Origin of the sequence: Hafnia paralvei, from assembly GCF_020150375.1 — a bacterium.
In the GTDB taxonomy this organism is placed as follows: Bacteria; Pseudomonadota; Gammaproteobacteria; order Enterobacterales; family Enterobacteriaceae; genus Hafnia; species Hafnia paralvei.
The window spans coordinates 1,777,722-2,239,094 of record NZ_CP083737.1; the positions used below are offsets into that span (position 1 = coordinate 1,777,722).

General features: G+C 47.6%; 431 protein-coding genes, 7 tRNA genes, 6 pseudogenes and 2 riboswitches (2 of these 446 running past the window's edge). Of the genes and pseudogenes, 270 read left to right on the forward strand and 174 right to left on the reverse strand.

What is annotated here, in order from left to right; translation table 11 throughout:
• The 5 genes from potG to rlmC form a co-directional block, all read left to right on the forward strand.
• Positions 1–1,084: the 3' portion of a putrescine ABC transporter ATP-binding subunit PotG gene (gene potG, locus K9N75_RS08420; protein WP_008812965.1), read on the forward strand. 50 nt of this gene lie to the left of the window's left edge; 1,084 of the gene's 1,134 nt are visible here — the last part of the coding sequence; the start codon falls outside the window, past its left edge; its stop codon occupies positions 1,082–1,084.
• 9 nt (positions 1,085–1,093) lie between these two features.
• Positions 1,094–2,056: a putrescine ABC transporter permease PotH gene (gene potH / locus K9N75_RS08425; protein ID WP_004095889.1), complete on the forward strand. Its 963-nt coding sequence runs from the start codon at positions 1,094–1,096 to the stop codon at positions 2,054–2,056.
• Positions 2,056–2,901, forward strand: coding sequence for a putrescine ABC transporter permease PotI (gene potI / locus K9N75_RS08430; protein ID WP_004095887.1), 846 nt, complete (start codon positions 2,056–2,058; stop codon positions 2,899–2,901). Before potH ends, potI begins: the two co-directional genes overlap by 1 nt.
• A 79-nt stretch (positions 2,902–2,980) precedes the next feature.
• Positions 2,981–3,457 (forward strand): YbjO family protein, encoded by a 477-nt coding sequence (locus tag K9N75_RS08435; RefSeq protein ID WP_008812966.1) that lies wholly within the window; start codon positions 2,981–2,983, stop codon positions 3,455–3,457.
• Positions 3,458–3,578: 121 nt separating this feature from the next.
• A complete protein-coding gene (gene rlmC / locus K9N75_RS08440) occupies positions 3,579–4,712 on the forward strand; it encodes a 23S rRNA (uracil(747)-C(5))-methyltransferase RlmC (RefSeq protein ID WP_263481243.1) in 1,134 nt (377 codons plus the stop codon).
• Here rlmC and K9N75_RS08445 read toward each other — a convergent pair.
• Entirely contained in the window at positions 4,700–5,188 is a 489-nt protein-coding gene (locus K9N75_RS08445; protein WP_039189005.1) for a methylated-DNA--[protein]-cysteine S-methyltransferase, read from the reverse strand. The genes rlmC and K9N75_RS08445 overlap by 13 nt on opposite strands.
• Positions 5,189–5,266: 78 nt before the next feature.
• Here K9N75_RS08445 and K9N75_RS08450 point away from each other — a divergent pair, with 78 nt between their 5' ends.
• Positions 5,267–5,455 carry a hypothetical protein gene (locus K9N75_RS08450; RefSeq protein ID WP_020303853.1) on the forward strand — a complete coding sequence of 63 codons (189 nt, stop codon included), beginning with the start codon at positions 5,267–5,269 and terminating at the stop codon, positions 5,453–5,455.
• Here the strand turns inward: K9N75_RS08450 and artJ (K9N75_RS08455) are convergent.
• The 7 genes from artJ (K9N75_RS08455) to K9N75_RS08485 form a co-directional block, all read right to left on the reverse strand.
• A complete protein-coding gene (artJ, locus tag K9N75_RS08455; RefSeq protein WP_008812969.1) occupies positions 5,430–6,161 on the reverse strand; it encodes an arginine ABC transporter substrate-binding protein in 732 nt (243 codons plus the stop codon). The genes K9N75_RS08450 and artJ (K9N75_RS08455) overlap by 26 nt on opposite strands.
• Positions 6,162–6,400: 239 nt before the next feature.
• Entirely contained in the window at positions 6,401–7,069 is a 669-nt protein-coding gene (artM, locus tag K9N75_RS08460) for an arginine ABC transporter permease ArtM (protein WP_004095864.1), read from the reverse strand.
• Positions 7,069–7,785: an arginine ABC transporter permease ArtQ gene (gene artQ, locus K9N75_RS08465; protein ID WP_004095863.1), complete on the reverse strand. Its 717-nt coding sequence runs from the start codon at positions 7,783–7,785 to the stop codon at positions 7,069–7,071. The genes artM and artQ overlap by 1 nt, the downstream gene beginning before the upstream one ends.
• 239 nt (positions 7,786–8,024) lie before the next feature.
• Complete coding sequence (gene artJ, locus K9N75_RS08470; RefSeq protein WP_008812970.1) at positions 8,025–8,756, reverse strand: arginine ABC transporter substrate-binding protein; 732 nt, start codon at positions 8,754–8,756, stop codon at positions 8,025–8,027.
• Between the two features lie 78 nt (positions 8,757–8,834).
• Complete coding sequence (artP, locus tag K9N75_RS08475; RefSeq protein WP_008812971.1) at positions 8,835–9,563, reverse strand: arginine ABC transporter ATP-binding protein ArtP; 729 nt, start codon at positions 9,561–9,563, stop codon at positions 8,835–8,837.
• 232 nt (positions 9,564–9,795) lie between these two features.
• A complete protein-coding gene (locus tag K9N75_RS08480; protein ID WP_175320038.1) occupies positions 9,796–10,155 on the reverse strand; it encodes a LysR substrate-binding domain-containing protein in 360 nt (119 codons plus the stop codon).
• A 119-nt stretch (positions 10,156–10,274) separates the two neighbouring features.
• Positions 10,275–10,595 (reverse strand): heavy metal-binding domain-containing protein, encoded by a 321-nt coding sequence (locus K9N75_RS08485; RefSeq protein WP_008812973.1) that lies wholly within the window; start codon positions 10,593–10,595, stop codon positions 10,275–10,277.
• 40 nt (positions 10,596–10,635) lie between these two features.
• On the opposite strand from K9N75_RS08485, the gene K9N75_RS08490 reads away from it, so the two are divergent.
• Positions 10,636–11,493 carry an N-acetylmuramoyl-L-alanine amidase gene (locus tag K9N75_RS08490; RefSeq protein WP_008812974.1) on the forward strand — a complete coding sequence of 286 codons (858 nt, stop codon included), beginning with the start codon at positions 10,636–10,638 and terminating at the stop codon, positions 11,491–11,493.
• Here K9N75_RS08490 and K9N75_RS08495 read toward each other — a convergent pair.
• The 7 genes from K9N75_RS08495 to K9N75_RS08525 form a co-directional block, all read right to left on the reverse strand.
• Entirely contained in the window at positions 11,487–12,506 is a 1,020-nt protein-coding gene (locus K9N75_RS08495; protein ID WP_004095843.1) for a 3-beta-hydroxysteroid dehydrogenase, read from the reverse strand. The two genes, K9N75_RS08490 and K9N75_RS08495, sit on opposite strands and share 7 nt — an antisense overlap.
• Before the next feature lie 419 nt (positions 12,507–12,925).
• On the reverse strand, positions 12,926–14,371 hold the full coding sequence (locus tag K9N75_RS08500; RefSeq protein ID WP_224452471.1) for a DUF2867 domain-containing protein: 1,446 nt from the start codon (positions 14,369–14,371) through the stop codon (positions 12,926–12,928).
• Positions 14,372–14,542: 171 nt separating this feature from the next.
• Complete coding sequence (gene ltaE / locus K9N75_RS08505) at positions 14,543–15,550, reverse strand: low-specificity L-threonine aldolase (protein ID WP_263481247.1); 1,008 nt, start codon at positions 15,548–15,550, stop codon at positions 14,543–14,545.
• A 406-nt stretch (positions 15,551–15,956) separates the two neighbouring features.
• Positions 15,957–17,678 (reverse strand): ubiquinone-dependent pyruvate dehydrogenase, encoded by a 1,722-nt coding sequence (gene poxB, locus K9N75_RS08510; protein ID WP_224452473.1) that lies wholly within the window; start codon positions 17,676–17,678, stop codon positions 15,957–15,959.
• A 262-nt stretch (positions 17,679–17,940) separates the two neighbouring features.
• Positions 17,941–18,942 (reverse strand): NADH oxidoreductase, encoded by a 1,002-nt coding sequence (gene hcr / locus K9N75_RS08515; protein WP_215757680.1) that lies wholly within the window; start codon positions 18,940–18,942, stop codon positions 17,941–17,943.
• A 67-nt stretch (positions 18,943–19,009) separates the two neighbouring features.
• Positions 19,010–20,662, reverse strand: coding sequence for a hydroxylamine reductase (gene hcp, locus K9N75_RS08520; RefSeq protein WP_008812979.1), 1,653 nt, complete (start codon positions 20,660–20,662; stop codon positions 19,010–19,012).
• Positions 20,663–20,874: 212 nt separating this feature from the next.
• The gene (locus K9N75_RS08525) at positions 20,875–21,774 is read right to left on the reverse strand and encodes a LysO family transporter (RefSeq protein WP_008812980.1); all 900 of its coding nucleotides are present in this window, start codon (positions 21,772–21,774) and stop codon (positions 20,875–20,877) included.
• Positions 21,775–21,997: 223 nt separating this feature from the next.
• Between K9N75_RS08525 and K9N75_RS08530 the strand changes: the two genes are divergently transcribed.
• Entirely contained in the window at positions 21,998–23,668 is a 1,671-nt protein-coding gene (locus K9N75_RS08530; protein WP_008812981.1) for an ATP-dependent endonuclease, read from the forward strand.
• Between the two features lie 71 nt (positions 23,669–23,739).
• Here the strand turns inward: K9N75_RS08530 and K9N75_RS08535 are convergent, their stop codons facing one another.
• Positions 23,740–24,690 (reverse strand): VirK/YbjX family protein, encoded by a 951-nt coding sequence (locus K9N75_RS08535; RefSeq protein WP_039188983.1) that lies wholly within the window; start codon positions 24,688–24,690, stop codon positions 23,740–23,742.
• A gap of 384 nt (positions 24,691–25,074) precedes the next feature.
• Positions 25,075–25,296, reverse strand: a complete 222-nt coding sequence (gene cspD / locus K9N75_RS08540) for a cold shock-like protein CspD (protein WP_004095823.1) — start codon at positions 25,294–25,296, stop codon at positions 25,075–25,077.
• A 585-nt stretch (positions 25,297–25,881) separates the two neighbouring features.
• Between cspD and clpS the strand changes: the two genes are divergently transcribed.
• Both clpS and clpA read left to right on the forward strand, forming a co-directional pair.
• Positions 25,882–26,205, forward strand: coding sequence for an ATP-dependent Clp protease adapter ClpS (clpS, locus tag K9N75_RS08545; RefSeq protein ID WP_072309169.1), 324 nt, complete (start codon positions 25,882–25,884; stop codon positions 26,203–26,205).
• A gap of 26 nt (positions 26,206–26,231) precedes the next feature.
• A complete protein-coding gene (gene clpA / locus K9N75_RS08550) occupies positions 26,232–28,508 on the forward strand; it encodes an ATP-dependent Clp protease ATP-binding subunit ClpA (protein WP_224452474.1) in 2,277 nt (758 codons plus the stop codon).
• 180 nt (positions 28,509–28,688) lie between these two features.
• Here clpA and infA read toward each other — a convergent pair whose 3' ends face one another.
• The 5 genes from infA to K9N75_RS08575 all read right to left on the reverse strand — a co-directional run bounded on the left by infA (position 28,689) and on the right by K9N75_RS08575 (position 34,428).
• A complete protein-coding gene (gene infA / locus K9N75_RS08555; protein ID WP_002211347.1) occupies positions 28,689–28,907 on the reverse strand; it encodes a translation initiation factor IF-1 in 219 nt (72 codons plus the stop codon).
• A gap of 95 nt (positions 28,908–29,002) precedes the next feature.
• On the reverse strand, positions 29,003–29,734 hold the full coding sequence (gene aat / locus K9N75_RS08560) for a leucyl/phenylalanyl-tRNA--protein transferase (RefSeq protein ID WP_008812984.1): 732 nt from the start codon (positions 29,732–29,734) through the stop codon (positions 29,003–29,005).
• A 68-nt stretch (positions 29,735–29,802) separates the two neighbouring features.
• Positions 29,803–31,524 (reverse strand): heme ABC transporter ATP-binding protein/permease CydC, encoded by a 1,722-nt coding sequence (gene cydC, locus K9N75_RS08565; protein ID WP_008812985.1) that lies wholly within the window; start codon positions 31,522–31,524, stop codon positions 29,803–29,805.
• Between the two features lie 2 nt (positions 31,525–31,526).
• Positions 31,527–33,299 carry a heme ABC transporter permease/ATP-binding protein CydD gene (gene cydD / locus K9N75_RS08570; protein WP_175320036.1) on the reverse strand — a complete coding sequence of 591 codons (1,773 nt, stop codon included), beginning with the start codon at positions 33,297–33,299 and terminating at the stop codon, positions 31,527–31,529.
• Positions 33,300–33,528: 229 nt separating this feature from the next.
• Entirely contained in the window at positions 33,529–34,428 is a 900-nt protein-coding gene (locus K9N75_RS08575; protein WP_061060206.1) for a LysR family transcriptional regulator, read from the reverse strand.
• Between the two features lie 128 nt (positions 34,429–34,556).
• Here K9N75_RS08575 and K9N75_RS08580 point away from each other — a divergent pair, with 128 nt between their 5' ends.
• The gene (locus K9N75_RS08580) at positions 34,557–35,840 is read left to right on the forward strand and encodes an alpha/beta fold hydrolase (RefSeq protein ID WP_224452475.1); all 1,284 of its coding nucleotides are present in this window, start codon (positions 34,557–34,559) and stop codon (positions 35,838–35,840) included.
• 59 nt (positions 35,841–35,899) lie between these two features.
• Here the strand turns inward: K9N75_RS08580 and trxB are convergent, their stop codons facing one another.
• Positions 35,900–36,868 (reverse strand): thioredoxin-disulfide reductase, encoded by a 969-nt coding sequence (gene trxB / locus K9N75_RS08585; protein WP_004095805.1) that lies wholly within the window; start codon positions 36,866–36,868, stop codon positions 35,900–35,902.
• Between the two features lie 824 nt (positions 36,869–37,692).
• Here trxB and lrp point away from each other — a divergent pair.
• The 11 genes from lrp (at position 37,693) to K9N75_RS08640 (ending at position 52,856) form a co-directional block, all read left to right on the forward strand.
• Complete coding sequence (gene lrp / locus K9N75_RS08590; protein ID WP_008812989.1) at positions 37,693–38,187, forward strand: leucine-responsive transcriptional regulator Lrp; 495 nt, start codon at positions 37,693–37,695, stop codon at positions 38,185–38,187.
• Positions 38,188–38,387: 200 nt separating this feature from the next.
• Complete coding sequence (locus K9N75_RS08595) at positions 38,388–42,140, forward strand: DNA translocase FtsK 4TM domain-containing protein (protein ID WP_224452476.1); 3,753 nt, start codon at positions 38,388–38,390, stop codon at positions 42,138–42,140.
• A gap of 291 nt (positions 42,141–42,431) precedes the next feature.
• A complete protein-coding gene (lolA, locus tag K9N75_RS08600; RefSeq protein WP_008812991.1) occupies positions 42,432–43,043 on the forward strand; it encodes an outer membrane lipoprotein periplasmic chaperone LolA in 612 nt (203 codons plus the stop codon).
• 28 nt (positions 43,044–43,071) lie between these two features.
• On the forward strand, positions 43,072–44,415 hold the full coding sequence (locus tag K9N75_RS08605; RefSeq protein WP_008812992.1) for a replication-associated recombination protein A: 1,344 nt from the start codon (positions 43,072–43,074) through the stop codon (positions 44,413–44,415).
• Positions 44,416–44,523: 108 nt separating this feature from the next.
• On the forward strand, positions 44,524–45,816 hold the full coding sequence (gene serS, locus K9N75_RS08610) for a serine--tRNA ligase (protein ID WP_004095796.1): 1,293 nt from the start codon (positions 44,524–44,526) through the stop codon (positions 45,814–45,816).
• A 534-nt stretch (positions 45,817–46,350) separates the two neighbouring features.
• Complete coding sequence (gene dmsA / locus K9N75_RS08615) at positions 46,351–48,795, forward strand: dimethylsulfoxide reductase subunit A (protein WP_224452477.1); 2,445 nt, start codon at positions 46,351–46,353, stop codon at positions 48,793–48,795.
• 10 nt (positions 48,796–48,805) lie between these two features.
• A complete protein-coding gene (locus K9N75_RS08620) occupies positions 48,806–49,423 on the forward strand; it encodes a DMSO/selenate family reductase complex B subunit (protein WP_008812995.1) in 618 nt (205 codons plus the stop codon).
• A 1-nt stretch (position 49,424) separates the two neighbouring features.
• Positions 49,425–50,285, forward strand: coding sequence for a dimethyl sulfoxide reductase anchor subunit family protein (locus K9N75_RS08625; protein WP_224452478.1), 861 nt, complete (start codon positions 49,425–49,427; stop codon positions 50,283–50,285).
• A 113-nt stretch (positions 50,286–50,398) separates the two neighbouring features.
• Positions 50,399–51,013 carry a Tat proofreading chaperone DmsD gene (gene dmsD, locus K9N75_RS08630; protein ID WP_008812997.1) on the forward strand — a complete coding sequence of 205 codons (615 nt, stop codon included), beginning with the start codon at positions 50,399–50,401 and terminating at the stop codon, positions 51,011–51,013.
• Positions 51,013–51,600, forward strand: a complete 588-nt coding sequence (locus K9N75_RS08635) for a 4Fe-4S dicluster domain-containing protein (protein ID WP_039188812.1) — start codon at positions 51,013–51,015, stop codon at positions 51,598–51,600. Before dmsD ends, K9N75_RS08635 begins: the two co-directional genes overlap by 1 nt.
• A gap of 116 nt (positions 51,601–51,716) precedes the next feature.
• Positions 51,717–52,856 carry an MFS transporter gene (locus tag K9N75_RS08640; RefSeq protein ID WP_114445638.1) on the forward strand — a complete coding sequence of 380 codons (1,140 nt, stop codon included), beginning with the start codon at positions 51,717–51,719 and terminating at the stop codon, positions 52,854–52,856.
• A 70-nt stretch (positions 52,857–52,926) separates the two neighbouring features.
• Here the strand turns inward: K9N75_RS08640 and K9N75_RS08645 are convergent, their stop codons facing one another.
• The 5 genes from K9N75_RS08645 to ycaO all read right to left on the reverse strand — a co-directional run bounded on the left by K9N75_RS08645 (position 52,927) and on the right by ycaO (position 60,583).
• On the reverse strand, positions 52,927–53,382 hold the full coding sequence (locus K9N75_RS08645) for a PTS sugar transporter subunit IIA (RefSeq protein ID WP_039188810.1): 456 nt from the start codon (positions 53,380–53,382) through the stop codon (positions 52,927–52,929).
• A gap of 669 nt (positions 53,383–54,051) precedes the next feature.
• Positions 54,052–54,792: a pyruvate formate lyase 1-activating protein gene (pflA, locus tag K9N75_RS08650; RefSeq protein WP_008813001.1), complete on the reverse strand. Its 741-nt coding sequence runs from the start codon at positions 54,790–54,792 to the stop codon at positions 54,052–54,054.
• Positions 54,793–55,077: 285 nt separating this feature from the next.
• Positions 55,078–57,360 (reverse strand): formate C-acetyltransferase, encoded by a 2,283-nt coding sequence (gene pflB / locus K9N75_RS08655; protein WP_004095771.1) that lies wholly within the window; start codon positions 57,358–57,360, stop codon positions 55,078–55,080.
• A gap of 62 nt (positions 57,361–57,422) precedes the next feature.
• Entirely contained in the window at positions 57,423–58,280 is an 858-nt protein-coding gene (focA, locus tag K9N75_RS08660; protein WP_020303849.1) for a formate transporter FocA, read from the reverse strand.
• Positions 58,281–58,822: 542 nt separating this feature from the next.
• Positions 58,823–60,583: a 30S ribosomal protein S12 methylthiotransferase accessory factor YcaO gene (gene ycaO, locus K9N75_RS08665; RefSeq protein WP_224452479.1), complete on the reverse strand. Its 1,761-nt coding sequence runs from the start codon at positions 60,581–60,583 to the stop codon at positions 58,823–58,825.
• 144 nt (positions 60,584–60,727) lie between these two features.
• On the opposite strand from ycaO, the gene ansB reads away from it, so the two are divergent.
• From ansB to K9N75_RS08730, 13 genes are all read left to right on the forward strand, one after another.
• Entirely contained in the window at positions 60,728–61,774 is a 1,047-nt protein-coding gene (gene ansB, locus K9N75_RS08670; protein ID WP_008813004.1) for an L-asparaginase 2, read from the forward strand.
• Between the two features lie 94 nt (positions 61,775–61,868).
• Complete coding sequence (locus tag K9N75_RS08675) at positions 61,869–62,561, forward strand: DUF421 domain-containing protein (protein ID WP_064574397.1); 693 nt, start codon at positions 61,869–61,871, stop codon at positions 62,559–62,561.
• A gap of 312 nt (positions 62,562–62,873) precedes the next feature.
• On the forward strand, positions 62,874–63,962 hold the full coding sequence (serC, locus tag K9N75_RS08680) for a 3-phosphoserine/phosphohydroxythreonine transaminase (RefSeq protein WP_039188806.1): 1,089 nt from the start codon (positions 62,874–62,876) through the stop codon (positions 63,960–63,962).
• A gap of 157 nt (positions 63,963–64,119) precedes the next feature.
• Complete coding sequence (gene aroA / locus K9N75_RS08685) at positions 64,120–65,397, forward strand: 3-phosphoshikimate 1-carboxyvinyltransferase (RefSeq protein ID WP_224452597.1); 1,278 nt, start codon at positions 64,120–64,122, stop codon at positions 65,395–65,397.
• Positions 65,398–65,765: 368 nt separating this feature from the next.
• A complete protein-coding gene (gene cmk / locus K9N75_RS08690; protein ID WP_008813008.1) occupies positions 65,766–66,455 on the forward strand; it encodes a (d)CMP kinase in 690 nt (229 codons plus the stop codon).
• A 221-nt stretch (positions 66,456–66,676) separates the two neighbouring features.
• On the forward strand, positions 66,677–68,356 hold the full coding sequence (gene rpsA / locus K9N75_RS08695; RefSeq protein WP_004095747.1) for a 30S ribosomal protein S1: 1,680 nt from the start codon (positions 66,677–66,679) through the stop codon (positions 68,354–68,356).
• 85 nt (positions 68,357–68,441) lie between these two features.
• A complete protein-coding gene (gene ihfB / locus K9N75_RS08700; RefSeq protein ID WP_004095742.1) occupies positions 68,442–68,726 on the forward strand; it encodes an integration host factor subunit beta in 285 nt (94 codons plus the stop codon).
• A 248-nt stretch (positions 68,727–68,974) separates the two neighbouring features.
• Positions 68,975–71,248, forward strand: coding sequence for a DNA internalization-related competence protein ComEC/Rec2 (locus tag K9N75_RS08705; RefSeq protein WP_224452480.1), 2,274 nt, complete (start codon positions 68,975–68,977; stop codon positions 71,246–71,248).
• Positions 71,249–71,284: 36 nt separating this feature from the next.
• Positions 71,285–73,033: a lipid A ABC transporter ATP-binding protein/permease MsbA gene (msbA, locus tag K9N75_RS08710; RefSeq protein WP_004095737.1), complete on the forward strand. Its 1,749-nt coding sequence runs from the start codon at positions 71,285–71,287 to the stop codon at positions 73,031–73,033.
• Entirely contained in the window at positions 73,030–74,016 is a 987-nt protein-coding gene (gene lpxK, locus K9N75_RS08715) for a tetraacyldisaccharide 4'-kinase (RefSeq protein WP_008813010.1), read from the forward strand. Before msbA ends, lpxK begins: the two co-directional genes overlap by 4 nt.
• A 314-nt stretch (positions 74,017–74,330) precedes the next feature.
• Positions 74,331–74,540, forward strand: a complete 210-nt coding sequence (gene cspE / locus K9N75_RS08720; RefSeq protein ID WP_004095733.1) for a transcription antiterminator/RNA stability regulator CspE — start codon at positions 74,331–74,333, stop codon at positions 74,538–74,540.
• 230 nt (positions 74,541–74,770) lie between these two features.
• Complete coding sequence (locus K9N75_RS08725) at positions 74,771–74,980, forward strand: cold-shock protein (protein WP_004095731.1); 210 nt, start codon at positions 74,771–74,773, stop codon at positions 74,978–74,980.
• 139 nt (positions 74,981–75,119) lie between these two features.
• Complete coding sequence (locus K9N75_RS08730) at positions 75,120–76,367, forward strand: winged helix-turn-helix domain-containing protein (protein ID WP_224452481.1); 1,248 nt, start codon at positions 75,120–75,122, stop codon at positions 76,365–76,367.
• Positions 76,368–76,627: 260 nt separating this feature from the next.
• Here the strand turns inward: K9N75_RS08730 and K9N75_RS08735 are convergent, their stop codons facing one another.
• A complete protein-coding gene (locus K9N75_RS08735) occupies positions 76,628–77,086 on the reverse strand; it encodes a (2Fe-2S)-binding protein (protein WP_020303847.1) in 459 nt (152 codons plus the stop codon).
• 9 nt (positions 77,087–77,095) lie between these two features.
• Positions 77,096–80,320 (reverse strand): molybdopterin cofactor-binding domain-containing protein, encoded by a 3,225-nt coding sequence (locus K9N75_RS08740; protein WP_224452482.1) that lies wholly within the window; start codon positions 80,318–80,320, stop codon positions 77,096–77,098.
• A 445-nt stretch (positions 80,321–80,765) separates the two neighbouring features.
• On the opposite strand from K9N75_RS08740, the gene K9N75_RS08745 reads away from it, so the two are divergent.
• The 6 genes from K9N75_RS08745 (at position 80,766) to K9N75_RS08770 (ending at position 87,547) form a co-directional block, all read left to right on the forward strand.
• Positions 80,766–80,942 (forward strand): Trm112 family protein, encoded by a 177-nt coding sequence (locus K9N75_RS08745; protein ID WP_008813014.1) that lies wholly within the window; start codon positions 80,766–80,768, stop codon positions 80,940–80,942.
• A gap of 4 nt (positions 80,943–80,946) precedes the next feature.
• Positions 80,947–81,702 (forward strand): 3-deoxy-manno-octulosonate cytidylyltransferase, encoded by a 756-nt coding sequence (kdsB, locus tag K9N75_RS08750; RefSeq protein ID WP_008813015.1) that lies wholly within the window; start codon positions 80,947–80,949, stop codon positions 81,700–81,702.
• A gap of 154 nt (positions 81,703–81,856) precedes the next feature.
• Entirely contained in the window at positions 81,857–82,750 is an 894-nt protein-coding gene (locus K9N75_RS08755) for a YcbJ family phosphotransferase (RefSeq protein WP_174705405.1), read from the forward strand.
• A gap of 448 nt (positions 82,751–83,198) precedes the next feature.
• Positions 83,199–84,614: a nucleobase:cation symporter-2 family protein gene (locus tag K9N75_RS08760; protein WP_039188795.1), complete on the forward strand. Its 1,416-nt coding sequence runs from the start codon at positions 83,199–83,201 to the stop codon at positions 84,612–84,614.
• A gap of 124 nt (positions 84,615–84,738) precedes the next feature.
• Entirely contained in the window at positions 84,739–86,205 is a 1,467-nt protein-coding gene (locus tag K9N75_RS08765; protein WP_202215731.1) for a nucleobase:cation symporter-2 family protein, read from the forward strand.
• Entirely contained in the window at positions 86,180–87,547 is a 1,368-nt protein-coding gene (locus K9N75_RS08770) for an 8-oxoguanine deaminase (RefSeq protein ID WP_224452483.1), read from the forward strand. Before K9N75_RS08765 ends, K9N75_RS08770 begins: the two co-directional genes overlap by 26 nt.
• Positions 87,548–87,561: 14 nt before the next feature.
• Here the strand turns inward: K9N75_RS08770 and K9N75_RS08775 are convergent, their stop codons facing one another.
• Both K9N75_RS08775 and elyC read right to left on the reverse strand, forming a co-directional pair.
• The gene (locus tag K9N75_RS08775) at positions 87,562–87,825 is read right to left on the reverse strand and encodes a hypothetical protein (protein ID WP_008813020.1); all 264 of its coding nucleotides are present in this window, start codon (positions 87,823–87,825) and stop codon (positions 87,562–87,564) included.
• Entirely contained in the window at positions 87,822–88,592 is a 771-nt protein-coding gene (gene elyC / locus K9N75_RS08780) for an envelope biogenesis factor ElyC (RefSeq protein ID WP_224452484.1), read from the reverse strand. The genes K9N75_RS08775 and elyC overlap by 4 nt, the downstream gene beginning before the upstream one ends.
• 175 nt (positions 88,593–88,767) lie before the next feature.
• On the opposite strand from elyC, the gene cmoM reads away from it, so the two are divergent.
• The 7 genes from cmoM (at position 88,768) to K9N75_RS08815 (ending at position 99,578) form a co-directional block, all read left to right on the forward strand.
• The gene (cmoM, locus tag K9N75_RS08785; RefSeq protein ID WP_004095702.1) at positions 88,768–89,553 is read left to right on the forward strand and encodes a tRNA uridine 5-oxyacetic acid(34) methyltransferase CmoM; all 786 of its coding nucleotides are present in this window, start codon (positions 88,768–88,770) and stop codon (positions 89,551–89,553) included.
• Positions 89,550–90,872, forward strand: coding sequence for a chromosome partition protein MukF (mukF, locus tag K9N75_RS08790; RefSeq protein ID WP_008813023.1), 1,323 nt, complete (start codon positions 89,550–89,552; stop codon positions 90,870–90,872). Before cmoM ends, mukF begins: the two co-directional genes overlap by 4 nt.
• Positions 90,853–91,581, forward strand: a complete 729-nt coding sequence (gene mukE, locus K9N75_RS08795; protein ID WP_224452485.1) for a chromosome partition protein MukE — start codon at positions 90,853–90,855, stop codon at positions 91,579–91,581. Before mukF ends, mukE begins: the two co-directional genes overlap by 20 nt.
• The gene (gene mukB, locus K9N75_RS08800; RefSeq protein ID WP_039188786.1) at positions 91,578–96,032 is read left to right on the forward strand and encodes a chromosome partition protein MukB; all 4,455 of its coding nucleotides are present in this window, start codon (positions 91,578–91,580) and stop codon (positions 96,030–96,032) included. The genes mukE and mukB overlap by 4 nt, the downstream gene beginning before the upstream one ends.
• A 230-nt stretch (positions 96,033–96,262) precedes the next feature.
• Positions 96,263–98,089 carry a L,D-transpeptidase LdtD gene (ldtD, locus tag K9N75_RS08805; RefSeq protein ID WP_008813026.1) on the forward strand — a complete coding sequence of 609 codons (1,827 nt, stop codon included), beginning with the start codon at positions 96,263–96,265 and terminating at the stop codon, positions 98,087–98,089.
• 177 nt (positions 98,090–98,266) lie between these two features.
• Positions 98,267–98,815, forward strand: a complete 549-nt coding sequence (mepK, locus tag K9N75_RS08810) for a peptidoglycan L,D-endopeptidase MepK (RefSeq protein ID WP_004095694.1) — start codon at positions 98,267–98,269, stop codon at positions 98,813–98,815.
• A gap of 115 nt (positions 98,816–98,930) precedes the next feature.
• Positions 98,931–99,578, forward strand: a complete 648-nt coding sequence (locus K9N75_RS08815; RefSeq protein ID WP_130975619.1) for an MBL fold metallo-hydrolase — start codon at positions 98,931–98,933, stop codon at positions 99,576–99,578.
• 66 nt (positions 99,579–99,644) lie between these two features.
• Here K9N75_RS08815 and K9N75_RS08820 read toward each other — a convergent pair whose 3' ends face one another.
• The 5 genes from K9N75_RS08820 to K9N75_RS08840 form a co-directional block, all read right to left on the reverse strand.
• Positions 99,645–100,838, reverse strand: a complete 1,194-nt coding sequence (locus K9N75_RS08820) for an amino acid aminotransferase (RefSeq protein WP_008813028.1) — start codon at positions 100,836–100,838, stop codon at positions 99,645–99,647.
• 300 nt (positions 100,839–101,138) lie between these two features.
• The gene (gene ompC, locus K9N75_RS08825) at positions 101,139–102,254 is read right to left on the reverse strand and encodes a porin OmpC (RefSeq protein WP_276530426.1); all 1,116 of its coding nucleotides are present in this window, start codon (positions 102,252–102,254) and stop codon (positions 101,139–101,141) included.
• A gap of 326 nt (positions 102,255–102,580) precedes the next feature.
• Positions 102,581–103,981, reverse strand: coding sequence for an asparagine--tRNA ligase (gene asnS, locus K9N75_RS08830; RefSeq protein WP_004095687.1), 1,401 nt, complete (start codon positions 103,979–103,981; stop codon positions 102,581–102,583).
• 274 nt (positions 103,982–104,255) lie between these two features.
• Positions 104,256–105,461, reverse strand: a complete 1,206-nt coding sequence (gene pncB / locus K9N75_RS08835; protein WP_008813031.1) for a nicotinate phosphoribosyltransferase — start codon at positions 105,459–105,461, stop codon at positions 104,256–104,258.
• 216 nt (positions 105,462–105,677) lie between these two features.
• On the reverse strand, positions 105,678–107,411 hold the full coding sequence (locus K9N75_RS08840; RefSeq protein ID WP_199372099.1) for a GGDEF domain-containing protein: 1,734 nt from the start codon (positions 107,409–107,411) through the stop codon (positions 105,678–105,680).
• 442 nt (positions 107,412–107,853) lie between these two features.
• Here K9N75_RS08840 and pepN point away from each other — a divergent pair, with 442 nt between their 5' ends.
• The 3 genes from pepN to K9N75_RS08855 all read left to right on the forward strand — a co-directional run bounded on the left by pepN (position 107,854) and on the right by K9N75_RS08855 (position 112,528).
• On the forward strand, positions 107,854–110,472 hold the full coding sequence (gene pepN / locus K9N75_RS08845; RefSeq protein WP_224452486.1) for an aminopeptidase N: 2,619 nt from the start codon (positions 107,854–107,856) through the stop codon (positions 110,470–110,472).
• 309 nt (positions 110,473–110,781) lie between these two features.
• Positions 110,782–111,792, forward strand: a complete 1,011-nt coding sequence (gene pyrD, locus K9N75_RS08850) for a quinone-dependent dihydroorotate dehydrogenase (RefSeq protein ID WP_004095679.1) — start codon at positions 110,782–110,784, stop codon at positions 111,790–111,792.
• Positions 111,793–111,979: 187 nt separating this feature from the next.
• Entirely contained in the window at positions 111,980–112,528 is a 549-nt protein-coding gene (locus K9N75_RS08855) for a cell division protein ZapC (protein WP_008813034.1), read from the forward strand.
• Between the two features lie 100 nt (positions 112,529–112,628).
• Here the strand turns inward: K9N75_RS08855 and K9N75_RS08860 are convergent, their stop codons facing one another.
• Together K9N75_RS08860 and ydfZ are read right to left on the reverse strand one after the other, a co-directional pair.
• The gene (locus tag K9N75_RS08860; RefSeq protein WP_224452487.1) at positions 112,629–113,732 is read right to left on the reverse strand and encodes a YcbX family protein; all 1,104 of its coding nucleotides are present in this window, start codon (positions 113,730–113,732) and stop codon (positions 112,629–112,631) included.
• Positions 113,733–113,901: 169 nt separating this feature from the next.
• Entirely contained in the window at positions 113,902–114,105 is a 204-nt protein-coding gene (gene ydfZ / locus K9N75_RS08865) for a putative selenium delivery protein YdfZ (RefSeq protein ID WP_039189095.1), read from the reverse strand.
• 469 nt (positions 114,106–114,574) lie between these two features.
• Between ydfZ and rlmKL the strand changes: the two genes are divergently transcribed.
• The 7 genes from rlmKL (at position 114,575) to K9N75_RS08900 (ending at position 123,863) form a co-directional block, all read left to right on the forward strand.
• Positions 114,575–116,701 (forward strand): bifunctional 23S rRNA (guanine(2069)-N(7))-methyltransferase RlmK/23S rRNA (guanine(2445)-N(2))-methyltransferase RlmL, encoded by a 2,127-nt coding sequence (gene rlmKL, locus K9N75_RS08870; protein WP_004095668.1) that lies wholly within the window; start codon positions 114,575–114,577, stop codon positions 116,699–116,701.
• 3 nt (positions 116,702–116,704) lie between these two features.
• Entirely contained in the window at positions 116,705–118,612 is a 1,908-nt protein-coding gene (locus K9N75_RS08875; RefSeq protein WP_039188770.1) for an ABC transporter ATP-binding protein, read from the forward strand.
• 103 nt (positions 118,613–118,715) lie between these two features.
• On the forward strand, positions 118,716–119,984 hold the full coding sequence (gene pqiA / locus K9N75_RS08880) for a membrane integrity-associated transporter subunit PqiA (protein WP_020303844.1): 1,269 nt from the start codon (positions 118,716–118,718) through the stop codon (positions 119,982–119,984).
• Complete coding sequence (pqiB, locus tag K9N75_RS08885) at positions 119,977–121,617, forward strand: intermembrane transport protein PqiB (protein WP_096080941.1); 1,641 nt, start codon at positions 119,977–119,979, stop codon at positions 121,615–121,617. Before pqiA ends, pqiB begins: the two co-directional genes overlap by 8 nt.
• The gene (gene pqiC / locus K9N75_RS08890; RefSeq protein WP_008813041.1) at positions 121,617–122,177 is read left to right on the forward strand and encodes a membrane integrity-associated transporter subunit PqiC; all 561 of its coding nucleotides are present in this window, start codon (positions 121,617–121,619) and stop codon (positions 122,175–122,177) included. The genes pqiB and pqiC overlap by 1 nt, the downstream gene beginning before the upstream one ends.
• Positions 122,178–122,435: 258 nt before the next feature.
• Positions 122,436–122,603 (forward strand): ribosome modulation factor, encoded by a 168-nt coding sequence (rmf, locus tag K9N75_RS08895; protein ID WP_004095659.1) that lies wholly within the window; start codon positions 122,436–122,438, stop codon positions 122,601–122,603.
• A gap of 318 nt (positions 122,604–122,921) precedes the next feature.
• On the forward strand, positions 122,922–123,863 hold the full coding sequence (locus K9N75_RS08900; RefSeq protein ID WP_008813042.1) for a LysR family transcriptional regulator: 942 nt from the start codon (positions 122,922–122,924) through the stop codon (positions 123,861–123,863).
• 74 nt (positions 123,864–123,937) lie between these two features.
• Here the strand turns inward: K9N75_RS08900 and fabA are convergent, their stop codons facing one another.
• Together fabA and K9N75_RS08910 are read right to left on the reverse strand one after the other, a co-directional pair.
• Positions 123,938–124,456, reverse strand: coding sequence for a bifunctional 3-hydroxydecanoyl-ACP dehydratase/trans-2-decenoyl-ACP isomerase (gene fabA, locus K9N75_RS08905; protein WP_004095655.1), 519 nt, complete (start codon positions 124,454–124,456; stop codon positions 123,938–123,940).
• Between the two features lie 68 nt (positions 124,457–124,524).
• On the reverse strand, positions 124,525–126,270 hold the full coding sequence (locus K9N75_RS08910; RefSeq protein ID WP_172635549.1) for an AAA family ATPase: 1,746 nt from the start codon (positions 126,268–126,270) through the stop codon (positions 124,525–124,527).
• Between the two features lie 208 nt (positions 126,271–126,478).
• Here K9N75_RS08910 and matP point away from each other — a divergent pair, with 208 nt between their 5' ends.
• On the forward strand, positions 126,479–126,937 hold the full coding sequence (gene matP, locus K9N75_RS08915) for a macrodomain Ter protein MatP (protein ID WP_008813044.1): 459 nt from the start codon (positions 126,479–126,481) through the stop codon (positions 126,935–126,937).
• Between the two features lie 118 nt (positions 126,938–127,055).
• On the opposite strand, the gene ompA is transcribed toward matP, so the two are convergent.
• Together ompA and sulA are read right to left on the reverse strand one after the other, a co-directional pair.
• Positions 127,056–128,114, reverse strand: a complete 1,059-nt coding sequence (ompA, locus tag K9N75_RS08920) for a porin OmpA (RefSeq protein ID WP_114445632.1) — start codon at positions 128,112–128,114, stop codon at positions 127,056–127,058.
• A 357-nt stretch (positions 128,115–128,471) separates the two neighbouring features.
• The gene (gene sulA, locus K9N75_RS08925; RefSeq protein ID WP_039188761.1) at positions 128,472–128,978 is read right to left on the reverse strand and encodes an SOS-induced cell division inhibitor SulA; all 507 of its coding nucleotides are present in this window, start codon (positions 128,976–128,978) and stop codon (positions 128,472–128,474) included.
• 222 nt (positions 128,979–129,200) lie between these two features.
• Between sulA and K9N75_RS08930 the strand changes: the two genes are divergently transcribed.
• Positions 129,201–129,821 (forward strand): TfoX/Sxy family protein, encoded by a 621-nt coding sequence (locus K9N75_RS08930; protein ID WP_130954187.1) that lies wholly within the window; start codon positions 129,201–129,203, stop codon positions 129,819–129,821.
• A 62-nt stretch (positions 129,822–129,883) separates the two neighbouring features.
• Here the strand turns inward: K9N75_RS08930 and yccS are convergent, their stop codons facing one another.
• Positions 129,884–132,019 (reverse strand): YccS family putative transporter, encoded by a 2,136-nt coding sequence (yccS, locus tag K9N75_RS08935; protein ID WP_130954185.1) that lies wholly within the window; start codon positions 132,017–132,019, stop codon positions 129,884–129,886.
• Positions 132,020–132,030: 11 nt separating this feature from the next.
• On the reverse strand, positions 132,031–132,477 hold the full coding sequence (locus K9N75_RS08940) for a YccF domain-containing protein (protein ID WP_008813049.1): 447 nt from the start codon (positions 132,475–132,477) through the stop codon (positions 132,031–132,033).
• Between the two features lie 307 nt (positions 132,478–132,784).
• On the opposite strand from K9N75_RS08940, the gene helD reads away from it, so the two are divergent.
• Positions 132,785–134,839 carry a DNA helicase IV gene (gene helD / locus K9N75_RS08945; RefSeq protein ID WP_039188758.1) on the forward strand — a complete coding sequence of 685 codons (2,055 nt, stop codon included), beginning with the start codon at positions 132,785–132,787 and terminating at the stop codon, positions 134,837–134,839.
• A gap of 94 nt (positions 134,840–134,933) precedes the next feature.
• Here the strand turns inward: helD and K9N75_RS08950 are convergent, their stop codons facing one another.
• Positions 134,934–135,392, reverse strand: a complete 459-nt coding sequence (locus tag K9N75_RS08950; protein WP_004095643.1) for a methylglyoxal synthase — start codon at positions 135,390–135,392, stop codon at positions 134,934–134,936.
• A gap of 104 nt (positions 135,393–135,496) precedes the next feature.
• Positions 135,497–136,006, reverse strand: a complete 510-nt coding sequence (locus K9N75_RS08955) for a YccT family protein (protein ID WP_020303842.1) — start codon at positions 136,004–136,006, stop codon at positions 135,497–135,499.
• A 191-nt stretch (positions 136,007–136,197) separates the two neighbouring features.
• Between K9N75_RS08955 and K9N75_RS08960 the strand changes: the two genes are divergently transcribed.
• Positions 136,198–136,614 (forward strand): CoA-binding protein, encoded by a 417-nt coding sequence (locus K9N75_RS08960; protein WP_008813052.1) that lies wholly within the window; start codon positions 136,198–136,200, stop codon positions 136,612–136,614.
• A 69-nt stretch (positions 136,615–136,683) separates the two neighbouring features.
• Here the strand turns inward: K9N75_RS08960 and hspQ are convergent, their stop codons facing one another.
• Both hspQ and rlmI read right to left on the reverse strand, forming a co-directional pair.
• Positions 136,684–137,004, reverse strand: coding sequence for a heat shock protein HspQ (gene hspQ / locus K9N75_RS08965; protein WP_008813053.1), 321 nt, complete (start codon positions 137,002–137,004; stop codon positions 136,684–136,686).
• A 168-nt stretch (positions 137,005–137,172) separates the two neighbouring features.
• Entirely contained in the window at positions 137,173–138,366 is a 1,194-nt protein-coding gene (gene rlmI / locus K9N75_RS08970; RefSeq protein WP_004095627.1) for a 23S rRNA (cytosine(1962)-C(5))-methyltransferase RlmI, read from the reverse strand.
• A 109-nt stretch (positions 138,367–138,475) separates the two neighbouring features.
• Between rlmI and yccX the strand changes: the two genes are divergently transcribed.
• Positions 138,476–138,754 (forward strand): acylphosphatase, encoded by a 279-nt coding sequence (yccX, locus tag K9N75_RS08975; protein ID WP_008813054.1) that lies wholly within the window; start codon positions 138,476–138,478, stop codon positions 138,752–138,754.
• Here the strand turns inward: yccX and tusE are convergent, their stop codons facing one another.
• Positions 138,755–139,084 carry a sulfurtransferase TusE gene (gene tusE / locus K9N75_RS08980; protein WP_008813055.1) on the reverse strand — a complete coding sequence of 110 codons (330 nt, stop codon included), beginning with the start codon at positions 139,082–139,084 and terminating at the stop codon, positions 138,755–138,757.
• 163 nt (positions 139,085–139,247) lie between these two features.
• Positions 139,248–139,910, reverse strand: coding sequence for an FtsH protease modulator YccA (yccA, locus tag K9N75_RS08985; protein WP_008813056.1), 663 nt, complete (start codon positions 139,908–139,910; stop codon positions 139,248–139,250).
• A 270-nt stretch (positions 139,911–140,180) separates the two neighbouring features.
• Between yccA and K9N75_RS08990 the strand changes: the two genes are divergently transcribed.
• Both K9N75_RS08990 and K9N75_RS08995 read left to right on the forward strand, forming a co-directional pair.
• A tRNA-Ser gene (locus K9N75_RS08990) sits at positions 140,181–140,268 on the forward strand.
• Positions 140,269–140,742: 474 nt separating this feature from the next.
• The gene (locus tag K9N75_RS08995) at positions 140,743–141,393 is read left to right on the forward strand and encodes an acyl-homoserine-lactone synthase (protein ID WP_004095615.1); all 651 of its coding nucleotides are present in this window, start codon (positions 140,743–140,745) and stop codon (positions 141,391–141,393) included.
• Here K9N75_RS08995 and K9N75_RS09000 read toward each other — a convergent pair.
• The gene (locus tag K9N75_RS09000) at positions 141,374–142,114 is read right to left on the reverse strand and encodes a helix-turn-helix transcriptional regulator (protein WP_008813057.1); all 741 of its coding nucleotides are present in this window, start codon (positions 142,112–142,114) and stop codon (positions 141,374–141,376) included. The genes K9N75_RS08995 and K9N75_RS09000 overlap by 20 nt on opposite strands.
• Before the next feature lie 1,215 nt (positions 142,115–143,329).
• Between K9N75_RS09000 and tssB the strand changes: the two genes are divergently transcribed.
• From tssB to K9N75_RS09100, 20 genes are all read left to right on the forward strand, one after another.
• Complete coding sequence (gene tssB / locus K9N75_RS09005) at positions 143,330–143,830, forward strand: type VI secretion system contractile sheath small subunit (RefSeq protein WP_224452488.1); 501 nt, start codon at positions 143,330–143,332, stop codon at positions 143,828–143,830.
• 25 nt (positions 143,831–143,855) lie between these two features.
• Positions 143,856–145,409: a type VI secretion system contractile sheath large subunit gene (gene tssC, locus K9N75_RS09010; RefSeq protein WP_004095605.1), complete on the forward strand. Its 1,554-nt coding sequence runs from the start codon at positions 143,856–143,858 to the stop codon at positions 145,407–145,409.
• 17 nt (positions 145,410–145,426) lie between these two features.
• Complete coding sequence (gene tssK / locus K9N75_RS09015) at positions 145,427–146,776, forward strand: type VI secretion system baseplate subunit TssK (RefSeq protein WP_166713111.1); 1,350 nt, start codon at positions 145,427–145,429, stop codon at positions 146,774–146,776.
• Positions 146,773–147,432 (forward strand): type VI secretion system protein TssL, short form, encoded by a 660-nt coding sequence (tssL, locus tag K9N75_RS09020; RefSeq protein WP_008813060.1) that lies wholly within the window; start codon positions 146,773–146,775, stop codon positions 147,430–147,432. Before tssK ends, tssL begins: the two co-directional genes overlap by 4 nt.
• Before the next feature lie 12 nt (positions 147,433–147,444).
• A complete protein-coding gene (locus tag K9N75_RS09025) occupies positions 147,445–149,139 on the forward strand; it encodes an OmpA family protein (RefSeq protein ID WP_039188752.1) in 1,695 nt (564 codons plus the stop codon).
• An 88-nt stretch (positions 149,140–149,227) separates the two neighbouring features.
• On the forward strand, positions 149,228–149,719 hold the full coding sequence (locus tag K9N75_RS09030) for an Hcp family type VI secretion system effector (protein ID WP_004095601.1): 492 nt from the start codon (positions 149,228–149,230) through the stop codon (positions 149,717–149,719).
• 207 nt (positions 149,720–149,926) lie between these two features.
• Positions 149,927–152,629, forward strand: coding sequence for a type VI secretion system ATPase TssH (gene tssH / locus K9N75_RS09035; protein ID WP_130961873.1), 2,703 nt, complete (start codon positions 149,927–149,929; stop codon positions 152,627–152,629).
• Positions 152,623–155,010, forward strand: coding sequence for a type VI secretion system Vgr family protein (locus tag K9N75_RS09040; protein WP_224452489.1), 2,388 nt, complete (start codon positions 152,623–152,625; stop codon positions 155,008–155,010). The genes tssH and K9N75_RS09040 overlap by 7 nt, the downstream gene beginning before the upstream one ends.
• Before the next feature lie 9 nt (positions 155,011–155,019).
• Positions 155,020–156,057 (forward strand): DUF4123 domain-containing protein, encoded by a 1,038-nt coding sequence (locus K9N75_RS09045; protein ID WP_224452490.1) that lies wholly within the window; start codon positions 155,020–155,022, stop codon positions 156,055–156,057.
• On the forward strand, positions 156,054–158,669 hold the full coding sequence (locus K9N75_RS09050) for a T6SS effector BTH_I2691 family protein (protein WP_224452491.1): 2,616 nt from the start codon (positions 156,054–156,056) through the stop codon (positions 158,667–158,669). The genes K9N75_RS09045 and K9N75_RS09050 overlap by 4 nt, the downstream gene beginning before the upstream one ends.
• A complete protein-coding gene (locus K9N75_RS09055) occupies positions 158,666–159,649 on the forward strand; it encodes a putative type VI secretion system effector (protein ID WP_224452492.1) in 984 nt (327 codons plus the stop codon). Before K9N75_RS09050 ends, K9N75_RS09055 begins: the two co-directional genes overlap by 4 nt.
• Positions 159,650–160,359: 710 nt before the next feature.
• The gene (locus tag K9N75_RS09060; RefSeq protein WP_130996228.1) at positions 160,360–160,635 is read left to right on the forward strand and encodes a PAAR domain-containing protein; all 276 of its coding nucleotides are present in this window, start codon (positions 160,360–160,362) and stop codon (positions 160,633–160,635) included.
• A gap of 1 nt (position 160,636) precedes the next feature.
• Positions 160,637–161,767, forward strand: a complete 1,131-nt coding sequence (locus K9N75_RS09065) for a KPHS_23130 family T6SS system protein (RefSeq protein WP_130996229.1) — start codon at positions 160,637–160,639, stop codon at positions 161,765–161,767.
• 19 nt (positions 161,768–161,786) lie between these two features.
• Complete coding sequence (locus K9N75_RS09070) at positions 161,787–165,140, forward strand: ImcF-related family protein (protein ID WP_224452493.1); 3,354 nt, start codon at positions 161,787–161,789, stop codon at positions 165,138–165,140.
• Positions 165,140–166,738 carry a type VI secretion system protein TssA gene (gene tssA / locus K9N75_RS09075; RefSeq protein WP_224452494.1) on the forward strand — a complete coding sequence of 533 codons (1,599 nt, stop codon included), beginning with the start codon at positions 165,140–165,142 and terminating at the stop codon, positions 166,736–166,738. The genes K9N75_RS09070 and tssA overlap by 1 nt, the downstream gene beginning before the upstream one ends.
• 66 nt (positions 166,739–166,804) lie before the next feature.
• Positions 166,805–168,568, forward strand: a complete 1,764-nt coding sequence (gene tssF, locus K9N75_RS09080) for a type VI secretion system baseplate subunit TssF (protein WP_004095566.1) — start codon at positions 166,805–166,807, stop codon at positions 168,566–168,568.
• On the forward strand, positions 168,532–169,617 hold the full coding sequence (gene tssG, locus K9N75_RS09085; RefSeq protein WP_114444952.1) for a type VI secretion system baseplate subunit TssG: 1,086 nt from the start codon (positions 168,532–168,534) through the stop codon (positions 169,615–169,617). The genes tssF and tssG overlap by 37 nt, the downstream gene beginning before the upstream one ends.
• Entirely contained in the window at positions 169,598–170,146 is a 549-nt protein-coding gene (tssJ, locus tag K9N75_RS09090; protein WP_224452495.1) for a type VI secretion system lipoprotein TssJ, read from the forward strand. Before tssG ends, tssJ begins: the two co-directional genes overlap by 20 nt.
• A gap of 3 nt (positions 170,147–170,149) precedes the next feature.
• Positions 170,150–170,587, forward strand: coding sequence for a type VI secretion system baseplate subunit TssE (gene tssE, locus K9N75_RS09095; protein ID WP_008813073.1), 438 nt, complete (start codon positions 170,150–170,152; stop codon positions 170,585–170,587).
• Between the two features lie 41 nt (positions 170,588–170,628).
• Positions 170,629–171,993, forward strand: a complete 1,365-nt coding sequence (locus K9N75_RS09100; RefSeq protein WP_224452496.1) for a VasL domain-containing protein — start codon at positions 170,629–170,631, stop codon at positions 171,991–171,993.
• A 45-nt stretch (positions 171,994–172,038) separates the two neighbouring features.
• On the opposite strand, the gene K9N75_RS09105 is transcribed toward K9N75_RS09100, so the two are convergent.
• Both K9N75_RS09105 and K9N75_RS09110 read right to left on the reverse strand, forming a co-directional pair.
• Positions 172,039–174,426, reverse strand: a complete 2,388-nt coding sequence (locus K9N75_RS09105; RefSeq protein ID WP_224452497.1) for a DUF3772 domain-containing protein — start codon at positions 174,424–174,426, stop codon at positions 172,039–172,041.
• Positions 174,427–174,594: 168 nt separating this feature from the next.
• Positions 174,595–175,971 (reverse strand): efflux transporter outer membrane subunit, encoded by a 1,377-nt coding sequence (locus K9N75_RS09110; protein WP_263481244.1) that lies wholly within the window; start codon positions 175,969–175,971, stop codon positions 174,595–174,597.
• A gap of 495 nt (positions 175,972–176,466) precedes the next feature.
• On the opposite strand from K9N75_RS09110, the gene amyA reads away from it, so the two are divergent.
• Positions 176,467–177,951 (forward strand): alpha-amylase, encoded by a 1,485-nt coding sequence (gene amyA, locus K9N75_RS09115; protein WP_008813077.1) that lies wholly within the window; start codon positions 176,467–176,469, stop codon positions 177,949–177,951.
• Positions 177,952–177,957: 6 nt separating this feature from the next.
• Here amyA and K9N75_RS09120 read toward each other — a convergent pair whose 3' ends face one another.
• The 5 genes from K9N75_RS09120 to K9N75_RS09140 all read right to left on the reverse strand — a co-directional run bounded on the left by K9N75_RS09120 (position 177,958) and on the right by K9N75_RS09140 (position 183,264).
• Positions 177,958–178,941, reverse strand: coding sequence for a Csu type fimbrial protein (locus tag K9N75_RS09120; RefSeq protein ID WP_096080922.1), 984 nt, complete (start codon positions 178,939–178,941; stop codon positions 177,958–177,960).
• Between the two features lies 1 nt (position 178,942).
• Complete coding sequence (locus K9N75_RS09125) at positions 178,943–181,303, reverse strand: fimbria/pilus outer membrane usher protein (protein WP_224452499.1); 2,361 nt, start codon at positions 181,301–181,303, stop codon at positions 178,943–178,945.
• Positions 181,304–181,371: 68 nt separating this feature from the next.
• The gene (locus K9N75_RS09130) at positions 181,372–182,136 is read right to left on the reverse strand and encodes a fimbrial biogenesis chaperone (protein ID WP_224452500.1); all 765 of its coding nucleotides are present in this window, start codon (positions 182,134–182,136) and stop codon (positions 181,372–181,374) included.
• Between the two features lie 15 nt (positions 182,137–182,151).
• Positions 182,152–182,688, reverse strand: coding sequence for a Csu type fimbrial protein (locus K9N75_RS09135; protein WP_061060165.1), 537 nt, complete (start codon positions 182,686–182,688; stop codon positions 182,152–182,154).
• A 6-nt stretch (positions 182,689–182,694) separates the two neighbouring features.
• Positions 182,695–183,264, reverse strand: a complete 570-nt coding sequence (locus tag K9N75_RS09140) for a spore coat protein U domain-containing protein (protein ID WP_008813082.1) — start codon at positions 183,262–183,264, stop codon at positions 182,695–182,697.
• A gap of 602 nt (positions 183,265–183,866) precedes the next feature.
• On the opposite strand from K9N75_RS09140, the gene K9N75_RS09145 reads away from it, so the two are divergent.
• Positions 183,867–184,535, forward strand: a complete 669-nt coding sequence (locus K9N75_RS09145) for a gamma-glutamylcyclotransferase (protein WP_130961617.1) — start codon at positions 183,867–183,869, stop codon at positions 184,533–184,535.
• A gap of 112 nt (positions 184,536–184,647) precedes the next feature.
• Positions 184,648–184,723: transfer RNA gene (locus K9N75_RS09150), tRNA-Lys, on the forward strand.
• Between the two features lie 10 nt (positions 184,724–184,733).
• Here the strand turns inward: K9N75_RS09150 and K9N75_RS09155 are convergent.
• The 16 genes from K9N75_RS09155 to K9N75_RS09230 all read right to left on the reverse strand — a co-directional run bounded on the left by K9N75_RS09155 (position 184,734) and on the right by K9N75_RS09230 (position 193,848).
• Entirely contained in the window at positions 184,734–185,876 is a 1,143-nt protein-coding gene (locus K9N75_RS09155) for a site-specific integrase (protein ID WP_224452599.1), read from the reverse strand.
• On the reverse strand, positions 185,777–186,124 hold the full coding sequence (locus tag K9N75_RS09160; RefSeq protein ID WP_224452600.1) for a helix-turn-helix domain-containing protein: 348 nt from the start codon (positions 186,122–186,124) through the stop codon (positions 185,777–185,779). Before K9N75_RS09160 ends, K9N75_RS09155 begins: the two co-directional genes overlap by 100 nt.
• 220 nt (positions 186,125–186,344) lie before the next feature.
• Complete coding sequence (locus K9N75_RS09165; RefSeq protein ID WP_224452310.1) at positions 186,345–186,911, reverse strand: MT-A70 family methyltransferase; 567 nt, start codon at positions 186,909–186,911, stop codon at positions 186,345–186,347.
• Positions 186,908–187,147, reverse strand: coding sequence for a DUF4060 family protein (locus K9N75_RS09170; protein ID WP_224452311.1), 240 nt, complete (start codon positions 187,145–187,147; stop codon positions 186,908–186,910). Before K9N75_RS09170 ends, K9N75_RS09165 begins: the two co-directional genes overlap by 4 nt.
• A 213-nt stretch (positions 187,148–187,360) precedes the next feature.
• Entirely contained in the window at positions 187,361–187,648 is a 288-nt protein-coding gene (locus tag K9N75_RS09175) for a hypothetical protein (protein ID WP_224452312.1), read from the reverse strand.
• A gap of 1 nt (position 187,649) precedes the next feature.
• Positions 187,650–188,507 (reverse strand): DUF550 domain-containing protein, encoded by an 858-nt coding sequence (locus tag K9N75_RS22825; RefSeq protein WP_375374059.1) that lies wholly within the window; start codon positions 188,505–188,507, stop codon positions 187,650–187,652.
• A 238-nt stretch (positions 188,508–188,745) separates the two neighbouring features.
• On the reverse strand, positions 188,746–189,303 hold the full coding sequence (locus K9N75_RS09185) for an ASCH domain-containing protein (protein WP_224451836.1): 558 nt from the start codon (positions 189,301–189,303) through the stop codon (positions 188,746–188,748).
• Complete coding sequence (locus tag K9N75_RS09190) at positions 189,290–189,670, reverse strand: hypothetical protein (RefSeq protein WP_224451835.1); 381 nt, start codon at positions 189,668–189,670, stop codon at positions 189,290–189,292. The genes K9N75_RS09185 and K9N75_RS09190 overlap by 14 nt, the downstream gene beginning before the upstream one ends.
• A gap of 194 nt (positions 189,671–189,864) precedes the next feature.
• Positions 189,865–190,377 carry a hypothetical protein gene (locus K9N75_RS09195; protein WP_224452313.1) on the reverse strand — a complete coding sequence of 171 codons (513 nt, stop codon included), beginning with the start codon at positions 190,375–190,377 and terminating at the stop codon, positions 189,865–189,867.
• A gap of 12 nt (positions 190,378–190,389) precedes the next feature.
• Complete coding sequence (locus tag K9N75_RS09200) at positions 190,390–190,794, reverse strand: hypothetical protein (RefSeq protein ID WP_130961715.1); 405 nt, start codon at positions 190,792–190,794, stop codon at positions 190,390–190,392.
• Positions 190,794–191,429 carry an ERF family protein gene (locus tag K9N75_RS09205; RefSeq protein ID WP_224452314.1) on the reverse strand — a complete coding sequence of 212 codons (636 nt, stop codon included), beginning with the start codon at positions 191,427–191,429 and terminating at the stop codon, positions 190,794–190,796. The genes K9N75_RS09200 and K9N75_RS09205 overlap by 1 nt, the downstream gene beginning before the upstream one ends.
• Positions 191,430–191,438: 9 nt before the next feature.
• The gene (locus tag K9N75_RS09210; RefSeq protein ID WP_186277587.1) at positions 191,439–191,603 is read right to left on the reverse strand and encodes a hypothetical protein; all 165 of its coding nucleotides are present in this window, start codon (positions 191,601–191,603) and stop codon (positions 191,439–191,441) included.
• Positions 191,600–191,800: a DUF5444 family protein gene (locus K9N75_RS09215; RefSeq protein ID WP_224452315.1), complete on the reverse strand. Its 201-nt coding sequence runs from the start codon at positions 191,798–191,800 to the stop codon at positions 191,600–191,602. The genes K9N75_RS09210 and K9N75_RS09215 overlap by 4 nt, the downstream gene beginning before the upstream one ends.
• Positions 191,790–191,951: a protease FtsH-inhibitory lysogeny factor CIII gene (locus K9N75_RS09220; RefSeq protein WP_224452316.1), complete on the reverse strand. Its 162-nt coding sequence runs from the start codon at positions 191,949–191,951 to the stop codon at positions 191,790–191,792. Before K9N75_RS09220 ends, K9N75_RS09215 begins: the two co-directional genes overlap by 11 nt.
• Before the next feature lie 30 nt (positions 191,952–191,981).
• Positions 191,982–193,058 carry a coiled-coil domain-containing protein gene (locus K9N75_RS09225; protein ID WP_224452317.1) on the reverse strand — a complete coding sequence of 359 codons (1,077 nt, stop codon included), beginning with the start codon at positions 193,056–193,058 and terminating at the stop codon, positions 191,982–191,984.
• 157 nt (positions 193,059–193,215) lie between these two features.
• Positions 193,216–193,848 carry an Nmad5 family putative nucleotide modification protein gene (locus K9N75_RS09230; protein WP_224452318.1) on the reverse strand — a complete coding sequence of 211 codons (633 nt, stop codon included), beginning with the start codon at positions 193,846–193,848 and terminating at the stop codon, positions 193,216–193,218.
• A gap of 157 nt (positions 193,849–194,005) precedes the next feature.
• Between K9N75_RS09230 and K9N75_RS09235 the strand changes: the two genes are divergently transcribed.
• A complete protein-coding gene (locus K9N75_RS09235; protein ID WP_224452319.1) occupies positions 194,006–194,260 on the forward strand; it encodes a hypothetical protein in 255 nt (84 codons plus the stop codon).
• A 244-nt stretch (positions 194,261–194,504) separates the two neighbouring features.
• A complete protein-coding gene (locus K9N75_RS09240) occupies positions 194,505–194,915 on the forward strand; it encodes a hypothetical protein (RefSeq protein ID WP_115104957.1) in 411 nt (136 codons plus the stop codon).
• A 21-nt stretch (positions 194,916–194,936) separates the two neighbouring features.
• Here K9N75_RS09240 and K9N75_RS22880 read toward each other — a convergent pair whose 3' ends face one another.
• Positions 194,937–195,185, reverse strand: coding sequence for a transcriptional antitermination N peptide (locus K9N75_RS22880; protein WP_445991592.1), 249 nt, complete (start codon positions 195,183–195,185; stop codon positions 194,937–194,939).
• Between the two features lie 349 nt (positions 195,186–195,534).
• Here K9N75_RS22880 and fumD point away from each other — a divergent pair, with 349 nt between their 5' ends.
• The gene (fumD, locus tag K9N75_RS09245) at positions 195,535–195,744 is read left to right on the forward strand and encodes a fumarate hydratase FumD (RefSeq protein WP_130934010.1); all 210 of its coding nucleotides are present in this window, start codon (positions 195,535–195,537) and stop codon (positions 195,742–195,744) included.
• A 99-nt stretch (positions 195,745–195,843) separates the two neighbouring features.
• On the opposite strand, the gene K9N75_RS09250 is transcribed toward fumD, so the two are convergent.
• Together K9N75_RS09250 and K9N75_RS09255 are read right to left on the reverse strand one after the other, a co-directional pair.
• The gene (locus K9N75_RS09250; protein ID WP_224452501.1) at positions 195,844–196,995 is read right to left on the reverse strand and encodes a type I restriction endonuclease; all 1,152 of its coding nucleotides are present in this window, start codon (positions 196,993–196,995) and stop codon (positions 195,844–195,846) included.
• A gap of 21 nt (positions 196,996–197,016) precedes the next feature.
• Positions 197,017–197,730, reverse strand: a complete 714-nt coding sequence (locus tag K9N75_RS09255; protein WP_224452502.1) for a S24 family peptidase — start codon at positions 197,728–197,730, stop codon at positions 197,017–197,019.
• Positions 197,731–197,856: 126 nt separating this feature from the next.
• Between K9N75_RS09255 and K9N75_RS09260 the strand changes: the two genes are divergently transcribed.
• From K9N75_RS09260 to K9N75_RS09490, 47 genes are all read left to right on the forward strand, one after another.
• Positions 197,857–198,087 carry a transcriptional regulator gene (locus K9N75_RS09260; protein ID WP_130934008.1) on the forward strand — a complete coding sequence of 77 codons (231 nt, stop codon included), beginning with the start codon at positions 197,857–197,859 and terminating at the stop codon, positions 198,085–198,087.
• Between the two features lie 102 nt (positions 198,088–198,189).
• Positions 198,190–198,483, forward strand: coding sequence for a CII family transcriptional regulator (locus K9N75_RS09265; RefSeq protein ID WP_035503334.1), 294 nt, complete (start codon positions 198,190–198,192; stop codon positions 198,481–198,483).
• Between the two features lie 28 nt (positions 198,484–198,511).
• On the forward strand, positions 198,512–198,673 hold the full coding sequence (locus tag K9N75_RS09270) for a hypothetical protein (protein WP_168780262.1): 162 nt from the start codon (positions 198,512–198,514) through the stop codon (positions 198,671–198,673).
• A complete protein-coding gene (locus K9N75_RS09275) occupies positions 198,657–199,466 on the forward strand; it encodes a replication protein (protein ID WP_224452503.1) in 810 nt (269 codons plus the stop codon). Before K9N75_RS09270 ends, K9N75_RS09275 begins: the two co-directional genes overlap by 17 nt.
• Complete coding sequence (locus K9N75_RS09280) at positions 199,466–200,848, forward strand: replicative DNA helicase (RefSeq protein ID WP_095661805.1); 1,383 nt, start codon at positions 199,466–199,468, stop codon at positions 200,846–200,848. Before K9N75_RS09275 ends, K9N75_RS09280 begins: the two co-directional genes overlap by 1 nt.
• Positions 200,845–201,111 carry a hypothetical protein gene (locus tag K9N75_RS09285; RefSeq protein ID WP_224452504.1) on the forward strand — a complete coding sequence of 89 codons (267 nt, stop codon included), beginning with the start codon at positions 200,845–200,847 and terminating at the stop codon, positions 201,109–201,111. Before K9N75_RS09280 ends, K9N75_RS09285 begins: the two co-directional genes overlap by 4 nt.
• Positions 201,112–201,247: 136 nt before the next feature.
• A complete protein-coding gene (locus K9N75_RS09290; protein WP_511177151.1) occupies positions 201,248–201,499 on the forward strand; it encodes a phiTE_015 family protein in 252 nt (83 codons plus the stop codon).
• Between the two features lie 5 nt (positions 201,500–201,504).
• Positions 201,505–201,705, forward strand: a complete 201-nt coding sequence (locus K9N75_RS09295) for a DUF4014 family protein (protein WP_127908280.1) — start codon at positions 201,505–201,507, stop codon at positions 201,703–201,705.
• Positions 201,706–201,708: 3 nt separating this feature from the next.
• Complete coding sequence (locus K9N75_RS09300) at positions 201,709–202,158, forward strand: DUF1367 family protein (RefSeq protein WP_224452505.1); 450 nt, start codon at positions 201,709–201,711, stop codon at positions 202,156–202,158.
• A 19-nt stretch (positions 202,159–202,177) separates the two neighbouring features.
• On the forward strand, positions 202,178–202,393 hold the full coding sequence (locus K9N75_RS09305; RefSeq protein WP_224452331.1) for a hypothetical protein: 216 nt from the start codon (positions 202,178–202,180) through the stop codon (positions 202,391–202,393).
• Complete coding sequence (locus tag K9N75_RS09310; RefSeq protein ID WP_224452506.1) at positions 202,390–202,662, forward strand: hypothetical protein; 273 nt, start codon at positions 202,390–202,392, stop codon at positions 202,660–202,662. Before K9N75_RS09305 ends, K9N75_RS09310 begins: the two co-directional genes overlap by 4 nt.
• A gap of 8 nt (positions 202,663–202,670) precedes the next feature.
• A complete protein-coding gene (locus K9N75_RS09315; RefSeq protein ID WP_224452507.1) occupies positions 202,671–203,429 on the forward strand; it encodes a hypothetical protein in 759 nt (252 codons plus the stop codon).
• 207 nt (positions 203,430–203,636) lie between these two features.
• The gene (locus K9N75_RS09320; protein WP_224451818.1) at positions 203,637–203,936 is read left to right on the forward strand and encodes a phage protein NinX family protein; all 300 of its coding nucleotides are present in this window, start codon (positions 203,637–203,639) and stop codon (positions 203,934–203,936) included.
• Positions 203,929–204,108, forward strand: a complete 180-nt coding sequence (locus K9N75_RS09325) for a hypothetical protein (protein WP_224452508.1) — start codon at positions 203,929–203,931, stop codon at positions 204,106–204,108. Before K9N75_RS09320 ends, K9N75_RS09325 begins: the two co-directional genes overlap by 8 nt.
• A 64-nt stretch (positions 204,109–204,172) precedes the next feature.
• A complete protein-coding gene (locus K9N75_RS09330; RefSeq protein ID WP_311136426.1) occupies positions 204,173–204,676 on the forward strand; it encodes a recombination protein NinG in 504 nt (167 codons plus the stop codon).
• Positions 204,673–204,900, forward strand: a complete 228-nt coding sequence (locus K9N75_RS09335; protein ID WP_043494649.1) for a hypothetical protein — start codon at positions 204,673–204,675, stop codon at positions 204,898–204,900. The genes K9N75_RS09330 and K9N75_RS09335 overlap by 4 nt, the downstream gene beginning before the upstream one ends.
• Positions 204,901–205,054: 154 nt before the next feature.
• Positions 205,055–205,258, forward strand: coding sequence for a protein ninH (locus tag K9N75_RS09340; protein ID WP_043494647.1), 204 nt, complete (start codon positions 205,055–205,057; stop codon positions 205,256–205,258).
• Positions 205,255–206,076 (forward strand): antitermination protein Q, encoded by an 822-nt coding sequence (locus K9N75_RS09345; protein ID WP_224452509.1) that lies wholly within the window; start codon positions 205,255–205,257, stop codon positions 206,074–206,076. The genes K9N75_RS09340 and K9N75_RS09345 overlap by 4 nt, the downstream gene beginning before the upstream one ends.
• 394 nt (positions 206,077–206,470) lie before the next feature.
• On the forward strand, positions 206,471–206,686 hold the full coding sequence (locus K9N75_RS09350; protein ID WP_004094663.1) for a class II holin family protein: 216 nt from the start codon (positions 206,471–206,473) through the stop codon (positions 206,684–206,686).
• Positions 206,686–207,174, forward strand: a complete 489-nt coding sequence (locus K9N75_RS09355) for a lysozyme (RefSeq protein ID WP_224452336.1) — start codon at positions 206,686–206,688, stop codon at positions 207,172–207,174. The genes K9N75_RS09350 and K9N75_RS09355 overlap by 1 nt, the downstream gene beginning before the upstream one ends.
• Positions 207,171–207,536: a DUF2570 family protein gene (locus K9N75_RS09360; protein WP_224452337.1), complete on the forward strand. Its 366-nt coding sequence runs from the start codon at positions 207,171–207,173 to the stop codon at positions 207,534–207,536. The genes K9N75_RS09355 and K9N75_RS09360 overlap by 4 nt, the downstream gene beginning before the upstream one ends.
• Positions 207,427–207,747: an Rz1-like lysis system protein LysC gene (gene lysC, locus K9N75_RS22885; RefSeq protein WP_224452590.1), complete on the forward strand. Its 321-nt coding sequence runs from the start codon at positions 207,427–207,429 to the stop codon at positions 207,745–207,747. The genes K9N75_RS09360 and lysC overlap by 110 nt, the downstream gene beginning before the upstream one ends.
• A gap of 320 nt (positions 207,748–208,067) precedes the next feature.
• Positions 208,068–208,769, forward strand: coding sequence for a phage antirepressor KilAC domain-containing protein (locus K9N75_RS09370; protein ID WP_130994445.1), 702 nt, complete (start codon positions 208,068–208,070; stop codon positions 208,767–208,769).
• 14 nt (positions 208,770–208,783) lie between these two features.
• Complete coding sequence (locus K9N75_RS09375; protein WP_130994444.1) at positions 208,784–209,188, forward strand: hypothetical protein; 405 nt, start codon at positions 208,784–208,786, stop codon at positions 209,186–209,188.
• Between the two features lie 380 nt (positions 209,189–209,568).
• Positions 209,569–209,763, forward strand: coding sequence for a hypothetical protein (locus tag K9N75_RS09380; RefSeq protein ID WP_004090843.1), 195 nt, complete (start codon positions 209,569–209,571; stop codon positions 209,761–209,763).
• Between the two features lie 2 nt (positions 209,764–209,765).
• Entirely contained in the window at positions 209,766–210,302 is a 537-nt protein-coding gene (locus tag K9N75_RS09385; protein WP_004090844.1) for a terminase small subunit, read from the forward strand.
• On the forward strand, positions 210,286–211,605 hold the full coding sequence (locus K9N75_RS09390; RefSeq protein ID WP_004090845.1) for a PBSX family phage terminase large subunit: 1,320 nt from the start codon (positions 210,286–210,288) through the stop codon (positions 211,603–211,605). Before K9N75_RS09385 ends, K9N75_RS09390 begins: the two co-directional genes overlap by 17 nt.
• A 27-nt stretch (positions 211,606–211,632) precedes the next feature.
• Complete coding sequence (locus K9N75_RS09395; protein WP_224452339.1) at positions 211,633–212,985, forward strand: anti-CBASS protein Acb1 family protein; 1,353 nt, start codon at positions 211,633–211,635, stop codon at positions 212,983–212,985.
• A complete protein-coding gene (locus K9N75_RS09400; RefSeq protein WP_004090849.1) occupies positions 212,948–213,877 on the forward strand; it encodes a phage minor head protein in 930 nt (309 codons plus the stop codon). The genes K9N75_RS09395 and K9N75_RS09400 overlap by 38 nt, the downstream gene beginning before the upstream one ends.
• Positions 213,861–215,129: a hypothetical protein gene (locus tag K9N75_RS09405; RefSeq protein ID WP_035502695.1), complete on the forward strand. Its 1,269-nt coding sequence runs from the start codon at positions 213,861–213,863 to the stop codon at positions 215,127–215,129. Before K9N75_RS09400 ends, K9N75_RS09405 begins: the two co-directional genes overlap by 17 nt.
• Positions 215,130–215,141: 12 nt before the next feature.
• Positions 215,142–215,600, forward strand: a complete 459-nt coding sequence (locus K9N75_RS09410; RefSeq protein ID WP_004090852.1) for a gp53 minor capsid family protein — start codon at positions 215,142–215,144, stop codon at positions 215,598–215,600.
• Between the two features lie 13 nt (positions 215,601–215,613).
• Positions 215,614–216,690 carry a major capsid protein gene (locus K9N75_RS09415; RefSeq protein WP_004090853.1) on the forward strand — a complete coding sequence of 359 codons (1,077 nt, stop codon included), beginning with the start codon at positions 215,614–215,616 and terminating at the stop codon, positions 216,688–216,690.
• Positions 216,691–216,700: 10 nt separating this feature from the next.
• A complete protein-coding gene (locus K9N75_RS09420) occupies positions 216,701–216,886 on the forward strand; it encodes a hypothetical protein (protein ID WP_004090855.1) in 186 nt (61 codons plus the stop codon).
• 62 nt (positions 216,887–216,948) lie between these two features.
• Positions 216,949–217,344: a DUF7370 family protein gene (locus K9N75_RS09425; RefSeq protein ID WP_004090856.1), complete on the forward strand. Its 396-nt coding sequence runs from the start codon at positions 216,949–216,951 to the stop codon at positions 217,342–217,344.
• A gap of 2 nt (positions 217,345–217,346) precedes the next feature.
• Entirely contained in the window at positions 217,347–217,517 is a 171-nt protein-coding gene (locus K9N75_RS09430; RefSeq protein WP_224452510.1) for a hypothetical protein, read from the forward strand.
• Positions 217,514–217,858, forward strand: coding sequence for a hypothetical protein (locus tag K9N75_RS09435; RefSeq protein ID WP_224452511.1), 345 nt, complete (start codon positions 217,514–217,516; stop codon positions 217,856–217,858). The genes K9N75_RS09430 and K9N75_RS09435 overlap by 4 nt, the downstream gene beginning before the upstream one ends.
• 1 nt (position 217,859) lies before the next feature.
• Positions 217,860–218,231 (forward strand): HK97 gp10 family phage protein, encoded by a 372-nt coding sequence (locus K9N75_RS09440; RefSeq protein WP_224452512.1) that lies wholly within the window; start codon positions 217,860–217,862, stop codon positions 218,229–218,231.
• Positions 218,228–218,608 (forward strand): phage tail termination protein, encoded by a 381-nt coding sequence (locus K9N75_RS09445; RefSeq protein WP_224452513.1) that lies wholly within the window; start codon positions 218,228–218,230, stop codon positions 218,606–218,608. Before K9N75_RS09440 ends, K9N75_RS09445 begins: the two co-directional genes overlap by 4 nt.
• 67 nt (positions 218,609–218,675) lie before the next feature.
• Entirely contained in the window at positions 218,676–219,431 is a 756-nt protein-coding gene (locus tag K9N75_RS09450) for an Ig-like domain-containing protein (protein WP_130994429.1), read from the forward strand.
• A 55-nt stretch (positions 219,432–219,486) separates the two neighbouring features.
• Positions 219,487–220,194 carry a DUF6246 family protein gene (locus K9N75_RS09455; RefSeq protein ID WP_224452514.1) on the forward strand — a complete coding sequence of 236 codons (708 nt, stop codon included), beginning with the start codon at positions 219,487–219,489 and terminating at the stop codon, positions 220,192–220,194.
• A gap of 45 nt (positions 220,195–220,239) precedes the next feature.
• A complete protein-coding gene (locus K9N75_RS09460) occupies positions 220,240–223,455 on the forward strand; it encodes a tape measure protein (RefSeq protein WP_224452515.1) in 3,216 nt (1,071 codons plus the stop codon).
• A gap of 10 nt (positions 223,456–223,465) precedes the next feature.
• Positions 223,466–223,693: a hypothetical protein gene (locus tag K9N75_RS09465; protein ID WP_224452516.1), complete on the forward strand. Its 228-nt coding sequence runs from the start codon at positions 223,466–223,468 to the stop codon at positions 223,691–223,693.
• A 38-nt stretch (positions 223,694–223,731) separates the two neighbouring features.
• The gene (locus K9N75_RS09470) at positions 223,732–224,229 is read left to right on the forward strand and encodes a hypothetical protein (protein WP_224452517.1); all 498 of its coding nucleotides are present in this window, start codon (positions 223,732–223,734) and stop codon (positions 224,227–224,229) included.
• Positions 224,229–224,699, forward strand: a complete 471-nt coding sequence (locus tag K9N75_RS09475; protein WP_115348026.1) for a DUF1833 family protein — start codon at positions 224,229–224,231, stop codon at positions 224,697–224,699. The genes K9N75_RS09470 and K9N75_RS09475 overlap by 1 nt, the downstream gene beginning before the upstream one ends.
• Positions 224,700–224,702: 3 nt before the next feature.
• The gene (locus K9N75_RS09480) at positions 224,703–225,134 is read left to right on the forward strand and encodes an NlpC/P60 family protein (RefSeq protein WP_224452518.1); all 432 of its coding nucleotides are present in this window, start codon (positions 224,703–224,705) and stop codon (positions 225,132–225,134) included.
• Positions 225,082–227,547, forward strand: a complete 2,466-nt coding sequence (locus tag K9N75_RS09485; protein WP_224452355.1) for a host specificity factor TipJ family phage tail protein — start codon at positions 225,082–225,084, stop codon at positions 227,545–227,547. The genes K9N75_RS09480 and K9N75_RS09485 overlap by 53 nt, the downstream gene beginning before the upstream one ends.
• A gap of 56 nt (positions 227,548–227,603) precedes the next feature.
• On the forward strand, positions 227,604–229,424 hold the full coding sequence (locus K9N75_RS09490; protein WP_224452519.1) for a tail fiber/spike domain-containing protein: 1,821 nt from the start codon (positions 227,604–227,606) through the stop codon (positions 229,422–229,424).
• Positions 229,425–229,470: 46 nt separating this feature from the next.
• Here the strand turns inward: K9N75_RS09490 and K9N75_RS09495 are convergent, their stop codons facing one another.
• Genes K9N75_RS09495 through K9N75_RS09505 form a run of 3 tightly spaced genes read right to left on the reverse strand, consistent with a single transcriptional unit; the run spans position 229,471 to position 232,225 of the window.
• Positions 229,471–230,949, reverse strand: a complete 1,479-nt coding sequence (locus K9N75_RS09495) for a glucosyltransferase domain-containing protein (RefSeq protein ID WP_224452520.1) — start codon at positions 230,947–230,949, stop codon at positions 229,471–229,473.
• Positions 230,946–231,863 (reverse strand): glycosyltransferase family 2 protein, encoded by a 918-nt coding sequence (locus K9N75_RS09500; protein ID WP_224452521.1) that lies wholly within the window; start codon positions 231,861–231,863, stop codon positions 230,946–230,948. Before K9N75_RS09500 ends, K9N75_RS09495 begins: the two co-directional genes overlap by 4 nt.
• Positions 231,860–232,225 (reverse strand): GtrA family protein, encoded by a 366-nt coding sequence (locus K9N75_RS09505; protein WP_224452359.1) that lies wholly within the window; start codon positions 232,223–232,225, stop codon positions 231,860–231,862. Before K9N75_RS09505 ends, K9N75_RS09500 begins: the two co-directional genes overlap by 4 nt.
• 591 nt (positions 232,226–232,816) lie before the next feature.
• Between K9N75_RS09505 and K9N75_RS09510 the strand changes: the two genes are divergently transcribed.
• The 5 genes from K9N75_RS09510 to K9N75_RS09530 are packed head-to-tail and all read left to right on the forward strand — an operon-like array spanning position 232,817 to position 238,206.
• Positions 232,817–235,234 carry a glycogen/starch/alpha-glucan phosphorylase gene (locus tag K9N75_RS09510; RefSeq protein WP_224452522.1) on the forward strand — a complete coding sequence of 806 codons (2,418 nt, stop codon included), beginning with the start codon at positions 232,817–232,819 and terminating at the stop codon, positions 235,232–235,234.
• Position 235,235: 1 nt separating this feature from the next.
• On the forward strand, positions 235,236–236,123 hold the full coding sequence (locus K9N75_RS09515; protein WP_130996042.1) for a hypothetical protein: 888 nt from the start codon (positions 235,236–235,238) through the stop codon (positions 236,121–236,123).
• Between the two features lie 12 nt (positions 236,124–236,135).
• Complete coding sequence (locus K9N75_RS09520; RefSeq protein ID WP_224452523.1) at positions 236,136–237,368, forward strand: PP2C family protein-serine/threonine phosphatase; 1,233 nt, start codon at positions 236,136–236,138, stop codon at positions 237,366–237,368.
• A gap of 27 nt (positions 237,369–237,395) precedes the next feature.
• A complete protein-coding gene (locus tag K9N75_RS09525; protein ID WP_130996043.1) occupies positions 237,396–237,734 on the forward strand; it encodes an STAS domain-containing protein in 339 nt (112 codons plus the stop codon).
• Positions 237,735–237,759: 25 nt separating this feature from the next.
• Positions 237,760–238,206, forward strand: a complete 447-nt coding sequence (locus tag K9N75_RS09530) for an ATP-binding protein (RefSeq protein ID WP_224452524.1) — start codon at positions 237,760–237,762, stop codon at positions 238,204–238,206.
• A gap of 34 nt (positions 238,207–238,240) precedes the next feature.
• On the opposite strand, the gene K9N75_RS09535 is transcribed toward K9N75_RS09530, so the two are convergent.
• From K9N75_RS09535 to K9N75_RS09565, 7 genes are read right to left on the reverse strand one after another with little or no spacing between them, the layout of a single operon-like run.
• Positions 238,241–240,451, reverse strand: coding sequence for a glycoside hydrolase family 2 protein (locus K9N75_RS09535; protein WP_130996044.1), 2,211 nt, complete (start codon positions 240,449–240,451; stop codon positions 238,241–238,243).
• Entirely contained in the window at positions 240,448–243,144 is a 2,697-nt protein-coding gene (locus K9N75_RS09540; protein ID WP_130996045.1) for a response regulator, read from the reverse strand. Before K9N75_RS09540 ends, K9N75_RS09535 begins: the two co-directional genes overlap by 4 nt.
• Positions 243,141–243,590 (reverse strand): Globin, encoded by a 450-nt coding sequence (locus K9N75_RS09545; protein WP_175319999.1) that lies wholly within the window; start codon positions 243,588–243,590, stop codon positions 243,141–243,143. The genes K9N75_RS09540 and K9N75_RS09545 overlap by 4 nt, the downstream gene beginning before the upstream one ends.
• Positions 243,580–244,947 (reverse strand): DUF3131 domain-containing protein, encoded by a 1,368-nt coding sequence (locus K9N75_RS09550; protein WP_224452525.1) that lies wholly within the window; start codon positions 244,945–244,947, stop codon positions 243,580–243,582. Before K9N75_RS09550 ends, K9N75_RS09545 begins: the two co-directional genes overlap by 11 nt.
• A complete protein-coding gene (locus K9N75_RS09555; RefSeq protein ID WP_130996048.1) occupies positions 244,932–246,506 on the reverse strand; it encodes a DUF3131 domain-containing protein in 1,575 nt (524 codons plus the stop codon). The genes K9N75_RS09550 and K9N75_RS09555 overlap by 16 nt, the downstream gene beginning before the upstream one ends.
• A gap of 19 nt (positions 246,507–246,525) precedes the next feature.
• Entirely contained in the window at positions 246,526–247,893 is a 1,368-nt protein-coding gene (locus K9N75_RS09560; RefSeq protein WP_224452526.1) for a DUF3131 domain-containing protein, read from the reverse strand.
• A gap of 1 nt (position 247,894) precedes the next feature.
• Positions 247,895–249,727, reverse strand: coding sequence for a glycosyltransferase (locus tag K9N75_RS09565; RefSeq protein ID WP_224452527.1), 1,833 nt, complete (start codon positions 249,725–249,727; stop codon positions 247,895–247,897).
• Between the two features lie 216 nt (positions 249,728–249,943).
• Here K9N75_RS09565 and opgC point away from each other — a divergent pair, with 216 nt between their 5' ends.
• Positions 249,944–251,146, forward strand: a complete 1,203-nt coding sequence (gene opgC / locus K9N75_RS09570; RefSeq protein WP_224452528.1) for an OpgC domain-containing protein — start codon at positions 249,944–249,946, stop codon at positions 251,144–251,146.
• Between the two features lie 386 nt (positions 251,147–251,532).
• Here the strand turns inward: opgC and K9N75_RS09575 are convergent, their stop codons facing one another.
• Together K9N75_RS09575 and K9N75_RS09580 are read right to left on the reverse strand one after the other, a co-directional pair.
• Positions 251,533–252,609 (reverse strand): glycosyltransferase family 9 protein, encoded by a 1,077-nt coding sequence (locus K9N75_RS09575; RefSeq protein WP_224452529.1) that lies wholly within the window; start codon positions 252,607–252,609, stop codon positions 251,533–251,535.
• A gap of 527 nt (positions 252,610–253,136) precedes the next feature.
• Positions 253,137–253,361 (reverse strand): DUF2594 family protein, encoded by a 225-nt coding sequence (locus tag K9N75_RS09580; protein WP_004094789.1) that lies wholly within the window; start codon positions 253,359–253,361, stop codon positions 253,137–253,139.
• A 608-nt stretch (positions 253,362–253,969) separates the two neighbouring features.
• On the opposite strand from K9N75_RS09580, the gene uvrY reads away from it, so the two are divergent.
• The 6 genes from uvrY (at position 253,970) to K9N75_RS09610 (ending at position 257,514) form a co-directional block, all read left to right on the forward strand.
• Positions 253,970–254,626, forward strand: a complete 657-nt coding sequence (gene uvrY / locus K9N75_RS09585) for a UvrY/SirA/GacA family response regulator transcription factor (RefSeq protein ID WP_008813142.1) — start codon at positions 253,970–253,972, stop codon at positions 254,624–254,626.
• A complete protein-coding gene (gene uvrC, locus K9N75_RS09590) occupies positions 254,586–256,451 on the forward strand; it encodes an excinuclease ABC subunit UvrC (protein WP_208326225.1) in 1,866 nt (621 codons plus the stop codon). Before uvrY ends, uvrC begins: the two co-directional genes overlap by 41 nt.
• Positions 256,452–256,508: 57 nt before the next feature.
• On the forward strand, positions 256,509–257,057 hold the full coding sequence (gene pgsA / locus K9N75_RS09595; protein ID WP_004094793.1) for a CDP-diacylglycerol--glycerol-3-phosphate 3-phosphatidyltransferase: 549 nt from the start codon (positions 256,509–256,511) through the stop codon (positions 257,055–257,057).
• Between the two features lie 158 nt (positions 257,058–257,215).
• A tRNA-Gly gene (locus tag K9N75_RS09600) sits at positions 257,216–257,291 on the forward strand.
• A gap of 52 nt (positions 257,292–257,343) precedes the next feature.
• Positions 257,344–257,417 (forward strand) — tRNA-Cys (locus tag K9N75_RS09605).
• Positions 257,418–257,427: 10 nt separating this feature from the next.
• A tRNA-Leu gene (locus K9N75_RS09610) sits at positions 257,428–257,514 on the forward strand.
• 103 nt (positions 257,515–257,617) lie between these two features.
• Here the strand turns inward: K9N75_RS09610 and K9N75_RS22790 are convergent.
• Positions 257,618–257,713: pseudogene (locus tag K9N75_RS22790) on the reverse strand (site-specific integrase); the annotation flags it as partial.
• A 216-nt stretch (positions 257,714–257,929) separates the two neighbouring features.
• On the opposite strand from K9N75_RS22790, the gene K9N75_RS09615 reads away from it, so the two are divergent.
• From K9N75_RS09615 to K9N75_RS22740, 3 genes and pseudogenes are all read left to right on the forward strand, one after another.
• Entirely contained in the window at positions 257,930–258,295 is a 366-nt protein-coding gene (locus K9N75_RS09615) for a YcgJ family protein (protein ID WP_008813144.1), read from the forward strand.
• A 408-nt stretch (positions 258,296–258,703) separates the two neighbouring features.
• Positions 258,704–258,877, forward strand: a pseudogene (locus tag K9N75_RS22735) (DUF2514 family protein); the annotation flags it as partial.
• Between the two features lie 104 nt (positions 258,878–258,981).
• Entirely contained in the window at positions 258,982–259,170 is a 189-nt protein-coding gene (locus tag K9N75_RS22740) for a DUF2514 family protein (RefSeq protein ID WP_263481245.1), read from the forward strand.
• Between the two features lie 47 nt (positions 259,171–259,217).
• Here K9N75_RS22740 and K9N75_RS09625 read toward each other — a convergent pair whose 3' ends face one another.
• Positions 259,218–259,901: a hypothetical protein gene (locus K9N75_RS09625; protein WP_199371689.1), complete on the reverse strand. Its 684-nt coding sequence runs from the start codon at positions 259,899–259,901 to the stop codon at positions 259,218–259,220.
• 147 nt (positions 259,902–260,048) lie between these two features.
• Here K9N75_RS09625 and K9N75_RS09630 point away from each other — a divergent pair.
• Together K9N75_RS09630 and K9N75_RS09635 are read left to right on the forward strand one after the other, a co-directional pair.
• A pseudogene (locus K9N75_RS09630) lies at positions 260,049–260,377 on the forward strand (HNH endonuclease); the annotation flags it as partial.
• A 409-nt stretch (positions 260,378–260,786) separates the two neighbouring features.
• Positions 260,787–261,401, forward strand: a complete 615-nt coding sequence (locus K9N75_RS09635; RefSeq protein ID WP_224452530.1) for a hypothetical protein — start codon at positions 260,787–260,789, stop codon at positions 261,399–261,401.
• 454 nt (positions 261,402–261,855) lie between these two features.
• Here the strand turns inward: K9N75_RS09635 and cybB are convergent, their stop codons facing one another.
• The 4 genes from cybB to K9N75_RS09655 form a co-directional block, all read right to left on the reverse strand.
• Positions 261,856–262,389 (reverse strand): cytochrome b561, encoded by a 534-nt coding sequence (gene cybB, locus K9N75_RS09640; protein ID WP_008813151.1) that lies wholly within the window; start codon positions 262,387–262,389, stop codon positions 261,856–261,858.
• Positions 262,390–262,658: 269 nt separating this feature from the next.
• Positions 262,659–263,405 (reverse strand): helix-turn-helix domain-containing protein, encoded by a 747-nt coding sequence (locus K9N75_RS22830; RefSeq protein ID WP_375374057.1) that lies wholly within the window; start codon positions 263,403–263,405, stop codon positions 262,659–262,661.
• Positions 263,406–263,787: 382 nt separating this feature from the next.
• Positions 263,788–264,672, reverse strand: coding sequence for a GNAT family protein (locus K9N75_RS09650; RefSeq protein WP_175319993.1), 885 nt, complete (start codon positions 264,670–264,672; stop codon positions 263,788–263,790).
• Between the two features lie 555 nt (positions 264,673–265,227).
• Positions 265,228–265,407 carry a YnfU family zinc-binding protein gene (locus tag K9N75_RS09655; protein WP_071887123.1) on the reverse strand — a complete coding sequence of 60 codons (180 nt, stop codon included), beginning with the start codon at positions 265,405–265,407 and terminating at the stop codon, positions 265,228–265,230.
• A gap of 290 nt (positions 265,408–265,697) precedes the next feature.
• Between K9N75_RS09655 and brnQ the strand changes: the two genes are divergently transcribed.
• Positions 265,698–266,987 carry a branched-chain amino acid transport system II carrier protein gene (gene brnQ / locus K9N75_RS09660; protein WP_008813154.1) on the forward strand — a complete coding sequence of 430 codons (1,290 nt, stop codon included), beginning with the start codon at positions 265,698–265,700 and terminating at the stop codon, positions 266,985–266,987.
• 68 nt (positions 266,988–267,055) lie between these two features.
• Here brnQ and K9N75_RS09665 read toward each other — a convergent pair whose 3' ends face one another.
• Positions 267,056–268,240 carry a multidrug efflux MFS transporter gene (locus tag K9N75_RS09665; RefSeq protein ID WP_166713150.1) on the reverse strand — a complete coding sequence of 395 codons (1,185 nt, stop codon included), beginning with the start codon at positions 268,238–268,240 and terminating at the stop codon, positions 267,056–267,058.
• Between the two features lie 279 nt (positions 268,241–268,519).
• Between K9N75_RS09665 and K9N75_RS09670 the strand changes: the two genes are divergently transcribed.
• The gene (locus tag K9N75_RS09670; RefSeq protein ID WP_224452531.1) at positions 268,520–269,089 is read left to right on the forward strand and encodes a hydrolase; all 570 of its coding nucleotides are present in this window, start codon (positions 268,520–268,522) and stop codon (positions 269,087–269,089) included.
• 75 nt (positions 269,090–269,164) lie between these two features.
• Positions 269,165–269,869 (forward strand): DUF2461 domain-containing protein, encoded by a 705-nt coding sequence (locus K9N75_RS09675; RefSeq protein WP_008813157.1) that lies wholly within the window; start codon positions 269,165–269,167, stop codon positions 269,867–269,869.
• 135 nt (positions 269,870–270,004) lie between these two features.
• On the opposite strand, the gene K9N75_RS09680 is transcribed toward K9N75_RS09675, so the two are convergent.
• The gene (locus K9N75_RS09680) at positions 270,005–271,612 is read right to left on the reverse strand and encodes a phosphoethanolamine transferase (protein ID WP_224452532.1); all 1,608 of its coding nucleotides are present in this window, start codon (positions 271,610–271,612) and stop codon (positions 270,005–270,007) included.
• A 364-nt stretch (positions 271,613–271,976) separates the two neighbouring features.
• Positions 271,977–273,749, reverse strand: coding sequence for a penicillin-binding transpeptidase domain-containing protein (locus K9N75_RS09685; RefSeq protein WP_224452533.1), 1,773 nt, complete (start codon positions 273,747–273,749; stop codon positions 271,977–271,979).
• 374 nt (positions 273,750–274,123) lie between these two features.
• Here K9N75_RS09685 and K9N75_RS09690 point away from each other — a divergent pair, with 374 nt between their 5' ends.
• On the forward strand, positions 274,124–274,624 hold the full coding sequence (locus K9N75_RS09690) for a DUF2501 domain-containing protein (RefSeq protein WP_008813160.1): 501 nt from the start codon (positions 274,124–274,126) through the stop codon (positions 274,622–274,624).
• A gap of 53 nt (positions 274,625–274,677) precedes the next feature.
• Here the strand turns inward: K9N75_RS09690 and K9N75_RS09695 are convergent, their stop codons facing one another.
• The 4 genes from K9N75_RS09695 to K9N75_RS09710 form a co-directional block, all read right to left on the reverse strand.
• Complete coding sequence (locus K9N75_RS09695; protein ID WP_224452534.1) at positions 274,678–275,583, reverse strand: alpha/beta hydrolase; 906 nt, start codon at positions 275,581–275,583, stop codon at positions 274,678–274,680.
• A 44-nt stretch (positions 275,584–275,627) separates the two neighbouring features.
• Positions 275,628–275,900, reverse strand: coding sequence for a GNAT family N-acetyltransferase (locus K9N75_RS09700; protein ID WP_008813162.1), 273 nt, complete (start codon positions 275,898–275,900; stop codon positions 275,628–275,630).
• A gap of 10 nt (positions 275,901–275,910) precedes the next feature.
• A complete protein-coding gene (locus tag K9N75_RS09705; protein WP_008813163.1) occupies positions 275,911–276,141 on the reverse strand; it encodes a (4Fe-4S)-binding protein in 231 nt (76 codons plus the stop codon).
• A 142-nt stretch (positions 276,142–276,283) separates the two neighbouring features.
• Positions 276,284–276,703: a universal stress protein gene (locus K9N75_RS09710; RefSeq protein ID WP_008813164.1), complete on the reverse strand. Its 420-nt coding sequence runs from the start codon at positions 276,701–276,703 to the stop codon at positions 276,284–276,286.
• Between the two features lie 1,077 nt (positions 276,704–277,780).
• Between K9N75_RS09710 and flhD the strand changes: the two genes are divergently transcribed.
• The 12 genes and pseudogenes from flhD (at position 277,781) to cheZ (ending at position 291,146) form a co-directional block, all read left to right on the forward strand.
• Positions 277,781–278,131, forward strand: coding sequence for a flagellar transcriptional regulator FlhD (gene flhD, locus K9N75_RS09715; RefSeq protein WP_004091432.1), 351 nt, complete (start codon positions 277,781–277,783; stop codon positions 278,129–278,131).
• Positions 278,132–278,133: 2 nt separating this feature from the next.
• Positions 278,134–278,715, forward strand: a complete 582-nt coding sequence (gene flhC, locus K9N75_RS09720; protein WP_004091434.1) for a flagellar transcriptional regulator FlhC — start codon at positions 278,134–278,136, stop codon at positions 278,713–278,715.
• Positions 278,716–278,899: 184 nt separating this feature from the next.
• Positions 278,900–279,793 carry a flagellar motor stator protein MotA gene (gene motA, locus K9N75_RS09725; protein WP_008813165.1) on the forward strand — a complete coding sequence of 298 codons (894 nt, stop codon included), beginning with the start codon at positions 278,900–278,902 and terminating at the stop codon, positions 279,791–279,793.
• A pseudogene (gene motB / locus K9N75_RS09730) lies at positions 279,790–280,621 on the forward strand (flagellar motor protein MotB); the annotation flags it as partial. The gene motA and the pseudogene motB, both read left to right, overlap by 4 nt.
• Before the next feature lie 161 nt (positions 280,622–280,782).
• On the forward strand, positions 280,783–282,837 hold the full coding sequence (gene cheA / locus K9N75_RS09735; RefSeq protein WP_095661492.1) for a chemotaxis protein CheA: 2,055 nt from the start codon (positions 280,783–280,785) through the stop codon (positions 282,835–282,837).
• Between the two features lie 80 nt (positions 282,838–282,917).
• On the forward strand, positions 282,918–283,412 hold the full coding sequence (gene cheW / locus K9N75_RS09740; protein WP_008813167.1) for a chemotaxis protein CheW: 495 nt from the start codon (positions 282,918–282,920) through the stop codon (positions 283,410–283,412).
• A 1,103-nt stretch (positions 283,413–284,515) separates the two neighbouring features.
• On the forward strand, positions 284,516–286,183 hold the full coding sequence (gene tsr / locus K9N75_RS09745) for a methyl-accepting chemotaxis protein (RefSeq protein WP_008813168.1): 1,668 nt from the start codon (positions 284,516–284,518) through the stop codon (positions 286,181–286,183).
• Positions 286,184–286,444: 261 nt separating this feature from the next.
• Positions 286,445–288,076: a methyl-accepting chemotaxis protein gene (locus K9N75_RS09750; protein WP_224452535.1), complete on the forward strand. Its 1,632-nt coding sequence runs from the start codon at positions 286,445–286,447 to the stop codon at positions 288,074–288,076.
• A gap of 67 nt (positions 288,077–288,143) precedes the next feature.
• Positions 288,144–289,019, forward strand: a complete 876-nt coding sequence (gene cheR / locus K9N75_RS09755) for a protein-glutamate O-methyltransferase CheR (protein ID WP_008813170.1) — start codon at positions 288,144–288,146, stop codon at positions 289,017–289,019.
• Positions 289,016–290,068: a protein-glutamate methylesterase/protein-glutamine glutaminase gene (locus K9N75_RS09760; protein ID WP_020303810.1), complete on the forward strand. Its 1,053-nt coding sequence runs from the start codon at positions 289,016–289,018 to the stop codon at positions 290,066–290,068. Before cheR ends, K9N75_RS09760 begins: the two co-directional genes overlap by 4 nt.
• Before the next feature lie 34 nt (positions 290,069–290,102).
• Entirely contained in the window at positions 290,103–290,492 is a 390-nt protein-coding gene (cheY, locus tag K9N75_RS09765) for a chemotaxis response regulator CheY (protein ID WP_004091454.1), read from the forward strand.
• A 9-nt stretch (positions 290,493–290,501) separates the two neighbouring features.
• Positions 290,502–291,146 (forward strand): protein phosphatase CheZ, encoded by a 645-nt coding sequence (cheZ, locus tag K9N75_RS09770; protein WP_004091456.1) that lies wholly within the window; start codon positions 290,502–290,504, stop codon positions 291,144–291,146.
• Between the two features lie 107 nt (positions 291,147–291,253).
• Here the strand turns inward: cheZ and K9N75_RS09775 are convergent, their stop codons facing one another.
• On the reverse strand, positions 291,254–291,688 hold the full coding sequence (locus tag K9N75_RS09775; RefSeq protein ID WP_008813173.1) for an Rrf2 family transcriptional regulator: 435 nt from the start codon (positions 291,686–291,688) through the stop codon (positions 291,254–291,256).
• A 523-nt stretch (positions 291,689–292,211) separates the two neighbouring features.
• On the opposite strand from K9N75_RS09775, the gene phoH reads away from it, so the two are divergent.
• Both phoH and K9N75_RS09785 read left to right on the forward strand, forming a co-directional pair.
• Positions 292,212–293,000, forward strand: a complete 789-nt coding sequence (phoH, locus tag K9N75_RS09780) for a phosphate starvation-inducible protein PhoH (RefSeq protein WP_004091460.1) — start codon at positions 292,212–292,214, stop codon at positions 292,998–293,000.
• A 155-nt stretch (positions 293,001–293,155) separates the two neighbouring features.
• The gene (locus K9N75_RS09785; protein ID WP_061060152.1) at positions 293,156–293,998 is read left to right on the forward strand and encodes a DMT family transporter; all 843 of its coding nucleotides are present in this window, start codon (positions 293,156–293,158) and stop codon (positions 293,996–293,998) included.
• A gap of 64 nt (positions 293,999–294,062) precedes the next feature.
• On the opposite strand, the gene chaA is transcribed toward K9N75_RS09785, so the two are convergent.
• Positions 294,063–295,172 carry a sodium-potassium/proton antiporter ChaA gene (gene chaA / locus K9N75_RS09790; RefSeq protein ID WP_039187622.1) on the reverse strand — a complete coding sequence of 370 codons (1,110 nt, stop codon included), beginning with the start codon at positions 295,170–295,172 and terminating at the stop codon, positions 294,063–294,065.
• Positions 295,173–295,528: 356 nt separating this feature from the next.
• On the opposite strand from chaA, the gene K9N75_RS09795 reads away from it, so the two are divergent.
• Positions 295,529–296,104, forward strand: coding sequence for a DedA family protein (locus tag K9N75_RS09795; RefSeq protein WP_008813176.1), 576 nt, complete (start codon positions 295,529–295,531; stop codon positions 296,102–296,104).
• A 14-nt stretch (positions 296,105–296,118) separates the two neighbouring features.
• On the opposite strand, the gene K9N75_RS09800 is transcribed toward K9N75_RS09795, so the two are convergent.
• The 3 genes from K9N75_RS09800 to K9N75_RS09810 form a co-directional block, all read right to left on the reverse strand.
• A complete protein-coding gene (locus K9N75_RS09800; protein WP_039187623.1) occupies positions 296,119–296,463 on the reverse strand; it encodes a nitrous oxide-stimulated promoter family protein in 345 nt (114 codons plus the stop codon).
• 100 nt (positions 296,464–296,563) lie between these two features.
• Complete coding sequence (locus tag K9N75_RS09805) at positions 296,564–297,082, reverse strand: DedA family protein (protein WP_008813178.1); 519 nt, start codon at positions 297,080–297,082, stop codon at positions 296,564–296,566.
• A gap of 200 nt (positions 297,083–297,282) precedes the next feature.
• On the reverse strand, positions 297,283–298,749 hold the full coding sequence (locus K9N75_RS09810; protein WP_061060455.1) for an MFS transporter: 1,467 nt from the start codon (positions 298,747–298,749) through the stop codon (positions 297,283–297,285).
• A 123-nt stretch (positions 298,750–298,872) separates the two neighbouring features.
• Here K9N75_RS09810 and K9N75_RS09815 point away from each other — a divergent pair, with 123 nt between their 5' ends.
• Together K9N75_RS09815 and K9N75_RS09820 are read left to right on the forward strand one after the other, a co-directional pair.
• Positions 298,873–299,430 carry a TetR/AcrR family transcriptional regulator gene (locus K9N75_RS09815; RefSeq protein WP_096080905.1) on the forward strand — a complete coding sequence of 186 codons (558 nt, stop codon included), beginning with the start codon at positions 298,873–298,875 and terminating at the stop codon, positions 299,428–299,430.
• A 257-nt stretch (positions 299,431–299,687) separates the two neighbouring features.
• Positions 299,688–299,872, forward strand: a riboswitch (M-box (ykoK) riboswitch).
• Between the two features lie 57 nt (positions 299,873–299,929).
• A complete protein-coding gene (locus K9N75_RS09820) occupies positions 299,930–300,943 on the forward strand; it encodes a magnesium transporter (RefSeq protein ID WP_130974628.1) in 1,014 nt (337 codons plus the stop codon).
• Positions 300,944–301,134: 191 nt separating this feature from the next.
• Here the strand turns inward: K9N75_RS09820 and K9N75_RS09825 are convergent, their stop codons facing one another.
• Positions 301,135–301,770, reverse strand: coding sequence for a TetR/AcrR family transcriptional regulator (locus K9N75_RS09825; RefSeq protein WP_224452536.1), 636 nt, complete (start codon positions 301,768–301,770; stop codon positions 301,135–301,137).
• 249 nt (positions 301,771–302,019) lie between these two features.
• Here K9N75_RS09825 and K9N75_RS09830 point away from each other — a divergent pair, with 249 nt between their 5' ends.
• The 4 genes from K9N75_RS09830 to mqo all read left to right on the forward strand — a co-directional run bounded on the left by K9N75_RS09830 (position 302,020) and on the right by mqo (position 307,783).
• Complete coding sequence (locus K9N75_RS09830) at positions 302,020–302,733, forward strand: gluconate 2-dehydrogenase subunit 3 family protein (RefSeq protein ID WP_039187627.1); 714 nt, start codon at positions 302,020–302,022, stop codon at positions 302,731–302,733.
• 37 nt (positions 302,734–302,770) lie between these two features.
• Positions 302,771–304,543 (forward strand): GMC family oxidoreductase, encoded by a 1,773-nt coding sequence (locus K9N75_RS09835; RefSeq protein WP_102961593.1) that lies wholly within the window; start codon positions 302,771–302,773, stop codon positions 304,541–304,543.
• A 2-nt stretch (positions 304,544–304,545) separates the two neighbouring features.
• Positions 304,546–305,859 (forward strand): cytochrome c, encoded by a 1,314-nt coding sequence (locus K9N75_RS09840; protein WP_114444687.1) that lies wholly within the window; start codon positions 304,546–304,548, stop codon positions 305,857–305,859.
• Between the two features lie 271 nt (positions 305,860–306,130).
• A complete protein-coding gene (gene mqo / locus K9N75_RS09845) occupies positions 306,131–307,783 on the forward strand; it encodes a malate dehydrogenase (quinone) (RefSeq protein WP_156518175.1) in 1,653 nt (550 codons plus the stop codon).
• A gap of 475 nt (positions 307,784–308,258) precedes the next feature.
• On the opposite strand, the gene K9N75_RS09850 is transcribed toward mqo, so the two are convergent.
• Positions 308,259–310,019 (reverse strand): YadA family autotransporter adhesin, encoded by a 1,761-nt coding sequence (locus K9N75_RS09850; RefSeq protein ID WP_224452537.1) that lies wholly within the window; start codon positions 310,017–310,019, stop codon positions 308,259–308,261.
• Between the two features lie 866 nt (positions 310,020–310,885).
• Between K9N75_RS09850 and K9N75_RS09855 the strand changes: the two genes are divergently transcribed.
• From K9N75_RS09855 to K9N75_RS10040, 38 genes and pseudogenes are all read left to right on the forward strand, one after another.
• A complete protein-coding gene (locus tag K9N75_RS09855; RefSeq protein WP_224452604.1) occupies positions 310,886–311,347 on the forward strand; it encodes a transcription termination/antitermination NusG family protein in 462 nt (153 codons plus the stop codon).
• Positions 311,348–311,430: 83 nt separating this feature from the next.
• Positions 311,431–311,766 (forward strand): cupin domain-containing protein, encoded by a 336-nt coding sequence (locus tag K9N75_RS09860; protein WP_224452538.1) that lies wholly within the window; start codon positions 311,431–311,433, stop codon positions 311,764–311,766.
• Positions 311,760–312,515, forward strand: coding sequence for a glycosyltransferase family 2 protein (locus K9N75_RS09865; RefSeq protein ID WP_175319970.1), 756 nt, complete (start codon positions 311,760–311,762; stop codon positions 312,513–312,515). The genes K9N75_RS09860 and K9N75_RS09865 overlap by 7 nt, the downstream gene beginning before the upstream one ends.
• A gap of 35 nt (positions 312,516–312,550) precedes the next feature.
• The gene (locus tag K9N75_RS09870; RefSeq protein WP_224452539.1) at positions 312,551–314,290 is read left to right on the forward strand and encodes a hypothetical protein; all 1,740 of its coding nucleotides are present in this window, start codon (positions 312,551–312,553) and stop codon (positions 314,288–314,290) included.
• Between the two features lie 10 nt (positions 314,291–314,300).
• Complete coding sequence (locus K9N75_RS09875; protein ID WP_224452540.1) at positions 314,301–314,801, forward strand: hypothetical protein; 501 nt, start codon at positions 314,301–314,303, stop codon at positions 314,799–314,801.
• A complete protein-coding gene (locus K9N75_RS09880; protein WP_064574236.1) occupies positions 314,802–315,818 on the forward strand; it encodes a WavE lipopolysaccharide synthesis family protein in 1,017 nt (338 codons plus the stop codon).
• Positions 315,819–315,820: 2 nt separating this feature from the next.
• The gene (locus tag K9N75_RS09885) at positions 315,821–316,636 is read left to right on the forward strand and encodes an ABC transporter permease (protein WP_008813195.1); all 816 of its coding nucleotides are present in this window, start codon (positions 315,821–315,823) and stop codon (positions 316,634–316,636) included.
• The gene (locus K9N75_RS09890; protein ID WP_185923049.1) at positions 316,633–317,370 is read left to right on the forward strand and encodes an ABC transporter ATP-binding protein; all 738 of its coding nucleotides are present in this window, start codon (positions 316,633–316,635) and stop codon (positions 317,368–317,370) included. Before K9N75_RS09885 ends, K9N75_RS09890 begins: the two co-directional genes overlap by 4 nt.
• Before the next feature lie 6 nt (positions 317,371–317,376).
• Entirely contained in the window at positions 317,377–318,015 is a 639-nt protein-coding gene (locus K9N75_RS09895) for a PI-PLC domain-containing protein (protein ID WP_008813197.1), read from the forward strand.
• Entirely contained in the window at positions 318,005–318,643 is a 639-nt protein-coding gene (locus K9N75_RS09900; RefSeq protein WP_008813198.1) for an HAD family hydrolase, read from the forward strand. Before K9N75_RS09895 ends, K9N75_RS09900 begins: the two co-directional genes overlap by 11 nt.
• Positions 318,640–319,701 carry a sugar phosphate nucleotidyltransferase gene (locus K9N75_RS09905; protein WP_224452541.1) on the forward strand — a complete coding sequence of 354 codons (1,062 nt, stop codon included), beginning with the start codon at positions 318,640–318,642 and terminating at the stop codon, positions 319,699–319,701. Before K9N75_RS09900 ends, K9N75_RS09905 begins: the two co-directional genes overlap by 4 nt.
• A gap of 111 nt (positions 319,702–319,812) precedes the next feature.
• Positions 319,813–321,828, forward strand: coding sequence for an autotransporter outer membrane beta-barrel domain-containing protein (locus K9N75_RS09910; protein ID WP_096080898.1), 2,016 nt, complete (start codon positions 319,813–319,815; stop codon positions 321,826–321,828).
• A 54-nt stretch (positions 321,829–321,882) separates the two neighbouring features.
• Positions 321,883–323,874 (forward strand): autotransporter outer membrane beta-barrel domain-containing protein, encoded by a 1,992-nt coding sequence (locus K9N75_RS09915; protein ID WP_061060144.1) that lies wholly within the window; start codon positions 321,883–321,885, stop codon positions 323,872–323,874.
• 107 nt (positions 323,875–323,981) lie between these two features.
• A pseudogene (locus tag K9N75_RS09920) lies at positions 323,982–325,081 on the forward strand (acyltransferase family protein).
• A gap of 61 nt (positions 325,082–325,142) precedes the next feature.
• Positions 325,143–325,397 carry a helix-turn-helix domain-containing protein gene (locus K9N75_RS09925; RefSeq protein ID WP_008813204.1) on the forward strand — a complete coding sequence of 85 codons (255 nt, stop codon included), beginning with the start codon at positions 325,143–325,145 and terminating at the stop codon, positions 325,395–325,397.
• A gap of 125 nt (positions 325,398–325,522) precedes the next feature.
• On the forward strand, positions 325,523–325,804 hold the full coding sequence (locus K9N75_RS09930; RefSeq protein WP_020303804.1) for a FaeA/PapI family transcriptional regulator: 282 nt from the start codon (positions 325,523–325,525) through the stop codon (positions 325,802–325,804).
• 783 nt (positions 325,805–326,587) lie between these two features.
• The gene (locus K9N75_RS09935) at positions 326,588–327,178 is read left to right on the forward strand and encodes a winged helix-turn-helix domain-containing protein (protein ID WP_048797522.1); all 591 of its coding nucleotides are present in this window, start codon (positions 326,588–326,590) and stop codon (positions 327,176–327,178) included.
• A 175-nt stretch (positions 327,179–327,353) separates the two neighbouring features.
• Complete coding sequence (locus K9N75_RS09940; protein ID WP_008813206.1) at positions 327,354–327,590, forward strand: Flp family type IVb pilin; 237 nt, start codon at positions 327,354–327,356, stop codon at positions 327,588–327,590.
• Positions 327,591–327,715: 125 nt separating this feature from the next.
• Positions 327,716–328,153 carry an A24 family peptidase gene (locus tag K9N75_RS09945; RefSeq protein WP_020303803.1) on the forward strand — a complete coding sequence of 146 codons (438 nt, stop codon included), beginning with the start codon at positions 327,716–327,718 and terminating at the stop codon, positions 328,151–328,153.
• 19 nt (positions 328,154–328,172) lie between these two features.
• Positions 328,173–328,994: an SAF domain-containing protein gene (locus tag K9N75_RS09950; RefSeq protein ID WP_020303802.1), complete on the forward strand. Its 822-nt coding sequence runs from the start codon at positions 328,173–328,175 to the stop codon at positions 328,992–328,994.
• Positions 328,991–330,394: a type II and III secretion system protein family protein gene (locus K9N75_RS09955; protein ID WP_175319966.1), complete on the forward strand. Its 1,404-nt coding sequence runs from the start codon at positions 328,991–328,993 to the stop codon at positions 330,392–330,394. Before K9N75_RS09950 ends, K9N75_RS09955 begins: the two co-directional genes overlap by 4 nt.
• Positions 330,391–330,894, forward strand: a complete 504-nt coding sequence (locus K9N75_RS09960) for a hypothetical protein (RefSeq protein ID WP_008813210.1) — start codon at positions 330,391–330,393, stop codon at positions 330,892–330,894. The genes K9N75_RS09955 and K9N75_RS09960 overlap by 4 nt, the downstream gene beginning before the upstream one ends.
• A gap of 12 nt (positions 330,895–330,906) precedes the next feature.
• A complete protein-coding gene (locus tag K9N75_RS09965) occupies positions 330,907–332,019 on the forward strand; it encodes a tight adherance operon protein (protein WP_114445591.1) in 1,113 nt (370 codons plus the stop codon).
• Positions 332,019–333,299, forward strand: coding sequence for a TadA family conjugal transfer-associated ATPase (locus K9N75_RS09970; protein ID WP_008813212.1), 1,281 nt, complete (start codon positions 332,019–332,021; stop codon positions 333,297–333,299). Before K9N75_RS09965 ends, K9N75_RS09970 begins: the two co-directional genes overlap by 1 nt.
• A 3-nt stretch (positions 333,300–333,302) precedes the next feature.
• Positions 333,303–334,175 carry a type II secretion system F family protein gene (locus K9N75_RS09975; RefSeq protein ID WP_008813213.1) on the forward strand — a complete coding sequence of 291 codons (873 nt, stop codon included), beginning with the start codon at positions 333,303–333,305 and terminating at the stop codon, positions 334,173–334,175.
• Positions 334,175–335,014, forward strand: coding sequence for a type II secretion system F family protein (locus K9N75_RS09980; protein ID WP_008813214.1), 840 nt, complete (start codon positions 334,175–334,177; stop codon positions 335,012–335,014). Before K9N75_RS09975 ends, K9N75_RS09980 begins: the two co-directional genes overlap by 1 nt.
• Positions 335,001–335,738, forward strand: a complete 738-nt coding sequence (locus K9N75_RS09985) for a tetratricopeptide repeat protein (RefSeq protein WP_039187643.1) — start codon at positions 335,001–335,003, stop codon at positions 335,736–335,738. Before K9N75_RS09980 ends, K9N75_RS09985 begins: the two co-directional genes overlap by 14 nt.
• On the forward strand, positions 335,738–336,229 hold the full coding sequence (locus K9N75_RS09990) for a TadE/TadG family type IV pilus assembly protein (RefSeq protein ID WP_008813216.1): 492 nt from the start codon (positions 335,738–335,740) through the stop codon (positions 336,227–336,229). The genes K9N75_RS09985 and K9N75_RS09990 overlap by 1 nt, the downstream gene beginning before the upstream one ends.
• Before the next feature lie 31 nt (positions 336,230–336,260).
• A complete protein-coding gene (gene tadF / locus K9N75_RS09995; RefSeq protein ID WP_048797521.1) occupies positions 336,261–336,779 on the forward strand; it encodes a tight adherence pilus pseudopilin TadF in 519 nt (172 codons plus the stop codon).
• A 15-nt stretch (positions 336,780–336,794) separates the two neighbouring features.
• Positions 336,795–337,151 carry a hypothetical protein gene (locus tag K9N75_RS10000; protein WP_224452542.1) on the forward strand — a complete coding sequence of 119 codons (357 nt, stop codon included), beginning with the start codon at positions 336,795–336,797 and terminating at the stop codon, positions 337,149–337,151.
• Positions 337,127–338,377, forward strand: coding sequence for a TadE/TadG family type IV pilus assembly protein (locus K9N75_RS10005; protein ID WP_039187645.1), 1,251 nt, complete (start codon positions 337,127–337,129; stop codon positions 338,375–338,377). Before K9N75_RS10000 ends, K9N75_RS10005 begins: the two co-directional genes overlap by 25 nt.
• Before the next feature lie 371 nt (positions 338,378–338,748).
• A complete protein-coding gene (locus K9N75_RS10010) occupies positions 338,749–339,291 on the forward strand; it encodes a hypothetical protein (protein ID WP_004090491.1) in 543 nt (180 codons plus the stop codon).
• Between the two features lie 53 nt (positions 339,292–339,344).
• Positions 339,345–339,860, forward strand: coding sequence for a hypothetical protein (locus K9N75_RS10015; RefSeq protein ID WP_224452543.1), 516 nt, complete (start codon positions 339,345–339,347; stop codon positions 339,858–339,860).
• Positions 339,861–339,876: 16 nt separating this feature from the next.
• Positions 339,877–342,441, forward strand: coding sequence for a TcfC E-set like domain-containing protein (locus K9N75_RS10020; RefSeq protein ID WP_039187648.1), 2,565 nt, complete (start codon positions 339,877–339,879; stop codon positions 342,439–342,441).
• A complete protein-coding gene (locus tag K9N75_RS10025) occupies positions 342,428–343,141 on the forward strand; it encodes a hypothetical protein (RefSeq protein WP_224452544.1) in 714 nt (237 codons plus the stop codon). The genes K9N75_RS10020 and K9N75_RS10025 overlap by 14 nt, the downstream gene beginning before the upstream one ends.
• A gap of 3 nt (positions 343,142–343,144) precedes the next feature.
• On the forward strand, positions 343,145–344,038 hold the full coding sequence (locus tag K9N75_RS10030; RefSeq protein ID WP_008813222.1) for a hypothetical protein: 894 nt from the start codon (positions 343,145–343,147) through the stop codon (positions 344,036–344,038).
• Positions 344,039–344,048: 10 nt separating this feature from the next.
• The gene (locus tag K9N75_RS10035; RefSeq protein WP_008813223.1) at positions 344,049–344,561 is read left to right on the forward strand and encodes a hypothetical protein; all 513 of its coding nucleotides are present in this window, start codon (positions 344,049–344,051) and stop codon (positions 344,559–344,561) included.
• 126 nt (positions 344,562–344,687) lie between these two features.
• Positions 344,688–345,323 carry a helix-turn-helix transcriptional regulator gene (locus tag K9N75_RS10040; protein WP_020303798.1) on the forward strand — a complete coding sequence of 212 codons (636 nt, stop codon included), beginning with the start codon at positions 344,688–344,690 and terminating at the stop codon, positions 345,321–345,323.
• A 167-nt stretch (positions 345,324–345,490) separates the two neighbouring features.
• Here the strand turns inward: K9N75_RS10040 and K9N75_RS10045 are convergent, their stop codons facing one another.
• From K9N75_RS10045 to pduA, 25 genes are all read right to left on the reverse strand, one after another.
• Positions 345,491–346,831: an AppA family phytase/histidine-type acid phosphatase gene (locus tag K9N75_RS10045; protein ID WP_224452545.1), complete on the reverse strand. Its 1,341-nt coding sequence runs from the start codon at positions 346,829–346,831 to the stop codon at positions 345,491–345,493.
• Between the two features lie 141 nt (positions 346,832–346,972).
• Positions 346,973–347,398, reverse strand: a complete 426-nt coding sequence (locus K9N75_RS10050) for a helix-turn-helix transcriptional regulator (protein WP_224452546.1) — start codon at positions 347,396–347,398, stop codon at positions 346,973–346,975.
• A 161-nt stretch (positions 347,399–347,559) separates the two neighbouring features.
• A complete protein-coding gene (locus K9N75_RS10055) occupies positions 347,560–348,420 on the reverse strand; it encodes a GHMP family kinase ATP-binding protein (protein WP_020303797.1) in 861 nt (286 codons plus the stop codon).
• A complete protein-coding gene (locus K9N75_RS10060; protein ID WP_008813228.1) occupies positions 348,413–348,598 on the reverse strand; it encodes a hypothetical protein in 186 nt (61 codons plus the stop codon). The genes K9N75_RS10055 and K9N75_RS10060 overlap by 8 nt, the downstream gene beginning before the upstream one ends.
• A 15-nt stretch (positions 348,599–348,613) precedes the next feature.
• Positions 348,614–349,432, reverse strand: coding sequence for a uroporphyrinogen-III C-methyltransferase (cobA, locus tag K9N75_RS10065; RefSeq protein ID WP_008813229.1), 819 nt, complete (start codon positions 349,430–349,432; stop codon positions 348,614–348,616).
• Between the two features lie 8 nt (positions 349,433–349,440).
• Positions 349,441–350,670, reverse strand: coding sequence for an acetate/propionate family kinase (locus tag K9N75_RS10070; RefSeq protein WP_224452547.1), 1,230 nt, complete (start codon positions 350,668–350,670; stop codon positions 349,441–349,443).
• Position 350,671: 1 nt separating this feature from the next.
• Positions 350,672–351,112, reverse strand: a complete 441-nt coding sequence (locus K9N75_RS10075) for a EutP/PduV family microcompartment system protein (protein ID WP_008813231.1) — start codon at positions 351,110–351,112, stop codon at positions 350,672–350,674.
• 4 nt (positions 351,113–351,116) lie between these two features.
• Positions 351,117–351,467: an ethanolamine utilization microcompartment protein EutS gene (gene eutS, locus K9N75_RS10080; RefSeq protein WP_008813232.1), complete on the reverse strand. Its 351-nt coding sequence runs from the start codon at positions 351,465–351,467 to the stop codon at positions 351,117–351,119.
• A gap of 14 nt (positions 351,468–351,481) precedes the next feature.
• The gene (locus K9N75_RS10085; protein WP_008813233.1) at positions 351,482–352,039 is read right to left on the reverse strand and encodes a BMC domain-containing protein; all 558 of its coding nucleotides are present in this window, start codon (positions 352,037–352,039) and stop codon (positions 351,482–351,484) included.
• Between the two features lie 24 nt (positions 352,040–352,063).
• Positions 352,064–353,455 carry a 4Fe-4S dicluster domain-containing protein gene (locus K9N75_RS10090; RefSeq protein ID WP_276530427.1) on the reverse strand — a complete coding sequence of 464 codons (1,392 nt, stop codon included), beginning with the start codon at positions 353,453–353,455 and terminating at the stop codon, positions 352,064–352,066.
• On the reverse strand, positions 353,448–354,563 hold the full coding sequence (locus K9N75_RS10095; protein ID WP_224452548.1) for a 1-propanol dehydrogenase PduQ: 1,116 nt from the start codon (positions 354,561–354,563) through the stop codon (positions 353,448–353,450). The genes K9N75_RS10090 and K9N75_RS10095 overlap by 8 nt, the downstream gene beginning before the upstream one ends.
• 10 nt (positions 354,564–354,573) lie before the next feature.
• Positions 354,574–355,962, reverse strand: a complete 1,389-nt coding sequence (locus K9N75_RS10100) for an aldehyde dehydrogenase family protein (protein WP_130955120.1) — start codon at positions 355,960–355,962, stop codon at positions 354,574–354,576.
• Entirely contained in the window at positions 355,962–356,981 is a 1,020-nt protein-coding gene (locus K9N75_RS10105; protein ID WP_224452549.1) for a cob(I)yrinic acid a,c-diamide adenosyltransferase, read from the reverse strand. The genes K9N75_RS10100 and K9N75_RS10105 overlap by 1 nt, the downstream gene beginning before the upstream one ends.
• A 15-nt stretch (positions 356,982–356,996) precedes the next feature.
• The gene (locus K9N75_RS10110) at positions 356,997–357,272 is read right to left on the reverse strand and encodes a EutN/CcmL family microcompartment protein (RefSeq protein ID WP_008813238.1); all 276 of its coding nucleotides are present in this window, start codon (positions 357,270–357,272) and stop codon (positions 356,997–356,999) included.
• 3 nt (positions 357,273–357,275) lie between these two features.
• Complete coding sequence (pduM, locus tag K9N75_RS10115) at positions 357,276–357,773, reverse strand: microcompartment protein PduM (protein ID WP_039187662.1); 498 nt, start codon at positions 357,771–357,773, stop codon at positions 357,276–357,278.
• Positions 357,770–358,420 (reverse strand): phosphate propanoyltransferase, encoded by a 651-nt coding sequence (locus K9N75_RS10120; RefSeq protein WP_008813240.1) that lies wholly within the window; start codon positions 358,418–358,420, stop codon positions 357,770–357,772. The genes pduM and K9N75_RS10120 overlap by 4 nt, the downstream gene beginning before the upstream one ends.
• Complete coding sequence (locus K9N75_RS10125) at positions 358,420–359,019, reverse strand: BMC domain-containing protein (RefSeq protein ID WP_215757516.1); 600 nt, start codon at positions 359,017–359,019, stop codon at positions 358,420–358,422. The genes K9N75_RS10120 and K9N75_RS10125 overlap by 1 nt, the downstream gene beginning before the upstream one ends.
• 21 nt (positions 359,020–359,040) lie before the next feature.
• Entirely contained in the window at positions 359,041–359,316 is a 276-nt protein-coding gene (gene pduJ, locus K9N75_RS10130) for a propanediol utilization microcompartment protein PduJ (RefSeq protein WP_004090424.1), read from the reverse strand.
• A 12-nt stretch (positions 359,317–359,328) separates the two neighbouring features.
• Entirely contained in the window at positions 359,329–359,703 is a 375-nt protein-coding gene (locus K9N75_RS10135) for a glycerol dehydratase reactivase beta/small subunit family protein (protein WP_215757515.1), read from the reverse strand.
• Positions 359,700–361,535 carry a diol dehydratase reactivase subunit alpha gene (locus K9N75_RS10140; protein WP_020303795.1) on the reverse strand — a complete coding sequence of 612 codons (1,836 nt, stop codon included), beginning with the start codon at positions 361,533–361,535 and terminating at the stop codon, positions 359,700–359,702. The genes K9N75_RS10135 and K9N75_RS10140 overlap by 4 nt, the downstream gene beginning before the upstream one ends.
• A 135-nt stretch (positions 361,536–361,670) precedes the next feature.
• Complete coding sequence (gene pduE, locus K9N75_RS10145) at positions 361,671–362,195, reverse strand: propanediol dehydratase small subunit PduE (protein ID WP_224452550.1); 525 nt, start codon at positions 362,193–362,195, stop codon at positions 361,671–361,673.
• Between the two features lie 14 nt (positions 362,196–362,209).
• The gene (locus K9N75_RS10150; protein WP_166713640.1) at positions 362,210–362,881 is read right to left on the reverse strand and encodes a propanediol/glycerol family dehydratase medium subunit; all 672 of its coding nucleotides are present in this window, start codon (positions 362,879–362,881) and stop codon (positions 362,210–362,212) included.
• Positions 362,882–362,896: 15 nt separating this feature from the next.
• Positions 362,897–364,561 (reverse strand): propanediol dehydratase large subunit PduC, encoded by a 1,665-nt coding sequence (gene pduC / locus K9N75_RS10155; RefSeq protein ID WP_039187668.1) that lies wholly within the window; start codon positions 364,559–364,561, stop codon positions 362,897–362,899.
• 20 nt (positions 364,562–364,581) lie between these two features.
• Entirely contained in the window at positions 364,582–365,394 is an 813-nt protein-coding gene (gene pduB, locus K9N75_RS10160) for a propanediol utilization microcompartment protein PduB (protein ID WP_008813247.1), read from the reverse strand.
• A complete protein-coding gene (gene pduA / locus K9N75_RS10165) occupies positions 365,391–365,675 on the reverse strand; it encodes a propanediol utilization microcompartment protein PduA (protein WP_004090398.1) in 285 nt (94 codons plus the stop codon). Before pduA ends, pduB begins: the two co-directional genes overlap by 4 nt.
• Before the next feature lie 619 nt (positions 365,676–366,294).
• Between pduA and pduF the strand changes: the two genes are divergently transcribed.
• The 4 genes and pseudogenes from pduF to cbiG all read left to right on the forward strand — a co-directional run bounded on the left by pduF (position 366,295) and on the right by cbiG (position 370,377).
• The gene (pduF, locus tag K9N75_RS10170; protein ID WP_130955124.1) at positions 366,295–367,110 is read left to right on the forward strand and encodes a propanediol diffusion facilitator PduF; all 816 of its coding nucleotides are present in this window, start codon (positions 366,295–366,297) and stop codon (positions 367,108–367,110) included.
• A gap of 285 nt (positions 367,111–367,395) precedes the next feature.
• Positions 367,396–368,298 (forward strand): transcriptional regulator PocR, encoded by a 903-nt coding sequence (pocR, locus tag K9N75_RS10175; protein WP_008813249.1) that lies wholly within the window; start codon positions 367,396–367,398, stop codon positions 368,296–368,298.
• A gap of 361 nt (positions 368,299–368,659) precedes the next feature.
• Positions 368,660–368,853: riboswitch (cobalamin riboswitch) on the forward strand.
• A 209-nt stretch (positions 368,854–369,062) separates the two neighbouring features.
• A pseudogene (gene cbiF, locus K9N75_RS10180) lies at positions 369,063–369,320 on the forward strand (cobalt-precorrin-4 C(11)-methyltransferase); the annotation flags it as partial.
• Positions 369,301–370,377: a cobalt-precorrin 5A hydrolase gene (gene cbiG / locus K9N75_RS10185; RefSeq protein ID WP_008813250.1), complete on the forward strand. Its 1,077-nt coding sequence runs from the start codon at positions 369,301–369,303 to the stop codon at positions 370,375–370,377. The pseudogene cbiF and the gene cbiG, both read left to right, overlap by 20 nt.
• Positions 370,378–370,639: 262 nt before the next feature.
• Here cbiG and ychF read toward each other — a convergent pair whose 3' ends face one another.
• On the reverse strand, positions 370,640–371,731 hold the full coding sequence (gene ychF, locus K9N75_RS10190) for a redox-regulated ATPase YchF (RefSeq protein ID WP_004090378.1): 1,092 nt from the start codon (positions 371,729–371,731) through the stop codon (positions 370,640–370,642).
• 134 nt (positions 371,732–371,865) lie between these two features.
• On the reverse strand, positions 371,866–372,456 hold the full coding sequence (gene pth, locus K9N75_RS10195) for an aminoacyl-tRNA hydrolase (RefSeq protein ID WP_039187731.1): 591 nt from the start codon (positions 372,454–372,456) through the stop codon (positions 371,866–371,868).
• A 314-nt stretch (positions 372,457–372,770) separates the two neighbouring features.
• Between pth and ychH the strand changes: the two genes are divergently transcribed.
• Entirely contained in the window at positions 372,771–373,043 is a 273-nt protein-coding gene (gene ychH, locus K9N75_RS10200; RefSeq protein WP_008813269.1) for a stress-induced protein YchH, read from the forward strand.
• Between the two features lie 212 nt (positions 373,044–373,255).
• Here the strand turns inward: ychH and prs are convergent, their stop codons facing one another.
• The 3 genes from prs to lolB all read right to left on the reverse strand — a co-directional run bounded on the left by prs (position 373,256) and on the right by lolB (position 376,000).
• The gene (prs, locus tag K9N75_RS10205; protein WP_008813270.1) at positions 373,256–374,203 is read right to left on the reverse strand and encodes a ribose-phosphate diphosphokinase; all 948 of its coding nucleotides are present in this window, start codon (positions 374,201–374,203) and stop codon (positions 373,256–373,258) included.
• 307 nt (positions 374,204–374,510) lie between these two features.
• Positions 374,511–375,383: a 4-(cytidine 5'-diphospho)-2-C-methyl-D-erythritol kinase gene (gene ispE / locus K9N75_RS10210; protein WP_039187682.1), complete on the reverse strand. Its 873-nt coding sequence runs from the start codon at positions 375,381–375,383 to the stop codon at positions 374,511–374,513.
• A complete protein-coding gene (lolB, locus tag K9N75_RS10215; RefSeq protein WP_004090357.1) occupies positions 375,380–376,000 on the reverse strand; it encodes a lipoprotein insertase outer membrane protein LolB in 621 nt (206 codons plus the stop codon). The genes ispE and lolB overlap by 4 nt, the downstream gene beginning before the upstream one ends.
• Before the next feature lie 245 nt (positions 376,001–376,245).
• Between lolB and hemA the strand changes: the two genes are divergently transcribed.
• The 6 genes from hemA (at position 376,246) to kdsA (ending at position 381,734) form a co-directional block, all read left to right on the forward strand.
• Positions 376,246–377,523: a glutamyl-tRNA reductase gene (gene hemA, locus K9N75_RS10220; protein ID WP_008813272.1), complete on the forward strand. Its 1,278-nt coding sequence runs from the start codon at positions 376,246–376,248 to the stop codon at positions 377,521–377,523.
• 37 nt (positions 377,524–377,560) lie between these two features.
• Complete coding sequence (gene prfA, locus K9N75_RS10225; protein WP_004090353.1) at positions 377,561–378,643, forward strand: peptide chain release factor 1; 1,083 nt, start codon at positions 377,561–377,563, stop codon at positions 378,641–378,643.
• On the forward strand, positions 378,643–379,485 hold the full coding sequence (prmC, locus tag K9N75_RS10230; protein WP_224452551.1) for a peptide chain release factor N(5)-glutamine methyltransferase: 843 nt from the start codon (positions 378,643–378,645) through the stop codon (positions 379,483–379,485). Before prfA ends, prmC begins: the two co-directional genes overlap by 1 nt.
• Before the next feature lie 23 nt (positions 379,486–379,508).
• Positions 379,509–379,907, forward strand: a complete 399-nt coding sequence (locus K9N75_RS10235; RefSeq protein ID WP_004090348.1) for a SirB2 family protein — start codon at positions 379,509–379,511, stop codon at positions 379,905–379,907.
• Positions 379,904–380,713, forward strand: a complete 810-nt coding sequence (gene sirB1, locus K9N75_RS10240; RefSeq protein ID WP_004090346.1) for an invasion regulator SirB1 — start codon at positions 379,904–379,906, stop codon at positions 380,711–380,713. The genes K9N75_RS10235 and sirB1 overlap by 4 nt, the downstream gene beginning before the upstream one ends.
• A 166-nt stretch (positions 380,714–380,879) precedes the next feature.
• On the forward strand, positions 380,880–381,734 hold the full coding sequence (kdsA, locus tag K9N75_RS10245; RefSeq protein ID WP_004090343.1) for a 3-deoxy-8-phosphooctulonate synthase: 855 nt from the start codon (positions 380,880–380,882) through the stop codon (positions 381,732–381,734).
• A gap of 106 nt (positions 381,735–381,840) precedes the next feature.
• On the opposite strand, the gene dauA is transcribed toward kdsA, so the two are convergent.
• The 4 genes from dauA to K9N75_RS10265 all read right to left on the reverse strand — a co-directional run bounded on the left by dauA (position 381,841) and on the right by K9N75_RS10265 (position 386,335).
• Positions 381,841–383,547 (reverse strand): C4-dicarboxylic acid transporter DauA, encoded by a 1,707-nt coding sequence (gene dauA / locus K9N75_RS10250; protein WP_008813274.1) that lies wholly within the window; start codon positions 383,545–383,547, stop codon positions 381,841–381,843.
• 1,005 nt (positions 383,548–384,552) lie between these two features.
• Positions 384,553–385,167, reverse strand: a complete 615-nt coding sequence (locus K9N75_RS10255) for a Slp family lipoprotein (protein WP_224452552.1) — start codon at positions 385,165–385,167, stop codon at positions 384,553–384,555.
• A gap of 216 nt (positions 385,168–385,383) precedes the next feature.
• Positions 385,384–385,860 (reverse strand): heme-degrading domain-containing protein, encoded by a 477-nt coding sequence (locus K9N75_RS10260; protein ID WP_039187686.1) that lies wholly within the window; start codon positions 385,858–385,860, stop codon positions 385,384–385,386.
• Positions 385,861–386,245: 385 nt separating this feature from the next.
• Positions 386,246–386,335 (reverse strand) — tRNA-Ser (locus K9N75_RS10265).
• Between the two features lie 238 nt (positions 386,336–386,573).
• On the opposite strand from K9N75_RS10265, the gene K9N75_RS10270 reads away from it, so the two are divergent.
• On the forward strand, positions 386,574–386,999 hold the full coding sequence (locus K9N75_RS10270) for an organic hydroperoxide resistance protein (protein WP_004090322.1): 426 nt from the start codon (positions 386,574–386,576) through the stop codon (positions 386,997–386,999).
• Positions 387,000–387,077: 78 nt separating this feature from the next.
• On the opposite strand, the gene K9N75_RS10275 is transcribed toward K9N75_RS10270, so the two are convergent.
• A tRNA-Ser gene (locus K9N75_RS10275) sits at positions 387,078–387,167 on the reverse strand.
• Between the two features lie 154 nt (positions 387,168–387,321).
• Positions 387,322–388,461 (reverse strand): ABC transporter substrate-binding protein, encoded by a 1,140-nt coding sequence (locus K9N75_RS10280; RefSeq protein ID WP_224452605.1) that lies wholly within the window; start codon positions 388,459–388,461, stop codon positions 387,322–387,324.
• Between the two features lie 375 nt (positions 388,462–388,836).
• Between K9N75_RS10280 and K9N75_RS10285 the strand changes: the two genes are divergently transcribed.
• The 4 genes from K9N75_RS10285 (at position 388,837) to K9N75_RS10300 (ending at position 392,853) form a co-directional block, all read left to right on the forward strand.
• Complete coding sequence (locus tag K9N75_RS10285; protein ID WP_020303786.1) at positions 388,837–390,312, forward strand: peptide MFS transporter; 1,476 nt, start codon at positions 388,837–388,839, stop codon at positions 390,310–390,312.
• Between the two features lie 51 nt (positions 390,313–390,363).
• Positions 390,364–391,305, forward strand: a complete 942-nt coding sequence (ghrA, locus tag K9N75_RS10290) for a glyoxylate/hydroxypyruvate reductase GhrA (protein WP_199372336.1) — start codon at positions 390,364–390,366, stop codon at positions 391,303–391,305.
• Positions 391,306–391,457: 152 nt separating this feature from the next.
• The gene (locus K9N75_RS10295; RefSeq protein WP_130955155.1) at positions 391,458–392,195 is read left to right on the forward strand and encodes a phosphatase; all 738 of its coding nucleotides are present in this window, start codon (positions 391,458–391,460) and stop codon (positions 392,193–392,195) included.
• 79 nt (positions 392,196–392,274) lie between these two features.
• Positions 392,275–392,853, forward strand: coding sequence for a TorD/DmsD family molecular chaperone (locus tag K9N75_RS10300; protein WP_008813282.1), 579 nt, complete (start codon positions 392,275–392,277; stop codon positions 392,851–392,853).
• 93 nt (positions 392,854–392,946) lie between these two features.
• Here the strand turns inward: K9N75_RS10300 and K9N75_RS10305 are convergent, their stop codons facing one another.
• Both K9N75_RS10305 and mdtH read right to left on the reverse strand, forming a co-directional pair.
• Positions 392,947–393,510, reverse strand: a complete 564-nt coding sequence (locus K9N75_RS10305; protein WP_008813283.1) for a lipoprotein — start codon at positions 393,508–393,510, stop codon at positions 392,947–392,949.
• A 378-nt stretch (positions 393,511–393,888) separates the two neighbouring features.
• Complete coding sequence (gene mdtH, locus K9N75_RS10310) at positions 393,889–395,094, reverse strand: multidrug efflux MFS transporter MdtH (RefSeq protein WP_008813284.1); 1,206 nt, start codon at positions 395,092–395,094, stop codon at positions 393,889–393,891.
• A gap of 292 nt (positions 395,095–395,386) precedes the next feature.
• On the opposite strand from mdtH, the gene rimJ reads away from it, so the two are divergent.
• From rimJ to K9N75_RS10335, 5 genes are all read left to right on the forward strand, one after another.
• Positions 395,387–395,971 carry a ribosomal protein S5-alanine N-acetyltransferase gene (rimJ, locus tag K9N75_RS10315; protein ID WP_008813285.1) on the forward strand — a complete coding sequence of 195 codons (585 nt, stop codon included), beginning with the start codon at positions 395,387–395,389 and terminating at the stop codon, positions 395,969–395,971.
• Positions 395,972–396,011: 40 nt separating this feature from the next.
• Positions 396,012–396,668 (forward strand): DUF480 domain-containing protein, encoded by a 657-nt coding sequence (locus K9N75_RS10320; RefSeq protein ID WP_224452553.1) that lies wholly within the window; start codon positions 396,012–396,014, stop codon positions 396,666–396,668.
• A gap of 10 nt (positions 396,669–396,678) precedes the next feature.
• Positions 396,679–397,590 (forward strand): Gfo/Idh/MocA family protein, encoded by a 912-nt coding sequence (locus K9N75_RS10325; RefSeq protein ID WP_224452554.1) that lies wholly within the window; start codon positions 396,679–396,681, stop codon positions 397,588–397,590.
• A 143-nt stretch (positions 397,591–397,733) separates the two neighbouring features.
• Complete coding sequence (murJ, locus tag K9N75_RS10330) at positions 397,734–399,272, forward strand: murein biosynthesis integral membrane protein MurJ (RefSeq protein WP_008813288.1); 1,539 nt, start codon at positions 397,734–397,736, stop codon at positions 399,270–399,272.
• A gap of 46 nt (positions 399,273–399,318) precedes the next feature.
• Positions 399,319–400,077 (forward strand): PA3715 family protein, encoded by a 759-nt coding sequence (locus tag K9N75_RS10335; RefSeq protein ID WP_224452555.1) that lies wholly within the window; start codon positions 399,319–399,321, stop codon positions 400,075–400,077.
• An 87-nt stretch (positions 400,078–400,164) separates the two neighbouring features.
• On the opposite strand, the gene argS is transcribed toward K9N75_RS10335, so the two are convergent.
• Positions 400,165–401,895 (reverse strand): arginine--tRNA ligase, encoded by a 1,731-nt coding sequence (gene argS, locus K9N75_RS10340; RefSeq protein WP_224452556.1) that lies wholly within the window; start codon positions 401,893–401,895, stop codon positions 400,165–400,167.
• A gap of 234 nt (positions 401,896–402,129) precedes the next feature.
• On the opposite strand from argS, the gene K9N75_RS10345 reads away from it, so the two are divergent.
• Complete coding sequence (locus K9N75_RS10345) at positions 402,130–402,693, forward strand: VOC family protein (protein WP_039187694.1); 564 nt, start codon at positions 402,130–402,132, stop codon at positions 402,691–402,693.
• Between the two features lie 82 nt (positions 402,694–402,775).
• On the opposite strand, the gene K9N75_RS10350 is transcribed toward K9N75_RS10345, so the two are convergent.
• Entirely contained in the window at positions 402,776–403,918 is a 1,143-nt protein-coding gene (locus K9N75_RS10350; RefSeq protein ID WP_008813292.1) for a MalY/PatB family protein, read from the reverse strand.
• Between the two features lie 272 nt (positions 403,919–404,190).
• On the opposite strand from K9N75_RS10350, the gene cutC reads away from it, so the two are divergent.
• Entirely contained in the window at positions 404,191–404,946 is a 756-nt protein-coding gene (gene cutC, locus K9N75_RS10355) for a copper homeostasis protein CutC (protein WP_004090284.1), read from the forward strand.
• A gap of 113 nt (positions 404,947–405,059) precedes the next feature.
• Here the strand turns inward: cutC and cmoB are convergent, their stop codons facing one another.
• Complete coding sequence (gene cmoB, locus K9N75_RS10360) at positions 405,060–406,031, reverse strand: tRNA 5-methoxyuridine(34)/uridine 5-oxyacetic acid(34) synthase CmoB (protein ID WP_008813294.1); 972 nt, start codon at positions 406,029–406,031, stop codon at positions 405,060–405,062.
• On the reverse strand, positions 406,028–406,870 hold the full coding sequence (cmoA, locus tag K9N75_RS10365; RefSeq protein WP_371419401.1) for a carboxy-S-adenosyl-L-methionine synthase CmoA: 843 nt from the start codon (positions 406,868–406,870) through the stop codon (positions 406,028–406,030). Before cmoA ends, cmoB begins: the two co-directional genes overlap by 4 nt.
• Positions 406,871–407,121: 251 nt before the next feature.
• On the opposite strand from cmoA, the gene K9N75_RS10370 reads away from it, so the two are divergent.
• Positions 407,122–408,483, forward strand: a complete 1,362-nt coding sequence (locus tag K9N75_RS10370) for an amino acid permease (protein WP_008813296.1) — start codon at positions 407,122–407,124, stop codon at positions 408,481–408,483.
• A gap of 612 nt (positions 408,484–409,095) precedes the next feature.
• Here the strand turns inward: K9N75_RS10370 and K9N75_RS10375 are convergent.
• Both K9N75_RS10375 and K9N75_RS10380 read right to left on the reverse strand, forming a co-directional pair.
• Entirely contained in the window at positions 409,096–409,491 is a 396-nt protein-coding gene (locus tag K9N75_RS10375) for an MAPEG family protein (protein ID WP_008813297.1), read from the reverse strand.
• Between the two features lie 139 nt (positions 409,492–409,630).
• Positions 409,631–410,449 (reverse strand): DUF72 domain-containing protein, encoded by an 819-nt coding sequence (locus K9N75_RS10380; protein ID WP_039187696.1) that lies wholly within the window; start codon positions 410,447–410,449, stop codon positions 409,631–409,633.
• A 414-nt stretch (positions 410,450–410,863) separates the two neighbouring features.
• On the opposite strand from K9N75_RS10380, the gene K9N75_RS10385 reads away from it, so the two are divergent.
• The 7 genes from K9N75_RS10385 to ruvB all read left to right on the forward strand — a co-directional run bounded on the left by K9N75_RS10385 (position 410,864) and on the right by ruvB (position 416,528).
• Positions 410,864–411,067 (forward strand): FmdB family zinc ribbon protein, encoded by a 204-nt coding sequence (locus K9N75_RS10385; protein WP_004090264.1) that lies wholly within the window; start codon positions 410,864–410,866, stop codon positions 411,065–411,067.
• A gap of 108 nt (positions 411,068–411,175) precedes the next feature.
• Positions 411,176–412,966, forward strand: coding sequence for an aspartate--tRNA ligase (gene aspS / locus K9N75_RS10390; protein WP_224452557.1), 1,791 nt, complete (start codon positions 411,176–411,178; stop codon positions 412,964–412,966).
• Complete coding sequence (nudB, locus tag K9N75_RS10395) at positions 412,966–413,400, forward strand: dihydroneopterin triphosphate diphosphatase (protein WP_008813300.1); 435 nt, start codon at positions 412,966–412,968, stop codon at positions 413,398–413,400. The genes aspS and nudB overlap by 1 nt, the downstream gene beginning before the upstream one ends.
• A 118-nt stretch (positions 413,401–413,518) precedes the next feature.
• On the forward strand, positions 413,519–414,265 hold the full coding sequence (locus K9N75_RS10400; protein ID WP_008813301.1) for a YebC/PmpR family DNA-binding transcriptional regulator: 747 nt from the start codon (positions 413,519–413,521) through the stop codon (positions 414,263–414,265).
• The gene (gene ruvC, locus K9N75_RS10405; RefSeq protein ID WP_008813302.1) at positions 414,262–414,783 is read left to right on the forward strand and encodes a crossover junction endodeoxyribonuclease RuvC; all 522 of its coding nucleotides are present in this window, start codon (positions 414,262–414,264) and stop codon (positions 414,781–414,783) included. Before K9N75_RS10400 ends, ruvC begins: the two co-directional genes overlap by 4 nt.
• A 100-nt stretch (positions 414,784–414,883) precedes the next feature.
• Entirely contained in the window at positions 414,884–415,498 is a 615-nt protein-coding gene (ruvA, locus tag K9N75_RS10410; protein ID WP_008813303.1) for a Holliday junction branch migration protein RuvA, read from the forward strand.
• A gap of 22 nt (positions 415,499–415,520) precedes the next feature.
• A complete protein-coding gene (gene ruvB, locus K9N75_RS10415) occupies positions 415,521–416,528 on the forward strand; it encodes a Holliday junction branch migration DNA helicase RuvB (RefSeq protein WP_008813304.1) in 1,008 nt (335 codons plus the stop codon).
• Between the two features lie 69 nt (positions 416,529–416,597).
• Here ruvB and znuB read toward each other — a convergent pair whose 3' ends face one another.
• Together znuB and znuC are read right to left on the reverse strand one after the other, a co-directional pair.
• The gene (znuB, locus tag K9N75_RS10420; RefSeq protein ID WP_224452558.1) at positions 416,598–417,383 is read right to left on the reverse strand and encodes a zinc ABC transporter permease subunit ZnuB; all 786 of its coding nucleotides are present in this window, start codon (positions 417,381–417,383) and stop codon (positions 416,598–416,600) included.
• The gene (gene znuC / locus K9N75_RS10425; RefSeq protein ID WP_224452559.1) at positions 417,380–418,171 is read right to left on the reverse strand and encodes a zinc ABC transporter ATP-binding protein ZnuC; all 792 of its coding nucleotides are present in this window, start codon (positions 418,169–418,171) and stop codon (positions 417,380–417,382) included. The genes znuB and znuC overlap by 4 nt, the downstream gene beginning before the upstream one ends.
• Before the next feature lie 73 nt (positions 418,172–418,244).
• Between znuC and znuA the strand changes: the two genes are divergently transcribed.
• The 3 genes from znuA (at position 418,245) to lpxM (ending at position 421,727) form a co-directional block, all read left to right on the forward strand.
• Positions 418,245–419,255 (forward strand): zinc ABC transporter substrate-binding protein ZnuA, encoded by a 1,011-nt coding sequence (gene znuA, locus K9N75_RS10430; RefSeq protein ID WP_224452560.1) that lies wholly within the window; start codon positions 418,245–418,247, stop codon positions 419,253–419,255.
• A gap of 13 nt (positions 419,256–419,268) precedes the next feature.
• Positions 419,269–420,594: a murein DD-endopeptidase MepM gene (gene mepM, locus K9N75_RS10435; protein ID WP_008813307.1), complete on the forward strand. Its 1,326-nt coding sequence runs from the start codon at positions 419,269–419,271 to the stop codon at positions 420,592–420,594.
• Between the two features lie 170 nt (positions 420,595–420,764).
• On the forward strand, positions 420,765–421,727 hold the full coding sequence (gene lpxM, locus K9N75_RS10440; RefSeq protein ID WP_008813308.1) for a lauroyl-Kdo(2)-lipid IV(A) myristoyltransferase: 963 nt from the start codon (positions 420,765–420,767) through the stop codon (positions 421,725–421,727).
• A gap of 71 nt (positions 421,728–421,798) precedes the next feature.
• On the opposite strand, the gene pyk is transcribed toward lpxM, so the two are convergent.
• Both pyk and K9N75_RS10450 read right to left on the reverse strand, forming a co-directional pair.
• Entirely contained in the window at positions 421,799–423,241 is a 1,443-nt protein-coding gene (gene pyk, locus K9N75_RS10445) for a pyruvate kinase (RefSeq protein WP_224452561.1), read from the reverse strand.
• 265 nt (positions 423,242–423,506) lie between these two features.
• Positions 423,507–424,376: a MurR/RpiR family transcriptional regulator gene (locus tag K9N75_RS10450; protein ID WP_008813310.1), complete on the reverse strand. Its 870-nt coding sequence runs from the start codon at positions 424,374–424,376 to the stop codon at positions 423,507–423,509.
• A gap of 479 nt (positions 424,377–424,855) precedes the next feature.
• Here K9N75_RS10450 and zwf point away from each other — a divergent pair, with 479 nt between their 5' ends.
• The 6 genes from zwf (at position 424,856) to mdtI (ending at position 431,199) form a co-directional block, all read left to right on the forward strand.
• The gene (gene zwf, locus K9N75_RS10455) at positions 424,856–426,331 is read left to right on the forward strand and encodes a glucose-6-phosphate dehydrogenase (protein ID WP_008813311.1); all 1,476 of its coding nucleotides are present in this window, start codon (positions 424,856–424,858) and stop codon (positions 426,329–426,331) included.
• 87 nt (positions 426,332–426,418) lie between these two features.
• Positions 426,419–427,114 carry a 6-phosphogluconolactonase gene (gene pgl, locus K9N75_RS10460; protein WP_008813312.1) on the forward strand — a complete coding sequence of 232 codons (696 nt, stop codon included), beginning with the start codon at positions 426,419–426,421 and terminating at the stop codon, positions 427,112–427,114.
• 7 nt (positions 427,115–427,121) lie between these two features.
• Positions 427,122–428,936, forward strand: coding sequence for a phosphogluconate dehydratase (edd, locus tag K9N75_RS10465; RefSeq protein WP_008813313.1), 1,815 nt, complete (start codon positions 427,122–427,124; stop codon positions 428,934–428,936).
• A gap of 252 nt (positions 428,937–429,188) precedes the next feature.
• Entirely contained in the window at positions 429,189–429,830 is a 642-nt protein-coding gene (locus K9N75_RS10470) for a bifunctional 4-hydroxy-2-oxoglutarate aldolase/2-dehydro-3-deoxy-phosphogluconate aldolase (protein ID WP_004090231.1), read from the forward strand.
• 621 nt (positions 429,831–430,451) lie between these two features.
• Complete coding sequence (gene mdtJ, locus K9N75_RS10475) at positions 430,452–430,883, forward strand: multidrug/spermidine efflux SMR transporter subunit MdtJ (RefSeq protein ID WP_008813314.1); 432 nt, start codon at positions 430,452–430,454, stop codon at positions 430,881–430,883.
• Entirely contained in the window at positions 430,870–431,199 is a 330-nt protein-coding gene (mdtI, locus tag K9N75_RS10480; protein ID WP_004090227.1) for a multidrug/spermidine efflux SMR transporter subunit MdtI, read from the forward strand. Before mdtJ ends, mdtI begins: the two co-directional genes overlap by 14 nt.
• A 50-nt stretch (positions 431,200–431,249) precedes the next feature.
• On the opposite strand, the gene K9N75_RS10485 is transcribed toward mdtI, so the two are convergent.
• The 4 genes from K9N75_RS10485 to K9N75_RS10500 all read right to left on the reverse strand — a co-directional run bounded on the left by K9N75_RS10485 (position 431,250) and on the right by K9N75_RS10500 (position 435,386).
• Positions 431,250–432,434: a MalY/PatB family protein gene (locus K9N75_RS10485; RefSeq protein WP_114445978.1), complete on the reverse strand. Its 1,185-nt coding sequence runs from the start codon at positions 432,432–432,434 to the stop codon at positions 431,250–431,252.
• Entirely contained in the window at positions 432,434–433,888 is a 1,455-nt protein-coding gene (gene nhaC, locus K9N75_RS10490) for a Na+/H+ antiporter NhaC (RefSeq protein ID WP_008813316.1), read from the reverse strand. Before nhaC ends, K9N75_RS10485 begins: the two co-directional genes overlap by 1 nt.
• Before the next feature lie 145 nt (positions 433,889–434,033).
• The gene (locus tag K9N75_RS10495; RefSeq protein WP_004090221.1) at positions 434,034–435,038 is read right to left on the reverse strand and encodes a LacI family DNA-binding transcriptional regulator; all 1,005 of its coding nucleotides are present in this window, start codon (positions 435,036–435,038) and stop codon (positions 434,034–434,036) included.
• 3 nt (positions 435,039–435,041) lie between these two features.
• Entirely contained in the window at positions 435,042–435,386 is a 345-nt protein-coding gene (locus K9N75_RS10500; RefSeq protein WP_008813317.1) for a RidA family protein, read from the reverse strand.
• Positions 435,387–435,623: 237 nt separating this feature from the next.
• On the opposite strand from K9N75_RS10500, the gene K9N75_RS10505 reads away from it, so the two are divergent.
• The 4 genes from K9N75_RS10505 (at position 435,624) to K9N75_RS10520 (ending at position 439,581) form a co-directional block, all read left to right on the forward strand.
• Positions 435,624–435,941 carry a monooxygenase gene (locus tag K9N75_RS10505; protein ID WP_004090217.1) on the forward strand — a complete coding sequence of 106 codons (318 nt, stop codon included), beginning with the start codon at positions 435,624–435,626 and terminating at the stop codon, positions 435,939–435,941.
• Between the two features lie 149 nt (positions 435,942–436,090).
• Complete coding sequence (gene yoaA, locus K9N75_RS10510) at positions 436,091–438,010, forward strand: DNA repair helicase YoaA (RefSeq protein WP_114445979.1); 1,920 nt, start codon at positions 436,091–436,093, stop codon at positions 438,008–438,010.
• Between the two features lie 192 nt (positions 438,011–438,202).
• Positions 438,203–438,904 (forward strand): tRNA (adenosine(37)-N6)-threonylcarbamoyltransferase complex dimerization subunit type 1 TsaB, encoded by a 702-nt coding sequence (tsaB, locus tag K9N75_RS10515; RefSeq protein ID WP_224452562.1) that lies wholly within the window; start codon positions 438,203–438,205, stop codon positions 438,902–438,904.
• Between the two features lie 65 nt (positions 438,905–438,969).
• On the forward strand, positions 438,970–439,581 hold the full coding sequence (locus tag K9N75_RS10520) for a Slp family lipoprotein (RefSeq protein ID WP_004090212.1): 612 nt from the start codon (positions 438,970–438,972) through the stop codon (positions 439,579–439,581).
• Between the two features lie 55 nt (positions 439,582–439,636).
• Here the strand turns inward: K9N75_RS10520 and rluF are convergent, their stop codons facing one another.
• Complete coding sequence (gene rluF / locus K9N75_RS10525) at positions 439,637–440,518, reverse strand: 23S rRNA pseudouridine(2604) synthase RluF (RefSeq protein WP_224452563.1); 882 nt, start codon at positions 440,516–440,518, stop codon at positions 439,637–439,639.
• A 453-nt stretch (positions 440,519–440,971) separates the two neighbouring features.
• Here rluF and fadD point away from each other — a divergent pair, with 453 nt between their 5' ends.
• Both fadD and rnd read left to right on the forward strand, forming a co-directional pair.
• Positions 440,972–442,654, forward strand: a complete 1,683-nt coding sequence (gene fadD, locus K9N75_RS10530) for a long-chain-fatty-acid--CoA ligase FadD (RefSeq protein ID WP_008813321.1) — start codon at positions 440,972–440,974, stop codon at positions 442,652–442,654.
• 118 nt (positions 442,655–442,772) lie between these two features.
• A complete protein-coding gene (gene rnd, locus K9N75_RS10535) occupies positions 442,773–443,888 on the forward strand; it encodes a ribonuclease D (RefSeq protein WP_061060099.1) in 1,116 nt (371 codons plus the stop codon).
• Between the two features lie 385 nt (positions 443,889–444,273).
• Here the strand turns inward: rnd and minE are convergent, their stop codons facing one another.
• Genes minE through minC form a run of 3 tightly spaced genes read right to left on the reverse strand, consistent with a single transcriptional unit; the run spans position 444,274 to position 446,068 of the window.
• On the reverse strand, positions 444,274–444,543 hold the full coding sequence (gene minE / locus K9N75_RS10540; RefSeq protein ID WP_004090202.1) for a cell division topological specificity factor MinE: 270 nt from the start codon (positions 444,541–444,543) through the stop codon (positions 444,274–444,276).
• 3 nt (positions 444,544–444,546) lie between these two features.
• A complete protein-coding gene (gene minD, locus K9N75_RS10545; protein ID WP_008813323.1) occupies positions 444,547–445,359 on the reverse strand; it encodes a septum site-determining protein MinD in 813 nt (270 codons plus the stop codon).
• A gap of 25 nt (positions 445,360–445,384) precedes the next feature.
• Positions 445,385–446,068 carry a septum site-determining protein MinC gene (gene minC, locus K9N75_RS10550; RefSeq protein ID WP_008813324.1) on the reverse strand — a complete coding sequence of 228 codons (684 nt, stop codon included), beginning with the start codon at positions 446,066–446,068 and terminating at the stop codon, positions 445,385–445,387.
• A 136-nt stretch (positions 446,069–446,204) separates the two neighbouring features.
• Between minC and K9N75_RS10555 the strand changes: the two genes are divergently transcribed.
• From K9N75_RS10555 to ycgN, 3 genes are all read left to right on the forward strand, one after another.
• Entirely contained in the window at positions 446,205–446,489 is a 285-nt protein-coding gene (locus K9N75_RS10555; protein ID WP_008813325.1) for a YcgL domain-containing protein, read from the forward strand.
• Between the two features lie 236 nt (positions 446,490–446,725).
• Positions 446,726–447,382 carry a fumarylacetoacetate hydrolase family protein gene (locus K9N75_RS10560; protein WP_039187704.1) on the forward strand — a complete coding sequence of 219 codons (657 nt, stop codon included), beginning with the start codon at positions 446,726–446,728 and terminating at the stop codon, positions 447,380–447,382.
• A 106-nt stretch (positions 447,383–447,488) separates the two neighbouring features.
• The gene (gene ycgN / locus K9N75_RS10565) at positions 447,489–447,944 is read left to right on the forward strand and encodes a cysteine cluster protein YcgN (protein WP_004090188.1); all 456 of its coding nucleotides are present in this window, start codon (positions 447,489–447,491) and stop codon (positions 447,942–447,944) included.
• A 620-nt stretch (positions 447,945–448,564) separates the two neighbouring features.
• On the opposite strand, the gene uspF is transcribed toward ycgN, so the two are convergent.
• From uspF to nhaB, 4 genes are all read right to left on the reverse strand, one after another.
• Positions 448,565–448,996, reverse strand: a complete 432-nt coding sequence (gene uspF, locus K9N75_RS10570) for a universal stress protein UspF (protein ID WP_008813327.1) — start codon at positions 448,994–448,996, stop codon at positions 448,565–448,567.
• Positions 448,997–449,397: 401 nt separating this feature from the next.
• A complete protein-coding gene (locus K9N75_RS10575; protein WP_008813328.1) occupies positions 449,398–449,589 on the reverse strand; it encodes a hypothetical protein in 192 nt (63 codons plus the stop codon).
• 229 nt (positions 449,590–449,818) lie between these two features.
• Positions 449,819–450,349, reverse strand: coding sequence for a disulfide bond formation protein DsbB (gene dsbB, locus K9N75_RS10580; RefSeq protein WP_008813329.1), 531 nt, complete (start codon positions 450,347–450,349; stop codon positions 449,819–449,821).
• Between the two features lie 110 nt (positions 450,350–450,459).
• The gene (gene nhaB / locus K9N75_RS10585; RefSeq protein ID WP_008813330.1) at positions 450,460–452,037 is read right to left on the reverse strand and encodes a sodium/proton antiporter NhaB; all 1,578 of its coding nucleotides are present in this window, start codon (positions 452,035–452,037) and stop codon (positions 450,460–450,462) included.
• Positions 452,038–452,282: 245 nt separating this feature from the next.
• Here nhaB and K9N75_RS22745 point away from each other — a divergent pair, with 245 nt between their 5' ends.
• Complete coding sequence (locus K9N75_RS22745; protein ID WP_004090179.1) at positions 452,283–452,414, forward strand: hypothetical protein; 132 nt, start codon at positions 452,283–452,285, stop codon at positions 452,412–452,414.
• 70 nt (positions 452,415–452,484) lie between these two features.
• Here K9N75_RS22745 and K9N75_RS10590 read toward each other — a convergent pair whose 3' ends face one another.
• Both K9N75_RS10590 and K9N75_RS10595 read right to left on the reverse strand, forming a co-directional pair.
• Positions 452,485–452,790, reverse strand: a complete 306-nt coding sequence (locus K9N75_RS10590) for a YbdD/YjiX family protein (RefSeq protein WP_048797560.1) — start codon at positions 452,788–452,790, stop codon at positions 452,485–452,487.
• A gap of 25 nt (positions 452,791–452,815) precedes the next feature.
• Positions 452,816–454,882, reverse strand: coding sequence for a carbon starvation CstA family protein (locus K9N75_RS10595; RefSeq protein WP_039187707.1), 2,067 nt, complete (start codon positions 454,880–454,882; stop codon positions 452,816–452,818).
• Between the two features lie 384 nt (positions 454,883–455,266).
• On the opposite strand from K9N75_RS10595, the gene K9N75_RS10600 reads away from it, so the two are divergent.
• On the forward strand, positions 455,267–456,571 hold the full coding sequence (locus K9N75_RS10600; protein WP_008813333.1) for an NAD(P)/FAD-dependent oxidoreductase: 1,305 nt from the start codon (positions 455,267–455,269) through the stop codon (positions 456,569–456,571).
• 332 nt (positions 456,572–456,903) lie between these two features.
• Positions 456,904–457,443: a glycine zipper 2TM domain-containing protein gene (locus K9N75_RS10605; RefSeq protein WP_008813334.1), complete on the forward strand. Its 540-nt coding sequence runs from the start codon at positions 456,904–456,906 to the stop codon at positions 457,441–457,443.
• A 54-nt stretch (positions 457,444–457,497) separates the two neighbouring features.
• Here the strand turns inward: K9N75_RS10605 and mfd are convergent, their stop codons facing one another.
• Both mfd and K9N75_RS10615 read right to left on the reverse strand, forming a co-directional pair.
• Positions 457,498–460,959, reverse strand: a complete 3,462-nt coding sequence (gene mfd, locus K9N75_RS10610; RefSeq protein ID WP_039187709.1) for a transcription-repair coupling factor — start codon at positions 460,957–460,959, stop codon at positions 457,498–457,500.
• A gap of 314 nt (positions 460,960–461,273) precedes the next feature.
• A protein-coding gene (locus K9N75_RS10615) for an autotransporter outer membrane beta-barrel domain-containing protein (protein ID WP_224452564.1) crosses the window boundary here: on the reverse strand, positions 461,274–461,373 show its 3' portion. Its footprint extends 2,441 nt past the window's final position; the window shows 100 of its 2,541 coding nt (coding positions 2,442–2,541); its start codon lies off the right edge, out of view — the gene reads right to left on this strand; it ends in the stop codon at positions 461,274–461,276.

A 461,373-nucleotide genomic window follows, 5' to 3' on the forward strand; every position in this document is an offset into this window, starting at 1 on the left:
ACCTCTGCTAGAAATTCGCAATCTCAGCAAAACATTTGACGGACAGCTCGCCGTTGATGACGTTAACCTCACCATTTATAAAGGCGAAATTTTTGCCCTGTTAGGCGCTTCCGGATGTGGCAAGTCTACCCTGCTGCGTATGCTTGCGGGCTTTGAAATGCCCACCAGCGGGCAAATTGTGCTGGATGGGCAAGATCTAGCCCATGTCCCGCCTTATCAACGGCCTATCAATATGATGTTCCAGTCTTACGCGCTTTTTCCACACATGAGCGTGGAGCAGAACATCGCGTTTGGCCTAAAGCAGGATCGCTTGGGTCGTAACGAAATCCGTCAGCGTGTAGAAGAGATGTTAGCGCTGGTGCATATGCAGGAATACGCCAAGCGCAAGCCGCATCAGCTTTCCGGTGGCCAGCGCCAGCGCGTGGCTTTGGCGCGGAGTTTGGCAAAGCGCCCGAAGCTGCTGTTGCTAGATGAGCCGATGGGGGCATTAGATAAAAAGCTACGCGAACGCATGCAGCTTGAGGTCGCCGATATTTTAGAGCGGGTCGGCGTTACCTGCGTGATGGTAACGCACGATCAGGAAGAAGCCATGACGATGGCGGGACGTATCGCCATTATGAATCGCGGTAAATTTGTGCAAATCGGTGAGCCTGAAGAAATTTATGAACATCCGAATAGCCGCTATAGCGCGGAGTTTATTGGTTCAGTCAACGTCTTTGAGGGCATTCTCAAAGAATCGTTAGAAGATTCATTGCTTATTCAAAGCCCTGGTTTGACTCATCCGCTTAAAGTGGATCTTGATGCTGCGGTAGTGGAGGGCGTTCCTGTGCAGATCGCGTTGCGCCCAGAGAAGATTTTACTCTGCGATACACCACCAAAAGATGGCTGCAACTATGCGACCGGTGAGGTTGTGCACATTGCTTATCTCGGTGATTTGTCGATTTATCACGTGAAATTGCTGAGCGGACAGATGATCAGTGCCCAATTGCAAAATGGGCATCGATTCCGTAAAGGAATGCCAACGTGGGGAGATGAAATCAAGCTTTGTTGGGATGCCGATAGCTGCGTTGTTCTGACGGTCTGAGGGGGAGCGATGTCTACACTATTTACGAGTCGCAGCGATCGCCCTCCGGTACAACGTGTCGGGAAATTGACTGCGTGGTTATACCGTCTGCGCGGCGTACATGGCCGCAAGCTGGTTATTGCTTTACCTTATCTGTGGCTGATTTGTTTATTTTTACTGCCGTTTCTTACCGTCTTTAAAATCAGTTTCGCTGAGATGGCGCGTGCTATCCCACCGTTTACGGACTTAGTCACCTGGGCCGACGATAAACTGGATATTGCGCTTAACTTTGCTAACTATTTTCAGTTGTTCGACGATCCATTGTATGTGGATGCCTATCTTCAGTCGCTGCAGATAGCCGCCGTTTCGACGCTTTGCTGTCTGCTGATTGGCTATCCGTTAGCATGGGCTGTGGCGCATAGCAGTTCCTCGACGCGTAATATTTTGCTGTTGCTGGTTATTTTGCCTTCTTGGACGTCATTCCTGATCCGTGTGTACGCATGGATGGGAATTTTGAAAGAGAACGGCGTGTTGAATAACGTACTGCTATGGTTAGGCGTTATTGATCATCCGTTGATTATATTGCACACCAATACGGCGGTGTATATCGGCGTGGTTTATTCCTATCTGCCTTTCATGGTGCTGCCGATTTATACCGCGTTAACGCGTATTGATTATTCGTTGGTCGAAGCTGCGCTGGATCTTGGGGCGCGTCCAATGAAAACCTTCTTCAAGATTATCGTGCCGCTGACGAAAGGCGGAATCATTGCGGGTTCGATGCTGGTATTTATTCCGGCGGTAGGTGAGTTTGTTATCCCTGAACTGCTGGGTGGGCCGGACAGCATTATGATTGGGCGCGTACTATGGCAGGAATTTTTCAATAACCGTGACTGGCCTGTGGCCTCGGCGGTGGCGATCTTGATGCTGTTGCTGCTGATCGTACCGATTATGCTGTTCCATAAATATCAGAATAAAGAACTGGGGGCACACTAATGAATACGTTGCCTGTTGTACGTTCCCCGTGGCGAATTGTGATTTTGGTGGTTTGCTTCTTCTTTCTGTATGCACCCATGCTTTTACTGGTTATCTATTCCTTTAATAGCTCGAAGCTGGTTACGGTGTGGGCGGGGTGGTCTACGCGATGGTATAGCGTGCTGTTTCACGATTCAGTGATGATAAGCGCCGTGGGTCTGAGCCTAACGATAGCCGCAGCGGCGGCGACTATGGCGACGATTCTAGGCACCATGGCCGCGGTCGTGATGGTTCGTTTTGGCCGTTTTCGTGGCTCAAACGGGTTTGCCTTTATGCTCACAGCCCCCTTAGTTATGCCCGATGTCATCACTGGACTCTCGCTGCTGCTCCTGTTTGTTGCCATGGGGCATCTTATTGGATGGCCTGCGGAGCGCGGAATGCTCACCATCTGGATGGCACATGTCACATTTTGTACGGCTTATGTCACGGTAGTGGTGAGCTCGCGCCTGCGTGAGCTAGATAAATCATTGGAAGAGGCCGCCATGGATCTCGGCGCGGCTCCGCTAAAAGTATTCTTTGTGATCACGATCCCCATGATAGCCCCCGCGCTAGTGTCAGGCTGGTTACTTGCTTTTACGTTATCGCTCGACGATCTGGTTATTGCCAGTTTTGTCGCAGGACCGGGGTCTACCACGCTGCCGATGTTGGTGTTTGCTAGCGTCCGTATGGGCGTTAACCCTGAAATTAACGCATTGGCGAGTATTATCCTGCTGGTGGTCGGCGTTATTGGTCTTATTGCGTGGTGGTTTATGGCGCGTAGTGAAAAGCGGCGTCTTAAAGAGATCAGAAAAGCAGCAGGTAGTTGATATTTCTTATTAATAACCACTAGCCTGATCAACATAAATTGTCCTATTATGAGTTGTTCAGGCTAGCTTATGGAATAAGATGTCAGAAATACTACGTAACCGGCATGAAATGCTGAGAAAATGGGCAATAGCCCCTGTATCTGTCTTAATTGCCGGGACGGCGATTATTGGTATCCATACGCTTGGTTTTCTGCTCCTCATGCATGAACTTGGTTTTGAGGGGGTCAGTACTTTTGTTTCTGACAGCGTGCAAGACTGGGACTCTGCGCTATTATGCTTAGCCAGTATCGTGGTGCTGTTGGTTGAGATTAGCTGTGGTTTTGCCGTAGTGCAGGGGAAAAACCTTGGTCGCTGGGGATATCTCGGCTGTCAGGTGCTGGTGATTAGTTACATGCTATTGGCATCCCTTGGCTGGTTTCATCCTGAGATGTTCAGCGTGAACGGCGAAACAGGTAGTGAGATTTTCACCGAGCTAGTGGGCTTAAAAATCCCTGAGTTAATGATATTAGGATTGTTGTTTATCCCGCGCGCAAGTCGCCGCTATTTCTCTTCGTGACAAGCTTTCTAGACTGAAGCGCGGAAACTTTCCCCGCGAGTTTCACCTGCTTTATGTGGTTTATGCTACAATCCGCGCCGCTTTAACCTCACATTTATCTCATTCAAATAGAGTCTTTGTTATGCACTGTGCCCTGTATCAATCGGGAACTTGTCGCTCTTGTCAGTGGCTGGAAATGCCGTATTCACAGCAAATCGCCGAAAAGCAGCAACAGCTGGAATTACTGATGTCTGACTTACCGGTCGAACGCTGGTTACCGTCAGTGAGTAGCGCAGAGCAAGCATTTCGTAACAAAGCCAAAATGGTCGTCAGCGGCAGCGTGGAGCGTCCACTGCTAGGCATGTTGCATCGTGATGGAACGGCGGTCGATTTATGTGAGTGTCCTCTCTATCCCCAATCTTTTAGCGCAGTGTTTGATGTGCTGAAGGTGTTTATTGCTCGCGCAGGGCTAACCCCCTACAACGTTGCGCGCAAACGTGGAGAGCTAAAATATCTGTTGCTAACTGAAAGCCAGAAAAACAACCAGCTAATGCTGCGTTTTGTGTTGCGTTCTGACGCTAAATTAGCCCAGTTACGCGCTGCGTTGCCTTGGCTCCAACAACAGCTTCCACAGTTAGTCGTGATTACCGCAAATATCCAGCCGGTGCATATGGCTATCCTCGAAGGGGATACCGAAATATTTCTTACCGAGCAACAGGCGCTAGAAGAATCTTTTAATCAAGTTCCGCTCTATATTCGCCCGCAAAGCTTTTTCCAGACCAATCCACTGGTTGCCGCATCGTTATATGCCACAGCGCGCAAATGGGTACACAAACTAAATATCAGTAGTATGTGGGATCTGTTTTGTGGTGTCGGTGGTTTTGGTTTGCATTGCGCAACGCCGGAGATGAAGCTCACCGGTATTGAGATCAGCGCGGAAGCTATCGCCTGCGCCACGCGGTCTGCGCAGAAATTGGGATTACAGAATGTACAGTTTTCCGCGCTCGACTCGACCCGTTTTGCCTCGGCGGAAGGTGAGGTTCCCGAGTTGGTGCTCGTCAATCCACCGCGCAGGGGGATCGGTGCTGAACTGTGTGAATATCTTGGCAAAATGGCGCCGGATTATATTCTCTATTCCAGCTGCAATGCTCAGACGATGGCTCAAGATATTGCGAGACTGAAAAATTATCGTATCGAGCAGGTGCAACTGTTCGATATGTTCCCGCATACCGCCCATTATGAAGTGCTAACGCTGCTGGTCCATCAAACGCGATAAACGATTTTCTCTAGATCCAACAGCGCTTTCTTGATCGGTAACCCACCGGAGTAGCCGGTCAAAGAAAGATCTTTACCTAATACGCGATGGCAAGGGATGAGGATCGAAATAGGGTTTCTCCCCACGGCACCGCCGACGGCACGAACGGCTTTAGGGTTATTTAGTGCGTTAGCGATAACCGAATAGTGGCTGATAGTACCGTATGGAATGGTGAGAAGTTCTTTCCAAACCGATTGCTGAAACGCTGTGCCCACCGGTGCTAAGGGCAAATTATCAAAGCGCAGTTTCTCACCGGAGAAATAGGCATCTAAACAGTCGCGAATTTGGCGGTTGATGGTGAAATCTCCGTCCTCAATCCACTCAGCAGGACATAGCTTTTCTTCTATCTCATTCGGTAGCCATAGCTGGCGCAGCCCTTGAGCATCCGAAACTAATCTTAGCAATCCAACGGGCGATGAATAAAGTGCGTAGTACATGAAAATTTCCCCTACCGACTATCCTGATATACGTTGAGCTGCTAAAGGTAGCAAAACTGAGTGAGGGAGGATATTACCATGAAGGATAAGGGGAAAAATTCAGAACTTGAAACGGTACTGCGTTGTCTACGTTCGTTATTCGTCCCATTCTGGGGACTCGTCCTACAGGGCAACGCTTGCCGCAACGCCGATGATTTAGGCGATGCGGCAAACCAACAGCCGAGAGTATTTCAGCCGCAAATCACTGTGGGAACCACTGCTGATTGATTTTCTGGTAAGTGCCGTTGGCTTTGATCTCATCCAGCGCTTTATTCAACTGCGCCAAAAGTGCGGTATTTTCTGGGCGTACAGCGATACCTAAACCGGTGCCAAAGTATTGCGCATCGGTGACGTGATCGCCGACGGCAGCGAGGTTTGGATTACTCTTCAGCCATTCATTAACCACTGCGGTATCGCCGAATACACCATCTAAACGACCACTTTTCAGATCCAGAATGGCGTTTTGATAGCTGTCGTAGGCAACGGTTTTGATTTCTGGGTGTTTATCCTGCAAATATTTTTGATGAGTGGTGCCATTTTCCATTCCCACGCGTAGGCCTTTCATATCTGCGAAGGTTTTGTATTTGCCTTTTTCAGCGATGATGATCGCGGAATTAGCGTAGTACGGCTGGGTGAATGCCACCTGTTTCTGACGTTCTGGCGTAATATCCATGCCGGAAATCACCGCGTCATAACGTTTAAACTTCAGCGCAGGGATCAGGCTGTCGAACGCCTGATTCGTGAAGGTGCAGGTAGCCTGCATCTGCTTGCACAGCGCTTTGGCTAAATCCATGTCGAAGCCAACAATCTGGTTATTGGAATCCATGGATTCAAACGGTGGATAGGTGGCGGAAGAGGCAAAACGGATGGTTTCCGCTGCGGTTGCGGTGAAGCTCATTCCTGCCAGTAATGCACAAACCATCAGTTTTTTCATGTCTAACTCCTGTCTGAAATAGGATCTAATTTTGATTTTTAGTCAGCCGTTTTAGTTTTGATTTATGGGGATGAACGGAACGACGTTCATGCTCAACGGCGGTTTGGTGAACAGAAATGACTTTGCCATCAAGTGAATTTATATGCAATATATTTGGTTAAATATTTATTGTTATTTTTTGCAGATACAAAAAAGCCAGCGTTTAGGCTGGCTTTTAGTAAGCGTTTTAAGGAGTTGATTTAATTTCTACGTTCAAAGGCGAGAGCGCGACGTTCAACCATACGCATAATTAGCGTAAGCAATCCGTTCACGCACAGATAAATCACGCCTGCCGCGCCAAACACCATAACGTCATAGGTGCGGCCATACATTTGCTGGCTATAACCCATAACTTCCATCAGCGTAATGGTGTAGGCCAATGAGGTGCTTTTGAAAATCAGGACGACTTCGTTGGAATAAGACGACAGCGCTCGTTTGAAAGCAAACGGCAGCAAAATACGCAATGTCTGACTGCGAGACATGCCAAGTGCTTCACAAGACTGCCATTGTCCGGAAGGGATTGCTTTTACCGCGCCGTAAAACAGCTGGGTCGTGTACGCCGCGCTGTTCAGCGCCAAGGCGACCATCGCACATAGCCACGGCTGTGACAGCATATTCCACAACCACGGTGTCTGCTTGATCCAGTCAAACTGTCCCGGTCCGTAATAGATCAGGAAGATCTGTACCAGCAGCGGTGTTCCGGTGAACAGCGTGATATATCCTTGCACTAACTGTGTGAGCACCACAGGGCGTAGCGTTAACACAATGGTGAAAAGCAATGCCAACACCAGCGCAACTAGCAAGGAAATTATAGTCAGGGATAAACTGGTTGGTAACCCTTGAATGATATCAGGAATGTATTCAAACATTAGGCGTTCCCCCGCTCAAAGCGTGTGGTGCGCAGTTCGATTCGCTTGAGAATATATTGGCTGAACAGGGTAATAACCAAATAGATAGCGGCTGCAACCATGTACCATGTGAAAGGTTCTTGAGTTCGGGTGGCGATACTTTTGGTTTGCAGCATTAAATCATTCACGCTGATCAGTGAAACCAGAGCGGTATCTTTCAGCAGCACCAACCACTGATTTCCCAGCCCTGGCAGAGCATGACGCCACATCTGCGGCATCACCAAACGGAAGAAAATAGCGCTTTTGCTTAGGCCAAGTGCTTGACCGGCTTCACGCTGGCCTTCAGGTACGGCTTTTAACGCGCCGCGCAGCGTTTGAGATGCATAAGCCGCATAAAGCAAGGCCAATGCGATAACGCCACATACGAAGGGACTGACCTCAAAGTTTTCAATATTGAGTTGGATAGGGATTTGCACAAAGCCCAAATTCAAACTGAAACCGTCGGAAAGCACCATGAGTAGTTGAGCCGATCCGAAATAGATAAACAGCACAACCAAGATTTCGGGCAAGCCACGAACCAGCGTGACCCATGCGGTGCCGAGCCATGCCACTGGTTTGATATTTGAAGATTCCCAGACGGCAAAAATCATCGCCAAAATAAGCCCGAGAACTAAAGCACACAGCGACAGGCCAACGGTCATGCCTGCTGCGCTTAATAAAGGTTGAAATTCAATCATTGCTTGGAGCCTATCCCATCAGGCGAGCTGTTCGCCAAAATGATCACTTATTACGCCTACAAAGATAGGCACTTCGTTTATTCCCGTTATCTTTCAAGCTGCAAAGTTATCACCCGAATCACTGACTCATGTAAGTTCACCGGGCTTAATGAGAGGCTGGATACTTCTCACCGAAGTCCAGCCTTTGTCTCTTGTTTGCTGCTTTCCTGCATTTTGAAATCTATGAGACATCAAAGCGATTACTGCTGGAACCACTTGCTATAGATGGTTTTATAGGTGCCATCCTGCTTCAACTGATTCAGCGCCGCGTTAAATTGATTCAGCAGCTCGGCATTGTTCTGACGTACTGCAATGCCCAAGCCTGTACCGAAGTAGTTCGGATCAGTCACTTTATCGCCCACGGCGGTAAGCGCTGAATTCTGCTTCAGCCATTCGTTAACGACCGCAGTATCACCGAATACCGCATCCAGACGCCCGTTTTTCAGATCCAGAATAGCGTTCTGATAGCTGTCGTATGGAACTGGTGTGATTTCAGGGTGTTTTTCTTGTAGGTACTTCTGGTGGGTCGAACCATTTTGCATCCCCACACGCTTACCTTTTAGCGCAGCGATATCAGCCACTTTGCCTTTTTCAGCAATGAACAACGCCGAGTTATCGTAATAAGGCGCGGTAAACGCCACTTGCTTTTGACGTTCAGGAGTGATGTCCATACCTGAAATCACGGCGTCGATACGTTTGAACTTCAAACTTGGGATCAGGCTATCGAAAGACTGGTTGGTGAAAGTACAGGTCGCTTTCATCTGCTTACAGATAGCGTTGGCCAGATCGATATCAAATCCCTGCATCTGGTTGTTGGCATCCATAAATTCAAATGGAGGATAAGAAGCTTCCGCAGCAAAACGAATGGTTTCCGCCGCTGATGCAGAGACGCTGATACCGGCTAATACTGTGGCAATTATGATTTTTTTCATCGCAGACTCCAACTTCTGTTAGCTAATAGTTTTGTTAAAACGGTTAAAAACGACCGTGTCTAAACGCCAATCTAACAATTAATGAGACAGATAACCGGCAAACGCTTCGGTTTGCGGGTGAGCAAAATGACTTGCATCACCGTGTTCGATAACCCGACCTTGCTCCATATACACGACGCGACTGGCGGTTTTGCGCGCCACTTCCACTTCGTGGGTCACGATAACCTGTGTAATCCCCGTTTCTGATAGTTCGCGGATAATACTGACAATCTGAGCGGTGATTTCAGGATCGAGTGCCGCCGTTGGTTCATCAAATAGTAATACCTGTGGTTCCATCATCAGCGCACGAGCAATCGCCACACGCTGCTGCTGCCCGCCGGAAAGGTGTAGCGGAAAACGATCAACGTAATCAGTCAAACGTAGACGTTGAAGTAATTTCTGCGCACGTTCTACGGCCTGCGCCTTACTCAGCCCCAACACTTTGCAGGGGGCTTCAATCAGGTTTTGCATCACGGTGAGATGCGGCCACAGATTGTATTGCTGGAATACCATTCCAACGTTACGGCGTAGTTCGCGGATCTCTTTTTCGCCCGGAGTCCGGCTAAAATCGAACTTGTTGCCGGCAATAGAAAGTTGGCCGGAACGTGGCATTTCTAGCAGGTTTAAAACCCGCAGCAGAGAACTCTTCCCCGCGCCGCTCGGCCCCAGTAAAACCAAGGTTTCGCCCGCAGGACATTCCAGAGTGATGTCGAACAGCGCTTGATGTGCGCCGTAAAAGCAGTTAATGCCGTTTATTTGAATACTCATGCGCGTTTACTGAATAGCCATTGATGGTGCAAATGTTAACTTCCACAGAATACTTATGCAATGATTGTGCGTTAAAATTTATTACCGCACCTCTTAATCGCTTAAGATTAGCACAATATCACCTTTTTATTGGAAAACTGGAAGATTGGGTGAGTCTCGACTATCTGGCAAAAGAAAAATGCATACCAAGTGAATGAATTTGAGTTGGTAAGTGGTTTCCTACGTGATTATTTCAGGCTTTTTGCATAAAGCGCAGCTCATTGAGCGACTGGCTGAGATAATCCATGAATGTTTTGAAGAGCAGGGTCTGGCCGCGCTTTGATTCATATACCGCATGGATTGAATGGGGTTCGCTAGTCCACTCCGGTAAGATGTGCACGAGCTTTCCTGCGGTAATCGTATCCGCGCAGGCGATCCTGAGTAGGCAGGTGATGCCAATTCCTGCGATGGCGGCATGAATAACGGCACGCAGATTGTTAGTGATGAGGCAGGGCGTGACATTGAGAGTCACTTTCTCTTTATGCAAATTGATTAACCGCCACTGACGGTTATTATCGTCACTTTTTTTGATTATTGTTGCATGCCTCTGCAAATCAGCTATCTGATTCGGTCATCGGCAGGACATCGCTTGCAAAGCAGTAAGGCTGAATATGATCTCAGCCTAAAACGAAGCTAGAGATATTTTAGGCTGAGAGTATAAGAGGGCGTTTGTTACTTCACCTTAACTGCGGTTCCACTTACGCTAACCATCAGCATACTGCCGTCTTTTCCTACCGTTTCGTAGTCGATATCAATGCCGACTACGGCATTCGCGCCGAGTGATTTTGCCTGATCGTTCATTTCGGAAAAGGCGATTTCACGCGCTTTGCGTAACTCATTCTCGTAAGCCCCTGAGCGGCCACCTACAATATCGCGAATACCTGCGAAGAAATCTTTGAAAATATTCGCCCCTAGAATGGCTTCACCCGTGACAACTCCACAGTAGTCAACGATAGTAAGGCCTTCGAGGGTTGGCGTTGTGCTATTACGCATGAGATAGTCCTTTTTAATATTAAAGCTCGGAGTTTAAGACATGCGAAAACGGATTGGGTTCGCTGCAATCGCGATATTGTTGGCGACAGGTTTGGTGGGATGCCAGCATACACCGGCACAGCATGATTTAATCGACCGCGGTACCTATTTAGTGGAAGACCGCCATCAGGCGCAGGGTGTGGATGAGAGAATCCGTTTCTTGGTTTTACACTACACGGCTGAAGATTTTCATTCGTCGCTAAAAACGTTAACCGATGAGCACGTCAGCGCACATTATCTAGTACCGGCTCGGCCGCCGCAGAACAACGGCAAGTATGTGGTATGGCAGCTCGTGCCGGAGTCTCAACGGGCGTGGCATGCGGGTGCCAGCGCATGGCGTGGGCGTAGTAATCTGAACGATACGTCGATTGGAATTGAGATCGAAAACAAAGGTTACCAGCAGGGCATGCTGGAACGTATTTGGTTACCCTATACCGAGCAACAAACGGAGCTGGTTATCGCATTGAGCAAAGACATTGTGCAACGCTATGGTATTGCACCTCAAAACGTTGTGGGGCATATGGATATTGCGCCACAGCGAAAACTTGATCCTGGGCCATTATTCCCATGGAAGACGCTTGCCGAACAGGGGGTTGGTGCATGGCCGGATCGTGCTACGGTGACGCGCTATCTCGCGGGGAGGGCAAAAGAGGCGCCGGTTGATGTGCTGACGCTGCAAAAGAAGCTTGCGGCCTACGGCTATGACATTGTGCCAAACGGCATAAACGATACGATGTCGCGTAACGTCATTGCTGCGTTTCAAATGCATTTCAGACCGGCTGATTTCCGCGGTATTCCCGATGCAGAAACAGAAGCGATCGCCGATGCCTTACTTGAAAAGTATGGCAGTACTCAATGACGATCGCGGTTTTGTAAACGTCCGTGATCCTTAAGCCAGTGCGCAGTACGAATAATTCCTTCATCAATCGATACCACCGGATGATAGCCTAATTCAAGCTGCGCCCGTGAGGTGTCGAGGGTCATATCGAAGTTGAGTTTCGCTACGCCATAATGAGTAAGGGCGGGCTCTTTGGGACTGTTGGCTCCGATCTTTTCCATCCCTCGAGCCATCATGTCGAGCATTGGATAGGGAATCGAGCGGATTTTGCATTTGACGCCCAGCTCATCGATCAGATGCTGTAGCAATGTGCGTAAATGGCGTGGCTGGTGGTTGGAGATATTGAACGTGCGCCCTGACGGCGTGGTTTCAATCTGCGTGGCTAGCCACATGGCATGAACCGCGTTTTCTTCGTAGGTCATATCGACTAACGCATCACCACCGCGTGGCAGCAACAACGTTCCATGGCGGCGCATCGCGTTTAGCAAACGCGGCAACAGTACTTTATCGTGTGGGCCAAAGAGCCCCTGCGGACGTAGGATCGTGAAATGAGTTTGTGGGTTCGAGAGCGCCAGATTTTGAATGACTTCCTCACCCGCGGCTTTGCTGCGAGCGTAATAATTCGCGTAGCGATTCGGTACAAACTCCTCTTTGATATCGCGGTGGTGGCGATAGTCAAAGTAAACGGCAGGGGAGGATATATGGATAAAGTTACGTACGCCATAAGCGGCGGCCCATTCTCCCAACCGACGCGTCGAACGAACGTTGGCTTTTTCGAACAGCTCTTCTGAACCCCATGGGGAGGTGAAGCCTTCGCAGTGCCAAAGCGTATCAACATCATTCAGCATTGCTTTTGCCTGTGATGACACTAGATTGGTTAGATCGGCATGAATGAATTCAGCGCCCATTTTCTTTAATAGGTCACCCATTGCCTGATTTTGCCCAGTAGCGCGAACGCTAATCCCTTTATGACGTAAATATTCAACCGCATTACGTCCGAGACCGCTTGTTGCACCGGTCACCAATACTTTCATAACTTTTCCGAATCCGCAGTGTGCCTAGGCCTGTATTTACGACATAGCCTGATAGGCGATTTGTGGCCGAATATCCTCAGCCAGTTTATTCATGAGCCTTATCCCCTTGATAGCTAGAGCCGCATTGTCGTTGGCTATGCTCGCGGATTCGAATCACTGATCGGCATCAGTTCCTCAAATGCACTCGCTTACCCTCTAAAGTACAGCGCCTATCTCGGGGATAAAAAAACATCCTGAGTGACTAGTTTGACTGCTACTAGCAACAAGGGTGCCATTCTTCCGTGAAATTAGCTCACATGCAATCAGATTACGGACAGAGAGCGTAACAAATGTTTAGTTGCTCACACGGTATACGCTCTATTGTAGAAGTTACCGCTGAGATTGTTCAATTGTGCAAGACATCTTTAAGTGAGCCTTAGCTATCCTTGCTTATTTTCACGATCGTAGGCTTCAGCCAATTTAGCGATTTTTTTGCTCATGCCGCGGAAGATAAACAGATGCGCTGGCATCATCGCAAACCAATAAAGTAGGCCGCTGAAACCTGCGGGGTGCCACCATGCACGGACATCAAGAACACGTTTTTCGCCCTTGTCTTCGATGGTGAATGTGAGTCTCCCTAAGCCAGGCGCTTTCATACCAAACATCATCGCTAATTGGCGTAGTGGCTTGACGGTGATCACTTTCCAGCCGTCTACCAGATCGCCAAGCTCTAGCGAATTACGAGCGGGGCGGCCATAGACGACTTTATTGCCAATCACATCGTCCATTCTGGCGCGAATAGCCCACAAGATGTTTGCGTAGAAATACCCCTCTTTACCACCGATTTGCTGAACAACATGCCATAGCGCTTCAGGCGAAGCACTGGTTTCTTGCTCATATCCAGCATGCTTAGGATAGAAACCATAGCCGGGGCGCCAGCGCTCACGAGCTTCCGGATCGTAGCCCCAGTCTGCTGAGTTTACGACTTCGGCCTCTTTGTCCAAGGTGTCTTGAACCGCTTGATCGAAATTGATCAGGTGCTGTGGGATGAGCCGCTCTATTGCGGTGCTGTGTGCAGGAAGATCGTGTTTAAGTCCTTCAATCAGCGCTCGTGAAATGGTGGTGGGGACAGAGGTGATCATGTTAAGGAAATAAACGGAAATAAACCGTGTTGGGATCGGTAAGGGGATCATCCAGCGCTTTTTACCGCTTAGGGCAATAAAACGTTCAAACATGGTTTGATAGCTGATGTATTCCGGCCCTGCGACATCATAGACACGGTTGCCAATGGCGGGATGCTTCAGTAATTCGGTGAGATAGACCAGCAGATTATCCAAAGCGATAGGTGATGATTTTGAGCGAACCCAGCGCGGAGGCGTCAAAATCGGAAGGTTATAAACCATATCGCGCATGACTTCAAAAGCCGCAGAACCAGGCCCGATGATAATGCTAGCGCGTAGCTCTGTGACGGGGATCCTGCTGGCGCGTAATGCGTCGCCGGTCTCTTTACGGGCGATCAAATGGCGTGAGGAATCACCGTCAGGCTGAAGTGCGCCGAGAAAAATGACCTGTTTCACACCGGAATCGCGTAACGCTGCACAGGTATTCTTTGCGGCGTTAATCTCACCCGTGACGAAGTCATGACCGTCACCCATGCCGTGAACAAGGTAGTAAACCACGTCAATATCAGCGACGGCGGCGGGTAATGTCTCTGGTTTGTGCAGATCAACGTATTGGCACTCTACACGCGGCCAAGCTTGTTCGCGTAGCCAATCGATTCTACGCGCGGCGGCTCTGACGGTGTGGCCTTGCTCGATAAGTTTGGGGATTAGGTGTTGTCCGATATAGCCGCTGGCACCCAATACCAGAATCCTTTGTGGGGTCATAATTAACCTAAGCAGATGAATGTGTTTTTAATTATTTTAGGTGTTGGTACTCACCCTACTTCAAATTGCATGCGCGTTATTCAAAAAGACGAAAGCTTTTGTCCTACAACTTGAGCTATTTAGAGTATATAGGCATCTCTGCATTAGCCGAGATGCCTGATACCAAGGATATTAGCCGTAAATAGCACGGGTTGCCGTGGTTGCGGTCTGAGTATTGATCGACTGCTTAAATTCTTTCCACAATGCGACCAACTGCTCTAAATCGGCTCGAGAGACATCAAGATGCGTCACGATACGAGTGACGGCGCCAGCGCTCATTAATACGCCGCGTTCTTTCATCCATCCACCCAGATGCGCAGCTTCATGAGCAGGAACCTTTAAGAACAGCATATTAGTTTGGGCTCCTGGAGCCATAACTTCTACACCAATCGCACTTAACTCATTGGCTAACCATTGTGCGTTTTCATGGTCTTCGCGCAGGCGTTCAACGTTGTTAAGCAGTGCATAGCGAGCGGCTTCAGCCAAAATACCCGCCTGACGCATGCCACCGCCCACCATCTTACGCCAGCGACGCGCCTGTTTGATATACGCGGCGCTGCCGCACAGCAGCGAACCAATCGGTGCCCCGAGTCCTTTGGATAGGCAAATCGTCAAGGTGTCGCAATACTGTGTGAGAGTCGAAAGAGGCACATCTAATGCAACGGCGGCATTCATGATACGTGCGCCATCAACATGCAGCGCCAAGCCTTTTTCTCGAGTAAACGCCCACGCTTGTTCCAGATAGCTCAGAGGCAAAACTTTGCCGTTATGGGTGTTCTCGATGCACAGCAGTTTGGTTCGGGCAAAATGCACGTCGTCGGGTTTGATGACGCTGGCGACAACCTCTAACGGCAACGTGCCATCGGAGGCTGCATCAATTGGCTGGGGCTGAATGCTACCAAGAACCGCGGCACCCCCAGCTTCAAACAGGTAGTTATGTGCTTTTTGGCCAACGATGTACTCCTCGCCGCGTTGGCAGTGCGTTAGCAGAGCCACAAGATTTGCCTGCGTTCCCGTTGGCAAAAACAGCGCCGCTTCTTTGCCACTGAGTTCGGCGGCCTCTTGTTCGAGCAGATTGACGCTGGGATCGTCGCCATACACATCGTCGCCAACATCGGCGCGTGACATGGCTAAACGCATTTCTTCACTAGGGCGGGTTACGGTATCACTACGAAGATCAATCACGCACAACTCCTTAATTCCCGGTTTTTCACTGGCTAATGCTTGGCTTCAATGTGGGGTATGAATTTTAAATAGGATTTCTATATACCCTAAATCATTCGAGTTGCATTCAGGCGGCCAGTAAGAGCGCCCCCGATGCGCTTACGTTAGTCAGTGATTCGGGTAAGTGAACGCAGCTAACAAAACGGCAACTTGAAGTATGACGGATATAAACCCAGTTCTTTGTAACATGAGGGGTAGCAGAGTCAAAATTGAAAATTGCGGATACCAAAGGATTTGCGGCGATGACCGCAATTCAGATGAAATTACGGCGCAGAATTTCTGCGCCGTGTTAGAAAGCTCGAAGAGAGGACAACGGTAAGGTTTAGCGTAACCAGTTAGTTTTGGCCAGCTCGACCACTTCGTCTCCTCGGCCGTTGATTATCGCCCTCAACATGTAAAGACTGAAACCTTTGGCCTGTTCAAACTTGATCTGTGGCGGCATAGCCAGCTCTTGTTTTGCCGTCACGACGTCGACCACAACAGGGCCGTCGTGAGCGAAGGCTTCGGCAAGTGCGCTGTTTAATTCAGACGCTTTTTCTACGCGTATCCCCTTGATGCCGGCTGCATTGGCAATGGCGGCAAAATCAGGGTTATGCAGATCGGTGCCGTCGGTGAGGTAGCCCCCAGCTTTCATTTCCATGGCAACAAAACCAAGCACGCTGTTGTTAAAAATAACTATTTTAACCGGTAGCTTTTGCTGAGCCAGCGTTAAGAAATCCCCCATTAGCATGGTAAAACCGCCGTCGCCACACAGGGCAATAACTTGACGTTCGGGGAAGCTTCCCTGCGCGCCAATCGCCTGCGGCATGGCGTTTGCCATAGAACCGTGGTTAAACGAGCCTAACAGACGGCGCTTGCCGTTCATTTTCAGATAACGTGCAGCCCATACGGTTGGCGTTCCGACGTCACAGGTAAATACGGCATCGTCGCTCGCCAGTTCGCTGATTTGCTGAGCAAGGTATTGAGGGTGGATTGGCTGATCGTCATTGGCAGAGGCTAATGCATCAAGGTCTTTACGCGCTTTGTGATAGTGCTCAAGAGCCTGATCGAGGAACTGGCGATCGCTGCGGCTTTCAAGTTTAGGCAGAAGTGCTTGTAACGTCGATTTGACGTCGCCCACCAGCGGTAAATTGACTGCGCAGTGGGAGCCAATGCTGGCCGCGTTAATATCTACCTGTACGATGGTGGCATCGGTTGGATAAAATGCGCGGTAGGGGAACTGAGTGCCAAGAAGCACTAGCGTATCAGCATTCATCATGGCGTGATAGCCGGAGGAAAAACCAATCAAACCGGTCATGCCGACGTCATAAGGATTGTCCCATTCGACGTGCTCTTTACCTCGTAGCGCGTGAACAATCGGCACTTTTATCTTCTCAGCAAACTGAATTAATTCGTCGTGGGCTCCTTCGCAACCACTACCACACAGCAGAGTGATTTTTTTTCCGCTGTCCAGAATAGCTTTGAAAGCATCTAGCTCACTTTCCTGTGGCAAAACGCGAGGAAGCAGCGGCGTGTGCCAAACCGGATTGGCATCTTCTGGCGCAGGGCGCAGGGCGACGTCCCCTGGCAATACGATAACTGAAACGCCTTTCTTTAAAATGGCCTGACGCATGGCTACTTCGAGAGCCTGCGGCAGCTGTTCGGGATTCGAAATCAATTCGCAATAATGGCTGCATTCCCGAAACAATTCTTGCGGATGGGTTTCCTGAAAATAGCCGCTGCCGATTTCACTGGAGGGGATATGGGCTGCGATAGCGAGTACCGGAACATGATTGCGATGACAGTCAAATAAGCCGTTAATAAGATGAAGATTACCCGGACCACACGAACCCGCGCAGACGGCTAACTGCCCCGTGAGCTGTGCTTCGGCGCCCGCAGCGAAAGCGGCGACTTCTTCGTGGCGGGTTCCTATCCAGCGGATGGTTCCCATTCTTAATAGACTGTCGCTGAGGCCGTTTAAGGAGTCGCCTGTGACGCCCCAAATACGTTTTACGCCAGCTTGGTCGAGGGTTTTTGCTACTAGGGTTGCAACAGTTTGCTTCATGAACACCTCCCTTGAATCTATCAGGTTGCCTGCACACGACCACATTGGGTATGCAGGCGAAAGTCACGGCTCTGTCGGCAATGCCTGAGCATTGTCTATCCTTTCTAAGACTACTCTATTTTGTATTATAAATATTATAGAAATGTTATGCCAATGACATATTTCTGAAAGAAATTGAAGAGGGTTCGACGTAGTATCAAACGCCGCCAATCAATGGCCGTCACCTATTTACCACAGGTGACGGCCTGTGGCTGAGTCCGGATTAGGCAATCACGACGTCACCGTTGAGCTGGCAGGAGCAGGCTAAAACATAACCTTGAGCGATTTCATCTGGCGTTAGCGTCATGGTGCTGGTAGTGGTGTAATCGCCGCTTAGAATGCGGGTTTTACAGCATCCACAGACGCCTGCGCGGCATGCGGCCTGAATGGGCAGTTTATTTTGCTCCATGGCAAACAGCAATGTTGCTCCTACTGGCGCGTGGTAAGTGTGCTGCGGAGTGTTTGTGGTGAGTTTGAGCATATTGCCATTTTCATCACTATCAGCAATAACCTGAAATTGCTCTTGATGGAAACGTTCGGCGGGGACGCCAAGATCTTGCGAAAGCTGCTTCACCGCTTTCATGTACGGTGCAGGTCCACAGGTCATGACAGTGCGCGTGGCGATATCAGGACAAAGCTGCTCGAGAATTTCGCGCGTAATGCGGCCACTGAGGAATGCTTCAGTGGCATCGCTTTCGGCCATCAGCGTGAGGTTGAGCTGGGAATAATGGGCTGAGAGGGCACGCCATTCATCGGCAAAAATCACATCGCGAGGGGTACGTACGTTGAAAATGACCTGTACGTGAGTCTCTGGACGATTTGCTAACAGCCAGCGAGTCATTGACATAATCGGTGTTACGCCACAGCCAGCCGCCAGCATGAGATAGCGCTCGGAAGGCGCATTGGCGCAGGTGAATTCACCTTGTGCATCAGACAACCATAGCTGTTGCCCTGGATGAACTTCCTGTGTGAGCCAACGTGATCCTTCACCATCGGGCAGGCAGCGTACGCTCAACGTAATAAACTTACTCTGGCCTGGCGAGGAGGAGAGCGTGTAGGCACGTAGCGTTTCTTCGCTATCACGAATACTCACCAGTGCATATTGCCCTGGATGGTAGCGGTAAAAATCATGGCAGATGAGAGAGATTGTCCAGACGTCCGGCGTTTCCTGATGAATGGAATGCACCTGCATCTGATTGGGGCAGAGGGGAGTTGGCATTGTCATCATATGTTCTCAATTCGAAAGCCGCAGACCTTGCGGGCTGCGGCTTATAGGGTGACATCGAGTGCGATTACGCGCCCAGAATTTCGCTCATATCGGCTTCAACCGTAGAGATAGAACGCATACCGAATTTTTCATTCAGAATGGCGAGCAGGTTATCGGTTAGGAAGCCCGGAGCGGTTGGGCCGGTGTAGATATTTTTCACGCCTAATGACAGCAGCGTCAGCAGGATCACGATAGCTTTCTGCTCGAACCAAGAAAGCACCAAACTTAATGGTAAATCGTTCACCCCGCAACCCAGCGTCTCAGCCAGTTTTACGGCCAACATGATGGCACCATAGGCATCGTTGCACTGACCGACATCCAGCAGACGAGGCAACCCTTCCAGCGTACCGAAGTCCAGCTTGTTGAAGCGATATTTGCCGCAGGCCAGCGTCAGAATCAGACAGTCTTGCGGAACTGCGCGTGCAAAGTCGGTGAAATAACTACGTTCTGCACGGCTACCGTCGCAGCCGCCCACCAGAAATACATGACGCAATTTCTTCTGCGAGACTAGGTCGATGACGGTATCTGCTGCGTTCAACAAGGTCTGTCGGCCAAAACCAACGGTGATCATGTGCTCGATTTCATTGTACGGGAAGCCTTCACAAACCTGAGCTTGAGCAACGATCTGGCTGAAGTCATCACCTTCTAGATGGCGAGCGCCAGGCCATCCAACGATGCTACGAGTCCAGATGCGGTCGGTGTAGTTACCGACATTGGGGTCGATGATACAGTTAGACGTCATCAGAATTGGACCAGGGAATTTGGCAAATTCGGTTTGCTGATTCTGCCAACCACTGCCGTAGTTACCGACCAAATGCTTGAATTTTTTCAGCTCAGGATAGCCGTGTGCTGGCAGCATTTCACCGTGGGTATAGACGTTCACACCTGTCCCTTCGGTTTGCTCCAGCAACATACGCAGATCTTTCAAATCATGACCGGAAATCAGAATCGCTTTACCGGCGACAGGGCGAACGTTCACGGAGCTTGGCGTTGGGTGGCCGTAGGCATCGGTTTCACCCTTATCCAAAATGGCCATCACGTTGAAGTTCATTTTACCAATGCCCATCGCATTATTGAGCAAGGTATCAACATCGCGCGGCTGAGTACCTAACCACGCCATATAATGATGGAATTCAGCATAAATATCGTTGCTGTATTGACCCAGAACGTGAGCATGCTCCATGTATGCGGCGGCGCCTTTAAGGCCATAGAGGTTCAGCATACGTAGGCCGTGAACGTCATCGCCGATTTCTGCTTTATCGTTATTCAGGGCGAATTCTTCGGCTTGTTTACGCAGCGTGGCTAGATCGGAACCCGCTAACTGCAAATCAGCAAGCGGATGATCGACCTGTGCATTTGCGTCAACGGCGCGACAGGCCACTATCAATGCATCACGCATGTCTAATGCTTCACGTGCGTAGCCCACGATGCGTTCGGAATCGAAGTTAACGTTGGTTAGCGTGGAGAAAAAGGCGCGAGGTACAAAGCTGTCGATGTTGTGGTCGATAATACCCAGCTCACGCGCCTTCAGTGCCCATGCAGATAGGCCTTGCAAAGCGGCAACCAGTAAATCTTGTAGGTCAGACGTTTCGGCAGTTTTACCGCACATACCTTGAGCGAAAGAACAGCCATTACCCGCAGGGGTTCGGATGGTTTGTTCACATTGGACACAGTACATTCTGGGCTTCCTTTTAAAGTTGCATTTATTATGCTTGTTTAAAGGGTAGACCTGTCTTTCGCGGTAAAAAAGGAATTTTTGATGCAACTTTATCTTTGTTTGATATAGCGCAAGTTAAGTTGTAACTGAGAATTATTCAGGCGATGAATGCTAAAACGTTTGAGGTATGTCATGGGGTTATCGCCCCATGACATCAGTGGGGTCTTCGGCTGTCAGGAGGAGAAAATGGCCATCAGCACAGGGGCGATAAGGCTTAAGGCGAAGCCGTGCACGATCGCGGCAGGAACCAATTCTAGACCGCCGCTGCGCTGCAGAACGGGTAGAGTGAAGTCCATTGACGTTGCGCCACACAGCCCCAGCGCAGAAGAGCGGCTACGCTGCACTAACGTTGGGATCATCATAATGGCGAACAGTTCACGAGCCAAATCATTGAAGAAGGCGGCACTGCCGATCACTGGGCCGAAAGCCTCGGTCATCATGATCCCCGAGAGCGAGTACCAGCCATATGCCGATGCGATAGCTAAGCCGGTTTTTACCGGCAATCCCAACAGTAGAGCAGCGATAGCTCCGCCGACTAGCGCGCTCACGCATACCAAGATGGCGATAATCATCCCGCGTCGGTTTAAAAGAATTTGTTTAAGTGACATACCGCTATTGCGTAGCTGTAAGCCCACCAGCAGCAGTAGGAAAATCAACGCATATTCGCTGCCGTGAGAAGCATAGCTAAGCCATGCCCACTGGGTTAAACCGAGCGCAAAACCACCCACGACGACGCCGCACAGCTTGAGCGATTCAAGCGCCATATGAAGACGTGAAGGCAACTCTTCCTGTTGATGTGGTACGACCCACGGGCGTTTTTTTTCTAATAGCAATAATGCAATAAGGTTGGCAACGATGATGCAAATAAAGAATACCGAAGCATACTGAAAAATAAGCCACAGGTTTTCGCTGAGGTTATCCAGAAATGCGAGGCTGATGCCCATAAAAAACAGAATGACGTAAACCATCCAACTGAGTAGACGATTAATTAATACCACTAAGCTCTTTTGGCGTAGAGGGATCAGGTAGCCGAGCAGAAGCGGCACCAAGATAATGAGCAGTCCCGAATACATGGATAACCTAGGTTGTAATGATGAGTGGCAATACGCTACCCAAAAGGTTTTGGTGAGTAAAGAGCAACAGAGGAATTGATAAATCAACCGGAATGGTTTGGCGTTTTAATCTTCACGAGGTGAATTAGCAGAACAAAATCGGGGATGGATCGACAGTGAGTGCTTGACCAGACAGCATTTTTTTCTCATTCTCAGATGAATGAATCCGTAAGGGAGAGAACTGATGTATCTAGAACGGATCGAGATTGTCGGGTTTAGAGGAATAAACCGTCTATCTTTAACATTGGACGAAAACACCGTCCTGATCGGTGAAAACGCATGGGGTAAATCCAGCTTGTTGGATGCGTTGACTCTTTGTCTGTCACCGAATACCGACCTCTATCATTTTGAACCTCAAGATTTCTACTTTCCTCCCGGTGATGAAACGGCCAAAGAGCGTTACCTGCAAATCATCTTTGTTTTCTGTGAATCAGACGTTGGGCACCATAATGCGCCACGCTATCGGCCTCTGTCTTCTCTTTGGCAGGATGGAAATGATCGTTTTCAACGCATCTATTTCCGCCAAGAGGGAGAGCTTTGCGACGATGGCACGGTGTGCACTTGGCGTTCGTTTTTAGATGAAAAGGGCGAGCCGCTAAAACTGCATCATGTTGATAAACTGGCACGAGAAATTGTGCGTTTGCATCCGGTTTTACGCCTACGTGATGCGCGCTTTATCCGTCGCTTGCGTCCAACCGTCATTGCGCAAAATCGCGTGCCCGACCAAAGTGAGGTTGCGCAGCAGCTAGATGATTTGACGCGCGAGCTGGTGCGTAATCCACAAAAGCTGAGCAATAGTGAGCTACGGCAGGGGCTGAATGCCATGCAGCAACTGCTGGAGCACTATTTCGCTGAGCAGGGGCAGCAGCTCACAAATTCACGTCGTCGTCGCCACCACAGCGATGAGGTTCATGGACGTCAAGCATGGCGTTCGTTGGAAAATATGAATCAGATGATTGCGGAGTCGGGCAGCCGCAATATGCGTCTGATCTTGCTTGGGCTTTTTTCGACATTATTGCAGGCTAAAGGTGCAATTACGCTCGATCCTCATGCTCGACCGCTTTTACTGGTAGAAGACCCTGAAACTCGCCTGCATCCGATCATGCTCTCCGTGGCATGGGGATTGCTGAATCAACTGCCACTGCAAAAAATTACCACGACTAATTCTGGTGAATTGTTGTCTCTGATGCCCGTTGAGCGCGTATGTCGACTGGTCCGTCAGTCTAATAAAGTGGCGACTTACCGGATTGGGCCGCAGGGAATGTCGCCAGAAGATAGTCGGCGTATTGCGTTTCATATTCGGTTTAATCGCGCCTCATCACTTTTTGCCCGTTGTTGGCTACTGGTCGAAGGAGAGACTGAGGTTTGGCTTTTGAACGAATTGGCGAGGCAGTGCGGCTATCATTTTGAAACGGAAGGCATCAAGGTTATCGAGTTTGCCCAGTGTGGTATCCGTCCATTGGTTAAGTTTGCTCGCCATATGGGGCTGGAATGGCATGTGCTAGTCGATGGCGATGATGCCGGTCGTAAATATGCCGCAACCGTAAGAGCGCTGGTGGAGCATGCCAGAGATAACGAACGCGACCGCCTTACTGCATTACCTGCGCCGGATATGGAGCACTATATGTATCGTGAGGGGTTTGCATCGGTTTATCACGATATCGCCGGATTACCCCCGAATGTGCCGCTGTCGATGAGAAAGGTTATTACTAAGGCAATTCACCGCTCCTCCAAGCCAGATTTGGCGATCTCTGTTGCCGCACAGGCGGAAGCCTGGGGCACGGATTCGGTACCTGCATTGATTAAAGGCATGTTTTCACGCGTGCTGTGGTTGGCTCGAGGTAAGGCTGAATAGCAAGTGGTGATCGCTTCTTAGCCGCGATTCTCAAGTGAGAATCGCGGCTAAGAAGGCTTTAATCGGCGGTATTAACGTCCTAGGGCAACACGCGCTGAAGACTCAAGGGTATCCAGCAGTTGATAGCGGCGGCGATATTCTGCGCGTTTTTTGCTGGCAATCTCTTCCAAAGACTTACGTGCAATGGTCATTGGCAAGCGGAAATAACCTTCTGCTGTAGACTCAGCGCCAATAGACAACCAAAAAGCATCGTAATCTGACATCATTTTACGGCTTTTCTTTTTGTTATAACGCCAGTTTTTATAAATATGAGTCTCGTTGCCCACGGCGAGTATTTGCTCACAGCCTACGGTATGGGCAAATAGGCATAGCGCCTGCATCAACAAGCGTTTAGGAAATAAGCCGTGGCACCCTTTGGTGGCGGTTTGAATAAGTTCATGTGGAACCGATTGTTTTGGCCCCTGCAACCCACCAATGAATAGCGTTTTTTTGCCTGAATGCATCAACAAGGTAAACGTACATTCTGACAGCATTACACCCTCTGCCGTATAAAATAATAGCGAAAGTTCGCCTTCTTTATTAAGGCTATCAATAGGACTGATACCGATTCGGTACAGTTGCTCATTTTTGCCCTCTATTTCACAGAGATAATAAGGTTGAGCTCGATATATTTTCCGCAAGACACTGTTCGGCAACGCCTCATCCAACATTTGGTAGTGTTCACCAATCGCTTTGACTGTATCTCGACGCTTGAAGTGGACGTTGAGGTAAGGGTGGTGCAGCTTGCAAGGCAGACGGGGTTGCGTTAACAGCACGTCTTGGCAAGAGGGGATAGCGGCAATGTTGTTGAGCAGTTTCATCGTTGCTATCGGTGCTAAAAATGTTCTCAGAACAAATTTAGTCCTATAGTTTCTCGCATGCCAAAGACGACCAGGTCTTAACTCTCCTTTGGCAAGGGAATTAAAGAGCTGAAAACCCGTCGCGGATTTATCTGCTGTGCGTTCGACGCTGATTTGAGACATGTGATATACCTGATAGAACGTGGCTGTTTTAATTTCTATCGAGTAGTTAAGCAGATCGAATATCAACGCAAATTAAATCATGTAAGCCACTGACGATATTAAAAACAATAATTTCATTTCTGTTGATGCTTTATTTAATTTGCTTTTGAATTGAGATGTTAAATAGGGCTTTATTTTAATTATTAGCGAGGTAATTTTTAGGCCACTTGTTATGAGGCCTTGTTTTAGGCGTATATACCACGACTGTCATCACTCCCCCTTGAAAATGGCAAAACAGCCACTATCTATCTAAAGAGTCGGAGACAACAACAGATAAGCTTAACTATTAATGCCAGCATAGACACTGGCATAGGTATGGATACGACGCTAAGTTAGAGATAAGAGCTAGGCCGTCATCTCTGACTCGATTGGAACGATGGTGTTGGCATGGTTACCTTTAGGCCCTTCTTGCACATTAAATTGGACCTGCTGACCCGCTTTTAATGTGCGGTAACCTTCCATCTGAATTGAGGAGTAGTGGGCAAAAATATCTTCGCCACCCTTCAGAGGACATATAAAGCCAAAACCTTTGGCGTTATTGAACCATTTAACAGTACCCGTCTCCATGCTTATACAACCCTCGCCATGCTGTTATAAGCGTTTTGCGCGATGGCTCAGATTATCATCGGCAAGACGCTCTATTTATGAGATAAGATTGAAGCCCTCCGTCGCTCAGCTATAGGCACACGAGGGTGTGAAAACAGCGGTTTGCGTTTGAGGGCAGATACAAGATGCGTTCTTAAAATGTTCTTTGGTCTTACTTGCCTATGGCAGTGGAGAACAGTTTAGGAACACACCCTACGGGCACCGAAAAGATCTGTGAACTCATTGCGTAAGCCGTAAGTTTGCAACAGATACTCATCGGTCGAAATGGCAACGATTTGTACAAATCGCCACCAGATTACGAATTTACACTTTAGTGTAAGCCGCTAGTTCGTCAAGCAATGGCTATTTTTAGCACAGTGTCATGTGATGAAAGTTTGAAGCAGCTAACGCTATTTATACGTATTGGGTGAAAATTAATCACTTGATGCGTCGCAAATAACACAACTGTGAGGATTTGTGTCACAGTTAAGAAACAGGTAAGAAATACATGGGATCATGCGAAGTGTTGGGTTTATCGCGTGAGAGTCAACAGAGAGTGAGCAGGACATGGCAAACCAAAACGAATGGCTAAATTTCGAACAATTAGCCGATAGCAAACAAATCGATGAGGTAAAACCGCCGTCAATGTATAAAGTTATACTTAACAATGACGACTACACACCGATGGAATTTGTGATTGACGTCCTGCAAAAGTTTTTTTCATATGATATTGAACGTGCAACGCAGTTGATGCTTACTGTGCATTATAAAGGAAAAGCGATTTGCGGTGTTTTTACCGCTGAGGTGGCGGAAACGAAAGTCGCACACGTCAATCGTTATGCACGGGAGAACGAGCATCCACTGTTGTGTACGTTAGAAAAGGCCGGTTAATGGCCACTTAAATGGGGGAGGTGCCTATGCTCAATCAAGAACTGGAACTCAGTCTCAACATGGCGTTCGCCAGAGCGCGCGAGCACCGTCATGAGTTTATGACCGTGGAGCACCTGCTGCTGGCACTGCTCAGTAACCCTGCGGCACGTGAAGCATTGGAGGCCTGCTCTGTCGATCTGGCCGCTTTACGTCAAGAACTCGAAACCTTTATTGAACAAACGACACCCACGCTGCCTAACGGCGAAGCGGAACGAGATACTCAGCCAACGCTGAGTTTTCAACGCGTTTTACAACGTGCTGTTTTCCATGTTCAGTCCTCAGGCCGTAATGAAGTCAGCGGTGCTAACGTACTGGTGGCTATTTTTAGCGAACAAGAGTCTCAGGCTGCATATCTGCTGCGTAAGCACGACGTGAGTCGTTTAGACATTGTGAACTTTATCTCGCACGGCACCCGTAAAGATGAAACGGGGCAGGTGCCTAATGCTGAAAATCCAGCGAGCGAAGAACCCGCCAGCGGTGAAGATCGCATGGAGAATTTCACTACTAACTTAAACCAGCTTGCGCGAGTCGGCGGTATTGATCCGTTAATTGGTCGTGATAAAGAGTTAGAACGTGCTATTCAGGTTTTATGCCGCCGTCGTAAAAACAATCCGCTGTTGGTTGGCGAGTCTGGTGTGGGTAAAACCGCTATTGCTGAAGGACTTGCATGGCGAATTGTGCAGGGCGATGTGCCTGAAGTGATGGCCGATTGCACCTTGTATTCCTTGGATATCGGCTCTTTGCTGGCGGGTACCAAATACCGTGGCGATTTTGAAAAACGCTTTAAGGCGCTGCTCAAACAGCTGGAACAAGACACTGACAGCATTCTATTTATCGATGAGATCCACACCATTATCGGTGCCGGTGCGGCTTCCGGTGGACAGGTGGATGCGGCTAACTTGATTAAACCGCTGTTATCTAGCGGCAAGATCCGAGTCATCGGCTCAACCACTTATCAGGAATTCAGCAATATCTTTGAAAAAGATCGTGCCTTGGCGCGTCGTTTCCAGAAGATCGATATTACTGAACCCACCCCCGATGAGACGGTACAGATCCTTAATGGCCTGAAGCCGAAATATGAAGCTCATCACGATGTGCGCTATACCGCGAAAGCGATTCGTGCTGCGGTTGAGCTGTCGGTGAAATACATCAACGATCGTCATCTGCCAGATAAGGCGATTGACGTGATTGATGAGGCTGGGGCACGTAGCCGCCTGATGCCGGTAAGCAAGCGTAAGAAAACCGTTAACGTGGCTGATATTGAGTCTGTGGTTGCCCGCATCGCGCGTATTCCGGAGAAAACGGTATCCGCTAGCGATCGCGATGTGCTTAAGAGCTTGGGCGATCGTCTGAAGATGTTGGTATTTGGTCAGGATAAGGCGATCAGTGCATTAACTGAAGCGATCAAAATGAGTCGTGCAGGGTTGGGGCAAGATCATAAGCCTGTCGGTTCGTTCTTGTTTGCAGGGCCTACCGGTGTGGGTAAAACCGAGGTTACCGTTCAGTTAGCGAAAGCGCTGGATATCGAACTGCTGCGTTTTGATATGTCCGAATATATGGAACGTCATACCGTTAGCCGTTTGATTGGTGCACCTCCGGGTTATGTTGGTTTTGATCAGGGCGGTTTGCTGACGGATGCGGTCATTAAGCACCCACATGCGGTACTGCTGCTCGACGAAATTGAAAAGGCGCACCCAGATGTCTTCAACCTGCTGTTACAGGTTATGGATAACGGAACGTTAACGGATAACAATGGCCGCAAAGCCGATTTCCGTAACGTCATACTGGTCATGACCACGAACGCGGGCGTGCGTGAAACGCAGCGTAAATCCATTGGTTTTGCGCAGCAAGATAACAGCACTGATGCGATGGAAGAGATCAAAAAGGTGTTTACGCCAGAATTCCGTAACCGTCTGGATAACATCATTTGGTTTAATCATCTCTCCACTGAAATTATTCAGCAGGTGGTGGATAAATTCATCGTTGAATTGCAGGCGCAGTTGGATGCGAAAGGTGTTTCACTGGAAGTTAGCGAAGCAGCGCGTTTGTGGCTGGCAGAAAAAGGGTACGATCATGCCATGGGAGCTCGCCCAATGGTGCGTGTCGTGCAGGAAAATCTGAAAAAACCGCTGGCAAACGAATTGCTGTTTGGTTCGCTGGTTGATGGCGGCTCGGTCACCGTTGATTTAAGTGAAGACAAGCAACAGCTGACTTACGAATTCTGTAGTGCACAGAAACGTAAAGCTGAGGATGCCTTGCATTAATCTAGCCGCAGAGTAGAGCATGAAAGTAAAAGAGCGCCAAAAGGCGCTCTTTTTTATGTCTGAAATTTAAGCTTTCAGCTAACTCTCAGTGATATTTTTCAGCCTCGTCAGACGTTAAACATCACCGAGAGTGTAATTTATGCCGCAGATGCGTCAACGCAGGTGCGCAGGATGAGCCTATCAGCGGCTACGGAAGACAATGCGGCCTTTGCTCAGGTCGTACGGGGTCAGCTCTACAGTGACTTTGTCGCCCGTCAGAATGCGGATGTAGTTTTTACGCATTTTACCGGAGATGTGAGCGGTAACGACGTGTCCGTTTTCTAATTCAACGCGGAACATCGTGTTTGGTAACGTATCGAGTACGGTACCTTGCATTTCAATATTGTCTTCTTTGGCCATCGAATCCTCTAGGTATGAGTACCATATTTTTTAATCGGCAAGATAATGCCGAAAAACCCCGATTATGTAAAGGAGTGTCGGTTGTTCTTCATCCATTACGGGCAATTTTGATGGGGTTTTATCGCAAACTCGCGTGAAATAATAGTTTGGGGTTTCCAGCAGGCGGGGTTAATTACCTTTTTCTGGTCAATCCGTAAGTGGTGTAAATAATCACTGCGCGGGATATTGCGCGCACCTAACGACTCAGTGTGCGCGTTAAGTACCTGACAGTCAATTAATGTTCCACCAAACGACACAAAATGCCCACAAAACGCAATCAGTGCCGTTTTGGAGGCGTTTGTTGCGCGGCTGAACATTGACTCTCCGCAAAAGAGAGAGCCCTGCAAAACGCCATACAGGCCGCCTACCAGCCTATCTTCCTGCCAGACCTCAACGGAATGTGCATGGCCAAGCTCATGCAGCTTGACATAGGCTTGCTGCACATCTTCGCCAATCCACGTGCCTTCATCGCGCTGTTCGGCACATTCGCGTATGACTTCGCTGAAGGCTTGATTGATTGTCACGGTAAAACGCTGTCGACGTAAAAATTTCGCCATGCTACGGCTGATATGCAGTTCATGTGGGAACAGCACCGCTCGCGGATCGGGCGACCACCATAAGATGACGTCTCCTGGTGTAAACCAAGGGAAAATACCCGACTCATAGGCCGCCAGCAAGCGAGCGGGGCGCAAGTCTCCGCCGATAGCGAGCAGCCCGTTGGGTTCACGCAGTGCAAGATCCGTGGGCGGGAATAACGTGGATTGCCGATCCAGCTGCATTATGCGCATCAAAATATTCCCGTCATCATAATGAAATACATCGCCTAATTCGTTAACTATAGCTGCAGTTTCGTCGGCTATAGCCGCTGACACAGCTGATAATAGCGGCCTTTTTCTGCCATCAACGCAGTGTGATGGCCCTGTTCGACGATGCGGCCATTCTCCATCACGCACACGCGATCCATTTTGTCTAAGCCCTGCAGTCGATGAGTAATCAGGATCAAGGTTTTATGCTGGCAGTGGTTCATGATCAGCGCTAAGATCTGCTTTTCAGTCTCCGCATCTAAACCTTCAGTGGGCTCATCCAATAGCAGCAGGGGAGAGCGATGCAGCAGCGCACGAGCAATGCCTAAACGACGTTGCTCGCCACCAGACAGCGGGCGTCCACCGTCGCCGAGCCATGCATTTAGCCCAGCATCATCCAATAACTTTCCGAGGCCAACCTGTTCCAGCACGTTCTTCAACTCAGGGTCGGTAGCCGCATCGTTAGCGATTTTTAAATTATCACGTAGTGTCGAACTAAATACGTGCACACGCTGGCTGACGACGCCAGTCACCTGCCGTAGGGTTGCCTCATCAAAGGCCGTCAGCGGGGTGTTATTCAGGCGAATTTCGCCCTGAGAACAGTCCCACGCACGTGTAATCAACTGGAGAAGCGTTGATTTGCCGCAGCCAGTGCGTCCGAGCAGGGCAATTTTTTCACCGGCTTTCACCGTCAGTGAAATGTCGTTCAGCACCGAGACGGGTTGATTCGGATAGTTGAACGTGACGTTATCAACGGTGACGGCAATCTGATCGCTTATTGTTGGTCCAGAAAGTGGGAAGGTCACTTCTGGTTTTTGGTTGATCATCTGCGCCACACGGGTTGCTGATGCGGTAACCTGTCCTAGATGCTGGAAAGCACCTGCAACCGGAGCCAAGGCTTCAAAGGCCGCCAACGAAGAGAATACAAACAGCGCAATCAGCGCGCCCGGCTGAGCATATTGGCCTACTCCACCAGCCGCTAACCAAAGCAAAAGCGTGAAGGTTAAACCCGACGCAAGGATCATCAACGCTTGCGCGGCACCGGTCAGCGAGGCCTGTTTTTTCTGCTGTAACTGCCAAGCCTGTTCTTTTGCATCGAGCGCCTGACGGAAACGGTCAGCAGCGCCATAAATAGCTAACTCTGCTTGGCCTGCAACCCAAGTAATCAATAGCGTGCGATAGTCTGCGCGTAATCCGGTTAATGCCATACCAACCGGCTTCCCAGCCTGATAAAAGCCCAATGGTAAGCAAAACAACAGCAGCAGCATGATGCCGCCGAGCGTGAAGGCTAAAGCGGGATCAAACCACGCCAAACCCGCGGTCACCACGATAATGACGACGATGGCGCTAATCAGCGGAGAAATCACCCGCAGATAGAGATGATCGAGCGTATCGACATCGGCGACTAAGCGGTTGAGCAATTCAGCCTGACGGAAACGGGCAATCGCGCCCGGCGACAGCGGCAAAATCTTGCTGAAGGTAAACACACGGAGGTGCGATAGCACGCGGAAGGTCGCATCATGACTAACGACTCGTTCGGCATAACGTCCGGCGGTGCGGATGATGGCTGCGCCGCGTACGCCTGCGGCTGGCAGCATGTAGTTAAACGTTAGCAATCCAGCAAGGCCTGCAAGAGCGGAGGCTGCAAGGAACCATCCAGACAGCATCAATAGACCAATACTGGCAAGAAGCGTGACGATCGCCAAAACAACACCTAAGGAAATCAGGAACCAATGGCGGCGATAGAGGGCTAAAAACGGCAAAAGTACGCGCATGGTTAGAGCTCCTTACTGCGTGTGGCGAGCAGATCGGCAAAGGGACCGCTGTGTTGACTCAACTGCGCGTAACTGCCGCGCTGAACCAACTGCCCATTGTCCATGACCCAAATTTGATCGTAGCGACTGACATCATCCAATTGGTGGGTAACCATCAACGTGGTTTGCTGATGCGACGCTTGCTCTAACGCTTGCATGACGAGCTGTTCACTGTGCGCGTCTAGGCTTGCGGTTGGTTCGTCCAGCAGCAGTAAACGGCAGGGACGCAGTAACGCACGCGCTACCGCTACGCGTTGCGCTTGCCCCACGGAGAGTCGCGCCGCCCCTTCACCAATTTCAGTATCAATGCCATGCGCCAGCAAAGGTAAGAATTCGGTGACATAAGCACGCTCAAGAACCGTGTTTAATTGTGCTTCCGTTGCCTGAGGTGCGCCGAGCAATACGTTCGCTCGTAATGTGGATTCAGGTAAGTTTGGATTCTGACCCACCCAGCCAAGCTGTAACCGCCATTGAGACTGCGATAACGAGCGTAGCTCTTTTCCGTCTACCGTCAGCGAGCCGCGATAGGGGAGAAAGCCCAGTAGAACATTGATGAGTGAGCTTTTTCCTGCACCGCTAAATCCAACCAAGGCAATTCGCTGCCCAGCATCAATCGTAAAGGAGAGCGGGCCGGCCAAAATTTTACCTTGCGGAGATAAAACCTCTAGTTCGTTAGCGACAATAGTCACTGGCTGAGTGCCTGCTAAGACATCTTGCCCTTTACCTTGTTGCGGGCTTTCTGCATCTTCCGCTAAAAAAGTGACCAGCGATTCAGCTGCGCCCACGGCTTGCGCTTTAGCATGATAAAACGTGCCCAGATCGCGCAGAGGTTGGAAAAATTCTGGTGCCAAAATTAGCACTAAGAAACCGGCAAACAGCGTAACGCTGGTGCCGTAGCTCCCAAAATTCAGTTCGCCAAGATAGGAGAAACCGAAATAAACCGCTACGACAGCGATAGAGATCGAGGTGAAAAACTCAAGTACCGCAGATGACAAAAATGCCATACGCAATACTTCCATGGTGCGGCTGCGGAAATCTTCGGAGGCGCGGCGGATATTTTCGGTTTCAGCTGCGGCGCGATTAAACAGTCGTAGCGTGTCTAACCCGCGTAGGCGGTCGAGGAAATTACCGCTCAGACGGCCAAGTGCGAGGAAGTTTCTGCGGTTAGCATCGGCGGCTCCCATGCCGACCAACGCCATAAACAGGGGGATCAGTGGCGCGGTGACCAGCAGAATCATGCCTGCCGCCCAGTTGATAGGAAACACGGTAATCAGGATCAGCAGCGGTATCATAGTAGCCAGATACATCTGCGGCAGGTAGCGTGAGTAAAACTCCTGCATATCTTCAATCTGTTCGAGGATTAACGTCGCCCAATGACCAGCCGGTTTGCCCTGTATCCAAGCAGGTCCGAGCTCATCAAGTCGATTGAGTACCAGACTACGGATTTGTACCCGCACTATCTGCCCACATTTAAAGCCAACGCGTTCACGCAGCCAGCTTAACGCGGCACGCAACACGATTGCGCCAATCAGTAAGCTAAATGGAGCCAGAAGCGTTTGGCGTGGAACCTGCTCAATAATCAGGTCGTGCAGCAATTTAGCCAGTAGCCACGATTGGGCAACGATGAGCAGGCCTGAGATTAAACCGAGGATCATGGAAATCCTCAGCCAGCGGCGGGCCAGCGAACTACGCTGTTTTAGCCACTGGGTTAGTTCGCGTTGTCGGTTTTTATTCATGTGTTGCGATGATTTCTAAAGCAGATGAAGCGTCGAAAAGAGTGCTAATCCCCGGCCTATTTTTTCTTTACTCACCGGTTCAGGCGTAAGCGCTGATATTACAACGGCCTGCGAGGACTTGAAACCAAAGGAAGGTAAATTCTGTTAACAACTGTGGGGTAGTTCAGATAACAGGTTAGATAATTAAGGTTAATAGGCGCGATGTTGGCGTCTCCATCCCGTTTTTATCCTAGGCGAGATCGGAGAACGCGGGCTGATAACGTGCAATGAGTTCTTTAAGGAATTCACTTATGGCCCGAATGCGTACGGACGATCTCAAATCCGCGTGGGTCGTTAGCCACAGGTCTTCGGAAAATACCTGATTGTTAGGTATGACCTCGATCATATCGGCGTCATGGGCGACTAAAAATGATGGCAGTAATGCCAGACCAATCCCTGACTTAGCCGCAGCATATTGCTCTGCAACGCTGCTGGTAATGAGTGCAGGATTGGCATCATAGCCCTGTTTTGCCAGCCAGCTTGCCGTCGGTAAGTGAGAATAAGCACGATCCCAGATGATAAATGCGCGACCAGACGTCGGATCGCTAGAAGGTGCTGGATGTCGGTGTAGATAATCAGCACTGGCGTATATTGCGGAATTCATTGCGCCAAGCCGCTGCATAATTAAGTTGCCGCTCTGTGGGCGAACTAGACGTATGGCAAGGTCGGCTTCATAGCGCGATAGATCGGCGACGCCAACGCCAGATATGATTTCGAGCCGCAGTTTGGGATACCGAGAGATAAATTCTGGCAGCGCGGGAATAATCATGTTTACGGCCAAGCTTTCTGGCGTCGCCAGCCTGATCGTGCCTTCGGTGTTGGCATCAAGGTCAGCGAGCCCTATGTGCAGAGCGGTAATACTGTCTTCAACGGCAGAAACCTTACGTAAAACGTCACGGCCTTGATCGGTGAGAAAATATCCGGTGGCATGTCGTGCAAACAGCGTGGTATTCAAATCTTGTTCCAGTGCGCTGATTCGGCGTGAAACGGTCGATTGGCTAACCTGCAATTCTGCTGCGGACCCCGTCAAGCTCCCCGTTCGTGCGACACTCAGAAAATAACGTAGGTCATCCCAATTAATGTTTTTCATTTTTGGAAAACCCTTTGGTAATTCTGTCTGTAGTTATGCATTTATCGATGAATGATAATCCATCCAGTTTCTGGCAACCAGTGAAGAAACGATACATCAGGATTAATTTCATTCGAGGAGTACGACATATGACCACGCCTTCTAGTACGGCATCAACCACGATGTCATCCCATTTCAGCGTTATACACCGTTATTTTGCCGCGTTTGGTAGCGGAAACATTGATGTCGCACTGGCGTTGATGACGGATGACGTCATTTGGCACATCGACGGTGAGTTGAGTGTTTCTACCGTGGGTATTTTGCGTGGACGTGAACAGGTACGTGGCTGGCTTGAGACGTTTCCCAGCGATTTTAAGCCGCAAGAATTTACCGTTTCTCAGCTGTTTGAATCCGGAGATACCGTATTGGCGTTAGGCCGTTTTCGCCACACGGTGCTAACAACAGGAAATATTATCGGCAGTGATTACGTTATTCGATTTGAGATGCGGGAGGGACTCATCGCGCATTATCAGATTTTTGAAGACTCTGCGTTATTAGCTCGGGCATTCGATCCGGCGGATCGCTTTGAACAACAGCGAATTCGCATTAACGGCAATGTGTATGCATACACCGATGTGGGGACAGGCCCGACGATTATTTTTGCTCATGGCTTATTCTTGGATCGAAGTAGTTTTGATCAACAGGTGGCGGTGTTATCGCAAAACTACAGATGTATTGTTTTAGATATGCCAGGACATGGCGAAAGCGGTGTGTTTCCTCCGCAGTGGACGCTAGATGATATGGCTAACGACATTGCTTTGTTGGTGCAGGTTTTAGCGCTGGGCAAAGCCATTTTAGTGGGTCAAAGCCAAGGTGGAATGATGGGTATCCGACTGGCAGCGCTACACCCTGATGTAGTGAGCCATTTGATTTTGGTAGGAACAAGCGCACGAGCGGAATTCGCAGAGCGCATTACCTACTGGAATCATCTGCTGCACATTGTCTCTCAGGGAGCCGAAACGGAAAGAATGGCGGCATTCGAAGCCGTACAGAAACGACTCTGCCCAGCCCAATGGCTGAGTGACAACCCTGAACTCGCTAAACATGAGATAGATATCATGCTATCTCACGATCGTGTTGGCATTGCGCACGCTATCGCTGCGGCAACGATTAATCGAACCGATGTTCGTGATTTACTGAAAAAAATTACCATTCCGACATTCGTGGTCTGCGGGGAACAAGATCAGGCGACGCCGCTGATGTTAAGCCAAGAAATGGCAGACTTGATACCGAATGCGACTCTGCATGTATTAGCGCATGTGGGGCATCATCCCCAATTGGAAGAGGGTGTCGCTTTGCTCTCGGCTATGGAGCGTTTCTTACACGACAAGGATGAGTATGAGCGAAAAATTTCTGTAAGAACGGGAAGGTGATTCCCCCTGTCGATCGGAGAACTGAGTGATTAACAGGGAGAAACGGGGTTGGCCAGCGCTTATTGATGGCTGGCAGCCGCTAACCCATCGAGATAGCGTTCTGCATCCAGAGCCGCCATACAGCCAGTACCCGCAGAGGTAATCGCCTGACGATAGATGTGATCCATGACGTCGCCTGCGGCGAATACGCCCGGAATACTGGTTTGGGTCGCATTGCCACCAAGACCCGATTGTACCTTGATATAGCCGTTTTCAAGGGCCAATTGGCCTTCAAAAATAGCGGTATTTGGTTTGTGCCCGATGGCCACGAACAAACCGGTGACGCTAAGCTGTTCGGTTTTATCACTATCAGTGGCTTTAAGACGGAGGCCATTAACGCCCATAGGGTCGCCTAACACTTCATCGAGCGTACGGTTGGTGTGCAGGACGATATTGCCGCTAGCGACTTTGTCCATCATGCGTGCAATCAGAATCTTTTCAGCGCGGAACGTATCGCGCCGATGGATCAGATGTACCTTAGATGCGATGTTAGACAGGTAGAGCGCTTCCTCAACGGCGGTGTTACCGCCACCGATAACGGCCACTTCCTGTTGGCGGTAGAAGAAACCGTCACAGGTGGCGCAAGCAGAAACTCCGCGCCCTTTGAATTCTTCTTCGGAAGGTAGCCCCAAATACTGAGCTGAAGCGCCGGTTGCAATGATTAACGCATCACAGGTGTATTCCTGAGAGCCCCCGAATAGGCGGAAAGGGCGCGTCTGCAAGTCGACACGTTCGATGTTGTCCAGAATGATTTCGGTGTTAAATTTGGCGGCATGCTCATGCATGCGCTCCATTAACAGAGGGCCTGTCAGACCTTCTGGATCGCCTGGCCAGTTTTCGACTTCAGTCGTTGTCGTCAATTGACCGCCTTTTTCAACGCCGGTAATCAATACCGGATTAAGGTTGGCGCGTGCGGCGTAGACGGCTGCTGTATATCCCGCAGGGCCGGAGCCCAAGATCAGGAGTTTGCTATGTTTGACTGTGCCCATGAATTCCTCTTTTCCAATTTTACAGGACAATAACTCGATTGTAGGGAAGTTAGCGTCTGAAAAAAAGCGTGCAAAAAAATTGTTATCAATTTGTTTGATAGTAGAAAGCTATCGATTAGCAAAAATCATGACAGCAGATAATTTTTTTTAAACCTATTCCGATAACATTCTTGTCGATAAAGCAGCTTAATAGCGCCCATCAGCGATGCTTATTCGTCTGTTTTGTCTCTTTATTTTTTTCTCTGCTCATAGAGTTTCTTAATAATAGTTGGCATGTTCGTCTGATTTTACTTCTTTTGCTTTGACAATCGCCTGTGCATTTGCGAAAACATGGATGTAGGGAAGAACTTGTCTTTGGTTTTTGTGGTCTGGGGGACGTTTGACAGAATTTTTGTCTGTTTAAGCGTGGCAAATAGCTCACACTGGCTAAAACAGCGTTTCTTCTCATGTAACAAGAAATATTGAGTAGTAGGCAAAAATAAGTGTAGTGCTGAAATTGGCTTCAATGAGTGGCGTTAGGGAACGTAGCGAAGGGAGACCCTGCTGCGAACATCTGAATAGGATGTGGCCTCGATATGCAGTGATTTGGAATCAGAGAAAAGCAATTATGCGAGCCCTCGCATGCGAACTGAGTGCAATCGGCGAAAACAGAAAGAAGCTGGATGGCTCGTTTATGCCAGCTTTATCCGGGCTGTTTTCGTGAATATTAACAATGGGAATTGTTGATTGACAGCAGGCATGGGTTTTCGTTTGGGACAAATCCTTAACAAAATGAACTTGTTAAGGGGATGGCGAGCAGGGAAGGATATAAGAGAGACAATAAGATGGCAGACAATAAAAAGCGCCCTGGTAAAGATCTCGACCGTATCGACCGTAACATCCTGAATGAGTTGCAAAAGGATGGACGAATTTCGAACGTTGAGCTTTCTAAGCGAGTTGGTTTATCCCCAACTCCATGTTTAGAACGTGTACGTCGCCTTGAAAGACAAGGTTTTATTCAAGGTTACACTGCACTGTTGAACCCGCACTATCTGGATGCGTCCTTACTGGTATTTGTTGAAATTACCTTGAACCGAGGAGCCCCAGATGTGTTTGAACAGTTCAATACCGCTGTTCAGAAACTGGAAGAAATTCAGGAGTGTCATCTGGTTTCAGGTGATTTCGACTATCTGTTGAAAACACGTGTGCCTGACATGTCCGCTTATCGTAAGTTGCTTGGCGAAACGCTGCTGCGCCTACCGGGCGTTAATGACACCCGTACCTACGTGGTTATGGAAGAAGTCAAACAGAGCAATCGCTTGGTTATCAAAACGCGATAACGGTAGCAGGTGCAAAACCTGAGTAATTTGGTTACACTCCTGTGTATCTATACAGTTTCAGCGCCGAGGGTATAGTCTCTCGGCGTTGTTATTCGTACGAGTCTTTGTTAAATACAAAATTACGTGGCAATGCGTTGTTCTAAAGCGGCAATAGGCAATAATAGTGCTATGGTGAAAAACAGGAACCTGGAGAGCCTTTCTTGAGCCAGGAATACACAGAAGAGAAGGACGTTACTCTCAAACGAATGAGCAGTGGACGTCGGCTATACGAAGCGTTACTCATTGGAGTAGCGTTGTTTTCTATTTATCTCATGGTTTCGTTGCTGAGCTTTGACCCCTCGGATCCGAGCTGGTCGCAAACGGCATGGCACGAACCTATCAATAATATTGGCGGCGGGGCAGGTGCATGGCTAGCTGATACTCTATTCTTTGTTTTCGGAGTGATGGGATACGCCATTCCTCCTGTCATGCTCGCTCTATGTTGGTTTGCTTACCGCAAACGCGACGATAGCGGCTATGTCGACTATTTTGCGATATCCCTGAAACTCATCGGCATGTTGGCGCTGGTTTTAGCGTCCTGCGGTTTAACCGCATTAAACGTTGATGATATCTACCATTTTGCCTCCGGCGGTCTTATTGGGAGTCTGCTGGAGAACGGTGTGAATCCTCTCATGGGCAGCGTGGGGGGAACATTGCTGCTGTTAGGGGTATGGGCCGTTGGGCTGACTCTGTTTACCGGCTGGTCATGGCTGACCATCGCGGAGAAAATCGGTGGGGTCTTGCTCGGAGGCTTAACCTTCATGAGTAATCGCTCGCGTCGCGATCGCGATGATGATTACGATTACGAGGACGACGCTCGTGAAGTTGTGCTGGATAAACACGCATCGTCGGTAGGGCAGGAGACAGATGATGTTCTGCTTCGGGCTGCTGATGAGGATGAAGACGATATCTTGCTGGCCAAGCCAACAAGAACCGCACCAGAGTTGCCAAGTGTCGATGAGGACGAAAACGATCCTCTTCTGGGTAAATTACGTCCGCTGCATGAGGCGGAAATGTCTCTGGATGAATCCGCACAGCCTGCTGTCAGCCATGAATTAAAACCGGCGGCGGCTGTTTCTGCCGTTGGCGCCGCGGTGGCTTCGGCTCAGCCAGTTGCTTCTGCAGCGACTCAGCCCATGACCTTTAGCGCCTCAGAGCCTGAGCCGGTGGCAGAAATTAAGCCTAGTATGCCTCCGCTATACTCTTTCGAGATGCCGGAAGATCGCCCAACGAATGTGTCACATACGCCAACTCGTCCAGCACGTTCTGCATGGGATGATGAGGGGCCGCGTTTGGGGAGTTTGGAACCAGAGACGCCTTCTACACCATCGTCTGCACCGGGTATGAATTTCAGTGCATCACATTTCGATCGTGATGAACTGCCTAAAACGCCATATATCAATCCGGGGTTATCCTCCAATAGTATGCCGTTTGGCGCCGCTTCACGGGATGATACTGTTCCGACTACGGTGTCTACAGCCGCTGCTGCCGGTGCTCTATTCATGCCTGCGTTTAGCGCGACGGAAGACAGCAGCCTGCAGGTGAAACAAGGGAATGGTCCAGAACTGCCGCGACCAAATCCGGTACGGATCCCTACTCGCCGTGAATTAGCCTCTCTTGGGATTAAGCTTCCTTCGCAGCGTATGGCGGAAGAGCAAGCTAAGAAAGAAGCTGAGGCTCAGCGTCTGAGAGCCCAGCAGAGTCCGCAGCAGTCGCTAGAGCAAAATTTAGAACAAAATAATGTTGAGCCGGTTGATGATGAAGCACTGAGAGAGCAAACGGCGCTGCGTCAGGCGTTTGCGGAGCAGCAGCAACAGCGCTATGGCGAACAACAATATGAGCATCAGGCTGAAGATGAGCAGGCGGCTGAAATGGCGCGTCTGCAAAGCGAGTTTTCTTCCCAGCAGCAACAGCGTTATCAGCAGCAGACTGATGCAACGGATGATAATGCTTATGCATTAAGCGGTGTCACTGCTTCCCGTAATGACCTGATGGACTTCTCGCCTGCGAAAGCGTTAAGCGAAGCGGCAGCAAGTAATAATGCGTTTGGATTTACGCCTGTGGCTGATTTGGTGGATGATGGTCCTTCGGAGCCTTTGTTCACGATTACCCCTGAGCAGGAAGAAACGGCCGCACGTGACAGCGATGCCTATGATGTGCCATTTGGCCGTTACGATGAGCCAGTGCAACCATCACAGCCTCAGTCCTATCAACAGCCCGCGGCGTCGCAGTATTCGCAGCAGCCTGCACCCGTTCAACCGAATGTTTATCAGCAGCCACCTGCGGCGCCGGTTACGCCACAGCCAAGCATTCAACAACCGAACGCTCAACAGCCAGTGGCGCAGCAATCGACAGGACAGCATCCGGCCATGGATGGTTTAATTCATCCATTCCTGATGCGCGGTCATGAGCAGCCGTTGGAAAAACCGACGACGCCATTACCGACGCTGGACCTGCTGACTGAACCACCGGCCAACTCTGAACCTGTAGATATGTTCGCGCTGGAGCAGGTGGGGAATCTGGTGGAGTCGCGTTTAGCGGACTATCGTGTTAAAGCCGAGGTTGTTGGGATCTCTCCAGGCCCAGTTATCACCCGCTTCGAGTTGGATCTTGCGCCAGGTGTAAAAGCAGCGCGTATCTCTAACCTGTCGCGAGATCTGGCGCGTTCGCTCTCTGCGGTTGCGGTACGTGTGGTTGAGGTCATTCCGGGTAAACCTTATGTCGGTTTGGAATTGCCGAATAAACATCGTCAAACTGTGTACCTGCGTGAAGTGTTGGATTGCTCCAAGTTCCGCGAAAGCCCTTCTCCGTTGACTATTGTCTTGGGGAAAGATATTGCTGGGCAGCCCGTCATCGCCGACTTGGCAAAAATGCCGCATTTGTTGGTGGCAGGGACTACGGGGTCCGGTAAGTCGGTGGGCGTGAACGCCATGATCCTCAGCATGCTGTATAAGGCGACGCCGGATGAAGTGCGCTTCATCATGATCGACCCGAAAATGCTGGAGCTTTCTGTCTACGAAGGTATTCCACATCTGTTGACCGAAGTGGTCACAGATATGAAAGATGCCGCTAATGCATTGCGTTGGTGTGTCGGTGAGATGGAGCGTCGTTATAAGCTGATGTCTGCGCTGGGTGTACGTAACCTTGCGGGTTATAACGAGCGCGTTGAACAGGCGATTGCGATGGGACGTCCAATTCCAGATCCGTTCTGGAAACCGGGCGACAGCATGGACATGACGCCACCAGTACTGGAGAAACTGCCGTATATTGTGGTGCTGGTGGACGAGTTCGCCGACCTGATGATGGCCGTTGGTAAGAAAGTGGAAGAACTGATCGCCCGTTTGGCTCAGAAAGCGCGTGCGGCAGGTATTCACTTGGTGCTGGCGACCCAGCGTCCGTCGGTGGATGTTATTACCGGTTTGATCAAAGCAAACATTCCGACACGTATCGCCTTTACGGTTTCTAGCAAGATCGACTCCCGAACGATCCTCGATCAGGGGGGCGCAGAATCGCTGCTGGGGATGGGGGATATGCTGTATATGCCGCCTAACTCTTCAATGCCGGTTCGCGTGCACGGTGCATTCGTCCGCGATGAAGAGGTTCATGCCGTCGTACAGGACTGGAAAGCGCGCGGTCGTCCGCAATATATCGACAGTATCTTGAGCTCGTCTGAAGATGGGGAAGGCGGCTTAGGATTAGATAGTGATGAAGAGCTGGATCCGCTATTCGATCAGGCCGTTGCCTTTGTTGTTGATAAACGTCGTGCTTCGATTTCCGGTGTTCAGCGACAATTCCGTATTGGTTATAACCGTGCGGCTCGTATTGTTGAACAGATGGAAGCTCAGGGCATTGTGAGCTCGCCGGGAAATAACGGTAACCGTGAAGTGCTGGCTCCGCCATCGCATGATATGTAATTCATATTATTGATGACGCGTAGCTTACGGGCGGTGATTTCACCGCCCGTTTTATTTCAGACGGTTGCTGAATAAATCACGACGCGTCTAGCAGAGCAAAGATGTGTAAATCACCGTCATTCAGAATGTTACCGATGATAACCCCATGTCTATTCGCTAAAGTTAGCGTATTATATTGGGTAATATAAAGCGTGGTGCAGCGGCGTAATCACCGTTGACCAGACGATAAAAATTAGCCGAGGTTATCTGTATTCAGCAGTTAACTGTGACCGAAAAAAGGTATAGAACATAATGAAAAAGTTGTTATTAGCGTGCTGTCTGGTAACCGGTTTTGCATCTACAGCGGTGCAGGCGTCTCCAACGAGTGATTTACAAAGCCGTTTGGATAAAGTGAATAGTTTCCATTCAAGCTTTACCCAGACGGTAACGACGGCTGATGGTGCGGCGGTACAGCAGGGCGAAGGTGAACTTTGGGTAAAACGCCCGAACTTGTTCAACTGGCATATGACGTCACCGGATGAGAGCGTTTTGGTTTCTGATGGTAAAACGCTGTGGTTCTATAATCCGTTTGTTGAGCAAGTGACCGCGACGTGGCTAGACAGTGCGACGAGCAATACGCCGTTTATGCTGATTACCCGCAACGATGCGAAAGAGTGGAATCAGTATAATGTGAAACAAACAGGGGATACTTTTGATCTGACACCAAAAAGCCAGAAAAATAACCTCAAGAAATTCACGATTAGCGTATCGCCAACGGGCACTATTAACAGCTTTACCGCAGTTGAACAAGATGGCCAGAGCAGTGCTTACAAGCTGAAAAGCCAGCAAAGCGGTGTGGTTGATGCCAGCAAATTCCAGTTCACTCCGCCTAAAGGTGTGACGGTGGACGATCAGCGTCAATAGTTTTAAAAATACTGAATGGGAAAAGCCAGTGAGTAATCTGTCCCTCGACTTCTCGCAGAACGAGTTTCAACCACTGGCCGCGCGTATGCGGCCAGAAACATTGAAGCAGTATATCGGACAGCGTCATCTGCTGGCTGTTGGCAAACCGTTGCCGCGAGCTATCGAAGCAGGTCACCTGCATTCAATGATTTTGTGGGGGCCTCCAGGGACAGGTAAAACAACGCTGGCAGAATTGATCGGTCGCTATGGTAATGCGGACGTTGAGCGTATTTCGGCGGTAACCTCCGGTATCAAAGAGATCCGTGAGGCTATCGAGCGAGCTCGGCATAATCGTGATGCTGGCCGCCGCACCATTCTGTTTGTAGATGAAGTTCACCGATTTAACAAAAGTCAGCAGGATGCGTTCCTGCCGCATATCGAAGATGGCACCATTACCTTCATCGGCGCTACGACTGAAAATCCTTCTTTTGAGTTGAACTCGGCGCTGCTCTCACGTGCCCGTGTTTATCTGCTTAAGGCGCTGACCAGCGACGATATTATCGAAGTGCTCAATCAGGCGATGGCCGACAAAGAACGTGGTTACGGCGGACAAAATATTGTTCTGCCAGATGATACTCGCAATATGATTGCCGAACTGGTCGGCGGGGATGCCCGCCGTGCACTAAACACGTTGGAAATGATGGCCGATATGGCGGAAGTTGATGCCAGCGGCAATCGTGTATTAACGCCGAATCTTCTGAAAGAAGTGTCAGGCGAGCGCAGTGCTCGCTTTGATAATAAAGGTGACCGTTTTTACGATTTGATTTCGGCGCTGCATAAATCGGTACGAGGTTCCTCACCGGATGCTGCGCTCTATTGGTATGCCCGCATTATTACTGCCGGCGGTGATCCGCTGTATGTGGCTCGGCGCCTGTTGGCGATTGCATCCGAAGATGTCGGTAATGCCGATCCGCGTGGCATGCAGGTGGCCATTTCCGCATGGGATTGTTTTACCCGAGTAGGGCCAGCCGAAGGTGAGCGCGCAATTGCGCAGGCAATCGTCTATTTAGCCTGTGCACCGAAAAGTAACGCAGTTTATACCGCTTTCAAAGCCGCTTTGCATGATGCGAAAGAGCGCCCTGATTATGATGTTCCCGATCATTTGCGCAATGCACCGACCAAGCTAATGAAGGAAATGGGGCTAGGGGCGGAGTACCGTTATGCGCATGATGAGACTCATGCCTATGCTGCCGGTGAAGTCTACTTCCCACCTGAAATGTCACAAACCCGATATTATGTGCCTACTAACCGTGGTTTAGAGGGCAAAATTGGTGAAAAACTGGCATGGTTGGCTGAGCAGGATCAAAATAGCCCGACAAAACGCTACCGCTAATTTTCCCATTGCGGTAAGGTTAACCCTGATAAAATACGCTTTACATTGAGCGCCTTGTGCTCAATGTATTGCTCATTAAAACTCCCTCAATATAATCACAGGATTAGCATGCTAGATCCCAATCTACTGCGTAATGAGCTAGACGCAGTCGCCGAAAAGCTGGCTCGTCGAGGCTTTAAACTGGATGTTGACACTCTGCGTCAGCAGGAAGAACGCCGCAAAGTGCTGCAAGTTGAAACTGAAAGCCTGCAAGCAGAGCGTAATTCGCGATCCAAATCCATCGGTGCGGCTAAAGCGCGTGGGGAAGACATTGAACCACTGCGTCTTGAAGTCAACGAATTGGGCGAAAAGCTGGATGCGGCTAAGTCTGAGCTGGATCAGTTGCTAAATGATATTCGCGATCTGGCGTTGTCTATTCCTAACATGCCAGATGATTCTGTGCCGGTAGGTAGAGACGAAAACGACAATGTGGAAGTGAGCCGCTGGGGCGAGCCTCGTACTTATGATTTCGAAGTCCGCGACCACGTAACGCTGGGCGAAATGACTGGCGGGCTGGACTTTGCTGCTGCCGTTAAACTGACCGGTGCGCGCTTTGTTGTCATGAAAGGCCAAATTGCGCGTATGCACCGTGCGTTGGCGCAGTTCATGCTCGATCTGCACACCGAGCAGCACGGATATCTGGAAACCTATGTTCCATATCTGGTGAACCACGATACTTTGTATGGTACTGGTCAGCTGCCAAAATTCGGTGGCGATTTGTTCCACACGCGTCCACTGGAAGAAGAAGCGGATTCCAGCACCTATGCGTTGATCCCGACGGCTGAAGTTCCTGTTACTAACTTGGTACGTGGCGAAATTCTGGAAGAAGAATCTCTGCCGCTGAAAATGACTGCCCATACGCCATGCTTCCGTTCAGAAGCCGGTTCTTATGGTCGCGATACTCGCGGTCTGATCCGTATGCACCAGTTTGATAAAGTTGAGTTGGTTCAGATCGTTCGTCCAGAAGACTCTATGGATGCGCTGGAAGAATTGACCGGTCATGCTGAAAAAGTGCTGCAGCTGCTGAACCTGCCATACCGCAAAGTGTTGCTGTGTACGGGTGATATGGGCTTTGGTTCAAGCAAAACCTACGATCTGGAAGTTTGGGTTCCTGCTCAGAACACTTACCGCGAAATCTCTTCATGTTCAAACATGTGGGACTTCCAAGCTCGTCGTATGCAGGCTCGTTGCCGTAACAAAACCGACAAAAAACCACGTTTGGTGCATACACTGAATGGTTCTGGTTTGGCCGTTGGTCGTACGCTGGTTGCTGTACTGGAAAACTATCAGCAAGCTGATGGTCGCATTCAGGTACCAGAAGTTCTGCGTCCATACATGAATGGCTTAGAATATATCGGTTAATCTCGAATATGTTTGTAAAAGCGCCTACGGGCGCTTTTTTTATAAACTAAATAACTGCTTTCTCTATTTATTCAATTACCACGTTTTTCAAGCCACTTTTTATAGTCATATTTAACCCCGTTCTATTTCAATATCGTGAGAATTATTTCTGGTCAATCTATTCGCTTCTTTATCGATGCCGATGGCTAATTGATTTGCATTCTCAAACGTAAGTTTATGATTTTGAAAAGCTGTTAATTGCATCACATAAACCACCTGTGCCTGCGTTCTACGAGTGTTTATTGACATCAAACAATATGACTTACTCCCAAAGAAGTATTATCCATTTGAGAAAGTGGATACGGATATTTGCTCAATTTCATTCCAATTAATTGCGAGTTTATGTTTTATCTGGCGCAGTGAGCGCGCTTGAAACAGCAAATTACGTAATACCTCCACTTTCCGTTTTACTGACTAATAAAAAAACGCATAGACGTTCGTCAGAAAATTTGCAGTCATATTTTTTGTTTTGAAAGCAAACTGAGTGGGTATTGTATGAAAAATACGAAAGAGACAGGCTTATTGTCTACGCAGGTGAGCCGCCGCAAGCTGGTTAAATCCAGCGCTATCGGCGGTTTAGTTGCGGCGAGTGGTGGATTATCTCTGCCGTTTGCCCGTAAGGCAGCAGCTCAGTCAGGCACAACATCTTTGGGAAAAGATGAAAAAGTTATCTGGAGTGCATGTACCGTAAACTGTGGCAGCCGTTGCCCGTTACGCATGCATGTTGTTGATGGCGAAATTAAATATGTCGAAACCGATAACACAGGTGACGACAATTATGAGGGCTTGCATCAGGTTCGCGCATGCTTACGTGGGCGTTCTATGCGTCGCCGCGTTTACAACGCCGACCGTCTGAAATATCCCATGAAACGCGTTGGCGCGCGTGGGGAAGGTAAATTCAAACGCATAAGCTGGGAAGAAGCCTTCGATACCATCGCGGCTAGTATGCAGCACATCATTAAAGACTATGGTAACGAAGCTATCTATCTGAACTACGGCACCGGTACGCTGGGCGGTACGATGACACGCTCTTGGCCACCGGGGGCGACTCTGATTGCTCGCCTAATGAATTGCTGTGGCGGCTATCTGAATCATTACGGCGATTACAGTACAGCGCAAATTGCTGAAGGGTTGAATTACACCTACGGCGGTTGGGCCGATGGGAATAGTCCGTCAGATATCGAAAATAGTAAATTAGTGGTTCTATTTGGTAATAACCCTGGTGAAACGCGAATGAGCGGCGGCGGGGTGACTTACTATCTGGAGCAGGCTCGACAGAAATCTAATGCCCGTATGATCATTATCGATCCGCGCTATACCGATACAGGCGCTGGACGCGAAGACGAATGGGTGCCTATTCGTCCAGGTACCGACGCGGCGTTAGCCTCTGCCTTAGCACATGTGATGATCACAGAGGATTTGGTCGATCAGGCATTTCTAGATAAATACTGTGTTGGCTATGACGAAAAAACCATGCCGGAAGGAGCTCCAGCCAATGGCCACTATAAAGCCTACATTTTAGGCCTAGGGGCTGATGGTGTAGCCAAAACGCCAGAGTGGGCGGCAGCAATTACGGGTATTCCGGCGGATAAAATTATCAAGCTTGCTCGTGAAATTGGCGCGGCTAAACCCGCTTATATTTCACAAGGCTGGGGGCCACAGCGCCATTCAAACGGCGAGTTGGCTTCGCGCGCAATTTCTATGTTGGCGATTTTAACCGGCAATGTGGGGATTCACGGCGGCAATAGTGGTGCACGTGAAGGGTCGTATTCTCTCGACTTTGTTCGCATGCCGACCCTGGAAAATCCGGTTAAAACCAGTATTTCCATGTTCATGTGGACGGACGCGATTGTACGTGGCCCCGAAATGACAGCAACGCGAGATGGGGTGCGCGGCAAAGATAAGCTGGATGTGCCAATCAAGATGATCTGGAACTATGCGGGTAACTGTTTGGTGAACCAGCATTCTGAGATCAACCGTACGCATGACATTCTACAAGATGATAAAAAGTGCGAAATGATTGTGGTCATCGATAACCACATGACCGCTTCGGCTAAATACGCCGACATCTTGCTGCCTGACTGTACTGCGTCGGAACAAATGGACTTCTGTTTGGATGCTTCGGCGGGCAACATGTCTTACGTTATTTTTGCCGATCAGGTCATCAAGCCTCGTTTCGAATGCAAAAATATCTACGAAATGACCAGTGAGTTGGCGAAGCGCATGGACGTGGAAGCTCAATTTACCGAAGGCCGTACTCAGGAAGAGTGGTTACGCCATCTGTATCAACAGTCTCAGCAAGCGATGTCAGGGCTGCCGTCGTTTGACGATTTCCGTCAGCAAGGGATTTATAAGCAGCGCGATCCCGAAGGTCATCATGTCGCTTACAAGGCGTTTCGTGAGGATCCGGTAGCTAATCCACTGACGACCCCATCGGGAAAAATAGAGATTTATTCAACACAGCTCGCTGAAAAAGCAGCCACGTGGGAATTGGCTAAAGGCGATGTCATTGACCCTCTGCCGATTTACAGCGCGGGTTTTGAAGGCTATGACGATCCGCTCGTTGAAAAATTCCCACTGCAGTTGACGGGATTCCATTATAAGGCGCGCACCCACTCTACCTATGGCAACGTCGACGTATTGAAAGCAGCTTGTCGTCAGGAGATGTGGATTAACCCAATAGATGCGAAACAACGTGGTATTGCCAACGGCGATATCGTGCGCATTTTCAACCAGCGCGGCGAAGTTCGTATTAATGCCAAAGTGACCCCTAGAATGATGCCGGGTGTTGTCGCACTAGGCGAAGGCGCATGGTACAGCCCTGATGCAAATCGAGTCGATCACGCAGGGTCGATAAATGTGCTTACCACGCAGCGTCCGTCACCATTAGCGAAAGGCAACCCGTCTCATTCGAATCTTGTTCAAGTCACCAAGGCATAAGGAGTAGCTGATGACAACGCAATACGGCTTTTATATCGACTCAAGTCGTTGCACCGGCTGCAAAACCTGCGAGCTGGCCTGCAAAGATTTTAAAAATTTGACACCAGACGTTAGCTTCCGCCGCATTTATGAATATGCGGGGGGGGACTGGCAGGAAGATAACGGTGTGTATCACCAAAATGTGTTTGCCTATTATCTCTCCATTTCGTGTAACCACTGTAGCGATCCTGCCTGTACCAAAGTGTGTCCGAGCGGCGCGATGCACAAACGAGAGGATGGCTTTGTCGTCGTCAATGAAGAGGTTTGCATTGGTTGTCGCTATTGCCACATGGCCTGCCCGTATGGCGCTCCTCAGTACAATGAGGAGAAGGGGCACATGACCAAGTGTGATGGCTGTTACGAGCGCGTGGCAGAAGGTAAGAAGCCAATCTGCGTTGAGTCTTGCCCACTGCGCGCGCTTGATTTAGCACCGATTGAAGAACTGCGCGCCAAATATGGTGACTTAGCAGAGGTGGCTCCGTTGCCTGCGGCGCACTTCACTAAGCCGAACATCGTATTAAAACCTAATGCCAACAGTCGTCCGGTCGGAGATACAACCGGTTATCTGGCAAATCCGAAGGAGGTCTGAGATGGGTATGGGATGGCATGAATGGCCGTTGATGATTTTCACGGTTTTAGGGCAGTGCGTGGTTGGTGCCTTTATTATCATAGCGCTGGCCTTGATAGCGGGTCGTTTGGATGAGGTGCTCACGCGCCGAGTGCATGTCAGCATGTTCTTTCTTTGGGTACTCATGGGGATTGCCTTTATTGCTTCGGTAATGCACTTGGGTTCTCCGATGCGAGCGTTTAATTCGCTTAACCGCATCGGTGAGTCGGCCCTGAGTAACGAGATTGCCAGCGGCTCGGTATTCTTTGCGGCGGGGGGGATTTATTGGCTCCTCGCGATGCTTAACAAAATGCCTGCGGCATTAGGCAAACTTTGGCTAGCGATCACCATGGTTTTGGGGTTGCTGTTTGTCTATGCCATGTGCCGCGTATATCAGATCGATACCGTTCCCACGTGGCATAATGGTTACACCACGCTAGGGTTTGTGTTGACGATGCTGATCGGTGGGCCTTTGCTGGGCTTTCTACTGCTACGTGCGGCAGGTGTTTTAGGTTGTAGCATGCGACTACTGCCCGTTATCAGCGTGTTAGCCGTATTAGTGAGCGTAGCCGCGGTTGCTATGCAAGGCTTTGGCCTCGCTGAGATCCACAGTTCTGTACAACAGGCATCGGCGTTAATCCCCGCGTTTGGCACTCTGCTGGCATGGCGTTTAGCGCTGCTTGTCTTAGGGCTTGGATGCTGGATCTGCCCAATGATTAAGGGTAAAACGCCGTCGGTTGCATGGCTGGTGATTGGTTTTGCGCTAGTTGTGGCGGGTGAATTGATCGGGCGCGGCATGTTCTACGGTCTGCACATGACTGTTGGCATGGCCGTAGCCGGTTAACGCCTTGATGTATTGATGATAATATCGGTGGAGCTCACTTCTGAGCTCCACACTTTAGTGAACTCACGTTCATCGTCTCATCTACTTTGCATTAAAACTGATTTGGTATCTTCATGTTACAACCTCAACAGCTTCAAGATATTGCAATCTCGGCACGTTCATTGGGTGCTCTGTTTTATTATTCCCCTGAAAGTGAAACTTGTGCGCCATTAGTCGACATTCTCACGTCGTCGGAGTGGATCAGCGAATGGCCTTATGGCTCGATGCAACAGCTTGAACAATGTGCGGCAAAATTGGCTGCTATGACCGATGAGTCGCTAACAGATGCTCATCAGCGCTTGTTTATTGGGCCCTATGCGCTACCGGCTCCTCCGTGGGGTTCTGTGTATCTGGATAAAGAGAGCGTGCTTTTTGGTGACTCGACGCTGGCACTGCGCCAATGGATGCGTGAACATCTGATTGAAGGGCAAATAGGGCAGAAAGAACCCGAAGATCAGTTTGGCCTGATGTTAATGATGGCCGCATGGCTAGCAGAATCGCAGCCTCAGGCGTTGAGTGATTTTCTGTCCGTGCATCTTTTACCGTGGAGCACTCGCTATTTAACGTTGATGATGCAAGACGCACGGCACCCGTTCTATCAAGGTTTATCTGAATTAGCGCTGTTGACGCTAGCTAGCTGGCAGCAGCAGTTAGCGATTGTTCCTGCTGAACGTGAGCTTTACCGCTAATGAGCGAGCAAAAAGATCAAGACTACTATCGTGCTTGGATGTCGCACCACATCGTGAGTCGCCGTGGTCTTTTTCGCGGGCTGCTTGGCGCTGGAAAGCGAGCGCAGCAGCAGGTTGAACTTGAATCTGTGCGCCGAGCGATAGGACGCCCACCACAGGCCGTGGCGGAGCGTCTTTTTCTTGCTTTGTGCACCGCCTGTGGAGACTGCATCGCAGCGTGTCCTTACGGTCTAATCGAAATCAAAGACGGCGCAGCAGCGCTCCAAATTGATTTTTCAGCTTGTGATACCGCTAAATGCAATGACTGCACTACATCTTGCAAAACGGGGGCACTTTCCCCACTTATTTTATCGGATACTGCCTTAAGGCCTCTATTTGCTAAAGGCTGCATTGGACGTGGCAATAATGATTGCCGGCTATGTGAGCGAGCTTGTTCATCTCACGCGATTTACTTTGACGATAATGCCCAACCAACGTTTGCTGAAAGCCTCTGCGACGGCTGTGGGCAATGCAAAACGGCCTGTTATCATGGACATATTTCTCTGGTGGCAGGAAGTCCAAAATTAGCCAATTTGTCAGAAAGATAAATTTTTTTACCTACGTATTAACAAATCGTGCTATGCCTAATCTATAGTCGATTGACTTTTAATTCACCAGTGGCATGATGCGCCCACTTCTCAATGCGGTTCGGTTCGAAATTCAAATGTCTTCATACTCTCGCCCAGTGCTTTTATTGCTCTGCGGGCTTTTGCTGCTGACCGTTGCTATGGCGGTTTTAAATACTTTGGTTCCATTGTGGCTTAGCCATGAGCAACTCCCTACTTGGCAAGTTGGGTTGGTGAGTTCTTCCTATTTTATGGGGAATTTGGTGGGGACGTTGGTGGCGGGGGCTGTCATTATGCACTCTGGTTTTAACCGCAGCTACCATTACGCTTGTACCATCTTTGCACTTTCAACAGCGGCGCTGAGTTTTTCTACAGATATATGGAGTTGGCTGGCGCTGCGTTTCTTGGCCGGTGTTGGTTGTGCGATGGTATGGGTGGTGGTTGAAAGCGCGTTATTGCGTAGCGGAACCAACGCGAACCGTGGACAACTGTTAGCTGCTTATATGACTGTCTATTATCTCGGTACGGTGCTTGGGCAACTGATGCTTGGCGTTGTGCCTACCGCCGTGATGCAAGTTCTGCCTTGGGCGACATCGCTGATGGTGTTGGCGATAATGCCGTTGCTATTCGCTCGCTTTGCACGGCCTGAATCTCATGCTTCGGTACCAATGTGGGCAATGCTGCGCCGTCGTAGTGCGAGACTCGGGATCCATGGGTGTGTTATTTCAGGGGCAGTATTAGGCTCACTATATGGATTGCTGCCTCTTTATTTAGCCCATAAAGGTATGAGTGATGCTAACGTCGGTCTGTGGATGGCGTTGCTGGTGAGTGCTGGGATTATGGGGCAGTGGCCAATCGGACGTTTGGCCGATCGTTTTGGCCGCATTGCGGTTCTTCGCGTGCAGGTGAGCGTGGTTATTCTCGGTTGTATGGCGATGCTGGGGAATTATGGTGTAGTGCCCGCGCTCTTTACGCTGGGATGTGCTGGTTTTACGCTTTATCCGGTGGCGATGTCGTGGGCTTGCGAAACCGCAGCACCTCATGAGCTGGTTGCCATGAATCAAGCCTTACTGATGAGCTATACCATTGGCAGCCTTGCAGGACCTGCAACGGTCGCTGCGTTGATGCAACAATATTCCGACGATGTGCTTTTCGTGATGATTGCCGGTATTGCACTGGTTTATTTGTTGATGCTGATGAAGAAAACCGATCATCACCATGCGTTACCTGCGGCATAAGCTTCTCGATTTTCTGGCATAAAAAAACGCCCATTTGGGCGTTTTTTGTATCTGTATACCAAAGCGGCAATTAGTGCATGCGGCTTCCGGCTTGAATGCGCGAGCCCAGCATATTTTGGCTGGTTGCCTGCATCAAATGCTCACGGCAGTTATTCATTTCAAGCCAACCTTCGATTTGTTGGTGAAGGCTATTCAGTTCGCTCTGTGTTCCAGCAGACAGTACGATAATCAGGCTAACTTCACTGCCATTTTGTAGCACTACCGGTTTATCACACTTGAGCACTGATGCTTCTCCGCGTTTACTGATAACCCCCTGTTCAGGTTGGGCAAAGACCAGTAATACACCTTCGCTTACCACGAAGTCCTGTTTATCCTGCTTGAGTGCATCGATGATATGCAGCGGGTAGCTTGCATTCACCTTGCTTTCGCTAATCAGCGGTTGGCAGGCTAAATGGATCGCGTGGCGCCAGCTCAGTGGCTGGTGGCAGAACTGCCAGCGTTGGTCGAGAATTGCATCAATTGACATAAAACCTCCGGTAACATTGCACCTGTAATGGGGCGCCTGAAAAAATAAATATACCTGTCATACTTAAACTGTATGCGTATTGGCATGGTTTGTTCCCTCTAGTGACATGATTCTCTATGCGACTAGGGGCAAACGTGCCACTTTCATACAACTCGAATTTCTAGGTATAAAGGCTATCCATAGTGTTTATTTAATTCATCCACCTCTGGTGTTTGCAGCAATGTGCAGGCACAAGTCAGTATGAAAAAAAGTATTTACAGCACCGCAATAGATTGAATTTAAAGACCTCTCTTTAAGACCTATATTCTGCGGGTGTATGGGCAGTGTATCGGTGCCAATCAGGGAAGTCACTGCTTAGAAGAAAGTCTAATAATCCACCCCATCTCATCACATTACTTAAATTCTCTTGGGAATATTAGCCAAATAATTCAAACCTGCGTGATTAGATCGGAATAAAACACTAAATGTTAGTTACTCATGCAAAGCGATTTTTAAAGCGTTTTTAGCGATATAAATTGGTTTTGTATTCAGAGTGGTAAAAGGGTAATAATAACAATTATCGATAAGGCGGCGTTGAGCAGTAAAAACAGGCAGGGAAGGATGAAATAGTATCGAACTTGATAATTAAGCGGGCTGACGAAATAAATGTCAGCCCGCGAGCTTTAATGATCAATACATCACTTTATGACCATAGCTTTCGAGAATGTTTTTTACGCGTTCCATCGTTTCATGAGAAGGCGGCTTTACGCCACCAAGTTTGTACTCTTCACCCATAGCTTCCCATTTGTGCTTGCCTAGCTCATGGTATGGTAGAAGCTCGATTTTCTCGACGTTGGTCATATCCTTCGTGAAGTCACCCAGTAGGTGAGCAGAAGCATCATCATCCGACCAACCAGGAACAACAACATAACGAATCCACGTTTTCTGGTTACGTTTTGCCAGATAGCGGGCAAACTCCAACGTGCGATGGTTAGATACGCCGACGAGATTCTGATGGATGTCATCGTTCATCTGCTTAAGGTCGAGCATAACCAAATCTGTAACATCTAACAGCTCATCAATGACCGGATCATAACGACGAACAAAACCGTTGGTATCGAGACAGGTGTGGATACCTTCTTCTTTACATGCACGGAACCAGTCACGCACAAATTCCGCCTGCAGAATGGCTTCGCCACCTGATGCGGTAACGCCGCCGCCGGAGGCATTCATAAAGTGGCGATAGGTCACGACATCTTTCATTAAATCTTCAACGGTGATTTCAGTACCACCGTGGGTATCCCATGTATCACGGTTATGACAATACAGGCAGCGCATCAGGCAGCCTTGGAAAAATGTGATAAAGCGGATACCTGGGCCATCTACGGTACCGCAGGATTCAAAAGAGTGGATGCGACCTTTGAGTGACATTGCGGGGTTTTCTCCAAAATTGACTGATTAATAGCAGTCTAAAAAGGCAATGATATACACCATAGAGGTTCATATCTTGCTGATAACTGTTTTGCCTGATTTCCATCGGCAAAGAAATATTCTGAGTATTAGTCGAACTGTTGCTGAGAGCAATCCGGCAAAACAGTCAAATCATGTCATTTTTATCACGGACGAGCATACTCGGCACGCTATTGTCTCACATTTACTAAAAAGGCCCCACCGAAGTGGAGCCTTTATTTTATGCCATTTTAAGCGGGCAGTGCATTACATGGACTGTGTGAAAGTACGTGTAATAACGTCCTGCTGCTGTTCTTTGGTCAAAGAGTTGAAGCGTACAGCGTAGCCAGATACACGGATGGTCAGCTGAGGATATTTCTCAGGGTTTTCCATCGCATCTAACAGCATTTCGCGGTTCATAACGTTAACGTTCAGGTGTTGACCACCTTCGATGCTAGCTTCATGGTGGAAGTAACCATCCATCAGACCAGCCAAGTTAGCTTTACGAACTTCGTCGTCTTTACCCAGAGCGTTAGGAACGATAGAGAAGGTATAAGAAATACCATCTTTAGCGTAAGCAAACGGCAGTTTAGCAACGGAAGTCAGAGAGGCAACAGCACCTTTCTGGTCACGACCGTGCATTGGGTTAGCACCTGGACCGAATGGAGCGCCAGCACGACGACCATCTGGGGTGTTACCCGTTTTCTTACCATAAACCACGTTAGAGGTAATGGTCAGAACAGACTGAGTAGGAACCGCGTTGCGGTAAGTAGTCAGTTTCTGAATTTTCTTCATGAAACGTTCTACCAGATCACAAGCGATGTCATCGACGCGTGGGTCGTTGTTACCAAACTGCGGGTATTCACCTTCAACGTCGAAGTCGACAGCCAAGCCATCTTCGTCACGAATAGTGGTTACTTTTGCATATTTGATTGCAGACAGGGAGTCAGCAGCAACAGACAGACCTGCGATACCACATGCCATAGTACGATATACGTCACGGTCATGCAGAGCCATCAGGGATGCTTCGTAGCTGTACTTGTCATGCATGTAATGGATGATGTTCAGCGCAGTGACATACTGCTTAGCCAGCCAGTCCATGAAGTGATCCATACGTTCCATGACTTTGTCATAGTCCAGTACGGTATCCATCATTGGTGCTTCTTTAGGGCCAACCTGCATTTTCAGTTTTTCGTCAACGCCGCCGTTGATTGCGTACAGCATGGTTTTAGCCAAGTTTGCACGAGCACCGAAGAACTGCATTTGTTTACCAACAATCATTGGGCTTACGCAGCAAGCAATTGCGTAGTCATCATTGTTGAAGTCAGGGCGCATCAGGTCATCGTTCTCATACTGTACAGATGAGGTGTCGATAGAAACTTTAGCCGCGAATTTCTTGAACGCCAGAGGCAGTTTTTCAGACCACAGAATGGTCATGTTTGGCTCTGGAGATGGACCCATGGTGTACAGGGTGTTCAGGAAACGGAAGCTGTTTTTGGTAACCAGAGTACGACCGTCCAGACCCATACCAGCCAGAGATTCAGTTGCCCAGATTGGGTCACCAGAGAACAGCTCATCATATTCTGGAGTACGCAGGAAGCGAACCATACGCAGTTTCATAACCAGATGGTCAATCAGTTCCTGAGCTTCTTCTTCAGTCAGTTTGCCTTCTTTCAGGTCACGTTCGATGTAGATATCCAGGAAGCTGGACACACGACCGAAGGACATTGCAGCACCGTTCTGAGATTTAACCGCAGCCAGGTAGCCGAAGTAAGTCCATTGTACAGCTTCTTTGGCGTTTTTAGCTGGACCAGAGATATCGCAGCCGTATTTGGCAGCCATTTCTTTGATTTGACCCAGAGCGCGATGCTGATCGGCAATCTCTTCACGCAGACGAATAGTCGCTTCCAGATCTTCACCGTTTTCCAGTTTGGTCTGCAGTGATTGGAACTGAGCGTATTTGTCTTTCATCAGGAAGTCGATACCGTAAACGGCAACACGACGGTAGTCACCGATGATACGGCCACGGCCATACGCATCAGGCAGACCGGTCAGGACGCCAGATTTACGGCAGTTCAGGATGTCTTTGGTGTAAACGTCAAACACGCCCTGGTTGTGCGTTTTACGGTATTCGGTGAAGATTTTCTTGATCATTGGATCAAGTTCACGACCGTAAACTTTACATGAACCTTCAACCATCTTGATGCCGCCGAACGGAATCAGAGCACGTTTCAGAGGTGCATCAGTTTGCAGACCAACAATTTGTTCCAGGTCTTTGCTGATGTAACCAGCATCATGAGAGGTGATGGTTGCAGCTACGTTGGTATCGAAATCAACCGGAGCATGGGTACGGTTTTCAATTTTGATACCGTCCATGACTTTATCCCACAGGTTGGTCGTCGCTTGAGTAGCGCCAGCCAGGAAGGATTCGTCACCTTCATACGGGGTGTAGTTTTTCTGGATGAAATCACGAACGTTGACTTCATTCTGCCAGTCGCCTTTAGTAAAACCTTCCCATGCGGCTGCTTGTTTTTCATTAAGCTCGGACATTTAACACCTACCTTCTAGTGTGGATTTCTTCGTAAACCCGGCGCTGCGGTAAAAAGCTCTTATTAGTGCTTATCGCCACCGCGCAGATAAATAACCCAGTATGTCAAACCAACCAGTAGACCACCGCCGATGATATTCCCGATCGTGACAGGGATCAGGTTATCGGTAATGAAGTGGCTAACGGTTAGGTTAGAGAACTGTTCTGGTGCAGCGCCTACGGCTTGCCAAAATTCAGGTGCTGCGAAATTCTTAATTACAATCCCTAATGGGATCATAAACATGTTTGCAATACTGTGTTCAAAACCGCTGGCAACAAACATCGCCACCGGAAGAACCATTGCGAACATTTTGTCCATCAGGCTACGACCGGAATAACTCATCCAGACAGCCAGACAAACCATCAAGTTAGCGAGGATCCCGAGGCAAACAGCTTCAACAAAAGTATGATGTAACTTATGATCGGCGGTTTGCAGCACATTGAGACCCCATGCGCCATTGGCTGTCATGTACTCGCCGGCAAACCACATCAGTGCAACAAAGAAAAGCGCACCAATCAGGTTACCTACATAGACATTTAGCCAGTTAAGCCCCAACTGTTTCCAGGTAATGCGGCCACTAGCTTTGGCGACAACAATTAATACGGTTGAAGTGAACAGGTCAGCCCCGCAAACCACAACAAGCATCAGGCCAAGAGAGAAACAGATACCACCAACCAGTTTGGCAAAACCAAATGGAACACCCGCAGTGCCGGTTGTTGCGGTGATGTAGAAAACGAAAGCAATAGAAATGAAGACACCAGCCGTGATCGCTAAATAAAAAGTCTTCAGCGGGTGCTTAGTGGCTTTATAAACGCCAGCATCTTCGGCCACTTTGGCCATTGCTGCTGGTAGTAGTAGATCAAAGGGGTTGTCAGCTTTCACACTAACTCTCTCTTAATATTAATCAGCGCCGAGATACTAACAAAGCAGTATACGGCAAAAATTGATTTGGATCATGATGCGCAGAACTAACCTGCCCAAAATACCCCTAAAAACAGTAAGTTAAATGATAAACCCATTGAATTCAAAAGGAAAAATATTTTTTAATATTTACACTGTAAGTTGAATTTAGAAGCTAACAGCTTTTATTAAAAGTAAAAAAATCACCTAAGAATTCGATCAAACTGAAGATATTATTTTGCAATGCCAATAATACTCGCACTTATAAATAACAATTTAATTACAAATATCGTCATAATTCGGATAAATCCCCGCTAGCCTAATCGTTCTTTCTCTATGTTTCCCTATATAAAAGGCTATAAAGGAAAAACGCAGGATTATTTCTCTGTCTCTATAGTAGCTGTTGGGTGAATTTTGCTGTGATGATAAATGCGTTATTGAGGATGAATAGGTCAGTATTGATGAAGATAGGTTGTGAAGAACCCCTGCACCTCATCTTGTGCAGGGGAACAGAAGGGAGCGTGTTACTTATCCCAGTAACGACGCTTAGCGGCTTGTAACTTTTGATAAGCCTGCAAGAGCGCCTGATGCGCAGGCAGCGCTTTCAAGTCATCATCTACGGCCGGTAGGCCATAGAAACGCTCTTCGCCTGCGATAACCGCAGAGGCGGCTTCTAATGTCTCTGAGCCATACATGCGGCTGAATGCCTGATAGTACTGTGCGGGATCTCGTTCCTCTTCCATGCTCAGTAGCAGCAAGGTTTGCAGGCAACGATAGAAGTTAGCGCGTTCAGGACTGAATACCGAGGCGTTGAAATCTTGGGTCCACTCGGTCCATATCAGCGCTTGCTCCAGATCTCCACCGGCCAGAGCCAGCATGGCTTTCAGTTCGCCAACGCGCAGGGTATACCAGCCATTGTCTTTGCCCGTCGCAATGCCGAGTAGTTCACGCACGCGGGTAAAGTCGTCTAATCCTTCATCATCAAGCTGCTCGATGATTTGCAGATACTCTTCTTTACTTAGATTTGACGCTGGCAGCTGTAGTAGCTGTGTGCGCAGATGGGCGCCCATGCTGTTATTCGCTAACAGGAGATCTTCAGCAGGATAAATGTCAGACATGCCCGGCACGATGATGCGACAAGCATAAACGTCGAGGTGCTCGTAGTCGGCGATATAAACTTCTTTATCTTCCTGTTCGAAGATGTTCATCAGAGTGCTGAATTCTTCTTCCGTCGTGCCTTTAAACGACCAGTCGGCAAACTCATAGTCAGCGTCCTGCTTGAACATATCCCAAGAGATCAAACCGCTTGAATCAATGAAGTGTGTTTCTAGGTTGGCGTGCTCGCCGACCTCTTCGTCATCGAAGGTAGGGGCGGTAAACACATCCAAATCTTTCAGGCTGCGACCCTGTAGTAGTTCAGTGACGGTGCGCTCTAATGCGACACCAAAGTCAGGGTGAGCGCCGAAGGAGGCGAAACAGGTACCGTTGGCAGGGTTAAACAGTACAACGCAGATCACCGGATATCTACCGCCCAGTGAGGCATCGTAGGAGAGGATTGGGAAGCCTTCCTGTTCCAGTTTAGCGATGGCTTCGACCACTTCAGGATAACGATTTAGAACCTCTGCCGGAATTTCAGGCAGGCTAATAGATTCGGCGATGATACGATTTTTGACGTAGCGCTCGAAAACTTCCGACAGGCCTTGAACACGTGCTTCATTGCGCGTGTTACCCGCAGACATCCCATTAGAAACGTATAAATTGCCAATAATATTCATTGGGATGTAGACGGTTTGCTGATCGGACTGACGCGTGAATGGCAGCGCACAGATACCGCGATCGACATTGCCGGATTGTAGATCAATGAGATCTTGCGCCCCTACGTCTCCTTCCGGATTATAAAATGCATGCAGGCGTTCATCCAGAATGCCCTCTGGCAGACTGTCATCGGCTGGGATAGGGAACCATTTTTCATTCGGGTAATGAACGAAGTCGCCTTCGGCAATTTCGCGTCCAAGGTAGAAATCGGCGAAGAAATAGTTGGTCGACAAGCGCTCAAAGTATTCCCCTAACGCAGAGGCCAGAGCTGCTTTTTTGCTGGCGCCTTTACCGTTGGTAAAGCAAAGCGGGCAATCACGATCGCGGATGTGAACAGACCAAACGTGGGGGACAGGGTTCAGCCAAGAGGCTTCTTCAATATTGAACCCGAGATCGGTCAATTGCTGTTGGAAGCGTGCGATAGAGTCTTCCAACGCGGCATCTTTGCCGGGAATATAGGTCTGTGTCATTTGAGTCACTTGGTTAGCTGCAAAAAACGGCATGATACGTTTTTTTAGCCTATTCCTCCATGAATTCCATAACCATAAGTAATGTCACATTTTTTTTATGGATATAGAAGATAATTCATGCAGTTATCTAAGAGGAGAAATCGAATGAAGTTGGTCAAAGTAAGCTTGCTAGCGCTGTTGGTTTCAGGGTTTAGTGGCGCAGCTTTTGCGTTGCCAAATGTCACTATTTTGGCAACCGGCGGAACCATCGCAGGCGGCGGTGATTCGGCAACAAAATCAAATTATACAGCCGGTAAAGTAGGTGTGGAATCCTTAGTCGATGCCGTGCCACAGCTTAAAGATATCGCGAATATCAAAGGTGAGCAGGTGGTGAGCATCGGTTCGCAGGATATGAATGACGATGTTTGGCTAAAACTGGCGAAGAAAATTAACGCGGATTGCAACAAAACCGATGGTTTCGTGATTACGCACGGCACCGATACCATGGAAGAAACCGCCTATTTCCTCGATTTAACCGTCAAATGTGATAAGCCTGTGGTAATGGTGGGGGCGATGCGTCCATCAACGGCCATGAGCGCGGACGGCCCATTCAACCTGTACAATGCGGTTGTCACTGCTGCCGATCCTGCCTCGGCTAAACGTGGCGTATTGGTTGCGATGAACGACACCGTGTTGGATGGCCGTGATGTGACCAAAACCAACACGACGGGTGTACAAACCTTCCAAGCCGTTAACTATGGCCCATTGGGCTATATTCATAATGGCAAAGTCGATTATCAGAGAGCGCCTGAGCGTAAGCACACGACACAAACGCCATTTGATGTCAGCAAACTCACTTCGTTGCCAAAAGTGGGCATCGTTTACAACTATGCCAATGCTTCAGATTTACCTGCGAAAGCGCTACTTGAAGCAGGGTATCAGGGGATCGTCAGTGCCGGTGTAGGTAACGGGAACCTGTACAAGTCTATTTTTGACACCTTGGCGACAGCGGCACACAACGGTGTGGCTGTGGTGCGTTCATCGCGAGTGCCTTCCGGCTCAACCACCGAAGATGCTGAAGTCGATGATGTGAAATATGGCTTTGTTGCCTCTGGAACGTTAAATCCACAAAAAGCACGTGTGCTGCTGCAGTTAGCTTTAACGCAAACTAAAGATCCTAAGCAGATCCAGCAGATGTTTAATCAGTACTAATTCCTATTAAATTAAAAGGGGAGTTTTAAGCTCCCCTTCGTTCTTTTGCCGACTAAGCTGTATTCATACCTCAGGCAAATGGACATCCTTCCCGATGCAATCCTTTGATTTAAAACGTATGGCTTTTGACAAAGCGCCCCCCGACTTCCTTGCAGAAGTGGCGGTGCGATGCTTGTTCACTTTCTTGCTTGTATTTTTATTTCTGAAAATGACTGGGCGGCGCGGCGTTCGGCAGATGTCTCTGTTCGAAGTGATCGTTATTTTAACCCTTGGGTCTGCTGCGGGTGACGTGGCTTTTTATGACGATGTGCCCATGCTGCCGGTATTGACCGTTTTCATCTGTATTATGCTGCTCTATCGCTTATCCACACTGTTGATGTCTAAAAGTGAGAAGATCCAGACATGGATGGAGGGGAAGCCCTTGGTGATTATCAGCGACGGTACGTTGGTTTGGGATACGATCAAACGCGAAAATATCACACATGACGAATTTTTTATGGAGCTCAGGCTAGAAGGTGTTGAGCACTTAGGACAGGTTCGGTTAGCGATACTGGAAGTGAATGGGGCTATTAGCGTCTATTTCTTTGACGAAGAATCGGTGCGCTATGGTCTTCCCGTGTTGCCAAACACCTGTATTACCAAACTCAATAAAATTTGTGAGCCGGGCAAGTACGCCTGTAGCGAGTGCAGCTTGATTGAGCATCAGATGGAAATCAGCCAGCCAACGTGTTCTCGTTGTGGAAATCACTCGTGGGTTAAGGCCTACAATAACAGGCGTGTTAACTAAAAAAAGAGTTAAAAAAGTATAAAAATTGTGGGTTACCTCGTTGATGCAGAACTTTATTTCTCAATATTCCTGCATGGTCTGGTGATACTTTGTTGGTCTGATTGGGGACAGCTATCGATAACCATTGCAGGCAAGACTGCTGAATGATAAAACCGAAGAATAAAGTAAATTGGTTGTGAATAAATTACCTATCAATTTCTGCAAATTAACCTCGGCAGAGCGCCAGTGGCCTAGCGTCGTTGCCTGTATGAGCAGAGTTTGAGTGAACAAGAAACATTGTCTAATAAACATAGCGAAGAGCGGTGAGGGGAAATGACACAGGTGTACAATTTTAGTGCTGGCCCAGCAATGTTGCCAGTAGAGGTATTGCGTCGTGCAGAACAAGAGCTGTGTAACTGGAATGGCTTAGGCACTTCGGTCATGGAAATCAGTCACCGCGGAAAAGAGTTTATGCAGGTCGCCGCACAAGCCGAGCAGGATTTACGCTCCTTGATGAACGTACCTGATAACTACAAGGTTTTGTTCTGTCACGGCGGCGCGCGTGCACAGTTCGCGGCGGTTCCTCTAAACCTGTTGGGTGATAAAACCGCTGCTGATTATATGGATGGTGGCTATTGGGCACACAGCGCCGTAAAAGAAGCGCAAAAATATTGTACGCCGCATGTGTTTGATATCACGACCACCGACGCTCAAGGCCGACAGGCAATCAAACCGATGCGTGAGTGGGTTTTGCAAGATGACTCCGCCTACGTCCATTACTGCCCGAACGAAACCATCGATGGGATTGCCATTGATGAAGAGCCAGACTTTGGCGACAAAATCGTCGTTGCCGATCTCTCATCGACGATTCTTTCTCGCCCAATCGACGTTAGCCGCTATGGTGTGATCTACGCTGGCGCACAGAAAAATATCGGCCCTGCGGGGATCACGGTGGTGATTGTGCGTGAGGACCTACTCGGCAAAGCGCGTAAAGAACTGCCTTCTATCCTCGATTACACCGTTTTAGCTGAAAACGACTCTATGTTTAACACGCCTCCTACTTTTGCATGGTATCTCTCAGGCATGGTATTTAAGTGGCTGAAAGAGCAGGGCGGGCTAGTTGAAATGGAAAAACGCAACAAAGCGAAAGCTGATCTTTTATACAGCGCTATCGACCGCAGCGACTTCTATCGCAACGGCGTGGCGCCTCAGAACCGTTCACGCATGAATGTGCCGTTCCAGATGGCCAATCCCGCCTTGGACCCTGTGTTCCTACAAGAAGCGAAAGCAATTGGCCTTCAGGCATTGAAAGGCCATCGCGTGGCGGGGGGGATGCGAGCATCTATTTATAATGCAATGTCCATTGAAGGCGTTAAGGCATTAACCGATTTCATGGCTGATTTTGAACGCCGTCATGGTTAATTTGCGCTGAATTGATTGCAAACCCCGGCGAGCCGGGGTTTTTTATTACTGTTCAAGAAAGATGACAGCTGTCACGAAAAACGGTACAACGGTGTAATGATTTATTTGCAGCGATGGGACTTGCTGCATTAACTGAATATTTGGAGTGATTTTTATGCTGGAATCCCTGACGTTACAACCTATTGAACACTTTACTGGTGAGATAAATTTACCCGGTTCTAAGAGCGTTTCGAACCGAGCTCTGCTGTTGGCTGCGTTGGCAAGTGGAACGACTTGTTTACATAATTTGTTGGATAGCGATGATGTGCGTCATATGTTGACCGCACTCAAACAGCTGGGAATTCATTTCCAACTGTCAGACAACCATACTCGCTGTGAAATCACAGGAAACGGCGGTGTTTTACAGGCTAAGAGTCCACTAGAGCTATTTTTAGGTAACGCAGGAACGGCGATGCGCCCGCTGGCTGCGGCGCTATGCCTCGGTGAGAGCGACATTATTCTCACCGGCGAGCCAAGAATGAAAGAGCGCCCAATTGGGCATTTAGTGGATGCATTACGCCAAGGTGGGGCGCAGATCGATTATCTCGAGCAGGAAAACTATCCCCCGCTGCGTTTGCGCGGTGGCTATATCGGCGGCGATATTGAGGCGGACGGTTCTGTTTCCAGCCAGTTTTTGACCGCGTTGCTGATGATGGCTCCCCTCGCGCAGCACGATACCGTCATCTCAATTAAAGGCGACCTTGTTTCTAAGCCTTATATCGATATTACATTGGCTTTGATGCATACCTTTGGCGTTAACGTTGAAAACGAAAATTATCAGACATTCCGCATTGCCGGCGGGCAGGGATATGTTTCTCCAGGGGATTATCTGGTTGAGGGGGATGCATCGTCTGCGTCTTATTTTCTTGCCGCCGCCGCAATTAAAGGTGGCACAGTTCGCGTGACGGGCATTGGTAAAAACAGCGTGCAGGGTGATATCCGCTTTGCTGACGTGCTAGAAAAAATGGGTGCGAAAATAACGTGGGGTGATGATTTTATAGAGTGTACCCGCGGTGAGCTGCACGGTATTGATATGGATATGAACCATATTCCTGATGCGGCAATGACGATCGCGACAACGGCGCTCTTTGCCGACGCGCCAACCACTATCCGCAACATCTATAACTGGCGCGTTAAGGAAACCGATCGCTTGTCAGCCATGGCGACCGAACTACGCAAAGTGGGCGCTGAGGTGGAAGAGGGGGAAGATTACATTCGTGTGGTTCCGCCTGTGCATTTAAAGGTGGCGGAAATTGGTACCTATAACGATCACCGTATGGCGATGTGTTTTTCTCTGATTGCGCTGTCGGATACGCCCGTAACAATTTTAGATCCTAAGTGCACGGCGAAAACTTTTCCTGATTATTTCCAGCAGTTTGAACGCTTAAGTCATTAGTACTAATCCGAAAATAAGGCCTGCGTTATGCGGGCCTCTTCCATTTTGCATCAGCGCTAAATCAGTCCATTGTGTGCACGCAACCGATTAGCCGGAATGAATTGCGCCCCACCTCGCGGCTTTCGCCTAAACTATTCAGATCTATCTATGTCTATGACTGGGAGTTTTTCCAGCAACCAGCACTGCTTGGGGTAACAGTAAAGCGCTGATAAGCGTATAATGCGCGCCGTTCGATGTGAGCGTGTTCCGCTATGGTCAATTCAATCATTTAATGTCGACCTGATGGCAGTCGAGTCATAGCAGAACATACCCAAGTCTTCATAGATCATGTCTACGTGGACAGATGTTTCCCCAAAAAGGAGAGAAAAATGACGGCAATAGCTCCGGTAATTACCGTTGACGGGCCGAGCGGTGCGGGTAAAGGGACTTTGTGTAAGGCGTTAGCTGAATCTTTGGGATGGTGTCTTTTAGACTCCGGCGCGATTTATCGTGTGCTTGCCCTGGCTGCGTTGCATCATCAAGTTGATATCACGTCCGAAGAGGCTTTAGTGCCCTTAGCCGCTCACCTCGACGTGCGTTTTGTGGCACAGAATGGTCAGCTGCAGGTTATTCTGGAAGGCGAGGACGTCAGTAATGAAATTCGTACTGAATCGGTAGGAAGCACGGCGTCTCAGGCTGCGGCTTTCCCTCGCGTAAGAGAAGCGTTATTGCGTCGACAACGTGCGTTCCGTGAGTTCCCAGGACTTATTGCGGATGGCCGCGATATGGGAACCGTGGTTTTCCCAGATGCACCCGTGAAAATTTTCCTTGATGCCAGCTCTGAAGAACGTGCTCGCCGCCGCATGCTTCAGTTGCAGGAGAAGGGGTTTAGTGTTAACTTTGACCGCCTTTTGGACGAGATAAAAGAACGCGACTATCGCGATCGTAATCGTGCCGTGGCTCCGCTTGTTCCTGCGCAGGATGCGCTGATGCTGGATTCAACCCAGATGTCTATTGAGCAAGTGATTGAAAAAGCGTTGGCTTATGCCAAGCAGACATTACATCTTCCTGCTGAGTAAAGTGGGAAGTCGGGCTTACCGATAAGGATAAGCTGATAGCCATAATGTTAAACTACATTATGGCTATTGTTGTTATTGATAAATTTGTTCAGCTAATATTGCTGAACGATGTATAATATTACCCTCCCTGCCGCTATGGATTGTCGCGGGGCATGTTAAACAACCCCATCTAGCAGGATGCCTGATGGACGTTAAAATAAAGAATCCTGAAGATTATCAATATGACTGAATCTTTTGCTCAACTCTTTGAAGAATCCTTAAAAACAATCGAAACCCGCCCGGGTTCCATCGTTCGTGGCGTTGTTGTTGCTATCGACAAAGATATCGTACTGGTTGACGCTGGTCTGAAATCTGAGTCTGCAATCCCAGCAGAACAGTTCAAAAACGCACAGGGCGAACTGGAAATTCAGGTAGGCGACGAAGTTGATGTTGCTCTGGATGCAGTTGAAGACGGCTTCGGTGAAACTCAGCTGTCCCGTGAGAAAGCTAAGCGTCATGAAGCTTGGATCACGTTGGAAAAAGCTTACGAAGAAGCTGCAACTGTTACCGGTGTTATCAACGGTAAAGTTAAGGGTGGCTTCACTGTAGAGCTGAACGGTATCCGTGCATTCCTGCCAGGTTCTCTGGTAGACGTTCGTCCGGTACGTGACACTCTGCACCTCGAAGGCAAAGAGCTTGAGTTTAAAGTCATTAAGCTGGACCAGAAACGCAACAACGTTGTTGTTTCTCGTCGTGCCGTTATCGAATCTGAGAACAGCGCAGAACGCGATCAGCTGCTGGAAAACCTGCAAGAAGGTATGGAAGTTAAGGGTATCGTTAAGAACCTGACTGACTACGGCGCATTCGTTGATCTGGGCGGTGTTGACGGCCTGCTGCACATCACTGATATGGCTTGGAAACGCGTTAAGCACCCAAGCGAGATCGTGAATGTTGGCGACGAAATCACTGTTAAAGTGCTGAAGTTCGACCGCGAACGTACTCGTGTATCTCTGGGCCTGAAACAGCTGGGCGAAGATCCATGGGTTGCTATCGCTAAGCGTTATCCAGAAGGTACCAAACTGACTGGTCGCGTGACTAACCTGACTGATTACGGCTGCTTCGTAGAAATCGAAGAAGGCGTTGAAGGTCTGGTTCACGTTTCCGAAATGGATTGGACCAACAAAAACATCCACCCATCCAAAGTTGTTAACGTTGGTGATGTTGTGGAAGTTATGGTTCTGGATATCGACGAAGAACGTCGTCGTATCTCCCTGGGTCTGAAGCAGTGCAAATCTAACCCATGGCAGCTGTTCGCAGAAACCCACAACAAGGGCGACCGCGTTGAAGGTAAAATCAAGTCAATCACTGACTTCGGTATCTTCATCGGCCTGGACGGTGGCATCGATGGCCTGGTTCACCTGTCTGACATCTCCTGGAACGTTGCAGGCGAAGAAGCAGTTCGTGAATACAAGAAAGGCGACGAAATCGCAGCAGTTGTTCTGCAGGTTGATGCAGAGCGCGAGCGTATCTCCCTTGGTGTTAAACAACTGGCAGAAGATCCATTCAACAACTACATCTCTATGAATAAGAAAGGTGTAATTGTTACTGGTAAAGTCACTGCAGTTGACGCTAAAGGTGCTACAGTTGAATTAGCTGATGGCGTAGAAGGCTATCTGCGTGCTTCTGAAGCTTCCCGTGACCGCGTTGAAGATGCCACTCTGGTTCTGAACGTAGGCGACGAAGTTGAAGCTAAATTCACTGGCGTAGACCGCAAGAATCGCGTTGTAAGCCTGTCTGTTCGTGCTAAAGACGAAGCTGACGAGAAAGATGCAATCGCAACTGTTAACAGCAACAAACAGGAAGATGCACCAAACTTCTCTAACGCTATGGCTGAAGCATTCAAAGCGGCTAAAGGCGAATAATGATGAGGGCGGTTTCGGCCGCCCTGTAACGGTAGTTAAGCTGCAAAGTGCGTTCCCCAATGAGGGGAAATAGCTTGGAGGAAATATGACCAAGTCCGAACTTATTGAAAGACTTGCTAGCCAGCAACCACATCTGCCTGCGAAGGCCGTTGAGGATGCAGTGAAAGAAATGCTTGAGCATATGGCAACAACGCTTGCTGACGGTGAACGCATTGAGATCCGTGGATTCGGCAGTTTTTCACTTCACTACCGTGCGCCCCGCGTCGGTCGTAATCCTAAAACGGGAGATAAAGTGGAACTGGAAGGCAAATACGTTCCCCACTTTAAACCTGGTAAAGAACTACGTGACCGGGCGAACATCTACGCTTAAGCAGTTTGCTTAAAGTCTAAAACGGCACCTTCGGGTGCCGTTTTCATGTCTAAAGTTTACCTCTCAATATTCCCCTTCGTGATGCGCTTTTTTGGCATTCTTTTGCGAAGCGTTTCGCAATAAAAAGCCGATATCATCCGTGTTGCTACCGTTCTTTGCAGCCACTTTCGCATCGATTAGCGTAGCCCATTTCGCTTTTGTTTGATTGAGGCAAGATGCCTATTAGATAGCGCGGTGAAGGAACACAGATGCGAATTACTCTTGATGAAAGCCTTCAGTACCTCGCTTTTGGCTGCGTGTCCTTGATGTTTCTTCCCTCTATACCCGCATTGCCCTTGGTCTATGGCTTGTTACCCGTGGCAGTGATTATTGTATTTCATCACTCGGCTATGGTGTTTAAGGCAGCACTTATCACGCTAGGCGTGGTTTGGGGCATTAGCTGCGCACAACGTGTATTGGAGCCTCTGCAATATCCAATCAACCACGCTGCAAATTATACAGGGGAAGTCATTAGCGTAGCCTTAGATAGCGTATCGCTGCAGGAGAAGGTGGTGTTTCGTGTTGCCGCGATAAATGGCACATCTGTAAGACATAGATTTGATACCACGCTGTTTTGGGACTCTGTGCATAATCCTTTTTGCTCAGGCCAACGTTGGTCGTTGGTTGCCAATTTGCGACCTGTACATGGTCGGCTGAATCAAGGTGGCTACGATGCCCAGCGAAATTCCGTGAGCCATCATATTGTGTTGCAGGGTGCGCCAACGGCTTATGAGAAGCTATCGCACGAATGCAGCTGGCGGCAAAAGATGATAAGCCAAACGCTTTCAGTTGTGCCTGATACACCCTCGAAGTCAATTATCATTGCTCTAGCTTTTGGTGAACGGGCGTTGCTTACAGATAGTCAGAATTCGCTTTTTCGCATGAGCGGTTTGTCTCATTTGTTGGCTATCTCTGGATTACATATTGCTTTGGCAGCGATGCTGGGATGGTACGGGGCTCGCGCTCTGCAATGGTGTTTCCCGCTACGCTGGATCCATCCCTATTTTCCGTTGTTTATGATGGTTAGTGTGGGGTGGGTCTATGTTTGGCTGGCTGGTGCTAATCCTCCGGCGGTACGAGTAGGGGTAGCAATGGTGATCATTGCGGGCTACCGTTGCTTTGGACGCTTTATATCACCAAGAAAATCCCTCTTCAGCGTGGTGTGCTTGATGGTGGTATGTGAGCCATTGCTACTCTTATCAGATAGTTTTTGGTTATCTGTGGTTGCTGTGACTAGCTTATTGTTTTGGTATTGGTTTGCCCCGTTACCGGCACGTTTTACGATCGCCAAAAGGTATATTGGGCTAAGGTTGTTGCATTTGCAGTTGGGCATCGCTCTGTGTTTGATGCCTGTACAAATTTACCTATTTCACGGTGTTAGCGGTGGCGCTCTGTGGGCTAATTTTATTGCTGTACCTCTTGTTACCTATCTTGTTGTGCCGATGATATTACTAGGGCTTGCCACGCTCTGGGGAGCCGATCCTTTCGATGCTTGGCATGTGGCCGGTTTTTTGCTTGATAGAATGCAGTGGGTGCTTGCCCATCTACCGACATTGTGGGTTGATATGAGTGAGCGCGATGTTTGGATTAGCCTGAGTGTGCTAATGCTATTTATAGCGGTGCGCTCTTTTTCTAAGCGCGGTTTACTGTTGTGGGGGCTAGTTCAGATCAGCGTGTTTCTGGCTTTTGTTAGTATGCAAAAGACGAGTGAAGATGAATGGCGCGTTCATATGTTCGATGTCGGTCATGGGCTATCGATAGCGATTGAACGACAGGGAAGAGCTCTTTTATACGATACGGGAAATAAGTGGGAAGGGGGAGATGTAGCCAGCAGTGAAATTATTCCTTACCTACGATGGCACGGGCTCGCACTGGACGGAATCATTATTAGCCACAGAGATTCTGACCATAGTGGGGGGAGGGCATCATTACAGAAAGCGTTTCCATCCGCGTGGGTCCGTAGTCCAGATTTCAAAGATTTTGCCTGTTACATAGGTAGCCGTTGGCAATGGCAAGGTATTAATTTTACAGTCTTGTGGCCGCCCAGAGCTGTTTCAGAGCCTAAGAATAATGACTCTTGTGTTATTTTGGTTGAGAGAAGAGGACGTAAACTTTTACTGACGGGTGATATAGAAAAAGAAACAGAGGTAAAGATAGTTCAACGTTGGAGAGAACGGCTTGTCGCGGATGTTTTACAGGTTCCCCACCATGGAAGTAATACCTCTTCGAGTAGTTTGCTGCTGCGAACGATAAAGCCAGAAAATGCGTTGAGTTCATCTGCTCGCTATTCACCATGGCACTTTCCGTCACCTAAAGTTGTTGAGCGTTATAGAGGTCAACAGGTTAAATGGCATGATACCGCTCACTCTGGTGAGGTCATTATGACTGTAAAACCATCAGGGTGGCGAATAAGTGAACTAAAAACACAATTAAATCCACGTTGGTATCACGGTTGGTTTGGCGTAAGAGGACATAATGAGTAAAATGATCCGCTATTTCTTCCAAAGCTGGTTAACTAAATGCTGAATGACAAAGATCTTTCGACCTGGCAAACATTTCGTCGCTTATGGCCATCGATCTCTCCTTTCAAGGCAGGCCTAATTGTTGCGTCGATTGCTCTGGTAATTAACGCGGGTAGTGATGCCTACATGCTCTCCTTGTTAAAGCCATTATTGGATGATGGTTTTGGCAAGACAGGGACCGATATTCTGAAATGGATGCCATTCGTCGTTATTGGATTGATGATTGTCCGTGGGATTTCCAGTTTCATCTCCAGCTATTGTGTTTCTTGGGTGGCTGGCAAAGTGGTGATGAATATGCGTCGTCGCTTATTCAGCCATATGATGGGGATGCCGGTTTCATTCTTTGACCAACAGTCCACGGGTACGCTGTTATCGCGCATCACCTATGACTCAGAACAGGTAGCTTCTTCGTCTTCGGATGCTTTGATCACGGTTGTGCGTGAAGGTGCTTCCATCATCGCGCTGTTCTGCATGATGTTTTACTACAGCTGGCAGCTATCCCTCATTCTTATCGTGATTGCCCCAGTGGTTTCCATTGCCATTCGTATGGTGTCGAAGCGCTTCCGCAATATCAGTAAGAATATGCAGAACACCATGGGTACGCTGACCACCAGCGCGGAGCAGATGCTGAAAGGGCACAAAGAGGTGCTGATTTTTGGCGGACAGAAAGTCGAAAGCAAGCGCTTTGACAAAACCAGTAACTGGATGCGTCAGCAGAATATGAAGATGGTGGCTGCCTCTTCAGTATCAGATCCGGTTATCCAATTAATCGCCTCTTTTGCTTTGGCATTCGTTCTTTATGCTGCCAGTGTTCCATCAGTGATGGAAACGCTAACCGCAGGTACTATCACGGTTGTGTTTTCCTCGATGATTGCGTTGATGCGCCCACTGAAGTCATTGACTAACGTGAATGCCAAATTCCAGCGCGGTATGGCTGCTTGTCAAACGCTGTTTGCAATTTTGGATCTTGAGCAAGAAAAAGATACCGGTAAGCTGGAAGTTGAGCGTGCGAAGGGTGACGTGGAGTTCCGTAACGTCACTTTTAGCTATAACGGTAAAGGTGCACCTGCGCTTAAGAACGTTAGCTTCAAAATTCCTGCTAACAAAACCGTCGCTTTAGTTGGGCGCTCGGGGTCGGGTAAATCAACCATTGCAAACTTGCTGACGCGCTTTTATGACATCCAAGAAGGTGAGATCCTGCTGGATGGTCATGATTTGCGCGAATATACGCTGAGCTCTTTGCGTAATCAGGTTGGTTTGGTTTCTCAGAATGTCCATTTATTCAACGATACGATTGCGAACAACATTGCCTACGCACGTAACGAAGTCTATAGCCGCGAGCAAATCGAAGAAGCCGCGCGCATGGCATATGCGATGGACTTTATTGAGAAAATGGAAAATGGCTTGGATACCGTCATTGGTGAAAACGGTGTTCTGCTGTCTGGGGGGCAACGTCAACGTATCGCTATTGCTCGTGCGCTATTGCGTGACAGCCCGGTACTCATCCTTGATGAAGCGACCTCAGCATTGGATACGGAATCCGAACGCGCAATTCAGTCTGCGTTGGATGAGCTGCAGAAGAACCGTACTTCACTGGTGATTGCTCACCGTCTTTCTACTATTGAGAAAGCTGATGAGATTATCGTGGTGGAAGACGGCTATATCGCTGAACGCGGTGACCATGCAACGCTGCTGGCGAAGAACGGTGCTTATGCACAGCTGCACAGGTTACAGTTCGGGCAATGATTGAGCGTATCTGGTCTGGGCAATCGCCTTTATACCTGCTTCTGCTACCGCTCTCCTGGCTCTATGGCTTGGTGAGCGGTATTCGTCAGTTATGTTATCGAGCTGGTTGGTTAAAACGTTGGAAAGCACCGTGTCCTGTGGTGGTGGTGGGAAACCTCACCGCGGGGGGGAATGGTAAAACGCCCGTTGTGATCTGGCTGGTTGAGCAATTACAGGCGAAGGGGCTGCGTGTTGGTGTGGTATCACGTGGCTATGGTGGTCGTTCAGAACACTATCCTCTTTTATTGGATAAAGAAACGTCAACGGCTCAGGCGGGAGATGAACCCGTTCTTATCTATCAACGCACAGGCGCAACGGTAGCCGTTGCACCGAAGCGTAGCGACGCCGTAAAAGCGATTCTTGAACATGCTGTGATAGATGTGATCATTACTGATGATGGCCTACAACATTATGCTTTGGCACGAGACATAGAGCTTGTCGTGGTTGATGGTGTGCGTCGCTTTGGTAACGGCTGGTGGTTGCCTGCAGGACCAATGCGCGAAAGAGCAGGGCGTTTACGTTCCGTCGACGCGGTTATTACCAATGGTGGCCAGGCTGCTGCGGGTGAAATTCCGATGAAGCTTGCTGGTAGCACACTGGTGAATATTCAGACCGGCGATCGCTGTGCCGCTGACTCACTGATGCCCGCAGTAGCAATGGCTGGTATTGGTCATCCTCCCCGTTTTTTTGCTACGTTAAACCAGTTGGGAACAACGGTAACCAACTGCGTTGCTTTCGCCGATCATCAGGAATATGACGCAGCCGCTTTAAATGCGCTAACGCCAGAAAGTCAGCCACTCATCATGACTGAAAAAGACGCGGTTAAATGCCGAAAATTCGCTCAATCCAACTGGTGGTATTTACCTGTTAGCGCTGAGATTCCTTCAGAACAGGGGAATGAATTGTTAACAAAAATTACTACGCTAGTGTTGGAAAAGCATTAGTTATCAAGCCATAAGATTTCAGTCCGCTATTTTTTATCTTTGGATGCATATAGTTTTGCGTTTAAATATTTCCGGCACGTCATTTTTTTAAAAGAAAGGCTTGCTCATTATTCGCCTTTATGAGTAAATGTCTTTGGCCTGTGATACAGACCTATTTATGCACGACATGAGATAAAGCAGTTCCTCCTTAAGACGTTATCTTCCGATTCCGCTTGTCAGACGAACCACCTTCTTAGTGCCATCCATAAGTATTGTTTCTGAGCTCGGCCCCTACGCCTTAGGGCAAATTTAATTAAGTTATAAAGGTAATACAAATGACTAAGAAGACTGGTCAAGTAAAATGGTTTAACGAAAGCAAAGGCTTCGGTTTTATCGAACAGCACGACGGTGGCAAAGATGTATTCGTACATTTCTCAGCTATCGCTAGCGAAGGTTTCAAAACTCTGGCCGAAGGCCAGCGTGTAGAATACACCATTCAGGACAGCCCGCGCGGGCCGGCTGCTGCGAATGTTGTTGCTCTGTAAGATTACAGAGAACTTGTTTTGATACTGAACTGATCGTTATCGCAGTGGGTTAGCACCAAGGGTGTTGGCAATATTCTGCGGAGTCAGTAACAAGACCAAAAAGCCCGCCATCGGCGGGCTTTTGTTTTTAATAATCCGCTCGAAGAGGTTCTTAACGATAACTTGAATATGAGCTACACATCCTAATCTGAACTAGAATTTAGAGGGATGTAAATATAAGGTAAAAAAATATGACACTAAAAATGGGTCTAGTAAAATGGTACAGCCAATCTGAAGGTTTCGGCATTATCTCTCCACTTGACGGTGGTAATGATATTTATGTTAATCGTTCAGGCATTGCAAATTCACGCAAAAAACTACTGACAGAGGGTCAGCGCGTTGAATTCTCAACTTACCTAGGTAGCCGCGGTCTCACTGCAGAAGACGTCATCGCCTACTGATGACAGCGTATCAGCCAGCGTTATTCCCTACACATCTTCACGCTGGCTGAAGTGTACTTTTTTCCTCTTGTTACTACATCAATCCCTTCGCGTATAATCATCTTTCCGGCTCTCTCGCTATGAGGTTCGTCTGGTCACGATGTCTGAATTATCTTTATCGCTAAACACACTGCGAAACTTGCATCTCTATGCTCAGGGACTCGCTGAACCATACCAACGCAAAGCTACTGCGAGTGACGTTGTCGACTGTATACGCCAAATGAGCCTGTTGCAGATTGATACGATTAACGTTGTGGCGCGGAGTCCTTATCTGGTCCTGTTTTCCCGTCTAGGCGAATACCAAAACCATTGGTTGGATGATGCACTGCGCAATGGTGAAATCTTTGAGTACTGGGCGCATGAAGCCTGTTTTATTCCTCGGGAAGACTACTCTCTCGTGCGGCCACAGATGTTGGCGCCTGATAATCTGGGGTGGAAATACTCGAAAGAATGGCACGATGAACATCGGCAGGCCATTGACGCGCTTTTAGTTCATATTCGTCAATACGGGCCGGTGAAGGCGGCGGATTTTAACGTCCGTAATAAAAAGACCAGCGGATGGTGGGAGTGGAAACCAGAAAAACGCCATTTGGAGACGCTATTTTCGTGCGGTGAACTGATGGTAAAAGCACGCGAGAATTTCCATCGCATTTACGATTTAGCGGAGCGAGTCATTCCTGACTGGAATGATGAAGTACATTACATTAGCCCAGAGCTTGCACGGCAAAGAATGATCATCAACAGCGCTCGTAGTTTAGGCGTGTTTAAGGCTCAGTGGTTACCCGATTACTATCGGCTGAAAAAAATTGATATTAAAACGATGATTGCACAGATGCTGGATCGTCAGGAAATCACGCCGGTTTTGCTGGCGGGAACTCAAGAGCGCTACTACGTACACCATAGTCTCCATTCTCTATTAGAAAAAGCACGGGCAGAGGCGCTAATCGCGACTCACACCACCTTACTTTCTCCTTTTGATCCTGTGGTTTGGGACCGCCGCCGAGCGCTTGAGCTGTTTAATTTTGACTATCGCCTCGAATGTTATACGCCAGAAGCTAAAAGAAACTTTGGTTATTTCTCCCTACCGATATTACAGCAGGGGGCTTTGGTGGGACGAGTCGATGCTAAAGTGCATCGCAAAGAGAATGTATTAGAGCTCAAGTCCTGCTATCAAGAAACTGACGTAAAATTTAGTGATAAGAAGCTGAATGAACTAAAGAAATCAATCAGCCGATTTGCGGCATGGCAACAGGCTACGCAGGTTGTTGTCCGGAATCAGCCAGAGAGCTGGCGTCATTATTGGGGAGAAGGATGGCGATTAGACATCGTTGAAGGTGAAAATGGATAGGGTGCAAAAAGGGCAATGACTCAGTCATTGCCCTTTAGCCAATCAGTTACTGTAATTGGCGAACATCGCGATGATTTTATTCAGCAGTTTCATATGTGTCTTACTTTCTAATTTTGCAGGATTGTGTGACATTGGTCACATTTACTAATTTACTCCTCTGTAAATTCAACTGCAACATGTTTTATGAATGGGTTTTTAATGTTAACAAAAAGAAAAATCGGCGCGAGGCCGATTTTTATTGGGTGAGCAAAGTGGGTGACTTACTCTTTCAGTGCAGCATGAATCGACTGGATGATAGGCTGGTAGCCGGTGCAGCGGCAGATATTCCCCTCTAGCGCATCCAGCAGTTGTTCGTCACTAGGTTGAGGATGTTTGGCCAGAAGTGCCGAAGTGCTCATTAAAACACCGGGCGTACAAAAACCACATTGCACACCACCATGTTCAACAAAGGCATTTTGCAGTTTTTTTGCCATTGGATCGTTGCTGAGCCCTTCCAACGTGGTAATTTCAGCGCCATCGCACTGTTCAGCTAAGACGAGGCAAGAACAAACGGCGTTACCATCCATAATGACGGTGCATGCTCCGCACTCACCGACGGCACAACCTTCTTTCGTTGCTGTGAGATTTAATTTATCTCGCACAAAATCTAACAGACGCATTTGTCCGGTGACCTGAGCATCAATCAGTTTGCCATTGACCTTTACTTTAATCTTGCTCATCACATACTCCTAAGCTTGCTCTGATTGATATAGCGATGTTTGCGCTTCCATCATCATGTCGCGGAACATACTAATAAATACTGGCTGTTTATAGGCGGCAGACCAGCGTTTGCCGATGGCTGCATAGATCAGTTTTTCTAGCTGTTGGCTGGCGGCGTCGATAGTTTCCAACGTCAAATGATGACCGAGCAGGCAGCGCTCTATATCCAGTAATCGCTGTGGTTTGCTAAACAACGCCCCGTCAACCAAACGGCAGTAGTTCAAAACGCCGGTAGAGTCGCAGGCGATTAGGCAGGTTAAGCTTTGGCGGGTAATGTTTAGCGCGTTTCGCCGTCCCAATTGGTGATAGAACGCATGTGGTATTGGTTGCGGTGGTGCAGGCAATATCACTTTGGTCATCAGCTCATCAGGTCTTCGCTGAGTTTTATATCCAGCCTGAAGAAACTCACACAGAGGCATGCGACGTGTGCTGTCACGAGACTGCAATTCAATCTCCGCATCATAGATAATCGCCGGAGGCAAAGAATCACCGCAGGGAGCCGCATTAACCATGTTACCGCCGATAGTTGCTCGGTTACGGATTTGATTCGAACCTACGGTTTTACAAGCTTGCGCCAGCAGCGGGTAGCGAGTTCTAACGATTTCATGCTCAACGATGCGGTTAAACGTTGTTGCCGCCCCGATTTCTAAGCAACCGTTGTTTTCGACAATTTGAGTGAGCTCTGATAAACGTGAAATATCAATCAGATGCATTGGCTTGGTTTGCAAGCGTCCTTGAACAATCACGTCTGTGCCGCCAGCGATAACGCTGACATCGTCTTGAGCCAGCAAGTCTAAGGCCTCGGACAATGTTTTTGGTCGAGTAACGCTGACGTCAGTTAAGCGTAGAACCTGTTTTTTGTTGCTTGTCTCAACCATGAGTTCGCTTTGTCTGGCGGGTTTTTTCAGGTTATAGCCCAATATCACCTGCTCGAGTGTCAGTGGGAGCTTGTTGAAACGTGTCTGTAAGGCGAAACTCAGAGCGTTATTGATGGCTGCAGCAGCCAGCTCTGTTGCTGGCTCTCCGATACCTTTGGCCCCTAGAGGCCCAGCCTGATCGGGATTCTCGACGCCGATAATAGTGATTTCAGGGATATCTTTGATGGTGGGGAGGAGATAAGTATCGAAGTTTTCGGATTTTACCTGCCCATTCTCAATGTTGAAATCTTCCAGAAGCGCATAGCCAAAGCCTTGCGCAATGCCACCGCTCACCTGCCCATTAAAGCCCACGGGGTTGATGACATGCCCGACATCATGGGCGGCGGTAACATGGAGTAAATCGGTTTTACCCGTACTCACATTGACGCGAGTTTCTGCAATCTGACAGCCATAAACCCAGGTGAAATAGGGGCTACCGGTGCCTTTTTCTTCATCCCAATGAATCGGTGGTGGAACAAACCAGCCATATTCTGTCAGGCTGACGCTGGCCCATTTAGTTTTGTTTACCGCAGTTTTGAAATCAATAAACTGTGACGGATCGTGTTTATTGATAATCGAACCGTCTTGCCAAAGAGTATCCGCTAACTCCCGAGTGCCGATCAGTTCACCGACCACGCCGAGAATGCGTTGTTTGATTTTCATGGCGGCATCAAGAATTGCGCCACCGCCGACTAACGTGCCGCGTGTCGCCGCCGTTGAACCACCATCGCCGATAACCGACGTAGGAGGCTCGCTGAACATAATTTCTGCCAGCGGTACGCCAAAAGCTTCGGCAGCGATTAACGACATGGTGGTTTGCAGCCCTTGGCCATTTTCAGAAACCGAGGTCGCTATATTGATACTACCGTCTTCGTTGACTTGAACCAGCGCAGTGGACGTATCCACACCTTCGGCACCGATGGAACAGCCACGGTAGCTGAGGGCTAAACCAATGCCATAGCGGTATACGCCGCCTTGACGGTTTAGGTTGGCGTAATGTTGACGTTTGTTGTTGAAATCTGCGGCTTCGACGGCGCGATTTAAAACCTCTTGAGCAGAAACAGTATGCTTATCAAAAATTTGTCCAGTGACTGAAGCATCTCCCTGCTGCAGCGCATTAATCTGGCGAATTTCGACTGGTGATATTTGCAGATGCTCGGCGATTTCATCCATCAAGGATTCATTGGCGTACACCACCTGAGGGGAACCGAAACCTCTCATTGCGGAGGTATAACTGTTATTGGTGTAGACGCCGGTGACGTCAATTCGAACGTTAGGAATTCGATAAGGGCCCGCCGCTTGAACCGAGCTGCGCCATGTCACAAAGGGCGTTGAGGCTGCATAGCCGCCGCTGTCGGCCAAAATATCAATCTTCATCGCCTGTATTTGGCCATGGTTATCAACACCAACCTTGTATTTCATCTTATACGGATGGCGCTTGCAGCTTTCTAGAATGGAATGCTCACGGGTATAACAGAATTTGACGGGTCTACCCGTTAAGGTGGTCAGCAGTGCAGATCGACAAGCAAGGTGATCGATAATGTCATCTTTGCCGCCAAAAGATCCGCCCATTACAGCGCGTTTGATATTGATATGCCCCTGTGGGCAACCCATGAATTTGGCGACAAAACTACGCACGCGGTGTGGATTTTGAATTGAACCGGAGATAATTAAATGACGTTCGGTAGGATCAAGCCAAGTCAGCACCACTTCCGGCTCAATGTAGGCATGCTCCTGAAAGCCGACTTCGTATTCACGTTCAAGAATATGTGCAGATGACGCAAAGCCCGCATCGATATCACCTTTGATGGTGTGATGATGCGCCGCAATGTTATTACCGCGTTCGGGGTGAATCAGGCGAGCATCGTCTTTGAGTGCCTGTTCTACGTCGGTAATCGGGGTGTAAGGCGTATAGCTAACTTGGATTTTGTCGGCGGCGAGGCAAGCCGCTTCGTATGTCTCTGCCGCAATAACGGCGATGACATCACCGTGAAAAACCACTTCATCTTTAACAATCGGCAGGTAGTCTTTGACGATGACGCCAACCACGGGCTCACCAGGGATATCTTGATAGGTTGCGATCTTGACGACGCCGTCAATGTTGAGGGCTTCCGTAAGATCGATGTGCTCGATTTTCCCCGCGGCGATGTCGGCGTAGCGACAAACGCCATACAGCATGCCGGGGAGCGACATATCGTTACCGTATATGGCTGTTCCTGTGACTTTAGCCAATCCATCAACGCGACGGATTGTCGTTGTGGTGCATGATGCACTCATGAATTTCTCCTTACGTAACGCTATTACGAACCTGTTCTTTAATTCAGGTCATCAGAGATAGCAGTTGTGAAAATAATGAAAAGTGGCGAGTCAGAGGGGGATTCGACGCAATTCATGTCTAATTTCTCTTGATTCAACACTTGTGCCACAACGGGATAGAAGGCTTTTGTCATCCTTAATTTGTGATGTTTATCGCATAAATCTGGGGTGTTGGTCTGATGCTGGCGTATTTTTTGTACAGATACTGTTTCTGATGTGAGGAGGGTAAAAGGAGAATAGATAAAATTCTCTTCAGAATGAGAGTCTTGTTTATCGATCTGATAAGTTGTGGCGATCTTTGTCGTTATTTGCCCCTATCATCATACAAGCCGTGATAATTTTGCTGTTGCGAGTTATCCTTAGCACATGCTTTTTCGCTGAGACAAGAACCCGTTTAGGAACAATCATGGATCATCGCTTACTCGAAATTATTGCTTGCCCTGTTTGTAATGGAAAACTCTACTTTAACAAAGAAAATCAAGAGCTAGTCTGTAAAGCCGATCGTTTGGGTTACCCACTACGCGATGGTATTCCAGTGCTGCTGGAGAATGAGGCCCGCTTACTTCCTGTGGATGAGAAATAATCAGATGAGTTTTATTGCTATTATCCCTGCGCGTTATTCCTCAACGCGTTTACCTGGGAAACCTCTCGCGGATATCGGTGGAAAACCGATGGTTGTCCACGTCATGGAAAGAGCGCTGGAGTCTGGTGCTTCACGCGTGATTGTGGCAACTGACCATGCTGATGTTAAACAAGCCGTGGAAGCTGCGGGTGGTGAAGTGTGTATGACACGCGCAGACCATCATTCAGGCACCGAGCGTTTAGCCGAAGTGATCGAGAAATGTGGTTTTGCCGACGATGAGATTATCGTCAATATTCAGGGCGATGAGCCACTGATTCCACCGTCAATTATTCGTCAAGTAGCTCATAATTTGGCGGGCAGTGACGCGGGGATGGCCACATTGGCGGTGCCTATCACGACGAGTGAAGAAGCTTTTAACCCTAATGCAGTTAAAGTTGTCTGCGACAAAAATGGCTATGCGCTGTATTTCTCTCGGGCGACAATCCCTTGGGATCGCGATCGTTTTGCGGTTTCTCGCGATGAGATTGGTGATACTTTCTTGCGCCATATTGGTATCTACGCGTATCGTGCCGGTTTTATCCGCCGCTATGTAACGTGGACACCAAGCAGCCTTGAGCAGATTGAGATGTTAGAGCAACTGAGAGTGTTGTGGTATGGCGAAAAAATCCACGTGGATGTTGCCGCGACCGCGCCAAGCCCAGGGGTGGATACCATGGAAGATTTAGAACAGGTTCGCCGTATTTTTGCAGCCAGCAAATAGGCTGATCGTTTCAGCTCTCTATATTCAAAATAAGAGCGTGCAAGAGTGCGCTCTTTTGATCTAGTCGCATACAATACCTCGATAATTCCGCCATGATGAGTGAATATATGGCGATAAAAGGTACCGTGAAATGCAGCAAAATCTGTATCACAGCATGGATCATTTGAAAGCTGAACTGAGCGTCGTTTTGGGAGAGTCAATAGGCCGTTTAGAGCAAATCAGTGAACAGCCGTACGCTAGCCTTTTTACCCTTTATAATCAACAGGGCACGCCTTTACCTTTAGTCGCTAAAACCTTTTTATGTCAAGGAATTGCTCAGCAGGAGGCTTATAAGCTGTCAATGCTGGCGCGTCAGGGGGATATTCGTTTACCCACAGTTTATGGTGTATTAACCACGCACCAATTTCCTTATAAAGAAGTCCTACTGATTGAACGTCTGCGCGGCGTTTCCGTTGAAGCCCCCACTAGAACCCCACAACGATGGCAATGTCTGAAAGAACAGATTGCGGAAGGCATTCTTTCTTGGCACCGCATTGATAGCCATGGCTGTGTAGGAAATGTTGATAGCGTGCAGGAAAATACGTGGCCGCAATGGTATCAGCAGCGTTTGGAAGTGATTTGGTCAACCCTTGGTAATATGCAAACCACAGAGTTGGGTATTGAAACACGACGAATTTTATTTCGCAGCAAAGAGAAATTGCCAGAGCTGTTTGCTGGTTTTGATGATAGTTGTGTTTTGGTACATGGAAATTTAACGTTAAGAAGTATGTTAAAGGATCAGAAAAGCGATCAACTGTTGGCGATGCTTAATCCAGGAATGATGTTATGGGCACCGCGTGAATATGATCTCTTTCGTCTGAGTGAAGATGGAATGGCAACGGAGCTTCTCCATACCTATTTACAAAAAGCACCGGTGAGCGATGATTTTATGATGAGGCGGTGGCTCTATGTATTGTGGGAATCTATTGGACGCTACCTGCATACCGGCGTTGTTGAACGTCCAGTTGTCGATCGCGCTGCACAGCAACTTTTGCCTTGGCTTGGTTGATATTGACGATAATCTCTAATTGGTCGGTCGATAACCGGCAAATCGAAAGCGGTTTGCTGGTTAATTATCAATCACTATGAGAGGCGGAAATGTGATAATGATACAAACCTCTACCACTTTGATATTTCTCCCCGCACGATAAACTCTTTTTTAAATCTCTATTTTTGTGCTTGTTCGCTATATCTTTTGAAAAGAGCGGTTTTATTTAGCCTCAAGTGTGATTTCCCCCGCAATTATTTCGTTTTTCTTCTCATTAACCCTACAAATAATAAAAGTGCGCATGTTCTGTGCATGGTTGGCATGTACGCAAAAAATCGATATGTCCACTCAACGACATCGCCATTTGCGTCAATGATAACGCTGTACATCCGTAAATAGGGGAGCGAAGGCTCTCGAATCGTAGCTGGTTAACCTACCCTTTAGCCGAGCCGTAAGGAGCGATGTGTCCATGAGCGTCATAAATCCTAACCTTAAAATAGAGCACAGCAAGATAGAGCCCGTCGTTGATGAAGTGGAACGTAGATTGCCAATTGCGCAGCTTTTTACTTTAGGCCTTCAGCATGTGTTAGTTATGTACGCGGGGGCCGTGGCAGTGCCACTGGTGATTGGCGGTAGCCTCGGATTACCCAAAGAACAAATTGCTTTTCTGATCAGTTCCGATCTCTTCTGTTGTGGCGTTGTCACGCTATTACAATGTTTAGGCATTGGCCGTTTTGCAGGGATTCGTTTGCCGGTCATCATGTCTGTTACCTTCGCCGCTGTGACCCCTATGCTGGCTATTGGCGCCGACCCAAACATAGGACTCACGGGAATATTCGGTGCGACAATCGCCTCGGGTATTATCGCCACATTATTAGTGCCAGTGATTGGCCGACTCATGCCTCTATTTCCAACCGTTGTGACTGGCGTCGTCATCACATCTATTGGCATTAGCATTATGCAGGTGGGTATTGATTGGGCTGCGGGAGGGAAAGGGAATCCAGACTACGGCAGCCCAATCTATATCGGGACATCATTACTGGTATTGGTATTTATTCTATTAGTCACCCGTTTTGCTAAAGGTTTCCTATGCAATATTTCGGTATTGCTGGGTATTTTATTTGGGTTTGCCATTGCTTTTATGATGGGGAAAGTCAGTTTTGCCGGGCTAGGCAATGCGGCGTGGTTTGCTCCCATTAAACCATTTGCGTTTGGTTGGCCAACCTTTGAACCCGTCAGCATCATCACATTAACGGTGATTATGTTGATTACTTTTATAGAGTCGATGGGGATGTTCTTAGCGCTAGGCGATATTGTGGGGCGGCCAGCAAAACAACAAGATATCATTAGGGGTTTACGCGTTGATGGCATCGGTACTGTTATTGGTGGCTTATTTAACAGTTTTCCACATACTTCATTTTCACAAAACGTTGGCTTAGTGAGTGTCACAGGCGTATCTAGCCGCTGGGTATGTGTTATGTCTGGTGGGATATTAATTGTATTCGGGCTGATTCCCAAAATGGCATTGATTGTTGCTTCAATTCCTCAATTTGTATTGGGGGGCGCTGGTATTGTCATGTTTGGTATGGTTTTGGCGACGGGAATACGTATCCTTTCGCGCGCTAATTACAGTACTAACCGTTATAACCTGTACATCGTTGCTATCAGCTTAGGGATTGGCATGATCCCCACGGTTTCCCATGATTTCTTTAGCCAGCTACCTGCGGCAATTCAGCCTTTATTGCATAGCGGGATCCTGCTAGCAACCGTATGTGCGGTTAGCCTAAATCTCTATTTCAATGGTTACCATCCTGATAATGAAATTGATGATACGGAAGTGAAAAAAATAACCTTAGCAAAGGCAATTAAAGAAAAAACTGTTTAAACCCGGATGTAGAGAATGGAGAGGGGCCATTTTCTGCATATTGATGAAGATGAAATATCCGTGATGTTGAGAATCATGGATATAAGGAGCTGTCGTGAAAGCTATTCATAATGATGCCATCAATATTCAGGAGAGAAAGAACTCCCCTCAAATTAAGGTAGATGTAGACCCCGTTGATGAAATATTACCGATAGGACAAATGCTAGTTTATGGTTTGCAGCACGTATTGGTCATGTATGCAGGGGCGATTGCGGTTCCCCTTATTATTGGTAAAGCGGTTGGTTTTACGCCGGAACAAATTATTTTCTTGATCAGCACCGACCTGTTTATATGCGGCTGTGCCACCATTCTTCAGTCGATAGGCCTATTCAATATTATTGGTAGTAAATTACCTATTGTTCAAGGGTGTACATTTGCAGCATTAATACCCATGGCGTTGATTGGTCAGCAGTATGGGATCGGGGGTATCTCGGGCGCGGTGATTATTGCCGGTGGGTTTACACTCCTGTGTGCGCCGTTTGTGTGCAAGCTGGTACGCTTTTTCCCGAAAGCCGTCATGGGGACCATTGTGACGCTTATTGGCCTCTCAATACTCCCCGTGGCGGGTGGTTGGATAGGTGGCGGAGATCTGGATGCCGCAAGTTTTGGTAGCTACGGCTCATTATTGATGGCCTTATTTACGCTTGCCATTGTGATGCTGATCTACACCTTTGGTAAGGGCATGCTGAAGAATATCGCCGTGCTGGTGGGCATTATTATTGGTACCGTAGCGTATTACTTCATGGGCAAGCTCGATCTTTCTCAGGTGGCTGCCACCAGTTGGATGACCTTTCCTTACCCCATGCGTTTCGCCGTACCTGAATTTCACCTCTTTCCAGCCGTTTTGATGTGCATGGTGATGATCGTTGTGATGGTGGAAACCATGTCATCTATGATGGCGATGGGCGAAATTGTGGGGCGTCCAGCCGATCAGGCTACGTTAAAACGTGGTCTGTATGCCTGCGGTTCCGCCACCTTATTTGGCGGCTTTTTTAATATGTTTCCCTATGCTGCTTTTGCTCAAAACGTAGGATTGGTCAGTATGACCGGTGTTCGTAGCCGGTTTATTGTCGGCGTTGCAGGGTGCATTCTCATTACTCTCGGTTTGTTTCCTAAGCTAGCGGCTTTCGTGGTTGCCGTACCTAAGCCTGTGCTCGGTGGTGCAGGGATTGTGATGTTTGGGATGGTCGCGGTGTCAGGGATTCGCACGTTAGGACAAGTTGATTATCGAAATAATAACAATGGCATGGTGGTTGCGCTGACCCTTGGTTTAGGCATGTTACCCGTGATGGTTCCCCAGTTATTTCAACAAATGCCGAAAGCCGCTGAGATGTTTTTACACAGCGGCATTACGATAGGTACGGTCGTTGCGATCGCTGCCAATCTGATTCTCAATGGGCGAGACAGACAGGCAAAAATTCCAGGCTGCAAAGAATGCACGTTGCAGGATTTAGACATGAACAGTACCGCAGCTCGGGAAGCCTTCACTACAACGCGTGAATATATCGCCATGCGGAGGAGACAAAATGCACAAAAAAACGCTGCTCTTTAAAAATGCAGAATTACTTGTCACGATGGATGATGAGCGAAGAGAGATTAGAGGCGGTTGCCTGCTGGTTGAGGGAAATCGTATTGTTGCGGTTGGGGGGAAAGAGTTGTGCGCTGCCCCTGCTGATGAAGAAATTGATCTCCATGGGCACGTCGTGATCCCTGGTTTGATAAATACTCATCATCACATGTTTCAGTCATTAACTCGTGTAATACCCGAAGCACAAGATGGCGAATTGTTTGGTTGGCTAAATAATCTCTATCCGATCTGGGCTGGACTGACTCCAGAGATGATCCGAGTCTCTACGCAAACAGCGATGGCGGAACTGATGCTTTCTGGCTGTACGACCTCAAGCGATCATCTTTACGTTTATCCTAACGGTTGTCGTCTGGATGACAGCATTGAGGCTGCTAGGGAAATAGGCATGCGTTTTCATGCATGCCGAGGAAGCATGAGCGTTGGACGTAGTAAAGGTGGATTGCCTCCCGACGAACTCGTTGAGAGCGAACAGGCTATTTTGGAAGATTCGCGACGACTGATTACTAGCTACCATGATGCACAACGCTATAGCATGTTACGTATAGCGTTAGCGCCTTGTTCTCCGTTTTCCGTAAGCAGAGAATTGATGGTGAAAACGGCACAAATGGCACGTGAGTATGGCGTGTCGTTGCATACGCATTTGGCTGAAAACGATAATGACGTTAGCTATAGTCAGTCGCATTTCGGTATGACTCCAGCCCAATATGCAGAGGATTTGGGATGGGTCGGCGCGGATGTGTGGCATGCCCATTGCGTTAAATTGGATCAGGCTGGCATCGGTTTGTTTGCCAAAACAGGTACAGGCGTTGCTCATTGTCCTTGCTCAAATATGAGATTAGCGTCAGGGATTGCTCCAATACGCACGATGTTAGATGAAGGTGTAAATGTGGGACTTGGCGTAGATGGTTCAGCCTCTAACGATGCAGGAAATATGATTGCGGAAACGCGTCAGACCATGTTGTTACAGCGCGTCGGCTTTGGCCCAGATGCCATGAGTGCTCGGCAAGCGTTGGAGATTGCGACTCGAGGTGGCGCTAAGGTGCTCAATCGCGACGATATTGGTTATTTAGCACCAGGAATGGCGGCGGATTTCGTGGCATTCGATCTGAATACGCTAAATTTGGCCGGAGCCAAACACGACCCGCTGGCTGCTCTGGTCTTTTGTTCGCCAGGCAACGTTGCCTATAATGTGATTAACGGGCGAGTGGTGATTCGCGAAGGGGAGCTGCAAACGATTGATTTACCTTCCGTTGTGCAGCATCACAATCGCTTAGCTTGCCTGCTGGTGAATCGAGGCAGATTATAGGTGGTTTTCCTTCTTCATCGGTGTCTTTGTTTCAGCCAAGTATGGCAGAGACAGTAGACACCGATGGGGATTAGCAATAGCGCCACAGTGGCTGTCACCAAGGCCATGGAGGAGTTTAATCCCGTTGTCCATCCCAGTACGAACGCCACCGCGCTAATGGCATTCAGTGGGTTCAAGCTGACGGGCATGTTTTCCGCTTTTGATAACACATCAAGTAAAATCACCTGCGCTTCAAACACAATCAGGGCAATAAGAATACTGATTACTCTGTGTTTCATTTTTCATCCTTCGCTTTTAGCAATGCCTGCCACCAACTTCCTAAGGTTTCATACCATGCTCGTTCGCTATGGCCGAGGTAAAGTGGTGATGGTAACCAGCGTTCCCAAGGATTTAATGGTGATGAAATAGCAAGTTGATTTGCAGGTGCTGGAATCGGATCTAACGCTTCGGCCTTAAAAAAACGTAGCGCGCGTGGGAGATGATTTGCAGATGTGACCAGCAATAACCTCTGCTTTTGCACAATCTTAGCCACTTCCTGTGCTTCCTGCTGCGTATCACGCGGTTTATCTAAGATAATAATTCTCTCAGCGGGTACGCCCAAACTTTTAGCCACATTGGCGGCCACTTGGGCGCTGCTTATTGGATTGCTAATGGCGGCGGCACCGGTAAAAATAATTTTTGCGCTAGGATTTAACTCAAGTTGCCGGACCCCCTCCGTGACTCGAGGCAAACTGTTATTGATGAGATTTGAACTTGGTGCCCAGTCTGGGTTAAAAGTATAGCCGCCACCCAGCACCACAATGTAATCTGCGTTGCTTGGCGTATTGATCGTTGGGTAATGATTTTCAAGTGGAGCCAATAGGCGATCGGCAACAGGTTGTAGGCTTAATAGCAGAATTCCAAGCCAAGCGAGTGAAATACAGATTTTTCCTAAGCGCTGCCACCGTGTCCACCAGATGAAAATCAGGCCCACTGCGATGATCAAGAGAAACAAGGGCAGAGGCAAAAGGAGCCCACCGACAAACTTTTTTAGCGCAAACAGCATAAATTAGGTGCCTTTCTGAATGAAAAAACGACATCTAGATAGAATATGTGGCCGATAAGATTCATTCTATGCCAGCCTGTGTCAAAATAGCAGGTTTAAAGCGTCCCTCACGGGAGATTTTTCTGGTGATGCGCTGTGCAAATATTCAGGAGCCGACATATTCATGAGTCGAGGTATGCAGGATCGTAATTTTGACAATATCGCTGAAAAATTTGCGCGCAATATTTACGGCACAACCAAAGGAAAAATCCGTCAGGCCGTATTATGGCAGGATCTGGAACAGTTACTGACCCAGCTTCCCAACAGACCTTTACACATTCTTGATGCAGGCGGTGGGCTTGGACAGGTATCCTGTGAGCTCGCCGCGCGCGGCCATCATATTACGCTGTGCGACATTTCCGGTGAGATGCTAAAGCGTGCACAGGCCTATGCGGATGAAAAAGGTGTGAGCCAGCACATGCGTTTTGTGCAAAGTCCTGCACAAGAGATGCATCAATATTTAGAACAGCCGGTTGATCTGATATTGTTCCATGCGGTTTTGGAGTGGGTAGCAGAACCTCAGGAAACACTAGCGTCTTTGATGAAGTGTTTAAATCCCGGCGGCGCATTGTCTTTAATGTTCTATAACTACAATGGTCTATTGATGCGAAACGTGATCATTGGCAATACGGCATACGTCAATCAAGGGATGCAAAAGCGTAAAACTCGAACGCTTTCCCCTGATCATCCTTTAGATCCGCAAAAGGTGTATGGCTGGTTAGAAGAGATAGGGCTGACAATTTCCGGTAAAACGGGCGTGCGGGTATTTCATGATTACCTGCGAGATAAAACGCAACAGATTGAGGCTTTTGACGATTTATTGGCGCTGGAGCAGCGTTACTGTCGTCAGGAGCCTTTTGTGAGTTTGGGACGTTACATCCATGTGATGGCGTACAAACCCGACACGAAGGACCAACTATGAGTGATTTCTCCCAGACTGTACCGGAGCTGGTTGCCTGGGCGCGGAAAAATGATTTTTCAATTTCACTCCCTACCGAGCGTTTGGCTTTCATTTTGGCTATAGCTACTTTGAACAGTGAGCGTTTAGACGGAGAGATGAGTGAAGGCGAACTGATCGATGCATTCCGACACGTCAGCAAAGCTTTTGAACAAACACATGAAACGGTAGCAATCCGTGCCAACAATGCGATTAACGATTTAGTTAAGCAGCGTTTACTTAATCGCTTTACCAGCGAGTTAGCCGACGGTAACGCGATTTATCGTCTAACCCCGTTGGGGATTGGCATCACGGATTACTACATTCGACAGCGAGAGTTTTCTACGCTGCGTTTGTCTATGCAATTGTCTATCGTGGCGCAAGAATTGCGTAGCGCGGCGGAAGCCGCTGAAGAAGGTGGCGATGAATATCATTGGCACCGCAACGTGTTTGCTCCTCTGAAATACTCAGTTGCCGAGATTTTCGATAGTATCGATCTGACTCAACGCATTATGGATGAGCAGCAGCAGGGGGTAAAAGCGGATATCGCAGCTCTGCTGAATCAGGACTGGCGCGCCGCGATTTCTAGCTGTGAAGTGTTGCTGTCGGAAACCTCAGGCACGCTGCGTGAATTGCAGGATACGCTAGAAGCCGCAGGTGATAAGCTGCAGGCCAATTTGCTGCGTATTCAAGATGCCAATATGAATAATCCGGATTTGGCATTTGTAGACAAGTTAGTATTTGATCTGCAGAACAAGTTAGACCGCATTATCAGTTGGGGCCAGTTAACCATCGATTTGTGGATCGGCTACGACAGACACGTGCATAAATTTATCCGTACGGCGATTGATATGGATAAAAACCGCGTCTTTGCCCAGCGATTACGTCAGTCCGTGCAGAGTTATTTTGACAATCCTTGGGCACTTACTATTGCGAATGCCGATCGTCTGTTTGATATGCGTGACGAAGAGCTTGCGCTGCTCAACGAAGAAGTGACCGGCGAGCTGCCTCCGGATATGGAATATGAAGAGTTTTCTGAAATCCGCGAACAGCTGGCGGCAATGATCGAGCAAGAGCTAAAGATTTATCAAAAAGAGCAACGCCCGCTGGATCTCGGCGCGGTTTTACGCGAATACCTTGCTCAGTATCCGCGTCAACGTCATTTCGATTTGGCAAGAATTTTGGTCGACCAAGCCGTTCGCTTAGGTGTGGCTGAAGCTGATTTCACCGGATTACCTGCCCAATGGCAGGCGATCAATGATTACGGAGCCAAGGTACAGGCCCATGTCATCGACAAATACTGAAAATATGATGCCAGCTAGACTGGCGCAAGCGGTGTTTAACCCGCTGTTTCCCGCGTTGGATAGTCAACTGCGTTCCGGTCGTCACATTGGCATTGATGAGTTAGATAATCATGCTTTCCTGATGGATTTTCAGGATGAGCTGGAACTCTTTTATAGCCGCTATAACGTTGAACTCATCCGTGCACCGGAAGGTTTTTTCTATCTCAGACCGCGTTCTACCACGCTTATCCCACGCTCTGTTCTGTCTGAGCTGGATATGATGGTGGGCAAAATTCTGTGCTACCTCTATTTAAGTCCTGAGCGTTTGGCGCACGAAGGTATCTTCAGCCAACAGGAACTCTATGATGAGTTGCTCTCTCTGGCCGATGAAAGCAAGTTACTGAAGTATGTTAACCAACGCTCCACCGGTTCGGATCTTGACCGTCAAAAGCTGCAAGAGAAAGTTCGTACCTCATTAAATAGGCTACGTCGTTTGGGCATGGTTTATTTCATGGGTAATGACAGCACTAAATTCCGCATCACTGAGGCGGTTTTCCGCTTTGGTGCAGACGTGCGCAGCGGCGATGACCCACGTGAATCCCAGCTCAGAATGATCCGTGACGGCGAAGCCATGCCGTTAGAAAACACGTTGTCGCTGAATGATGAAAACGAAGAAAACGAATCCAGTGCAGACGGTAGCGCGGACAATGCGGAGGATGAACAGGAATGATTGAACGCGGAAAATTTCGCTCGCTGACACTGGTTAACTGGAACGGTTTCTTTGCCCGAACTTTTGATCTTGATGAACTGGTGACTACGCTCTCAGGGGGCAACGGCGCGGGTAAATCGACCACCATGGCGGCGTTTGTTACGGCGCTAATCCCCGATCTGACGCTGCTGCATTTCCGTAACACCACGGAAGCAGGGGCGACGTCGGGTTCACGTGATAAAGGCTTGCACGGCAAGCTGCGCGCAGGCGTATGTTATGCCACGCTTGACGTCGTTAACTCGCGTCACCAGCGTGTTTTGGTCGGGGTTCGCTTACAGCAGGTTGCAGGTCGCGACCGTAAAGTTGATATCAAGCCTTTCACAATCCAAGGCTTACCGACATCGTTCCAGCCAACGCAGATCCTAACGGAAACCGTGGGCGAGCGTCAGGCTCGAGTGTTACCGCTGGCCGAGCTAAAAGAACGAGTTGAAGCGATCGAAGGCGTACAGTTCAAGCAGTTTAACTCGATCACCGACTATCACTCTTTGATGTTTGATCTGGGCGTGATCCCACGCCGTCTGCGCTCAGCATCTGACCGCAGCAAGTTTTATCGCCTCATTGAAGCTTCACTGTACGGTGGTATTTCCAGCGCGATTACCCGCTCTCTGCGCGATTATCTGTTGCCAGAAAACAGTGGGGTGCGTAAAGCATTTCAGGATATGGAAGCCGCGCTGCGTGAAAACCGCATGACGCTTGAAGCTATTCGCGTAACGCAGTCCGACCGTGACCTGTTCAAACACCTGATCACTGAAGCAACATCCTATGTATCGGCTGACTATATGCGCCACGCCAACGAGCGTCGCATTCACCTCGATCAGGCACTGCTGCTGCGACGTGAGCTGCTGGGTGGGCGTAAACAGCTGCTGGCGGAACAATATCGTCATGTCGAAATGTCTCGTGAACTGGCGGAGCAAAGCGGCTCTGAATCCGATCTCGAAACCGATTATCAGGCCGCAAGCGATCACTTAAATCTTGTCCAAACGGCGATGCGTCAGCAGGAGAAGATCGAGCGTTATCAAAGTGATTTGGAAGAGCTGACTTATCGTTTAGAAGAGCAGAACGAAGTTGTCGCTGAGGCAAGCGATCTGCACGCTGACTATGAAGCGCGTTCAGAAGCGGCCGAAGCTGAAGTGGATGAGCTAAAAAGTCAGTTGGCTGATTACCAGCAGGCATTGGACGTGCAGCAGACACGCGCTATTCAGTACCAGCAAGCACTACAAGCGTTAGAGCGTGCTCGTCAGGTGTGTCAACTGCCCGATCTCAACGCCGATAACAGCGAAGAGTGGCTTGAAACCTTCAGCGCACGCGAGCAGGAAGCGACTGAAATTCTGATGCAGCTCGAGCAAAAAATGAATGTGGCAAGTGCTGCGCATTCCCAGTTTGAAAATGCTTACCAACTGGTCGTGAAGCTGGTGGGGGAAGTGAGCCGCAGCGAGGCATGGCAGGCTGGCCGAGATTTGTTACGCGACTGGTCTTCACTTCAGCATCAATCTGAACGTGTACAACCATTACGTATGCGTTTGGCTGAATTAGAACAGCGTTTACGTTCGCAGCAAGACGCTGAACGTTTATTACAGGAATTCTGTAAACGTACCGGACAGCAATATCAGCCTGAAGAGCTGGATGATGCCCAGCGCGAAATGGAAGAGCGGATTGAAACGTTGACCCTCGACGTTGCCGAAGCCAGCGAACGCCGCATGGTGCTGCGTCAGGAGCTGGAGCAGATCACCGCGAAAGCAAAAGATCTGACGGCGAAAGCGCCAGTATGGTTAGCGGCACAAGAAGCACTAAGCCAGCTTAGCGATCAGTGTGGTGACGAACTTTCCGACAGTCGTCAGGTTACTGAGCAGATGCAACAACTGCTGGAGCGTGAACGTGAATCTACCGTCGAACGCGATGAAGTTGCTCATCAGAAACGTGAAATTGAGAACCAGATTGAACGTTTAAGCCAGCCAAGCGGAGCAGAAGACGGCCGATTGATCGCGCTGGCCGAACGTTTTGGCGGTGTTCTGCTGTCTGAAATTTACGATGACGTGACCATCGATGATGCGCCGTACTTTTCCGCATTATATGGACCTGCACGCCATGCGATTGTGGTCCCAGACCTTTCTCTGGTTCGTGAACAGTTGGCGGGGCTGGAAGATTGTCCGGAAGATCTCTATCTGATCGAAGGGGATCCGCAGTCGTTTGATGACAGCGTATTTGCCGCTGATGAGCTTGAGCGTGCTGTGGTTGTCAAGGCATCGGATCGCCAGTGGCGTTATTCTCGCTTCCCTGAGGTGCCGTTATTTGGTCGTGCAGCCCGCGAAAGCCGTTTGGAAACGCTGTATGCGCAGCGTGATGAGTTGGCTGAACGTTATGCTACGCTGTCGTTCGACGTGCAGAAAACTCAGCGTCTACATCAGGCGTTTAGTCGTTTTATCGGCAGCCATTTAGCCGTTGCATTTGAGCAAGATCCGGAAGCTGAGTTACGTCAAATCAACGGTCGTCGTACCGAGATCGAACGTGAATTCAATAATCAGGACAATATTACGCAGCAGCAACGTCAGCAATTAGCTCAGGCGAAAGAAAGCGTTGCGTTGCTGCATAAGTTAACACCGCATATTGGTTTGCTTGCTGATGAAACCTTACAGGATCGCGTTGAAGAGATCCGTGAGGAACTGGAAGAGGCGCAGGAAGCGGCGCGCTATCTGCAACAGCATGGGGCAAACCTAGCCAAGCTGGAACCGATGCTCTCTGTGTTGCAGAGCGATCCAGAGCAGCATGAGCAGTTGCGTCAAGATTATCAGCAGGCTCAGCAAAATCAGCGTTCCGCGAAACAGCAGACCTTCGCGCTCACTGAAGTGGTTCAGCGTCGTGCACACTTCAGCTACAGCGATTCTGCAGGCATGTTGACGGAGAACTCTGACCTTAACGATAAACTGCGTCAGCGCTTAGAACATGCTGAAGCCGATCGTGCGCGTACCCGCGATCAGCTTCGTCAGCAGCAGGCTCAGTTGGCTCAGTATCATCAGGTGCTTGCATCGCTGAAGAGCTCGTTTGAAGCCAAGCGTGACATGCTTAAAGAGCTGTCTCAAGAGCTGCAAGATATTGGCGTACAGGCCGATCCAAACGCAGAAGAGCGCGCGCGCATACGCCGAGATGAGCTGCATACCGCATTGAGCAATAACCGTGCGCGTCGTAATCAGCTTGAAAAACAGATTATGTTCTGTGAATCAGAAATGGATAATCTGCAAAAACGCCTGCGTAAGGTTGAGCGCGATTACCATCAGATCCGCGAGCAGGTTACCACCGCGAAAGCAGGCTGGTGTGCCGTGATGCGCTTAGTCAAAGACAATGGCGTTGAACGTCGACTCCATCGTCGTGAGCTGGCGTATATGGACGCGGATGAGCTACGTTCTATGTCGGACAAGGCGTTAGGTGCGTTGCGTTTGGCGGTGGCTGACAACGAGCATTTGAGAGATGTGCTGCGTTTATCTGAAGATCCAAAACGCCCTGAACGTAAAATCCAGTTCTATATTGCCGTTTATCAGCATCTGCGTGAGCGTATCCGTCAGGACATTATCCGCAGTGATGATCCTGTTGACGCTATCGAGCAGATGGAAATTGAGCTTGCACGTTTGACAGAAGAGCTGACCTCCCGTGAACAGAAACTGGCTATTAGCTCGAAGAGCGTCGCCAATATTATTCGCAAGACCATACAGCGTGAGCAGAACCGCATTCGTATGCTCAACCAAGGTTTGCAGACAGTTGCCTTTGGGCAGGTGAATAGCGTTCGTCTGAATGTCAACGTACGTGAAGCTCACTCAACGCTGTTGACGGTGTTGTCAGAACAGCAGGAACAACATCAGGATCTGTTTAATAGCAACCGGCTAACCTTCTCAGAAGCGTTAGCGAAACTGTATCAGCGCCTGAATCCACAAATCGACATGGGGCAGCGCACGCCGCAAACCATTGGCGAAGAATTGCTGGATTATCGTAACTATCTAGAAATGGAAGTTGAGGTTAACCGTGGTTCGGATGGTTGGTTACGTGCGGAGAGCGGAGCGCTGTCAACGGGTGAAGCGATCGGTACCGGCATGTCCATTCTGGTTATGGTCGTTCAAAGCTGGGAAGAGGAATCACGCCGTCTACGTGGCAAAGATATTTCACCGTGCCGTTTGCTGTTCCTAGATGAGGCCGCTCGTCTAGATGCAAAATCTATCGCTACGTTGTTTGAACTGTGTGAGCGTCTGGAGATGCAGCTAATTATTGCGGCGCCAGAAAACATCAGCCCAGAAAAGGGCACCACATATAAACTGATGCGTAAAGTGTTCAATAACACTGAACATGTTCATGTTGTGGGACTGCGAGGCTTTGCTCCCGAGAAAAACATAATGGAATCAGTGACTCAAGAAGAGTCAGAGAGCTAGAACCTAATAAATTTCATATACTGAAATCATTATTAACGCAAACGGCCTTCTTATCGGGCCGTTTTTTTTGGCAGAATGTAGGCGGTAACGTATCATCATATAAATAAAACGTAATGTCCGGGCAGTTGATGCACCAACCGGCACATGAAACGGCAAAAAGTCATTTCTATTTGTATAATTAAGCTAAGGTTCCGAAAGTCGGAGCCAATGAGCTAACAAGGGAGCAAGGGATGGTGCTGAATAACAGATTCCGTCTAGGCCATATGGTTGTCGGTGGTTCAATGGCGATGAGTGCTTTGGCGATGAGCCTGATGCCTGCTCACGCAGAGGTCGTCACACAGCCTGTAACGCAGCCAGCGGTTTCAGTAGCGACCATGAGTGTACCTCAGTCGCGTTCTACGCTGATATCACAGCTTCCGCAGGGAGTATCGCTGCGTTATTTAAATCAGCTTTCCTCTCTTTATGCTGCTAATCATATGCAGCCGATGTGGCAGGATCGTGCCGCCGTGCAGCAATTTCAGCAGCAATTAGCTGAAGTCGCGCTTTCTGGCGTACAACCGCAGTTTACTCAATGGGTGCAGGCGCTTGTTAACCCAGATGTCAAAGATATGGCGCGTGACGCTGTACTGTCCGATGCGATGCTGGGGTATCTTCAGTTTGTTTCAGGCGTAAGTGCAACGAAAGGAAGCTGGCTGTATAGTTCGGTGCCTTACGCTATAGCGGAGCCTCCAGCAACGTTGGTTAATAACTGGCAACTGTCTGTGCGTGATGGTCGCTTGGCCACGTTTGTTCAATCGTTGGCACCGTCACATCCACAATATGCCGCTATGCATAAAGCGCTAAAAGATTTGCTGGCGGATACTCGTCCTTGGCCAACCGTCAACGATGGTCCAAGCTTAAAACCCGGCGATTTGAGCCCAGATATGCCTGCTCTGCGTGAGGTTTTACAGCGAACGGGGATGCTCACAGAAAAGGGAAATGTTAAGTCGCCGACACCAGTACCAGAGGCTCAGCCGCTGCAATCGCCTGCAAGTCAGGAACCTAACGCGGTAATCAGTCCTTCGACCACTGCGGTATCAGAGTTGACGCAGCAGCCAACGCCAGAGGCAACACCGGCGAAAACAATGCCTGTTTCAGCTACGGACAATCGATACACGCCTGAGTTAGTCGAAGCTGTGAAACGTTTCCAGCAGTGGCAGGGCCTTGCGAGTGACGGAGTGATTGGCAAACGTACTCGTGAATGGCTGAACGTTTCACCGCAAACACGAGCAACGTTACTGGCGTTAAATATTCAGCGACTGCGTATTTTGCCGGGAGAAGTCGATACCGGCATTATGGTTAATATTCCTAACTACTCTCTGATTTACTACCAAAACGGTACTGAAGTGCTTACTTCACGCGTTATCGTTGGACGTCCGACGCGTAAAACACCGCTGATGAATAGTGAACTGAATAACGTGGTTGTCAATCCACCGTGGAATGTCCCAACCACGCTTATTCGCGAAGACATTGTTCCTAAAGCGATGCGTGATCCTGGCTATTTTGAACGTCATGGATATCGTCTGTTTTCTGGTTGGAGTAATGATGCTGAAGTTGTCGATCCTTATATGATCGATTGGGCATCAGTTTCGCCGCGTAATTTTCCATATCGTATCCAGCAGGCGCCAGGCGTTAATAATTCATTAGGTCGCTACAAGTTTAATATGCCGAGTCAGGATGCTATTTATCTGCATGACACACCGAATCATGGATTGTTTGAAAAAGACATCCGTGCTTTAAGTTCGGGTTGTGTCCGTGTGAATAAAGCATCAACGCTAGCAAATATGTTGTTACAAGATGCTGGCTGGAATGACGCACGGGTATCATCTGCATTAAAAGAGGGGAATACGAAATATGTGCCAATTCGTCATCGTATACCGGTTCGTCTCTATTATCTGACCGCGTGGGTTTCTGAAGATGGAAAACCGCAATTCCGCACAGATATTTACAATTATGATGATACCGTCCGTTCTGGGGCAAAAGTAGCAGCTCAAGCTGAACGTCTTTTTCAGCTTTAGCAAGTAGTTAGCAATAACGTTGTTTTGTTGATGATGTAACTGCGAGTCATAAATTTCTGTGATATCCCGCCGGGCACGGCGGGAAGCGGGTTGACTCGATCATCCATGGCGGTTATGGTGCCTGACGGTGCGCTTTAATGCGTGATCTTTAGATACTTTGCCGGGTAAAAACATCTCATGGATCCAATCAATATTCATCGTCGCAAGTGGTTAGCTTTAGGTGGCGTTGCTATGGGAATGGCAATGCTGCCTGGGCAAGCGCTAGCAACGCTTTCTACACCGCGTCCGCGTATTTTAGTGTTGAATAATTTAAATACCGGTGAGCAACTCAAAGCCGAGTTTTTCGACGGCAAAAACTATATTCAAGAAGAGCTGGCTCGCCTCAATCATTTATTCCGCGACTATCGTGCGAATAAAGTTAAACGTATTGACCCTCGTTTATTCGATCAAATATTCCGCTTACAAGCGATGATAGGTACGCGCAAACCTATTCAGCTTATTTCTGGATATCGTTCTCCACGTACAAATAGTGAATTACGTGAGCGTGGCAGTGGTGTTGCTAAGCATAGTTACCATACTCTCGGCCAAGCGATGGATTTCCATATTGAAGGCGTTCAGCTAGCGAATATTCGTAAAGCCGCATTGAAAATGCGTGCGGGTGGCGTTGGATATTATCCGCGCAGTAATTTTGTTCATATTGATACTGGCCCTGTCAGGAATTGGTAATACTTTGCTAAGCAGGTATTATTAGCGGTAGAGCTAAAGACATCCATCACGTCGGCCTTTGCCGGCGTGTTTTTTTATTGTGATAAATCATTGTGGGCAAGGTATTGAGGCAACGATGAAATATAAAATAATTCCTGTCACTGCATTTCAACAAAATTGTACTCTGCTATGGTGTGAAGATACACATCAGGCCGCTATCGTCGATCCGGGCGGTGAGCCTGCAAAAATTTTGCGTGAAGTGGAAGCGCTTGGCTTAACGGTGACTCAAATACTGCTCACCCACGGTCATCTAGACCATGTTGGAGCGGCAGGACAATTGGCGAAGAGCTTGAATGTACCCATATATGGACCGCAGGAAGACGATCTGTTTTGGCTTGAAGGGCTACCTGCACAAAGCAAAATGTTTGGTTTCACCAATTGTGACCCATTGACGCCAACGCGCTGGCTTAACGATGGTGATACGTTGCAGGTAGGGTATCAAACATTACAGGTGTTTCATTGCCCCGGACATACTCCTGGCCACGTGATTTTCTTCAATGAAGAGTCGCGCTTAGCGCAGGTGGGCGATGTTTTGTTTAGCGGTGGTGTAGGGCGTAGTGATTTCCCGCGTGGTGACCATCAGGCCTTGATTAACTCTATCAAAACCAAACTCTGGCCTCTGGGAAATGATGTTGCCTTTATTCCTGGTCATGGACCTATGTCTACCTTTGGTCAAGAGCGTCAGACGAATCCGTTTGTGTGCGATGAGCCCGCGGTGTGGTAGTTGCTATGTCGCTCGCCGTAAATAAAAAAGGAGCCGAAAGGCTCCTTTTGCGTTGCTGAGGTAATATTATTTCAGCACGGCGACAATAGCTTCACACAATGGCGCCATATTGTCTGGCGTCATCCCTGCTACGTTCACACGGCCAGAGTTCACGGCGTAAACACCAAACTCATCGCGCAGGCGGATGACCTGCTCCTTGGTTAAACCGCTGAAAGAGAACATACCGTTTTGCTTGATGATGAAGCTGAAATCTTGCTCAGCCCCTTTCTCTTGCAGGGTATTAACAAACAGCTGACGCATACGTTGAATACGTTGACGCATATCGGTCAACTCTTGCTCCCAAATGGTACGCAGTGCTTCGTTACCCAAAATGGTTGCTACCACTGAGCCGCCATGAGCCGGCGGGTTAGAGTAGTTCGCACGGATCGTGGCTTTGATTTGGCTGAAGGCTTTGTCTGCGGTTTCACTGTCGGCGGCAACCAATGTGCAAGCGCCCACGCGTTCGTTATACAAACCAAAGTTTTTCGAGTAAGAGCTGGCAACCAGCAGTTCATCATGTTTAGCGGCGAAGATACGCAGACCCTGAGCATCTTCCTCCAAACCATTGGCAAAGCCCTGATAAGCGAAGTCAAATAGCGGTAGCCAGCCTTTGGACACTGACATTTCAGCCAGCGCTTCCCACTGTTCTGGCGTAGGGTCAATACCGGTTGGGTTATGGCAGCAGCCATGGAACAGCACTACGTCACCCGCTTCAGCCTGCTCTAAGCTCTTTTGCAGGCCAGAGAAGTCCAGTTGATGGTTATCGGCATCATAGTAGTCATATTCGCGCACCTCGAGCCCTGCGGCGTTAAATACGCTTTTATGGTTAGGCCAGCTTGGATTGCTTACCCAAACTCGCTTAGCTGATGTTTTATTCGCAATAAAATCAGCAGCCACACGCAGAGCACCGGTACCACCCGGAGTTTGGGCGGCATGCGCACGTTTGTCCTGAATGATTGGGCTTTCTTTACCAAACAGTAATTCCAGCGTGCAGGTCGCGAAAGCAGGAATACCATCAATGCTCAGATAGTTTTTTGTGGTTTCGTTTTCCAGCAGATACTGCTCAGCTTTTTTAACGCTGGTCAGCACCGGTGTTTTACCTGTTTCATCTTTATAAACACCGATACCTAAGTTGATTTTATTGGTACGGGCGTCGGCACGGAATAAATCGGCAAGACCTAAAATCGGATCCGCTGGTGCGGCTGGGATATTTTCAAACATGTAGGGGCTTCCATGTGTCGAGTTGAGCCAGAGAGCCCTCAGATTACCGCTACGTCGCAGGCTTGCCAACCGTTTGCCACAAAAAGAATACAAAGTTGTTACCTGAACGCTTCAATGACGATAAAAGCACCAAAAATAAGAAGAAAAGGGGAAATGGGAGAGGAAAATAGGGGAGTAAACGTCGTGCGAGGATAGGAAAAAATACAGGCTTAACGCAAGGGAATATAGCCGATAGCAAAAGGCAGAGCCGAAGCTCTGCCTTAAATTCCGTTCTGTTACAGTCGTTAGACTGTCGTCAGATTAGAACTGGTATACCAGACCCAGAGCGACGATATCGTCAGTAGCGATGCCGTTAGCTTTGGTGAAATCGTTGTCATCCAGCAGGTTGATTTTGTAATCAACATAGGTAGACATGTTTTTGTTGAAGTAGTAAGTCGCGCCGACATCAACATATTTAACCAGATCTTTGTCACCAGATAAGTTGGTGTTCAGGTCTTTACCTTTAGACTGCAGGTAAGCAACTGATGGGCGCAGACCGAAGTCGAACTGGTACTGAGCTACGATTTCGTAGTTCTGAGTTTTGTCTGCGATACCGTTCTTGCCGTATGGAGTCATGTTGCGAGTTTCTGCATACATAGCTGCCAAGTAGACGTTGTTAGCATCGTACTTCAGGCCAGCGGTCCATGCGTCAGCTTTATCGCCACCAGCTACGTTACTATTAACCTGACGGCCTAGAGTAGTTTGCTTATTAGTACGGTCAGATGAAGAGTACGCCGCACCAGCGCTGATACCCATTCCGAAATCATAAGTGGTAGACAAACCGTAGCCGTCACCATTCTGCTGCTGGTAGTCACGACCATTGTTGCTTTCGGTCGCACTGCCGTTTTTACCCTGATACTGAACTGCGAAGTTCCAGCCATCAACCAGACCGAAGAAGTTGTTGTTACGGTAGGTAGCAACGCCGTTGGTACGACCGGTCATGAAGTTATCGCTGTTGGTATAAGTATCACCACCGAACTCTGGCAGCATATCAGTCCATGCTTCTACGTCGTAGATTACGCCGTAGTTACGACCGTAGTCGAATGAACCGTAGTCACCGAATTTCAGGCCAGCAAAGCCCAGACGGGTTGCGTTTTTAGAAGAGCCGTTGCCTTCAGTGTTGTTAACTTTGATGTTGTATTCCCACTGACCATAACCAGCCAGTTGATCAGAAATCTGAGTTTCGCCTTTGAAGCCGAAACGAGCGTAAGACTGATCACCGTCTGAACCTTTGTCGTCAGAGAAGTAGTGCAGGCCGTCAACTTTACCGTACAGATCCAGCTTGTTGCCATCTTTGTTATAGATTTCAGCTGCGTTTGCTGCACCAGCTGCCAACAGCGCTGGGATCACTACTGCAAGAATATTGCGTTTCATCATTGTTACCCTCTAAAGGAGTTATTTTTTTTTGACACCTGCCACTGCCTAAATTAATTCTGCGCGGAACTATTTCATCACTTACGGAACTAAAAGAGAAAGTATGGTGTCTTCCTGTGTCTGCATCGCAGTGTTCCATTCACTAGGCTGATAATCCACACCGAAAATGATACAAAAGTATAATTCGAGTAACAAAACGAAAGTATGTGTTTCAAATTGTAAAAATTAGGGAACTTTGTGACAGGGGTCTAAGTTTAAAAAAGAGAGGGGCCAGCATTGCTGGCCCCTCTTTTGTAATGAAAACGTTTAAATGTTGTTTTATTACTTATTTAGAAAGTTGCGTTTCGTGGGGTGCGTGGGAATGGAATCACGTCACGAACGTTTTGCACACCGGTGACATAGGCGATTAAACGTTCAAATCCGAGGCCAAAACCAGAGTGTGGAACGGTGCCATAACGACGCAGGTCACGGTACCACCAGTAGTCTTCTTTATTCAGCCCCATTTCTTCCAAACGTGCATCCAGCATGTCTAGACGTTCCTCACGCTGAGAACCGCCAATAATTTCGCCGATCCCTGGAGCCAATACGTCCATTGCCGCCACGGTTTTGCCATCTTCGTTCATGCGCATATAGAACGCTTTGATATCTTTTGGATAGTTTTTAACAACCACCGGCGCTTTAAAGTGTTGCTCAGCTAAGTAGCGCTCATGCTCGGAAGAAAGATCCACGCCCCAATAGACTGGGTTTTCGAAGGTCTTGCCACAGTTGAGCAAAATATCTACCGCTTCGGTGTAATCGACCTGCGCAAAGTCAGAGGTGACAAAACGTTTCAGACGATCGATCGCATCTTTATCAACACGTTGAGCGAAGAACTCCATGTCGTCTGCGCGTTCATCCAATACGGCCTGGAAGACATACTTCAGCATTCCTTCGGCAACGCCCGCAATATCGTTCAGGTCGGCAAACGCAACTTCAGGTTCAACCATCCAGAATTCAGCCAGATGGCGGCTAGTATTGGAGTTTTCAGCACGGAAAGTCGGTCCGAAGGTATAAACCTTCGATAGTGCACAAGCGTAGGTCTCTCCATTCAACTGACCCGATACGGTCAGGAATGCTTCACGACCAAAGAAATCTTCGCCGAAATCAACTTTACCTTCATCGGTACGTGGCAGGTTTTCCATATCCAGAGTGGAAACACGGAACATTTCGCCCGCGCCTTCGGTATCTGAAGCGGTGATGAGTGGGGTAGAAACCCAGAAATAGCCATTTTCATGGAAGTAGCGATGGATTGCTTGAGCCAGAGTGTGGCGAACACGCGCTACGGCGCCGATCAGGTTAGTGCGCGGGCGCAGGTGGGCAACCTCACGCAGGTACTCGATGCTGTGACGTTTTGCTGCCATTGGATAGGTATCAGGATCTTCAACCCAGCCCACAACTTTGACTTCTGTTGCTTGCAGCTCGAAGCTCTGACCTTCGCCTGGCGAAGGAACGACTTTACCCGTAACTTCAAGAGAGCAGCCGGTTGTCAGGCGTAAAACATCACTTTCATAATTCGGCAGAGAATTATTAACGACGGCCTGTAACGGATTAAAGCAGGAGCCGTCATAAACGGCGAGGAAGGAGATACCAGCTTTAGAATCTCTCCGGGTACGTACCCACCCGCGCACGGTAACTTCAGTGTCGACCGCGGCACGGCCTTGCAGTACGTCGACTACAGGCACTACGCTCATAGATTTCTCTCTTTTATTGATCTTGAATGATAAATAACCCACTGCCCAGATAATACGGGCATGTTGCTATGTTACTTGTCACGCAAACAGACACAAGAGGAAATCACGGTCAAATCGCAAGAACTTGATGAGATATTGAGAGATTGAATAAAAAATCAAAAAATTATTTGGCTTACTCTGGGAAGTTGGCGGGTATTGATAATAAAAGAGGGCGTATAGATATCTACGCCCTCATTCTATTTATTGCGATCTCTTAGATAAACAGCATTAGCTATCAGCTGGCCTTTTTCACCAAGGGGAGATCAAAGGCTTTACGCAGGGCTTTGACAAACGCCTTATCGTGGCAAATGGTTTTTCCTGGGCTATCTGATAGTTTTGCAACCGGCTTGCCGTTGCACTCAACCAGTTTGATCACGATGTTTAGCGGTTTCACATCCGGTATATCGCAGGTCAACCGTGTGCCGATGCCGAAACCTAAATTGATGCGATCGTGGAAATGGCGGTAGAGCTCCAGCGCTTTTTCTAAATCGAGGTTATCAGAGAACACCAACGTTTTGGTCATAGGATCGATACCCAGCTTCCGGTAATGGGCGATGGCTTTCTCTCCCCATTCAGTTGGCTCACCGGAGTCATGGCGCAGGCCTTGGTAACGATTGGCGAACTGAGGGCCAAAATCACGTAGGAATGCATCCATGGTGATGCAGTCGGTTAACGCAATTCCAAGCTGGTCGGGATATTCATCTAACCATGCTTGCAGTGCGGCACGCTGGCTGTTGGCTAGCACAGGACAAATTTGTTGATGTGCTTGAAACCATTCGTGAGCCTGAGTTCCCATGGGCGCAAGATTCAGTTCTTGAGCAAACTTGTAGTTGCTGGTGCCAACTAACGGTGGGAAATCCGTCTTTAATGTTTCGATGATGGCGCGCTGCACATTATGTGAGAAACGGCGACGAGTACCAAAGTCCATCAATTTAAAACCAGCAAGATCGATATCGGCACTCAGCGCTTTGAAGGCGGTCAGCTTTTTACGCAACTGTGCAACCGCCATTTCAGGCGTTGCCAGAGGAGAGCGATCGCGGTGAACCACTTCACTAATGACGGCAAGCAGCGGGACTTCCCACATAATCACTTCACGCCAAGGGCCAGTGATGCGGATACTTAAATGACCGTCTTCATTACGAATATCGACCTGCTGTGGGTTAAAGCGAAATTCGCGCAGCCAGTCCAGATAGTCTTTTTTGAAAAACGGTAGAGAACTGAGATAAGCGTATTCTTCATCACTCAACGCAAGATCGCTCATAAAAGCGATTTGCTGAATAATATCGTCGGCATAGCTGCCCAGTAACTCGTCACCACGGCAACGAAATTCCGCCGCGACAGTGAGGTTGCGGTAACGATGATAGACGGCCTGCTGCATGTGCAGTTTATAGGCGTCAGTGTCCAATAATGAAGTTAATATCGGGGAAGCATGTTGAGTCATGGCGCGTTACTGCATCCTCGTCAGGGATATTCCACGTTCGGGATAATCGGCAAAGTCGGTGGAGTATACCTAGTTTATCCCGAGATTGAAGCCTCATAACACCATATGGCATTTGATAGGTCGAGGATTAAACGTGCCATTTGCAGTAGCACCTATTAAGTTGCCGTGCAATTGTACAATATTCATACCTTGAGCTATGTCTCGTTTCGCCTCTATTTAACTGGGGTCTTTATGCTTTGCATCAAAGCTAATGAAACCGCTTTGGGAGTAAAAGCTGACCTGATTCTTACCGCGCTTCTTCGAGAAATAGAGCGCTTCATCAGCCTGCTTTATCGAGTGATTGATATTCTTATAATCGTCTAGGCGAGCCAAACCACAGCTGATGGTAAAACCGACCCCAGGCTTATTCGGTATAGTGATGTGTAATAGCTCAGTATCAAGTCGTACCGAGTCGATGATTTGCATCGCTTGGGGAACATCGGTGTATTTAAGCAGGATGGCAAACTCTTCGCCGCCGTACCGGCAATATACCGTGTCTTTTGGGAGTGATTGTGTAAGCAACTGGCTAAAAGCGATGAGGGCCAAATCGCCGACGTCATGGCCGTATCGGTCATTAAGGTTTTTAAAATTATCGATATCAATCAGGCAGAAAGCGAGAGGATATTCCGCACTCTTGATTTGGCTGCATTGATTGAAGAATTTACGCCGGTTGTAAATATTCGTCAGCGGGTCGGTCGAAGACGCTTCGAGAAGTTCGTTGATTAGCTGTTGTTTCTCTAATTCGAGCTGATGTTTTTCGATTTGATTTTGGCGTAATTGGTTAATGGCATTAGAAATAGCTGAAAGCTCACCGCTTACGACAGAATTATCGGGCTGAATATTCAGGTCACCTTTGGAGAGTTTCATGATGTTTTTGTTGGTAAGCGTAAGCCATGAGTTGATCTTTGAGGAGAACACCAAAATGGGCATCACAATGAAAAGCGCCAGCAGCCAGCAAAGGGAAATCATGCCATATAGTTGGACACGGCTAAGGTCTATCTTGGTTTGTAATTCATGAAGCTCAAGATCGTAGCTACTATTAACGAAAACAGCGGATGCTTTATCCATACCAATAATGTAGCGGTAAAAACCATCGAACGCCTGAGATGAGCGACTTTGCATAACGCTGGTGAGATCGGCCGTCAATTTTTGCATGCTGCTTTTACTGAGTTTCTCTGATAAATCAGCAATTGCAGCTTCGGATTGAGCCGCATCAGGGGCTGTGGCAATAATAAAATCGACTCGAGAGCGTAGCGAATCTAAAACCCCAATAAGTTCAATTGACCGTAGATAAGAGCGGTTGCGCTTTACGTCATCGGTTTTGATATCAACCAGTTGATCGATTAATTCAGTCGCAGTCAGCGTTAAACGGTTATTTAAACGAATGCTTTCGATAAACTTGTAGGAGTGGCTGTCGGAAAGCGTCGTATTGTAGATGTATAAGAAATAAAGCTTATTAAGTTCAGTTATATAGTATGCGCTTTTCAAATCAAGTTGAGCCTGAATAAGTGGGCCAACTGCGGATAATTCCTGATTGTCATTAGCCGAAAGGCTATAAACAAGCGCTTCAGCTTTATCAAACATCTCATGCGTCTTTTTTTCGAGTACGGTTGAGGGGGTGTCTGTTGGCGAAAGCACTAAGGCCGCGGCATGACGTCGCACCTGTTTTTCTGCATTGAGAATTTCATCCTCAGTGATAGCGTTACTGATAAAACTAATGCGTTTAAGACGGTGGGCTAACAGGGCAGATTGAAATACTTCGGTAAGTTCGCGTAGCCGCTTAACTTTATACAGATTCTGTTGGTTTTCTGCGTAGTCAACATGCGCTTTGTGTAGTGAGCTATAGATAAAAATACCAAAAAAGAACACCAGAGCCGTTGTAAAAATATAGATCAGATTTTTTAGCTTCATGCGCGTTGTTTTCTGGGATTCGAACGTCTAGGGGCTTATTAGGTAAATCGCTGACCGCAGGTGCGGGCGCAATGAACAAGAAACTGTCGTTGCAATCATTATGTCAGAATATAGCCACTCAGAGTAAGTATTTAGGTCTGAGATTTATCTTGCTCCATTGTAGTCTATGTTCAGCTAGCCTTACTCTTTTACACCGTTTCTTTGCAGTGAAAAAGCACGCTGTCTTAGCGGGCTAGACGCTGATTTGATTGAAATATATACGAACGTTCACGAGTTCATCAGCAGAGCTTCGGTTTTTTGATCGGTGTGATACAGTTTAGTTAACGGTTAGTTAGGGCGCTGATGTGTTGTCAGCGGCTAGCTCTCGATGACGCGGTTTGTCACTCTCCCCGTCAATTTAAAATCTCTAGGTCTATCATCGGCGAAGCCTACAAGGGTATTTATGACACAACAACCTCAAGCCAAGTATCGTCACGATTACAAAGCGCCAGATTTTACCATCACCGATCTGGCCCTCGATTTTGATTTAGATGCTGACACTACGACGGTCACCGCAGTCAGTCAGGTTAAACGTCAGGGAAGCGCGCAGGCACCATTAATTCTTAATGGTGAAGACCTCACTCTGAAAAGCGTTAGCGTGAACGATGTTCCTTGGGAACACTATAGTGAGTCAGAGAATCAGCTGGTTCTGGAAAATCTGCCTGACGAATTCACGCTGACCATTGTGAACGAAATCCATCCGGCGAAGAACAGCGCCTTAGAAGGCCTGTATCTGTCTGGCGAGGCGTTATGCACCCAGTGCGAAGCTGAAGGTTTCCGCCATATTACCTATTATCTGGATCGCCCTGATGTGTTGGCGCGTTTCCGTACCCGCATCGTGGCGGACAAAGCTCGTTATCCATTCTTGCTGTCTAACGGTAACCGTATTGCGCAGGGTGAATTGCAAGATGGTCGTCACTGGGTACAGTGGGAAGACCCATTCCCAAAACCATGCTACCTGTTTGCGCTGGTCGCAGGGGATTTCGACGTGCTTCGCGATAGCTTCACCACCCAAAGCGGGCGAGATGTTGCATTAGAACTTTACGTAGACCGCGGCAATCTTGATCGTGCCGGCTGGGCTATGACCTCGCTAAAAAATGCCATGAAGTGGGATGAAACTCGTTTTGGTCTTGAATATGACCTCGACATCTATATGGTCGTCGCCGTCGATTTCTTTAATATGGGCGCGATGGAGAATAAAGGTCTGAACATCTTTAACTCTAAATATGTTCTGGCTAAGGCTGAAACCGCTACCGATAAAGACTATCTCGGCATCGAAGCCGTGATCGGTCATGAATATTTCCACAACTGGACAGGTAACCGCGTGACCTGCCGTGATTGGTTCCAATTGAGCTTGAAGGAAGGTTTAACCGTATTCCGCGATCAGGAATTCAGTTCGGACCTCGGTTCGCGTGCAGTAAACCGTATTGATAACGTTCGCGTAATGCGTGGCGCTCAGTTTGCGGAAGATGCCAGCCCGATGGCACATCCTATCCGCCCTGACAAAGTTATTGAAATGAATAACTTCTATACGCTTACCGTGTATGAAAAAGGCTCTGAAGTTATTCGCATGATGCATACCTTGCTCGGTGAAGAGAACTTCCAGAAAGGCATGAAGCTCTATTTTGAACGTCATGACGGCAGCGCGGCGACCTGTGATGATTTTGTACAGGCGATGGAAGATGCCTCCGGCGTTGATCTCACATTATTCCGCCGTTGGTATAGCCAAGCGGGCACGCCTGAATTGAGCGTGCGCGACGAATATGACGCTGAGCACCAGCAATATCGCCTGTATGTCACTCAGCAAACACCGCCGACTTCTGAACAGCAAGAAAAACTGCCGTTGCATATCCCACTGGATATTGAACTTTATGATCCGCAGGGCAATGTGATCCCGTTAATGATCGATGGTGAAGCGGTAAGTAACGTGCTGAATGTGACAGAATCGGAGCAAAGCTTCGCGTTTGATAATGTTCCACATAAACCGATTCCTTCTTTATTACGTGAGTTCTCTGCGCCGGTAAAACTGGAGTATCCGTATAGCGACCAGCAGCTCAGTTTCTTGATGCAGCACGCCCGCAATGACTTTGCTCGTTGGGATGCGGCGCAAATGTTGCTGGCTAAATACGTTCGTCTAAACGTGGCTAAATTCCAGCAGAACCAGCCGCTCTCTCTGCCAATGCACGTGGTTGACGCATTCCGCGCAGTCTTACTGGATGAGTCTCTCGATCCTGCGTTGGCGGCACAAATTCTGACATTGCCTTCTGAAAATGAAATGGCAGAGCTGTTCAGCATTATCGCTCCTGAAGCCATTGGTGCGGTGCACTCGGCGATCACTCGCCTGCTAGCGAAAGAGATGGCTGATGAGTGGTTAGCGGTCTACAACAATAACCGCACCCCAGAATATCGTATCGACCACGCAGATATAGCTAAGCGCTCACTGCGCAATGTATGCCTACGCTATCTGGCTTTTGGTGAAGATGTAGTCATGGCGGATGAATTGGTTGTTCGACAGTACGAGAACGCCAATAACATGACTGACTCTTTGGCCGCGCTTTCTGCCGCTGTTGGCGCTGAACTACCATGCCGCGATCGTTTGATGGCTGAGTTCGACGAACGTTGGCACCAAGATGGTCTGGTAATGGATAAGTGGTTCATGTTGCAGGCGACGAGCCCATCGGCGTTGGTGCTCGATAACGTGAAAGCGCTCTTGAAACATCGCTCATTTACCCTGAGCAATCCAAACCGCATTCGTTCTCTGGTGGGGGCATTTGCTCAGGCTAACCCATCTGCGTTCCATGCCGCCGATGGTTCAGGATATGCTTTCTTAACCGAGATCTTAAAAGATTTGAACACGCGTAACCCACAGGTTGCGGCACGTATGATCGAACCGTTGATCCGTTTAAAACGTTATGACGAAAGTCGTCAGGCTTTAATGCGTAAATCATTGGAAGAGCTTAAAGGTCTGGATAATTTATCCGGCGATTTGTTTGAAAAAATTACCAAGGCGTTAAACGCATAATTAGCGCTGTCATTCACTCACACCAAGCCCCGTAATGACGGGGCTTTTTTGTATACGGCGATATTTATTCGCCTTCAAACCTGACGCAGCATCTGCTTAACCTGCTATCGTCATCGACTTTACCGCTATCTTTCGATCCGCTGCATGAATGCGTTTCATAGCAAAATTTCCGTATAAAACATCGATAAATGAGCGAGTAAGAGTAAACGTTTGCGCCGATTACGTTGTTTTTGTTTTTAATCAATTCCAATCTGTTGAAAGATACCGGATAATACCGCCCCGACTTGCCACCGGGATTCAGGAGATACCATGCTTTACCCCTTCGTTAGAAAGGCACTTTTCCAGCTCGATCCAGAGCGCGCGCACGAATTTACGTTTAAGCAGCTTCGCCGTATTACGGGTACTCCATTGGAGTTTCTGGTTCGTCAGTCAGTGGCTTCTAAGCCGGTAACCTGCATGGGATTATCTTTTAAAAACCCGCTCGGTCTTGCTGCGGGATTGGACAAAGATGGTGAATGTATTGACGCCCTAGGAGCGATGGGGTTTGGTTTTATTGAAGTGGGTACTGTAACTCCGCGCCCTCAAGCGGGGAATGATAAGCCGCGTTTATTCCGTATCGTTGAGGCCGAAGGTTTAATTAACCGTATGGGATTTAATAACCGCGGCGTTGACAATTTGGTCGAGAACGTCAAAAAATCGCATTTTGGCGGCGTACTGGGGATCAATATCGGCAAGAATAAAGATACGCCGGTTGAGCAGGGGAAAGACGATTATTTAATCTGCATGGAAAAGGTTTACTCCTATGCGGGCTATATAGCAGTAAATATTTCCTCTCCAAACACCCCAGGATTAAGAACGCTTCAATATGGAGAGGCGTTAGACGATCTATTAACAGCGATTAAAACTAAACAGATCGAACTGCAACAGAAACACCATAAATATGTTCCTGTGGCCGTGAAGATCGCGCCGGATCTTTCTCATGAAGAATTGATTCAGGTTGCAGACAGTTTAGTCCGTCATAATATCGACGGCGTCATCGCGACCAATACCACACTGGATCGCAAATTGGTTAACGGCTTTAACTATTGCGAGCAAGCAGGTGGTTTAAGTGGGCGCCCTTTGCAATTACACAGTACTGAAATAATCCGACAACTTTCTCAAGAGTTGCAGGGTCGTTTGCCAATCATTGGCGTTGGTGGAATTGACTCCGTGATTGCAGCAAGAGAAAAAATAGACGCAGGCGCTTCTTTGGTTCAAATTTATTCTGGTTTTATCTTCAAAGGACCGGGATTGATTAAAGATATCGTTAACTACATCTAATTATTTTCCTACCTATTTGCCCTGGGGGTTTATTTCTTCTCCGGGGTAGTCTATATTTCAAGCGTTCTGCTAATTAATTGTCCGATCAAGCTGGTCTGATTAAATCAGCCAACGATTTGATCGCATTTAATGATATGTGAAAGAATTGAATACACGATCCTGATGACTGATGCAGAAGAGGGATAGAATGAATATAAAACCGGGCGATAATTGGCGCTGGTATTTTGATGAAGAACACGATCGTTTGATGTTGGATTTAGCCAACGGAATGATCTTTCGTTCCCGCTTTGCTGGGAAAATGCTAACGCCTGATGCTTTTGATGAATGTTCTTTTTGTGTCGACGATGCGGCACTTTATTACCAGTTTGAAGAGCGTAGTCGTCAGACTGGGCTAAAAAAAGAGCAGCGGGCGGAATTAATATTAAATGCGCTAGTGGCTCAGCGTTTTCTTAAGCCATTGATGCCGAAAAGCTGGCATTTTGCTCCACAATCCTGTGCCGTGATGCCTGCATTAGGTGAATTGGTCGCCGTGCAGATTTCAAATACAGCAGAACAAGCTAAGCTGCTGGTTGTTGAGGCTGGAGACAGTGCTAGCTTATGTTTGTTAGCCCAACCTTATTTGCAGTTGGCGGGTAAGTCCATGCAGTTAGGCGATGCTATTAAAGTCATGCATGACCGACTTATTGCTGTTCAGCCATCTGTCGATTCAGAAGATGTTTTAGCTTATGCCGTTTAATAGATGCGGGCGCTAATCACCCGCATATCCTCGTCGTGCTTCAAGCTGCATCTGCCGTCTCGATACAACGCGAATTATTTTGGCTATATACCCGCTGACGTTAGCTAAGCTTGATACTGCTTTTCGGAATACAACTGCAGCTCAGTATGACGCCATTTGAGCCGATTGCGCTCTGTTTTAACGGTGTGACTTCCCCTTCGACCAGCGTTATTTTGCAAGCCCCACATAATCCCGCTCGGCAAGAATAGGGAATTCTAATGCCTTGTGCTTCAAGTTGTTCTAACAAAACCTGCTGATTATTGCCTACAAAAGTTTGTCCCTGATACTCAATGTTGACGCTTTTTTCGTTGGCTGGCGGCGTAGCCAATGTGGCGTTAACTTCACCCGCAGAATAGAGGCGAGGAGGGCGGAGGCTAAGAATTTTTACACTATCTCCCTGACGAATAATTCCACCGCCACGAGCGATCATATTCATACCAAAATCAACGTCGCCATTATCTGCGGTACGAAATGACTGTAGTGTTTTTAAGGGTTCTCCCGCCGGATGTTTACGTCCACGGTCAGTACTTACGGTGGTGAGAATACAGCGGCTACAGGGTTTTACGAGATCGAAAATGACTTCGCCAATGCGTATCACCAGCCAGCTATCTTCATCAAACGCCTTAGCACCGCTCACCACAATATTAGGGCGAAACTGCTCAATACGAATCGCGTTTGGGGCACGTCGCTGTAAATTCTGAAACGAGGCTTCGTTGATGAGTAGGAAAGGATAGCCGTCAGCAAAGGTAAGAGGAATGTCAGGATGGTGCTTTACTCGGCGACTAAGTTCATTTCCCAACCAACGCAGTTGGACTGCGCGTTTAAAATAACGACTTAGCCAGTCGTTAATCTGTGGGGGAGCCACCAGTGCAGAGAAGTGATTGCCCCACACTTCAGTCGGCTGCTGTAGATGAAGAAAGTCTTGCCATAGCACCAAGATACTCTCACCGTCAGGCCCTGTTAGGGTAATGCCGTTCGGTAGCAACGCGGGGGTAAATGTGACCATTTGCGGATTTTGGCGCGCGGTAATAAAAGTGCCGTCCGTCTCTGTGACCATCAGCGCTCGGTCGAAGGCCAAACCGCTCGGCAACACCTGTGCCTGCGAAAGTTGCAGGCCACGCATTGATTTTATCGGATGAACATACAGTTTTGATAACGTGATCATTTCAGCACTACCCCGTTCCATCGTTTAAAACGAACTTAAGCAGACAACTTTATGATACCGGCCTATCGTTGAACAGATAGCGCTGCGTTTTCTTTTATGGGGACAGCGTTGAGGATAGGGGAGAGGCAACGTGCCGACCGGTATGCCACGAGATCGGCACGATGAGATATTAGTTCATCCCCAAACGGATCAGTTCGGTAGGAACGTAACGGCCATTTAGATCGGTGATATCAACACATTTAGCGCGGCGAACCTGTGCCGATGGCAGGTTATCAGCGTGGATCGCAGTAATTACACCTATTTCACCAGTGCCACTGACCATCACACGGCTACCCACTTTGATGGCGTTACGGTTGCGATCATAAGTCATCACGCTTTCTGGGTTCATTTTCGGCTCCTCATTCATCTGATATCAATAAATATGAATCCGGAACGAGATCTTAAAGTGATGAACGGGCGAAAAAAATGATTTTGATCAAAAAATAATTCATGGTATCTGCATGAAAACATTAGCTATTAATGAGAATTCCTTTCAAGAAGACGAGTGTTTCGCCTACGCTACGCCACAGAGTTGACGCTGTTTGTCTCAGGTGAAACAGTGCCTGATAGGCGGCCATGTAAAAAAGATGAAGTGAGGAATGAGAGTTTTTGATAGAAAAGTATCAAATATGCGGCTCCGCGGGTTAAAATGAGCGATTAACTTACTGATCGATATTTGTCAGAAGCTTGCTTTTCGTATGGCTCGATGCACGATTGTGCCGCATTGGGTTATATATTCATTTGATTATTAAGCTGTTTCTGGCTTTTAGTCTCCGTAAATTCTCTTTAGTGATAGTGAAAACATGAAATCTCTGTTTGCCAGCACCGCGCGCGGTCTAGAAGAACTGTTAAAAAATGAACTCGAAGCCCTCGGTGCGCACTCCTGTCAAATTGTTCAAGGCGGTGTGCATTTCCAAGGGGATGACCGTTTACTCTATCAGAGCCTGCTCTGGAGCCGTTTGGCTTCACGCATTCTGATGCCATTGAATGAATTTAAAGTCTATAGCGATCTGGATCTGTACCTCGGCGTGCAGGCGATTGATTGGACTTCTATTTTTGGCGTTGATAAAACTTTCGCCGTGCATTTCACCGGAACCAACGAAGAAATTCGCAATAGCCAATATGGCGCGTTGAAAGTGAAAGACGCGATTGTGGATAGCTTCACACGTAAAATTGATGCCCGCCCGACCGTTGCCAAACAAACTCCAGATATTCGTATTAATGTGTTCTTACAGCGCGAAACGGCGAGCGTGGCTTTGGATCTGAGCGGTGAAGGTTTACATCAGCGTGGCTACCGTGACTTGACCGGTGCAGCTCCGCTCAAGGAAACCTTGGCATCAGCCATTATTCTACGTTCTGGCTGGAAAGTCGGCACCCCGATGGTCGATCCCATGTGTGGTTCGGGTACGTTGTTGATTGAGGCGGCGATGATGGCTTCCGATCATGCTCCGGGGCTGACTCGACAGCATTGGGGATTCTCCGCTTGGAATGGTCATAACCCTGAACTGTGGCGTGAGCTGCTGGCTGAAGCTCAGGTACGCGCTCGTCGTGGCTTACAGGCACAAGAAGGACAATCACGTTTCTTTGGTTCAGATAATGACCGCCGTGTTATCGAAATGGCGCGAGCTAATGCCCGTCGTGCGGGGGTATCTGAGCTGATCACGTTCAACGTGGCTGATGTGAGTAATCTGAAAAACCCATTGCCGGAAGGCCCCGTGGGCACCGTACTGAGCAATCCACCTTACGGTGAGCGTTTGGAAAGCGAACCTGCGCTGATTGCGTTGCACAACGCGTTAGGCCGCATTATGAAGGGCGCATTTGGCGGCTGGCAGCTTTCTCTGTTCAGCGCATCGCCAGAGTTGCTTAGCTGCCTGCAACTGCGCGCAGAGCGCCAGTTCAAGGCTAAAAACGGTCCTCTGGACTGTGTGCAGAAAAACTATCAGTTGGCAGAGAATCCTTTGGGCACGGCGTCAGGTCAGATCGCTGAGGATTATGCCAACCGATTACGCAAGAATCTGAAAAAGCTAGATAAATGGGCTAAGCAAGAAGGCATTGAATGCTACCGAGTTTATGATGCCGATCTGCCAGAATATAACGTTGCCGTTGACCGCTATGCCGATAAAGTGGTGATTCAGGAATACGCACCACCAAAAACCGTGGATGCACAGAAAGCGCGTCAGCGTCTGTTTGACGTGATCAATGCAACTCAGTCGGTGATGAATTTACCGTCAAACAGCTTGATTTTGAAAACCCGCGAACGTCAGAAAGGCAAAAGCCAATATGAGAAGTTGGCTCAAAAAGAAGAGTTCATGCTGGTTAAAGAGTATAACGCTGAGCTGTGGGTCAACCTCACCGACTATTTAGATACTGGGCTATTCCTTGACCATCGCATTGCACGTCGTATGCTGGGTGAAATGTGTGAAGGGAAAGACTTCCTCAATCTGTTTGCTTACACCGGTACCGCCAGCGTTCATGCAGGCTTGGGTGGTGCTCGTTCAACGACAACGGTCGATATGTCACGTACCTATCTTGAATGGGCGGAAAAAAACCTGCGGGCGAATGGTTTAACCGGGCGTCAGCATCGTTTAGTGCAGGCTGACTGCCTCTCTTATTTACATAATAGCGATGAACAATATGATGTGATCTTTATCGATCCACCGACGTTCTCTAACTCGAAACGTATGGAAGCGACGTTCGATGTGCAGCGCGATCATATTGATATCATGCGCGATCTTAAGCGTATGCTGCGTCGTCGTGGCACCATCATGTTCTCCAACAATAAGCGTGGATTCAAAATGGATCTTGAGGCGCTCGGTGCATTGGGGCTGGAAGCGAAAGAAATTACCGCGCAGACCTTGTCCCAAGACTTTGCCCGTAACCGTCAGATTCATAACTGCTGGCTGATCCGTCATGCCGGCGAGGAAAAGTAATATATGTCGTTAATTAGTCTTTCTGGTGCATGGATTTCTTTTAGTGATGCACCACTGCTCGATAATACTGAATTACATATTGAGCCAAACGAGCGCGTGTGTTTGGTCGGCCGTAACGGCGCAGGTAAATCAACGCTGCTTAAAGTATTAGGAAAAGAGTTGCCGCTAGATGATGGGCGAATCATCTATGAACAAGATTTAGTGGTTTCACGTTTGCAGCAAGATCCACCGCGCAATATCGGCGGAACGGTGTTTGATTTCGTCTCTGAGGGCGTTGCTGAACAGGCGCAGCACCTTAAGGCATATCATGATTTGCTGAAAAAAGTTGAAGCGGATCCGAGTGAGCAAAATCTGAATCGGCTTTCAGCGTTGCAGGAGATTTTGGATCATCAAGGCTTATGGCGCATCGATAGCCGCATTAGTGATGTCTTGACCAAGCTTGGTCTGAATGCGGATACCGATCTTTCTGCGTTGTCAGGTGGTTGGCTGCGTAAAGCGGCATTGGCACGTGCGCTTGTTTGCGAGCCGGATGTTCTGCTGTTAGACGAACCGACTAACCACTTGGATATTGAAACTATCACGTGGCTCGAAGAGTTCCTGAAAGAATTCACCGGCAGTATCGTTTTCATTTCCCATGACCGTTCATTTATACGCAGTATGGCAACGCGCATTGTCGACCTTGATCGCGGCAAACTGGTGTCGTGGCCGGGTAACTATGACGCCTACCTGCTGGCGAAAGAAGAAGCGTTGCGTGTGGAAGAGATGCAAAACGCTGAGTTCGATCGCAAATTGGCACAGGAAGAAGTTTGGATCCGCCAAGGTATCAAAGCACGACGTACGCGTAACGAAGGCCGTGTTCGTGCATTGAAAGCCATGCGTAACGAACATGCTGAGCGCAGAAGCGTGCAGGGCAATGCCAAAATGCAGGTCGAAGAAGCACTGCGTTCCGGCAAAATTGTCTTTGAAATGGAGAATGTTAGCTACAGCGTGGCAGGTAAAACGCTGGTGCGTGATTTCAGCGTTCAGGTCAACCGCGGTGATAAAATTGCGCTGGTAGGGCCAAACGGCTGCGGCAAAACAACGCTGTTGAAATTGATGTTAGGCCAGTTGCAGCCAGACAGCGGTAAGGTTCGCTGCGGCACTAAGCTTGAAATCGCCTACTTCGATCAGCATCGTGCAGAGCTTGATCCCGATAAAACGGTCATGGATAACCTAGCGGAAGGCAAGCAAGAAGTGATGGTGAATGGTCGTCCACGCCATGTGCTGGGCTATTTGCAAGACTTCCTGTTCCATCCTAAACGCGCATTAACGCCTGTGCGTGCGTTGTCAGGTGGTGAGCGTAATCGTCTATTACTAGCAAGACTCTTCTTAAAACCAAGCAATTTGTTGATCCTCGATGAACCAACCAATGATTTAGATATCGAAACGTTGGAACTGTTGGAAGAGCTTATTGATGGTTATCAGGGCACCGTGATGCTGGTGAGCCATGATCGTCAGTTCGTTGATAACTCGGTGACCGACTGCTGGATTTTCGAAGGTAATGGCGTCATTAATAGCTATGTGGGCGGATATTATGATGCTCATAAGCAAAAAGCGGACATGCGGTCGTTCAGCCAGCAGGCTGCTGCGCCTAAGCCTCAGGGGACAACCAGTGCGCCTAAAGCTGAGGTGAAAAAGCGTAGCAACAAGATGAGCTATAATTTGCTACGTGAACTCGAACAACTGCCAGCACGTTTAGAAGCGTTGGAGGCGGAGTTAACGGCATTGCAAGCTGAAGTCGCTAAACCTGAGTTCTTTAATCAGTCACACGCAGAGACTCAATCTGTTCTGCAGAAAATGGCTGAAACTGAGCAACAGCTTGAATCGGCGTTTGAACGCTGGGAAGAGCTAGAGGCGATGAAGAATGCCTGATAGGTCCGTCTAAGACTGAATAAAGCCTGACGAATGCGGAGTGATGTATTGTGTCAGGCTTTTTTATGTAATTTAAGTGGTAAATAAAAAGTGGGAAAAAAGTATGTGTTCTGGACATCATCTAGATTCAGAAAACAAAATATTATGCCCGCAATGTGACATGTTGGTAGAGCTGCCTCCGCTCCCAGAGGGTACAAAGGGGAGCTGTCCGCGTTGTCATACGACCCTCGTGGTCAAGTGGCGAGAACCGCGCCGTCAGCCAGTGCTGTATGCTTTCTGTGCGCTTTTTATGCTGATACTGTCGAATCTTTTCCCCTTTGTAAACATGACCGTTGCTGGGATTAAGAATGCGATTACGCTAATCGAAATTCCTAGGGTTCTCGTATCCGAAGATTATGCCAGCATGGCATCGCTGTTTATGATTTTTGTTCAGCTAGTGCCTGCATTTTGCATGGTCGCAGTTATTCTGTTGAATATGCGGGTGCCGATGCCAACTCAGCTTAAAGTCATGATGGCGAAGGTGCTTTTCAAGTGCCGTTCGTGGTGCATGGTTGAAATTTTCTTGGCGGGCGTTCTGGTTAGTTTCGTCAAACTAATGGCCTATGGTGATGTTGGGGTAGGGAGCAGTTTTCTGCCATATTGCCTCTTTTGTGTCTTACAGGTTCGCGTGTTTCAGGTTATTGATAAACGCATTCTTTGGAGCGATATCTTGCCTGCACCAAAGCATCCTGAAAATTTACGCGTTGGTGTGACGGGAATTCAGCAGGGATTACGTGCGTGTACATGCTGCTCCGCCATTTTACCTGCCGATCAACTCTCTTGCCCACGTTGCCATACGAAAGGCTATGTGCGCCGACGCAATAGCCTTCAGTGGACCATGTCGCTTTTGATCACAGCCATCATGCTATATATCCCTGCTAACGTATTACCCATTATGGTGACACAGGCGCTCGGCACTAAGCTGACATCGACGATTATGGCTGGGGTTATTTTGTTATGGGGAGAGGGTTCTTACCCCGTTGCGATGGTGATTTTTATTGCTAGCATCATGGTTCCTACCCTAAAAATATTAGCGATTGCATGGCTGTGCTGGGATGCCAAATATGCAACTCGTGGCGATAGCGAGCGTATGCATTTTGTATACGAGATCGTGGAGTTTGTTGGTCGTTGGTCAATGATTGACGTGTTTGTTATCGCCGTGCTTTCTGCGCTGGTTAACATGGGTCAGTTAATGAGTATCTACCCTGATATAGGTGCATTACTTTTTGCGATGGTGGTTATTATTACCATGATCTCGGCGATGACATTTGATCCTAGGTTGATCTGGGATCGGGAACGTGGCTTAACGTACAAGGAGCCTCAAAGTGAATGAGCAAGAAACTGGCGTAGCGAAGGTTGAAAAAATCAAACGCTGGTCCCCGGTTTGGATTGTCCCGATTGTGACTGCATTGATCGGTGCATGGGTGATTTTTTATCATTTCAGCCACCAAGGGCCAGAGGTGACGTTGATTACCTCCAGTGCCGAAGGTCTGGAAGGCGGTAAAACCGCCATCAAGAGCCGCAGCGTTGACGTAGGCGTTGTTGAAACCGTCACGCTGAATAACGATTTAACCAAGGTTATCGTTAAGGCGCGTCTGAATTCAGGCATGGAAAAACTGCTGCGTAAAGATAGCGTGTTCTGGGTGGTGAAACCTCAGATTGGGCGTGAAGGTGTTTCCGGACTTGGAACCTTGCTGTCCGGTGCCTATATCGAACTTCAGCCGGGTTCCAGCAAAGATGAACGTGAAGAATTTAATCTTCTGGATCAACCGCCTTTAGCGCCACCCGATGCTAAAGGGATACGTGTAACATTAAACAGCGAGCAGGCAGGGCAGCTCAGTCCCGGCGATCCGGTATTGTTCCGCGGTTTGCGTGTTGGGTCGGTAGAAACCAGCCAGTTTGATACTAAGAATCGGCAGATCCACTATCAGATCTTTGTTTCTGCGCCATACGATACTTTGGTGACCGACAATGTTCGCTTCTGGATCGACAGCGGCGTTTCATTTGATATGTCAGCTCAAGGCATGCGCTTGGAAATGGGGTCGCTGACAACCCTTTTCAGCGGTGGAGTAAGTTTTGATGTGCCGCAAGGTTGGGCTGTAGGGAAACCTGCTGCGAATCAGTCACAATTCGATTTGTTTGATAATCAGCGCAGTATTCAAGAGTCGCTGTATACCGAGCATAAAAGTGTGCTGATGTTCTTTAGCGATTCAATTCGTGGATTACAAGTCGGTGCGCCCGTTGAATTCCGTGGTATTCGGTTAGGTACTGTGGCTCAAGCGCCATATTTTGTGAGCGGTTTAAGTCAAAAGTTAGACTCTGACTATCAAATCCCTGTATTAGTTAATATTGAGCCGGGTCGTATTCAGCAAAAACTGGGTGACAATTTTAACGTCGAACAGCATTTATTCTCTGGCGTTGGTGAAGGTCTGCGTGCTTCGTTGAAATCAGCTAACTTGCTGACAGGCTCGCTGTATATTGACCTCGACTTTTACCCGCAGGCAAAACCATGGAAAGGCCCGCGTAAAATTGATGGTCTGCCAGTGGTGCCAACGGTGAGCGGTGGATTAGCGCAGCTACAGCAGAAACTGACAGCAACATTGGATAAGATTAATGCTCTGCCGCTCGAACCGATGATCAACGAAGCGACTAATACGTTGAAAGCCAGCCAGAAAACGATGGCTGAAACGCAGAAGACGCTCGATACGCTCAATAAACTGGTTTCGAGTAAAGAAGCACAAGCGCTACCAGCCGACATGCAGAAAACGCTGATCGAGCTGAATCGAAGTGTGAAAGGCTTCCAGCCGGGATCTCCTGCCTATAACAATATGGTGGGTGATATGCAGCGTTTGGACCAGGTCTTAAGAGAGTTGCAGCCGGTGTTACGTACTCTGAATGAGAAGAGCAATTCATTGGTATTTGAGGCGCCAGCAGGTAAAGATCCACAGCCTAAGAGGACGAAATAATGAAAGTCTGGATGATCGGCGCAGCGGCACTGTTGCTCAGTGCATGTAGCAGCCAACCACAGAAAAATTATTATCAGCTACCTGTACCGACGGCAACAACATCTGTCGTTCATGCTCCCGTTGAAAGCGGTGCGCATCAGCTCTGGCTAGAGCGTGTGAACGTGGCTGATTTCTTAAGTGCGCTAGGCGTGGTATATCAAACCAACGATGTGCAGTTCGTAACGGCGGGTAATAACCTATGGGCTAGCCCTTTGGAGCAACAGTTGCAACAAACGATGGTGGCCAATTTGAGCGCTGCTATGCCGGGTTGGATAGTATCAGCTCAGCCGTTAGGGAACGTGCAGGACACTCTGAATATCAATGTCACTGGCTTCCACGGGCGTTATGACGGTAAGGCCGTTATTAGTGGTGAATGGATCCTGATGCGTAGCGGGCAGTTGACTAAGCGTGCCTTCAATCTTGTATTGCCAGTGCAGCAGGATGGCTATGATGCATTAGTGAAGACGTTAGCTCAGGGGTGGCAGCAGGAGGCGCAGCAGATCGCGCGTCAGGTTCAGTAATACTCTGAAGTAAAATAGTCTAAACAAACTCCGACTTGTCGTAACGCGGCAGGTCGGTTTTTTTTATGCAGAACAGGAAATTGTGAATTTTGGGTTTTCTTCTACCTTCGTGCACCCCAGTTTATAGCTCACATTTGTGACAATGGTATGAATTTTGCGCATTGACCCACAGCCTAAAAGCGTCTATTGGTTAAGTGTAGTAGCTAGACGGCTACTACTGTTTTCTTTCCAGCAGAACTGAAATGAGGGAAATGAGGCATGAAGAGACAAAAACGCGACCGCCTAGAACGGGCTCAATCACGTGGCTATCAGGCTGGTATCATTGGGCGCTCTAAGGAGTTTTGCCCCTATCAATCTGTAGATGCTAGATCGCACTGGTTGGGAGGCTGGCGGCAGGCCATGGAAGACAGGTCGGTTATGGCCTGATGGTCATCGCTATAAATTCATATTAGTGATAAAAACCTCTGCTTATGCAGGGGTTTTTATTTGATAACTGATATTTTGGTGAATGTATTCGATTTTAAGTTAATATTTTTATATGCATCAGATTATATATTTAAACCTAGATTAAAATAGGCTTTATTCTTTATAACCTATCAGATAATGTATGCTTGAATGAAATTATTATAGGGTGGTAAATTCATTCCATGGACGAATAAAAAAGTCGAATCACATTTTCATTTTTAATGAATCAAGTGATTCACATAGTATCAAAAATGGAATTTGCTATTTGGAGTTATTGGGATGTTTGAACATCAGGATAGTTTAAAGTCACTAAGGAAGTTTGACCTTAATTTATTGACAGTTTTTGAAGCGGTGTACTATTACAAAAGTGTAAGTAAAGCTGCCGATATTTTAGGTATGACATCTCCGGCGGTAAGTCAAAGCATTCAGAGGCTGAGACAGTATTTCCCAGACCCACTTTTTATCAGATATGGCAAGGGGATATCTGCGACGGTCTTTGCTGATAGTATGCATGAAAATATCAAGGGTAGTTTAAGTGGCATTATTGACATTTTTGCAGACAAAGGCGATAGCATTCGTAATCTAGTCATCTGGAGCGACCCTCATCTGGCTCAGGTTCTGATACCCGACATCTGTAGTCATTTGATGTCATTACCTAAGCTGAAATGTCGTATTGTGCATAATCTGTTGCCCGAAGATGCTGTTGGCGTGGAACATGCGCTGCTGTACCATAAGACAGATATTATTTTTGATATTGCGCCGATCTTTAACTCAGCGATTGAGTCTGAATTGATTTTCCGAGAAAAGATTGTCGCCGTATGCGGTAAAGATCATCCAAGGCTGAAAGATTCTCTGTCGGCGAATAGTTTAAAGGATGAGCGCTGTATTACTATAATTAAAGACAGAAAGAAAATTAATGAGTTTAAATCTAAAATAGACGTCCTTTTGGGTAAGCGCGTTATTTCCTTTGCATCACCATCTTCTCTTATTGCATTGTCAGTAATTGAAAAAACAAATGACATAGGTTTTTTCCCTGAGTCAATGTACGAGAAATTTAAAGATATATATAATCTTAAACGTTTAGAATGTGACGTCGATTTAGGTTCTTACGAAGTCTATATGTCGTACAGTAAGAAAGCACTTCAGGATAAAGCACTATTAGAGTTAGTTGAGAGGGTGAGAGAAACGTTTGTTATGAATAACAAAAGCGTTCATCCCTAATATGACTTAATATATGCCTATCAAAATAAAAAAGCGCAGGAGACTGCGCTTTTTTTATCATAGACAGTTTTAGATTAGAATGCGCTGGTATCTTTGAACAGACCCACTTTAAGATCTGATGCGTTGTAAATCACCTGACCATCAACTAATACTTCACCATCCGCCATACCCATGATCAAGCGGCGATTGATAACACGCTTAAAGTGGATGCGATAAGTGACTTTTTTGGCGGTAGGCAAGACTTGTCCAGTGAACTTCACTTCACCAACACCCAGCGCGCGCCCTTTACCTTCACCGCCGAGCCAACCGAGGTAGAACCCTACGAGCTGCCACATAGCATCTAAGCCCAAGCAGCCAGGCATCACGGGATCGCCAACAAAGTGGCAGCCAAAGAACCATAGGTCAGGATTGATATCCAGCTCAGCTTCTACATAGCCTTTATTGTAGTTACCGCCGTCTTCAGTCATTTTTACGACGCGATCCATCATCAGCATATTGCCTGATGGTAGTGGGGGGCCACCTGCGCCAAACAGTTCGCCGCGTCCTGACGCTTCCAGGTCTTCTTTAGTATAAGAGTCGCGTTTATCTACCATAATTCTTGTAAGCCTTATTTTAATGAAGGGTGCATCTTAGCTAACACGTGTACGCTCAACAAGTCCGATCAGCCATGGTTGAACCAGTTTAGCCAGCGTAGAGGCCAAGGTAGCTGACGTTTATCTAATGGGCTGATTGCTGCAATGCGTTCCTGAATGGCGCCGATCAGGCTAGGCCCACTCTCACTGCGGTAGGCAATTCCCGTCAGAATAGGTAAAGCATCCTCTGCATTTTCTACAGCCCAGAGGTGGAATGTTCCGGCTTTAACAGCCTCAATAACTTCAGCATTCAAGCATAAATGGCGCACGTTAGTCGCAGGGATAATCACGCCCTGCGTCCCTGTAAGGCCTCGGCGTTGACAAGCCTCAAAGAAGCCTTCTATCTTTTCATTCACGCCACCAATAGGCTGTACATGGCCAAATTGGTCAACAGAACCGGTTACGGCGATCTGTTGATTGATTGGTGCTAGCGACAGCGCGCTGATTAATGCGCAAAGTTCTGCAAGCGATGCACTATCCCCATCAACCTCGCCATATGATTGCTCAAATACAATAGAGGCGGAGAAGGGCAATTGCTGTTCTAGATCCAGTTCAGAAATCAGGAAGGCTTGCATAATCATCATGCCTTTAGCATGCAGATTACCTCCCAATTCAGCTTTACGCTCAACGTCGGTAAACTCGCCATCACCTAAATGTACTGCGCAGGTGATACGAGAGGGCTCACCGAACATGAGAGGATGACCTGGATATTCCAAGACGGAAAGCCCATTGATTTGCCCAATGACTTCGCCTTCGGTCTCGATCAAAATTTGCCCAAGCTCTATTTCGTCATGCATACGCTCGGCCAGATAGCCTTCTCGCCAACGGCGCACAGCTAACGTTTCATTAAGCGCTTGGGCATCAATGACGTCATTACTATGCAACGCCGCTTCGCGAAGAGTACGCGCTATAAGCGTTGGGCTAAGGGGCAGGTTACCCTGATCGCCAATCGCACGGATGGCAGTATTGACTAAAACAGGCCAAGCATCTTCCGCAATTGCGGGAAGTTGGTATTCATTGGCAATGGTAGTGACCAGCGAGCACCAGCGCCGCATGTCATCAGTGTCCACCAGTGACATATCGGCTTCAAACTCGCCATAAAGCGAGTTAAAGCATAAATCTGGCTCCATATCTTGAAAATCAGCTAATCCTTCGCGGTCGCTGACCAAGATAACCTTGAGGTCAATTGGCATATCAGGAATATGCACCGGTAGTGGTTTATTCTCATCAGGTGAGAACCACTTAAACTTGCGGCCAAGAACGATTTGTTTCAGTCGCAGCCAAAGCAACGGCTGAGCGAGCATGGTACGCAACGACAGGATCAACACACCGCCGTTTGCGTGATGAACCATGCCTGGCTCAAGGGTAATTTTTCCGTTGGACTGACGGACTGTACCGAACAGCTGCTCGCCCTCATACCAATCAGCAAAAAGAGAGGTTGCGGTCGCTGCAAAATTGGACTGATGTTTGTCCGCGGGCATGATGCTGACGTGCATACCATCGATGTGATATTGGCTGCCGCGCAGGGTTAACTCTGGGAGCAACTCTCCGGTTGCACGGTGGATGAGTGCCAGATATTCATAAGTCTCTTCCGCCTTCAGGATCATAAAAGGTGATGGCGATTGCGGATGGCAGAAATGGGCCAAACTGTTTTCAAGGCGAGGCTGATATTCCGAAAATGTCAGCGCAGGCTGTTGTGCTGCTGCAGCGAAAACAGATTGATAAGGTGTCGTATCGGGCAGTAGCGATTGCCAGTCGAGTCGATAATTGCTCAAAGTCGTCAATTTTATTGTCAGTAGGAAAACCGCAATTATACAAGATTCCACCGTGCTGCACAGGAAACAACAGCAGAAGAGTTAAAAGGAAGTGATTTGGAAACCGGTATGTATAAAAAACAATCAATAATAAATCATGAAATATCTGCAAATCTGAAAAAAGTTGTTATTCTTATACAAAGTTACCGTGTCACTGGCAGATATCTCAATGAAATACCAACAGCTTGAAAATCTGGAAAGTGGGTGGAAGTGGAAATACCTGGTGAAAAAACACCGTGAGGGTGAATCTGTTACACGCTATCTAGAAAGTAGTATGGCACAGCAGGCTGTTGAGCTGCTGCTAAAGCTTGAGAATGACCCTGTGCATGTTCAAGAGTGGATTCGGGAACACATGAACCCAGATCTACAAAACAAGATGAAACAAACGATTCGTGCTCGTCGTAAGCGTCATTTTAACGCTGAACATATGCATACACGTAAAAAATCCATTGATTTGGAGTATCTGGTTTGGCAAAGATTAGCTGGGCTTGCTCAGCGTCGTGGTAGCACGCTATCTGAAACGATTGTGCAATTGATAGAAGATGCCGAGCGTAAAGAACAGTACGCCAATAAAATGTCTTCGCTCAAGAAAGATCTCCAGTCATTTCTGGGAAAAACCACTGAGTAATCATAAACAAAATTTTTTCGATTTGATTATGACTGAAGTTGAATAACAAGTTGATTAAACAGATAAAAAAAAGCCTCGCTTAGCGAGGCTTTTTTAATTAAAGGAACTACGCGTTAACTTAAGCCTGTGGCTGAGTTACAACGTCTTTGATGCCTTTAACTTCGATTTCTACGCGACGATCTGGAGCCAAGCACTCGATCAGAGCTGCGCGAGCTTTAACGTTGTCACAGGTAGAACCAGTAACTGGATCAGCTTTGCCCATGCCACGTGCAGAGATTTTGTCTGCAGGGATACCTTTAGATACCAGGTAATCTACAACGCTCTGTGCGCGCTGTTCAGACAGCTTCTGGTTGTACTGCTCAGAACCGATACGGTCAGTGTAACCCAGAACAACTACGGAACCATCTTTTGGATCCAGGTTGCTTAACTGTGCATACATCTGATCCAGAGCCTGCTGGCCTTGTGGTTTCAGAGTCGCTTTGTTGAAGTTGAACAGAACGTCAGACTTCAGAGTGAAACGCTTGGTTTCAACAACTGGTGCTGGAGCTGGAGCTGGTGCTGGAGCTGGAGCAGCTTCATCCTGACCGAAACGGTAAGTAACACCAACGCTCAGCAGGGTGTTGTCTGGACGTGCAGCAGTTTCGTTAGCATCACCAATGTTGCTTACGAACTGATAGTCAAGACGGGTAGCCCAGTCTTTGTTCAGTGCGTATTCAACACCGATTGCAGCCAGTGGAGAAACACCGGTGTCGTTGCTATCGATGTAACGGCCGCCGTGAGCTGGAGAGTTGGCAGAACCGTCAGCGCGCCATACCATACCACCCAGACGGGTGTAGATGTCCAGATCGTCAGCAATTGGGTAGCTCAGTTTAGCTGCCAATTGAACGCCTTGAGATTTGAAAGCACCGTTGTTGTCGCCACGGTATTCCATACGACCTAACCAGTCGTAGCCCATTTCAAAGCCCAGGTATGGGTTTGCTTGGTAACCGAAGAACGCACCGCCACCGAACTGGTCAGGACGTACGTTGGTGCTACCAAAATGGTTGATGCTGTTGTCGTAGTAGTGGGACCAGCCCAGTTTACCACCAACATACCAAGTATCATCTTTAGGTGCTGCTTGCGCTACGGTAGCGAAACCAGCGAGTGCCACTGCTAATGCGATAGCTGTCTTTTTCATTTTGCGCCTCGTTATCATCCAAATAGGCCAAAGAGCTAGAATGCTACAATTAGCCCTTGGTTAAAATCCTTTGCTAGGTTTTCGCTCGATTAATTACTGTGCCAATTTTCTTGGCGTTATAGAGCAACCTTCGCGATAACAAGTCTACAACGAGATTAGAAACTTACAAGTACGATGTGATATAGCTCAACAAAAAAACGATGTATATGTACACTTCGTTTAACGTTTTGTTCAAAAAATAAACGTCGTTTTTTTCGTAAAAAAGAGCAGTAACTCAGGTGTGATGCGGCTTTCTGCTATAAAATTAACTGATTAGCAGAGAAAAAATATTTTTGATAAGATTTCTCTTAAATTTACTCAATGAAACAATTTAGACTGAATTTTTAGCAAGTTTAGTTGTCCGTTATCGGATTCCACATTGTGATCGGGCTGCATGATCAGTCCAAAACACTCTCCATCCTGAGCCGCTTTTCTTAATCTTGCCCGTTCATTTTGTGTCAGCGGCGGAAGCCAGCCCAATACCACACTATAGTTACCACTACGTAGAGCACATTCCATCGCATAAATAGAGTCTACGGGTTCAATCTGGTTGAGTTGCATCACCTTGCTAGCCGGTAATCCAGAATCGGCTAACCATTGTTTGCTCAGTTTATGCTGTGGGTTAAGCCAAAGTAACCAGCGAGATTGCTTACCTAGCTGACGCAGCAATGGAAGCAAAAGCAATGACAACATAGGCTGATGTTCGCTATAGACTAATTCACTGATAACGCCTGCATAAGCATTTTCTTGTCCCTCAGGTTGATGTGCTGAGGTGTTTAAAAATGATGGGCGATCGGTGTAGTGCTGCAGTGAGTGTGTGCGCATAAATATGTTCTCGCTGTGTGTACTGTATGAATATACAGTACATGGGCGGCGCGCTGAGATCAACCTATTTTTTACAATGCTCTTCGCAAATCTGTGATGAAAAACGCTCAAAATTCACTTTCAGTTTGGATGCTTTTCGGTAATTCGCTATGTTCTTAATTCACTGTTATTGCTAAATAAACTTAATATTTATGCTGTGAATGTAATTACAAGGAGATAACCATGAAAGGATTGTTTAGCAACAAAGCGGATATTGCACATGAAGTTTTCTCTTCACTTGGTGCAGTGAAATTGCGCTCGCAGTTTGGCGGTTTTGGGGTATGGCTGGATAAAACAATGTTTGGTGTTGTATCGGATGGTGAGCTCTACTTGCGAGCGCATGACGAGCTCAAATCTCGCTTTGTTACTTATGGCATGAAGGCTTTTATTTACACCAAACGAGGGATCCCCGTTCGTCTTAGCTATTTTCGTGTCGAATGCAATATGTGGGACGATCCCAGTTTGCTTCGGCATCTGGCCTATGCCTCGCTACAACAATCCATAGAGCTGAAATCATTGAAAGCAGCAGAGAGCGACGGTTTGCGAACTTTGCCAAACATTAACAATATGATGGAAAGGCTCTTAGGCAAGATTGGGATAACCAGCGCTGATCAACTGATTAGCATGGGAGAGACCGAAGCGTTTATTCGGCTTAAGAAGCTAAATGCCAATTTACATAATCGACTATTATTTGATCTAGCAGGCGCAGTACGAAAGTGCCATGAGGCAGCTCTTTCTTACCAGGTTCGCATGACGCTTGATGAATGGCTAAAAAACAACACATATCGATGGCAAAAGAAGTAACGAGCTTTGCACGTAGGCAGGGAGTGACATTCCCACTTCCTGCCTACGTATGACACAGTGCTTCAGCTTGGCATCAGCCCCTGCTTGAGTTGCATTAGTTCAGGCAGTACACCCATCATTAAGCTGATTTGCTGAACAACAAGCTGTTCAGTGTTATCTGAGGGGGATGAGTACTCGGTAAGACGATGCTTTAGCTTCTGAATGGCCTCTTCGGTGCGTTCCGCGATGCTACTGTCATAATTAAGTGCATCATCCATGTAGCAGGCAGCATCATCAAGCATGCTCAAAACTTCCGCGTTATTCAACCGATCGCGATGCGCACCTAGCGCTGAAATGTAGCTCAGCAAGGTATGGTTGAGACATAGCAGACGAAATGCCGATTCCTGAGTTTGGGCATTGTTTTTCGGTTCGGCTGACATATTTGAGATGACAGAAGCGAGTTCAGCATCGCAATTATGCGCATCACGGCGTGCAACACGATAATCTAGAGCGTTTGATTTACCCTGATGATATTGCACTAGGATTGCATCGAGGTAGCGACAATCAGCATTCAGCGTTTTTTGCACTACGGCAGGCAGCGCACGGAATTTCCAATCAGGCCAGATAAAGGTCACTGCCGCCCACGCAATAGCACAGCCGACCAATGTATCGAACACTCTTGGCCCAGCAACTTCAAAACCTTCCCCAAGCAGATTGAAGCACAGCAAAACCAGTAGGGTGATAAACATAGTGGCATGGGCATATTGCACGTTGCGGAATGCAAAGAATAAAACGCCGCTGATTACGATTAACACCATCTGTCCTTCAAGGGAGGGGACAAAATAAAGAATGGGTAGGCCCAGCAATACACCCGCGAGAGTGCCCACGACACGAAGTGCGAGTCGTCTCTTGGTCGCGTTATAGTTTGGCTGACAGACAAAAAGGCTGGTGAGCAAAATCCAGTAGCCGTGGTTTAAACCGGTAAATTGAATAAAGCCATAACCCACACCTAAAACTATCGACATGCGGATCGCATGGCGGAAGAGAGCCGATTGTGGCGTCAGATGACGACTGATGCGCAGCTTCATGTCGTTCCAACCGCTGATACGATCGTCAGACAGCGTATTCTCTTCTTCACGTTCGGTTGCGAGTGACTGTTCGGATTCTATATTGGCCAATTGGGCATCAATGGCTTTGAGGTTCAGCAGCAGGTTAAACAGTGATTTCACCAGAATATGCTGATGGCCATGCTGAGCAGCAATACGTTGTAATGTGGCTTCCAAGTGGGTGAAAACACGCTCAAAGCGTAGGTCATGCTGATATTTCTGCTGCAACAAAATGGACTGCGATAGCTGAGCACAAGCGCGGGCTTGAAGCATTAATAGACGCTGAAAGCGAAACAGTACATCACTATAGCGAAACATTTCGCTGAGTTGCTGGTACTGGAAGTGGGACGAACTGGCCCGTTCATGAATGTCTTGAGCGACGAAATAGTAGTGCAGAGTACGCCGAGTTCCGCGTTGGCCGCGGTCACCTTTCAAACGCGTGAGCAATGATGCTTTGGTTTGGTTGAGCGTGGTGACCAGATTACTGTTAGCCATAGCCACATCAATCAGTGGTTGATTGAAATTTCCTTCCTGATCGGGATCGAAGAGGTTGGATTTGGCATCGAGATAAACGGCTAGCTGGCTGTAGCTTCGCGCTAAAGACTCTTGCAATGGGCGGATGGGAAAAATGAGATGCCCCATCAACGTTAGCACGTTGTACCACACCGCACCGATCATCAGGAGGAGTGGCTGCTGGTACCAGATGTGATACATCGATGTACCCAGCATGGTGTAAATAGCGATCAGTAGTGCGCCAAATGCAATGGTCGCATAGCGTTGTCCCAAGGCACCTAGCAGAATAAATCCTACGGTTGATACCATCAAACCGATAGCAAACAGCCACGGATAGGGAAATAACAGCTCAATGGAGGCAGAGGCAATAAAAAAGCAGGTGAGGGTAATGGCTAAATTACGCAAGCGACCAACGAGTCGATCGTCTAAATCGGTCAGTGCCGCAGCCACTACGCCCAGCGTAAGCGGAATCGTAAGCCGTGGCTCACCGATAAACCATGGCACTCCGGCAGCACCCGCCAGTGCGATAAAGATACGAAAGTTATACAGCAGAGCGCTACTGTATGCGTAGCGCTTTAATCCTGGTGCAAAAGAGAGCACGTTACGACCCTTTATTTAAAACGACGACTCGCGTTGGTCACGCGCATTTGCTGTGCCACTTCGACAGGTACCACTCGGCGACCCACTGGCCACAAGGCAATAGCCGCAATTTTAAAATTAGCAATACCAACAGGAATACCAATGATCGTCACGCATTGCACAATACCCGCGGCAATATGCGAAAGGCAAAGCCACCAGCCAAATAAAATAAACCACACGATATTCAACAGCGTTCCACCGGTAGTGAGCAGTGTGTTTTTCCGATCAGGATATAAATCATCGACGTGCACCGCTTCATTACCAAACGGGACTAATGACAGCTTGGTTATCTCCCAGCAGGAACGCGTTAACGGTAAGGTGAAAATTAAAATAATGCTGACGAGAGTGGCTAATAACCAGCCTAGCGTGGTGAAAAAACCACCCAGCACGAAATTAAGGATGTTTAGTACAGTTCTCATAGTTCTCAGTCACCTAAATGAAACCATTAGCGATATTTAACATGCTGAGTTTACCTTGTTTTGAGCCACTCTGATATTCATCTGCAATAACCGTAGAATAAAAGAGGTAAAAACCCATTTGTCTTATTTCAATAAAGATTGATGCAATGACCCAGATCCTAGGTATGCAGTGCGAACATAGGTAAACTTATTTCATACTTGAAGCTGCATCAGCCTTGATGATGCCAGTTGTTTACTTGTCGTCTTGATGCAACTTCAACTATTTTGGGTATAGTGATATCAAAGAGTGAAAAATGATGGCGAAACAATGGAACTGAGAGCAACCAAAATGGGCCAGCATTTGGCTCAGCATCCTTATAACCGCGTGAGGCTTTTGAACGCGGGCGTTGAGGTGAGCGGCGATCGCCATGAATATTTAATTCCATTTAATCAGTTGGTTGCCATCCACTGTAAGCGCGGTATTGTGTGGGGCGAGCTGGAGTTTGAGCTGCCAGAGGAGAAAGTCGTTCGCCTGCATGGCACTGACTGGCAAGAGACTCAACGCTTTTATCAGCATCTGCAGCAGAGTTGGCAGGCATGGAGTGAGGAAATGGCGCAAATTAGCGCCGACGTACTCGCTGCTCAAGTGGAAGAACTTGAGAGTCTTAATGCGCAAGATCGCTGGCTTAAACGCAGCGAATTGAAAGAGATTCGCACTATGATCGAAAGCTGCTTTGAGGCTATTCCGCTACCGCAGCAGCGCCTCGAAGAGTTTGATTCCTGTCGCGATCGCTACCGTTATTGCCTTAAGTGGTTGAATTACGGGCTGAGAATGGTTGATGAACGTAATCAACAATGGACAAAACGCATGCTTGAAGAGCACGCCGCTTTCTTTGAACAAGTAGAAAGCCAGCCGCTGAATGCCTCTCAAGCTCAGGCCGTGGTGAATGGTGAAAATGGCGTGTTGGTGCTGGCGGGAGCGGGTAGCGGTAAAACATCGGTGCTAGTGGCGCGTGCTGGGTGGTTATTGCTGCGCAAAGAGGCTACTCCAGAACAGATTTTGCTACTGGCTTTTGGCCGTAAGGCAGCCGAAGAGATGAACGACCGCATTCAGGAACGTTTGCATACCGAAGATATTCAGGCGAAAACTTTCCATGCTCTAGCGTTACAGATCATTAATCATAGTGGCAAAAAAACCACCCATATTAGCAAGCTGGAAGGGGACGCTCAGGCTAGACAAAAATTACTCGTCAAAGCATGGCAGCAAGAGTGTTCGGCAAAGAAAGCACAGGCCAAAGGGTGGCGTCAGTGGTTGACCGAAGATCTGGAATGGCAGGTTGAAGAAGAAAACTATTGGCAGGATAAAAAGTTGGCGATGCGTTTAGCGCCTAAGCTTGAGCGTTGGGTTAGCCTGATGCGTGAGCACGGCGGTTCACAGTCGCAGATGATTGAAGATGCGCCGGAAGAGATACGCGATCTGTTCCAAAAACGCATTCGCCTGATGTCACCGTTGTTGAAAGCATGGAAATCAGCGCTGAAGGATGAAGGCGCGGTAGATTTCCCAGGGTTAATCCAACAAGCGATTGCTGTTCTGGATAAAGGACGATTTATTAGCCCGTGGAAGCATATTCTGGTTGATGAATTCCAAGATATCTCTCCACAGCGTGCACGCCTGCTGGAAGCGTTACGCAAACAGAATTCGCGTACTAATCTGTTTGCCGTCGGTGATGATTGGCAGGCGATTTACCGTTTCAGCGGGGCAGAATTATCGCTCACGACGGCGTTTACGCAGCATTTTGGCGATAGCGATCGGCGAGAGCTTGATACAACTTATCGCTTCAATCGAAGGATTGGGGAAATTGCGAATGGCTTTATCCAGCAAAATCCTCATCAACTGCGTAAATCGCTTAACAGCTTGTCTGAAGGCCCGAAAAAAGCGGTAACGATTCTACCTCAGGAGCGGTTGGAAGACTTGCTCAATAAACTCAGTGGGTATGTTAAGCCAGAGGAACGCATTCTGATCTTGGCGCGTTATCGTTATCTCAAGCCTGAAATCCTCGATAAAGCCGCAACCCGTTGGCCTAAGCTGACCATTGATTTTATGACTATTCATGGTAGTAAAGGGCAGCAGGCTGATTATGTGATTATCTTGGGATTGCAGGATGGAAAAGATGGATTCCCTGCAACGACGGGAGAGTCGGTGATTGAGCAGGTATTGCTACCGCAAAGTGAAGATTTCCCCGATGCTGAGGAGCGCCGTTTGTTGTACGTCGCATTAACGCGAGCCCGCCATCAGGTGTGGCTATTGCAGGATACGGATAATCCTTCGGTGTTTGTCGACCAGCTAAAACGACTCGGCGTAGCGGTGCAACGTAAACCATAAAATAGATCCTATATACCCAAAACGTGAAGCGTGACGGGGATAAACTAATGGGGACTGAGGTCCCCATTTTTGTGTCTTCTTTTGTGGTTTTATACTACTTCAATCGATCGGCCAAATAGCGCTGATAGTCAGGGATAGCGATTTCGACTTCTTCGTTAAACATCGGTGAGCTAATCAGGAAATCGGCCGTAGATCGGTTGTTGGCTACGGGGATATTCCAAACGGTTGCCAAGCGCAGCAACGCTTTCACATCAGGATCGTGGGGAACGGCGTTGAGAGGATCCCAGAAGAAAATCAGCATATCGATTTTTCCTTCAGAAATCAGTGAACCTACCTGCTGGTCTCCACCCATTGGGCCGCTAAGCATGCTGTTGACTGGAATTCCGGTGGCGCGTTGAATCAAATTACCGGTGGTGCCCGTTGCTGATAGCTGATGTTGTGCCAGCAACTCTCGGTTTGCTTGCACCCAGCTTAGCAGCGCCTGTTTACAGTGATCGTGAGCAACAAGCGCAATATGTTTTTTTTTGGCAATCGTGCGGGTGGTGAGTTCCATGTCTAAGCCCTTAGCAAATCATATGAATCCACATACAATACAATAAGGTTGTTCACCATAATCAGACTGGACGCAAAAAAAATCGCTACCTGATGATTAATTCATCACTTCGAGGTTTTTTTTATGAGCTCGGGAAGGGCTGCTGTGGCGTTTGACGAATTATAGCGTTGTATGGCCTGCTCATAGTTAGCTAAAAGAGGCTGGCTGACATGGAGGACATCCGATTTGTATTCGACGCTATTACCGCGATTATTCAGCAAGTCAAAGCTGAGGTTTTTCTCGAACGCTTTAACGTCATGCTCATTATTCAGTTTTGGCAGCTTAATGTTTATCGACGTATAGTCGCGCACGTCAAACACCACCACCAAGGGAACAGACGTAAACATGCGCTGATTTGGCCCAGCGGCTGGAACCATTTTTTCGACACGAAAGAGAATTTGATGCACTCCGCCACTAAGCTCAAGACTATCGGCACTCTTAAATAGAGCGCTGGGTAACTGCTGACCATCAACGGCGAGTAGTTCAATATCTGAACCAAATTTCAAGGTGGTGGCAAAAACGGACTGGCTGAGCAAAAATAGCAACGCACCTGTCTGTAAAACGCGATATATCATGAAAGCCTCAACTTTAGACTGTGCGAAGAGCATTGTTCAGTAGCCGGTATGGTGTGTCAAAGTATTTTATTATTAATACTTACTTACATGTTAGCCAATTATGGTCAAATGTCGTCTAGGGGCTATCTTAAAGGCATTATTGGGATGCCATTTCTGGCCCAATATTCTATTAGTAATCATTGGAGCTCAACATGACCGAACAAGAAATTAAAACCATCTTGCAGCAGGTGAAGAGTATTGCGCTAGTTGGCGCCAGCGATAAGCCCCACCGCGCAAGCTATGGCGTTATGGCTTATTTACTCTCGCAAGGGTATCAGGTTATTCCGGTAAGCCCAAAGCTGGCCGGTCAAAAACTGTTAGAGCAAAAAGTGTATGCTACCTTAGCGGATATACCACAGCCAATTGATATGGTTGATGTTTTCAGAAATTCTGAGGCGGCGTTCGGGGTTGCAGAAGAGGCTATTGCCATTAAGGCGAAGGTACTTTGGTTACAGCTAGGCGTGATCAACGAAGAGGCTGAAAAGTTAGCCACCGAGGCGGGGCTGAAAGTCGTTATGGATCGTTGCCCTAAAATCGATATTCCGCGTTTGGGTCTAGAGAAAGCATAACTCTTCAATCGACTTGTGTTGATGAATAGCAAAAAGCCCAGAAAACTGGGCTTTTTCGTTACGAGGGGGCTAGTTTCTCAGGCGAGGCGCCTGAAGCTGGTGGCGTATAGATTCGGCTAAGTCATCCATCGACGGTTGTTCTGGATGAGCATCGGTATTTTCCCCATCAAGCTGTGCTTCTGCGAGATAGGTATGCACCGCTTCACCCTCTTCGTTTTCCATCACGACATGATACCAAGGCATATGGCGCAAATGTTCATTTGCCCCCAGCTCATCGGCGTCTGGCGCGACTTCAAGTGAATATTCAGGGTCAATATCTATTACCACACCCAAAGAGCCTAAGAGTTTGTGGCGTACCTGCTGTCCAATGCCAAATTTGCTGGTAATCATACTGACCTCCTGAGAAAACGTTGCTCTATCCCTTTCATTATCAACCGCACTATACGGCTTAAAAAATCCAATCATGCGTATAAATATGTGGGCGTAGACAAACGTTTCAAGCTTTCCCTGAAACTTGAAGCTGTTGCAAACGATGCCAATAGCTTCAATGGTGTTGGATTAGCCGATGACTCGGCAAGCAAAGCCTTTCAGATACAGTCCTTCAGGGTATGACGCAATCACAGGGTGATCGGCGGCCTGACGGTACTGCTCTATAAATTGTACATCACGGCCAGCATCTAGTGCGGCATCCGCCAAAATTTTCTGGAACAGTTCAATCGGCATCAATCCCGAACAAGAGAAGCTTAGCAAAATACCGCCGCTGCTTAGCAGGTTGAGTGCAAGCATATTAATATCTTTATAACCGCGACATGCACCCGCGAGCTGGCTTTTGTTCTCTACGAACTTTGGCGGATCCATAATAATGAGGTCAAATTTACGTCCCTCATCACGATATTTGCGTAATAGTTGAAATACATCGTCACGAACGAATTCGGCTTTACTCAAATCTAACTGGTTGAGTTCAACGTTTTGGCGTGCGACATCAAGCGCAGCCTGTGATGTATCGACGCTAATCACATGCTCACAGCCGCCCATCAGGGCTGAAACAGCGAAGGCCCCGGTATAAGAGAAGCAATTCAGTACTTTTGCATTAGCTGCAAAACGACGTGCGGCCAAACGGCTGTCGCGCTGATCGAGATAAAAGCCGGTTTTGTGGCCTTCTTTGATATCAACCAGAATTTGCATGCCATGCTCACGAATGGGGAGCAGTGCAGGTGGTTCTTCTCCGACAACGGAGCCTTGGGTCAGAGGTAATCCCTCTTTTTTACGTACGGCGACGTCAGAACGATCGTAGATCGCGCATTCTGGATAGCAGTGCTGCAATGCAGCAACCAGATTGGCACGCTGATATTCCGCACCTGCAGACAACAGTTGCAGCACGATAAAGTTTTGGAAGCGGTCGATGGTGATGCCAGGCATACCATCGGATTCACCGGCGATCAGGCGATACCCAGTCAGGTCATCACGCTTGGCAAGCAAGGTGCGCCACTGCTGAGCGGTTTGAAGGCGGTTGATGAAGAAATCACGATCCACGCTTTCCTGCTGATCAAATGTCCAAACGCGCGCACGGATTTGAGACTGAGGAGAGAAAGCTGCGCGAGCCAGCCATTTCCCCTGAAAATCGCAAACGTCGATGGTTTCTCCTGATACAGCATTCCCTTCAACGCGGGTTACGGCACCGGAGAATACCCATGGATGGCGGCGGAGTAAGGACTTTTCGCGTCCTTTGGCAAGAAATAAACGTGCGGTCATGTTAGTTTTCTATGATCTATGATGAATCAGACAAAAAGGTGCGACATTGTCCGGTTATGGGACAAGAAAAGCAAATATCCAGATTACCTAGGCTTCATGAGGGGGGATTATGTCAAGAGTCAGTATTGCGGCTTATGTGGCTGGAAGCGTACAGGGCGTTGGATTTCGTTATAACACCCAGCGTCAGGCTCGGGAGTTAGGGCTTACTGGCTACGCCTATAATATGGATGACGGTCGGGTTGAGGTTGTTGCTGAAGGCGAATCTGACGTGGTACAGCAGCTGGTTGATTGGCTAAAGCAAGGAGGGCCACGCGGTGCCAGAGTCGATCAGGTACTCTTAGAACCGCGTCCGTTAGCGCATTTTACTCAGTTTAAAATCAAATACTGATCAAATGCATTTCACCGGTTTCGGTAAACCCGCGAGCTTGGTGGCTTGTTTGGCTGGGCCTTTGGGAAACAGGCGGTAAAGATAACGGCTGTTTCCTTTCTCTTCGCCATACTTTTGCGTCATCGCTTTAACCAGCATACGAATAGCCGGTGAGGTATTAAATTCTAGATAAAACTCGCGCACGAATCGTACGACTTCCCAATGGGCTTCGCTCAATTCAAGACCTTCTTCTGTGGCCAGTAGCGGAACGAGATCTTCGCTCCAATCAGCGCTGTTAAGCAGATAGCCCTGAGCATCCGTTTCAATCTGGCGGCCAGCAAATTCTAACATTAGACAAATATCTCTTATCGACAAATCAGCGGCTATTGTAACTCAAGGGAAGGTCTGGCAGCAAAAGGGCTGCTAGATTACATCTAGATAAAAGAAAGCCCCGCTGTTAGCGGGGCACATTTGCGTTGGGTAAAACAGGTGGTACATATCCAGCTATGCTGAATTAGTTACTACGAGCGAAACCGAGAATGCTCAACAAGCTGATAAACAGGTTGTACAGAGAAACGTACAGGCCAACAGTGGCTCGGATGTAGTTAGTTTCGCCGCCATGAATGATATTGCTGGTTTCCCACAGAATGGCGCCGGTAGAGAACAAAATAAACAGGGCGCTAATGGCCAGCGATAGCGCTGGGATTTGTAAGAACAGGTTAGCGATAACCGCAACCAGCAGAATCACGAAACCAGCCATCATCATGCCTGACAGGAATGACATATCTTTGCGTGTGGTCAGCACATAAGCTGAGCAGCAGAAGAATACGGCTGCTGTGCCGCCTAACGCTAGCATAATCAAATCACCTGCGCCGCTAGCAATAAAGGAGCTCAGAATTGGACCTAGCGTGTAGCCCATAAAACCGGTTAGCGCGAACACGGCGAGAATGCCCGCTGGGCGATCGGCCAAGCGATAGGTCAGGAACATCAAACCATAGAATCCCACCAGCATTAATAACAGGCCTGGCGCTGGCAGCATCAACACAGTGCTTGCAGTGGCCGTTAACGCCGAGAATGCCAGCGTCAGTGCCAGCAAGAAATAAGTATTGCGCAACACTTTATGCGTGCTCAGCAAAGAGTCGCGCGAAGAGGAGCTGGAAACAACAATACGGTCCATAGAATTTTTCTCTTTTGTCAGTAATCAACGGAAAATTATTGATCTAGAGCAAAATAATAGAGAGGAGGCTACGTACGCGAAAGGCGTTTTACCCTTCTTTACTTTGATTACCTCGCGAAAGTATCTACAGGCAAAACGATAATCCGTTGATGTTTTCATCATTACGTTGAAAAATAAAACAAACAATCGCTGGTTTGGTGATTTTATCATCACTTGAGCATTCTCGTGCTTTACAAGAAATTCTAACGCCGTTATAGTTCGTCCCGTTGCGGAGGAGTGGCTGAGTGGTTTAAGGCAGCGGTCTTGAAAACCGTCGAGTGTAACAGCTCCTAGAGTTCGAATCTCTACTCCTCCGCCAAAATTTAGAAAGGCCGATAACAGTAATGTTATCGGCCTTTTGCTTTATATGCCTCACGCTAGATATCTTAAAGCGGTTCGCAGTCCTGAAGACGTTTCTGATAGCGCGTATCATCCGATTCTGTATATCCCCCTCATAATGCCGCTAATGGTTATTAATTCCCTAATCAACACTTTCCATTTCAAAAATCTTTAGTCGCTGTAAATGCCAAATTTAAGATGGCTGAATTTATTAGCACAACAACTTATAACGCACTTCACGCTAACTCACAGAATAAAAGCGTGTCTGGCGTAGATTAGACGCGAGTAATGTCCTTTTTCCACTCTGTGCGAACGTTATCAATACCTAGAGACTTGTCTCATCCTATGATGGCTTTGCTTCATTCAATCCAGAAAAATTGTACAATAGCGCGGGGCAGTTTAGAGCAACTGTAGACAATATGAATAGTTACCAATATGTAATCAAGGTGATGGAATGCTTGAACTATTTGATGTCAGTTATGATGAACTAAATGGAGTGCGTTCGGATGAACTTTATCGACTGAGAAAAAAAACTTTCAGCGATCGACTAGGTTGGGATGTCGTTTGCAACCGCGGTATGGAGTTTGATGAGTTTGATAATCCAAACACGCGCTATATCTTGGGTCTGTATGAAGGGCAGTTGATTTGCAGTGTTCGTTTTGTGCCGCTCGAACTGCCAAATATGATTACTCATACCTTCCACTCTTGTTTTCATGATGTCTCATTGCCAGCCGGTGAAGTGGAATCAAGCCGATTCTTTGTCGACAAAAGTCGCGCTCGAGATTTGCTGGGGGAGAGATATCCTGTTAGTCAGGTTCTTTTTCTGGCGATGATCAACTACGCTCGTCAATATAACTTAAACGGCATTTATACGATTGTTAGCCGCGCTATGCTGACAATACTAAAGCGCAGTGGCTGGCAGGTGAGGGTACTTAAAGAGGCATATTTGAGTGAGGAGGAAAGGATTTATCTTCTCTATTTGCCTACGGACTCTGATAGTCAGGCGAAAATGGCGACAAAAATTAATGCATTTGAAGGTTGTTCACTGCCTGAATTTGAGCACTGGCCGATGTCAGTGGCGGTAATTAAGACTGCATTGGTGTAATCAGTTCGAGTTCAACGCCCAGCCTGATCGCCTGACGGGCGTTACTCACACCCAATTTACTTACCACGTTGCCCATGTGAAATTTAACCGTTCTTACTGAAATACCAATGATTGTGGCGATCTCCGCGTAAGTTTTCCCCATACTCGCCCAGTAAAGTACTTCATGTTCTCTGGCTGTAAACGTTGCTTTGCTTACGCCCATCTCTGAACCATCCTTATCTACCGAAACTGACTGCACGAGCCGATACATTTGCTCATTAATCTCAATGAGTAACATCTGTAAGTTGCCTTTCTCTGAAGAGAACTGCTCTTCCAGATTCGCTTTCATATTGCTATCAATAATTAATGATAGTAGTGCCAGATTGTTGAGATGATCGTGCAGGACGAAAGTATAGCCGTTGGCGATGTTGTATTTCTTGGATAAAGAGAAAATCTTTGAGACCTTGAGGTCAGACATCAACGTGATGTTCTCATCCCACACGAAAGGGGACGTGCGTTTAAACGCGGTCAGGATCACCGGGTCAATGTGCTGCAGGTTATTCGCAATGTACAGGTTTACCCATTCATCAGGATAGCTTGAGATGATAAGCAGTTTTGACGGGTTTTTCTTATTGACGACGGTGTAAGCGTACTCAGGGCTACCAAACTGGGACAGTTTTCTATCGATATAATCACGAAGCGTTTCCGTTATTATCTGATTTTTATTGAAAATAGAAAACATATGGCATCCCTGAAGTTTGTTCTACAGTCTCGGCGGCAGCGGTGTACTTAAGTACAGGGTGAGTACAGTACTTAAGTACAACTTACGGAATCTGTCTACACACTTATAATTGTCCCGTGAGTTGAAGATAAAAAAAACCTGACCACGAGAGTCAGGTAGCCAATTCAGCCAACACCAGGGAAAAACTCTGGGCAGTGCGTTTTCAGAGACCACTGTCCAGAGGAGCCTTATAGTAGCATTACTAACGTGAATCTTTCAAATCTTCCCCTCTGAAATCCTGTTTACGGCCTTGTCATGCCTAGTTTGCACTCCGATTTAGCCGCACAGACAAACACCAAAGAAGCCTTGCTTCGTCCTTCATAAATTCAATTTATTATTCTTTATTTTAATGAATTTTATTTACTTAAAAGAAAGATATATCAACTTAGAAGTATTAAATAATATATAAGTCTGTTTTTTATCTTTTATTTTTAAGGGGGTATTTTGGGTTGTTCTGAATTTTATGACTTCCTATAGACTCTTGCCCTCGTTTTAGGATAGACCTAATCTCAATGGTGTTTAATCTTTCCATATAGATTCAATCTTGGCATAAATCCTATTGTTAACATGTATTTTGCCGCTGCTAGTGATGCTTAGCGGTGGTTTTGGTTTTGAAAATACGGCACTTATATGGATGAATTAGTCACGCTATATGCCCTTGGTGAATGATTGTGATTCATCGGTTATTTGTATATTAGGTTTGCGCTTTATTCACATAAACGCTGTCTTAGTACGTGGGAAATGTCATTTCTCTATTAAATCGAGCACTGGAAATATCTGATTTTTCCTTCGGAGTTATTACTGAAATCATTAATGTAGCTTGTGACTCAACCCATTGACCTACAAGGATTGTGGTTTTGTTTTTAAAGAAATTTCTTATATTTCAAATGGATGATCTTGATCACAAATTGTCTATCTTGTTACATTCTGTAACAGTTAAGGATTTCTTAATTATGCCTAAATGTTCTTAGACTCGTGTCTGAGTATATTGCGTACTCACCTTTCCTTATTGTTTAAATAAACACAGAGATAGACCAAATAGCGCCAATCGATGAACGTTTTTACTACGCCGTTTATTCGTAATTAATCCACCTGTCTGCGGTGCTTTAATTTTAGGTAGGGAATGTTTGTCACGACTGGCAGTTATCCTTAATTTTCAGTTGTAAGGGACAGTAAATGGCTTCATCAAGTTTCCAAAATGAAGTACCCAAGGCTCGTGTAAATATCAAATTGGATTTACATACAGGTGGGGCGCAGAAAAAAGTTGAATTACCTCTGAAATTACTGGTAATGGGCGATTACAGCAACGGTACAGAACAACGTCCACTTTCAGAACGCAGCAAAATCGATATTAATAAAAACAACTTCAACAGCGTACTCAGTGAATTCCAGCCAAGTATTAAAATGGCTGTCCCTGATACTTTAGCGGCAGATGGCACAGATACCGCAGTGTCTCTCACTTTCAATGACATGAAAGATTTCGAGCCTGAACAGGTTGCACGCCAAATTCCTCAGCTACGTGCTCTTCTCGCTATGCGTAACTGGTTGCGCGATCTCAAATCTAACCTACTGGATAACGCGACTTTCCGCCGTGAACTCGAAAACATCCTCAAAGATGATGCGCTGAGCGATGAACTTCGTACGGAACTGGCGGCTCTGGCGCCAAAAGATTGTTAATGACTGGTTTGGATAAGAGAAGGAAATGCTGATGTCTGTACAGGAAAACAAAGCACAGGGTAATGCTACCGCTGTGTTGGAACACGAAGCACCAATCATGCAGGGCGTTTACGCGTCGTTGTTTGAGAAAATTAATCTCAATCCGGTCTCTTCAATGACCGATATCGAAACCTTCCAAAACAATGAAGGCCTCGCAGAAGCCTCTGCTGATGAGCGAGTGACCGCTGCCGTAAGCGTATTTTTAGACTTGCTCAAACAGTCTGCTCAAAAAGTGGAAAAGCTGGATAAAACCTTGCTGGATGGCCATATTGCAGCGCTTGATGCCCAAATTAGCAGCCAATTAGATGCGGTGATGCATCATCCAGATTTCCAACGCGTGGAATCCACATGGCGCGGTGTTAAGTCACTGATTGACCAAACTGATTTCCGCCAAAATGTGCGTATTGAACTGTTAGATGTGAGCAAAGATCATCTGGCACAAGATTTCGAAGACGCGCCAGAAATTGCGCAAAGCGGCCTTTATTCTCATACCTACATTCAGGAATATGATACCCCAGGCGGTGAGCCTATTGCGGCAACGATTTCTAACTACGAGTTTGGCCGTGGCCCGCAAGATATTGCTCTGCTACGCAACATCTCAAAAGTGGCCGCCGCGGCACATATGCCGTTTATCGGTTCCGTAGGCCCCGCGTTCTTTGGCAAAAACACCATGGAAGAAGTGGCTGCCATTAAAGATATTGGCAATTACTTTGACCGTGCAGAGTATCTGAAGTGGAAATCTTTCCGTGAAAGCGACGATGCACGCTACATCGGCTTAACGATGCCGCGGGTGTTAGGTCGTTTGCCCTATGGTCCAGATACTATTCCTGTGCGCAGTTTTAACTACGTAGAAGAAGTCAAAGGGCCGGATCACGAGAAATATCTGTGGACTAACGCTTCGTTTGCCTTTGCAGCCAACATGGTGAAAAGTTTTATCAACAACGGCTGGTGCGTGCAGATCCGCGGGCCGCAGGCGGGCGGCGCTGTCACCGATTTACCTATCCACCTGTACGATTTAGGGACGGGTAATCAGGTCAAAATCCCATCAGAGGTGATGATCCCGGAAACTCGCGAATTTGAATTCGCTAATCTGGGCTTTATCCCACTCTCTTATTACAAAAACCGTGATTATGCGTGCTTCTTCTCTGCCAACTCTACGCAAAAACCGGCGCTGTATGAAACGCACGACGCAACGGCCAATAGCCGTATTAATGCGCGTTTGCCATACATCTTCCTCCTTTCGCGTATTGCTCATTACCTGAAACTGATCCAGCGCGAAAACATCGGCACCACCAAAGATCGTCGTTTACTTGAATTGGAGTTGAACAACTGGATCCGTGGTTTGGTCACGGAAATGACCGATCCCGCAGATGACTTGCAGGCTTCGCACCCGCTGCGTGACGCCAAGGTAACCGTTGAAGATATCGAAGATAACCCAGGTTTCTTCCGCGTGAAGCTGTTTGCCGTACCGCATTTCCAAGTTGAAGGAATGGATGTGAATCTGTCTCTGGTTTCGCAGATGCCTAAAGCCAAAGCTTAATCAGGACGGATTTGAAGATGAAAATTGACCGTCCGTTATGGGCTGCCGGGACATTGTTGTCTCCGCAGCAGTTCCAACAGCAGGCTCGCTGGGAAGCGTACACCAATGAGTGTATTGCACGCCTAGCGTTGGTCCACCCTTGGGGGATCATGGCGGCTGAGTTCGACAAGGACGCATTACGGTTGGGCAAACTGAAAGCGGATCGCATTTGCGTCCGCTTTCAGGACGGTACGCTGCTGGATACCGAAAGGGCAGACGTGTTGCCACCTGCGCTGGATTTGACGCAGGTGCTGCCGGCGACGGCACAAAGTGCCACGCTGCTGCTGGCACTGCCGCTTGAGCACGCCAACGGCGGCAACTGCCTGCCAACGGATGCCAAAGCCGATCGCCCGATTCGCTATCGTCAGGACTGGGCCTCAGTACAGGATATTTTGGGTAACGATACTGAGTCGATGGCTGTAGCCCGCTATGCGCTTACGCTGCGCTTGGATGGCGATGAAAACGGCGATTATCTCACGTGTCCTGCGGTGCGTTTAGTGCGTGATGTTCAAGGCGTATGGGGCATTGATCCGCAGTTCGTACCGCCGCTGTTGCAGTTTGGCGCACATGCCGCACTGATTAGCTATCTGGATCGTTTGCTGACTCAGCTCCACGCTAAACGTACTCGCCTGATGGGAATGCGCCGAGAAAGTAATCAGCGCATGGCCGATTTTGCTGTAGCTGATGTATCGCTGTTTTGGCTGCTCAATGCGCTGAATAGCTATGAACCGGTGCTGAATGATTTTCTGGCTCATCCAGCCCTGCATCCGGAGCTGGTGTATCGCGAACTGGTGAAGCTTGCGGGCGCACTGCTGACATTTTCCCTCGAACATGACATGGACGCTATTCCTGCCTATGACCACGCGCGTTTAGGCGCGGTATTCCCGCCACTATTCAGCCTGATTAGCACCTTGCTCGAAGCGAGTCTACCGTCGCGTGTCATTACGCTTGAGCTGGAAAAAGTCCGTCCAAATCAGTGGCAGGCTACATTGAACGACCCACGTCTGCGCGAAGAGGCAGATTTCTATCTTTCAGTTCGCTCCGCGCTACCGGCTCACCTGCTTCAAACCCAGTTCCCGCTGTTGTGCAAAGTCGGTGCGCCTGACGACGTCAATAACCTGATTAACGTTGCCTTAAACGGCGTTCCGCTGATCCCACTCAGCCATGTACCTGCCGCCATACCGCTGCGTTTGGAAAATCAGTATTTCGCATTGGATCTCAACCATCCAACGGCGACGGCGATGCTGGCTTCGGGGTCTTGTGCGTTCTACGTGCCGGGAACGTTGTCTGATGTGCAACTTGAACTGTATGCGGTGCTGAGAGCATGAGTAAAGAGACAGTCATTGATATAGACGAATTGCTACAAGATACCTGGTTGCTGGTGGTTCAACTGCGCCAAGGTGTCCCTGTAGAGCACGGGCAAAGCTTATGGCAGCACTGCACCAAGAGCATTGAACACACCCAGCAGGTACTGAAAGACGCAGGTATGCATCAAAACGCGATTGACCACATTCGCTATGCACAGTGTGCGTTGTTGGATGAAACGGTGTTAGGACGACCTCAGGACGATGGTTATTCGGCGTGGCACGCTATGCCGCTTCAGGCGCATTTTTTCCACACCTTGCAGGCAGGGGAGTTGCTGTATGAACGCATGCGAGAGGTACTACGTGAACCCTCACCCAATATGGCGGTGCTGACCTGTTTTCATCGTGTGCTGATGCTCGGGTTCCGTGGACGGTATGGCGAAAACGAGACACCTGAGCGCCAACAACTGGTGGCTGAACTGAGCCAGCGCGTCAAACCGCTGGATGTGGATCAAAGCGCGCCGCTGCTGGTCAATGCCGCCGCTTCGCGTCGCTACCGCTGGCTGCATTCGCGTTGGGTTCACGTTGCTGCGGCTGTGGTGGTTTTGGCCGCTGTTTGGTGGGGATTCCACAGTTATCTAACGGCGCTGGTCACGACGCTGTTACCCAGTAAGCCATAAGGGATTGATGACATGAGTACCACCTACAAGCGCGCCCTTTGGGCATGGGGCGGATTGCTCGCGCTGTTACTGTGTCTATTTTGGCTACCGCTCACGCTGTTAGGGCTGATTATCACCATTGTGGTGGTGTTACTGATCGTGGCAGTCGGATGGAAGCGTGCGGCGCGTATTGATGTCCATGTGCTTGACGTGTTAACCGATTTGCCGCCTGAACACTTTCGGCATCCGGTGGTGGTGGTGTGTGGCGATAACCTTGATGCGCTGTTTGGTTCCACGCAAATGCGCGAAACGCCGCGAGGCTGTTATTTACGTTTACCCGTAGATCTACGGTTAGCCGATTTTGTGGACTCTGTACTGGCACAACGCGCGGGCTGGAGCGAGCAAATCAGCGTAATGCGAGTGATTAATCCCCAGCAACAGGTTGATGCCGCGGTATTGGCGGGGCAGATGCGCGAGTTCTGTTATCAGGTATCCCGCGTGAGCAAACTGTGTGGCAGCGAGACGTCCGTGCTGCTGACCAGCTATTTGGCACTGCCAAAATCTCATGTTCCTGACGATTGTTGGTTCGAGTGGGTAGCGGGAGAAACTGAGTGCAGCGTCGGTATTGGTCGTTCTGCTCCGCGCTCGCTGATTGATTGGCTGGCAGCTCATCGCAGCGATGAGGGAGAAGCCCAGCAAGCTGAGCGCTTCCAGTGTGCGGTAACGGTAAAAAGCTGGCGCGCGTGGATGTCTGAGTTTGTCTTACCGCACTGCAGACGCCAAGAACATTCGGCTGCGGCTTGTCGTCCCGTTGCGGTTGCGTTATCCCCAGTTTCCGCTTTAGGCATGGCGGAGCATTCGCTCTGGCAACAATGGCTGGCAAGCAAAACCACGTTAACCGATGTTGTCGGCGTGAGTTCGGCGTCAGTGGCAACGTTAGCGTTTCCAGACAGGCTATTCCGTTTGCTGCCGCAGCAGTCTGGTTTTACGCCACTGCATCGAGCGCAGGCGATCGGTATTGGGTTATTTACCTTGGCCGCGATTGCTGCGTTGGGAAGTTCAGCATGGCATAACCGCCAGTTACTGCGTCAGGTCAGTGATGATATTCAGCGCTATAACGCTATTCGTATGACCGATTTTATCCCGAAAAAACAGGCCGTTGATGTTTTGATTCAGGACGAAATCCAGTTGGATAACCACTATCGGCAGGGCGTGCCGCTACGGATGGGGCTCGGGCTGTACCCCGGTGAGCGTTTGCGCCAACCGCTACTGACGACGATTGCCACCTATGTGCCTCCGCCGCCGGAGAAAGTCGAACAAAAAGCCAAGGTCGTTATACCGAAGGCCGTGCGTTTAGACAGCCTGTCTCTATTTGATACCAATAGCGCGAAGTTGAAATCAGGTTCGACCAAAGTGCTGGTAACGGCGCTGGTGGATATAAAAGCCCAGCCGGGTTGGCTGATCGTGATTGCTGGGCACACAGACGCTACCGGCAATGCCCAGCGCAATCTGGCGTTATCTCAGGCTCGAGCCGAGGCGGTGCGCGATTGGATGCGCAGCATGGGGGATATTCCGGTGACCTGTTTTGCAGTGCAAGGCTATGGCGCCAGCCAGCCCATTGCCAGTAATGAAACCGACGCGGGCAGAGCGGCTAATCGTCGGGTAGATATTCGTCTGGTGCCAGAGGCGGGAGCCTGCAAGCTGCCCGCCAAGGCATCAGATTTTTAACCAGCCGCCAAGTTCGGCGGCTTACAACAGTGTACTTATCAGCACCCCAAGTACGGATAAGTACCTCCCCAGTAACAAGGAGTTTTACATGGCAATTCCAGCATATCTGTGGCTGAAAGACGACGGCGGCGCAGACATTAAGGGTTCAGTAGACGTACAAAAGCGTGAAGGCAGCATCGAGATGGTGGCGCTGGAACACTCTCTGTACATCCCAACGGATAACAACACCGGCAAACTGACCGGTACACGTATCCACACTCCTCTGGTGTTCACCAAAGAAGTCGATGCATCAAGTCCTTACCTGTACAAAGCCGTGACTTCTGGCCAGACCCTGAAGTCTGCCGAAATCAAATGGTACAAGATCGATGACGCGGGTCAAGAAGTGGAATACTTCAATACCAAACTGGAAAACGTCAAAGTCGTAAAAGTTGCGCCAAAAATGTGGGACATCAAAGATCCTTCTAAAGAGAAACACAACCATCTGGAAGAAGTTGAGTTCCGTTACGAGAAGATCACTTGGACCTTCAAAGACGGCAACATCATCCATTCAGATTCTTGGAATGAGCGCGCTTCAGCGTAATACCTCAGGCAGGCGGGAAACCGTCTGCCTTTTCGTTTTTCTGCTCAGCGCCAAAGCGGCATCGTTCGGGCTCTGAGCACAACAACGAACGGATTTAAACAATTTAATTTGATGACCTTATGGGCCTTGGTTTCCTAGCACGGAAAACGGCTATGGGCGGTAGCGTGCCTAATGAGGGCTACGGGCTTAAATGGGAGAGAGAATGTGATGGGAAATAATTCAGCAAGCTTACTGCGTCGGTTAAATCCATATTGTGCTCAGGCACTGGCTGCCGCCGCAACCTTATGCCAGACCCGTGCCCATGCGGAAATCACGGTAGAACACTGGTTACTCAAGCTGTTAGAGCAGGGCGAAGGTGACATTACGGTGATCGCTCGCCGTTATGAATGGGACATGGACGGCCTATGGCAGGGATTGCTGGATCATTTAGAGCGTCTTCCACATACCATTCAGGGAAAACCGCAGCTCTCTGACAAACTTCAGCAACTGATCAAACATGCGTGGCTAGATGCATCGTTGCAGGAGAATACCGACGCCGTGCGTTCCGCACATTTGCTTGCTGCGCTAATCGGTAAGCCTAACTTACTGGCGACGGATGCCGTTTGGCCGCTGCTGAGTATTAGCACCACACAGCTTTCCCGTTTGTTACCGCTGCTAGATGCCCAGTCAGAAGAGCGCCCTGAATTGCAAAATGGGCTGCAACATCCTCAACAGCCATCCTCGTCTAATACCGAATCGGCCGCTAATGAACCGAGCACCAGCGGTGTTTCGCCGATGCAGGAAGCGCATTTGGCGGTGCTCAACAAGTTTACCCTTGATGTGACCGAAAAAGCGCGCTCCGGTAGCATCGACCCCGTCTTTGGCCGCGATATGGAAATCCGTCAGATGGTGGATATTCTTTCCCGCCGCCGCAAAAATAATCCAATTCTGGTTGGTGAGCCGGGTGTAGGTAAAACCGCACTGGTAGAAGGATTGGCGCTACGCATTGCCGAAGGCAACGTCCCCGATAGCTTAAAAACCGTCAGCGTACGCACATTAGATCTGGGGTTGTTACAGGCGGGCGCGGGCGTGAAGGGCGAGTTCGAACAGCGCCTGAAAAACGTCATCGAGGCCGTGCAGCAGTCGCCAGAGCCTGTTTTACTATTTATCGATGAAGCGCACACCATCATTGGCGCGGGCAATCAGGCCGGTGGTGCCGATGCCGCTAACCTGCTGAAACCGGCGCTGGCACGCGGCGAATTACGCACCATTGCCGCCACCACGTGGTCTGAATACAAACAGTATTTCGAACGCGACGCCGCGTTAGAACGTCGTTTCCAGATGGTCAAAGTGGACGAGCCTGACGATGAGATGGCGTGCCTGATGCTGCGGGGCTTGAAAGAGCGCTACGCCACCCATCACGGCGTGCATATTCAGGACGCCGCGGTGAAAGCGGCAGTCACGCTGTCGCGCCGGTATATCACTGGACGACAACTGCCGGACAAAGGCGTTGATCTACTCGACACCGCCAGCGCGCGTGTACGTATGAGCTTGGATACCGTGCCGGAACAGCTCACGCAGATGAATGCACAACTCGCGGCGCTAGAGATGGAAAAACAAGCGATTGAACAGGATCTGGTGTTCAGCAGCGGTGCCGATATCGAGCGCCTGAGTGCCATTGATCAGCTCAGCGTAGAATTGCAACGTCAGCAAACGGCGCTCGATGCTCAATATCAACAAGAGCGCGAACTTACTCAGCAATTGCTCGAAGTGCGTCAAGACATCAGCCGTCAGTCCGAACGCGCCGCGATTCAGCAACAGCTCAGCGAACTACAGGGCAACCATCCACTGCTTTCTCTCGACGTTGACGTGCGTACCGTAGCCAATGTGATTGCTGACTGGACAGGTGTTCCGTTAGGCAGCTTGCTCAAAGACGAACAAACTAGCCTGCTACAGCTTGAGCATCAGCTCGGCGAGCGGGTTATCGGCCAACAGGCGGCGTTAGGTGCCTTGGCTCAACGTCTACGAGCGGCTAAAACCGGTTTAACCTCAGAAAACGGCCCGCTCGGCGTATTTCTGTTGGTCGGCCCAAGCGGTGTAGGGAAAACAGAGAGCGCATTAGCGCTGGCTGATGACCTGTTCGGCGGCGAAAAATCGCTGATCACGATTAATATGTCCGAGTACCAAGAAGCGCATACCGTTTCTCAGCTTAAAGGCTCGCCTCCGGGCTACGTGGGTTATGGTCAGGGCGGGATTTTGACCGAGGCGGTACGCAAGCGCCCATACAGCGTGGTGCTGCTCGACGAAGTTGAGAAGGCGCATCGCGACGTTTTAAACCTGTTCTATCAGGTATTCGACCGTGGCTTTATGCGAGACGGCGAAGGGCGCGAGATCGATTTCCGCAATACCGTGATTTTAATGACCGCCAACCTCGGCAGTGATGAGCTGATGGCTCTGTTAGAGCAGCAGCCAGAGGCGTCGGATAGCATGTTGCACGAGCTGCTGCGTCCGATCCTACGCGATCACTTCCAGCCTGCCTTACTGGCACGTTTCCAAACGTTGATCTATCGCCCGCTAGACGCCGTGGCGCTCCGCCGCATTGTGGCCATCAAATTAGGGCAGGTGGCGAAACGTCTTCAGCGTCACTATGGACTGACTTGCCATATCGAAGAGAGTCTGATGGACACGCTGGTGGCGGCCTGCCTGCTGCCGGATACCGGCGCGCGCAACATCGACAGCCTGCTTAATCAACAGATCTTGCCGGTGCTTTCTCAGCAGCTATTACAGCGTTTAGCGCAGCAGCGAAAACCCGACAGTCTGACGCTGGGGTTCAACGACGAGGAAGGCATTACGCTGGATTTCGGTGATGAACACAACGGTGAAGCTGATACGGATTGCTCGGTTACGACGGAAGCGAGGGTGATATGTTAAATACTGCTGCTCAACTGATGTTCGATCACAGCCACCATGTGCTGAAAGTTTGGGACAACACGGCTCCGCTGGATGTGTTGGCGTTTACCGCTGAAGAGCATCTCAGCCAGCCTTATCGCTACACCATCGAATTCACCAGCTCGGCCAAAGACATCCAGCCCGCGCAGATGCTGATGCAGGACGCCACATTCACCTTGAACGCTACGCCGAATGCATTGGCCTCCTTAGGTGCTGCACTGTCGATGACGCCGTCGGTTATGCAGGCATTGCGCACGGTACACGGGGTGATCCAGCGTTTTAAGCGTCTTTCTACTTCGCGGGACGAAAGCCGCTACGAAGTCACCTTGGTTCCGCGCTTGGCACTGCTGGCGAAAAGCCATCAGCATGCGATTTACCAAAATCTTTCGGTGCCGGAAATTGTGGAAAAGATCTTGCGCGATCGCCACGGCTTCAAAGGGCAAGATTTCCTGTTCACGCTGGCGCACACCTATCCAAAACGTGAACTGGTGATGCAGTACGGCGAAAACGATCTGCAATTTATCAGTCGCCTGCTGGCCGAAATCGGCATCTGGTTCCGCTTCACCGCCGATCCCAAACTTAATATCGACGTTGTTGAATTCTATGACGATCAGCAACACTACCAGTTTGGCACCAGTCTGCCACTGCGTAATCCGTCGGGCATGAATGACGTTGGCGTCGAATCAGTGTGGGGCTTAACCAGCGCTCATCAGGTGGTGGAAAACCGCGTCACCACCCGAGACTACAACTATCGCCAAGCCCAATCGTGGATGGACGGCGACGTTGACGTGACTCGCGGTGACAAAACCACCTACGGCGAAGCCTATCACTACGCCGATAATTATCTGTCGGCGGGCGATAAAAACAGCCCGCAGCCTGAGACGGAGAGCGGTGTCTTCTATGCCCGCCTACGCCATGAACGTTACCTTAATCAGCAGACCCTGTTACATGGCTTCACCACCTCGGCAGCGCTGTCGCCGGGGCAAGAGCTCAAAGTTGACGGTGACGCGCCTGAGGCGTTCCGCCAAGGTGCGGTCATTATTGGTATCAGCAGTAAGGCGCGTCGCGACCAAAGTTATGAAGTAGAATTCACCGCCATCCCATATTCTGAAAACGTCTGCTTCCGCCCAGAACCCACCGCCAAGCCGGTGATGGCGGGCACTATTCCGGCTCGCGTCACTAGCACCGTGGTGAATGACACCTACAGCCACATCGACAAAGATGGCCGCTACCGCGTGTCGTTTGATTTTGACCGCGACGAATGGCAGGCCGGCTGCGAAAGCCTATGGGTGCGCCAAGCGCGTCCGTATGCCGGTGACACCTACGGTTTACACGCCCCGTTGCTGGCGGGTACCGAAGTGGCGATTGCGTTCGAAGAGGGCAACCCTGACCGGCCGTACATCGCCTACGCGCTGCACGACTCCAAACACGGCGACCACGTCACGCTGCAAAACTACAAACGCAACGTACTGCGCACCCCCGCCAACAACAAACTGCGCCTCGACGACGAACGCGGCAAAGAGCACATCAAACTCAGCACCGAATACGGCGGCAAAACCCAGCTCAACCTCGGCCATTTGGTCGATAGCCAAAAACAGCAACGCGGCGAAGGCTTCGAACTGCGCACCGACGACTGGGGCGCGATAAGGGCGGGCAAGGGGATTTTCATCAGCGCCGACGGTCAGCCTAAGGCGGGTGGGAAGGTGCTGGAGATGGGGGCGGCGCTGGCGGAATTACAGGCCGCGGTGCAGACAACATCGGCATTACGCTATGCGGCAGAGTCAGCTAAAGCTGAATTGGCCGATGTAGAAAAACAAACTGCACTGATGAATGAACGGCTTAAGCAGTTGGAACAGCGAGTTTTATTGCTGTCTGCGCCTTCTGGTATTGCTCAGGTTACGCCGGGAAGTCTGCAACTGTCTGCGGGAGAAAATCTAATCGCCACTGCAGGTGAAGATGCGGACTTAAGTATTAGCAAAAAGTTTCGCCTTGCCGTAGGGGAAACTATCAGCCTATTTGCCAAAACACTCGGGATGAAGTTATTTGCGGCATCGGGAAAAGTCGAGCTTCAGGCACAGACCGATGCGATGGATATTTTTTCAAGAAAGGGAATGAGTATTGCTAGCCAAGAGGATGCAGTGGTTATTACGGCAAAGACAGAATTGCGTTTGGAATGTGGCGGTGCGTTTATTTCGATGAAAGACGGCAATATTACCGTTGCAGCGCCGGGAAATTGCTTTGTTAAATGCGATATGTTGCAAAAATCTGGCCCAGCCAGCCATAACTCCTCAATTCAACTACCGGAACTTTGCGCCTCTACTGCTCCTCAGAGCGCAGGTGCACAGGACGGTGTCATTTCTTAAGGGATGTCAATGGCTGAAATATCAAAGCGCACTGGTTATGACTATTCAGCGTCAGCTCTCAATGCGCAAGTTCAGGATGTTCTGAGGGCGTTGATTGTGGCTTTTGAGTTACACGATAGCAAAGGCGTACTGCTCGTTGATCCATCGCTTTTTTTAGAACATCGTCAGGAAGATTTGTTTCCAAAATATCTCGAAGCATTCCAAGAGCGCGTATTCGCCGCAGATATTCACCATCCTAAGTTTGATAGCCGATTTTCTCCTTGGCTGATTTCGCTCGATCTGAAACAGCCAGAAGATTACGCATTATTAGAGGCCAGTGTTAAGCAGGCTGTTGAAGAGATAGATCCTGAACAGCTCTTGGAGAACCGAGGCCGCATGGTATGCGGCTGGATTTTCAGTTCATTTACGACGTCAAGTCTTGCGGATCATATTGCCAAAACAGCAGTTCAGACTTTGGCTGCTGAATCATCGTTTGTTATCCGTTTTTATGACCCTGCGGTGAATAGCATCGTGTGGTCTGTACTTGATAGTTGGCAGCAGTCTCGACTACTAGGCCCGATCGAAGAATGGTTTCTGCTTGATGGCGATGGGAAACTTGTTTCACGTTGTAATGAAAAAAAATCAGAAATGCAGTACACCTTCTCGCTGGCATTGGCTGACTCAACACGGGAACAGCTTAAGTTATCTGGGGTCATGAATCGCGCTTTACGCCGATACAGAGAAAATCATCGTTGCCAATTGCGTTGGAGTGAATCTGATGCGCTACTCATTATGCGCTGCACATTAAATCGTATCAGGGCTGCTTACGGCGTTGAGGCACCATATGAACTTGAAATTTTCGCATTGAATAGCCTAGTGCGTCATCCCTTGTTTGATTGCCATCGCTTAGTGAAAGATTGCCTCGCTGATCCCCAAAATTTGTCACCCGGCAGTAGCTATGCTGAACGCTTGAACGGGTTGGCACCTAGTGCTTGGCGTGTCATTGAAGATGAATGCCAGCAGCTTGATGTTAAAGAGTATATTATAAATAAGGAGCCTCAAGCATGAGTTTATCTCCATGTACAATGTGCCATTCCAGCGGCCCCGCTTTATTACCTGTGCGCTACGCGGTTGTTCCTCAAACGATTGAGGCAACGTTGCCTGCGTGGGCTGAAGCCGCGTTCCCATCTTCGCCTGAGTGTCATTATGCGCTACGTGCTTTGCGGCAAGGCTTTTTATATGTGTTTTATGCAAATAGCGGAGCACCTGAAGATAGCTGGGAAGCTTGGAGTGTGACCGACGATGGTGGGTTGTGGAAACAGCTTGGTGGCGCGTTTGGTGCTAAAGAGAAAAAACAGGCGGATTGTACTAATCCCACCCACCAAAGCACAAATGTTGAGTTTGTTGTACTGCGAGATAGCGCATTACGTAATAATATCAGCGTTGCTTTCTCGCCATCACCGTGGTCAAGAGAAACGATTCTTAAATACCACAACAATGCGGGTCTACGAGCTAAAAGAATGCAGGTTATTTCTGCTGGGCAATGGCTTGCGGCCTCTAATGCTTCAGGTATCAGTGTGGTATCTGCCAGTGCATTGGAATCGGTATTGGATTACACGCCTCTGCCCATGGCAAAGTTTAAATCACTACTGCCTTATAATCCGGTAGTTGCGCGAGTCAGCAAAACGTACCCTGAAGCACCATATTATTCTTTTGATGAAAAGCAAATTGGCCCTCAAGGGACGCTCTATCCATGGAGTCATGCACGTGCGGGCAACAGTGCTAAAACAGTGGAGACTATGTCAATCCGGGGGAAATCAGCGGATGGGAAACCTGTGTCACCATTGATGATTGCGATGCATGATCCTATCGGTATCGCCCATGAATTGGCGAGCTGGGGTGATGATATTTCTGGTTTGCACTCCATGTGGATTGACGAACTGTCGATCGAATTTATGACGCATTCGTCCCTGCTAGGGGTGAAAAAACAGTTGGATGCTAAGGCTGCGGCCACAGCGCAGCAGATAGAGGCGGATGGCGTAAATTATTCACCTTTATGGTATGCAATGACATCGACATATACGAAGCAATCAAAGTCAGAATTTCAAGCTAAATATGATGAGCTCGTTAAAAATAATGCCAAGCTGTCCGGCGATAATATTGCCAAGCAGTGGAGCAAATATGATGGCATGTTGAATCATGCGAAGCGACAGGCTTTTTTAGACTGCTATGACAACTTTTGCCAGATTGTTGCACAGCAACAGGAGCAGTTAGCGCAATTACGTGTACAGTGGTTAAAACAACCGAAGTTTATTGCCTGTTGCCAGGATTTTGAATCGACAAAAGTTGTTGATAACCTGAACTATCGTGAGGCCGTGGATTTTGCTTTTGCCTCTCTCAATCTGACTGATGTCGGCACTACCTACCTTGATACGCTTATTGACCAGTATTCAACTAGCGATGAGGGAAATATTGTTTGGCGCTCATTGCTCCTCAATAATCCTGATGTCATGGATGAATTGCAGGGTATGTTAAAGCAAATGGCCGAAATGAAAGGAAAGGTATTACTTCCTCAGGACGAATCAACGCTGGTTGCCGCATTATTGCCCATGGCTGGTAAACTTGTTGATGCATATGATAAAGCGAATGAAATTCTTGAGAAGCCTGCATCAGCGACGACAAGATTTTCACTCGCGGTATTACACTGTGATAGACGATTGTCGACATTAGGAGACCGTTTTTTCAACTATAGCCGGTTGGGGAAAGTTTTAGATACGGGATATGAGCTAATGAGTAAGGCTTTCTTTCAGGTAATCTCTGGGGTCGCCTTTGATAAAGCGATCACGTTGTCTGTATCGCAACTACAAGATGGCGATGCATTTCGCGTGAGAGTTCTGGCTAGTTTGAGCGGGAGTGGGCAACTTGATAGGTCAGATGCTTACAATAAATATAAAGATAATTTTGACAAGTTTGCTCAAAGTGGAAATGGAGAGTCTGCGCTGAAGGGCGTGCGTATCAAACTACTTGCACTTGCATTCAATATTCTTGAGCTTTGTGACCAATATGAAAAAAGTAAAGGTAATCTGAAAGATCGTGCTCAGATTGCCTCAGCTGCTTTGGGGACACTAAGCACAACAATGGATATTGTCTCTCCAATGGTCAGTGGCGGACTTGAAAATAGTGTTGGCGGTGTTAGTATAAAAATAGTTGGAAGTAGTGCAGGCATGGTTGCTTCATTAATAAACTTATCAATAGATTTAAACGCAGTCGTTAACGAATATGTAGGGAAAAAACGTTGGGAGTTAATGGGGTTAAATTCGATCAAGGCAACTAGTGATTTTAGCATTATGCTTAAGTCATTTGGTGGATTACTTGAGATTCTGACAGAAAGAGGTTTAGTGACGAAAGTAATTTCAGAAAGCAGTTCTAAAATTATAGCTTTACGTTTTTTTTCTTATATGGCAAGTTGGGAAGTGATGTTTTTAATATTTGCTATTGAGCAATACATCGTTATTTTTACAGATAATGATTTACAGAAATGGTGTCGTTTTGGGGTGTTTGGAGGCGAGCCAGAGGATGATCTAAAAAGTACTTTTATGATAGTTTCTCAAAATGAACGAAATAGCATATATAAAGATCAGTCTGCAAAGCTTGAAGAGTCAATAGGAGTGGTATTATGAGATTTAATAAGGAGTTTGATGATTATATTAACTTCGAAGATTTAGAATTACAACTTAGTGGACTACATATTGATATTGGTGTAAAGAAAAAAAGAATTAAAAGAGCACCAGAAGAGCGTAAAGAAATTGAAGCACAGATCGAAAAAATATTAAAAGAAGACATTCCAGCGGTTGAGGCTTTAATTGCCACTAGACCTCCTGCTCCAGAGTTGCCTCCTCGAAAGCCATTGATGAAGGTTGTCGGTATTGTGGAGGAAATTGATGTTATGAAAGTCGTTGGTTATTTTCAAGAGCGAGAATATGACCCGGAAGCATTTGCTAAGCATGAAGAGAATGAACAGGTAGGTGCTTTGCTTTTAGCTATGATCGGCAATACTGCAGGTTCTGCGGTAACATCACAAAGTTCTGTAAGAGTAAAAAGTTACTGTGATTTTGTTCACGGCAAGATAAATGGTAAGCCATTTTGTGGTTGGCTAGGGAAAACTAATATTCAAGTCGGTGATTATGTTGAAATGGCCGCAATGGAAAAGGATGGGGGATATGTAATATATGCTATTGCCCATCCTGAAAGAAGAACCATTAGTGTAACACCTAGGTGTGACCAGGGGTTAGATGGATATATAAAAAGCACTAGGCTCTATGTTAGAATTTTTAGCTTTATAGTTGCATTAATAATATTAGTTCCACTAGCAATAGCAGGAGGATTGACATTGCCAATACTATTTATCTCTTTTATTGTGTATTGGATTTTGGAGCCAATAATATATTTTATTAGTTCTAAACTAGAAAGAAAAAAACCGAAAAAAAATTATGTTCTTGCAGGATTGATATTTGATACTTTAGGCTTCAAAAATCCGACAGAAGTAGACTTAATTAAAATTACCAAGAAAAAAATAAAGTCTGAAGAGATACCCGCAAAGAGAAATGACCCCATTTGGCCTGATAGACAATGTACCATAAATTATAATTATTATTATTGATTTTTAAATAATAAGTATTTTTATGATTAATACTAGCATAGGAAAAGATCATCATAAGTATGTTTTTTGTACATATAAAGCCGCGTTTTTTGCTTAAAAATAACACGATTTACTGCCCATAAAAACTAATTAGGTTAGATGCTGACAATAAATATAAAAATAATTTTGACAAGTTTGCTCAAAGTGGAAATGGAGAGTCTGCGCTGAAGGGCGTACGTATCAAACTACTTGTACTTGCATTCAATATTCTTAAGCTTTGTGACCAATATGAAAAAAGTAAAGGTAATCTGAAAGATCGTGCTCAGATTGCCTCAGCTGCTTTGGGGATACTAAGCACAACAATGGATATTGTCTCTCCAATGGTCAGTGGTGGACTTGAGAATAGAGTTGGCGGTGTTAGTATAAAAATAGTTATTGAAGTATAAGGACATGTCGGTTAAAAAATGATCCCGCCTGGTCGGATAGGGAGTGTACCGTCAATTATTATTACTATTATTAAATAGCTCGATATCTATGTTTTTATAACTAATGCAACCTGAGCCATATTTTTTCTTAAGTTGAAATATGTATTAATGTACAAATTAGGTAGCTGGATATTTGGTATTATCGGGTTTTGCTCATTCTACAGCGGGCTTTGGAAATTAACAGTTACTGACTTATATATTATGGACTGAAAAACATCGATTCTTTTTGTGAAATAAAACATAGGAATGATTATGCCTAAAGGAATTATTCGACTGGGTGATAAGTTAAGCAGCGGCGGTTCAGTTATTTCAGCAACTTCTACAATGATAATTGAAGGGAAAGTTGCTGCCTTAGTTAATGATCTTGTTGATTGCCCACGCAAAGGGCATGGCGTTAATAAAATTATCCAAGGAAGTTCCCACTGGATGTCCGATGGTAAGCAAGTCGCATTTGATAAAGCTCTTTGCCAGTGTGGTTGCTACGTAATATCTAGTATGCCTAAAGTGAATTCTGGAGATTAGTATGTTTTGGAATAGTCCAAAATTATTTCCAGTCAAAAAACAAGAGCCATTGAACTGGGGACCATGGTGGAGAATGATGGTGTTCGTGATTATTGCCATCTTGATAGCAGTAACGTTAAGTTGGTACATATCACAAGATCTCCGGTTTGTTTTTTATGGTGTTGTTTGTATCGGTGTCATTTTTGCTATTTTTATTCTATTCGCGGGGTGGTTGTTTTTCCGTTACGGAGTGGAGGCTGAGCAGGGAGAATTAGTTAGGGCTAGAAACAATGAAATGGAAAATCAGTTTGAAAATTGGGCATCCCAATCAATTAATATTATAGATGCTAGTTTTATCTTTCCATCGAGTGTTCCAATCAGCATGGGATGTCCATTCGATGTAAATGGAAACGTGCCTTTATTATTGCCTAGCACCGATGGATATTTGCGTCTGTTTGAAGACTTACTTGCCCCGCTAAGAGTAAATTTATTAGCAAGGGGAATAGCGCAGCCGTTGCGAGTCTACTTCCCACAGGATACAAAAGACTTCATATGGCAGCAGTTTCTTCATGTGTGGAAATCGATAGGATTATCAGCACAGCAGCTAAGTTGTTTTTTTGAGCTGAAAAATTCATTTGCTGAGCAGGTAGATGAATGGTTATCAGAAGAAAATCTCGATGATGTTCTTGTTATGGTTTGGCAATTTAATGACGCTAATGATGCTGGATATTATACAGAAGGGGCAATTTCTTGGCTGTTATCACCCAGCAGTGAAGTCAGTAAAAATAAAATTTTTCGGCCCATGCTAACTAATCTTAGCAACGTAGATGAGGATATACCTAAATTTTTGCGTTATCAGAAACCCACTAAGGATATTGGAACTATTTGGTATAATGATGCTGATGGGCTAATAAAAGACAAACTACTTATTGCTTACTCCCAAGCTCAAGATAATAGAATTAAGAGTGATGTATCAGTTATGCCTGAGCAGAATTTTGTAACTCATTGGCTTGGGAAAGCCGTTCTTTCAGTTGATTGGTTCTCTATTACACTGGCAATGAAAAGTGCAGAGTTTCAAAAAAAATCACAAATTATTGTATTAACAAAAGATAACAGTGCGTTGCTTAGTACTATAACTCCAACGATAAGTTAAACGAAATCAGGAATTATTCATGCTCAAGGCATTCATAGCCAGAAATGTAGGTGTAGGGCTGATTACTCTAATTACTTCTTTGCTATTAGGTATTCTAATTTATTTTTTTGGAGATAATGCTGGTTTGGTTTCTCAGAATCAAAAGATTACAGCGTTGGGAATTAGTATTGTCATAATAGGTTTATTGTTGAGTTTATTCCGCAACCGTAAACAGCAACTTCCGAAATCAACTGATGATGATTCGAAAAAAAACAAAGCAGCATCTACCTTACAGCCATTAGCTTTTTTAGATATCAAGCAACATTTGCATCAACGCCACGGCCTCCTATGGCGCAATAAAATCCGCATCCTGCTGGTCGTTGGCGAAAACGCGGCGGCGGAAGCTATTGCGCCGGGATTAACTACTCAGCAATGGCTGGAGGGGCAGGGCACATTATTGCTGTGGGGCGGTGGTGTGCAGGCGGAGCCGGATGAGGCTTGGCTGTTGGGGCTACGTAAGATGCGCCGTCGCCGTCCGTTGGATGGCGTGGTGTGGGTGATGAATGAGCAGCAGAGCACGCAGGCTGGCGTTATCGATCAGGGCTGCCGCCAGTTGCAGAAACGTGGGCAGATTTTAAAACAGCAGGCACCGGTTTATCTGTGGCAGGTGTGTGACAGCGCGTGGCAGCAGGACGATCGCATTACCCAGCCGGTGGGGTGTTTGTTCCCCGAGAAAAACTCGCCGGAGAAATTGGCCGCCAGTTTGCAGAAGCTGGTCGCGCCGCTGCGTCAGCGCGGTATGACACAGGTGTTGTTGAAAAACAGCCATGACTTTTTGTTGCGTCTGGCTAATCGTTTAGAACACCAAGGGATTACCCACTGGCAGCAGGCGTTAACGCCGCTGCTGCGTGAATATGCGTCGGCGCTGTCGCTGCGAGGCCTGATGTTTAGTTTGCCGTTGGCGGCGAAATCCGGCGTTGCTCAGCACGGCTGGTTGCCGGATGTCGCGTGGCAGGGGGTATTAAGTGATAACTCAGCGCGCACGCGTCGCGTAGGATTTTCATGGGAGCAGAGCGCTTATTATGCCGTGATGGTGCTGGCGCTGCTGTGGTTGACCGGAAGCGTTGTCTCCTTCTTCTCGAATCGTTCACAGATCGCCACGGTGCGCGATCAGGTTGATTTACTGAATAAATCCAATGCGAAACCAATGGAACAACTGGTTGCGCTACAGCTGTTTGGCAATACGCTCGGGCAGTTGCAGTATCGTGCCGCCCATTCGGTGCCGTGGTATCAGCGTTTTGGGCTAAGTCAGAATGACGCGCTAGAAGATGCACTGTGGCCACATTACGATGCGGCAAATCAGCGCCTGATCCGTGAGCAGGCCGCAGCAGAACTGCATAAAAGTCTTAGCGAGCTGGCTGCTTTGCCGCCGGATAGCCCTCAGCGCGCTAAGCTGGCTCAGGCGGGTTACGATTGCCTGAAAGCTTATTTGATGATGGCTAACCCTGATAAGGTCGATGCGTCGTTCTTGACTCGCGTGCTCGGTGCCAATGAACCCACGCGGTTAGGTGTGAGCGTCGGTCTGTGGCAGGGGATTGCGTCGGGGTTATGGATGTTCTATGCCGAAAATCTTCCATCTCATCCCGAATGGCGTATCAAGCCCGATCAGGCATTGGTGGCGCAGGTGCGGCAGGTGTTGCTTAATCAGATTGGTCAACGCAATGCAGAAGCTACGTTGTATCAGAAAATGTTGCAGTCGGTGGCGCAAAACTATGCTGATATGGGGTTAGCGCAGATGGTAGGTGACACGGATGCGCAATCATTGTTCGCTACCGAGCAAGTGGTGCCAGGCATGTTTACCCGTCAGGCATGGGAAGGCCAGGTGCAGAAAGCTATTGACGATGCCGTGTCTTCTCGTCGTGAAGAGATCGATTGGGTACTGAGCGACAACAAGCATCCTGCGTCGGGAGATGTCTCGCCAGAGGCGCTCAAAGCACGTCTAACCGAACGTTACTTCACCGATTTTAGCGGGGCATGGCTGGATTTTCTGAACAGTCTGCACTGGAAAAAAGCGCAGAATCTGTCGGATGTTACCGACCAGCTCACTCTGATGAGTGACGTGCGTCAGTCGCCGCTGATTGCGCTGCTGAATACGTTAGCCTATCAGGGGCAAACTGGACAGCGCAGCGAAGCGCTATCGGATTCGTTGATGAAATCGGCGCAAAACCTGCTGCATAAAGAGAAAGCGCCCGTTATTGACCAGCGTGTGAGTGGCCCTACCGGCCCGTTAGATAGCACATTTGGCCCTTTATTGTCGCTGATGGGGAAGGGCGCGGGAGCAAACGGCGTGATGAATGCCGATAGCTCGCTGAGCCTACAAACCTTCTTAACACGCGTTACGCGAGTGCGTTTGAAGCTGCAACAGGTGGCGAATGCGTCCGATCCGCAGCAGATGACACAGCAAATGGCACAAACGGTATTTCAAGGCAAAACGGTCGATCTGACGGAAACGCAGGATTACGGCAGCCTGATGGCGGCCAGCCTAGGCGAGGAGTGGAGCGGTTTTGGCCGCGAAATGTTCGTGCAGCCGCTGACTCAGGCGTGGCAAACCGTACTGCAACCTTCCTCTGCCAGCTTAAATACCCAATGGCAAACCTCGATTGTGGCGAATTGGAATAGCGCTTTTGCTGGGCGCTATCCATTCGCTTCCAGCGGCAACGACGCTTCGCTGCCGATGCTTGGCCAATTTATCCGTTCGAACTCGGGCCGCATCGAGCAGTTTTTAACGCGTCAGTTGGCGGGCGTGCTGCACAAAGAGGGCAACACGTGGGTGCCGGATCAAATCAACAGTCAGGGGCTGCAATTTAACCCTGAATTCCTTCAAGCCATTAACCAACTGAGTCAACTAGCTGATGTGCTGTTTACCGACGGCAGCCAAGGTGTGCACTTTGAGCTGCGCGCCCAGCCTGCCCGCAACGTAGTGGAAACCCAACTGGCTATCGACGGTCAGCGCCTGCGCTATTTCAATCAGATGGAGAGCTGGCAGAGCTTCAACTGGCCGGGGGCGACCTACCAGCCGGGCGTGATGCTAACATGGACCAGCATTAATGCCGGTGCGCGCCTGTTTGGTGATTACCAAGGTAGCTGGGGGCTTATCCATTGGTTAGAGAAAGCCAAGGTAAGCAAGCTGGATGAAAGTAGCTATCGCCTCGCGTTCGATACGCCGGATGGCCTCACGCTGTCGTGGATCCTACGTACACAGCTTGGCAGTGGGCCATTGGCATTGCTCAAGCTGCGCGGGTTTAGCCTGCCAAGTAAAATTTTTATCGTTAACACAGGCGCCGCCGATCCCATGTCGATGATGGGCAATAACAACGCGCTGGGGGATGAATAATGCTTCAGGGACTGATTACCGCCAGTATGAATGGGCGTGATGCTTTGGCGCTAGCGGGCGAACAGGTTGCTTTGTGGGACAAGTGGTTGCTGCCGATTAGCGCCGATGCTCCCGCTGGAGAAGATCCGGGCTACGACGACGATTTCCAGCGCATGCGCGAAGAGGTTAACCGGTTATCGGGCGCGGATACCGATCTCGTCTGCCAACTAGCGGAAAAGTTGCTGACTACGGTCTGCAAAGATGTCCGAGTGGTGACGTATTACCTGTGGGCACGATTGCATCGCGATGGGGAACTGGGGTTAGCCGATGGTTTAACGCTGTTGGCGGGGGTGGTTTCCCGCTTTAGTGACTCTGTACTGCCGCAGCGAGCCCATAGCCGAAAAATGGCGATGGAGTGGCTAGCGAGCGGTAAGGTGCTAGATAGTTTGTCACGTTATCCCGAAGTGGTTAAGGCTGACGTAGAGCGCACGGTTGCCGCATTAGCACTGTTAGACAGTGCCATGCAGGCTTGGCCCGAAGGAGAGCGACCAGCACTCGGCGCGCTTTATTCGGCTCTGGACGTTCGCTTAGCGCAGTCTGGTGGTTTGGATGCGGTTGTGCCGCAAAACAGTGCGCCGTTAGGAATGAAAGAAGAGCACGGCAATACCTCTTCTGCCGGATTGCCCACGCTGAAACACATTCAGTCAGGACGAGATTTGCTCGATCAGGCGCGTGAGTTGGCGCGTTATCTGCGCGATCAGCCGCAAGGGTGGCTTTCAAGCAGTCGCCTAATGAAAAGCCTGCGCTGGGACACTGTGCACCAGTTGCCACCGCAGGATGCATCGGGAAATACCCGTTTGGCCCCGCCACGACCTGATAATCGGGCACAGTTGAAGCGTCTCTATATGCAGCAAAGTTGGAATGAGCTGTTAGAGCAGGTTGAACGCATGTATGCCGAAGGCGTCAATCATTTTTGGTTGGATTTACAGTGGTATGCCTGCCAGAGCCTTAGCAAGCAAGGGCATCCGTATGATGCTTGGGCTGATATTGTAAAGCGTGATTTAGGTATGTTTTTAGAACGTCTGCCGGGGCTGGAGGAGATGACCTACAACGATGGAACACCGTTTGCCGATGAGGTTACGCGTAACTGGATCGCACAGCATGTCAGCGGTAATCATGAGCAGTGGACTGCCCCTCCGACGACCACTCAGCCACAGGGGGACGATGACGTGCTGGCGCTGGAGGGGGAAGCCTTGGCGCAGGCCGACAGCGACGGCGTTGAGGCTGCGCTTACGTGGTTAAGTACACGTCCGGGAATGCATACACCGCGTAATCGCTGGTTGCTGCGTTTGCTAATGGCGCGGGTTGCTGAACAGTACGGCAAAAATGAAATGGCGCTGCATTTGCTGGCCGAATTGGATCTGAATCCAGCACAGCTTACGTTGGCTGAATGGGAACCTGCGCTCAGTTTTGAAGTAAAAGCACGCTTGCTCAAACTTTTGCGTTTGAAGTCGCAGCGTAACGATAGCGATAAAGCCGCACTAGCCCGACGAATGGATACGTTGCTGGCAGGATTAGTGAATATCGATCCGGTTAGAGCCGCGGTGCTTTGCGGGTAATCACTGCTTTAATACTCCCCATTTTTACTTCGTTTTTTTAACCTTTCTCATGAGAACACAATTCGCATGGATGACTTAACTCTGCGCTATTTTGAAGCAGAAATGCGCTACCTACGTGAAGCCGGTAAAGAATTTGCCGAAGCGCATCCCGATCGTGCCGCCATGCTTAATCTGGATAAAGTGGGCGCGCGGGATCCCTATGTTGAGCGCCTGTTTGAAGGTTTTGCTTTTTTAATGGGGCGATTGCGTGAAAAGCTTGACGACGATCTGCCTGAGCTAACCGAAGGTCTTGTCAGTCTGCTGTGGCCGCACTATTTACGCACCATTCCTTCGCTTTCCATCGTGGAACTTGAACCTGACTGGTCACAGATGAAACACAGCGAACGGGTCGCTCGTGGTTTTGAAGTGATGTCTCAACCCGTCGGTCAGCAGAAAACGCGCTGCCGCTACAGCACCACACAGGATCTCGAACTCCTGCCGTTAAATCTGGCTAAAGTGACGCTCGATACCGAACCGGATGGGCGCTCGGTTATCCGTCTGCGCTTTGAGTGCAGCGAGCTTGCCGATTGGGGGCAGATTGATTTGAGCCGTTTGCCGATTTACCTGAATGCGGACAGCCCGATTGCTAGCGCACTGCATCAGGCGCTTACGCTACAAATGCAGGCAATGTATCTGCGTTTGCCGGGACAAACAGACCGGCGGCGTATGGAGGGCTATTTTTCTCCGCTCGGCTTCGGTGAACAAGATGGGCTGTGGCCGAAGGGGGAGAGTGCATTTAGCGGTTATCAATTGCTGCTGGAGTTTTTTACCTTCCGTCAGAAATTTATGTTCGTGGCGTTGAACGGTCTTGAGCATATTGAACGGCCATCGTCGCTACCGTGGTTTGAAATTGACGTGGTACTTAGCGAACTCTGGCCGTATGACATGCCGTTTGATGCGGAAAATCTACGCCTGCACTGTATACCGGTGATTAACCTGTTTCCGTTAGAGGCCGATCCGCTACGCCTTTCCCCGTTGGAAACGGATTATCTCTTGCGTCCGATGCGATTGCAGGATGGTCATACCGAGATCTATTCGGTCGATAGCGTGGTTTCTTCTAAGCACACCGGACACCAAACCTACGTTCCGTTCAGTAGCTTCCGACACAAAGGCGGCATGATGCGCTACGACGCACCGGAGCGTTATTTTCATACCCGCGTCAAACGCGGTGCATCGGGGTTACACGATACGTGGTTGATCCTCGGCGGTGAAGCATTTGACAGCGACAAACTGTTGGCGGAAGAGAATCTGTCCCTGAGCCTGACCGGTACTAACGGCCAGCTACCGCGTAAGGCATTGCAAAGCACGCTGCTGGATACGGTGGTGCAGTCGACACAAACCAAGCTCTCGGTGCGTAATCTGTGTGCGCCGACCATGCCGTGCTATCCGCCAACCCGTGACCGTTTTCACTGGCGTGTGCTGAGTCATCTTGGGTCGAATTTTCTGCCAATGATGGATAACGCTGAAGTGCTGCGTGGCACGCTTTCTCTCTATGATTGGACCGGTGATGAACTAAACCGCCGTCGTTTAGCGGCGATTGTCGATGTGAAGCATCACCTGATTCAGCGTTTTGAAAAAGGCTTTTTGCTACGAGGGGTCGATATTGAAGTGACGTTGGATAGCAACGGATTTTCCGGCGAGGGGGATATCAGCCTATTTGGCGAAATGCTGAGCCGGTTTTTTGCGCTGTATGCCGATATTCATTTGTTTAACCAGCTTACGTTGATACTGCAACCTTCAGGGAAATGTCTGCAATGGAAAGAGAATCACAGTCAGCGCATTCCAGGCTAATCACGGCGCTGCAAGGGCGCATGTCAGAGGTGAACGTATACCGTTTCTGTCAGTTGTTAGAGCGTGTGGCACCCGAAAAACCTGCGCTGGGCAGCACCGCGAGCCCGCATGACGATCCGGTGCGCTTTCGACCGCATCCTGGGATGGGATTTCCCGTCAGCGAGCTGAAAGCGATAGAGCAAGATGAAGAACATCCGGAACGGCCATTGACGGTGCGAACCACCTTTTTAGGCTTGTACGGCGTGGATTCACCGCTACCGACCTCGTATCTGGACGACATCGCGCAAGGTAGAGAGGGGCATGAAGCGTTAGAAGCCTTTCTGGATATTTTCAATCACCGGATATTTACCCAGTTTTATCGTATCTGGCGTAAATATTCTTATCCGGCCACCTTTCAAGTGGGTGGGACTGATGAAACCTCGCAGTGCTTATTGGGACTCATTGGTTTAGGTATCCCCGGAACGTCGTCGCATATCGCCACCCCAGTTTCTCGCTTCTTGGCATTGCTGAGCGTAATGCGTCTGCCAACGCGGACAGCGGAAGGCGTTATGGCGCTGGTGAGGTTGTTGGCGCCGAAAACCACCGCGATTGTTACCGCGCATGACCGACAGCAGATTGTGTTGCAAAAACCCGCCGGATTAGGCCCGACGCACCGCGTAAATCTGTCTCAGCGAGCGGTATTGGGGGCAACAGGTACTGATGTGAATACCCAGATGTTGTTAACGCTTCACACCACTGATTTAGAGGAAGCCAAAGGATGGTTACCGGGCGGACAGCTACATACGGATTTAATGGTGTTGTTGCGGGTTTATCTGGGATGGCGCTGCAATGCGCGACTGAAGTTAGTGTTGCCAACCGTTCTCCTACCGCCACCGGTGTTGGGAAAAACACACGTTCAGCTTGGGTTAACGGGTTTGTTAGGCCTTCATGCAGCACAGTCTGCTGCCTTCGCATTACCCGATGAGATCACGGTCAATTTGGGGCATTACCAAGGATTACAGCCGAATACGGCGAACAGAGAGGTTAGGCATGTCAATTTTCGCTTTTAAATCCCATTCATTTCAGGCCGGCGCCGTGGTGTTGTCGGCGCTGCTGCTGGCTGGCTGTGGTTTAACGCAGAGCGTTGCAGATGGAACGGTTTCAGTAACCAAATCGATATTCTACAAGCAGATAAAAACCCTTCATCTGGATTTCAATGCCCGCGAAGCGCTAAACACTGACGCTAATGATATGAGTGCATTATCGGTGCCTACCATGGTACGGGTTTATCAGTTGCGCGATAGCAAAGCCTTTGAACAGCTGGATTATCAAAGTTTGTTGGTTGATGGTGACGCCAGCCTGAAAAACGATTTGTTGAGTTCGCGCGAAGTCGTGGTGAAGCCGGGTACGGGGGCGTTGCTGAATATGCCAATGGAAAAAGAGGCCAAATTTGTGGCGGTGGTTGGCCTGTTTCGGATGCCTGATACGCAGAAAAACAGCTGGCGCTTGGTGATTGATCGTGAGGATCTGTTGCCGGATGACCCTCGGGTAATCGAGCTCGGTAATAATGCACTGAGTCTGAAACCGGTTAAGGATTAAGCCATGTCGTCTCAGAATCCCTCGCTGTATGAAATGCTGACACTGAACTTTGGCGGTGAACTGGATCTCCATTTGGTGAGTGAACGCGACCAGGTGATCCTGTCCGTGCTGGATAATATGCAGCGTATTCTCAATAGTCGAGCCGGTACGCTGGCCCACTTGCCTGACTATGGATTACCGGACATGAGCCAAATTCTGCAAGGGATGCCTGGTTCTGCTCATGGATTACTGTCAATGCTGTCGGCGACGTTACTCAAGTATGAACCACGCGTCGAAAGCCTTGCTATTACGTTATTACCGCAAACGCGCAGTGGTCATCTGGAATATACCCTTGAAGCTCATTTAAAAGACGTGGGTTTGGTGCGTTACGGCACAGAGTTTGCGCCAGAAGGCAAAGTTTTGGTGCGTCATCTTAAACAGCAGCAGTTTGTTTCCGCTTAGTTTTCATCATCACAATTCTTCTTACGGAGTTTCAATTAAGCATGCCTTCCTTCTCCGAACAGCATTTACGTACCGGTGGCGATCCGCGCACATTAAGCGAATTTAGCGCTCTACGCGATGAACTGGGCAAGTTGACGCATCCGGCTCGTCCTGATGTGGATTGGCAAAAAGTAGAACAGCTGTGTTTGGCGTTATTCCGCCAAAACGGCGTCGAGTTACAAACGACCGCCTATTACACGTTGGCCAGAGCACATCGTGCGGGTATGGCGGGTATTGAAGAGGGATTAGTACTCGTGGATGGGTTACTCACCCACCAATGGCCAGTATTTTGGCCACAGCAGACTCATGCTCGAATGGAGATTCTGGGATGGCTGGCTTCACGTTTACAGCAGTTACTGCGTGGCTATGTTTTCAAGTACGGCGACTTAGCCCTTATTTATCGAACAGAGACGCTGTTAGAACATTTAGGGGAAGTGTTAGCCCGCTTGGAGCTGAAGCATCTGAGTCAGTTGGATGGTTTGTATCATCTGATGCATAACACCGCGCTACGGCTTGAGAATCTGGACGGTGATAATGTCGTGCAGGGGGGAAGTACGCTGGCCGCACGGCCTACGATGGATATCTCAGGGACAGAAATACGCGACGATTCGCCTTTAGTTTATGTCGTTCAAGCTGAGGCCAAGCCTGTCGTCATGCGAGTGGAAAACAATTCACGCGGTATTCAAAAAAGCCATTGGCAAGGGTTTGTGGCTGGACTGATTTGTACGGCGCTGGTGGGCTGCGCGGGGTTATGGGGATGGCATGCTCTGCATCAGGAGCCCGTGTTGAATACGCTGTTAGCGACGGTGCAGCCTCTGCCGAATACGTTAACGGCAGAGCAGATAACTTCGCTGCGAACAGATAGGGCGGACAAACTCCCGACGCTGACCAATGAGATGTTGGCTGCGACGCAAACACAGTTGGACAGTCTAAAGCAGTTGCCTGCTATGTGGCCGCTAAATTATGGTTCTCAGTTAGTGAAACAGGCTCAAACGCTGTGGCCACAAATTCCGGAGGTTGAGCAACTCGCGGCTAAATGGCAACTGAGCTTAAATGCTCAGGCGGCTTCCAATGAGACCCTAAATGATTGGAATTTGGCACAAACGCGTTTACAGCAGTTGGCAAACAAACTGAATGGGTTAGATGAACAGCGAGGTAAATACATTACCGTGTCAGAGCTGAAATCCTCGGTGTTTGCTATCCAGCAGCCGTTAGCGAAATCGCCTCCGCTGGAGGAGCTATTACGGCAGTTGGCTGAACAGCAAAATGCCGGAAAAGTTGCACCGGCATTGATGATGCAAATCGATAATCGGTTTAAACAATTGCAAAGCCGTTATATGTTACTGACTGAATCAAAAACAGAATAACTTCACTTTCCGGTAGCGCCATATCGCAGGACGCTACCGGAGCTTTTACTCTGACACCTCTTTGTTCGCCGCAGGTACTCTCTCAATCACCATCGTTTGGCTTTGGCTCAGACTGATCCCCGCCGCTCTTAATCTTTTCAAAATCTCATACAGCAAATCACTTTTTGTGCCGCTCACGACACGTGGGCTGGCGACGTAACCCGTTACGCTGAGGACAATGCCATTTGGGCCTAACTCTTTAAAACTCACCGAAGGCGCAGGCGCACTCTGAATGGCCGCATGTTGTAGATAAGCATCCAACAGCAAGGTGCGCGTTTGCTCTGGGTCGATGTCTAGAGGGAACGTGAGGGCGATGGTGACAACGCCTTGGGCATTACCCATAGTCGCATTGCGTACGTTTTGGGATATCAGCTGTGAGTTTGGCACAATCACGGTAGAGCGGTCACTCAGCTGAATTTCCGTAGCACGAACGTTAATACGACGAATATCGCCTTCAACGCCGCTGATACTGATCAAATCACCGACTTTTACGGGGCGTTCTGTCAACAAAATGAGCCCTGAAATAAAGTTTTTCACAATTTCTTGCAGGCCAAAACCAATACCTACCGACAGGGCGCTGACGATCCATGCCAGACGATTCCACTCTATACCCAGTGTGGACAGGGTCAGTAAGATAATCAGGACATAACCAACGTTGGTGAATAGCGTGACCAGCGAAGCGCGCATGCCGCGATCCATCATGGTTTTTGGCAGGAAGTCATTATCCAACCAGCGGCGCGCTGAGCGTAAAATATACCACCCAATCACCAAGCAGAGCACCGCGTTCAGGGCATGAGCCGGGATAATCGTAAAGCCCCCCAGTCCCTTTCCTCCCCAAATTTCGACGACCTTTTGCAGAAGCGCCATTGGCGTGGTGGTGCCATAGGTGCCGCTGAGCAAAGCAACAACGGCGAGTAGAACCAACATAGTTTTGCCGATGGCTGAAAGCAACGTAGAGGCTAAAGAGAGGTGGCGGTCGCTAAGGCTAAGCGTACTTTTCAGTATTTTTCCTGAACGACTGTTAGGCATAAAAATGCTGTCACAGAGGTCAGTCATTAGGTGAATAAGCAGATACAGGCTTGCAAGAACTAGCCATACCCAAATAAGTTCGTAAGTAAGAAAGCGCGCTAACAGGATATACCCTGTTAGCAGGGAAATTATGATGGAGAACGAGGTTGCGCTTATCGCGAGATGAATAAAACCGGCTAAGGCTGAGCGCACTACGGTCTGTTCGTTATTTGCTGCATTGGCATGGCGCAGGTGCGTGACGCGTACTGACATTGTGATGGCAATCAGCGCAACAAATAAAGCCAGTAAACCACTACAGAAAACGGTGGCTGCAATACTTGAGCCGACGAGATTATTCAGCTGTTCTAGAATGCTAAAAACAAAAATGGTTGACGCAATGAGCGGCGGGAAGGGCGCCAGTTTTTTTGCTGCCGTGTCGGAGATGTTTGGCAACCGCCATGATGGATGGCGATTAGACAGCAGCGCTTTACCAAGCCCCGCGATCAGGCTGGAGAATACCGTAAGCCTGACCAGTGTTTGGGTAAACTCTAACAGTTCGGGGGCAGTATCGGGTTGGCGAATAAAGATATAGCACAGGAAATGTGCACCGATCCCCAAGCATAGCGCAGTGAGTAGCGTCGTGCTGAAGGCCAGTACGCTGCGGCGCAGGCGACCTTCGGGCAGCCAACGTTGCATCATGGCGCTCAGTGGTTTATCGAGAATCACTTGGCTACCTATGCCGAACGCTAGCGCGAGCAACAGATAAAAGGCGGAGCCTGTATTCCAGTCGGGTGACCACGCGTCATCCCAGGCATCGACGATTTGTTGTTGGAAATTACTGAATTTGGCGAGGTCATGATTTTGTGACGAGATAAGCGGTAGCCAAAAGTTTTGTCCAAGTACGCTGCCGGAGTTAAGTGCAATTTGAGATTTCAGGGCAGAGCGGCGCAGATTATTGATCTGGGTCGAGAGATTAGTCGCGTTGGTTTTGACGGCATCGGCCTGATCGATTTGCTTATCTAGCAGCGTTTTAGCGCGGTTTAATGTTTTTCGCTGCTGGGTGACCTCTGCGGTTTCATTAGGCGCCGGAGGGCCTAGCACATCGAGTTGCGCCTGTATTTGAGTAATTTGCGGCGTAAGTTCGGCGAGCTTAGTTTGCGCTTCCTCAACAAGCTGGAGCGTTTCGGTGTTGAGCAGACTCAACGTTTTTTCGTTTTGCGAGTTGGCAACCTGTTGCTTAATAGCATCAAGTTTTTTCTGCAAAAATCCGCTGTCAGATTGCGTCGCCGTAGTAGCCTGAGGAACAGTGCTGTTGGCGGCAATGCTGATGATGGGGAACATCAGCAATAGCGACAGCACCGCGGAGATTTTCAGCATTTTTAGCATTGAGCAAGCGTTCCACTTCAGCATGTTTAAGGTAACTATCCGGTAATTATAGGAAAAATAGTAGGTATTTTCGCTATCATTTTGTTAACACAGTGGTGATTGTCCATGCTGCTGTTTGAAACAATCAGTGTGGCAGAAGCCAAGGCTTCCCCGCTTCTACCATTCACTTTAAGACTTGGATTTTGAGGCTACGGGGAGACTTTCCGCGCGATACCCGCCACCAAGCGCCTTTATGAGATTAATATCGGCATCAATCCAGCGGCCGTGAAGCTCTATAAGTTTAGTCTGCTCAGCTAACAGGGGGAGTTTCGCTTTAGCAACGTTTACTCCGCTAATGAGCCCTGCCTGAAAACGTTGTTGGGTGAGTGACCAGATTTTTTTATCGCCAGCAACGACGACGGCTTGGTGTGTTCTTTGATGGGTAATGGTATCTAACTGGGTGATCCCCTTTGTCACCTCAGTCACTGCGCTAACCACGGCTTTGTTGTAGTTAGCGATACTGAGATTGCTGTTATCCTGCATGATGCTTAGGTTCGCATTGAGCCGCCCTCCGTCAAAAATAGGGAGGGTTAAGCCAAAGATTCCCCCCATCTGCTGGGCGGAACCACGAAATAGGTCGCTTAAGTGTAGGGCGTCGTTTTGCAAGAATCCCATCAGGTTGATTTCAGGATAAAACGCCGCCTTAGCCGCATCAACTTCGCTCAGCGATGCATCAATGTACCAATGCGCTGCCTGCAAATCTGGCCGACGCGCCAGTAATTCATAGTTAAGGTTTTGTGGCATGGTACTGGCAACGTCTGGTAAAGGAACCGTCTCAAGCGCAGGCAACGGATTCTTAAGCCCTATCATGGCCTGTAAATTTGCACGTAATAGCAGCAGATTGCCCGTGTAGGCGTCAATTTGCTCGTCTATTTTCGCGAACTGGGTTTCGGTTTGTGTTTGTTCTAAAGAGGAGATGATCCCTTCGTTATACAGTCTGCGGTCAGTATCATCGATGAGTGACTCCTGCTTTTTAATCTCTAGCAGAATGTCTTGTAGCGCTTTAACGGTTTGAATGTCCCAGTAAATCTGCGTAACAGCGGAGGACACGAGGAGTTCGCTTTCAGCCAGTTCTGCTTGTTTCGCCTTATATACCCCTAAGGCCGATTGGACTTGAGCCCGATTTTTACCCCACAGATCTAAATCATAGCTAGCTTGAAGGCCAAAGGTTCCGCTGGTGTACCATGGACCGGTGGTGCCTGCGGCGGGATCATCAAGGGCAAAAGGCCCCATTACGCCTTCAGCCGACATCTTTTGGCGTTCGACATCAGCACCGAAATTTACGATGGGCAAATCATTAGCGCGTGCTCGGTCGGTCTGGGATTTTGCTATTTCGACGCGTTGACGAACGACGGCCAGCGTGGGTGAGTCGGCAAGGGCTAACGCTACCAGTTGGTTTAGCTGTGGGTCATGGTAATTTTGCCACCAGTGATTTCCTGGCCACTCACGCAGCGCTCCCTCAGGGGCATCGGCGATATGAATTTGGCTCAGATCGGTTTGAGGCAATGGCGCTTTTTCCGAATGTATGGCTGCACATCCACTAAGAATTATGGATAAAGAAACAATAATGCTCCGGATGCTATATTTTTTTCTATCGTTAAAACGATATTTGGCTTTTTTATTTATATTTTTCATGAATGAATTATTAATGGAATTAAAAATTTCATATAATTACTGCTAGTAATGTCTAAAGCAGGGTAATTAGGCTGCGAACAATAAATGGTTTTATAAATCTTGTTTTATGCAGTTGTGCGGATATTCGTTATTTTGCTGAGAACATTTGTTTCAAATTCACCATTCATTTCTATTAATGTGTTTTGTTTTATTAACTATATATTTTATGAATGGTTGTATTTATCTTGTAAATCACGCAGGCGAAATATATACAAAGCATAACCTCAGATTTCTGCATATGGTTCATACCTAGGGTTGCTATGAATATTTTCGGTTAAATACGGATTTTTAATCCATGCTTAGAGTTCGGCCTTTATGAGGTGAAGCATGATGAAGAAAACAACGCTCTTTCAATTTTTTCACTGGTATTACCCCGACGGGGGCAAACTCTGGCCGGAAGTGGCTGAGAAGGCTGAATATCTTGCCCAGCTCGGGATGAGTCATGTTTGGCTGCCGCCTGCCAGTAAGGGCGCGAGCGGAGGATATTCTGTCGGGTATGACTCCTATGATCTGTTTGATTTGGGTGAGTTTGATCAAAAGGGCAGTGTACCAACCAAATACGGTGACCGAGGTGGATTGGAACAGGCGGCGCAGTCTCTGCAATCTCACGGGCTACAGGTGCTGTTTGATGTGGTGTTAAATCACAAATTGGGCGCTGATGAGAAGGAGCGCGTTTTTGTGCGCCGCGTGGAAGAGCACGATCGTAATGATATTGATGATCATACCTTTGAAGCGTTGACCTATACCCGTTTTACTTTTCCTGGACGGCAGGGAAAATATTCTGAGTTCGTATGGGATTTTCGCTGTTTTAACGGCGTTGATTATATTGAAGATCCCGATGAAAACGGCATTTTCAAAATAATGAATGATTTTGGCGATGATGGTTGGAACGACGATGTCGATAAAGAGAACGGTAATTACGATTATTTGATGGGTGCTGATGTTGAATTCCGTAATGAAGCGGTCACCGAGGAATTAAAGTTCTGGGGACGCTGGTTATTGGATTCCGTGCCTTGTGATGGCTTTCGTCTGGATGCCGTAAAGCACATTCCCTCATGGTTTTATTCTCAATGGTTGGATCACCTGCGCGAGCACTCTGGGCGCGAGCTGTTTACGGTTGCCGAGTATTGGTCACCTGAAGTGGGGGCGTTGGAAAACTATCTCAATGAAACCGAACATAAAGTCATGCTGTTTGACTCCGTGTTACATAAGAAATTCCATCATGCGTCTAAGTCTGGTAATGCCTACGATCTCTCGACGATCTTTGCCGATACGCTGGTGGCAATAGCACCAGAAAATACGGTTACGTTGGTGGCGAATCATGATACCCAGCCATTACAGTCTTTAGAGGCACCGGTGGAACCGTGGTTCAAACCGCTGGCCTATGCGCTCATTTTGCTCCGTGAGCAGGGCGTGCCCTGCGTGTTCTATCCCGATCTGTTTGGTGCAACCTATACCGATAAAGGTGATGATGAGCAGGATCATGAAATCATCATGCCGATCATTCCTGAGTTGGAGAAACTGCTGGAGGCGCGTCAGCGTTTTGCCAACGGGGCACAGCATGATTATTTCGATGATCCCCAATGTATCGCCTTTGTTCGAGACGGCACTGGCGAGGCACCGGGGTGCGTTGTGGTTCTGACCAACGGTGACGTGGCAGCAAAACACGTGCAACTTACTGAAGGTCTAGCGGGACGCCGTTTTTACGATTTTCTTGGCAATCATGAGGATATTGTCACCGCCGGTGACGACGCTACCGCCGATTTCCCTGTCTCAGCGGGGAGCGTCAGCGTCTGGGTTTTAGAGCAATAGCCTGACTTAAAATGCGACATCGACGATAAGCGTATCAGTGTACAGTCCGGCGGGTGGCGTCGTCTGGTTGGGGAATATTTTTGCCACGTAGTTATAGGTTTTGGTCATGGTATCAGCGCTGGTCGTGGTAGCGGCAGTACTGCTCCAGCGCTGACTTCCCACCGATCCCCAGCGGTTATTGCTGGTTGACTGATAGATATCGTAGCTCAATAAATTGGTGGTTCCATTCAGCATATTACGAACCCCTCCGCTAGCGTGTAGCCCATTATTAATCCCTACGGTATAGGTTGCACCTTTGGTGCATACCAAGGTAATGGTATTGGCCTGTGAGCTAAAGCTGCCAGCAACCGGTGCGCTGCCAAAGTTGATATCGGGCGCGGTGATGGTGGCGCAGTCGTTGGTGACAACCAGAGTCACGGGGATGACCAAGGTGTCAGTGCCCGTATCATTGTTGATACACAGAACTAATGCGCCAGCCGTACAAATGTTCCAACTGATCGTTACTGTGAGGGTAGTGGAGTAGGTTCCTGCGGCAACGGATTGTCCCACAATGGTATTGACGGATAGAGGGAGAGAATACTGTTGATTAGTGAGTAACCCAAGGAACGTTGAACTAGGAATGGATTGTGTGCCAGTCACGCCAATTTCCACCGCCGGTGAGCAGGTTGGGGTAACGCACACCAGTTGGATGGGAATACTGTCCGTTGTGCCGTTGGTGAGAAGCGCGCGCGATCCGCTCGTTGTTGTCGATTTGGTATAGGTAATGCCTATCGAACCCGGAGCGGCAACCGCGAGCACGATGGGGCAGCTTATCTGAACGTTAAACACCTGAGTTTGTGAGGTTGTATTGACGACGACTGAGCTTTGGCTGCCATAGTTTATCAATACAGGCTTAGTCAGCGTGCAGTCATGAGTAGTGAGGGCGCTGGCAGTAGAGGAAAACAACACTCCGCCGCATAGAATGAAAATTAAGTGAATAATGCCTCTCATACTAGTTGTTCTCCGATGATTTTTTAAGCTGGCAGGTAAAGGGCCCGTAGGTGCTTAATTTCTGTGAGTGATTGTCGGGTAGGCTGAAATTGACAACGCAGCGCAGACCGTCAGGGGTACGAACTCGCAGCACATTTTGCCGCTCTAAATCTTCCAAATAAGCCAGTCCATCCCAGCCAACGTAGGCGTCTGATTTTCCTTCCCGAGTGACAGAACTGGATATTGGAATCGCGGTTCCGGCCTGATCGTGCAGAATGACGCTGGCCGCGCGTCGCTCGCGCACCGGAAAATGCACCAGATATCCGCTATTACGTCGTACTGCGAGGCGCTGCTCGGTGGTATCGGCATAAATATCTGCGGGAAGATTTAGCGTATCGATACTGAACTTGGAGGGATAAAACGAAGACACACCGGGGATCAGCATGTATCCGTGGCGGTTAGTCACCCCCTTAGGCTGATTTTCAAAATTAACGCCGATGTCAGGATAGCCATCGGTGCTCACCACCACGAAAGCGTCGTTTATCTGATTGGCGGCCAGCAAAGTGTTATCCATATACACCAGCGAGCCCATCATTTCCCCCCATTGTGTATAGCTGTTAGAAGGACCATACACGCCACCCTGTAGCTGAATATGTTCATTACGCCAGCCTAGTGTCGCCTGCTGATAGTTGTTTTGTTCCGACTGATTGGCATAGGCGAGATCCCATTTGAATCCGCCGTCGCTTGGCATGGCGTGGTTATAACCGATCGTTTGTTGGCGTTCGCCTGTCGCGTTGCGTTGCGTCGTGAGACTGATGTTATCGAAGGTGCTGAACGGAATTTGAATGGAAAGCGCCAGTGACCAGTCTTGCTGGGATGGATCTCGGCTGGCGGAAACATAAAGTGTGCTATTTCCCCAAAGATTTTTATTCCACGACAGGTTGAGCAGGCGAGTTCTATCTCCGGCAAAGCTTTTAATATCAAAATAAGCGAGTCCGAGACTGCCAAAGCGATCCAATGACAGCGCGGCGGAGTACTGATCGCTACTTTTACTGAGCGAATAGGATGCTGGATCTGAGGTGTTCGTTGGTATGTCGTAAAGCGCTAAATTTCCAAAGTTTTTATCGCGACGGCTGTGCTGAGTGCCAATGTTAAAACGTGAATTACTGTACTGATAACCCCAGTCGTATTGATTGCCTCGCTTGCCATACATTGTGCTAGTGGTTGCAGAAGCGTTGAGCACACCGAGATAGCTCAGTTTTACTAATGTGCCTAAACCGGTTAGCGCCAACTCTTGGGCACCTTCGGCATGAGATTCCAGCGTAAGGTCGTCGTTGACGCCGTAGCGATAAGAACCACTTATGGCGGCTGGGCCGTAGGAGAAATCTTTTTCTCCATAATCACGTCGCAATGCGCCTAAAGAAATTGATGCATCTGAAAGGCCTGGTTTCAGTAGCGTGCTTGCGACGTAAAAAGGCTGTGTGGTGGATACACGGCGGCCTAATGCATCGGTGGTAACAAGAACGGCTTCACCCGCGCCATTGACGTAGGGTAGATTGGTGAGAGTAAAAGGCCCCGGTTCAAGGTTGGTGCTGCCGGATTGATAACCGTTAATAAAGATATCCGCCGTGGTTGGGACCGCGGTTTGCCCCGAAAACGCGGGCAGGGGATATGTGATCATATCTGGACGAACGGAGAAGTCTCGTCCAATACTTACGCCGCCAAGGCGCACGCTGTTACTCCAGCTCAACGCCCCTGTCACTAAATCGCCGACTTGCCAACTAATCGCATTCGTTTCGTTTACGCCGCTTAAGGTTGAGTCATATCGACGAAAACCTTCGTTGCTGCTATCCGCATTTCCTCCCATGCTTTTCCGTAAAATACTGGTACTGGAAAAGGTCGCATTGGGGGTGAAAATGCGTAGCTCGTTCCATGCCGAAGTGAGCGTAGCGTTGTCCTGCGTGTGGCTGGTATAAACGTCATAGTTGAAGAGTGCTCCAGAGCCAGCCAATGCCTGTGTTTGCTGTGTCGGGTTGCCGGTAAATATCGATTGATTAGGCAACCAATCGGTTGGCACCTGCACTAATAGTCGCTGGTTTTCGCTGTCATAGCGGGCGTTTAATTCGGGCATAGCGCTGATATCTGTTTCAACCGATGTGAATTTGTCGGCAGGCAAACCGAAGCTAATCAGCGTATTCGATTGGACAAAGAAATGACCGTTGCGTTCGACTACTGGGATGAGCTTGCCAGTGTTGAAACGGTTGATAACTAATTCTAGGCGGAACTGCTGTTCTTGATTAACGACGCTAGCCGTGGGAGGCGGAGGCAGATCCGTGCTGCCTAGATCGGCATAAGCGATGCTGGGCAAACTGAGTGTGACCATAAGAGGCACAGCGCGACTGTACCTGACTTTGGTTGCGTTCACTTAGGCGGCTTGGCGGATAGTGCCGATTATGGTGTTGGGCCGGATTGCCAAATATTAGCGTCGTTATTGACCTCTGCCTTCAGGTGCTCGCCGCGTGACACGCTTGGTGGTAATGGCCATACGCGCTTGGAATGTGCGAGCACATAGCCCAGTAAGCCATCTGCTATTGGCTTGCCGTTAATTGATACTTTACTCAGACGCGCATGGATCGCGCCTTGATTGGTAACTTCTAGTGCCGGATGGCCATTATTGGTTATCGTCTTCCAACTCAGTTGACTTTGATTGAGCTGCACCGGCTGTGAAGCGTTGCGCTGAAAGTTGACGCCGTCACCATAGACAAATAGAGGCAGCGAATAGCGCATGAGTAAAGAAACACCGGCCTGATTGGCTGAAGAATGGTCGGGCGATGGAACCTCATCGATCAGGATACGAAAAGCCTGCTCTTTTCCCGCTGGTGTCGGGGATTGGCGAATAAGGCGGATAAGCTGCTTTTTCCCCGCGCTGATGTTTACGATAGGAGGGCTGGCGACAACGTCTTGCTGATTGCGATAATTTTCTTCTCCGTTTACCTGTTGCCAACCGAGCACGCGTATTTGCATGGTTGCGACGCTGGTTCCCTTATTTTCAAGCCAGAGCTCAGTCGCGTTGTCCTTTGCACCCAGTGCAGGGTCAATTGGCCAAATTAGCATATTAGTGGCGGAAAAGGCTGTGATTGGCGCAGCTATACACACCAGTAGAGTACCAATAAAAATATAAGGAATAGGACAAATAGAATTGACACGTTTGCTCATCAAACTCTCCTTGATTTACCAAGTGAGTGTCACCGTTAATGTATCGGTGTAACTCCCTGAAGGGCTAAAGCCGTTAAGTTGTAATACGCCGTAAATAGGCAAAATAATGTTGTTATTCGTGCCTGTTATATTGAGTGGAACGGTTTGGTTAATCAGAATTTCGCTGGTATGCGCCGCATCGGAATATATTCGATAAGGTAATTGGAGACTATTTCCGCTCTGCATCACATTACGTACGGTAGTCTGGTGTGTCCCCCCATCGACTTTCATACTCAGAGTGACGCCAGGAGTGCATGCCAGTGTCAGCGTGGTGTTTTGTACAAAAGTCCCATTGATACTTCCACTGGTTGTGCCGGAATATGAACCAAAACTTAGTGCGCCAAATAAGCTTCCAGTACCTAGCAAGGCACATCCTGCGGCGATAGTTGCTTGAGCCTGAAATTGCGCAGAGATGACGGCATAGGCGTTTTGAGCAGTGACACAGCAAAACAATAATGCCGCAGGTATTGAGCTGACCACGCCATTAATAACCCCGCTCCCCTGTGTATTCATGGCGCGCTAATAGGTAATTGTTATATTTAATGTGTCGGCATAGGCTCCTGCCTGCACGTTAGTATTATTCGCTACACCCACAATTTTTCCCCAAAGAGCATAACTGCCGGTGGTGCCGGTGGTACTAACCGCGGTTAACGTTGCGCCGTTGGTCAGTGCAGTGGTCATGTTTGAGTTATCGTAAACGCTGTAGGCTATCCCTTGAGTGGTGGCAGGTGGGCTTATCAGATAACGCCCAGGCGTACCCTCTGTTCCATAAACGGTAGTGGGCTTGGGATTGACACTGCTGGTTAGTGCGACTGAATAAGTTACCCCAGATGTACATTGGACGTTAAACGTGTTCCCACCAGAACCCCCACCACTGAAGCTTGCGGTTAAGCTATCGAAAGTTGCAGGGGAAGAGCCAAAGCTCAGAGTACCGAAGTTCACACCTGTTTGACTCGGTGAGCCGTTTACCAAACAACCATTAGTTAAGTTTAAGGTCACGCTAACGGTACCGGTGGTTGTGACAGCCATAGCAGGCACAGCGAGCAGGTTGGCGCTTGCCGCGATCGCGAAAATAAACCGTAGCTTCATCGTCTATCCCTCTGTAATAAGATGACAACTGAACAGCAACTGATTTCCGACTGGCGTAAGAGAGAAAACTCAAATACTTCAATAATGCTTATAATTAAATGCGTTAATAACAAATGTAGCGCAAGTCTAAAAAATCACCACTGCAACATTGAAAAGTTAATTGTCTGTAATTGCGGAATAAAACAAGTCGCTAGTGTTAGGTGCGATTTTACAACCTTGAGCTGGGCTAAACCGCGACGGGGTGTGAGGTAAAGATTTATTAACGAAATAGGCAATGGGATGACACTGTGTCAATCAACTAAAATTGATAATTTGCAGAATTTTTTATGAGGGAGTAGCATTATTACACACATAAGTGGTCAAGCCCGATGGGCAAATCGATTATGCAATCCTTTCATGCTTTTCTAAAAAATCACTCTCAATTTATGGCTGCTTTCTGGTCAATCATGATTATTGTCTTCGAAACCTCCATAGCCTTATACATCATTCGAAATATTTGATAACCGCACTACCGCCATACGGCGCATAATGACAGTTGAGTTAAAACCATCTATAGATTAGTTTAAATTCACTGTCGTTGTTTTCTGCGTGGGGAGGTCAACGTGTTAACTCGAAAATTATTGGAGTCGCAAGACTTTGCCAAAACCTACTCAGCCTTGGAAAACCTGTTCTGGACACCAGCACAGCTCGACGCTTCCTTAAACCACATGATTGAAACCTGCCCCAAAGATCAGGGGATCTGGATTTTTGGCTATGGCTCGTTGATTTGGAATCCACTTCTTGAGTATGCGGAAGTACAGCCTGCCCATCTCAAAGGCTGGCAGCGCGATTTTAATATACGTTTATTAGCTGGGCGTGGTTCAGAACATACGCCGGGGCGCATGCTTGGCCTCAAGCCTGAAGGTGATACGCGAGGATTAGCATTCCGTTTATCGGATGACAACGCTCGCTGTGAGCTTCAACTTCTATGGACGCGAGAAATGCTGGCTGGGGTTTATACGCCCAAATGGTGCCTTTTGAGCCTTGCTGATGGTCGTGAGATTTTTGGGATTACGTTTATCACCGATCCCAAGCATCCGCTGTATGAGTCCAACTCAACGCTGAATACCGTGGCGGCACTGATTTCTCAGGCCAGCGGCTCGTTGGGCAGTAACGCCGAGTATTTATTCTCGTTAGACTCTGCACTAGAACAGCACCGTATGCCGGATAGTAATATCACCGAGCTCGCACGCTGTGTGCGCCAAATCCAGCAAAACGCGCCAACCCGATAGTGAGCGTTTGATTTTCCATCATTTCGTAAACCTGAGCGGACACCTTTATGCATGCGTAAGGATTGCGTGACAATTGACGCATACATCACGGAGGAGAATAATCCCCCTCGTTGGGTCGTTAGCTCAGTTGGTAGAGCAGTTGACTCTTAATCAATTGGTCGGCGGTTCGAACCCGCCACGACCCACCAACAAATTCAATCACTTAGAATTAACCTCCATCTGTATATTTCCAATGTGGGACATATTTGGGACACAATCGCCAAATATCACATCAATTTGCTTGGCGTGCTCAGTTAAATGATTAGGCGCCAAGTGTGCATACCGCCGAACCATCTCGATAGATTCCCAGCCTCCCATTTCTTGCAAAATTGAAAGCGGCACTCCAGCTTGAACTAACCAGCTCGCCCATGTATGCCTCAAGTCGTGAAACCGGAAGTTTTCAATTCCAGCTCTAACTAATGCAGACTTCCAAGCCTTGTTGCTATCTACGCGCATTTTCCTGATCTCCGGTGTAATAGAACCATCGGATCGGTTAGCCGCATGAGTGTGAACAAACACGAATTTTTGGTGCTTTCCAATCTGCTCGCGCAAGACTTTGGCCGCGGTATCATTTAAGGCTACGCCAATCGCTCTCCCTGATTTGCTTTCCTCTGGATTAATCCAAGCTACCTTCCTTTGCATATCTATCTGCTGCCACTCGAGATCAAGTATATTTGAGCGGCGCAGGCCGGTTGCTAAAGCAAAGCGGACAACAGACTTTAGTGGTTCTGGACACTCATCAATTAATCTAACAGCCTCATGTGGCTCAAGCCACCGTATACGCTTATTCTTAGGCTGTGGAACCTTTATCAGTGGCGCCTTATCTAGCCACTTCCATTCTCTCTCTGCTGCTCGCATTATTGACTTCATCAACGATAGGTGTGCGGCCTTCGTCGCTGTTGCTGCTGGCTTGGGTTTGAATGGAGGTGCCTCCTTTCCTTTTTTAGCTAACGCCTCGAGTTTATTCTTCCAGTTTTCCTCATGACGCCTGTTAGTCATTTTGCTAATTGCGGCGTATATCTTGGCCTCAGTAATATCCTTTAACTTCACACCTTCAAAGTGTGACAGCCAAAACCCCATCAGGCTTTTATCGGTATCAAGTGACTTCTTATCTGACTTCTCCTCTATCCAGCGCAGGCATGCCTCTTCGAACAATATATCAGGCAGTTCTCCGAGGCGGTCAACACGCCAATACTCAGACTTTAATTTGTCGTGCAGCTCCTGAGCTTGCCGCTTGTCTTCTGTGCCAAGTGATTCTTTAATACGCTTCGCACCCGGGATAGAGATGCTCGCGTACCATATTTTTCCTCTACGGAAGAGTGACATGGTATTTCTCCTGTCGCATCCGCCGCGCTCACCGCCACAGTGTGCAGCGGATCTTGAAGTGCGGCAATACATGCTTGGCGAGTGAAGAGATAGGGTGATTTAGCTTTGGTTGGGTTTTTACGTGTCGCGATGAGCCTTCCTGTTTTTACCCATCTTGTTAATGTTGGTCGTGATATCCCGAGGAATTCGCACGCCTCATCTGTGTCGAGACTGAATTTCTCCATCATTTATCCTCAAACTGCCCATTCAAAACGCCAATAACCCAAAGGAACCTAAGGAATGAAATTCCCATAGGCTCAATTTTTTCGTAGTAGCTGAGAAGAATGGGGCGGGTGATTGTGTCGATGTTGGTTTTTTTTTGGCGCGGACTTTATTGCAGATTTCATTGCTTCGTTGCATCGCCGCGCCACATTTCTTATCGCGTTGTCTTGTTCTGCTGTCATGTCATGCCGCTTTCACTCCTTGCTGAAACTCGATGTTGCAACCGACCTCATTACCCCACGAATACCAACCATCAGCTTGTTGACGCGCAAATAGCTCAATGCGAGGCGCGTCGCCTAGTAAGCTGACAAGCAGATCGCGAAACTCTGGGGGCTTGGCGCTATGTTCAGCGCGGTGGAAAGTTTGATGCTGGCATATTGCTGCGTTCATTCTTTCTGGCAATCGGCCACGAACCGCAAACAAACAATCTTCGCTATTAGCTCTTGTCATGTGGCCCATGCCGATCGCACTGTTCCCTTTGCGTCGATTTGTTTTGTGCCATGTGAATCCCTTCATAGTCATCAATCTAAATCCCCAAGCATCGACCACCTTCAATGCTTCGACTGGCATCGTTGGAACCCACCACATTGCCAGCAGGCAAGATTCATCAGCTAAGTCCCATACAGGCAAGCGGCATATATCCAATATGCTCATTGTGGGATATTTGAATGATGCTCCACGCTCGCCATCGGCTGCCTTGTCTCTGTATGTCCATGGCGGATCTGCATAAATCAGCTTGTATTTTTTCACGCTGCATTCCCCCACACTTTGGATAAATCTCTAGGCCGCATCATCGATGTAGCCACATATGATTTTTTACGGTTAATAATCTCGATGAAGAATTTCTCTTCGCTAACTTTGATTGTGTATGTGACGCCTTTCTTGGTTGTCCCATAGTCGCCGTACTTTTCCTGATGGAGATTTAGAGCAGCTTTCATATCCGCTCTTTCTGTACGCTCTGGATGGCCTTTAATGATGTGTCGCATGCATCCTCCGGCAATAAAAAAGCCGCTGGTTAGCGACTATTAATCTTTGTTAACTGGTAATCACATTAGAACGTGGTTAGGCCGCTTCTCGTGAATCAGCTTTATCCATTGTTCACAGGTTTCTTTTGGCATGACTTCAGGTGTAACGGGGAGGGCATCGCAAGCATCTAATCCGCAGGCGCTGACTAGAAGGATATAACCGGCTATCAGCATCTATTTCTGCTCCCTGCTAGCGCGGACAGAACGACGCACCGCAGCCAACATATTCATTTCACGAAGTGCCAAAGCCATTGATGATGCTGTTAGTCGAACGCCATACTTATTTGATTTCCCAACTGAGCGGCGCTGCTTTCTGAGCACCTTTCGGTTATAAGCATTCATAATTTCAAGCCATCGGGCTTTGTTCATATTTTTGTATGGGGAGTTAGCTCTAACCCATCGAGCGCTTTGCTCTGCTGTATATGCTTTTAGCAGGTCTTTTAGATAAGTTGCCTTAGCCATGTTATTCGCTCTCCTGTGCTGGGGCTGCGGCAAGCATGGCGCGGTATATTGAGTAAGGCAGGAAGCTCTCACCCTCATGGCAATCTCTTGCGGCTTGCGCCATTTCTGCTGTCGGCTCAATCGGAACCATCATCCAACCTTCCGGAATTACCGGAGAGTTGCCAACCAGTTCAGGTATCAGCGCGTAATCACAGACCGTATCAATCGCCGGATCGCATTTATCATCATCAGTTCGCGGGCGCTCATCGACCTTTGTTGCCTGTTGCAAAATGACACCCCAACAGACGCTATCTGTTTCCTCAGACCATCCGTCGCACGCATCACCGCGATAGTCGTCAATTGCAGCTTCAGCTGATTCAATCGCTTCTTTTTCTGTTTTGTGCCAATCAAAGCCACACTCAGACCCATATGAAAAATATCCGAGTGGCTTAGGCTCAATTACAGGTTGTGCTGATTGCGTGTTGATATGTAATCTCGGTTCGCCATCTTTTGGTTCAGGCCACTGACGCTTCTTGTTTATCTCCAGCTTTTCAATCATCGCTATGGTGATAAAGTCGTCAGGAATACCCATGCGTCTCTGTGCATCCCATAACAGGAATTGCATATCAGCCCACTCAAGCAGATCGTCTGGGTCGGCAGCAGCTTCAAGCGCTTCTTTTGAGAGATGTTTAAGTGGGCCAACTGGACCAACGTTGCCGAACGTAGCGTCAGACCACTCAGCATGTTCACGTCGAATCCGTTCCCGCTCGGTTTGTTCTGGTATTACAGGTTGTGCGGGTGCTGGCTCGTTGCCAAATTCACGAATTACTGCTGCTAGTTTTTCCGCATCATCTGATGAGATATCGCCGTCAATGAACATCACTGGCTTTACGGGCTGTTTAGGTAATACCGGTGCCAGATAGACAGCAGTGCCACCGTATAAAAAATCTTCGCTTACATTACTCACGCTGAACTCAGACCCGTCCCATGTGATCCGCGCTGCCGGATGCTCAGCGGCTTGTTCGTATGCCAGAAGCTGTCGAGCCATGACACACTCTATTTCATCCGAGTCTTCTGGATATGAACCGATAATTTCTTTTAGCACTTCAGTTGTTAACTTAGTCATTGCTATGCTCCTGCACACGCTTAAATTCGATTACCCAAACCCATGGATTGGCCTTCCAGCTTTCCTCTCCGTAGATTGATTTCCACAGACTGCGGAAACCGAGAAAGTGCTTACCCCCAATGACGCAGCATTCAGTCGGTGCGCCTTCGGCCTTCGCATCCTCTTCACTGATATCGTTTAATCGCTCTACGCGTACATTTACGTAAATTCCGCAAATTGGCTCACCGTCTTTATTGCAGGCATTAATAAAATGGCCGCCTAGCGTGTAAGGGCAGTAGTAATCAATAAACTTTGGACGTACTAACGATTTTTCATACGTGCCAGCTGGCGTTGTTCCGATTACTTCGTCGCTTTCATTAAGCTCGTTCACATCTTGCAAACTTGGCCCATGTACGCGCCACATTCCCGCACCAGCGCCATCATTAACTAATTCGAAAACATCGAACCCATCGATTGGACGGCGGGTTTGTGTCTTTTTTCCTGCTAATAACGCTGCAAGCATTTCATCGTTGAATTTGAGGACGCGCTCTTTGCTGTTACTGTGCATCATTAATCCCCTTGCGAAGCGCCTGAGCCAACCACACCAGAGATCTCAACGGCTCGCAAATATAGTCCGTTCCGTCGAATATCTTATGCAGATGCTTGATTGCAGCATCCACTCCCTGAGCCCGTACATCAGCAAGGAAAGCGTCAGTTTCTGTGGTTTCTGCCTCATTCATCAGTTCTATGGCAAGCTGATAGAACTCGTCTTTAGTCCCTGCTGAGTACGCAATGCCATCGACTGTATTAAGGTGCCCATGGTTATATCCCGCCGCGTATACCTCTTCAGCTTGCTCTATCAAAGCCTTATTCTCAGCGGCTAGAGCGTCACGCTGCTGAACTACTGATTCGTAGGTTTGTATTGGTAGGTTGTTCATCACAGATACCTCACATGATTCATCCAGCGGTTCTGCGCCGCGCTATTTTTGAATTGATGGCCTTCCTTAGTTACTCCGCCACGCGAAAAGAGAACCATCCGGCGATTGCTAATGTTCAACCATTGACTCGGGTAGCAATTTTTATGGGCGTGGAGTAGAAGCATTTTTGCTTTGCGATTTTTCAAGAGTATCTCCTATGCGGCATCGGATATCAGCTCCATGCCGTACATGAATTTGGTAGGTTCGAGTGACTGATGAGTTTTGCCGTTGAAGCTATAAACGATGCTGCGGTCTGAGGCTGAAATGATGGTGTACTCAATGCCGCGCTTGCCGATATAGCGCTGTCCAGCTTTTGGCATGTGAATAACGATGGGCTTAGGTGGTGGTCGCTTTGGTGTGATTTTCTCGATAACAGCATCTACATCGATATCATCTCTTAGCCGGTAAACCGTACCGCCTATCTTCATATCTCCCCACGGTTCCGCTGTTAGATATTCTCTGATTGCGAGGAGGTTGTTGAAACTTATGTACTCGTTCTTTTCAGGATTGCGCCATTTGTAATATGGCTCTTTAGAGTTCAGCGTCACCCCGCCAGTGGCACCGCCGCCAGTAAAAACGCCGCCCACTGAGTTAAGTGCTCTGTGGAATTCGGTGATGTTATTGTCGGGGTGCTGGCTGAGGACGCGCAGGATATGCTGCGGCGTCATGGTGGTTACCTGTTAGAAGGGAATGTCTGAGTCAAAGTCTGTGGGTCGTTCGTTGCTTTGCCGATTCGAGGCACTCCCTGAGTTTTGAAGCGGCTTCCCCTGATTATCTTGTCCATGTGCATACTCAAGCTTTGCATCAACCATTTCCAATGTAATGAGTTGACCATTTTGACCATCGTATATGTCAACCTTGAGGCTGGATGAGGACACTGTTACCAATGCGCCCTCGACCAAAGCTGAACGGTAATATTCGACCTGATTGTCTCGAGCAAAGAGAACGGCGCTATAGTTCGTCCATTCTCGTGTTTTTTTCTTCCGGTCGTAGTATTGCTGACCTAAACGAATGTTAAAGCCGATACTCTCACCGGCTTGGAATTCACGTGCTGATTTATTTAATCGTGCGGTTACACAATGCATTAGGCTGCCTCAAGTTCTTCTTTTCTGATGGTATATACGTCAGTCAATTTAGACTGGTGATCTGGACTGTTTGCCAACTCATTAAATGACCAGTCATATGCCTTCGATAATTCAGGCAAAGTCATGTCTCTTGCGGCCTCAGTGAAGTGTGATAACAGATAGTCAGGAGATGGCTTTTTCTTTTGCTCGGCTGGCTGTTTTTTATTTGACTCTTTATTTTGATATGCGCTCTTTGCGTCAGATTGATTCTTGTGCTCATCGGTATCTGCATCCTTTGAGTCGTCGATACCAAACAGGCCATTAAGACAATACTTTCTGGCGTATGAGCTAGTAGCACCAGTAACCTGCGCGGAATCCATTCCTTTTTTGGTTAATTCTTCACGCGCCATCGCTGTTGATGAGTGTGATGATTCGCCATCAGTTATCGTCGCGGTAGCCTTAACATAGAAGCGATCACCAATCATTACGACTTCATCTGTTATAGATAGAAATAGGTCGCCTAATAGTGGCTTAACTCCCTCTAAAATATCTTCACAGCTTCGATAGTTATATTTTCCAAAGCTGTTGTATTGGTTTTTAGGGGCGTTTAGGTTTTTCTGAATATCGGCTAACTTTGAGTAGAATTCTTTAGACATAATCGCCTCCTAATTAAAGTCACCAGCAAATTCGCCCAGTGTTATTCGTGGGCTTTCGTGTGTGCTTCCGTGCCATCTAAGCTCAGTCTCCGCTTGAGACTCATTCATCTGTTGCTCTAGCTCGCTGAACATTTTTGCGATAAATAAATCGTCCTCTAACTGCTCTTTGTTCATGCTGCATGTCTCCCTATAACTTGCTTAAACTCTTCATCCTGCTCATCAGCCCAGCCCATAGATGCTTCGTGAGCCCATGCGTAAGCCTTCTTGATGCCATCCTGTGAGCTAGTGAACTGACGGGAGTGCTTCACCCCTGTGCGCCACCACGCTTGGCTTACGGTGACTGTTCCATCTTGATTTGGCTTAATAATCATTTGGGTCTCCTTTTTGCGTGATGGTGTCGATAAACCAGCGGAATGCTTTTTTGAAACCGGCACGTAATTTGGATACGTTTCGGTCTAACTGAGAGTCTGATAGCTGAGAAGCGCCCATGAGAGCGCCGCCCGCGATGGCATAATTCATCATGGGTAGCTCCTGTAATTGCTTTGAATTTGATTAGTAGTTGATGGTTACGTGCGGGATTAAGTTTTCTTTCAGTGCGACAAATGCAGCGATAGCATCTTCACGAGATAACCCAGCGTGAGCTATCAAGCCATTAACAACGGCAGTACCAATAACTTTGCGATGATTTTCATCAGCTGCTCGGCGAGCTTCTTCATCCTTGATGCGCTTTTCTTCGGCTAATCGAGCTTGTTCTCTGGACTCTGCCGCTGCGCGTTCACGCTGAATAGCTTCTTCCTTTTCACGCTTGGCCCTTTCCTCGGTGGCGATGCGTTCACGTTCTGCTTTTGCTAAGGCTTCCTGCTTCTCGCGCTCAGCTCGCTGTTCTGCTTCAATGCGGTCGCGCTCCGCTTTCTCTGCCAGCTCTTTGGCTTCACGTTCGGCGCGTTCTTTTGCCAATGTCGCTTCTCGCTCTCTGGCTGCTGCCGCTTCGATTTCACGCTTTGCCGCTTCTTCTGCTTCGTGCCGCGCTTTCTCTTCTGCCTCACGCTTAATACGTTCTTCATGTTCGCGTTTGGCTTGCTCGGCTTTCTGTCGTGCTTCTTCTCGTTCGCGGTCAATCTTCTCGTTCATGAGTAAAGCCATTTCATGATCGGCTTCAATCTTCGCCGCCAAAGCCGCAGCTCGTTCTGCTGTAATTTTGGCGTCCAGCTCTAACGCCTCATCCCACATAGCGTTGAACTCTTTTTCTTTCTGCTCAGCCTCCCAGTCAGTCACTGGCTTGCGAATCTCAACCGCCAGTTCGTCCAGTGAATCCCTAACCTTTTTACGGCTGGCATCGACCAGAGCAGGGCGCTTCTTCATCTCTGCAACTAACTTCTTGCCAGCCTCGTCAATAGCTGTCTTAGTGCTACGGACATTCGCCGACATGCTGATGTATGCACGGCGTCCCTTGACTGTATTCAGGTCACCAACTACAGAAGATGCTTTTTCACGGATGTCTTTAATTAACCCTTCAATGAATTCGTCATTGATAAAAGCAGCTTCGAGCTCAGCCGGTACGCTCGGCAGAGTGACTAATGCAATTTCGTTTTTTCCTCGCTCACTGGCGATCTCCTTTGTTGGTTTCATTGCAAAACGCCTACGCTTTGCGATGAAGCGGGTATAAAAAAGCCCCTAACGAGAGGGGCAAAACGTGTCAGCTAACCAGAGCAGTCATTCTCCAGTTATGAGCGGGATTGCTCACAGCAGATACTCAGTGAATACCTGCTAGGTGCATTACTCGTCATTACGCTGCTGATTGAGTTTCAGTTGGTAGGCCAATCATCTGGTTCAGGTCTTCAACCTTTACCGATGGAAGTGTTGCTCGAACAATATCCTCTGTTTTAGGAAGTAGCTCTTTTGCTTCAGGCCACACCTCAAGAAGACGTTTTACTGAGGTAACCGATTTCAGTGCTGCATAAACGTTGTTTTTAATTTCCTCTTTCTTGCTGTTTAGCTGTGTACCTTTGTTTTCCAACTCCATGAACCGCTTACTCAGCTCATGATCGCCTGCTAATAGAGCTTTATCTGTGGATGGGGTAACCATGTAAATGGGATCGCCTTTTTCGTCCTGACCAAAATTGAGACGTGTTTGCATTCCACCAAATGAGACTCTGAACGACCAGTTATCGCAGGAAGACAAATAAATTTCGCAAATGTTGTGTTTGTTTATCGCAGCTATGTTAGTTCTGATTTTTTTTAGCTGAGATTCGATTTCTTGAACTACCTTCTCCCCACCTAACAGGTAAGTTCTTACATCAAAGGAGAACTGCTGAACATCTTTTGCATGCTGCTTTAGCTCTTCTTCAATGCCTGATTTTTCTAATGCTTTTTTAGCAATTTCATCACGAATAGCATTCGTTAAACGTACAGTTGTCATATCTATCTCCATTCTGGGTATAAAAAAGGCCGCCTTAGCGACCTGTGATTGTTTGTTGCCTGCTTTTATCCACATCAGGCGAGGTGGTTCCCTGCTTTCCACAGTCAAGGAAAGCTGATACGTTGGTTATTCCACAGTCAATTAAAGGAATTAAAAGATGTCAGCCGTTACAGTCGATTTACTGATAAAGGAATTAAGCGCAAGAGTTGATGAGCTTGAAGTTAACAATAAGGCTTTGAAGCATGCGCTCACTGCTACCTTTGCATGCCTGCCTAGCGAGATCACTCGTGAGACAAAAGGAATTCTACGCGAATGGTATGAACTCTCTGTAAAAGGCGCTCCGGCTTCTGTTGTTGACTCTTTCGATAAGAGTCTAAAAGAGATTGAAACCGTTGTTGGTTCGCTGAAATAGCCGTTAAATCTTCTAAGAACTGGCCAGCTAACTTCTTGACCAGTTCATCACGTTCATTCTCCATACCTACCTCTCTAAATTAAGGGGATGCTCTTCCCGCGAATCTTCTGGCGCCCGTTTATCTGCGCCAATAATGAGTGCCTGTACTGTCTTAACCACCTCAGGCGGCAGTGGTTCCTTCGTTCCCCAACGTAAGGAATTCGAATATAATTTATCCACCCCAACGTTTTAGGATGAATTATTCATGGATTTTGGATTGGTTATCACGTCGATTCAAAGCGCTATCGATTCCGTTTCGGCTGTGCAAAGTAACGCTGTCCTTCGGGAGCGTCTCGCCTTCATTTACGAGCAAATGGACGTACTTCAAAAAGCCCATGCTGCGACCGAGAAAGAATTGGCCGAGGCAAATATAAAGATTGCAGAGCTTTCTAAGGAAGTAGCGGCTAACAGGGCAAAGGATGAGTTTGTCTTTCACCGCACTGCGGCCTTTCGAAAAGAACCCTCTGGTGGGTATGTGAGGGCGGTTTATTGTCCCAACTGTTTTAAACAAGTCGGGAGTGACTTCGGGGACATGCCTTACCATTGTTCCTCCTGTGGCTGGCTTGCAGAGTTCGGTGGGAGAGAACTCAGTCGCGTTATGGAATCCCTTCCTTAATTGAATCTGCGGGGTAGATAACTACCTCGCTGTAACACTCCCACTCTTACGGTGTCCTGCGGCGAATATTGCTACCTGTGGCAAGCAGTACGAACCGGTTACCTCTTCTTCACCTCTAACAACTGGTATCGGCAGGGATAGTGCTTTTACTGTTCTCTCTGAGCATCCAGAGAGGATTTTTTCAACCTTCATCTCCAGTCGTGCATTGCTCCACTTTTCAGCTCTGTGAGCCACAGCTCGAGCTAAGTTTTTGCGTTTATCTCTTGGCATGTGGATTACTCCAGTTAGTTAGCTTTGGTGATGACGCTCCAGATGCTTATCTTCTGGTTAGCTCGACGGCCTGCACTTGCATCATCCCAAAGCCAACTACTCTTTGGTGGGGTGAATCACCCGCATTCCTGATTGTTAAAGAAGCAGCCCTGCATCCTGCCGGGCACGGCGAGTAGTTCCATTTGCCGTATCGTGTTTTGTTTCGATGGATTGATAATAGCTTTGGCGATTAACTGAGTCAATCGTTTAAGCGATAATAATGATAGATTTAGCGATATATTTCTGATTGATAAAGGAATTTATTTTTTCTCTCCTGTGATATGGTGATAAAAATAGATAGGAGGAAGTTATGGACTACGAAAAGGCGGCTCAACTGCGATATCAAGAGATGTGTCGGATTGTTGGTGATGTGGTGTTTGCTATGGTTTCTCAGGGGAACGAGACAAAGAAAGTTTCGATTGCTGATGTAATAAGAACGGAGCTAGCAAAGGGATTAGATAAGTGGGACTTGGATCAATTGCAGGTTATGGAACTAGCGGTGAAATTGTTGGAGGAGTAGGAATATCAATGATAATGGCATCGTTATCGTTCAATAGTTTATCGACCTCGATGCCAATCACCACAATGCTAAGCACTTTTGTGATAATTATTTGAAAGGTTATCGTTTCTTTCTAAAGTTATCATCATTTTTAACAAACTCAAAAGAGTCTAGTATTAATCCTGATATGCGTAGAATATTTTCAGGATTATCTATATAAACTCTTGATGAGTCACATTCAAGACCAGCTCGAGATACCTCATTAATTGCAATTTCATTTAATTCTATAGGTAACTGGATAGATGATTTGTTTTTCTTATCGTAATATCTAACAATCCATCTATTTGTTTTTCCTTGATAGAGAACCCCAAAATATGACTCTGTATCTTTATATTGTATGTCATGAGAGTCGCCAATTATGGATGCTATTTTTTCAAACAGAACTCTTTCGTTATGCGTAGTAACAACATTTTGGTTATCGGGGTCTATGATATCTGCATTATTATCTGAACTTACAGTTTCATTTGGAATGTTGTTTAAAACATCATCAATAGGATGACGAGAGCCAGAAAGTCCCGATACTACCATTGCACTTACCGATCGCTCTACCGCTTGTTTAACCAGAGGGGTAATTGCTTCTAGAAATCGCTGATTCAATTGTCTTTCAACGTTTGACCTGCTTGCTACATACCTTACAAATTCGGAATCAACATCTCTTAAGCTTGAGCTTATTGTTTTGGTAAAAGCTGATAGGAATACGCTTTCTTCTGCCAGAGTTCTTAGCGCCTCTGGTTTAAATTTATCATGCCTGAATCTAAACAGCTGTTCTGCATCAGGCTCTGTTATTTCATCCATTCTTATCCGAAGAAATGGAGTTGGATCCATAATGTTTTTTTCTTTCAGGTCGGTGAAAAACCTCCACTCAACACCGTTAGTAATTGCTGATATTGTAACTTCTGGCGTTGAGTTGAAGTATCTTGATAGTTGTGGGCAGTGATTTTCTATTTTTTCTTTATATGATTTTGCCTCTATAAACATGACGGGAAGCCCTTGGCAAAACAATGCGTAATCCACTCTTTCATTGGCTTTAGCTCCAGGGAAGTCAGCTCCGTACTCTGCTTTAACTTTTTGAGGGTCATATGGATTGAATCCTAATATATCTAAAAATGGTAGGATCAATGCCTGTTTTGTTGTCTCCTCTGTAGTACAATGGATTCCAACATTTTTAACGTGTTCGCTGTGAAACTTTAATTTATTTTTAAATGATTCCATGAAGCTCATTCCATTTCTATGTTAATAATCTAAAACAGACCACCAGAATACGCGCCCGATAATATCAAGAGCGTCTAATGTGGCTTCCTCGTCGTCATATTCTTCATTGTAGCTACGCACGCGGACTTTTTTCCCTGGCATTGCATACAACACTTTAACCCTGAATAGTCCGTCTTGTTCGATGGCATACATTTTTCCATCCCTAATAGTTTTATTTCCACGGTCTACGGCTATTGTCGTGCCATCAGGAATCAATGGTTCCATGCTATCCCCAGCTACCGGACAACAAAATACATTCTCAAATTCAACCCCCATACGTCTTAAGGTTGCTTTTGAAAATCTTAGCTTGAATCCATTGTAATCAGTATCTGTGCAGCGCCCCGCACCTGCTGCCATTTCAATATCCTTATAAAACGGAACCTCTACTTCATCATCTGGAAGTGGGGTATTAGAGTCCCAATGGGTAACGGTTCCCCACTCGCTTTCAGGAGGAATAGTTGATTTCGGATTATGAGGGGAAACCCCTCCTAATCTCATCGGCTCAGAACCATCAGCAAGCCACTCTGGCCTAACCCCTAAAACTCGCGCGATATCCACTAGTCTGCGTGAACCTTGAGCGCCACCAGATACTAACTTCCATACACTTGATTGAGCCATGCCAACAGCTTTAGCAAGCGAACCCTGCGTATAACCGCTTTCCTTCATCGCCTTATCTAGACGTTCAGAAAAAGTCATAAAAACCTCATTTGAAAATTTATCCCAGTCTATCGGCAAAGCGATATTTTATCAAAATCGAAAAGGCGATTGATTTTCACTAAAGCGATAGCTAAAATCAGAGATGCCAATAGAAAAGGAGATTTTATGAAACACAAAGCAGTAGAAAAAGCGATTGCAATTGTTGGCAGTCAAGCTGCATTAGCAAAATCTGTAGGAAAAGCACAATCCACAGTGTCGGATTGGCTGAACGGAAACAAAAAGATATCTGTTGAGGGGGCTCTGCTCCTTGTTAGAGCTACCAACGGTCAGATTTCTGCCTCTGAGTTCCGTCCAGATAAAGCAAGTTTATTTAAACAATTAAACAACGCAGCTTAAGCAACACCGCTCTTTAACAGTCATGGCCTCGGGTGATTCACCCGAAACCCCAACCACCTAACCGGTGGTGTAACTATTTATTCAACAAAGGAAGTATCACAAATGGAACATGCAAGTTATAGCAAGCGCATCAACGAAGTGGAGACAGAACTCCGCTGCCGGATGATGCAGAAGACTAACAGAGAGCTAGCAAAGCAAGCAGGGTGGCACGAATCGAAAGTAAGCCGCCTCAATATCCGCGACATGGCAACGATGTTCGTACTGCTAGAGAAGGTATGGGAAACCAGTTTGATTCGCGAAGTAGCGCGTCAGGCTGTGGAATCGGTATTGCCACAAAAGAAAAAGTCGCCAACTGCGGTAACAGCTGACGACTCTCAGATCACTATGACTTTCTAGTACTGGATCAATAAACAGGAGTAATTCTATGTCAAAACGTAGAAAAAGCAATAGAGAAGAGGAACGGCGTTACCCCGACTCTCCAGATGGTCTGGTTGTTGTTGCCTCTAATAACCGTGCTTTTGCAGAGCGGTTAACGGGGATCATCCGATTACGGCTAAAGGAGACGGAACATGTTAAGCGTCGTTAGAAATATTGATGACTACAGGCCACAGCATCAGGCCGTGGAGCAGAGAGTGGCGCAACTTGAAGATGGGTATGCCAAGCTGTCCAACATTCTTCTTGAGGCATATGCCGGTGCTGATATCACCAAGCGTCAATTCAAGGTTCTTCTGGCTATTCTGAGGAAAACTTATGGCTGGAATAAGCCGATGGACAGAATAAGCGACTCACAGATAGCTGAGATAGCTAACCTTCCGGTAAAACGCTGTAACGAAGCTAAGTTGGAACTGGTAAGAATGGGGCTCATTAAACAGCAAGGAGGCATGTTTGGACCCAATAAAAACATAGATGAATGGTGTATCCCTCAAAACAAGGGGGAATCCCTCAAAATAGGGGATAAAAAATCCCTCAATTTAGGGGAGTGCAATCCCTCAAAACAGGGGGACACAAAAGACACTATACAAAATATAAAAGAAATACCCCCTAACCCCCTAACGGGTGTTAGCGAATCGCTCGTTAAACCAAAACGAAGAAAGGCCGAACGGATTGACTATGAAGCCTATCTCCATGTCTACAACGAAACCGTGGGGGAAAGACTACCTCACGCAATCGAAGCAAACGACGAACGGAAAAGAAAACTTCGTACTCTGATTAAATCCCTTAAGACCCCAAACATCGACGGATTTAGAGCATATGTAAAATCATTCATGCATCTGGCTAGGCCGTTTCACTTTGGAGAGAACGATCGTGAGTGGGTGGCTGACTTTGACTACCTTCTGCGCCCTAAGACGCTGACAAAAATTAGAGAGGGAACGCTGTGATTAACCAAGAGATTGAAGCTAGCGTGATTGGTGGATTGCTTGTTGGCGGGTATACGTCCGATGCTAGTGATGTATTAGCTACTCTAGATCCCGACGCATTTTCTATTGGACTGTACAGAGAAACGTTTAAAGAAATCCAGAGACAAGCTCGAACTAGGGGGATGATTGATGGATTAATGGTTGCGGAAGCGATGGGGGCTCAAAACTTTGCCAGTATCATGGAGACCCCTAGGAAGTGCCCGAGCGCGGCAAACCTAAAGGGATATGCCAACGTAGTAGCTGAATACCATCAGAGAAGAAAGATGCTAGAGCTGATGGAGCAGACTAAAGATCAGATTCTGAATGGAACATTGGAATCCTCAGCAAACGTAATAGACCGATTCATTTCCAACGCCTCTGAAATTTGTAAGCCTAGAGATGAAGTAAGGCCTATGCATATTTCTGACCTTCTAGATCCCTATGCCGAACTGCTTGAAAAAAGGCTAACAAACGGCGAGGAGTCTGACACTCTAAAGACTGGAATTGATGAGCTAGATGAAATCATGGGAGGTATTAACCCAGTCGATCTAGTCATAGTCGCCGCGAGGCCGGGTATGGGTAAAACAGAATTCGCGCTTAAAGTATCAGAAGGCGTTGCTTCACAGACAATTGCTGGGACAAAGCAAAAGCGCGGTGTCTTGATATTCAGCATGGAAATGGACTCTCAACAGGTTGTAGAGCGACAGTTAGCTGGTGCTAGCAGATTACCGGTGTCTCTCCTGAGAAAGCCAAGCCGAATGAATGATGAAGGTTGGGGGAAGGTATCTAATGGGATCAGAATGCTTCAAGGGCTAGATGTATGGGTGGTAGATGCTTCAAAGCTTAACGTAGAGCAGATACGTGCTATAGCGGAACGGCACAAGAGAAACTATCCAGCATTATCTCTAATCATGGTGGACTACTTGGGACTTATTGATAAACCTAAGGCAGACCGCAATGATCTGGCAATAGCCCACATATCTGGAAGCTTAAAGAGAATGGCCAAAGATTTAAAAACGCCAGTCATGTCTTTAAGCCAGCTGTCACGTGACGTGGAAAAGAGACCAAAAGGACAGCGTAGGCCAACAAACGCTGACTTGAGAGACTCTGGAAGTATCGAACAAGACGCGGACTCTATCATCATGCTTTATCGAGAGGCAGTGTATGATGAGCAATCCCCCGCAGCACCATATGCAGAGATAATCGTTACTAAAAACAGGTTTGGTACGCTTGGAACGGTTTACCAGAGCTTTACTAATGGTCACTTCATGGAGTGCAACCAAGATGAAGCTCGAGGGAAATGTTCATCTAGTCGCAGTACAGAACAAACCTCACGCAGATATTCAAAAGGAGCGGATGTATGACCTTAAGACCTTTAGATGTTGAAAAATATCTATCTCACGAAGAAGAGCTGAACAAGATTGTGAAATTTGAAGGTGATCACCTGATCATCACTATCCCAGATAATGACTTTGGCGAGACTTATGACATTCCGTTGAGCAATTTAAAAACGGCTGAACATGTTGTTTTTTGGACTTTTCAACTAACCGAGAAAAACTGGATTACTAGGGATATCTTGAGGAAATTCATCAAAGAAGCCAGCAAGTATGCAGGTATAACGCTTTAACTTTAGTGCGGGGGACGCATGAAGCATACGAACAACGCCGCTCTAGAAGCGGTTTTTTTGTGCCAGATTGGAGATAGTCATGACAAGTCGTGAACAGTTTGAAACGGCATGGCAAAAAAATAACGAATGCGAGCCTATGGATGGCTGGGAAAGTCTGCGTTGTGATGATGGTTACACGGACGAGATAATTGATGGTCAGTGGTGGGCATGGCAAGCAAGCCGCGAGGCGGTGGAGTTAGATATTGACTGGCCTGAAGCCAACGATGATACATGGAAAGATGGTGAAGAAGGTGCTTATGCCATGGGGCATGAGGACGGGAAGGATAAGGTTGTCATCGCCGTACGCAAGGCAATCCGCACCGCTGGCATCAAGGTTAAGGGGGAGTGATGGCCATGAAGAAATACAGGCGTAACAGGCTAAAGGATGCAGTGATTGTCACTACCTGGCTTATCGCTGTGCTGCCAATCTTCCCAGTAGCACTAATCATCGCTCTGCATGACCACGTAGAGAAGTTTGCAGACTGGTATGACGATTTAGCCCTTCAGCCAATCCGCAAATGGCGCAACAAATGGAATCCAATCAAAGAGGACTAACGCTTGCAAATCGACATGGTTAAAAATGCCGGTGGCGTTTTTGTACCAATGTTCGAACACGATTTACCCCGCCTAACCAAGTTCAAAAACGGTGAAGTCTATACCGCTGATTTCAAGCTAACCCGCAATCCGATATTTCACAAAAAGATGTTCGTCTTCTTCAAATTCTGCTTTCAGTACTGGTGTGCAAACAAGGCAGGGCTTGAGCATATGGATGAGCACAGCCAGTTTGACCGTTTCCGCAAAGACCTAACGATACTCGCAGGTTTTTACGAGCAGACGGTGCGACTAAACGGTGAGATACGAACTGAAGCCAAGAGCTTGGCATACGCGAACATGGAAGCGGATGAGTTCGAACGTTGCTACAACGCAATGATTAACGCAGCCATCAAACATATTTTCGCCGGAACGAGAGACGAAAATATCCTCAATCAACTACAGAGCTTCTTCTGAAATCGCAGGAAAATAAATTATGACGTGGAAAGAAACAGCCGCCATGTGCGTGGTCATGACCTTGGTATGTGTAATGGTATCGGCTCTACTTGTTCTTGCTGCATGGAAACTTCCTGATAGCAAATTTTATTGGGGTTTTTTCCGCTACAACCTTGGTCTTTGGATTTTAGCTTTTCTATCTTGCGGAGTATTCAAAGCTTATCAGCGATTTAAAAGCAAGAGAGGTGCAGCATGAGCAAATACGACGATTTAGAAGTAACAGCTAGAAGAAGTCTAAAGAGTTTGGAAGATGCGAAGAGCCAGAAAGAATGCGCTGAGTATCGACCTGTAATCTTTAATCCAGAAACCATCATTGAGTTAATCGAGATAGCCAAGGCCGCAGAAAATATGCTGCTCTCCACTAATCGCTGGGAGCAACTGACATTAGCTCTAAGGCTGGCAAAGTTGTTGGGCAATCCCGGTATTTATGCCACTTCCGACCCCGAGCCACCGGAGGCCGCATAGGATAAATCATGATTCATTATCACGGTGGACCAATTACACCAGATACCTGCGCGCTCAAGGCATGGAAGGGGCGTCATGCGTTTATTAGCTTTGCAAATCCGGGGCAACTCAAACTTGCCAGCGAGATAACTCAGTCATTCGCGCTAGATAACGGCGCATTCACTTTTTGGGATAAATCGAAAACATCCCGCGAAACATGGGATGACTATTACGAATTCGTTTCGCGGTGGATGAATCATCCTCGCTTTTCGTTTGCCGTTATCCCCGACGTAATCGGAGGTTCAGCAGAAGAGAACGATGCCCTAATCGAACAGTGGCCACACGGAAAGGTTGTCGGTGTTCCTGTCTGGCACATGAACGAACCAGACGAGCGGTTTATCCGCCTTTGTCACGAATACCCAAGAGTTGCAATCGGAAGCATGGGGGAGTACGACGCAAAGAAACCACGTAAGTGTGTAATGAAGCTACGTGATCTACTGAAGAATGTTGTTGATGAGAATGGATACCCAATTTGCAAGTTACACGGCTTGCGAATGCTCAACAAAACCATCTTTCAACACATTCCACTTTCATCAGCTGATAGCACAAACGTTGCTAGGAATATCGGGATAGATAAGGCATGGAACAAAAGCGCTTATGCGCCTGCTTCTAAAGAAACACGTGCTGCGGTCCTTGTTGAGCGGATAGAGGCTTTTAACTCCGCATCCTCTCTGAATTATTGCCCCGAGAAAGATCGGTTTAGCGTTCAGATGGCATTTGAGATATGAGGTACAGATGAAGCGAACGTGGTTCACACACGAACCCATGACCACAGAAGAAGCTAATCAACTACTCGATAGATACAAAAACAACGGAGTGCAGGCCACTAAATCACTATCAGCAGACAATCGTCACTGGTTCGTTCAAGCATTTCTCCCTGAATCAAATTACCTACCTAATTCAAAAATACAGACATCCAAAATCTGGAGATAGACATGACTGATTACAGCAAGATGGGCGACTTTGAGATTAACAAAGCGGTAGCAATCTCACGCCATCCTGAACTTAAAGATTGGATTTGTTTCGATATCTCTGGTCGTGCCGTCTTTGTGATTAACGACGGTAAGTTGAGCAGGGCGCAGCATGGTTTCAGTTTTACTAGCTGCCCATCCGACGCATGGCCGATTTTGAAAGAATACTGCATCGACATCAATTGGGATGGTGACAGTGATAGCGAGCCTCTTCGAGATGCCATGATCGTCTACCTGATGATGAAGGAGAGTGAGAATGGCTAGAAGCAGAAGAAAATATAAACACAAGCATAAGTATCCCAAGAAAGAGCGGGCGGCATACGTATCAACACCGATGATTAATCCAGCAACGGTAAAGACCATCATTTTCGCCATCGCGCTTTTCATCTGCTTTATCGCAGCGGTAACGCCGGAGGTGCCAATTGCTCAAGGCTAAAAAGCCGAAGCTAAAGAAATGACCGATATGCAAAACCAAATTCACTCCCGATAGACCCCTTCAAATAGTTTGCTCACCGCTCTGCGCTAACAAATACCAAAAACAACAGAAAGAGAATCAGCAAAAACAAGCTGAGGATGAATCACGTCGTAATTGGAGAAAGCGCAAAGCAGATGCAAAGCCGTTATCTCACTGGATAAACATGACTCAGCGAGTATTCAACGACTACATCAGGGCTAGGGATAGAGGGAATGGGTGCATTAGCTGTGGAATTAAGAACGCAGTCAGTTTCCACGCAGGGCATTTCAGGACAACGAAAGCGGCATCCCAACTCAGATTTAACGAAGACAACGTACACCTTCAATGCTCTGCCTGTAACGTCCACAAATCCGGTGACATAGGCCCATACAGACTCAACCTGATAAAGAAAATCGGGCTTGAGCGAGTCATGGCGCTCGAAAGTAACAATGAGGAACACCGATACACCAGAGAAGAACTGGACGGCATCAGGGCGCTATACAGAAAGAAATTGAGGGATATCGAAAAGCAACATTTGGAGGCAGCGTGAGAAAAATCACTTACCCATGTGAAACAGCGGCAATTTTCAATGATGTGGTTTTCGTGATCAGGCCAAACAGTGCAGAAGATTTAATGGAGGAATGTGATAAAGCAGAAACCTTTTTCCTGAACTTCTTTCCATATGCCACCTATGAAAACGTATTCGATGAAATTCGTTATAGCTTCGGCGGACTATATCTGAATTCGCTTGAAGTCTACAGGGAGGCAGCGTGATCAAACCATAACACAACAAGCTGGCAGCTCGCATCATAACCACTGCGTTCATGATGCCTAGTTTACGATTCCTGCATCGAACGTTTAAAGCTCGTTATTGCTACGCATTGATACAGGGCGATCGGTATTTAGCTTTGGTAGATAAGGGGAAGATATGAAAGCCGACATCCGAACCGTACCCGACATGTTAATCGATACATACGGTAATCAGAGTGAGCTAGCACGACGCCTACACATCAACAGAGAAACTATATCCAAATACATCAAAGACAAAGACGCCAAGCAGCACGCCATAGTAAACGGTGTATTCATGACAGCTCGTGGGGATAGTGGGAAGAACAGGTGGGGTAAGCGATGAGACTTGAATCAATACCGAAGTTGTTTGCAGCTAAATCATCAATGATTAGCGACTCTCCACGGGCAACGGCCACCGATTCACTAACAGGCACTGACCTTATGGCCGCGATAGGGTTGGCAGACCTTAAAAGCGGATTCGGGTTAGACCTATTTTTAGCGAAGATGGGGATCAGCAGTCCCGACCGTGCCGTGGAAAGTCTTGTTAAATATGCCCTCACTCAGACCAGTAAGCATAAGGCTATCGAACAACTTGATGACGATATTAAACAAGCAGTAGTGCAATTGCTCGCAAACTTTGCATATCAGGACTATGCCAGAAGCGCAGCCAGTACCCGAGAGTGCGATTGCTGCCACGGTGAAGGATTTATCGATGCGGAGGTATTCACGACGAAAACGCATACGCCGTGGGTAGCAAAAGAAATTGTTAAAAAAACGCTGGAATGGGGTGGCGAGGCAACGCCATCGGCCTATGAGGTGCGCCGAGAACTAAGGGAAGTGGTTCGCGTTCTCTGCCCATCATGCAAAGGTAAGAAAGTGCTAAGCAATGCTTGTCGTTGTAACGGGCGCGGCAAGGTGCTTGATAAATCTGAGACTGAGAGGCAAGGAGTTCCGGTGTATAAAACCTGCTGTAAATGCTCAGGGTTAGGATACTCCAGACTGAAGTTTTCAGCGGTCATTGATGCGATCAAAGCAGTAATTCCTGCTTTGGGTAAAACGACGGCATATGACCATTACAAGCCATTCTATGAGGTATTGGTGAGTCAGTGTCACAAGGAGGAAGCTTACGCAGATATGATGCTATCAAAAGTGACTATTTAAGAAATATTTTCCACGAAAACTATTGTATGTAGAAAATAGGTATTGAAAATCGCGGAAAAATGGACTAACCTTAGCTCTAACGGTGGGTTAATCCATTCGTTGAAGTGAAAAGGCTGGCTTAATCGTTGGCCTTTTTGCTTTCTGGATCACCGGTGCGACGCCAGAAAAATAATCGCACAGTGGGTAAGTTCGTCTCATTGACTGCTATCCCCACCTAACCGGCTGGAAGGTCGGTATCAATTTCAAGCCCTGAGTTAATAGCTCGGGGCTTTTTGCATTTAGCGTCATCCAACACCAACCAACCGCACTCACACATTCCTTGTCTGGCATGGATACGGGTGACGCTATTCCCTAATTAATTACACAGCGCCTAACCCTACGGGGAGGTGAGACGATGCTACGTATGGACAAAATCACAACAGGTATTTCCTACGGAGCGTCAGGCGGTAGCGCCTTATTCTGGCTTAAACAACTCCTTGATGGCTTCTCACCTGAACAGTGGGCAGCGTTTGGCGTTCTTGGAAGCCTGCTATTTGGCCTCCTGACGTTTCTAACGAATCTCTACTTCAAGGTAAAAGAAGACCGGCGCAAAGCCTCAAGGGGTGAGTAATGAACCCATCCCTGAGACATAAAATCGCCTCGGCTATCGGTGGCGGTGCCATTGCAATCGCAACGGTAATGCTAAGCGGTAAAGGTGGATTGGAGGGGAGAGAGTATGTTCCCTACAAAGATGTGGTTGGAGTAATCACTGTCTGTGATGGACATACCGGTAAAGACATCATACTCAACAAACGATATTCAGATGCTGAATGTGATGCGCTGACCAAGGTTGACTTGGAGCTAATAGCCAAGCAGGTCAATCCGAGCATTAAAGTTAAAACCACCGAAACCCAGCTCGCCGCCATCTACTCATTCTCATATAACGTTGGGGCCAACGCCTTTATCAATTCCACCATGCTTAAAAAGCTCAACGCCGGTGACTACGCCGGAGCATGTGATGAGCTCAAACGCTGGGTATATGCCGGTGGCAAGAAGTGGAAAGGCTTGATGAATCGACGCGACGTTGAATATGAGGTTTGCACCTGGAGTCAGAGATGAGCAAGTTAACCACTGTATTGCTGACCCTGCTGGTATTGCTTGCTGTAGGGATTGGTGTCCTCTGGCACAACAACGGAAAGTTGAACCAGACAGTTAGCGATATGGACGCCAGCCAGAAGAGCGCAGAGACCATCACTAAAAACGCCCTAAACACTGTCACTCTATTCAACCAAATCTCCGAGGCTAACCAGAATGCAAAAGCTCAGGACGCACTGGAGTCACAGAGAGCCGAGAATGACATCAAGGCTGCTATTGCGAATGATGATTGCGCTAATCGGCTTATTCCTGCTGATGCAGTTAAGCGGCTGCGGGAATACGCGGACGGTATACGTTCAAGCGCCGATAATCCCGCTACCTTCTAACCTGACTGCTGAAACGCCGAAACCTAAAGTCCCGAACTCAATGTCATGGTCAGATAGCCTTCTGTTGAACGCGCGACTTTATTCAGCATTAGAGCAGTGCAATATAGACAAAGCAGATATTAGGAAGGCAGAGGAAGGGCGAGCGCTGATTAGTTTAGAGGGAACTTGTACTGCACAAGGTGGTACGCGATTTTGCACAAAATCAGAATGACCGGTGCATAGGCTAAGGCTAATTTGTAAGTAATAAGCATGTTTATCTCCTCATCAAGTTAAAGCGTCACATATCTGAGTAATTCGTTATATGTGTACTAGGGTGCACATTCAGCGCCCTATAGTGTGGGTAATTAACTTGACGACTGGCCTCAGCAACCGCTGGGGCTTTTTTACATCTGCATTTCACCGCGCTTTCACCGCGTATCGTAAAACCCGAAACCATTCACAAAAGCGACCTCTGAGAACTCCATCGAAGCATGGTGAGATCGGGTATGGACGTTCTGGTGAACAGAGGTTTCTTTTTTGAAGGTATTCACCATGCAATATCCAGTAAATGATCACCCAGCAATTATGACCAGTCTTGAAATCTCAGAACTGGTAGAGAAGCGACACGATAACGTCAAACGAACCATTGAAACGCTCATTGAAAGAGGCACGATAGCTTCTCCTCAAATTGAGGAAAAGCAAACAGCAGGCAGGCCGGTAGCTGTTTATGTGTTTGAGGGTGAAAGAGGTAAGCGTGACAGCATCATCGTAGTCGCTCAGCTTTCACCTGAATTTACTGCCAGACTTGTCGATCGCTGGCAGGAACTGGAGCAGAGCTTAAGCCATCCGGTAAAAATTCCGCAGACACTGCCGGAGGCACTTCGTCTTGCTGCTGACCTCGCGGAACAAAACGCAGCTCTCGAAAATAAGTTAGCGGTAGCAGCGCCAAAGGCTGAATTTGTTGATCAGTACGTTGAAGCATCCGGGCTGATGGGATTTAGAGAGACAGCAAAACTTCTGAAGATAAAAGAAAACGATTTCCGCCTGTTCCTGATTGATAACGGGATCATGTACAAGCTGGCTGGAAAGCTAACACCATACTCACAGCACCTTGATGCAGGCCGATTCGCAGTCAAAACAGGCGAGAACCAGCATAACGGACACGCATTCACTCAAGTGAAGTTCACACCAAAAGGCATTCAGTGGATAGCTGGGCTTTGGGCTTCATCTCAACTAATTAACCAAGCGGCCTGATAGGAACAATCATCATGAAAACAGTTATCGCATACACAGTTTCACTGCTACTTCTAATTTCCATGTCAGCAGGTGTCTTCTATCAGATTGAAGGGCTTGTCACTCTCGCTGTCGCTATCAACTGGATGCTCTGCATACTCGCTATTCCCATTGCGGTAATTATCGTAGTGGCGAGTGCCATGTATGAGAAATCAGGTGAAGAAACCAAGGTTAAGCTTGCAAAGCTTCTAGTGGATGCTGCAAAGAAAAAAACAGGGATTGCTCGCTTTATTGGCTGGGTGACTTTCATTGCAATGACATGCTTATACGCTTGGTCTGGATGGATAGTGACAGCCATTGTTTATGTGATGGCATCACTCATCATTAAGTTCGCTAGTTCGTTCGCAAGAGATGAAGTGGTGAAACATAACCTCGCATAGCCACTACAAAGCGTCTCAAGTAGGCGCTTGATAGTGTCACTGCTAAAGGGGTGATCCGATCTTGCTGACGGGTAAGCCGTAAGTCAGTTAGCACCTCTGCGAAGCGGGGCGAGTCTGGCTAACCAAATCAAATTGCGTAGGGTTGTCGCAGCATCTCTGCATTAGCCACAACCGGTTCCTCTCCTGACCGTTAGCGTGCAGAGACATCAATAACGACCAATGCCGAGCGATTACCACTCGCTCTCATGGCGGTAACATGAACCGTGGCAGAAGAATCATGGAGCAATACAGTGTGTTTTCACTGATAGCACACGATATTGCAGCATAAGTTCACATAGCGCCGTAGGGCGGATACTCAAAAAACAGAGGAATGTTCTCTTATGGCTGATAAGTACAACGTCAAAGCAACAAAGAAAGACGGAACCACATACGAAGGCGTCATGACAACAAAAGAGCCAAGACTGGTTAACGGTCTATTTGCTATCTCGGAGCATGACGGCTCATGGACATACATTCAGCCGGATGAGTTGAGTGAAATCACATTCAAGCCGGTAGTGGAAGAAACTCAGGAGTAATTATGGCGCTCAACGACAAACAAGAAATGTTTTGTCGCGAGTACCTCGTTGATTTGAACGCAACACAAGCGGCCATTCGTGCGGGGTACAGTGAGAAAACTGCCCGAGCAACTGGTTGTGAAAACCTAACAAAACCAAACATTGCCGAACGTATTATACAGCTTAAGCAGGAGCGTAACGAACAGGTTGGCATTGATGCTGCTTACGTTCTAAAGCGCCTTGCTGAAATTGATCAGATGGACGTAGCTGACATTCTGCTTGAAAACGGTGAGCTAAAGCCGATTAAAGATTGGCCCAAGGTATGGAGAACCACGCTTTCAGGGATTGACGTGGTTGAGTCATCCGGCGATGTGCCTTCTCTGCTTAAGAAAATCAAATGGCCTGACAAGGTGAAGAATCTTGAGTTGCTAGGTAAGCACATTGACGTCAGCGCCTTCAAAGAGATGGTTGATCACAAATCATCAGATGGTTCTATGACACCGAAGCCAACAACCATTCGTCTGGTAGGAGTTGACCCAGCCAATGGAAAATCAAGTTGACCTACAAATACCCGCCAAGTTAGTCCCAGTCTTTGCTAAGGAAGGCGTCAGATATCGCGGCTCCTATGGTGGTCGAGGTTCTGCAAAAACGCGAACCTTTGCTCTGATGAGTGCGGTTAAGGCATATCAGGCAGCTGAGAGCGGAATAAGCGGTGTAATTCTTTGCGCTAGAGAGTTCATGAACTCCCTTGAAGAATCATCGATGGAAGAGATCAAGCAAGCTATCCGCTCTGTTCCATGGCTCGATGATTATTTCGATATAGGCGAAAAGTACATCAGGACTAAAAACAAACGTGTTAGCTACGTGTTTTGTGGTCTGCGGCATAACCTCGACAGCATCAAATCAAAGGCTCGAATACTGATTGCATGGGTAGATGAAGCTGAATCAGTATCATCGACGGCATGGAAGAAGCTACGTCCTACGGTTCGTGAAAAAGGCTCTGAGATTTGGGTTACATGGAACCCAGAAAAAGACGGCAGCGCGACAGATAAGCTGTTTAGAAAGAATCCTCCCAAAAACTCCATGTTTGCCGAGATGAACTACGGAGACAATCCATGGTTCCCTGAGGTCCTCGAGGAAGAAAGGCTAGAGGACTTAGAAAACCTTGATTACGCTGATTATGCGTGGATCTGGGAAGGTGCCTATCTCGAAAATTCAGATAAGCAGGTACTGGCCAACAAGTACGTTGTCCAGAGTTTTGCTGATGATCTTTGGCAGAAGGCTGAACGCTTGTTGTTTGGTGCTGACTTCGGTTTCGCGAAAGACCCGAACACACTTATCCGAATGTTCATTCTTGATAGCAATCTCTATATCGAATATGAAGCCTATGGCAATGGCGTAGAGCTTGATGACATGTGGAAGTTCTACGCTGGTAAGGACGGGGCTAAGCCAAAGCAACTGGAAGAGTGGAAAGTTACAGATGAAGCAAAATTCCCTGGTATTCCAGAGGCGAGAAAGTGGCCTATTAAGGCTGATAACTCGCGACCAGAGACAATAAGCCACATTAAAGGGCAGGGGTTCAATATTTCTGCTGCGCAAAAATGGCAGGGCAGTGTTGAGGATGGCATTACATGTCTGCGTGGATTCAAGCAGATAATCATTCACCCACGCTGCAAAGAAACTGCAAAAGAAGCCCGTCTTTACTCGTACAAAACAGACCGGATCACCGGCGAAGTTTTGCCAGTCATCGAAGACAAAAACAACCACTGCTGGGATGGCGTTCGTTATGGCTTAGATGGCTATATCAAACGCAAAACTCAGTCAGCAGGAATGATGATCCCAAAAAGGCTTCTAGGCAGATAGCGATAATAAATCTTCTACGGACACTCCATGAACGACAAACTACAGCTAGCCGTCAATCACGCCATGACGGATGTAAGGATGGCGCGTGCCCGTATGGGGCTACTAAATCCAACTATGGGACTTGATGCAAAGCGAAGCTCAGCGTGGTGTGAGTATGGCTTCAAAGAGGACTTAACCTTTAATGACCTCTATAAGCTCTACCGGCGCGGCGGCATTGCATTTGGCGCAGTCAACAAGATCATATCCCACTGTTGGAAGTCTAACCCGCAAATCATCGAAGGCGATAAATTCGATAAAGCGAAGAAAGCTACTGCTTGGGAAGGGAAAATTAAACCGGTATTCACTAACAGACTCTGGAATAGCTTTGCTGATGCTGATAAGCGTCGATTGGTTGGCCGGTGGTCAGGCATATTGCTACATATCCGTGATGGAAATGCTTGGAATCAGTCTGTAACGAAAGGGAAGGGGCTAAAAAAGGTCACCCCTGTATGGGCTGGGGCTTTAAAGCCTTACTCGCTGGATACTGATATCAACTCAATCACATACGGCCTACCCACTATGTGGGAATACACCGAATATCTATCGAATGGTGGGAGTCGTAGGGTCCAAATTCACCCTGACCGTGTGTTTATTTTGGGGGACTATTCAGACGATGCCATTGGATTCTTAGAGCCTTCATACAACGCTTTTGTCAGCCTTGAGAAAGTTGAAGGTGGGTCTGGTGAATCTTTCCTCAAGAACGCCGCTAGGCAGTTGAATGTTAACTTTGAGAAAGAAATTGATTTCAACAATCTCGCCTCTCTCTATGGGGTTAGTGTTGATGACCTACAAGAGAAGTTCAATGAAGCTGCTAAAGAAGTAAACCGTGGAAACGATGTGATGCTCACCACACAGGGCGCAAGCGTAACGCCGCTGGTGACCTCAGTAGCTGACCCATCACCAACCTATGACGTAAACCTCCAGACGGCAGCGGCAGGTGTTGATATCCCTGCCAAGGTTCTTGTCGGTATGCAAACTGGCGAGCGAGCAAGCACTGAAGACCAGAAGTATATGAATGCTCGCTGCCAGTCACGCAGAGAGCGAGAGCTTTCATACGACATTGAAGATTTCACTGACAAGCTAATCGAACTGCAAATTATCGATCCGGTGTCAGAGAAAACCGTCATCTGGGACGACCTCAACGAACAGTCATCGTCTGACAAGCTTGATAGCGCGACCAAAATGAGCGAAATCAACCAGAAGGCGGTATCCACTGGAGAGCCAGTTTTCTCTCGAGACGAGATTAGAGAGGCCGCTGGGTATGAATCAGATGAAAATGACCCACTAGGTGAGGAGATCGACGATGGCGAAGAAAGCAAAGTCGGCGATCCTACCCAGTAATAAACAGGATCCGACCGGAGTTGATAGGCTAGAACGTGGATCCATGCGAGATTTTTCAAAGCGCATGAAGCTAATCACCAAAGGCTATATACAGATACTGAACCGAATCCCCGCATCACCCGCAGTTAACCAACGATACGCATTCCAACTAGACCAAGGCCTTCTATCCATGCTTCTACAGAATGGAGAGAGGATGGTGGATGAAATATTGCTTCAGGGTGGAGAGCTAAACCTGTGGTTCTTCGATCAGTATGTCGAGGTGGCATATCAGCGCGGAACTGCTCAAGAGTTTGCAAACCTATCCCAGCAATCACCGGCCTATGCCGCTGGGCAAAATAGCGTTCAAAGCATTCTGATGAGTGAGCCATACCAACTAAGGCTTGTATTGGTTCGGGCTCGCGAATTTGAAGAGATGAAGAACCTAAGTGCTCAAGTTAAAGCTGACATGGCTCGGATACTGACTGATGGCATAGGGCGCGGCCTTAATCCCAAAGAGGTTGCCAGAAACCTAACAACTCAAACTGGCATTGAGTCCCGTAGAGCCAATCGCATTGCCAGAACTGAAATCACTACGGCTTTAAGAAGAGCCCGTATGGATGAGGATGATGACGCCAAGGCCAACTACGGCATCCAAACAATGCAGCTTCACATCTCAGCGCTGAGTCCCACAACTCGCCGCACTCACGCAGCTAGGCATGGAAAACTCTACACAACGGATGAGCAGCGAGACTGGTGGTCTAGAGATGCAAACTCAATTAACTGCAAATGCTCCACTGTAGCCGTGCTGGTAGACGACAAAGGCGAGCCATTATCAAACACCGTAATCGAACGAACGAGGAAGGAATACACCTCAATGAAGGCAAGAGGATTAACCGATGACAATGCAGGTTAACGTCACAACTAAGGTAAACAGTCAGTCTATCAGGCGTGAGAATTACAACGGCCGCGACCACCTGATCCTCCCCAGTTATACGCTGCCAGCAAACGTGGTTATGAATGGCGGACTATATCCAGAAAACGAAATTGATGCTCACTACACCGGCCTTGAGGGGACGCTGGCACCACTAGGACACCCAATGGTTAATGGGCAGTTTGTATCAGCATTCTCTCCTGAAGGGCTAAACATCGGCTACGTAGGGGCTTGGAACCGTAATGTTAAGAAGTCCGGCAACCGTATTTACTTAGAAAAGTGGGTAGATATCGGTAAGGCCGAGGAGTCAGAGGGGGGGCGAGAGCTTTTAGAGCGCGTAGCTGCGATTGAACGCGGAGAAGATGTTCCACCCATCCACACAAGTGTTGCTGTATTCCTCGATCAGGTTGAAGCAAACGAAGAACAAAAAGCGCTAGGCGCTGATTGGGTCGCCAAGATTAAAGCCATGGATCATGACGCAATCTTACTCCATGAAGTTGGTGCCGCAACGCCTGAACAGGGCGTCGGGCTAATGGTTAACGCTGACCTAGCGACGCCAATCAAAGCTAACTCTGGTGCATTGGTTGGCGAGTCATATCGCGAACGAGAAAACCGGCTAGACCGTGCGGTAAGAGACAAATTTGCATCTGGACCAGATGAATATGCGTGGGTTGCTGACTTCACTGACTCGCAAGTTGTGGTCGTCAGAAACGGCGGTAAGGCTGAAGTATTTGGCTATAAAAGCGATGGCGGAAAAATAACCTTTGATGAAACTGGCTCACCAGTAGTCCGGCAAGAGTCTTGGGTGGCTGTTGCTGTTAATAAATTCAAATCATTTCTCAACCAGCAGGATAAACCTGCAACAAATACAAACCAAACGGAGGGCGACATGCCTTTAACCAAAGAAGAACTAGAGACAATCGGCAACATGATTGGTGAGGCAGTGGCGACCAATACCGAAAAGGCTATCAAGCCTCTTGCGGAAAAGGTTGATGCTCTGCAAGCCAATCAAAAAGAGCTATCTGACTCTCTCACTGCAAACTCTCGAGCAGAAGAGGCGACCAAGCGAGCAGCAGTGGCAAAAGTCCATGGCGATATCGTAGCAAACGCACTGTCTGGTGAAGCGTTGGACAGCATGTTTAAAAACTTGGGTGATGCGGCACCGCTAGCCGGAAACTCAGCCAACAACCCAGCAGAAACCGGCGCACCAGCTGCCGATCAATACTTCAAGTAAGAGGGGATTCAAATGGCTTCTCGCTATCGCCGTGTAAACATTGACGGCAAGTCTCTGTACAAAACCGAGACACGAACCACTGCCGCGGCATTATTGCCGGGTACCGCTGCAATTATCAATAGCTCTGGTAAGTTTGCTCAGGCAACAGCTTTAACCGGTCGAATCTACATTATCGACTGCGCCTATCACCAAGGTTTAGGCATTCGTGATGCTGTCCCATCAGGTGATTCTGCCGCAGGAAACTATGTAGAAGAAGGCCGCGAACTTGCACTCCTGTGTGTTGCAGGATCCTATAAAAAAGATTCTCCGATCAAGCTTGGCTCTAATGGTCAATTTACTCTGGCAACCGCTGACACTGATTCAGTGATCGGCTACAGCCAAGATGAAGCAACTATTGCTGCAAGCTCTACTGATTTCATTCGCGTGCGTATGCGCGTTGGCACTATTGCAGCGTCTGGCGCTGGCGCATAAGGAAGGATAAAACATGTATTTCTCTAAAGAGACATTGGCAGCAAACAGCCGCCTCGTCGGTCATTGGAATGAGTTGTGGGCTAACCGAAACATCTGGAACGCTCAAAACAAATCAATGATCGCAGCAAACCGTCAACTCCTAACGCCAGATATGCTAGCGGCTAACGCGCTTGGTGGCCTGACCCGTGATTTTTGGGCTGAGATTGATAATCAGATTATCCAATTACGCGATCAAGAAATTGGGATGGAGATTGTTAACGACCTGATGTCGGTTCAAACAATTTTGCCAGTTGGCAAAACTGCCAAACTTTATAATGTTGTTGGTGATATTGCTGATGATGTATCTATCAGTATTGATGGACAGGCTCCATTTTCGTTCGACCACACTGAATATGCTACCGGTGGCGACCCTGTCCCTGTATTTACAGCAGGATATGGCGTTAACTGGAGACATGCCGCTGGCATGAACACAGTTGGTGTTGATCTGGTTCTTGACTCGCAAATGGCGAAGATGCGTAAGTTCAACCAAAAGAGAGTGAACTACTTTCTGAACGGCGACGCAAATATTCAGGTTCAAAGCTATCCAGCACAAGGGCTGAAAAACCATCGTAATACCAAGAAGATTAATCTTGGCTCAGGTTCTGGTGGTGCAAACATCGATTTGACCACTGCTACCTCCGCTCAAATCATGGAATTCTTCGGTAAAGGTGCTTTTGGCCAGACTGCTCGAAATAATAAAGTGGCGGCATACGACGTGATGTGGGTTAGCCCTGAGATTTGGGCTAACCTTGCTCAGCCTTATTTTGTGAATGGCGTAGTTAGCGGAAACGTGCTTCAGGCAGTACTTCCGTTCGCTCCTGTTCGTGAAATTCGACAGACTTTTGCTCTCAAAGGTAACGAGTTCATCGCTTATCAGCGTCGTCAGGATGTGATTTCTCCATTGGTTGGCATGGCTGTTGGTGTTGTTCCTCTCCCTCGCCCATTGCCAAACGTCAACTACAACTTCCAGATTATGTCCGCAGAAGGTTTGCAAATCACGACCGATGGCGACGGCCTGTCTGGGGTAGTCTACGGAGCCGTTCTGGCGTAAGGGGGTAATCATGGCTAAGTACGAAGTAGTTCGACCTTGGTTTGGCGTGAATGTTGGTGACGTAGTCGAGCTAGATAAATTACACCCAGCATTGAAGTCAAATGTCCGACTTATGCGCGGTGAAGCTGGCGGGGAATTAACCCCAGCAACGCCTGAGGCAACATCAGGCAAGGGCAAAAAGGCCAAAGAAGACTAAACGCCGCGAAAGCGGTTTTTTTATGCCCTGCATCTGCGGGGCTTTTTCATTCTGGAGCCAACATGGTAACCATCGAACAAGCCAAAGAGTATTTGGATTCGGTCGGGATTACACTTCCAGACTTCATCCTGCAAGCGCTTGTTGATCAAGCTAACAGCATTCAAGACTGCTTAGACTCCCACTATCCAGCATCTACTGCTCTGCTGATTCAGTTGTATTTGATTGGGCTGATGGGGCTTGCTCAGGGGGATAAATATATCAGCTCCCAGACAGCGCCAAGCGGTGCCTCTCGTTCTTTCAGATATCAGTCATTCGCTGACCGCTGGAAAGGCTCTCTATCGCTTCTCACTGGGCTTGATAAGTTTGGTTGCACCAACGGTGTTCTGCCTCCTGATCCAACCGTATCAGCTTATGCTGGCATCTGGATTGGCAAGGGTGGATGTATGTGCGGGAGTTAGTCATGACATGGTTCTCTGTAGAAGAACGCAGTCCGAAACCTTTCGCCCGCGTATGGGTTCGCACCGATACCGGACGTGAAACCACCGGTTATGTGAACAGCTCAGGTGAATGGGTGATTAACTGCAAGCGCATTCGTGATAGCAGTGCAAAGGTCGAGAGGTGGCGAGAATGAGCAGCGTTGCAAATTGGAGCTATACGGCTGAGGCCACTATCTGGCGTAGCATCGGAACTGATGAGTGGAATAAGCCATCATTCGCCGCACCTATCACAATTGCATGCGACTACGGCGGCGACTCTAAGCGTGGTAACGCTGATGTTGGTCGTGAGTTCGTGGTGAAGGATACCGTCTGGACTGAGTACGCAGAAGCTAAAGAGGGTGACTACCTGCTTATCGGAGTTTCTACTGAGGCAAACCCTATCGACGCCGGCGCAGATGAGATTAAGCATATCATTCGCTATGCGGACACATTTGATCGTGTTGCTGATGATTATGCACTGATAACCGGAGTCTGATATGGGCGTTAAGGTGAAGGGGAGAACCAAGGCAAAAGCCAATATGAGTAGGCTTATTGGTGATATTCAGGGGAAAAAGGCTGTTCGGGCTGTGTACTCTGGCCTTTATGTGGGTATGGAGCTAACCGCGCTCTACACGCCGATCGGTGATACGTCAAATCTGATAAATAGCAGATACTCATTCGTTGATGTAAAGGGAACTAAGTTGATCGGCGAGGCTGGGTATACCGCTGGTTATGCACAGTACGTACACGACCCTAACGTTAAGCAAAATTTCAGGCGCTCCACGGCTAAGAAGGAATTCCTAAAACTTTCATTTGAGGAATCTCGGGCAAGGATTGATGCTGTAATGAAAAAGGAAATGAGCCTATGAATACTCCTGCTTTCATCAGCTTCATGAATTACTTAGAAATTAGTCACCTCACTGATGGTTATAAGTTACAGATGGTTCAGTGGGAGGAGCAACCAGATGACAAGGGAACCATGAAATATATGGTTTTTCAGCCTAATGGTGGCTCTGGCCGAGTTTATGATATTGGGGCTGATGATACCGTAATGCTTGCACTGGTTAGTGCTAAGAAGGATGCATTGCCAGTAATTGAAAGGTCACAAGAGATTTTGGATTACGTAACAGAACATCCAATAGATTCCTGTCTGAACTCAGTATTTAACCTTGGCGGGATGCCAACGCCAATTCCTACGGAAGAGGGAAGAACGGTCATCAGACTTCTATTCCGCTGCACTGCATAACAACATTCAAAACTAACAGGCTGCCTTATGGTGGCCTTTTTATTTCCAACAAAAGAGGTAAGTCACCATGGCAGATTGCCAGAATGATTACGGGAAGTTAATTGGCCGCGTCGCTATTCTGCGTCTTGCCGAAGGCTGCCCAGATACAGTCCCAGAACAATCAGAGTTCGTACGCATGGGCGCTCTGACCACCAAGTCAATCGACTATTCAATGAACACTGTTACTTCTGAGGCTGATGACACGAAGGGTCTGGTTGAGAACCTTGTTACCAATATGGATCTGACGATCAGCTTTGATGGTGAGTGGCGCAAGCGCGATAAGCCAACTGACTTTGGCCCAATCAAACTATCCAAAGAGCTATTGGCAGAAACCAAATCTGGCCGCCAGCCGACATACTGGGTTCAGTTTGATTTCACCGGTGAAGACGCCGTAGTTCTCCAAGGCTATATGGCTGCGACTTCATGGTCTGGCGAGTTCGGGGCATCTGACATCGCAACTTACTCCGGCGAGTTCAAGGTGGCTGACGCTGATACTGTCGAATATCTGGAAGAGGAAGTTCCCGTTACGGGTGTAACTGTCACTCCGACCAGCGGGAGTGTTGCAGTTGGCGCAACGACTACATTCACGGTAGATGTAGCCCCTGCTGGCGCAACCAACAAAGCCTACACGGTAACGTCATCAGCACCATCAAAGGCGACGGCAACACTGTCTGGCACCACGGTAACGGTAACTGGCGTAGCGGCTGGTACGGCAAATATTACTGTCACCACAACCGACGGCGCAAAATCTGCGGTTTACGCGGCAACAGTAATAACTGCTTAGTAAGCACTACAGAGGGTATCGATGATGCCCTCGATACTGCTCACAAGGAATTCACATGACACCGATCACCGACATTGGAGAAATGCTTATCTCAGACCGTGAGAGAGACTATTTCTTTCGGCCTTCCCTAGTTGCTATGGCAAGAATCGGATCCCCGTCTGAAATAGTCGCTGCACACGCAACCATGAATGGATTTGAGGTTTTTAGGCTAATCTCACAAGCCTCTGATGCATGGGGAAAGGTCCCTGAATGGCTGTTAAAAACAATAAAGACTCCCGTATATGGCCGCCCCGTCTTGGCTACAGCAATGAGCATAATGCAGGCGTGCTGTGACGATGATTTAACCTCGCTAATTGGCGAGTGGAGACCCGGTAGAAAAGGTGTCGTCTACCGCAAAGGGAAGATGGGGATCGGGGAGATAATCATCATTGCGCGTGAGCTAATCGAGCATGGTGTTATCGGTAAGGCAAAGCTCAGAAAGCTACAAAAGCATGAAAGCAAAGATGAGTATTCATCAGAGTTTCGAGTGGTCGATTATATAAACGCGGCGCGGGCTCATTTCAACATGCCTAGAAGCGAAGCTGAACAGCTAACCATGACAGAGTTCCAGCTTATGCTTAAAGCTAAGTATCCAGAAGAGAAAGGGTTCACGAAGGAAGAGTATGACGCGGTGATCGACGCGGATGATAAACGAACGGCTGAATTGCTCTCTGGTCGCCGCAGATTGGTCAAGTCTAAGAAGTTACCGGCTAAGACCGCTTAATGTCACAACCTGCTCCGGCAGGTTTTTTTATGTCTGGAGATCGTAATGGCAAGCGAGCAGGAAGTCGGGAATATTATTTACACCGTCCAGATGGATGTTGCTGGGCTCATTGCCGCGCAGCAGAAAGTAAATGATCGTCTGGATAAGATGGATGGCCAGTTTGAGAAAACCGGTAAGGCGGCGGATAGCACAAGTAAGTCATTTGCATCGTTAACCAAAGTAGCTACTGCGTTGACTGCTGCGCTTTCGGTTCGTGAAATTGCAGCCTATGCAGATGCGTGGACAACGGTTAACAACAAGCTGGCCAACTCAGTCCGTGTTGGTGAGCAATTAACTTCTGTAACCCAGCGAGTATTCGATATTTCTCAAAATACCCGCGCCAGTTTAGATGCGACAGCCTCACTCTATGCAAGGCTTGAAAGGGCAACGCGTAGTTATGGCACAAGTGCAGAGGATTTAACCCGTCTAACCACAATCATAAACCAAGGCTTTGTTGTTTCCGGCGCCACAGCTGAAGAGGCAAGCAATGCCGTAATTCAGTTATCTCAAGGTTTAGCGGCTGGTGCATTGCGTGGTGAAGAGTTTAACTCTGTAACAGAACAGGGGAGCCGACTGGCAAACGCGTTAGCTGATTCACTGGGCGTGGATATTGGGCAGCTTCGCGCAATGGCAGCCCAAGGGCAGTTGACGACTGATGTTGTGGTTAATGGTCTTCTTTCACAGGGTGACGCGATCGGGCGCGAATTCTCTAATACTATTTCCACTATCGGTCAGTCTCTGACAATTGCTGGAAACAACTTAACCCAGTTTATAGGTAGTTCAACAACCGTCCGTGCTTCTGTTGCAATCTTCAATGATACGGTTGTTACTCTGAGTGAAAATCTTGACGCGGTATCCACTGTCGTGATCGCTGTTGCAGCTGTAATTGGCTCTCGCTATGTCGCGGCCCTGACTATGGCGGCTGCGAGCCAGTTGAAGGTGGCGGCCACTGCGTTTACCGCCTCAACATCACTTTCTGCATTTGGTGCGGCGACTGGTGTAGCTCGTAGTGCACTAGCTTTGGTTGGTGGCCCTGTTGGGGCGGCAACTCTTGCTGCATCAGCAATCTTTTATTTCTATCAGAAAGCTCAAGAGGCCAAGAAGGCGGCCATTGAGCTAGCTGACGGCGTTAATAAGCTGATCGGCGAGATGAAAGATATGTCGGCAACCGAGTTGTCTGCCACGATTGCCAAACTACGCAGCGCGATCCCTGAATTAAATAGCGTACTCGCAGATGCTCAAGCTGAATATGACAAGACGTCTGCACGGGTAGCTAACTTAACTAAAGAGGTTGATAACTGGGGACTAGGAACTAAACGCGGCCGTCAGGCAAACGAAGCCCTAACAGGTGCCATCGACGCTCAAAGCACTGCGGCAGCAGCACTTGAGAAAGCACAGCGTAATCTTAGCCAGACCCAGAATGCTGTTGGGATTGCACAAGCAAACCTAAACGGCAATATGGCGCAAGGTATAGACCTTCTAAAGAGAAATGGTGAAGAGGCTGGCGTTGCGGCTGGCATGATGAACCAGTTAGGTAAGGCTATAGGATTTGCTGCTGGGCAAAAAGAAAAGTTCAACGCGACGTCTCTAACTGTTCAACGTGATCCGAAGCAGCAGCAAGTTCTCGACGACCTCTATAGTCAAAATGAATTGCTGTCAGAAACTAATCTTAGGAAACGCGAACAACTTAAGGTTGAACAGCAACTGAGAAAGTTAGGCGCCGATGATGAAACAATTCGCATCGCTCGGGAAAATGCTGGGGCTAACTTTGATTTGGCAGAGTCTCAAAAAGAGGTCGCCAAGGAGACTAAGGCCTCAGCAAAAGAGCAAACAGCGGCAGAGCGAGCGGAAGAGTCGCGCGCTAAAAAGCTGCAAGACTTATCTAATGAGATGGCTGTTGCAGCATTGAAGTCAAAGGGATTGAACAGAGAAGCTGCCCAATTAGCAGCAGTTCAGGAACTTGGCGCCGGAGCTACTCAGGCTCAAATCCAACAAGCTCAACAGCAAGCAGGACAAATATTCGATATACAGCAGCAGGCAGCAGATAAGAAAGCCGCTATAGATGCTGACTCGGCAGCAAAAGCTAAGCAACAGCGTGACTTGGATAATGCACAACTTGATCGTCAGCTTAAAGCGGGTGACGTCACGTTTGAGCAATCTCAACAACGCCGCGCTCAAATTGCTGCGGATTACTCCAAGGCGATTGCCGATACCAATGCTAAAAAAGCAGTCTCACCGGAGGCCGCAAACAGAGCACAAGTAGATCCTGTTACTGAGTTAGCCAATCAGAATGCCGAAAAGCTAGCTTTAATGCAGACGTACTACCAGCAGGAACAGGCTGCACTTGTTGCCGCAAGGGCTGCCAATAAGTTAACCGATGACCAATATCAACAGGCCAAGCTTGCTACTGACGCGCAATATTTGGCATTGATGAATGCGCAGAATGCTCAGTATGAAAAACAAAGAACAGATGCTTTGTGGTCAATATTAAGCCAGCAAGGTCTCGGATATGACATGCTAACCAATGCCGTTGATGCTTTCGCAGGTAATGCGTCAAATGCTTTGACTGGATTGCTGACAGGAACAATGAGTGCTCAGGATGCATTAAGGTCTCTTGGGAATACCATTTTGAATACTGTCGTAAACTCGCTTGTTCAAGTTGGTGTAGAGGCTCTTAAAAACTTCATTATCACACAGACACTAGGTGCTGCAGCTCAAGCAGCTAATGCAACGGCAGCAATTGCCGGTGCTAGCGCTGCATTAGCTGCATGGACTCCGGCTGCAATAGCCGCGTCAATTGCTACTGGTGGCGTGGCTTCAGGAACAGGGCTTACTGCCTATCAATCAGCCCAATCCGCTGGATTAGCAATGTCTGTTATGGGTGCCCGTAAAAATGGTGGGCCAGTATCTGCTGGTTCTATGTACCGGGTTGGTGAGGGCGGTGCACCAGAGCTTCTGCAATCTGGCGGCAAGAACTACATGATCCCCGGTGACGGCGGGAAAGTGATTAGCAATGCTGACCTACAGACCGGTGGTAGTGGAGGCGTAATCGTATATAACAACATTCAAAACTACACTAGCGCAACTGTTGATAGCCAAGCCACAGTTAATGAGGATGGTTCTGTTAACATACAGACTATCGTTGCAGATATAAGCAATGGTGGGCCTATTAGCCAATCAATATCAAGGTATCATCAAGCTCCAAGGCGAGCGATTCAATAACGAGGTAAGAATGGACAAACCCAAGCAATCATGGAAATCAGCGTCATTGGAAGTTGGTAAGACAGTAAACATAGGTGTTAACAGAGTAATTAATTTTAAAATTACGACATCTGGTGGAACGGTGATTGAGGGGATTATTCCTGCCAATGAGTATTTGTCGATCACGAACGGTGGGGACATTACCGGCGCAGAGATGAATATTTATGATATTCCTGAAGGACCTAGTGAAGTCATCTAACCCGCTTCGGCGGGTTTTTTATTGCCAGGAGATCATGAATGACAATTCCATATCCTGACTGGCTCCCGATAGCGCAGAAATCTGATAAGAGTCCGGCGACGGATACCGGATTTAGAACCGATCAGCCGCTTGTCGGTGCGCCAATCTTCCAGAAATTAACCGACGATTTAAAAACGTCGTTCTCTCTCAAGTGGATATTCACGATCACACAGCACCGCGCCTTTATGCAGTGGCTGCGCAGTCCAAACTATCTCGATAACTGTAACCAGTGGTTCTCCATGCGATTGAACAATGGCACGGGAGATACAGGCATCGAGTTGCAGGAGCTGCATTTCACTGCGTGGCCAACGTGGAACCAGACAGGGAATATTTTCACGTGGTCTGGGGATGTCATCTGCAGGAAGCTGAATAACGCTGATGATGAGTTTGACGACATCATTGTCGAGCTGCCGCCGCCTTGGGCGAGCTGGCTGGATATCATTGTCACTGGCTATCCCGATGACCGCGACCCGGAATCATTGCCGAGGGTGCCATAATGCCAACACTGCGAGAGTATCGGGCACAGCGCCCTAACCGGATAATCTACGAAACTATTGAGTTTCATCATGTTTCGTTTGGCAGTTTCTATCTAGTCAACAACCAAGTCTTCCCGAAAACGCTGGGCGGAGTGGAGTATAAGCCATGCCGGTTTGAGCTATCTGAAAGCCAGCAAAGCAGCACGCCGATAATCGATTCGACGATTAAGTTCAGCAGGCTTGCTCAAGACTTTAAGCAGCAACTAAAGGTCTGGCGTTCGTATAGCCGCATTGAACCAATCACAGTTACCTATCGGCTGTTTGACTCTAAAGACATGACAATAGCGATCAAGGAGTGGCAGTTGTACGTCAAAGACTGCTCACTTGATGCTGATAACGTCAACGTTTCTCTATCTATGACCAATCCGCTTAACACTAACGTGGCCTTGCTGTATGACCCAGCCGATTGGCCCGGTCTCGAAATCGGATAAACCATGACTAAATCTGACTTTATCAAACGGATGATAGGCGTTCCGTGGGCTAACCGCGCCTGCTCGATGGAGGCTTGTGACTGCTGGGGCCTCGTCGCGCTGTATTACAGGCATGTTCTCGGCAAAGAAGTGCATCACAAGGCTGGGTATGAAAGTAACAGTGATTTCCTGACTTGCTACAGAGAAGAGGTAGTGTTTTGGCAGCGGGAGAAAGTACCCGTCGAGGATGGCATTTTTGTTGGCTACATGGGGCGTAGAGCGGAGCATGTTGGTTTAGTGCTCAATGGAATGGCATTACATAGCCGCGGCCTCAATGGTTCGGTTAGGCTCGATAAGCTGCGCGTAATTGAAAAGGTATTCACTAAAGTGGAGTTTTATTCGTATGGCACTTCTAGAAATCCAGCACTTGCCCGGGGTGCCGAAGGAGAGAATTGAGCTGGCAAACGGCTCTAACTTTTATAATTGGTTGGTGCAGCAAGCGTTTGATAGAGATATTGCAATCGTCATCAATGGCGTATTGGCAGACGAGGAAACCGAGCTTTCGTTTGAACTCACAGAGTTGCATCGCATCCAGATATTCAATCAGCCGCGCAGCATAGTCAGCGATATCCTGAGTCCGGTCTTCAAACTCGTCACCAAAGTATTTTCGTTCTTAGCGCCTAAACCTTCATTCTCGACGTCTGCGGATAATAACGCAAAAGAAAGCCCAAATAATAAGCTGACCGGTCAAACAAATATCGCCCGCACATATCAAGCTAGGCCTGATATTTATGGGCAGGTTCGCTCATTCCCAGACTTAATCCAGCAGTCTATGTTCGAGTTTACTGACAACATCAAGTACGTTACTGAATGGATGAATTTTGGGATCGGGCAATATACGGTTGAGAGTGTGCGCTACTCAGAGTCAAGTCTGGGTTCGATTGCTGGCGCTAGCTACCAGTTCTATCCGCCCGGCACCGTCATCCCAGAAATCATTCAGGGATTCGAGTTTGATGACGTTGACGGGCAGGAGGTGCTGGGGCCGAACGAAGACAATAGCGAGCAAGTAGCAACCGCAACCACTAATGATGTTGTATCAGGTACGATAACTGGCACATCAGCGGCAGTTAAAATCGTTCAGTCACCAGATTTCGACTATTTCTTTGACATCCCAAAGCCGCTGCCAGTGCAGGTTACCGTTAATGTTACGCGCCATCTGGCGTCCGGCGATGTGACTGAAGATGTAACGTTTTCAGCGTCTCTAGATTCCGCTACTGAATCTGATGATGGCGCAGTTATCGACCCCGTTAACTACTTCACCTTCCAACTTTCATCAATCAACAGTCCTGTCGAGATTCCTGCGGGTTCGACAATCAATAACACGATATTCACGCTGACTGAAAACAAGGGGAATATCTCTGGGCCATACTTCGCGGCGATTGAGGGAGATGAGCTGTGGGTGCATCTGCAGGCTCAACTTGGAAAGCGAGAGGGCGCTGACTTTTTGCTTGAATACTGGGCTGTTGATGATGATAACAACATAATATCTCCAACCTATAGCTACTCTGGCTATGTTTTCAACGCTAGCGATAGTCGCGCCGATTACATATACGGCACATTCAAGTTTACTCCGCCTTACGGCAACGCACGATATGCGTTCCAACTGCGAAAGACCAACAACAGCTCTGATAGTAATCTTCTGCAAATAGCCGAGGCACACTCAGTCACGCGACGCAAGAATGTGACCTATCCAAATGACACTCTTGTGAAAGTCACGGTGCGCGCAACTGAACAGGCCACCGGCTCACGTGATCGCAAATACAACGCACTCGTTACACGTCACACAATCAGCTATGACATCAATACTCGCACTGTTGACTATACGCTCAGGCCGTCGCGCAGCTTTGCTGATGCGGTCGCGCATGAGTGGCTGGTCATAGGTAAGCAACCAGAAGACACGATAGACCTTTACGAGTTGTACAGCATCTATCAGTCATTGCCGGATCCGTTGTTGGGATACTTCGACTATACGTTTGACGATGAAGACATCTCACTAGGTAACCGTGTAGAGACCATCTGCAATGCGGCTAGGGTGATCGCGTACTGGGACGACGGCGTTCTGACCTTCGCACGGGATGAGCGCAAAGAGTTTCCATCTGCTGTATTCAACAGAGCAAACATCGTCGCTGATGAGTACAAGATCAGTTACGACATGACGATGCCGGGTGGCTACGACGGTGTAGAAATCGAGTATGTCAGTCCGAAGACAAACAAGAAAACCTACATCCGGTACCGCATTAGTGACACGGGAATTGTTGAGCAAGCGGCATCATCGCCGCTCAAGATATCGTTGAGTGGTTGCCGCAACGAGTACCAAGCAAGGGATAGGGCGCTTCTGGAAGTTAACCGGTTGGTCAGCTCACGCATGAAGATGAACATGAAGACACTGGCCGATGGGGAATATGTTTCACCGGGCGAGATGATTGTTGTTGCTGACACTTACGACACAAACCAGCAAGCTGGCTATATTGTTGCGCGGAACGGAAATGACTTTGATACAAGCGAACAGATTAACTTTGCGGGCGACATGTACGTCAGGGTGACTGACTCGATCGGCAACTCTACGGACAAAATCAGAGCTTATCCACGTACCGATACCAAGTTTGGATTCACCGCAGCAGTACCGAATATCACGCTCAACATTTTCGACGGCTACAACGTTCAATCACCATCTCGCTATGTCATCGCCACCACGGAAGAAATGGAGGCTATGCGCTGGCGAGTATCAGATAAGAAACCCAACTCTGACGGTACGTTTTCATTGACGTGTGACGAGTATTTCGACGCTAACCCAGACTATAACGTCTAACCAACATCTACCTTCAATAGCCCAGCCATAGCGCTGGTTTTTTTTATGGAAAAATTATGGCCACTACACCGACACAAGATGCAGTTCCAAGTGAATCACCACGCGACTTAAAATTTAACGCTGGGAAAATTGACGAGTTCGTAACATCTTCAGGATGGACTTACACCGATCGCTTTGGCAATAAACACTACACCATTGAAGGCATTAATTACCTAGCCCAACAGGTAATGAACTCGTTTGGGTATGTCACCCTTACAGGTGTGTCATTCACTACTGGCGCGACAGTAACAAAACCAAATGAAGTTTTATTCAACGAGGCGAATAACGAATATTACAAATGGACTGGCTCTTTTTCCTCGGGGCCTAAAGTCGTTCCCGCCAACTCAACGCCAGAATCAACCGGTGGCATCGGTGCTGGAAAGTGGCTGAGTGTTGGTGATTCTACTTTGCGCGGTGAGCTGGCTGCGGAAGGTGGTGCGGAGATGGTGGGTTATGGTCAAACTACCGTTAAAGGCGCTTTGGATGAGTTAAACCAAGCTAACTCCGGCCTATATGATAAAGATGGCTTTAACCTTGTTGGTCGATTCCTAAATCTGTCTGAGTTGAGATCAAAGGTTCCGGCAGCGGCGGGGCAGATTGTCTATGTAGCTTCAGCGGCAAGCGCTACAGCAACAGAGAAGCACTATGGCGGTGGTTACTTCCAGTCTTTCGACAATAGCACCTCACCGATTGCTGATGATGGTGGGATAGTGATTGTGCCGGCTACTGGTACGCTGGCGTGGCGGAGGATTAATTTTACAGAGTATGACATGTGTTTTTGGGGAGTGAAGCCAGATGGTGTGACGGACAATGCTTCGGTTATCACAAAGGCTTGTGATTATGCGAGAGAAAATAAAGCTAAGTTACTAATGCCATCAGGAGTAGTAAAATCAAGCGAGTCACTTAATATTTATAGTGAAACAGCAATTATAGGAAGCGGAAAGAATAAAACTACTTTCAAAAAAACAACTAATAATGGATTTCCCATAACTGGGGGGCCGACTATTGACGCATTGGTTGTTTTTGTTCCGAACAAATATGATCATGATAGTACAGATATGTCGTCATTTTGTTTTTTACCAAGACTAGAGGGCATGACGTTAACTAGAGAAAACCTAACCGATAGCAACATGAATTATTATGGGTTGTGGTTAGATAAATCAGCGATGCCAATAATAAAAGATATCAGAACTGAAGGTGCTTACATCGGGCTTGAAGGAACGAATTCTTTCGGGGTGAACATAGAGTCAACTCAAATAATTGGACTGTATGGTAAGGGAAATATTGGATTCTTGTTATCTAATTATGTCTCTCCAAACTTTTGGTTGTCTGGTACGTCAGTTTCAGCAAGGCTATTAAGTGTAGTAAATTATCAAATTGGTTTTGAAATAGATGGTTTACAGTATTCTTCTTTTGATTGCTGTACTGCAGAGGGTATAATTCCGCTTACAGGAACAAGCGAGCAAAAATCTTACGCTTTTAGGTTCATTAACCCATATTGTATAAGTATGACAAGTTGCGCCACGGAAGGGGTCAAGGGGACGCAGGTTCAAGCCATCTTACAAAGTAATGTATCATTTAAAGCTTCACTCAAGATCGAAAATTATTTAGCGATAGACCAAATAAACCCAATCGTTCCTATGAAATATATGGAGTTTGATAGTGGAAACGTTGGGGCATTATCAATACAAATAATTGGCGGAGACCTTTCGCGAGATAATACATTGACAAATTTATTGCAAACAACAGCAAGTGGGACTAACTGTGTAGTCTGTAATGTTGGTTCGTGGATTGATGGTGTGACTACATCCGGCGGAGCAGATTACCGAACTATTTGATATATAATAAATAGCGGGGAAAAATCACCCGCTATTTATTACATGATTAACATTTTTTAAAATTAAATGATGCAATCATGTTACCATCTTGCATGTAAATTCTATACAGACCGGCATCCTTTATTAACTCAAAGCTGCATAGATTAGATATTAAATTACCATGTGCCGCGGGTGAAGGGCTCGCTGGGCCAGAGTAAAATTCATTCATTCTGACAACTCCCCACGCCAACTCGCCATCAAAATATGAAGGTATCAATTGTTTCATTAGCGGGAACTTTTGTATTGATTTGTCTGCGATCGGGGTATACAGAGCTTTCCCGTCTATTGTTATTGATTTTACCTTGTAATAGCCAATATCTTGAATGTCTCTAGATAGGTTGTATATTATATAGTCAGTCATCCTATCCTGAGATTTCATCGCGCTTACAAATGTTGCCATATAGGAGAACATTGAAATGATGAGTATGGAGTAAATTATAGGGAGCGCCTTGCTTAATGATGAAAAAGCCCAAGACGACATCAGCAGTAACGACGAAATAAAGAAACCAAATCCAATGAAAACTCTAGGCCCTATCGGCATGTTTTCTAGCGCAATACCGATCCCAGGTATGGAAATTATAATAACAATTAACGATAGTATACATAAGGATGAAGATAAAAATTTATTTGTTATTGTCTTATATGAATGTATGCATCCAATGATAAGTCTAATAAATCCTATTGCAGCTAATAATAGGTAAGGAGAAATAACGATTGCCATTATACCAGTGAAATAAGTTCTTAAAACACCAATTGATATTTTGAGATTATCATATACTTTATGTATTTCATAAATGCTTACTGGTTTATTATAGCTATTGGCATAATCGCTAGTGACAAACATAGGAATAATGGTTAGTGAGTATATTAAATACCCTAAAATCATACCAAAAAAGATGCAGAGTAAGTTTTCTATTATATTTTTTAATTTTTCTTTGTTATGGATAGATACTAATGTGTATATAGCACATGATGAAGTAAGTGCTGATATAGATGCTTGGTATAAAGAAAAAGTTAACAAAGAAAGTATGCATGTTGAAAATAAAATATTTATTTTGCTTTTTTTTAAGAAGACAATTGGTAAAAACGCTAATATCACAGAAAGTGACATAACAAGTGAGTCAAATTTAAAAGCGATATTTTGTATAAAAAATGGACTAAGAAAAACAGGTGTGAAACAAATCCATCCAAATTTTTGGCTAGGGTTGAATTGTTTATGCATCATATAACACAATAAAGACATTATTATAAGACATATGATTTGTGGGTATGGTGATATATCAGTAGCTGGAGAGCCAAGGATTAACATCTTCATGATAACGTCAGATAAAGGTCTTCCATCAATACCCCAAGAGAAGTAGCCGTAAATAGATCTACCAATGTCATCATAGTACATGTTATTTAGAAGTAAAATTGGGGTGGCGTACAAAAATGCCACCATTAAAATTGGTCTAATTTCTTTGAAGAATTGTTTGTAATGTATCATTTTTTTTCCTTCAGGATATATCTTGGCCTTTGTTTTGTCTCAATATAAATTCGTCCAATGTACTCACCAAGAACACCTACCCCAATGAGTTGGACACCACCAAGAAAAAGAATTGCAGTCATTAATGATGGGTAGCCGGGTACAGGGTTTCCCCAGATGAGTTTATCAATAATCATCCACACAGCGTAGATGAATGCGAATGCAGAAACACCAAGGCCAATGTATGTCCACATACGGAGAGGGAAGGTTGAGAAGCTGGTAATACCTTCGAGAGCAAGATTCCAAAGCTTCCAGCCGTTGAACTTAGATTCACCAGCACAGCGCTCTGCTCGAGAATATTCAACAACCTCAGTTTTACCACCAACCCATGACAAAACACCTTTCATGAATAGGTTGCGTTCTGGAAGTTGTTTGATGTTCTCAACAGTTTCACGGGACATCAAGCGGAAGTCACCTACGTTCTCTTCAATTTTGGGTGTACTGATTTTGTTGTGTAGCTTATAGAACATTTCAGCGGACTTGCGCTTTAAGTGTCCATCTGTAGAGCGATCGGTGCGTTTCGCAAGCACCATGTCAGCACCAGTTTTCCATTTTTCTATTAGATGAGGAATGACATCAATCGGGTCTTGTAGGTCAACATCGATAGGGATGACGGCTTCGCCAGTGGCATGGTCTAGTCCAGCAAATAATGCGGGCTCTTTGCCAAAGTTTCGAGTGAAGCTTAACGGTTTAACTAATTCATCGGAAATAGCTAGCGCATTAATAATATTTTCAGTTGAGTCTTTGCTACCGTCATTGATGAATACAATCTCAACCTCATATTCTTTTAGAGGGTGATATTCACGAACTGCTTTATAAAAAATAGGTATCGTGTCCTCTTCATTGAAGACTGGAACAACCAACGAGATTTTCACTGTTTTTCACTCCGGAAAACTATGAACTTAGAATAGAAGAATCCGCAAACTAGGCTAATCGCTGAGAAGGAAACAAGAGTAAAGATTGGTGGTAAACCACATGTTTCCGAAGCCCAGCCGGTGGCAACACTAAGCACCCCCATAAAACCAATGTAAAGCATATACCTCATGGTTGTTGTTTGGGCTTTGAATGTGAAGCGTGCATTTGCGAAGAAAGAGAAGGTCACAGCAACACAGAACGCAGCAAAGTTGCTGAGGGCTTGATCATCCTTAACACCATAGAAAATTATGGCAAAAACCATCCAATGAATGGCCGTGTTCACAACACCCACAGATATGTATCTGGAAAAAAGCTTAAGCATTTGTCAATAAGAGTAATTTTAAGTGATGGAAGAGTTTAGCATTTGAGACGCTTCTGATCAGCTATTGATCTTAAGCAATTGGATGAAGGGAGAGCACTATCGCAGTTCACCCATGAGTGGCCTGCGGTAATTCTCTGGGACAGATTTGGGACTCATAGTGTTTTCATGCATCTTAAATGGTTTTACAAACTTTTCCATCTTGGGACGTGTGAGCGGCGTAAGATGCGGTAAGTTACTGGTTTAAAAGGTAGTTCTATGCACTCTTAATCAATTGGTCGGCGGTTCGAACCCGCCACGACCCACCAACAAATTCAAGGGCTTGCATGAAAATTGCGAGCTTTTTTTTGCGCTGTCATCGGAATTCGATGTTGGAATCTCTGTAGGGAGCAGCGCTGCAAATCACTTGAAAGTTCGATTTATTCAACAAAACCCTCGATAGTTTCAATTCTAACTAATTCAGTCCAAAAACTGTATGACACTTAATTGTGGATCTAAATTGTATAAGATGAAAATCTCAGTCTACACTTGAAATAAAACAATATCTTATGTTCTGCGTACTTAAAAGATACAGCGGAGTTCAGTGAGGTCAACATGCCTATCACCAACAGAGATTTACGAGATCTTGTCGAAAAACAATTAAAATATACCTTGTGCGTTAGCTTAAATAAGGCTACTGACGGCGATATATTTAATGCTGTGGCGCTGGCAGTTCGATATTTTCAACAGGATCAATTTCTCTGTAGCCAAGCGCAGCAACGCGTAAAAAAGAAAAAACGTGTTTATTACCTCTCTATGGAGTTTCTGCTCGGACAGTCATTGCGCAATAATCTGATGAACATGAATTTGCTGAACGACATGCGTCAGGTTGTCAATGAGCTCGGGTTTGATTTCGACAACATTCTTGATGAAGAACCGGATGCCGCACTTGGGAACGGCGGATTAGGACGCTTAGCTGCCTGCTTCATTGACTCTATGGCCACTCTGAATATCGCCGCATCGGGTCATGGCATCAAATACGAATATGGTTTGTTCAGACAATCATTTCAGGATGAGCAGCAGATAGAGCATCCGGATGACTGGCATTCAATGCATTCCCCGTGGTTGGTTGAACATCATACGCAACAGATGTTGATCCCTATCGGTGGTTACATTGAACACGCAAATGATGCTAATGGGAATTATAATCCTATGTGGATGGGGTGGAATACCATCGTCGGTATCCCAAATGATTATTTCGTTTCGGGTTACCGAGGCAGTACCACGAACAAACTCAGGTTATACAGTGCTGTTGCTTCCAACTCTTTCAATATTCATATTTTTAATCAGGGCGACTATATAAAAGCGGTCAGTGAGAAAATTGCTTCTGAAAATATTTCAAAGATACTTTATCCCGCTGATGAAATTCTGACAGGTAAAGAGTTGCGGCTCACTCAAGAATATTTCCTCGTGGCCTGCACATTGCGCGATATTTTTCGTGAATATGGTGAAGTTGAAACAGATATTTCGCTACTGTCACAGCATGTGGCTATTCAACTTAATGATACACATCCTGCATTAGCAGTTGTAGAGCTGATGCGAATATTAGTAGACGAATATAACCTTCCTTGGGAGCAGGCGTGGGATATCACGCAAAATACATGTGCTTACACAAACCACACATTAATGCCAGAGGCTCTGGAAACCTGGCCGGTAGCGCTTTTTGAAAAGCTCTTGCCGCGTCACTTGCAGATAATCTTTGAAATTAACCATCGATTTCTTAATGACGTTGCTGCGCGTTGGCCCGATTATCCCCACTTGTTGACGTCTTTGTCTTTGTTCGAGGGAGATAATGACAAGCGCATTCGGATGGCAAATCTAGCCATTGTCGGTAGCCATCGTGTGAATGGCGTTGCGATGCTCCATTCGGAGCTCATCAAAAAATATCTGGTACCTGATTTCTATTTTATTACCCCAGAAAAATTCATTAACCAGACAAACGGAATCACGCCGCGCAGATGGTTGCAGCAGGCTAACCCAAATCTTGCCGCGTTTTTGAATCAGCAACTGGGCGCCAGATGGCCGACGGATTTACATTTGCTTCGCCAGTTGGAGAAAAAGGCAGATGACGCAGGCGTCATCGATCAAATCCGCGCCATTAAATTCCAAAACAAATCCGCGCTTAGCCAGATTGTTTTACAACGTTATGGAATTATGCTCGACCCGATGGCGATGTTTGATTGCCAGGTAAAACGCATTCATGAGTATAAACGCCAACTCCTGAATATTTTGCATGTCATTTCTCTCTACCTTGATATCAAAGAAAACGGCAAAACTATAGCGCCCAAAGTACATCTCTTTGCAGGCAAAGCGGCGCCTAGCTATCACATGGCAAAACTCATTATTCAGTTGATTAATACTGTGGCCAAAAAAATCAATAGCGATCAATATATAGCTGGACAATTGAAAGTTGTTTTCCTAGAGGATTACAAAGTCTCGTTGGCCGAATGCATCATTCCGGCAACCGATCTTTCGGAGCAGATTTCGACCGCGGGTACTGAAGCATCAGGAACCAGTAATATGAAATTTGCGCTGAATGGCGCATTAACGATCGGGACGTATGATGGTGCCAATATTGAAATCCGTAATGCCGTGGGGAGTGAGAATTTCTATCTTTTTGGAGCGACTGCTGAAGATATCAATAAAAGCCGACGCTATGACGATAATAATCGCGTCTATCAGCAGGGTAATTCGCAAATTGCACCTATCGTGGATACACTTATTTCGGGGGTATTTACTGCCGACCGAGATCTTTTTGCGCCGTTACATCATATGCTGACAACGGCTGATAATTATTGTCATCTGCTGGATTTTGGTAGCTACTGTAAGGCACAGCAGCAGGCTATGGTGGATTTTGAACATCCGCGACGGTGGCATCAGAAAGCATTGTTAAATATTAGCAGGATGGGGGAGTTTTCGAGTGACAGAACCATTCAGGGATATGCAAAGGATATTTGGGGAATAAACTGCTGAAATGAAAACCCTATTAAGGAGTTGTTTTATTATTGGTATTTTTCAGATTGGGAGTCCCGCATGGGCTACTGAAAATATCACGCCAAATAAACCTGCAGTGAGGGTTTTCACGAGTCCGTGGGCGCGTTTGTTTTCGGGAAGTGAGTCATCATTTTCGACGGCATTAACCTACAGTACGACTCTGGATCAAGAGCTTGTTAAGGTTCCTACTGGCGAGAACAGCTATGAGATACATGACAGATATAATCAGCGTGCTTTATTGAGTATGCAGTACTCGCCGCTGAGTTACTTTTTTGCCAACATTACTGCCCGAGCACCTATCCAAGAAGTGAGTAAATACAGTACCAACTTTGTTTATAGCTTTGGTTACGACGATTGGCATCCCGACACGTTTAGCCTTGTGTACGGAAATTATAGTGACAACAACTATTTTTATCCTGCGAAAGATGCACAACGTACTCGATTTGAGCAAGGGACATGGACATTTGCCTATAAGTTCGCATTACCTCAGGCTGTTGAAGAACATCTTCTTATTAATAAAGAGGATGCACTGATATGCCAGCTTGGTTATAGCTATGTTCCGCGTTTTTATTCTCTTTCTGATAACTCAGTTCAGAGAGGGAAAAATAGTTTTCTGGCAAGCTGTGGTTATACCTTATCGCAACATTATTTTTTACGGGTCTCCGCCTTTTATTATCCCGATAGTCAGCAGCAACAGCCTTGGGATTATGACTATACCTACAGTTTCGGTTATGTCTCCAGTTACCTTCCTGGGGCGCTGTCGGTGCACTATGATAACTATACGGGGACTCGTTACCCTTGGCGAGGCAGTCCCGATGCTAATTTTCGGCGTGGGACAATCAATGTGAGTTGGACACTCCCTTTCTAGGATGAATAAACTGTGACTGACTGTACGGAACAAAAAAACGAATTAACGCTTTTGATTGTCGATGACTCGAAAAGTTATCGGCATTTATTGTCGAATATCCTCAGCCAGTGGGGATACCATGTTTTACAAGCTCAGGATGGCCTGCATGCACTGACGATCTTGAATGAAAACAATATCAATGTGGTGATAAGCGATTGGGAAATGCCGGAAATAGACGGTGGAGAATTATGTCGACAAGTTCGACAGCACGACTACGGTCACTACATTTATATTATTTTGGTCACGGCCCGGCAAGCCACAGATGATTTAGTGTTAGGACTGGAGTCCGGTGCGGATGATTTTTTATCAAAGCCGATTCATCAAAGCCAGCTTCGCGCCAGATTACATGTCGCAGAGCGTATCTTGATGTTGGAAAATAAGCTTGAGGTGAGAAACCAGCGTTTGAGCACTGCGTATCAACAAATCGAACAAGACCTGCAAGCGGCAGCTCGCCTACAGCGTAGTGTGCTACCAGCAACTACACTGAATTCTGAGGGGTACCAAGCTGACTGGATATTTTTGCCTTCGGCCTATGTATCCGGTGATTTATTGAATTATTTTATGCTTGATAAGCATCACATCGCATTTTATAGCATTGATGTCGCTGGCCATGGGGTGAGTGCAGCGATGCTGTCATTGGCCGTGTCCCGAGAGTTTCTTTCTGGGCGGATTAATGAACGATTATTAATTGTTGAAGGGCAAATTGTACCGCCGCATGAGGTTGTCGCCGCGTTAAATCAGCGGTTCTGTCTGGATAATGAGGATATTACCAGCTATTTCACGCTCATTTACGGGCTGATTGATACCCGAACGGGGAAAGGATCGCTTTGCCAAGCAGGACATCCAACCCCTTTTATTATTCGTCAACACGGGGAGCTTGTTTCTGTCGGTGGAGGAGGGATACCCGTGGGGCTCTTTCAAGATTCAGAATACCAGTGTTGTGATTTCTCACTTGAGTCAGGTGACCGTCTCTATTTATACAGTGATGGGATTAGCGAATGTGAGAATCAGGATGGAGAGTTATATGGTGAGGCAAGGTTACAAAAAATGATGATCGATTTGCGTGATAAAGATAAAGATGAACTGTTTCAAATAGTTGAAGATACTCTTATCCACTGGTGTCAGCCTAATGTTCAGGCGCGCACAGAATTTTCACGGTTTTTTAATGATGATATTTCATTAGTGGCGATAGAACGTATTGCGTAATTTCTGGAATAAATACTGAGGACGATCATGAACTTTGAAATGCACAGTGAAAATGGCGTAGAGATTGTTGTTCCCTTGATTCGCAGACTGGATGCTTCGGTTGCACTGACCTTCAAACAGCAAGTGCTTGAGGTTATCGGGCAGAACAATAAAAATGTATTGCTGGATTTCAGCCACGTCGATTTTATTGATAGTAGCTGTCTTGGCGCATTGGTATCAATACTCAAGAGTTTAAACGGCAAGGGGGAGTTGGTGTTGTGTTCACTCAACAGCAATATACATAACCTCTTTCAACTTACCCGAATGGATCGTATTTTTTCTATTCAAGATAATCGTCAGGATGCCTTGCAGATGTTGATGCGCTGATATCACAGCGCTTTTTCGGTGGATAATGATGGAAAAAGTCAACACGGTATTTCGCTTACCCACATCACTTGAGAATCTTGGCGTTCTGAGTGGCAACATACAGCAATTTATCACTCAATTTGAATTTGATCCTGCCGTGGTGTATCAAATCGAGTTAGCCGCCTGCGAAGCATTCAGCAATATTGTCAGACATGGTGTAAACCATGATCCTGACCAGTATGTTGGAGTTACATTATCTTACACAGAAAGCGGCATAGAGATCGTTCTTTCTGATTTTGGAAAACCGATACCTCAAGCAATGTTGCATGATCTAGAAAGAGGTTCAAAATCTTTCACAGCACCTGATCAACATCAGCAGGCGACTTGGTCGGAGAATGGAATTGGCCTGAAGCTGATTTTTGCCATGATGGACTGTGTAAGATATCGTTCTCATGAAGGGCGCAATGAGCTTATCCTGATTAAACATGTGTAAGCGCATAGTGCCCTTGCAGAAAACGCCTGCCGGTTTATTTAAGCGTTACTGAAAAATAACGGCTGTTCTCTCCTAATGTATAACCGGCATTGTCTTTGAGTTCAGTCACGAGGAGTAGGGGGGCTCCTGTATGCGGTACAATCGACAGTTCCGTAACTTTATGGCCGCTGTCCGCAGGGAGATCCAACCCCAAGCTCCCTCGCGCTAATTCATGTCCCCCTTGTAACACGACCCAACTCAGTCTGGCACCACGATAGTTCAGCCATCGATCATTAATCGCCCACAGTCCGATTTTGCCACTTTCTCCTGGATACCAGGTGAGAGTAATAGGTTCAATGGACGGGAGCACTGGCTGGTAGGCTTTCTGTAAGGCAAAATATCCTTTCTTGGGGATGCGTCGGTAATCGACGACGGCCCAGTTAATTGATGGCCAGGTTTCGCTAAACATAAACTGAAAAAGCGCCGCAACCGGTTGATAACGTTGTCGGCGATAGCTTTCTGCCGCCAACTGAATCACATCTGCCTGATAATTTTGCGTGTTAGCAATAAATTCCTCTGGCGTACGCCCTCTCGATAATTTGGCTATCCCAAAAGCCTCTTCTGGCTGGAAATCATGGTATTTCCACACATCCCAACCAGGGTCGTCTGGCGCAGATGTGGCAGGCCACATTTTGTCCGCCGGAATAATTGTACGTAATGTCTCAATCCTGGGTAGTGCTTGGGCGCCAAACTCACTGATAATGCTGCTTTGAGCCGCTTTGAGAAAATCGGTCGGTACGCCAAAATACCATCCTTGCCAGTAGTGTTCGTTCACTGATGACCAGCGATGGATTATCCGGCTCGGATCCTCACTCAGTGTGGTGGCGACACTTTCGGCTAATGGTCGGTTTAGGTCTGGTGTCCAGTCGGAAAAGCGCTGTTTCATCCAAGGGGAGTCAAACGGAGGTTCGTTTTGCCCCGCCCAAACAATCACTGACGGATGATTTCCCCATTGCTGCAGTAAATCTTTAGCCTGACGCGAAGCCTCATATGCAAAGGCGGCGCTGTTGTCATACCCCCATTGCAACGGCATATCTTGCCATACCAGCATACCGGATTCGTCCGCCTGATCGTAAAATGCCTGACTTGCTACATGAGCATGTACCCTCACCGCGTTAATGTTGGCATCGCGCATCAATTGCAGATCCCGACGATAGAGAGATCGGGTCATCGTGCCCAACCAAGGGGAACCGATATAATTGGTTCCCCTAATAAACAGACGATGCCCATTAAGCATCCATGCATGGTTCCCTGAAGCCCAGCGAATTTCTCTCAGTCCTGTCTGGCTCTGCTTATGGTCCATAATTCCCTCGGCATCAGAGAATGTCGCTTCTATACGATAGAGATTTTGCGCTCCATAGGCGTAAGGCCACCAAAGTCTGGCGTGAGGCATCGGGATAGAAACAGAAAGTGGCATGGAGTTTTGTCTAGAACCAAGCAGGTTGATATGCTGAGTGTATTCATAATGCTTACCCGTAAAATTAAGCGGCACTAGACGTAACGAGAGCAATGCCTCGCGCGGGCGATTCACACGATAATCGAGGCGAACATTGAGTACGGGGTTATCAAGTCCGTTACGCCAGTCTGGTATGGCGGTGATATTATCAATAACTGCACCTCGGCTAAGGTGAAGCGTTACGGGTTGCCAGATACCTCCTGAATTTGCATCTTGAGCCTGTGCTGACCAAGCGCCTCCAGGACGGGTATCGTGCTGAGATAATACCCCTTTAATAGCTTGCTTATGCAATGGCCAGATGCTACCTGGGGTTTCAAAAGGACTATTTACTTTAACCAGCAGATCGTTTTGTTGTTGCAATGTATCGGTGATATCGAACTGAAAACGCTGGAAATATCCTATATGCTGACCGATAAACTGTTTGTTAATCCAGACATCAGCCTGATAATCGACGGCGTTAAAAATGAGTGTAGCCATCTGGTCGACACCCAATTCTGGGGACGTAAAGTGAGTGGAATACCAAAGCGCACCTTGATGAGCGACACCTGCGCTGTACCAGTTTGCTGGCACGGTAATGGTTTTCCACTGCTGAGACGGGACCGTCACCTGCGTAACGTCGTCAAAGGGCGGGTTCGCATCATGATATTGCCACTGACCATCAAGAGAGCGAGTGTCCTGTGATGTGAACTGGGCTGTGTGCGTTGTACAACCCAAAAGCAGTAAGGTGACACATAATGTTCCACGTTTCATTTTTCCTCCACCACCGCAAGCAGCTCAACACGCAGTTGATGGCATAATGATTCGAGTTGCAGGTGTTCGCGAGTAATCGTATCGATAGCGAGTTCGATGGCCGCCATCTCAATGGCCCTCAGGCAGTTTTCCAGAGGTTTGCAGACAAAATGCAATGTTTCGCCTTTAAAACGATGTGCACTTTGTCGAATATTACCGAAGGACCGCCCGTTAATTGCTGTATTAATTTCTGCCAGCAGGTGGGGTAACTCATCAATAAACATCACCGCTAGCTCGTTAAACAGATGTCGGTCGTTGTTTAACTGGGCGAGCGCCGCCTGCAAGTCGAATGCAGGAAGTGCGGGCGCTTCTGCGGTCATGACCATATCGAGCTCTTTGTGTAATAGCTCCAGACGAATCGGTTTAGAAATATAGCCATCAAAACCGTGTTGAAGACAGCGTTCTCTATCTCCTTTCATCGCGTGAGCCGTCATTGCAATAATAGGCTGTCGCTCTGCGCCTGCAGGTAGTCGCTCTTCTGCCTGCCGAATGGTCGCGACCGTTTCGACGCCGTCCATTTCAGGCATCTGTAAGTCCATTAGAATAACGTCGTAGCGTGAGTTTCCTAGCTTTTCAATTACCTCCAGACCATTACCGGCAAGGTCGGCGCTGTGTCCTAATTTACCTACGAAGTTAAGCGCCAGCTTCTGATTTACCAAGTTATCCTCAGCGATTAAAATATGGTATTGCGGTGATGTTAAAACAGATGTGGTTGGGAGAGGGCGAGCGCTGTCTTTGACACTCGGCGTCTGAGACATTGGCGAAACCGCCTGCACCATGGTTTCAAAGAGTTCTTTTGCATCAATTGGTTTTGTGAGGAAGAAAGACACGCCCACTTTTTTAAGCACATCTTTGTCGATGCGGTTTCCCGTTGAGCTGAGCATGATTAACTTGCTTTGTCGCAGAGCCGGAGTGGACATAATTTCCAGCGCCAGTGCCATACCATCCATTTCCGGCATTTGCGCATCCAGTAGCACCAGCGGGAACAGAGGTCTGGTATTCATGATATCCAAGGCTTCTTTTCCCGAATTTGCGGTGATGGGTTTAAGCCCCATGTTCCGCAATAGTTCCGAGAGCAGTCGCAGATTGGTGTCATTATCATCCACGACTAAGATATCAATGCCCGAAAGTGTTGGAGGCCAGGACAATAGTTTCTTGTGAACACCAGGTAAAACGGGTAGAGAAAAGGAAAAGCAACTCCCTTGGCCAACCTGACTTGTTAAGTGTAACTCACCGCCCATTTTCTCCACCAATCTGGAGGAGATGGTTAAACCCAATCCGGTACCACCGTACTTTCGGGTCGTCGAATTATCAGCCTGACTGAACGATTCGAAAATAACTTTTTGTTTATCTACAGGTATGCCGATGCCACTATCCTGAATGCTAAATTTAAGTCTGGAGGGGGTTTCAGGTACTGGGAAAATACGTAATACGACTTCGCCGTGAGGGGTGAATTTCAGTGCATTTCCGATCAGATTGGTCAGAACCTGCCGTAACCTTAATGGATCACCATGAATCTCAATGGCCACATCAGGATGAATATCCACCAACAACTCAATGTTTTTCTCAGAGAATTTCGGCATTAATGGCCGGGTAATTTCCTGAATGAGTGGGCGAATGGCGAAATCCTCAGTGTTTAAGGTGAGTTTCCCAGCTTCAATTTTAGAAAAATCCAAAATCTCATTAATGATATTCAGTAAGGCGCTGGCTGAACTGTGCGCCATATTAATATAGTCACGCTGGTCGGGAGTCAGGTCAGTTTCTAGGCAAAGTTGAGTCATTCCTAGAATACCGTTCATTGGAGTCCGAATTTCATGGCTCATATTGGCCAGAAATTCACTTTTAGCTTGATTTGCCGCTTTTGCTGCTTCAACTGCCTGCCGGGAAGCGGCTTCGGCATTTTTTTGCTCGGTAATATCCTGCAAAGTACCAATGACTTTTTGCGCAGACCCCTGCAAGCTCAGGCTCACGATTTGCCCTTGAATTAGCACCCACCCATAGGTCTCATCGGCGCGTAGTACACGCATTTCGCAGGTAAAAATAGGCAGTACTGCCCGCATTGCGCGATGAATACTCTGATGAAAGTGGGTAAGGTCTTCCGGATGGAAGGCTTTAGTCCATAAATCACTCGTCAGAACCGGTGCTTCACGTTGAATACCCAAGAGTAATAGCAATGCCTCATTCACTTGTAACTCATCTGTGAGATATTCCCAATCCCAGATGCCAATATGTGAGGTTTCTGCTGCCAGAATAAAATCGCTATGCAGATGGTGTATATTTTTGATGACATCGGCATACCGACTGATATCGGTATGTGTACTGATAATACCGCCTTCGGGCGTCCGCTGATATTGAATATAAAGTGTGCGTTTGGTCACTCGTCTGACTTCATAATGATTATTCCGTCGATAGTTAGCCAGCATCGAGGTCATCATTCTTTTTTTACTTTCGGCATGTCTAGTCGGGTAAGCGATATCTAGCGACATACGGAGGACGTCGGTGAGCTGAACCCCCTGATGCAGCCAATCTGCCAGAGCAGGGTAGTACTCAATAATACGTTTGTTCCAGTATTGTAATTTTTCCTGCTCATCATAAATGGCCACTGCGACATTTGGCGCGTTTAGCGCGGCATGCAGTTGCTTATGGCTTATCATGCGGACCCCTCCTGAGTGGGAGGTTTATGGAAAAGCTCAGCCTGCCGGCGCATAAACTCAAGACCGGGCGCTAAGATAATCGCCCATGCGGTTATTATTTCTTCATCACATTTTGGGTCGAGATCCCTAACGGTTTGCAGTACCGCCCTGCGCCATAGTGCATAGGCGGAAGGGGGTAAGTTGATATTTTGCGGATTGCTTTCCCGTGTTATTTGCACCAGATAGTCGGCGACAATATGTGTATTGGCGACGGAAAGCATATAGAAAAAGGTTTTGTAGATGATTTTTTGTTTGTCTAGGCGTTGGGCTACGGAAAGCGGAGATTTCTCATCATCAGAGCTTTTGGTAAATAATGTATAGAAATGGGTAAAAAAGCGATCTCCTTTATCGTTGGGCAAAATTCGGGCATAACTGTTATTGAATAACTCTTCGTAATTAATCCCCATTTAATCCCCCTTGCTTAATAGCCGGCGGATGTCTCTCTGCCGGCAGACAGTGGCGCGGCCAGTTAAAAATGTCCTTCATCCGGGTATCAAGATAGCCTCCGTGACGCACCGGTTTGATGAGTGGGGCGCCGGTGCTCTTAAAGAGCAGCGCCTCCAGAACCAGAGTATTTGTCGTTAGAGTGTAGGTGTGGTTGTAGCCACCGCTAATTTCGTATCGGCCTTCAAACCATCCATGCTCAATATCACGATGCAGGCTTCCAAGCTGCATCAAGGCGTTGGTAAACGGCGTATCCCACAGTGCCCACAGGCCGAAAATCGCGCGAGTCGAAAGAAGCGCCAGTTCTGGCATATAACGATTGTTATCGGCGAGCGTATTCCAAGGGTAACCATTAGAAAAAATACTGTCATAGACTTCCCACGGAGCGGTTGAGCGGGAATACTGAGAGCGCGCAGTTAGGATTTTGTCTTTTTGCCAGCGAATTTCCTGTACCTGATACACCAGCTTTGCACGGTTTTCCATGCGTGTATTGGTGGATGTCGCCCCCTCCGGCATCGTCCATCCGAGTTCTATTCCGGTCAGTATATACGGCGTGCTTTCAACGTCAGCAGGCGTTTCGCTCAGACGTGGATCGCGTGTCGTATAGTCAATCGGTAACCCAAACAGGATCGCTGTTTTAAAGGACAACGCCTGTTGGGAGGGGGAAAATCCCCATAGAGCGAATGCTGCGCGGCTATAATCGGAATATTCAGTATCGTCGATAACCTGCGTATCCCATTGATTATTTAGCTGTTGTCCGTCGAAGGGCAATCCTTCTTGGTTGACGACAGAGCAAAAGTCCCAGCGCATAATAGAACGTTCGACAAACGTGCGGTATTCAGGAAAATAGCCGATGACCATTCGCATACCAACCAGCAGGCGAGCGAGATCCTGTGCTTGGGTAGCGGCAGGATGCTGGGTGTTCAGAGAGCCATCTACGGTGTTATAGAATGACGCAGGTGTTCCGGCGGGCGTCAGTGGGAGATTGGCAAGGGTCGTCAGTAGCGCAGATAATCGCGAATCAAATTCAATCTGACTGATGATATTAAGGTTTCTTGCCGCGGTAAGGGCAATGAGTGTATCCCCGATATTCCAGAGCGAAGTGACGGGATACCGGTCTTTACCATTGACTAACCCTGAATCTGGCTGAGTATTGTTCTGTACATAACGCCACGCAGTCTTTGCCCACAGAAGTTGCTCGCTGGAAAGTGCTTTTCCTGTGAATAGCATAGGCGCCTCGGAACGCGCCAGTAGGCTCATCAGCACGGTAACCGTAATCGCGAATGCAACAGAGAGAATAAGCGTTATTGTTTTAAGCATGATGTTGCCACCGGAGGCAGTTTCACAGGTGCGTTAATGTCACACTGCGGACATTTGCAGGCCTTGCATGACGGTGCATTACGTAAGGCGATGCCAGTTTGCTGACACCATGTTTTCAGATTCATATCAGGCTGAATAAAGGGACGGTTGAACGGCGAATTCTTGTCATCAAACACATTCACTAAAGTCTTATCCCACAGAGACGGTGCATATTTAGCATCTGCCTGGTTGTTGGTGTTGAATTTAAGAAGACGTCCCTCTTTTTTGAACAGTAGAGCTTCCAGCATGATCCCATTATTGTTGGCGGTGAATTCATGAATAGGACCACTACCATTTTCGTAAAGACCTTCGTAATAGCCTTTGTCTTTTTCATTCGCATTTTCAATGGCGTCAAACAACCGATCGGTATAGGGCGACTGCCATAGACTCCACATACCCAGCGCGGCTTTTAGCGAAATAGCAGCCATATCAGGTACAAACTCGCCTTTATCGGTAATGGTGTTCCAGTCAAAGCCATCGGAGTAGACCGTGTCATACACAAAGTAAGGGGCTTTATCGAGCTGATGCTCTGAGCGCGCCGTCAGCTTGCCGGTGATCTGATAGCGGTTTTCCTGTACTTGATACACCCTATTAGCGAAATCCTGCATCCAAGGATGGCTATGCTTACTGGCATCCGTAGAACGATCGTCGCTGGTGTCCCACCCCATCTCCAGTCCATGTAGTACGTAAGGCTCAGAGGCAACATAGTTATGCTGGCTGCTGGTACGAGGATCGCGAGAGTCATAAGGAACCAGTACGCAGTAAATATCGGCAAGTTGATAAGGCTCTGGACGCGAAGCCTGACACGTAGAGAAGCCCCAAAGCTGGAAACCGCTGGCCGCATATTCTTCATAGCCTAGTCGTCCTTCCTGAACGTACATCGGTTGCTTATTGGCATCAAGAACTGCGCCATACAATGTTCCACAATCATCCACTACGTGGCTGAAGTCCCAGCGAAGCACGACGTTGTCGATATCATTCGCATATTCGGGGTAACGTTCTTTAATAATTTTCAGCCATAACAGCATTCTGCCGATGTCGATAGCTGAAAAGCCAATCTCGCCAGGCTTGTTCAGGTAGTCCACCTTTTGGGCATTGATCGTGTTATAGGCCTTGTTAGGAATTTGATTCTGGAAAAGCGGAAGCGTGTTGAGGGTTCCAAGGAACTTAATCAAGCGCTGATCAAACGTCTCTTTGTTAATTATACCGAGCTCGCGGGCCGCGGTGAGCGCAGCCAGATAAGAGGCACTGTCCCACATAGTTGTGGAAGGATAATTATTTACGGCGTTCACCAGCCCAGTGGTCGGCTGGTAATTGGTCACGAAATAGGACCATGCTTTGTTCGCGATACTCTGTTCACGGGCGGTCAGTTCTCCGTGACGCTGTGGATACCCCGCAGCAGGAAGCTGGGTATCGCCCATCGCTGCCGGAAGCGCCATCAGTAGCAAACTCCCCAGCAGGAGCCGTTTGATCGCGATGAGCCACGCGCTAAACGGCCTGACTAAAAAATAGATGTGCATAGTAGCTCCTTATTACATATTATGGCTTCTGGCCGTCAGTGGGCGTTGAAGAAGAGGATGCCGGCATACAGTTTTGGCAAAACAGAGGACCTTGCGAGAGATAAACAAGGCTTTCTAAAACGGCGGCGTTAGTGGTTGCACTGATGACATTGCTGCGCTGCTGGGTGCCCGAGACGATACCGTCGTACCAGCCCCGGCCTGGCTCAAAAAGCGCAATTGACCGTTGCCGCATCATCGTGCTCCATGGTGTGCGAAATAGTGCATACCAGCCAAAAACGGAGCGAGTAGAAAGTTGCAGCGCGGCGTCATTCACTTCTCCGAGAGCATTATCAACTACGGCAGGATGGCGAGGAGTAATCGTCACATTTTCAAACTGTGGAGCGCGTTCTTCGTAATCGGTTCCCATATAGGCAAGATCGCCGGTACTTTTATAACGGCTTTCTTGCACTTTCATGATCCGCCAGCTCATTTCCGCTGAATTAATATCAAAGCCCACCTCTAATCCCGTGAGCAGGAAAGGTAAGTTTGAGACGACCGGATGGTCGAGCTTGCCAATATTCACCATACCGTCATAAGGAATACTGACGCCGTCGATGTTGAGCACATGCTGCGAAGGGAAAGAGGTGCTGAGTACCAATCCCGCCAGAATATTGGTTCTGCGCAGGCTGTTAAGTGCATAGAGCTGGTAACCGTAGCTTTGGCGATTATCCTGTGAGATTAGCTGCCAAGTTTTTGGCTCACGGAAGCTCAGGCTTTTTTCCGGTTCCCGCTGGACGAAAAGAGCATCAAAGTGCCAGCGCCGTGTGAGTTGTTTGATGGCAGGGGCATGTTCTGGGTAAAGCCATGCGCTGATGTTCAGAGACATCAGCAGCCGGCTGATATCGACAGCGGACCAGTCTGGTTGACTCTCGTTTTGATCCAAGCTGTGGAGTCGAATTAGCTTTTGGGCATCATAATAAACGGCGGGTAGCTTTCCATTCGTAAGCGGTAGCGAGGAAAGTGCAGCCAGCACGGAACGTATCCTGTCGTTTAACTCATTATGTGAAATAATACCGAGTCGTTCAGCGCTGATTATCGCAATCAGGTAATTACCTGTATCCCACATCGTGGAGTAAGGTTGGTTATCAATGCTGTTGACCAACCCAGTAGGCTGCACGTTATTAACAAAATACTGCCAGGCAATACGCGCCCAGATGGCCTCATTCAGAGTTAACGCCCTAGGTTCAGGCAGGTCAGGGAAATCATGGCTTAGCGTTAACTCATTCTGTACAGGCTTAGTTTGTGGCATATGTGTTTCAACATATAAAACCACTCCAGAAGCAATCAAAAAGCCAATTATTACGGCAACATAGCTGCGTGCCCGCAACAGGTTCAATTTCCATGACATCTTAAGCCTCCCCTTGCTCAGGGGATGATTCATTCTCTTCCGGACGCCATAACGCAGCTAAGATCATGGGCAGCATGGCGACAATGTTCACACCACCCCAGAAAATGTTAATGATATAGCCGGAGGGGTCTGTAACGTTGCCAAGATAGAGTTGTAGTCCGCCCCATATTAGGCCCATCAGCGTCAGAGTGATAATGCACAACTGAGGTTTTACCAACGTCAGGAAATTACCCTGCTGACGTTCTTTAGGCGTGACATGGAATTTGATTTTTTCGCCGCGTAGAACCGTATCCAGCGCACGAAGATTCATAGAGAACAGTGAAAGATACGACGATTTCCCATCCCATGCCGAAATCCCCCAGGTGCCGAACATAAAAGCCAACTCTGAGAACAGAAAGAACGGCATAAAGTGAAGATAAAAGGGGGTGGAGTAAGCTGACACCGGAGGTATGCCGGTAAAAAGATAAATCAGGGGCGATATCAAAAAAACAGTATTCCACAGACAGGCGAGATACGACCAAAAAGTGGTGCCGTACATCAGCTTCTGTGGAATGCTTAGTTTAATGTTTCGGTTACGGAATACCGTGTCGTGCAACAGAATATCGAGCGAGCCCGCCGCATATTTAAAACGCTGGATCATCCAGGTTAATAGATCCTGCGGCGATAACATTTTTGATTCAACATCAGGATGCATTACCGAACGCCAGCGATGCTCACGATCGCCGTGTAGTAGAATAGAAGTATAGATATCTTCAGAGACATGGAATTTATACGGAGTCAATTCTGTATCATATGCAACATGCATTTTCATTGCTTGACGTAATTCTTCCCGCAGGGTGCTGTCTGGGACTTGCTGGGTAAAACGTGTAATTTCTGATTCCACCGTATGGGCGTAATGCCGCAATGCGCTCTGCATGATGGCTTCTCGCCGATGGATCGATGCAGCTCCACAACAAAACGCGGCGTTCGCCCAGTTTCTGCGCCGCAGTATGACGTCGTAAAACATCTGAGGATCGTTAAAAAAAGGGTCGCTGCCGACGGTGAGTGGCCCCACCATTTTTTCCACTAACCAGCCAAATGTTTGGCCCAGTCGGCCAAATTTTTTCCGCAGTACGGTGGGCAGGCGCTTTCCTGCGGGAAGATCGTAAAACCACTGGGGTGTCTGAACCCAGGCGACGGCCGGATCGCGGAAATAACCCAGAGCATTGGTTAAGATGGAAGAGAAAACGCGAGTGTCTGCATCGCAAATGACAATAAAATCGCCGTCGGTGTGCTCCATACCATTGCGCAAATTACCGGCCTTAAAACCAATATTGGTTTCTCGGCTCAAATAATTGACGCCTTCCTGCTCTGTTACCCTGCGCATCTCTGGGCGTTTACCGTCATCAAGCACGTGGATTTTATACTCGATCGGGAAAGGGTAGGTGACACGTTTGGCGTCCTGAATCGATAATCTGACTAACTCGGTATCTTCAGAGTAGGTGGCAATAAATAAATCCACTTTGATCGGTCGCTGAACGCTATTCAGTTCTGGCTCAAGACATTGAGAAATGCAGCTTGGTGCTGATTTTTTCTCAATGTCCCTGACCTGCCAGAGATTAATCGTAAAGAGGATTGTGCCTATAAAAGCCAATGTTTCGGCCATAACAAGGGGAACTGCATACCACAGAGCATCATAATTTAATGATTCCATCCAGCGCCATCGAATGTAATTTATACCGACAACGATGGCCACGACAGATAACACCTGCCAAGTAAACTCGATGGCCGCATTGTTCTTCATGGGAGGAGGTGGCGTTCTGTTTTCAAAACATGAAAAATAAAAATTTGCCATGTCATATCCATATTATACTCATGCTATAAAAATAGAGTCTAGACAAGGGTAAAGGATATGCAAGGAAGGAACGTTAATTATAAAATAGAACGTTTTTTCAAAATGCTGTAGAGGAAAAGAAAAACGCGAATAGTTATTTTTAGGATTATTTTTCTGATGCAATAATCCGATAGTCATCCCTCTGACTGAGAATCGGAATCAAAACAGGGTCTTCTCATGAATGCACATGATACCATCTTACGTCCTATGTCGGGCTTACATTATGTATCAGAAGGGAAGCGTGATTTACGTATTGATATGCTCCGTGGCATAGCTCTTGTGATGATGGTTGTCGCCCATGTAGAGATTTTGTCTGCCTTTAATGTGATCACTTGGGAACGGTTTGGTCTTACTACTGGGGCGGAAGGATTTGTTATTCTATCTGGGTTTATGCTGGGTTTCCTTAAACGCCGACAATTATACGCTGAGTCGTTGTTAAGTGTGTCGTACTCTCTGATCAGACGGGCTGCGACATTATATATGGTGAATATAGTTATTATCCTCACTATTCTTATTTTTAGGCATTTCACTTTTATTGATACCTTCGAATTAACGCATTTCACCGATCGCTATTCTGGAGAAGCATACGCAATGTACCCTGTGAGCGAGCAGGTAAAAGAAGCATGGTACAATGAAATTATCTTTTTACAGATTGGCCCTCATCAGTCACAAATACTCGGGTTGTATTTTTATCTGTTGTTACTGAGCCCCATTTTTCTGTGGATGTTATATTCTCAGCGAGTTGTGATTTTGCTTAGTATTTCACTAATGGCCTACGGCTATTTTCAAATCACTCGAGAGCACCTGCTCTCAGCTGAGTTCGACTTTGCGTTTCCACTAATGGCTTGGCAATTTATCTATGTGCTAGGAATGTGTTGTGGATGGTACAAAGATGAGCTGCTTTCTCTAGCCAGAACACAAGTCGGAAGGGGGATTATGTTTTGTATGGTGTTGATTGCTGTTGCTATGATGTTTATCGCCCAAAACCATACGAATCCATTTATGCCACGCGTCCTAATGCTGCATATGATCCCCGCCAAAAATTTTGACTGGCTTTATCATAACTTTGCTGGAAAAAATGAGCTGGGTCCACTGAGAATTTTGAATGATGCCTGCTTGATTGTCTCCGTTTACCTTGTTTTGACCTATTTCTGGGGGCCTATTAATAAATTGGCAGGTTGGTTTTTTATTCAGTTGGGACAGAACTCTCTGTATGTCTTTATCCTGCATGTGTATGCCGTTTTAGCAGTGAGTCAGTTTGTGACATTTGATTTATGGGCGAGGAATTGGGTATTGAACACTGTGATCCATGCGTTGTGTCTGTCATTTTTATGGCTAATGGCGCGATATGGGGTACTAAAAAAGATAATACCGAACTAATGCCCAGTTTTTCTATTTTGCCCTGTGCATGTATTCGACCAGGGTTTCAGCAAAGAGGTCAGCAGTTGGCCAGAACGGTAAAAATCGCTGCTTCGCCGAAGGGGATAAGGCAAGTAGATTTTCTAAAAGAAGGTTCAAATGCAGACTTGATATGGACATTATGAGTCGGTTATATAGCTAGATACAATTTCAAATCAATCGATTGCGTACGACTTTTTATTAGCCAGCGCGTAGGGTTGTCTCTGCATTTACTCTACCCGACAGGTAGAGGCGTTCCGTTTTAGATGCTTATAAATAACAAGCTGGCTGAGTTTAAATTGCAGTCTCAGCTAATTGGATTTTCTCACTTACTACATTAACGCAACCCGAATTATTTGAGATATAAGTTAGTGCCTTGAAGAAATCTGGTTGTTGATCCTTGATACAATGTTCCTCAGCGTTTTTTTGAATTCATCCAGATTGATATGATCAATGTCTTTACCTACTACAATCGTCTCTGAAATATCCTGCATGGCAGGCCAGCGTGTTTTATAATCGGCATAAACAGCAATAGTTGGTGTATTATATGCACTAGCCATATGTAATATGGATGTGTCTGGCGTTATTGCTAGAAACGCATCCTTGATCACGGCAGCAGAACGCATTAATGAGGGAGATAAAGAGAGATGATAAACACCCTCAAATGATTCAGTTAATTTAACCGCATTATCAACACCCTTAGGTCCATGAACGATGACAATCGGTATATCGGTCTCATTTTTGATTAGCGATATTAGTTTTTTGGCAATAGGGAGTGAAAAAGTGCGCTCTTGCACACTGCCCTCTAAATTAATTGCAATATAATCCTCTAACGAACGGGTTTCATTACGTACTTCAATTAACACCTCTTCATTAAGCGGAAATTCGAACATTGGTCTAACGGCAGGAAATCCCGCGTCTCTCATCAATGTTGACCAAGTCATCGTCACTGGCGCACGAAGTTCCTGATCCATTCTTGAGGCGGTTTTACATATTGGGGAATAACATTTCATCGTTAAGCCCACAACCTGAAAATTAGTCTTCGCCCTCAGTTTGCTGATGAATAACATTGTCTTTCGGTTTTTCTTGCGCATTGCCTCAATACAGATATCTGGGGTGCCATATTGCGCTTTTATGTTTTTTGCCACTTCTTGTATTTCATCTTTACTGGCATGATCCTGCATTGTCATACTTATTATTGTCAATTTCGTATGACCCAAATGAAGGGCTTCAAATACAGGTTTATTTATCGTAGATGATACAATTAACAAATGCTTTATTTGATGTAACTCCAGCGATCGTATGATGGGATAAATGGCCATCGCATCCCCAATTTGATCTGGAATATGAATTACAACAAACTCTATCGCAGAGTTATCAATATCTATAGACTCATAATCATAGCGATAAAATATAATATGCCTCAATATTGATGTTAATGACATTTGCAAAACCACACCTGACAGCAGAGTTAAAAGGCTAGCTAGTTTATCAGGTTTATAGGTAAGTCACTCAGTATATCTGCTGATACCATCGTTCTGCATATCATCCCGTGTGCGTTTCTCTTATATTAGATAGCTAAACTATTCATTTCCCATTTGCATTTATATTTTCTCATAAATAAAAATTATGTGTTTTGTTATATGTACTGAGATATATCATCGGCATATTTTAATCTGCATCCTTTGGGCTGCTCTCATTCATCCGAATCATATACACGGGGAGATGCACCGACACTCATTTACTTGTCATCTTGATACTGCGTGACTTGTTTTTGGTATGAAATTTTGGGAGGGGCTGAACGGCAATGAATAGAGAGAACAACGTACGTTGAGTGTTACTCCCACAAGCTAAGCCTAGTTTATATAATTGCGCAATGTCAGTGCATAACAAAGCGGCTAAGGACGCTTGATTAAGGTAGGGCAGTATAAGAGTTGGCTTGCACATCAACGCAAGCCAAACCTAAAGCAGATTATTGACGGTAAGCGTGCTTAATCTGGCAAATAGCATGTTTGAAAGACTCTGACTGAGAGGCATCTTCGAGTTGAGCCGCAAATTTTTCCATGTTGATAATAACTTTACCCGCATCGGCTTGACCCATAGCTTTCAGCATGAATGTCAAAGTGGCTTTTAAGCACGCGACTTCGTTGGCCAGAGTTTCGATAGTGGATTCGGTTGAGAAATCTACGTTGCTCATATTTTACCTTTAGTGGTGTGTTTTTGTCCGAGATGCTTCTAAATCAATCACGTACAAATGTCTATACGGATAGTCATTGAGTGACGGAATTTTCAAGCTGCGAAGTATATCACAGATGTAGGGATTTGGGGATGTGGTTCGACCAAGGTTTTATCAGTGATAATGTTTTTATTCTTTCTCGTATAGATAAAAATTTCCGTTGGCGAATGTTCGCGCAGCGTGGGTAAAATATATTCAATTTGTTATTACCAATAACAAGTTTCATTATGAAATCGATATTTCGTGCTGAGAGTATTCACTTTGTAAGCAAAAAAATTATTAATTTAACGACTTGTTTACGCTCAATTATCTAATTGCTGTATTATTGTTGGGTTGTTTTTATCTGTTTGATTTTAATGTTTGTTTTTGTGTTATCGAACGCCTGATAGTCCTTTTTTCTCGTATGAATGTGTCTGTTGGCGATCTCAATATAGTCATTGGTCAATAGGAAATAATAATGTCAGTATTAAGTGATTAAACTATTCATTCTTGGTTCAAAAAACAGTATTATCGTCTTCGTACTGGCAGTAAAAACATGTCATTAGTTCCTTCTTTTGGGAGACTTTTCTTTGATCAGCGTTCTTCTTGTTGATGACCACGAACTGGTGCGCGCAGGGATTCGACGCATTCTTGAAGATATCAAAGGGATCAAAGTTGTTGGCGAAGCACAGTGCGGTGAAGACGCCGTTAAATGGTGCCGCAGTAACAGCGCAGATATCGTATTAATGGACATGAATATGCCGGGTATTGGTGGGCTTGAGGCAACGCGTAAAATATTACGCTATAACCCTGATGTAAAAGTCATCATGCTGACCATTCATACCGAGAACCCACTGCCAGCTAAAGTGATGCAAGCTGGCGCGTTTGGATATTTGAGTAAGGGTGCTGCGCCACAAGAAGTGGTGAACGCCATACGTGCGGTTCATTCAGGGCAGCGTTATATCGCCTCGGATATTGCACAGCAGATGGCACTTAGCCAGCTAACGCCACAAACAGATTCGCCCTTTGCCAGTTTGTCTGAGCGTGAGCTGCAAATTATGTTGATGCTAACCAAAGGTAGTAAGGTTGTTGAGATTTCCGAACAGCTCAATTTGAGTCCGAAGACGGTAAACAGCTACCGTTATCGTATGTTTAGTAAACTCAATATTAGTGGTGACGTTGAATTGACGCACCTAGCGATTCGCCATGGATTGTGCAGTGCAGAGAAGCTGTCAAATAGTGACTGAACGTTTTGAACCTGTAGAATTTTTAAAAACGGTAACTCATCAGCCCGGCGTCTATCGTATGTATGACGCCACTGAAACGGTTATTTATGTCGGTAAGGCTAAAGATCTGAAAAAGCGTCTTTCTAGCTATTTCCGCCAGAATGTGGGGAGTCGCAAGACAGAGACACTGGTCAAAAACATTGCTCAGATCGATGTAACCGTAACCCATACGGAAACAGAGGCATTGCTGCTTGAGCATAACTACATCAAGCTTTATCAGCCACGCTATAACGTTTTACTACGGGATGATAAATCTTACCCTCTCATTTTTCTTAGCGCCGATACTCATCCTCGGTTGTCAATCCATCGCGGCGCGAAACATGCTAAAGGGGAGTATTTTGGTCCATTCCCTAACTCCTACGCGGTGCGCGAAACGCTAGCGCTTTTACAAAAGTTATTTCCTATTCGCCAATGCGAAAATAGCGTTTATCGCAACCGCTCGCGTCCTTGCCTTCAATATCAGATTGGCCGTTGTTTGGGACCTTGCGTTAAAGGTTTGGTCAGCGATGAGGAATATGAGCAGCAGGTAAATTATGTTCGCCTATTCCTTTCTGGTAAGGACAACCAAGTATTGGAGTCTTTGGTTGTGCGTATGGAAGACGCGAGTAAAGCGCTCAAGTTTGAAGAAGCCGCACGTATTCGAGATCAAATTCAGGCAGTACGTAGAGTTACCGAAAAACAATTTGTTTCTGGCAACAGCGACGATCTGGATGTTATTGGCGTTGCGTTTGATTCAGGCATGGCCTGCGTACACGTACTATTTATCCGGCAGGGTAAAATACTAGGAAGCAGAAGCTATTTCCCTAAAGTGCCGAGTGGTACAGAGTTAAGTGAAGTCGTGCAGACGTTTGTGGGGCAGTTCTATTTACAAGGCAGCCAGATTCGTACGCTTCCAGGTGAAATATTGCTCGACTTTACGTTGCCGGAAAAAGATATTCTCTCCGATTCTATTTCTGAGCTTGCGGGTCGCAAGGTCAATATTCAGACTCGGCCACGAGGCGATCGTGCTCGTTACTTGAAATTGGCTAAAACCAATGCGCAAACTGCGTTGAGCACCAAACTTTCTCAGCAATCTACTATTCATCAGCGATTAACGGAGCTCGAGAAAGTCTTGCATCTTTCTGATATCCGCCGGATGGAGTGTTTTGATATCAGTCATACGATGGGAGAGGAGACCGTTGCATCTTGCGTGGTTTTTGATCGTAATGGACCGGTGCGTTCAGAGTATCGCCGCTACAATATCAACGGGATCACGCCTGGGGATGACTATGCTGCAATGAACCAAGTGTTACGCCGCCGATATGGCAAAGCGCTAGAAGAAGACAAAATCCCAGATGTGATTTTTATCGACGGTGGCAAAGGGCAGTTGGGCCAGGCGAAAGAGGTCTTTTCAGAACTGGATGTTCCGTGGGATAAACATCGCCCGCTGTTGCTAGGAATCGCAAAAGGTAGCGATCGTAAAGCAGGGCTGGAAACGTTGTTTTTACAGCCTGAGGGGGAAGGGTTTTCTCTACCTCCTGATTCACCTGCGTTGCACCTTATCCAGCATATTCGTGATGATTCTCATAATCACGCGATCACGGGGCATCGTAAAAAACGAGCCAAGGTGCGTAACACGAGCTCACTTGAAACTATCGAAGGCGTTGGCCCTAAACGCCGCCAGACGCTTTTGAAGTATATGGGGGGGCTGCAACCCTTAATGAATGCAAGCGTGGAAGAAATTGCAAAAGTGCCTGGTATTTCACAGGCTTTGGCAGAAAAGATCCACAATGCATTGAAACACTAAGGGCATTGTAGCAACATACAAACAATATCCACATACGGAAGATAGTTACCTCACGCTATGCGATTAAATATACCGACCTTACTCACTCTATTTCGCGTTATCCTGATCCCATTCTTTGTTGTGGCATTCTACCTTCCGTTTGTCTGGGCACCTCTTGCCTGTGCGCTGATTTTTGTGTTTGCAGCGGTAACGGATTGGTTTGATGGTTTTCTAGCTCGTCGATGGAAGCAAACCACACGTTTTGGGGCATTCCTTGATCCCGTCGCTGACAAAGTCATGGTTGCCACGGCGCTGGTGTTGGTGACTGAGCACTATCATGTTTGGTGGATCACTCTACCTGCTGCAACGATGATTGCCCGTGAAATCATCATTTCAGCGCTGCGTGAGTGGATGGCGGAAATCGGCAAGCGCAGTAGTGTGGCTGTGTCGTGGATTGGTAAGGTGAAAACTTCTGCGCAGATGCTATCGCTGGTTGCGTTACTGTGGCGCCCAGATGGCTATGTTATCGTCGCTGGCGTCATTGCGCTCTACATTGCTGCGGTACTGACATTCTGGTCCATGTTCCAATATTTGAACGCTGCACGGAATGATTTGCTCGAACCGTGATCGAAATGCGTTAAAAATCAGCAAACAGTCGTTATGAGATAAAAATGATGTTGACGCAGTTCGTGAGATAAGTAGAATGCATCGCATCAGACGGCAACGATGAAAAGCCAGAAGATACAAGTAGCTAAGTTAGTGACGTTAACTGACTTAAATACTCAGCGGGAATAGCTCAGTTGGTAGAGCACGACCTTGCCAAGGTCGGGGTCGCGAGTTCGAGTCTCGTTTCCCGCTCCAAATTTAAAAGCTGGCATGAAAGTGCGAGCCTAAGTTAAAAGCTAAAGATTTTGGCGCGTTAACAAAGCGGTTATGTAGCGGATTGCAAATCCGTCTAGTCCGGTTCGACTCCGGAACGCGCCTCCAAATTTCCTTAGCCCGGGTGGTGGAATCGGTAGACACAAGGGATTTAAAATCCCTCGGCTGTAAGGCTGTACGAGTTCAAGTCTCGTCCCGGGTACCAAGGAAATTTACTAGAATAATCAAAGCAATAAAGCAGTGTCGTGACCGCCGAGAGGCGGTTTTTTTGTGCCTGTTTTTCCCCTTCAGAATTCACTTTCATAATATTATTGATCCCCCACAGCAGGAACTATCGCAATCTTCCTATCATATCTTGCCGTTTGCGATGCATTTTTGTGTCCTGATATAGCCTGCTCCTGATGGCTAGTGGACTACGAATATGCTGCTCACTCCCGAATTTAGAACTGCGTAAAGTAGTAACGAAGTAATCTCCAAGGTATCAAGGTTAGTGAATGATATCTGGCAGATATAGGATTTTTGTAATGTAGCTTTAGGGGCCTTAGCGTTACTATATACTGAATATTAGCCAGTGAATCTGGTGAGGAATATGTGGCTAGCGACTACTCTGGAGGGGAATTTTGGTCAATAAATTACTGGTTGTTATCGCCCTATCATTAGGGGCTCTTTCTGCGAATGTGATGGCTAATACAACGAAAAGTAGTCCACGCTCTCCTACCGACGGGGTTGTTTGTGATGTGTATTTTTGTGCTAATGATAAAGGTGTATCTGCAGAACTGACTACTCGGTACTTAGGCAAGAAGAAGGGGAAGCGGCTAACAGCTCAAGGTAATTTCGATCATTCTGCTTTCACTTTTTCTAATGGTGTCTTTTGTGATAGTACAGAGAGACTATGCCGAAAAGATCGCTATTTTGGTGTAGATGGTAAACGTAGTGGCAAGGTTGATGAGCATTATACTGAGCTCTTGTACGGGCATAAGCCATAACAAAACCATCAGGAAGGATAGGGCGGAACACTATGGTTCGTTGCACTTAGTGTTTTTGTTCACCTCCCTATATCTTTTCAGTATTCAGTACCATTATCTCGAGTTTAGCTAATCTATATTCGTATTAACTTACCGCCAAGAAAACTCATGGGGCTGCTACTGAACGAAGCTGAATATGATTTATGGGGCAGAGCCACATGTTTTGTAAATGATGACCTTACTGATGAAGCTGATATTGCTGATTATGTGTTCAATAATCGACCCAAAAGCTATCCCTGTGTCGGGTATTTAGAAGCAGTTCAGAATCCTCTCCACTCATTCAACATTCGGTTTATCTATCCGCAGCAGATAACTGAGTGGGCTCAGCAATTTTCGTTGTAAGCATTTAAGAATCTTCATATGCTCCCTATGAGGGGCCTTTTTCATATCTACTGCCGAATTAACCCTACCGCGCTGGTGGCTTTGTCGTTATTAGGGGCTTACTCAGCAGGCTACTGTGATACTGATAAATCTTGGCAGTTGAAATGGACGCCGTGTGATAAAGAGGATTCTGAAGCTATAGTTCAGCGACAGGAAGACGAACGTGCAGAAGAGCAACGCAGACAACAGGCAGCAAATCAGGCGGTTAAAGATGCAGACGAAGGTAACAAACTGATGCTATTGATGCGCAGCGTTCTGCTGTCAGGTTGCGGGAACAGCTCGCACAGCTCAGGCAGCAATTTGCAGATAGTGAAACCGGCAAACTTTCCAGTGCTGTCAGCTCAAGCACGTCAAAGTTCCAAACCATCATATTGCTTACCCAGTTGCTCAGCGAATCAAACGAAGTAGCAAGAGAGTATGCAAAAGAGGCTGACCGCGCTTATAGCGCCGGATAAACTTGTGAACGAACATATGAGTCGGTAGCAGTATCAAAATCTAAGCGTTAAGAGGCTTTATACCTATGTGAGCTTACGTTCACTAACAACTCATCAAAGAATGATGTAAATGAATCAAAACCAGAGTTTATTATGTTATTGGCTTGTTCTAGTTCTTCATTAGTCAAAACTAATGTGTCGATAAGTTCATCTTGGCTACCTATTGTATGCCCACTTTCATGTGAAAGATGTAAACTTCCACAATATTTGAGTTTTACATCAGAATCTGCAGTAATAGCTGTTAGAACCTCAAATGTTTTATTGCCGGTAGCCTCCATAACTTCAATAGCAACTAAGCGTAACTGGGCTGGTTGGTTAACAACTAATTGTATAAGGCTATAGCTCAACATACGACTTCTGTGCAGCTTTTCAGACCAGAGTTTTTTGATGAGGTCAGACAGGAGCATATTTTTATCATTTCCAGTTTCTGTCAGATCATTAATAAACCACGGCCAATGATTTGAATCTTCTTTGGCGTGTGTATTTACTGCTAATTCTAGATCATTCATTGGGGTTTCGAATGGAAGAACGTATTTATTTATATCACTAAATGTCATAACGAAATGTGAAATATAAGGTAGAAAGGAAAGCCTTTCATTCAAGGGAACAGACGAGTCTTTAAGATAGTAAAAAAAAGGATGATTTCCAAAAGCATCCTTTTTTTCGTCAATTAAAGTAGATAACTTTTGCATGCGATACACCATATTAAATTGTTTTCATATTAATACTTATTGAAGTATAGATTGTGTTTTCTCGTTATGTGATCTTATTTTTTTATAAAATCAATGCATTAAATTTTCTCATAGCCCACTGTTGATGGTGTTTTCTATTGGGGATGTATGCCAAAACTAATACCAAGAGCCAGCCGTAAGCACGGCTGTCGCAATACGACCACAGACCGATGTGGCTATTGTAATGAACACCGCAATACTGGCTGGGAGAACCATCAGCAGGGCAAGAGCCGCCACGAGCGTGGCTACGGTAGCAAGTGGATCATCATTCGGGCGGCATTCTTCACCGTGATAAGCACCTGTGCCAATCCTGACTGCGTGAAGGTTGAGCGATACCCGCGACCACGGTTGACCATATCAAACCTAAGAGCCATGACGGAACCGATGATGACGCCAACCTTGAGGGATTGTGTTGGCCTTTCCATCGAGCCAAGACCGCCGCTTTAGTCAAATTTTTACGCACTCGAAATAAGGAATTTTTTTCGATGATTTTAACACTTGGGAGCGCAGAAAATGGGGACGGCAATATTTTTAAATGAGGCAAAAAAGGGGGCAAAAAATTTGTCTCGAGTAGGCAGGTATGAGCAGGCGAGTGATGTATGAGGTTCAAAGAAAAGCCAGTAAAAGCGGGGGCGTTGGCGCGCGTGGGCTGACTCCAACAAAACTGACTCAATACTGTATAGACGTACTGAGTTTTACTTGAGGATATCTAATGCAGTTTGAGCTGATAATTTAAGAACTAAAAACTAACAGTTGCAGAGGGGTAACGTCAACTAAGAGTGAAAATTAACATATCTGTTAAAGTGTTCAAATCTAGCTATCCACTACACTGTTAGGCATATACCCATGAATATCGATTTTATGTTCTCTCCACCCATATTGCTTTCTCTTTCAGCATGCATTGCAATGCTTTTATTCTGCCTGTTCAATATTCTGATTAGTTCTAATCTGACGCGCCCGGTAGTATGTATGCTTGGGCTTTGCTTTATTGGTGTCGGTGTATTTGTACATATTACTTCCCTCGATATGCTAGAGCGCTGCAGGGAATTGGAAGCGTCTGGAAATGTGTCGGCGAATGTACTGTCACGGTTTGAGCGCTATTACTTAGTGTTCGCCTACATGCTTCCATTCATATCAGGATCAATTGGCACCAACGTTATTTCTGATGCGTTACTGAAACACCATACTTACGAGCGTTCCTTTTCTTTACTCCAGTTTATCCAAGATCTTGCGCAAATTATTTTGATGCCTATCGGTCTCGCCCTAGGTATTGTTGGTAGCCTCTTCTGGTTCATACATTTCTCGATAACTTCCGTTCGCCGCCTTCTTAGTTCAAAGCTTCCAAGAGCCTGTCGCTGGATAAATTTGAAAGTTTTAAAACTCAGCATCATTACCCGAAATAATTTTCGCTCGGTGCGAGGTAGCCTAAAAGAGCCAGATCCCGGTGACACTCCCCAATAACAGGTTCAACGAGTTTAAATTGTTCGCTTCGTTCACTGGGAGTCGGCTAAAGTCGGCTCCTTAGTTTAATCGTCAGTGTCCGCTTCTGGCACAAAGCTGACCGTCAAGAAAATACGGTTGGGGATGTTACATGCAAACCCTTTCGGATCTAGCCGAAAGGAAAGGGCAGCAGATGAGTAATATTCGCCATTGCTGTGTTGTGCTACTTATACTAAATTGATTTTAAAGGATAAATCCTGACAATCTATTGGCGACAAAAGTATTTATATATATGAAATATCTATAAATTTAGGGTGATCTAAAATCCCTCGGCTGTAAGGCTGTACTAGTTCAAACCTTGTCCCGTGTACCAAGGAAATCCACTAGAATAATGAAAGCAATAAAGCAGTGTCGCGACTGCCGAGAGGCGGTTTTTGAATCTAAAAGCCGCCTTTTTGCAGTGTGCAATTGGGACTCAAATCTTTTTGTTTGGCATCATTCTCAACAATGTATTGTCTTTTTGTACATAGTGATGAAATAACGCAGCCGCTGCATGCAGCGCTATTAAAAAGTAGCCGATATTAGCAAGGGTTTCATGGAGGTTTTTGATCGTGGCCTTCACTCCACTGTTAGGTGTGACAAAGGGGGAGATGGTGAAACCAAAGAAATCCCATGATTTGCCACCATAGGCCATCAGAGCAATGCCGAGAATGGGTAAAGCAAGGAAGGTTGCATAGAGCGCAATATGCATAAGCTTAGCAGCGGTCATTTGCCAACGAGGAGGTTGTGGAACGATACGCGGATCTTTGTATTTCTGCTTCAGACCCAAGCGTAAGAACATAAGCAGCCATACCAATACACCTACATTGTAGTGCGTGGCTCTCATTGCAAGATACGCATTTGAATCTTTGGGAAACCAACCACGTAGCTCCATAGCAGCATAAGTCACAGCAAGTAAGACTAGAGTGAGCCAGTGCAGTTGTATTTGTAGCTTGCTGAATTTTGTCATTGTTGTGCCTTTTAAGCTATAAAAGTTAAAGTTTATGAACTAAAGCTTAACAAAGCCTTAAATAGCTAGTGGTTATTTTGTCAAAAATAATCAAATAGATATACCGTCAGACCAATTTATTTCAGTTCGCGTAGAGATGCCGAAGGATTCGATCTGAGATCTGGTGCAAAAGCAGCGTAAAAGAGAATGAGACAAGAATAAATTACAGAATAGCGGTTTGGTTTACGCCGGTCCGTGTGCAAGAGACCGGCTAATATGCTGATTGACAACTAAGCGGCAATTTCTTTTTTGCTATATTGATAAGGCGTGACACCATAATATTTTCTGAAGACATGTATAAAGTAGGATAGGTGGCTGTAGCCACATTGGCTAGCTAACTGGTAAGTTACTAAATGGTTGTGTGTTTGCAAGAGTTTTGCAGCATATTGCATTCTACACTGCGTGATAATATCTCGGTACGTTGAACCTTCAGTTTTCAGATTCTTTTTGAGAGAACTAGTACTCATACATAAAATGTTAGCAACAGACTCAAGTGACCAATTATGACCTATATCTCTTGTGATGATCTCTTTTACTTTAAATGTCAGGCTGGGATTTGTATTCCTCATTAGGAATGAAATGAAGTCTTTACTGTTTTCAAAATACGATAAAACGAGGAGGGAAAGCATTCGTGCATGGCTGCTTTCATTTTTCGTCGGTTTTTTTATCGAATTATACTTAACAGCTAGATTGAATATTTCTGTATCCATACATTTGGTTTGAAATACGTCAGTATCACAATGGCAATTACAATTAATATATGACAGTTTATAATCAATTGAAGATAAAAAGTCACGGATAATGTATGATGGAATATGTATATGATGAACTGAAGATAAACTATTGTGGTCTATATTATGACAGGTTATTATTTGGTGGTTTGGGTTAATATGTATTTCATTTGATTTGCTAATAGATAATATAGTTTTGTGCGTGAAGAGAGTCACTGTGAGAAAATTATTGCACTCAGTGTTCATACTAACTCCTTAACAGTAAGGAAGATAATTATTGCCGTATAGTTTTTAATCTTTTAGGTATAGAACATTCTTGGGAAAAGGCAATAAATAACGCTTGAAACTATTTGCATGTTATTTAGCGCGCTATGAGATGGTTGCTAAAAAAAGGTTAAATAACAAAATTATCGGCTGATGATTAAATAATTAACTAGTTAATTATACTAATAAAAATCAAGCTAATTTGCTTGCTACGGCCGGAAAGAATAGGGCGCTAATTATATCAGCACACTATTCATGTGATAATGTATGTCATTATCATTAATACGATAATGCCACTGATTGAAAGGTTCTTAGGGTGTAGGGGGGGGATTTTACAACGCACCTAGAGTAAATCTAGTTTATGCTAAAATATCGACTTACCCAATTTTACTTCATGAGCCCATAGTTTTTTATATGACCATTTATCATTTGATCTACCAAGACTGAATATACATTCCTTGCTTTTGGTTTGGCACAATGTCCGCGCGTCACTAATGTTACATGATAGTAAAAGGCTTCCAGGGCTAAATTCTTTTATATTAGTGTCAACACCACCATTATGGTCATCAAAGTAAATCCAATCACTACACTCGGCTTTATAAACTAAATCATATGCACAAGGAGTATCATTAAACATCAATACGCTGCCAAAAATCATGGGTCTGATGGCTTCAATGAAATCAGCAAGTTCTTTTACACAATTGTCCTTATACTTATCTTTCCAGCGTATATTCATTAATTTTAGGTAAATTTTGCTAAGTTCATCGCTACTGAAATCGGTCACAGGGGCTATTGAACCACCATTGGCAAGAAATCTCCTCATTTCGGCCTGTCTTTTTTTCTGTGTTTTTTTGGAGAAACTCTCTTTTACGATGCAAATAGATCTGCGATTTAATATCCCGTATGTTAAATTAAAAAATTGTTTTTTGTGCTTAAAGGATAATTCTTTAGACTTTGCAGGGAGGTAACGACCGCCTTTTTGAGGGCATATTGGAAGTATTATGTTTTCAAAAATAATTGGGATTTTTTTGTAAGGATGGCTAAGATTGCCATGGTTATCAGTAAAGATTGCGCCAACAATTTCGCCATTGATTTCTTTATGGTAAAACCGGATTTTACTCGGGGATTTCTCCTCCAAGAGTTTTAGCACTGATGGATGATTACAAACACTACCACCAAATTTTTGATATGCCTGACAATAAATCTCATAACTTGATGCTTTCCATCCTAATAATTTTGCTGATAACATTTCTCTTGCCAAGTTTACGAATTTTTAATTTGGCATATTCTACAAGTCCATGTTTAAACAGTTATTAAATTAACGCATATTATAACTTATAGTGTCCTTTGCTCTCCGCTAACGTTCAACTCCACAGGCACATCAGTCTTGTAACCATTAGGTTTTTTCTTTCAAGGTAGTTTGCATAATTGAATTCAGAGAAAGAAATTTAAGTGAGGTTTCTTTGTAATAACTGGAAAGATGATGTTTAACCCATTGTTTATAAAATATGAGTTAGTCGAGTGTTATTATGAGGGTGGTAATTATCCATATGAAAATTATAAAAAACCACACTTTCCCTGACAGTCAGATCGCTAGAACCTAACCACATCCTCGTCCTCCGCCAGTGATAAAGTCGTTTTCGCTCTTAGCATCATTCAGGCTGCTGTAGAGGGCGGGTTTGACAATTAATCTTTTGATGGAAGGGAGTACCAACAACCCCTCATCATTTTCGATGAGGGATACGGGAAGCCAGCGTGCTTGGTTTTTTTATTTTCTTTTCTCATTCAGTCTGTTTCTAGCTTTTTACTTGGGCGTTTTGAGCTTTAGCTCATCGGGTAAAAAATAATTGCCGCAGAAAGTACAAATCAGCGTCGTATTCTTACGGAGTTTTAAGGCGCTTTGCTCCGAAGAATGTGAGCACTTAGGGCAAATCACTTGTACTGAACGATTGCTATAGAGCTTCAAGCTATCAAGGTAGGACATACGATTTTCTCGGCGTGTATAGGGTAAATCACCATACACTGTATATCTGTGAATAGCTTTAAATTGATTATTTATTAATCATATTCATTATCGTATCAAATAATACAGACGCTTTAGTATAATTAAATGTGATAAATTAAGCCTTTCGGTGCCTGTCGTACTTCGACAGTATGCCGAGTTCAATCAAAGCAACGATTGACATAATTTGTGAATACTTTAGATGAGTGCGCAAACAGCGTGATCGGTAAAGTTTTGCTCTGAAAACACCAGACACGAAGCGGCTTTTGTATATGAAAATTAGAGAAATTATCACATTAGGTTTTATGACATTTGCGTTGTTTGTTGGCGCAGGGAATATTATTTTCCCACCTTTTATTGGTCTTAGAGCAGGGGAGAACTTGTGGTATGCGGCTGCGGGATTTTTGATCACCGGCGTTGGTCTGCCTGTTCTCGCGCTTATCGCGATGGCGCGCAAAAATGGCTCGTTAGTTGAATTAACGAAACCCGCAGGAAAATATTTCGGCCTGTTATTATCGCTTATTTGCTATCTTGCACTAGGACCTTTATTTGGTACGCCGCGTACGGCAACGGTTTCCTATGAAATTGGTATTAATCCGCTTTTTTCTGGGCAGGTGCCCTTGAGCATATTTAGCCTAGTGTTCTTCATCGCGGTGATAATCTGTTCGCTTAATCCACTAAAACTCATTGATATTGTAGGGAAGTTTTTGTCCCCGCTTAAAGTAGTTTCGCTGGGGCTTCTGGGGTTATATGCTTTTTGGCGACCAGCGGGAAATGAGCTTTCTACTTTCCCTGAATATGTAGAAACACCATTTTCTAGTGGAATGATCAACGGTTATCTGACGATGGATACGCTCGCCGCGCTGGTATTTAGCATTATTATCGTTAACGCGATTAAATCTCGGGGCGTAGATCGCGCACAGAATATTACTCGTTATATGGTGATTACTGGGCTGATTGCTGCTGTGGGGCTCATTTATGTCTACATCAGCCTTTTCTATCTTGGTGCCTATAGTTTACCGTTAGCGCGCACAGCGACAAATGGTGCTGATGTCTTGCATGCCTATATCGTCAACGGTTTTGGCTTTAAAGGCAGCGTATTTTTAGCCTTTGTCATCACTATCGCCTGTCTGGTGACTGCAATTGGACTGACTAGCGCTTGTGCATCGTATTTTAATCAGATAACCGGAAAGTCCTACAAAATGTTTGTTGTAATTCTGGCAGCGGTATCTATGCTGCTGTCGAATCTTGGGCTGACGGAGATTATCCGTTTTTCTTTACCGGCATTAACATCGGTATACCCTCCGTTTATTGTGCTGGTAATTTACGGCGCGTTAGCCAAAGGTGCCAACAATTCGGTCATGCTCTGTATGCCTGCAACACTGGTGGCTTTTGTGGTGGGTATTATGCAAAGCGTGGTACCTGTGGATGATATCCCTTTGTTGGTACAACATTTACCGTTTTATAAAGAAGGAATGGGGTGGATTGTGCCTACTCTAGTGGTATTTGTACTTAGCGCAATATGTCGTAAAGTGACACCGTCTCAACGAGTGACAAGCTAAACGTTTGTCGAGATAACAAGCGCCTTTTATGGCGTTTGTTATCGATACTGTTTTATCGATAAATCTTCTTAGCGGATTTTCTTAAAGGCGTGCCGAATTTGTAGCATGTTGATAAGCACCAGCGCCGCGGTAAAAATAAATACCCAACGAAATCCCAGAACTGCCGAAACACTCGATCCCAGCATCGGGCCAATCACATTGCCTAAATACATGAAAGATTGGTTATAACCAAATATGCGGCCCGTAACGCGATCGCTGGAATATTTCAAAAGCAACGTCTGTACAGCCGGCATCAGTGCCCCATCGGCAAAGCCGAGCATAAAGCGTAAAATGCCAAGCTGTAGCGGCGAAGTCACCCATGCCATCAAGCCGAAAAGCACAACGGTAAATCCAAGGGCAGCGACTAGGATCCTTCCAGTGCCGATCCGGTCGCCTAAGCCTCCTAATCGAGGGGCCGATACCAGTGCGGCTAAGCCGGGAACAGCGGCGATCATTCCACTAACAAACGCAATATTGCTGGTGTCAGAGGCTAATTGCCGAATAAATAGCGTCAAAATTGGGCTGATCGATGCATTTGCCAACTGAATCATCAATGTCGTGACAAACAGCGCGATAATTATTGTGGGATACGGGAGGGAGCGAAAGACTTCTTTGCCTGTTAACTGATCTTCTTTTTTGACCGTAATGCGTCGTTCTTTGATTAAAAATAGCGTCACGAAGAAACTGACAAACATCATGGCCGCGGTAGAGAAAAATACCGTGCGCAGGCCAAGATGATCCGCCATCAATCCTCCGAGCAATGGTCCTGCAATCACTCCACAGATTTGTCCTGTTGAAAGCGTACCAAGCGCCCAGCCGCTTTTATCACGCGGAACCTGTGAGGCGACAAGTGCCATAGCATTGGGAATATAGCCGGAGGTCAAACCCATCAGTGCACGTAGAGCAAACAGTTGCCAGACGTTAGTGGCTATACCTTGAAGTGCAATAACCACCCCCATACCCAGAGAGGCGCGCAGTAACATCAGCTTACGCCCCTTACGGTCGGCTAAACTTCCCCATAGGGGAGCCACAAGGGCTGATACCATAAAAGTGGCACTGAAAACTAAACCAGACCATAAGCTTAGTGATTCATGGTTATGTACGCCGAGTTGTTCTACGTACAGCGGCAAGAAAGGCAAGATTTGGCTCATCGCTAAGCCTGTAAAAAAGCAGCCAAACCATACCGAGATGAGGTTTACTTTCCAAGATTCCATGATGTCTCGACGGCAAGGGGAGAGCCAGATTGCGGATTTGCTATGTGATAATATCACTCGGAGCGGCAGTTTTGTTACTTAAAAAAAGTAAAAAGAAATGGCGTTTTGTTTTCAATGCATTGAATTGACGAATCTTTATCACATTTGCTAACAGTTTCTCGCCATGAAAGAAGGTTTATTTACATTTTCAGTTTTGTCTAGCGCCTAAACTAACCTCATATATCACGTCAATTTGGATGTGATGTTCCATTGAAAACTAAAATGATAATGGGAGTTTGTATGTTGACATTGAATGCTGCTGAAACCGCGCTGGTACTTATTGACTTACAGGAAGGCATTCTACCTTTTGCTGGCGGCCCGCACTTGGCAGCTGATGTTGTAGCAAGATCGGCGCGTATCGCTGAACATTTTCGTCAACATAATGCGCCGGTCATTTTAGTTCGCGTAGGCTGGTCATCGTCTTTTGAAGAGGCGCTAAAGCAACCGGTAGATGCCCCCGCGCCAGCGCATGCGCTGCCTGAGAATTGGTGGGATTTTTCTGAAGCACTGAATGTACAGCCGGAAGATATTGAAGTGATTAAACATCAGTGGGGAGCATTCTATGGCACCGATCTGGATCTCCTACTGCGTCGCCGCGGCATCCGTAATATCGTTTTAGCAGGGATCTCAACGAATATCGGTGTGGAATCCACGGCGCGCAATGCTTGGGAACATGGCTATGCGGTAGTGATTGCAGAAGATGCTTGTAGTGCATTTGATGATATTCAGCATCAGCATAGCTTTAAGTATATTTTTCCTCGTATCTCTCGTGTTTCAGACAGCGAGAAAATTATTGCTGCGCTGCGATAAGCGCTACGATGAAATATTATTTGTGTTCATTTCCGCGGTAGCTTAGTTTGCGGAAATATCAGCAGGGAGCAGAGAGTGAAAGAGACAAAATTTAGCGGTTTTACTCAGCAAGGGCTTAATTTTTTGCAGCAGGTGCGGGTAGAAAATAGTAAAGAGTGGTTTGAAGAGCATCGTTCGGTTTACAACCAACATGTTTTGACGCCGTTTCGCGCCTTAGTGGATGAGCTTGCGACGCCAATGCTGAAGATTGATCCTCAGTTTGAAACGCGTCCTGCTATTGGTAAAACGTTATCGCGTATCCATCGTGATACGCGTTTCTCCCATGATAAGTCGCGCTATCGCAGCCAGATGTGGCTTACATTCAAACGTCATTCCAAAGAGTGGACCGATGCTCCAGTGTTCTTCTTTGAAATCAGCCCAGATACGCTGCGCTACGGGCTTGGCTATTACTCTGCATCCAAAGGTACGATGGATCGTTTCCGTCATCTGGCGCTGCGTCAGCCGGAGGAGTTTGCGGCGGCAACAGCCTGTTGTAAAAAGCCTTTTGAGCTGGTGGGGGATATGTATAAGCGCCCATTGGTGAAGGAGCAGGATCCTGCCATCGCGAATTGGTATAACCGCAAAACCTTTGCCGTGATGGTGACAGACCATCAGGTAGAACAGCTTTTTTCATCTACGTTGCCAGAGATGCTCGCGAAAAGATTTACCCAACTCGCTCCGCTATATCAGTTTCTCATGAAGGTTGAGATGCTAAAACAGGTGCCATTAGAGGATCTCTAGACAGGCGACTAACGCCATTCGAGCATTTATTAAATGAACGGTTCTAGACAAGAATATACCGTAGTGATTTTCAGCATAAAAAATCCCGTAACGCGATCGGCGTTACGGGATATATCGCGGCTCTTGGGCGAACGGTTATTTAGGCATGGTTGCCTTCGTCGCCTTGGGGGTGAAAGGATCGTTCCCCAGAGAGCTGTAGGCGACTTGCTTTAATGCAAAGTTCATCACCGTAGGTGAAGGGTGCTTTTGGTTTGAGATAAATGGATACTTCGCCACTAACTCCTGACTTTTAATGCCCGTCCACTCCGAGAATAGATGCAAGAAATCCTCAGCCGAGCGACGTGCTTTGATCACTCTACGGCGAGTGTCATCGGAGGACAGTATCATTAGCGGAACCTGATAGTTCTGCTGATATTTATCATCGTGTGACAAAAATTCATTGCTGGTGCCTTTTTCGTGAAACGCCAGTCCATGATCGGAGAAATAGATCATCGAGAAGTTCTGTCCGCTGCCTTTGAGCTGGTTATAAAGCTGGCTCAGGAAACTGTCGGTTTGCGTGATGCTGTATAGGTAGCAAGAGGTCTCTTTTGAATGAACGAAAGTATCGTAGCGCCCGCCGGTACGGTCACAGGCTTTTGGATGAGAACCAATTAAGTGATAGACCACTAATTTAGGTCCGTCAGTCTGAGCCTGAAGCGCATCCTCAGTAAAACGTAGGAGGTCGAAGTCGGAGGTCGCTTTGCCATCTTCAAAATCGCCTTTTTTCAGGAAACGTACATCGTCAGCACGCTTAGCAACGCTGGCGACTACGGTATCATAGCGTCCAATTTGTCCTTGATTGGAAAACCAATAGGTGTGAAAACCGGCTTTTTTAGCCAGTGTAATGATGCTGTTTTGGTATTCAGGCTTACCGTCGCGAACCAGATTCAACGTTTGTCCCAATGATTTTTGAGTCGATGGAGCGGCTGAAATGTAATCATTGAAGAAAGTACCAATGACTTGGCTTTCGAACGGCGTATTGTTCCACTTGCCGCCAAAGCTGCCGTGAGCATCGCGACGTGCGCTTTCACCGATAACCAGCACGTACACCTGCCGCTTCGCTTTTACATCTTCTACGTGCCAAGTATCAGGCACGGAGGATAATTCTTTCATCCGCGCCATTTCGGCATCGACTTCTTTCTTACCATTGGCCACATCTTCAACAAAACGCACGACGGGGTAGCCAGTGTCGCTAAGTTTAAATTCACCGCCGGCTCTCAGATTAGTCACCGGTGCCAGTAACAACGCACCAACGAAAGAAAATAGGAAAAGCGATTTAGCCATCGTCCAGCGGCGTATTTGCGGCGTTTTTCTGCGTAGGATAAAAATACCTAAAATGAAAATAAATACCGCAATCAGATAGTCCCAGTAAGGGAATATCTGCATCATTTCGCCCGCTTCTTCTGGGTTCGTCGAGTATAGAGACAAAATGGAATTGAAGTTCGGCGGTCCAAACACGCGACCAAACGGGTAGTAAAACGCGGCAGTAAGTATACAAATAAACAGCACCGCTTTTTGAACGCGGGGGAGGTAACTGCCCAATAGCAAGAAAAAGCAGCCTAACCCGATAGCATAGACCACGCTAAATTCGTAACCGAGCCCCAGGTTAATCAGAGCAGCTAAAACAAAATAGAGCAGTGTATAAGGGGTTAGTAATTCGCGAGTCTTATTCTCTGGCTCGAAAGGATTTGATGTTAAGTTCATTTTTATTATCTGAAAGGGTGCAGTGCACCAAAATTAACCGCGGGATCCATCTTCACTCACCTACAGACTCATCGCTGCCTTTGGTATGTTGTGGAGGTGTTTCCATTGTACTGTCTTTACCGGTTTCAAAATCCCGAGCAAAGCTGCAAGAAGATATGCTGAGCGAGATTGAATAGCAACAGAAACAGCGGGGCTGTGGTGTGATTTAGGATGCAAATTTAAGACAACAGCGCATTGCCAAAATTTGGCTACGCATTATAGCGAAAAGTTTAAGGACTCAGGGGATTAACAGAAGAAAAAACCGCGATTGAAAGTGTCAACCAAATGATACCGAGTAGCTCGATATCATTTGGTGATAGCTGCGTTAAGCGCCCTTATGCAGGGTGTTAACTCCTTGTGCATTATGTGACAACATTTGGTTATTTAAATTAATCGACTGTTGGTCGGTTAATGCATCAGGTGGGATATTCATATGGCGTAAAACATCCCCCATGATTTGACCAAATATCGGCCCAGCCACCGAGCCGCCGAAGTGCTTTCCTGCATTTGGATGGTTTACCATTACAACCAGTGCAACGCGCGGATCGCTTGCTGGGGCGACGCCCGCGGTGTAGTTCACGTAGCCGCCGTCATACTTTCCGCTGTCCCCCATTTTTTCTGCAGTACCGGTTTTTATGGCTAAACGGTAGCCTGGCACAGCTGCAGTCACGCCGCTGCCACCCGGTAAAGCATCACTTTCCATCATATGGACTACGGTGCGAACGATGTTCTCATCCATCACTCGCGTTCCCAGAACAGGAGGTGTGACTTTGGTAATTGAAACTGGACGGAAAATACCAAAGGAGCCGATGGTGGCGTATTCACGCGCCATTTGTAGAGGAGTGACACGCAAACCATAGCCGAAAGAGAATGTAGCGCGTTCAATATCAGACCAGCGTTCGCGATGCAGTGGAAAATAACCGCTACTTTCTCCTCCAATCCCAAGTCCGGTGGAAACACCTAGCCCAAAGCTATGATAGAGATTCACGAGCACGTCAGAGGGCATAGCCAGTGCAATGTGTGATACTCCGATGTCACTCGATTTTTGCAAGATACCGGTAATCGTGAGGCGCGACCAGTGCCCAACGTCCTTGATCAAATGCCCGTTGACGGGATATGGCGTCGTATCGATAACGGAATCAGGACGAATCAGATGGCGTGCCAAACCAGCCATCACCACCAAGGGTTTAACCGTTGAACCTGGCTCGAAACTATCAGATATCGCCACGTTGCGCATATCCTTTTGCGGCACGCCTTGGTAATTATTCGGATTATAAGAGGGATAACTTGCCATCCCTAAAATTTCACCGGTATTAACATCCACCAACACTGCCGCACCGGAATCGGCTTTATTCAGCAAAACGCCTTCACGTAGGTGTGAGTAAAGCGCGTATTGCAGGTAACGGTCGATGCTAAGGCTGAGCGTAGGGGCTTGCTGTGCCGGATCGTCTTCCATAAGGCTAACCACGTTGCCATAACGATCTTTACGATAAACGCGATGCCCAGGTTTCCCTTGCAAAAGGTTGTTAAAACCACTCTCTATACCGTCTAAGCCTTGCTGATCTAATCCAACGATACCGATAAGATTAGAGGCTGCATCGCTCATCGGATAATAACGGCTGGAGTCAGACGGCGTGGATATTCCATATATATGAAGCTTGTTAACATATTCCGCAATACCTGATTCAACCTGGCGGCCAAGATAGATAAAGTGGCGATGCGCGTTATCGAGTATCTTTGCCTTGATATCACTTTCTGGCTGTGAAAGCGCCGTGCTGATATATGACCATTGCTCACTGGTTAGGTTAGGATCGCGTTCTAGGACATGGATAGGATCGGCAATAACATCATTTGACGCCACGCTGACCGCTAAAGGTTGCCCTTCGCGATCGGTAATCGTTCCACGTAAAGGTTGAGTCACCAATGAACGTAGTGAACGCTGATCGGCCTCACGCTCTAACTGAGGGTGATTCATTAACTGCAAGTAACCAACTCGACCAAGAAGTAGGGCTAGAAAAACGACAATACCCAAGCAAATTAGAACAAAACGCCCCTGAAAATAATTGCCACGCGGATTCAATGGACTTCTTTTACGCATAATTCAGCCAATAGGAAAAATTCTATATCAATAGAGTGGAGTGCTGGAGTCCGCTAACTATAAAAGAGAGTGAGAAGAAAGGTTGGCTTATGAAACATTTGTTCGCACTTCAATTATCATTGAAATAAATGAAACAAATAAAAATAAAGCGATTAAAAACGAATCTCTCTCAAGCCAATGATGCCGCTAGAGCCAACAGTATCATGCTCTCTCCACCCGCAAGTGAAAAGTGGGAATGGGAAAAATCTGGCGTGCAGTATTGTTTATGAGCTATTAATGCAGATTATTCTTTAATAATGGAAACATGCCAAACATTTATTGATATCTTTATTTTGCAATCATATTATCCGTGCACTAAGCGTATGAGGTTAAATATGAATCAAAAATTGAAGCCGTTAAGCCGAGTAGCCATTATTCTCACCGGTATTATTGGAATGGCGACTGCGCACGCCGATCTCATGGGATCGTTAAAGAGTGCAAGTGAACAGCTTTCATCCAACACGGCGAGCACATCAGGTGCGAACAGTTCATCACTACTGACCGGAGCCTTAGGATCGCTCATGGGTGGAAATGCTCAAACACTCCAGTCAACGAGCAGCGCGAATATCGGTGGCGTACTCAGCTATTGTGTACAAAATAATGTGCTGGCTGCGGGTAATCAGAAAGTGGAATCTGTTAAAGATGCTTTGCTGAACAAACTCGGCACACAGACAGAAAGCCAATCTTACCAAAATGGTCTCAACGGTATTTTAGACCTGCAAGGTAAAGATGACGTCAATCTGAACAATTTAGGTTCAATGACGAGCGATATGAAAGCGAAGATCAAAACTAAAGTGTGCGGTATGGTTTTAGATCAGGCGAAAAAAATCGTCTAAATTCAGCGTTTATATTCTTGAGGAGTGGCATTTTTAGGCCATTCCTCTCTCATTTATTTCAAATAGCGACGACAGAAGTTACCCACCTCAGCGATGGCCATACGCGATTCTTTCATGCGTGGCACTAGATATTGCCAAACGTGCCACATTCCTTGCCAGTAAGAAAATAGAACTTCACTCCCTGACTTTTGTGCTTTTTCTGCCAATCGTTGTGCATCGCTGAAAAGGATTTCCTCACTGCCAACCTGAATCAATAACGGTGGTAACCCCTCTAATTGACCAAATAAGGGGGAAACATCAGGATTAGTTAGCGGCGTTGATCCACAGTAAGCGTTTACACAATGAGAGGCCTGTTGAATGTGAGGAGCGAAAAACGGATCGCGCTTTAATCGAGTCTTGACCGATTCGCCATTCATAGTGAGATCGACCCACGGGCTGAGTACTGCGATAGCAGCGGGGCGAGGGAGAGTGGAAATTGATTTAATCCGCAAAGCTAATGCAAGTGCTAAACCCCCGCCAGCAGAGTCACCCATGAGAAAAATACGCTTAGTATTGATGTTAGGTTGCACGCAAAGCCAGCGATAAACGGTTTCTGCATCGTTTAGCGCGGCGGGATAAGGGGATTCGGGAGCCAAGCGGTAATCAATCAGAAGCAGCGGAATTTTTGCTGCATCGGCAATAAAAGAGGCCATAGAACGGTGGCTTGAGCATGAACCCATGTGATAAGCGCCGCCGTGTAAGTAAAGAATGACAGCATCAGCACACGCATTCTCAGGTGTCAGCCATTCTGCGTAGATACCGGAGAGTTCCACGCTGCTCAGGCGTACACCATTGGCCAGCGGCATGCGCTCACCCAATTCATCCATTTGTTTACGCACGGTAGCAACGTCACTGAGGTCGGCTTGTGCAAAATGGCGCTTAATCACAAACTTGAAGAGATGGCTTTTTAGACTGCGCATCTGAATTCCCTTTCAAACAAACTCATAAAGATATTGAGAGCTATTTAGGCTCGGACATCCTGATATTCTGGAGTGGTATCAAACTCATGTTTAGCAAATGGACATAACGGGATGATTTTGCGATTTTCCCTGCGCATTTTCTCCACGACTTTAGCCACTAGTCGCTTACCCACGCCTTGACCTTTGAGCGTCTCGTCGACATCCGTGTGATCGATGATGGCAAGATGCTCACCTGTTAGCACAAATACGACTTCAGCGATCAAGTTACCTTGAGCGTCATTGATATAAAAATTGTTGTCACCTTCTAGGATTTCCACAGCAGACTCCCTATTTTTGATGATATTTAAGCGCGCCGCTTGGGCAGGTGTTGATAACGCTCATGACGGTGTTCACGTCGACGCTATCAGGCATAATCCACGGTTGGCGATCTAATTTGAAAAGATGGCTATTTCCTCGCACACAGTTGCCGGAATGCTGACAGATGCTCAGATTGAAATAAACATCAATGTCTTTGCCGTGGTACTGGCGGTAGCCAGCATCAAGCAGTTCTTGATCCATCGTGATTCTCCTACGGCATTGTTGTTGGTCAGTTGACAAGTACTGACGTAATTATGGTTATAGAACATAAGTACTAGACTAACCAAAAAACGTCGTGAGAGGCATCAACGTCATTGTATAAGGCCTAAATTAGGAATTGACCTTATAACGGTACAATTAAAACGTCAGTGTGTGTTTTATCAATAATATGGGTTGCTGAATTCAATATTCTTTTCAAGAAACCTTCACAGTGGTTACCGCATATCACTAAATCAACGGGATCTTCTTTGCACGCGTAGATCACACCATCAGCCAGTTCTCCATTGCAGACAATGGTACGACTAATGGGATAATCTGCCTGTTGACGTAGCTCCTCTAAAAACAAGTTAGCTTCTTCATGAATCAGTTCACGTAGCGAACCGAGCATGGAGCCTGCAAAGCTAGCAGTAAGATCGGCTTCGTTACATAAGGTCAGTAGTGTGATTGAGCCCTGATACGGGCGAACAATAGCGATAGCCTTTTCAACTAACTTGATGCTGTCCGGTGCCTGCGCAACGGCAACGAGTACTCTCCTGTAGCTCATCTCTGCCCCCATTCCCTATGACAATAAAAACATTTTAAAGAATAGACCACAGATTAGCTGTGGTGAAAATCACAATCAGTTTTTGCTTCTGGACAAATAGCACTTATATCTAAGAACCCACTTCGATAAGCGTATGGCTAATTTCTAAACGAAATAGGGGTGAGAACGTGAAATAACTCTTTATGTGTAGCGTGAATAGTCTGGTACCTATGGGGATATTAGGGGAGATTTAATGTGCAAAAAAGAATAAGCCAATACGAATAAGGAATAAGCATGAAGGGAAATAGGTCAGTAAGGCACGGAGGGAGAAAATAAAATGAATGGTATTATTTTGGTTTCATCTATCGGTTGAAACCGTTTACACAGTGACGGATTTCACGTTATTCACATTTGTTCAGCATCTTTCTCAAGGTAAGCTAAAAATTTATAAAATGATGTTTCGATTTAACGGCCTAAATAACCCTAAAATTCACCACTAGCAGCAACATAATTTACAAGGGTTATTTATAGAATCTATATGGCTACTTCGTTGTCAGGTCTAAATACTCAGTAAAGCTATATATGTAGCGTTTTAAGCTTTTAATTTGCTTTTTGAGAATTTTTAACTCGAAATATCCGTATTTTTTATATGATTATTGTGAATGATATGTTTGAGATTCAATTGCTTAGCATGTCCTAAAGTGGCTCATACTTTTTGACCGATTAATGAACTATTAAGTGATTAGTAATATTTATTTACTGATTTTTTGTGATGCGCATCACGTTTTTCTCAAATTAATCTGAGGCGCTCGTTGTATATATCTCTTAATCGGGGGTAGAGTTGCCACGAATCAGGAATATTCTTATTTTTTTATGAATGTCCTTTGAACCGGTAGTCTGAAAAATTGTACGTCTAAGATACAACTTCCAGCGTAATTACGGTTGAGTCCCTTGAGTTTTTTTGGGGGGCCTCGGTGAGGTCAGGCTTTCATTTGAGCAGATAGTTATCAGGCACCATTACTTTTCGCACTTTGGCGCGTTATGGGTAATTGGTGCATTTCATTATGTTGGCGAACAAAAATTTAACAGGGGGAGATAATGAGTACCTCTGAAATACTCAAGCATATTTATGACATCAATTTGTCATATTTGTTATTAGCGCAGCGCTTAATTCACGAAGAGAAGGCCTCAGCGATGTTCCGGTTGGGGATTAACAATGAAATGGCTGATTCATTGGCTCTTTTGACCCTGCCACAAATGGTCAAATTGGCAGAAACCAACCAGTTGGTGTGCCAGTTTCGTTTCAGCGATCACGAAACGATTCAAAAACTAACGCAAGAGTCTCGCGTTGACGATCTCCAGCAGATTCACACTGGGATTATGCTTTCCAGCCATTTGTTGAAACAACTTTCGCCAACTGATACCTGCCCCCCTCACAAAAGAGTCTGATAATGAGCGAAAAAAGCATTATTCAGGAAGCCCGCGATATTCAACTGGCGATGGAACTTATCTCTCTGGGGGCTCGCCTCCAGATGTTAGAAAGTGAAACGCAATTGAGCCGTGGCCGTCTTATTCGGCTCTATAAAGAGCTGAGAGGTAGTCCTCCGCCAAAAGGCATGTTACCGTTTTCGACGGACTGGTTTATGACGTGGGAACAGAACATTCATTCATCAATGTTCTACAACGTCTATGCCTTCATGATAAAAAGTCAATCATGCCGTGGCGTGGAGGCGGTTATCCGCGCGTACAAACTGTATCTTGAACAGTGTCCGGTGCCTCCAGGTGAGCAGCCTGTTCTGGCTCTGACACGAGCGTGGACGTTGGTTCGCTTTGTTGACAGCGGGATGTTGGAGTCTGCTCCATGCTCTTGCTGTGGGGGTTCATTTATTGCCCATGCACATCAGCCATTAAGCTCATTTGTATGCAGTTTGTGCCAACCGCCATCACGAGCGATAAAAAAACGTAAACTTTCTGACAATCTTGCCGATATGTTCCCACAATTGCTCAATGAGCAAGAGAAACGCGTGGTGTAACCTGATTGAGGCAATCAGTCTTATAGGTTGGCGATCGGTGGTGTGGCTTTAAACGATGTTATCAGGTCAACCCACCGGTTATCTTCCTTTCGAGCCGTCATCCGACGGCCTCTGAATTCTCCTTCTCCGTCCTCCCGGACAGCGCGTTACACCCAATTTCCATTTTGAGCATTAAGGAATTCGCGTGCTTATTCTATTGGGTTATGCCGTTGTAACAATCGCCGTTCTTGGCGGTTATGTGATCGTGGGGGGGCATCTTGGTGCTCTGTATCAGCCTGCTGAACTTCTGATTATTGCCGGTGCTGGTATTGGCGCTTTCATCGTTGGGAACAACGGTAAAGCCATCAAAGCGACACTCCGTACGCTACCCAAGCTGGGGCGCAGTGCTAAATATAACAAAGCGCTTTATATGGACGTGATGGGGTTGATGTATCTGTTGCTCGCTAAGGCGCGCCAGCAGGGGATGCTCACGCTTGAGCGCGATATCGAAAATCCGCAAGAAAGTGAACTTTTCTCTAATTATCCACGGATTCTGGCCGATAAGATCCTCATTGAGTTCATCACGGACTACATGAGATTGATGGTGAGCGGCAACATGAATGCGTTTGAAATTGAAGCCCTGATGGATGAAGAGATCGAAACTTTCGAGAGCGAGGCGGAAGGGCCTGCTGACAGTCTGGCGATGGTCGGCGACTCCTTGCCCGCGTTTGGTATCGTGGCCGCGGTGATGGGCGTTGTGCATGCGCTTGCGTCGGCCGACCGTCCTGCTGCGGAGCTGGGTGCGCTGATTGCGCATGCCATGGTTGGGACTTTCCTCGGGATCCTGTTGGCCTATGGGTTTGTTTCGCCGTTGGCTTCTCTGATGCGCCAAAACTGTGCCGAAACCGTCAAAATGATGCAGTGCATCAAAACTACGCTGTTATCGAGTTTACATGGCTATGCTCCACAGATTGCGGTCGAGTTTGGTCGCAAAACGCTGTATTCCACCGAGCGCCCGTCATTTATGGAGCTTGAAGAACATGTGCGTCAGGTGAAATCACCTGCGGCGCAGCAGTCGGCGGTGGAAGAGGAAGTATGAAGAATGGCAACCGCCCGATAATTCTGGTTAAGAAGCGTAAACCCTCGAAAAAAGGGGGGCACCACGGTGGCTCATGGAAAATCGCTTACGCCGATTTTATGACGGCGATGATGGCCTTCTTTTTAGTGATGTGGCTGCTGGCGATAGCCAGCCCGCAGGAGTTAACCAAGATTGCTGAGTATTTCCGTACACCGTTGGCAGTCGCGTTGACTCACGGCGATCGTTCCAGCGCCAGCACCAGCCCCATTCCCGGTGGCGGCGACGACATGATGCAAAAAGAGGGTGAGGTGGCTAAATCAATGCCCGATCCTGCCACTAAAGCGGATAGCGAAAGGCTTAAGAAACTGCGTAAGCAGATTGACCAACTCATTCTGACCGACCCAAGGCTCAAAGCGTTACAGCCGCATCTGCTGATTAACATGATGGATGAAGGGTTACGCATCCAGATCATCGATAGCCAAAACCGACCGATGTTTGAAAACGGTAGTGCCAGAGTAGAACCCTATATGCGCGATATCTTGCGTGCGATAGCGCCGATTCTGAATGACGTACCGAACAAGATTAGTCTTTCTGGCCATACCGATGATTTGCCTTATGCCAGCGGTGAGCGCGGATACAGTAACTGGGAACTTTCAGCCGATCGCGCCAATGCCTCGCGTCGAGAACTCATTGCGGGCGGCTTAGCGGAAGGAAAAATTCTGCGCGTGGTCGGTATGGCAGACACCATGAGCCTGAAATCGCAAACCAGCGACGCCGCAATTAACCGTCGAATCAGCATTTTGGTATTGAACAAAAGTGCGCAACATAACATTGAGCATGAGAATTCAGAAAGTCAGGAGATGGATTTTTCCAATCCTGCAGCGATGAAGCAGTGGAGCGAAGGAGGCGCGGTAAATCTTGCGCCACAGGCGTCACCGGTACAGACCAGCCCGCTGGCGCCGATGAATGACCATATTATTACGACAACACCGACCGAAAAGAGGTGACCTGTGAGCATGGATATTACTGCGTTTTATCAAACGTTCTTTGATGAAGCCGATGAACTGCTGGCAGATATGGAGCAGCACCTACTGGAGCTGGACCCAGAAGAGCCAGATATAGAACAACTTAACGCGATTTTCCGTGCCGCGCACTCCATTAAAGGCGGTGCCGGAACCTTTGGTTTCAATATATTGCAAGAAACCACGCATTTGCTGGAAAACCTACTCGACGGTGCGCGCCGCCATGAAATGCGCCTGAGCACCGATATCATCAACCTGTTTCTGGAAACCAAAGATATTATGCAGGACCAGCTCGATGCCTATAAATCCGCGCAGGATCCCGATCACGCCAGTTTTGAATATATCTGTCAGGCATTAAGGCAGTTAGCGTTAGAAGCTCAAGACGTGAGTGGATCTGCCACTGCGGAAAACCCGCATCTTAAAGCCGTTACCGAAGAAAACGCAGATGCCGATCAGAATACCAACAACGACGGTGCTCAAGCGTCGACGTTACCCGATGGCTGCATATCTCTCTCGCTGTGTGGACTAAAACCGCAAGAAGTCGCTCTGATGCTAGAAGAGCTCGGCAATTTAGGGACGGTACGTGAACATACCGAAACGGCTCATGGCTTAGACGCTGTGCTAGAAACCACGGCCAGCGAAGATGACATAGCAGCGGTGCTCTGCTTTGTATTAGAACCTGAGCAAATCGCGTTCAATCATACACTGCCTGAAAAGGCAGAAAACACGGTTTCGCAACCGGCTGCGCCAACAGCTGAGGCCCAGCCTAAAACAGCGACGACGCCAGAACTAAAACTGGTTCAGGAGCCGGCAACGCCACGTACCGAAGCCCCCAAACGTACGGCAAAAGCAACGGAAAGCACCAGTATTCGCGTAGCGGTTGAGAAGGTCGATCAGCTCATTAATTTAGTTGGTGAATTGGTTATTACCCAGTCCATGCTGGCACAGCGCTCGGATATGCTAGACCCGGTCGATCACGGTGATTTACTCAACAGCCTGGGACAATTGGAGCGTAACGCGCGCGACCTGCAAGAGTCCGTCATGTCGATTCGCATGATGCCAATGGAGTACGTCTTTAGCCGTTTTCCTCGTCAGGTACGCGATCTGGCTGGCAAGCTTAACAAGCAGGTGGAAATTACGCTGTTAGGTAGCTCGACCGAACTGGATAAGAGCTTGATCGAACGCATTATCGATCCGTTAACCCATCTGGTGCGCAATAGCCTCGACCATGGCATTGAAACTCCTGAGGTGCGTGTTGCGGCAGGCAAAAGTCCAGTGGGGAATCTCACGTTATCGGCAGAGCATCAGGGCGGAAATATCTACATCGAGGTGATCGATGACGGTGCTGGTTTAAACCGTGAGCGCATTTTAGCTAAGGCGCGCTCGCAGGGCATGGCGGTCAGCGACACCATGACCGACGATGAAGTCGGGTTGCTGATTTTCGCACCGGGTTTCTCCACGGCAGAACAGGTCACTGATGTTTCTGGGCGCGGCGTGGGTATGGACGTCGTGAAACGAAATATTCAGGAAATGGGCGGCCACGTTGAGATCCAGTCGCGGAGCGGGAAAGGTACCACGATTCGTATCGTGTTACCGCTAACGCTGGCGATCCTCGACGGCATGTCGGTCAAAGTGAATAACGAAGTCTTTATTTTGCCGCTTAACGCCGTGATGGAATCCTTGCAACCGCGTGAAGAAGATCTTTATCCGTTGGCGGGCGGCGAGCGTGTGCTACAGGTTCGCGGCGAATATTTACCGCTGGTGGAACTGTATAGCGTGTTTGACGTTGAAGGCGCAAAAACTGATGCGATGCAGGGCATCGTGGTGATCTTGCAAAGTGCAGGGCGCCGCTATGCATTGCTGGTTGATCAGCTGATTGGTCAGCATCAGGTCGTGGTGAAGAACTTGGAAACCAACTACCGAAAAGTGCCGGGGATTTCTGCGGCGACGATTCTGGGCGATGGAAGCGTTGCGCTGATCGTCGACGTTGCCGCGCTACAGAGCATTAATCGTGAAAAACGCTCCGCGGTTTCCGCTGCATAGCGTGAACCGAATCGTTATCTATTTTAGCCAGCAGGCGACTGCTGGCGGTTAAATACCCTAATTTGTAAAGGTGAACTAACATGACAGGACTGGCTTCTGTAACCAAACTGGCGGGAGAAACTGTAGGACAGGAGTTTCTGGTTTTCACCCTCGGAGATGAAGAGTACGGCATTGATATCTTAAAAGTACAAGAGATCCGTGGCTACGATCAGGTCACACGTATTGCCAATACACCGGCTTTTATCAAGGGTGTGACAAATCTGCGTGGCGTCATTGTGCCTATCATCGATCTGCGAGTGAAGTTCTCTCAGGAAAATGTGACGTACAACGATAATACCGTTGTCATTGTGCTTAATTTCAGCCAGCGAGTTGTCGGGATTGTGGTTGACGGCGTATCGGATGTCCTGTCGTTAACTAACGAACAGATTCGCCCAGCGCCGGAGTTTGCTGTCACGCTATCTACGGAATATTTAACCGGATTAGGATCGCTTGGTGAGCGCATGCTGATCTTGGTCGATATTGAGAAGCTGTTGAGTAGTGAAGAGATGGAGTTGGTGGAGGGAATGACGGCGTAGTAGCCTGTTTCGCAGGTGCGCGACGGCCTTAAAGGAACGAATGAAAATAGGGCGGTGTAATTTTTCGTACGACTGTTGTTGATGTTGTTTTGCGTCAGATTTCGTACGCCTAAGGCACCGAAATATACATGCACTCCGTGCAGGCGTCCGAGTCGGGGGGCCAATCGCTGCCCCCCGACACCCTAGCTTGGCACCGTCCTTCAGCCTGCTTCGCAGGTACCCGAATCTCGTCATTCCGGCTTTAACGGAACGAATGAAAATAGAGTGGTGTCATGTTTCGTACGCCTAATGCACCGAAACCTGCATGCACTCCGTGCAGGCGTCCGAGCAAGGCGGCTCAATCGCCGCCGCCTTGCATCCAGGCTTGGCACCCCCTACCAGCCCGCTGCGCGGGTTCCCTCGTTTCATCATTCCGGTCTTAACGGAACGAACGACAATCGCGAGTATTCGGCGCATCCCTGCGCCTCACCCCTTCGGGGCCAACGCAAGCGTTGTTCAAATTTGCTCCAGGCAAATTTGTCCATGCCTCCGTCGTTCTTTCGCCGATATCAATCGGCGAATCCTAACCTGCATGATTCACTTGGCTGTCCGGTAATGTGCCGGAAAAGGTCAAAATCAAAACAAAAAGTGTGGCCGTTTTTTAGTTTAAGTGGTCGTAGGTAGAGCCGCCGGTACAGGGATGTACCGGCGGAGTTTGGGGCGCCCTGGATGGGCGATACCAAACCGGAGCGGAGATGGCGTCTCGGATAAAAGCGCGCGAGTGCAGAGACCACGCGCTGGTGGTCTCTGCCCGTACGCCCTCACTAGGGTATCAATGACGCTCGGTATGAACAGGCGGGCGGAATATTACACAATGTTTGCAGAGTGGAGTTCCCAAACCGGAGTAACGCATTTGCTGACCGGCGAACGAAACATTACACCTGTGTTTCATAAACGACAGGTAGGCGGGGTATTACACAACGGTGACATTTTATTACACCGGTGTCTCATAAACGATCGGCATGCAAAAAACACCCATCCCCCCACTAAACTAAATTCCCCCCTAAAGTTTTCTAAAGCCCCGCCGATATCCCTTCTATCCGACGTACCGAGAATGAGAAACCATGTTAAACCGTATAAAAGTTGTCACCAGTTTGCTGTTGGTGCTGGGGTTGTTTGGTATTTTACAAATGACATCCGGAGGATTGTTCTTTAACGCCCTGAAAAACGACAAGGAAAACTTCACTGTTTTACAAACCATCCGCCAGCAGCAGTCCACGCTGAATGGTAGCTGGGTAGCATTACTCCAAACGCGAAATACGCTTAACCGTGCGGGCATCCGTTACATGATGGATGTGAATAAAACCGGTAGCGGTGCGACGGTGGATGATTTGCTGCAAATTGCCAAAACCTCTCTGCAGCAGGCGGAAGGACGTTGGGGGGAATACGAGGCGCTGCCTATCGACCCACGTCAAAGCCAAGAGTCTGTCGAGCAGCTAAAGCGTAATTACGACATCTTGCACGGTGCATTATCTGAGTTAATCCAACTGCTTTCTACCGGCAAAATCAATGAGTTCTTTGACCAGCCGACGCAAGGTTATCAAGACGGATTTGAGAAAAGTTATGTCGATTATCTGGTGCAAAACGATCGTTTGTATCAAGAAGCGGTGAACGACAATAACAGTTCGTACAGCATGGCAATGTGGATTTTGATCGGCGTGCTTGCGCTGGTGGCCGTTGCGATTGTTCTTGTCTGGTTCGGTATTCAACGAACGTTGATTGTTCCGCTAAATCGCCTGATCGATAGCATCAAACATATCGCGGGCGGCGATTTGGCGCGCAGCATTGACGTGCATGGCACCAATGAAATGGGGCAGCTCGCCGCCAGCCTAAAACACATGCAGGGTGAACTGGTTCGCACCGTAGGTAATGTGCGTCAAGGTGCTAATGCGATCTACAGCGGCGCGAGCGAAATTTCAGCTGGCAACAACGATCTCTCTTCTCGTACCGAGCAACAGGCGGCCTCACTGGAAGAAACGGCTGCCAGCATGGAACAGCTGACTGCAACGGTGAAACAGAACGCCGAAAATGCACGTCAGGCGAGCCATCTTGCGCTTAGCGCATCTGAAACGGCACAGAAAGGCGGCAAAGTGGTGGCGAACGTAGTGCAAACCATGCACGACATCGCAGGAAGCTCACAGAAGATTGCTGATATCACCAGCGTCATCGACGGTATTGCTTTCCAAACCAATATTCTGGCACTGAATGCGGCGGTTGAAGCGGCACGAGCCGGTGAACAGGGGCGTGGGTTTGCGGTGGTTGCGGGTGAAGTACGTAATCTGGCGCAGCGCAGTGCTCAGGCAGCGAAAGAAATCAAAGGTCTTATCGAAGACTCAGTAAATCGTGTCGATATGGGGTCAGTGCTGGTCGAAAGCGCGGGCGAAACCATGGGCGATATTGTCAGTGCGGTGACTCGCGTGACGGACATTATGGGCGAAATCGCATCGGCCTCTGATGAGCAAAGTCGCGGTATCGATCAGGTTGGTCAGGCAGTGTCTGAAATGGATCGCGTGACCCAACAGAACGCCGCGTTGGTGGAAGAGTCCGCATCTGCGGCTGCCGCTCTGGAAGAACAGGCCAGCATGCTGACGCAAGCGGTTTCAGTATTCCGCATCCAGCATGATTTCAAAGAAGACATCAGCGAAAGTCGTAGCGTTAAGCCTGTGATTGCCACTCCGGCGCCTCGTGCTATTGCGGCGACCGATGCGGGCGATAACTGGGAAACCTTCTAAACACCGTAGTCACAAAAATGAAAGGGTGGCAAAGACCACCCTACCTGCATAGCGGGGATAAGCTGAAGCACTTTTTTACTCTTCATTCTTCAGGCTACGGCATGGATGAATGTTTCAAGTGAACTGCACCTTGAAATCTATTGAGTATGTATCTCCACGCGTGTGGCGACGCTGATGACAAAGCCGCTACACGCGTTGGGAATAATTAAAACGTGACAGCGCCGGGACCCTACAAATGAACCGGCCCAAAAGGAAAGCATCGTGTTTAATCGAATCCGAGTATCAACCAGTCTGTTCCTGCTGCTTATGCTGTTCTGCCTGCTGCAATTGGGATCTACCGGCTTGTCATTTATGTCGATTCGTTCCGATAACAACAACTTTTCTAACGTGCAGGTGGTTAACGATCAGCGTGAAGCGCTGAATCAGTCATGGGTGGCGTTATTACAGGCGCGCAATACGCTTAACCGAGCGGGTACTCGTGCCGCACTCAAGGTGCCACAGGAGAAAGTCAATGAGCTGATGGCGGGAGCCCGTTCATCATTGCAGAAGGCTGATCTCTATTTTAACCAGTTCTTGGCTGTTCCTCGTGTGACAAAGGAAGGCGTGGAGCTGACAGAAACAACCAAGCAGAGCTACGAAAAATTACGTACCACGTTGCGAGAACTCATTGTTCTGCTGGAACAAGGCGATCTACAAGGTTTTATGGATCAGCCGACACAAAAAATACAAGACCTGTTTGAAGTGCAGACTCAGGCTTATACCCAGCATGTTGATGCTGTCTTGGCGAAAACGGCAACCGAAAACAAAAATGCTTACACCCTCTCAATGTTGATGGTCGCGGGTGCCATTGTCATGCTGATTGTCGTCGTTTTGAGTTCGCTGTATTGGCTACGCAAAATGCTGATTTCTCCGCTGAATACTATGCGTGACCACTTTGACCGCATAGCAGAAGGCGATTTATCAGGTGAAATCAAAGTTTTTGGGCGTAATGAGCTCAGCTTATTGTTTGCTAGCTTGCAACAAATGCAGCAGTCGTTGGCGAAAACCGTATTAACCGTCCGTCAGGGTTCCGACGCTATTTATAACGGCCTACAAGAGATCGCCTCAGGCAATAACGATCTCTCCTCGCGTACGGAGCAACAGGCGGCGTCGCTGGAAGAAACGGCAGCCAGCATGGAACAACTCACGGCAACCGTAAAACAGAATGCGGATAACGCACGTCAGGCGGCTCGCTTGGCGAAAGAAGCCTCAGGTACGGCGACTTCAGGTGGCGAAATCGTCGGTAACGTTGTGCGCACCATGCATGAAATTGCTAGCAGCTCACAGAAAATCGGTGATATCACCAGCGTTATCGACGGCATCGCTTTCCAGACCAATATTCTTGCGTTGAACGCGGCGGTTGAAGCGGCTCGGGCGGGAGAGCAGGGGCGCGGTTTTGCGGTCGTCGCTGGGGAAGTGCGTAATTTGGCGCAGCGCAGCGCGCAGGCGGCCAAAGAGATTAAAGGGCTGATTGATGATTCAGTCAACCGAGTGAAGCAAGGATCTACCTTAGTTGAAAATGCAGGTAATACCATGGAAGAGGTGGTGCGCTCGGTCGCTCGCGTCACCGACATCATGGGCGAAATTTCCTCTGCTTCCGATGAACAAAGCCGAGGCATCGAACAGGTTGCTTTGGCGGTAACGCAAATGGATCAGGTGACGCAGCAAAATGCGGCACTGGTCGAAGAAGCTGCATCAGCGACACAGGCGGTGGAAGAGCAAGCAAATGCACTGACACGCTCTGTTGCCGCGTTCCATCTGGTATCAGCACCCGCTGCGAGAGTTGTTGATGATCGTATCGCAACATCTACGCAGAAGCTGCCCAAGGACAAAGATGTATGGCAACCGATTTAGCAGGACTAAAGCGGTAGTTAATGGTGAACGACCTTGGGTCGTTCGCCCATTGTAAATTGGGTGAGTGATGGCGAATTTATTTACACAGTCAGGAAACGATGATGTTCAGACTCCCGCATTGATGATGCAGAGAGTCCCCTTGGCAGACGTTCATTTTCGTCGCATCAGTCAGCTTATTTATCAACATGCCGGCATTGTATTAGCCGACCACAAACGGGAAATGGTTTATAACCGGCTGGTTCGACGCCTTCGAGCGTTGAATCTGAATGATTTTGGCGCCTATTTAGCACTTTTGGAAAGTAGCCAAAGTCACGGTGAATGGCAGACGTTTATTAATTCACTAACCACTAACTTAACGGCTTTTTTTCGCGAAGCGCACCATTTTCCCATTTTGGCGGAACATGCGCGCAAACGTCCGCACAATTATTGTGTTTGGAGCACGGCGGCATCGTCAGGTGAAGAACCCTACTCGATTGCCATGACGTTAGCAGAAGCATTGGGTACCACGCCGGTCGGGCCACAGGTTTGGGCCAGCGATATTGATACTCAGGTGTTGGAAAAAGCCGTGCGTGGCGTTTATCGGCAGGAAGAAACTAAGCACCTCACGCCGTCTCAGCTCCAGCGTTTTTTTCTGCGAGGGACGGGGCCGCAGCAGGGCTTTGTGCGTGTTCGACCTGAATTAGCACAGCGAGTGCATTTTCAAATGCTCAACTTGCTGTCGCCGCAGTGGGATTTACCGGGGCCGTTCGACGCCATATTTTGTCGTAACGTGATGATCTATTTTGATAAAGAAACTCAGGCTCGCATTCTCCATCGTTTTATCAAATTGCTGAAACCTGGTGGATTGTTGTTTGCAGGTCATTCGGAAAACTTTAGCCATATCAGCCAAGAGTTTTATTTGCGCGGACAAACCGTGTATGGGCTGTCCAAGGAGAGTCGATGAGTAAAATTCGGGTGTTGTGTGTTGATGACTCGGCGCTGATGCGTCAGCTGATGACGGAAATCATTAATAGTCATCCCGATATGGAAATGGTCGCAGTGGCACAAGATCCGCTGGTGGCGCGCGATCTGATTAAAAAATTTAACCCTCAGGTGCTAACGCTTGACGTGGAAATGCCGCGCATGGACGGCATTGATTTCCTTGAAAAGCTGATGCGTCTCAGGCCGATGCCGGTGGTTATGGTGTCTTCACTGACGGGAAAAGGATCGGAAATCACGCTGAAAGCGCTGGAGCTAGGGGCAGTGGATTTCGTCACTAAGCCTCAACTGGGTATTCGCGAAGGAATGCTGGCCTACAGCGAAATGATTGCCGATAAAGTGCGGGCTGCGGCGAAAGCGCGCCTGCCAGCACGCGGTTCTCTGCCGGTGAAGCCCGCGACGCTTAGCCATACGCCGCTGCTCAGCAGTGAAAAGCTGATTGCTATTGGCGCATCCACCGGTGGCACTGAGGCCATTCGCCATGTGCTTCAGCCTTTGCCTACCACCAGCCCGGCATTGCTGATCACTCAGCATATGCCACCGGGGTTCACTCGCTCATTTGCTGAGCGGCTGAATAAGCTTTGCCAGATCACGGTGAAAGAGGCAGAGGAGGGAGAGCGAGTGTTACCCGGCCATGCCTATATTGCGCCGGGTGATATGCACCTTGAACTAGCACGTAGCGGCGCGAACTACATCGTGCGGCTGCATCAAGGACCGGCGGTTAACCGCCATCGTCCTTCGGTCGATGTGCTGTTTGATTCGGTGGCACGCTATGCAGGGCGAAATGCGGTAGGGGTGATCCTCACCGGAATGGGGAATGACGGTGCGGCGGGGATGCTCAAAATGCATCAGGCAGGGGCTTATACCATCGCGCAAAACGAAGCCAGCTGCGTGGTATTTGGTATGCCAAGAGAGGCCATTTTAACGGGCGGCGTCGATGAAGTGGTCGATCTGCAACAAATCAGTCAGCGTATGCTGACGCAAATTAGTGCCGGACAGGCACTGCGTATTTAACGTTCCCTGAGTAGGGGACCTTTGAGGAGTCAGTATGGCGGATAAAAATCTGCGTTTTCTCGTTGTTGATGATTTTGCCACAATGCGCCGCATCGTGAGAAACCTGCTTAAAGAGCTGGGTTTTAATAACGTAGAAGAAGCGGAAGATGGCGCAGATGCTTTAACCAAGCTACGCGCTGGCGCATTTGATTTTGTGGTTTCTGACTGGAACATGCCCAACATGGACGGTCTACAACTGCTACAGGCGATTCGGGCCGATGGAAGCCTCGGCGCGTTGCCGGTGCTAATGGTGACGGCAGAAGCGAAAAAAGAAAACATTATTGCCGCCGCGCAGGCGGGAGCCAGCGGTTATGTGGTTAAACCGTTTACGGCAGCAACGTTAGAAGAAAAGCTGAATAAGATTTTTGAAAAGTTGGGGATCTAAGGAGTCACAATGAACGAACATCCTATGCCCGCAACTGATGCGGCCACTGCCAACGATATTATTGCTCGAATTGGGCAATTGACGCGCATGCTGCGTGACAGCTTGAAAGAGCTTGGTCTGGATCAGGCAATTGCTCAAGCGGCAGAAGCGATACCCGATGCCCGCGATCGTTTGGACTACGTGGTACAGATGACAGCACAGGCTGCCGAACGCGCATTAAACTGCGTTGAAGCCGCGCAGCCGCGCCAAACCTCATTGGAAAAAGGGGCGACCGATCTGAAAGTGCGTTGGGATGAGTGGTTTGCTAATCCTATCGAGCTTTCCGACGCGCGCGTATTGGTTTCTGATACCCGCAGTTATCTGGCTGCTGTTCCCGAACACACCTCATTTACTCATGCTCAACTGCTTGAGATCATGATGGCGCAGGATTTCCAAGATCTTACCGGTCAGGTTATTAAGCGCATGATGGGTGTGGTTCAGGAGATCGAGAAAGAGCTATTGGCGGTGTTGGTTGAAAATATCCCAGATGTTTCAGCTAAGCCTAAACGCGAAAACGATGGCTTACTCAATGGCCCACAGATGAACCAAAACGGCCCTGGCATTGTAGCAAATCAGGAGCAGGTTGATGATTTGTTGGGAAGTTTAGGGTTTTAACGAAAGAAGCAGCGGTATCGTGATAGCAATGCCGCTGCTTATCATCAACGTCGCGCTAAAATAACACTATAGATACTTGTGCAAGGCCCCGTTTTCAGTCGTAAACATTATTCTGCCGGTATCCCTAAAATCGCAATAATCTCCCCACGATTGCTGACCAGATCGGCAAGCGTGTAATTTTCCATCGCAGTTAAAAAGGCTTCCATCCCCACTTTCAATGCGGCCTGTAATTGACATATCTTAATCAGTTTGCAACCCGGTGAATGGCAGTCAATGCCGTTCAGATTGCTCTCCAAGGCGCGAATGACCTGACCGATATTGATGTCTGCGGCGGGTTTGCCTAGCTCAATACCGCCGCCTTTGCCGCGTACTGCGTGGATATAGCCCAACCCGACCAACTGTGCGACGACTTTCACCATATGATTACGCGAGATATCGTAATGGCCGGCGATTTCACCCACGCTGGTGCGCTGACCATAGGGCATGGAGGCCAGATACATCAAGGCTCGTAGGCCGAAATCGGTGTAAGTCGTTAATTTCATGAAGTCGCTAGTGAGTGAGAATATTAACTCTGTTTATAACATAATTATGGCGCTTTTGGCTGAGCTCATGGCAATAAATAGTAAAGTTAAATATTTTTTAACAATTAGTGGCAATAATATTAACACTGTCATTATACTGTCATTATCAAGCAGTAAATTTTCATTAGGCGACAGCAGTATTCACACTAACGCAGGTTATTGAACCAGCAGGTTTGTGAGGAGCGCGGATGAGACAGTCCTTACCTGGGCTAGCACGATGTCAAACAAGAATCAAACAGCAGGCTGTCTGTGACAGCAAGAATGTCGACTCAGCAAAATCTGCGTCACGGCTTTACTCCCCACTCAATAGTTTAACTCTCCTATCTGTTCCACCCCTATTACGACTGCGTGCCGCAGGGATTAGCTTCGCGCGCGTGTTCGTATCAAGCAGGTTAACCCTCACTGAGGAGGTTAGCGGATAAACGAGTGACAGTTCGTTCATGAAACGTGGAATGACGATTGAAACCAACTGTAAGGTGCCAAAATGGGAAAACAGAAAGCTGTTATCAGAGCGCGTCGTGAAGCTAAACGTGTCGTAAAACGTGATGGTCGTAGTCAACGTCAGCGCGAGGAAGATCAGGCTGCCTCTCTGGTTCAGATGGGCGGTATCGAAACCATTGGCATGGCGCGGGAAAAACGCGATAACGCGCCAGTCACGGCCAGAACGGAAGCGCAGGTCGCTTATCTGTCTGCAATTGAATCCAAACAGTTAATCTTTGCCACCGGCGAAGCGGGCTGTGGCAAGACCTTTATTAGCGCAGCGAAAGCGGCGGAAGCACTCATTCATAAGGAGGTTGATCGCATTATTGTCACACGTCCTGTGCTGCAAGCCGACGAAGATCTCGGTTTTCTGCCGGGTGATGTTTCCGAGAAGTTTGCGCCTTATTTCCGCCCAGTCTATGACGTGTTGGTGCGGCGTTTAGGGGCTTCATTCCTGCAATATTGTCTGCGCCCTGAAATTGGCAAGGTAGAAATTGCGCCTTTTGCCTATATGCGTGGCCGTACCTTTGAAAATGCCTTTGTGATCCTTGATGAAGCACAAAACGTCACCGCCAGCCAAATGAAAATGTTCCTGACTCGTCTGGGGGAGAATGTCACCGTGGTGGTTAACGGCGATATAACCCAGTGTGATTTACCTCGCGGAGTGAAATCCGGCCTCGAAGATGCGCTGCAACGCTTCACTGAGGATGGGATGGTGAGTATCGTCCGCTTTGACAGCCAAGACTGCGTTCGCTCGGCGCTTTGCCAGCGCACCTTAAACGCATACCAATAAGTTTTGTCGTTAATCCTGTTTGCTTCTCAGGGCCACTTTCGGGTGGCCTTGCTTATTTAATCCTCTACACATAACACTTCTATGATGTATTTGTGACAATCGTGCGCACAGATCTTATCCTGTTGGTATCTCAGTTTTTTTGGTGAGCATGAACTATGTCTACCGCAGTTTTTTTGGCCGTACTTTGCGCGGCACTACTGCATGCAAGTTGGAATACGTTGGTTAAGATTGGTGAGGAGCGCTTTGTCGGCGTGGCGCTGATTGCGGTGTTTTCCGGTGCGGTATCACTCTGCGGTTTGGCGTGGGTAGGGTTACCCAATATGGCGTCGTTGCCGTGGCTATTGCTGTCTCTGGTATTACATACTGGGTATTGTCTATTTCTCAGTCGCGCTTATGGGCAAGGTGACTTAGGGCAAATTTATCCGTTAGCGCGAGGCAGTGCGCCGCTGCTGGCGATGATCCTCAGCGCGCTGTTTCTACGTGAGTACCCGCCGCTATTAGGCATCATCGGTGCCGTGGTTTTAGTGGCCGGAGTTTTGCTGATGGCGCTACGCGGTGGTGGCAGCACAAAATTGAACGCCAAAGCGGTGCGATATGCGCTTATTACGGCCATGTTTACCGCGGGCTATACGCTTTCTGATGGTGCCGGCGCGCGCGCCGCACAAGCGCCGTTAACCTATACGTTATGGCTGTTTACGCTTAACGGCGTCATTATGTTGCCGTTGCTATGGGCTCATCAACGAGGGAAAACGTGGGTACAGATCAAGTGTAACTGGCGAGCCGGATTGGCTGGTGGAGCAATGTCGCTGCTCGCTTACGGCATCGTCATTTGGGCACTGACACAAGCTCCGATTGGTGTTGTTGCGGCTCTGCGTGAAAGTAGTGTGTTGTTTGCGATGATTTTCTCGGTATGGCTGCTCAAAGAGCCCATGGGGAGAGCCAGAATCGCCGCGAGTCTCGTGATTGTTACGGGCGTGATGCTATCGCGGTTGGGGTAAAACCTGAGGATCTAGCCAATAAAAACGGCGCGATTATCGCGCCGTTTGACATGAAGTGGGACGACTACAGGAAGATCGTCATCAGATAAGCGGCGAATAACGCTAAATGCGCCGCACCGTTCAGTACGTTAGTGCGCCCAGTGCTGAATGACACCTGACACAACATCAGTGCGGCAACCATAACGACCATCTGTGGCGCGTCCAACGCAAAGATCAGCGGCTGACCGGTTAGCGTTGCGATAATAGTTACTGCAGGCACCGTCAGTGAAATGGTTGCCAGCACAGAACCAAAGAACAGGTTCATCGCGCGCTGTACCTGATTTGCTAGAACCGCCTTTAACGCTCCTAAACCCTCTGGTGACAAAATCAGCAATGCAACCAAGAAGCCGGTGAACTGCTTCGGCGCGTCCAGCGTACTCAACAGGCTTTCCAGCGGATTGGCGTTAAACTTAGTCACCGCGATAACCGCAATAAGATGTACGATCAGCCATCCCGCGTGCCATGCGCTGCTGTGCGCTGATGGCTTGCCATGATGGGGATCGGCAGGGTCATCACCATCGTCTTCATGTTCATAGACAAACAGGCTCTGGTGGGTTTTAGTCTGAATCAGCAAGAATACGCCATACATCGCCGCAGAGATTGCTGCAATCATCAGCGCCTGACCGGTAGTGAAATTACCGTTAGGGAACGTCATTGGCAGTACCAGTACGATGATCGCCAGAGGGATCAGCGTAATCAGGTATTGCTTAATGCCGGCCAGATTTACAAACTGGGTGGCAAATTTACGTCCACCCAGCAGCAAAGAGAAGCCAACCAGACCACCGGTGACGATCATCACGATAGAGTAGAGTGTGTCACGCATTAGCGCAGGGGCGGCGTCTCCCGTAGCCATCAGCGCAGAGATTAAGCTGACTTCGAGGATAACCACAGACAGGCTAAGAATTAACGAACCGTAGGGTTCACCCAAACGGTGAGCCAGCACGTCAGCATGACGTACTACGCTAAAGGCACTACTCAGGATAGCGATCAGTGCCAGAATATTGATGCCAGCGATAGCAGGTAAATTCTGGGTATTTCCCCAAAGAGCAAGAACGACTAAGGCAATAACAGGTAGGGCTAATGAGTACTCGCTATGCCGCGTTTTCACTCGGCATGCTTCAGTTTCTGACTTCATTATGATTATTCTCCATATCACTAGGCGCAGGCGGTCAATCGCAAAGCTTCATCGTAAAACTCAATCAATAGTTCGATAAAACTATGTACAGCCTATCAAAAAAAACGATTTTCTCGATTAGTTTTTACTTAGCTTTACTTATTTTATGCATTTTTATCACGGTCTGCTGACTTAAATCATGATAGCAGCGCGGCAATAAGCTGTTGCAAAGGTTCCATTGTGTTATAGGGTGGTTCAATCGTTTATTTGCATGGTTAGAGAGAACTGATTTTTTGATAAGGAGTTTAATTTCTATCGCGACTAATAACTTTCTCATTACTATTCTATTTTGAACATCGCGGAGGAGCGGCAAGAACATGACAGATGCAGGCCAATGGATTTCTGATTACGGCTATATTGCGGTGGTTGTCGGCAGCATTATTGAGGGCGAAACGATTGCATTTTTAGCGGGTATTGCTGCGCATAAACATTTGCTGTCTTATCCGCTGGTTTTACTGCTCACGTTCGTGGGCGCGACGGCGGGAGACTTTACCCTCTATATGGTCGGACGTCGATTTGGTACGCAAATCTTGAGTCGTTTTCGCCGCCAGCAGAAAAAAATACAGCGCTTTCAACAGCGAGTGCGCGAGCATGAAACATGGCTGATCTTGGGGATGCGTTTTGCTTATGGATTCCGCACCGTTGGGCCGATTATTATCGGTTCATCTGGCGTTAAGCTGCGTAAATTTGTCCTATTTAATGTTATAGGAGCCGCAGTATGGGCGTTTAGCGTGGTGACGCTAGGCTATGCAGCCAGTGAAGTATTATTCCGTCTATTTGCTCATGAGCACCAACGGCGGATTGCGTTTGTGGTGCTGATGGTGGCGCTATTGCTGATCTTGATTGGGGTTAAATGGTATCGGTCAAAACAGGCGGACAGTAACGATGCTTAGGCTGAAAAGTACGGCTATTTTTTCGGTCTATACTTTTCAGGTAGTTCAGGAACTGGGCGCTTGTCGTCAATGAGATGACGCACGGTGAGAATGGGGTGACGCCATAACATGCGCGGCCCAGACCAACGCATGATCTGTTTCATCTCTTCACGTTTGGACGGTTGATAGCAATGAACAGGGCACTGCTTGCAGGCGGGTTTATCTGTGCCAAAAATGCAACGGTCGAGGCGTTTGACCGCATAGGCGTAAAGCAGATCGTAGTGCTGTTCATCCGCCGTGGCCTCGGGGCAACGTCTCTGATATAGCGAGATCATTCTTCGAATGGTGAGTTTTTCCCTCTGAATACGATTGTCTGGCATGGCGGTTATTCCCCGGTTGGTACTCACTTTTCGATACGCATAATATATATTTATAATACATGTATTGGCTTGCGAGATACCATTCTTTCCTGCATTTTGATTAGATCATCGGAGGGATAATCAGGAGTGCACCAGAGGTAATACCCACAAATAAAGCCGCCCAAATTGCCGCTGAAAATAGGCTAACGCAGTAAACCCTAAATCGTTTTAGCGGCAACATGCCTGCAGCAAGCGGAACCATATAGCGCAGCACCGCGATAAAACGCGAGCCAAATAGCACTAGCACGCCATTATTTTCCAATTTACGCCTTATATTTTGCAGCTTTTCTTCATGACGAGTGAGTAATCCCGTAGACAATTTGTTGCGCATAATCAGCGCGCCGAAATGAAAACTCAGAATTGAACCTAGCGCTGCGCCTAGCGTAATGGCTAGCCATACTTCGCCAACCGTCAGGCTGGGTTGGCTAATGGAAATACTCGCCAGTAGCATCACTGACGCAGGTGGCAGCAAAGAAGAGAGGACGACGGTCGATTTGCTCAGTGCAATACCGAACAGCAATAAGAACAGGTGCGCCGGATAAAGGGCAAAATGTGCCAATAGCGGTTCTAGCCATGCCATGTTGTCCTCCTATTCGTATTAGTTTCATCGGGAAATAGGACTTTTGGCTAATGCTGGTCTAAAGCGCGATTTTAGGGGAAGTACACCGATGGGGTCGTAGCAGCTTTAGCTGCCGGAGCGCCCCGTGGTGTGCTAGCCCCGTGTATCTCGATCTCTTAAACGATCGGCATTAGGCTTTTGGCCCCTATATGGACGTTCGCCTAGCGAATGCGTTTAAGCGTAATGGCGCTAACCGCAAGCAAAATGGCGGCAGATACCAAGACGTAAACGAAAGCGTTGTCAAAGGCAGAATGTGCTTGGCTGATGATCCACTGGGCTTGTTCAACATTCAGCGTTTTAGCCAATTTTAGCGTTTCATCAATGCTGTCGAATGCGGCAGAATCCAGCGATATCTGTGCGGGCAATACCAGACTACTGCTGTAGACCGCGGTCATCATTCCACCTAACAATGTGATACCCAGCACGCTGCCCAGCTCGTAAGCAACGTCTTCTATCGACGCCGCCATGCCAGCTTTTTCGTTTGGCGCATTAAACATAATGGCCGTAGATGCGGCGGTAAATGAGGCACCAATACCGCAACCGATGGCCGCAAGATAGATCAAAATTTCTAGTAGGCTTTCGTTATAGCGTAAGGCTAATCCGACAATGCCTAATGCGGTTATCGTTAGTCCACCCATCACGAGATTTCGTTCGCCGTATTTAGGCTGCAGTACGCCAGCCAAGGGGCCAGCCAACGCCGCAGCCAATGGGATAGGTAAAATGTAGAGCGCGGCTTCCAAGGGCGAAAGTCCCACCACTAACTGGAGGCGCTGACTTAATACGAGCTCGATACCCACCATGGCCAGCATAGCCACCAGCGCAATCGCGACGCCGCTGGTAAACATACGATTGCTAAACAGCGAGAAATCAATCATCGGTGTATCTAAACGGCGTTGGCGACGCACAAAAATCGTTATGAATGCGATGCCTAGCGCAGCGGAGATCAGCATTAACAGGAGCGAAGGCTGCGTTTTACTCAGCTCCTTCAGGGCGTAAATCGCAGCGACTAGCCCAATCAGCACTTGCACGGAACCAAGATAATCGCATGGGCGTTGCTTAGTCTGACGGTCTGTAGGAATTAACCATTTAGCAAAGGGCAATACGATCAACACCACGGGAACATTAATCAGAAATACGGCGCCCCACCAGAAATACTCCAGCAGCATTCCACCAATAACTGGGCCAATTGCTGCGCCACCCGAAGCGACGGCGGACCAAATTCCGATCGCCAACGAGCGCTCTTTCGGTTCAGTAAAGGTATGGCGAATAATCGACAGCGTAGGTGGCATCATCATAGCTGCGCCCACAGCCAAGAATACACGTGACCCAATCAGCAGCGGCGCGTTGGGTGAGAATGCAGCGCACAACGAAGCGAGCGCAAAAACCGGCAGACCATACATAAACAGTTTTTTATGGCCGATACGATCGCTTAGCATTCCTGCTGCGGGTAACAAACCGGCTACCACTAACGGATAGGCATTGATAATCCAAAGCTTTTCAGATGCGTTTGCGTTCAGTGATAGCGTAAGTTTTGGTAACGCTGTGTAGAGCACGGTCATATCTACAACGATTAAAAACAATGCGCTGGATACGATTGCCAAGGTTAACCAGCGTTGATTGGCGTTCATCATCATGTCTCTAAATGGCGATGTGGCATACTGCCACATCTGTTAAATTTCAAGGCCCACATGTTATGGGCTATAATGCTAACTATCAATCCATACGTATGTATTTAAATCGAGGGCACTTAAATGGGGCGTCAACGTAGCATCGATCGCGAAAAGGTTCTGGATGTTGCTGAAGAGATTATTTCCACTCAAGGTGCGGCGGCGCTGACTATCGATTCTGTGGCTCGAGCAATGGGGATCTCAAAGGGCGGGGTTCAGTACTGCTTTGGCAACAAAGATGCGCTCATTGATGCAATGTTTGAGCGCTGGGGGAAGGCCTACGATCAGGTTTTTGATTTGGTTGCCAGACAGGATGATTCCCCAGAAAATCGAGTAGCGGCTCATGTTATGGCCACGCATAAGTACGATCAGGCCTCTAGTGCTAAGGCGGCAGGCTTGTTGGTGACATTAATGCAGACGAAAGAGCATTTGGAAAATACTCGTCATTGGTATCGCGATCGTATTGCAAAGTTAGATATAACAACGCCAGCGGGTAAGCAGGCGCGTATCGCTTTTTTGGCTACCGAGGGGGCTTTTATGCTGCGTTATTTTGGCCTGATGGATATTGAACAAAATGAGTGGGAATCAATGTTTAGCGATATTGAGTCTTTAATTTCCTCAGAAGCGAAAAATAGAGTGTAACGGTTAGGTCACTCTTGTCGATAGCATGTAATTCATCGTTAGCTAAAATAACCCGCTTGCAGAAGAGAGTGAGCGGTTAATTTTTTAGGATAAAAGATAATAATAGGGTTTACGTTGTGAGTGGTAATGTCGTTAACGTTAATCTTAAATAAGAAAAAGTTTTTTTAATCTAAAAAAGTTTTTTTCTAAATATTCAATAAACCAAAATCCATTTATCAAATCTGATTTTTTTTTGCAGTGTAAGATTGCCTCGTTTTTAACGATCTCGTTATGGCGAGGCTCCTATACAAACATAAGTTATCGCCCTGATGGCATCGAGAGAGGCCACACAGGGAAATACAGGCATCCATCGAATCAAGGTGTTGCCAAGGTAACTTCTAGTTAAATCAATAGATTGCTAGATACGTTGTATAGTGCTAAACCCAAGGCGTAGGGATCTCGCTTCCTATACTAGTCTTGTTCGCCCCTATGAGGTTTTAATTCTATAGGGAATCAAACTATGTCTTACCGCGTAAAGAATGCTATTCATAATCACAATATAGAATATGACGATGACGCCATTGCACAATATATGCGCACTGATGTTATTACGTTAGAGCATATACTTTGTGTTCAAGAAGCTCGTGAGATATTTTTATCTCGACTGAAAGATGATGATATTCCAGCTCAGGTTTTTGTGGTTAATGGCGATAAGTTTTGTGGCGTTTTGTCCATTAAAAAACTACTGCAAGAGTCTGATCCTATGCAGACGATCAGAGCGTTAATGGACGTTAATTTTTATCATGTTAGCCCAAAGGATGAGCGGCAGGATGTCATCCTATTATTGTCAAAAGAGGAACTAGATATTGTTCCCGTTATCGACAATGGGAAGCTGGTGGGGTGTTTGACGGAAAAAGAAATTGCTCACCTATTGGAAGATGATGTGACCGAAGATGCTCAGCGACAGGGCGCTAGCTTGCCGCTGGAGAAACCCTATCTGGAAACGAGCCCCATTACCCTGTGGAAAAAGCGCTCAGTCTGGCTGCTGCTGCTGTTTGTCGCAGAAGCCTACACCAGCAGCGTAATACAGCATTTTGAAGATGCGTTAGAATCGGCGATTGCTTTAGCCTTCTTTATTCCTTTATTGATCGGCACCGGTGGTAACAGCGGTACTCAAATAACGTCAACCTTGGTTCGGTCAATGGCGCTGGGAGAAGTGCATTTAAGGGACTTGGGTAAAGTTATTCGCAAAGAAGTGACGACGTCACTGATGATTGCTCTCACCCTCGGTTTAGCAGGATGTCTGCGTGCGTGGATGATGGGCATAGGCCCTGAAATTACGTTGATTGTTAGCCTGACATTAGTGTGTATCACGCTGTGGAGTGCCGTTGTTTCATCCGTTATTCCGATGGTGCTAAAACGTGTAGGGATTGACCCGGCCGTGGTATCTGCACCATTTATTGCCACCTTTATCGACGGTACGGGGCTGATTATTTACTTCAAAATTGCTCAGTATTCGCTGGGGTTGAATTAACCATTCATGTCATATCGGCATCTTTAAAGCCGTGCGCTTGGGTGTAATGCTTGTCAGTTAAGCCTGATTTTAGGGGAAGTACACCGATGGGGTCGTAGCGGCGAAGCCGCCGGAGCGCCCCACGGTGTGCTAGCCCCGTGTATCTCGATCTCTTAAATGAACAGCATTATGCCCTTGGGTGTGGCTTTACCTTATTTTATACAGACGTAGCGTAATACGGCGGTCACTGCTAACTGTCGATTACGAGCAAGAATTTCTTCATTAGACTGCTGGCTGTGAAATAGTGCATTGAAGGTGTAGCGATTTGATACCTGATGTACGCAGATGCTGCTGATTAGGCGGTGTACATCTATCACATTCAGATCGGTATAAAAATCACCGTTACTTTTGCCTCTGCTTAGAATGTTCCCTAGTACTTCAAGCGCAGTCTGGTTTGCGCTTTGGATTTGGGATGACTGGCTAATGTAGCGGCCACGCAATAAGTTCTCGCAGCATACCAAGCGCATAAAGTCGGCGTGAGAAATATGATAGTCAAAGCTCTTCTCAACCAATGTTATGAGGGCTTCCTTAGGAGGGAGTTTGGAGAGATTAAGGCCGAGCTCATACTGACGGATCTGCTCATAGACTTTCTCCAGCACGGCAATATACAACTGTTCTTTATTTTGAAAATGATAGACCACCATGCGTTTTGTGGTCGCGGCCTCTGAGGCAATCTGCTCTAGACGAGCTCCTTGCATGCCAAACTCTGCAAAAACCGTTAGAGCACCGGAAAGAATTCTCTTTTTGAGGCCTTCAGGATCGTTTTTACGTTTGCTGTCGGTAGGCATGTCGATGTCATTCTCTGGCGTTTTCGGAATCTTCTTGCATGTCAGAATAACTACCTATTGAGCGCAATACAAATTCCGCTACTGCTATTACGTTTCTTTTTGGTGAATTCTCCTCTTTTTTCGAACTCGCGAAAATACGCACTTAATGTACGCATTAAAAACGTTCCATTTGGTACATAATGACTTTGTTGTAAAAAAACGGTGACATAGTGGTTGCCATATTGATTGATTTTGATTTGGAGATAGAAGGTGAAAAGGAGACATTTCATCCTTTCACTGGCGGTTTTGCTTGCCAGTACTGCACTGAAAGTGAAAGCAAAAATTATATCCGGCGGGATGCCTTGGCGAGCACATGCGGTGCGTCCACCACAGCCGGTTATCCCCGGTGAGTGGCATTTCTTTAACAATAACGAAGTCATTTTGATGGATTCATTGGTCGACCTCATTATCCCTCCTGATGAACTCAGTATTGGTGCGAAAGAGGCAGGGTGCACACTGTTTATCGATCGCCAGCTAAGCGGCGACTTTGGTAAAGCTACGACGGTTTATCGCCTTGGCCCAGTGGTCGAAGGGTTACCACAGCAGGGGCCTCAGTTCAAAGATACGCCTGCTGAACGTTATCGTTTGGGGCTTGCAGCGATTGGTAACGTGGCTAAAAAACAGTACCAAAAAGAGTTCCATCAGCTTGAAGAAGAGCAGCAAATTGAAATGTTGCAATCCATTGAAAACGGAACGCTGGCATTGCCAGGACTCAACGGACAGGCATTTTTTGCCATGTTGATTCAAAACGTTCGAGAAGGTTTCTTTGCCGATCCGCTATACGGTGGCAATAAAGATATGGCTGGCTGGAAAATGCTCGGTTTTCCTGGTGCTCGGTATGACTATCGCGAAGAGATTAAGCTCCGCGGCAAGGACTTGAATCTTGTGCCGATCAGCATGATTGGCACACAAAAAGACGCCTAATAATAAAGAAATAGTAGAATTCTGTTGGGAAAAGTGTATGAGCAATAAAAGAGAAAAAGCAGATGTTGTCATTGTTGGGCTGGGATGGGCTGGCTCGCTCATGGCAAATGAATTGACGATGGCAGGTTTGAACGTCGTTGCCATTGAGCGCGGTTCTTGGCGTGATACCAGTACTGATTTTCCAACCACTATTGATACCGATGAACTGCGTTTTGTCAGCCGTCGCGCCATTATGCAGCCACCTGCGGTTGAAACGCTGACCTTCCGTAATACGCCAGTGCAGCGAGCTCTGCCATTACGGGAGTGGAACACCTACCAGTTTGGCTGGAACGTTGGTGGTGCAGGGACTCACTGGAATGGTATGACGTGGCGTTTTCTACCCTACGATTTTCAGAGTTACAGCATGACCGTCGAACGTTACGGTAAAGATAAGCTTTTACCTGGGCTACAGGTACAGGATTGGGGCGTCTCTTACCAAGATTTAGAACCTTTTTACGATAAGTTCGAGCGCTATGCTGGAACATCGGGAAAAGCTGGAAACATTCAAGGCAAGATCCAAATCGGGGGGAACCCCTTTGAAGGCCCCCGCCAGCGCGATTATCCGTTACCTCCGCTGGAGCGCACTCGCATGGCTGAGATCTTTGATCAGGCGGCCAAAGGATTGGGATACCATCCATTTCCAGTTCCCGCGGGAAATACTTCAGGGGCATATACCAACCCGCTGGGCATAAAAATGGCCCCTTGTACCTACTGTGGTTACTGCGAATTCTTTGGCTGTGGAAACTGGTCAAAAAGCAGCCCTCAAGCATGCATTCTGCCAGCATTGATGCAACGTAAAAATTTTCAGGTGATCACTGAATCTGAAGTACTGCACGTCAATCTCAGTAGTGATAAAAAGACGGCGACGGGCGTTACTTATATTGATAATGAGGGTAAGCAGTGGGAGCAACCCGCTGATATTGTGATCATAGCGGCTTATCAAATGGATAACGTGCGTCTGATGCTGTTGTCGGGGATTGGTAAACCTTATAACCACCAAACAGGAGAAGGCGTGGTCGGGAGAAACTACGCTTACCAAACTATTTCAGGCGCCAGTGTATTCTTCAAAAATGAGCATCTCAATCCGTTTATCGGAGCTGGCGCTTTGGCACAGGCCATTGACGATTTTAACGGTGATAATTTCGATCACAGCCAGCATGATTTTATCGGTGGTGCGGTTGCTCTCGTGCATTCTACAAACGGTCGCCCGATTGCTTCGGGTAATCTGGTGCCTCCAGGAACACCTAAGTGGGGGCGAGAATGGAAGCAGGCTTACCAACAAAGCTACCAAAATGCGAACTCGGTGTACTGTCAGGGTAATAGCTATCCGCATCGTGATGTTTTTCTCGATTTGGACCCTGAGTATAAAGATCGTCATGGCCGTCCTTTGTTGCGAGTCACCTTTGATTGGAATGAGAATGACAAGCGATCGGCTCACTTTATGGCTGACCGCTCTGTCGAGTTGGGTAAGGCCATGGGCGCAGAAACGGTGGTGCGTTCAGAGCCAACCACTCGACCGTTTTCACCAATGGATAATTTGTCTTCACACACCACTGGTGGCGCCGTGATGGGAGACGATCCGCGCACCAGCGCATTAAACCGCTATCTACAAAGCTGGGATGTACATAATACGTTCGTTGTTGGCGCATCCGCATTTGCTAACAATGGGGGATATAACCCCACAGGAACAGTAGGTGCGCTAACGCTTTGGGCTGCAGAGGCCATTAAAACGCGCTATCTGAAGGCGCCAGGTCCATTGGTGGAGGCGTAATTATGACTGCGAAAAAAGTAATTGCCGCTGTAGTGGGTGTTGCAGTGATCGCTGGTGCAGGTTTTGTCGGCTATAAAACATGGCACAATGCGAGCCAAAAACACGATTTTATAGCTCCACCATCGCTGAGTAGCACGGGAAAAACCGCGCTCGAACGTGGTGAGTATCTGGCTCGTGCGGGAGACTGTGTTGCCTGTCATACCGCTGAGGGGGGGAAACCTTATGCTGGAGGTATGGGGCTAGATACACCATTTGGGAAGATAATGGTTAGCAACATCACTCCAGATAAAGAGACAGGGATCGGCGGATGGAGCGATCAGCAATTCATTGATGCAGTGCGTCAGGGTAAGGGGGTTCATGGTGAAAACCTGTATCCCGCTATGCCATATAATGTTTATAGCAAAGTCAGTGACGCAGATTTGAAAGATATGAAAGCCTATCTCGATACTATCCCTGCTGTACATAATCAGGTGGCGAAAACTGATCTGCCGTTTCCTTTCAATATCCGGCAAATGATGTGGGGCTGGAACCTACTTTTCTTCGATGCAGCGCCGTTCAAGACAAATCCACAGCGTTCGTCACAGTGGAATCGTGGTGCTTATTTGGTTGATGGGCTTGGGCACTGTACATCTTGTCATACCCCTAAAAATCTTCTAGGCGCCGATCAGTCGGGTAAGTATCTACAGGGCGGGGAACTGCAAGGTTGGCTTGCTCCAGAGATCACTGGCAATAGACGTCAAGGCATTGGCCGTTGGACTCCAGATCAGGTCGTGAGCTATCTCGGAACGGGAAGCAATAGCCACGCAGTTGCCGCTGGACCAATGGGAGAGGCGATCGATAATTCATTACAGTACATGAACAAAGATGATTTACGCGCGATGGCGGAATATCTGCAAAGCTTGCCGGGTAGTCGTGATAATTCTGTTCCATTAACCGCAGCGCAGGAAACAATGCAGCGGGGAGCTAAGATTTATCAAGATAACTGTATGGCCTGCCATAAAGCAGATGGAAGTGGTGTGGAAGGTATGATCCCTGCGCTTGCGGGAAACAGTGGTATTCAGGCTCCATCAGCGACCAATGTATTACGTGCGCTCATGCTAGGGGGGCAAGGCGTTGCGACGCACAGTAATCCAACTGCGGCAGCGATGCCTGAATTTGCTTGGAAACTTGATGATCAGCAACTATCTGATGTAGCGACCTTTATTCGTAACGGGTGGGGAAACCAGTCTCCGGCGGTTAATACGCAAGATGTCGCTAACGCACGTAAGTCGTTATCAGCAAGTAACCCGCTGAATAACCCAAGAAATACGCAGTAAGAAGATGAAATAAATCTGAGAAATATTGAGTGTCAATTAACCGGCGTGGTGTTTAGCGCCGGTTAATTATTTGAGCGATAAACACCAATTTAAAGATAATTTATATATCAGGTGTATAGAATTATTTCCCCTGTCAACGTTGTTATTGGTTGCGAAATAAATAAACACTAAGTGTGTGGATTATTAAAATTGTGAATGCGGTTTTAAATTAACGTAAAAATGCGTTAACATATATGCACTTTGTTTATCTATGCTATGTAAAATTCTTATTATGCCTGCATTCAATAAAACTATTCTTTCGCTCACTACGCTTGCATTATTTGTCAGTTCAGCCACTTGGGCTAAGGACGAGACAACGCAAAAAACAGATTTTCTACTCATCGGCGGCGGCATCATGAGCGCCTCGCTTGGGACTTGGTTGCAGGAGCTGCAACCTGAGTGGAAACAGGTCATGGTCGAAAAATTAGATGGCGTTGCGCTTGAGTCATCTAATGGCTGGAATAACGCGGGAACCGGACATTCCGCCAATATGGAACTTAACTATACGCCAGAACGAGCTGATGGCAGCATCGATGTGAGCAAGGCGCTGGATATTAACGAGCAGTTTATGATCTCTCGTCAATTCTGGTCGGCTCAGGTTAAGCGCGGTATTTTAAATAATCCTCATGACTTTATTAACTCTACGCCGCATATGAGTTTTGTGTGGGGTGATAAAAACGTCAACTATCTCACCAAACGTTATGCTGCATTGCAGGAAACTACGCTGTTCCAGGGGATGAAATTCTCAACCGATCATGCACAGATTCAACAGTGGGCACCGTTGGTAATGCAAGGGCGTGATGCCAGTCAGAAAGTCGCAGCCACCTGGACTCCCGCGGGAACCGACGTTAACTATGGTGAAATTACCCGCCAACTGATCGGCAGCCTGAAGAAAAGCGCCAATTTCTCTTTGCAGACTTCAGCCGAAGTGACTGAGTTTAAGCGCAACGGCGATAACTCATGGCATGTCACTATTAAAGACGTTAACGGCGGTGATGAACATGCGATTGACGCGAAGTACGTGTTTATTGGCGCCGGCGGTGGAGCGCTGAAGTTGCTGCAAAAAACCGGCATTGCGGAAGCTAAAAACTACGCCGGTTTTCCTGTCGGTGGCTCTTTCCTGATGACGGAAAACCCAGAAATTACTCAACAGCATTTGGAAAAGGTATATGGTCAAGCATCCGTGGGTGCGCCACCCATGTCTGTGCCGCATCTTGATGCGCGTTTCATCGATGGCAAACGCGTAGTGCTGTTTGGGCCATTCGCGACCTTCTCGACTAAATTCCTGAAAAATGGATCTTTCTTTGATCTGCTGAGCACCACGACGACCAGTAATTTTATTCCAATGACCGATGTCGGTTTGGATAATTTTGATCTGGTGAAATACCTTATCAGCCAAGTGATGCTGAGCGATGACGACCGATTTGCATCGCTGCGAGAGTATTATCCGCAGGCTCGTAAGGAGGACTGGAAACTGATTCAGGCGGGGCAGCGTGTACAGATCATCAAAAAAGACAAAGAGAAGGGGGGCGTGCTGAAGCTGGGTACTGAAGTAGTTGTCGATCAACAGAGAACCATTTCTGCTCTGTTGGGAGCATCACCAGGGGCATCCACCGCTGCGCCTATCACTCTGAATGTGATTAAGCAGATGTTCCCTGAGCAGTTTAACTCGCCTGAATGGCAGGGCAAAATCCGCGGTATTGTGCCGAGCTACGGTCAGAAGTTGAATGGAAATGCTGCGTTAACACAGCAGGTTTGGGATGAAACGGCGTCAACGCTGCAACTGACTAAACCGCCGGTGATTCAGATGAAAGCGAATACTTCTGCAGAAAAAGCAGTAGAAGAAAAACATCAAGATTCTCCACAGCACGATATGGCGCTGTAACCCATGTGACCCTCTGCGCTGGGGCTTTGCCTCAAACAGAGGGTCTTTCCCTATCAAGTCTCTCTCACTTCCTCTTTTACACCTTAAACTCTCGGGTTTTAGCAGATCGTCGTGTGGCCCCACGCAATCTGCCCCCGCACCCCACATACTTTTTTAAATTCCGTAGAGTGAACTTGTCCAATCAAGCAAACACTGGAACTTAAACTCCCATGATTGAAATAAAAACCAGAAATTGCCTAATGCTGGTCACTTAAGCGCGATTTTAGGGGAAGTACACCGATGGGGTCGTAGCCGCTTTAGCTGCCGACAACTTTGCCGGGAGCAAAGTTGAACAACGCTTTAGCGTTGCCCCCTAGGGTGGAACACATGGATGTGTTCCATAACCGCCCCGCGGTGTACTAGCCCCGTGTATCTCGATCTCTTAAACGATCAGCATTAAGACATTGCCCGCTATTTAACGGGCGTAATCTGTATATTAAAAACCAAACGACATGCCTGCAGAGAATGCCTGATTGTTGCGCGAATCAAATCCGGCCCCGACTGAAACCGCAATATTCTCTCGAGGTTTGAAGCCAAGTTTCGCTGCAAACGCACTTTCGCCTTCGTATTGTCCTACGCCGATACCAAAGTTAGAGTCATAGCTCCAGTTTTGTGGCACTGCGCCTAACGCTACCGCGTTGGCGATCCCTGCATTAGCGCGTTTCTGATAGTGGTCAATCTTTTTGTTCAGTTGGTTAGTCCACTGACGAGTCTGGCCAACGGTGGCCGCATCGTTGTCATTAATGCCGGGAGCCACATGCGTAATACGACGATTGCCGGTTTCATTACCGCCCACAGAGAATTCATTATCCGTTGTCGCTTGAGAACCGTGTCCAATGGCTACGCTGTTATTACCTGTAACGGCGGTTTTATTACCAATGGCATAAGACTGATTGCCTTCCACCCGTGTGCTATTGCCGACTGATGCCGAGTTATTTCCTGCTATTTGGCTATCGTTACCGCGAATGGTAGAGCTATCGCCATTTATTTGATTACGATGACCGACTATTTTGGATTTCTCGCCAACAATCTGGTTGTTATTACCTTCGATACGGTTGCTATGCCCCTGAATATTGTTGGTGTTGCCTACAATCTGGGATTGGTTACCTGCGATGGTATTGTCATTGCCTTTTATCGAAGAGCCATCGCCGTGTATCTGGGTATTATTCCCCTGGCTTGAAGACTCTTCACCAATGATGACGGCATTATTTCCCGTCGCGGCATTGTTGTTCCCATACACCAAGACCTTATCACCAACGCCGGAAGAGCTTTTGCCTACAACTAATACTTGGGTCCCTTTAGCGGTGTTATCAGTACCGAGAGCAACGGCATGTGTACCGCTGGCCGTGTTACCGGAGCCAAGAGCGAGGTTAGCGGTGCCGTCGGTGGTGTTGTTTTTACCCAACGCCAATCCGAGTTTACCTTTGGCGGTATTGCCAGAGCCTAAAGCAAGATTAAGGGTGCCGTCCGTGGTGTTGTTGGTACCGACAGCCGCACCTAATTGTCCTTTAGCCGTGTTACCGGAGCCAAGAGCAAGGTTAGCGGTGCCGTCGGTGGTGTTGTTTTTGCCGACGGCAACGCCTAATTGGCCTTTAGCTGAATTTCCCGATCCAAGCGCAATGTTTGCGACACCATCAGTGGTGTTATTTTTCCCCAATGCGAGTCCGAATGCGCCTGTGGCTGTATTTCCTATGCCGACGGCTGAGTTCATGAATCCTGAGGTCGTGTTATTCATACCAAGGGCAAGAGTGGCTACGCCGGAGCTCGTGTTCGATATACCTAGCGCGGACGTTAATAGTCCTCCAGCGTTATTTTTTATCCCAATAGCTGACGTCAAAAGGCCGGAGGCATTATCTTCACTTCCGGCAGCAATCGTTGCTACCCCTTTAGTAGAGACCTTGTTTCCTAGAGCGAGAGTTAGTGTACCGTCTGATGATGCTTTGTTGCCGATTGCGGCGGTGAGTGTTCCGGATGACGTCGAGCCAGGCCCCAGATGAATATTGCTAGGCAGTATTTTTATGACATCAGAAATCAGCCCCGGTATGTTGCCTGTTGCGATATCGGTTCCTATTTTAGCGATATCTGAAATAGAAACTAATGGAGCCGCGGAAGGGCTCTCATCGGCAAACGCGCTATGGGGGGAAAATATCAGTGTAGTCGCGAAAATAGATAAATAGACGTTATGCGATCTATACATAAGCTAGACTCCAAAAAAGAAATACCAAAGGCCGCTATAAGAGCGGGATAAAATGAATAATTGGATGTTTATGTTGTGGAAGTAGAACGAAAGAAGTATGTGGGCTCGTGATTATTGGGTATGTACTAGCTTTATTTAGGCAAGGCTCCGCCGTAAGACAACCAGTGACCGATTACCTTATAAATTTACTAAACATTTTCCTATGTGGATAATTTAACCGATTGCGTACGAACGGAAGTATCGTTTTTTTGCGCGTTTTTCTCACGATATAGATTTATGTATCGCTAATCATCTTTTTAGCGACCGGTGGATTTGCAGTTTTAATTTCAAGAAAGAAGTTGATTACAGAAATTACTGGTTTCTGAAGGTTACTTTTTCCTAGTATGAGAAATAAGGCCAGTTGTACGTTGATTTTATAGACATATGCTTATTTTCTATGCTCGGGAAAAGAATTATTTTATCGTGCCCCAGAAATCTTATTAATTCTTTGGATAATAAAAGTAAAAAACCACTCAATTAGCTATTGGCGATCTTTTTGTTTGTGAATATGCTTGTATTTTAATTAAATAATCTTAAAAGCAGTGATTTTGTGGTTTTAAATTCTGTTTGTTTGTTAGTGATTGGTTGTTTGATCTGACATTTGGTGTTTACATGGTCTAAAAGGCTGAGTAGTATTCTGAATCTAGTCGTTTGGCTTAGCATTTGTCTGTATAAATTTGGCATTTAACCCGAACGGGTTCTGCTAAATAGACCGCGAAAAATTATATTTTATCTAGGTATATCCACATGGATAGATCACGGCGGAGCTTTTCTGCTTTATAGCTGGTTGCTTAATTTTTAGTTGAAAAGTAAGGGTTAAAACCGTGATGGGATGGTATTTAGTTTGCTGTAAACGAGGGAAGATAGAACAGGCTAAAACCACACTTTCGCTGCTCGGCGTTAGAACTTTTTGCCCGATGATGAGGATTGAGAAGAAGAGGAAAGATTCTGGTGGCGTGAGAGTGAAAATAGAGCCTATGTTCCAACCTTATCTATTTGTCGAGTTTGATCCGCTGGAGATAAATATATCTAGCGTCAACTCATCACCAGGCGTTAGCTATTTTGTGCGCTATGGCGATGAGCCTAGAGCGTTACCTAAGGCACTTATTGATGCGTTGATGATTCAAACCTATACGCAAATTGCTCCTGCAGATGCAGAGGTGCAAGACGAGAAGTATTTGGAGTTAAAAGAGCGACTGAATTCTTTAATTACCAACGAAAATACGATCAAAAGAACCTACGCATTTCTTGCATTACTCGATGAATTATTAAATGAAACCTGGCACTAACATGAGTTGATACTAAGCCTGCATCAAGTGCGCAGAATGGCTTGGCTTAACATATTTAAATTCAATCAATTATCTTTAAATTTATGAAAAAAACACGCATTGATTCAATGACTAGGGGTTGGTTTGTTGGTGACTTTACGCCTTCACTTTTTCGCACCAAAAATGTTGAAGTTGCTGTACAACATTTCCGCGCAGGAGAGCACGAGCGCCGACACTTTCATAAAATTGCCACGGAAATTACGGTGATAGTTTCAGGCCGAGTTCGGATGTCTGGAGTGGAATATATCGCAGGCGATATTATAGAGATAGCCCCAGGCGAAGCGACCGATTTTTATGCCATCGAAGACACTGTGACTACTGTCGTCAAATTACCTGGCGCGTTAAACGATAAATATATTGTAGAGGATGAAGCATGCTGAACATTGTTATCCCAATGGCAGGGCGTGGAAGTCGTTTTGCCTTAGCAGGTTATTCTGATCCCAAACCGTTAATCAAGATTGGGCATCGTCGGATGATCGAACTCGTCATTAACAATTTGCGTCCTCGTCGTTTACATCGGTTTATTTTTATTTGCCAGAAAGAACACCTCAAAGCCTACAACCTTAAAGATATTCTTGAGGAATTAGCGCCTGGATGCATCGTGGTTGCCATTGACGGAATTACTGAGGGTGCAGCAAGTACCGTACTTTGCGCTAAACGTTTTATTTGTAATAAAGATCCGCTAATGATTGCTAATTCAGACCAGTGGGTTGACGTCAACATTGATAGCTATTTGGCTGCTATGGATGGACAAAATCTTGATGGCCTCATTATGACGATGAAAGCCAATGACCCGAAGTGGTCTTATGTAGAATTTGATAATAAAAAACTGGTTAAGCGCGTAGTAGAGAAACAGGTAGTTTCTGATGAGGCAACCGTTGGGATTTATAACTATCGCTCAGGGCGTGATTTCTGTGAACTCGCTGAGGCCATGATTACCTGTAACGATCGTTCTAATGGTGAGTTCTATGTTGCACCAGTTTATACCTATATGTATGAGCGTGATCGCGCGCGAATCGGTGTATTTAATGTCGGCGAAGAAGCTAATGGCATGTACGGGCTCGGTACACCGGAAGATTTGGATCTATTTAAATCACTTCCTGTTTGCCAAAAAGCGCTCAGTTTCTAATTCTGAAGTCAAAATACTGAACAAGTTGACCTGTCATGCAACTCATCCAATACGTACACGACAAAAAACTCAAACATGTTTTTGTTAAGCGTCGTTTTTGCATTAATGAAACGATGTTTAGGCAGCCGAACAATACCATGCTGATCAGTTTTTCACCGGTTGAAGGCAATATCAGTACGCGCAAATTCATCGTGAATGGTACGTCACGATTTATGAATGAGTTTGACGGTGATGTTGCACTGATTAACGTACAAAATGATTCAGCTTTGTACGCCCATCTTTTGTGGGACGTTGCACATCAACTGAAAGTTGGCCAATACCTCTACATCAAAGAGGCTATTGCCACTGAAAGTATGTTAGAGCGCGCTTATTATCATGAAGCTTTCCAGCGAATTGAGACGAGTGAGTCAGGATTTGATATTTATGAAAAAGTACAGCGGCTGCCGGTTGAAAAAGAGCAGGGGTTAGAGCAATGGAGTTTCTGTATTCCTGTCGGGCCAGATGAACCGACGTTCTTGAATGCTTGTGTGGAGCGTATCCTAGAGCTGGATGTGCCGCAAAAGGAAATCTTGCTATGCGGAATGCCTCATCCAGATTTCAAGTATTTCGATAAGGTCCGCATTGTGGGTACCGATATACCGGCACCCCCAGTACATATTACGCGCAAGAAAAATGTCTTGGCGCAGGAAGCACGCTATGAAAATCTATGCATCATTCATGACCGTGTCTTACTGCCCAGCAATTTCTGGTCTGCGATGGTAGCGTTTGGCGATCACTATCCCTTTACGGGCCTGCAGTCTTTCTACTTTGTTGATAAACATAATCTTATTCCGCGTAAATATTCAGATTTCAACTCCATTGAACAAGATTTAACGCGAGAGTTGGATATTCATCATGTCGGGAAAAAAGATATTCCGCTGATCAGCAAACTATTCTATTGCTATCAGCATCCGGCTCGATCTCAGTTTGGTCACGATTATTTAACGGGCAGCCTGTACATTGCGAAAAAATCACTCTGGCAATTTTGTCCACAGAATGAAGCATTGTACTGGAATGACTACGAAGACATTGAACATGGAATAAGGGCTAGCGCCGCAGGTATACCGTCGATTATCAATCCGCACACGCTTACGCAAAGTATGAATGCGCGCTCGGTGATCCACTATTATGGCTACGTCGGCATACGAGACTATCGTGGCAAGGAGCAAATGAGTCGCTCATTGATGGAGCTTTTACCCTTTGTTGCCCGTAAGCCTCTATTCCGCATTTCTGATGAAGATGCACGTAAGCGGATGTATGCGTTCGCCAAGAAATACGGCGTGACGAAGCAAACTTTACTCAAAGTGACGTCGGCAAAAATGAGTGGGATGGGGCGCTATTTACTGATTAAAGCGGTGATGAAAGAGGTCACGGTACAGCTTTCGTGTGTATCAGAGTTCATCGACGATTTTAGCCGCAACATTTTATGCGAAGAAATGGCGCCCAATGAACTCATTAAGGTTGTCAGAATTATATTTTCCTCAGCGAGTCCTGACACGAAAAAAGGTGTGTTGGTAGGCAGTTTTATTCTGAACAACCAACTGTTCCATTCGTATGTTTATTCACCATTCTACCGCAAGAAAACAGATTGGTTTATTAAGAAAAATAGCACCACAGCGCTTTGCACATGGCTCTCGGCTTTCTATCTTAAACATTTTTATAAGGGAACTTATTTACCGATGAAAGTGAGCGAGATAGCTAACTTGCTAAGTATCAGCACACCATACTTACGCTGAGGAGCCAGAAATGAATTTAAGTGTTGAAGGTGTTACAGAAGAAGAGTACGGGTTATGGCGTAACAATAGTACTCTGACCAAAATACCCATGCTTTTATCAAAGCCATATATTGTCGTGAATATGGGGTTTGATTTGGAGTTAACTAAAAATTTCGATTTAGATTTGACCGGCAGTCATTACCTGGTCTTTGTAAAAGTGAGCAATAACAAAGAGTATGATATTTATCGAGAACATCTTATCACCTTAGTCAAAATGTTAATTCTCAGTAAGAAGAGTGAACAGTTTGACGTCGATATTTTCATCGTTTCAGCTAAGCACGACGACTACAGAAATGAACTCTGGTCATTTTTCAATATGAGTAATAGTTATACACGCGTCGCCCATTTAGGAGAACTGGGAGCGATTTTAAAAAATATTTGCATGGGTTATCTTGGCGTTAAGAAAACGGAGTCACTGCTGAAATTATATGGCTGGCTAGGCAAAACTTTTCTTGGAAGCAAAGAGGAATAAATGAAAAACCTGAGCATAGTAATTCAGGGACCTTTCTTCTGTGATGGAATACTTCAGCAATCACTGATTGATAATCTCGCAATAACGCGTAGTAGTTATCCTCTGTCAGAAATTATTATCTCAACCTGGGCAGTAAAACCAGATTTGATTAGGCAGTTGGAGAGCGCAGTGAAGGAATGGGATGTACGTTTAGTGTATAGCCCAGACCCTGGTACCATCAGTTTCGATGATGGTGATGCAAAGCTGAAGAGTAATATTAACCGTATGATAGTCTCTTCCTTGGCAGGTATTAGTGAGGCTCGCAATCCAATTGTGATTAAAATTCGCTCAGATTCGTGCCTGATCAACGATGATGCCATTCAACTCATCGAGAAACACCTTCAGCAAGACGACAACTTAAAGCGCGAAGAGAGTTATAGCATATTTGAGCGCAGAGTCATCAACTGCAATTTATTTGCACGTGATGCACGCGGATACTTGCCTTATCTTTTTCACCCCGGCGATATTATGCTGATTGGCTACAAACAGGATCTGCTGCGTTTATTTGACATCGATTTGGCGAATAGCGAATTATTTAAAATATGCGCTTCTAAATTCTTCTTTAGCGTTATGAATTTTGCACCAGAGCAGTATATTTGGGTGAACTGCATAAAAGAGAAAACGGGACGCATGGTGTTCAGCGGAAATTCAGAAAGAACCAGCGCGCTAGTATCAGACTCTGAGCGATACTATGTATCAAACTATATTCCTTACACCGCAGAACAGTTGGGTTTTGAGTGGAGTAAACATAAAGATGTATATGCCTCTAAGGGGCTGCATAGTATTTATCGATATTCTGACTGGCTCAAACTTTACAATCTGTATCTATTCGGTATAAAAATGCCGCTGAGTGCTAGCGATAGAGTTCATGTATTAATTACTCAAATGATGAAAGGGTATTTTTATATCAGAACCTCGCTGCTTAAAATCCCCTACGTTCGACATATTGCAATAAAATTATTCAGTAAAAGGTGCTAGTAATGAAAGGATTTGTCTCTACCCCGTATAGTATTACGCGCCTATCAGAAATAATTTCAGCAAAGTATCTCATTTGGCAACTGGTCAAAAGAGATTTTACTGTAAGATACAAACAAACCGCTTTAGGATTTATTTGGGCCGTTATCAATCCGCTAGTCAGTATACTACTCTACTTTTTTGTATTTGGTATTTTGGTTAAGCTGCCAACACCTGAATATCAGGCACCTTATGCTGCAGTTTTGATGGTTGGTATTCTGCTTTGGAATTTATTTTCTGGTTGTATGAATTCCGTGAGTGATTCACTGATAAATAACATGGGTATAATAAAGAAAATATATTTTCCAAGACTGATATTGAGCTTGGTGAGTATGACGGTATCGTTAATCGACTTTTTTATCTCTGTTATCTTTTTTATCCCCATACTTTATTTTATGGGAATACGATTTGATGTTATCACAATGCTGGTTTATTTCCCTATATGCGTGATGATAACGCTATTGCTGGCGTGGGGATTGGGGTGTTTTATGGCAATTTTGAAGGTTAAACATAAAGACTTTAAGCATATTGTCCCTCTTGCGATGCAGATGCTATTTTATGCTTCTCCGATTGTTTATACACAATCGATTGTTCCAGCGCAAATGAAGCGATGGTATGAAATGAACCCACTGTCTGGGATTATTTCGCTGGGGCGATATGCATTTCTGAATGGAGGAATCAAGCCTTCCATGGGATATTACCTTTCAATCGCTGCAACTATTACTATTGTAGGAACAATATACTTTTTAGTTAATGAAAGAAAAGTGGTTGATTTGGAATGATACATTTTAGCGCAGTTAGCAAAATTTACTCTTCGAAGGCAGTACATAATAAAACCCTGCGAGAAATCTTTTCATTTTCTAAACAAAAAAATCCGTTAAAAAATGAAAATGAGAACTTTATCGCAGCAACTGATATCAGTTTTTCTATTGCTAAAGGTGAGTCAGTTGCGATCGTGGGCCATAATGGCGCGGGGAAGTCTACATTATTAAAACTTCTCACACAGATTATTTTACCATCATCAGGTCGTATTAAGGTTAACGGCTCATATTCTTGTTTGCTTGAAGTGGGAACAGGATTTCATCATGAGTTAACTGGGAGCGAAAATATCTATTTGTCAGGTGCCATCTTAGGTATGTCACACGATGAAGTGAAAAAAAAGATGGATGATATTATTGCTTTCTCTGAAATTGGCGATTTCATTGATGTTCCTGTGAAGTTTTACTCATCGGGTATGTATTTACGCTTGGCCTTTGCAATTGGTGTCCATTTAGACTCTGATATTTTGGTCATCGATGAAGCATTAGCCGTCGGTGATTCTCAATTTCAGGCTAAGTGCATCGAGAAAATAAAACAGATTAAGTTAGAAGGGAAAACCATTGTTTTGGTTAGCCATGATGAGAATCAAATTAAGGCATTATGTACTCGCTGTTTGGTTATGGACCATGGCAAGCTGGTATATAACGGTTCTACCGAAAGCGCTTTAAACGTATATAAAAATATCATTAATAGGTAACTAAAAATGCAGATTATTTCACATCGTGGATATTGGAAGCACGCTAGTGAGAAGAATACTTATGAAGCGTTTAAACGTTCATTTTCTTTAGGATATGGAACAGAAACGGACATCAGAGATTACCATGGTGAACTAGTCATTAGTCATGATATTCCCGATGCTGACTGCATGTCATTCAGTGATTTTCTAAAGCTGCATACATATTATGATAATAAGCTACCTTTAGCATTGAACATTAAATCAGACGGATTGGCACCCAGGATTAAACAGTATGTAGATGAATGGGGTCTAACCAACTACTTCTGCTTTGATATGTCGATTCCAGACATGATGGAATACAACCGTTGTGGTGTTGAGGTTTATTTCCGTATTAGTGAGTATGAGCAAGAAAGTGCGTTGGCATTAAAGTCAAAAGGTATTTGGTTGGATGGGTTTCAGCGCAGTTTAGTTAATGAAGATACGATCAGGAACTACATTGGGCGAGGATTCAACGTTTGTTGTGTATCCTCGGAATTGCATAAAAGATCCCCGCAAGAGGAGTGGAGTCTGATGAAGACATTTGATCCATTAATACTTAACTCTAAGCATCTGATGTTATGTACCGATTTTCCCGACGACGCCAAGGAGATATTTTATGGCGAATAAAATAAAGGCAGTGATTTTTGATATGGACGGCGTATTGATTGATGCTAAGGATTGGCATTATGAAGCGCTAAATAAGATCCTTCAGTTATTTGGCATGCCCATCAGTCATCAGGATCATCTGACTAAGTTTGACGGCTTACCGACTAAAGATAAGCTGGAGATGTTGTCTAACGAAAAAGGACTGTCACGTGAGTTGCATACTTTCATTAATGAAATGAAGCAGCAATATACCATGGAGATGGTGTACAACTTTTGTAACCCAATGTTTAACCATGAGTTTGCACTCTCACAGCTAAAGCGTGATGGTTACCATCTGGCGGTGGCCTCTAATTCAATCCGCAATACTATTCAGGTGATGCTCTCTAAGGCGAATCTGATTCAACACCTAGAGTTCTTTCTCTCTAACCAAGATGTTGTTAAAGGAAAGCCGAATCCGGAAATTTACAATAAAGCCATTAGCCAACTTGGCTTTCGGCCAGATGAATGCGTCATTGTTGAAGATAATGAAAATGGCATTCGTGCAGCTAAGGCCAGTGGTGCCCATGTTTTAGAGGTCGATACGGTTCACGACGTTAACTACGACAACATTTCGCGTTTTATTGCTCATATTGAGGAGGCAGCAAAATGATCACCATCATTACGCCAATGGGCGGAGCTTCGCTGTATGAAATGTCTGCTGAATTTTCATATCCCAAGCTGCTTAATGAAGTGAACAAGAAAACACTCTTCGAGTATTCACAAGATATTTATCGCTCATTGGAAGAAGAAGCACAGCGACTTTTCTTGCTACCGGTTGAACAAGATAAAAGTCTAGGTCTTTCTGCGATCGTAAATATTGTGACAGACGGCAAAGGAACCGTTATTCCTCTGCATGGAGAAACCCAAGGTTCTCTGTGTAGCTGCTTGCTCTCTATTGATAATTTCGATGCTGAGAATGAGTTAATTATTGCTTCCGCAGATCATTTCATTAATGACAATGCGCAGGAGATCATCAATGATTTCCGTGAGCGGAAGGCGGATGCGGGTGTACTCACATTTGAGTCATTGCATCCTAAATGGGCCTACGTGAAGAAAGATCGCGAGGGTAAAGTTGTGGAGTCTGCAGAGAAGAAAGCGATTAGCCGCGATGCCATTGCAGGCTTTTTTTACTTCAGAAAGGGACGTATTTTCATCGAAGCGGCGAAAAGTGTGATTAAAAAAGGCGCGGTCATCAACGGTGAATACTACATCTCCAGCTGTCTCAACGAATTGGTTCTTAATGGACTTTCTGTAGTCACACGACCTCTGGCTGACAATGGTTATTACAATTTTTATGATAATCATGCAATAAAATCTTTTTCGTCACGTTTCAATAGCAATGAATATCTGCGCCATCTTGCAGTGCAATACATTCAATGTCTCAATCACCATGCAACAAATAAGCTTTCCGATATGTGCCATGAGGATGTCATTCTTGCTGATGCTGCCACGAAGATGATGGGCAAGGCAAACTTAAAAGAGTTTTATAAAGAACGCCTTGATGACCATTCGGATACCAGAATTGACGCTCAGCGTATTTACTCAAACGATAATGCTTCCATTATCGAATATGTGCTTAATTTAAGAAATATGTCAAAAAAAGGAGTTGATGTAGTTGAGTGGAATTCGAGAAATAAAATCACCTCGGTAAGAACCTACCTATATTAAGTGTTGTTTTATTAATATTTAAGTTTATGCGTATGGACGAGACTAATCTCAATTATTTATTGAGATTCTAATTTCTCGTTCACTCTTTCTATTAATTTAAAGAGTCTTTCAATGAAAAAAGTATTGTGTTATTCGACACTGGCCATGTCTATATTGGCCTCAGCGCATGCTCAGGCGTTTGACAGTTTTTATACATTCGGTGATAGCCTTAGCGATGGTGGTTTTATTGGCTCACAGAGCCGATTTATTGCTGGTTCAGACAGTAAACTTTACAATGAAATTTTAGCTGAACATTACGCTAGCGATAACCACGCGCCTTATACCTTTGGTGGCAATAACTACGCAGAAGCAGGCGCAACGGCAGATAACTATGCAAGCGGCTTGCTGCGTACCGATCTGCAAATTAGCTACTATCTGTCTCAGAACGGTGGTGTGGCGGATAAAAATGGCCTGTACATGTTATGGATCGGGGCAAACGATATTTCCTATGACGTTGAACAGTCGATTGCTAAATTAAACTTTGGTGGTTTATTTAGTACGGGCAATGATTATTTGCTTTCTTCAGCACCTGACGCAGTGGTTACTCAGACTCAAATGCTGCTAGACGCTGGAGCTGGTTATGTGATTGTTCCAACGCTGCCAAGAGCTGGATTAACACCTTGGACAGCCACCGCATTATTTAGCTTCGCGCAGACGATTTTAGGCCAGAATGTGCTGGATCTTCCTCGTCTGTATAAGCAACTTGATACCGCTTTGCGCAGTAAAGGTCCTGTGGATAGTGAAGCTCAGCGCCAGCAGTTTGTTATAGATTCTCTTGAGCAGGTATTAGCTGAAAATGGCGTTCTGTTACCACGACAGGCAACAGAAAAAGTGTATGAAATGATTCTGAATATGGAAAATACGCTGACCGATCAGTTTAACTACAGCACTGAGCAGGGTTTGGCGCAGCTGAATGGAAATATCGTTCGTGCTGATGTAGGTAAGCTATTTGACGAGATTATTACCTCGAGCAAGGAATATGGCTTTGACAATGTACTTGCTCCAGTTTGCCAAATTGGGGTAGGTGCTCCGCAATGTAAGGAAACTAGTGCCAGCTTCCATGACGATCAGGTTTATATGTTTTCCGATTGGTTCCATCCAAGCCCAGAAGCGCACGCTGTCATTGCGCAATATATTATGTCGGTCATTGATGCTCCGTATTATGCCACTACGCTATCTAAAGCATTAGAAAGTGCTAACGATGAACACCGTGCATTCTTAGAGGGGCAGCTGCAAAGTTTACGTACCAATCCTACAGAGGAAAAGGTCAGCGTATTTGGTGGTTATAGCGGTAAATATCGTCACGCAAAGAGCAGTAATAGCGATTTAGACGGTCGAGATACTAGTAATAGTGGGAATATTGGCTTTTCTATTCAAGCCGCACCGTGGTTGGCCGTTGGCGGAATGATGAGTGCAGGTGCTGGCGATTTCAAAGTCAGCGATCACTATAAGTATGATTATAACGGCAAGGTCATGTCGTTATTTATGCAGGCTACGGCTGATAATGGGCTATGGGGTAACCTTGATACTAGCTTTGGCGATATGGATCTGAATGGGATTAGCCGTAAAATCCAGTTGGGCAAAGCAGTACGTACAGAAAAAGGCTCCACTCAGGCGAGTAGCTTCGGTGTTGCGTTGAATCTTGGTTATGATTATAGCGTGACGGACTACCTGACCACCGGGCCAGTAATAGGTTACAGCTATGATAAATATAAGGTTGATGGCTACCGTGAGCGTGGTAATAACAGTACTTCTATGCATTTCGGCGATCAGCGTCATGAGTTAAACACGGTGAGCGCGGGATGGAGAATAGATACGCGAACCTTGCCGGTGAATCCTTATTTTGAAGTTAGCTATCATCGCAACTTTAATGATGATCCCATTAGTGTCGCTGGCGCAGTGAATAGCACCGCCACTTCATTTACGCGTCAGGGCGCAGAGATACAAAAAGAATGGGTAAATGCTAAATTAGGTGCTTCAGCTAAATTAACTGATAAATTGGGATTATTCGGTGTGGTTAATTATAACGGCGGCAACAATAGCAGTGATGAAGTGAATTATTCCGTGGGTGTTAACTATATCTTCTAAATAAAAGCTTATTTTAGATATCTACTCTTTCATTAATAAAATAGGAAATGAATTATGCAACCACATCGGTTAGCATTATTGGCCTCGCTCATTTCGGCAACGGCATTTTGTGCCAATGCAAATGGCCGATTCGATAATTTATATACTTTTGGTGACAGTCTCACTGACACGGGAAGTTTTGGCAGTACCTATAAGTTTGTTGCGAATAATCAAACGAGTCTGTTGTATAACCAGCAGATTGCCAAAATGATGGGGATTGACTTTAAACCGTTTACACAAGGTGGAGGAAATTATGCCATTTCGGGCTCTCAAACGGAGGGCACAGGGGTTGCTGTCGATCAGCCATTAGTATGGATGGGAACCAAGGAACAGATTAATACTTATCTTTCCGATCATGATGGTAAGGCAGATAAAAATGGCTTGTACATTTTATGGACCGGCGGTAATGATATATCTCTGGCCATAATGAATAACCCACTTAGCCCATATGGTGAAATTGACAGAGCCGTGGGGAATGTGGCGGAACAAACTCAAACATTATTGGACAACGGTGCGGGTACCGTTATTGTACCTAATATTCCAAATATCGCAGATACACCGTTTTTGCCGACCATCATGTTGACGATGTTGCCACTGTCTACTCAGCAACTCGAGGTTATTCGCCAAGAACTTAACAATGCTTCTACACCTGATGAAGCCTCTCGTAAAACGGCTATTGTTAATGCGATGGCTAAAGGGTTGGGGCTACCTGGTTTGGCAGACTCAGTGATAAGTCCCGTATACGATTTTCTGCATAATACGTTGACGTCAATGTTGGAGTATAACAACCAGCAAACAGAGCAGGCACTAAGTCAACTGCATGGCAATATCGTAAGAGCCGATGTGTCTACACTATTTCATGAGGTATTAGAGCAACCGCAAGCCTTTGGTTTCAAAACTACGGTTGGATTCCCTTGCAGTTTTAAAGTATTTGGCCCGTACTGCAATACAGGGATGAATGGATACGATGATAGCCAGCTATATATGTTCTCGGACGAACACCATCCTAGCCCATACTTACATCAGATTATTGCTGAGTATTTTGTCTCTATTCTTGACGCACCGCTCTACGTCAGCTCATTGATCCATGCTACGGAAGGTATGGTTGAAGATGCGCGTTCAACCTTAGATGGCCAGTATCAAACGTTAAGAACCCATCAGCATGAGTTGAATGATGTACAGGTATTTGGTGGTTATTCGTCTCATTATTTACGCCGCAGTGGTAAAAATGATTCTACTTTTGCTAATGCTCCTAGTAATGACAGCACCAATAATGGCAGCATCGGTATATCGTGGCAAATGAGTGAGTATGGTACCGCAGGTGTTATGATTTCAGGGGGACTAAATCATAACACGCCGACGGAAAACTTTAGCTATAACAGTCATGGCATATCGTATGGCCTGTTTACTCAATGGCAGGCTCCACAAGGTGGGTGGCTAAATGCTGATATGCATTACACCAAGGCCAACTTAGAGAATATCGAACGTCAAATAACGCTGGGCTTATCTAATCGAACTGAAAGTGGTGATACTAAAGCGCATCAGTATGGTGGACGTATTGGTGCTGGTTGGGATATTCCTGTGTCTTCTTGGCTAACGACGGGACCAGTACTTGGATATTCCTGGGATAAGGTTCATGTTGATGGCTATCGTGAAAACGGTAGCCGCAGCACGTCTATGCACTTTTCTGATCAAAACAAGACGTTGCAAACGGGGAGTGTAGGTTGGCGTTTTGATATGAGCTACTACGATGTGAAACCTTATTTGCAGGTAGATTATCAACGTCAGTTGGGCGATCGAGATAGCAAAGTTTCAGCCGCTATTAATAGTACAGCCACCTCATTTACGACTTCTACGAATAAGGGGCGTCAGGATTCCGTCAAAGCAGTGGTCGGTGCCAACTTCCCACTAAATAAAACACTCAAGGGCTATATTTCTACTTCGTACAGTAATCAAAACCGCGATGATATGTTCAGTTATACCTTAGGACTTTCAGCTTCGTTTTGATGCGTAATATTAGATTCGCAATGCTTGATGCGTAATTACTGCCTACGGTTCTCAACGCCGTAGGCAGTTTACACGGCTATTTATATGTTTGCAGTATGGATAATGATATGCAGGAAAGAAAAAATATTGACGTCATTCAGGCGTTTAGAGGAGTGGCGGCGCTTTCCGTTGTGCTTTATCACTACAGCTGGTTTATATCTCCATTGGACCAGACGTTTTTAAGACATGGTTATTTCGGTGTCGATCTATTTTTTATGATTAGCGGTTTTCTTGCTTATATCACCGCGCGTAATTTTAGCGGTGGAGTGCATGATAGTTTTATTTATCTCACCAAACGTGCTACTCGTATTATTCCAACCTACTATATTGTGACTATAGCTTATTTTGTAACTTATTGGGCTATGGGGTTACCTAATGAAAACTTGTTATTAAATACGTTGAAATCGCTGCTGTTTATCCCATTAAACGGGGGCGTAGCGCCTGCGTTCGGGTATGCCTTGGTTGAGAGCGGTTGGACGTTGAACTATGAGTTTTTTTTTATCTAATGGTTGCACTTGTTCTGCTGTTGCGTCATTACCGTTGGTCTGCACTATTTTTATTTTTTGCAGTCCTGCTCAGCTCATCCTATTGGTGGGAGGGCATAACGCCTAGTGAGGGGCATGGTACATTCATTTGGCAGTATGGATTAATGATGACTAATCCAATCATCCTAGAGTTTTTAATGGGAATTATTGCCGCAATTCTCTACCTACGAATGAATTCAAAAATAACCTGGCTTGGCAGAGTTCTCATGTTATGTGCAGTAGGATATTTCTGTTTTACTTGCTATACACTGTATTCTCCGTGGCAATCAAGGGAAAGTGGACACCTCGGTGGATATAGTCTGGCATGCTTTATGTTACTGTTGGCCGGACTTAAGTATGAAAAAGTTAGGGCACGCCGTTACCCATCATGGCTGATGTTCACCGGAGAAATATCTTACTCAATGTATCTATTACATATGGCTGTAATGTTTTCTTCAATATACGTATTAAAAAAAATCAATTCTGATAACTATTTTGATACCTTTAATCATCGATTTGATCTACTAGTTATTACATTAATTATAACTTATCTTCTGTCTTACTTATCTTACATCTATATTGAGAACAAACTCTCTACTTATATTAAAGAGAAAGTTCTTACCATGTATGTTCGTAAAAAATAATGAACACGCAGTAAAGTTAACTGAGTGAATGAATAAAACACCTGCTTTATACGGAGGTAGTATGGACTCTCATGATATATCGAGTAAATTAGCGGACAATTTTAATAGGCTCAGCGCGGAAGCTGCTTTAACCGAGCGGGAGCGCTATGTGGTTTATCTGATAATGAAAGGTATCACCACAACCACAATCACTAAGATCCTCAATAGAAGTATCAAAACCATCAGCGCTCAAAAATGCAGCGCCTATGAAAAATTAGGTGTGAGCAACGATGTTCAATTTATCAGAAAGGTAATTAGCAGCACTAAGGACGAATAACACGCGCTCCAAACCACATAAATTAAAAAGAGTCAGACGATTTGTGTTTTTATGCCACAGCAATGCCATGTAAGGAATACCGTCAGCCGGTATTTTAGTCATGGATTCACCTAATGGGAGGTACTATGAGAAGCGAGAAGTTACCACGCCAGCTAAAAAAGCAGGAAATTTTGAAAACTCTGCATCGCCTTTGCAAAAATAGAGCATCAGTTCAAGGAGGAAAAGGTTATCTACCCGAACCAGAGCATTGGCCAAAAACGAGGGAGCTATCTGATAGCTGTGGTGTGAGTATTTATACTACTCGTGCCATTCTTTTACAGTTAGTAGAGGAGGGGAAAGTGATCAAATCACCTAAATCACTTCTTAACTCTCTACGTTGGTATGTGAAGGAGGAATCTGAACATTGAGATTTTCCCGCAACCCCTTCTATACAAAATGAGATAACAACTAGCGAATTTTGCTATAGCGTGGTTATCTCAGGAGTGCTAGCTCACCTATGTGGGCTGCATTATTGCTTGCGATATCATCGCAGCGTTATCTAAAAACAAATTAAACAGGTGTAAAAGCTGCAAACTTTAAGTTTGCAGCTTTTTTTTTGCTTTCACGGCAGCCCTAACATTCATGGGTTTTCCATAATGCCACGACGTGCAACACACTCATCTGTGCATGAGCCTTAGCGAAAACTTCTCATACCTACATACCTATGTTGATTACTTTCAATAACTCTTACTAATCAACGATTATTCTCAGTGGATTAAGTTTTTTCTTATTATCAGAGTTGATAAACTGATTGGATATTATCTTAATATAGCGAGTCAAATCATATTCTACTGGTTTGAGTTATTTAAATTCACACGATATATCTGAATTTATAGTGATTATATTTTTTATCAAGCATGGCTTATTGATGGGGATGATCTCTTTAGGATAATGATTAATTCTTCTTTTATTCAGCTCGCGATCTTACATTCTTTATTAAAAGATATATTAGTGTATGTTTCAGTATATTATTCTTATTTTCCATGAATGAGATTAAATGAGGTTTGTGGGGTTTCTTAGCCAATATCTCTCTTGTATACTTCGCCCTTAATTACGACATCCAATAAGATCGCTGAGAATATTGAGATTCTATTTTTGACAGTAAAGGCTAATAATGGTGAAGATTAAAGTCACACTGGAGCTTACGACTAATGAATGATGTAAGTAAGGATGATTCGATATTCATCCTTGGGGATGGTATCCGGTTTGAGCCTGAGAAACGTTGCCTCATAAATGATTTTGGAACAGTCATTAACCTGCCTGAAAATAGTTATCGATTTTTACTTCTTTTGCTAGAAGGAGAAACGGATAAACAAAACATTATCAATCAGGTTTGGCATGAGCAACGAGGATCTGTAAGCGATAGCAGTTATTATGGTCAAATCTATATGCTGAGAAAGTCCTTTGACCAGATAGGGCTTTCAAGTTCGTTGATAAAAACGATTCCGAGGAAAGGCGTAAAATACATGGGGAGCGTGCTACGTGAAAATAAGTCGATACCTGACCTTGCCACAGAAAGTCGAATTAATGTGATGCCACTAGCGACATCAGCAGGTTTTACCGAGGAGCTGATATCACCTTTGGACAGCGTGGGTTATCAGACCCATTCTGAGTCTTCTGGAACAGGCAATGAGTGGTATCACTCACGCCGCTGGAATATTTTTATCTCTGTATTGGCGCTGCTTGCGGTGTGCTGGATATCAACGCTGATCGTGATTGTTATTTTCTTTTTGGCTAAGTGATTGGCCTATGTTTTCTATCATTAACAAATTATAAAAACAAATGTGACCTCAATGAGGACTATAAAGATGGAATATTATCTAATGGCTGGGTCGTAACCTTTGGGGAATCGGCTAAGTAAGATAGTAATTAATATGTCCATCACAACGGATGGATATCCATTCACAAGGAAAAATAATGAATAACTTTTTAACTAAATGTTATGTGGCTGCTCATGTTCGCTTTCATGAGTTTGGTAAAGACCAACGCGGTGTTACCGCGATTGAATATGCATTAATTGGCGTAGCCATGGCGACTCTGTTGGCATTCATTTTGGGTGACCAGAATTCTGGTTTCTTGGGAGCACTGAAAGAGGCATTTGACAAAATTGCTGAAGCAATCCAAAGCGTTACTATCAGTAAAACCGCGCCTTAAGGCTGTTATAGTCAGTTAGAACGCGTTTTTTATAAGACTCTCTGTTTAGCAGCAAGAACATCACGGATGATATTCTTGCTGCATTTTTGTCGCTAGTACCCATAATAAATTTAACGAGCAAAGATATGACTTTGATGATTAAAATTAATTTTATTGTCACATGTATAATTCTGGTTTTTATCATGTGGCAGGACATTTTCTTTAGAAAAATCACTCATTCTAGTCTGCTATTGTTGTTCGTTTCTTTAATCCCACTTATTTTTCTGCAACAGCAATGGCCCAACGTCACGTTTGCCATTCTGACCCTGATGGGAGGTTTCCTGCTTTTTGTTGCACGCTTATGGGGAGGAGGCGATGCTAAGCTGGTTGCCATATTAGCCCTAGCATTTCAAGGCGCGCTATTTTACGACTTTCTTTTTTTGACTGCTTTTCTGGGTGGCACTATTGCTATCTTTGGTCTTGTTTTTTTTCGTAATAATCTGCGTAGTCACGGCGTTCCCTATGGTGTTGCCATTTCTTTAGCATTTATTTTTGTGTATCCGCTGCCATCTTTGTTTTATTAATATAACTTAGGACATCTCAATGAATCATCGAATGCTTTTTTTTCTTTCAATTATTGTTATTGCCGTCGGTATTGCTGGTATTTTTGTTCAAAAGAAAACACCGGAGAATGAGGTTAAGCAAGATGCCATTACTGCCGTAAACACGATTACGGTTGCTAAGGCAGTGAGAGAACTAAAACCTTATGACATCTTAAAGCGTGATGATTACACACTAACCTCTATTGAGGTTGCCCAAGATATAAAAGATCGTCGTGATATTTCCTCATTAGATAACGGAGATCTTCAGGGATACTTAGTTAGGCACAATATTTCCAATGGCAGCTTTATTTTACCTCATATGGTTGAGTCGCCAAGTAGCTCGACATTTGCTGCTCATTCATTGAGAAGCAATGAGACTCCTTATTCTTATAAGGTCAAGCCTGAAGATGATTATCTTCTATCATCGCTATCAATTGGCGATGAGGTTTCTCTTTATCTTCGTTTGATTGAGGTTGATAAAAGTAAAAAAAATAGCGTTGGGCTGGTAACGGAAGGGAGCAATATTCCTGATGCCAATATGAAACGATATGCGATTAGCCGAGTGATGGGGCCGCTATCTATTGTTGATATTAAAAAGATCCCTAAAGAGAAAACGAAATCATATAGCAATGAGGATTTTGTGGGAACGATCGTATTGAGACTGGATAGCCAGCAACTTGCTGAACTTAAGGTGGTTGAGAAAGCCGGTGAATTGTTGTTATTCCCATTTGACGAATATGAGGATGAGAGTAACCAGAAAATACGAATGGATGAGGTTTTACCCCAGTTTAATTCAGTTAAAGAGTTGAGAGGTGGAGAGTGAGTTTTAGCTTAACGGAGCAGCGAAAAACACATAGTAAAACAGGGCGTGCCGGCATCGGAGCGTTGTGGTTGTTTGGTATCGCTGGATTGTTTTTTTCTGTGCATACCCGCGCTCAGGAGCTTTATATGGATGCGGGTGAATCTCAGGTTATTCAAGTGAATGGAAATATTGATACTATTTTCATTTCTGCTCCCAAGGTTGCCGATTATGAAATTATCGGTGAGCGCGGGGTGATGGTGTATGCCAAGAGTGAAGGCAAGACCGATCTTATTGCATTCGACAAGAATGGCGATCAGCTAGTAAAAACGACGCTTGTCGTTGATCCCATTTTAAGTTCGTTGCAAAAAAAGGTGGCTAGCTTAGTGCCAGACAGTCAGATCACCCTGCAGAAAATGGGGAAGACTTATATCCTCAGCGGCAGTGTCGCGACTGAAGAAGACCGCGATCGTGTTTATCAGATTGTTGGTGAGGGTGTTGGGGCGACGCGCACCACCAATAAGAAAGAGGTAGCCAACACGAATGGAGGGAGTGGCGGAAACGGTGAGAATAGTAATTCTTGGTTGGATGAAGTGGTCTATCAAGAGGTCATCAACCAGCTAAAGCTGCCGATGACAAATCAGGTTAACGTGAAACTCTCTGTTGTTGAGGTAACGAAAACTTTCAGCGATAACGTAGGAATTGATTGGGGCACTATTAGCGGGAGTGGCGGGAATATCACACCAGGTACTTTCCGCTTTGTGAAATTTAACGCTGATACGCTCAGTTCATTGGTACATGCCATCAGCAATGATTCGGTAGCGCGCGTATTGGCAGAACCGAATTTGTCGGTGCTATCGGGTGAATCTGCAGAATTTTTGGTCGGCGGCGAAGTCCCTGTGGTTACAAGCTCAGCAAACGGCTCTAACGTTCAGTACAAGGACTTTGGGATCAAACTGAATGTAGGCGCTAAAGTCAGCAGTAACAAGCGGATACGCGTTACTTTGGGCGAAGAGGTCAGCAATGTCGATAGTACCTATAGCACTAATGCGGGCGATTCATTCCCAGCCTTCCAGACTCGACGAGCAAAAACCACCGTTGAGTTGGCTGATGGTGAAAGTTTCCTCTTAGGTGGACTGATTAGTAATAACGAGCGCGAAGAGCTTTCTCGTCTGCCGTTCATTGGCGATGTCCCTATCCTTGGGGCGTTATTTAGAAATGCTAAAACGGAGCGTTCACGCGGTGAATTGGTGGTAGTGGCGACAGTGAATCTGGTTAAGCCCGTCACCATGCGCGACATTGTCATGCCTGATTTTCAACGAACGTCTACGCTGAGCCGCTTTTTAAATTTTGATGCCATCAGCAATTTGCGTGATAGAAAACTGGCACAGGAATTTGTAGAACAGGGAGGATTTATTAAATGATGCTCTCAAAACACCGGTTCATCACGCCACTGTTCGTTGTATCGCTGCTGCTAACCACATCCCAAAGCTTGGCAAGCCAGTTGGATAAACAGGGTTCTCCGCAAATAACAGAGCAGATCATTGAGATTGCCTCAAGCGATCAAATTTCAAAAGAGATTGGTATCGGAAAAATATTGAGTCAGGCCAGCGGCGGATTCAATGGCTACATTCGTCTTGAATGGTTCGATGATAATTTTTCAGCAACAGCTAAACAGATAAGGCATGAGTTAATTGCCAAGGGTATTGTACCTGAACGTATCACACTAGCGTATACCGGCGGTGGTTATAGAACACAGCAAGCGTCGGGTATTCAGGCTCATGTCCAGAAAATAGTGCTGCAATTACCCGAGTGTCGCTATTTGGCGCAGAATTATAAATTTAGTCTTTATGACGATACGGGATGCGCACTGAATAATAATCTCGGTTCTTCATTAGTTAGTCCATATAAATATTATTTCTGAGGACGAGCAAGCATGCTGTTATTCCCGCAAAAGGGTGATGTGAAGTCATCTCTCAATGAGAAGGCTTTTTATGTTTTATCTTCACGTAAGATTATCAATGAGGAATTGAGCCAACTGATAAGACTGGCGGGTTTTAATCAGGTAGAAAGCGTTTTGCAAGATTTACATGCGACAAAGACGCTGACTATTTCTGAAAAAGACTATGGCATCGTCATTGATATAGGCCATCAGGAATATATTGAAGATATTGTACCTACGATTTTAGCGATGGTTCCACGAGGGGTATGGTGCTGTGTCGTGGGCGATAGTGATTCTATCATGCTAGCGCAGGCCTTTTTACGCCAGGGTATTCAATATTTTAATTTGAACTCTCAGCGTGAGTTATTTGTGCAGGCAGCGATTTCAGGAACCAATCTTAAAGCCACTCGCTGGGCAGTCAGTATTAGCATTTTGGGCTGTAAAGGCGGGGTGGGAAATAGTTCCATTGCTTACCAAACTATCAGCAATATTGTTCAGTTACGGGACATGCCATCCTTATTTGTGCAAGGCGCAGCCGGGTCTCGCGATCTTGATTTACTGACAGGCAAGAAAATGGTGCAGGAGATTGTTGCGGGGCAAAAAAAACTCGATCTGATGAGTAGTAGTAGCGCGTTTTATCCCGATCTCTCGCAGGACAGTTTTCAGAAATATAACTTTGTATTGTTTGAAGAAGCGATAAATACGGCAAATAAAGAGACGCTACGGCAATTAGTTGAAAGCTCATCCTGTCTGGTTTTAGTGATGGATCGCTCCATGGCATCTGTACGTGTGGCTCGTGGCATGATTGAGGTCATTGATTCATTAAATCGCTCCCAGCTTGCCCCACGTAGATTGTTTATCTGCCTGAATGACAGCAGGCCATTCACCATGAATATGCTGAGCATGGAAGATATTCAGTCGTTGTTGGGGCGTCCGCTGGACGTGCATTTTCCTTATAACAAACAAAAAGACGGTGTCACGCGTTTAGCGGGGTTTAGCCGCAAAGCGGCCCCTATCGATCGTTTAACCCGCTTAATTCTTGGCGGAACATCAGGTAATAAGGGCTCGTTGATTAATCGCCTGTTGAAGAAACGTCAGGAGGTATAATGGATATCAGTATTGAAATTCAAGAAGTGCTACGTGAAGGCGTTTTACAAAATATCGAAATCAATACTATCGAAGCCTTGGTTGAGGATCGTGTTCAGCTACTCGCGGAAATGAATCGTGTGCTGGAGGGCGTAGCGGAGCAGCAAAATATCTATTTGAGCTCCCAAACTCAGAATGCTTTTGCTGAAATGATGGCTGATGAAATTTTGGGCTACGGCCCATTAAGGCCTCTGCTAGAAGATGAGACCGTCAGTGATATTTTGGTAAACGGGCCGAAAAGTATTTACGTAGAGCGTTTTGGTAAGTTGGAGCTGACCACGTGCCGCTTTATTAATAATAATCAGTTGACTGATATTGCTAAACGTTTAGTTCAAAAGGTGGGGCGGCGCCTTGATGAAGGGCGGCCTCTGGTTGATGCTCGGCTGCATGACGGCAGCCGTTTGAATGTCGCAATTCCCCCTATTGCGCTTGATGGCACCTCGATTTCTATTCGTAAGTTTGGAAAAAGTAACATCGAGTTATCCGATCTCATTCGTATGGGGGCGATGAGCGGGCAGATGGCTAATTTCCTGATTATTGCCGCCCGCTGTCGAGTGAACATTATTATCTCCGGGGGAACTGGTTCAGGTAAAACCACGCTTCTGAATGCGCTGTCAAAATATATCGATCCAAGTGAACGTATTATTACGATGGAGGATGCGGCAGAGTTGCGCATGATGCAGCCCCACGTATTGAGAATGGAAACGCGTTTAGCCGGGGTGGAGAATACCGGTCAAATCACCATGAGAGCCTTACTGATTAACTCACTTAGGATGAGACCAGATCGAATAATTGTCGGTGAGTGTCGTGGTGAAGAGTCCTTCGAAATGCTGCAGGCGATGAACACCGGGCATGATGGATCTATGTCTACGTTGCATGCAAATAATCCACGTGATGCTATTTCTCGTTTGGAGAATATGGTGATGATGGCTGGGATGAATATCCCAATGGAGTCGATACGCCGAAATATCGTTTCTGCAATTAACATTATTATTCAAGTATCGAGATTAAATGATGGTAGTCGAAAAATAATGAACATTAGTGAGGTTATGGGTATTGAAGGAGATAGGGTTATTTTGCAGGATATTTTTACCTTCCAAAGTCAATCAGAGCGTGATGAAAATGGAAAAATTAAAGGTGAGTTTGTTAATCATGGTCTTTTAATGCGTTCTACCGTCATGCGCAATGCGGTGATGTTTGATGTTAGTGATGAGCTAAAACACATATTCGGCATGGAGTAAGGAATGGCTTTTCTGATCCTATTTATTGGTCTAGCGATCTTCTGCGTTAATCTATTTAACTGGCGAAAATTGACCAAGATTGCGTCAAAGAGTCACGCGAATCCAAAGCCGTCGTTGATCATAAATTATGTGACGAATCTATGGTTGGAGTGGAAGCGATATGCGTTAGGTGATTTAAGCCTTAAAGGAATGAAAGGCGCGATGGTGGCTCTAATACTTTTGCTAGTGCTGTTATTCCTTAACGCTAATTGGCTGCAGTTTGACGTGATGTTTTTCCTGCCAATAACGCTAATGGTGATGTTTATTGCCCAATTGAGAATCGGTCGTAGCCTGCATCGCCGATATTTTGAAGACCGTTTCCCTGAAATCCTCTCCGTGGTCAATGCCGCGGTTTCTGCGGGTAACAGTATTCATCAGGCCTTACATCGTTGCGGAGAAGGAATTGATGGCGATTTGGGCGTCACATTTCATCGCATCGATCGCCGCTTGAATTTGGGAGAAGATCCCGAGCGTGTCTTCAACGATGCGTGGGAAAACTATCGCTATCGTGAGTTTTATTTTTTTGTCGTGGTGATGTTGGTGAGCCTTCAGCATGGTGGGCAGCTACGCACGTTAATGGGGCGGTTATCGCGGATTGTGAACAACAGCAAAAATATGGCTCGGCGTAAATCGGCGATGACCTCTGAAGCGAGGACATCGGCCAAAATCGTTGCATCTTTACCGCTGCTGTTTTTCTGTGGAATGAAATATTTCAGTCCTGAGAATTTTGACTTTGTCGTTCACGATCCTGTAGGTCGACTCATTCTTTATTATGTGATTGCCAGTGAGGCGATTGGCATGATCATTATCTGGATTCTGTTAAGAAGGGCACTTTAATGGTGATGTCATATTTAGTCATGGTGCTTTTAGGTATTTTCATGGTGCTATTGGCAATACGCCATCAGCAGTATTGGAAAAAACAGCGGGAAATTGTCGCGCCTAAGGCTGAGAGTAAGCAACAGAATCAGTATTCAACAATCGATTATCGAGCGTTGATTATAAGTAACAGCCAGTGGCTAACGTTTCTTAATGATTTAGAAAAAAGCCTTCCTCTCAAAGCGCGTATTTGTGGCGTGATTGGCGGGGTATTACTGGTTCTAAATATTGTTGGTATCTTTTCCATCAGTATGAAAGCGCTAGCCATGATCATGCTTTTTATTTTTATGATTGTATTGGTGCTGCCAGCCATGATGCTAAATCCAGCGATTAATACTCGTATTAAGTTGATGCTGGATGCGTTGCCTTATTTTGTCGATCTCATTGCTGTGTGTGTGCAGGCGGGCATGACGGTTGAAAGCTCGGTGAAATTTATTGCTGAACGTTCAGCCGATCTCGATAAAAATCTAGCGGATTTAATGTTGCATCTCGTTAAACGTGCCGAAGTGAGCGGGTTGGAAGAAGGATTAATGGATCTCTATCGTTCGATGGATATGACGGAAATGCGCATGTTTTGTGCCACCCTACAGCAGAGTGTGCACTATGGCACATCGCTATATGAAAATCTGATGGAGCTTTCGAAAGATATTCGAGACATGCAGCTACTGAATTCGGAAGAGAAAATAGGCAAGCTATCCGCCAAAATGAGTGTGCCGCTAATTCTATTCATCATGTTCCCTATTACTATTTTAATCGCCGCACCAGGCATTCTAAGGATTATGCAAAATGCACATTTCTAAACATATCGTTATAGCGCTGATGTGTGCCACATTATTATCAGGATGTATTCAACGAGTGCCTAGCTCTACCAGCGATATGAATTACCGGGAAGATATATTGCTCAAGGCAAAAAACTATAACGGATTAATTAATCTTTATCGTAGTTGGCTAAAGCAAAAAGAAGATCCAGCGGTACGGCTTAAATTAGCACGCTATTACTATCAATCAGGTGATTACAAATCGTCACTCTACTTTATGCAGCCGTTGTTTAAAACACCGGACCTAAACGTTTATACGTTGCAAGCACAAAATATGATTGCCCTAGGTGACTATCCGCAGGCCATCAGAGTGGCTGAAAAAATGTTACAACGCGAACCGCAAAGTGCGGAGGCTTATAACCTGAAAGGTGTGGCTCAGGCACAGTCAGGTAAGCTAACGGAAGGATTGCAGTCTATCGAAAAGGCTCGCAGCCTGTTTATCGCTGATGATGTGGCTATTAATAATATGGCCATGGTGGCGGTGTTGGATCATCGCTATCAGGATGCCGTCAGCTTGTTGCTGCCGCAGTATTTACGTGGGCGCAAGCAGTCTCAGCTGCTCCACAACCTAGTACTGTCGTTGGTTAAGGTCGGCGATCGCCGCTATGCCAGAGATATCATTATAAATGAAGGATTATCGGAGCGTAGCGACGAGTTGATTGATGCGCTGGCCATGATTAATCCGACAGAAAAAGGAATGGGGTAATGGCATTACGCAAACGCTTTATCAGAGATAATGAGGGCGCAGCCTCAATTGAATTTTCTTTGACGGTAATACTGTTTATTTTCTTGGTGCTGTTTGTCGCCGAGATCGCGCGGCTGTCTTATATCTCTGCGGTAATTGATTTGGCTGTTTCGGAGGCTGCCAAAGAGTCTAAAAATGCCTCTGCCGTCGATGATGGAGGTTACGACAATCGTTTCCAAAAGCGCATTACTGAGCAAGGCGGTGCTATTTGGGGGTTCCTAACTCGGCCGGACGCCGTCACGATGAATATTACCTATGCCGGTTCTATTCGAGAAATGACTGATACAGGCGGCACCAGCGGTGACTCGCGGTATAAGCCTTTAGCGCGTTATCAATTGGAATATCAATACCATCCTATGTTCTTCCCCTTTCCCGATATTTGGGCCAACAACTTATTAAATCGCGAGGTGATTTTTGTTCAAGAATATGAACGTTCCAAGTTTATGGACTGACAGGCGAGCCTCGGTATCGGTTGAGTTTGTCATGATTTCGATTGCGCTCATCTTCTTTATTTTCTTCCTGACGGATTTAGTGATTCGTCAGGCAACAATTGGGAAGTTAGATCGTGTTTCTTATTCAGTTGCCGGTATTTTGCGTGAGCGGATCCAGCTCTATGACGCACGCGAAACGTTGAACCAACAAGACGTTAATGCCATTGCCGATTTAGCGAGACGAATACTCACAGATATGAACAGCACGATCGACCTTTCACAGATGAGCATGCATGTTGAAGAAATGCATTTCGAAGATCCTATTCGTTTAGGTGACGATAGAAAGCAGATCAAGCTGTATAAGTCTTGGGACAGTGGCAGCTCGGGGCAATGTCTGCCACCGCAGCCGCTTAATCAATTGCAGCAACTGACGCCACGCGGTAGCTATGGGCGATGGGTGCCGCTCTATCAGGTAACCGTTTGTCTGCCTACGTTTAGCTGGTTTACCCGTCTAACGTCGAGCGAGGAAAAGCCTGTGATGTCTTCATTCTCCATTGTGATGCTGCGCTAGATGATGAGGCTTGGTGTGTTATTGAGCCTGCTGTGGCTTCTGTTTCCTCTTCATGCTGCACAGCAACAGGCGGTGATATTTATCGATTCGGCTCAACCAAATCAGTCGAACTTAATCGATGAAATAAACCAGATGCTTTATTTGAGCCCAACGTTTAGAGCACGAATGAAAATTGAGGTTTTCGATATTAACCCCGCAGGGCCGGAGTTTATCGGGGAAATAAAATATATCCATGACCGAACGGGGAAGGCCGTGGCGAAATATCGCCCTGGTCCTTTACCTTATCTTATTTGTTTTAATGACAATAAAGCGGGCAGTCGCGGAACCTTAAATAATAAGGAGCAACTATGTTTATGCAGCAACCACTGTTAGCCAGTATTCGACGCTTTAAACAGGATCGCAGTGGAGCGTTTGCTATTAGTTTTGTCATGATGTCGGGATTTTTGCTCAGTATGGCGGCGTTTGGGCTGGAAGGTTCACGCTATATTACTGAGCGAGCTCGGCTCTCTGATGCCATGGAGCAAGCCGCGTTGGCATTAACGGCAGAGGATAACGGTGATGGAGCACAGCGAAATTATACGCTGTCGAGCGATTATTTCCGTGCCTATATGCGTCACGATGTGGATGTTTTTAAACCCACCGTGATTGTGAAAAGTGGTATTTCACCCAATAACCAGAATTTATCGTATGTAGAATATCGGGTGAGTGGGCAAACGCTTCAGGATTCGTGGTTTTCTTCTACGTTCTTCCCCAGTTTTGACAAGCAGGTCGTTATTGGTGATAACGGGGCAGCACGTAAGTTTCGTTCCAACATGGACGTTATCTTTGTTACCGATTTTTCAGGTTCGATGAACGAAGGTTTTGGCGGTAGTACCAAATTAGCCGAACTAAAACGCATTGTATTAAAGCTTTCAGATGAGCTATTTTCCTACAATATCGATAATAAAGTTGGTTTTGTCCCTTTTGGCTGGGGAGGCAAAGAGGGGACAGACTGTGATTTTCCGTTCGTGAGTCATGGGCCAGTTCCCTCGGATATATTAGCAGGCGGAAATTACAAGGCATTAGAGAAATACATCGATATTTCAGGCAGCGTAGCAGCAATACCGAATCCAGTTCATGATATTCAGATCCCACTTTCCAACGTTAACGGGAGTACCTGCCTACGCAACAGTCATTCTTGGAAAGTTCCGTTGACCAGCAGCCTTGCTGAAATAAATCAAATTAATGGCATGAGTGCCGAAGGAGGAACTTTGGTTAGCTCTGGCGTGTTGCTTGGCGTACCTTATTTAGCCTCAGGTACAGCCTCACGCAAGGTTATGGTCATTGTTTCGGATGGTACTGATGATCCCAAAAATGTGATGATTACGCCGAATCTTATCAACGCGGGCATGTGCGATAAAATTAGACAGGTGTTAAGTACGGATGAGTCAGTGGGAAAAATTTCATTTATTGGCATTGCCTATTATCCAACGGTAGATTGGAAAAGCTGCGTTGGAGATAAAAACTTTTATTTACCTCAAACCATTGATGAGTTAGAGGAAGATCTCCGCCGAGCCGTGTTTGAAGAAGTTGGGCATAATATTCTTAAAGATAATTAATTTCATCTGATTTTATCTTTCTCACTGCTATGGACATAATTACTGTTGATGCTTTGTGAGGAAAACTGAGATTTTTTTCAAGAATTTATTTTAGCAAAAATTTACTATGGCCTCCGTAATGTAGCGGGTCATGATTATTAAAGAGCAAATATGTAATAGGGAACTTTACATCGCGTCATTGTACGGTATTACAGTGTGCGCAAGATCTTTAGTATTCATCGAGCGCTGTTCATTACGCAGCAAAACGGAATGGCATTATCAACAATACCTCCGATTAGTGTATTTAATGGTGTCATCCATTAACGCTATTTATCGTGTATGACGTTATCCCGTTTAAAGATTCATTTTTTATAACAAGGATTTAATTTTTAATGAAAACTCAAACTATGTTGTCTGTATTGGCTGGTCTTGTAATGTCTGCTTCAGCAATGGCATCGACGCCAGCAAGCTATGATACTAAGTTCAACGTCAGTGCGAACGTTCCTGATAGTGCAACCATTACCGATCCGGGTGGCCGTCCTATCACGGATATGGACGTAGAACTAACACCAGCGGCGTCAGGCTACATGGAGGCGCAAACCACCGCGTTAAAACTGTGGAATAATGACGTAACCAAGCTGGAAGTCGCTTTGACTTTGGATGATAGCCAGTCTGTCACCGGTGATGCGTTTACTCTGTATAGCACTCAGGGCGGCACACTTAATGATATGACTTATAAAATCAGTACGATTACCGCTGCGGGCAGCCAAGAATTTGCCGCATCTGGTGATTCAAAAGATTACACCCTGAATGCAAACGGTACACATGGTGAACTGCCACTGATGTTTAAATTTGTTTCAGATAAAAAGTATGACGCACTGGGTCAAGGCAACTACACCGGCGTTGTATACGCTAACGTAAATGCTAAACCTTAATATTCTTTATTAAATCAGGTCAGGGTCAGCGTTAGGCTGGCCCTGTTTTAAACATGATTAAAAATAACTGTGTCGTTGGTATTGTCGCCGCGCTGTTGTTATGGAGTCAGGCAGTTTTTTCAATACCTAATTCTCAGGTTGATTTGGATATCTTTGCTGAGTCGATAGCAAGAATCGCGCTGTATTATGAAGATAGACCTCTTAATGGAAAAGAATTTGATTTCCCATTACCTATTAATGGTATTTCTCAGAAGTTTGAAAATACGTCGAGTTTCTTTCATCTGATAGGCAATGTTGATAATGCTGAGATTGTTTTTTTAGAAAATCAGTTTGTGCTACCACAGGTTTTTGGTGGGAACACACATATTAATTTGGATGGGAGTTTTATTCATCAAGGAGGCGAAACGGATTCTACTAAAAAACTGCGGCTTCCTGTGTTAAAAAATATTAGCCAGGCGACAACCTCCAATGGTTTTAAGGTTAAGTTTATTTCTGAGTTTTTGGCTGGGAATTACACCAAGGGTAAATACGCGAATACATTTACATTAATCGTAATGCCTATTTTATAGATAGAGACAGAGAATAATGAATAATAAAATAACTGCCAGCATTGTTATTCTTGGTGTCGGTTTCGGCTGTGCATTTACCCCATTAATGGCCTCTTCGATTCCACTGCCTGAAGGGTTTGAAGACATTTTTAACGCCAAGCAAAGTGGAGTGCTTGACATTATTTATGCGGATTCCTCAATCGGCTCCATTGGCGTTGAGTACGATCAAAACGATGTTTTTCTGATGTCGCCACAGGTGATTGTTGAGCAAATAACCGCCGTGGATATGCCTGCGCTGAATGTCTCTCAGACGGAGTTGCTCAAGAAACTTTCAGCCCCTTTGCGTCGGGTGAATAAGCAGGGTTTTTCTCAAGATGAGATTGTAGCGACGGTAAATGAATCAGACGCTTCATTGCATCTCATTTTTCCAGCCTCCCTGTTTAAAACGGGAGACAAGGCTTATGACAGAACCTATATTCCACACCGTAACCGCCCCGGTTTTGTGCATAGTCATAATCTTAATTATCTCTCTGATACCTATGGCGATAGCCTGAGTTTATCTTCAAATGACACGCTCAATATTACGGGCAACAGCTACGTTAAAGGAGCATGGAGTTATTCCAAAGAGATTGATTTTAATCTTGATGAATTGGCGCTGTATCTGGAACACGAAAACACCCGTTTTAAAGCTGGCCGGCAAAGATTGAGCGATAATCTAATATCGAGTACGCCTTCGGTGACCTACAGTTTTTTTAATCCTGTTAGCTTTGACGGTATTTCGTTGGGGTATATGACCGATAACTACCTCAATCCTGGTGACGGTGCGGCCTCACCCGTCACTGTCTATCTACCACAGGCAGGCACGGTTGAGGTGTATCGTAACGGGCGTTTAATTGATCTGCAGCAGTTTCCTGCGGGCTTGCAGCACTTAAACACCGAAGGGTGGCCGTCTGGTGGCTATGATGTTTTGTTGGTATCCAAGCTGGTTAACGGCAGCCGCGAGGAGAAGCTCCAGCCTTTTTTGAAACGTAATGGCTCATTTCGCTCTGGCGATCTGGAGTATGCGGTTCAGTTAGGTCGCTATGACGATCATCAGGGGCAGTTTTCGTCTAATCGTTATTCCTGCCGCCAGTGCGACATAGATGGGAATGATCGCGATCGTTATTCTCGTCAAAGCCATTTTGCTGGGCTGTCGTTAGGGTACACCACCGATTCAGTGGTCTCTCTTGGCAGTGGTTTTCTGATGGACAACGAGGATGGTTATGCTAATGCCAGCCTAGACTTGCCGATCAATAGCTGGTTTGCGGAACGCCTCTATGCAGATGGCGTGATGGGGCTTGACGGTAGCTCCGGCTATCAGGTTGGGTTAATGAAAAACCTGTATGCCCTGAGCATGAATGTGAGTTATCGCGACAACCGTTTCAAAGGGGATGAAGAAGATTATCATCGCTTTGGCCTAGTGCCCGCTTACGATTTTGAATATTTACAATTTGGCGCCAATACTTTTTTGCCGTGGAACGTTGGGTTAGGGATTAACTTTGGTCTGAATACCCTCTATCAGGATTATGGCCGCCAAAATAAGACGGAATTTGAAAGTTGGGACGTAAATTTAAATCGTGACTTTACCTTGTCGGATTATTTAAATTTGCGTGTCGATCTTGGCTATCACCGTGGCATTAACGAGATGACCAGCCGATATTCCCACAATACGACGGCAGAAGACAAAATATTTGCGCAGTTTACCTTGGGAATGCGTGAGCGCAGTTATAACCATTACCAATCCCTCTATTTACGTTCACGCATGAGCGATGAGGGCGGTAAACAAAATATTTATAGTGCAGATTATGCATTGAATCTGGATAACCCAGAATTCGACCGCGGTGGGAAATATACGGTAAATGCCAGCGTAAATCATGGGCCTAATAGTGAGAATAACAGCGGTGCTGGCCTGGTGATGGATAACGGCTATGGCTATACCGCCGTTGGCGTATCCAAGTCTTTTGGCAATAACCATTACAGTCAGCAGTATCTTTCGCAGCGTAGCGGCTTTGCTATTGGTGACGGCGAGTTTGGTTATGGCAAAGTGGATAATACCGCAGCGCTTATTGTGGATGCCCGTTCGTTACCTGAAGATCAATATTTCGAGGTGCGTAACCGTGGTAATGAACCGGTAGTGGTAGAGGGAGGGAAAAAAACAACGCTGACTATTCAGCCATACCAGAAAATATCTCCAAAAGCGGAACAGGTTTATACCACGGATACTAACGCGTTTTACAACCTCTCGACCCAATCGTCTTCTACTTGGGCCATGCCGGGGCAGGTCTATCACGTCAAAGTCAATGCGACAAAAAACCAGACTGTCACCGGTCGCCTCTATCTCGACGGAGTGCCGTTGGCGAACGCTCGCGTGGTGGGCGGTAATGCGATGACCGATGCCGAAGGATTATTTGTTGGTGATTTTACGCTAGATACCGAGAGCCAGTTAGAAAAATTGAAGGTGAGTAAAGAAGGGCTGAGCTATATCTGCCCGCTAAATAATTCGAACGTCAAAATGACTCAAGGCATTATGCAAATACGTGAGGTTAATTGTGAAACTGAATAAATTGGCAATGTTGCCACTGGGAATAGCTTTGCTTACGTCTACGAATATTTCACAGGCTATTGAAGTATTTCCCATCATTAAAGACATTAAGCAAGAGTCACCGCGTGACAACTATGTGACCGTTAAATCGATGTATCGGGCAGTTGATAGCGTTGATACCACCAAGTCAGAAAATAAGAGCTATGAATTCGTGACGCTAGAGCTTTTCCATATTACTAACCCTGGTGATAGTAAAGAAAACATGGTTAAAGAGCTTGGTGCAGAGGATCCTACGCTGGTGTTTTCGCCCACTAAATTGATTATTCCTTTTGGCGAAGAGCGCAAAGTCAGAATTATGCCACTGAAGCCGGTTGAACGAGAGACACTATATCGTTTGCGCATACGTCCTAGCTATCCAGAGCAAGAAATTGATAAAGGTAAAGTCCGTTTTGCTATTGGTTATGACGTGTTGCTGCGTTATTTGCCGGAGGGAAAACGCACCCAAGGTTTGGCTGTTAGCTGTAGAGGTAACCAGTGGACACTCACGGCGACAGGTAACGTACGCAGTGAAATGCGCGATTTGGTGATTGACGGGCGCAAAGACAAAGCCGTATTCAACGTTTATCCAGAGCATACGCGAGCACTCACTGTGAACAGTAATTTGGCGTTTAACATGGATGGCAAGCTCTATTCCTATGAGAAATGTCAGCTTAAGGAGTGATGCATGAAGTCCCCGATGTTATTAGCGCTAGCGTTGTTCCAGTCTAGCTATGTTTTAGCGGGATCATGGGTAATACAACCTCAGTCGAACGGTTCGATCCGCATGTTGCATGAAGGGATTAGCGAGGCGAGCGGCACGGATACGCTTACTGTGCGTCAACCCGCCGATAAATCGCTGACGCTACAGGTTTCTCCTGCGGGCAGCGGACGCTGTGAAGGCGGTGATTTAATGCTTGGCGCGCTGCGTTTCCCGTTGAAGTTTTTTATGGATGAACGTCAGGTGGTATGTGGCGACCTGGTGACGTTTGCTCCACCGGCGAGTGAAAAACGCGTAGGTGTGAGAGCCGTGAATCGTACTTTTAAACGGGAGCGCTCGTTTACCCTACCGAGTTCATTTCCCCGAGTGCAGATAGGCAACGTGAATTTTAACATTGAAGACGGAGGAGGCAGCGAGAGCTATCCAATCTATCTGGATCTGACGGCACTGCAGACTGAATCGGCGACGATTGAGGCCACATTTGATAAACCCGCATTGTCATTGGGGCTGGTGGGAGAACTGAATGATGCCACCGCCACTGCCCGCCTGAAAGTGGCTAAAACTTTGCAGTCGGGCGATGAGCCACTGCCTTATAGTGTGACTTTTGAGTCAACGCAGCAAAAAGACAGCCACTATCAACTCAGGTCTTCGGTGGGAGCAAACTTAATTCCTTACCAAATAAGCATAGCGGGGCGTGAAATAGAACCCGGCTTTCAATATCGAGGAACGCTACCCAGCGGAACCGCGACGGTGGATTGGGTGGATATCAAATTCTCGCTGAGTGGTAAGGCAACCCGAGGGCTAGCTGCGGGTACACGACTGATTGATACGTTGACGGCCGTTATTACGCCGAATAGTTAAGGATAAACCGATGAAAGATTCTTTAGTGGTAACCACGCTGGCACTGGCGTTGATAGGCGTAAGTTCTTCGCAGGCGGCGATCCCGGTGAGAACCAGTATTGATTTACAGGCTGAAATAAGTACCAGCGTGCGGGTCTACGTGGCGGGTAATGACGTAACCAACGGCTCAATTAGCCTGCAGCTTAATGATAAAAATGGCTATATGTACGGCGTTACACCAGCGTTTAACTTCGTTGGTAATGCGAGTGCGGTGTCTCTGTCACTGAAAACCCCAGTAGCAAATCAGCTGATTTCAGAGAATGGGGACGCGATGCAGATTAACCCAGCATGGATCCGAGTCAATGGGGGGGACGTATCGGCGTCGTATCCCCTGAATAACCAGGCGGTTTATCCGACAGTACAGGATATTCCGGATCCTTCACAAGGGGTTAAGGTGCAGTTTACCTCTGCAAAACGTAGTGAAACTTATCCTTTGGGAACGTATAGCGGCACCTATGAGGTTATTGTCACGCCTTCGGTATAACCTTATTTGGGTGTTTGAACCGCGCTCAAATACCCAAGTGATAGTGATTGAAATAACAGGGAAATAAGCCGTTTATTTTGTTGACTGAGCAAGATAATGCTGTGTATTACCCGTGGAGCTTGTCTAGTGATTAACGTATTTGTAGATGACAGGAACGAATATTATAAGTTTGGATTGCTACATTTTCTAAATGAAATAATTGGGCTTCACACAGATCAAAAAATCAATTTATTACATCAAGAGAAAAGTCTATCGAAGGCCGATATTATTGTCCGTGTTTTTCCAGCAGGAGCTGAAACGCTTTGTCATCCAGAATTAGTCGGGCGTAAATTAGGCAGTTTACTTATCAGTATTTATGAAGGAGATATACAGATGCTGAAACTGTCATCGCGACCACACTGTTTCGATAATACAATGTTTATTCATCGCACAGAGCGGATTAACATGCTGGCTAAAAAGTTTATTTATGCTTGGGCTCGAGCGAGAGTCATGACGGATAGACTGCACGGTTGTCGTCAGGGATGCCGCAGTTGCTCGAGCGTGGAGCTTTCCTTGCAGGAAATTAAGATCATAAGCTATATCACCTATGGTTTTACGCTGGCACGTGTTGCGAATATTTTAGGTTTGAGTGTAAAAACTGTCAGCGCGCATAAACGTAGGGTGATGCGAAAATTTAATATCAAAAGCAACGCCGAACTGATTATTTTGTGCCGCGCAACGTTGCAGGTTACTAACCAGTCTAAGGTTTGTTTTCTGCCCTAAGCAGGAATCAAGCGTTCTGTTCAACCTGTGTAAAAAAGCACGGAAGGGGGAAGAAGACGAAATACTTTGGGCAAGTGCACCGTAATGAGTTTTTTCGCCAAGAGCTCATCGGTGTACTTGCCCTAATATTACGCTTTGGCTATTTGCATAGCCTACCAGCAAGCGGGTTAAGGAAGCTGGCATGGAGGCTCGACGCTGTGGCTGACTAAGCGGCTGAAGGTGGAGAGCGGGCAGTAGCCATCGGGCGTTTGATCGCTGCAACCCGGTATGTTTAGTCGTACGCTGCCCGCAGGGTGCTGCAACGTTAGCGGCGTCTGGTCGTGCAGCTGTGCTAGCGTCTGATACACCATATTCACGCTAACATACGGTTTCCCTTCTTTATCTACCCAGCGTTCAAACACTAAAGCTCCACCTGGAGGCGTGTTATCTGGCTGTCCAGGGAGTGTCCATGTCATCCCTAACATGCCAGAAATATTGGCAATATTGGTGTCGTGACCGGCAATAAACAGAATCTTATTGTCTGGAGAAATATCTGGCAGTGGATGACTCGCGATATCAGCTCCCAGTGCGTGGGTAATGGTTTGTAACAGTGGAGTACCGTTATGCTTAGCGATATAAGGCGTGCGGGACATCAAGTCAAACTGCGCATTGTGCAATTTCAACAGAGAGTTCCATTGCTGCTCAGAGTGAATATTCCCCCAAGCCACATTAGGCATCCCTTGAGCGTGTTCCAGCAGGAAAATTTCAGCCAGCGTCGATGAAAGTCCTACGGCACCTTCGAGAGCCGCTTTATTACCATCGTCTTTTGTCGCCAACCTACTAGGCATCGCCTGTGAAAAATCGCAGAGTTTGCCAATGTTGTGCTGCTGACAATAGAGGGATTTTGGAAAATCGAGTACCGAACTCATCAGCGCTAAAGAGGCTTGATAGCGTTGATTGAGCGTCTCAATCGGTGCGCCTGCCTGTTTTTCAACGGCGGTGCGTACCTGTGATTTATCCATCGAACAGATACCGGCTTTCACAGGATGGAACAGCGGATCGGCCTGCTGAATGTTTTGCTGATGGTGGATCGCTAAATCACACTGGGGAGCAAGACCCGCTAAGAAGGCCTCGCCGGTTTTACGTGTGCGTTGATCGACGTCTGCCCAAACATACACGGCATCGGGTGTAGGACAGTTATCCTTAGATAATAAGCCTTGTTGCTGGAGTCGTTCTCGATAAAAACCGCCCATCAGGCTAATCAGATGTTCGCCACGTGGCGTGATATAGCCGAGTTTTACCGGCCATTCAGGCCACTGGTGAGGTGTGACGTCGCGCATCGTTTGTGTCATTTTGGTTGGCGCGCGTACGCCATGTCTGCTTAGGATAACAACCTTTTCCAACTGGAACCCAGAAGGAGCAGTATCACTGGCGTATGCCGGTAAACTTGAGAATAAAGCCACGATCAGAGGACATAAAATACGCTGTGCAATAGCGGGTTTATTACGGTTAAACAGAGAGATTGTCATTTACAGCCTCTTTATTATTTTGGATGTTACGCAGATTCACCGTTGAGTCTAGGATTAATAGTACACATAATCAAAAACTTATCAGCGGAGAGGATCTGCATCCACGCTAATATACGCCATAATCACAGCGGGAACATTGTTTTACCCTCGCTTTATGCGGGATCCGCAGCACACATCACTTGATGTGCGGGTGGTATGTAAATTCTCATGCTCAAATCCTTCACGCTGGTAAATTGAGCGATAACGAAATTCTGTCGGTGACATATTAAAATAACTTTTAAATATCTGACAAAAGGTGCTTTGGCTTGGGAAACCTAATTCTCGGGCAATTTCGCAAATTTTCATATTGGTGTGAGCTAGCATTTCTGCAGAGGCTGTTAATCGTTTTTCTCTTATAAAGGATGAAATGCTAACACCTTGGCTTAGCTGAAATTCACGCAGAAAATAGGAGCGCGAATAACCGGTTATTTTTATAACATCGTCTGCTTTTATTCCTCGGTAGAGGTTTTCATTAATCCAACCTATTACGGTAGGGAAGCTTTGGGTGACAAATTTTTCTTTGTTCATATGCTGACCTTATAGGCTAAATTAAAATTAGTTTATGGTCAGTATTATATCGATTGTACACTATGCAAAATATCAAGTTATTGAAGACAATAAGTTTAGAAAAAATGAACGAGCTGACTGTGACAGAGGATTTTTGCGCGGATGAATCACCGCGTTTAGGACTATCGCACTCCGCCAGGGACCATCGTTAACAGATGTTGGTTTGGATAGTTTTGATGGATTTTACGCTGTCGTAGCTGCCAGTATAGCTGTTCAACGTCGTGGCGCTGGCGGTCCAGCAGTAAGCCGACTACGCTACCGCTGTGTGCAACGTTGAGCCCATATAAGTCCAGATCCTCGACTAAATCTAACAGGGTAGGAAAATCCGGCTTGACCACTAAATGCTGGCTGGCTTTGGCGCTGAGGGTGGTGGATTGTCCGAGCAGGGCGTAATCATGGTGTTCGGCGGCCTGCGTAAAGAGCTGCCATGCTTGCATTAACGATGGGGCGCTTGCCTGCAGCGCGGGCAAACGATGACGACGGTGATAATCTTCGGTATTCAGAGTATTTGGGCTTTCTAGCAGCAGAATATCCACGCAGGGCTGCCAGTCGTACGAAATCTGCGTGGCGGCAGTTTGATGATCGAACAATGTTAATTGATGGAACACGGTGCTGTCGGTGGGCTCAAGACGGACGCACAGATTCGCAATGGTTGTCTCGTCTAGCGTTTCTCCCAGATGACGAGCCGTTGCTAGTGCAGTAGCAGCAATATCAGCCGTACTGCTGGCAAGGCCTTTGGATACCGGAATCGTGGAGTCGAAACTGATATGCAGGCCTCGCGCCATATCCGCAGGCTGGTCGAAGTAAGCTAGCACCGCCTTTAGCATTTGTCGCATCCGCGGTCGTTCAAGGTCGTCTGGGCATCCGTCGGTGACCGATACGGTGCTGAACCAATTGATTGGGCAGGAGATGAGTTTTTCTCCCCCCAGTATCCAGCCCTGAATCAATTCGCCACAGGACGCGGGGCAGCGAGCTTCAGCCATGGTGGGCTCCCCGCAGTAAAACGTTGGCTAAAGGTAATCTATCTACCGTATCTTTGATGGCTGCTTGGAAGCGATCACGCGTCAGCGCGGGATAATGGGCAACGGTATCAACGATGTTTTCTGCGCTAGCCTTGATTTTCACTGCTATTCCCAGCACATTTCCACCTCGTTGACTCATTACCACGTGCTACCTCTATTGACTGTGTAGTAGATTGCTATTCCCATCAATGATATCGGGTATCAGCGCAGGGATTACGTTCAGCGACAACGCCTGTGGCGTGAATGCGAGAGTATCGCGCAGGTTCACGACATCACCAATAACAATCAATGCCGGAGCGGATAATCCCTGCGCTGATGTTTGATCGGCTAACGTGAGCAGAGTACCACTGGCGATTTTCTGTTCCTGGTGACTGGCATACATGACCACCGCGGCGGGCGTTGTTGGGGCTTTGCCTCCGGCAATCAGTTGCTGGCAAATGGTGGACAACTGTGTCATTCCCATCAGGACAATCAGAGTGCCTTCCAATTTTGCCAGTGTAGCCCAGTCCTGCGGTTCATTGCCTTGCCTCAAATGGCCGGTAACCACGTGGAACCCAGAAGCATAGTCACGATGTGTGACAGGGATACCCGCGTAGGCTAGCCCGCCGATAGCGGAACTGATCCCCGGCACCACTTCAAACGGAATCCCTGCCAGCGCTAACGCTTCAGCTTCTTCTCCTCCACGCCCGAACACATAGGGATCGCCGCCTTTTAACCGCACTACGTTCAGGCCGCGCTGGGCACAATCGATTAGGATTTGATTGATTTGTGGCTGCGGCACCAAATGGTTATTGGGTGTTTTTCCCACATTAATCATTTCGCAGCCGTCAGGGGCTTCTGCCAGTAGTTCTGCGCACACAAGCCGATCATACACCAAGGCTTCTGCCTGACGAATGGCGTGCAGGCCTTTTACCGTAATCAGCGCGGCATCGCCAGGGCCTGCTCCCACGAGCCAAACTTTACCACTTCTCATATTATCCCTCATTGTGTAGTGAGGATCGGAAGGTTAAGCGCCACACGCAGAACATCGCGAGCAATCATTAATTCTTCGTTGGTATTGACGATGGCGATGTGCACAGAAGCATGATCCTGCTGAATGAAAGCCTGATTTTTAAGGTTTTTATCTTCATCCAGTTCAATCCCAAGAAATGCTAAGTCGCGGCATATTTGTTGACGTGTGTTGCGGGCATTTTCACCAATGCCACCGGTAAAGATCAGCGCGTCAATCCCACCCAGTTGCACAATATAGCTGCCTATCACGGCGCGGATCCGCTCGGCGAATAATGCTAAAGCCACCTCTGCGCGCGGGTTACCGTCGTGAGCGGCCTGCTCTACGTCGCGATAATCGTGGGAAATACCGGAGATACCCAGCAAGCCCGATTGGTTGTTAATCAGGTGGTTAACTTCGGCTGAGCTTTTTCCCTCCGTTTGCTGAATAAACGGTAAAATGGAAGGATCAATATCACCACTGCGGGTGCCCATCATGACACCGGCCTGTGGGGTGAAACCCATGGAGGTATTGACCGAGCGTCCGTTGGCAATGGCGCAGATACTTGAGCCATTGCCAAGATGGCAGGATACTAAGCGCAACGATTCCAAAGGGCGACCCATGCGCTCGGCGCAGACCGTGCTGACATATTTATGGCTGGTGCCGTGAAAGCCGTAACGGCGAATTCCCAGTTCCTCATAGTAGCGCCATGGCAGCGCATAAAGGTACGAGGTCTGGCTTAGTGTTTGATGGAATGCGGTATCAAACACCGCTACCGAGTAGGCATGTGGGAGAGCCTGTTGGAATACCCGAATGCCCAAGGCATTCACGGGGTTATGTAAGGGCGCTAATGTGCTTAGCTGCTCAATTTTATCCAGCACCTGCGGTGTGATTAATACCGAATCGGCAAAGGCTTCACCGCCGTGGGCGACGCGATGACCTACGCCGACGATCTCATCTAGCGACTCAATGACATTGTGTTTAATGAGCGCTTTAAGCAGGTATTCAGCCCCTTGACGGCAGTCGGCAATGGGGAGCGTTTCCCGCCATTTCACATCACCGACCCGCAGATTAAATATGGCATCATCCATACCAATGCGCTCAATAAGTCCCTGACACAGAACCTGCTCGTCCTGTTGCCCAGTCTGCTCATTTATCATAGAAAACAACTGAAATTTCAACGAAGAACTGCCGGCGTTAATCGCCATAATTTTACCGGGCATACTACTCTCCAGAATGATTCAAATAGGTCATAAGGTCAGCGAGCCCCTCGCCGGTCTGCGACGAGGTGATGAAAATGTGCTCTGCACCGGCTTGAGCGAGGCAATCCGCCGCCCAGTCCAACTGTGTTGCATGGCTAACTGTGTCAGCCTTGCTGATGATGCCAATCACTGGCCTGTTGAAAACCTGCGCCAACATTGGGGCGAACCAACTTTGAGTGGCATCGGCGTTTTGTACCAACCCCACGACATCTGATTCACAGGCGCTTGCCAATAACGCACTGTATAAACACCGGTTTTCCAAATACTCTCCGGGCGTATCAATGGCATTGTCCTGCCAGATAATGGCCTGAGTTTTCTGGTAATTAAGGGTTTCTCCGCGCAAACGCTGAATTAACGAGGTTTTTCCGCACTGGCTGGGGCCAATCAACATGATGCGTTGCATAGCATCAGGTCCGAGTCATCTGGCAGGCAGTAAATTTCATCATGTCACCCAGCGTGTGGATGACTTGTTTCAGGGCATATTCCACCGCTGAAACATCGCCGGTGAACACCACTGCTCCCGTGAAACGGTCAATAAAACCAATCTCGACGGCACCGGATTTGGTCGCGATATCGCTAGCAATAATCGAAGCTTCGCTCGGCGTGATCGTCAAAATGCCAATGGCACTGCTGACATCGTTTAGCCCGAGCTTTTTATAAAGCGCTTTATTTGGGTTAGCGATCAGATGCGCGAGAGTGATTTGTTTACCCGGTACATACTCTTGGATCACGCGCTCAGGGGGATTATTCGCTTCCATCATGTTGGCCTCCATCATGCCTCTTGAACTAACTGACGCCACAGCGCTTCGTGGGGACGCGGGATCACTGAGCTATAAACCAATAATCCAGTTTCACCGGCGCACTGACTGGCCACTTCTACCGCAGTCTGCACATCCGCAATATCGCCACTGAGCACCTGATAACATTTGCCACCGATACCAAACGCCATATGGATGCGCACCAAAGTGACATTGGCGGATTTGACCGCACGGTCGGCTGCCGTGATGCAGGCCGCCACGCTCCACGTTTCTACCACGCCTGCGGCCTGACGGTTTTCTACCGTATTCAGGCCACTGATAGCCGGTAACACGGAGGGATGAAGGTTGGGCAAAACGATGCTGTCGACCAATAAATGGCCGCTGTGTCGCTCACCATTTTGTACCGACTGATTCACCGCGCCGATATCGCCACCCACCATCAGCAAATATTTGCCAGGGCACAGTGTTTTGCTTACCAACAGGTCGACATTGGCGCTTTTCAGCATCAGGTCGCAGACTTCCATCCCTTTGGCAATACTGCTTAATTCAACAATTCCAATGGCTTGTGACATGCACATTCCTCTTTAAAAACGCAGTCAGTCCCGACTAATCGTGATGGCGCTGTGGCTGATGGCCGTCACGACGCCGCTGATGCTGGCATGGAGTGGTGCGCCCAAGGCGTTATCGGGGATTTGTCCAATCAACTGGCCTTGCACGACGTGCTCCCCCACGGTGACGACGGCTTCAGACGCGGCACCGATATGCTGGCGCAGTGGTAAAATGACCTGTTGAGGCAGATAGCTTTCCTCGCTAAACGGCGCGGCTTGGTACCAGTCGGTGAGATCCAAACGGGCAATCAGGCGTGATATCGGCACCATGCGGTAATTTGCCATCGGGTCGGCTTCTCGTAGCTCTCCTTGATAGCGGGCTCCTTGGGCGCGTAGCTGTGTTTTAAGCAGGCGGTTGATGCGCATGGGCGAGATATCGACCGGGCAGGCATAGCTTTCACACAGGCTGCATTCTGAACAGGTGAGGGCGCTCAGTAAGATGTCGGGCGTAGCAACTTGTTGATAGGTAATGGCTCGCACCAGCAGATGCGGCGGTAATTCATGGCCGATAAGGTGGCGCGGGCACAGTTCAGTACACATGCGACACTGCTCGCAGACGGTGCGGGCAATAGCGAGCACGTCTTGATCGCTACGAGCGCGACGGGTGATCAGCAAATGATCGGCGGGCAGCACCAGCAGTCCGCCCGTTGTTTTGGTGACGGGTTGATCGAGATCATGCAGCACATGACCCATCATCGGGCCGCCGTTGATATAAGCCGGATGGGGAACAGTTGTGCCACCGGCCAGCGCCAGCACGTCCCTAAGCGGCGTGCCTAAAGGTACTGTCAGGGTTAACGGTCGAGCCACCGCGCCATTGACCGTTAAGGTGCGGCGAGTGACTGACCATTGTTGCTCGACCGCGCGAGCCACATTGAGCAGCGTTTGTACGTTATTCACGACCACGCCGATGCTGATCGGCAGGGCGGCCGGAGGAACCCGGCGACCTGTCGCCAACCAAATGGTGATCACTTCATCCCCAGCAGGATAAACATCGGGTAAAATATGCAGCCGAATTTGCGCAGGTAGCAGCGGGGTTAGCGCCGCAATCGCCTGCTTATATTTGGCTTTGAGCGCAATAATGCCTTCGCGCGCACCGGTTGCGGTCATGCCATACAGCACGCCACGAACCAGTCGTGCCGCCTGACGAGGGATCAGTTGCTGATCCACTTTCAGCATCGGTTCACACTCGGCGGCATTGACCAGAAAAATCTCCGCCTGTGCCTGAAGTTTCACCGCGGTGGGAAAGCCCGCACCACCCGCGCCCACCACCCCAGCATCGCGCACGCGCTGTTGGATCGTCGCCGCATCGCATTGCATCAGTTCGCCATAGGCGGGGGGCGTACTCAGCGCGTGGGCATCTGATAGTTGAATATCATTCATAAAGCGCCTCGATAATGCCACGGATGTCCTTGTCGTCAGCAGGACGCGGATTCGTACGCAACGTTACATCGGCCTGAGCGGCGGCAATCATGTCTGGAATACGCTGTTGCAACTGGCGTTCGGTGACTTTCATTGCGGTCAGCGGTTGAGGTATTCCGCATTGGCGCTTCAGCAATTCTATTTGGTGAATTAACTGATTAACCGCAGCGCGATCGTCGGCATTCGCTGGGCTGAAGTGACACAGTTTTGCCATCCGTGCATAGCGTTTACGTGCACGGGTATCGATAGCGTTAAAGCGAATCACCGGTGCCAGCAGCAGGGCGTTTGCCAGCCCGTGCGCAATGTGAAATTGACCGCCCAATTGATGGGCAATAGCATGATTGATCCCCAAACCGGACTGACTGAATGCCATTCCAGCTAGCGTTGAGGCATTGTGCATTTTACCGCGAGTGATCATGCAATCGCCTTTACGACAGGCGGTTGCCAGATGGCGAAATACCAGTTGTACGGCCTTTTCAGCTAAGGCATCGGTAAAATCGCTGGCATGCGGTGACACATAGGCCTCCAGCGCATGTGTCAGCACGTCTAACCCCGTATTCGCGGTGATGGCCGGTGGCACGGAGGCGACCAGCGACGGATCCAAAATGGCGATGTCTGGATAGATTTCATCGTCAAATAGAGGATATTTAATACTTTTTTCCGGATCACTTATCACGCAGGCGCTGGTGACTTCCGAACCTGTTCCGCTGGTGGTGGGGATGGCGATACAGGTTTCTATCTCCAGCCCCTGTTTGCGGCTAAACCAGACAATGGCCTTGGCGGCGTCCAACGCTGAGCCACCGCCAAAACCAATGACAATATTGGGGCGTAGCGCTTGCATCTGTTCAATCCCCTTAACCACCGTGGCGATGCTGGGATCTGGGGTGATATCGCTGAACAGGCTTATATGATTGTCAGCCGGTATCGCTTGCTTGAGGTTGTCCAGTACAGGTGACGTCGCCAGAAAACCATCGCAGATTATCCATATTTTTTGCTGATGGAAGCGTTGCAGCGCTTTCAGGCTGCCTTCCCCGCTATAAATGCGTGTTTGCAGGAAAAAAGTCTTCATGTGTCCTCGCTCAGCGAATGGAGAAACCGTTGGTCAGCACACAGCGACGTTGGCGCGCGAAAGTACGAGCCGATGTCGTGCCTTCTCCGGTTGGGGTGGCGATGGTAAAGGTGGTAAAGCCTTCACCGCCGACGCCAATTCCAGCGTAGGACGGACCGTTTTTCACAAAAATAGAGGTCTGTAACAGACGTGCGGCTAGATTCAGTCGGGTAACATTCTGCGAATGCATGGTCGCCGTATGGTGTAGCCCCCCTTCAACCTGCAGCGCCAGTGTTAACCCTGCATCAAAGTCCTTTACCCGCACGACCGGTAACAGCGGCATCAACTGTTCGCTAGTGACCAGTGGATCGTTACCTGCAACCTCTACCAGTAACAGACGCGGTGCTTTAGCAGGGCAGGCGATCCCCGCCGCTTTCAGCAGCTCAGCAGGGCTTTTCCCCACTAAATTCTTATTGGCATGTCCCTGTGGTGTCAGGCAGGCTTTGCGTAGATTGTCGACTTCTTGCGGATGACTGATGAGCAATGCATCGAAGGCTTGCATTTGTTGCAATAAACGATCGGCAACGCTTTCCACCACAATCAGACTTTTTTCTGCAATACACGGTAGGTTGTAGTCGAACGAAGCACCGGCAACGATATCCTGCGCCGCTTTCACCAATTCGGCGGTTTCATCCACTAGACAAGGTGGATTGCCTGCACCGGCGCCAATCACTTTCTTGCCGCTTTTCATCCCCATGGCCACAATGCCAGGCCCGCCGGTAATCGCCAGCAGCGCAATTTTGTCGTGTGCCATCATCTGTTGTGTGGCTTCAAAGCTCGGGTTTTCTACCGTCACCACCAGATTGCGAATACCGCAGCTGCTAAAGACGATCTCTTCTATTTGGGTAATGAGATCCAGCGAAACGTCTTTGGCTCCAGGATGTGGGCTGAAATAGACCGCATTACCTGCGGCTAACATACTGATGCTGTTGTTGATAATGGTTTCGGTCGGGTTGGTACTGGGGGCGACCGAACCCACGACGCCAAACGGTGAATATTCGAACAGCACCATGCCGCCATCACCCGTCAACGCGGTAGTGGCCAGATCTTCAATCCCGGGGGTGTTTTCCAGCGCAGCTTTATTTTTCAGAAACTTATCTTCTTTATTGCCCATGCCCGTTTCACTGGCACCGCGTTCAGACAGTGACAATAGCTGTGGCTTCAGTTGCTCGCGGATAGCGCTAATAATGGCGCTGCGCGTTTTCATTGGGCTTTGCTGATAGCGCAAAAATGCGCGATGAGCGGCATTGATCGCGTCATCAACGCTTGCAAAAATAGCGTTGGAAGCCGACGCGGTCGCGGGCATCAGTTGCTCGGTGAGGATAGTGCGAATGAGAGATTCAAGTTCATTGGTATTCATTATTCATTCCTCAAATGTAAAGCCGACATGGCCGCTTCTGCGATGTGCATATCTTGTGCAACGCTGCCGCCGCTTATCCCTAATCCCCCGACCAATTGGCCGTTACGCCATAAGGGATAGCCTCCACCAAAGCTGACCACTTTTCCCTCCGTACTGGCTTCCAGTTGGTACAGATCGGCTCCCGGTTGAACAGCGGCATTGAGCTGGTGGGTGGCGGTTTTCAACGCGACCGCGGTCCAGGCTTTCTTAGGCGCGAGTTCGCTACTAACCAGCAGGGCATCCGGCATGCGGTAGGTCATCATCATGTTGCCGTGGCGATCGACCAGTGCCACGACGACAGCGATCTCTAGTGCTATGGCAGCATCAACTGCCTGCTTAACGAGCTGATGAACATCGGAAAATCCAAGTTCATCTGCGGAAGGATGAGCGATCATAGATTTCGGTTTCTCTGTTGTTGCTGCCAGATAACGGGCCGCCACGGTTTGGGCGATTTGCTGTAGCTGTTGGCGCTGATCTTCGTCGCGGGCCAAGGCATACAGGCAATCGGATAAACGGTTTAGGTATTGCAATAACACCGGGCGTACGGGAACTTGTTCGGCCAGCTCGATCAGGCGTCGTTCACAGCGCCGTGCGAGGGTACGGGCAAAATGTAAGCGGCTGCCCGCCTCGGTGTTTCCGGGCAGAATAAAACCGTGTACCGGCGGCAACTGTGCCATGCAACGGTCTACGGCCTGTTCTAGTGCGTGAATATCCTGCTCAGTAATGCTTTTTTGCCCATCGGGTGGGGTATCTATGCCAACGCTGGCCAGTTCAGCGCTGAAATAAAATAGCTGGTGTTGTACGGCATCAAGCAACTGAAGGTTTTCAACGCCTTGTGCTACGCGCGCACACAGGCTGAGCACCGCATTCAGTTCATCCAACGTGCCGTAGGTTTCCACCCGAGGGTGATGTTTTTTCACCCGCTGTCCGGTGAAAAGGGCCGTTGTGCCGGCATCACCGGTTTTGGTATAGATGCTCATAAACTCACCGCCTCATCAGTAAGAGCATTCATCGACAATGGCGACGATGGCCAGATCGATGGCATCATTCGGCTCAGCAAAAACACGTCGGGCGCTGGACCCTGCTGAAAGCAACACTAATTCCCCTTGACCCGCACCGACCGAGTCGACGGCGACTTCATCTGGCGTGTTGCTATCAGGTGGAAGCGAGCCGTCACCGGCGACACGGCGTACCAACAGCAGCTTTTTACCGATCAGCGTCGGGGACTTTTGCGTTGAGACGACAGAACCTACCACTCGGGCCAGTTGCATGTTTTACTCCTGCCTTAACAGTTGAATGTGACGGGCTGACAAGGTGTCCTTTGCCAGCGGTGTAACCTGCGTATGGTGGTCAATCAATAACCATCCCGGGGACAGGGTGGCAATATCCCGATAGCTCAGTACCTGACCCGCATGCAGCCGTACCGCAACGCCTTGGCTGTCGCTGAAACTCAGGGGCAATGGACGCAATGCCGCTGCGGGTAGCGCAGGTAACAATTGGCGATGCAAACTGATATGAACTTTCATCCCCCACGACCATGCTTCGTGCAGAGCGGCAACGGCCGGACATTGGGTTTCGTCGTGCGCCAATCGGCGGATAAATGCCAGATCCGGCAGCATCAGATGCAAAGTGGCATTCAATACGAATACCGATGAGTCGAGCCCGGCGCGTAGCTGAGGCAACCCCAAGGCGTGAACCCGGCGTTCGCGCTCGACCAACCGCGTGACAATCTGGCTGACCAGTTGTTCGGTTTGCGCCTGAGTGAGATTCATGGCTGTTGTGTCCGTGCTGATGAAGGCCGCAACGTGGCAAAAGCCGCTGGGTCGTCAGCGCCTGCGGCATTGGCCTCATCGGTATCGATGTGCATTTCCAGTTTCATTTGTGGGGAAACCCGAATAGCAACATCGTCTAAGATCAGCCTGCGACCGCTGCCCTGAATGGCGACCTGTACGCAGTCACCGTGTTTAACGCGATAGAGCAGGGCATCCAGCGGTGACATATGGATATGGCGCTGCGCCACAATGACTCCCTGCGGTAGCTCCAGTTCACCGTACGGACTGACCAACCGAATAGCGGGGGTTTGGTCCAGATTCCCAGACATACGCAGCGGTGCATGAATACCCAACGTGCGGGCATCGGTACGGGAGATCTCAACCTGACTGTGGCTGCGCAGAGGGCCAAGAATTCGAACGTTTTTTAGGCTGCCTTTGGGGCCAACCAGCGTTACCGTTTGTTCGGCGGCAAATTGACCGGGTTGGAGCAGCGCTTTTTTCTCAATCAGTGGCTGATTGGGAAATAATTGTTGGTAGTCCTGCACCGAGAGGTGCAGGTGTCGATTGGAAACCCCAAGCGGGATCGGACGAAGACGCATTTCGTCGAGGATCTTACTGACAACGGGTTCCAGTAACGTTTTTTCCATCAGACTTTTCCTCGCTTAGCCGCATGGATACAGCGAAAACGGGGCTCACCTTTATGGCGTCGGCAAGCCGGATCTAGGCAGAGATTGCAGCTCACACTCAGCGCTGGCTGAGCCTCATTTTTTACATCCTGTTTTTCCTCACCGATGGCGATGTCACTCGTCTCGTCGGTGACGGTATCGACAGGGAGCGGAGCCGCTGTTTCTTCTCTTTCCGATGCAGCTTCCACTTTTTCAGGTACACATATTTCAGTGATATCCCTTTCAGAAGCGACCTTATGCGTTGGTTCACGCAAGGTGGCTGGTTCGGGATCTATCGACTCACGCTGGGGCGTTTGCCAATGCGCCATTAGGGCATCTGCTGGACGAGCCAAAATGGCACGCGACACTAAACCATGATGTTGCTGGGCAAAGGCGGCACCGGTATTGATTGCCGCCTGAACCGACGCCACATCACCGGTCAGGCGGATTAACATCCAACCCGAGCCGTTGGTTTTTTCTATATCAATCAGGCTGACGGATGCCGCTTTTGCCATGGCATCCGCCGCACCGATCGCCAGCGCTAGACCACTAACTTCGAGTAAACCCAGTGACGTTTTCACGCTGTGCTCCTCTTCTTACCCTTAGGCAGAGGTCGGTAAAATGGCTTCTACATCGCTATGCGGACGAGGGATCACATGGCAAGACTTCACTTCACCCACCGCGCTGGCAGCCGCAGAACCCGCGTCAACGGCTGCTTTAACTGCGCCAACATCGCCGCGCACCATGACGGTGACCAAGCCGGATCCGATCTTCTCGTAGCCAACCAACTGTACGTTGGCTGATTTGACCATAGCGTCAGCCGCTTCAATTGCCGCGACTAGGCCTTTGGTTTCGACTAATCCCAGTGCATTATTCATATTTCTCTATCCTTAATCGGGGTTGTGGGAATGACTTTTGGGTGACAACTTAAACGGTAAACCTTTAACCAAGCGGGCGGCGTTGTTACCTAGCTGCCGCAATTGGTCTTTGTCTTGCCCCCACGCCTGCCGAAACAGCGGGCTAGCTGGGGGGAGATTTCGGAAATGCACGATGATTTCGTCGGCAGAACAGGCTAGCCCAACCAATAACGGTGAGCGGGTCGCTGCCTGCCAAGCGCGTTGTACTGCATCAGCGTCATCGTCTTGCTGCCATTGCCAAGGAATGCCTTCTTCCTCAATCCCTAGCAATACTTGATGCCAGATCGCCTCGGGCGTTGATGAGGTGAGGCTGATAACAATGGCTGGCGCATCGTTAGGGATGTTCATCGGCCACTCTCCCGCTGATAAGCCAGAATCAATCCGGTGGCGACCGCGTTACGCGGGCCTTCGCTGGCGCGGATATTGCCGCGACCGGCCACCAACTTGTAGTGGGAGAGGGCGTCGGTCACTAATTGTGGAATTTCAAAATCCAGCGATGAGCCGCCGACCAACACCACGAAGGGGATATCGCGGATATTACCGGTCGGGCTGACCTGCCGTAGCGCGCGTAAAGCATTGGTGACGAATACCCGCTCTTTGGCTGAGCGTCGGATATTGCGCACTTTTTCCAGCGCATAATTTCCTGGCAGCGGCACTAACCCTTCAGGTTTCACCACCACCAGTCGAGCAAAAACCTCTGGCGGTAGCGGCTGTGGGAAGAACTGGACGCTGCCGTCTTCGTGGCGAAGATGGAACAGACTTTCCACTTTTGCTAAGGGGTATTTCTTGATGTCTTCGGCCAAGTATCGGTCTTGGAGATCGAGCTCAGACGCCACTATCATCGTCACCATGTCGCCAGCACCGGCCAGATGCGTCGCGACGATTTGACCTTGCGCATTGATGATGGAGGCATCGGTAGAACCCGCCCCGAGATCGAGAATGGCCAACGGCCGACGCGTTCCTGGAGTGGTCAGTGCGCCGAGTATTGCAGCTTCGGCCTCTGCCCCCCCAACCTGCACATCAATATTCAGTGTCTTTTCAATTTCGCTGGCGATATGGGCCATTTGCAGACGGTCAGATTTCACCATGGAGGCAATACCCACCGCCTGCTCGAGCGAGAATTCACCCGCCAGACCACCAATGACATTGACCGGTACAGCAGTGTCTACAGCCAGCAAATCCTGAATAAAGATTTCATTAGCGGGCTTGTTGGTCAGCTCAGCCATGGTATGACGCACGTGCTCAAGCATGCCGCCAATATTGGTGCCGGCTTCGCCACTTACGTTGTCCAGATGCCGGAAGCTATTCACCGCCGTCATAATAGTTTCCGCACCGGTTGCGACATCCACTCGCACAGTGCGCCCGTCAGCAAATAACTCCAGATGTCCGGCTGGAATAGAGCGGGCTTTAACATCGCCAGCGGGGGTTTTCACCACGACCGCAGATCGAGTGCCAATCAATGCGCGAGCCACTGGCACGATGTTTTTGGTTTCTTCTGCGCTGAGTTCGAAAACCGTGGCAATGCCATAAGGATTCGATAGGGTTTCTATCACCTGACCTGGCATCGCAACTTCAACCGCTGCCAGCATGCCCATGGGGATACGGTCGATATGCAGCACTTCATCGACGATGGGCAGTGGTTGCGTGAGGCGGTTGCTCACCAACACACCATCATCACGTTGCAGGATAATCGCCGTAATGCGGTATCCTGCGCCGTTGGCGGCATTGACCACGGCAGCGACATCGGCAAAATCCACGGCGGACGGTACGACCAGAATATAAGGCTGGGTGGGATCACGAGTGACCAGTTCATCTATAGTGATGGTCAGCCCTACACCCAATCCCAGTCCACCGGGCGTCTTTGGGTTATGGCCGATCATGGTGGATTCAGTAATGATGGTTTCCGTGATGGTTTCCATCGCCACGTCACCAATGACGGGGGTCGCTTCGTTGATGCGGATCAGGCTGATATCACTCAGGGCGATACCCGCTTTTTCCACCAACATGTTCAGCGCCTTATTGATGCCGAAAATGTTGCGTTGCGTCCCTTTGATACCGGTAGTCTCCGTCATGGCGCTGGCAACAAATTGCAATTGACCGTCAGCTGCAATTTGCGCCAATGCCACTTCCGTTGATGAGTTGCCAATATCCACGCCTGCTATATACCGATGCCGACCCATATTTCCTGCCTTAAGTTGCTGATAGTAATCCCCTCATTTTTTATTGAGGGGGAAGGGCTGTATGTCTTGGAGAGTGAGGCGGATTAGCGCGCTACGACCCCAACGACCTATCTCCCTCCGCTCGATATCGCCAAATTAATCGTCGCCTTTGAGCTTTTTGCGCTGAACATACAAAACAGCGGCTTCTCGCACGAAGGCGGCGCAGATGGTCGCGTGGTAGGTCTGTTCTAAGTCATCGGCGATTGCATTCAGCTCTTCTTTGCTGGAGCGGTATGGGCGCAGAGCGTTGTAGATATCCAGCACCTTGTCATCGGGCACCGCGGTCAGCTCAGCGGCGCGCTCAAAGTTCATCGCCAGCAGAGGACGGCCCGCATCTTTGGCAATCGATGCCTGAATGCGCAGGATTTCAGGCGTAATGCGCAAATCCTGTGAGGTGACGCTGCCGTTCAACACGTTCGCCAGCGTGAGGTCATCTAACGTTTTATGGGTTGCGGTTTTCACCCAGTCGGGGTGTTTATTCGCCAGAGGATAATCAGAGACTTTGGCGTCACTACGCGAACTGGCTGCTGGAGCAGAAGCTGCCGCGGGTGTTTGGCTTTGCAAGCTGTTCATCTTGCTCAGCACATCGCGAACCATGGATTCAATAGCTTCGGAATTCATCGTGTTTTCCTTTGTTAAAGCGCCACCTGGAGTTCCTGAGGATTCTTACCAGTCACCACATATTTGGTTTCTTTGATGTGCAGAATCGCAGATTTGGCCTGATACTTTGGCCGAGCCATTTGGTCATTCAGGGTTGGAACCGGTTGTGGTGATTCTCGTTTGGCGTAGCGCGCGGCGTTTTTACCAATCAGACGGTAGGTATCCAGAGTCAACAGAGGAGCCTGTGGAAACAGCTCGAGATTAGAGAGCGGAGGCAAACCGCGTTGATGAATGACCGTGGTACCTTTTGACTGGATGCCAATAGAGATCCCCGAACCGCTGAGGCGGTTGCCTTCTACCGCAACAAAGGCCACATCAGAGGATTTAAAGCAGCGGATAACCCGCGCCTTGATGCCTTCCTCTTCGATACCCGCAATTAATTCACGCAGAATATTTTTGTGTGGTATGCCAACGATATTGGCGGTTTGTGACAGGCCAAAGGCGGGACCGACGGCAATGATGACTTCATCCTGTTGGGTGCCGGGACGCGCTTCACCAACCTCAGTGAGAAAATCCCCTGATGCAACGGCGGTAGCAGCTGGCGCGGGTTGGTTCTCTTGCTTAAAGGAGACGGTATTCTGGTCTCCCTGCACTTCCTGCAATACGCTTTCAATAATTTGGCGTAACAGTTTTTCGTTAATATCCACCATTTCGTGAACCCCTTAGCCAAGCTCATTCGGATCAAGCGCGTTTGGAATATTTTTAATTTCTTCCCAACGTGCACCTTCCAGCCGGTAACCGGTCGCTGGTCCTGCATAGTCATTGACGTCATTCACCGCGGACAGCACTTGGTTGTTGCCTTTGATGATGGCTGAGGTATGCAGGTAGTCACCGGCTATCTTGGCTTTCTGGATGTTCAGCATGTCTTGCGCCACATCCTCAAAGCCGCCTTGCGCCAATGCTTTCACCACTTCCAAACCGGTACGGTTTTTGCTGATGATTTCCTGAGCGAACTTGATGTCTTCAACGATGTTGCGTTCGGGCATGTCTTTGGAGCCGTGAGCGTAGGTCGCGGCAATCACCTCTTCGTCGGTGATAGGCGGAAGCCCCATTCCTGCGAATACGGCTTGCAGTGCGCGGGCGGCTTTATTACGAATCGCGACCACGTCAGCTTCCAGTACGGGGCGCAGGCCACCATCCACTTTCAGATCGCGCTGTAGGACGTTGTAATCATCAAAATCTTCGGCATCTTCGTTGGAGCCCGCGAACATGTTGTCGTAGTTAGGCACCGCTGAATAACCGGACGAGATGAAGTCAGTGCCCGGCAGGAATTGCATCAGTAAGCGAGCGGTACGACGCATATCCGAATGGGTAAAGGTTTGGTCGTTACTGGATGCACATTCCAAATCCAGTGCTGAACAAATCAGGTTTTCCGCCAAAATGGCGCGAATGCCTGATGGCACTGCGGAAGGGACACCGACACAGCTCACGGAGCCGTTTTGTAATCCCTGAACCCCTGCGGCTTTGGTGATATAAATACAGCGCGCTTCCAGATACAGCATGGATTTCCCTTCGGCGTAGCCCATCTGGACTTCGGAGCCTGAGCCGGAGGTGAAGCGCATTTTCAAACCACGTGATGCATAAGACGAAGCGAGGAAACCTTTAGACCATGGCGTGTCATCGCCATCGGTAAAGACGGGTTCAGTTCCATATACCGAAATGGTTTCTGCGTAACAGGTGTGGCCCAGCATCCCTAGCTTTAGCTCGGTGGCTTCTTCCAGAGAACACTGTGTTAGAACGCCAGGGCGACCGACTTGGGAACCTACGAGCAGTGCAATCGCATTGAATGGCGCATAGCGAGCCACGGCGACGGTGGTTTCTTGTTCATCAAAACCACGGAATGCGCCTTCAGCGGCATCGGCAGCAATTTGTACAGGGTTGTCTTTCACGTTAGTGACGTGAGCTTGCTGTGACGGCGTTCGACGGGCGCGCATTTTCTGCATCGACATCATCATTTCTACCACGTTCATGTGGGAGACGACTTCGACGATTTTGGCCGGTGTCATGGCGGTGGTCAGTGGCACAATGGTGCGGCGTGACACATTGGGATCACACAGCATGTTGGCCAGTTTGACAGAGTCCATCTGCATCACTTCTTCCGCACGCTCTAGGTTGATGCCGTAGCGGGCGATGAAGTGGTCAATCAGGTCAAAACTGCTTTGCGGCTTGCCGTCGAGCTCGGTCACGACACCGTTGACTATCTTGATGGATGGCTTCGGATCGTTCGGGCTTTCCATGGCAATAAAGCCTTCTTCGATCCATTCTTTGACAAAACCGTCCTGATTAACGGGGCGTTTCGCCAATGCTTCAAATCTTTTCGATTTCATGAAACAGCCTCACTGTGGCATCAGATGTAAGAAGGGCGGTCGTTTTTGGGTTCAGAACCCAAGGTTGCTAACACCGTTTTGCCGATCTCACGGGCAGAAATGACGGCCTGACGCACTGCGCCAGAGTCGCCGGAGATAACCAGAATGACTTCGTTACTAAAGCTGGTGCCCTGTGCGGGGGAACTGTAAGCCACTACGTCAACGTTGGCGGATTTCACGGCGGTGTCGGCCATCAACACGCCAATCGAGGCAGGCGCGCCAACAATCACGCCACAAGAGCGACCCAGCGGTGCGCCAAAGGCTTTTTCCAGCGCGTGGCTAGCGCGAGCGCTGTATTGCAGTTCAATGTGGCCCGCTTCATTGCCGTAAACGTCGCCAAAGGTCCGGTCTAACTCTTTCAATGCCACTTCGACGGCACGTTTCACATCAGAAACGTCATCGCCACCAAAGATAATCAGCGAGCCATGACCCGCGCCGCCTTTGGTATCGCGAGGTAATTCAATGCTGACCACTTCGGTATTGGTGGCTTTTACGGCTTCATCCGCCGCCATGATGTGTGGCCCCGCGCCGGTGCGAGCGCCCAAAATACCGATCGAGCGATAGCGTTTTTCCAACTTCATTGCGTCCAGTAGGGCGCTGTCTACGTTGGCGATAACCAGTCCGACCGTGTCGCCGATGGCGGTACCAACAAATTCCGTTAAACTGCAAGCTTTCTCAGCCATAGCCGTATCTCGTTGTTTATAGGATGGTTGTGTAGAAGACGCCGGAGCGTGTTCACTGACTTTTGCTATCACCTGCGCCATGATTTGATCGACCAGGTCATTGCTTTTCATTGGCTATTTCCCTTTGGCAAAAATTTCTCGACGTCGGTATGAGGGCGCGGGATCACGTGAGTTGATTTCACTTCGCCTACGTTGGCGGCGGCAATGGCGCCTGCATCCGTGGCTGCTTTCACGGCCCCGACGTCACCACGTACGATAACGGTGACCAAGCCAGAGCCAATTTTTTCATAGCCTACCAACGTCACATTGGCCGATTTCACCATGGTGTCGGCGGCCTCAATGGCAGCGGTCAGACCTTTGGTTTCCACCATTCCTAGTGCTTCTTGTTGCATAAATACCTCGACGGAATATCAGATGCCGTGTTCTGGCTTGAATTGTCATATTCATAAATAACGTGTCAGGTTCGTGCTGAGAATGAATATACAAACAAGCAATGGAAAAGAATGGTTGTGTTGAATTTACTGGCAGGAATGATTAGCGATGAAATAACAAATTATTGCCGTGATGTGTTTTAACTGATTGTTTTGTATCGGGTGTTTTCTTGAGGGGATGTGGTAATAATTAGTTGTGGACTCAACACAATTAAAATTAAGTTCGTGACACTGTTTATTCTTTTTGGTATTGCGCGCGTAATAAAAGCGCAGGCGTATTAATGATGCGAGCGAGCTCACATCAAAAGAGAATTTGTGAGCGTGCTGACAATAATGAAAAGAATAAATGACAAGAAAATCACATTAATTAATTAACGCGTAAGGGGCTTATTTGCTGGTTTTAAATGATTTTTTTACAGAGCAATGACAATAATTTGTTATTTGAACTCTAGTTTTTGTTTGATTCGCCGTGAATCACGACAACACTTTCATTTTCACCCTCTTTATAGTGGTGTAGTCAAGGAGCGTGCATTACTGAACACAACCTATTTATCATAATAACTTCTAACAGGGTGATCCTATGAACGACTCGCTCAAAGCTCAATGTATTGCAGAATTCCTTGGCACCGGGCTGTTTTTGTTTTTCGGTATTAGCTGTCTGGCGGCAATGAAAGTGGCCGGTGCCAGTTTTGGTTTGTGGGAAATTTGTATCGTGTGGGGATTGGGGATTTCGTTGGCCGTCTATCTGACGGCTGGGATTTCTGGAGCTCATCTTAATCCTGCTATAACTGTTGCTCTATGGCTGTTTGCCTGTTTCCCAGCACGAAAAGTGCTCCCTTACAGCCTTGCGCAAATCGCAGGAGCTTTTGGTGGCGCAGCGCTGTCTTACATGTTGTATCACAACTTATTCACCGATTTTGAAGCCGCGCATCAGATGGTTCGTGGGAGTTTGGACAGTCTGCAACTGGCCAGTATTTTCAGTACCTTTCCCGCATCGGCTATCAGTGTTTGGCAGGCCGCATTTGTTGAAATCGTTATCACATCAATTCTGATGGGACTGATTATGGCGCTGACCGATGATGGTAACGGTGTGCCACGCGGCGCATTAGGTCCACTCTTGATCGGTATTTTGGTGGCGGTGATTGGCGCGGCAACAGGTCCGTTAACCGGCTTTGCTATGAATCCAGCACGCGATTTTGGCCCTAAACTATTTACATTTTTTGCTGGTTGGGGAAAAGTCTCGATGACCGGCGGGCGCGATATTCCTTATTTCATCATCCCGATCGTGGCTCCTGTCATTGGCGCTTGTCTAGGTGCTGCAATCTATCGCTTCTTGATTTGCAACAATCTGCCTTGCAATGCCTGTAAGTTGGAGGATGAGAAAGCCGCTCATTAACCCTGTTTCCTCATCTTGGTTTGATGAAACAAGGTGAGGAAATTTCGTGATCTACGCGAGTTAATGGACGGATTATAGTCCTCTGTTGATTATGGCTCTGGTATGGTGAATGGTAGCTGACTCCATTTCATGAGAGTGTACACCTTCATTGAGAAATCGTTTTCCACATCATGGATAGGAATAACAATCTAGCAAAGAAGAAACATATTATTCATTACAGGGACTATACGTAGTAATAAACGAAATTTTATAACAATAAATCAAAATTGACTGAGAGGTTTTATCATGATTTCTGCCAGTTCTCTAAACTCAGAGCTCATAAATAAAATCGCGCAGGATTTTGCCCAAGCAACCGGACTGGCCGTGGTGGTGGTGAATATTCACGGTGAAGAAATTTCCGAGCTGTTCAATTTTACGCCATTTTGCCAGTTGATGCGTCAAGACCCCGTTAACCATCTCCGTTGTCGAATGAGCGATCGGTGTGGTGGCTTTGAAGCGTCAAAGTCTAATGAACCTTGTATCTATCGCTGTCACGCCGGACTAACGGATTTTTCTATTCCGCTGGTTATTGCAGGCCACCTAGTAGGGTTTGTTTTATGCGGTCAGGTCCGACTCCATTCTGATGTCTATTTAATTGATATTCTTAATGTTGATAATCAATGGCAGCAGGATCAGGCGTTGATGGATGAGTTCCATAATGTGCCCATGATGGATTTTTCTCGCGTGATTGCCTCGGCGGATTTACTGAAGCTGATTGTTGAGAACTGCCTTAAAAAGCATCTGAATTTCGTGGTTATCAACGATAATAAAGACAGTAAAGAGCCGGGTAGGATACGTCCAGTTCATCCTAATGACAGTAAAATAAAGAAGGCATTACGCTACATTGATACGCATCTCTCTGAAGAGCTGCGTTTGGAGGATGTGGCTGCTAGCGTGTATCTCAGCCCTTATTATTTCAGCAAATTATTTAAAAAGTATCAGGGAATTGGTTTTAATGCTTGGGTCAATCAGCAACGGATGATCCATGCGAAAGAGATGCTGCAACACAGCGACTGGAGTATTGCCAGTATTGCCAAAAATCTGGGATTTTCACAGACCAGCTATTTTTGCAAAGTGTTTCGTCAGGCCTATAACGTCACGCCACAGGTATTTCGCTCAATATCCTCTGAACGCAGGGGAGTAGAGTGATAGCCGCTGTTCACATATCAATGTGTCATGTGGCTTGCACGGGGCAATCTATTTTAAAACTTAAATACATAGTAGAGTCGTAAAAAAGTAAGGACAAGTTTTTACTATTTTTTATTTCGGGAGTGTTTGTCTAATTCATTGTTTTCAATATGTCATTGCCAGTGTTTGTAGCAATTATTTGTTATGCTGAGCAATAAATTCACTTGAAAAAAATGAAGTTGACCATTTATTACGATCGTAGGGGTGTATATTCGTTACTAACCTTGCTATCGATGATTAATTATCAGATGACAATAATGAAAATAAATGTGTGGTTCAGACGGAAAAAAGGAATGAATAATAGAGTCTACTGAAATTAGATAATGTGAGTGACTGAAATGGTTATGTCGTGTCCTTGAGTAAAAGACACGATTGGGAAGGGGGTGATAAATCCCCCGCAGCCCCCGCTGCTGTGATGCTGACGAACCCGCCGAGACCACTGATCTAACAGGATTGGGAAGGTGACGGGAGAGAATGACGCTAAGCCAGAAGACCAGCCATATCAGTAAAAACGTTTCAACTCCTTCGGTGGGAAGCGGGTTGTCATCAGATGCGCGCAGCGGTGTCGTTGCGTAAATGCATCTCTATGACCCTGCCTATCCCGCTAGAAATGGCGGGATTTTTTTATGCAACATTCAGACAAACAAGCATTTATTCGCATAGGAACTGGCCGCAGGTGCTATAGCCGCTTATTGACTCGGATGCCGGTGACTCAGTGGGCTCCCATACAGGAAATGTATCGCGTCGCCGAGCGTTTAACGGCCGGCGGCTTTCCCGTCGATACGCCGGTTGTCGTGGTGTACAAGGCGACATGGGCCGAAAGGCGAACGGTTCGCGGTACTCTGGAGGAGATCGCCGAGTGGGTTCATCAGGCGGCGATCCATAAAACTGCGTTGATATTGGTGGAGGCATTTCTCGGCGATGAATATCACTATTCCAAACTTTATGATGCGGGGTTCAGCCATGAATATCGTCAAGCCTGAATCGATCGCGCTATTTTGTCTCACTCCTGGCGGAGTGCGGCTGGCGCGGCGTTTGAGAACCCATTTGCCGCTGAGTTGTTTCACCAGCGACAAGCTGATGGAGGCGGGTTTTTTACCGTTTAACGGCAGCTTTGGCGATACTCTGCGCGAGGCATTTAAGCAGTATTCGGCGCTGGTGGTTGTCGGGGCTATTGGCCTGACCGTCAGGGTCATCGCGCCGCTGGTGAATGACAAAATGACGGATCCTGCGGTGGTTGTTATTGATGAGGGCGGGCAACACGTCATCAGCCTGTTGTCGGGTCACTTGGGGGGTGCCAATGCGCTAACCCGCTACTTGGCAGGCCTTATAGGTGCCGATCCGGTGATAACCACCGCTACGGACGTCAACGAGATGGCGGCACTGGATACGCTGGCAACCCAATTGGATGCTGAAATGCATGATTTTCGCCACGCAGCGAAAGTGGTTAATCAAATGTTGGTCAGCAATCAAAAAGTAGGGCTGTGGTGGGATGCTCCTCTGCTAGTGGAACGTGAGCGCTGTGATATCCGAGGATTTACTCCCGTTGAGTCTCTGGATGCGTTGCCGCAGTTGGACGCCTTAGTGTGTATTACTATGCGCGATAGCTTACCGCTGCCAACTGAACAATTAACAGCACTTCCTGTTTATAAGTTGGTGCCACGTCGGGTGGTTGCGGGCATTGGATGCCTTCATGCAACTTCGTTGCAAATGCTGGTTGAATTGCTACAACGGCAAATGGCAGAGAACCACTTCGATATTATGGCACTGCGCGCGATTGGCAGCGCCGTCGTTAAAAAAGATCAGCCTGTACTGCACCAATTAGCAGAGTGTTGGCGGGTGCCGTTTGAACTGTTCAGCGCTAGCGAACTGAACCGGCATGGACAACATTTATCTGCACCTGACTTTGTCCGTCAAAAGATGGAGCATAGCTGCGTTTCACAGCCAGTTGCATGGCTGATGAGTGACGGTCAATTAGTTGGTAATACGCTGCGCCAGCAGGGCATCACGATCACGTTGGGATTATCGCACTCATGTTGACGGTGATTGGCCATGTTGGCGGCGCGTCTAGTGGTAAGAATTTATTCTCTGTGCGTCTCTGTAGCAGAAGTCATACAGCGTGTTGGCAATCTTTCAAAGAGGTATCGCGTTGCATGCATTCGATAGCTGGGCTGTTTGGCAGCCAGTAGCTACCAATGGCGATCGTTTAATGAAAGTAAAAATCCACGCAATTGCGTGGATTTTATAGGGTTTGTTAATCTTCATGAGGTTCAATGAAACTTCATGAGACGACAAATTTTAATTAGACGTTGAACAGGAAGTTCATTACATCGCCATCTTTAACGATGTAGTCTTTGCCTTCTGAACGCATCTTGCCGGCTTCTTTCGCGCCTTGTTCACCTTTGTAGGTGATGAAGTCATCGAAGGAGATGGTTTGAGCGCGGATGAAGCCTTTTTCGAAGTCGGTGTGGATCTTACCTGCTGCCTGTGGGGCGGTCGCACCTACAGGGATCGTCCATGCTCGTACTTCCTTCACGCCAGCGGTGAAGTAAGTTTGCAGATTCAGCAGTTCGTAACCCGCACGGATTACGCGGTTTAGACCGGGTTCTTCCAGACCCAGCTCGGCCATGAACTCATCACGGTCAGCGTCGTCTAGCTCAGCGATATCAGATTCAACCGCAGCACACACAGCAACGACGACAGAACCTTCTTTAGCCGCGATTTCACGCACGGTGTCTAAGTATGGGTTGTTTTCGAAACCGTCTTCGTTAACGTTAGCGATGTACATGGTTGGTTTTAGCGTCAGGAAGCTGAGGTAGCGGATAGCCGCTTTGTCTTCGTCAGTTAAATCCAGCGCACGCAGCATGCCGGCGTTTTCCAACTGCGGCAGGCATTTTTCGAGCGCAGCAAGTTCAGCTTTTGCGTCTTTATCTCCGCCTTTTGCTTTTTTCTGGACACGATGCATGGCGCGTTCACAGGTGTCTAAGTCAGACAGTGCCAATTCGGTGTTGATAACATCGATATCTTCAGCAGGATCGACTTTATTATTCACGTGAATGATGTTGTCGTTTTCAAAACAACGCACAACGTGGCCAATGGCTTCGGTCTCACGGATGTTAGTCAGGAATTGGTTACCTAGACCTTCACCTTTGGATGCCCCTTTCACCAGACCTGCAATATCAACGAATTCCATGGTAGTTGGCAGGATACGCTGTGGTTTTACGATCTCAGCCAGTTTATCCAGACGCGGATCAGGCATAGGAACGACGCCGGTGTTCGGTTCAATGGTACAGAACGGGAAGTTTGCTGCTTCGATACCCGCTTTGGTCAGCGCATTGAACAGAGTGGATTTACCAACGTTTGGCAGGCCCACAATACCGCATTTGAATCCCATGTGTTATCACCTTAACTTATTGAATATCAACAGCTATATTTTAGCATGTCGAAGAAATTAGAAATTATCCGCCAATTATACACGCAAAGTGCCTTTTTCTCGAATCATCCCGCGTTAAAAGGCGCGTGGAGTAATCAGCAAGGGGTTGCTTTGAAACCATTCATGCGAGCCATTGCGCGATCGATACCTTCTTTCAACAGCACCTCGGTGCAGCGCAGTGCCTCGTCGATAGCGTCATCGATCAGTGGCTGTTCGCTGGCTAAAGGTTTACCTAGTACAAAGCCGACAACCTTGTTTTTATCGCCCGGATGGCCAATGCCAATGCGTAGGCGGTAAAAGTTTGGGTTATTACCCAGTTTGCTCTGAATGTCTTTTAGCCCATTATGGCCGCCGTTACCGCCGCCCAGTTTTAATTTGGCAACGCCCGGAGGAAGGTCTAGCTCGTCGTGGGCAACCAAAATCTCATCGGGCTGGATGCGATAGAAAGTGGCTAAGGCCGCAACCGCTTTGCCGCTTAAGTTCATAAACGTGGCTGGTACCAGTAGACGTACATCATTACCCGCCAGATTGAGGCGTGCGGTATAGCCATAAAACTTGCTTTCTTCTTTCAGTGACTGGCCGTTGCGCTCAGCCAGTGCATCGACGAACCACGCCCCTGCGTTATGACGGGTTTGCGCGTACTCCGCGCCTGGATTAGCAAGGCCGACAATTAATTTGATAGTCACGTTCAGTTCCACGTATCAGAGAAGAAATTCAGCCGCGCATTTTACCCCTATGGGGCGGGAATGCAAAAACTAGGCGCTAAGGTTATCCCAGAGATAAAAGAAGATAATGGGTTGGATAAATAATAAGCTAGCTACATACTTTAAAGTGTTAAAGCTTATGTAAAATTAACGTAAAGAAAAATAAGTGAAAAAGCACAAATTGTGATGTGTGGCGCAATAACCATACGTGATATGAGTCTATACTTTAAGCATAAGGAAAGATTGAACGCCGTTAGGCGTAACACATAAAGTGTTTTAACTTGAGGAGGTGATATATGAAACGTAAAACTGCCATGAGGCTCGGTAACGTTTTTATGGGGTTAGGCCTAATCACCATGGTGGGAGGCGTAGGTTACTCTGTGCTGGCCCAGTTACCTCAGCTTAATCTACCTCAGTTTCTCTCTCACGGTGCCGTAATGAGTATCTTCGTTGGGGCGCTGTTATGGCTGGTTGGCGCGCGTATTGGTGGTCATGAACGTGTCGCCGATCGTTACTGGTGGGTTCGCCACTTTGATAAACGCTGTAATCGTAATACTCGTCATTCTTAACCTTTCACAAACGGTTGTGTTAAATAATAAGATCGTGTTTAAGAACAAGTTAGTTATTAAGGTTTAGTGCTTACCATTACTGATATTAAAGCGATTGAAATTAAAACGCCGCAATGCTTTCGCAACGCGGCGTTTTTTTGTTTGCGTCCTACCCAGTGCAAACAAAAAACGGCGGATTGCTCCGCCGTTTTGCTGCATGTTGAACGAGTTTCTTAGTGTTCGAACATTGCAGAGATAGATTCTTCATTGCTGATACGGCGGATAGCTTCAGCCAACATGCCAGACAGTGTCAGGGTGCGAACTTTCTTCAGCGCCTTGATTTCGTCAGACAGAGGGATGGTATCGCAGACGATGATTTCATCAATAACAGAGTTTTTGATGTTGTCGATCGCATTGCCGGAGAAGATAGGGTGGGTTGCGTAGGCAAACACACGTTTTGCACCACGTTCTTTCAGTGCTTCAGCGGCTTTACACAAGGTGCCACCGGTATCGATCATATCGTCAACCAGTACGCAGTCACGACCCGCAACGTCACCAATAATATGCATAACCTGAGAAACGTTAGCGCGAGGGCGACGTTTATCGATAATAGCCATATCAGTATCGTTGAGCAGCTTAGCGATTGCGCGAGCACGAACCACGCCACCGATGTCTGGTGAAACCACGATTGGGTTTTCCAGATTCTGTTGCAGCATATCTTCCAGCAGGATCGGGCTACCGAATACGTTGTCTACCGGCACGTCGAAGAAGCCTTGAATCTGTTCAGCATGCAGGTCCACGGTAAGAACGCGGTCAACACCTACGCTTGACAAGAAGTCAGCCACCACTTTCGCAGTGATTGGCACACGAGCAGAACGCACACGGCGATCCTGACGGGCATAGCCAAAGTAAGGAATAACGGCGGTAATGCGGCCTGCGGAAGCGCGGCGCAGTGCATCAACCATAACAACCAGTTCCATCAGGTTATCGTTGGTGGGTGCACAGGTGGACTGGATGATGAAAATATCACCACCGCGTACATTTTCGTTGATTTGTACGCTCACTTCGCCGTCGCTAAAACGACCTACAGCGGCGTCACCAAGGCTGGTGTACAAACGGTTGGCAATACGTTGTGCTAGTTCCGGGGTAGCGTTACCAGCAAAAAGCTTCATATCAGGCACGAGAAGAACCTCAGGCTTGCGTCCAGAGAAGTTGGTAGTACAGACACGTTAAACAGGGGGCGGTGATAGCGTGCTGCATTACCCTACGGGTGTTTCAGAACTCAAATATTCCTCGATATTAAGGCTGTTCGTATTACCGACAGCCTCAATGGCGGTGAATATGTCTAAGCTCTCTTCATTTGCCAAACAAGACAAATGGCCGAGTCAAAACGTGGCTACTTGCGCTAAATTGTGCTCATAGTTCGCGCTATCAACGTGTATCAGAAATCCCGAAGGCGTTTCGAACGATGCACATCAAACGTAAAAATCATTTTACGGACTCAATAAACTCTGAGCGGACAAGGTGTAACGGTGAAGTGTTAACGCCACGCGCAACAAAACCCTTGATCCACTCGGGGGCTTTGCTAAGCACCTGAAGGGCAGAAGACTTGGTGTCAAATTCAGCAAACACGCAAGCACCTGTGCCAGTCAGACGCGACGGCGCGTATTGTAACAGCCATGAAATGACCTGTTCAACCTCACGGAAACGTTTTCTTGCGGTAAGTTCGCAATCATTTGCGTACGGAATGCGGAGAAGTTCCTGCAAAGACCGTACCGGAGAGTCTCTTTTCAGCTCCGGATCGCCGAAGATCGCGGGGGTAGGAATATTTACGCCGGGGTGTGCAACAAGATACCATTTTTCTTCAGGATGTGCGGGATGTAACAATTCCCCAACACCTTCTGCAAAAGATGCAAAGCCATTAACAAAAACAGGTACATCTGCACCAAGCGTTAAACCGAGCTTGGCCAATTCATTATCGCTAAGATTGGCTTGCCACAGCGTGTTTAAGGCGATGAGTACGGTAGCCGCATCGGATGAGCCTCCACCAAGCCCGCCACCCATTGGGATTACTTTTTCCAGCGCGATATCCGCGCCGCAGTGGGCAAATCGTTCAGGCAGGTTATCTCGCAACAGTTTGGCGGCACGAATAATCAGGTTTTGGTCGTTAGGTACACCGTCGATCGGCGTGAGCAAATTTAGCTGACCATCTTTACGTGGCGTAATGGCGAGTTGATCGCTGTAATCCAGAAATTGGAACAGTGTCTGCAGATTATGATAGCCGTCGGGACGACGGCCAGTGATATAGAGAAACAGATTCAGCTTGGCGGGCGCAGGCCAGATGCTGGTGGTCGAAATCATTTTTGCAGCGTCCAATTATCCATTTTCAGTTTAATGCGTTGATCGCCCTGAGTTATTTCCAATTGGGCTGGCAGTGATGGCTGGGTGTCGGCATCATACTTCAGATAGTTCACTTTCCACGTCAGGCCATCTTTGCTGTAGGTCAGGTCTTGTAAGCGATATTGGCTATCAAGGGTGAAGTCAGTCGCATCGCCCGGTAGCCCTAGCATCCATAGACGCAGACTTTGCAGCGGGATCTGCATACCGGTCAGTTTACGAATCATGTCATCTGCGTTGTCGCTGACGTAACGCTTGCCTTTGTTATCGGTAAGCTGAACAACGCCGGGGATGACGTTGAGTTCCATCTCAGTGCTGCCCAGTGGGTTGGTTAACAGCAGGCGATAGCGCTCAGGTGCACTCTGTTGCCAAAAGAAGCGGGCATATACTTTTTGCTTATCGGAAAGATAGGCAAAAGCACCGCGAGTTTGGTACTCGGCAATTTTTTGTACCTGAGATTCATGCTCGCGCCACTGTGGTGCCGTTGGACTACCCGCTGGGCCTTTATGTTGAGTGGTGTTACAAGCGGCCAATAGAACGCAGCTAAGCGGCAGTAATTTAAGCAATTTTGATTTTTGCATTGGTTTGTCCGTTCTGATTCTCGGGCGTGGTGCAGAGAATGATAATTGCGGGTAACGCTAGCGGTCTTATCTGACAGCGTCAATGCTTTCTGCGTGTTCGATCGCAAATATTAAGGGTAAAAGACCCAGAAATTGATTCAATAAGATACATCCCCATTTCGTGTGGCTTTTATTGATCTCGCGCATCAAGTAGAATGTCCGAATAAATAAACCAAAATGAAAGACTTTCTATTCGACGATTTGTCATGAGCCTGCTTGCACTTGGAATCAATCACAAAACCGCGCCGGTAGCACTTCGTGAGCGGGTGACGTTTTCACCCGAAACGCTGAATCATGCTATTGAAAGCTTACGCCAGCAGCCACTGGTGCAGGCTGGCGTTGTGCTGTCTACGTGTAACCGCACCGAGCTGTATCTCAGCATGGAACAGCCCGAGGATTTGCAGCAGCAAGATTTGCATAAGCAGATCGTCGACTGGCTGTGTGCGTATCACAAACTTCCCCCAGATGAAGTTAACAAAAGCCTCTATTGGTATCAGGATAATGACGCCGTCAGCCATCTGATGCGCGTTGCCAGCGGGTTGGACTCTTTGGTTCTCGGTGAGCCTCAGATTTTAGGTCAGGTGAAAAAGGCCTATACGGAATCTCAACGTGAGCAGTCAATGTCTGCTGACCTTGAGCGTCTGTTCCAAAAAACCTTCTCGGTCGCTAAGCGAGTACGTACTGAAACCGACATTGGTGCCAGTGCGGTATCTGTCGCCTTTGCGGCCTGTACGTTGGCGAGGCAAATATTTGAGTCACTTTCTCAGGTAAATGTGTTGCTGGTTGGCGCAGGTGAAACCATCGAACTGGTGGCACGTCATCTTCGTGAACATAAAGTGCGGCATATGATGATTGCTAACCGCACACGTGAGCGCGCACAGGTGTTGGCGGATGAAGTTAACGCTGAAGTAATCACGCTGCCTGAAATCGATGAACGCTTAGCTGAAGCGGATATCATTATTAGCTCGACGGCCAGTCCACTGCCGATTATCGGCAAGGGGATGGTAGAGCGAGCGCTGAAGTCTCGCCGCAACCAGCCAATGCTGTTTGTGGATATCGCTGTTCCGCGTGATATTGAGCCGGAAGTCGGCAAATTGGCCAACGCCTATTTGTATAGCGTGGATGACTTGCATTCGATTATTCAAAGTAATCTTGCCCAGCGTAAAGCGGCAGCCGTTCAGGCTGAGCATATTGTGCAGCAGGAAAGTGCTAACTTTATGGCTTGGCTACGAGCCCAAGGCGCGGTGGAGACTATCCGAGATTATCGCTCACAGGCCGATCAAATGCGCGCGGAAGCTGAAGCTGAAGCCTTAGCGGCGATAGCGCAGGGCGCAGACGTAGAATCCGTTATCCATAAATTGGCGCATCGGCTGACCAATCGTTTGATTCATGCACCAACCAAATCCCTCCAGCAGGCCGCGAGTAACGGCGACATCGAAAAATTGCAGGTGTTGCGTGATAGTCTCGGACTGGATCAAAATTAGTTCCTCTTATTTATTACATATAGGTAAATAGCCACGAATGAAGCCTTCTATCGTTGCCAAACTAGAAGCATTACAAGAGCGTCACGAAGAGGTGCAGGCGCACCTCGGAGATGCCGGAGTGATTGCCGACCAAGACCGCTTCCGCGCGCTGTCTCGCGAGTACGCACAGTTGACCGACGTCACCCGTTGTTTCCAGACCTGGCAGCAGGTACAGGAGGATTTATCCACGGCGGAAATGATGCTCGACGATCCCGAAATGCGCGAAATGGCGCAGGAAGAGATTGCTGAAGCGAAAAATCAAATCGCCGATCTGGAACAGCAGCTACAAATTCTGCTGTTGCCGAAAGATCCCGATGATGAACGTAGTTGCTATTTAGAAATCCGTGCCGGAACCGGCGGCGACGAAGCCGCGCTGTTTGCCGGTGATATGTTCCGTATGTATAGCCGTTATGCAGAATCTCGACGCTGGAAAATCGAGGTGATGAGCGCCAACGAAGGTGAACATGGCGGTTACAAAGAGATCATTGCCAAAGTGATTGGCGATGGGGCATATGGCCGTTTGAAGTTTGAATCGGGTGGACATCGCGTTCAGCGTGTTCCTGCGACCGAATCTCAGGGGCGTATTCATACCTCGGCCTGTACCGTTGCCGTGATGCCTGAGATTCCAGAAGCCGAGTTGCCGGATATTAATCCTGGCGATTTGCGAATCGATACCTTCCGTTCCTCCGGGGCTGGTGGACAGCACGTTAACACCACCGACTCCGCGATCCGTATTACCCACTTGCCAACCGGTATTGTGGTTGAGTGTCAGGATGAACGTTCTCAGCATAAGAACAAAGCGAAAGCGTTATCCGTGCTGGGCGCGCGTATTCGTGCTGCCGAAATGGCGAAGCGCCAGCAAGAAGAGGCATCAACGCGCCGCAATCTGCTGGGCAGCGGTGACCGTTCAGATCGTAACCGCACCTATAACTTCCCGCAGGGGCGTGTTACTGACCATCGCATCAACCTGACGATTTACCGTCTGGATGAAGTGATGGAAGGCAAACTGGATTCCCTGATCGAGCCTATTGTTCAGGAATATCAGGCTGACCAGTTGGCTTCACTGTCTGAGCAAGACTAATGCGATTTGACCAGTGGCTAAAACAGGCGGTTGAACGATTGCGTGCCGGCGAAAGCCCCAAGCGCGACGCCGAAATCCTTCTGGGTTTTGTCGCTGGTAAAAGCCGCAGCTCTATTTTGGCGTTTGGTGAAACCGAGCTCATGCCAGAGCAAGTTCAGCAGTTAGAACTGCTGTTGGCAAGGCGCGAACGCGGCGAGCCAGTAGCCTATCTGCTTGGCGAGCGCGAGTTTTGGTCGCTACCGCTAGAAGTTTCGCCAGCAACGTTGATCCCTCGTCCTGACACTGAGTGTCTGGTGGAGAAAGCGTTGGCGCTCCTGCCTGTCGCCGCGTGTTCGGTGCTCGATCTTGGCACCGGCACTGGCGCAATCGCGTTAGCCCTTGCTAGCGAACGGCCTGATTGTCAGTTTGTTGGCGTTGACTATTCGGCCGATGCGACAGCGTTGGCCTCGCGTAATGCCTCGCGTTTAAATATTACTAACGTCACATTTGTTACCGGAAGCTGGTATGACCCCGTTGGCGCTCAGCAATTTGCGTTGATAGCCAGTAACCCGCCTTATATTGATGAATCCGACCCGCATCTCTCGCAGGGGGATGTCCGTTTTGAGCCTGCCAGTGCGTTGGTTGCACCGGAAAATGGCCTCGCTGATTTGCGCCATATTGTGGAATATGCCCCCGATCATCTTATTGAGGGGGGATGGCTTATCATGGAGCATGGTTGGCAGCAAGGAGAGGCTGTGCGCCAGTTGCTTAAAACGCGCGGATTTACTGACGTGGTTACGGAGAAGGACTACGGCAATAATGATCGTATTACGTTAGGACAGTGGCACGCTTATTCACCGTAAAATAATAAAAGAAGAGGAAACGTATGGAAGCTTATATTGGGATTAAACATCTGCACCTGTTGACGGTGGCGATAAGCATCGTGTTATTCATTCTGCGTTTCTTCTGGAAATGGCGTAATTCCGCTATGATGGAGCGTCGTTGGGTGAAGATAACGCCCCATGTGAACGATACCGTACTCTTTGCTACGGGTATCGCATTAGTGTTTATCACCCACTTCTATCCTTTTACCCCGCAGGGGACGTGGCTGACGGAAAAACTGGTCGGTGTTATTATTTATGTGGTGCTCGGCTATGTTGCTTTGAGCAAACGACCACGTAGCCAAAAAGTAAGGTGTTTTGCTTTCGTAGCGGCACTCGCGTGTATGTATTTAATTATTAAACTGGCAATGACGAAAATGCCGTTGCTGATGGGGTATGTATGAGTTCCATAGCTGATTTTGAGTTTAACCGCTTCCCGCTGAGCGAAGGGGTTATTCTGGTTTCTCAGACTATACGTCGTGATTTTCCTGCCGATACAGTGCGCGAGTCGTTGCAGCAACTGTCTGAGCAGGCGCTGGCGCATATTGATGCGGAACTGGATCAGGATCAGAAACTTGAGCAATTTATCGATCTCTTCTTCAATGAGTGGGGATTTGGCGGCGTCGGCGGCGTGTACCGCCTATCCGATGCATTGTGGCTCGATAAGGTACTGAGTTCTCGCCAAGGGACGCCAGTTTCTCTGGGGATCGTGTTTCTGCATATTGCCCATCAACTTGATTTGCCGTTGCAGCCAGTGATTTTCCCGACCCAGCTGATTATGCGTGCGGATTGGTTAGACGAAGAGATGTGGCTCATTAACCCGCTAAACGGCGAAACGTTAAATGAACATATGCTGGAAGTGTGGCTGAAAGGCAATCTCGGTTTGATGGCCAGTCTTGAAGATACAGATTTCGACGAAGCTGAAAACAGCATGGTAGTGCGTAAAATGCTGAGTACGCTGAAAGCGGCGCTGATGGAAGAGAAACAGATTGAGCCCGCATTACGTGCCTGTGAGGCCTTGCTGGAGTTCGATCCTGAAGACCCCTATGAAATTCGCGATCGTGGGCTGATTTATGCCCAGTTAGATTGCAACCACATTGCTGTTTCCGACCTCAGCTACTTTGTAGAACAATGCCCTGAGGACCCGGTTTCTGAGGTTATCAAGGTACAGATACACTCGATTGAGCAGAAAAATATCGTTCTGCACTGAGTGATTTTATTTTCTACCCTGTGCGCGAGAACAATGCGCGCGGGCTTTAAATTGGTTATTTTGCCTCCACTTATCAATATTAATTATGCCAGAAGTTTTGTTGCGGCTGTGGCACAGCGGCAAAGCTGAAAGGTATACACGGTTACTTGAATATTAAGGCGCAAGCATGAAACAGAAAGTTGTCAGCATTGGTGATATCAAAGTCGCGAACGATCTGCCGTTCGTTCTTTTCGGTGGTATGAACGTGCTGGAGTCGCGTGATTTAGCGATGCGTATCTGTGAGCACTACGTTACCGTTACTCAAAAACTGGGTATTCCTTACGTCTTCAAGGCTTCTTTTGATAAAGCCAACCGTTCTTCGATTCACTCTTACCGTGGCCCAGGCTTGGAAGAGGGAATGCGTATTTTCCAAGATATCAAACAGGCGTTCGGCGTTAAAATCATCACCGACGTTCATACCCCAGAACAGGCTCAGCCTGTGGCTGACGTGGTTGATGTAATTCAGTTGCCAGCATTTTTGGCTCGCCAAACCGATTTGGTTGAAGCGATGGCGAAAACGGGTGCGGTTATCAACGTCAAAAAACCACAGTTCTTAAGCCCAGGCCAGATGGGTAACATCGTTGATAAGTTTGAAGAAGGCGGCAACGATAAAATCATTCTATGTGACCGTGGCGCTAACTTTGGTTACGACAACCTGGTTGTGGATATGTTGGGCTTCGGCGTGATGAAAAATGCGTCCAAAGGCAGCCCAGTGATTTTTGACGTGACTCACTCACTGCAGTGCCGCGATCCGTTTGGCGCTGCGTCCGGTGGCCGTCGTGCTCAGGTGACCGAACTGGCTCGTTCTGGTATGGCGATTGGTTTGGCGGGTCTGTTTATTGAAGCTCATCCAGATCCGGCCAATGCGCGTTGTGATGGCCCCTCTGCGCTGCCGCTCGATAAGCTTGAGCCGTTCTTGGTTCAGATGAAAGCGATTGACGATCTAGTGAAAAGCTTCCCAGAGTTAGATACGTCTAACTGATAGCTGTTTTGGCGATTTAGCTTTGCAGCTAAATCCCACGGTATAAAAAATAGAAAAGGCACGCCGTTGAGCGTGCCTTTTTTACATCTCGTGAAGTAGGGCAGAATTATAAGCTGGCTGAGTCGTTCAAATGTTTAACGGCTTCAGGCAACGTTGAGAAGAATGCCAATTTGCCTGCGATTGGTGCGATGCGGGCACGTGCAAACGTTTTTAGCGGCTGGAATGGGATATCAGTAATCACCAGTTGCTTACCTTCCGGCAGTGCATCGACAAAGCGTTGGAAGGCGTTAAGGCCACCGGCATCCAGTACGGGGACGGCATCCCATTGCATCACAATCGTGTTGTAGTTTTCGCTTTGTTCCAGCAGTTCGCTGAAAATACGTTCGGCGGCGGCAAAGAACAGCGGTCCACTGACACGTAACATAAGCGTCGAGGTTTCAACGGATTCACTCAACACGCTCAGGCGCGTCATCCGTGCAATACGGCGCATGAACAACAGTGATGCCAACACAATTCCGACGGTAATCGCAATTACCATGTCAAACAACACCGTAAGTGACATACACATCAGCATGACAATGATGTCGTCTTTGGGCGCTCTGCGCAGTAGATAAACGACTTTATGCGCTTCACTCATGTTCCATGCCACCATTAGCAGCAGCGAGGCCATGGCCGCCAGCGGTAAGAATGATAACCACGGCGCCAAGACGAGAAGGGCGAGGATCACCAGCAGTGAGTGTATGACGGCAGATATGGGTGATGTTGCACCGGCACGAACGTTAGCTGCCGAGCGTGCAATGGCCGCAGTAGCAGTAATGCCGCCGAAGAATGGCGCTGCAATATTCCCTAAGCCTTGCCCAATCAGTTCTCCGTTAGAATGATGTTTTTTCCCTGTCATACCGTCGAGCACCACGGCACATAATAGTGATTCAATGGCTCCTAGCATTGCCATGGAAAAGGCGGCAGGCATCAGCGCGGTGAGTGTTTTCCACGATAGGTCAATGGGCTGACCAGTACCCGACGGTAAATTCCACGGTAGAACAAACTGTGGCAGAATCGGCGGAATGCCTTGGCCTTGGGTGCCGTCGGCGAGTAGATAGCTAAAACGAGAGCCTATGGTAGCAACATGAGTATCGAATAGGGCAAAGATACCCATCACCGCAGTTCCTGCGAGCAGCGCGGGCAAATGACCCGGTAAGCGTAATCCCAATTTGGGCCAGAAAACCAGAACCGCCAACGTTGTTGCGCCGATGAGGGTGTCTGCCCAACTGATGGTGGGCATCGCTTGCGCCAGTGCAGCGACTTTCATTAAATAGCTTTCTGGAACGTGTTCCAGATGCAAGCCAAAGAAATCTTTGATTTGCATGGTACCAATGGTAATGGCAATCCCCGAGGTAAAACCAAGCGTGACTGACAGAGGGATGTACTCAATCAGGCGACCAAATCTGGCCATCCCCATTAGCAACAAAAATACCCCTGACATCAGAGTGGCAAGCAGAAGTCCTGAAAGGCCAAACTGTTGTGATACAGGGTAAAGAATGACGACGAACGCCGCCGTTGGCCCTGAAACACTAAAGCGAGAGCCGCCGCTTAACGCGATGACGATGCCCGCTACTGCGGAAGTATAAAGACCGTACTGTGGCGGGACGCCACTGCCGATGGCGAGAGCCATCGCTAAAGGTATGGCGATGATACCAACGGTAATACCCGCAATAATATCTTTGACGAAGCGCTGGGCGTTATACGGTTCACGCCAGCAGGCTTCTATCAGCGCGCTAAACGGCATGATGCCGTTAATTTTATGCGTTTTCATTATGCAAATTGTTAGCTAGTGACCTAGCTCCATAAGAAAGGATCAAGTACTACACCATCGACGCAAGGCCGATGGACTCCCACTGGTGACAAAATGGGTACAATCTTGGTACACCCCAAGTTTGCGTCACTTATATCAGGCTAGCATCTCAAATTATGCGTAACATAATCACGGCGATAACAGCACTAAGCCTGTCATTCCCATCCTAATTGAAATTATGCTGTCGACTATGCTCGCTAGCCGACTGACATCACGTCAATTATTCGGGGTATTGCTAAATGAAGCAGAATCTCAAAGAAGGGCACAATTTCTAACCACTGTTTTCATCAGGCAAAACGTTTAATTCCTGAATCAACCACCATCGATGCAAGTTTACACTCTGTTGAGGTAGATTACTTTGACTAAAGTCTATAACGGCCTCTTATGGGGTAAAAAGCCTCTATTTTTCAGTCCTGCGGCGAATGATAAAACGATGTTGAGTGCGAGGGGTGGATGCAACGGTTAGGCTCGAATTTCCACCTTAAAGTCAGGTATTTGATATTAGACTGGCTTAATAATGATGTTACATATTAAGAAAAGAGGTGTGTTTGTGGTTATAAGCCCATTTTGATAATAAACCAAACGCTATTTTTCTGTTAGCTAACTCATTGTTTATCATGCGATTAGTTTTTCTTATTTAAAATTCATATATCATTTTTCATTTTTAATGAAATATTCACGTTTACTATCATTTTTGCGGACTGTTTATTTTTATTTTGGTTTTTGCTAGATTCCCTAACTTATCTTTTTGCATTTTTATTATTTCTTTAGGGAGCGTTTGTCTATGGATTATTCTTTGTCATCGAAGATGTTTATTCTTTTTATATTTCTATCTTTAGTTTTAAGTTTATCAGCACTAACATATATATTAACTCATTAAAAAATTAGCATACTGCCTATGCGGTATCTGTACGCAATAAAATCTCAGCAGCAGGTGCTGCTGAGAATATAAGTGCCAGACACGTATCACTGGGTGACCGTTGTGACGACTTGCCCTTCATCGTCCGCGTACCATCCCCAATCGGGACCAAAGCCATTATTCCATTGACCTGCTTGCCAATACGGTCCAAAGCCATAGTCCCACTCGGCGATAGGCTGTATAGTCTCGGTGAGGTGCCAGACCTGATAGCCTTCAATATTCATCGTGACAAAGTTATACGGTGTTTTACCAATGGTGCCTTTTTGGCTACCGGTAAGGGTGCCTAACACCGTCACGAGATGGTTGCGGAAGTTGACAGGATCGAGAAATTTATCGCTTTTAGCGATAATCCGCCCCTGATAGGGCTGGTTGATTTCCGGCTTAGCGCTGCTATCCAGTGGAAGTACCGCGATTTCTAGCAGTGTTGCATTGTCTCGATTAATGACGTTAACGACGGTTCCACCAAAGCGTACCTGCTGTCCTTGGTAAAGATTCGGTGAGTTATGCACAGAGGTAAAATTCTTTTGCAGAATGGGACTATTATTACCTTCAATACTTTTAGGTATCGAACTACAGCCGCTCAAAATAAATACGCCGCTGAGTGTAATAATGCCAATGGTTTTCTTGCATTTTGATATTAGTGAGGAGGAAGTTATTAACATAGGTGCCGTCCTATTATTTAGTGTGGGAATAGAATTAGCACCGAATTTTTAAAATGTCCGCCATTTAGTTTAAATATCAACAATAAATATCTATAACTGATATTTACATGACTGTTTTCTCATTTTTTACGCCATGGTTTTTCATTCTACATTTTCCTTGTTCTCACCACGGCGCATATCAATAAGCTTAAATGGATGTTTTAACGGTTAGTCACGTTAACAAGAGGTTAGCCCGAGAAAACGAGATATTACAGTTGTTACTATCTGGTGATCTTCCAATTGCGGAGCACCAGACACCGTAATTGTGCCGACGCATCCGGTGTCTTTGATCGTCAGCGGGAAACACCCTCCGTGCGCAGCATAGTCATTCAGACTTAATCCATAACGCTCTTCTAATGTCGCATTCCGCAGCTGCAAACGTAGCCCGATGGCATAAGAACTTTTGTGGAAACGGCTGACAACGTTACGTTTGCGACGTATCCACTCTGCGTTATCCGGAGATGTTCCCCGCATTGCATAATGAAATAGGGTATGTCCCGCCAGCTGAATATCAATGCTGACGGCCACGCCGCGACGCTCGGCCTCTTGCTTGAGGGCAGTACCCAGTGCCCAGGCTGTTTCTGCATTAAACGCAGAAAACTGGAGGCTGGCTTCTTCAGCAGCAAGTTGTGCTAGTTCGTCTTCAGAGCTCATGCGCTAATCCTTAATCTAAAATTGCAGCATACCGTCCGGTCGGACAGGCCGCTAGATCTGTTATTTATAACTCATGCGATTTCATGCGAGGGATAAAGCAAAACGCCGTCTCTGAGAACAGAAACGGCGTTAGGATTAAATGTGCTTTTAACGGGCAAGGGCGCGGGTTAACAGCAATATTCGCCTGACTAACGCCAGTACACTTTTGCATAACGGTACGACCTCAGGCGTTTTATTGCGTTCATTGGCAGCGAAAAACGCAGGGAAATAAGCGTTGTTTCTCTCGGCTCAGCTGAGAATGGTTGGGTTGAGAGATGCTGTTTTGCATCGTTTTATGGATACAAAAAAAGCCCCGAATTTTCATTCGGGGCTTTTTTCTAGAATATGGCGGTGAGAGAGGGGTTCGAACCCTCGATACGCTTTCGCGTATACACACTTTCCAGGCGTGCTCCTTCAGCCACTCAGACACCTCACCGTTTCGTCACCGTGCTATGCACTGCAACGGGGCGCTACTATAGGGATTCATGCTGAGACGGTCAAGAATAATTTCAGCTCAAATGCTTATCTGGTGAGGGAATAGCCAATCAGAGCACTCTGACATCATCCTGCGCGGTCATGTACTACAGTTCATGTACTACAGTTAATAAGCAAAACTTTTCCGACCCTACGATCTTTCCATTCATAAACCTTCCATTCATAAACGGAGAAATACTATGTCGATTGAAAAAGTGGTTTATCGAGCCAAAGCAAAAGCGACTGGCGGACGAGACGGTCGTGCGACTTCATCCGATGGCGTGCTAGATGTAAAACTGGGAGTGCCTAAGGAAATGGGCGGTGCAGGTGGCGCTGTCACCAATCCTGAACAGCTGTTTGCCGCTGGCTATTCGGCCTGCTTTCTGGGGGCATTGAAGTTTGTGGCGTCAAAAGAGAAAGTTAAAGTGCCAGCAGAGGCACAAATTGAAGGCACCGTGGGGATTGGCGAAATCCCAGGCGGATTTGGTATCGAAGTTCAACTGGATATCAGCCTGCCGGGCATTGAACGAAGCGTAGCCGAAGACCTAGTGAAAAAAGCGCATCAGGTCTGCCCATACTCGAACGCCACGCGTGGCAATATCGATGTGAAGCTTAATGTCATTTAGCGCTTTATGATGTGTTTATCACTGACCGCTAGAAAGCAAAAAGCCCTGAATTTTCATTCAGGGCTTTCTACGAGAATATGGCGGTGAGAGAGGGGTTCGAACCCTCGATACGCTTTCGCGTATACACACTTTCCAGGCGTGCTCCTTCAGCCACTCAGACACCTCACCGTTTTTATCGCTAACGTCGCCGTTGCGATGGGCGCTAATGTAGGGAAAACAGCGTGGTGCGTCAACTTTATTTTTATCAAAACCAACTGTTTAGCCAAACAATCAACAGATTGCTGTTTTCCTCAACGATAACGGATGCCTTTTGCAACAGCCATTAGTGACCGTAGCGTTTTTGCCATTCGGCATCTAAAGCGACCTGCCACGATGGGTGAGGTTCAGCGATGGCATTAAACAGGGTTTTTCTGTCTTTAAACAGTGCTTCTTGTCCTGCGGGTAAATGGGCAACGTCCAAAATACTGGGATCGCCCCAGTGTGCACCGTCAGCTTTACGAGCCTGAGCCTCCGGTGACATCAGGAAATTAATGACGACTTGGGCAGCAGGCTTGGCGCGTGCGTTGAACGGGATAGCCAGAAAATGTACGTTGGTCAATGCACCCTGATTCAATGCGTAGGTTTTCGCATCCGGTGGCAAGCTGCCTGCGGCGATGGCGGCTGGCGCTATACCTGGGTTGAAGGTAATCGCCATATCCAACTCATTGTCGTTTAGCATCTGAATCATCTGGGCATCGCTGGTGGGGAAGACTTTCCCTTGACGCCATAGGTAAGGATGCAGGGCATCCAGATAAGCCCATAACGGTGCGGTATCGCGTTGAAACGTGGCGGGATCAACCGGTTTATCTAAGGCGACACCAGAGGTTAGACCTATCAGCGCTGTTTTTAAGAAACTGGAACCGTGAAACTGCGGTGGGCGTGGATAGGTGAGGCGACCCGGATGGACTTTTGCATAATTAAGTAAGGCGGACAGATCGGCGGGAGGGTTCGGCATGGTGTGCATATCATGAATAAAGACTAACTGCCCCACGCCCCAAGGCGCTTCAAAACCGTCGGTTGGTACAGTGAAGTCCTGTGTGACAGGCAGCTTTTTATCCACCCAACGCCAGTTAGGTAGCGATGCTGCGAAAGGCCCGTAGAGCAAGCCATTCTGTTTTAGGACATTAAAGTTTTCACCGTTGACCCATAATAAATCAGCACTACCGTTCTGTGTATTTCCGGCGGTTTTCTCAGCCTGAATGCGATTGACCGTTTCAGCAATATCAGCCACCTTGACCTGTTTAAGTGTAATTCCGTAACGCGCCTGTAGTTCCTTGGTTGCCCAATCCAGATAATTATTGACCTGCGTGCTTCCGCCCCATGCGTTGAAATACACCGTCTGGCCCTTTGCCTGTTGTTCTGTGTGTTGCCAGTCTGCGGAGGGAGTGGGGGATTCGATTGTAGAGAGTTCGGCGTTCGCCATAGGTGCTAACAGGCATAAGCCAGCCAGAAGAGTAGGGACGATAATTCGCAGACGCATAAACAGCCTTTATTGATGACAAAAACAGAATTGTAATGGGCTTTATATATAAAAACAGCAATCTCGATCTCTATAACGGATGGCGCTTGAAGTTTTTAAAACCATTAGAAGTGAATAGTTACGCCGATAAACTGGATAAATAATGACTAAATAGACGGAATAACAACATTAACACTGGTGTTTTGGAGGTTTATCCCGCTAAATGAGGATGAAGCTTGAACAAAATATAATGGAATAATAACCAACAAGCCCGCTGAGTCTGATTCTTGGCATCTCTCAGGAAGAGTGTGTACAACATTAAATTGTAAGGGGAAAACGGTGAGCTCGACGACACCATCATCTTCGCATCGTAGCGCCATTCCGGTAGGCTCCGGTGCTCTATTCTTTATTCAAACTTTTTCTACCCTCGGTTTTGCGGTGCTCTATTCCACGTTGGTGCTGTATGCCACCAAGCGTTTAGGATTCAGCGAGAGCGATGCTAACGCCATGATGGGCGTGTTTGGCGCATTCAACTATGGTTTACATCTGTTTGGTGGCTATCTCGGTGGACGCTGCCTGAGTAATCGTAACCTGTTTGTTCTTGGCATGGTCTTACAGGTTATCGGCTGTTATATGATCGCTGAAATGGGTGTCTCTGGTCTGTATTGGGGCTTGGCGATGTTCCTGACCGGCAGCGGTTTGAACGTAACCTGCCTGAATATGATGCTGACCCAGCGTTTTGCACCAGATGACGATCGCCGTGAGGGCGCATTCCTGTGGAATTATGCCGGCATGAATCTCGGTTTTTTTGCCGGATTTGCCGTCGCGGGGTACTTCCAACTTAGCGAAAACTATCGTGCGTTATTCCTATTTGCCACTATTGGTAACGCGGTGGCTATTCTTGTGACGCTGTCACGTTGGCAGATTCTGGCCGATATTAATACACCGTTGAAACAGGCTTCGAAACGCGCTTTCTACTTGCGAATGCTGGTGGGACTCGCCGTTTTAGTTGCTCTAGTGCCGATTATTCGCGTCTTACTCACGCATGCCGACTTCAGCAGTTACTTTGTGGTCGTGCTCGGTATTCTGATTTTCATTATGTTGTGCATTATGACTCTGCGTCAGAGGGAGGCCGATGAGCGCCGCCGGATGGTGGCCTATCTGATTCTTGCCGCGGGCTCACTGGTGTTCTGGTCGCTGTACCAACTTGCACCAATGGGACTGATGTTGTTCTCCGAGCACAACATCGACCTTAATGTCTATGGTTTACGTGTCGCGCCGCAGTGGATCCAAAATATTAATACCGTGGTGATTGTCGTCGGTGGTCCGCTGATGGCGTTGCTGTTCAAACGTCTGCGCGAACGTGGTTTCAATATCGATATCCCTTTGCAATTTTGTGCCTCACTGTTTTGCATGGGGTTAGGTATGCTGGTACTGCCACTGGGTATTCAATTAGCGGGTGGCGATGGACTCGTTGCATTCAAATGGATTGCGCTGAGTTACGTTCTGCAAAGCTTTGGCGAGTTGATGATTTCGCCCATCGGTTACGCCATGATTGGGAAGCTGGCACCCGCACGCCATCAGGGATTAATGATGGGATGCTGGATGATGGTTACCGGCGTTGCTTCGGTGCTGGCAGGATATGTTTCTAGCTTGATGCCGCAAAACAGTGGCAGCACGCCTCTAGAAACGAATCCGGGCTACAGCAGCGTATTTAATGCGCTAGGCTGGGGTTCTGTCGCGACAGGAGTGGTGCTTATGTTGCTCATTCCGTTGTTGCGTCGCTTAATCAACCAACAGCGCCAGGCGATTTAGCCCATCGGTAAAGCAAATACAACATGAGAATATAAAAACAGGAGGCTCGAAGTGAACATCATTTACTACCATCCGTTTTTTAATGCGCAACTTTGGCTGGATGGTATGCGTAAGCGTTTACCTGAAGCAAATATCCGTCAGTGGCAGCCCGGCGATGATAAGCCCGCAGATTATGCTTTGGTATGGCAGCCACCGTTTGAAATGTTAGCTAGCCGTCAGGATTTGCGCGGTGTATTCGCGCTAGGGGCCGGAGTTGATGCGATCCTAGCTCAGGAACGAGCGCACCCAGGGACGTTACCGCACGGTGTACCTCTCGTGCGTTTGGAAGATACCGGCATGGCGCTGCAGATGGAAGAGTACGCCGCCGCCGTTGCACTGCGTTATTTCCGCCGCTTCGATGAGTATGAGCAGCAACAGCGTGAGGGTGTATGGAAATATTTGGCACCGCATGATGCTTCTCAGTTTGTGGTGGGTGTTTTGGGAGCCGGTGTTCTCGGCGGTAAAGTCGCTGAACGTTTGGCGTCTTTTGGCCTTCAGGTTCGCTGCTGGAGCCGGACAGAGAAACATTATTCAGGTGTGAAAAGCTTCTATGGCAAAGGGCAGTTTGCGTCCTTCCTACAGGGCACTCAGTTGCTGATAAATTTGCTGCCGAATACGCCTGAAACCGTGGGGATTCTCGATCGGTCTTTGTTTGCTCAACTGAATGCTGGCGCGTATATCATTAACCTAGCGCGCGGCGCGCATATGAAAGAAGATGATCTGTTAGCGGCACTGGAGTCAGGGCAGGTTGCCGCGGCGACGCTCGACGTTTTTGCCAAAGAACCGCTTGCGCCGGAACATCCTTTCTGGAAACACCCGCGAGTGACCATCACTCCGCATATTGCCGCGATTACTTTGCCTGAAGTCGCGATGGATTATGTGGCTCAAAATATCAGAGCGATTGAAGCGGGGAAGACACCAGAAGGTGTGGTTAACATGGATTTAGGTTATTAATTTTCCTATGACATTGCGATTTGAGCGCAATGTCTATTGGTTTGGGAAATGCAAAAGCACGATTCATTACTGTGTGAATCATGCCTATTTGCTAACCTTATAGGGAATCGCCTGTCGGTACTAAAACTGACAGGCTATAGACAGGAGAAGCCATGTATCCCGTAGATTTACATATGCACACCGTGGCAAGCACCCACGCCTATAGCACCCTCCACGATTATATTGCTCAAGCAAAGAAATGCGGAATCAAACTGTTTGCCATCACTGACCACGGTCCTGATATGGCTGATGCGCCGCATTATTGGCATTTTATGAATATGCGTGTGTGGCCACGCGTGGTGGACGACATTGCTATTTTGCGTGGCATTGAATCCAACATTAAAAACACGCAGGGCGAAATTGATTGCACAGGCCGAATGCTCGAAGAGATGGATCTGATTATTGCCGGATTCCATGAGCCCGTTTTTGCGCCGCGCGACCGCGATAGCCATACACAGGCGATGATTGCCACCATAGAAAATGGTGATGCCGATATTATCAGCCATCCCGGCAATCCCAAGTTTCCCATTGATATCCGCGCCGTTGCTGAAGCTGCCGCGCGACACAATGTGGCGCTTGAGCTGAATAACTCTTCATTTACCCATTCTCGGATCGGTAGCGAAGATAACTGCCGTGCGGTTGCAGAGGCGGTTCGTGACGCCGGTGGCTATCTGTCCTTAGGCTCTGATTCTCACGTAGCATTTTCTCTGGGAAATTTTGATCACTGTATCCGCATCATGAATGAGGTAAACTTCCCGCAGGAGCGCGTGCTGAATGTATCGCCGCGGCGTTTACTCGACTTTTTGGTCGCGCGGGGTAAGCGTGCTATTCCCGAACTTGCCGATTGGTAAATTTATGGTTGAACCGTTTTAAGTGACGGTGTCACCTATCTAGGCTGTGCTTATCAGGCCCTATTTTTCAGGATGTTAGATGAACGATTTTTCTATTATTTGCCGTTTACTGGGCAGTTTATTTTCCCGTCAGCCGCAAGACGCATTATTGACCCCGGTCTTTGACCTGATGGCACAGGGCAAGCTGCAACAGTTTTGGCCTATCGAGCAAGATGCGTTGTTGACCCGCTTGCAAGCGGCGGCTAAAGATCGTGCTGCTCTGAGTGCAGACTATGCCGCCATGTTTATTGGTGACGAGGCTTCCGTCGATCTTCACCGCAGTGACTATCAGGAAAATGCCAGCGAACAAGACGTTCGTGACTTTTTGACCCAGCGTGGAATGCCATTGGGTGAGCAGGCATCAGATTCATTTGGTCAACTATTGCTGGCAGCCTCATGGCTGGAAGATCAGTCAGCAGAAGATGAAGTTCAGGCGCAAATCACGCTGTTTGATGAGTATCTCTTGCCGTGGTGCGGTAAATTTTTAGGTAAGGTTGAAGCGCATTCAACCACGGCGTTTTATCGTACGCTGGCTGAACTGACCCGCGAAGCCGTGCAAGCAATGTGGGATGAACTGTCTGAAAGTGTCGATTCTGCAGAAGAAAACGACGCAGAATAGTCGAGCCTCCCGTTGGGGTCTGAATAAATAAAAGCCTGTGCTCATGATGAGAACAGGCTTTTTTTATCGCGTCAGATAAAGACTAACAAATAATTAGTCTGTAAAGGGAATAATGACTTCACCTGGTTTAATTTCGATGCCTTTTGCTAACTTTTTCGCTAAGGCTTCTTTTTCGCTCTTATTAGGATCGAGCGTATATACAGCTTTTTCGTTGAAATATGTTTTTAGTGACTGATTTAAATAGGGCACGACGGCCTTCATCACGCCAGACATTTTTTCAGGTTTAACCGTGTAATCAGTTAATTCCATATCGCGTAGGAAAATCGCACCTTGCTCAGCGTTGTATACGGGCTGCGCTTGAAGTGTGATTTGCATATCACTGGTTTGTGGGCCGAGAATCGAGCTGATATTGACTTTTGCATGACCGGTTAACGTAATTTTATTGGGGTCGGTACGGCCAATTTGACTGCTCAATTGATCGACGGTGATATCCGCATTCACCAGACCGGAAATTCCAATTTGTTTTTGGAAATTATTATACTTTTGCAGGTACTGATTCATATCCTGCTCGGTAATTGTGTATTGGGTCAGCTTATTACAGGCCGACAATACCAGCCCGGCAGCAACGATCCCTGCGAGATAAATAACCTTTTTCATACTATCTGACCTCTTAATACCGAAAATAAGCGTGCTAATTAAAAAACTATACTCTAAATAATTCGAGTTGCATTGAAGCGGCAAGTTGGTGACAAATTTGTCAGGAGCGAATTTGACCAGCCAAAGCACATGCAGCTTGAAGTATGATGGGTATAAAATCTATGACGATGATTGTGACATAGATTAACCTCGTATAAAAAGAGACGTTCTGTTTCATCCTGTTAACGCTGCAGCGGGCAGGGGAAACACTTCACTTGCTAAGGCTAAATTAATGTATGGATGCGTGAAGCGATTAGCGCAATTTAGACGGATTAAACCGCGTTCTGAATCGGATAATGACTAAAATTCAGAACGCGGTTAATGGCCAAAGGGAAGGGGTCAACCACCCCCTAATACTGCGGGAGCAATGCGGCGCTGATTGAATTGCCAGTAAAGTAATGCCAGCGTCATTAAACCGACCACGCCGAGTAAGAACCACGGCAGCTCCGGCGTACCTAGCGCTTGCCCTGTATCATACATCCAACCGCCGCCGGTATACCCAATAGCGCCACCGAGCGCTAGACCTAAGCGACTAAAGCCCATGTAGCTCCCCCGTGCGCGCGGATCGGCCAGCGATGCGCTGAGGGTTTCGCGGGCTGGCTCTGCGATAATAGAACCGAAGTAGAAGCAGCAAATCAAAATGAACAGCGTGCGAATTTCAGTGGCGAGACCAACGGGAAACATGCTGATCGTCATGATAAGCAGGCCAAACATCAACCGAGTCTCAAGACGAAAATGTTTTTCGCTCCAGCGAGCAATAGGATAGAGCAGCGTCAGTGATAGCGTCGCTTCTATGGCATACATCCATTTCACGGCGGTTGGTGTACCCGCTATTTCGTTAACCATAATTGGCAGCATCAACATCACCTGCACTGCCAGCATGTAATAGCCCGTTAGCGTCAAAACATAGAGTAGAAAACGACGATCGCGAATGACGCGCATCATGCCTTCTTTGATTGGCGCACGTACGGTAGAGATACGATAGGCCGGCAATAGCCATGCGTTACAGAGGGCTGCCAGTACAAAAATGGCCGCACCGACCCAACAAACATAATGGAAATCATATTGCAGCAGCCAGCTACCAATCAACGCGCCTACGACCGCTCCGGCACTGTCCTGCATCATCAGCAACGAATAGAAACGGCTACGCTCGTGCGGGCGAGTGAGTTTAATCACCAACGCGGTACGAGGAGGATCAAACAGCGTACCGCCGAGCGCAGAAAGCGCGCAGGATAGCCACAAAATCCACGGTTCGCTGGCAACGGCCATCGATGCAAAACCTGCAGCACGCAGCAGCATACCAATAACAATCATCGGTTTGGCACCAAAACGGTCGGCGATGGCACCACCGAAAATCCCTAACCCTTGCTGTATAAGCTGGCGTAATCCCAACGCTGCACCTACGACCACGGCAGCCCAGCCAAGCTGGTCAACAAAACGAATTGAAATCAGAGGGAATACGACAAAAAAACCCAGGACAACCAGCAGATTATCTAGTAATAAGAAGTACTTACCCAAGCTCCTAGCTTGCGATACCAGCGACATGTTTCACCATCAGCGAAAAAAGAAAAGGAGGGATTTACCCGTTCATTTTCTACCCATTTTTAGCGTGGGTATAGTGCTGATTAATAATATTTTTTCGTAAATAGTACGTGGAGTAATGCTTTTGATTATGAGGCACGAGGCTTCAACCGTTAACTGGACAACAAAAACGTAATAAAAAGCGATTAATCCTATCTAAGTGAGCAATTTAGCAACAGTGGAGGTTTTACCCACGATAGAAAGAGCGGTTATAGTGATGTGTAATGAATATTTTTTGCGTGATGCTGGAGGATAGATGTTTGGCTATCACAATAGCGGTCCAAAAGTTCGTTTAATCACCGATAGGATGGTGGTGCGTTTGGTTCATGACCGCGATGCATATCGCTTGGCAGACTATTACGCAGAGAATCGTGAGTTCCTGAAACCGTGGGAGCCAGTGCGAGATGAAAGCCACTGTTATCCTTCTGGATGGCAAGCCCGACTCGGGCTGATTAATGAATTACAAAAACAAGGCAGTGCCTACTATTTTTTGCTGCTCGATCAGAATGAAAATGAGGTTCGTGGCGTGGCTAATTTTAGCAATGTGCTGCGCGGCTCTTTTCATGCCTGTTATCTCGGCTATTCCTTGGGCGAGAAATGGCAAGGGCAGGGACTGATGTATGAAGGTGCGCAGGCGGCGATTCGTTATATGTTCCGCCAGCAGCGCATGCACCGTATTATGGCGAACTATATGCCACATAATCAGCGTAGTGGTGCGTTGCTTAAACGTATGGGATTTGAAAAAGAAGGTTACGCCAAAGATTATCTGCTGATTAACGGTAAGTGGCAGGATCACGTGTTGACTGCGCTGATTAATCAGGAATGGACAGCTCCGCGTTAGTGAGTCTCGTACAATTCATGTACAAAAGGATAGTAAACCCATGAAGAATCCATTATCTCCGCTCGAAGCTCGCGTTATTGGCTGTTTTTTGGAAAAACAGGTCACCACGCCCGATCAATATCCGCTTTCTCTCAATGGCTTGACCACGGCGTGCAATCAGAAAACCAACCGAGAACCGGTGCTTGAATTGAGTGAGTCTGACGTTCAGTCGACGTTGGATATGCTGATGAAAAAGCATCAAGTGCGCTCGCTAAGTATTCCCGGCAGCCGAGTGATGAAATATGAGCATCGGTTTTGTAACTCTGAGTTTGGTAATCTGAAATTCTCTGAGGCTGAAGTGGCCGTGGTGTGTTGCTTGCTGCTGCGCGGACCGCAAACGCCGGGGGAGCTTCGTACGCGTACCAATCGCCTGTATGAGTTTAGCGATGTGACTCAGGTAGAACAGGTGTTGAATGAGCTGGCGGCGCGTGAGGATGGGCCATTTGTCGTTCGTTTGCAACGCGAAGCGGGTAAGCGAGAAAGCCGCTATGCGCATCTGTTCAGCGGCGAAGTAGAAAATGTAGCCACCTCTGCGACAGACAACTTAATGGCTACGCTGGGTGATGATTCGTTGGCTGAACGCGTTGCCTTGTTAGAAGCCGAAGTGGCCGAGCTCAAAGCGCGCGTAGATAGCCTATTGGCTCACCTTGCAGATTAAGGGATCTTCTATGACCAAATTACGGATTGGCGTTGTGGGGCTGGGGGGGATCGCTCAAAAGGCTTATTTACCTATTTTCAGCCAGGCCGAACGCTGGGAGTTAGTGGGCGGTTTTTCTCCGACGCGAAGCAAAGCACAAGCCGTGTGTGACCGCTATCGCATGCAGGCTTTTGCTCGTTTGGATGAGCTGGCTCAGCAGTGTGATGCACTGTTTGTGCATAGCAGCACGAACACGCATTTCGAGGTGGTTCGCGATCTTTTACAGCGTGGTAAGCACGTTTATGTCGATAAGCCATTGGCGGAAACGATCGCGCAAGCAGAACAACTGATTGCGCTGGCCGAACAGCAAAACTGTCGTTTAATGGTGGGCTTCAACCGCCGTTTCGCGCCGCGTTATATGCAAATCAAACAGCAGGCGCATAACGTGGCATCGATCCGCATGGATAAACACCGCCATCAAAATATTGGTCCTAAAGATGTGCGTTTTACCTTGTTGGACGACTATCTTCACGTCATTGATACCGCGCTCTGGATGAGTGGTAGAAATCTGAAGCTGAAATCGGGGATTCTGCATACCAATGATGTCGGGCAGATGATTTATGCCGAGCACCATTTTAGCGCGGGTCAGACTCAGATAACGACGTCAATGCATCGTGCCGCGGGCTCGCAGCGTGAGGTTATGCAGGTGGTTACCTCTGGTGCGATCTATGATGCGCTGGATTTGCGTAGCCTCAGTATTGAGCGTGATACCGTGCTTAGCGAATCATCCACTCCTAGCTGGCAGTCTACGTTGGAGCAGCGCGGTTTTGTCGGGGCGGTGAATCACTTTATCGATTGTGTTGAAAATCAGACGGCACCGTTAACCTCGGGAGAACAGGCTATTGCCGCTCAACGAATAGTAGAAAGTTTGCTTTCTCAATAGGGCTAATCGTTGATTTTTAGTCAGTGTTCTATTGGTTTGTAACATCTCCGGCTAGATCTTCCGCCACAGATAAGTAGACTAGTGCTCCTTAATCGCCCTTGCTGTGAACCTGCAGGGGTTGCAACCGTTGAAAAAACTAACTCATGAATTTATTAAAATCACTGGCGGCGGTCAGCTCGATGACCATGTTCTCGCGCGTGTTGGGATTTGCGCGGGATGCGCTTGTGGCGCGAATTTTCGGCGCAGGCGTGGCGACAGATGCCTTTTTTGTTGCCTTTAAACTGCCTAATCTATTGAGGCGTATTTTCGCAGAAGGCGCCTTCTCTCAGGCTTTCGTCCCCATTTTGGCAGAGTACAAAAGCCAGCAGGGCGAAGAGGCTACGCGTACTTTTGTCGCTTACGTCAGTGGAATGTTGACGCTGGTGTTAGCTTTAGTTACTGTCCTTGGGATGATTGCTGCCCCGTGGGTGATTTGGGCAACGTCTCCTGGATTTCTCCGCGATCCAGACAAGTTTGAGCTCACCGCTTCGTTGCTGCGTATTACTTTCCCTTATATCTTGCTTATCTCTTTAGCTTCCTTAGCGGGGGCAGTGCTTAACACGTGGAACAGATTCTCTGTACCTGCTTTTGCACCCACGTTTTTAAATCTCAGCATGATTGGCTTCTCGTTGTTTGCCGCCCCTTATTTTAATCCGCCGATTATGGCTTTAGCTTGGGCAGTGACCGTGGGTGGCGTGCTGCAATTGGCTTACCAACTGCCACATTTGAAAAAAATTGGCATGTTGGTATTACCGCGAATCAATCTTCGCGATGCTGGCGTTTGGCGAGTGATGAGATTGATGGGGCCAGCGATTATTGGTGTCTCAGTCAGCCAAATATCCTTAATCATAAACACTATTTTTGCTTCATTTTTGGTGTCTGGCTCAGTTTCATGGATGTACTACGCCGATCGTATGATGGAATTTCCATCAGGTGTTCTCGGTGTTGCTTTAGGCACTATTTTGCTGCCTTCGCTGGCAAAAAGCGTTTCTAGCGGTCGTTTAGACGATTATTCTCGTTTGATGGATTGGGGGTTACGCCTGTGCTTTGTTCTGGCATTGCCAAGTACGGTGGCTTTGGGGATTTTATCCAAACCCTTGATCGCATCCCTGTTTCAGTATGGTCAGTTCACGGCCTTTGATACTGAGATGACTCAGCGGGCTTTGATTGCCTACTCCGTCGGTTTGATGGGGATTATTTTGGTGAAGGTTCTAGCTCCGGGCTTTTACTCACATCAGAACATTAGAACGCCGGTAAAAATCGCAATAGCCTCGTTGATTATGACTCAGTTAATGAACTTAGCTTTTATCGGGCCATTTAAACATGCTGGACTGTCACTTTCTATCGGGCTGGCGGCATGTCTTAATGCGGGCTTGCTCTACTGGCAACTGCGTAAGCAAAAGATGTATATACCGCAGACTGGATGGGTGCTATTCCTGACTAAGCTCGTGATTGCGGTCGTTGTCATGGCGGCGGTGCTCATTGGAATGATGTGGTTCATGCCTGCATGGGATACTGGCAATATGCTGATGCGCATTCTGCGGTTATTGCTGGTTGTGGTGGTCGGGGCTGGTTCCTATTTTGCGGCGTTAGCGCTGCTCGGTTTTCGTGTGCGAGATTTTACAAGAAACGTTGTGGTCTAATCGCCGCTGAAAACTCATTAGGCCAGTACTTGTTAAGGATGACAGATTGAAACGATTTTTGATTTTTGCCAGTGCTATGGTTATAGCACCTATCGCAATGGCTGATTGCCAAGAGCAACTTAAATCTTTGTCTCACCAGCTTTACGGCAAACGGACGGTGGATGATGATAATTTGAATGTATGCAAAGTTTGGCCATACTCGCCGGATAAAACCATTATGGTGATGTTAGTTAATCAGCCAGAAGAAAGAGATCGCGACGTTTATGACTATGACGTAGATGTTGTGGTCACGGATACACAATCGGGAAAGATCTTAGCCCGCAACTATCATCCACATGCCATTACTAACGATGCAATTGCGTTAAGCCATGTCACGATTGACACCGCTCGTTATCAGCTTACGCCGGAACTGAGGGCATTCGGTGTTAGGTTTAACAGCCATGGATCCTCCCGAGTAAACCCTATTTATTATAGCAATCTCAATTTATATGTACTGAAAGACAGAGCGCTACCGTTGATGGTAAATCAACTCACGGTTGAGGACTTTGGTGCAGAGTGGGATGGTGATTGCGCGGGGTATTCTGATAAAACAACTCGAACCCTCTCTATTTCAAAAACGTCAACCTCCGGTTTTGCCGATCTTAGCGTACATGAAGTCTCGACCCATACAGAGTCAGCCAAAAGAAACAATGACTGCGAGGATACTGCGGTGAGTAAGACGCAGGCTAACTATACCTTACACTTCAATGGCATTAATTATTCAGTCGATAAGAAACAACGACTTTTTGATGAAAGCCAGTTCTGAGTATATTGGGGACATTTAGCATTGAAAAAACGGCTCATGTGAGCCGTTTTTTGTGGGGTAACCTGCGTTAAATAACGCAGCGATGAATTACATGCGCTCTACGGTTTCAATTCCCAAAGTATCTAATCCGGTCTTCAGCGTTCTTGCTGTCAGCGCAGCCAGCTGTAAGCGGCTGTTACGCTGTTCTTCACTTTCTGCGGTAAGAATAGGGCAGGCTTCATAGAAGCTGGAGAACAGACCCGCTAAGTCATACAGATAAGTACACATCACGTGCGGTGTACCTTCACGGGCAACTTGCGTGATGGTTTCTTCAAACTGAATCAAACGTGCAGCCAACGCTTTTTCACGGTCTTCAGTGAGGACGATGTTACCGCTCAGTGACTGTTCGTCGATACCCGCACGCTTGAAGATTGAAGACACACGGGTATAGGCGTATTGCATGTAGGGCGCCGTATTTCCTTCAAACGCGAGCATGTTGTCCCAGTCGAAGATGTAGTCTGTGGTACGACTCTTTGATAGATCCGCATATTTCACCGCGCCAATACCAACCACCTCAACCAGCTTCGCCAGTTCATCGCTGCTCAGATCTGGATTCTTCTCTGCAATCAGTTTACCTGCGCGTTCAACGGCTTCATCCAACAGGTCAGACAGTTTGATGGTGCCACCAGAGCGGGTTTTAAACGGCTTGCCGTCTTTGCCCAGCATCATGCCGAACATATGGTGTTCGAGGCTGACGGAGTCAGGCACATAGCCCGCTTTACGTACGATAGTCCATGCCTGCATCAGGTGCTGATGTTGACGAGAGTCGATGTAATACAGCACACGATCGGCTCCGAGAGTTTCATAACGATATTTTGCACAGGCAATATCGGTGGTGGTGTACAGGTAGCCGCCATCCTTTTTCTGGATGATGACGCCCATAGGCTCACCTTCTTTATTTTTGTATTCGTCGAGGAATACAACGGTTGCGCCTTCGCTCTCAACAGCCAGTCCTTTAGCTTTCAGGTCGGCTACGATGCCCGGCAACATGCTGTTGTAGAGGCTTTCACCCATCACGTCATCTTTAGTTAAGGTCACGTTCAGGCGCTGGTAGTTTTTCTGGTTTTGAGACATGGTGATGTCGACCAGCTTACGCCACATTTCGCGGCAGTACTCATCGCCACCTTGGAGTTTAACCACATAGGCACGTGCACGTTCGGCGAACTCAGCGTCTTCATCGTAGTGCTTTTTCGCTTCGCGATAGAAGGCTTCCAGATCGGAGAGATCCATCTCATTCGCGTGTTCGTTTTGCATTTTCTCCAGATAAGCGATCAGCATACCGAATTGGGTACCCCAGTCGCCGACATGGTTAGCGCGAATGACGTTGTGTCCGAGGAACTCAAGCGTACGAACGGAAGCATCACCAATGATGGTTGAACGCAGGTGACCCACGTGCATTTCTTTGGCTACGTTAGGTGCCGAGTAGTCAACCACGATGGTTTGTGGCTTAACCGCGGCAACGCCAAGGCGCTCATCGGCCAGTGCCATCTCAACCTGTTTTGCCAGCCATGCTGGGTCGAGGAAGATATTAATGAAGCCCGGACCAGCGATTTCAACGTTGCTTGCGATACCGTCCAATTCAAGGTGAGTTAATACCTGTTCTGCCAGTTGTCGTGGTGCAATACCCAGTTTCTTGGCCGCGCCCATGACGCCATTGGCCTGATAGTCGCCAAATTGTGCTTTCGCGGATTGACGGACAAGAGCTTCGCTATTAGCAGGAGCGCCTGCAGCCACCAGAGCCTGGGTGACTTTATCTGAAAGAAGTGCCTGAATATTCACCGGGTTACCTTAAATTTGTAAAGCCTGACGTGTGTGACGACGGCGTTTTATATGTGAGTTCGTTCATCAAGGTGTATTCACACCAAAACAGCCGATAATTATATGTCAATTCGCAGCATGAGTCAGCAAGCATGCGCTTAAGCTGCGCAGATTCTGGGAATAAATAGGGCATGGAAGTCTGCTAAAAGAGCAGGTAAAGTACGCAACCTTGCTGATAGCGGAGAGAGAGTGGAAATGACATTTTTAGCAGACATTGATGCGCTACATGATCTGGAGGCCGATCTGGTTCGTTTTACCGCGCTGCTGCAAATTTTTGCAGATAAGTTGGAATTGGATCTCTCTGCCTTTAGTGCCGATCATATTTCTCTGCGTTGTCATCAAAATGCCACGGCCGAGCGCTGGCGCAGTGGGTTTGAAACATGTAGCTCGTTGTTGTCTGAAAATATGATTAATGGTCGCCCAATCTGTCTGTTTGATTTACATCAGCCATTATCGGTGGGACCGTGGCAGATTGACTGCGTAGAGTTGCCGTACCCCGGCGAAAAGCGCTACCCACACGAAGGTTGGGAGCATGTCGAGCTGGTTATTGCAGGCGATCCTGAGACCTTACATCCACGAGCACTTGAGTTGTTATCCGATTCAGCGCTGCTGGCTCCGGGGATCAAGCTAAAATTTAGTAGCCCAAAAGGGGAGTCGGAACGTTTACCTAACCCAACGTTGGCTGTCACCGACGGTGAGATTACCATCAAGTTTCACCCGTATTCTATTCGTGAAATCGTGGCGAGTGAGCAGCAATAACGTCACGGTTGGTCGATTGCGGATATAAGAAATCAAAAAAAACGCCATTATCGTAGAGATAACGGCGCTTTTTTTAGCAGGCTTAGAGCGCGTTTATTGCGTTTTCCATACGATCCAGTGCTTTTGTTAACAGTCCACGGTTACAGCCAAAGTTAATGCGTACAAATTTAGCATTACCAAAGTCTGCGCCCGGTGATAAACCCACGCCCGCCTGCTCGAAGAACGCATGGGGATTGTCCACCGGTAGCGCTGAGGCATCAACCCACGCGAGATAGGTCGCTGCAAGGTTAACTGTAGATAGACCTTTCATCGCATTAATTCTGGCAACGAGCAGATCTCGGTTGCCGCGCAGATAGTCTAGCTGCGCATTCAACCATTCTTGGCCATCGCGATAGGCGGCTTCAGCCGCGACGTAGGCCAGAATATCCACGCTCGGGACGACGCCGGTGCGTTCGGTAATAAAACGATCGCGCAGATTTTTGTTCGGGATAATCGCTATCGTCGCACCTAAGCCTGCAATGTTGTAGGTTTTGGATGGCGCCATCAGCGTAATGCTGCGCTGTGCGGCGTCATCATTGAGTGAAGCAATTGGGACGTGCTTAACGCCGGGTTCTAGCAGTAAGTCACAATGAATTTCGTCCGAACAAATCAGAAGATTGTGGCGTTGAGCAAAGGCGAGCTGTTCTTCGAGCTCTTCTCGTGTATAGACCGTTCCGCCCGGATTATGTGGGTTACACAGCATCAGAAGTTTTTCGTTACCGGTGAGTTGCTGCTCGGCGCTCGCTAAATCCATCACCCAGCGTTGGTTATTGAGCTTGACTGGAATTTGCAACTGCTGACGATGTGCGAAACGGGATGATTTAACAAACGGCGGATAAATTGGGAACGGCGCCAGCGTATGCTGTTGTGGATCGGTAAATGCACGCACGCTTAAGTTCAAACCACATACCATACCTGGCAAAAATACCAGCCACTCAGGCTTCACATCCCATTGATATAAATCGCGCATGCGCTTGATAAATATCTGCACCAATTCTTGTGATGGGTCGCCGTAGCCAAACACGCCCTCTGCAACGCGTTTTTGAAGAGCGTCAATCACAGCGGGTGGTGAGCGGAAGTCGGTATCTGCGACCCACATCGGAATGATGTCTTTGTTCGCATATTTGTTCCATTTCTGGCTATCACTGTGACTTCTGTCGACCCATTCATCAAAATTGAATGTCATAGTATTCATCCTTTAGTAGGCTTAGTTCCTGCCCAGTAGGCAATTGCAACACGAGTGACGAAATTATCATGGTTATCATCAGCCAGTGATGTTTTTGCGTGTCTGCATAAAGAGTATTTAGCGTATCAAGAGTTCATGACCGAGAGTGAGATATATCACGGTTTTTTTCAGCCTACGCGAGAAGGCTCCTCTTTCTCAAGCATCAATGCGTCGGAATGAAAAGTTTTCACGTAACGTAGTCTGTCTTGGCGGTTTTTTGGAGGTATTTTAGTATGAAATTGGAAATTTGTTGCTTTGGGGCAGAGTGCGCCCTCACGGCGGAACGTGCCGGTGCGGATCGCATAGAACTCTGTGCCAGCCAGTTAGATGGGGGTTTAACGCCAAGTTATGGCACGTTGAAATGGGTGAGAGATAAGGTTTCTATCCCTGTGCATCCTATTATTCGTCCTCGCGGCGGAGATTTTTGTTATAGCTATACTGATTTTGAAGTGATGAAAAATGACATGGCAATGATTCGCGATATGGGGTTTCCCGGTGCGGTTGTTGGTTTGTTAGATGCGGAAGGGCATATCGATTTGCCAAGAATGCGTGAGCTGATGCAGCTGAGTGGCAATATGGCCATCACTTTCCACCGTGCATTTGATATGTGTGTAAGTCCGATGGTGGCATTGAGCCAGTTGACCGATTTAGGGATTGCGCGCATTCTGACATCGGGTCAGCAGCAGAGCGCTGAGGTCGGGCTGCCACTACTGAAAGAGCTACTGAATGCCACACAAGGTCCAGTCATTATGGCAGGTGCAGGCGTGCGCTTAACCAATCTGCACAAGTTTCAAGAGATTGGATTAACTGAGGTGCACAGCTCCGCTGGTCATATGGTGCCTTCTGAAATGCGTTATCGTAAAGCTGGCGTCACGATGTGTTCAGACAGTGAATTTGATGAATTCACCCACTATTGTGTAGATGGCGAAGTGGTTGAAGCGATGAAAACGGCGTTAAGCTTGGGTGAGCCGTTTCCACGTTCTGCATGATGCAGACGTGTGTCGTACAGTTCCAGTAGAAGTAGTACGAATTTTAGTGGAAGTTTCGCTAAACAGTATGGCCCCAACAAAAATCGTTGGGGCTTTTTTTCGCCCATTGTGGATTAAGGCTTACGGGCAACAATAACCGCGCGAATTGGTGCTGGGTAGCCTTCCACGGTTTTGCTTTGGTCGTTGGGATCGAGGAACTCTGCTAAAGACTCGCTGATCATCCAGTCAGTACGGCGTTGCTCCTCTAATGAGGTCACGCAAGAATCCACGATGCGTACATCGACAAAACCGCATTTTTCCAACCATTTAACCAGTGCTTTAGCCGATGGAATGAAATACACATTGCGCATCTGAGCATAGCGGTCACCAGGTACTAACACCTGATTTTCATCACCTTCGATGACAATGGTTTCCAGTACTAGCTCACCGTCTTTCACCAACTGATTTTTTAGCTGATATAGATGATCGAGCGGCGAACGGCGGTGGTATAAAACCCCCATGGAAAATACCGTGTCGAAGGCGGCGAGCTCTGGCAATTGCTCAATGCCTAGCGGTAATAGATGCGCGCGTTGATCGCCACCCAGCAGCTTACGTACCGCTTCAAATTGGCATAGGAACAGTTGCATAGGGTCGATACCCACGGCGAAATGTGCCCCTGCACCAATCATGCGCCATAGGTGGTATCCGCTGCCACAGCCGACGTCAAGAATAGTGCGACCTTCCAGAGGAGAAATGTGCGGTAATACACGCTCCCATTTCCAATCTGAACGCCATTCGGTATTGATGTGGATACCATATAGATCAAATGGCCCTTTGCGCCACGGCATCAGTGCGCGTAGCATTTTCTCAATCCCTTCTTTCTGACCCGGCCCCAGTTCAGGCTCTGCTTGAGCGCGAACGCCATTGAGCAAATCCAGAGAGTGTGGTGTCATTTCAGGAAGACGATCGACGGCGTTAAACCAGTCTTTAAATTTGCCATGCAACGACTCACGCTGCCATGCGGCTAGCTGTGCCGGCAGAACCTCCAGCCAGTGGCTTAAAGGACTATTTGCGATTCGTTGATAGAAATTACCAAATTCGATCATGCGACGACGTCTCCTTTTACGGCCAGCAAGGAGCCGAAGTTAAAACATTGGAACCATATTTCAGCGTGTTCAAAACCAGCCTGATTCAGTCGGCTTTTGTGTGTTTCGACCGAGTCAGTCAGCATCACATTTTCTAACATGCTGCGCTTTTGGCTGATTTCTAGCTCACTGTAGCCGTTGGCACGTTTGAAGTCGTGGTGCATGTTAAACAGCAATTCACCTAATGTTTTGTCTTCAAAGTTAAATTTCTCAGACAGCACCAAAACGCCCCCCGGCAGTAAGCCTTGATAAATTTTATTCAGTAGAGACTGGCGTTCTTCTGGGGCTAAAAACTGCAGCGTAAAATTGAGCACCACCATAGAGGCGTTCTCGATAGCAATATTTTGAATATCGGCTTCAATAACCTCAACCGGCGTTTGAGCTCGGAAGGCGTCAATATGGCGGCGGCAGCGTTCAACCATCGCGGGAGAGTTATCGACGGCGACGATCTGGCATCCTTGCGCACGAATATTACGACGCATGGAGAGCGTCGCAGCACCCAACGAGCAGCCTAAGTCATACACTTTAGTATTGGGCTGGGCAAAGCGCTCTGCCAACATTCCGATCATAGAAATAATGTTGGAATAACCCGGCACTGAGCGTTGGATCATATCGGGGAAGACTTCGGCGACGCGTTCGTCAAAAGTCCAGTCCCCAAGTTTGGCAATAGGGGCCGAGAAAAGCGTATCGCGGTCAGCGCTACCGTCGTTGCCACCTGAAGCGGCATCAAAAGTGTTATCAGAAAGTGTATCGCGGTTTGACATAAGCAAGGATGCATGCGGTTTCAACAAAGGGCGCATATTTTAGCAGATAAACGCCTGTTGCGGCTATTCCCTCGCGAATAAGAGGGTTGTGCGTGGCAGATATAGCACAAATAAGTGCGTTGACGATTGGATAAACTGGCAACAGTTAGCATGCCTAGCATGAAGTTTGGCTTGATTGCAATAGTCAGGAAGTGATACAAAGCAGCCCGCAATGTAAATAAAATAATACGATGCGCCACGGTTCAGCGTTCACACAGCGCTAATGACGCTATCGCACAGAGGAAAAAATGGGCGATCTGCAACAACAAGAAGAAACCCTGCAAAGGGGATTAAAGAATAGACATATCCAACTGATAGCACTGGGCGGTGCCGTTGGTACGGGATTATTTCTGGGTATTGCGCAAACGATCAAAATGGCGGGTCCATCCGTTTTACTCGGCTATGCTATCGGTGGTTTTATTGCTTTCCTGATCATGCGCCAACTGGGCGAAATGGTGGTTGAGGAGCCGGTCGCTGGATCATTTAGTCACTTTGCTTATAAGTACTGGGGCAGCTTTGCTGGGTTCTTAGCAGGTTGGAACTATTGGGTCATGTTTGTGCTGGTGGGAATGGCTGAGCTGACGGCGGTAGGTATTTATATCCAGTACTGGTGGCCTGATATTCCCACGTGGATGTCTGCGGCAGGGTTCTTTGTCATCATTAACATTATCAATCTGGTCAACGTGCGTGTGTACGGTGAAACCGAATTCTGGTTTGCAATCATCAAGGTTGGCGCCATTATCGGCATGATTGTCTTTGGCGCATGGATGCTAGCATCCGGCTCTGGTGGACCACAGGCCAGTATCACTAATCTGTGGACGCAGGGTGGCTTCCTCCCCAACGGCTGGCATGGGCTGATTATGGCTATGGCGGTCATTATGTTTTCATTCGGTGGGCTGGAACTGGTAGGCATTACTGCTGCTGAAGCCAGTGAACCGCGCAAAAGTATCCCTAAAGCCACAAACCAAGTCGTGTATAGAATCCTGATTTTCTATATTGGTTCGCTGACCGTTTTGTTGTCGCTTTATCCTTGGCAAAACGTTGTGCAGGGGGGAAGTCCTTTTGTGATGATCTTCCATGCATTGGATAGCAATTGGGTTGCGACCGCGCTCAATATTGTCGTGTTGACCGCCGCATTGTCTGTGTATAACAGTTGCGTCTATTCCAACAGCCGAATGCTTTTCGGTTTGGCAAAGCAGGGTAATGCGCCCGCGGTGTTGACAAAAGTTAACCGCCGAGGCGTGCCCATTCTCTCTATTGGTTTGTCCGCGCTGACGACGTCTGCGGTGGTGCTGATTAATTATCTTATGCCGGGTGAGGCGTTTGAACTATTGATGGCCTTGGTGGTTTCAACGCTGGTCATTAACTGGGTGATGATTTGTATGGCGCATCTTAAGTTTAAAGCCGCGAAGAATCAGCAAGGTGTTACGACCGCATTTAAAGCTCTGTGGTATCCGTATGGTAATTATCTCTGCCTAGCATTTTTAGCCCTGATTCTGGTGATTATGTATATGACCCCAGGTATTAGAATTTCAGTGATCCTGTTACCTATTTGGGTTGCAGTGCTGTGGGTTGGTTTTTTGCTCTCTCGTAAGAAAGCGAAGATTTAATCAAAAAGTCACATCGAAAAGGCAATCTGCGGATTGCTTTTTTTATTGGCGTCTCCGACGTGTGCGACAAAAACAAAAAAACCTCGTGGATAAACGAGGTTTTTTTGTTTTCCGCTGCGGTTGGTAGCCGCGGCGCACGTTAGTGTTCTTCAACGTGATAAATATATGATGGCAAGCAGAGCAAGTCAATTCATTGGGCATTACAACAATCTTAACTAACAGCATTAAAACAACTGGTTGCATATACAGTATTCTGGCATATAATCACTTTTGTTGAAAGGCGTAACGTGTTCTGAGCCGCAAACGGGCAACGAGTTTTAAGTCCTAGCCAATAGCGAGTGGTGTCGATTGGTGCCTTAACTCAAGGAAGCACGTTAGTGTTTTTCAACAATCCGATGGCTGATAGGCAGCGGAAAGGCAAAGCCATCGTTAGTGCTCCTTACTCGGAGAGAGCGTATGAAATTTCTTGAACTATTGACGGTTCTTGCGAAATTCATGGTTGCCGTCGTGCAACTGCTTGAAGCAGCGTTAAGGTTTGTTAGCTGATTCAAGTCGCATCTAAGGAGGAGAGGAAACTCTCCTCCTTTAACACAGACTCTTTTAAGAAAGGCATTAATCTAGCGTAAACATCTGATCCCATGGCAGGTAGAAGAGGTTGGCTAAAACCATCAATACCAGTGAGATATAGGTTGCACTCATTCCAGAACGGCGCCAGCGAATTTCACGATGGCGTAATCCATAAGAATGCATCAACCGACCCGCGATCAAAAGGATCCCACATACGTGAATCATCCAGATCAGAGAGCCATTCATCTCCATCATGACAAGCAAAATGGCTGCAATAGGAATGTACTCCACTGCGTTGCCATGAACACGTATCGCAGTCTGTAGTTCATAAAACCCGCCGTCACCGTAGGCCACACGATACTGCATACGCAGTTTGACGACGTTCAAAGACAGCTTGATCAATAACAGTGCGCCGAGCACGACATAAAGCGCGCTTACCATTTTTTAGCTCCATCGCCCAATAATTTACCGGCAGATGAATAATAGCGAGACATCGGAAAATTGTCCCTAGGAAAAATCGCTGGCGGGTACGGAGTTCGTTCGTTAAACCATCAGTTCGGTTAAACTTGTGACCTAGATTCTAGAATAACGAGGTTTGCAACGGCCAATCTGGCTGTGGTGGAAGATGCTTTATCTTTTGGCTCAGCAATGGCCAAAGTGCGCGAGCCTGCTGTGGCGCATCTGTGCAATCAGGCGTATGAATAAAAAGATAAGGAGTATGGCTATGGCTCCAATCCGCTAATTTCTTTTCCCATTGTTGCAGCCAAAGACGGTTGTCTTCTAAAACATCACCGCCAACAAAACGCACCAGTGGGTTATCAGCAGTGAGTACAGCGTGAACAGGGAGCTTGGGCTTTTTTTGTTGTGCATCGCGTACCGCGGGTGTGAGAGGTTTGGCATGATGCACCGGTCGGCTGTCTAGCAAGACTCGGTTAATTTGTCGTTCATGCAGGCCGCGGTTAAACGCACGCTCAGCTTCCCCTTTGGCAAAGAAATCAGGGTGCCGTACTTCTACGCCATAGGTGAATTCTTTGGGCAATGCATCTAAAAATTGCCACAGACGCGGTAAATGCTGAGGCGCAAAGGCGGCGGGAAGTTGTAGCCAAAGCTGACCGATGCGTGAATGTACGGGCTGTAAACTGGAGTAGAAGGCGCTAAGCTGTTCAGTGCACTGTATGAGCGCGGCCTGATGGCTGATGATCGACGGAAATTTAAAGCAGAAACGAAAATTATCATCGGTCATGTCACGCCAGCGTCTGGCAATTTCTGGCTTTGGTAGTGCGTAAAATGTGGTGTTGCCCTCGACGCAGTTAAAATATCGGCTGTAATCAGCAAGGTCGCGTAATCCAATTTTATGCCAAGCTGCATGTTGCCACTGAGGCAAACCGATATACATCATTTCTACGTTGCTCCTGAGTAGGGACTTTAAAAAATATACCATAGATGATCGCCTTGGATGAGAGCGGGCGTAATTTGTTTCTCCAAGACTTTCAAGCACATCGTGGTGTACCTATTGCCTGATAGGTTCCGTTAAGTTGTGAAGGGCAAAATATCTATTCGACGACGAATTTGTAGTATTTGATTGATTCTTATCAACTCTTATTGATTAGGATAAGCGTCAAAATGGACAGTCATGTACTATTTCGCTGTAAAAATAAACAGCTGGGCCGATAGCGCCTTAAAAGCAATAAAATGGGTGGTTTTTAATCGATGGCGAGATTCCGCGCAAAGTGCGCGCCCGCTCTTATCGCAGCGGTGAATTTCCTTTATAATAGCCGCCTTTTTTCATCAAACATGTAATCTATCACTAGCTATGCCGATCTACGAATACGCTTGTAGCGACTGCAATCATCAGTTAGAGAAATTGCAAAAAATGTCTGATGCGCCGTTGGTTGATTGTCCGGCGTGTGGAAAACCGACGCTGAAAAAACGCGTTTCTGCCGCGGGTTTCCAATTGAAGGGGACCGGATGGTATGCCACTGACTTTAAGCCAAAGTCAGTGAAGTCAGAGAATTAGAAAGCACTGAGTTAACTAGTTTAAATAGGGCTGCACAGGCAGCACCCACCCGGCCTACGTTCGGGTGCGGCATCGGTGAAGTATATAAGAAAGCCAAAGGATATCGTTATGCGTACTAATTATTGCGGGCAGTTGAATTTGTCCCATGAGGGTCAGGAAGTGACGCTTTGCGGTTGGGTACATCGCCGCCGCGATCTGGGTGGTTTAATCTTCATCGATCTGCGTGACCGTGAAGGCGTGGTACAGGTATTCTTCGATCCGGATCATCAGGAAGCGTTCCAGCAGGCTTCAGAGCTGCGTAACGAATTCTGTGTGCAAATCACGGGTACCGTGCGTGCACGTCCAGATAGCCAAAAGAATAAAGAGATGTCCACGGGTGAAGTGGAAGTGTTTGGTCACGCGCTGACTATCATCAACCGTTCAGAACCTTTACCGTTGGATTTCAACCAGACTAACAGTGAAGAAAATCGCCTAAAATATCGTTACCTCGACCTGCGTCGTCCAGAAATGGCACAGCGTCTGAAAACGCGCGCGCGCATCACTGCGTTTGTGCGTCGTTTCATGGATAACCACGGTTTCCTTGACATCGAAACGCCGATGCTGACCAAGGCAACGCCTGAAGGTGCGCGCGACTACTTGGTTCCAAGCCGTGTGCATAAAGGTAAGTTCTACGCATTGCCGCAGTCTCCACAGTTGTTCAAACAGCTGCTGATGATGTCTGGTTTCGATCGCTACTATCAGATCGTTAAGTGCTTCCGCGATGAAGACCTGCGTGCTGACCGTCAGCCTGAATTTACTCAGATCGATGTGGAAACTTCCTTCATGAGCGCAGAACAAGTGCGTGAAGTGATGGAAGAACTGGCTCGCTCTTTATGGCAGGAAATCAAGGGTGTTGATCTGGGCAAATTCCCAGTGATGACGTTTGCTGAAGCGATGCGTCGTTATGGTTCCGACAAACCCGATCTGCGTAACCCACTGGAACTGGTGGACGTTGCCGATCTGGTTAAAGACGTTGATTTCAAAGTCTTCTCCGGTCCAGCGAATGATCCTAAAGGCCGAGTCATTGCGCTGCGCGTACCCGGTGGTGCACATCTGACGCGTAAAATCATTGATGAATACGGTCAGTTCGTCAGCATCTATGGTGCTAAAGGTTTAGCATGGATGAAGGTCAATGACCGTGCTGCGGGAATGCAAGGAGTTCAAAGCCCAATTGCCAAATTCCTGAACGCTGATGTTTTAGAATCTATTTTGGAACGTACCGGTGCGCAAAGTGAAGACATTCTGTTCTTTGGTGCCGACACGAGCAAAATCGCTACCGATGCGATGGGCGCGTTGCGTCTGAAGGTGGGGCGCGAACTGAAGCTGACTAACGAAGATAGCTGGGCTCCGCTGTGGGTTATCGACTTCCCTATGTTTGAAGACGACGGTGAAGGTGGATTGGCTGCGATGCACCATCCATTCACTGCGCCACGCGATATCTCCCCAGCCGAGCTGAAGGCTCATCCCGTCGGCGCAATTGCTAACGCATACGACATGGTCATGAACGGCTATGAAGTAGGCGGTGGCTCTGTGCGTATCCATAACGGCGAAATGCAGGAAACCGTATTTGGTATTCTTGGGATCACTGAACAGGAACAGCGCGATAAGTTTGGCTTCCTGTTGGACGCGCTGAAATACGGTACTCCACCACATGCAGGTCTAGCCTTTGGTCTGGATCGTCTGGTGATGTTGTTGACCGGTACCGATAACATCCGCGATGTTATTGCGTTCCCTAAAACAACGGCAGCGGCTGATCCTCTGACCGATGCCCCAAGTTTTGCAAATCCTGCGTCATTGCAGGAACTCTCTATCTCTGTGGTTGCCAAAAAGGACAGCGCAGACGAAGCAGAGAAAGCCTAATGGCATATAAGCGTCCTGAGTCGATTCTGGTGGTCATTTATGCTCGCCAGAGTGGTCGGGTGCTGATGTTACAGCGGCGCGACGATCCTGATTTTTGGCAGTCGGTTACCGGCAGTCTGGAAGAGGGCGAATCTGCGCCGCACGCCGCACAGCGTGAAGTAAAGGAAGAAGTGGGTATTGATATTACAGGTGAAAACCTGTTATTGACGGACTGTCAGCACTGTGTGGAGTTTGAGTTATTTGCGCATTTACGCCATCGCTATGCACCCGGTGTGACTCGCAATTTGGAGCACTGGTTCTGTCTGGCGCTGCCGTCGGAGCGAGAGATCCCGCTGACGGAACATCTGGCTTATCAATGGCTAGACGTTGAGCAGGCTGCCCAGCTCACCAAGTCGTGGAGCAACCGGCAGGCGATTGAAGAACTCGTTCATTGATTAAGTGCCTGTGTGGCAAATCGTTTAAGAGGTTAACTTTTGGCGTTTGCCACTATTCATCCTAACAGGCGTAAAGTTTGTCATTTTTAAAGCCCTACGGCTTTTACCGGAGAAACATATGGCAGGTCATAGTAAGTGGGCCAACACGAAACACCGTAAAGCCGCGCAGGATTCTAAGCGCGGTAAAATCTTCACCAAAATTATTCGCGAGCTGGTTACTGCTGCGAAATTAGGCGGTGGTGATCCGGGTGCGAACCCACGTCTGCGCGCGGCTATCGATAAAGCGCTGTCCAACAACATGACCCGCGATACGTTGAACCGTGCAATCGCGCGTGGTGTAGGCGGTGATGATGATACCAACATGGAAACCATCATCTATGAAGGATATGGTCCTGGTGGTTCTGCGATCATGGTTGAGTGCCTGAGTGATAACCGCAACCGTACCGTAGCTGAAGTGCGTCATGCTTTCACGAAAACGGGGGGCAATCTGGGAACTGATGGTTCTGTTTCTTACCTGTTCACCAAGAAAGGCGTTATTTCCTATGCACCGGGTCTGGACGAAGATACCGTGATGGATGCGGCGTTGGAAGCGGGTGCTGATGACGTAGTGACCTATGATGACGGCGCTATCGACGTCTTCACCCCATGGGAAACTTTTGGCGAAGTGAAAGATGCGTTAGATGCTGCCGGTCTGGTTGCTGAGTCCGCTGAAGTTTCTATGATACCTTCCACTAAGGCGGAAATGGATGCAGAAACAGCACCTAAGCTGATGCGTCTGATCGATATGCTGGAAGATTGTGACGATGTGCAGGAAGTTTATCACAACGGTGAAGTTTCCGACGAGGTTGCGGCTACTCTGGAATGAGTATCATCCTCGGGATTGACCCCGGCTCACGGATCACGGGATATGGTGTGATCCGTCAGGTGGGGCGAAAGCTCGAATATCTCGGCAGCGGGTGCATTCGCACCTCTGTCGATGATTTACCCACTCGCCTGAAGCTGGTGTATGCCGGCGTTAGTGAGATCATCACCCAGTTCCAGCCAGATATTTTTGCTATTGAACAAGTTTTTATGGCGAAGAATGCGGACTCGGCCTTAAAGCTAGGTCAGGCTCGTGGTGCGGCCATTGTGGCTGCCGTCAACGTTGATTTGCCCGTATTCGAATATGCTGCGCGGCAGATCAAGCAGACGGTCGTTGGAACCGGCGCTGCGGAAAAGGCGCAGGTTCAGCATATGGTGCGTTCACTGCTGAAACTCTCTGCGAATCCACAGGCGGATGCCGCTGATGCGTTGGCTGTGGCGATCACGCATTGCCATGTTAGCCAGAACGCATTACGCGCGAGTCCGACTCGGTTGAATCTTGCTCGTGGGCGTTTAAAGTAAATCAGATCGAACTATAATAGGCTGGATATTCATCCAGCCTTTTTTATGGTATAAGCTGTAGGTCATAATGAAAAAGTTTACTATTTAAGAGGAATTGCGCGTGATAGGTCGTCTCAGAGGAATTATTCTGGAAAAACAGCCGCCAGAAGTGCTGCTGGAAGCCAACGGCGTAGGCTATGAAGTCCACATGCCGATGACCTGTTTTTATGAGCTTCCCGAACTAGGACAGGAAGTTATTATCTTCACTCATTTTGTGGTGCGTGAAGATGCGCAGTTGCTGTACGGTTTTAATAATAAACAAGAGCGCGCGCTGTTTCGCGAGCTAATTAAAGTCAATGGTGTAGGGCCAAAACTGGCGCTGGCAATTTTATCAGGCATGTCTGCCCAGCAATTTGTTACGGCGATTGAACGCGAAGAAGTGAGCACGCTGGTCAAACTTCCCGGCGTGGGTAAGAAAACGGCCGAACGTCTCGTGGTGGAAATGAAAGATCGCTTTAAAGGACTCACCGGTGATTTGTTCAATAATCATAGTGATTTGCCGGTACCAGCAGCGAAAAAACCTGCCAGCGAAATTGATGCTGAAGGGGAGGCGGTGTCCGCGCTGATTGCTCTTGGTTATAAACCGCAGGAAGCAAGCCGGATGATAAGCAAAATTGCCAAACCAGATGCAGACAGTGAAACGTTAATTCGTGATGCACTGCGCGCGGCGCTGTAATCGCCAATGAGGTAAATGAAGGATGATTGAAGCTGACCGTCTGATTACTGCGGAAGTGCAGAGCGAAGAAGAGATTATCGATCGTGCTATCCGTCCTAAAAGCCTATCTGAATATGTCGGGCAGCCACAGGTGCGTGGTCAGATGGAGATTTTCATCAAAGCGGCCAAGCTGCGTGGTGATGCGCTCGATCACTTGCTGATTTTCGGCCCGCCGGGATTGGGCAAAACGACATTGGCAAATATTGTCGCGAATGAAATGGGCGTGAATTTGCGTACCACATCTGGACCCGTGCTAGAGAAGGCGGGTGACTTAGCGGCTATGCTGACGAATCTTGAACCACATGATGTGCTGTTTATTGACGAAATTCATCGTTTGTCTCCGGTGGTTGAAGAGATTCTCTACCCAGCGATGGAAGACTATCAGCTTGATATCATGATTGGCGAAGGTCCAGCCGCAAGGTCTATCAAGATTGATTTGCCTCCCTTTACGCTGGTGGGCGCAACGACCCGAGCGGGTTCTCTGACTTCACCGTTACGCGATCGATTTGGTATTGTTCAGCGTCTTGAGTTTTATCAGGTGGCTGATTTACAGCATATCGTGGGTCGCAGTGCTCAATGCTTAGGATTGTCACTGACAGAAGAAGGCGCACACGAGGTGGCTCGTCGTTCACGTGGTACACCGCGTATTGCTAACCGTCTGCTGCGCCGCGTGCGAGATTATGCAGAGGTCTGTGCCGACGGCAACATTGACGCGGATGTGGCAACGCAAGCGCTGAATATGTTGGATGTTGATGCCGAAGGCTTCGACTACATGGACCGAAAACTGCTGCTGGCGGTGATTGATAAGTTTATGGGTGGACCCGTTGGACTTGATAACCTTGCAGCTGCTATCGGCGAAGAGCGAGAAACTATCGAGGACGTATTGGAACCCTATCTCATTCAGCAGGGATTTTTGCAGCGTACGCCGCGAGGGCGTATGGCAACCAATCATGCCTACAAACATTTTGGTATGACGCGCGAAGAGCCATAACCAGTGCTAAATAAAAAAGCCCGAGCATATTCAATGTCTCGGGCTTTTTGCTTTTACAGATATCTCACGCTATACGCTTTGTTTTTTGCTCAGGCTGAGAATAAACATGGCGGTTGCGCATAGCACCACCGACGGCCCTGCAGGCGTATCGTAAAAGGCAGAGAAGGTTAGCCCACCGGTCACCGCTAGAATACCAATGATCACGGCAATGCTTGCCATTTGCTCCGGCGTGCGGGAAAAACGGCGCGCGGTGGCAGCAGGGATAATCAGCAGTGAGGTGATGATTAAAGCCCCAACAAATTTCATTGCCAAGCCGATGGTCAACGCCGTTACCAGCATTAGTATCATACGAACGCGCTCAAGATTAACGCCGTCGACGTGGGCGAGCTCTGGGCTAATAGTGACGGACAGCAGTGGGCGCCACTGCCACCATAGAATACCGAGAACAATGTCAACGCCAATCGCTATCATTACGATGTCGTTATAGGTAACCGAAAGCAGATCGCCAAATAAATAAGCCATGAGATCGACGCGTACATTCGACATCAAAGCGACCACGACCAGGCCTAGCGAAAGCGCACTGTGTGCCATGATGCCAAGTAGGGTGTCAACGCCGAGTGTGGGGCGACGCTCTAACCACACTAAGCCAATCGCCAGTAGCAGAGTGACGACGATAACGGCGAAGAAAGGATTCACATTCAGCAATAAGCCAAACGCCACGCCAAGCAATGAGGCATGCGCTAGCGTATCACCGAAGTAAGACATGCGCCGCCATACGACAAATGACCCCAGAGGACCCGCAGTCAACGCCAGTAACGCTCCCGCGATCCAGCCCGGAAGAAGTAACTCAATCATGACTGCTGACTCCCATTACTCTTCAAGATGATTTTTCCTTGTAAATCGTGGCGGTGGTTATGGTGGTGACGATAAATCGCCAGTTGTTCTGCACCACGGTTGCCAAACATGGCAATAAATTCTGGATGCAGGGAAACCACCTCGGGAGTCCCCGAGCAGCAAATATGCTGGTTCAAGCACAGCACTTCATCAGTTTTCGCCATAACTAAATGTAGATCGTGGGAAACCATCAATACCGAGCAGTTAAGCTCTTGCCTCAGCTGATTAATCAAATCATAAAGCGCAAGTTGGCCGTTAACGTCAACGCCAGCAGTGGGCTCGTCTAATACCAGCAAATCGGGTTTGTTAAGCAAGGCTCTAGCGAGTAAAACGCGTTGATTTTCGCCGCCAGATAACTTCTGCATAGGCTGATTAAGCAGGTGTGCCGCGTGAACACGCTTTAGGGCGGGTAATACATCGTCTTTGCGCACACCGGGGCGCAGACGCATAAAACGGCTGACGGTTAACGGCAGCGTAGCGTCAAGGTGAAGTTTTTGTGGCACATAGCCAATGGTCAAATTATTGGCGGTGGTAATCGAACCTGATGTGGGTTTGACTAAGCCCAGCACCACGCGTACCAGCGTTGATTTTCCAGCACCATTTGGCCCAAGAAGCGTGAGAATGCGTCCCGGCTTCAGGTCGAGTGATATATGTGATAGCACGTTACGAGAGCCAAAACTCACCGTAATGTCCTTGAGAGATACCAAACTACGATTATTTTGCAAACTACTATTATTTTGACTCGGCATGTTTTTGCGTATTGCAGAATGAGTGAAATGTTATAATATAACGATCGCCCAAATTGACGAAGAGAATTTTGACATGATACACAAAAAAGCGTGGTTTAAGCGCACTATTATTGCTGCAGCATTGGTGACCAGTGCAGGTATTAGCTGCGCTCAGGCAGCGGTATTGACCTCAATACGTCCATTAGGATTTATTGCGTCGGCAATTGCTGACGGAGTGACTGAGACTGAAGTTTTGCTTCCAGATGGAGCTTCTCCGCATGATTATGCACTCAAGCCATCGGATATCAAACGATTGCGTGAGGCGGACCTTGTAGTATGGGTAGGGCCGGAAATGGAGGCTTTTCTGACTAAACCGACCCAACAGCTCGAAAATAACAAAAACCTGATGCTATCTGGTCTGCCGGCCGTTCACAGCCTGCTTATCGCCGGTGATGACGATCATGACCACGACCATAAATCTGTAGAACCAGAAAGCAACACAGAAAAATCTGAAAATTCTGTTGCACATAATGTTACAAATGGCGCAGAGACTGCCTCCGAAGAACATCACGATCACGATCATGGCCAGTATAACCTGCATATTTGGCTATCTCCGGCCATTGCAAAACAGATCGCGATAGCGATACACGATAAATTATTGTTACAAAGTCCACAAAACAAAGACAAACTGGATGTCAACCTACGTAAATTCGAGGAACAACTAGAGCAGACGCAAAAAAATGTTGGTATGATGCTGCGGCCTGTGCAAGGTAAAGGCTATTTTGTCTTTCATGATGCCTATGGTTACTTCGAGAACACCTTTGGTCTGACTCCTTTAGGTCACTTCACGGTCAATCCCGAGATTCAGCCTGGCGCACAGCGTTTACATCAAATTCGAACACAGTTGGTTGAGCAGAAAGCCGTTTGCGTTTTCGCTGAGCCACAGTTCAGGCCAGCAGTAATCTCAGCGGTAGCGCAGGGGACAAAAGTCCGCCAAGGAACCTTAGATCCCTTGGGAAGCGAAATCGCACTGGGTGCTGATAGTTACATGAGGTTTTTAACTCAGCTATCACAACAGTATTTAAGCTGCCTGAACGGAGATTAAGAGGAACATCCGAGTGCAGCAGATAGCGCGATCTATCGCCCTAGCGTATAACAACTTGCCCCGACCACATCGGGTTATGCTAGGGTCACTGACCGTCATCACGTTGGCCGTCTCCATTTGGCGGCCATTCGTTTACCAGCCAAACATTGATAGCGATAGCGCCACTGCCAAGATTATTCCTTTGGATAATCAACAGTTGCGAACTCTTGTCCCTGAAGCCAGTGAGCCACTGGATCAGCCCGCACCAGAAGATGAAGTTCCTACCGACGAATTAGACGATAAAGCGGATAACGATTCCGGTACTCACGACTACGTTGTTTCTACTGGCGATACGCTGGGTAGCATTCTGACGCAGTTTGGTATCGATATGTCAGAAGTGTCTGCGTTAGCTAAGCAAAATCCAGCACTGCGCAACCTGAAAATTGGTCAAACCCTTTCATGGGTATTGAATGACGCTGGCGAATTGCAGCAGTTGACTTGGGAAGTCAATCGCCGTGAAACTCGCACCTACAATCTGGTTAACGGCAACTTCAAAGAGGCTGTCGAATCTCAGCAGGGCGAATGGAAAAACAAAGTTGTCACCGGAACGCTTAACGGCAGCTTTGTGAATAGCGCTCGCGCAGCAGGGCTGAGCCGTTCCGAAGTGAACGCTGTTATCAAGGCGCTGCAGTGGCAAATGGATTTCCGCAAACTACAGAAGGGCGATCAGTTTGCGGTGCTGATGTCTCGAGAAGAGTTGAATGGTCGTAGCGAACAGAGCCAGCTTCTGGGCGTGAGAATGCGTACCGGTGGGAAAGATTATTACGCGGTGCGCGCAGACGATGGTAAATTCTACGATCGTCAGGGTAGCGGTTTGGCGAAAGGCTTCATGCGTTTCCCGACGACCAAACAATTCCGAGTTTCATCTAACTTCAATCCGCGCCGTGTTAATCCGGTCACCGGACGTGTTGCACCGCATCGCGGTGTCGATTTTGCTATGCCGGTAGGAACTCCCGTGTTGGCGGTTGGGGATGGAGAAGTGGTCATAGCGAAGCGCAGCGGGGCCGCCGGTAACTATGTGGTTATTCGCCATGGCCGCCAATATACAACGCGCTTTATGCACCTGAAAAAAATCCTTGTGAAGCCAGGGCAGAAAGTTAAACGTGGCGATCGTATCGCACTGTCAGGCAACACTGGGCGTTCTACTGGGCCTCATCTCCACTATGAATTCTGGTTGAATAATCAGGCGGTGAACCCGCTAACGGCGCAGTTGCCACGTTCCGATGGATTATCGGGTAAAGACCGCAGAGAATACTTAGCTCAGGTGCGTCAGGTTGTTCCACAGCTTCAGCTAGATTAAAATTCACTTCTTTCGCAAAACAGCCGGCTTTATTCTCCGGCTGTTTTTCTTTACGCAAGTAATGCGCAGGATAATGTTTTGTCAGCCGTTATATCTGAAAAGTTAGATAAAAATTAATGTCAGACGGCTTAGGTATATAATTAGCTGATATTTGATTAAAGAGTTTTCGCATGGAAAAAGAACAACGGTCAAACGTGGAGTTTATTCCGCAGTTTGAGAAAAGTTTTTTGCTACCCAAATATTGGGGTGCATGGTTAGGTGTCGGCACGATGGTGGCGATGGCCTATTTGCCCGTGCGAGTTCGGGATCCCATCCTCGCGACAGTGGGTCGTTGGGCGGGTAAATTAGCGGGTGGCGCTCGCCGTCGTGCGCGAATTAATCTGCTGTATTGTTTTCCTGAATTAAGCGAAGCGCAGCGCGAAGAGATTATTGACCGTATGTTCGAGCGAGCGGGGCAGTCGATGTTTTTGATGGCCGAGCTTACGCTACGTGATCCACAGCGAGTGCTGAAGCGTACCCGTTGGCACGGTATGGAACATATCGAGGCCTTACGTGAGCGCGGTGGGAATGCCATCTTCTTGGTTCCACATGGTTGGGCGGTTGATATTCCCGCAATGCTGCTGGCCGCTCAAGGTCAGCCGATGGCGGCCATGTTCCATAATCAGAAAAATAAGATGATTGACTGGTTGTGGAATACTTGTCGGCGGCGTTTTGGCGGGCGTATGCATGCGCGTGATGATGGCATCAAACCTTTCATCAGTTCAGTGCGTCACGGTTACTGGGGGTATTACCTCCCCGATCAAGATCACGGTGCAGAACACAGTGAGTTTGTGGATTTCTTCGCAACCTATAAAGCTACGTTGCCGGCAATAGGTCGTTTAATGAAGCTGTGTCGCGCGCAGGTCATTCCACTGTTTCCAGTTTATGACGGCAAAACCAGCACGTTGGATATCTATATTCGTCCACCCATGGATGATATTGCTGAGATGAACGAGCATGATATGGCGCGCAGGATGAACGAAGAGGTGGAGCTCTTGATGGGGCCGCATCCAGAACAGTACACTTGGATACTCAAGCTATTGAAGACCCGCAAACCGGGCGAGATAGAGCCCTACAAGCGCAAAGACCTGTAGGCTAAAGCTGTTGATCTACCGATGAAAAAGGGGCGTTATGCGCCCCTTGTGTATTTGACGATTAGAACGTCTTATTCAACGCGCAGAATACGGCTGGTGTTCGTGCTGCCCACGGTCCCCATGACGTCGCCCTGAGTGACGATAACCAAGTCGCCTGAAACCAAGAAGCCCTTGTCACGAAGCAGATTTGCTGCATCCTGAGCTGCGGCTACGCCATCGCTGGTGCTATCGAAATAAACCGGCGTCACGCCGCGATAGAGTGCAGTCAGGTTTAGCGTACGCTCACGGTGAGACATGGCAAAAATAGGTAGGCCAGAGCTGATACGCGACATCATCAACGCGGTACGCCCCGACTCTGTCATGGCGATAATCGCCGTCACACCTTTTAGGTGGTTAGCCGCATACATGCTCGACATGGCGATGGCTTCTTCGATGTTGTCGAACTGTACGTCTAAGCGATGCTTAGACACGTTGATGCTTGGGATTTTTTCCGCACCCAGACAGACGCGTGCCATCGCTGCTACTGTTTCAGCCGGATACTGGCCTGCTGCCGTTTCCGCCGACAACATCACCGCATCGGTGCCATCCAGCACGGCGTTTGCAACGTCCATGACTTCAGCACGCGTTGGCATTGGGTTGGTGATCATGGATTCCATCATCTGAGTGGCTGTGATGACGGTACGATTCAATTTACGTGCGCGGCGGATCAACTGCTTCTGGATGCCGACCAGTTCCGGATCACCAATCTCGACGCCTAAGTCACCACGAGCAACCATCACAACATCGGAAGCAAGAATGATGTCATCCATCGCTTCTTCGCTACATACGGCTTCAGCACGCTCTACTTTCGCCACAATTTTGGCATCACAGCCAGCGTCACGCGCTAAACGACGTGCATAGTTGATATCTTCACCGGTGCGAGGAAAGAAGACGGCCAGATAATCGACGGAAATTTTCGCTGCAGTGGCGATATCGGCGATGTCTTTTTCAGTTAACGCTTCGGCAGACAGGCCACCACCTAACTTGTTAATGCCTTTGTTATTGGACAGCGGGCCACCTACGGTGACTTCGGTAAAGACTTTACTGCCTTTAACTTCAAGCACTTTTAGCTGCACGCGGCCATCGTCGAGCAGCAGGATGTCGCCTGGAACAACGTCTTCTGGCAGGCGTTTGTAGTCGATACCGACTTTTTCTTTATCGCCTTCACCGGTGGTGAGATCGGCATCTAACAGGAATTTATCGCCGATGTTGAGGAATACTTTGCCTTCTTTAAACGTCGAAACGCGAATTTTTGGGCCCTGCAGGTCGCCTAGGATAGCGACGTGTCGCCCCAGTTTTGCTGCAATTTCACGGACTTTATTGGCGCGGGCTAAATGATCTTCAGCGCTGCCATGAGAGAAATTGAGACGAACAACGTTAGCGCCAGCTGAAATAATTTTTTCAAGATTATTATCGCGGTCGGTTGCTGGGCCTAAGGTGGTTACGATCTTGGTTCTTCTGAGCCGTCTGGACATGTGTAACTCCGTTGACATGTGAAGCATTGGTGTTGTTGCCAATACAACGAACAGGCAGTTGATTACGCATCCACGTTACACCCATTGTTTTTCAAACTGGGCACATCAACTCATCAAGCCTGCTCGCATGAAACCGCAAAAGAGAGTGCATGCGGTTGATTAATACCAGTCTCTTCTTTATTTAGCAGAAAATGACCGATTGTTTTTATGCTTTGGTGCCTGATTGTCGTTAAAACCGTTTCCTGCGCTGAATCCCTGTCATGTTCTAGTCAAAATGGTGGGGGAGCGCAAGTCCCTTATCAAAGCGCGATTCTTTCAGCGCTTCTTTGACTCGCTTCAAGTTATCTCTGAATTTTGCACCTCTACGCAGCGTAAAGCCAGTCGCCAAGGCATCTATGAGTGTTAATTGAGCAATGCGCGATACCATTGGCATGTAAACATCGGTGTCTTCAGGGACATCGAGCAGCAACGGAAGTGTAGCTTCTAACGCCAGTGGGGTATCACGGGAGGTGATAGCAATGACCGTTGCGTCGTTCTCACGAGCTAAATGCGCCATTTCTACTAAACTTTTCGTTCTGCCTGTATGAGAGATGAGTACAACCACATCGCCTTCATTCGAATTCATGCAGCTCATGCGTTGCATGACAATGTCGTCGAAGTAAACCACGGGGATGTTAAAACGGAAAAACTTGTTCATGGCATCGTGAGCCACTGCGGCAGATGCGCCTAAGCCAAAGAACGAGATTTTCTTCGCCTGCGTTAGCAAGTCTACGGCGCGATTAACCGCAGACATATCAAGGTTATTCTTGGCCATTTCAAGGCTGGCCATCGCTGATTCGAATATTTTGCTGGTATAAGCATCAACGCTATCTGTCTCTTCGACGTTTCGATTGACATATGGCGTCCCATTAGCAAGGCTCTGTGCAAGATGAAGTTTGAAATCAGGGAAGCCTTTGGTTTCCATACGTCGGCAAAAACGGTTAACCGTGGGTTCGCTGACATCAGCCATTTTCGCCAGCGTTGCAATGCTAGAGTGAATGGCGGTCTGCGGTGCAGCCAAGATGACTTCGGCGACTTTACGCTCGGATTTGCTTAGTTGGTCCAGATTCGCCTGAATTTTGTCCAGCGTATTCATATACGAAATTCACTCATGAATGGTATACCCGTCATCTTTCAAATTGCAGGTGGGTTGGCTACTTTCGTGCGCCGGAATCACTTACTCTAGTAAGCTTATCGGGTCTTTCTCGCCAGCCGCTTTCCTGCATTTTTGAAATCTATTGGGTAAAGCGATTTCAAAGAAAGGAGAAATCTATGGTTGTTTGATGAAAATATACTACGAGCTGTAACTGCTTTGCAGCGAGATGATGCCGCTTGATGGGCTTTTTTTACCAGAGTATGACGTGTGTCTAACTTTCGATATGGTAATATTAGTTCAGTTTTGACAGAAAATTACATAATGTGTCTGTCATTACATGGCTTGCGGCAGGATTTGAGAAAATTTAATACCTTTTATGTATAAATTTTCGGCAAAAAAGCATGTTTACTGGCTATAGTCAAAAATAGTACATTAATCATGTAATAAAATTACAAGCATCCTGCAACGAGGAGATGAACATGGCGGTTACGTCAACAGCACAGGCCTGCGATCTGGTCATTTTCGGCGCAAAGGGCGATTTAGCCCGCCGTAAACTGCTGCCTTCCCTGTACCAATTAGAAAAAGCCGGTCATATCCATCCGGACACTCGTATCATCGGCGTTGGTCGCGCTGAATGGGATAAAGACGCCTACACCAAGGTCGTGCGCGAAGCGCTGGATACCTTCCTGAAAGAAAAAGTTGATGAAGAACTGTGGGCGACGCTCAGCGCTCGTCTGGATTTCTGTAACCTTGACGTCAACGACACTCAGCATTTTAAAAATCTTGCCAAGATGCTGGATCAGAAAAAACGCGTCACCATCAACTACTTTGCTATGCCGCCAAGCACTTTTGGTGCGATCTGCCAAGGTTTAGGTGCATCAGGTCTGAACAAAGAGCCAAGCCGTATCGTGATGGAAAAACCTCTCGGTACTGATTTGGAGTCCTCACGAGCCATCAACAATCAGGTGGCAGAATTCTTCGATGAGTCACAGGTTTACCGTATTGACCACTATTTAGGTAAAGAAACGGTTCTCAACCTGCTGGCCTTGCGCTTCGCTAACTCGCTGTTTGCCAATAACTGGGATAACAGCATGATTGATCACGTGCAGATTACCGTGGCCGAGGAAGTGGGGATCGAAGGACGTTGGGGTTATTTTGATAAAGCGGGTCAGATGCGTGACATGATTCAAAACCATCTGTTGCAGATCCTGACCATGATCGCGATGTCACCGCCAGCGGATCTCTCGACTGACCGTATTCGTGATGAGAAAGTCAAAGTGTTGCGTTCACTGCGTCGTATCGACCACTCCAACGTGCGCGATACCACGGTGCGGGGTCAATACACCGCGGGCTTTGTACAAGGCAAAAAAGTGCCGGGTTATCTAGAAGAGGAAGGGGCGAATAAAACCAGTAACACTGAAACCTTTGTCTCTATTCGCGTAGATATTGATAACTGGCGCTGGGCTGGCGTTCCATTCTACCTGCGTACGGGTAAACGTCTGCCGTCAAAATGTTCTGAAGTCGTGATTTACTTCAAGAACCCGCCGCTCAACCTGTTCCGTGACTCTTATCAAGAGCTGCCACAGAACAAACTCACGATCCGTCTGCAGCCAGACGAAGGTGTCCAGATTGACATCTTAAATAAGGTGCCGGGTCTGGAGCACAAGCACCGCCTGCAAACGACTAAGCTGGATCTGAGCTTCTCCGATACTTTCCATCAGGAACATCTGGCTGATGCATATGAACGCCTGTTGCTAGAGGCCATGCGTGGCATTCAAGCGCTGTTCGTGCGTCGTGACGAAGTTGAGGAAGCATGGAAGTGGGTCGATTCCATTATGGAAGCGTGGGCCGCTGATAACGAATCACCTAAACCGTATCAAGCCGGTACTTGGGGCCCTGTGGCCTCCGTTGCGATGATTAGTCGCGATGGCCGTGCATGGAATGAGTTCGAATAGCGCTCTAGAAGGGCGTTTTCGAATGAGAGCAACACGGAGATATAAACCTTCGTGTTGCATGATTCAGACAGTTTAGGGGAGATTGAGATGGCACAGTTTAAAGAATTTCCGAGCGCACAAGCGCTCAACGAACAGTTTGCTGAGGAAATTGCCGCAGCTCTGAGCCACAGTATTGGCGCTCAGGGACAAGCGAGCCTAGTGGTGTCCGGTGGTCGTACGCCGCTAGGACTGTTCGAGGCGTTAACTCAGCAAGCCATTGAGTGGAGCAAGGTCACCATCACCTTGGCGGATGAGCGTTGGGTCGATGCAAATGATGATTCCAGTAACGAAAAGCTGGTACGTGAACATTTGCTAAAAGGCTACGCATCAGACGCAAAGTTTGTTGGTTTGAAGAATAGTCATGCCACCCCGTTTGCCGGAGCTGAAGACACCGAACAGGCGCTAAAAGTTATTGCGCGTCCATTCGATGTTGTGATCCTCGGCATGGGTGATGATGGCCATACCGCTTCGCTCTTCCCTGGGGCAGAGAATCTGTTCCCAGCTCTCGCGATGGATTCCGGCCGAGTCTGCATGGGGATGACCCCGCTGACCGCGCCGCTCGATCGTATCACCCTAACACTTCCGGCTCTGCTCAATAGCCGTCATATCTACCTGCATGTGGTAGGTGACAGCAAGCGTGATGTCTATCAGCGCGCAATTCAGGGTACGGATGTGAATGAGATGCCGATCCGCGCCGTGTTACAGCAAACACGAACGCCGGTCGACATCTACTGGACGGCATGAGGCAGCAATGAACCCAACAGTATCCCGAGTGACACAACGCATTATTGAACGCTCCCGTGACAGCCGTGCGGCCTACTTGGCCAAAATCGAACACGCGCGCAGCAAAAAGGTACATCGTTCTCAGTTAGCCTGCGGCAACTTGGCACATGGCTTTGCCGCCTGTGGTCAGGAAGATAAAGCCTCTCTGACCAGCATGACTAAGAGCAACATCGGTATCGTGACATCCTTCAACGATATGCTCTCGGCGCACCAGCCATACGAAACCTATCCGCAGCAGATCAAAGCAGCGCTGCACACGGTAGGGGCTGTGGGGCAAGTGGCTTCAGGCGTACCCGCAATGTGTGATGGCGTAACTCAGGGACAGGACGGCATGGAGCTCTCGTTGATGAGCCGCGAAGTTATCGCCATGTCGGCCGCTGTGGGTCTTTCACACAATATGTTTGACGGCGCGCTGTATCTTGGCGTGTGCGACAAAATTGTGCCGGGTCTGTTTATGGCCGCCATGTCTTTTGGCCATTTACCGACCCTGTTCGTTCCCGCTGGACCAATGCCGAGCGGTTTGCCGAACAAAGAAAAAGTCCGTGTGCGCCAGCTGTATGCGGAAGGTAAATTAGGCCGTGATGCGCTGCTCGAAGCCGAAGCTGCGTCCTATCATGCGCCGGGTACTTGCACATTTTACGGTACTGCAAATTCTAATCAGATGGTGATTGAGGTTATGGGTCTCCATCTGCCGGGAGCATCTTTCGTCCAGCCAGATATGCCGCTGCGCGCTGCGCTGACGGATGCGGCTGCACGTCAGGTTACTCGCATGACTGAAACCAGCGGCAACTACATGCCGGTTGGCCGTATGGTTGATGAAAAAGTGATTGTTAACGGCATTATTGCGCTGCTGGCAACCGGTGGTTCGACCAACCACACTATGCACTTGGTCGCAATGGCTCGCGCTGCGGGCATCCATATCAACTGGGATGATTTCTCTGACCTGTCTGACGTTGTGCCGTTGATGTGTCGCATTTATCCAAATGGTCCTGCGGATATCAACCACTTCCAAGCGGCGGGCGGTGTGCCTGTGTTAGTGCAGGAACTGCTGAAAGGGGGGTTATTGCATGAGGATGTGGACACTGTTGCAGGACACGGTCTGAGCCGTTATACCCAAGAGCCGTTCCTTGAAGATGGCAAACTGGTTTATCGCCCAGGTCCAACCCAATCGCACGATAGCAATGTGATTGCCAGCTTTGATAAACCGTTTGAATCTCATGGCGGTACCAAAGTGTTAACGGGCAACCTTGGTCGCGCAGTGATGAAAACCTCAGCGGTTCCCACTGATAATCAGATCATCGAAGCACCGGCGGTGGTATTCCATAGTCAGCATGATGTCGTGCCAGCTTTTGAAGCGGGCAAACTGGACAAAGATTGCATCGTTGTCGTTCGCTATCAGGGGCCTCGTGCCATCGGTATGCCAGAGCTACATAAGCTGATGCCGCCGTTGGGCGTATTGATGGATCGCGGTCTGAAAGTGGCATTGGTCACCGATGGTCGTCTGTCAGGGGCATCGGGCAAGGTGCCTTCAGCGATCCACGTGACACCAGAAGCGTACTCCGGCGGCCTGCTGGCGAAAGTACGTGACGGCGATATGATCCGTCTGAACGGTAAAACTGGCGAGCTGACCTTGCTGGTGGATGAGGCTGAACTGGCAAACCGCGAACTGGTTCACCCAGATCTGTCTGCGCTGCATGACGGTTCAGGCCGCGAAATGTTTGCTGCGCTGCGGGAACAACTCTCTGGCGCTGAAGAGGGCGCTAGCTGCATCAAATTCTATTGATGAAACCGTGGGTCGCATCGCGGCCCGCGTTAACGATTCTTTTTGGCGTTGTATACCTAAATAATTAGAGCTACATCATAGCGGCATGCAAATGAATCCGATGAATTGATTCAGGTCAGTGGTTCGGGGGAAGGTGTGCCGCAAATACTGATGCGGCTGTAAGGATGACGGGGACGGCAAGGTTTTTCGGTTTGAAAACCACAGCGCCAGCCATAACTATCAGCCGCAAGGCACAGTGGAGATAATAAACAGATGAAAAACTGGAAAGTAAGCGCCGAGTCAATCATGACCGCAGGCCCGGTTGTACCTGTAATCGTAATCAAAAAATTGGAGCAGGCTGTGCCTTTGGCAAAAGCCCTGATCGCTGGTGGTGTGCGTGTATTGGAAGTGACGCTGCGTACCGAGTGTGCGGTTGAGGCAATTCGTCTTATCGCGAAAGAAGTACCAGAAGCTATCGTGGGTGCGGGTACGGTTACCAACGCTAAACAGCTCGCAGAAGTGACCGAAGCGGGTGCTCAGTTTGCTATCAGCCCAGGACTGACCGCTGACCTGCTGAAAGCCGCCACTGCGGGTTCAATCCCACTGATCCCAGGTATTAGCACTGTTTCTGAACTGATGCTGGGTATGGATCATGGTCTGAAAGAGTTTAAATTCTTCCCAGCTGAAGCGAACGGCGGTGTTAAAGCATTGCAGGCTATTGCGGGTCCATTCTCTCACGTTCGTTTCTGCCCAACTGGTGGTATCAACCCACAAAACTATCGCGATTATCTGGCACTGAAAAGCGTGCTGTGCATCGGTGGTTCTTGGTTGATCCCTAACGATGCGCTGGACAATGGCGACTATGCGCGCATTACTGAACTGGCTAAAGAAGCCGTTGCCGGTGCAAAAGCGTAAAATATTTTGTCCATATTGCGTGAGCACCAAAAGCGTTGCTTTATGCATAGCGTATGATAGTTAAGCAATGCTAACCTGTTGAGGCTCCACAGAAATCAAGCCGCCAAATCTTGGCGGCTTTCTTTTTTAATTATCTAACTTGCTTATTTATATTCATTTTTCTAAGAAAACTTGTCAAAACGGGGTTTGCTTAATAAAATTGCCTATGATACAAATAATGCAGTTAATTAAACCTGATGAGGACACTGAACAAACCGTATGGTAGGGAGTAGGTACGGGGGGAAGATGTAAACTATTATGAAAACTCACAATCGCTTGATGATTAAAACTTCTACATATCTCTTATTCATTTCTACAACGCTGTCTAGTGAACATCACTGGTGTAGCGAGCTTTAGCTTCTCTCTCCACTCTCGGTAGCTGATAAAACCAGCGGCTTAACCTGTTGCTGTCTGCGTTTATCCTAACCGAATAATTCTTACCGATTCGCATTTTACGCTGGAACATCAATAACGGTTTCCAAAGTGTAATTTAGACTTCGTGCGCCTATTTACGGGCATGATAGCGCTAAAAGTTAAAAAAATAGCGGGTCGAATAAAAAATAAAACTCTGTGGAGAGAAAAATGATTTATTGGATCTTTTTGGCATGTGCTATCGCGGCCGAGATTATCGGTACGCTGTCAATGAAATGGGCGAGTCTAAGCGGTGGTATGACGGGCAACATCGTTATGCTAGTGATGATCACCATTTCTTACATCATGCTTTCGTTTGCGGTGAAGCGCGTTGCTTTGGGCGTGGCTTACGCATTATGGGAAGGCATCGGTATTCTGTTTATTACCCTGTTCAGCGTGCTGTGGTTTGATGAAAGCATGTCCATGATGAAACTGATGGGCTTGGCAACGCTGATTGCGGGTATCGCGCTGGTTAAATCGGGTACGGTAAAAACAAAAAAATCCCCTGCGAAAGCTGGTGAGCAGAAAAGCACCGTAGCAGCGAAAACCAAACCTGCGCAGTCAAAATCCAACGTAACAGGAGGCAATCATGCAACAGCTTGAGTGGTTCCATATCGCGTGGTTAGCATTAGCCGTAGTACTCGAAATTTTAGCCAACATATTTCTTAAGTGGTCGGACGGTTTCCGCCGTATCTGGATGGGACTGCTATCCTTAGCGGCGGTACTGGGGGCGTTTAGCTCTCTGGCACAGGCGGTTAAAGGCATCGAACTGTCGGTTGCCTATGCGCTGTGGGGCGGTTTTGGTATCGCCGCTACCGTTGCTGCCGGATGGATTTTGTTCGGTCAACGTCTGAATAAGAAAGGTTGGGCGGGGCTAACGCTGCTATTGGCCGGTATGATTATGATTAAACTGGCTTAATGGTTTTGACGTAAAATGAAAGGCTGCCAAATGGCAGCCTTTTTTGTCTCTTAACGCTGGGGTTTGATGCGGATTAAACCTTCTATTGCCTGTTCTAGATAGCGGCGAGGGCAACCCAAATTTAAGCGGATAAAGCCCGAGCCGTGAGGGCCAAAACCAGCCCCCATTGACGGCGCGATACCAGCGCACTCTGTCATGATCATCTTTAAGTCGTCATCGCTAACGTTTAGTGAGCGGCAGTCCATCCAGATAAGATAGGTTCCCTGAGCTGGAGATATCTTCGCCCATGGTAAATGCGTCTTAACCTGTTCAACAAACCAATCGCGATTAGCGGCTAGATAAGCCAGCATTTCGTCCAGCCATTGGGCTGAACTGCGGTAAGCTGCGCTGGCGGCCTCCATAGAAAGAGCATTGAAAACGTCCAAGCCGTGGGCGTTTAAACGCTCAATGAAGCGAGTTTTTATCTCGTTATTAGGGATCAGGAAGTTGGATATCCGTAACGAAGATAGGCCAAAGGTTTTGCTGGCAGAGGTCGCTGCAATCACGCGTGAGTGCCAGCGTTCGCCCAGATGTAGCACTGAAGTAAACGTTGAACCTGGTAATAACAAGTCGGCCCAAATTTCGTCAGACAGCACCGTAACATCATATTTTTCACACAAGGTTAGAAGCTGGGTCAGTTCTTCTTTAGACCAGCAGCGGCCAGTGGGGTTATGCGGATTACACAGGAGAAACAGCGCCGGTTTTTGCTCACGGAACACCGTCTCTAACTGCGCAAAGTCCATGACGTAGCCCAGTGTTTCATCTTCCACTAACGGGTTTTCGAGCAGTTTTCGTTGATTCAGTTGGATAATTTTTGCAAAGGAACCGTAGTAGGGGCCTTGAACGACTACGCCGTCGCCCGATTGGCTCAGCATTTGGATTAATAAAGACAGGCCAGGAACCACGCCTTCAATGCTACAAATCCAATCGGGGCTAATTTCCAACTGGTGGCGACGAGCAAACCAGTTGATAAGCGCGGCGTAGTAACCCTCATCACGCTCGCTGTAGCCGAAGACACCATGATCGACACGGTTGTGCAATGCTTCAAGCACGTTAGGTGGGCAGGCAAAGTCAAAGTCTGATACCCACATCGGCAACAAATTATGCGTTTGCATATTTTGATAGCGATCCATGAAATCCCATTTTACTGAACCGGTCGCATGGCGATTGATGATCAGGTCAAAGTTAGTTTCCATTATAAATTCTCCTCGCGGCTTTGTACTGCTATTGGTTCAGGCTGTGCTTTAGCAATGCCAAAGCCGGTAAATCCGTAAATCAGGGCAAAGAAAATGGCTGAGTAGCACTGCACCGCCCAAGGCAATAAATCGAGTGTACTTACGCCGAGCGTGGTTGCCATATAGACACCTGCAGCGGTCCATGGGATCAGCGGTTCAATAACCGTACCGGCATCTTCGATGGTGCGAGACAGGTTTTTAGTATCCAGCCCCATGCGACGATAGGCATCCTGATAAAGTTCAGCGGGAACCAGCAGGGCCAGTTTGCCGTCGCTGGTGGCGCCGGTAACGAGGATAGTGGTGCCGATAGTGGCAGCAATCAGTTGGCCAACGGAGTGAATAACGGTTAACAGACGATTGATGATAATGGTGAGTGCACCGGTGAGCGTTAGTGCTCCGGCAAACGAGAATGCGCAGAACACCAGCAGAATTGTGCTCATCATAGAGAACAATCCACCGCGGTTTAGCAGGCGAGGGACGTCAGCAATGATACCTTCAGCGCCTTGTGGGAACATCGACAGGTTGAAACCATCCATGAAGGCATCAAGTCCCTGCTTAACGCTCAAACCTTGTAGCCAAACACCAAGAATAATGGCGAGAACGCAGGCCGATAACATCAGTGGAATAACAGGTTTTTTACTGATAGCGCCCCACAGCACAATAACGGGAGGCAGAATCAGCACAATATTGAAATGGTAGAGACCGTCTAGCGCATTGATGATGTCGGTGACGCGTTGTGGTGTTGCCACGTCCCCCATCATGCTGCTGTGTCCGGCGATCAAATAAACAATGGTGGCCAGAATAAAGCTGGGGATGGTGGTGTACATCAAATGCTGGATATGCTCAAACAGCGTGGTATCGGCAACGATAGCCGCGAAGTTAGTGGAGTCAGACAACGGAGATATTTTGTCACCAAAATACGCGCCTGAAACTACTGCACCCGCCGCCGCCGCTAAGGGAACATCCAGACCTGAAGCGACTCCCATCAAGGCAACACCTACGGTGCCCGCAGAGCCCCATGATGTCCCTGTACAGACAGAAACCACGCTAGTCAGGAAGAACGCGGCAATAAGAATATACTGCGGGCTGATGAGTTTTAGCCCCCAGTACACCATATAAGGGATCGTGCCGCTGAACATCCATGTACCGATGAGGCCGCCGACGCAGATAAGGATCATGACCACAGGCATCGCTTTAGCCAATTTGCTAACGATGGAGTTAATGACATCATCCCAGCAGTACCCCTGCCAGTAGGCTAAACCTGCGGCAATGGCGGCGGAGCATAAAAGCAGGGGTTCGATACGTAATCCCATTACGCCATAACCCACGATGAGCAGTGTCAGCATGGAAATTATGGGGATTAAAGCCAGCCCTAGAGAGAGCGTTTTTTTGTCGTTGTTTTCTTTCGCATTCATGATCGTGCTCCAGATTTGTAGGATTGGCTTAGCGTAAAGGGAATGGGGCTGTTCAAATGTGATCGACAGAAAGCTGCTATGTAATCGCTTACATGACAAATTAAAATGAGAGATACATCACGGTTGTGAGCATTGACGACCCAATTTACTCGCTTAAACAAATCACTGAGTCGCGCTCGATCAGCCCCGCTTCGAATCGCAGGGAGCGAGGAGGGGGAGTCTGTTGTTGGGAAAGTTGTATGGCAAGCATGGCGGCACGACGAGCCATTCGTTCAACAGGATAGTGCATGGTCGTCAATGCAGGATAGAGATAACGTGCTAGGACAACGTCGTCAAAGCCGATCAGCGAAAGCTGTTCGGGTAACCGAATATCACGCTGATGTAATGCGCGCATCATGCCGGCAGCCATCACATCGTTAAATGTGAAAGCTGCGGTGAATGGAACTCCGCTATCTAACAGCTTTTGTGCCGCGATTTCGCCGCCTTCTTCATCAAAGGGAACGCTGATAATCCAACTTTTTTCCGGCATGATGCCGTACTCTGACAGCGCCATGCGGTATCCTTCAAGCCGTTGCTGCCGATCGTCAATGGGTAAATCCGAAGTGATGCAGGCAATGCAACGATGACCTTTTTGTAACAGATGGCGGGTAGCTTCGCGCGCCGCTGATAGATTATCCAGCCACACACAGCGATTAGCTGATGACGCAATATAGCGATTAACGATCACCATGGCGGGAGAATGAGCGCTGTAGCGAACCAGCTCTTGATCAGACATGCGGGTTGCATGAACCACAATCGCTTCGCAGCCCTGATTAATCAGGAAATCCAATCCTGATTTCTCAAGTTCGGCTTGGTGACCACCGCTGCATACCATGAGACGGAAACCTTGCTGTCGGGCAACTTCTTCCACTCCGCGAGCTAAGCGGGCGAAAAAAGGATCGGCTAAATTACCCGTTAATAGCCCTAGCATGTCGCCGCTGCGTTTGGCCAATGCCAGTGCAGCGGCGTTACGCCGATAATTCAGATCGCGCATGGCTTTTTCCACTCGCTCTCTGGTTACCGGCTCAACGTACGATGTCTGATTGATCACTCGCGATACGGTTGCGGTGGAAACACCGGCACGCAGGGCAACATCTTTCATCGTGGCCATGAATTAACGCGCCGCAATAATTTTGATTTCAACTTTGTACTTAGGGTTCATCAGCTTGGCTTGAACCGTGCAACGAACCGGTGCTTTCCCTGCTGGAACCCAAGCATCCCAAGCGGCGTTCATGGCTTGGAAATCGTCACCGTTGGCCAGAAAAATGGTCGCGTCGAGAATACGAGTTTTGTCAGTACCTAGCTGATTTAGGATCATATCGATGGCGGCCAATGCGTTAGCGGTCTGCGACGTTGCATCGTCATCTAGATTCTCGGGAACGCTGGTGTAATAGATGGTGTCATTGAATACGGTGGCGTCAGACCAGCGCTTTTCTGGATTGATACGTTCGATAGACATAGATAACTCCTTGTAGTGTTGATGATTTATACCCTTCATGCATGAAGCCACCTCTGCGTTGAAGGCCACGTAGTGCGCCCCAAAAGACTCAGGTCAATTCTGATCTAGCACCTATTTTTGGGGGTATAACAATATATTGAGTATATCGAAAACCGATGAAAAACACTGCTTTCTGCGGCAAGTATGTGGCATTCTCAATAGTGACAGACAAGAAATAGAAAACATAAGGAGTCACAGATGACCGTATTATTGCAAATCGACTTTAAAATGCCGGCAGAAATGTTGGGTGAGCGTTTGGCCGAATTGGCAACGCCGCTGGCACAAAGCATCACTCAGGAGCAGGGTTTTATCTCAAAAATCTGGACTGAAAATGTTGATACTGGCGAAGCCGGTGGGATCTATCTGTTTAACGATAAAGCGAGTGCCGAGCAGTACGCCGCGATGCATATAAAACGCGTTGCGCAGATGGGGGCAACAGATATTCGTAGCCGCATTTTTGATATTAATATCCCACTCACCCATATTACGCGTGGCAATCTTAAGCCTGCGGGGTAAGCGTCTCTACGCTGATATCGATAAGGGCCGCCGCTGTGCGGCCTTACTTTTTTTAAGCTGTGAGTAAAACTGACTAAAAATGAAAGTGGGTGGTTGTTACGCCGATCACTTGGCATAATCACGCCTTCACTGATTGAATGAGAGGCTGTGTGACAGACGATTTCGCGCCCGATGGCATACTGACAAAAGCAATACGGGGTTTTAAACCGCGTGAAGCACAACAACACATGGCCGAAGCTGTCACCAAAGCGATTCAGTTTAAAGAAGAACTGGTTGTGGAGGCGGGAACAGGGACGGGGAAAACCTATGCCTATCTGGTTCCTGCGCTTCGTTCTGGCGCAAAGGTTATTATCTCCACGGGATCAAAGGCGCTACAGGATCAACTGTACGCACGAGATTTGCCCACGGTGCGTGATGCCCTGAAATTTGCTGGGAAGTTAGCCTTACTCAAAGGTCGTTCTAACTATTTATGCCTTGAGCGCTTAGAACAACAGTCGATGGTTGGTGGTGAATTGGCGTCTGAGGCACTCTCAGATTTAATGCACCTGCGCGGCTGGGCCACTCAAACCGAAGATGGCGATGTGAGTAACTGTCACGGCGTATCGGAAGACAGCATTATCTGGCCGCTGGTCACCAGCACTAACGACAACTGTCTTGGCAGCGATTGTCCACAGTATAAAGACTGTTTCGTGGTGAAAGCGCGTCGGCGCGCCATGGATGCCGATATTATCGTGGTCAACCACCACTTGTTTTTAGCCGATTTGGTCGTGAAAGAGACCGGCTTTGGTGAGCTTATTCCTGATGCTGACGTCATGATTTTCGATGAAGCACATCAGTTGCCGGATATTGCTAGCCAATACTTTGGTCAGCAGTTGACCAGCCGCCAACTGATGGATTTGGCAAAAGATATCACCATTGCCTACCGCACTGAGGTGCGAGATACCGCGCAATTACAGAAGTGTGCGGATAGGCTGAGCCAGAGTGCGCAGGACTTCCGCCTAGCACTCGGCGATCCGGGCTATCGTGGCAATTTACGTGAGGCGCTGGCATTACCGGAAGTTCAACGTGCGCTGGTGTTGCTCGATGATGCTTTGGAGCTGTGCTACGACGTCGTGAAAATGTCGCTGGGACGTTCTGCGCTGTTAGATGCAGCATTTGAGCGAGCCACGACCTATCGTAATCGCCTTAAACGTCTACGTGATGTGTCCATACCCGGTTACAGCTATTGGTATGAGTGCAACTCACGTCACTTTGTGATGGCGCTTACGCCGCTGACCGTAGCGGAAAAATTTAACGAAGTGATGAAGGATAAACCAGGCTCGTGGATTTTCACTTCAGCGACGTTAGCGGTTAATGACGATGTTTCACATTTCACTGCGCGTCTTGGCCTGAACAAAGCCAAAAGCCTGCTTTTGCCGAGTCCATTTGACTATGCAAATCAAGCAATGCTCTGTGTACCACGCTTTTTGCCAACGCCAAACCAGCGTGGTGCGGCACGTCAGCTGGCAAGAATGCTCAGGCCGGTGATTGAAGCTAATGAGGGGCGCTGTTTTTTCCTCTGTACCTCTCATGCCATGATGCGCGATTTAGCCGAAGAGTTTCGCGCGACCATGACGCTGCCTGTGCTGTTGCAGGGCGAAACCAGCAAGCCACGTCTACTGGCAGAATTTGTTGCCGCAGGGAATGCCTTATTAGTGGCAACCAGTAGTTTTTGGGAAGGCGTCGATGTGCGGGGAGACACGCTTTCCTGTGTGATTATCGATAAACTGCCGTTTACATCACCGGATGATCCGCTGCTGAAAGCGCGAATTGAAGATTGCCGCGTTCGTGGCGGCGATCCTTTCGCAGAGGTTCAACTTCCTGACGCGGTGATTACGCTCAAGCAGGGCGTGGGACGATTGATTCGTGATACTAGCGATCGCGGCGTAGTGATTATCTGCGATAACCGTTTAGTCATGCGTCCATATGGCGAGGTCTTCCTCAATAGCCTGCCTCCGGCACCACGTACCCGAGACTTGAATAAGGTCATCGAGTTTCTTAAGGCGGGGAATCCATCAGCGATTGAGTGACGTTGCCCATGTCCGATAGAAGAAGGGGATTGAATGATTGCGCCGTGGCGGCGCTTGTGGCCTTACGATAACCAAATGTCGTGATGCAACGAGCTATCGTCATACACCCTTCAGAGGCATCGGTTGGTTGGCTGTGCTATCATCTGCGCCTGATTTATCTCTACTCATTTAATTGTCCCACCCGAGGTTTGCATGTCCACGCGAATTTTAGCGATTGATACGGCAACAGAAGCCTGTTCTGTTGCGCTCTGGAATAATGGCGAAAAACATGCGCTGTTTGAAATCTGTCCACGCGAACACACACAGCGTATTTTGCCAATGGTGCAACAGATATTGGCTGAGTCAGGCGTATCGTTAAACCAGTTGGATGCACTGGCCTTTGGTCGTGGCCCCGGCAGTTTCACCGGAGTACGCATCGGTATCGGCATTGCTCAAGGATTAGCCATGGGCGCAGATCTGCCGATGATTGGCGTTTCAACGCTGGCAACCATGGCTCAGGGCGCAATTCGACAGATGGGTGCCACGCAGGTGCTGGCCGCCATTGATGCGCGTATGGGCGAAGTTTATTGGGGGCAGTACCAGCGCCAAAATGATGGCGTGTGGCTGGGAGAAAACACCGAGGCAGTTTTCACGCCAGAACGCGCACAGCAAAATGTCATGGCGCTGGCGGGGGAATGGGCGAGCGTTGGCACCGGATGGGGAACCTACCCAGACATGGCAGCAGCGACGCCCATTACGCTGGTCGATGGACAAATAACGCTGCCTCAGGCTGAAGATATGCTGCCGTTGGCGCTGGTGGATTTTGCCTTAGGTAAGATGACGGCAGTGGAAAACGCGCAGCCTACTTATCTGCGCAATGAAGTCACTTGGAAAAAACTTCCGGGGCGTGAATAATTCAGGCAACTTCTGTCTAAACTAGCAGTCATATGAAAGAGATAGTTAGTTTTGGAGAATTAAATATGCCTTCTAAGCACTGGGTTCGTCGGTTAGTCAGCGTGGCGATCGTTTGTAGCCCGCTGTTGTTGTCTGGATGTGTCACCATTCCAGACTCAATCAAAGGCACGTCTGCAACGCCGCAGCAGAATTTTGTTGCGGTGCATAATGCTCCTGATTTGTACGTAGGTCAGGAGTCTCGCTTCGGCGGAACCGTAGTGAATGTGGTTAATCAAAAAGATGCCACGACGCTAGAGATAGCGGTGATGCCGCTGGACGATACAGCCAGACCCATTCTTAACCAGCCGTCAGTGGGGCGTTTGATAGCTAAGAGCCCGACATTCTTAGATCCGGTTGATTTTAAAGGACAGCTTGTTACGGTCGTAGGGCCATTAACGGGTAGCGTTGAAGGTAAAATAGGGAAAACGCCTTATACCTTCGTGACGATGGATATACAGGGCTATCAGCGTTGGCACATCACGCAGGAAATCGTGATGCCGCCTCAGCCATTTGGTCCTTGGGATTATGGCTACGGGGCTTATGGTCGCGGTGGATTTTGGGGACCCGGCTTTGGCCCTGGTTGGGGATGGTATAATCCTGGTCCGGCACGTGTCCAAAGCGTAGTGACAGAAAACTAATGAACGCTCGCGTTTAAAACAAAGCCCCGATTTCGGGGCTTTGTCGTATTTGAGATTAACGGCCTTTCTTCTTGCGTCCAGGCTGAGTAAATCGCTTACGTGAAGAGGCATCGGCGCTGCTGCTTTTCCCCGCAGGTTTTGCCCCTTTGTTTGGAGGGCTCTTCGCTGCGGCGGGTTTTGCCTTCGGCTTGGCCTTTTTAGTCGGTTTCGCCTCAGAAGAGGAGTCTTCTATCGCTTTAAATAATTCGATCAGCTCATCGTCGGTCAAATCACGCCATTCACCTAGCGGGAGTCCAGATAGACTGACATTCATGATACGCGTGCGTTCGAGCTTAGTGACTTCATAGCCGAAGTGTTCGCACATGCGGCGAATTTGGCGATTTAGCCCTTGTACTAAGGTGATGCGAAACACAAACGGGGCTTCTTTTTTTACTTTGCATTTTTTTGTAACGGTGCCGAGAATTGGAACGCCAGCGCCCATTCCCCGAATAAATTCATCGGTCACCGGCTTGTTCACGGTAACCAAATACTCTTTTTCATGGTCATTACCGGCGCGCAGGATTTTGTTCACCAGATCGCCGTGGTTGGTCAGAAAAATAATGCCCTGAGAGTCTTTATCTAAACGGCCAATGGGGAAAACGCGCGTGCTATGGTTGACGTAATCAACGATATTGTCCTTCTCGCCATTTTCCGTGGTGCTCACGATACCAACGGGTTTATTCAGCGCAATCAGAACTAAATCATCAGCATCACGCGGCTCGATGAGCTGACCATTCACCTTGACCACGTCACCAGCGAAAACCTGATCGCCAATTCCAGCACGTTTGCCGTTGATAAAAACATGCCCTTGCTCAATATAGCGATCGGCGGCGCGTCGTGAGCAAATGCCACTTTCACTGATGTATTTGTTAAGACGCGTGGATGAATTGGTTAGCATGGTTCCCTCCGATAAACAGCGGAATATACATGAGTTGAGCGCTGATACGAACATCGATTTATCATATTGGTGGATGTACTGCGTTCAGCTCATGCCAGCTGTTTCAAAGATAGACGTTTGCAGCGGAAAAAACAGGCATGATGGCGATTTATTAGCCGGAAATAGTGCTAATTTTACAGAAAGTTACTCTTTTTGATATTATACCTACAGCGGCCTTGAGGCCGCTTTTTGCTTTTATGGCAGGCGCCATTTTTTACCGCGTCTACTACCGTGGCTACGCTAATTTTAGTGATGCATATCGCAACCTGAACATTGTTTTTCCATGAACTGGTACGCTGAGTTAAGATTTTGTTAAACATTGGATATTGTTCTGTTGTTTTTCATGGCTAACAGTGCGGGTGTGCGATGCAAACAAGGCTTAAACAAGAAAACAATTTTTACGGGAGAACGACCTTGGAAAAGGTTTGGCTTAAACGATATCCGGCAGATGTGCCTGCGGAAATCGACCCTGATCAATACGCCTCTCTGGTAGAGATGTTCGAGCAGTCTGTCGCGCGATTTGCCGATCAGCCTGCGTTCATCAATATGGGGCAGGTGATGACCTTCCGTAAGCTTGAAGAGCGTAGCCGTGCATTCGCGGCCTATTTACAAAATGAGCTGGGACTAAAAAAAGGCGACCGTGTGGCACTGATGATGCCTAATCTGTTGCAGTATCCGATTGCGTTGTTCGGCGTTCTGCGTGCCGGTATGGTAGTGGTGAACGTGAACCCGCTATATACGCCGCGAGAACTTGAGCATCAGCTAAATGACAGTGGTGCCAGCGCGATTGTCATCGTGTCAAACTTTGCGCATACGCTTGAGAAAGTGGTGTTCAACACGCAAGTTAAGCACGTGATTTTAACCCGAATGGGCGATCAGCTTTCAGCGGCGAAAGGCACGTTGGTTAACTTTGTCGTGAAATACATCAAGCGCTTAGTGCCTAAGTATAATCTGCCTGATGCCATCTCTTTCCGCTCCGCGTTACAGCGTGGTCGCCGTTTGCAGTACATCAAGCCTGATATTACCAATAATGACCTCGCATTTTTGCAATACACCGGAGGCACTACCGGTGTAGCAAAGGGGGCGATGCTAACCCACCGCAACATGCAGGCGAATTTGGTGCAGTCACGCGCCGCATATGGTCCGCTGTTACATGAAGGCCATGAGCTGGTGGTCACGGCTTTGCCGCTTTACCATATTTTTGCGTTAACCGTTAACTGCCTGCTGTTCATTGAAATGGGGGGCTGCAACTTGATGATTACCAACCCACGTGATATTCCGGGTATGGTAAAAGAGCTAAGCCGCTATCCATTTACCGCGCTGACCGGTGTCAATACGTTGTTTAATGCGTTGCTGAACAACGAAGATTTTCGTGAGTTGGATTTCTCGACGCTGCGTTTATCGGTGGGCGGTGGCATGTCGGTACAGCGCTCGGTTGCGGAAAAATGGGAAAAACTCACCGGTCGTCATTTGCTCGAAGGCTACGGGTTAACCGAATGTGCGCCTTTGGTTTCGGGTAATCCTTACGATCTACAGCATTATAGTGGGAGTATTGGTTTGCCGGTGCCGTCCACCGATGTGCGTTTGGTGGATGATGAAGGTAATGAAGTGGCTCATGGAGAAGCCGGAGAGTTACAGGTGAAAGGCCCACAGGTGATGCTAGGATACTGGCAGCGCCCAGAAGCTACCGATGAGATCCTCAAAGACGGCTGGTTATCTACTGGAGATGTGGTGACCGTGGATGACGAGGGTTTCTTGCGCATTGTCGATCGCAAAAAAGATATGATATTAGTATCTGGTTTCAATGTTTATCCGAATGAAATCGAAGAAGTTGTCTCGATGCATGATAAAGTGCTCGAGTGCGCAGCTATCGGCGTGCCAAGCGAAGCCTCCGGTGAAATGGTGAAAATCTGTGTTGTGAAGAAAGACCCTTCACTGACTCGCGATGAGTTGATTGCACACTGTCGTAAGCATCTCACGGGCTACAAGGTGCCGAAAAGCGTAGAGTTTTACGATGAATTACCAAAGTCCAATGTAGGTAAGATCCTACGCAGAAAATTACGTGAGGAGCAGACGGCCTCGAAAGGCGCCGCATAGCTTCTTGCGACTCTAAGAGATAAACGTTGACGCCGGTTGTGACCGGCGTCATTTTTTGTACTGATTAAATTATCTGGCGTACCAAGTCTGTCAGAGAAACGAAAATGAGAATGATGTTTTGAATTATCAGTTAATTACTACCAGCAGCGATCTCAAGCAAGTTTGTGAGCAGGCCAGCCGCCACGCCTACATCGCGTTAGATACCGAATTTGTACGAACTCGCACCTACTATCCTCAGTTAGGGTTGATTCAGCTTTTTGACGGCGAAACTCTGACGCTGATCGATCCGTTACCGATTACCGATTGGCAGCCGTTTGTTGCTCTGTTGAAAAACCCAGAAGTCACCAAACTTCTCCATGCGTGCAGCGAAGACCTTGAAGTTTTCTTGCATGAGTTCCAGACGTTGCCAACGCCAATGATCGATACGCAAATCCTTGCCGCATTCACGGGGCGTGCATTGTCGTGTGGTTTCGCAGCCATGGTGAACGACTACCTGCAGGTAGAATTAGACAAGAGTGAATCTCGCACCGATTGGTTGGCACGTCCGTTGACTGAACGGCAGTGCGAGTACGCGGCAGCAGATGTTTTCTATTTGCTTCCGTTAGCCGATAAGTTGATCGCTGAAGTCGCAGAGGCAGGGTGGTTGGATGCCGCACAGGATGACTGCTTATCTCTGTGTCGTCGTCGTCAAGACGTCGTCGATCCTGCTTTAGCCTATCGCGATATTACCAACGCGTGGCAATTGCGAACTCGACAGTTGGCATGTTTGCAAAAGCTTGCTGAATGGCGCCTTAATCAGGCGCGTCAGCGCGATATGGCCGTGAACTTTGTGGTACGTGAGGAAAATCTTTGGCAGGTTGCTCGCTATTTACCCACCTCTCAAGGGGAGTTGGGGGAGCTTGGTTTGAGCGGCCCAGAAATTCGCTTCCATGGTAAAACGCTGGTGGCACTGGTGGCTGAATCGGCGAATATCCCTGAGTCACAGTGGCCACAGCCCGTTGAGCGTTTGGTCGATCACAGTGGCTATAAGCATGCGTTCAAAGAGTTAAAAACAGCGATACAGAATGCGGCTGAGCGCAGTGGTTTAACGGCAGAGTTGATTGCCTCACGTCGCCAGATAAATGCACTGCTAAGCTGGCACTGGAAGCTTAAAGATGAACAGCCAGAACTATTGCAAGGCTGGAGAGATAAATTGGTGGGTGAGCAAGTAAGAGTCATTCTTGCGACGCTGTAATGGATGTGTCGCTAATCATTGCTAGCATATAAGAATAAAGGCAGCCACAAAATGGCTGCCTTTATTTATTAGATAACCCAGTATGACTTAACTCAGCTTTCTTCAAACTGAATTTCTGTGTTGAGTAAGTGATGAGGCTTTCCTTCACTTATGCTTTCAATACAACTCACATTATTATGGGTATATATCAAAGATAAAGCTGCAATATAAAAACAATGCTTAAAGAAAGATGCCTATATGATTAGTCTTAAATTTAATGAAAAATAATAAATATTAGGAATAATCTTGATAGTACTATTCTCGAAATTCATTGTTTACTAAAAGGTCTGTTTAAATATACAGGCGTTCCCTTATATTTCTATAAGAGAACGTCAGGATAACAAAATCATTTAGCGGCTTCTTCTGCTTCAGGCAAGGTGACGTTTAGCTCTAATACCGAAATATCATCGCCTTTTTGTTCAAACTGCACTGTTAGCATCTCTGGATCTATCTGCACATATTTACAAATAACAGCCAAAATATCGCGTTTCAACTGGGGTAAATATTGTGGTTCACTATCACCGCGACGTCGCTCCGCAACGATAATTTGCAGCCGTTCCTTGGCTATATTGGCTGTCGGTTTTTTGCGCGACAGGAAGAAATCAAGTAATGCCATGTTTTATCCCCCGAACAGGCGTTTCAGGAAGCCTTTTTTCTCTTCTTCAACAAATCGGAATGCACGCTCTTCACCTAGCAAACGATCAACCATGTCTTGGTAAGCCTGACCGGCGTCTGACTCTTTGTCTAGTATAACAGGTTCGCCTTGGTTTGATGCGCGCAGCACGGATGGGCTTTCAGGAATCACGCCAACTAATGGAATGCGCAGAATATCCAATACGTCTTCCATGCTCAGCATATCCCCACGGCTAACACGGCCTGGGTTATAGCGAGTCAACAGCAGATGCTCTTTGATTGGATCTTCACCTTTCTCTGCGCGGCGTGATTTAGACGCCAGAATACCGAGGATTCGGTCAGAGTCACGTACAGAGGAGACTTCTGGGTTAGTGGTAATAATGGCTTCATCGGCAAAATACAGAGCCATCAGTGCGCCTGTTTCAATGCCCGCTGGGGAGTCGCAGACGATGAAGTCAAATTCCATCTCACCCAAATCATTCAGGACTTTTTCAACGCCTTCATGGGTCAATGCGTCTTTGTCGCGGGTTTGTGACGCCGGAAGAATGTAGAGATTTTCTGTACGTTTATCTTTAATTAACGCTTGATTGAGGGTCGCATCGCCCTGAATTACGTTAACAAAGTCATACACTACACGACGTTCACAGCCCATAATTAAGTCTAGATTACGTAAACCGATGTCAAAGTCGATAACAACGGTTTTCTTACCTTTTTGGGCCAAACCGGTGGCGATGGCTGCGCTAGATGTGGTTTTGCCAACGCCCCCTTTACCGGATGTAACAACAATAATGCGTGCCATGTATATGGGTTCCTTGTCGAAGGGCCTAGAATAGAGGTTGTATAGTTAAGGCACTGTCGCTCAAATTGAGTCTGGCAGCCTGCCCATAAAAAGCTTCAGGGATCTGATCGCTCAACCAGTACTGACCGGCGATAGACACCAGTTCAGCGGCAAGATGAGCACAAAAGATCTGACTGGATGTATCTCCGCTGGCACCAGCAAGTGCGCGTCCACGCATCATGCCATAAATATGAATATTGCCATCGGCGATGATTTCAGCGCCAGCACTGACGCTGCTAGTAACGATAAGATCACAGTCTCGTGCATATATCTGCTGACCAGACCGAACCGGCGTGCTAATGATGCGGGTTTTTACCGGTGCAGGTGGCTCGGGTAACACGACAGGCTCACTTTTCTTAATACCTTTCCCTTCACTTAACAAAGGCAGGCCTGCGCGGGTTATAGCACGTTTAAGCCCTTCATCGGTGCAACCACTTACGCCAATGACATGCAGCCCAGCTTCGGTAATGGCCTGTTGTAATTTCTGCCAGCTTGCGCCTTCAGGGACGTTAGCAATGTTAATAACAACAGGGGCATTTTTCAAAAAAGCGGGCGCTTGCTCGACTTTTTCGATTAATGCCTCACGTATTACCTCCGGTTGCGAATTATGCAAATGAACAACCGAAAGAGTAAAACTGCTGCCTTTTAGTTCTATTGGCGATTGTGACATCTATCCTGACTCAGTTTCAGCAACTTTAAATCCCCGGAATAACCACACAGGGGGTGATATTCCGATGTACATTAAGCATGTTATAGTCAGTGTTATATCTAGGCAAGTCGCCGTCTGAATTAATTAGAGTGAAAAAATGATTTGTACCATTTACAGAAGTTCAAAACGCGATCAAACCTATCTTTATGTCGAAAAAAGAGACGATTTTTCTCGGGTGCCTGAAGAGCTGATGAAAAGTTTTGGGCAGCCGCAATTAGCGATGATGATCGATTTAGAGAGCAAAAAGAAACTCGCCACGGCGGATATTGAAAAGGTTAAAAATGACTTGAAAGAGCAAGGTTATTATTTACAACTTCCTCCACCGCCGGAAAGTTTGTTGAAAATGCACATTGCACAGGCAAAAAAGTCAGCGGATGAATGAATAAGTGTGATGCTATTCACATAAATATCGTGCGCCGAGGGGGCTTGGCGCAAATCCATTGAAGTGATGGTGAGAGCAGCGGTAGTTTCGTACACCGGAGATTTCGTACACCGGAGAGTGAGAAGGACGATAGATGCTGAAGTGCGGTTGGATACACGGCCTAAGTTTCAGTCATCCACATCCTTTTGGGTAACGTAGCGATGTTATCGCGTTGTGTATGACCACAGGAGAAGGCTATGTATCAACACCGTGATTGGCAGGGGGCATTACTTGAGTTGCCTGTCAGTAAAGTTGTTTGTGTTGGCAGTAACTATGGCGGCCACATCAAAGAAATGGGGGGAACTCAGGCTGCAGAGCCTGTTTTATTCATCAAGCCTGAAACCGCCTTGTGTGATATTCGTCAGCCTGTTGCGATTCCCAAAGACTTTGGCTCTGTACACCATGAGATCGAGTTGGCCATTCTGATTGGCACGCCGCTGAAGCAGGCAAGTGAAGATCGTGTCGCACGGGCAATAGCGGGGTATGGCGTTGCGCTTGATCTGACGCTGCGCGATGTTCAGGCTGAATGCAAGAAAGCAGGGCGGCCTTGGGAAAAGGCGAAAGCCTTTGATGGCTCTTGTCCGATCTCTGGCTTTATCCCAGAAGCCGAGTTTGGCGATCCGCAAAACACCGAACTTGTTTTGAGCATTAACGGCAGTGTTCGTCAACAAGGCAGCACGCGCGATATGATTACGCCTATTTTGCCACTGATCAGCTATATGAGCCGCTACTTTACGTTGCGTGCTGGCGACATCATCTTAACGGGCACACCTCAAGGCGTCGGCCCTTTAGTGTCTGGTGATATGCTCACGCTATCCGTCAACGGTAATTCATTGAGTACCCGCGTTATTTAGCCCAGCAAGTCCTTACTAGGCCTCGTTTTAGTAAGGACAAAACTTGCATCTCATCGCCAAAGCGTCTATATAGTCCAGCCCAACTGTAATTATCGGACATACAAGCATGACAACTCTCCCTTTCTGGCAGGAAAAAACATTAGCTGATATGAGCAATGATGAATGGGAATCACTTTGTGATGGTTGTGGGCAGTGCTGTCTGCATAAGTTACAAGATGAGGACACGGATGAGATTTATTTTACTAACGTCGCTTGTAATCTGCTCAACATTAAAACCTGTCAGTGCCGCCACTATGAGCGTCGCTTCGAGTATGAAGAAGATTGCATCAAGTTAACTCGCGAGAATCTCGAAACCTTCGAGTGGCTCCCGCCTACCTGCGCCTATCGCATGGTTCATGAGGGTAAAGATTTACCTGAATGGCATCCGTTAAAAGTAGGGTCTAAAAAAGCCATGCATGCAGAACGGATATCAGTCCGTTATATCGCGGTGCGTGAAAGTGAAGTCAATGATTGGGAAGAACATATTATGAACAAACCATTTTGGGCGACGAATGGCGAATAATCCTAATCAATTTAGTTAATTGCATCGAATGCCCAGCGCCTAAAAAAACCACCAAGTGTGGTTTTTTTGTTTTTTAAATCTAAGCCATGCCAATTGTTGCTCATTTTATCAAAATAGAGACTTGTCTGAAAATAGTCTTCAAATATTGATTGAAAGAATATCTATCACTACGATAAGTCTTAGCAAAGAAATTTTAAAATTAGCAAAGGCGATTACGTGAACTATAAAATTAAACATATGTATTTATTATTAGCTTTAGGTTCGCTGTTTACGGTCGTTCTGGCTGCATTCATTAGTGTATGTTCCTCTGCCTTTTAGCTATCACTCAGTGCTTCTATTCCCCCAACTGAAAAAGTAAACCCCCTGATAGACCTAATACGTGTTAGTTAAGCCTGATTTTAGGGGAAGGCTCCCCGATGTGGTCGTAGCAGCGTTAGCTGCCAACAACGTTGCAGGGAGCAAAGTTGAACAACGCTTTAGCGCTGACCCCCAGAGCGTGGAACACATGGATGTGTTCCATAACCGCCCCGCGGTATGCTAGCCCCGTGTATCTCGATCTCTTAAATGAACAGTATTACCGATAGACGAGGCTTTTTACTTTTATTGAAGGTTTGCTGTGGTTAGCGAACGACCAAAACCGAGCACTTAGCATGGCGAACCACGGCCGCTGCATTCGAGCCAAGAAGGTAGGTTCGGGTACTCGGACGATGAGAGCCGATGACAATCAGATCGGCATTAATGATATCGGCCAGTTTCAATATTTGTTCTTTCGGTGACCCCATAACCGCATGAGTGGTTGCTCTGTCTTCGGGAATATTAAATTCTTTGGCCGTCTTGATAAGGGCGTCATTGGCTGCTTTCAGGATATCTTGTTTATCGACGGCGGCCGCATAGCCAAATCCAAACGCGGAATAGTAGGGTGAAGAGGGAATGACAACCACAAAGTGAATGTGAGAATCAACAAGTTTTGCAAGTTGCTCAACGTGAGGAATTGCCTGACGTGTCAGCTCAACTTCAGTGATATCAACCGGAACCAGAATAGTATTATACATATGGCCTCCCGTTTTACTTTTGAGGAAAATATCTTCTTTATTTAATTTAACAACCCTGTTTTAAATATAGAGTGATTGATATCTTATTCTATGAATAAATAATCCGTTGCTCACAGAGTGAAATAAATAGGTCATTAATTATTTTACGGATTATCTTGATGAGGATTTTATTTCCGTACTCTATTTTCCTATAAATATCAGGGTGCTTGAAATAAATGGTTTGTTATAACGATGAGATATAGTCGCAAACACATGGTTACCGCAGTTGTTGAATGAAGATGCTTACTGCGCCCTTACGACGTTGTTGCGAAAAATCATGTCATTAAACAGCCATGCCGTTAAAAGCTTCGCGATGAGTTTTTCACCGTGAAGCTAGTGATTTTTATTGGATAAGCAAGCCGTTACAGATGTTGCAAACGTTCCACAGAGATGATGTGCAGATCTTTAGCACTGGCGTTAAGGTATTGGGCCACATCAATCAGTGCAGCTTCTAAAACTTCCCCATCGGTTTTATTTAGCGTTGCCTGCCCATTCATGATGAAATCATGTGTTTGATTATTGGATTTATAAATTACCTTGAATTGATGCATCATTGTTTAGCTCCCCAGTGGTATTGACCCAGTCATATTCTCTCTCGTTATGTATAGACTAGAGGGCGGAGTGGGGGGATTCAAGGTGGGTGATTAAATAAGTCGACGTCGATCTGGCAATTCATATGACCAAGTGTTTTTCACATGATTCGGGCATTGCTAACAAATCTGTAGCAGGTGGCATAAAAAAAGCACCCAGCGGGTGCTCTTATGAGATAGTCAGGTTATTGGCTTAACGTCCGAAAAGATCGCGACGCTTTGGCTTAACGAATTGAGCAATTAACACTAAAACCGCAACTACTAGGTAAGCGGCAAAAATGCCTACCAGCCACTGTGGCATTTCCAAGGTTAAAAATTCCCATTGGCGCACTGAGCAATCGCCGCTTGCAGAGAAGATAGCCGGAGCCCACTTATCTAATGGTAACCATGATGGGAATGAAACGAAGAAATCGCAGGTGACAAATGGCGAAGGGTGCAGCTGAATCATGGTATGTTTCCATGCCAGCATGAGGCCTTCATAAGTGCTGTAAATCCACAGTAAAATAGCGACAAAACGTAGAGGCGTTTTAGGTGCAATGGCGCCAACAATTCCTGCGCCCATAATCCCAAACAACGCACAGCGTTCGTAAATGCAGAGCACGCAGGGCTTCAACAGCATAACATGCTGAAAATACAGCGCGACTAACTCAAGGATGAGTGCCGTCACGGCTAAGAGAATCCAAGCCCCACGTCCACGAGAACAACCATTTAAATATTGCAACATATCTGTTCCATTCCATGCCACAGCAAGATGAGCGCAGTGTAAACTATATTGTCTTGCCTGCCAGCCATTTGATTAAAAAACTAGTGATTGTTACGGTGCTATTAAGCGACTTAATGAACACTCGAGAAGACCTCATTGACTGGTGGTAAAGACAGCCAATGCCACTGGTAAAATAGTTGAGTCATCGGTTCTAAGGTGAACTGAACACAGGCTAAGCCGACCAGCGTCATGACAATGGTGTAAGGCAGTGCCATCCATACCATTCGACCGTATGACAAACGAATCAGTGGTGAAAGCGCCGATGTTAATAAAAACAGGAACGCGGCTTGACCATTAGGTGTTGCAACCGAAGGTAAGTTGGTACCGGTGTTGATCGCGACAGCCAACATTTCGAATTGCTTGAGTGATATCACTCCAGACTCTAGTGCCGCCTTTGCCTCATGAATATACACTGTGCCAACGAAGACGTTGTCTGAAATCGAAGAAAGTAGGCCGTTAAAGAGATAAAACAGCGTTAACTGATGCTCAGGCGAGGCCTGAAGTACAAAGTGAATGACAGGTGAAAACAGCTGTTGATCGATAATGACGGCTACTACGGCGAAGAATACGGTCAATAGTGCAGTAAACGGCAACGACTCCTGAAAGGCTTTACCAATCGCGTGCTCATCCGTAACGCCGCAAAAAGCGGTCGCTAATACGATAACACTAAGACCGATCAAACCAACCTCCGCCAGATGGAAAGCGAGCGCGAAGATCAACCAAATACCAATGAGCGCCTGAATAATCAGCTTTTGGCGCTCCTGACGTGTACGCTTGCGAGTGGCGTTTTGATCATATTCGCGTAGTACCTGTCGAACGCGTTTAGGCAAGCGAGCACCGTAGCCAAAGACTTTAAAACGTTCGACTAAATAGCAGGTCAGCACACCACAAATAAAGACGGGAACGGTCACGGGAGACATACGTAGCAAGAACGATACAAAATCCCAATCGGCGCTTTTAGCAATAATTAGGTTCTGTGGTTCACCAACCATGGTCATTACGCCGCCGAGTGCAGTACCTACGCCAGCATGCATCATCAGACTGCGCAAAAAGGCGCGGAACTGATTCAGGATAGCGCGACGCCCCGCATTTTGCAGATGGCTATCATCATTGAGAGAAAGCGTGCCGGTCGTACCTGACGCGACGCTGTGATAAATCCCGTAGAATCCAACCGCTACGCTGATCACCACAGCAATCACCGTTAGCGCATCCAGAAATGCCGAAAGAAAGGCTGCAGCGATACAAAAGGCCAATGATAAGGCGATTTTTGAACGAATGTTCAGTAAGAGCTTGGTAAATACATAAAGCAGCAGCTGCTTCATAAAGTAGATACCCGCCACCATGAAGATCAGCAACAGCAACACTTCGATATTCGCTGCGACTTCATGTTTGACTTTATCGGCTGTGGTCATCCCAATGATGATGGCTTCAAATGCCAACAGGCCACCCGGAAGTAGAGGGTAGCACTTTAGCGCCATCGCCAGCGTGAAGATGAATTCAGCCACCAGCAGCCATCCCGCGGCGAAGGGGCTAACATAAAAGAAGACCAGAGGGTTCAACAGCAGAAAAATGACAATAGCAACTTTGTACCAGTCTGGTGCGTTACCAAGAAAGTTTTTGCTGAAGGCCTGAGTAAATGTGGTGTTCATAACAACTTAGCACCTAAAAAATAAACAAAAAATGGAATGTTTTAATACGAACACCTGACTATACTCTTTTTGCGCAATGACGTAAAAGTAGACCGTGCTGAAAATAAGTCCTTTAAAATCATTTTATTATTGTGGTTTTTTATCTGGTGATTTTAAGGCCATACAGAATATACGCATGCCGAGATAATTTACCTGCGTACATAACCCCGTTATACTGGCGTTATTGATCCAAAGGGGTATTTGCTATGAACGAAGATATTTTTGATTTTGACATCGATGCACAACTTGAGCAGGCTGAAAAGCGTGCACAGGAAAAAGCGAACGAAGTGCCGGTCGAACTGAATGATGAAGCTGACTGCGAAGGCTGCAAAATCTGAATTCAAATTGAGATGAAAAAAGCACCGAGAGATAAGATCTCCGGTGCTTTTTTTTATCTGATTATCCGCGTTAGCAAGGGCACTTGCCTAGCTTGCCGCCTTGACTTGGGAAACGGGCTTCTAAGCAGTAGCGATGAAACTCGCGCTCGCTCATTGGCGTTAGCTCGGGATGATGTAGTTGCTGATGCCGCAGATAGTTCTGGTAGTCCTGAACGCCAACCATCAAGCGAAAACTTTGTGCAACCCGTCGCAGCGTCAATTTTGCCCATTGCCATGCTGATGTTGGCTGAGATTCACCCAGCGAAAGCGGTAAACAGCGAGTGATAGTCATCCCCGGTTGTGCTTGTCTCTTCCATGGCAGCCCGGTTTTAATCATCATGCTAGGGGTGTGGTGCAGTTTTTCAACCATGCGATCTTTCCTCACGCAATGCAGGAGTTGTTTCATGTACCGTTGGTTTATTAGAGTCCAACGCCCGACGAATCACGAAGAAAGCGGAAATCAACATGGTGACGGCAACTAACATAAAGAAGCCGCATAGTGCAGCGTTGATGTAGTTGTTCATCACGATGGTTTCCATGTCTTTGATCGTTTTGGCCGGTGCAATCAATGTGCCTGAGTCGATACCCGCTGAAAAACGTTTAGCCTGTGCCAAGAACCCAATGCTCGGTTTCTCATGGAAGATCTTCTGCCAGCCTGCAGTCATTGAAGTCACGAACAGCCATACCGTTGGCAAGATAGTGACCCACGCGTAGCGCTGTTTCTTCATTTTAAACAACACCACTGTACCCAAAATCAGTGCCATTGATGCCAACATCTGGTTACCAATACCGAATAATGGCCACAGGGTATTAATCCCGCCTAGAGGATCGACCACGCCTTGATAAACGAAGAAACCCCAGCCTGCAACGGCAACCGTCGTTCCTGCGAGGTTACCAAACCATGAGCGGTTGTTGGCCAAACTTGGGATAGCGACACCAACCAGATCTTGCACCATAAAACGACAGGCACGGGTGCCCGCGTCAACGGCGGTCAGAATAAATAGGGCTTCAAACAGAATGGCGAAGTGATACCAGAATGCCATCATGGCACGGCTGTTAAAGACCTCGGTAATAATGTGGGCCATGCCGACAGCAAAGGTTGGTGCGCCACCGGCTCGGGAAAGAATGGAGTTTTCCCCGACATCTTTCGCGATCATCGCCAGCGTTTCAGGTGTGACGACAAAACCCCAACTGTTGATGACCTGAGAGGCATTCTCGACCGTAGTACCGATCAAGGCCGCCGGTGAGTTCATGGCAAAATATACGCCAGGGTCGATAACCGAGGCACAAATCAGTGCCATGATGGCAACGAAGGATTCCATCAGCATTGCACCATAGCCGATGAAACGAATGTGGCTTTCACGTTCGATTAATTTTGGTGTGGTGCCGCTGGAAACCAATGCATGGAAGCCTGAAATGGCACCGCAGGCAATAGTAATAAACAGGAACGGGAACAAGCTGCCGGAGAAGACTGGCCCAGAACCGTCGATAAAGCGAGTGACCGCCGGCATTTTCATTTCTGGTGCAGCGAAGACTATGCCCACGGCCAAACCAGCAATCACACCGATTTTCAGGAACGTAGATAGATAATCGCGTGGTGCCAACAGCAACCACACAGGGAGTACCGACGCGATAAACCCATAGATTACCAATACCCACGTGAGCGTCGTGCCATGCAGGGTAAAGAAGGGACCCCAGTAGGGATGCATCGCAATATCGCCGCCATAGATAATCGCCGCCATCATCAGTACAAAACCAATAATAGAGACTTCAGCGATTTTGCCTGGGCGCAGATAGCGCATATATATGCCCATGAATAGCGCAATCGGAATAGTGGCTGCGATGGTGAATAGCCCCCAAGGGCTATCCGCCAATGCTTTGACGACCACCAGCGCGAGAGCCGACAGGATAATGATCATGACCCCCAATGCGCCAAGCATGGTGATGACTCCGGCGAAAGAGCCAAGCTCCTGTTTAGCCATTTCTCCCAGTGAACGCCCATCGCGGCGTGTGGAGATAAACAGCACTAAGAAGTCCTGCACCGCCCCCGCCAGCATGACGCCAACTAAGATCCAGATCGTTCCGGGTAGGAAACCCATCTGAGCGGCTAGAATAGGGCCCACTAAAGGCCCCGCACCGGCGATAGCCGCAAAGTGATGACCAAAGAGCACCCATTTATTGGTCGGAACGTAGTCCAAACCATCGTTATGGCGCTCTGCGGGAGTTAAACGGCGATCGTCGAGTTCAAAGACCTTTTCGGCAATGAACAGGCTGTAAAAACGGTAGGCAATGCTGTAACAAGCGATGGCGGCAACCACCAGCCATACCGCATTGATATGTTCACCACGGCTCAGTGCTAGCATGCCAAAAGCATAAGCACCGATTAACGCCACCAATAGCCAAATCAGGCCGGATCGGACGTTTTTCATTGTACGGCTCCTTCGTATAGGGGAGAGGTATTGATTTATTGTTGTATAAGAGGTTTGGAGACCAAGCTCGCATGGTTAAATAAAGGTTAAAATTCGGTCTTTGTCATGTTGATTAATCAAGCAGGCGATAGAAGTGTGAGGCTGGTCTGATTTGTAATGATTACGTTGAAAAATGACGCAAATTTGTGAGCTTGCGATACATATCGCCCAAGGAATAAACATAAAAATTGATGTGCATCAATTTTGGTATGACCAAATAACCTGTCGTGGTATTCTTTCCTCAGAGAATTAAATCAACCTGCGTGAACCGTACGTAAATTAAGGGTATTAGTTATTCACTGTTAATTAACTATTGGTTTACATTTTTTACCAAGGGAGAAGGCTTTGAGCGCATCTAAGAAAAAAATCGTGATTGTCGGCGGTGGTGCGGGCGGTCTCGAACTGGCAACCAGTCTAGGTCACAAACTGGGCCGTAAAGACAAAGCGGAAATCATCTTGATTGATCGCAACCATAGCCACTTGTGGAAACCTTTACTGCATGAAGTTGCCACCGGATCGTTAGACGATGGTGTTGATGCGCTGAGCTATCTGGCCCACGCACGCAATCACCACTTTACCTTCCAGCTCGGTTCGTTAACCAACATCGACCGCGCCGCACAGCAGCTCACGCTGGCTGATATTCGTGACGAGCAGGGCGAAGTTTTGGTTCCACAGCGCGAGTTGTCTTACGACATTCTGGTCATGGCTCTTGGCAGTACGTCGAACGACTTTGGTACGCCGGGCGTGAAAGACAACTGTATCTTCTTGGATAACCCGCATCAGGCTCGTCGTTTCCATAACGAAATGCTGAACCTGTTCTTGAAGTTTTCAGCGCAGAAGGACAAAGCGGCGAAGGTTAACATCGCGATTGTTGGCGGTGGGGCGACCGGCGTTGAGCTGTCTGCGGAATTACACAATGCGGTGAAGCAACTGCATAGCTACGGTTTTGAAGGGTTAAGCAGTGAGGCATTGAATGTGACGCTGGTTGAGGCCGGTGAACGTATTCTGCCTGCACTACCTCCGCGCATCTCGGGCGCAGCCCACAATGAGTTGACGAAACTGGGCGTTCGCGTACTGACAAAAACCATGGTGACCAGCGCCGACAAGAATGGCTTGAATACCAAAGATGGCGAATTTATTCCGGCTGATCTGATGGTTTGGGCTGCTGGGATCAAAGCGCCTGATTTTATGAAAGATATTGGTGGGTTAGAAACCAACCGTATTAACCAGTTGGTGGTTGAGCCGACGCTGCAAACGACTCGCGATCCGAATATCTTTGCAATCGGTGACTGCGCGTCTTGCCCACAGCCGTCCGGTGGTTTTGTACCGCCACGCGCACAGGCAGCGCATCAGATGGCATCACGCTGCTATGCCAACATTTTGGCGCAGCTTAAGGGCGGTAACATGAAACCTTATATCTATAAGGATCATGGCTCATTAGTTTCGCTATCCAAATTCAGTACCGTAGGCAGTCTGATGGGTAACCTCATGCGGGGCTCAATGATGGTGGAAGGGCGTATTGCTCGTATGGTGTATATTTCACTGTATCGTATGCATCAGATTGCACTCCATGGCTACATCAAAACAGGTTTGATGATGCTGGTGGGTGGGATCAACCGAGTGATTCGTCCACGCTTGAAGTTACATTAATAGCTTAACCCTCTGAGTAGCGACAAACGGCTCCCAAGTGGAGCCGTTTGTGTATCTCGTATTTCACTTATTTCCTTCCAGAAAGAACGCTATCTGATGATTGTTAGACTATCGCCGATAGGAACTTTCCCAAACAATGGGTTTGGCCTTGTTTGGTTATGTTGTCTGATTGTTACTACGAATATTCCTATGCACACTACCTGTATATAAATTTGGTGAAGCACGCACACCGAGCGAAAGAAACGACAAACTTTTGCATCGTTATGAGCGTATGACGTTAATCAACACGACGTTTATAAATATTGCGTGAGTATATTCAGGAGGAGTGCCCTGTGAATAAATCAATGTTGGCAGGCGTGGGTATTGGGGTTGCAGCGGCGCTTAGCGTAGCTGCGGTGGCAAGTCTAGACGTTTTTAGTACCGGTCCACGTTATGCGCAGGTGTTATCAGCAACCCCGATTCACGAGTCAGTGAAGACCCCGCGACAGCAGTGCCGCAATGTAACGGTCACGCATCGCCGCCCGGTACAGGATGAAAACCGTATAGCGGGATCGGTACTGGGTGCGGTTGCGGGCGGGGTACTAGGCCATCAGATTGGTAACGGACGCGGAAAAGATGTGGCTACCGTTGTTGGTGCGTTGGGTGGGGGATATGCGGGTAATCAGGTTCAAGGTTCAATGCAAAACAACGATACCTACACGACAACTCAGCAGCGTTGCTCAACGGTCTATGACAAATCGCAAAAACTGCTCGGTTATGACGTCACCTATAAGATTGGCGATCAGCAGGGGCGAGTTCGGATGGATAAAGATCCTGGCACCCAGATCCCCGTCGACCGCAATGGTCAACTGGTGTTAAATCAGAGCGTGTGATAATTCGGTAGCACAGAATCAAACGGGGTATATATTTATACCCCGTGGTGTGATTTAAACTCGATGCTCGGTAAATTCATTCAGCAGAGAGCCAATAAACTCCAAACGAGCCTTACGTTCGCTGAGATCGACAATAAACTTCAGCTTAGTGGGTCCATCTAAGCGGAAGATTTGCGGTTTCTTCTGCAACAGACCAATTAGGAACATGGGGTCAACGTGGTTTTTCTCGCTGAACTCAATAAACCCGCCTTTGTCATTACCTTCGATCCGACGAATACCCAGCGCCATGGCATCCAAACGCAGCTTCGCGCTTTGCAGCAGATTGCGCGCTGCATCTGGCAGCAAGCCAAAGCGATCGATAAGCTCAACTTTTAGCTCTTCCAACTGATCGTCATTTTTCGCGCTAGCAATGCGTTTGTAGAATGACAGGCGCGTGCTGACGTCAGGAATATAGTCATCCGGTAGCAGGGCTGGCATGCGCAGCTCAACATCGGTTTGATTGCTGGTGAGATCCTCGAGTGAAGGTTCTCGCCCCTCTTTCAGTGCATCAACGGCGCTTTCCAGTAATTCCATATACAGAGAGAAACCGATGGTCGTCATCTGTCCGCTCTGATCATCTCCCAACAGCTCGCCTGCACCGCGGATCTCTAGATCATGGGTGGCTAAAGCAAAACCTGCGCCCAAATCTTCCAGAGAAGCGATGGCTTCCAAGCGTTTTTGCGCATCGGTGGACATGGCCTTTGGCGGCGGCGTCAGTAAATAAGCATAGGCCTGATGGAATGAGCGACCAACGCGACCACGTAGCTGATGCAGCTGTGCTAAACCAAAATGATCGGCACGTTCGATAATGATGGTATTGGCGCTTGGGATATCAATCCCTGTTTCGATAATGGTTGTACACACTAAAACGTTGAAACGCTGATGATGGAAATCATTCATTACGCGTTCAAGTTCGCGCTCGCGCATTTGCCCGTGGCCAATCGCAATACGCGCTTCCGGCACCAATTCTGCTAAACGCTGAGCCGCTTTTTCAATATTCTCGACGTCGTTATAAAGGTAGTAAACCTGTCCACCACGCGTGACTTCACGCAGAATGGCTTCGCGAACGACTAAGCTGTCATATTCACGCACAAAGGTTTTTACCGCGAGGCGACGCGCCGGCGGAGTCGCAATAATCGACAGATCACGCATACCACTCATTGCCATATTGAGCGTTCGCGGTATTGGTGTTGCAGTGAGGGTTAGAATATCCACGTCGGCACGCATGGCTTTGATACGCTCTTTTTGACGCACGCCAAAGCGGTGTTCTTCATCGACAATCAGTAGCCCCAGATCGCGCCACTGCACATCGGCCTGTAATAGCTTATGAGTACCGATCAGAATGTCGACTTTACCTTCTGCGGCATCTTGCAATACCTGAGTTTGCTCTTTTGCGCTGCGGAAGCGGGAAATCATCTCAATGCGAACCGGCCAGTTGGCGAAACGGTCGCGGAAGTTGTCGTAATGCTGCTGTGCAAGCAGCGTGGTAGGCACTAGAACCGCGACCTGTTTATTGTTGTGTACCGCGAGGAACGCGGCGCGCATGGCCACTTCGGTTTTTCCGAAGCCAACGTCGCCGCACACCAAACGATCCATCGCTAGTGGCTGACACATATCGCTGAGTACGGCGTTAATGGCCATGCTCTGGTCAGGCGTCGTTTCAAATGGGAAACTCTGGCAGAACATTTGATAAGCTTCGCGATCTTGCTTAAAGGCGAAGCCGGGTTTAGCCGCACGCATGGCATAGATATCAAGCAGCTCGGCGGCCACGTCTCGAACTTTTTCTGCGGCCTTCTGACGTGCTCTGGTCCACGCATCGCTGCCGAGTTTATGCAGCGGCGCACTCTCATCGGCTCCGCCAGAATAGCGGCTAAGCAGATAAAGTGAGGATACGGGCACATACAGCTTAGCATCACCGGCGTAGGTCAGAATGAGATACTCACCTTTGATCCCGCCGGCTTCTAGCGTAGTCATTCCGCCGTAGCGGCCTACACCGTGTTCTAAGTGCACCACCGGCTGGCCGATGCTGAGTTCTGCCAGATTACGGATTAGGGTGTCAGTATTGATGGTGCGTCGGTTGTCTTGGCGGCGGCGGCTAACGCGCTCGCCGAGCAAATCGCTTTCGCAGATCAGTGCGAGTTTGAGCTCGGGATTGATAAATCCATGCTCGCACGAGCCCTGCATGATATAGATTTTTCCCGCCTCAGCATCTTCTATACGGCTGATAAGTGAAGGGCTAATTTTGATGCGAGCCAGCAATTCGAGCATGGTTTCGCGTCGGCCTTCACTTTCTACCGAGAAAACAATGGCATCCTTAGTGCTTTCAATGAAGCGTCGCAGGTTATCTAGCGGGCTTTTATTTTGTGCCTGAACGGTCAACTCTGGTAAAGGTTGATAGTTTAGGTTGGTATTAGCCGCTTTTTTATCCAACTTGTCGGTTTTTAGTTGAACACGCGGCCACTTTTTCAGCGAAGAAAAGAGCTCGTCTACACGTAGCCAGAGTTTATCCGGTGTTAACAGCGGACGCATGGGATCCACGCGGCGGTTTTCATAGCGCTGATTCACATCTAGCCAGAAACGCTCTGCCGAAGCCTCCAGCTCACCGGTATTAATGAGCAATGTGCTAGCAGGAAAATAGCTAAACAGCGGTGGAAGCTCCTGACTAAAGAACAGCGGCTGCCAATATTCAATACCTGCTGGCCATATGCCTTTACTCACCTGTTGATAGATATGTTCAGGGTCACGGCGGACTTCAAAGTGCTCACGCCATTGGCTGCGGAAGAGTTCAATGGCGGTTTGATCGGTTGGGAATTCATGCGCGGGCAGCAGGTTGATGAATTCAACTTCGTTCAATGTACGCTGGGAATCAACATCGAATACGCGCAGGCTGTCGATTTCGTCGTCGAAGAAATCGATGCGATAAGGCTCGTCGCTACCCATGGGGTAGAGATCGAGCAATGCGCCACGAGTCGCAAACTCGCCGTGTTCCATGACCTGATCGACGCTGCGGTAACCAGCTTGTTCGAGCTGGCTACGCAACTTATCCCGTGATAATAGCTGACCTTTTTGCATCACAAGCGCATGACCATGCAGGAATTCATGCGGGCATACACGCTGCATCAGGGTATTTACCGGCAGGATAAATACGCCACGCTTCATGGTGGGTAACTGATACAGGCTAGAGAGGCGCGCTGAGATAATATCTTGATGCGGTGAGAAACTGTCGTAGGGCAGCGTTTCCCAATCAGATAGAGTGGTCACCATCCGCGAAGTAAACTGCTGGATTTCATCGCGCAGGCGCAATGCTGATTGGATATCGGAAGTGATCAGCACCACTGGACCAGTGTGCTTTTCGGCGATTTGCGCACATTCCAGCGCACAAGCAGAGCCCGTCAGCTGACCTAAAAGCCGTACATCGCCCGCTTTGGCCGGTAGCGTATAACGCTCAGGTAACGTGAATTGGTATTGTTCAGACATAAATCGTTAGTCAGTCTCTGTAGCTCTTTTGGCGCGTCGCCTCATCAGGCACCGCAGTTCTGAGCTTTATTATCCTTTATCACTTTTCTTTGGCAACAGCAGAGTAGGGTATTTGATTTAAAATTATTAAAAACAAATGGTTATATTCATTTTTATTTTCATCTGCTGAAATTATCGGCAGATTTGAGGGGAGTTAATGCTAAAGCGGTGAATTAATAACCAAATAACAATAAAGAATAACCATAAAGAATAACCATGAAAGAAATATCCCCGACTCTCCAAAGAGTCGGGGATATTGAGAGTCATGCGACAGATTAAAAGTTAATGCGGAAACCGACATTGCCCATCAACGGTGATTCAACATGCTGTCCGTTGCGGTAGTTTGCCTCGGCGTACAGCGTGGTCGTGGACGTC

Excerpts from the sequence above, each read along its gene's own strand:
- potH (WP_004095889.1), top strand. The coding sequence starts at position 1,094 with ATGTCTACACTATTTACGAGTCGCAGCGATCGCCCTCCGGTACAACGT.
- potI (WP_004095887.1), top strand. The coding sequence starts at position 2,056 with ATGAATACGTTGCCTGTTGTACGTTCCCCGTGGCGAATTGTGATTTTG.
- K9N75_RS08435 (WP_008812966.1), top strand. The coding sequence starts at position 2,981 with ATGTCAGAAATACTACGTAACCGGCATGAAATGCTGAGAAAATGGGCA.
- rlmC (WP_263481243.1), top strand. The coding sequence starts at position 3,579 with ATGCACTGTGCCCTGTATCAATCGGGAACTTGTCGCTCTTGTCAGTGG.
- K9N75_RS08445 (WP_039189005.1), bottom strand. The coding sequence starts at position 5,188 with ATGTACTACGCACTTTATTCATCGCCCGTTGGATTGCTAAGATTAGTT.
- K9N75_RS08450 (WP_020303853.1), top strand. The coding sequence starts at position 5,267 with ATGAAGGATAAGGGGAAAAATTCAGAACTTGAAACGGTACTGCGTTGT.
- artJ (WP_008812969.1), bottom strand. The coding sequence starts at position 6,161 with ATGAAAAAACTGATGGTTTGTGCATTACTGGCAGGAATGAGCTTCACC.
- artM (WP_004095864.1), bottom strand. The coding sequence starts at position 7,069 with ATGTTTGAATACATTCCTGATATCATTCAAGGGTTACCAACCAGTTTA.
- artQ (WP_004095863.1), bottom strand. The coding sequence starts at position 7,785 with ATGATTGAATTTCAACCTTTATTAAGCGCAGCAGGCATGACCGTTGGC.
- artJ (WP_008812970.1), bottom strand. The coding sequence starts at position 8,756 with ATGAAAAAAATCATAATTGCCACAGTATTAGCCGGTATCAGCGTCTCT.
- artP (WP_008812971.1), bottom strand. The coding sequence starts at position 9,563 with ATGAGTATTCAAATAAACGGCATTAACTGCTTTTACGGCGCACATCAA.
- K9N75_RS08485 (WP_008812973.1), bottom strand. The coding sequence starts at position 10,595 with ATGCGTAATAGCACAACGCCAACCCTCGAAGGCCTTACTATCGTTGAC.
- K9N75_RS08490 (WP_008812974.1), top strand. The coding sequence starts at position 10,636 with ATGCGAAAACGGATTGGGTTCGCTGCAATCGCGATATTGTTGGCGACA.
- K9N75_RS08495 (WP_004095843.1), bottom strand. The coding sequence starts at position 12,506 with ATGAAAGTATTGGTGACCGGTGCAACAAGCGGTCTCGGACGTAATGCG.
- K9N75_RS08500 (WP_224452471.1), bottom strand. The coding sequence starts at position 14,371 with ATGACCCCACAAAGGATTCTGGTATTGGGTGCCAGCGGCTATATCGGA.
- ltaE (WP_263481247.1), bottom strand. The coding sequence starts at position 15,550 with ATGCGTTTAGCCATGTCACGCGCCGATGTTGGCGACGATGTGTATGGC.
- poxB (WP_224452473.1), bottom strand. The coding sequence starts at position 17,678 with ATGAAGCAAACTGTTGCAACCCTAGTAGCAAAAACCCTCGACCAAGCT.
- hcr (WP_215757680.1), bottom strand. The coding sequence starts at position 18,942 with ATGACAATGCCAACTCCCCTCTGCCCCAATCAGATGCAGGTGCATTCC.
- hcp (WP_008812979.1), bottom strand. The coding sequence starts at position 20,662 with ATGTACTGTGTCCAATGTGAACAAACCATCCGAACCCCTGCGGGTAAT.
- K9N75_RS08525 (WP_008812980.1), bottom strand. The coding sequence starts at position 21,774 with ATGTATTCGGGACTGCTCATTATCTTGGTGCCGCTTCTGCTCGGCTAC.
- K9N75_RS08530 (WP_008812981.1), top strand. The coding sequence starts at position 21,998 with ATGTATCTAGAACGGATCGAGATTGTCGGGTTTAGAGGAATAAACCGT.
- K9N75_RS08535 (WP_039188983.1), bottom strand. The coding sequence starts at position 24,690 with ATGTCTCAAATCAGCGTCGAACGCACAGCAGATAAATCCGCGACGGGT.
- cspD (WP_004095823.1), bottom strand. The coding sequence starts at position 25,296 with ATGGAGACGGGTACTGTTAAATGGTTCAATAACGCCAAAGGTTTTGGC.
- clpS (WP_072309169.1), top strand. The coding sequence starts at position 25,882 with ATGGCAAACCAAAACGAATGGCTAAATTTCGAACAATTAGCCGATAGC.
- clpA (WP_224452474.1), top strand. The coding sequence starts at position 26,232 with ATGCTCAATCAAGAACTGGAACTCAGTCTCAACATGGCGTTCGCCAGA.
- infA (WP_002211347.1), bottom strand. The coding sequence starts at position 28,907 with ATGGCCAAAGAAGACAATATTGAAATGCAAGGTACCGTACTCGATACG.
- aat (WP_008812984.1), bottom strand. The coding sequence starts at position 29,734 with ATGCGCATAATGCAGCTGGATCGGCAATCCACGTTATTCCCGCCCACG.
- cydC (WP_008812985.1), bottom strand. The coding sequence starts at position 31,524 with ATGCGCGTACTTTTGCCGTTTTTAGCCCTCTATCGCCGCCATTGGTTC.
- cydD (WP_175320036.1), bottom strand. The coding sequence starts at position 33,299 with ATGAATAAAAACCGACAACGCGAACTAACCCAGTGGCTAAAACAGCGT.
- K9N75_RS08575 (WP_061060206.1), bottom strand. The coding sequence starts at position 34,428 with ATGAAAAACATTAATTGGGATGACCTACGTTATTTTCTGAGTGTCGCA.
- K9N75_RS08580 (WP_224452475.1), top strand. The coding sequence starts at position 34,557 with ATGACCACGCCTTCTAGTACGGCATCAACCACGATGTCATCCCATTTC.
- trxB (WP_004095805.1), bottom strand. The coding sequence starts at position 36,868 with ATGGGCACAGTCAAACATAGCAAACTCCTGATCTTGGGCTCCGGCCCT.
- lrp (WP_008812989.1), top strand. The coding sequence starts at position 37,693 with ATGGCAGACAATAAAAAGCGCCCTGGTAAAGATCTCGACCGTATCGAC.
- lolA (WP_008812991.1), top strand. The coding sequence starts at position 42,432 with ATGAAAAAGTTGTTATTAGCGTGCTGTCTGGTAACCGGTTTTGCATCT.
- serS (WP_004095796.1), top strand. The coding sequence starts at position 44,524 with ATGCTAGATCCCAATCTACTGCGTAATGAGCTAGACGCAGTCGCCGAA.
- dmsA (WP_224452477.1), top strand. The coding sequence starts at position 46,351 with ATGAAAAATACGAAAGAGACAGGCTTATTGTCTACGCAGGTGAGCCGC.
- K9N75_RS08620 (WP_008812995.1), top strand. The coding sequence starts at position 48,806 with ATGACAACGCAATACGGCTTTTATATCGACTCAAGTCGTTGCACCGGC.
- K9N75_RS08625 (WP_224452478.1), top strand. The coding sequence starts at position 49,425 with ATGGGTATGGGATGGCATGAATGGCCGTTGATGATTTTCACGGTTTTA.
- dmsD (WP_008812997.1), top strand. The coding sequence starts at position 50,399 with ATGTTACAACCTCAACAGCTTCAAGATATTGCAATCTCGGCACGTTCA.
- K9N75_RS08635 (WP_039188812.1), top strand. The coding sequence starts at position 51,013 with ATGAGCGAGCAAAAAGATCAAGACTACTATCGTGCTTGGATGTCGCAC.
- K9N75_RS08640 (WP_114445638.1), top strand. The coding sequence starts at position 51,717 with ATGTCTTCATACTCTCGCCCAGTGCTTTTATTGCTCTGCGGGCTTTTG.
- K9N75_RS08645 (WP_039188810.1), bottom strand. The coding sequence starts at position 53,382 with ATGTCAATTGATGCAATTCTCGACCAACGCTGGCAGTTCTGCCACCAG.
- pflA (WP_008813001.1), bottom strand. The coding sequence starts at position 54,792 with ATGTCACTCAAAGGTCGCATCCACTCTTTTGAATCCTGCGGTACCGTA.
- pflB (WP_004095771.1), bottom strand. The coding sequence starts at position 57,360 with ATGTCCGAGCTTAATGAAAAACAAGCAGCCGCATGGGAAGGTTTTACT.
- ycaO (WP_224452479.1), bottom strand. The coding sequence starts at position 60,583 with ATGACACAGACCTATATTCCCGGCAAAGATGCCGCGTTGGAAGACTCT.
- ansB (WP_008813004.1), top strand. The coding sequence starts at position 60,728 with ATGAAGTTGGTCAAAGTAAGCTTGCTAGCGCTGTTGGTTTCAGGGTTT.
- K9N75_RS08675 (WP_064574397.1), top strand. The coding sequence starts at position 61,869 with ATGCAATCCTTTGATTTAAAACGTATGGCTTTTGACAAAGCGCCCCCC.
- serC (WP_039188806.1), top strand. The coding sequence starts at position 62,874 with ATGACACAGGTGTACAATTTTAGTGCTGGCCCAGCAATGTTGCCAGTA.
- cmk (WP_008813008.1), top strand. The coding sequence starts at position 65,766 with ATGACGGCAATAGCTCCGGTAATTACCGTTGACGGGCCGAGCGGTGCG.
- rpsA (WP_004095747.1), top strand. The coding sequence starts at position 66,677 with ATGACTGAATCTTTTGCTCAACTCTTTGAAGAATCCTTAAAAACAATC.
- ihfB (WP_004095742.1), top strand. The coding sequence starts at position 68,442 with ATGACCAAGTCCGAACTTATTGAAAGACTTGCTAGCCAGCAACCACAT.
- K9N75_RS08705 (WP_224452480.1), top strand. The coding sequence starts at position 68,975 with ATGCGAATTACTCTTGATGAAAGCCTTCAGTACCTCGCTTTTGGCTGC.
- msbA (WP_004095737.1), top strand. The coding sequence starts at position 71,285 with ATGCTGAATGACAAAGATCTTTCGACCTGGCAAACATTTCGTCGCTTA.
- lpxK (WP_008813010.1), top strand. The coding sequence starts at position 73,030 with ATGATTGAGCGTATCTGGTCTGGGCAATCGCCTTTATACCTGCTTCTG.
- cspE (WP_004095733.1), top strand. The coding sequence starts at position 74,331 with ATGACTAAGAAGACTGGTCAAGTAAAATGGTTTAACGAAAGCAAAGGC.
- K9N75_RS08725 (WP_004095731.1), top strand. The coding sequence starts at position 74,771 with ATGACACTAAAAATGGGTCTAGTAAAATGGTACAGCCAATCTGAAGGT.
- K9N75_RS08730 (WP_224452481.1), top strand. The coding sequence starts at position 75,120 with ATGTCTGAATTATCTTTATCGCTAAACACACTGCGAAACTTGCATCTC.
- K9N75_RS08735 (WP_020303847.1), bottom strand. The coding sequence starts at position 77,086 with ATGAGCAAGATTAAAGTAAAGGTCAATGGCAAACTGATTGATGCTCAG.
- K9N75_RS08740 (WP_224452482.1), bottom strand. The coding sequence starts at position 80,320 with ATGAGTGCATCATGCACCACAACGACAATCCGTCGCGTTGATGGATTG.
- K9N75_RS08745 (WP_008813014.1), top strand. The coding sequence starts at position 80,766 with ATGGATCATCGCTTACTCGAAATTATTGCTTGCCCTGTTTGTAATGGA.
- kdsB (WP_008813015.1), top strand. The coding sequence starts at position 80,947 with ATGAGTTTTATTGCTATTATCCCTGCGCGTTATTCCTCAACGCGTTTA.
- K9N75_RS08755 (WP_174705405.1), top strand. The coding sequence starts at position 81,857 with ATGGATCATTTGAAAGCTGAACTGAGCGTCGTTTTGGGAGAGTCAATA.
- K9N75_RS08760 (WP_039188795.1), top strand. The coding sequence starts at position 83,199 with ATGAGCGTCATAAATCCTAACCTTAAAATAGAGCACAGCAAGATAGAG.
- K9N75_RS08770 (WP_224452483.1), top strand. The coding sequence starts at position 86,180 with ATGCACAAAAAAACGCTGCTCTTTAAAAATGCAGAATTACTTGTCACG.
- K9N75_RS08775 (WP_008813020.1), bottom strand. The coding sequence starts at position 87,825 with ATGAAACACAGAGTAATCAGTATTCTTATTGCCCTGATTGTGTTTGAA.
- elyC (WP_224452484.1), bottom strand. The coding sequence starts at position 88,592 with ATGCTGTTTGCGCTAAAAAAGTTTGTCGGTGGGCTCCTTTTGCCTCTG.
- cmoM (WP_004095702.1), top strand. The coding sequence starts at position 88,768 with ATGCAGGATCGTAATTTTGACAATATCGCTGAAAAATTTGCGCGCAAT.
- mukF (WP_008813023.1), top strand. The coding sequence starts at position 89,550 with ATGAGTGATTTCTCCCAGACTGTACCGGAGCTGGTTGCCTGGGCGCGG.
- mukE (WP_224452485.1), top strand. The coding sequence starts at position 90,853 with ATGTCATCGACAAATACTGAAAATATGATGCCAGCTAGACTGGCGCAA.
- mukB (WP_039188786.1), top strand. The coding sequence starts at position 91,578 with ATGATTGAACGCGGAAAATTTCGCTCGCTGACACTGGTTAACTGGAAC.
- ldtD (WP_008813026.1), top strand. The coding sequence starts at position 96,263 with ATGGTGCTGAATAACAGATTCCGTCTAGGCCATATGGTTGTCGGTGGT.
- mepK (WP_004095694.1), top strand. The coding sequence starts at position 98,267 with ATGGATCCAATCAATATTCATCGTCGCAAGTGGTTAGCTTTAGGTGGC.
- K9N75_RS08815 (WP_130975619.1), top strand. The coding sequence starts at position 98,931 with ATGAAATATAAAATAATTCCTGTCACTGCATTTCAACAAAATTGTACT.
- K9N75_RS08820 (WP_008813028.1), bottom strand. The coding sequence starts at position 100,838 with ATGTTTGAAAATATCCCAGCCGCACCAGCGGATCCGATTTTAGGTCTT.
- ompC (WP_276530426.1), bottom strand. The coding sequence starts at position 102,254 with ATGATGAAACGCAATATTCTTGCAGTAGTGATCCCAGCGCTGTTGGCA.
- asnS (WP_004095687.1), bottom strand. The coding sequence starts at position 103,981 with ATGAGCGTAGTGCCTGTAGTCGACGTACTGCAAGGCCGTGCCGCGGTC.
- pncB (WP_008813031.1), bottom strand. The coding sequence starts at position 105,461 with ATGACTCAACATGCTTCCCCGATATTAACTTCATTATTGGACACTGAC.
- K9N75_RS08840 (WP_199372099.1), bottom strand. The coding sequence starts at position 107,411 with ATGAAGCTAAAAAATCTGATCTATATTTTTACAACGGCTCTGGTGTTC.
- pepN (WP_224452486.1), top strand. The coding sequence starts at position 107,854 with ATGACACAACAACCTCAAGCCAAGTATCGTCACGATTACAAAGCGCCA.
- pyrD (WP_004095679.1), top strand. The coding sequence starts at position 110,782 with ATGCTTTACCCCTTCGTTAGAAAGGCACTTTTCCAGCTCGATCCAGAG.
- K9N75_RS08855 (WP_008813034.1), top strand. The coding sequence starts at position 111,980 with ATGAATATAAAACCGGGCGATAATTGGCGCTGGTATTTTGATGAAGAA.
- K9N75_RS08860 (WP_224452487.1), bottom strand. The coding sequence starts at position 113,732 with ATGATCACGTTATCAAAACTGTATGTTCATCCGATAAAATCAATGCGT.
- rlmKL (WP_004095668.1), top strand. The coding sequence starts at position 114,575 with ATGAAATCTCTGTTTGCCAGCACCGCGCGCGGTCTAGAAGAACTGTTA.
- K9N75_RS08875 (WP_039188770.1), top strand. The coding sequence starts at position 116,705 with ATGTCGTTAATTAGTCTTTCTGGTGCATGGATTTCTTTTAGTGATGCA.
- pqiA (WP_020303844.1), top strand. The coding sequence starts at position 118,716 with ATGTGTTCTGGACATCATCTAGATTCAGAAAACAAAATATTATGCCCG.
- pqiC (WP_008813041.1), top strand. The coding sequence starts at position 121,617 with ATGAAAGTCTGGATGATCGGCGCAGCGGCACTGTTGCTCAGTGCATGT.
- rmf (WP_004095659.1), top strand. The coding sequence starts at position 122,436 with ATGAAGAGACAAAAACGCGACCGCCTAGAACGGGCTCAATCACGTGGC.
- K9N75_RS08900 (WP_008813042.1), top strand. The coding sequence starts at position 122,922 with ATGTTTGAACATCAGGATAGTTTAAAGTCACTAAGGAAGTTTGACCTT.
- fabA (WP_004095655.1), bottom strand. The coding sequence starts at position 124,456 with ATGGTAGATAAACGCGACTCTTATACTAAAGAAGACCTGGAAGCGTCA.
- matP (WP_008813044.1), top strand. The coding sequence starts at position 126,479 with ATGAAATACCAACAGCTTGAAAATCTGGAAAGTGGGTGGAAGTGGAAA.
- ompA (WP_114445632.1), bottom strand. The coding sequence starts at position 128,114 with ATGAAAAAGACAGCTATCGCATTAGCAGTGGCACTCGCTGGTTTCGCT.
- sulA (WP_039188761.1), bottom strand. The coding sequence starts at position 128,978 with ATGCGCACACACTCACTGCAGCACTACACCGATCGCCCATCATTTTTA.
- K9N75_RS08930 (WP_130954187.1), top strand. The coding sequence starts at position 129,201 with ATGAAAGGATTGTTTAGCAACAAAGCGGATATTGCACATGAAGTTTTC.
- K9N75_RS08940 (WP_008813049.1), bottom strand. The coding sequence starts at position 132,477 with ATGAGAACTGTACTAAACATCCTTAATTTCGTGCTGGGTGGTTTTTTC.
- helD (WP_039188758.1), top strand. The coding sequence starts at position 132,785 with ATGGAACTGAGAGCAACCAAAATGGGCCAGCATTTGGCTCAGCATCCT.
- K9N75_RS08950 (WP_004095643.1), bottom strand. The coding sequence starts at position 135,392 with ATGGAACTCACCACCCGCACGATTGCCAAAAAAAAACATATTGCGCTT.
- K9N75_RS08955 (WP_020303842.1), bottom strand. The coding sequence starts at position 136,006 with ATGATATATCGCGTTTTACAGACAGGTGCGTTGCTATTTTTGCTCAGC.
- K9N75_RS08960 (WP_008813052.1), top strand. The coding sequence starts at position 136,198 with ATGACCGAACAAGAAATTAAAACCATCTTGCAGCAGGTGAAGAGTATT.
- hspQ (WP_008813053.1), bottom strand. The coding sequence starts at position 137,004 with ATGATTACCAGCAAATTTGGCATTGGACAGCAGGTACGCCACAAACTC.
- rlmI (WP_004095627.1), bottom strand. The coding sequence starts at position 138,366 with ATGACCGCACGTTTATTTCTTGCCAAAGGACGCGAAAAGTCCTTACTC.
- yccX (WP_008813054.1), top strand. The coding sequence starts at position 138,476 with ATGTCAAGAGTCAGTATTGCGGCTTATGTGGCTGGAAGCGTACAGGGC.
- tusE (WP_008813055.1), bottom strand. The coding sequence starts at position 139,084 with ATGTTAGAATTTGCTGGCCGCCAGATTGAAACGGATGCTCAGGGCTAT.
- yccA (WP_008813056.1), bottom strand. The coding sequence starts at position 139,910 with ATGGACCGTATTGTTGTTTCCAGCTCCTCTTCGCGCGACTCTTTGCTG.
- K9N75_RS08995 (WP_004095615.1), top strand. The coding sequence starts at position 140,743 with ATGCTTGAACTATTTGATGTCAGTTATGATGAACTAAATGGAGTGCGT.
- K9N75_RS09000 (WP_008813057.1), bottom strand. The coding sequence starts at position 142,114 with ATGTTTTCTATTTTCAATAAAAATCAGATAATAACGGAAACGCTTCGT.
- tssB (WP_224452488.1), top strand. The coding sequence starts at position 143,330 with ATGGCTTCATCAAGTTTCCAAAATGAAGTACCCAAGGCTCGTGTAAAT.
- tssC (WP_004095605.1), top strand. The coding sequence starts at position 143,856 with ATGCTGATGTCTGTACAGGAAAACAAAGCACAGGGTAATGCTACCGCT.
- tssK (WP_166713111.1), top strand. The coding sequence starts at position 145,427 with ATGAAAATTGACCGTCCGTTATGGGCTGCCGGGACATTGTTGTCTCCG.
- tssL (WP_008813060.1), top strand. The coding sequence starts at position 146,773 with ATGAGTAAAGAGACAGTCATTGATATAGACGAATTGCTACAAGATACC.
- K9N75_RS09025 (WP_039188752.1), top strand. The coding sequence starts at position 147,445 with ATGAGTACCACCTACAAGCGCGCCCTTTGGGCATGGGGCGGATTGCTC.
- K9N75_RS09030 (WP_004095601.1), top strand. The coding sequence starts at position 149,228 with ATGGCAATTCCAGCATATCTGTGGCTGAAAGACGACGGCGGCGCAGAC.
- tssH (WP_130961873.1), top strand. The coding sequence starts at position 149,927 with ATGGGAAATAATTCAGCAAGCTTACTGCGTCGGTTAAATCCATATTGT.
- K9N75_RS09040 (WP_224452489.1), top strand. The coding sequence starts at position 152,623 with ATGTTAAATACTGCTGCTCAACTGATGTTCGATCACAGCCACCATGTG.
- K9N75_RS09045 (WP_224452490.1), top strand. The coding sequence starts at position 155,020 with ATGGCTGAAATATCAAAGCGCACTGGTTATGACTATTCAGCGTCAGCT.
- K9N75_RS09050 (WP_224452491.1), top strand. The coding sequence starts at position 156,054 with ATGAGTTTATCTCCATGTACAATGTGCCATTCCAGCGGCCCCGCTTTA.
- K9N75_RS09055 (WP_224452492.1), top strand. The coding sequence starts at position 158,666 with ATGAGATTTAATAAGGAGTTTGATGATTATATTAACTTCGAAGATTTA.
- K9N75_RS09060 (WP_130996228.1), top strand. The coding sequence starts at position 160,360 with ATGATTATGCCTAAAGGAATTATTCGACTGGGTGATAAGTTAAGCAGC.
- K9N75_RS09065 (WP_130996229.1), top strand. The coding sequence starts at position 160,637 with ATGTTTTGGAATAGTCCAAAATTATTTCCAGTCAAAAAACAAGAGCCA.
- K9N75_RS09070 (WP_224452493.1), top strand. The coding sequence starts at position 161,787 with ATGCTCAAGGCATTCATAGCCAGAAATGTAGGTGTAGGGCTGATTACT.
- tssA (WP_224452494.1), top strand. The coding sequence starts at position 165,140 with ATGCTTCAGGGACTGATTACCGCCAGTATGAATGGGCGTGATGCTTTG.
- tssF (WP_004095566.1), top strand. The coding sequence starts at position 166,805 with ATGGATGACTTAACTCTGCGCTATTTTGAAGCAGAAATGCGCTACCTA.
- tssG (WP_114444952.1), top strand. The coding sequence starts at position 168,532 with ATGGAAAGAGAATCACAGTCAGCGCATTCCAGGCTAATCACGGCGCTG.
- tssJ (WP_224452495.1), top strand. The coding sequence starts at position 169,598 with ATGTCAATTTTCGCTTTTAAATCCCATTCATTTCAGGCCGGCGCCGTG.
- tssE (WP_008813073.1), top strand. The coding sequence starts at position 170,150 with ATGTCGTCTCAGAATCCCTCGCTGTATGAAATGCTGACACTGAACTTT.
- K9N75_RS09100 (WP_224452496.1), top strand. The coding sequence starts at position 170,629 with ATGCCTTCCTTCTCCGAACAGCATTTACGTACCGGTGGCGATCCGCGC.
- K9N75_RS09105 (WP_224452497.1), bottom strand. The coding sequence starts at position 174,426 with ATGCTAAAAATGCTGAAAATCTCCGCGGTGCTGTCGCTATTGCTGATG.
- amyA (WP_008813077.1), top strand. The coding sequence starts at position 176,467 with ATGATGAAGAAAACAACGCTCTTTCAATTTTTTCACTGGTATTACCCC.
- K9N75_RS09120 (WP_096080922.1), bottom strand. The coding sequence starts at position 178,941 with ATGAGAGGCATTATTCACTTAATTTTCATTCTATGCGGCGGAGTGTTG.
- K9N75_RS09125 (WP_224452499.1), bottom strand. The coding sequence starts at position 181,303 with ATGGTCACACTCAGTTTGCCCAGCATCGCTTATGCCGATCTAGGCAGC.
- K9N75_RS09130 (WP_224452500.1), bottom strand. The coding sequence starts at position 182,136 with ATGAGCAAACGTGTCAATTCTATTTGTCCTATTCCTTATATTTTTATT.
- K9N75_RS09135 (WP_061060165.1), bottom strand. The coding sequence starts at position 182,688 with ATGAATACACAGGGGAGCGGGGTTATTAATGGCGTGGTCAGCTCAATA.
- K9N75_RS09140 (WP_008813082.1), bottom strand. The coding sequence starts at position 183,264 with ATGAAGCTACGGTTTATTTTCGCGATCGCGGCAAGCGCCAACCTGCTC.
- K9N75_RS09160 (WP_224452600.1), bottom strand. The coding sequence starts at position 186,124 with ATGGAGAAATTCAGTCTCGACACAGATGAGGCGTGCGAATTCCTCGGG.
- K9N75_RS09170 (WP_224452311.1), bottom strand. The coding sequence starts at position 187,147 with ATGCGACACATCATTAAAGGCCATCCAGAGCGTACAGAAAGAGCGGAT.
- K9N75_RS09175 (WP_224452312.1), bottom strand. The coding sequence starts at position 187,648 with ATGGCTAAGGCAACTTATCTAAAAGACCTGCTAAAAGCATATACAGCA.
- K9N75_RS22825 (WP_375374059.1), bottom strand. The coding sequence starts at position 188,507 with ATGTTCATTGACGGCGATATCTCATCAGATGATGCGGAAAAACTAGCA.
- K9N75_RS09185 (WP_224451836.1), bottom strand. The coding sequence starts at position 189,303 with ATGATGCACAGTAACAGCAAAGAGCGCGTCCTCAAATTCAACGATGAA.
- K9N75_RS09190 (WP_224451835.1), bottom strand. The coding sequence starts at position 189,670 with ATGAACAACCTACCAATACAAACCTACGAATCAGTAGTTCAGCAGCGT.
- K9N75_RS09195 (WP_224452313.1), bottom strand. The coding sequence starts at position 190,377 with ATGACGCCGCAGCATATCCTGCGCGTCCTCAGCCAGCACCCCGACAAT.
- K9N75_RS09200 (WP_130961715.1), bottom strand. The coding sequence starts at position 190,794 with ATGCATTGTGTAACCGCACGATTAAATAAATCAGCACGTGAATTCCAA.
- K9N75_RS09205 (WP_224452314.1), bottom strand. The coding sequence starts at position 191,429 with ATGTCTAAAGAATTCTACTCAAAGTTAGCCGATATTCAGAAAAACCTA.
- K9N75_RS09210 (WP_186277587.1), bottom strand. The coding sequence starts at position 191,603 with ATGAACAAAGAGCAGTTAGAGGACGATTTATTTATCGCAAAAATGTTC.
- K9N75_RS09215 (WP_224452315.1), bottom strand. The coding sequence starts at position 191,800 with ATGATTATTAAGCCAAATCAAGATGGAACAGTCACCGTAAGCCAAGCG.
- K9N75_RS09220 (WP_224452316.1), bottom strand. The coding sequence starts at position 191,951 with ATGATGAATTATGCCATCGCGGGCGGCGCTCTCATGGGCGCTTCTCAG.
- K9N75_RS09225 (WP_224452317.1), bottom strand. The coding sequence starts at position 193,058 with ATGAAACCAACAAAGGAGATCGCCAGTGAGCGAGGAAAAAACGAAATT.
- K9N75_RS09230 (WP_224452318.1), bottom strand. The coding sequence starts at position 193,848 with ATGACAACTGTACGTTTAACGAATGCTATTCGTGATGAAATTGCTAAA.
- K9N75_RS09235 (WP_224452319.1), top strand. The coding sequence starts at position 194,006 with ATGTCAGCCGTTACAGTCGATTTACTGATAAAGGAATTAAGCGCAAGA.
- K9N75_RS09240 (WP_115104957.1), top strand. The coding sequence starts at position 194,505 with ATGGATTTTGGATTGGTTATCACGTCGATTCAAAGCGCTATCGATTCC.
- K9N75_RS22880 (WP_445991592.1), bottom strand. The coding sequence starts at position 195,185 with ATGCCAAGAGATAAACGCAAAAACTTAGCTCGAGCTGTGGCTCACAGA.
- fumD (WP_130934010.1), top strand. The coding sequence starts at position 195,535 with ATGGACTACGAAAAGGCGGCTCAACTGCGATATCAAGAGATGTGTCGG.
- K9N75_RS09250 (WP_224452501.1), bottom strand. The coding sequence starts at position 196,995 with ATGGAATCATTTAAAAATAAATTAAAGTTTCACAGCGAACACGTTAAA.
- K9N75_RS09255 (WP_224452502.1), bottom strand. The coding sequence starts at position 197,730 with ATGACTTTTTCTGAACGTCTAGATAAGGCGATGAAGGAAAGCGGTTAT.
- K9N75_RS09260 (WP_130934008.1), top strand. The coding sequence starts at position 197,857 with ATGAAACACAAAGCAGTAGAAAAAGCGATTGCAATTGTTGGCAGTCAA.
- K9N75_RS09265 (WP_035503334.1), top strand. The coding sequence starts at position 198,190 with ATGGAACATGCAAGTTATAGCAAGCGCATCAACGAAGTGGAGACAGAA.
- K9N75_RS09270 (WP_168780262.1), top strand. The coding sequence starts at position 198,512 with ATGTCAAAACGTAGAAAAAGCAATAGAGAAGAGGAACGGCGTTACCCC.
- K9N75_RS09275 (WP_224452503.1), top strand. The coding sequence starts at position 198,657 with ATGTTAAGCGTCGTTAGAAATATTGATGACTACAGGCCACAGCATCAG.
- K9N75_RS09285 (WP_224452504.1), top strand. The coding sequence starts at position 200,845 with ATGACCTTAAGACCTTTAGATGTTGAAAAATATCTATCTCACGAAGAA.
- K9N75_RS09290 (WP_511177151.1), top strand. The coding sequence starts at position 201,248 with ATGGATGGCTGGGAAAGTCTGCGTTGTGATGATGGTTACACGGACGAG.
- K9N75_RS09295 (WP_127908280.1), top strand. The coding sequence starts at position 201,505 with ATGAAGAAATACAGGCGTAACAGGCTAAAGGATGCAGTGATTGTCACT.
- K9N75_RS09305 (WP_224452331.1), top strand. The coding sequence starts at position 202,178 with ATGACGTGGAAAGAAACAGCCGCCATGTGCGTGGTCATGACCTTGGTA.
- K9N75_RS09310 (WP_224452506.1), top strand. The coding sequence starts at position 202,390 with ATGAGCAAATACGACGATTTAGAAGTAACAGCTAGAAGAAGTCTAAAG.
- K9N75_RS09315 (WP_224452507.1), top strand. The coding sequence starts at position 202,671 with ATGATTCATTATCACGGTGGACCAATTACACCAGATACCTGCGCGCTC.
- K9N75_RS09320 (WP_224451818.1), top strand. The coding sequence starts at position 203,637 with ATGACTGATTACAGCAAGATGGGCGACTTTGAGATTAACAAAGCGGTA.
- K9N75_RS09325 (WP_224452508.1), top strand. The coding sequence starts at position 203,929 with ATGGCTAGAAGCAGAAGAAAATATAAACACAAGCATAAGTATCCCAAG.
- K9N75_RS09340 (WP_043494647.1), top strand. The coding sequence starts at position 205,055 with ATGAAAGCCGACATCCGAACCGTACCCGACATGTTAATCGATACATAC.
- K9N75_RS09345 (WP_224452509.1), top strand. The coding sequence starts at position 205,255 with ATGAGACTTGAATCAATACCGAAGTTGTTTGCAGCTAAATCATCAATG.
- K9N75_RS09350 (WP_004094663.1), top strand. The coding sequence starts at position 206,471 with ATGCTACGTATGGACAAAATCACAACAGGTATTTCCTACGGAGCGTCA.
- K9N75_RS09355 (WP_224452336.1), top strand. The coding sequence starts at position 206,686 with ATGAACCCATCCCTGAGACATAAAATCGCCTCGGCTATCGGTGGCGGT.
- K9N75_RS09360 (WP_224452337.1), top strand. The coding sequence starts at position 207,171 with ATGAGCAAGTTAACCACTGTATTGCTGACCCTGCTGGTATTGCTTGCT.
- K9N75_RS09370 (WP_130994445.1), top strand. The coding sequence starts at position 208,068 with ATGCAATATCCAGTAAATGATCACCCAGCAATTATGACCAGTCTTGAA.
- K9N75_RS09375 (WP_130994444.1), top strand. The coding sequence starts at position 208,784 with ATGAAAACAGTTATCGCATACACAGTTTCACTGCTACTTCTAATTTCC.
- K9N75_RS09380 (WP_004090843.1), top strand. The coding sequence starts at position 209,569 with ATGGCTGATAAGTACAACGTCAAAGCAACAAAGAAAGACGGAACCACA.
- K9N75_RS09385 (WP_004090844.1), top strand. The coding sequence starts at position 209,766 with ATGGCGCTCAACGACAAACAAGAAATGTTTTGTCGCGAGTACCTCGTT.
- K9N75_RS09390 (WP_004090845.1), top strand. The coding sequence starts at position 210,286 with ATGGAAAATCAAGTTGACCTACAAATACCCGCCAAGTTAGTCCCAGTC.
- K9N75_RS09395 (WP_224452339.1), top strand. The coding sequence starts at position 211,633 with ATGAACGACAAACTACAGCTAGCCGTCAATCACGCCATGACGGATGTA.
- K9N75_RS09400 (WP_004090849.1), top strand. The coding sequence starts at position 212,948 with ATGGCGAAGAAAGCAAAGTCGGCGATCCTACCCAGTAATAAACAGGAT.
- K9N75_RS09405 (WP_035502695.1), top strand. The coding sequence starts at position 213,861 with ATGACAATGCAGGTTAACGTCACAACTAAGGTAAACAGTCAGTCTATC.
- K9N75_RS09410 (WP_004090852.1), top strand. The coding sequence starts at position 215,142 with ATGGCTTCTCGCTATCGCCGTGTAAACATTGACGGCAAGTCTCTGTAC.
- K9N75_RS09415 (WP_004090853.1), top strand. The coding sequence starts at position 215,614 with ATGTATTTCTCTAAAGAGACATTGGCAGCAAACAGCCGCCTCGTCGGT.
- K9N75_RS09420 (WP_004090855.1), top strand. The coding sequence starts at position 216,701 with ATGGCTAAGTACGAAGTAGTTCGACCTTGGTTTGGCGTGAATGTTGGT.
- K9N75_RS09425 (WP_004090856.1), top strand. The coding sequence starts at position 216,949 with ATGGTAACCATCGAACAAGCCAAAGAGTATTTGGATTCGGTCGGGATT.
- K9N75_RS09430 (WP_224452510.1), top strand. The coding sequence starts at position 217,347 with ATGACATGGTTCTCTGTAGAAGAACGCAGTCCGAAACCTTTCGCCCGC.
- K9N75_RS09435 (WP_224452511.1), top strand. The coding sequence starts at position 217,514 with ATGAGCAGCGTTGCAAATTGGAGCTATACGGCTGAGGCCACTATCTGG.
- K9N75_RS09440 (WP_224452512.1), top strand. The coding sequence starts at position 217,860 with ATGGGCGTTAAGGTGAAGGGGAGAACCAAGGCAAAAGCCAATATGAGT.
- K9N75_RS09445 (WP_224452513.1), top strand. The coding sequence starts at position 218,228 with ATGAATACTCCTGCTTTCATCAGCTTCATGAATTACTTAGAAATTAGT.
- K9N75_RS09450 (WP_130994429.1), top strand. The coding sequence starts at position 218,676 with ATGGCAGATTGCCAGAATGATTACGGGAAGTTAATTGGCCGCGTCGCT.
- K9N75_RS09455 (WP_224452514.1), top strand. The coding sequence starts at position 219,487 with ATGACACCGATCACCGACATTGGAGAAATGCTTATCTCAGACCGTGAG.
- K9N75_RS09460 (WP_224452515.1), top strand. The coding sequence starts at position 220,240 with ATGGCAAGCGAGCAGGAAGTCGGGAATATTATTTACACCGTCCAGATG.
- K9N75_RS09465 (WP_224452516.1), top strand. The coding sequence starts at position 223,466 with ATGGACAAACCCAAGCAATCATGGAAATCAGCGTCATTGGAAGTTGGT.
- K9N75_RS09470 (WP_224452517.1), top strand. The coding sequence starts at position 223,732 with ATGACAATTCCATATCCTGACTGGCTCCCGATAGCGCAGAAATCTGAT.
- K9N75_RS09475 (WP_115348026.1), top strand. The coding sequence starts at position 224,229 with ATGCCAACACTGCGAGAGTATCGGGCACAGCGCCCTAACCGGATAATC.
- K9N75_RS09480 (WP_224452518.1), top strand. The coding sequence starts at position 224,703 with ATGACTAAATCTGACTTTATCAAACGGATGATAGGCGTTCCGTGGGCT.
- K9N75_RS09485 (WP_224452355.1), top strand. The coding sequence starts at position 225,082 with ATGGCACTTCTAGAAATCCAGCACTTGCCCGGGGTGCCGAAGGAGAGA.
- K9N75_RS09490 (WP_224452519.1), top strand. The coding sequence starts at position 227,604 with ATGGCCACTACACCGACACAAGATGCAGTTCCAAGTGAATCACCACGC.
- K9N75_RS09495 (WP_224452520.1), bottom strand. The coding sequence starts at position 230,949 with ATGATACATTACAAACAATTCTTCAAAGAAATTAGACCAATTTTAATG.
- K9N75_RS09505 (WP_224452359.1), bottom strand. The coding sequence starts at position 232,225 with ATGCTTAAGCTTTTTTCCAGATACATATCTGTGGGTGTTGTGAACACG.
- K9N75_RS09510 (WP_224452522.1), top strand. The coding sequence starts at position 232,817 with ATGCCTATCACCAACAGAGATTTACGAGATCTTGTCGAAAAACAATTA.
- K9N75_RS09515 (WP_130996042.1), top strand. The coding sequence starts at position 235,236 with ATGAAAACCCTATTAAGGAGTTGTTTTATTATTGGTATTTTTCAGATT.
- K9N75_RS09525 (WP_130996043.1), top strand. The coding sequence starts at position 237,396 with ATGAACTTTGAAATGCACAGTGAAAATGGCGTAGAGATTGTTGTTCCC.
- K9N75_RS09530 (WP_224452524.1), top strand. The coding sequence starts at position 237,760 with ATGATGGAAAAAGTCAACACGGTATTTCGCTTACCCACATCACTTGAG.
- K9N75_RS09535 (WP_130996044.1), bottom strand. The coding sequence starts at position 240,451 with ATGAAACGTGGAACATTATGTGTCACCTTACTGCTTTTGGGTTGTACA.
- K9N75_RS09540 (WP_130996045.1), bottom strand. The coding sequence starts at position 243,144 with ATGATAAGCCATAAGCAACTGCATGCCGCGCTAAACGCGCCAAATGTC.
- K9N75_RS09545 (WP_175319999.1), bottom strand. The coding sequence starts at position 243,590 with ATGGGGATTAATTACGAAGAGTTATTCAATAACAGTTATGCCCGAATT.
- K9N75_RS09550 (WP_224452525.1), bottom strand. The coding sequence starts at position 244,947 with ATGCTTAAAACAATAACGCTTATTCTCTCTGTTGCATTCGCGATTACG.
- K9N75_RS09555 (WP_130996048.1), bottom strand. The coding sequence starts at position 246,506 with ATGCACATCTATTTTTTAGTCAGGCCGTTTAGCGCGTGGCTCATCGCG.
- K9N75_RS09560 (WP_224452526.1), bottom strand. The coding sequence starts at position 247,893 with ATGTCATGGAAATTGAACCTGTTGCGGGCACGCAGCTATGTTGCCGTA.
- K9N75_RS09565 (WP_224452527.1), bottom strand. The coding sequence starts at position 249,727 with ATGGCAAATTTTTATTTTTCATGTTTTGAAAACAGAACGCCACCTCCT.
- opgC (WP_224452528.1), top strand. The coding sequence starts at position 249,944 with ATGAATGCACATGATACCATCTTACGTCCTATGTCGGGCTTACATTAT.
- K9N75_RS09575 (WP_224452529.1), bottom strand. The coding sequence starts at position 252,609 with ATGTCATTAACATCAATATTGAGGCATATTATATTTTATCGCTATGAT.
- K9N75_RS09580 (WP_004094789.1), bottom strand. The coding sequence starts at position 253,361 with ATGAGCAACGTAGATTTCTCAACCGAATCCACTATCGAAACTCTGGCC.
- uvrC (WP_208326225.1), top strand. The coding sequence starts at position 254,586 with ATGGATTGTGCAGTGCAGAGAAGCTGTCAAATAGTGACTGAACGTTTT.
- pgsA (WP_004094793.1), top strand. The coding sequence starts at position 256,509 with ATGCGATTAAATATACCGACCTTACTCACTCTATTTCGCGTTATCCTG.
- K9N75_RS09625 (WP_199371689.1), bottom strand. The coding sequence starts at position 259,901 with ATGCAAAAGTTATCTACTTTAATTGACGAAAAAAAGGATGCTTTTGGA.
- K9N75_RS09635 (WP_224452530.1), top strand. The coding sequence starts at position 260,787 with ATGAATATCGATTTTATGTTCTCTCCACCCATATTGCTTTCTCTTTCA.
- cybB (WP_008813151.1), bottom strand. The coding sequence starts at position 262,389 with ATGACAAAATTCAGCAAGCTACAAATACAACTGCACTGGCTCACTCTA.
- K9N75_RS22830 (WP_375374057.1), bottom strand. The coding sequence starts at position 263,405 with ATGAACACTGAGTGCAATAATTTTCTCACAGTGACTCTCTTCACGCAC.
- K9N75_RS09650 (WP_175319993.1), bottom strand. The coding sequence starts at position 264,672 with ATGTTATCAGCAAAATTATTAGGATGGAAAGCATCAAGTTATGAGATT.
- K9N75_RS09655 (WP_071887123.1), bottom strand. The coding sequence starts at position 265,407 with ATGTCCTACCTTGATAGCTTGAAGCTCTATAGCAATCGTTCAGTACAA.
- brnQ (WP_008813154.1), top strand. The coding sequence starts at position 265,698 with ATGAAAATTAGAGAAATTATCACATTAGGTTTTATGACATTTGCGTTG.
- K9N75_RS09665 (WP_166713150.1), bottom strand. The coding sequence starts at position 268,240 with ATGGAATCTTGGAAAGTAAACCTCATCTCGGTATGGTTTGGCTGCTTT.
- K9N75_RS09670 (WP_224452531.1), top strand. The coding sequence starts at position 268,520 with ATGTTGACATTGAATGCTGCTGAAACCGCGCTGGTACTTATTGACTTA.
- K9N75_RS09680 (WP_224452532.1), bottom strand. The coding sequence starts at position 271,612 with ATGAACTTAACATCAAATCCTTTCGAGCCAGAGAATAAGACTCGCGAA.
- K9N75_RS09685 (WP_224452533.1), bottom strand. The coding sequence starts at position 273,749 with ATGCGTAAAAGAAGTCCATTGAATCCGCGTGGCAATTATTTTCAGGGG.
- K9N75_RS09690 (WP_008813160.1), top strand. The coding sequence starts at position 274,124 with ATGAATCAAAAATTGAAGCCGTTAAGCCGAGTAGCCATTATTCTCACC.
- K9N75_RS09695 (WP_224452534.1), bottom strand. The coding sequence starts at position 275,583 with ATGCGCAGTCTAAAAAGCCATCTCTTCAAGTTTGTGATTAAGCGCCAT.
- K9N75_RS09705 (WP_008813163.1), bottom strand. The coding sequence starts at position 276,141 with ATGGATCAAGAACTGCTTGATGCTGGCTACCGCCAGTACCACGGCAAA.
- K9N75_RS09710 (WP_008813164.1), bottom strand. The coding sequence starts at position 276,703 with ATGAGCTACAGGAGAGTACTCGTTGCCGTTGCGCAGGCACCGGACAGC.
- flhD (WP_004091432.1), top strand. The coding sequence starts at position 277,781 with ATGAGTACCTCTGAAATACTCAAGCATATTTATGACATCAATTTGTCA.
- flhC (WP_004091434.1), top strand. The coding sequence starts at position 278,134 with ATGAGCGAAAAAAGCATTATTCAGGAAGCCCGCGATATTCAACTGGCG.
- cheW (WP_008813167.1), top strand. The coding sequence starts at position 282,918 with ATGACAGGACTGGCTTCTGTAACCAAACTGGCGGGAGAAACTGTAGGA.
- tsr (WP_008813168.1), top strand. The coding sequence starts at position 284,516 with ATGTTAAACCGTATAAAAGTTGTCACCAGTTTGCTGTTGGTGCTGGGG.
- cheR (WP_008813170.1), top strand. The coding sequence starts at position 288,144 with ATGGCGAATTTATTTACACAGTCAGGAAACGATGATGTTCAGACTCCC.
- K9N75_RS09760 (WP_020303810.1), top strand. The coding sequence starts at position 289,016 with ATGAGTAAAATTCGGGTGTTGTGTGTTGATGACTCGGCGCTGATGCGT.
- cheY (WP_004091454.1), top strand. The coding sequence starts at position 290,103 with ATGGCGGATAAAAATCTGCGTTTTCTCGTTGTTGATGATTTTGCCACA.
- cheZ (WP_004091456.1), top strand. The coding sequence starts at position 290,502 with ATGAACGAACATCCTATGCCCGCAACTGATGCGGCCACTGCCAACGAT.
- K9N75_RS09775 (WP_008813173.1), bottom strand. The coding sequence starts at position 291,688 with ATGAAATTAACGACTTACACCGATTTCGGCCTACGAGCCTTGATGTAT.
- phoH (WP_004091460.1), top strand. The coding sequence starts at position 292,212 with ATGGGAAAACAGAAAGCTGTTATCAGAGCGCGTCGTGAAGCTAAACGT.
- K9N75_RS09785 (WP_061060152.1), top strand. The coding sequence starts at position 293,156 with ATGTCTACCGCAGTTTTTTTGGCCGTACTTTGCGCGGCACTACTGCAT.
- chaA (WP_039187622.1), bottom strand. The coding sequence starts at position 295,172 with ATGAAGTCAGAAACTGAAGCATGCCGAGTGAAAACGCGGCATAGCGAG.
- K9N75_RS09795 (WP_008813176.1), top strand. The coding sequence starts at position 295,529 with ATGACAGATGCAGGCCAATGGATTTCTGATTACGGCTATATTGCGGTG.
- K9N75_RS09800 (WP_039187623.1), bottom strand. The coding sequence starts at position 296,463 with ATGCCAGACAATCGTATTCAGAGGGAAAAACTCACCATTCGAAGAATG.
- K9N75_RS09805 (WP_008813178.1), bottom strand. The coding sequence starts at position 297,082 with ATGGCATGGCTAGAACCGCTATTGGCACATTTTGCCCTTTATCCGGCG.
- K9N75_RS09810 (WP_061060455.1), bottom strand. The coding sequence starts at position 298,749 with ATGAACGCCAATCAACGCTGGTTAACCTTGGCAATCGTATCCAGCGCA.
- K9N75_RS09815 (WP_096080905.1), top strand. The coding sequence starts at position 298,873 with ATGGGGCGTCAACGTAGCATCGATCGCGAAAAGGTTCTGGATGTTGCT.
- K9N75_RS09820 (WP_130974628.1), top strand. The coding sequence starts at position 299,930 with ATGTCTTACCGCGTAAAGAATGCTATTCATAATCACAATATAGAATAT.
- K9N75_RS09825 (WP_224452536.1), bottom strand. The coding sequence starts at position 301,770 with ATGCCTACCGACAGCAAACGTAAAAACGATCCTGAAGGCCTCAAAAAG.
- K9N75_RS09835 (WP_102961593.1), top strand. The coding sequence starts at position 302,771 with ATGAGCAATAAAAGAGAAAAAGCAGATGTTGTCATTGTTGGGCTGGGA.
- K9N75_RS09840 (WP_114444687.1), top strand. The coding sequence starts at position 304,546 with ATGACTGCGAAAAAAGTAATTGCCGCTGTAGTGGGTGTTGCAGTGATC.
- mqo (WP_156518175.1), top strand. The coding sequence starts at position 306,131 with ATGCCTGCATTCAATAAAACTATTCTTTCGCTCACTACGCTTGCATTA.
- K9N75_RS09850 (WP_224452537.1), bottom strand. The coding sequence starts at position 310,019 with ATGTATAGATCGCATAACGTCTATTTATCTATTTTCGCGACTACACTG.
- K9N75_RS09855 (WP_224452604.1), top strand. The coding sequence starts at position 310,886 with ATGGGATGGTATTTAGTTTGCTGTAAACGAGGGAAGATAGAACAGGCT.
- K9N75_RS09860 (WP_224452538.1), top strand. The coding sequence starts at position 311,431 with ATGAAAAAAACACGCATTGATTCAATGACTAGGGGTTGGTTTGTTGGT.
- K9N75_RS09865 (WP_175319970.1), top strand. The coding sequence starts at position 311,760 with ATGCTGAACATTGTTATCCCAATGGCAGGGCGTGGAAGTCGTTTTGCC.
- K9N75_RS09870 (WP_224452539.1), top strand. The coding sequence starts at position 312,551 with ATGCAACTCATCCAATACGTACACGACAAAAAACTCAAACATGTTTTT.
- K9N75_RS09875 (WP_224452540.1), top strand. The coding sequence starts at position 314,301 with ATGAATTTAAGTGTTGAAGGTGTTACAGAAGAAGAGTACGGGTTATGG.
- K9N75_RS09880 (WP_064574236.1), top strand. The coding sequence starts at position 314,802 with ATGAAAAACCTGAGCATAGTAATTCAGGGACCTTTCTTCTGTGATGGA.
- K9N75_RS09885 (WP_008813195.1), top strand. The coding sequence starts at position 315,821 with ATGAAAGGATTTGTCTCTACCCCGTATAGTATTACGCGCCTATCAGAA.
- K9N75_RS09890 (WP_185923049.1), top strand. The coding sequence starts at position 316,633 with ATGATACATTTTAGCGCAGTTAGCAAAATTTACTCTTCGAAGGCAGTA.
- K9N75_RS09895 (WP_008813197.1), top strand. The coding sequence starts at position 317,377 with ATGCAGATTATTTCACATCGTGGATATTGGAAGCACGCTAGTGAGAAG.
- K9N75_RS09900 (WP_008813198.1), top strand. The coding sequence starts at position 318,005 with ATGGCGAATAAAATAAAGGCAGTGATTTTTGATATGGACGGCGTATTG.
- K9N75_RS09905 (WP_224452541.1), top strand. The coding sequence starts at position 318,640 with ATGATCACCATCATTACGCCAATGGGCGGAGCTTCGCTGTATGAAATG.
- K9N75_RS09910 (WP_096080898.1), top strand. The coding sequence starts at position 319,813 with ATGAAAAAAGTATTGTGTTATTCGACACTGGCCATGTCTATATTGGCC.
- K9N75_RS09915 (WP_061060144.1), top strand. The coding sequence starts at position 321,883 with ATGCAACCACATCGGTTAGCATTATTGGCCTCGCTCATTTCGGCAACG.
- K9N75_RS09925 (WP_008813204.1), top strand. The coding sequence starts at position 325,143 with ATGGACTCTCATGATATATCGAGTAAATTAGCGGACAATTTTAATAGG.
- K9N75_RS09930 (WP_020303804.1), top strand. The coding sequence starts at position 325,523 with ATGAGAAGCGAGAAGTTACCACGCCAGCTAAAAAAGCAGGAAATTTTG.
- K9N75_RS09935 (WP_048797522.1), top strand. The coding sequence starts at position 326,588 with ATGAATGATGTAAGTAAGGATGATTCGATATTCATCCTTGGGGATGGT.
- K9N75_RS09940 (WP_008813206.1), top strand. The coding sequence starts at position 327,354 with ATGAATAACTTTTTAACTAAATGTTATGTGGCTGCTCATGTTCGCTTT.
- K9N75_RS09945 (WP_020303803.1), top strand. The coding sequence starts at position 327,716 with ATGACTTTGATGATTAAAATTAATTTTATTGTCACATGTATAATTCTG.
- K9N75_RS09950 (WP_020303802.1), top strand. The coding sequence starts at position 328,173 with ATGAATCATCGAATGCTTTTTTTTCTTTCAATTATTGTTATTGCCGTC.
- K9N75_RS09960 (WP_008813210.1), top strand. The coding sequence starts at position 330,391 with ATGATGCTCTCAAAACACCGGTTCATCACGCCACTGTTCGTTGTATCG.
- K9N75_RS09965 (WP_114445591.1), top strand. The coding sequence starts at position 330,907 with ATGCTGTTATTCCCGCAAAAGGGTGATGTGAAGTCATCTCTCAATGAG.
- K9N75_RS09970 (WP_008813212.1), top strand. The coding sequence starts at position 332,019 with ATGGATATCAGTATTGAAATTCAAGAAGTGCTACGTGAAGGCGTTTTA.
- K9N75_RS09975 (WP_008813213.1), top strand. The coding sequence starts at position 333,303 with ATGGCTTTTCTGATCCTATTTATTGGTCTAGCGATCTTCTGCGTTAAT.
- K9N75_RS09980 (WP_008813214.1), top strand. The coding sequence starts at position 334,175 with ATGGTGATGTCATATTTAGTCATGGTGCTTTTAGGTATTTTCATGGTG.
- K9N75_RS09985 (WP_039187643.1), top strand. The coding sequence starts at position 335,001 with ATGCACATTTCTAAACATATCGTTATAGCGCTGATGTGTGCCACATTA.
- K9N75_RS09990 (WP_008813216.1), top strand. The coding sequence starts at position 335,738 with ATGGCATTACGCAAACGCTTTATCAGAGATAATGAGGGCGCAGCCTCA.
- tadF (WP_048797521.1), top strand. The coding sequence starts at position 336,261 with ATGATTTCGATTGCGCTCATCTTCTTTATTTTCTTCCTGACGGATTTA.
- K9N75_RS10005 (WP_039187645.1), top strand. The coding sequence starts at position 337,127 with ATGTTTATGCAGCAACCACTGTTAGCCAGTATTCGACGCTTTAAACAG.
- K9N75_RS10010 (WP_004090491.1), top strand. The coding sequence starts at position 338,749 with ATGAAAACTCAAACTATGTTGTCTGTATTGGCTGGTCTTGTAATGTCT.
- K9N75_RS10015 (WP_224452543.1), top strand. The coding sequence starts at position 339,345 with ATGATTAAAAATAACTGTGTCGTTGGTATTGTCGCCGCGCTGTTGTTA.
- K9N75_RS10020 (WP_039187648.1), top strand. The coding sequence starts at position 339,877 with ATGAATAATAAAATAACTGCCAGCATTGTTATTCTTGGTGTCGGTTTC.
- K9N75_RS10030 (WP_008813222.1), top strand. The coding sequence starts at position 343,145 with ATGAAGTCCCCGATGTTATTAGCGCTAGCGTTGTTCCAGTCTAGCTAT.
- K9N75_RS10035 (WP_008813223.1), top strand. The coding sequence starts at position 344,049 with ATGAAAGATTCTTTAGTGGTAACCACGCTGGCACTGGCGTTGATAGGC.
- K9N75_RS10045 (WP_224452545.1), bottom strand. The coding sequence starts at position 346,831 with ATGACAATCTCTCTGTTTAACCGTAATAAACCCGCTATTGCACAGCGT.
- K9N75_RS10050 (WP_224452546.1), bottom strand. The coding sequence starts at position 347,398 with ATGAACAAAGAAAAATTTGTCACCCAAAGCTTCCCTACCGTAATAGGT.
- K9N75_RS10055 (WP_020303797.1), bottom strand. The coding sequence starts at position 348,420 with ATGGCTGAAGCTCGCTGCCCCGCGTCCTGTGGCGAATTGATTCAGGGC.
- K9N75_RS10060 (WP_008813228.1), bottom strand. The coding sequence starts at position 348,598 with ATGAGTCAACGAGGTGGAAATGTGCTGGGAATAGCAGTGAAAATCAAG.
- cobA (WP_008813229.1), bottom strand. The coding sequence starts at position 349,432 with ATGAGAAGTGGTAAAGTTTGGCTCGTGGGAGCAGGCCCTGGCGATGCC.
- K9N75_RS10070 (WP_224452547.1), bottom strand. The coding sequence starts at position 350,670 with ATGCCCGGTAAAATTATGGCGATTAACGCCGGCAGTTCTTCGTTGAAA.
- K9N75_RS10075 (WP_008813231.1), bottom strand. The coding sequence starts at position 351,112 with ATGCAACGCATCATGTTGATTGGCCCCAGCCAGTGCGGAAAAACCTCG.
- eutS (WP_008813232.1), bottom strand. The coding sequence starts at position 351,467 with ATGGAAGCGAATAATCCCCCTGAGCGCGTGATCCAAGAGTATGTACCG.
- K9N75_RS10085 (WP_008813233.1), bottom strand. The coding sequence starts at position 352,039 with ATGTCACAAGCCATTGGAATTGTTGAATTAAGCAGTATTGCCAAAGGG.
- K9N75_RS10090 (WP_276530427.1), bottom strand. The coding sequence starts at position 353,455 with ATGAATGATATTCAACTATCAGATGCCCACGCGCTGAGTACGCCCCCC.
- K9N75_RS10095 (WP_224452548.1), bottom strand. The coding sequence starts at position 354,563 with ATGAAGACTTTTTTCCTGCAAACACGCATTTATAGCGGGGAAGGCAGC.
- K9N75_RS10100 (WP_130955120.1), bottom strand. The coding sequence starts at position 355,962 with ATGAATACCAATGAACTTGAATCTCTCATTCGCACTATCCTCACCGAG.
- K9N75_RS10105 (WP_224452549.1), bottom strand. The coding sequence starts at position 356,981 with ATGAGCATCTATACCAAAACCGGTGATGCCGGCACAACGGCCCTTTTC.
- K9N75_RS10110 (WP_008813238.1), bottom strand. The coding sequence starts at position 357,272 with ATGCAACTGGCCCGAGTGGTAGGTTCTGTCGTCTCAACGCAAAAGTCC.
- pduM (WP_039187662.1), bottom strand. The coding sequence starts at position 357,773 with ATGAATCTCACTCAGGCGCAAACCGAACAACTGGTCAGCCAGATTGTC.
- K9N75_RS10120 (WP_008813240.1), bottom strand. The coding sequence starts at position 358,420 with ATGGAAAAAACGTTACTGGAACCCGTTGTCAGTAAGATCCTCGACGAA.
- pduJ (WP_004090424.1), bottom strand. The coding sequence starts at position 359,316 with ATGAATAATGCACTGGGATTAGTCGAAACCAAAGGCCTAGTCGCGGCA.
- K9N75_RS10135 (WP_215757515.1), bottom strand. The coding sequence starts at position 359,703 with ATGAACATCCCTAACGATGCGCCAGCCATTGTTATCAGCCTCACCTCA.
- K9N75_RS10140 (WP_020303795.1), bottom strand. The coding sequence starts at position 361,535 with ATGGGTCGGCATCGGTATATAGCAGGCGTGGATATTGGCAACTCATCA.
- pduE (WP_224452550.1), bottom strand. The coding sequence starts at position 362,195 with ATGAATTCCGAAGCTATTGAATCCATGGTTCGCGATGTGCTGAGCAAG.
- pduC (WP_039187668.1), bottom strand. The coding sequence starts at position 364,561 with ATGAAATCGAAAAGATTTGAAGCATTGGCGAAACGCCCCGTTAATCAG.
- pduB (WP_008813247.1), bottom strand. The coding sequence starts at position 365,394 with ATGAAAAGCAATGACCTGGTCGATCAAATCATGGCGCAGGTGATAGCA.
- pduA (WP_004090398.1), bottom strand. The coding sequence starts at position 365,675 with ATGCAACAAGAAGCACTAGGAATGGTGGAAACCAAAGGTCTGACCGCT.
- pduF (WP_130955124.1), top strand. The coding sequence starts at position 366,295 with ATGAACGACTCGCTCAAAGCTCAATGTATTGCAGAATTCCTTGGCACC.
- pocR (WP_008813249.1), top strand. The coding sequence starts at position 367,396 with ATGATTTCTGCCAGTTCTCTAAACTCAGAGCTCATAAATAAAATCGCG.
- cbiG (WP_008813250.1), top strand. The coding sequence starts at position 369,301 with ATGAATATCGTCAAGCCTGAATCGATCGCGCTATTTTGTCTCACTCCT.
- ychF (WP_004090378.1), bottom strand. The coding sequence starts at position 371,731 with ATGGGATTCAAATGCGGTATTGTGGGCCTGCCAAACGTTGGTAAATCC.
- ychH (WP_008813269.1), top strand. The coding sequence starts at position 372,771 with ATGAAACGTAAAACTGCCATGAGGCTCGGTAACGTTTTTATGGGGTTA.
- ispE (WP_039187682.1), bottom strand. The coding sequence starts at position 375,383 with ATGATTTCGACCACCAGCATCTGGCCTGCGCCCGCCAAGCTGAATCTG.
- lolB (WP_004090357.1), bottom strand. The coding sequence starts at position 376,000 with ATGCAAAAATCAAAATTGCTTAAATTACTGCCGCTTAGCTGCGTTCTA.
- hemA (WP_008813272.1), top strand. The coding sequence starts at position 376,246 with ATGAGCCTGCTTGCACTTGGAATCAATCACAAAACCGCGCCGGTAGCA.
- prfA (WP_004090353.1), top strand. The coding sequence starts at position 377,561 with ATGAAGCCTTCTATCGTTGCCAAACTAGAAGCATTACAAGAGCGTCAC.
- prmC (WP_224452551.1), top strand. The coding sequence starts at position 378,643 with ATGCGATTTGACCAGTGGCTAAAACAGGCGGTTGAACGATTGCGTGCC.
- K9N75_RS10235 (WP_004090348.1), top strand. The coding sequence starts at position 379,509 with ATGGAAGCTTATATTGGGATTAAACATCTGCACCTGTTGACGGTGGCG.
- sirB1 (WP_004090346.1), top strand. The coding sequence starts at position 379,904 with ATGAGTTCCATAGCTGATTTTGAGTTTAACCGCTTCCCGCTGAGCGAA.
- kdsA (WP_004090343.1), top strand. The coding sequence starts at position 380,880 with ATGAAACAGAAAGTTGTCAGCATTGGTGATATCAAAGTCGCGAACGAT.
- dauA (WP_008813274.1), bottom strand. The coding sequence starts at position 383,547 with ATGAAAACGCATAAAATTAACGGCATCATGCCGTTTAGCGCGCTGATA.
- K9N75_RS10255 (WP_224452552.1), bottom strand. The coding sequence starts at position 385,167 with ATGTTAATAACTTCCTCCTCACTAATATCAAAATGCAAGAAAACCATT.
- K9N75_RS10260 (WP_039187686.1), bottom strand. The coding sequence starts at position 385,860 with ATGAGCTCTGAAGACGAACTAGCACAACTTGCTGCTGAAGAAGCCAGC.
- K9N75_RS10270 (WP_004090322.1), top strand. The coding sequence starts at position 386,574 with ATGTCGATTGAAAAAGTGGTTTATCGAGCCAAAGCAAAAGCGACTGGC.
- K9N75_RS10280 (WP_224452605.1), bottom strand. The coding sequence starts at position 388,461 with ATGGCGAACGCCGAACTCTCTACAATCGAATCCCCCACTCCCTCCGCA.
- K9N75_RS10295 (WP_130955155.1), top strand. The coding sequence starts at position 391,458 with ATGTATCCCGTAGATTTACATATGCACACCGTGGCAAGCACCCACGCC.
- K9N75_RS10300 (WP_008813282.1), top strand. The coding sequence starts at position 392,275 with ATGAACGATTTTTCTATTATTTGCCGTTTACTGGGCAGTTTATTTTCC.
- K9N75_RS10305 (WP_008813283.1), bottom strand. The coding sequence starts at position 393,510 with ATGAAAAAGGTTATTTATCTCGCAGGGATCGTTGCTGCCGGGCTGGTA.
- mdtH (WP_008813284.1), bottom strand. The coding sequence starts at position 395,094 with ATGTCGCTGGTATCGCAAGCTAGGAGCTTGGGTAAGTACTTCTTATTA.
- rimJ (WP_008813285.1), top strand. The coding sequence starts at position 395,387 with ATGTTTGGCTATCACAATAGCGGTCCAAAAGTTCGTTTAATCACCGAT.
- K9N75_RS10320 (WP_224452553.1), top strand. The coding sequence starts at position 396,012 with ATGAAGAATCCATTATCTCCGCTCGAAGCTCGCGTTATTGGCTGTTTT.
- K9N75_RS10325 (WP_224452554.1), top strand. The coding sequence starts at position 396,679 with ATGACCAAATTACGGATTGGCGTTGTGGGGCTGGGGGGGATCGCTCAA.
- murJ (WP_008813288.1), top strand. The coding sequence starts at position 397,734 with ATGAATTTATTAAAATCACTGGCGGCGGTCAGCTCGATGACCATGTTC.
- K9N75_RS10345 (WP_039187694.1), top strand. The coding sequence starts at position 402,130 with ATGACATTTTTAGCAGACATTGATGCGCTACATGATCTGGAGGCCGAT.
- K9N75_RS10350 (WP_008813292.1), bottom strand. The coding sequence starts at position 403,918 with ATGACATTCAATTTTGATGAATGGGTCGACAGAAGTCACAGTGATAGC.
- cutC (WP_004090284.1), top strand. The coding sequence starts at position 404,191 with ATGAAATTGGAAATTTGTTGCTTTGGGGCAGAGTGCGCCCTCACGGCG.
- cmoB (WP_008813294.1), bottom strand. The coding sequence starts at position 406,031 with ATGATCGAATTTGGTAATTTCTATCAACGAATCGCAAATAGTCCTTTA.
- cmoA (WP_371419401.1), bottom strand. The coding sequence starts at position 406,870 with ATGCGCCCTTTGTTGAAACCGCATGCATCCTTGCTTATGTCAAACCGC.
- K9N75_RS10370 (WP_008813296.1), top strand. The coding sequence starts at position 407,122 with ATGGGCGATCTGCAACAACAAGAAGAAACCCTGCAAAGGGGATTAAAG.
- K9N75_RS10375 (WP_008813297.1), bottom strand. The coding sequence starts at position 409,491 with ATGGTAAGCGCGCTTTATGTCGTGCTCGGCGCACTGTTATTGATCAAG.
- K9N75_RS10380 (WP_039187696.1), bottom strand. The coding sequence starts at position 410,449 with ATGATGTATATCGGTTTGCCTCAGTGGCAACATGCAGCTTGGCATAAA.
- K9N75_RS10385 (WP_004090264.1), top strand. The coding sequence starts at position 410,864 with ATGCCGATCTACGAATACGCTTGTAGCGACTGCAATCATCAGTTAGAG.
- aspS (WP_224452557.1), top strand. The coding sequence starts at position 411,176 with ATGCGTACTAATTATTGCGGGCAGTTGAATTTGTCCCATGAGGGTCAG.
- nudB (WP_008813300.1), top strand. The coding sequence starts at position 412,966 with ATGGCATATAAGCGTCCTGAGTCGATTCTGGTGGTCATTTATGCTCGC.
- K9N75_RS10400 (WP_008813301.1), top strand. The coding sequence starts at position 413,519 with ATGGCAGGTCATAGTAAGTGGGCCAACACGAAACACCGTAAAGCCGCG.
- ruvC (WP_008813302.1), top strand. The coding sequence starts at position 414,262 with ATGAGTATCATCCTCGGGATTGACCCCGGCTCACGGATCACGGGATAT.
- ruvB (WP_008813304.1), top strand. The coding sequence starts at position 415,521 with ATGATTGAAGCTGACCGTCTGATTACTGCGGAAGTGCAGAGCGAAGAA.
- znuB (WP_224452558.1), bottom strand. The coding sequence starts at position 417,383 with ATGATTGAGTTACTTCTTCCGGGCTGGATCGCGGGAGCGTTACTGGCG.
- znuC (WP_224452559.1), bottom strand. The coding sequence starts at position 418,171 with ATGCCGAGTCAAAATAATAGTAGTTTGCAAAATAATCGTAGTTTGGTA.
- znuA (WP_224452560.1), top strand. The coding sequence starts at position 418,245 with ATGATACACAAAAAAGCGTGGTTTAAGCGCACTATTATTGCTGCAGCA.
- lpxM (WP_008813308.1), top strand. The coding sequence starts at position 420,765 with ATGGAAAAAGAACAACGGTCAAACGTGGAGTTTATTCCGCAGTTTGAG.
- pyk (WP_224452561.1), bottom strand. The coding sequence starts at position 423,241 with ATGTCCAGACGGCTCAGAAGAACCAAGATCGTAACCACCTTAGGCCCA.
- K9N75_RS10450 (WP_008813310.1), bottom strand. The coding sequence starts at position 424,376 with ATGAATACGCTGGACAAAATTCAGGCGAATCTGGACCAACTAAGCAAA.
- zwf (WP_008813311.1), top strand. The coding sequence starts at position 424,856 with ATGGCGGTTACGTCAACAGCACAGGCCTGCGATCTGGTCATTTTCGGC.
- pgl (WP_008813312.1), top strand. The coding sequence starts at position 426,419 with ATGGCACAGTTTAAAGAATTTCCGAGCGCACAAGCGCTCAACGAACAG.
- edd (WP_008813313.1), top strand. The coding sequence starts at position 427,122 with ATGAACCCAACAGTATCCCGAGTGACACAACGCATTATTGAACGCTCC.
- K9N75_RS10470 (WP_004090231.1), top strand. The coding sequence starts at position 429,189 with ATGAAAAACTGGAAAGTAAGCGCCGAGTCAATCATGACCGCAGGCCCG.
- mdtJ (WP_008813314.1), top strand. The coding sequence starts at position 430,452 with ATGATTTATTGGATCTTTTTGGCATGTGCTATCGCGGCCGAGATTATC.
- mdtI (WP_004090227.1), top strand. The coding sequence starts at position 430,870 with ATGCAACAGCTTGAGTGGTTCCATATCGCGTGGTTAGCATTAGCCGTA.
- K9N75_RS10485 (WP_114445978.1), bottom strand. The coding sequence starts at position 432,434 with ATGGAAACTAACTTTGACCTGATCATCAATCGCCATGCGACCGGTTCA.
- nhaC (WP_008813316.1), bottom strand. The coding sequence starts at position 433,888 with ATGAATGCGAAAGAAAACAACGACAAAAAAACGCTCTCTCTAGGGCTG.
- K9N75_RS10495 (WP_004090221.1), bottom strand. The coding sequence starts at position 435,038 with ATGGCCACGATGAAAGATGTTGCCCTGCGTGCCGGTGTTTCCACCGCA.
- K9N75_RS10500 (WP_008813317.1), bottom strand. The coding sequence starts at position 435,386 with ATGTCTATCGAACGTATCAATCCAGAAAAGCGCTGGTCTGACGCCACC.
- K9N75_RS10505 (WP_004090217.1), top strand. The coding sequence starts at position 435,624 with ATGACCGTATTATTGCAAATCGACTTTAAAATGCCGGCAGAAATGTTG.
- tsaB (WP_224452562.1), top strand. The coding sequence starts at position 438,203 with ATGTCCACGCGAATTTTAGCGATTGATACGGCAACAGAAGCCTGTTCT.
- K9N75_RS10520 (WP_004090212.1), top strand. The coding sequence starts at position 438,970 with ATGCCTTCTAAGCACTGGGTTCGTCGGTTAGTCAGCGTGGCGATCGTT.
- rluF (WP_224452563.1), bottom strand. The coding sequence starts at position 440,518 with ATGCTAACCAATTCATCCACGCGTCTTAACAAATACATCAGTGAAAGT.
- minE (WP_004090202.1), bottom strand. The coding sequence starts at position 444,543 with ATGGCATTACTTGATTTCTTCCTGTCGCGCAAAAAACCGACAGCCAAT.
- minD (WP_008813323.1), bottom strand. The coding sequence starts at position 445,359 with ATGGCACGCATTATTGTTGTTACATCCGGTAAAGGGGGCGTTGGCAAA.
- minC (WP_008813324.1), bottom strand. The coding sequence starts at position 446,068 with ATGTCACAATCGCCAATAGAACTAAAAGGCAGCAGTTTTACTCTTTCG.
- K9N75_RS10555 (WP_008813325.1), top strand. The coding sequence starts at position 446,205 with ATGATTTGTACCATTTACAGAAGTTCAAAACGCGATCAAACCTATCTT.
- K9N75_RS10560 (WP_039187704.1), top strand. The coding sequence starts at position 446,726 with ATGTATCAACACCGTGATTGGCAGGGGGCATTACTTGAGTTGCCTGTC.
- ycgN (WP_004090188.1), top strand. The coding sequence starts at position 447,489 with ATGACAACTCTCCCTTTCTGGCAGGAAAAAACATTAGCTGATATGAGC.
- uspF (WP_008813327.1), bottom strand. The coding sequence starts at position 448,996 with ATGTATAATACTATTCTGGTTCCGGTTGATATCACTGAAGTTGAGCTG.
- K9N75_RS10575 (WP_008813328.1), bottom strand. The coding sequence starts at position 449,589 with ATGATGCATCAATTCAAGGTAATTTATAAATCCAATAATCAAACACAT.
- dsbB (WP_008813329.1), bottom strand. The coding sequence starts at position 450,349 with ATGTTGCAATATTTAAATGGTTGTTCTCGTGGACGTGGGGCTTGGATT.
- nhaB (WP_008813330.1), bottom strand. The coding sequence starts at position 452,037 with ATGAACACCACATTTACTCAGGCCTTCAGCAAAAACTTTCTTGGTAAC.
- K9N75_RS22745 (WP_004090179.1), top strand. The coding sequence starts at position 452,283 with ATGAACGAAGATATTTTTGATTTTGACATCGATGCACAACTTGAGCAG.
- K9N75_RS10590 (WP_048797560.1), bottom strand. The coding sequence starts at position 452,790 with ATGATTAAAACCGGGCTGCCATGGAAGAGACAAGCACAACCGGGGATG.
- K9N75_RS10595 (WP_039187707.1), bottom strand. The coding sequence starts at position 454,882 with ATGAAAAACGTCCGATCCGGCCTGATTTGGCTATTGGTGGCGTTAATC.
- mfd (WP_039187709.1), bottom strand. The coding sequence starts at position 460,959 with ATGTCTGAACAATACCAATTCACGTTACCTGAGCGTTATACGCTACCG.